This is a genomic window from Promicromonospora sp. NFX87 (assembly GCF_048564965.1).
Lineage (GTDB): Bacteria > Actinomycetota > Actinomycetes > Actinomycetales > Cellulomonadaceae > Promicromonospora.
Genome location: NZ_CP183413.1, coordinates 337438 through 798810, shown reverse-complemented (window position 1 = coordinate 798810; position 461373 = coordinate 337438). Strand labels below are relative to the sequence as shown.

General features: G+C 71.5%; 392 protein-coding genes, 4 tRNA genes, 5 pseudogenes and 1 riboswitch (2 of these 402 cut by a window edge). Of the genes and pseudogenes, 166 read left to right on the top strand and 235 right to left on the bottom strand.

From position 1 onward, the window contains the following. Positions 1-814 carry the start of a VanW family protein gene (locus tag ACNYC2_RS03625; RefSeq protein ID WP_419705727.1) on the bottom strand. Its footprint begins 2399 nt before the window's first position, so the window shows 814 of its 3213 coding nt (coding positions 1-814); its start codon is at positions 812-814; its stop codon lies beyond the left edge, outside the window. Between the two features lie 701 nt (positions 815-1515). Then, positions 1516-1914, bottom strand: a complete 399-nt coding sequence (locus ACNYC2_RS03620; protein WP_419705726.1) for a hypothetical protein — start codon at positions 1912-1914, stop codon at positions 1516-1518. A gap of 58 nt (positions 1915-1972) precedes the next feature. Between ACNYC2_RS03620 and ACNYC2_RS03615 the strand changes: the two genes are divergently transcribed. Beyond that, a complete protein-coding gene (locus tag ACNYC2_RS03615; RefSeq protein ID WP_419705725.1) occupies positions 1973-2542 on the top strand; it encodes a hypothetical protein in 570 nt (189 codons plus the stop codon). Positions 2543-2546: 4 nt separating this feature from the next. Here ACNYC2_RS03615 and ACNYC2_RS03610 read toward each other — a convergent pair whose 3' ends face one another. From ACNYC2_RS03610 to fdxA, 13 genes are all read right to left on the bottom strand, one after another. Continuing rightward, on the bottom strand, positions 2547-3662 hold the full coding sequence (locus tag ACNYC2_RS03610) for a PIG-L family deacetylase (RefSeq protein ID WP_419705724.1): 1116 nt from the start codon (positions 3660-3662) through the stop codon (positions 2547-2549). Between the two features lie 88 nt (positions 3663-3750). Beyond that, the gene (gene typA, locus ACNYC2_RS03605; RefSeq protein WP_419705723.1) at positions 3751-5694 is read right to left on the bottom strand and encodes a translational GTPase TypA; all 1944 of its coding nucleotides are present in this window, start codon (positions 5692-5694) and stop codon (positions 3751-3753) included. 286 nt (positions 5695-5980) lie between these two features. Further along, entirely contained in the window at positions 5981-7726 is a 1746-nt protein-coding gene (locus tag ACNYC2_RS03600) for a dipeptide ABC transporter ATP-binding protein (RefSeq protein WP_419705722.1), read from the bottom strand. Then, a complete protein-coding gene (locus ACNYC2_RS03595) occupies positions 7723-8685 on the bottom strand; it encodes an ABC transporter permease (protein WP_419705721.1) in 963 nt (320 codons plus the stop codon). The genes ACNYC2_RS03600 and ACNYC2_RS03595 overlap by 4 nt, the downstream gene beginning before the upstream one ends. Next, positions 8678-9604: an ABC transporter permease gene (locus tag ACNYC2_RS03590; protein ID WP_419705720.1), complete on the bottom strand. Its 927-nt coding sequence runs from the start codon at positions 9602-9604 to the stop codon at positions 8678-8680. The genes ACNYC2_RS03595 and ACNYC2_RS03590 overlap by 8 nt, the downstream gene beginning before the upstream one ends. Before the next feature lie 152 nt (positions 9605-9756). Then, the gene (locus ACNYC2_RS03585) at positions 9757-11427 is read right to left on the bottom strand and encodes a peptide ABC transporter substrate-binding protein (protein WP_419705719.1); all 1671 of its coding nucleotides are present in this window, start codon (positions 11425-11427) and stop codon (positions 9757-9759) included. A 247-nt stretch (positions 11428-11674) separates the two neighbouring features. Continuing rightward, positions 11675-12379, bottom strand: coding sequence for an ABC transporter ATP-binding protein (locus ACNYC2_RS03580; RefSeq protein WP_419705718.1), 705 nt, complete (start codon positions 12377-12379; stop codon positions 11675-11677). Further along, positions 12376-13386, bottom strand: coding sequence for an ABC transporter ATP-binding protein (locus tag ACNYC2_RS03575; RefSeq protein WP_419705717.1), 1011 nt, complete (start codon positions 13384-13386; stop codon positions 12376-12378). The genes ACNYC2_RS03580 and ACNYC2_RS03575 overlap by 4 nt, the downstream gene beginning before the upstream one ends. 69 nt (positions 13387-13455) lie before the next feature. After that, positions 13456-16260, bottom strand: coding sequence for an FtsX-like permease family protein (locus ACNYC2_RS03570; protein WP_419705716.1), 2805 nt, complete (start codon positions 16258-16260; stop codon positions 13456-13458). Next, entirely contained in the window at positions 16260-19532 is a 3273-nt protein-coding gene (locus ACNYC2_RS03565; RefSeq protein ID WP_419705715.1) for a hypothetical protein, read from the bottom strand. The genes ACNYC2_RS03570 and ACNYC2_RS03565 overlap by 1 nt, the downstream gene beginning before the upstream one ends. Before the next feature lie 134 nt (positions 19533-19666). After that, positions 19667-20974 (bottom strand): citrate synthase, encoded by a 1308-nt coding sequence (locus tag ACNYC2_RS03560; protein WP_419705714.1) that lies wholly within the window; start codon positions 20972-20974, stop codon positions 19667-19669. 124 nt (positions 20975-21098) lie between these two features. Further along, entirely contained in the window at positions 21099-22217 is a 1119-nt protein-coding gene (gene dapC, locus ACNYC2_RS03555) for a succinyldiaminopimelate transaminase (RefSeq protein WP_419705713.1), read from the bottom strand. A gap of 11 nt (positions 22218-22228) precedes the next feature. After that, complete coding sequence (fdxA, locus tag ACNYC2_RS03550) at positions 22229-22546, bottom strand: ferredoxin (protein WP_020017584.1); 318 nt, start codon at positions 22544-22546, stop codon at positions 22229-22231. A 139-nt stretch (positions 22547-22685) separates the two neighbouring features. Between fdxA and ACNYC2_RS03545 the strand changes: the two genes are divergently transcribed. After that, complete coding sequence (locus tag ACNYC2_RS03545; protein ID WP_419705712.1) at positions 22686-22988, top strand: DUF6725 family protein; 303 nt, start codon at positions 22686-22688, stop codon at positions 22986-22988. Here the strand turns inward: ACNYC2_RS03545 and ACNYC2_RS03540 are convergent. Together ACNYC2_RS03540 and glgP are read right to left on the bottom strand one after the other, a co-directional pair. Beyond that, entirely contained in the window at positions 22963-23160 is a 198-nt protein-coding gene (locus tag ACNYC2_RS03540; protein WP_377223772.1) for a ferredoxin, read from the bottom strand. The two genes, ACNYC2_RS03545 and ACNYC2_RS03540, sit on opposite strands and share 26 nt — an antisense overlap. Before the next feature lie 79 nt (positions 23161-23239). Beyond that, positions 23240-25816 carry an alpha-glucan family phosphorylase gene (glgP, locus tag ACNYC2_RS03535; RefSeq protein ID WP_419705711.1) on the bottom strand — a complete coding sequence of 859 codons (2577 nt, stop codon included), beginning with the start codon at positions 25814-25816 and terminating at the stop codon, positions 23240-23242. 192 nt (positions 25817-26008) lie between these two features. Here glgP and ACNYC2_RS03530 point away from each other — a divergent pair, with 192 nt between their 5' ends. From ACNYC2_RS03530 to glgB, 4 genes are all read left to right on the top strand, one after another. Continuing rightward, positions 26009-28114 carry an alpha-1,4-glucan--maltose-1-phosphate maltosyltransferase gene (locus tag ACNYC2_RS03530; RefSeq protein WP_419705710.1) on the top strand — a complete coding sequence of 702 codons (2106 nt, stop codon included), beginning with the start codon at positions 26009-26011 and terminating at the stop codon, positions 28112-28114. Positions 28115-28218: 104 nt separating this feature from the next. Further along, positions 28219-29973 (top strand): maltose alpha-D-glucosyltransferase, encoded by a 1755-nt coding sequence (treS, locus tag ACNYC2_RS03525; protein WP_419707767.1) that lies wholly within the window; start codon positions 28219-28221, stop codon positions 29971-29973. Beyond that, the gene (locus tag ACNYC2_RS03520; protein WP_419705709.1) at positions 29970-31385 is read left to right on the top strand and encodes a maltokinase N-terminal cap-like domain-containing protein; all 1416 of its coding nucleotides are present in this window, start codon (positions 29970-29972) and stop codon (positions 31383-31385) included. Before treS ends, ACNYC2_RS03520 begins: the two co-directional genes overlap by 4 nt. A 56-nt stretch (positions 31386-31441) precedes the next feature. Continuing rightward, positions 31442-33760 carry a 1,4-alpha-glucan branching protein GlgB gene (glgB, locus tag ACNYC2_RS03515; RefSeq protein WP_419705708.1) on the top strand — a complete coding sequence of 773 codons (2319 nt, stop codon included), beginning with the start codon at positions 31442-31444 and terminating at the stop codon, positions 33758-33760. Positions 33761-33828: 68 nt separating this feature from the next. Here glgB and ACNYC2_RS03510 read toward each other — a convergent pair whose 3' ends face one another. The 4 genes from ACNYC2_RS03510 to ACNYC2_RS03495 form a co-directional block, all read right to left on the bottom strand. Next, the gene (locus ACNYC2_RS03510) at positions 33829-34791 is read right to left on the bottom strand and encodes a tetratricopeptide repeat protein (protein WP_419705707.1); all 963 of its coding nucleotides are present in this window, start codon (positions 34789-34791) and stop codon (positions 33829-33831) included. A 90-nt stretch (positions 34792-34881) separates the two neighbouring features. Beyond that, on the bottom strand, positions 34882-35922 hold the full coding sequence (locus ACNYC2_RS03505; RefSeq protein WP_419705706.1) for a hypothetical protein: 1041 nt from the start codon (positions 35920-35922) through the stop codon (positions 34882-34884). A 65-nt stretch (positions 35923-35987) separates the two neighbouring features. Further along, entirely contained in the window at positions 35988-36995 is a 1008-nt protein-coding gene (locus ACNYC2_RS03500; RefSeq protein ID WP_419705705.1) for a hypothetical protein, read from the bottom strand. Next, positions 36992-38440, bottom strand: a complete 1449-nt coding sequence (locus ACNYC2_RS03495) for a hypothetical protein (protein ID WP_419705704.1) — start codon at positions 38438-38440, stop codon at positions 36992-36994. The genes ACNYC2_RS03500 and ACNYC2_RS03495 overlap by 4 nt, the downstream gene beginning before the upstream one ends. Before the next feature lie 360 nt (positions 38441-38800). On the opposite strand from ACNYC2_RS03495, the gene ACNYC2_RS03490 reads away from it, so the two are divergent. Next, positions 38801-40330, top strand: coding sequence for a DivIVA domain-containing protein (locus tag ACNYC2_RS03490; protein WP_419705703.1), 1530 nt, complete (start codon positions 38801-38803; stop codon positions 40328-40330). Positions 40331-40420: 90 nt separating this feature from the next. Here ACNYC2_RS03490 and ACNYC2_RS03485 read toward each other — a convergent pair whose 3' ends face one another. The 3 genes from ACNYC2_RS03485 to ACNYC2_RS03475 are packed head-to-tail and all read right to left on the bottom strand — an operon-like array spanning position 40421 to position 42388. Next, positions 40421-41239 (bottom strand): alpha/beta fold hydrolase, encoded by an 819-nt coding sequence (locus ACNYC2_RS03485; RefSeq protein WP_419705702.1) that lies wholly within the window; start codon positions 41237-41239, stop codon positions 40421-40423. 40 nt (positions 41240-41279) lie between these two features. After that, the gene (locus ACNYC2_RS03480; protein WP_419705701.1) at positions 41280-42053 is read right to left on the bottom strand and encodes an alpha/beta hydrolase; all 774 of its coding nucleotides are present in this window, start codon (positions 42051-42053) and stop codon (positions 41280-41282) included. Between the two features lie 35 nt (positions 42054-42088). Next, complete coding sequence (locus ACNYC2_RS03475; protein ID WP_357456456.1) at positions 42089-42388, bottom strand: hypothetical protein; 300 nt, start codon at positions 42386-42388, stop codon at positions 42089-42091. A 154-nt stretch (positions 42389-42542) separates the two neighbouring features. On the opposite strand from ACNYC2_RS03475, the gene ACNYC2_RS03470 reads away from it, so the two are divergent. Together ACNYC2_RS03470 and ACNYC2_RS03465 are read left to right on the top strand one after the other, a co-directional pair. Continuing rightward, positions 42543-43523, top strand: a complete 981-nt coding sequence (locus tag ACNYC2_RS03470; protein ID WP_419705700.1) for an FKBP-type peptidyl-prolyl cis-trans isomerase — start codon at positions 42543-42545, stop codon at positions 43521-43523. Between the two features lie 128 nt (positions 43524-43651). After that, the gene (locus ACNYC2_RS03465; protein ID WP_419705699.1) at positions 43652-44179 is read left to right on the top strand and encodes a phosphoribosyltransferase; all 528 of its coding nucleotides are present in this window, start codon (positions 43652-43654) and stop codon (positions 44177-44179) included. A gap of 136 nt (positions 44180-44315) precedes the next feature. On the opposite strand, the gene nrdF is transcribed toward ACNYC2_RS03465, so the two are convergent. The 9 genes from nrdF to ACNYC2_RS03420 all read right to left on the bottom strand — a co-directional run bounded on the left by nrdF (position 44316) and on the right by ACNYC2_RS03420 (position 55717). Beyond that, a complete protein-coding gene (nrdF, locus tag ACNYC2_RS03460) occupies positions 44316-45296 on the bottom strand; it encodes a class 1b ribonucleoside-diphosphate reductase subunit beta (protein WP_357510839.1) in 981 nt (326 codons plus the stop codon). Positions 45297-45346: 50 nt separating this feature from the next. Further along, the gene (gene nrdE, locus ACNYC2_RS03455) at positions 45347-47452 is read right to left on the bottom strand and encodes a class 1b ribonucleoside-diphosphate reductase subunit alpha (protein WP_419707766.1); all 2106 of its coding nucleotides are present in this window, start codon (positions 47450-47452) and stop codon (positions 45347-45349) included. Between the two features lie 38 nt (positions 47453-47490). Continuing rightward, positions 47491-47925: a class Ib ribonucleoside-diphosphate reductase assembly flavoprotein NrdI gene (gene nrdI / locus ACNYC2_RS03450; RefSeq protein ID WP_116676669.1), complete on the bottom strand. Its 435-nt coding sequence runs from the start codon at positions 47923-47925 to the stop codon at positions 47491-47493. A gap of 53 nt (positions 47926-47978) precedes the next feature. Continuing rightward, positions 47979-48221 (bottom strand): glutaredoxin-like protein NrdH, encoded by a 243-nt coding sequence (gene nrdH / locus ACNYC2_RS03445; RefSeq protein WP_020017613.1) that lies wholly within the window; start codon positions 48219-48221, stop codon positions 47979-47981. A gap of 564 nt (positions 48222-48785) precedes the next feature. Continuing rightward, the gene (locus ACNYC2_RS03440; protein WP_419705698.1) at positions 48786-50222 is read right to left on the bottom strand and encodes a GH1 family beta-glucosidase; all 1437 of its coding nucleotides are present in this window, start codon (positions 50220-50222) and stop codon (positions 48786-48788) included. Beyond that, complete coding sequence (gene yicI / locus ACNYC2_RS03435; RefSeq protein WP_419705697.1) at positions 50219-52486, bottom strand: alpha-xylosidase; 2268 nt, start codon at positions 52484-52486, stop codon at positions 50219-50221. Before yicI ends, ACNYC2_RS03440 begins: the two co-directional genes overlap by 4 nt. Before the next feature lie 55 nt (positions 52487-52541). Next, positions 52542-53438, bottom strand: a complete 897-nt coding sequence (locus ACNYC2_RS03430) for a carbohydrate ABC transporter permease (protein WP_419705696.1) — start codon at positions 53436-53438, stop codon at positions 52542-52544. Between the two features lies 1 nt (position 53439). Next, positions 53440-54420: a carbohydrate ABC transporter permease gene (locus tag ACNYC2_RS03425; RefSeq protein ID WP_419705695.1), complete on the bottom strand. Its 981-nt coding sequence runs from the start codon at positions 54418-54420 to the stop codon at positions 53440-53442. Continuing rightward, positions 54413-55717 carry an ABC transporter substrate-binding protein gene (locus tag ACNYC2_RS03420; RefSeq protein WP_419705694.1) on the bottom strand — a complete coding sequence of 435 codons (1305 nt, stop codon included), beginning with the start codon at positions 55715-55717 and terminating at the stop codon, positions 54413-54415. Before ACNYC2_RS03420 ends, ACNYC2_RS03425 begins: the two co-directional genes overlap by 8 nt. A gap of 404 nt (positions 55718-56121) precedes the next feature. Between ACNYC2_RS03420 and ACNYC2_RS03415 the strand changes: the two genes are divergently transcribed. From ACNYC2_RS03415 to ACNYC2_RS03390, 6 genes are all read left to right on the top strand, one after another. After that, positions 56122-57138, top strand: a complete 1017-nt coding sequence (locus ACNYC2_RS03415) for a LacI family DNA-binding transcriptional regulator (RefSeq protein WP_419705693.1) — start codon at positions 56122-56124, stop codon at positions 57136-57138. Between the two features lie 212 nt (positions 57139-57350). Then, a complete protein-coding gene (locus ACNYC2_RS03410; protein WP_419705692.1) occupies positions 57351-58367 on the top strand; it encodes an ABC transporter permease in 1017 nt (338 codons plus the stop codon). A gap of 15 nt (positions 58368-58382) precedes the next feature. After that, a complete protein-coding gene (locus ACNYC2_RS03405; protein ID WP_419705691.1) occupies positions 58383-59306 on the top strand; it encodes a carbohydrate ABC transporter permease in 924 nt (307 codons plus the stop codon). A 48-nt stretch (positions 59307-59354) separates the two neighbouring features. Beyond that, positions 59355-61106, top strand: coding sequence for an ABC transporter substrate-binding protein (locus ACNYC2_RS03400; RefSeq protein WP_419705690.1), 1752 nt, complete (start codon positions 59355-59357; stop codon positions 61104-61106). 49 nt (positions 61107-61155) lie between these two features. Further along, positions 61156-62904, top strand: a complete 1749-nt coding sequence (locus ACNYC2_RS03395) for an ABC transporter substrate-binding protein (RefSeq protein WP_419705689.1) — start codon at positions 61156-61158, stop codon at positions 62902-62904. Between the two features lie 102 nt (positions 62905-63006). Then, positions 63007-65379, top strand: coding sequence for a xyloglucanase (locus ACNYC2_RS03390; protein WP_419705688.1), 2373 nt, complete (start codon positions 63007-63009; stop codon positions 65377-65379). Positions 65380-65474: 95 nt separating this feature from the next. Here the strand turns inward: ACNYC2_RS03390 and ACNYC2_RS03385 are convergent, their stop codons facing one another. The 5 genes from ACNYC2_RS03385 to ACNYC2_RS03365 form a co-directional block, all read right to left on the bottom strand. Beyond that, on the bottom strand, positions 65475-66122 hold the full coding sequence (locus ACNYC2_RS03385) for a DUF624 domain-containing protein (RefSeq protein WP_419705687.1): 648 nt from the start codon (positions 66120-66122) through the stop codon (positions 65475-65477). A 52-nt stretch (positions 66123-66174) separates the two neighbouring features. Continuing rightward, positions 66175-68700, bottom strand: coding sequence for a glycoside hydrolase family 3 C-terminal domain-containing protein (locus ACNYC2_RS03380; RefSeq protein WP_419705686.1), 2526 nt, complete (start codon positions 68698-68700; stop codon positions 66175-66177). A 173-nt stretch (positions 68701-68873) separates the two neighbouring features. Beyond that, on the bottom strand, positions 68874-69464 hold the full coding sequence (locus ACNYC2_RS03375) for a GNAT family N-acetyltransferase (RefSeq protein ID WP_419705685.1): 591 nt from the start codon (positions 69462-69464) through the stop codon (positions 68874-68876). An 89-nt stretch (positions 69465-69553) separates the two neighbouring features. Then, positions 69554-70171, bottom strand: coding sequence for a DUF402 domain-containing protein (locus ACNYC2_RS03370; protein WP_377142159.1), 618 nt, complete (start codon positions 70169-70171; stop codon positions 69554-69556). A gap of 46 nt (positions 70172-70217) precedes the next feature. Beyond that, on the bottom strand, positions 70218-71480 hold the full coding sequence (locus ACNYC2_RS03365) for an N-acetylglucosamine-6-phosphate deacetylase (RefSeq protein WP_419705684.1): 1263 nt from the start codon (positions 71478-71480) through the stop codon (positions 70218-70220). 167 nt (positions 71481-71647) lie between these two features. Between ACNYC2_RS03365 and ACNYC2_RS03360 the strand changes: the two genes are divergently transcribed. Next, positions 71648-72574, top strand: coding sequence for an aldo/keto reductase (locus ACNYC2_RS03360; protein ID WP_419705683.1), 927 nt, complete (start codon positions 71648-71650; stop codon positions 72572-72574). 82 nt (positions 72575-72656) lie between these two features. Then, positions 72657-74684 (top strand): beta-galactosidase, encoded by a 2028-nt coding sequence (locus ACNYC2_RS03355; protein ID WP_419705682.1) that lies wholly within the window; start codon positions 72657-72659, stop codon positions 74682-74684. A gap of 89 nt (positions 74685-74773) precedes the next feature. On the opposite strand, the gene nucS is transcribed toward ACNYC2_RS03355, so the two are convergent. The 22 genes and pseudogenes from nucS to secA form a co-directional block, all read right to left on the bottom strand. Next, positions 74774-75469, bottom strand: coding sequence for an endonuclease NucS (gene nucS, locus ACNYC2_RS03350; RefSeq protein WP_419705681.1), 696 nt, complete (start codon positions 75467-75469; stop codon positions 74774-74776). Continuing rightward, entirely contained in the window at positions 75469-75894 is a 426-nt protein-coding gene (locus ACNYC2_RS03345; RefSeq protein ID WP_377142176.1) for a DUF2550 domain-containing protein, read from the bottom strand. Before ACNYC2_RS03345 ends, nucS begins: the two co-directional genes overlap by 1 nt. Before the next feature lie 12 nt (positions 75895-75906). Continuing rightward, positions 75907-76167 carry a F0F1 ATP synthase subunit epsilon gene (locus ACNYC2_RS03340; RefSeq protein WP_419705680.1) on the bottom strand — a complete coding sequence of 87 codons (261 nt, stop codon included), beginning with the start codon at positions 76165-76167 and terminating at the stop codon, positions 75907-75909. A gap of 103 nt (positions 76168-76270) precedes the next feature. Beyond that, positions 76271-77746 (bottom strand): F0F1 ATP synthase subunit beta, encoded by a 1476-nt coding sequence (atpD, locus tag ACNYC2_RS03335; protein WP_419705679.1) that lies wholly within the window; start codon positions 77744-77746, stop codon positions 76271-76273. A 58-nt stretch (positions 77747-77804) separates the two neighbouring features. Then, positions 77805-78698, bottom strand: coding sequence for a F0F1 ATP synthase subunit gamma (locus ACNYC2_RS03330; RefSeq protein ID WP_419705678.1), 894 nt, complete (start codon positions 78696-78698; stop codon positions 77805-77807). Positions 78699-78701: 3 nt separating this feature from the next. After that, a complete protein-coding gene (gene atpA, locus ACNYC2_RS03325; RefSeq protein ID WP_419705677.1) occupies positions 78702-80330 on the bottom strand; it encodes a F0F1 ATP synthase subunit alpha in 1629 nt (542 codons plus the stop codon). 56 nt (positions 80331-80386) lie between these two features. Continuing rightward, positions 80387-81199 carry a F0F1 ATP synthase subunit delta gene (locus ACNYC2_RS03320; RefSeq protein ID WP_419705676.1) on the bottom strand — a complete coding sequence of 271 codons (813 nt, stop codon included), beginning with the start codon at positions 81197-81199 and terminating at the stop codon, positions 80387-80389. Further along, positions 81199-81777, bottom strand: a complete 579-nt coding sequence (locus ACNYC2_RS03315; protein WP_419705675.1) for a F0F1 ATP synthase subunit B — start codon at positions 81775-81777, stop codon at positions 81199-81201. The genes ACNYC2_RS03320 and ACNYC2_RS03315 overlap by 1 nt, the downstream gene beginning before the upstream one ends. Further along, on the bottom strand, positions 81777-82007 hold the full coding sequence (locus tag ACNYC2_RS03310; protein ID WP_419705674.1) for an ATP synthase F0 subunit C: 231 nt from the start codon (positions 82005-82007) through the stop codon (positions 81777-81779). Before ACNYC2_RS03310 ends, ACNYC2_RS03315 begins: the two co-directional genes overlap by 1 nt. A gap of 122 nt (positions 82008-82129) precedes the next feature. Then, the gene (atpB, locus tag ACNYC2_RS03305; protein WP_419705673.1) at positions 82130-83023 is read right to left on the bottom strand and encodes a F0F1 ATP synthase subunit A; all 894 of its coding nucleotides are present in this window, start codon (positions 83021-83023) and stop codon (positions 82130-82132) included. A gap of 136 nt (positions 83024-83159) precedes the next feature. Beyond that, positions 83160-83612: a hypothetical protein gene (locus ACNYC2_RS03300; protein ID WP_419705672.1), complete on the bottom strand. Its 453-nt coding sequence runs from the start codon at positions 83610-83612 to the stop codon at positions 83160-83162. After that, the gene (locus ACNYC2_RS03295; RefSeq protein WP_419705671.1) at positions 83609-84886 is read right to left on the bottom strand and encodes an MraY family glycosyltransferase; all 1278 of its coding nucleotides are present in this window, start codon (positions 84884-84886) and stop codon (positions 83609-83611) included. The genes ACNYC2_RS03300 and ACNYC2_RS03295 overlap by 4 nt, the downstream gene beginning before the upstream one ends. Continuing rightward, positions 84883-85590: an L-threonylcarbamoyladenylate synthase gene (locus ACNYC2_RS03290; RefSeq protein WP_419707765.1), complete on the bottom strand. Its 708-nt coding sequence runs from the start codon at positions 85588-85590 to the stop codon at positions 84883-84885. Before ACNYC2_RS03290 ends, ACNYC2_RS03295 begins: the two co-directional genes overlap by 4 nt. Before the next feature lie 112 nt (positions 85591-85702). Then, entirely contained in the window at positions 85703-86668 is a 966-nt protein-coding gene (prmC, locus tag ACNYC2_RS03285) for a peptide chain release factor N(5)-glutamine methyltransferase (protein WP_419705670.1), read from the bottom strand. Between the two features lie 96 nt (positions 86669-86764). Further along, the gene (gene prfA / locus ACNYC2_RS03280) at positions 86765-87856 is read right to left on the bottom strand and encodes a peptide chain release factor 1 (RefSeq protein WP_419705669.1); all 1092 of its coding nucleotides are present in this window, start codon (positions 87854-87856) and stop codon (positions 86765-86767) included. Between the two features lie 181 nt (positions 87857-88037). Next, positions 88038-88256: a 50S ribosomal protein L31 gene (rpmE, locus tag ACNYC2_RS03275; protein ID WP_253872673.1), complete on the bottom strand. Its 219-nt coding sequence runs from the start codon at positions 88254-88256 to the stop codon at positions 88038-88040. Positions 88257-88393: 137 nt separating this feature from the next. After that, positions 88394-90328: a transcription termination factor Rho gene (gene rho / locus ACNYC2_RS03270; protein ID WP_419705668.1), complete on the bottom strand. Its 1935-nt coding sequence runs from the start codon at positions 90326-90328 to the stop codon at positions 88394-88396. A 299-nt stretch (positions 90329-90627) separates the two neighbouring features. Beyond that, positions 90628-91644 carry a homoserine kinase gene (thrB, locus tag ACNYC2_RS03265; RefSeq protein WP_419705667.1) on the bottom strand — a complete coding sequence of 339 codons (1017 nt, stop codon included), beginning with the start codon at positions 91642-91644 and terminating at the stop codon, positions 90628-90630. Then, positions 91644-92759: a threonine synthase gene (thrC, locus tag ACNYC2_RS03260; protein ID WP_419707764.1), complete on the bottom strand. Its 1116-nt coding sequence runs from the start codon at positions 92757-92759 to the stop codon at positions 91644-91646. Before thrC ends, thrB begins: the two co-directional genes overlap by 1 nt. A gap of 16 nt (positions 92760-92775) precedes the next feature. Next, on the bottom strand, positions 92776-94068 hold the full coding sequence (locus ACNYC2_RS03255; RefSeq protein ID WP_419707763.1) for a homoserine dehydrogenase: 1293 nt from the start codon (positions 94066-94068) through the stop codon (positions 92776-92778). A 217-nt stretch (positions 94069-94285) separates the two neighbouring features. Beyond that, positions 94286-94447, bottom strand: coding sequence for an SEC-C metal-binding domain-containing protein (locus ACNYC2_RS03250; RefSeq protein WP_419707762.1), 162 nt, complete (start codon positions 94445-94447; stop codon positions 94286-94288). 306 nt (positions 94448-94753) lie between these two features. Then, a pseudogene (gene secA / locus ACNYC2_RS03245) lies at positions 94754-97270 on the bottom strand (preprotein translocase subunit SecA); the annotation flags it as partial. A gap of 220 nt (positions 97271-97490) precedes the next feature. Here secA and ACNYC2_RS03240 point away from each other — a divergent pair. From ACNYC2_RS03240 to mnhG, 6 genes are read left to right on the top strand one after another with little or no spacing between them, the layout of a single operon-like run. Then, the gene (locus ACNYC2_RS03240; protein ID WP_419705666.1) at positions 97491-100469 is read left to right on the top strand and encodes a Na+/H+ antiporter subunit A; all 2979 of its coding nucleotides are present in this window, start codon (positions 97491-97493) and stop codon (positions 100467-100469) included. Next, positions 100466-100981 (top strand): Na(+)/H(+) antiporter subunit C, encoded by a 516-nt coding sequence (locus tag ACNYC2_RS03235; RefSeq protein ID WP_419705665.1) that lies wholly within the window; start codon positions 100466-100468, stop codon positions 100979-100981. Before ACNYC2_RS03240 ends, ACNYC2_RS03235 begins: the two co-directional genes overlap by 4 nt. Then, positions 100978-102645, top strand: coding sequence for a Na+/H+ antiporter subunit D (locus ACNYC2_RS03230; protein ID WP_419705664.1), 1668 nt, complete (start codon positions 100978-100980; stop codon positions 102643-102645). The genes ACNYC2_RS03235 and ACNYC2_RS03230 overlap by 4 nt, the downstream gene beginning before the upstream one ends. Further along, positions 102642-103277, top strand: a complete 636-nt coding sequence (locus ACNYC2_RS03225; RefSeq protein WP_419705663.1) for a Na+/H+ antiporter subunit E — start codon at positions 102642-102644, stop codon at positions 103275-103277. Before ACNYC2_RS03230 ends, ACNYC2_RS03225 begins: the two co-directional genes overlap by 4 nt. Further along, positions 103274-103663 (top strand): monovalent cation/H+ antiporter complex subunit F, encoded by a 390-nt coding sequence (locus tag ACNYC2_RS03220; RefSeq protein ID WP_419705662.1) that lies wholly within the window; start codon positions 103274-103276, stop codon positions 103661-103663. Before ACNYC2_RS03225 ends, ACNYC2_RS03220 begins: the two co-directional genes overlap by 4 nt. After that, a complete protein-coding gene (mnhG, locus tag ACNYC2_RS03215; protein WP_419705661.1) occupies positions 103660-104007 on the top strand; it encodes a monovalent cation/H(+) antiporter subunit G in 348 nt (115 codons plus the stop codon). Before ACNYC2_RS03220 ends, mnhG begins: the two co-directional genes overlap by 4 nt. A 40-nt stretch (positions 104008-104047) precedes the next feature. Here the strand turns inward: mnhG and ACNYC2_RS03210 are convergent, their stop codons facing one another. Together ACNYC2_RS03210 and ACNYC2_RS03205 are read right to left on the bottom strand one after the other, a co-directional pair. Continuing rightward, positions 104048-105802, bottom strand: a complete 1755-nt coding sequence (locus ACNYC2_RS03210) for a cation:proton antiporter (RefSeq protein WP_419705660.1) — start codon at positions 105800-105802, stop codon at positions 104048-104050. A 25-nt stretch (positions 105803-105827) separates the two neighbouring features. Next, a complete protein-coding gene (locus ACNYC2_RS03205) occupies positions 105828-107090 on the bottom strand; it encodes a winged helix-turn-helix domain-containing protein (RefSeq protein WP_419705659.1) in 1263 nt (420 codons plus the stop codon). A 170-nt stretch (positions 107091-107260) separates the two neighbouring features. On the opposite strand from ACNYC2_RS03205, the gene ACNYC2_RS03200 reads away from it, so the two are divergent. Next, on the top strand, positions 107261-108040 hold the full coding sequence (locus ACNYC2_RS03200; protein ID WP_419705658.1) for a ComF family protein: 780 nt from the start codon (positions 107261-107263) through the stop codon (positions 108038-108040). Between the two features lie 233 nt (positions 108041-108273). Beyond that, the gene (gene hpf / locus ACNYC2_RS03195) at positions 108274-108948 is read left to right on the top strand and encodes a ribosome hibernation-promoting factor, HPF/YfiA family (protein ID WP_419705657.1); all 675 of its coding nucleotides are present in this window, start codon (positions 108274-108276) and stop codon (positions 108946-108948) included. A 91-nt stretch (positions 108949-109039) separates the two neighbouring features. On the opposite strand, the gene ACNYC2_RS03190 is transcribed toward hpf, so the two are convergent. From ACNYC2_RS03190 to mtrA, 3 genes are read right to left on the bottom strand one after another with little or no spacing between them, the layout of a single operon-like run. After that, on the bottom strand, positions 109040-110770 hold the full coding sequence (locus tag ACNYC2_RS03190; RefSeq protein WP_419705656.1) for an LpqB family beta-propeller domain-containing protein: 1731 nt from the start codon (positions 110768-110770) through the stop codon (positions 109040-109042). Beyond that, positions 110770-112545: an MtrAB system histidine kinase MtrB gene (mtrB, locus tag ACNYC2_RS03185; protein ID WP_419705655.1), complete on the bottom strand. Its 1776-nt coding sequence runs from the start codon at positions 112543-112545 to the stop codon at positions 110770-110772. The genes ACNYC2_RS03190 and mtrB overlap by 1 nt, the downstream gene beginning before the upstream one ends. Next, positions 112545-113225: an MtrAB system response regulator MtrA gene (mtrA, locus tag ACNYC2_RS03180; RefSeq protein ID WP_419705654.1), complete on the bottom strand. Its 681-nt coding sequence runs from the start codon at positions 113223-113225 to the stop codon at positions 112545-112547. The genes mtrB and mtrA overlap by 1 nt, the downstream gene beginning before the upstream one ends. Positions 113226-113419: 194 nt before the next feature. On the opposite strand from mtrA, the gene ACNYC2_RS03175 reads away from it, so the two are divergent. The 4 genes from ACNYC2_RS03175 (at position 113420) to ACNYC2_RS03160 (ending at position 117993) form a co-directional block, all read left to right on the top strand. After that, positions 113420-114811 (top strand): sensor histidine kinase, encoded by a 1392-nt coding sequence (locus ACNYC2_RS03175; protein WP_419705653.1) that lies wholly within the window; start codon positions 113420-113422, stop codon positions 114809-114811. Beyond that, complete coding sequence (locus tag ACNYC2_RS03170; protein WP_419705652.1) at positions 114808-115509, top strand: response regulator; 702 nt, start codon at positions 114808-114810, stop codon at positions 115507-115509. Before ACNYC2_RS03175 ends, ACNYC2_RS03170 begins: the two co-directional genes overlap by 4 nt. 217 nt (positions 115510-115726) lie before the next feature. Then, entirely contained in the window at positions 115727-116653 is a 927-nt protein-coding gene (locus tag ACNYC2_RS03165; protein ID WP_419705651.1) for a hypothetical protein, read from the top strand. Next, positions 116650-117993 (top strand): glycosyltransferase, encoded by a 1344-nt coding sequence (locus ACNYC2_RS03160; RefSeq protein ID WP_419705650.1) that lies wholly within the window; start codon positions 116650-116652, stop codon positions 117991-117993. The genes ACNYC2_RS03165 and ACNYC2_RS03160 overlap by 4 nt, the downstream gene beginning before the upstream one ends. Here ACNYC2_RS03160 and ACNYC2_RS03155 read toward each other — a convergent pair. From ACNYC2_RS03155 to ACNYC2_RS03130, 6 genes are all read right to left on the bottom strand, one after another. Further along, positions 117900-119252, bottom strand: a complete 1353-nt coding sequence (locus tag ACNYC2_RS03155; protein ID WP_419705649.1) for a DUF58 domain-containing protein — start codon at positions 119250-119252, stop codon at positions 117900-117902. The genes ACNYC2_RS03160 and ACNYC2_RS03155 overlap by 94 nt on opposite strands. Before the next feature lie 10 nt (positions 119253-119262). Further along, entirely contained in the window at positions 119263-120204 is a 942-nt protein-coding gene (locus ACNYC2_RS03150) for an AAA family ATPase (RefSeq protein ID WP_419707761.1), read from the bottom strand. A gap of 167 nt (positions 120205-120371) precedes the next feature. Beyond that, positions 120372-121658, bottom strand: coding sequence for a DUF4350 domain-containing protein (locus ACNYC2_RS03145; RefSeq protein ID WP_419705648.1), 1287 nt, complete (start codon positions 121656-121658; stop codon positions 120372-120374). After that, the gene (locus tag ACNYC2_RS03140; protein WP_419705647.1) at positions 121655-122278 is read right to left on the bottom strand and encodes a DUF4129 domain-containing protein; all 624 of its coding nucleotides are present in this window, start codon (positions 122276-122278) and stop codon (positions 121655-121657) included. The genes ACNYC2_RS03145 and ACNYC2_RS03140 overlap by 4 nt, the downstream gene beginning before the upstream one ends. 1 nt (position 122279) lies before the next feature. Beyond that, positions 122280-123497, bottom strand: coding sequence for a DUF7544 domain-containing protein (locus ACNYC2_RS03135; protein ID WP_419705646.1), 1218 nt, complete (start codon positions 123495-123497; stop codon positions 122280-122282). Between the two features lie 131 nt (positions 123498-123628). After that, the gene (locus ACNYC2_RS03130; RefSeq protein ID WP_419705645.1) at positions 123629-124618 is read right to left on the bottom strand and encodes a stage II sporulation protein M; all 990 of its coding nucleotides are present in this window, start codon (positions 124616-124618) and stop codon (positions 123629-123631) included. A 68-nt stretch (positions 124619-124686) separates the two neighbouring features. Between ACNYC2_RS03130 and ACNYC2_RS03125 the strand changes: the two are divergent. Beyond that, positions 124687-125515 (top strand): annotated as a pseudogene (locus ACNYC2_RS03125) (RDD family protein). 25 nt (positions 125516-125540) lie between these two features. Here the strand turns inward: ACNYC2_RS03125 and ACNYC2_RS03120 are convergent. From ACNYC2_RS03120 to ACNYC2_RS03110, 3 genes and pseudogenes are all read right to left on the bottom strand, one after another. After that, entirely contained in the window at positions 125541-125981 is a 441-nt protein-coding gene (locus tag ACNYC2_RS03120; RefSeq protein WP_419707933.1) for a hypothetical protein, read from the bottom strand. Between the two features lie 115 nt (positions 125982-126096). Continuing rightward, a pseudogene (locus tag ACNYC2_RS03115) lies at positions 126097-126639 on the bottom strand (acyltransferase family protein); the annotation flags it as partial. A gap of 179 nt (positions 126640-126818) precedes the next feature. Beyond that, complete coding sequence (locus ACNYC2_RS03110; protein WP_419705644.1) at positions 126819-127802, bottom strand: alpha/beta fold hydrolase; 984 nt, start codon at positions 127800-127802, stop codon at positions 126819-126821. Positions 127803-128154: 352 nt separating this feature from the next. On the opposite strand from ACNYC2_RS03110, the gene ACNYC2_RS03105 reads away from it, so the two are divergent. Continuing rightward, positions 128155-129336 carry a glycosyltransferase gene (locus tag ACNYC2_RS03105; protein WP_419705643.1) on the top strand — a complete coding sequence of 394 codons (1182 nt, stop codon included), beginning with the start codon at positions 128155-128157 and terminating at the stop codon, positions 129334-129336. 91 nt (positions 129337-129427) lie between these two features. On the opposite strand, the gene ACNYC2_RS03100 is transcribed toward ACNYC2_RS03105, so the two are convergent. Further along, positions 129428-130759 carry an Nramp family divalent metal transporter gene (locus ACNYC2_RS03100; protein WP_419705642.1) on the bottom strand — a complete coding sequence of 444 codons (1332 nt, stop codon included), beginning with the start codon at positions 130757-130759 and terminating at the stop codon, positions 129428-129430. A gap of 149 nt (positions 130760-130908) precedes the next feature. Between ACNYC2_RS03100 and ACNYC2_RS03095 the strand changes: the two genes are divergently transcribed. Genes ACNYC2_RS03095 through ACNYC2_RS03060 form a run of 8 tightly spaced genes read left to right on the top strand, consistent with a single transcriptional unit; the run spans position 130909 to position 139416 of the window. Then, positions 130909-132567 (top strand): ABC transporter substrate-binding protein, encoded by a 1659-nt coding sequence (locus ACNYC2_RS03095; protein WP_419705641.1) that lies wholly within the window; start codon positions 130909-130911, stop codon positions 132565-132567. A gap of 2 nt (positions 132568-132569) precedes the next feature. Beyond that, a complete protein-coding gene (locus ACNYC2_RS03090; protein WP_419705640.1) occupies positions 132570-133523 on the top strand; it encodes an ABC transporter permease in 954 nt (317 codons plus the stop codon). Beyond that, positions 133520-134395 carry an ABC transporter permease gene (locus ACNYC2_RS03085; RefSeq protein ID WP_419705639.1) on the top strand — a complete coding sequence of 292 codons (876 nt, stop codon included), beginning with the start codon at positions 133520-133522 and terminating at the stop codon, positions 134393-134395. The genes ACNYC2_RS03090 and ACNYC2_RS03085 overlap by 4 nt, the downstream gene beginning before the upstream one ends. A 5-nt stretch (positions 134396-134400) precedes the next feature. Beyond that, positions 134401-136275 carry a gamma-glutamyltransferase family protein gene (locus tag ACNYC2_RS03080; protein WP_419705638.1) on the top strand — a complete coding sequence of 625 codons (1875 nt, stop codon included), beginning with the start codon at positions 134401-134403 and terminating at the stop codon, positions 136273-136275. After that, a complete protein-coding gene (locus ACNYC2_RS03075) occupies positions 136259-137926 on the top strand; it encodes a dipeptide ABC transporter ATP-binding protein (protein WP_419705637.1) in 1668 nt (555 codons plus the stop codon). Before ACNYC2_RS03080 ends, ACNYC2_RS03075 begins: the two co-directional genes overlap by 17 nt. Then, positions 137907-138710 (top strand): GntR family transcriptional regulator, encoded by an 804-nt coding sequence (locus ACNYC2_RS03070; protein ID WP_419705636.1) that lies wholly within the window; start codon positions 137907-137909, stop codon positions 138708-138710. Before ACNYC2_RS03075 ends, ACNYC2_RS03070 begins: the two co-directional genes overlap by 20 nt. After that, on the top strand, positions 138707-139066 hold the full coding sequence (locus ACNYC2_RS03065) for a YidH family protein (RefSeq protein WP_419705635.1): 360 nt from the start codon (positions 138707-138709) through the stop codon (positions 139064-139066). The genes ACNYC2_RS03070 and ACNYC2_RS03065 overlap by 4 nt, the downstream gene beginning before the upstream one ends. Beyond that, entirely contained in the window at positions 139063-139416 is a 354-nt protein-coding gene (locus tag ACNYC2_RS03060) for a DUF202 domain-containing protein (RefSeq protein ID WP_419705634.1), read from the top strand. The genes ACNYC2_RS03065 and ACNYC2_RS03060 overlap by 4 nt, the downstream gene beginning before the upstream one ends. A gap of 97 nt (positions 139417-139513) precedes the next feature. Here ACNYC2_RS03060 and ACNYC2_RS03055 read toward each other — a convergent pair whose 3' ends face one another. From ACNYC2_RS03055 to ACNYC2_RS03040, 4 genes are all read right to left on the bottom strand, one after another. Continuing rightward, positions 139514-140071 (bottom strand): PIN domain-containing protein, encoded by a 558-nt coding sequence (locus tag ACNYC2_RS03055; protein ID WP_419705633.1) that lies wholly within the window; start codon positions 140069-140071, stop codon positions 139514-139516. Continuing rightward, positions 140071-140508: a helix-turn-helix domain-containing protein gene (locus ACNYC2_RS03050; RefSeq protein ID WP_419705632.1), complete on the bottom strand. Its 438-nt coding sequence runs from the start codon at positions 140506-140508 to the stop codon at positions 140071-140073. Before ACNYC2_RS03050 ends, ACNYC2_RS03055 begins: the two co-directional genes overlap by 1 nt. Positions 140509-140674: 166 nt before the next feature. Then, the gene (locus tag ACNYC2_RS03045) at positions 140675-142276 is read right to left on the bottom strand and encodes an amidohydrolase (RefSeq protein WP_419705631.1); all 1602 of its coding nucleotides are present in this window, start codon (positions 142274-142276) and stop codon (positions 140675-140677) included. Then, positions 142273-142917, bottom strand: coding sequence for an FMN-binding negative transcriptional regulator (locus ACNYC2_RS03040; protein WP_419705630.1), 645 nt, complete (start codon positions 142915-142917; stop codon positions 142273-142275). Before ACNYC2_RS03040 ends, ACNYC2_RS03045 begins: the two co-directional genes overlap by 4 nt. Before the next feature lie 176 nt (positions 142918-143093). Between ACNYC2_RS03040 and ACNYC2_RS03035 the strand changes: the two genes are divergently transcribed. The 7 genes from ACNYC2_RS03035 (at position 143094) to ACNYC2_RS03005 (ending at position 151831) form a co-directional block, all read left to right on the top strand. Then, complete coding sequence (locus ACNYC2_RS03035) at positions 143094-144707, top strand: peptide ABC transporter substrate-binding protein (protein ID WP_419705629.1); 1614 nt, start codon at positions 143094-143096, stop codon at positions 144705-144707. Next, positions 144704-146128, top strand: coding sequence for a M14 family zinc carboxypeptidase (locus tag ACNYC2_RS03030; RefSeq protein ID WP_419705628.1), 1425 nt, complete (start codon positions 144704-144706; stop codon positions 146126-146128). The genes ACNYC2_RS03035 and ACNYC2_RS03030 overlap by 4 nt, the downstream gene beginning before the upstream one ends. Continuing rightward, positions 146125-147051: an ABC transporter permease gene (locus ACNYC2_RS03025; RefSeq protein WP_419705627.1), complete on the top strand. Its 927-nt coding sequence runs from the start codon at positions 146125-146127 to the stop codon at positions 147049-147051. The genes ACNYC2_RS03030 and ACNYC2_RS03025 overlap by 4 nt, the downstream gene beginning before the upstream one ends. Then, positions 147044-147952, top strand: a complete 909-nt coding sequence (locus ACNYC2_RS03020; protein ID WP_419705626.1) for an ABC transporter permease — start codon at positions 147044-147046, stop codon at positions 147950-147952. The genes ACNYC2_RS03025 and ACNYC2_RS03020 overlap by 8 nt, the downstream gene beginning before the upstream one ends. Before the next feature lie 31 nt (positions 147953-147983). Beyond that, positions 147984-148520 carry a GbsR/MarR family transcriptional regulator gene (locus tag ACNYC2_RS03015; RefSeq protein WP_419705625.1) on the top strand — a complete coding sequence of 179 codons (537 nt, stop codon included), beginning with the start codon at positions 147984-147986 and terminating at the stop codon, positions 148518-148520. Then, positions 148433-150169, top strand: coding sequence for a dipeptide ABC transporter ATP-binding protein (locus tag ACNYC2_RS03010; protein ID WP_419705624.1), 1737 nt, complete (start codon positions 148433-148435; stop codon positions 150167-150169). Before ACNYC2_RS03015 ends, ACNYC2_RS03010 begins: the two co-directional genes overlap by 88 nt. Before the next feature lie 159 nt (positions 150170-150328). Beyond that, positions 150329-151831 carry a S8 family peptidase gene (locus tag ACNYC2_RS03005; protein ID WP_419705623.1) on the top strand — a complete coding sequence of 501 codons (1503 nt, stop codon included), beginning with the start codon at positions 150329-150331 and terminating at the stop codon, positions 151829-151831. A gap of 108 nt (positions 151832-151939) precedes the next feature. Here the strand turns inward: ACNYC2_RS03005 and cysN are convergent, their stop codons facing one another. Genes cysN through ACNYC2_RS02990 form a run of 3 tightly spaced genes read right to left on the bottom strand, consistent with a single transcriptional unit; the run spans position 151940 to position 155040 of the window. Beyond that, on the bottom strand, positions 151940-153259 hold the full coding sequence (cysN, locus tag ACNYC2_RS03000) for a sulfate adenylyltransferase subunit CysN (RefSeq protein ID WP_419705622.1): 1320 nt from the start codon (positions 153257-153259) through the stop codon (positions 151940-151942). Next, complete coding sequence (gene cysD / locus ACNYC2_RS02995; protein WP_419705621.1) at positions 153259-154161, bottom strand: sulfate adenylyltransferase subunit CysD; 903 nt, start codon at positions 154159-154161, stop codon at positions 153259-153261. Before cysD ends, cysN begins: the two co-directional genes overlap by 1 nt. A gap of 3 nt (positions 154162-154164) precedes the next feature. Then, complete coding sequence (locus tag ACNYC2_RS02990; RefSeq protein WP_419705620.1) at positions 154165-155040, bottom strand: 3'(2'),5'-bisphosphate nucleotidase CysQ; 876 nt, start codon at positions 155038-155040, stop codon at positions 154165-154167. 244 nt (positions 155041-155284) lie between these two features. On the opposite strand from ACNYC2_RS02990, the gene ACNYC2_RS02985 reads away from it, so the two are divergent. Both ACNYC2_RS02985 and cysC read left to right on the top strand, forming a co-directional pair. Beyond that, positions 155285-156310, top strand: a complete 1026-nt coding sequence (locus ACNYC2_RS02985) for a sulfite exporter TauE/SafE family protein (protein WP_419705619.1) — start codon at positions 155285-155287, stop codon at positions 156308-156310. Continuing rightward, positions 156307-157605: an adenylyl-sulfate kinase gene (gene cysC / locus ACNYC2_RS02980; RefSeq protein ID WP_419705618.1), complete on the top strand. Its 1299-nt coding sequence runs from the start codon at positions 156307-156309 to the stop codon at positions 157603-157605. Before ACNYC2_RS02985 ends, cysC begins: the two co-directional genes overlap by 4 nt. Before the next feature lie 103 nt (positions 157606-157708). Here cysC and ACNYC2_RS02975 read toward each other — a convergent pair whose 3' ends face one another. Both ACNYC2_RS02975 and ACNYC2_RS02970 read right to left on the bottom strand, forming a co-directional pair. Further along, positions 157709-158710 carry an ABC transporter ATP-binding protein gene (locus ACNYC2_RS02975; RefSeq protein WP_419705617.1) on the bottom strand — a complete coding sequence of 334 codons (1002 nt, stop codon included), beginning with the start codon at positions 158708-158710 and terminating at the stop codon, positions 157709-157711. Beyond that, positions 158703-159698, bottom strand: a complete 996-nt coding sequence (locus ACNYC2_RS02970; protein ID WP_419705616.1) for an ABC transporter permease — start codon at positions 159696-159698, stop codon at positions 158703-158705. Before ACNYC2_RS02970 ends, ACNYC2_RS02975 begins: the two co-directional genes overlap by 8 nt. 162 nt (positions 159699-159860) lie before the next feature. Here ACNYC2_RS02970 and ACNYC2_RS02965 point away from each other — a divergent pair, with 162 nt between their 5' ends. Continuing rightward, positions 159861-160934 (top strand): hypothetical protein, encoded by a 1074-nt coding sequence (locus ACNYC2_RS02965; protein ID WP_419705615.1) that lies wholly within the window; start codon positions 159861-159863, stop codon positions 160932-160934. Continuing rightward, a complete protein-coding gene (locus tag ACNYC2_RS02960) occupies positions 160931-162157 on the top strand; it encodes a DUF6716 putative glycosyltransferase (protein ID WP_419705614.1) in 1227 nt (408 codons plus the stop codon). Before ACNYC2_RS02965 ends, ACNYC2_RS02960 begins: the two co-directional genes overlap by 4 nt. Before the next feature lie 95 nt (positions 162158-162252). Here the strand turns inward: ACNYC2_RS02960 and ACNYC2_RS02955 are convergent, their stop codons facing one another. The 3 genes from ACNYC2_RS02955 to ACNYC2_RS02945 form a co-directional block, all read right to left on the bottom strand. Next, a complete protein-coding gene (locus ACNYC2_RS02955; protein ID WP_419705613.1) occupies positions 162253-163296 on the bottom strand; it encodes a glycosyltransferase family 2 protein in 1044 nt (347 codons plus the stop codon). Positions 163297-163506: 210 nt separating this feature from the next. Next, on the bottom strand, positions 163507-164400 hold the full coding sequence (locus tag ACNYC2_RS02950) for an N-acetylneuraminate synthase family protein (RefSeq protein WP_377142331.1): 894 nt from the start codon (positions 164398-164400) through the stop codon (positions 163507-163509). A 74-nt stretch (positions 164401-164474) separates the two neighbouring features. Continuing rightward, positions 164475-165716, bottom strand: a complete 1242-nt coding sequence (locus tag ACNYC2_RS02945) for a cytidylyltransferase domain-containing protein (RefSeq protein ID WP_419705612.1) — start codon at positions 165714-165716, stop codon at positions 164475-164477. 131 nt (positions 165717-165847) lie between these two features. On the opposite strand from ACNYC2_RS02945, the gene ACNYC2_RS02940 reads away from it, so the two are divergent. After that, on the top strand, positions 165848-167014 hold the full coding sequence (locus ACNYC2_RS02940; protein ID WP_419705611.1) for a nucleotide sugar dehydrogenase: 1167 nt from the start codon (positions 165848-165850) through the stop codon (positions 167012-167014). A 98-nt stretch (positions 167015-167112) separates the two neighbouring features. Here ACNYC2_RS02940 and ACNYC2_RS02935 read toward each other — a convergent pair whose 3' ends face one another. From ACNYC2_RS02935 to ACNYC2_RS02925, 3 genes are read right to left on the bottom strand one after another with little or no spacing between them, the layout of a single operon-like run. Further along, positions 167113-168420 carry a polysialyltransferase family glycosyltransferase gene (locus ACNYC2_RS02935; RefSeq protein WP_419705610.1) on the bottom strand — a complete coding sequence of 436 codons (1308 nt, stop codon included), beginning with the start codon at positions 168418-168420 and terminating at the stop codon, positions 167113-167115. Between the two features lies 1 nt (position 168421). Further along, the gene (locus ACNYC2_RS02930) at positions 168422-169384 is read right to left on the bottom strand and encodes a glycosyltransferase family 2 protein (RefSeq protein WP_419705609.1); all 963 of its coding nucleotides are present in this window, start codon (positions 169382-169384) and stop codon (positions 168422-168424) included. Between the two features lie 58 nt (positions 169385-169442). Beyond that, complete coding sequence (locus ACNYC2_RS02925) at positions 169443-170474, bottom strand: hypothetical protein (RefSeq protein WP_419705608.1); 1032 nt, start codon at positions 170472-170474, stop codon at positions 169443-169445. Between the two features lie 154 nt (positions 170475-170628). On the opposite strand from ACNYC2_RS02925, the gene ACNYC2_RS02920 reads away from it, so the two are divergent. Further along, positions 170629-171681, top strand: a complete 1053-nt coding sequence (locus ACNYC2_RS02920; protein WP_419705607.1) for a hypothetical protein — start codon at positions 170629-170631, stop codon at positions 171679-171681. Positions 171682-171702: 21 nt separating this feature from the next. Here ACNYC2_RS02920 and ACNYC2_RS02915 read toward each other — a convergent pair whose 3' ends face one another. The 3 genes from ACNYC2_RS02915 to ACNYC2_RS02905 form a co-directional block, all read right to left on the bottom strand. Continuing rightward, on the bottom strand, positions 171703-174096 hold the full coding sequence (locus ACNYC2_RS02915; RefSeq protein ID WP_419705606.1) for a glycosyltransferase: 2394 nt from the start codon (positions 174094-174096) through the stop codon (positions 171703-171705). Positions 174097-174291: 195 nt separating this feature from the next. Further along, complete coding sequence (locus ACNYC2_RS02910; RefSeq protein WP_419705605.1) at positions 174292-176670, bottom strand: glycosyltransferase; 2379 nt, start codon at positions 176668-176670, stop codon at positions 174292-174294. Between the two features lie 89 nt (positions 176671-176759). After that, a complete protein-coding gene (locus ACNYC2_RS02905; RefSeq protein ID WP_419705604.1) occupies positions 176760-179315 on the bottom strand; it encodes a glycosyltransferase family protein in 2556 nt (851 codons plus the stop codon). Between the two features lie 229 nt (positions 179316-179544). Between ACNYC2_RS02905 and ACNYC2_RS02900 the strand changes: the two genes are divergently transcribed. The 3 genes from ACNYC2_RS02900 (at position 179545) to manA (ending at position 182542) form a co-directional block, all read left to right on the top strand. After that, positions 179545-181017 carry a phosphomannomutase/phosphoglucomutase gene (locus ACNYC2_RS02900; RefSeq protein WP_419705603.1) on the top strand — a complete coding sequence of 491 codons (1473 nt, stop codon included), beginning with the start codon at positions 179545-179547 and terminating at the stop codon, positions 181015-181017. Then, positions 181014-181214 (top strand): Trm112 family protein, encoded by a 201-nt coding sequence (locus ACNYC2_RS02895; RefSeq protein WP_419705602.1) that lies wholly within the window; start codon positions 181014-181016, stop codon positions 181212-181214. The genes ACNYC2_RS02900 and ACNYC2_RS02895 overlap by 4 nt, the downstream gene beginning before the upstream one ends. An 89-nt stretch (positions 181215-181303) precedes the next feature. Next, the gene (manA, locus tag ACNYC2_RS02890) at positions 181304-182542 is read left to right on the top strand and encodes a mannose-6-phosphate isomerase, class I (protein WP_419705601.1); all 1239 of its coding nucleotides are present in this window, start codon (positions 181304-181306) and stop codon (positions 182540-182542) included. Between the two features lie 112 nt (positions 182543-182654). Here manA and ACNYC2_RS02885 read toward each other — a convergent pair whose 3' ends face one another. From ACNYC2_RS02885 to ACNYC2_RS02865, 5 genes are all read right to left on the bottom strand, one after another. Next, complete coding sequence (locus ACNYC2_RS02885) at positions 182655-183017, bottom strand: DUF3499 domain-containing protein (RefSeq protein ID WP_419705600.1); 363 nt, start codon at positions 183015-183017, stop codon at positions 182655-182657. A gap of 142 nt (positions 183018-183159) precedes the next feature. Beyond that, positions 183160-184170 (bottom strand): lysylphosphatidylglycerol synthase domain-containing protein, encoded by a 1011-nt coding sequence (locus tag ACNYC2_RS02880; protein ID WP_419705599.1) that lies wholly within the window; start codon positions 184168-184170, stop codon positions 183160-183162. Next, positions 184167-185264, bottom strand: coding sequence for a glycosyltransferase (locus tag ACNYC2_RS02875; RefSeq protein ID WP_419705598.1), 1098 nt, complete (start codon positions 185262-185264; stop codon positions 184167-184169). The genes ACNYC2_RS02880 and ACNYC2_RS02875 overlap by 4 nt, the downstream gene beginning before the upstream one ends. Continuing rightward, positions 185261-186340 (bottom strand): glycosyltransferase family 2 protein, encoded by a 1080-nt coding sequence (locus ACNYC2_RS02870; protein WP_419705597.1) that lies wholly within the window; start codon positions 186338-186340, stop codon positions 185261-185263. The genes ACNYC2_RS02875 and ACNYC2_RS02870 overlap by 4 nt, the downstream gene beginning before the upstream one ends. Positions 186341-187844: 1504 nt before the next feature. After that, a complete protein-coding gene (locus tag ACNYC2_RS02865) occupies positions 187845-189485 on the bottom strand; it encodes a DUF2142 domain-containing protein (RefSeq protein ID WP_419705596.1) in 1641 nt (546 codons plus the stop codon). Positions 189486-189548: 63 nt separating this feature from the next. On the opposite strand from ACNYC2_RS02865, the gene ACNYC2_RS02860 reads away from it, so the two are divergent. Both ACNYC2_RS02860 and ACNYC2_RS02855 read left to right on the top strand, forming a co-directional pair. Next, complete coding sequence (locus ACNYC2_RS02860; protein ID WP_419705595.1) at positions 189549-190934, top strand: hypothetical protein; 1386 nt, start codon at positions 189549-189551, stop codon at positions 190932-190934. Beyond that, a complete protein-coding gene (locus tag ACNYC2_RS02855) occupies positions 190935-191549 on the top strand; it encodes a metallopeptidase family protein (protein WP_419705594.1) in 615 nt (204 codons plus the stop codon). It abuts the gene before it with no gap. A 45-nt stretch (positions 191550-191594) separates the two neighbouring features. Here the strand turns inward: ACNYC2_RS02855 and ACNYC2_RS02850 are convergent, their stop codons facing one another. The 3 genes from ACNYC2_RS02850 to ACNYC2_RS02840 all read right to left on the bottom strand — a co-directional run bounded on the left by ACNYC2_RS02850 (position 191595) and on the right by ACNYC2_RS02840 (position 197127). Continuing rightward, complete coding sequence (locus tag ACNYC2_RS02850) at positions 191595-193199, bottom strand: DUF5719 family protein (RefSeq protein WP_419705593.1); 1605 nt, start codon at positions 193197-193199, stop codon at positions 191595-191597. Continuing rightward, positions 193196-196615, bottom strand: coding sequence for a glycosyltransferase (locus tag ACNYC2_RS02845; RefSeq protein ID WP_419705592.1), 3420 nt, complete (start codon positions 196613-196615; stop codon positions 193196-193198). The genes ACNYC2_RS02850 and ACNYC2_RS02845 overlap by 4 nt, the downstream gene beginning before the upstream one ends. Before the next feature lie 170 nt (positions 196616-196785). Then, the gene (locus ACNYC2_RS02840; protein ID WP_116677974.1) at positions 196786-197127 is read right to left on the bottom strand and encodes a WhiB family transcriptional regulator; all 342 of its coding nucleotides are present in this window, start codon (positions 197125-197127) and stop codon (positions 196786-196788) included. Between the two features lie 369 nt (positions 197128-197496). On the opposite strand from ACNYC2_RS02840, the gene ACNYC2_RS02835 reads away from it, so the two are divergent. The 3 genes from ACNYC2_RS02835 to ACNYC2_RS02825 all read left to right on the top strand — a co-directional run bounded on the left by ACNYC2_RS02835 (position 197497) and on the right by ACNYC2_RS02825 (position 201276). Beyond that, positions 197497-198237: a TIGR03089 family protein gene (locus tag ACNYC2_RS02835; RefSeq protein WP_419705591.1), complete on the top strand. Its 741-nt coding sequence runs from the start codon at positions 197497-197499 to the stop codon at positions 198235-198237. Positions 198238-198469: 232 nt separating this feature from the next. Further along, a complete protein-coding gene (locus ACNYC2_RS02830) occupies positions 198470-199699 on the top strand; it encodes an LCP family protein (protein ID WP_419705590.1) in 1230 nt (409 codons plus the stop codon). A 380-nt stretch (positions 199700-200079) separates the two neighbouring features. Beyond that, complete coding sequence (locus tag ACNYC2_RS02825; protein ID WP_419705589.1) at positions 200080-201276, top strand: LCP family protein; 1197 nt, start codon at positions 200080-200082, stop codon at positions 201274-201276. 164 nt (positions 201277-201440) lie between these two features. Here the strand turns inward: ACNYC2_RS02825 and purE are convergent, their stop codons facing one another. The 4 genes from purE to ACNYC2_RS02805 form a co-directional block, all read right to left on the bottom strand. Next, entirely contained in the window at positions 201441-201962 is a 522-nt protein-coding gene (gene purE / locus ACNYC2_RS02820; RefSeq protein WP_419705588.1) for a 5-(carboxyamino)imidazole ribonucleotide mutase, read from the bottom strand. Then, on the bottom strand, positions 201959-203119 hold the full coding sequence (locus tag ACNYC2_RS02815) for a 5-(carboxyamino)imidazole ribonucleotide synthase (RefSeq protein ID WP_419707760.1): 1161 nt from the start codon (positions 203117-203119) through the stop codon (positions 201959-201961). Before ACNYC2_RS02815 ends, purE begins: the two co-directional genes overlap by 4 nt. A 149-nt stretch (positions 203120-203268) precedes the next feature. After that, positions 203269-204624, bottom strand: a complete 1356-nt coding sequence (locus ACNYC2_RS02810; protein ID WP_419705587.1) for a sensor histidine kinase — start codon at positions 204622-204624, stop codon at positions 203269-203271. 4 nt (positions 204625-204628) lie between these two features. Continuing rightward, positions 204629-205312: a response regulator transcription factor gene (locus ACNYC2_RS02805; RefSeq protein ID WP_026366105.1), complete on the bottom strand. Its 684-nt coding sequence runs from the start codon at positions 205310-205312 to the stop codon at positions 204629-204631. A gap of 152 nt (positions 205313-205464) precedes the next feature. On the opposite strand from ACNYC2_RS02805, the gene ACNYC2_RS02800 reads away from it, so the two are divergent. Both ACNYC2_RS02800 and ACNYC2_RS02795 read left to right on the top strand, forming a co-directional pair. After that, positions 205465-206901, top strand: a complete 1437-nt coding sequence (locus ACNYC2_RS02800; RefSeq protein WP_419705586.1) for a sensor histidine kinase — start codon at positions 205465-205467, stop codon at positions 206899-206901. Continuing rightward, entirely contained in the window at positions 206898-207605 is a 708-nt protein-coding gene (locus tag ACNYC2_RS02795; RefSeq protein ID WP_419705585.1) for a response regulator, read from the top strand. The genes ACNYC2_RS02800 and ACNYC2_RS02795 overlap by 4 nt, the downstream gene beginning before the upstream one ends. A gap of 13 nt (positions 207606-207618) precedes the next feature. Here the strand turns inward: ACNYC2_RS02795 and ACNYC2_RS02790 are convergent, their stop codons facing one another. The 3 genes from ACNYC2_RS02790 to ACNYC2_RS02780 all read right to left on the bottom strand — a co-directional run bounded on the left by ACNYC2_RS02790 (position 207619) and on the right by ACNYC2_RS02780 (position 213769). Then, positions 207619-210231 carry an ABC transporter permease gene (locus tag ACNYC2_RS02790; RefSeq protein WP_419705584.1) on the bottom strand — a complete coding sequence of 871 codons (2613 nt, stop codon included), beginning with the start codon at positions 210229-210231 and terminating at the stop codon, positions 207619-207621. Between the two features lie 104 nt (positions 210232-210335). Beyond that, positions 210336-212936: an ABC transporter permease gene (locus ACNYC2_RS02785; RefSeq protein ID WP_419705583.1), complete on the bottom strand. Its 2601-nt coding sequence runs from the start codon at positions 212934-212936 to the stop codon at positions 210336-210338. Then, positions 212936-213769 (bottom strand): ABC transporter ATP-binding protein, encoded by an 834-nt coding sequence (locus ACNYC2_RS02780; RefSeq protein ID WP_419705582.1) that lies wholly within the window; start codon positions 213767-213769, stop codon positions 212936-212938. The genes ACNYC2_RS02785 and ACNYC2_RS02780 overlap by 1 nt, the downstream gene beginning before the upstream one ends. A gap of 400 nt (positions 213770-214169) precedes the next feature. Between ACNYC2_RS02780 and ACNYC2_RS02775 the strand changes: the two genes are divergently transcribed. Next, positions 214170-217214 (top strand): FtsK/SpoIIIE domain-containing protein, encoded by a 3045-nt coding sequence (locus tag ACNYC2_RS02775; RefSeq protein ID WP_419705581.1) that lies wholly within the window; start codon positions 214170-214172, stop codon positions 217212-217214. Here the strand turns inward: ACNYC2_RS02775 and ACNYC2_RS02770 are convergent. After that, entirely contained in the window at positions 217162-217584 is a 423-nt protein-coding gene (locus tag ACNYC2_RS02770; protein WP_419705580.1) for a hypothetical protein, read from the bottom strand. The genes ACNYC2_RS02775 and ACNYC2_RS02770 overlap by 53 nt on opposite strands. A gap of 286 nt (positions 217585-217870) precedes the next feature. On the opposite strand from ACNYC2_RS02770, the gene ACNYC2_RS02765 reads away from it, so the two are divergent. After that, positions 217871-218119, top strand: a complete 249-nt coding sequence (locus tag ACNYC2_RS02765; RefSeq protein WP_026365970.1) for a WhiB family transcriptional regulator — start codon at positions 217871-217873, stop codon at positions 218117-218119. A 172-nt stretch (positions 218120-218291) separates the two neighbouring features. On the opposite strand, the gene ACNYC2_RS02760 is transcribed toward ACNYC2_RS02765, so the two are convergent. After that, positions 218292-219770 (bottom strand): sensor histidine kinase, encoded by a 1479-nt coding sequence (locus ACNYC2_RS02760; RefSeq protein ID WP_419707759.1) that lies wholly within the window; start codon positions 219768-219770, stop codon positions 218292-218294. A gap of 185 nt (positions 219771-219955) precedes the next feature. Here ACNYC2_RS02760 and ACNYC2_RS02755 point away from each other — a divergent pair, with 185 nt between their 5' ends. The 7 genes from ACNYC2_RS02755 (at position 219956) to ACNYC2_RS02725 (ending at position 228347) form a co-directional block, all read left to right on the top strand. Further along, entirely contained in the window at positions 219956-220480 is a 525-nt protein-coding gene (locus ACNYC2_RS02755) for a DUF2505 domain-containing protein (protein ID WP_377141075.1), read from the top strand. Between the two features lie 268 nt (positions 220481-220748). Further along, positions 220749-222095 (top strand): ABC transporter substrate-binding protein, encoded by a 1347-nt coding sequence (locus ACNYC2_RS02750; RefSeq protein WP_419705579.1) that lies wholly within the window; start codon positions 220749-220751, stop codon positions 222093-222095. A gap of 191 nt (positions 222096-222286) precedes the next feature. After that, positions 222287-223618, top strand: a complete 1332-nt coding sequence (locus ACNYC2_RS02745; protein ID WP_419705578.1) for an ABC transporter substrate-binding protein — start codon at positions 222287-222289, stop codon at positions 223616-223618. Positions 223619-223796: 178 nt separating this feature from the next. After that, positions 223797-224816, top strand: a complete 1020-nt coding sequence (locus tag ACNYC2_RS02740; protein ID WP_419705577.1) for a carbohydrate ABC transporter permease — start codon at positions 223797-223799, stop codon at positions 224814-224816. Beyond that, positions 224813-225730 (top strand): carbohydrate ABC transporter permease, encoded by a 918-nt coding sequence (locus tag ACNYC2_RS02735; RefSeq protein WP_377141063.1) that lies wholly within the window; start codon positions 224813-224815, stop codon positions 225728-225730. The genes ACNYC2_RS02740 and ACNYC2_RS02735 overlap by 4 nt, the downstream gene beginning before the upstream one ends. Positions 225731-225738: 8 nt before the next feature. Continuing rightward, entirely contained in the window at positions 225739-227325 is a 1587-nt protein-coding gene (locus ACNYC2_RS02730) for a GH1 family beta-glucosidase (RefSeq protein WP_419705576.1), read from the top strand. A 29-nt stretch (positions 227326-227354) separates the two neighbouring features. Next, positions 227355-228347 (top strand): LacI family DNA-binding transcriptional regulator, encoded by a 993-nt coding sequence (locus ACNYC2_RS02725; RefSeq protein ID WP_419705575.1) that lies wholly within the window; start codon positions 227355-227357, stop codon positions 228345-228347. A 111-nt stretch (positions 228348-228458) separates the two neighbouring features. Here ACNYC2_RS02725 and ACNYC2_RS02720 read toward each other — a convergent pair whose 3' ends face one another. Continuing rightward, positions 228459-232061 carry a bifunctional proline dehydrogenase/L-glutamate gamma-semialdehyde dehydrogenase gene (locus ACNYC2_RS02720; RefSeq protein WP_419705574.1) on the bottom strand — a complete coding sequence of 1201 codons (3603 nt, stop codon included), beginning with the start codon at positions 232059-232061 and terminating at the stop codon, positions 228459-228461. Positions 232062-232169: 108 nt separating this feature from the next. On the opposite strand from ACNYC2_RS02720, the gene ACNYC2_RS02715 reads away from it, so the two are divergent. The 4 genes from ACNYC2_RS02715 to ACNYC2_RS02700 all read left to right on the top strand — a co-directional run bounded on the left by ACNYC2_RS02715 (position 232170) and on the right by ACNYC2_RS02700 (position 236697). After that, on the top strand, positions 232170-232934 hold the full coding sequence (locus tag ACNYC2_RS02715; protein ID WP_419705573.1) for an AraC family transcriptional regulator: 765 nt from the start codon (positions 232170-232172) through the stop codon (positions 232932-232934). A gap of 242 nt (positions 232935-233176) precedes the next feature. Beyond that, on the top strand, positions 233177-234484 hold the full coding sequence (locus ACNYC2_RS02710) for a Glu/Leu/Phe/Val family dehydrogenase (RefSeq protein ID WP_419705572.1): 1308 nt from the start codon (positions 233177-233179) through the stop codon (positions 234482-234484). Positions 234485-234590: 106 nt separating this feature from the next. After that, positions 234591-235418: a putative protein N(5)-glutamine methyltransferase gene (locus tag ACNYC2_RS02705; RefSeq protein WP_419705571.1), complete on the top strand. Its 828-nt coding sequence runs from the start codon at positions 234591-234593 to the stop codon at positions 235416-235418. A 199-nt stretch (positions 235419-235617) separates the two neighbouring features. Next, complete coding sequence (locus tag ACNYC2_RS02700) at positions 235618-236697, top strand: IS30 family transposase (RefSeq protein WP_419705570.1); 1080 nt, start codon at positions 235618-235620, stop codon at positions 236695-236697. Positions 236698-236828: 131 nt separating this feature from the next. Here the strand turns inward: ACNYC2_RS02700 and hemQ are convergent, their stop codons facing one another. From hemQ to ACNYC2_RS02685, 3 genes are all read right to left on the bottom strand, one after another. Continuing rightward, entirely contained in the window at positions 236829-237578 is a 750-nt protein-coding gene (gene hemQ, locus ACNYC2_RS02695; RefSeq protein WP_419705569.1) for a hydrogen peroxide-dependent heme synthase, read from the bottom strand. 34 nt (positions 237579-237612) lie between these two features. Continuing rightward, positions 237613-238767, bottom strand: coding sequence for a ferrochelatase (locus ACNYC2_RS02690; RefSeq protein WP_419705568.1), 1155 nt, complete (start codon positions 238765-238767; stop codon positions 237613-237615). A gap of 132 nt (positions 238768-238899) precedes the next feature. Beyond that, a complete protein-coding gene (locus ACNYC2_RS02685; protein WP_419705567.1) occupies positions 238900-239787 on the bottom strand; it encodes a LysR family transcriptional regulator in 888 nt (295 codons plus the stop codon). A gap of 21 nt (positions 239788-239808) precedes the next feature. Here ACNYC2_RS02685 and ACNYC2_RS02680 point away from each other — a divergent pair. After that, positions 239809-240762: pseudogene (locus ACNYC2_RS02680) on the top strand (MFS transporter); the annotation flags it as partial. 300 nt (positions 240763-241062) lie between these two features. Here the strand turns inward: ACNYC2_RS02680 and ACNYC2_RS02675 are convergent. Further along, complete coding sequence (locus ACNYC2_RS02675; protein WP_419705566.1) at positions 241063-242214, bottom strand: glycerate kinase; 1152 nt, start codon at positions 242212-242214, stop codon at positions 241063-241065. 26 nt (positions 242215-242240) lie between these two features. Next, positions 242241-243359 carry an alanine dehydrogenase gene (ald, locus tag ACNYC2_RS02670; protein ID WP_419705565.1) on the bottom strand — a complete coding sequence of 373 codons (1119 nt, stop codon included), beginning with the start codon at positions 243357-243359 and terminating at the stop codon, positions 242241-242243. 86 nt (positions 243360-243445) lie between these two features. Here ald and ACNYC2_RS02665 point away from each other — a divergent pair, with 86 nt between their 5' ends. Beyond that, complete coding sequence (locus ACNYC2_RS02665) at positions 243446-244345, top strand: LysR family transcriptional regulator (protein ID WP_419705564.1); 900 nt, start codon at positions 243446-243448, stop codon at positions 244343-244345. A 43-nt stretch (positions 244346-244388) separates the two neighbouring features. Here the strand turns inward: ACNYC2_RS02665 and ACNYC2_RS02660 are convergent, their stop codons facing one another. Both ACNYC2_RS02660 and ACNYC2_RS02655 read right to left on the bottom strand, forming a co-directional pair. After that, positions 244389-244856: a MarR family winged helix-turn-helix transcriptional regulator gene (locus ACNYC2_RS02660; protein ID WP_419705563.1), complete on the bottom strand. Its 468-nt coding sequence runs from the start codon at positions 244854-244856 to the stop codon at positions 244389-244391. Between the two features lie 147 nt (positions 244857-245003). Further along, a complete protein-coding gene (locus ACNYC2_RS02655) occupies positions 245004-245765 on the bottom strand; it encodes an isoprenyl transferase (RefSeq protein ID WP_116676796.1) in 762 nt (253 codons plus the stop codon). Between the two features lie 370 nt (positions 245766-246135). On the opposite strand from ACNYC2_RS02655, the gene trhA reads away from it, so the two are divergent. After that, a complete protein-coding gene (trhA, locus tag ACNYC2_RS02650; protein ID WP_419707758.1) occupies positions 246136-246852 on the top strand; it encodes a PAQR family membrane homeostasis protein TrhA in 717 nt (238 codons plus the stop codon). A gap of 22 nt (positions 246853-246874) precedes the next feature. Here the strand turns inward: trhA and ACNYC2_RS02645 are convergent, their stop codons facing one another. The 4 genes from ACNYC2_RS02645 to mca all read right to left on the bottom strand — a co-directional run bounded on the left by ACNYC2_RS02645 (position 246875) and on the right by mca (position 249583). Next, positions 246875-247363 carry an N-acetyltransferase family protein gene (locus ACNYC2_RS02645; protein ID WP_419705562.1) on the bottom strand — a complete coding sequence of 163 codons (489 nt, stop codon included), beginning with the start codon at positions 247361-247363 and terminating at the stop codon, positions 246875-246877. 90 nt (positions 247364-247453) lie between these two features. Next, complete coding sequence (locus ACNYC2_RS02640; RefSeq protein WP_419705561.1) at positions 247454-248308, bottom strand: carbon-nitrogen hydrolase family protein; 855 nt, start codon at positions 248306-248308, stop codon at positions 247454-247456. Continuing rightward, positions 248301-248699, bottom strand: coding sequence for a hypothetical protein (locus ACNYC2_RS02635; protein WP_419705560.1), 399 nt, complete (start codon positions 248697-248699; stop codon positions 248301-248303). The genes ACNYC2_RS02640 and ACNYC2_RS02635 overlap by 8 nt, the downstream gene beginning before the upstream one ends. Beyond that, complete coding sequence (gene mca, locus ACNYC2_RS02630) at positions 248696-249583, bottom strand: mycothiol conjugate amidase Mca (protein WP_419707757.1); 888 nt, start codon at positions 249581-249583, stop codon at positions 248696-248698. Before mca ends, ACNYC2_RS02635 begins: the two co-directional genes overlap by 4 nt. Before the next feature lie 156 nt (positions 249584-249739). Here mca and ACNYC2_RS02625 point away from each other — a divergent pair, with 156 nt between their 5' ends. Then, positions 249740-250249, top strand: a complete 510-nt coding sequence (locus tag ACNYC2_RS02625) for a DUF4307 domain-containing protein (RefSeq protein ID WP_419705559.1) — start codon at positions 249740-249742, stop codon at positions 250247-250249. 204 nt (positions 250250-250453) lie between these two features. Next, positions 250454-250936, top strand: a complete 483-nt coding sequence (gene greA, locus ACNYC2_RS02620; RefSeq protein ID WP_357454871.1) for a transcription elongation factor GreA — start codon at positions 250454-250456, stop codon at positions 250934-250936. A gap of 63 nt (positions 250937-250999) precedes the next feature. Here the strand turns inward: greA and ACNYC2_RS02615 are convergent, their stop codons facing one another. From ACNYC2_RS02615 to sigJ, 7 genes are all read right to left on the bottom strand, one after another. Beyond that, positions 251000-252361 (bottom strand): RNA polymerase sigma factor, encoded by a 1362-nt coding sequence (locus ACNYC2_RS02615; RefSeq protein WP_419705558.1) that lies wholly within the window; start codon positions 252359-252361, stop codon positions 251000-251002. Beyond that, positions 252358-252687, bottom strand: a complete 330-nt coding sequence (locus ACNYC2_RS02610; protein ID WP_419705557.1) for a YciI family protein — start codon at positions 252685-252687, stop codon at positions 252358-252360. Before ACNYC2_RS02610 ends, ACNYC2_RS02615 begins: the two co-directional genes overlap by 4 nt. Further along, positions 252687-253064 carry a YciI family protein gene (locus ACNYC2_RS02605; protein ID WP_419705556.1) on the bottom strand — a complete coding sequence of 126 codons (378 nt, stop codon included), beginning with the start codon at positions 253062-253064 and terminating at the stop codon, positions 252687-252689. Before ACNYC2_RS02605 ends, ACNYC2_RS02610 begins: the two co-directional genes overlap by 1 nt. Before the next feature lie 107 nt (positions 253065-253171). Then, positions 253172-254431, bottom strand: coding sequence for a threonine ammonia-lyase (gene ilvA / locus ACNYC2_RS02600; RefSeq protein ID WP_419705555.1), 1260 nt, complete (start codon positions 254429-254431; stop codon positions 253172-253174). A 29-nt stretch (positions 254432-254460) separates the two neighbouring features. Next, complete coding sequence (locus ACNYC2_RS02595) at positions 254461-255714, bottom strand: AI-2E family transporter (RefSeq protein ID WP_419705554.1); 1254 nt, start codon at positions 255712-255714, stop codon at positions 254461-254463. A gap of 147 nt (positions 255715-255861) precedes the next feature. Then, positions 255862-256461: a YdeI/OmpD-associated family protein gene (locus ACNYC2_RS02590; protein ID WP_419705553.1), complete on the bottom strand. Its 600-nt coding sequence runs from the start codon at positions 256459-256461 to the stop codon at positions 255862-255864. Between the two features lie 66 nt (positions 256462-256527). Next, complete coding sequence (sigJ, locus tag ACNYC2_RS02585) at positions 256528-257475, bottom strand: RNA polymerase sigma factor SigJ (RefSeq protein WP_419705552.1); 948 nt, start codon at positions 257473-257475, stop codon at positions 256528-256530. A gap of 159 nt (positions 257476-257634) precedes the next feature. On the opposite strand from sigJ, the gene ACNYC2_RS02580 reads away from it, so the two are divergent. Continuing rightward, positions 257635-258012 (top strand): DoxX family protein, encoded by a 378-nt coding sequence (locus tag ACNYC2_RS02580; protein ID WP_419705551.1) that lies wholly within the window; start codon positions 257635-257637, stop codon positions 258010-258012. 7 nt (positions 258013-258019) lie between these two features. Here ACNYC2_RS02580 and ACNYC2_RS02575 read toward each other — a convergent pair whose 3' ends face one another. Next, a complete protein-coding gene (locus tag ACNYC2_RS02575; protein ID WP_419705550.1) occupies positions 258020-258784 on the bottom strand; it encodes a metallophosphoesterase family protein in 765 nt (254 codons plus the stop codon). A gap of 145 nt (positions 258785-258929) precedes the next feature. Here ACNYC2_RS02575 and msrA point away from each other — a divergent pair, with 145 nt between their 5' ends. Further along, a complete protein-coding gene (msrA, locus tag ACNYC2_RS02570) occupies positions 258930-259619 on the top strand; it encodes a peptide-methionine (S)-S-oxide reductase MsrA (RefSeq protein WP_419705549.1) in 690 nt (229 codons plus the stop codon). A gap of 95 nt (positions 259620-259714) precedes the next feature. Here the strand turns inward: msrA and ACNYC2_RS02565 are convergent, their stop codons facing one another. Together ACNYC2_RS02565 and ACNYC2_RS02560 are read right to left on the bottom strand one after the other, a co-directional pair. After that, complete coding sequence (locus ACNYC2_RS02565; protein ID WP_419705548.1) at positions 259715-260644, bottom strand: hypothetical protein; 930 nt, start codon at positions 260642-260644, stop codon at positions 259715-259717. A 235-nt stretch (positions 260645-260879) separates the two neighbouring features. Further along, positions 260880-261842: a hypothetical protein gene (locus tag ACNYC2_RS02560; RefSeq protein WP_419705547.1), complete on the bottom strand. Its 963-nt coding sequence runs from the start codon at positions 261840-261842 to the stop codon at positions 260880-260882. Positions 261843-261977: 135 nt separating this feature from the next. Here ACNYC2_RS02560 and ACNYC2_RS02555 point away from each other — a divergent pair, with 135 nt between their 5' ends. The 3 genes from ACNYC2_RS02555 to ACNYC2_RS02545 all read left to right on the top strand — a co-directional run bounded on the left by ACNYC2_RS02555 (position 261978) and on the right by ACNYC2_RS02545 (position 267486). Further along, positions 261978-262580 carry a pentapeptide repeat-containing protein gene (locus ACNYC2_RS02555; RefSeq protein ID WP_419705546.1) on the top strand — a complete coding sequence of 201 codons (603 nt, stop codon included), beginning with the start codon at positions 261978-261980 and terminating at the stop codon, positions 262578-262580. A 113-nt stretch (positions 262581-262693) separates the two neighbouring features. Continuing rightward, on the top strand, positions 262694-265243 hold the full coding sequence (locus ACNYC2_RS02550) for a glycoside hydrolase family 2 protein (protein ID WP_419705545.1): 2550 nt from the start codon (positions 262694-262696) through the stop codon (positions 265241-265243). Positions 265244-265308: 65 nt separating this feature from the next. Continuing rightward, positions 265309-267486 carry an alpha-galactosidase gene (locus ACNYC2_RS02545; protein WP_419705544.1) on the top strand — a complete coding sequence of 726 codons (2178 nt, stop codon included), beginning with the start codon at positions 265309-265311 and terminating at the stop codon, positions 267484-267486. A gap of 96 nt (positions 267487-267582) precedes the next feature. Here ACNYC2_RS02545 and ACNYC2_RS02540 read toward each other — a convergent pair whose 3' ends face one another. The 4 genes from ACNYC2_RS02540 to ACNYC2_RS02525 all read right to left on the bottom strand — a co-directional run bounded on the left by ACNYC2_RS02540 (position 267583) and on the right by ACNYC2_RS02525 (position 271694). Further along, on the bottom strand, positions 267583-268311 hold the full coding sequence (locus ACNYC2_RS02540; protein WP_419705543.1) for a hypothetical protein: 729 nt from the start codon (positions 268309-268311) through the stop codon (positions 267583-267585). A 639-nt stretch (positions 268312-268950) separates the two neighbouring features. After that, positions 268951-269325, bottom strand: a complete 375-nt coding sequence (locus ACNYC2_RS02535) for a hypothetical protein (protein ID WP_419705542.1) — start codon at positions 269323-269325, stop codon at positions 268951-268953. A gap of 576 nt (positions 269326-269901) precedes the next feature. Then, the gene (locus tag ACNYC2_RS02530; protein ID WP_419707756.1) at positions 269902-270558 is read right to left on the bottom strand and encodes an LPXTG cell wall anchor domain-containing protein; all 657 of its coding nucleotides are present in this window, start codon (positions 270556-270558) and stop codon (positions 269902-269904) included. Positions 270559-270701: 143 nt separating this feature from the next. After that, a complete protein-coding gene (locus ACNYC2_RS02525; RefSeq protein ID WP_419705541.1) occupies positions 270702-271694 on the bottom strand; it encodes a LysR substrate-binding domain-containing protein in 993 nt (330 codons plus the stop codon). A gap of 136 nt (positions 271695-271830) precedes the next feature. Here ACNYC2_RS02525 and ACNYC2_RS02520 point away from each other — a divergent pair, with 136 nt between their 5' ends. The 3 genes from ACNYC2_RS02520 (at position 271831) to ACNYC2_RS02510 (ending at position 275626) form a co-directional block, all read left to right on the top strand. Continuing rightward, positions 271831-272232: a DUF5997 family protein gene (locus ACNYC2_RS02520; RefSeq protein ID WP_419705540.1), complete on the top strand. Its 402-nt coding sequence runs from the start codon at positions 271831-271833 to the stop codon at positions 272230-272232. Beyond that, positions 272229-273524, top strand: coding sequence for a class I SAM-dependent methyltransferase (locus ACNYC2_RS02515; RefSeq protein ID WP_419705539.1), 1296 nt, complete (start codon positions 272229-272231; stop codon positions 273522-273524). The genes ACNYC2_RS02520 and ACNYC2_RS02515 overlap by 4 nt, the downstream gene beginning before the upstream one ends. Before the next feature lie 86 nt (positions 273525-273610). Then, entirely contained in the window at positions 273611-275626 is a 2016-nt protein-coding gene (locus ACNYC2_RS02510; protein WP_419705538.1) for an adenylyl cyclase, read from the top strand. A 232-nt stretch (positions 275627-275858) separates the two neighbouring features. Here ACNYC2_RS02510 and ACNYC2_RS02505 read toward each other — a convergent pair whose 3' ends face one another. Further along, positions 275859-276260: an FKBP-type peptidyl-prolyl cis-trans isomerase gene (locus tag ACNYC2_RS02505; protein WP_357454817.1), complete on the bottom strand. Its 402-nt coding sequence runs from the start codon at positions 276258-276260 to the stop codon at positions 275859-275861. 59 nt (positions 276261-276319) lie between these two features. Beyond that, on the bottom strand, positions 276320-277231 hold the full coding sequence (locus ACNYC2_RS02500; RefSeq protein WP_419705537.1) for a LysR family transcriptional regulator: 912 nt from the start codon (positions 277229-277231) through the stop codon (positions 276320-276322). Between the two features lie 82 nt (positions 277232-277313). Between ACNYC2_RS02500 and ACNYC2_RS02495 the strand changes: the two genes are divergently transcribed. Next, positions 277314-278273, top strand: a complete 960-nt coding sequence (locus tag ACNYC2_RS02495; RefSeq protein ID WP_419705536.1) for a DMT family transporter — start codon at positions 277314-277316, stop codon at positions 278271-278273. A 74-nt stretch (positions 278274-278347) separates the two neighbouring features. Here the strand turns inward: ACNYC2_RS02495 and ACNYC2_RS02490 are convergent, their stop codons facing one another. Then, on the bottom strand, positions 278348-279679 hold the full coding sequence (locus ACNYC2_RS02490; RefSeq protein WP_419705535.1) for an RNA polymerase sigma factor: 1332 nt from the start codon (positions 279677-279679) through the stop codon (positions 278348-278350). Further along, positions 279652-280074, bottom strand: coding sequence for a YciI family protein (locus ACNYC2_RS02485; protein ID WP_357506352.1), 423 nt, complete (start codon positions 280072-280074; stop codon positions 279652-279654). The genes ACNYC2_RS02490 and ACNYC2_RS02485 overlap by 28 nt, the downstream gene beginning before the upstream one ends. 298 nt (positions 280075-280372) lie before the next feature. Between ACNYC2_RS02485 and ACNYC2_RS02480 the strand changes: the two genes are divergently transcribed. From ACNYC2_RS02480 to ACNYC2_RS02465, 4 genes are all read left to right on the top strand, one after another. After that, on the top strand, positions 280373-282304 hold the full coding sequence (locus ACNYC2_RS02480) for a glycoside hydrolase family 15 protein (RefSeq protein WP_377140928.1): 1932 nt from the start codon (positions 280373-280375) through the stop codon (positions 282302-282304). 130 nt (positions 282305-282434) lie between these two features. Continuing rightward, on the top strand, positions 282435-283337 hold the full coding sequence (locus tag ACNYC2_RS02475) for an alpha/beta fold hydrolase (protein WP_419705534.1): 903 nt from the start codon (positions 282435-282437) through the stop codon (positions 283335-283337). Then, entirely contained in the window at positions 283330-283956 is a 627-nt protein-coding gene (locus tag ACNYC2_RS02470; RefSeq protein WP_419705533.1) for a WHG domain-containing protein, read from the top strand. Before ACNYC2_RS02475 ends, ACNYC2_RS02470 begins: the two co-directional genes overlap by 8 nt. Continuing rightward, positions 283953-284588, top strand: coding sequence for a hypothetical protein (locus ACNYC2_RS02465; RefSeq protein ID WP_419705532.1), 636 nt, complete (start codon positions 283953-283955; stop codon positions 284586-284588). The genes ACNYC2_RS02470 and ACNYC2_RS02465 overlap by 4 nt, the downstream gene beginning before the upstream one ends. 72 nt (positions 284589-284660) lie before the next feature. Here the strand turns inward: ACNYC2_RS02465 and ACNYC2_RS02460 are convergent, their stop codons facing one another. After that, positions 284661-285557 carry a Bax inhibitor-1/YccA family membrane protein gene (locus tag ACNYC2_RS02460; RefSeq protein WP_419705531.1) on the bottom strand — a complete coding sequence of 299 codons (897 nt, stop codon included), beginning with the start codon at positions 285555-285557 and terminating at the stop codon, positions 284661-284663. Between the two features lie 221 nt (positions 285558-285778). On the opposite strand from ACNYC2_RS02460, the gene ACNYC2_RS02455 reads away from it, so the two are divergent. Next, positions 285779-286732: an ABC transporter ATP-binding protein gene (locus tag ACNYC2_RS02455; protein WP_419705530.1), complete on the top strand. Its 954-nt coding sequence runs from the start codon at positions 285779-285781 to the stop codon at positions 286730-286732. After that, positions 286729-287616 carry an ABC transporter permease gene (locus ACNYC2_RS02450; protein WP_419705529.1) on the top strand — a complete coding sequence of 296 codons (888 nt, stop codon included), beginning with the start codon at positions 286729-286731 and terminating at the stop codon, positions 287614-287616. The genes ACNYC2_RS02455 and ACNYC2_RS02450 overlap by 4 nt, the downstream gene beginning before the upstream one ends. 114 nt (positions 287617-287730) lie before the next feature. On the opposite strand, the gene ACNYC2_RS02445 is transcribed toward ACNYC2_RS02450, so the two are convergent. Continuing rightward, complete coding sequence (locus ACNYC2_RS02445) at positions 287731-291354, bottom strand: efflux RND transporter permease subunit (RefSeq protein WP_419705528.1); 3624 nt, start codon at positions 291352-291354, stop codon at positions 287731-287733. Positions 291355-291521: 167 nt separating this feature from the next. After that, positions 291522-292757 carry an MFS transporter gene (locus ACNYC2_RS02440; RefSeq protein WP_419705527.1) on the bottom strand — a complete coding sequence of 412 codons (1236 nt, stop codon included), beginning with the start codon at positions 292755-292757 and terminating at the stop codon, positions 291522-291524. A gap of 59 nt (positions 292758-292816) precedes the next feature. Here ACNYC2_RS02440 and ACNYC2_RS02435 point away from each other — a divergent pair, with 59 nt between their 5' ends. From ACNYC2_RS02435 to ACNYC2_RS02420, 4 genes are all read left to right on the top strand, one after another. After that, positions 292817-293299 (top strand): MarR family winged helix-turn-helix transcriptional regulator, encoded by a 483-nt coding sequence (locus ACNYC2_RS02435; protein WP_419705526.1) that lies wholly within the window; start codon positions 292817-292819, stop codon positions 293297-293299. Positions 293300-293410: 111 nt separating this feature from the next. After that, entirely contained in the window at positions 293411-293626 is a 216-nt protein-coding gene (locus ACNYC2_RS02430; RefSeq protein ID WP_419705525.1) for a hypothetical protein, read from the top strand. A gap of 62 nt (positions 293627-293688) precedes the next feature. Further along, positions 293689-294387 carry an ArsR/SmtB family transcription factor gene (locus ACNYC2_RS02425; protein ID WP_419705524.1) on the top strand — a complete coding sequence of 233 codons (699 nt, stop codon included), beginning with the start codon at positions 293689-293691 and terminating at the stop codon, positions 294385-294387. Between the two features lie 122 nt (positions 294388-294509). Then, positions 294510-295112: a ClpP family protease gene (locus ACNYC2_RS02420; RefSeq protein WP_419705523.1), complete on the top strand. Its 603-nt coding sequence runs from the start codon at positions 294510-294512 to the stop codon at positions 295110-295112. Positions 295113-295116: 4 nt separating this feature from the next. On the opposite strand, the gene ACNYC2_RS02415 is transcribed toward ACNYC2_RS02420, so the two are convergent. Beyond that, complete coding sequence (locus ACNYC2_RS02415; protein ID WP_419705522.1) at positions 295117-295611, bottom strand: helix-turn-helix domain-containing protein; 495 nt, start codon at positions 295609-295611, stop codon at positions 295117-295119. Between the two features lie 197 nt (positions 295612-295808). Here ACNYC2_RS02415 and ACNYC2_RS02410 point away from each other — a divergent pair, with 197 nt between their 5' ends. Then, positions 295809-298049: an excinuclease ABC subunit UvrA gene (locus ACNYC2_RS02410; RefSeq protein WP_419705521.1), complete on the top strand. Its 2241-nt coding sequence runs from the start codon at positions 295809-295811 to the stop codon at positions 298047-298049. A gap of 63 nt (positions 298050-298112) precedes the next feature. Here ACNYC2_RS02410 and ACNYC2_RS02405 read toward each other — a convergent pair. The 6 genes from ACNYC2_RS02405 to eno all read right to left on the bottom strand — a co-directional run bounded on the left by ACNYC2_RS02405 (position 298113) and on the right by eno (position 303944). Then, positions 298113-298186, bottom strand: a tRNA-Leu gene (locus ACNYC2_RS02405). 194 nt (positions 298187-298380) lie between these two features. Then, the gene (locus tag ACNYC2_RS02400) at positions 298381-299838 is read right to left on the bottom strand and encodes an NAD(P)/FAD-dependent oxidoreductase (protein WP_116676833.1); all 1458 of its coding nucleotides are present in this window, start codon (positions 299836-299838) and stop codon (positions 298381-298383) included. A gap of 203 nt (positions 299839-300041) precedes the next feature. Then, positions 300042-300992, bottom strand: coding sequence for an exopolyphosphatase (locus tag ACNYC2_RS02395; protein WP_419705520.1), 951 nt, complete (start codon positions 300990-300992; stop codon positions 300042-300044). An 83-nt stretch (positions 300993-301075) separates the two neighbouring features. Beyond that, on the bottom strand, positions 301076-301576 hold the full coding sequence (locus ACNYC2_RS02390; protein WP_419705519.1) for a DUF501 domain-containing protein: 501 nt from the start codon (positions 301574-301576) through the stop codon (positions 301076-301078). Between the two features lie 68 nt (positions 301577-301644). Continuing rightward, positions 301645-302499 (bottom strand): septum formation initiator family protein, encoded by an 855-nt coding sequence (locus tag ACNYC2_RS02385; RefSeq protein ID WP_419705518.1) that lies wholly within the window; start codon positions 302497-302499, stop codon positions 301645-301647. Between the two features lie 164 nt (positions 302500-302663). Continuing rightward, positions 302664-303944 (bottom strand): phosphopyruvate hydratase, encoded by a 1281-nt coding sequence (eno, locus tag ACNYC2_RS02380; RefSeq protein ID WP_419705517.1) that lies wholly within the window; start codon positions 303942-303944, stop codon positions 302664-302666. Positions 303945-304278: 334 nt separating this feature from the next. Here eno and ACNYC2_RS02375 point away from each other — a divergent pair, with 334 nt between their 5' ends. The 10 genes from ACNYC2_RS02375 (at position 304279) to ACNYC2_RS02330 (ending at position 318557) form a co-directional block, all read left to right on the top strand. After that, complete coding sequence (locus tag ACNYC2_RS02375; RefSeq protein ID WP_419705516.1) at positions 304279-305805, top strand: ABC transporter permease; 1527 nt, start codon at positions 304279-304281, stop codon at positions 305803-305805. A gap of 32 nt (positions 305806-305837) precedes the next feature. Further along, a complete protein-coding gene (locus ACNYC2_RS02370) occupies positions 305838-306515 on the top strand; it encodes an ABC transporter ATP-binding protein (RefSeq protein WP_419705515.1) in 678 nt (225 codons plus the stop codon). A 304-nt stretch (positions 306516-306819) separates the two neighbouring features. Beyond that, positions 306820-310761: an endo-1,4-beta-xylanase gene (locus ACNYC2_RS02365; protein ID WP_419705514.1), complete on the top strand. Its 3942-nt coding sequence runs from the start codon at positions 306820-306822 to the stop codon at positions 310759-310761. Positions 310762-310981: 220 nt separating this feature from the next. Further along, a complete protein-coding gene (locus ACNYC2_RS02360; RefSeq protein WP_419705513.1) occupies positions 310982-312637 on the top strand; it encodes a peptide ABC transporter substrate-binding protein in 1656 nt (551 codons plus the stop codon). Between the two features lie 98 nt (positions 312638-312735). Continuing rightward, a complete protein-coding gene (locus ACNYC2_RS02355) occupies positions 312736-313740 on the top strand; it encodes an ABC transporter permease (protein ID WP_419705512.1) in 1005 nt (334 codons plus the stop codon). After that, complete coding sequence (locus tag ACNYC2_RS02350; protein ID WP_419705511.1) at positions 313733-314671, top strand: ABC transporter permease; 939 nt, start codon at positions 313733-313735, stop codon at positions 314669-314671. The genes ACNYC2_RS02355 and ACNYC2_RS02350 overlap by 8 nt, the downstream gene beginning before the upstream one ends. Next, a complete protein-coding gene (locus tag ACNYC2_RS02345) occupies positions 314668-315837 on the top strand; it encodes an ABC transporter ATP-binding protein (RefSeq protein ID WP_419705510.1) in 1170 nt (389 codons plus the stop codon). The genes ACNYC2_RS02350 and ACNYC2_RS02345 overlap by 4 nt, the downstream gene beginning before the upstream one ends. Continuing rightward, on the top strand, positions 315830-317023 hold the full coding sequence (locus ACNYC2_RS02340) for an ABC transporter ATP-binding protein (RefSeq protein WP_419705509.1): 1194 nt from the start codon (positions 315830-315832) through the stop codon (positions 317021-317023). The genes ACNYC2_RS02345 and ACNYC2_RS02340 overlap by 8 nt, the downstream gene beginning before the upstream one ends. Beyond that, on the top strand, positions 317020-317733 hold the full coding sequence (locus tag ACNYC2_RS02335) for a type 1 glutamine amidotransferase (RefSeq protein WP_419705508.1): 714 nt from the start codon (positions 317020-317022) through the stop codon (positions 317731-317733). Before ACNYC2_RS02340 ends, ACNYC2_RS02335 begins: the two co-directional genes overlap by 4 nt. A 29-nt stretch (positions 317734-317762) precedes the next feature. Continuing rightward, positions 317763-318557 carry a serine hydrolase gene (locus ACNYC2_RS02330; RefSeq protein WP_419705507.1) on the top strand — a complete coding sequence of 265 codons (795 nt, stop codon included), beginning with the start codon at positions 317763-317765 and terminating at the stop codon, positions 318555-318557. A gap of 95 nt (positions 318558-318652) precedes the next feature. Here ACNYC2_RS02330 and ACNYC2_RS02325 read toward each other — a convergent pair whose 3' ends face one another. Continuing rightward, entirely contained in the window at positions 318653-319903 is a 1251-nt protein-coding gene (locus tag ACNYC2_RS02325) for a kynureninase (RefSeq protein WP_419705506.1), read from the bottom strand. 233 nt (positions 319904-320136) lie between these two features. Here ACNYC2_RS02325 and ACNYC2_RS02320 point away from each other — a divergent pair, with 233 nt between their 5' ends. Beyond that, positions 320137-323499 (top strand): discoidin domain-containing protein, encoded by a 3363-nt coding sequence (locus ACNYC2_RS02320; RefSeq protein WP_419705505.1) that lies wholly within the window; start codon positions 320137-320139, stop codon positions 323497-323499. A gap of 94 nt (positions 323500-323593) precedes the next feature. Here the strand turns inward: ACNYC2_RS02320 and ACNYC2_RS02315 are convergent, their stop codons facing one another. The 6 genes from ACNYC2_RS02315 to mfd all read right to left on the bottom strand — a co-directional run bounded on the left by ACNYC2_RS02315 (position 323594) and on the right by mfd (position 331785). After that, on the bottom strand, positions 323594-324481 hold the full coding sequence (locus ACNYC2_RS02315; protein WP_419705504.1) for an amidohydrolase family protein: 888 nt from the start codon (positions 324479-324481) through the stop codon (positions 323594-323596). Beyond that, positions 324474-325334 carry a tryptophan 2,3-dioxygenase gene (gene kynA / locus ACNYC2_RS02310; protein WP_419705503.1) on the bottom strand — a complete coding sequence of 287 codons (861 nt, stop codon included), beginning with the start codon at positions 325332-325334 and terminating at the stop codon, positions 324474-324476. Before kynA ends, ACNYC2_RS02315 begins: the two co-directional genes overlap by 8 nt. Before the next feature lie 46 nt (positions 325335-325380). Further along, a complete protein-coding gene (locus ACNYC2_RS02305) occupies positions 325381-326634 on the bottom strand; it encodes a type II toxin-antitoxin system HipA family toxin (RefSeq protein ID WP_419705502.1) in 1254 nt (417 codons plus the stop codon). Positions 326635-326648: 14 nt separating this feature from the next. Next, positions 326649-326951: a helix-turn-helix transcriptional regulator gene (locus ACNYC2_RS02300; RefSeq protein WP_116676849.1), complete on the bottom strand. Its 303-nt coding sequence runs from the start codon at positions 326949-326951 to the stop codon at positions 326649-326651. Between the two features lie 194 nt (positions 326952-327145). Beyond that, a complete protein-coding gene (locus tag ACNYC2_RS02295; protein ID WP_419705501.1) occupies positions 327146-328060 on the bottom strand; it encodes an ABC transporter substrate-binding protein in 915 nt (304 codons plus the stop codon). Between the two features lie 119 nt (positions 328061-328179). Further along, positions 328180-331785, bottom strand: a complete 3606-nt coding sequence (gene mfd / locus ACNYC2_RS02290; protein WP_419705500.1) for a transcription-repair coupling factor — start codon at positions 331783-331785, stop codon at positions 328180-328182. Between the two features lie 186 nt (positions 331786-331971). Between mfd and ACNYC2_RS02285 the strand changes: the two genes are divergently transcribed. Further along, positions 331972-333069 (top strand): acyltransferase family protein, encoded by a 1098-nt coding sequence (locus ACNYC2_RS02285; protein WP_419705499.1) that lies wholly within the window; start codon positions 331972-331974, stop codon positions 333067-333069. Between the two features lie 144 nt (positions 333070-333213). Further along, positions 333214-334887, top strand: a complete 1674-nt coding sequence (locus tag ACNYC2_RS02280) for a Coagulation factor 5/8 type domain-containing protein (protein WP_419705498.1) — start codon at positions 333214-333216, stop codon at positions 334885-334887. Between the two features lie 79 nt (positions 334888-334966). On the opposite strand, the gene pth is transcribed toward ACNYC2_RS02280, so the two are convergent. The 6 genes from pth to ACNYC2_RS02250 form a co-directional block, all read right to left on the bottom strand. After that, positions 334967-335572, bottom strand: a complete 606-nt coding sequence (gene pth, locus ACNYC2_RS02275) for an aminoacyl-tRNA hydrolase (protein ID WP_419705497.1) — start codon at positions 335570-335572, stop codon at positions 334967-334969. Between the two features lie 109 nt (positions 335573-335681). Then, positions 335682-336281 (bottom strand): 50S ribosomal protein L25/general stress protein Ctc, encoded by a 600-nt coding sequence (locus tag ACNYC2_RS02270; RefSeq protein WP_419705496.1) that lies wholly within the window; start codon positions 336279-336281, stop codon positions 335682-335684. Positions 336282-336501: 220 nt separating this feature from the next. Next, the gene (locus ACNYC2_RS02265) at positions 336502-337707 is read right to left on the bottom strand and encodes a glycosyltransferase (RefSeq protein ID WP_419705495.1); all 1206 of its coding nucleotides are present in this window, start codon (positions 337705-337707) and stop codon (positions 336502-336504) included. A gap of 115 nt (positions 337708-337822) precedes the next feature. After that, the gene (locus tag ACNYC2_RS02260; protein ID WP_116676857.1) at positions 337823-338809 is read right to left on the bottom strand and encodes a ribose-phosphate diphosphokinase; all 987 of its coding nucleotides are present in this window, start codon (positions 338807-338809) and stop codon (positions 337823-337825) included. Further along, complete coding sequence (gene glmU, locus ACNYC2_RS02255) at positions 338809-340389, bottom strand: bifunctional UDP-N-acetylglucosamine diphosphorylase/glucosamine-1-phosphate N-acetyltransferase GlmU (protein WP_419707755.1); 1581 nt, start codon at positions 340387-340389, stop codon at positions 338809-338811. Before glmU ends, ACNYC2_RS02260 begins: the two co-directional genes overlap by 1 nt. Before the next feature lie 94 nt (positions 340390-340483). Beyond that, positions 340484-340558: transfer RNA gene (locus ACNYC2_RS02250), tRNA-Gln, on the bottom strand. Between the two features lie 232 nt (positions 340559-340790). Here ACNYC2_RS02250 and ACNYC2_RS02245 point away from each other — a divergent pair. Continuing rightward, on the top strand, positions 340791-341393 hold the full coding sequence (locus ACNYC2_RS02245; protein WP_357454106.1) for a TetR/AcrR family transcriptional regulator: 603 nt from the start codon (positions 340791-340793) through the stop codon (positions 341391-341393). A 752-nt stretch (positions 341394-342145) separates the two neighbouring features. On the opposite strand, the gene ACNYC2_RS02240 is transcribed toward ACNYC2_RS02245, so the two are convergent. Then, positions 342146-343189, bottom strand: a complete 1044-nt coding sequence (locus ACNYC2_RS02240) for a maleylacetate reductase (protein ID WP_419705494.1) — start codon at positions 343187-343189, stop codon at positions 342146-342148. Positions 343190-343292: 103 nt separating this feature from the next. Between ACNYC2_RS02240 and ACNYC2_RS02235 the strand changes: the two genes are divergently transcribed. Next, positions 343293-343796 (top strand): MarR family winged helix-turn-helix transcriptional regulator, encoded by a 504-nt coding sequence (locus ACNYC2_RS02235; RefSeq protein WP_116676863.1) that lies wholly within the window; start codon positions 343293-343295, stop codon positions 343794-343796. A 47-nt stretch (positions 343797-343843) separates the two neighbouring features. Further along, positions 343844-344386, top strand: a complete 543-nt coding sequence (locus ACNYC2_RS02230) for a DapH/DapD/GlmU-related protein (protein WP_419705493.1) — start codon at positions 343844-343846, stop codon at positions 344384-344386. Between the two features lie 15 nt (positions 344387-344401). Here ACNYC2_RS02230 and ACNYC2_RS02225 read toward each other — a convergent pair whose 3' ends face one another. After that, the gene (locus ACNYC2_RS02225; RefSeq protein ID WP_419705492.1) at positions 344402-344830 is read right to left on the bottom strand and encodes a hypothetical protein; all 429 of its coding nucleotides are present in this window, start codon (positions 344828-344830) and stop codon (positions 344402-344404) included. Between the two features lie 160 nt (positions 344831-344990). Between ACNYC2_RS02225 and ACNYC2_RS02220 the strand changes: the two genes are divergently transcribed. After that, positions 344991-346295 (top strand): CynX/NimT family MFS transporter, encoded by a 1305-nt coding sequence (locus ACNYC2_RS02220; protein WP_419705491.1) that lies wholly within the window; start codon positions 344991-344993, stop codon positions 346293-346295. Positions 346296-346351: 56 nt separating this feature from the next. Beyond that, the gene (lat, locus tag ACNYC2_RS02215; protein WP_419705490.1) at positions 346352-347659 is read left to right on the top strand and encodes an L-lysine 6-transaminase; all 1308 of its coding nucleotides are present in this window, start codon (positions 346352-346354) and stop codon (positions 347657-347659) included. A 93-nt stretch (positions 347660-347752) separates the two neighbouring features. Here lat and ACNYC2_RS02210 read toward each other — a convergent pair whose 3' ends face one another. The 3 genes from ACNYC2_RS02210 to ACNYC2_RS02200 form a co-directional block, all read right to left on the bottom strand. Continuing rightward, positions 347753-348436 (bottom strand): hypothetical protein, encoded by a 684-nt coding sequence (locus ACNYC2_RS02210; protein WP_419705489.1) that lies wholly within the window; start codon positions 348434-348436, stop codon positions 347753-347755. 1 nt (position 348437) lies between these two features. Then, positions 348438-348968, bottom strand: coding sequence for a peptidoglycan-binding domain-containing protein (locus ACNYC2_RS02205; RefSeq protein ID WP_419705488.1), 531 nt, complete (start codon positions 348966-348968; stop codon positions 348438-348440). A 258-nt stretch (positions 348969-349226) separates the two neighbouring features. After that, positions 349227-349514, bottom strand: a complete 288-nt coding sequence (locus ACNYC2_RS02200; RefSeq protein ID WP_419705487.1) for an SDR family oxidoreductase — start codon at positions 349512-349514, stop codon at positions 349227-349229. Between the two features lie 14 nt (positions 349515-349528). Here ACNYC2_RS02200 and ACNYC2_RS02195 point away from each other — a divergent pair, with 14 nt between their 5' ends. Next, positions 349529-349699, top strand: a complete 171-nt coding sequence (locus ACNYC2_RS02195; protein ID WP_419705486.1) for a hypothetical protein — start codon at positions 349529-349531, stop codon at positions 349697-349699. On the opposite strand, the gene ACNYC2_RS02190 is transcribed toward ACNYC2_RS02195, so the two are convergent. After that, complete coding sequence (locus tag ACNYC2_RS02190) at positions 349678-350145, bottom strand: Lrp/AsnC family transcriptional regulator (RefSeq protein WP_116676871.1); 468 nt, start codon at positions 350143-350145, stop codon at positions 349678-349680. The two genes, ACNYC2_RS02195 and ACNYC2_RS02190, sit on opposite strands and share 22 nt — an antisense overlap. Continuing rightward, positions 350142-352010 carry an ABC-F family ATP-binding cassette domain-containing protein gene (locus ACNYC2_RS02185; RefSeq protein WP_419705485.1) on the bottom strand — a complete coding sequence of 623 codons (1869 nt, stop codon included), beginning with the start codon at positions 352008-352010 and terminating at the stop codon, positions 350142-350144. The genes ACNYC2_RS02190 and ACNYC2_RS02185 overlap by 4 nt, the downstream gene beginning before the upstream one ends. A gap of 185 nt (positions 352011-352195) precedes the next feature. Here ACNYC2_RS02185 and ACNYC2_RS02180 point away from each other — a divergent pair, with 185 nt between their 5' ends. Both ACNYC2_RS02180 and ACNYC2_RS02175 read left to right on the top strand, forming a co-directional pair. Next, positions 352196-353185 carry an acetylxylan esterase gene (locus tag ACNYC2_RS02180; RefSeq protein ID WP_419705484.1) on the top strand — a complete coding sequence of 330 codons (990 nt, stop codon included), beginning with the start codon at positions 352196-352198 and terminating at the stop codon, positions 353183-353185. An 87-nt stretch (positions 353186-353272) separates the two neighbouring features. Beyond that, positions 353273-354082 (top strand): acetylxylan esterase, encoded by an 810-nt coding sequence (locus ACNYC2_RS02175; protein ID WP_419705483.1) that lies wholly within the window; start codon positions 353273-353275, stop codon positions 354080-354082. 34 nt (positions 354083-354116) lie between these two features. Here ACNYC2_RS02175 and ACNYC2_RS02170 read toward each other — a convergent pair whose 3' ends face one another. The 10 genes from ACNYC2_RS02170 to ACNYC2_RS02125 form a co-directional block, all read right to left on the bottom strand. Continuing rightward, a complete protein-coding gene (locus tag ACNYC2_RS02170; protein WP_419705482.1) occupies positions 354117-355067 on the bottom strand; it encodes a 4-(cytidine 5'-diphospho)-2-C-methyl-D-erythritol kinase in 951 nt (316 codons plus the stop codon). Beyond that, positions 355064-355939 (bottom strand): 16S rRNA (adenine(1518)-N(6)/adenine(1519)-N(6))-dimethyltransferase RsmA, encoded by an 876-nt coding sequence (gene rsmA / locus ACNYC2_RS02165; RefSeq protein WP_419705481.1) that lies wholly within the window; start codon positions 355937-355939, stop codon positions 355064-355066. Before rsmA ends, ACNYC2_RS02170 begins: the two co-directional genes overlap by 4 nt. A 109-nt stretch (positions 355940-356048) precedes the next feature. Then, on the bottom strand, positions 356049-357383 hold the full coding sequence (locus ACNYC2_RS02160) for a ubiquitin-like domain-containing protein (protein WP_419705480.1): 1335 nt from the start codon (positions 357381-357383) through the stop codon (positions 356049-356051). A 470-nt stretch (positions 357384-357853) separates the two neighbouring features. Next, positions 357854-359191, bottom strand: coding sequence for a G5 domain-containing protein (locus ACNYC2_RS02155; RefSeq protein WP_419705479.1), 1338 nt, complete (start codon positions 359189-359191; stop codon positions 357854-357856). A 214-nt stretch (positions 359192-359405) separates the two neighbouring features. Next, entirely contained in the window at positions 359406-360575 is a 1170-nt protein-coding gene (locus ACNYC2_RS02150) for a ubiquitin-like domain-containing protein (protein WP_419705478.1), read from the bottom strand. A 93-nt stretch (positions 360576-360668) separates the two neighbouring features. Next, positions 360669-361670 (bottom strand): TatD family hydrolase, encoded by a 1002-nt coding sequence (locus ACNYC2_RS02145; RefSeq protein WP_419705477.1) that lies wholly within the window; start codon positions 361668-361670, stop codon positions 360669-360671. Between the two features lie 7 nt (positions 361671-361677). After that, complete coding sequence (gene metG, locus ACNYC2_RS02140) at positions 361678-363399, bottom strand: methionine--tRNA ligase (RefSeq protein ID WP_419705476.1); 1722 nt, start codon at positions 363397-363399, stop codon at positions 361678-361680. Positions 363400-363515: 116 nt separating this feature from the next. Next, entirely contained in the window at positions 363516-363917 is a 402-nt protein-coding gene (locus tag ACNYC2_RS02135; protein WP_419705475.1) for a hypothetical protein, read from the bottom strand. 56 nt (positions 363918-363973) lie between these two features. Next, a complete protein-coding gene (locus ACNYC2_RS02130; protein ID WP_419705474.1) occupies positions 363974-364324 on the bottom strand; it encodes a hypothetical protein in 351 nt (116 codons plus the stop codon). Positions 364325-364408: 84 nt separating this feature from the next. After that, positions 364409-365662: a PQQ-dependent sugar dehydrogenase gene (locus ACNYC2_RS02125; protein ID WP_419705473.1), complete on the bottom strand. Its 1254-nt coding sequence runs from the start codon at positions 365660-365662 to the stop codon at positions 364409-364411. A 137-nt stretch (positions 365663-365799) separates the two neighbouring features. Between ACNYC2_RS02125 and ACNYC2_RS02120 the strand changes: the two genes are divergently transcribed. Then, positions 365800-366396, top strand: a complete 597-nt coding sequence (locus ACNYC2_RS02120; protein ID WP_419705472.1) for an isochorismatase family protein — start codon at positions 365800-365802, stop codon at positions 366394-366396. Between the two features lie 79 nt (positions 366397-366475). On the opposite strand, the gene ACNYC2_RS02115 is transcribed toward ACNYC2_RS02120, so the two are convergent. After that, positions 366476-368260: a dolichyl-phosphate-mannose--protein mannosyltransferase gene (locus tag ACNYC2_RS02115; protein ID WP_419705471.1), complete on the bottom strand. Its 1785-nt coding sequence runs from the start codon at positions 368258-368260 to the stop codon at positions 366476-366478. 33 nt (positions 368261-368293) lie between these two features. On the opposite strand from ACNYC2_RS02115, the gene rsmI reads away from it, so the two are divergent. After that, positions 368294-369178, top strand: a complete 885-nt coding sequence (rsmI, locus tag ACNYC2_RS02110; RefSeq protein WP_419705470.1) for a 16S rRNA (cytidine(1402)-2'-O)-methyltransferase — start codon at positions 368294-368296, stop codon at positions 369176-369178. 89 nt (positions 369179-369267) lie between these two features. Here the strand turns inward: rsmI and ACNYC2_RS02105 are convergent, their stop codons facing one another. Together ACNYC2_RS02105 and ACNYC2_RS02100 are read right to left on the bottom strand one after the other, a co-directional pair. Further along, positions 369268-370830, bottom strand: coding sequence for a family 20 glycosylhydrolase (locus ACNYC2_RS02105; protein ID WP_419705469.1), 1563 nt, complete (start codon positions 370828-370830; stop codon positions 369268-369270). A 48-nt stretch (positions 370831-370878) separates the two neighbouring features. Then, the gene (locus ACNYC2_RS02100) at positions 370879-372498 is read right to left on the bottom strand and encodes a hypothetical protein (RefSeq protein ID WP_419705468.1); all 1620 of its coding nucleotides are present in this window, start codon (positions 372496-372498) and stop codon (positions 370879-370881) included. Positions 372499-372682: 184 nt separating this feature from the next. On the opposite strand from ACNYC2_RS02100, the gene ACNYC2_RS02095 reads away from it, so the two are divergent. From ACNYC2_RS02095 to ACNYC2_RS02085, 3 genes are all read left to right on the top strand, one after another. Beyond that, a complete protein-coding gene (locus ACNYC2_RS02095) occupies positions 372683-373273 on the top strand; it encodes a TetR/AcrR family transcriptional regulator (RefSeq protein ID WP_419705467.1) in 591 nt (196 codons plus the stop codon). 186 nt (positions 373274-373459) lie between these two features. Then, positions 373460-373888 carry an organic hydroperoxide resistance protein gene (locus ACNYC2_RS02090; RefSeq protein ID WP_419705466.1) on the top strand — a complete coding sequence of 143 codons (429 nt, stop codon included), beginning with the start codon at positions 373460-373462 and terminating at the stop codon, positions 373886-373888. 85 nt (positions 373889-373973) lie between these two features. Then, complete coding sequence (locus ACNYC2_RS02085; protein ID WP_419705465.1) at positions 373974-375086, top strand: DNA alkylation repair protein; 1113 nt, start codon at positions 373974-373976, stop codon at positions 375084-375086. A gap of 32 nt (positions 375087-375118) precedes the next feature. On the opposite strand, the gene ACNYC2_RS02080 is transcribed toward ACNYC2_RS02085, so the two are convergent. Next, on the bottom strand, positions 375119-375691 hold the full coding sequence (locus ACNYC2_RS02080) for a TetR/AcrR family transcriptional regulator (protein WP_419705464.1): 573 nt from the start codon (positions 375689-375691) through the stop codon (positions 375119-375121). Positions 375692-375769: 78 nt separating this feature from the next. Here ACNYC2_RS02080 and ACNYC2_RS02075 point away from each other — a divergent pair, with 78 nt between their 5' ends. Next, a complete protein-coding gene (locus ACNYC2_RS02075; RefSeq protein WP_419705463.1) occupies positions 375770-376171 on the top strand; it encodes a PaaI family thioesterase in 402 nt (133 codons plus the stop codon). A gap of 45 nt (positions 376172-376216) precedes the next feature. On the opposite strand, the gene ACNYC2_RS02070 is transcribed toward ACNYC2_RS02075, so the two are convergent. Next, complete coding sequence (locus ACNYC2_RS02070) at positions 376217-378019, bottom strand: cytochrome c biogenesis protein DipZ (protein WP_419705462.1); 1803 nt, start codon at positions 378017-378019, stop codon at positions 376217-376219. A 164-nt stretch (positions 378020-378183) separates the two neighbouring features. On the opposite strand from ACNYC2_RS02070, the gene ACNYC2_RS02065 reads away from it, so the two are divergent. Continuing rightward, positions 378184-378864 carry a fasciclin domain-containing protein gene (locus tag ACNYC2_RS02065; RefSeq protein ID WP_419705461.1) on the top strand — a complete coding sequence of 227 codons (681 nt, stop codon included), beginning with the start codon at positions 378184-378186 and terminating at the stop codon, positions 378862-378864. Between the two features lie 132 nt (positions 378865-378996). Here ACNYC2_RS02065 and manD read toward each other — a convergent pair whose 3' ends face one another. The 4 genes from manD to ACNYC2_RS02045 all read right to left on the bottom strand — a co-directional run bounded on the left by manD (position 378997) and on the right by ACNYC2_RS02045 (position 382339). After that, a complete protein-coding gene (manD, locus tag ACNYC2_RS02060; protein WP_419705460.1) occupies positions 378997-380211 on the bottom strand; it encodes a D-mannonate dehydratase ManD in 1215 nt (404 codons plus the stop codon). A 40-nt stretch (positions 380212-380251) separates the two neighbouring features. Next, positions 380252-381106: an endo alpha-1,4 polygalactosaminidase gene (locus tag ACNYC2_RS02055; protein WP_419705459.1), complete on the bottom strand. Its 855-nt coding sequence runs from the start codon at positions 381104-381106 to the stop codon at positions 380252-380254. Between the two features lie 99 nt (positions 381107-381205). Continuing rightward, a complete protein-coding gene (locus ACNYC2_RS02050; protein WP_419705458.1) occupies positions 381206-381853 on the bottom strand; it encodes an SDR family oxidoreductase in 648 nt (215 codons plus the stop codon). Between the two features lie 102 nt (positions 381854-381955). Then, complete coding sequence (locus tag ACNYC2_RS02045) at positions 381956-382339, bottom strand: DUF4406 domain-containing protein (RefSeq protein ID WP_419705457.1); 384 nt, start codon at positions 382337-382339, stop codon at positions 381956-381958. A 48-nt stretch (positions 382340-382387) separates the two neighbouring features. On the opposite strand from ACNYC2_RS02045, the gene ACNYC2_RS02040 reads away from it, so the two are divergent. Beyond that, positions 382388-383146 carry a DeoR/GlpR family DNA-binding transcription regulator gene (locus tag ACNYC2_RS02040; RefSeq protein WP_419705456.1) on the top strand — a complete coding sequence of 253 codons (759 nt, stop codon included), beginning with the start codon at positions 382388-382390 and terminating at the stop codon, positions 383144-383146. A 45-nt stretch (positions 383147-383191) separates the two neighbouring features. Here the strand turns inward: ACNYC2_RS02040 and ACNYC2_RS02035 are convergent, their stop codons facing one another. Further along, positions 383192-384058: a GNAT family N-acetyltransferase gene (locus tag ACNYC2_RS02035; RefSeq protein WP_419705455.1), complete on the bottom strand. Its 867-nt coding sequence runs from the start codon at positions 384056-384058 to the stop codon at positions 383192-383194. A 133-nt stretch (positions 384059-384191) separates the two neighbouring features. Beyond that, on the bottom strand, positions 384192-384689 hold the full coding sequence (locus tag ACNYC2_RS02030; RefSeq protein WP_419705454.1) for a pyridoxamine 5'-phosphate oxidase family protein: 498 nt from the start codon (positions 384687-384689) through the stop codon (positions 384192-384194). Between the two features lie 202 nt (positions 384690-384891). Between ACNYC2_RS02030 and ACNYC2_RS02025 the strand changes: the two genes are divergently transcribed. Next, entirely contained in the window at positions 384892-385977 is a 1086-nt protein-coding gene (locus ACNYC2_RS02025; protein WP_419705453.1) for a phosphotransferase family protein, read from the top strand. 27 nt (positions 385978-386004) lie between these two features. On the opposite strand, the gene ACNYC2_RS02020 is transcribed toward ACNYC2_RS02025, so the two are convergent. After that, on the bottom strand, positions 386005-387138 hold the full coding sequence (locus tag ACNYC2_RS02020) for a TDT family transporter (RefSeq protein ID WP_419705452.1): 1134 nt from the start codon (positions 387136-387138) through the stop codon (positions 386005-386007). 86 nt (positions 387139-387224) lie between these two features. Here ACNYC2_RS02020 and ACNYC2_RS02015 point away from each other — a divergent pair, with 86 nt between their 5' ends. Continuing rightward, positions 387225-388115, top strand: a complete 891-nt coding sequence (locus tag ACNYC2_RS02015; protein WP_419705451.1) for a LysR family transcriptional regulator — start codon at positions 387225-387227, stop codon at positions 388113-388115. Positions 388116-388154: 39 nt separating this feature from the next. On the opposite strand, the gene ACNYC2_RS02010 is transcribed toward ACNYC2_RS02015, so the two are convergent. Then, the gene (locus ACNYC2_RS02010; RefSeq protein WP_419705450.1) at positions 388155-388526 is read right to left on the bottom strand and encodes a winged helix-turn-helix transcriptional regulator; all 372 of its coding nucleotides are present in this window, start codon (positions 388524-388526) and stop codon (positions 388155-388157) included. Between the two features lie 81 nt (positions 388527-388607). Between ACNYC2_RS02010 and ACNYC2_RS02005 the strand changes: the two genes are divergently transcribed. The 5 genes from ACNYC2_RS02005 to ACNYC2_RS01985 all read left to right on the top strand — a co-directional run bounded on the left by ACNYC2_RS02005 (position 388608) and on the right by ACNYC2_RS01985 (position 390792). After that, positions 388608-389018 (top strand): RidA family protein, encoded by a 411-nt coding sequence (locus tag ACNYC2_RS02005; RefSeq protein WP_419705449.1) that lies wholly within the window; start codon positions 388608-388610, stop codon positions 389016-389018. Between the two features lie 54 nt (positions 389019-389072). Next, positions 389073-389243: a hypothetical protein gene (locus ACNYC2_RS02000; RefSeq protein ID WP_419705448.1), complete on the top strand. Its 171-nt coding sequence runs from the start codon at positions 389073-389075 to the stop codon at positions 389241-389243. Continuing rightward, the gene (locus ACNYC2_RS01995; RefSeq protein ID WP_419705447.1) at positions 389243-389950 is read left to right on the top strand and encodes a DsbA family oxidoreductase; all 708 of its coding nucleotides are present in this window, start codon (positions 389243-389245) and stop codon (positions 389948-389950) included. The genes ACNYC2_RS02000 and ACNYC2_RS01995 overlap by 1 nt, the downstream gene beginning before the upstream one ends. Next, positions 389947-390522, top strand: a complete 576-nt coding sequence (locus ACNYC2_RS01990; protein WP_419705446.1) for a TetR/AcrR family transcriptional regulator — start codon at positions 389947-389949, stop codon at positions 390520-390522. Before ACNYC2_RS01995 ends, ACNYC2_RS01990 begins: the two co-directional genes overlap by 4 nt. Positions 390523-390621: 99 nt before the next feature. Further along, positions 390622-390792: a hypothetical protein gene (locus ACNYC2_RS01985; protein WP_419705445.1), complete on the top strand. Its 171-nt coding sequence runs from the start codon at positions 390622-390624 to the stop codon at positions 390790-390792. A gap of 78 nt (positions 390793-390870) precedes the next feature. Here the strand turns inward: ACNYC2_RS01985 and ACNYC2_RS01980 are convergent, their stop codons facing one another. Then, the gene (locus ACNYC2_RS01980; protein ID WP_419705444.1) at positions 390871-391278 is read right to left on the bottom strand and encodes a DUF6766 family protein; all 408 of its coding nucleotides are present in this window, start codon (positions 391276-391278) and stop codon (positions 390871-390873) included. Positions 391279-391510: 232 nt separating this feature from the next. Here ACNYC2_RS01980 and ACNYC2_RS01975 point away from each other — a divergent pair, with 232 nt between their 5' ends. Beyond that, on the top strand, positions 391511-392392 hold the full coding sequence (locus ACNYC2_RS01975) for a manganese catalase family protein (RefSeq protein WP_419705443.1): 882 nt from the start codon (positions 391511-391513) through the stop codon (positions 392390-392392). Positions 392393-392486: 94 nt separating this feature from the next. On the opposite strand, the gene ACNYC2_RS01970 is transcribed toward ACNYC2_RS01975, so the two are convergent. Beyond that, on the bottom strand, positions 392487-392933 hold the full coding sequence (locus ACNYC2_RS01970) for a DUF4383 domain-containing protein (RefSeq protein WP_419705442.1): 447 nt from the start codon (positions 392931-392933) through the stop codon (positions 392487-392489). A gap of 155 nt (positions 392934-393088) precedes the next feature. On the opposite strand from ACNYC2_RS01970, the gene ACNYC2_RS01965 reads away from it, so the two are divergent. The 4 genes from ACNYC2_RS01965 to ACNYC2_RS01950 all read left to right on the top strand — a co-directional run bounded on the left by ACNYC2_RS01965 (position 393089) and on the right by ACNYC2_RS01950 (position 395037). After that, on the top strand, positions 393089-393787 hold the full coding sequence (locus ACNYC2_RS01965; RefSeq protein ID WP_419705441.1) for a haloacid dehalogenase type II: 699 nt from the start codon (positions 393089-393091) through the stop codon (positions 393785-393787). Between the two features lie 117 nt (positions 393788-393904). Next, positions 393905-394351 carry a hypothetical protein gene (locus tag ACNYC2_RS01960; RefSeq protein WP_419705440.1) on the top strand — a complete coding sequence of 149 codons (447 nt, stop codon included), beginning with the start codon at positions 393905-393907 and terminating at the stop codon, positions 394349-394351. Further along, positions 394348-394539, top strand: coding sequence for a helix-turn-helix transcriptional regulator (locus ACNYC2_RS01955; protein ID WP_419705439.1), 192 nt, complete (start codon positions 394348-394350; stop codon positions 394537-394539). Before ACNYC2_RS01960 ends, ACNYC2_RS01955 begins: the two co-directional genes overlap by 4 nt. 114 nt (positions 394540-394653) lie before the next feature. After that, positions 394654-395037, top strand: coding sequence for a zf-HC2 domain-containing protein (locus ACNYC2_RS01950; protein WP_419705438.1), 384 nt, complete (start codon positions 394654-394656; stop codon positions 395035-395037). A 45-nt stretch (positions 395038-395082) separates the two neighbouring features. Here ACNYC2_RS01950 and ACNYC2_RS01945 read toward each other — a convergent pair whose 3' ends face one another. Continuing rightward, complete coding sequence (locus ACNYC2_RS01945; protein WP_419705437.1) at positions 395083-395652, bottom strand: GNAT family N-acetyltransferase; 570 nt, start codon at positions 395650-395652, stop codon at positions 395083-395085. 151 nt (positions 395653-395803) lie between these two features. On the opposite strand from ACNYC2_RS01945, the gene ACNYC2_RS01940 reads away from it, so the two are divergent. Continuing rightward, positions 395804-397129 (top strand): glycoside hydrolase domain-containing protein, encoded by a 1326-nt coding sequence (locus ACNYC2_RS01940; RefSeq protein WP_419705436.1) that lies wholly within the window; start codon positions 395804-395806, stop codon positions 397127-397129. 20 nt (positions 397130-397149) lie between these two features. Beyond that, positions 397150-398019, top strand: a complete 870-nt coding sequence (locus tag ACNYC2_RS01935) for an alpha/beta fold hydrolase (protein ID WP_419705435.1) — start codon at positions 397150-397152, stop codon at positions 398017-398019. A 52-nt stretch (positions 398020-398071) separates the two neighbouring features. Here the strand turns inward: ACNYC2_RS01935 and ACNYC2_RS01930 are convergent, their stop codons facing one another. Further along, positions 398072-398869, bottom strand: a complete 798-nt coding sequence (locus ACNYC2_RS01930) for an SDR family NAD(P)-dependent oxidoreductase (protein ID WP_419705434.1) — start codon at positions 398867-398869, stop codon at positions 398072-398074. 109 nt (positions 398870-398978) lie between these two features. On the opposite strand from ACNYC2_RS01930, the gene ACNYC2_RS01925 reads away from it, so the two are divergent. After that, positions 398979-399437, top strand: coding sequence for a MarR family winged helix-turn-helix transcriptional regulator (locus ACNYC2_RS01925; RefSeq protein WP_419705433.1), 459 nt, complete (start codon positions 398979-398981; stop codon positions 399435-399437). Here the strand turns inward: ACNYC2_RS01925 and ACNYC2_RS01920 are convergent, their stop codons facing one another. The 8 genes from ACNYC2_RS01920 to ACNYC2_RS01885 form a co-directional block, all read right to left on the bottom strand. Further along, the gene (locus tag ACNYC2_RS01920) at positions 399438-400466 is read right to left on the bottom strand and encodes a DUF418 domain-containing protein (protein ID WP_419705432.1); all 1029 of its coding nucleotides are present in this window, start codon (positions 400464-400466) and stop codon (positions 399438-399440) included. A gap of 117 nt (positions 400467-400583) precedes the next feature. Next, positions 400584-401141 (bottom strand): AAA family ATPase, encoded by a 558-nt coding sequence (locus ACNYC2_RS01915; protein ID WP_419705431.1) that lies wholly within the window; start codon positions 401139-401141, stop codon positions 400584-400586. Positions 401142-401160: 19 nt separating this feature from the next. Beyond that, entirely contained in the window at positions 401161-401823 is a 663-nt protein-coding gene (locus tag ACNYC2_RS01910) for a GAF and ANTAR domain-containing protein (protein ID WP_419705430.1), read from the bottom strand. Positions 401824-401923: 100 nt separating this feature from the next. Next, a complete protein-coding gene (locus tag ACNYC2_RS01905; protein ID WP_419705429.1) occupies positions 401924-403366 on the bottom strand; it encodes a CopD family protein in 1443 nt (480 codons plus the stop codon). Between the two features lie 59 nt (positions 403367-403425). Then, the gene (locus tag ACNYC2_RS01900) at positions 403426-403995 is read right to left on the bottom strand and encodes a DUF305 domain-containing protein (RefSeq protein WP_419705428.1); all 570 of its coding nucleotides are present in this window, start codon (positions 403993-403995) and stop codon (positions 403426-403428) included. 100 nt (positions 403996-404095) lie between these two features. Continuing rightward, positions 404096-404563 carry a hypothetical protein gene (locus ACNYC2_RS01895; protein ID WP_419705427.1) on the bottom strand — a complete coding sequence of 156 codons (468 nt, stop codon included), beginning with the start codon at positions 404561-404563 and terminating at the stop codon, positions 404096-404098. A 109-nt stretch (positions 404564-404672) separates the two neighbouring features. Beyond that, on the bottom strand, positions 404673-405494 hold the full coding sequence (locus ACNYC2_RS01890; RefSeq protein WP_419705426.1) for a C40 family peptidase: 822 nt from the start codon (positions 405492-405494) through the stop codon (positions 404673-404675). A gap of 110 nt (positions 405495-405604) precedes the next feature. Continuing rightward, a complete protein-coding gene (locus ACNYC2_RS01885) occupies positions 405605-406066 on the bottom strand; it encodes a hypothetical protein (protein WP_419705425.1) in 462 nt (153 codons plus the stop codon). Between the two features lie 142 nt (positions 406067-406208). Between ACNYC2_RS01885 and ACNYC2_RS01880 the strand changes: the two genes are divergently transcribed. Beyond that, positions 406209-406700 (top strand): N-acetyltransferase family protein, encoded by a 492-nt coding sequence (locus ACNYC2_RS01880; protein ID WP_419705424.1) that lies wholly within the window; start codon positions 406209-406211, stop codon positions 406698-406700. 3 nt (positions 406701-406703) lie between these two features. Here ACNYC2_RS01880 and ACNYC2_RS01875 read toward each other — a convergent pair whose 3' ends face one another. The 4 genes from ACNYC2_RS01875 to ACNYC2_RS01860 form a co-directional block, all read right to left on the bottom strand. Further along, positions 406704-407750: a hypothetical protein gene (locus tag ACNYC2_RS01875; RefSeq protein ID WP_419705423.1), complete on the bottom strand. Its 1047-nt coding sequence runs from the start codon at positions 407748-407750 to the stop codon at positions 406704-406706. Positions 407751-407854: 104 nt separating this feature from the next. Then, positions 407855-408616 carry an ABC transporter permease gene (locus tag ACNYC2_RS01870; protein ID WP_419705422.1) on the bottom strand — a complete coding sequence of 254 codons (762 nt, stop codon included), beginning with the start codon at positions 408614-408616 and terminating at the stop codon, positions 407855-407857. Beyond that, positions 408613-409440, bottom strand: a complete 828-nt coding sequence (locus ACNYC2_RS01865) for an ABC transporter ATP-binding protein (protein WP_419705421.1) — start codon at positions 409438-409440, stop codon at positions 408613-408615. Before ACNYC2_RS01865 ends, ACNYC2_RS01870 begins: the two co-directional genes overlap by 4 nt. A 94-nt stretch (positions 409441-409534) precedes the next feature. Then, a complete protein-coding gene (locus ACNYC2_RS01860; protein WP_419705420.1) occupies positions 409535-410194 on the bottom strand; it encodes a DUF4097 family beta strand repeat-containing protein in 660 nt (219 codons plus the stop codon). 233 nt (positions 410195-410427) lie between these two features. Between ACNYC2_RS01860 and ACNYC2_RS01855 the strand changes: the two genes are divergently transcribed. Next, positions 410428-411162, top strand: coding sequence for a helix-turn-helix domain-containing protein (locus tag ACNYC2_RS01855; protein WP_419705419.1), 735 nt, complete (start codon positions 410428-410430; stop codon positions 411160-411162). Between the two features lie 81 nt (positions 411163-411243). Continuing rightward, positions 411244-411693 carry a hypothetical protein gene (locus ACNYC2_RS01850; RefSeq protein WP_419705418.1) on the top strand — a complete coding sequence of 150 codons (450 nt, stop codon included), beginning with the start codon at positions 411244-411246 and terminating at the stop codon, positions 411691-411693. 111 nt (positions 411694-411804) lie between these two features. Here ACNYC2_RS01850 and ACNYC2_RS01845 read toward each other — a convergent pair. The 3 genes from ACNYC2_RS01845 to ACNYC2_RS01835 form a co-directional block, all read right to left on the bottom strand. Continuing rightward, positions 411805-411877: transfer RNA gene (locus ACNYC2_RS01845), tRNA-Ala, on the bottom strand. Between the two features lie 102 nt (positions 411878-411979). Continuing rightward, entirely contained in the window at positions 411980-413098 is a 1119-nt protein-coding gene (locus ACNYC2_RS01840) for a hypothetical protein (protein WP_419705417.1), read from the bottom strand. A 60-nt stretch (positions 413099-413158) separates the two neighbouring features. Further along, a complete protein-coding gene (locus tag ACNYC2_RS01835) occupies positions 413159-413770 on the bottom strand; it encodes a GNAT family N-acetyltransferase (protein ID WP_419705416.1) in 612 nt (203 codons plus the stop codon). 227 nt (positions 413771-413997) lie between these two features. Here ACNYC2_RS01835 and ACNYC2_RS01830 point away from each other — a divergent pair, with 227 nt between their 5' ends. Further along, positions 413998-414648, top strand: a complete 651-nt coding sequence (locus ACNYC2_RS01830; RefSeq protein ID WP_419705415.1) for a 5-formyltetrahydrofolate cyclo-ligase — start codon at positions 413998-414000, stop codon at positions 414646-414648. A gap of 39 nt (positions 414649-414687) precedes the next feature. Here the strand turns inward: ACNYC2_RS01830 and ACNYC2_RS01825 are convergent, their stop codons facing one another. Next, positions 414688-417369 carry a penicillin acylase family protein gene (locus tag ACNYC2_RS01825; RefSeq protein ID WP_419705414.1) on the bottom strand — a complete coding sequence of 894 codons (2682 nt, stop codon included), beginning with the start codon at positions 417367-417369 and terminating at the stop codon, positions 414688-414690. A gap of 47 nt (positions 417370-417416) precedes the next feature. On the opposite strand from ACNYC2_RS01825, the pseudogene ACNYC2_RS01820 reads away from it, so the two are divergent. Further along, positions 417417-417695, top strand: a pseudogene (locus tag ACNYC2_RS01820) (FmdB family zinc ribbon protein); the annotation flags it as partial. A gap of 14 nt (positions 417696-417709) precedes the next feature. Here ACNYC2_RS01820 and ACNYC2_RS01815 read toward each other — a convergent pair. Continuing rightward, complete coding sequence (locus tag ACNYC2_RS01815) at positions 417710-417949, bottom strand: hypothetical protein (protein ID WP_419707932.1); 240 nt, start codon at positions 417947-417949, stop codon at positions 417710-417712. 127 nt (positions 417950-418076) lie between these two features. Between ACNYC2_RS01815 and ACNYC2_RS01810 the strand changes: the two genes are divergently transcribed. Both ACNYC2_RS01810 and mscL read left to right on the top strand, forming a co-directional pair. After that, positions 418077-418973: an SAF domain-containing protein gene (locus tag ACNYC2_RS01810; RefSeq protein WP_419705413.1), complete on the top strand. Its 897-nt coding sequence runs from the start codon at positions 418077-418079 to the stop codon at positions 418971-418973. 162 nt (positions 418974-419135) lie between these two features. Then, positions 419136-419561 (top strand): large conductance mechanosensitive channel protein MscL, encoded by a 426-nt coding sequence (gene mscL, locus ACNYC2_RS01805; protein ID WP_419705412.1) that lies wholly within the window; start codon positions 419136-419138, stop codon positions 419559-419561. A gap of 111 nt (positions 419562-419672) precedes the next feature. Here mscL and ACNYC2_RS01800 read toward each other — a convergent pair whose 3' ends face one another. The 4 genes from ACNYC2_RS01800 to ACNYC2_RS01785 all read right to left on the bottom strand — a co-directional run bounded on the left by ACNYC2_RS01800 (position 419673) and on the right by ACNYC2_RS01785 (position 425154). Beyond that, the gene (locus ACNYC2_RS01800; protein WP_419705411.1) at positions 419673-419900 is read right to left on the bottom strand and encodes a hypothetical protein; all 228 of its coding nucleotides are present in this window, start codon (positions 419898-419900) and stop codon (positions 419673-419675) included. Positions 419901-419934: 34 nt separating this feature from the next. Then, complete coding sequence (locus tag ACNYC2_RS01795; RefSeq protein WP_419705410.1) at positions 419935-420414, bottom strand: SRPBCC family protein; 480 nt, start codon at positions 420412-420414, stop codon at positions 419935-419937. Then, positions 420411-420869, bottom strand: a complete 459-nt coding sequence (locus ACNYC2_RS01790; RefSeq protein WP_419705409.1) for an ArsR/SmtB family transcription factor — start codon at positions 420867-420869, stop codon at positions 420411-420413. The genes ACNYC2_RS01795 and ACNYC2_RS01790 overlap by 4 nt, the downstream gene beginning before the upstream one ends. Positions 420870-421116: 247 nt before the next feature. Then, positions 421117-425154: a hypothetical protein gene (locus ACNYC2_RS01785; protein WP_419705408.1), complete on the bottom strand. Its 4038-nt coding sequence runs from the start codon at positions 425152-425154 to the stop codon at positions 421117-421119. Positions 425155-425733: 579 nt separating this feature from the next. Here ACNYC2_RS01785 and ACNYC2_RS01780 point away from each other — a divergent pair. Continuing rightward, on the top strand, positions 425734-426978 hold the full coding sequence (locus tag ACNYC2_RS01780; RefSeq protein WP_419705407.1) for an MFS transporter: 1245 nt from the start codon (positions 425734-425736) through the stop codon (positions 426976-426978). Between the two features lie 42 nt (positions 426979-427020). On the opposite strand, the gene ACNYC2_RS01775 is transcribed toward ACNYC2_RS01780, so the two are convergent. Continuing rightward, positions 427021-428337: a helix-turn-helix domain-containing protein gene (locus tag ACNYC2_RS01775; protein WP_419705406.1), complete on the bottom strand. Its 1317-nt coding sequence runs from the start codon at positions 428335-428337 to the stop codon at positions 427021-427023. A 119-nt stretch (positions 428338-428456) separates the two neighbouring features. Between ACNYC2_RS01775 and ACNYC2_RS01770 the strand changes: the two genes are divergently transcribed. After that, positions 428457-429341 (top strand): L,D-transpeptidase, encoded by an 885-nt coding sequence (locus ACNYC2_RS01770; RefSeq protein WP_419705405.1) that lies wholly within the window; start codon positions 428457-428459, stop codon positions 429339-429341. Between the two features lie 57 nt (positions 429342-429398). Here ACNYC2_RS01770 and ACNYC2_RS01765 read toward each other — a convergent pair whose 3' ends face one another. The 5 genes from ACNYC2_RS01765 to ACNYC2_RS01745 are packed head-to-tail and all read right to left on the bottom strand — an operon-like array spanning position 429399 to position 435037. After that, positions 429399-430391, bottom strand: coding sequence for an ABC transporter ATP-binding protein (locus ACNYC2_RS01765; RefSeq protein ID WP_419705404.1), 993 nt, complete (start codon positions 430389-430391; stop codon positions 429399-429401). Then, positions 430391-431341 carry an ABC transporter ATP-binding protein gene (locus ACNYC2_RS01760; protein ID WP_419705403.1) on the bottom strand — a complete coding sequence of 317 codons (951 nt, stop codon included), beginning with the start codon at positions 431339-431341 and terminating at the stop codon, positions 430391-430393. Before ACNYC2_RS01760 ends, ACNYC2_RS01765 begins: the two co-directional genes overlap by 1 nt. A 1-nt stretch (position 431342) precedes the next feature. After that, positions 431343-432269, bottom strand: a complete 927-nt coding sequence (locus tag ACNYC2_RS01755) for an ABC transporter permease (protein WP_419705402.1) — start codon at positions 432267-432269, stop codon at positions 431343-431345. Further along, positions 432266-433261 carry an ABC transporter permease gene (locus ACNYC2_RS01750; protein WP_419705401.1) on the bottom strand — a complete coding sequence of 332 codons (996 nt, stop codon included), beginning with the start codon at positions 433259-433261 and terminating at the stop codon, positions 432266-432268. The genes ACNYC2_RS01755 and ACNYC2_RS01750 overlap by 4 nt, the downstream gene beginning before the upstream one ends. Before the next feature lie 3 nt (positions 433262-433264). Continuing rightward, a complete protein-coding gene (locus ACNYC2_RS01745; RefSeq protein WP_419705400.1) occupies positions 433265-435037 on the bottom strand; it encodes an ABC transporter substrate-binding protein in 1773 nt (590 codons plus the stop codon). 244 nt (positions 435038-435281) lie between these two features. Here ACNYC2_RS01745 and ACNYC2_RS01740 point away from each other — a divergent pair. After that, positions 435282-435354 (top strand) — tRNA-Arg (locus ACNYC2_RS01740). Between the two features lie 28 nt (positions 435355-435382). Here the strand turns inward: ACNYC2_RS01740 and ACNYC2_RS01735 are convergent. After that, positions 435383-436615 carry an ROK family transcriptional regulator gene (locus tag ACNYC2_RS01735; RefSeq protein ID WP_419705399.1) on the bottom strand — a complete coding sequence of 411 codons (1233 nt, stop codon included), beginning with the start codon at positions 436613-436615 and terminating at the stop codon, positions 435383-435385. A 90-nt stretch (positions 436616-436705) separates the two neighbouring features. Between ACNYC2_RS01735 and xylA the strand changes: the two genes are divergently transcribed. The 3 genes from xylA to ACNYC2_RS01720 all read left to right on the top strand — a co-directional run bounded on the left by xylA (position 436706) and on the right by ACNYC2_RS01720 (position 440981). Beyond that, a complete protein-coding gene (xylA, locus tag ACNYC2_RS01730; protein ID WP_419705398.1) occupies positions 436706-437860 on the top strand; it encodes a xylose isomerase in 1155 nt (384 codons plus the stop codon). A 172-nt stretch (positions 437861-438032) separates the two neighbouring features. Next, a complete protein-coding gene (locus tag ACNYC2_RS01725) occupies positions 438033-439529 on the top strand; it encodes a xylulokinase (protein ID WP_419705397.1) in 1497 nt (498 codons plus the stop codon). A gap of 30 nt (positions 439530-439559) precedes the next feature. After that, entirely contained in the window at positions 439560-440981 is a 1422-nt protein-coding gene (locus tag ACNYC2_RS01720; RefSeq protein ID WP_419705396.1) for a serine hydrolase domain-containing protein, read from the top strand. A gap of 206 nt (positions 440982-441187) precedes the next feature. Here ACNYC2_RS01720 and ACNYC2_RS01715 read toward each other — a convergent pair whose 3' ends face one another. The 4 genes from ACNYC2_RS01715 to ACNYC2_RS01700 form a co-directional block, all read right to left on the bottom strand. Continuing rightward, complete coding sequence (locus ACNYC2_RS01715; RefSeq protein ID WP_419705395.1) at positions 441188-441703, bottom strand: hypothetical protein; 516 nt, start codon at positions 441701-441703, stop codon at positions 441188-441190. A 620-nt stretch (positions 441704-442323) separates the two neighbouring features. Then, a complete protein-coding gene (locus ACNYC2_RS01710) occupies positions 442324-442830 on the bottom strand; it encodes a dihydrofolate reductase (RefSeq protein ID WP_419705394.1) in 507 nt (168 codons plus the stop codon). Next, complete coding sequence (locus ACNYC2_RS01705) at positions 442830-443633, bottom strand: thymidylate synthase (RefSeq protein ID WP_419705393.1); 804 nt, start codon at positions 443631-443633, stop codon at positions 442830-442832. Before ACNYC2_RS01705 ends, ACNYC2_RS01710 begins: the two co-directional genes overlap by 1 nt. A gap of 49 nt (positions 443634-443682) precedes the next feature. After that, complete coding sequence (locus ACNYC2_RS01700) at positions 443683-444306, bottom strand: hypothetical protein (RefSeq protein WP_419705392.1); 624 nt, start codon at positions 444304-444306, stop codon at positions 443683-443685. A 148-nt stretch (positions 444307-444454) separates the two neighbouring features. On the opposite strand from ACNYC2_RS01700, the gene ACNYC2_RS01695 reads away from it, so the two are divergent. The 4 genes from ACNYC2_RS01695 (at position 444455) to ACNYC2_RS01680 (ending at position 448665) form a co-directional block, all read left to right on the top strand. Then, complete coding sequence (locus ACNYC2_RS01695) at positions 444455-444937, top strand: OsmC family protein (protein WP_419705391.1); 483 nt, start codon at positions 444455-444457, stop codon at positions 444935-444937. Positions 444938-444939: 2 nt separating this feature from the next. Beyond that, a complete protein-coding gene (locus ACNYC2_RS01690; protein WP_419705390.1) occupies positions 444940-445722 on the top strand; it encodes a hypothetical protein in 783 nt (260 codons plus the stop codon). A gap of 68 nt (positions 445723-445790) precedes the next feature. Further along, positions 445791-447374 (top strand): ornithine--oxo-acid transaminase, encoded by a 1584-nt coding sequence (gene rocD, locus ACNYC2_RS01685; protein ID WP_419705389.1) that lies wholly within the window; start codon positions 445791-445793, stop codon positions 447372-447374. A 46-nt stretch (positions 447375-447420) separates the two neighbouring features. Further along, positions 447421-448665 carry an aminotransferase class I/II-fold pyridoxal phosphate-dependent enzyme gene (locus tag ACNYC2_RS01680; RefSeq protein WP_419707754.1) on the top strand — a complete coding sequence of 415 codons (1245 nt, stop codon included), beginning with the start codon at positions 447421-447423 and terminating at the stop codon, positions 448663-448665. Positions 448666-448731: 66 nt separating this feature from the next. On the opposite strand, the gene ACNYC2_RS01675 is transcribed toward ACNYC2_RS01680, so the two are convergent. The 3 genes from ACNYC2_RS01675 to ACNYC2_RS01665 all read right to left on the bottom strand — a co-directional run bounded on the left by ACNYC2_RS01675 (position 448732) and on the right by ACNYC2_RS01665 (position 451777). Further along, positions 448732-449697, bottom strand: coding sequence for a universal stress protein (locus tag ACNYC2_RS01675; protein ID WP_419705388.1), 966 nt, complete (start codon positions 449695-449697; stop codon positions 448732-448734). A 191-nt stretch (positions 449698-449888) separates the two neighbouring features. Continuing rightward, positions 449889-450635, bottom strand: a complete 747-nt coding sequence (locus ACNYC2_RS01670; protein ID WP_419705387.1) for a C40 family peptidase — start codon at positions 450633-450635, stop codon at positions 449889-449891. 50 nt (positions 450636-450685) lie between these two features. Further along, a riboswitch (cyclic di-AMP (ydaO/yuaA leader) is annotated at positions 450686-450877 on the bottom strand. A 183-nt stretch (positions 450878-451060) separates the two neighbouring features. Beyond that, positions 451061-451777 (bottom strand): metal-dependent transcriptional regulator, encoded by a 717-nt coding sequence (locus ACNYC2_RS01665; RefSeq protein WP_377140515.1) that lies wholly within the window; start codon positions 451775-451777, stop codon positions 451061-451063. A gap of 89 nt (positions 451778-451866) precedes the next feature. Here ACNYC2_RS01665 and serC point away from each other — a divergent pair, with 89 nt between their 5' ends. The 5 genes from serC (at position 451867) to ACNYC2_RS01640 (ending at position 457101) form a co-directional block, all read left to right on the top strand. Beyond that, entirely contained in the window at positions 451867-452970 is a 1104-nt protein-coding gene (gene serC / locus ACNYC2_RS01660; RefSeq protein WP_419707753.1) for a phosphoserine transaminase, read from the top strand. 118 nt (positions 452971-453088) lie between these two features. Next, entirely contained in the window at positions 453089-453940 is an 852-nt protein-coding gene (locus ACNYC2_RS01655) for an MHYT domain-containing protein (protein WP_419705386.1), read from the top strand. A gap of 147 nt (positions 453941-454087) precedes the next feature. Further along, positions 454088-454531 (top strand): MarR family winged helix-turn-helix transcriptional regulator, encoded by a 444-nt coding sequence (locus ACNYC2_RS01650; RefSeq protein WP_419705385.1) that lies wholly within the window; start codon positions 454088-454090, stop codon positions 454529-454531. Continuing rightward, entirely contained in the window at positions 454528-455832 is a 1305-nt protein-coding gene (locus ACNYC2_RS01645) for an MFS transporter (protein WP_419705384.1), read from the top strand. Before ACNYC2_RS01650 ends, ACNYC2_RS01645 begins: the two co-directional genes overlap by 4 nt. A gap of 255 nt (positions 455833-456087) precedes the next feature. Next, entirely contained in the window at positions 456088-457101 is a 1014-nt protein-coding gene (locus ACNYC2_RS01640) for a hypothetical protein (protein WP_419705383.1), read from the top strand. A 78-nt stretch (positions 457102-457179) separates the two neighbouring features. Here ACNYC2_RS01640 and ACNYC2_RS01635 read toward each other — a convergent pair whose 3' ends face one another. The 3 genes from ACNYC2_RS01635 to ACNYC2_RS01625 form a co-directional block, all read right to left on the bottom strand. Continuing rightward, positions 457180-458643, bottom strand: coding sequence for an NCS2 family permease (locus ACNYC2_RS01635; protein ID WP_419705382.1), 1464 nt, complete (start codon positions 458641-458643; stop codon positions 457180-457182). Between the two features lie 32 nt (positions 458644-458675). Next, a complete protein-coding gene (locus ACNYC2_RS01630) occupies positions 458676-460766 on the bottom strand; it encodes an acyltransferase family protein (RefSeq protein ID WP_419705381.1) in 2091 nt (696 codons plus the stop codon). A 124-nt stretch (positions 460767-460890) separates the two neighbouring features. Beyond that, positions 460891-461373 carry the 3' portion of a CAP domain-containing protein gene (locus tag ACNYC2_RS01625; protein WP_419705380.1) on the bottom strand. It continues 54 nt past the right edge of the window, so 483 of the gene's 537 nt are visible here — the last part of the coding sequence; the start codon falls outside the window, past its right edge; it ends in the stop codon at positions 460891-460893.

Below are 461373 nucleotides of genomic sequence, written 5' to 3'. Positions count from 1 at the left end.
CCGCGGGGCGCGGGGCGTCCGCGGCCGGTGCACCTGGGACCGGTCCGGCGGAGGTTCCGGTCTTCGCCTCGTCGGATGTCCTGCCCGCGCCCGTCGCGGCGGGAGCCTGGCCGACGGGCGCGGCGGGTTCAGCCGGCTGCGCGGGCGCCTGCGCCGCGGCGGCCGCGCCGTCGGGGGTGTTCGCCCCGGGCGCCGTCTTGGGCGGGCGGTCGAACGCGAAGACCCGCGGCGTGTAGCCGCTGCGCGGCGCAGCGGCCGCCTTCGTCGGCGGCGTCTCCAGCTTCTCCACGACGGTCTGCAGCACCGCTACCGGCACGGGGTCGACGACGGCCGGCGTGACCGGTGCGCTCTCTGCCGAGGACTTGTTCGACGCGGATCCGCTCACGGGCGCGGGCTTGCTCGGGGCGTCGGACTTGCTCGGAGCCTCGGACTTACCAGGAACATCAGACTTGCTCGCAGCGTCGGGCTTGCCCGGAGCCGCAGCGGCAGGCTCGCCCGGTGCCCTGGACGCGCTCGGGGCGGCAACCTCGGGCTTGCTCGGAACCTTGGCACCCGGGTCCGCGACCTCGGGCCTGGCCGGAGCCTTGGGCTCGCTCGGGGCCACGACCTGCGGTCCGGTCGGAGCCTTCGGCTCACTCGAGACCGCGACCTCGGGCTTGGCCGCAGCCGTGGCCTCGCTCGGAACCATGGCCACGGGCTTGCTCGGAGCTGTGGGCTCGCTCGGAGCCGCACCCGCGGGCGTGCCCGGAGCCGCAGGCTCGCTCGCCGGGCGGGACGCGGGCTCACCGGGCGTCTCCGCCTTGTTCGCAGGCACGGGCAGGTTCGAGGATGCGGGCGGGTTCGCAGACACTGGCGGGACCGATGCCTCGGACGTGCCAGGAACCTCCGGCTCGCTCGGCGTCACAGGCGGGGCCGACGACTCGGGTCCGCTCGGTGTACCGGCCGACGCCTCGGCGTCCGCTCCAGGGCCCCTGGGGGCGCTCTCGGTTGCCGCGGTCGGTGCTGCGGGCGGCACGACGGGCGGGCGCGGGGCCTCGGGGGCCTCGGACTGCTCCGGAGGGGTCACGGGCTGGGCCTTCTCTGGGGATCTGGGGTCCGGCTCCGCGGTCGGTTGACCGGCCGGTACTGAGGTCTGCGCTGCCCCGGGGTCGCTCGGGCGTATCGGGGGCTTCGCGGCCTGCCTCGGCACGCTGCCAGGGCGCGTTCGGGACAAGGGGGGAGGCGTCACCGGGGCGGGTTGCGTCCCGGTGTTCTCGTCTGACGTCGGCTCGAGCGGTTCGTCACGCTCGGTCGGCTGGCCCATCGGCACGCTCCGTGCAACTACCCGAGACGCGGGCTCTCCGCGTCCCCCAAGGGCGCACCTGGCCTGCGGCGAATCCGCTGGACGGGGCCGCCCTGCCGGGCATCCTATCCAGCGGGAATCCCGCCCGAGGCCGCGTACCGGACACCCCGAGGTGGAGGTTGTGTATCAATCCTGACCACCATCCTGAACCAGCCTGCGCAGGACCGCAGACGTCAGGCAGCAGGCCGATCTCGGCGTGCCGGAACCTCAGCGAACCACGACGACGGCAGGAACGCGACGACCGCCAGGACCGCCACCCCCGAGTACGACCAGACCATGCCGAGCACGCCTGCCGGGACCACGACGTCGCCCCCGGAACCCGGGAGCGACAGGGCCTGCACCATGGCGACCCAGCCCACGCCGAACCCGAGCAGTGTGCCGTAACCGGCCCAGGCGCGCGCGAGCACGCCCGCCGCGGCGGTCAGGGCCAGCGCGAGAGCCAGTCCGAGGTACCACGACTCGTCACCGAACCGGTGCACCACGGTCCCGAGGCCGCCCATGACCACGCCGAGCAGCACGGCGAGCAGGGTGCGCACGATCGTTCGTCCGAGGTGACGTCCGGGTGAGTTCACCCAGCCATTGTCCAGCATTCACCTGGGAGGAGACTGCGAATGTGCAACACTCCGGCGGGTGAATACGCTTCAGGCACAGACTCAGCTCATCGTTCGACAGCGCATCCGGCTGATGGTCAACCAGTACGAGGTGCACGGCGCGCGTCCCGACGGCTCCGAGGGCGAGCTCTACGCCTTCGCGCAGCAGAAGCGCATGGCCTTCCGCGAGCAGGTGACGCTCTACACCGACGACACCAAGCGGGAGCCGGTGCTCGGCTTCAAGGCCCGCCAGATGATGGACCTCGGCGCCACCTACGACGTCGTCGACGGCGGCGGCAACCCGGTCGGCTCGTTCCGCAAGGACTTCGCCAAGTCCCTGCTGCGTACCACCTGGCACGTCGAGCAGCCCGGGTTCGGCACGGCCACCGGGTCCGAGCGCAGCATGGCGGTCGCCATCATCCGCCGGCTCGTCGAGGCGGACTGGCTGCCGTACCACTTCGACTTCCTGGTGGACGGCCAGCCCGCGTTCAGCGTGGAGAAGAAGTGGGGCCTGCGTGACCGCTACGTCGTCAACATCCACGACCCGAACATCGACCGTCGGCTCGTGGCCGCCATGGCGATCGGCCTGGACGCCCTCCAGGAGCGCTGACCCGCTACCCGGGTGACCGGGAGGCGTTGACCAGGTAGGTCTCAGTGGTCAGGATCGGGGCGAGCACGTCGTTGGACAGGGCGTACCACCCGGCGAGCGGCCCTTCCGGCCGCACGAGGGCGGTCGCATGCTGCACCTGCGAGGCGTGAGCCCGCAACCCCGCGACAACGTTCTCGATCACGCCCCCGACCTCAACCCGAACCACCCGGGAGTGGCCGATGGATGTGGTCGGCAGAATGTCAGGTGATCGGCAGCTCGAGCTGCCGATCACCTGACGTTCTGCCGACCACACGTTCAGGTTCTCCTGGGCCAGCGGAGGAAGGGGGTCCTTCGGTGGCGGGAAGGTCAGCTTGTGGGCGGCGGCGAGCGTCATCGCCTCCGGCAGGGCCGCCAGCCTCGCGCGCGCCTCGCGCAGCTCGTCCGCGGCTACGACGGCCTGCCACAGCTCGGCGTCCGCCCAGGGCTCGTCCCGCTGTCCGACGCCGGAGGCCGGGGTGCCCTCTCCCGCCGGCGCGCCTCCGCCGTCGGGCCGCCAGCTCGGGTCCGCCGCGAGCTCGAGCGCGCGGACCGTCACCTGGTGCGCACGCACGTGGTCGGGGTGCCCGTACCCGCCCCCGGGCTCGTAGGTGGCGACGACGGCGGGACGCCGTACGCGGACGAGGGCCGCGAGCCGGCCGGCGGACTCGTCGAGCGGGACCCGCGCGAACGCCGTCGGCGGGGAGTCCGGTGCCGGCCCGGCCACGCCGGGCGCGACCCAGGCCATGCCGGAGTCCTCGTACCGCACGCCGTCCGATCCGGCGGGGGTGCCCGACGTCGCGGTAAGCGTCGGGCCCGCTTGCGGGAGCGTGTCCAGGAAGGCCTGTTCGATCCGTCCGCCGACGCCGCCCACCCGCACCAGGGCCGCGGCCAGCTCGCCCTCGCGGTAGGCACCCAGCGCGGGGCCGTCGCCCTCGAGACCGGCCCGGCCCTCCGACGTCGTACCCGGGAGGGCGATCACCTCGCCCCGTTCCCCGCGCGTGCACGTCACCACGCACACGGGCAACCCGGCCCCCGCGAAGGTGGCGAGCAATCCTCCGGTCGACAGCGTCTCGTCGTCAGGATGCGCATGAACGGCAAGCACCCCACCCGAGAAAGCACTGAGTGCTGGATATTCGCCCTCTGAACGAACGTTCACGGGCGAATATCCAGCACTCAGCGGGAGGGTCTGGTCAGGCTCGCTTGGCGCGGGCCGTCGCGCGGGCGCGGTCCGTCGCGTTGAGCAGGACCTTGCGGATGCGGACGACCTCAGGGGTCACCTCGACGCACTCGTCCTCCTGCGCGAACTCGAGGGACTCCTCGAGCGTGAGCTTGCGCGGCGGGATGAGGTTCTCGAAGTTGTCGGCGCTGGCGGAACGCATGTTCGTCAGCTTCTTCTCCTTGGTGATGTTGACGTCCATGTCCTCGTTGCGCGAGTTCTCGCCGACGATCATGCCCTCGTACACCTCCTGCGTGGGCTCCACGAAGAAGGAGCCGCGCTCCTGCAGGTTGATCATGGCGAACGGCGTGACCTTGCCGGCGCGGTCGGAGACGAGCGAGCCGGTCATGCGCGACTCGATCGGGCCGTGCCACGGCTCATAGCCGTCACCGATCGACGCGGCGATACCGGTGCCGCGGGTGTCCGTGAGGAACTGCGTGCGGAAGCCGATGAGGCCACGCGCCGGGACCATGAACTCCATGCGGACCCAGCCGGTGCCGTGGTTCGTCATGGTCTCCATGCGGCCCTTGCGCTGCGCCAGGAGCTGCGTGACGGCGCCGAGGTACTCCTCGGGGACGTCGATGGTCATGCGCTCCATCGGCTCGTGGACCTTGCCGTCGATGATCTTGGTGACGACCTGCGGCTTGCCGACCGTGAGCTCGAAGCCCTCGCGGCGCATCTGCTCGACGAGGATGGCCAGGGCCAGCTCACCACGGCCCTGCACCTCCCAGGCGTCGGGACGCTCGGTCGGGAGGACCTTGAGCGAGACGTTACCGACGAGCTCGGCGTCGAGGCGGTCCTTCACCTGGCGGGCGGTGACCTTGTGGCCCTTGCCGCCCTTGCCCGCGAGCGGGCCGGTGTTGATACCGATGGTCATCGAGATCGCCGGGTCGTCGACCGTGATGAGCGGCAGCGGCCGCGGGTCGTCGACGTCCGTCAGGGTCTCGCCGATCATGATGTCCGCGATACCGGCGACGGCGACAATCTCGCCCGGGCCGGCCTTGTCGGTCGGCACGCGGTCGAGCGCCTTGGTCTCGAGCAGCTCGGTGATCTTCACGGTCTGCAGCGAGCCGTCGTGGCGGGCCCACGCGACGTTCTGGCCCTTGACCAGGGTGCCGTTGTGGATGCGCAGCAGCGCGAGGCGGCCGAGGAACGGCGACGCGTCGAGGTTGGTGACGTGCGCCTGCAGCGGCATGTCCTCCTCGTACGTCGGCGCCGGGGTCTTCTCGAGGATGGTCGCGAACAGCGGCTCGAGGTCCTCGCTGGCGGGCAGGCCGCCGTCGGCGGGCTGCTCGGTGGAGGCGCGGCCGGCCTTCGCCGACGCGTACACGACGGGGACGTCGAGGATGGCGTCCAGGTCGAGGTCCTCGACCTCGTCCGACAGGTCGCTGGCCAGGCCGAGCAGCAGGTCGGTGGTCTCGGCGACGACCTCGGTGATGCGTGCGTCCGGGCGGTCCACCTTGTTCACCACGACGATGACGGGCAGCTTGGCGGCAAGCGCCTTGCGCAGGACGAAGCGCGTCTGGGGCAGCGGGCCCTCGGACGCGTCGACCAGCAGGACGACGCCGTCGACCATGGACAGGCCGCGCTCGACCTCACCGCCGAAGTCGGCGTGGCCGGGGGTGTCGATCACGTTGATGGTGATGCCGTCGGGCTCACCGTTCGCCGCGGCCGCCGGGCCGGAGTACCGGATGGCGGTGTTCTTGGCGAGGATCGTGATGCCCTTCTCACGCTCCAGGTCACCCGAGTCCATCACGCGGTCCTCGAGGTGCTGGCGGGCGCCGAAGGATCCGGACTGCCGCAGCATGGCGTCCACGAGCGTGGTCTTGCCATGGTCGACGTGGGCCACGATCGCGACGTTTCGAAGGTCGGAACGGGTCGCACGGACCGAGGTCGGCGCGGTTGCAGGCACGGTCACGAAGCACTCATTTCCAGAAGGGAGGTCAGGGGCGCGGACTCTGATCCGAAGCGGACCGGTCTCGCAGCACCACCCATCCTACCCGCGAATCGAAATCACCAGGTGTCGACCGTGTCACTGTCCGGTGAATACAACCGCGCCGAAGAAGCTCCGCGAAGTAGAGCGTCTGTCCGGACACACGCTCTACCTCGCCGAGCGGCGGAAGGCGAAGTAGAGCGCCTGTCCGGATCGCCCCGGCAACACCGGGGAGACGGACAGGCGCTCTACTTCGCGGACCTGCTTCGGGTCAGCCGCCGATCTCCAGGCTCGCGCCCGGGATCGCCGCCAGCAGGTCCCGCGTGTACTCCTGCTGCGGGTTGTCGAACACCTCGTCGGTGGTCGCGTGCTCCACGATGCTGCCGTCCTTCATCACGGCGACGAGGTCCGCGATCTGACGCACCACCGCGAGGTCGTGCGTGATGAAGAGGTAGGACAGCCCCAGCTCGGCCTGCAGGTCGTTGAGCAGCGTCAGGATCTGCGCCTGGACCAGCACGTCGAGCGCCGAGACGGCCTCGTCGAGCACGAGCACCTCGGGCTTGAGCGCCAGCGCACGCGCGATGGCGATGCGCTGCCGCTGGCCGCCCGAGAGCTCGTTCGGGAACCGGCGCATGGTCGCCTGCGGCAGGGAGACCATGTCCAGCAGCTCGCGGACGCGGGCCTCGCGGGACTTGCGGTCACCCACCCGGTGCAGGGCGAGCGGCTCCTCGATCGAGCGGAACACCGAGTACGTCGGGTCCAGCGACCCGTACGGGTTCTGGAACACCGGCTGTACCCGGCGCCGCAGCGCGAACTGCTCCTTCGCGGACATCTTGGCGACGTCCTTGCCGTCGAACATGACGGTGCCCGACGTCGGTTCGAGCAGCCCCAGCACCATGTTGGCCGCCGTGGACTTGCCGGAGCCCGACTCGCCCACCAGCGCGAGCGTGTGCCCCTTGGGCAGCGAGAAGTCGATGCTGTCGACCGCCGTGAAGTCGGTGTGCGTACCCGGCCGCGAACCACGGATGTGGAACACCTTGGTCAGGTCCTTCGCCACGACGACGTCGGGGGCCGAGGCCTCCACCTCGTCCGCGTGCTCGGCGAGCAGGTCCTCCGCCTCCGCGCCGCGCTCGTGCGCGGACTGGATGCGGCGCGAGGCCAGCGACGGGGCCGAGGCCACGAGCCGCTTGGTGTACTCGTGCTGCGGGTCCTTGAGGATCTGCACGGCCGGGCCGGACTCCACGATCTTGCCCTTGTACATCACGATGAGGTGCTCGGCGCGCTCCGCGGCCAGGCCCAGGTCGTGCGTGATGAACAGGACCGCGGTGCCGAGCTCGGCGGTCAGGCCCTCCAGGTGGTCCAGGATCTTCTTCTGGACCGTGACGTCGAGGGCGGACGTCGGCTCGTCGGCGATGAGCAGCTTCGGCCGTGAGGCGAGGCCGATCGCGATGAGCGCCCGCTGGCGCATACCGCCGGAGAACTCGTGCGGGAACTGGCGGGCCCGGCGCGCGGCGTCGGGCAGACCTGCCTCGCCGAGCAGCTCGGCGACCCGCGCGGTGCGCTCCGCCTTGCTGCCCTGGAAGCCGTTGGCGACCAGCGCCTCGTCGATCTGCGTGCCGATGCGCCACACCGGGTTCAGGTTCGACATCGGGTCCTGGGGCACCAGGCCGATCTCGCGGCCGCGCAGGTCCTCGACCTGCTTGCGCTTCAGCCCGACGAGCTCGCGCCCGCCGAACGAGATGGACCCGCCGGTCACCTGGCCGGTACCCGGCAGCAGGTCGATGATCGCGTGCGCCGTGGTCGACTTGCCGGAGCCCGACTCGCCGACGATCGCCACGGACTGACCCGGGTAGATCGTGAGGTCCACGCCGCGCACGGCGTCGACCTTGCCGGTGGCCGTGGTGAACGAGATCTGCAGGTCGCGGATCTCGAGCAGCGGCGTGCTGTCGTCGCGCTTCTCGGCGGGCACCGGGGCGTCCTCGGTGGATCCGTCGGTGAGGGTGATCGTGGTGGTCATCGCTTCCTCGCCTTCGGGTCGAGGGCGTCGCGCACCACGTCGCCCAGCATGATGAAACCGAGCACCGTGAAGGCGAGTGCCGCGGCCGGGTAGAACATGATCTCCGGGTTGGTACGGATCGAGGCACGCCCGTTCGACAGGTCACCACCCCAGGAGACGGTGGAGTTGTCCAGTCCGATACCGAGGAACGTCAGCGTGGCCTCGGCCACGATGAACGTGCCGAGCGCCACCGTGGAGTACACGATGATCGGCGCCGCCGAGTTGGGCAGCACGTGCCGCCAGAGGATGGCCGCACGGCTCATGCCGAGCGCCTTGGCCGCAGTGACGAACTCGTTGTTCTTCACGCTGAGCACGGCGCCACGCGTGATGCGGGCGATGGTGGTCCAGCCGAAGGAGGCCAGCACCAGGGCCACCGCCAGCGCATTGCGCGACGGCACGACGCTGAGGATCACGATCGCGGCGAGCACGAACGGCACGGCGAAGAAGATGTCCGTGATGCGCGACAGGATCGTGTCGGTCCAGCCACCGTAGTAGCCGGCGATGGCGCCGATCGCGGTGCCGAGCACCACGACGAAGGCCGTGGAGAGCAGGCCCACCAGCACCGACGCGCGAGCTCCGTACAGCGTCCGCGTGTAGATGTCGCACCCGTTCTTGTCCAGACCGAAGATGTGCTCGCTGGACGGCGGCTGCAGCGAGTCCGGCAGGACACAACCGTCGCGCGGGAGCTGGGCCGTGAACGCGCCCGGGGCGATCGCGACCACCACCACGATCAGGATCATCGCGGCGGAGATCCAGAACAGGGGGCGGTGGCTCATGTCCCGCCAGGCGTCGCGCCACATGCTCGACGGCTTCTGGTCGACGGACACGGCATCGACCACGCCGACCTTGACGTCCTCGGCGGCGGCCACGAAGTGGCCCTGGCCCGGACGCGGGGTCTTGTCGTATCGGTTCTCAGGCATAACGGATCCTCGGGTCCAGGACGGCGTACAGCAGGTCCACGAGCAGGTTGGCGACGATGTAGACGAGCACGATCACCGTCGACATCGTCACGATCGTGACGGACTCGCCGCGCTGGATCGCATTGAAGAGCGTGCCGCCGACACCGTTGATGTTGAAGATGCCCTCGGTGACGATCGAGCCCGTCATGAGGTTGCCCAGGTCCACACCGATGAAGGTGACCACCGGGATGAGCGAGTTGCGCAGCACGTGCCGCGTGACGACCTTGTCGCGCGGCAGACCTTTGGCACTCGCTGTACGGACGAAGTCGGCGGTCACGTTCTCGATCACCGAGGTGCGGGTCAGGCGCAGGATCTGGGCGAACGACGTCGTCGCCAGCACTACCGCCGGCATGAGCAGGCTGATCAAGTCGGGATCTCGGCCGGCGGTGACCGGCAACCAGTCGAGGTTGACGCCTACGACGATCTGCAGCACCAGGCCGGTGACGAACGTGGGCAGCGCAATGAGCAGCAGGCTGAACACGAGCACCGTGGAGTCGAACAGCTTGCCCTTGCGGATCCCGGCGAACAGGCCGAAGCCGATGCCGAAGATCGTCTCGATCACGAGCGCCATGAGGGCGAGCTGGAACGTGATCGGCAGGGCCTGGGCCACTACCTCGGCCACGGGACGACCGGTGAAGGTGTCACCGAGGTCGAACGTGAAGATGCCCTTCAGGTAGTACAGGTACTGCACGATGAACGGCTGATCCAGGTGGAACTGCGCGCGGATCTGCTGCTGCACAGCCTCGGGCAGCCCACGCTCACCACCCAGGGCGGCCACAGGATCACCAGGGCGCAGGAACACCAGCGAGTAGAGCAGCAGTGTGGCGCCGAGAAACACAGGGATCACCTGCAGTAGCCGGCGACCGAGATACCAAAGCATCGAAGATTCTCCTTGGGCGGTTTCAGCGAACCATTCTCCCGGACAACTTCCCGGTGGCGCGCCGCAGCACAGTGGAAGGCGGGGTACGCGACGCGCGTACCCCGCCTCACCTGGAGCGAAGCGTCACGCCGGAGGTCCGGGCGTGATCAGGCTCACTCCGACTTGGTCACCTGGTACAGCAGCGGGTCGCTGTCCCAGCCGAACACGACGTTGTCGACGGACTCGGACCAGCCGCCGGTCGCGTTGTTGTACCAGAGCGGGATGCCCGGCATGTCCTGGAACAGGATCGTCTGGGCCTCCTTGTACAGCTCGACCGCCGTCTCCGGGTCGGGCGCGCCGTTCGCCTCGGTCAGCTTGGCGTCGAACTCCTCGCTCGAGTAGCCCATGTCGTTCGAGCCGGCACCCGTGCCGTAGATCGGGCCGAGGAAGTTACCCATGGCCGGGTAGTCGGCCTGCCAGCCACCACGGAAGAGACCCTTGATCTCCTCGTTGTCACGCGCGTCGAGGAACTCGTCGAACGTGGGGTACGCGTCGAACTCGCAGTCGATGCCGAGCGTGTCGCGGATGCCGTTGCAGGTCGGGTCGACCCACGACTGGTGGTCGCTGTCCGCGTTGGACGCGATGTACAGCGGCTCGTCGCCCCACGGCTCGATGGCCTCTGCCTCGTCCCAGAGACGCTTGGCCTCCTCGGGGTCGTACTGGAGCACCTCGTTGCCCTCGAGGTCCTCGCTCCAGCCGTTGATGACGGGAGACGTGAAGTCGGTGGCAGGGGTACGCGAGCCGGAGAAGACCGTCTCGGTGATCTGGTCGCGGTCGATCGCCATGGAGATGGCCTGACGACGCATCAGCCCGGCCTCGCCCTGGAAGCCCTCGACGTACTCAGGAACGTTGATCACCTGGATGACGGCGGCGGGCTGGTTGACCGCACGGTCGCCCAGCTCCTCCTCGAACGTGCCGAACGCCGACGCCGGGACGTTGGTGACGATGTCCAGGTTGCCGTCGAGCAGGTCGTTGTACGCCGAGTCCTCGTCGGTGTAGGCGACCAGGTCGACACCACCGTTCTGGACCTCGCGGTCACCCTGGTAGGACTCGTTCGGGCGCAGCTCGATGAGCGAGTTGTGCTCCCAGGTCTCCAGGACGTAGGGACCGTTGCCGATCGGGGCCTCGCCGGCCGCCTCAGGGTCCTCGAAGAAGGACTCGGGCAGCGGGTAGAAGGCCGAGTAGCCCAGGCGCAGCGGGAAGTCGGACTCCGGCTGCGTCAGCGTCACGGTGAACTCGGTGTCGCTGACGACCTCGAGGCCGGACATCTCCTCGGCCGCGGGCACCTCGCCCTCGATGGGCGCGCCCTCCTCGTCGAACTGGTCCTCCGCGAGCTGGAGGTCCGCGAAGCCCTCGATCGGCTCGAAGAAGTAGCTCAGGTTCTGCGCGTTGGGGCCGTACGCGCCGTAGTTCCACGCGTCGACGAAGCTCTGCGCAGTGACCGGCGTGTCGTCCGAGAACGTCCACCCGTCCTTGAGCGTGACGTTCCAGACCTTGTTGTCTTCCGACTCGATCGACTCCGCGACCTCGTTGTGCACGACACCCTCGGCGTCGTAGTAGACCAGGCCGGCGAAGATGTTGCCCGTGACCTTGGATCCGAAGACCTCATTGGTCATGGTCGGGATGATCGGGTTCTGCGGTTCGCCGTTACCGACCGTCACGATGCCGGTGCTGGCGCCGTCGCCGGTGTCATTGCCGCCGCCGCCACCGCCGCAAGCGGTCAGCACGAGCGACGAGGCGAGCGCGAATGCGCCAAGCCCCACAAGCCGCTTTCGAGGTGTCACGTGTCCTCCTGGGTAGCAGTTCACCCCGGTCAGACGGGTTGCCGTCCGGAGCGATGCGGACGCTTCTTTGCGCCCAGTGATAACAGACCTAACGTAGCCGCTACTTGCAGATGGCGATGACCACCTCACAGGAAAAGCCACCGAGTTGTGACCATCTCGGTATGCGCGGGTAACACTCGGTAACAGTTCTGACCAGGTGGTTCTCACACCCGTAACAAAGGTGTCGCCAGGCCTTTCACCAGGAAATTCACCCGTTGCCTCGGTCTATCACCCGGCCGTCGTGGAGCTCGACCACCCGGTCCGCACGCGCCATCAGCTCCGGGTCGTGCGTCGAGACGACGGCGGCGACGCCCCTCTCGTGCACCACCCGGGCGAGCAGGTCCATCACCACGGCAGCGGTGCCGGAATCGAGCTGTCCGGTGGGCTCGTCCGCGAGCAGCAGCTCGGGGTCGGCCACGAGCGCGCGGGCGATGCCCACCCGCTGCTGCTGCCCGCCCGACAGCTCGTACGGCCGCTGCTTCGCGTGCCCGGCCAGCCCGACGGCGTCCAGCGCGGCCGCCACCCGTTCCGCGCGCTCGGCCGGGGCCGTGCGCCGCAGCCGCAGCGGCACCTCCACGTTCTCCGCCGCGGACAGCACGGGCACCAGCCCGAACGACTGGAACACGTAGCCGATCCGTTCGCGCCGGGCGGTGAGCACCGCCTTCTCCCCCAGCGCCGTCAGCTCGGAGTCGCCCAGCCATACGCTGCCCGACGTCGGACGGTCCAGGCCGCCCAGCAGGTTCAGCAGCGTGGTCTTGCCCGAGCCGGACGGACCCCGCACCACGAGCAGCTCGCCCGCCGCGACCTCCAGCGACGCGCTGGTCAGCGCGCGCACCTCGCCTGCCCCGGTACCGAACACCCTGGTGAGGTCCTGGGCGCGCAGCACGGTGCGCGCCTCGGTCGTCGTCGTCATCGGTCCTCCTCGGTCGTTCGGCGGTCGAGCTCGTCGATGCCTGGTGCGGTCTCGACAGTCTCGACCAGCGACTGCGGCGCCGCCGGCCAGACGCCGACGTGGTCCGGCTCCAGGGCCAGCCGCACGCGGTCGCGCAGGTCGAGCGCGTGCACGAAGTCCTGCGGCAGCTGCAGGCGGCCCACCCGGTCGAGCACCGCGAACTCCTCCGAGACATGCCGCGCCCGGCCGTGCTCGTCGGTCTCCGTACGCCGCAGGGTCTCCGTGGAGGTACGGCCGTCGCGGATCTGGACGGTGCGCGCGACGTGCTCGGACACCGTCGGGTCGTGCGTCACGATCAGGGTGGTCACGCCCGTCTCCCGGTTCACGCCGCGCAGGGCCTCCAGCACCTCGACGGAGGTGGCCTCGTCGAGCTCGCCGGTGGGCTCGTCAGCCAGCAGCACACGGGGGCTGTTGGCCACGGCGACCGCGATCGCCGTCCGCTGCTGCTCCCCGCCGGACATCTCGCCCGGGCGCCGCCCGGCCACGTGACCGACCTCCAGCAGCTCGAGCAGCGCCTCGACGCGGCGTGCGCGGTCCCGTCTCGACAGGCCCGACCCCCGGGACGCCAGCTCCAGCGGGAGCCGGACGTTCTCGCTCGCCGTGAGGTACGGCAGGAGGTTGCGCGAGGTCTGCTGCCACACGAAGCCGACGGTCGAGCGCTGGTAGCGCACCCGTTCGGCGTGCCCCATGGTCAGCAGGTCGGTCCCCGCCACCACGGCCGACCCGCCGGTCGGCGTGTCCAGGCCGGAGAGGATCGTCAGCAGGGTGGACTTCCCCGACCCGGACGCGCCGACGACGGCGACGATCTCCCCCGGGTCGACGCTCAGCGTCAGCCCCTGCAGCGCCTGCACCTCGACGCCGTCCGTGGCGAAGATCCTGACCAGGTCGCCGCAGCGGATCTCCCCGCCGCCCGCCGGCGCGGCCGACACCGGAGCGCCGCCGTCCGTCAGCTCGATGGTCGTGCTCATCGGGTCTCCTCTCGAACGCCTGGGTCTCGAACGCCTGGGTCTAGAACGCCTGGGTACAGGGTCGTCGTGTCAGTCATTGCTGCCCATCCGCAGCTGAGCCGCCACCTCGCCGCGCCGGCTCAGCGCCGCCGCGACACCCACCGCGGCCAGCACCACCACGACGAACCCCGCGGCGGCCGCACCGAGGAGCAGGGGGTCGTACTGCGGACCGGGTTGCGCGATACCGCCCGTCAGCGCGGTGACGTCGACCGCGGCCAGCACGAGCGACGGCACCGCCACGCCGAGCACAGCGCCCACCGCAAGCGCCACCACCGCCCACGGCCCGATCTCCCAGCCGACGAGCCCGCGCCCCTGGCGTGGCGACAGGCCGAGCGTCTGCAGCACGGCGAGCAGCCGGGCGCGGGCGGGCGCGGCGAGCATCAACGTCATCACCACGGCCGCCGCGCAGAGCAGGCCCGCGAGCAGCACGGCCAGCACGAACGCGATCACGAGCCCGCCGGAGACCGGCGCCGCGAGCATCTCGTCGGCCTCGTGGTCCGGGTCCTCCACCACCGCCGACGGGAGCATGCGGGTGATACCGGCTCTGACCGCTGAGCGGTCGGCGTCATCGGTCAGGCCGACCAGTGCGAGCCGCGGGTAGGTGGTGTCGCCGGTGGCGGCAGCCAGCCGGTCGGTGTCGACGAGGACGAGGGCGCGGCCGGCGGGGAGGCCGGGCAGCTCGTCGACCACGTCGGTGACACGCACGGGGACGCTGCCCTCCGGCGTCGCGAGCGTGATTCCCGTGCTGCCCGGGCTCACGCCAGGGCCGGCGGCGGACCGGGTGAGGATGACGGGCACCGCGTCGTCCGCCTCGCCGGAGCCGGTCGCCCGGGCCAGCTCGCCGAGCGTCTCCGGCGCCCCGGCCACGTCGGCCTGGGCCGTCGCGAGCGCCGCGGCGTCCACCGTGTAGATCTCCGCGCGCGGGGACTCCCCGTCGCCCTGCAGCACGCCGTCGCCCACCGCGCCGACCGGGACCACTACCTCGACGCCGTCGAGCGCGGCGATCTGCTCGGCCGCCGGCTCGTCGATCATCGGGCCGGAGATCCGGAGGTCGGCGCCGGTCGCGCGCCAGGCCTCGCGGACGACGCCGCCGGAGACCGTCGAGTACAGCACCGCGGACGTCGCGGCGACCGCCACGGCGAGCACCAGCGCCACCGCAGGCACGGGCCCGCCGGCCGGGTCACGCGTGGCGCGGGCGGCCCCGAGGAACGGCACCAGGTCGCGGCGTGGCGCGAGCGCGCGCTCGACCGCCAGCGCGATCCAGGGGTAGGCGCGCACGGCGAGCAGGGTGAGCGCGAGGGAGACGAGGAGCGGCGCGGCGGCCACCAGCGGGTCGACGCCGGAGCCCGCACCCGAGCCGGCCACCACCCCGCGGGAGAGCAGCAGCCAGGTCGCCAGCGCCGCGCCCGCGACGACGAGCACCTCGAGCACCCAGCGCACGCGGCTGCGGGAGCGGGGCGCGAGGTCCGCCCGGGTGGCGCGGAGCCCGGCGGGCGACGTGGCGAGCGCGAGAGCGGCCGCCGGGGCGAGCCCCGCCGCGACGGTGAGCCCCACTTGGCTGAGGGTCACCGGGGCGTCCATACCGAGTCCGGTCGAGAGGGCGAGCCCCGTCCCGAACCCGACGGCCGCCGAGCCGAGCCCGACGACGAGTCCTTCGCCGCCCATGAGCAGGCGGAGCTGGCCCCCTGACGCTCCGCGGGCGCGCAGCAGGGCGAGGGCCGAACGGCGCCGGTCCACGACGAGCCGAGCGCCCAGGGCGAGCACCGCGACGGTCGCGCCGAGCGGTCCGACGGCGAGGACCGCGACTATCGCGTCGACACCGGTCCGCTGCGCGAGCAGGCGGTCCAGGATCTCGCTGAGCCGGCTGTCGGGCCGCAGCTGGACCGGCGTGGGGTCGTCGGGTCCGGCCGGGACGGGGATCACCTTGGTCGAGAGCCCGTTGACCTGGGACAGGAGGTCCGGCACGGCGGCTGCCGTCACGTCGTCGGTGCTGACCGGGTACCAGACACGGGTCTCGGCGTACCCCAGGGTCAGGGGCACGATCATCGCCGGGCTGACATAGACGGAGGCCGTACCGAGCAGGCCGCGGTTCGGGTCGTTGATCAGGGAGGCGTTCGCGCCGAAGCTGTTGTGCAACCAGTAGTCGGCCTCGGGGTCGCCGGTCTCGAAGATGCCCGTCACGACCAGGCTCGGGTACCGGTCCGCCAGGGCGACCACGCCCGATCCGCCGAGCGTGCCGTACTCCCCACCGAGCTCCCAGCCGTAGGCGTCGGCGACCGCGCGCGAGACCGCCACCTCGAACGGGCGGTTGCCGTCGGCCGGTGTCGCCGCGGGCCAGCTCCCCTCGACGAGCTCGGCCCGGTCCGCCAGGTTCGGAGCCGCGCGGAGCAGGATCTTGGCCTCGGCCAGCTCCGAGGCCGGCACCGGGTCCGTGTAGGCGAGCTCGGTCGCGCTCACATGGAAGTCGGGTGCGCCCATCGCCGAGCGCAGCGGCTCCGGTACCTCGGCGCGCACGGCGTCGAGGTTGGCGAGGAACGGTGACCAGTCGGGTTCGGCGGGGGCGCCCTCGGCGGGCTCCTCGCCGGGGACGTAGTACATCCCGCCCGGCGGCTCGCCGGGAACCGCCCCGACCACCGAGATCACGTCCTTGGAGAGGCCGGAGGCCGCCGCCGTCTCGTAGGCGACCTGGTCCCCGTGCATGGTGGCGACGGCGCGCGGCGCGGTCGACAGCACACCGGCCGCGAGGAACGCGACGACGCCGAGCGTGGCGGTGGCGCCCCAGGACGTGCGCAGCTGCCGCCGCGCGAGCAGACCCAGTCCGGACAGCGCGCCCATCAGCGGACCTCCTCGCGGTAGGTGGTGTCGCGGGCCTGCCCGGCGACGCGCCCGCCCACCCCGGCCGCCACCAGGACGAGTCCGGCCACCGCGGCGGCCAGCACCGCGCCAGTTCCCGCCGTCTCCAGGACGAACCGGGCCGGCGGCGCCGCGTCGATGCCGGTGAGCGTCGCGGCCGCCAGGCCGCCGACCACGAACCGGGCGACCCACCAGCCTGCGACGGCGCCCACCGCGAGCGCCACCAGGCCGACGGAGATCAGCTCGGCGGACCGCGCCCGGGCCTGCGCCGCCGGGCCGAGCCCGACGGCACGGAGCACGATCACCTCGCCGCGCCGCTGCCGCAGGGTCGCCACGGCGACGGCGAGCACTCCCGCGAGAGCGAGCACTGTCGCTCCCGCCGCGGCGAGCCAGAACGAGACCCGGACGGGTACTGCTGCCGTGGCCGTGGTGCCGTGGCCGGGCGTCGTGACGTCCGGGCGGTCGCGGACGCTCGCACTGGTGGCCTCGGCCACGGCGGTCACCTCCTGGGCCAGGCGGGTCACGGCGTCGGCGGGCGCCGTGGCGCCGGGCGGCCCCGCGGCCAGCCAGACCTCGCTCGTCAGCACCGGTTCCTTGACCTCACGGACCAGCGCGGCGGCGAGCGCACCCCTGTCGAGCAGGGCGGCGTACGGCTCGAGCGCGCCGGGCACGGTGCCCGATGACGCGACGGCCACGACCGCCAGACGTGTCCCGCCGAGGGTCAGCTCGAACGGGTCGTCCGGCTCGATGCTCAGCGCCTCCGTCAGCGAGGACGAGACGAGCAGCGGGACGGGGGCCGGTTCGGGCGTGGTCAGGAGGCGCAGCCTGCTGGCCCCTGCCGCACCGTCACCGAGCGGCATGCTGAGCTCGACCTCGCCGGGCGGCGCGTCGGTGCTCAGCTCGAGCCCATCGGCGCCGTCGAGCGTCTCGGACCGTGTCCACCCGGAGACCTCCAGCGGTTTCCCGCCCGCCGTGAGCCCGCCGAGGGTCAGCCTCGCGTCGGCGAGCCACCAGCCCGGCCGGGTGTCCAGGTCGAGGGCGGCGACGCGCCATGCCTGGCCCGCCGGGGGCGGAGGCACCTCGGCGGACAGCTCGTGCGTGGTCGGGTCCGGGCCGAGGGTGCTGCCTGTCCCGTCGCCCTCGGCGAGCTGTCCGAGCTCGAGCGTCGCGAGGGTGCCGTCGGACGCGGCGAGCACCATCGACATCTCCAGCTCGTGCGAGGGCCCACCCGCGGGCATGGTCACGCCCGTCAGCGGGCGGATCGAGCCGCTCACGGTGAGGCTGACGTCGCGGGCGTCGTCGGGCAGGGCGGGCGCGGTCGCGAACGGGTCGCCGGCCAGGGTTCCGGCCGTCCGGCCGACGTCGAGCACCTCGGTGGGCGCGCGCATCACGGCGGGCAGGGCGGCCGCGGGCAGCGCGAGCATCGTGACCGGGCGGCCGTCGGAGTAACCGGTGGTGGCCAGCACGGGCGCCGCGGCGACGGCGTCCGGGCCCGAGGCATCGGTGCCCGGCTCGCCCAGCAGGTACGGCGCCGGGTCGAGGCGCCCGTTCTCCGGTGCCGTCACCCGCACGTCCGCGCCGTTGGCGAGCACGTCGACGTCGGCCCGCAGCCGCTCGGCGGTACCGGTGTACCCGCCGGCCAGGGTCGCCGCGCCGCCAGCGAGCACGAGCAGGACCACCGGCACCACGTAGACGACGAGCCGCCGGGCGACCTGCCGGGCCGCCAGCGGACCGACGACGCCCCGCGACCGTCCGGCGAGCGCCGCCCACAGCCGGGTGGCGGGACCGAGCACGGCCATCGCCGCCACGGCGAGCGCGGCCAGCGCGAGGGCCGGCGCCGCGGCCGCCGTGAGGTCGGTGCGTGCGCCGTCGGGGGTGGTCAGGAGCGGGGAGCCGTAGCGCAGCAGCTGGGTGACGCTCACCGCTGCGGCGGCCACCGTCAGCACCACCGTGCCCAGCGCGGCCACCTGGCGCACGCGCCCCGAGCGGTCGGTCACCTGTCGCCGCACCGCCGCCTGCGCCTGCAGCGCCGCGACCAGCGTGAGCGTCGCGGCCGCCACCACGGCCACGGCGAGCCCGACCGCCACCGGCGTGGCCGCGGGGGCAGCGGCCCCGGCGCCCTCCGCCGCAACGATCCTCAGCGCGGCCCACGCCGCGGTCCCGCCTGCCGCCGCGGCGGTCAGCGCCAGCAGCACGCCCTCGACGACGGCGGCCGCCGTCACCGTCCCGGGCGCGGCCCCACGCGAGACGAGCAGCGCCACCTCTGCCTCCCGGGTGGCGGCCAGCAGCCGCGCCACCTGCACCAGCGCGACCAGGCCCACCAGGGCCAGCAGGCAGAGCGGCACCAGGGCGACGGCGTCCGCCGCGTCCAGCGCGGCCGCGAGGTCGGCGGCCGTCGTGTCGAGCGTTCCCGCGACGGTCAGGCCGCGGGGCGCGACGGCCGTGTCCTCGCCCAGACCGCGCTCGATCCCGGCGGCGAGCGCCGCGAGGGCGGGCAGGTGCGCGGGGGTGAGCGTGGCGCCGTCGGGCACCACCGTCCAGCGGGCGAACGGGTCGGTGTCCAGGTCGGCCAAGGTCTCCTGGCTCACCACCACCGGGCCGGGGTAGGCGCCGTCCGAGCCGATGAGCGTCGCGGGGTCGCCGAGCCAGACCGCGTCGTCGGGGTCGGTGACCCGCCAGGTCGCCGTGATGGTGACCGGCGTGCCGGTACCGGTGGGTTCGTCGGGGTCGACGCCGAGGCGGACGGTGTCGCCGACGCCCAGGCCCGCGGCCTCCGCGGCGTCGGCCTGCACGGCCGCCTCGTCGGGGGCGGCGGGCCAGGCGCCGTCCGCCAGGGTGACGCCCGAGGCGCCCGCGCCGGCCAGCGCCTCCGCGCGCGACGGGGCCGGGAGCAGTGCCACCGACCAGCGGCCCAGGTCCTGCCCCTCGCTGTCCCGCGTGTACTGCGGCTCGGTCCGCACGTCGTAGGCGACCTGGTGCGGTACGCCGTCGAGCAGGCCCGTGAGCGCCTGCTGGACCGTGGCGTCCTGCGCGTCGGCAGCGTCGCCGTCCGCCATCCGGGTGGCGAGCTGCAGCGCGCGGCCGGACGGCTCCGCGCCCGCGAGCCCGTCGCGGGCACCGGCGGTGGCGGCGGCCTGCGTCCAGCCGACGGTCACGCCGAGGGCACCCGTGAGCACCGCCACCAGCAGCCAGACGAGCGCGAGCAGCCCGCGGTGCGCCGTGGACCGGCGGGCAAGGAGGGTGGCTCGACTCACGGAGCCAAACTAGCCGTGCCCTGTGACACCAACTACAAAACTACCGCCGCCCCGGGCAACGATCTGATCACGCCCCAACGGCCGAAGTAGAGCGTCTGTCCGGACGCACGCTCTACTTCGGCGTACCTGGCGGGTCAGCGCATTGCGGCCGGGATGTACGGGCGCTCCGTGGCGCCCGTGTACACCTGGCGCGGGCGGCCGATCTTCGTCTGCGGGTCCTTGATCATCTCGCGCCACTGGGCGATCCAGCCGGGCATGCGGCCCAGCGCGAACAGCGGCGTGAACATGGCGGGCTCGAAGCCCATCGCCTTGTAGATGAGGCCCGTGTAGAAGTCGACGTTCGGGTAGAGCTTGCGCTCCACGAAGTAGTCGTCCGAGAGGGCGATCTCCTCGAGGCCCCGCGCGATGTCGAGCAGCTCGTCCTTGGCGCCGAGCTTGTCGAGCACCTCGTCGGCCGACTTCTTCACGATCGCGGCACGCGGGTCGTAGGACTTGTAGACCCGGTGGCCGAAGCCCATCAGGCGCACGCCGTCCTGCTTGTTCTTGACCTTGTCCATGAAGGTCTCGACGGTCTCGCCGCCCGAGCGGATCTTCTCGAGCATGGTGAGCACCGCCTCGTTGGCGCCACCGTGCGCCGGACCGGACAGGGCGTTCACGCCTGCCGCCACCGAGGCGTACAGGGTCGCGTTGGACGAGCCGACGACGCGCACCGTGGACGTCGAGCAGTTCTGCTCGTGGTCCGCGTGCAGCACGAGCAGCTTCTCCAGGGCGTCCACGACCATCGGGTCGGCCTCGTAGGCCTCGTACGGCGTCGCGAACGTCATGCGCAGGAAGTCCTCGACGTACCCGCGCGAGTAGTCCGGGTACAGCAGCGGCTCGCCCACCCGGCGACGGTGCAGGTAGGACGTGATGGTGCGCGTCTTGGCGAGCAGCAGCACCGTGGCCAGGTCGACCTGGTCGTCGTCCGCGGGGTCCAGCGACTCGGGGTAGAACGTGCCCAGCGCGTTCACCGCGGAGGCGAGCACCGCCATCGGGTGCGCGTTCCGGGGGAAGGTGCCCATGAACGTGCGGAAGTCCTCGTGCACGAGCGTGTGGCGGTTGACCCGCTCGGTGAACGAGTCCAGCTCCGTGGCGCTCGGCAGCTCGCCGTAGATGAGCAGGTAGGCCACCTCGAGGAAGCCCGAGCCCGAGGCCAGCTGGTCGATCGGGTACCCGCGGTAGCGCAGGATGCCCGCGTCACCGTCGATGTACGTGATCGACGACTCGCACGACGCCGTGTTCATGAAGCCCGGATCGACCGTGACCAGGCCCGTGTCCTTGAGCAGCGACGACACGACTATGCCGTCGTTGCCCTCGCTCGCGGCCACGACAGGCAGGGTGTGAGAGGTTCCGTTGACGGCGAGCTCGACGCGGCTCGAGCCGTCCACCGGTGTGGAGGTCATGTCTTCCTTCCTGAATGGCGCACGAGGGACGCTGCTGTGAAACTGCGGTGAAGGAAATTCACGGGCAGCGTCGACCTGGGGCACGACAGTATCGCGCCCTGCTCTTTTTTTTCCAATCCGTCGGTCAAGCCTCTGTGAGGCGTGCCACAGCGTCGGCAATCTGCGCGTCAGTGGCGGTCAGCGCCACTCGCGTGTGCTCGTCGTCGCCGTAGAGGTGGCCGGGCGCGGTCAGGATGCCGCGGTCCGCGAACCATTCGGCGACCCGCAGGCCGGTGCGCCCGTCCGGCGCCGCCACCCAGAGGTACAGACCTGCTCCCGATTCCTCCACGACGAGCCCTGCCGCGACGACCGCGGCGGTCAGCGCCCGACGCCGGGCGCCGTAGACCTCGCGCTGCGCGGCGACGTGCTCGTCGTCGGACAGCGCGGCCGTCATCGCTGCCTGGACCGGAGCGGGCACGATGAGGCCGAGATGCTTGCGGGTCTGCGTGAGGCCGGCGATCAGCGCGGCGTCGCCCGCGAGGAACGCCGCCCGGTAGCCCGCGATGCTGGACTGCTTGGACAGGGAGTACGCCGCGAGCAGCCCGTCGTGGGAACCGTCACACACGCGAGGGTCGAGGATCGACGGGACACCCTCGTCGACCCAGGGCGCCTCCCACGCCAGCTCGGCGTAGCACTCGTCGGAGACGACGACGGCGCCGATGGCGCGCGCCGCCTCCACCACGGCACGCAGGGCCTCGACGTCCAGCACCCGGCCCGTCGGGTTTCCCGGAGAGTTGACCCACACCATGCGGACGTCGTCCCGGCCGGCCCAGTCGGCGACGTCGTCGGTCGCCAGCGGCGTGGCACCCGCCGCGCGGATGCCCGCCACATAGGTCGGATAGGCCACGGCCGGGTGCACGACGACGTCGCCCGGTCCAAGGCGGAGCAGCGAGGGCAGCAGGCCGACGAGTTCCTTGGAGCCGATGGTCGGCAGCACGGCGACGGGGTCGAGGCCGGGCACGCCCCGGCGTCTGGCGAACCAGTCCGCGACGGCCTGGCGCAGCGCGGGCGTGCCCGCCGTCATCGGGTAGCCCGGCGCGTCGGAGGCCGCCTCCAGCGCGTTCCGCACGACCTCGGGCGTCGGGTCCACGGGCGTGCCCATGGAGAGGTCGACCAGACCGCCCGGGTGGGCCTTGGCGGTCGCCGTGATGCCGGCGATCGAGTCCCAGGGGTACGGCAGGTCGGAGAGGTCGTGCAGACCCATGTCGCGGGCCGTCAGGCCTGGGGCGGGAGGGCCGCGATCATCGGGTCGTCCTTCTCGATGACGCCCATCTTCGCGGCACCACCGGGCGAGCCGAGGTCGTCGAAGAACTCGACGTTCGCGCGGTAGTAGTCCTTCCACTCGTCGGGGACGTCGTCCTCGTAGTAGATGGCCTCCACCGGGCAGACCGGCTCGCAGGCACCGCAGTCCACGCACTCGTCGGGGTGGATGTACAGGGAGCGGCTGCCCTCGTAGATGCAGTCCACGGGACACTCCTCGATGCATGCCCGGTCCTTGACGTCGACGCATGGCTGAGCGATCACGTAGGTCACTTCGAGGGTGTCCTTCCACTTCCGGACTTGAGGATCATGCACGATGCGGACCGCGGAACGAGCCCGGCGGCGCGATCCTAGTATCTCCCGGGAGACGCTCAGATCCCCACCGGTCTCACGCAGCGGAAAGGGAACCTACGTGACATTCGCTACACCACCGGCTCCGACGGGCGGCTGGCGCGCGCTCCGGCCCGGCACCCGGGTGGTCGTGCGGCGCCGGCTCACGCCGGCAGGCCCCGTGGTGTCCGACGGCGGGACGGCGCACCGCTGGACAGATCTCATCGGATTTGTCGTCGAGGTGTCCGACGCCGGTCTGCGGCTGCGCACCGATCCGGTGCCCGGCCGCGGGGAGCCGGAGGAGGTCTCCGTCGCGGCCGCCGACATCGAGACCGCCAAGCCGGTCCCGCCGCGGCCCGTCAGGCGTTCTGGTCCACCCAGATGACGCCCGTCGGGCACATGCTCACTGCCTCCTGCACGGCGAAGTCGAGCTCCGGGCCGGGGCGCTCGTCCAGCAGAACTACCCGGTCGTCCTCGTCCTGACCGAACACCTCGGGGGCGAGCAGCACGCACTGGCCGGCGCCGCAGCAGGCGTCCTGGTCCACGTTGATCTTCATGGGAACACTCTCCCTACTTGGGGGCCGGTTCGCCTAATCCGGGCTCCGGCGGATGCCCGGATCAGGCGAACCGATCCGATCAGGCGTTGGCCACCAGGCCCAGCTCCGCGACGCTCGTGAGGTGCGAGTGCTTGGGCACGATGCGGACGGTGTAGCCGAACGGGCCGGACGTGTCCAGCTCCACCTCGCCGCCGAACGCGTGGCGCCCGGCCTCGTAGGACTCGGTGAGCGCGAGCGGTTCGGTCGTGAACTCCTCGATGACGTCGGCCTCCGTGACCCGGCCGTGCACCACCTGGACGTCCACGTCGTCGGGCGACAGCGCGCCCAGCGAGACGTACGCCCGCACGGTGAGCCGGTCGCCGACCTGCACCGCCTCGCCGATCCCCGCGGACTCCACGTGGTCCACCCGCACCTGGGACCACGAGTTCCGCACGTGCTCCTTCCAGCCCGCCAGGTCCTTCGCCGCGGCGAAACCGTCGGTGGCGAGCAGCCGGCCGGCCTCGGCGGCCGGGGCGTACAGGCCGTGCACGTACTCGGAGACCATGCGCGTGGCCTGCACCTTCGGGCCGAGCGTGGCCAGCGTGTGCCGCACCATCTCGAGCCAGCGGCCCGGCACGCCATCGGTCCGGTCGTAGAAGGCGGGCGCCACCTGGGACTCGACCAGGTCGTACAGCGCGGCGGCCTCCAGGTCGTCCCGGCGGTCGGCGTCCTCGACGCCGTCGGCCGTCGGGATGCCCCAGCCGTTCTCGCCGTCGTACCACTCGGCCCACCAGCCGTCCTCGATCGAGAGGTTCAGGCCACCGTTGAGCGCGCTCTTCATGCCGGAGGTCCCGGAGGCCTCCAGCGGCCGCAGCGGGTTGTTCAGCCAGACGTCGCAGCCCGGGTACAGCGACTGCGCCATGCCGATGTCGTAGTTCGGCAGGAAGACGATGCGGTGCCGCACCTCGGGGTCGTCGGCGAACCGGACGAGCTGCTGGATGAGCCGCTTGCCCGAGTCGTCGGCGGGGTGCGACTTGCCCGCCACGACGAGCTGCACGGGCCGCTCGGGGTGCAGCAGGAGCGCCTTGAGGCGGTCCTGGTCGCGCAGCATGAGCGTGAGCCGCTTGTAGGTGGGCACGCGGCGGGCGAAGCCGATGGTGAGCACGTCGGGCGACAGGATGTCGTCGACCCAGCCGAGCTCGGCCGGGGACGCCCCGCGCTCGCGCCAGGACTTACGCACCCGGCGGCGGGCCTCGGCCACGAGCTCGCCGCGCAGCTCGCCGCGCAGGGCCCACAGCTCGGCGTCGGACACCCTGCCCGGGTCGAGCCAGCCGGCCGACGCCTCGGGCGCCGTGATCTGGTCCAGCCCCATCCGCTCCGCCTCCACGGCGGCCAGCCGCGGCGCGACCCAGGTGGGCGAGTGCACGCCGTTGGTGACCGACCTGATCGGCACCTCCCGCGCGTCGAACCCCGGCCAGAGGCCCTCGAACATCTCCCGCGAGACCTGGCCGTGCAGCAGCGAGACGCCGTTCGCCCGGCCGCCGAGCCGCAGGCCCATCACCGCCATGTTGAACACGGTGGGGTCGCCGCCGTCGTAGTCCTCGGAGCCGAGCGCCAGGACGCTCTCCAGCGGCACGCCGTCCATCGCGTTGTCGCCGCCGAAGTAGGTGCTGACCAGGTCCTTCGGGAACCGGTCGATGCCGGCGGGGACGGGCGTGTGCGTGGTGAACACCGTCGCGGCGCGTACCGCCTCGTGCGCCTCGCCGACGCTCAGGCCGGACCCGACGAGCTCGCGGATGCGCTCCACCCCGAGGAAGCCGGCGTGGCCCTCGTTGGTGTGGTAGACCTCCGGGTCCGGCGCGCCGGTGAGGCGCGACCAGGCACGCAGCGCACGCACGCCGCCCACGCCGAGCAGCAGCTCCTGCTGCAGGCGGTGCTCGCCGCCGCCGCCGTACAGGCGGTCGGTGACCTTGCGCGACGCGTCGTCGTTCTCGGGCACGTTCGAGTCGAGCAGCAGCAGCGGCACGCGGCCGACGGCGGCGACCCAGACGTGCGCGTGCAGCTTGCGGCCGCCGGGCAGGTCGAGCGAGATGAGTGCCGGCGTGCCGTCCTCCTCGCGCAGGACCGCGAGCGGCAGGCCGTCCGGGTCGAGCAGCGGGTACGTCTCCACCTGCCACGCGTCACGGGTCAGCGACTGCCGGAAGTAGCCGGCCCCGTACAGCAGGCCCACGCCGACGATGGGCACGCCCATGTCGGAGGCGCTCTTCAGGTGGTCGCCCGCCAGGATGCCGAGGCCGCCCGAGTACTGCGGCAGCACCGAGGTGATGCCGAACTCCGGCGAGAAGTAGGCGATGGCGCGCGGCAGCTCGCCGCCCGACGCCTGGCGCTGGTACCACTGCGGGTCCCGCAGGTAGCGGTGGAGGTCGTCCGACGCCGCGCGCACCCGGCCGGTGAACGACTCGTCGGCGGCGAGCGCCGACAGCCGTTCGGAGCCGAGCGCGGCGAGCAGCGCCACGGGATCGCCCCGGACGTCGGACCAGAGCTCTGGGTCGATGCTCGCGAACAGCTCGCGCGTCGGCGCGTGCCAGGACCAGCGAAGGTTCTGGGCCAGCTCGTCGAGCGCCGCGAGCTGCTCGGGGAGGACCGTGCGGACGGTGAATCTGCGGATCGCTCTCACTGGACGAAGACTACGCACATGTCCGAGCGAGCACACCTCGCCTGGTGGGATATGGGATCCGGTCCGCGCGGCGTCATCATGGCGTCATCATGGCGTCGCCGCGGACCTCCGGTCGCGGACCTCCACAGGACAGTTTCGAAACCCGGCGCGCCCGAAAGGCGAGTCCCCCGTATCGGTCGATAGCGTGTTCCGGTGAGCCCGTACTCGACTCCCGGCCGGATCGGCCGAATCCCCGTCCTCGAGGTCTCCCCCGTCGTCGAGGCAGGACGGTGGCCGGCGAAAGCCGTGGTCGGGGAGGTGGTCCCGATCGAGGCGACGGTCTTCCGTGAGGGGCACGACGCCGTCGCCGCGACCGCGGTTCTGGTCGCCCCGGACGGTACCGACCACTCGTGGGCCCCGATGGTCGACGTCTCCCCCGGCCTGGACCGTTTCCGCGGTTTCCTGCAGCCCGATGCCGAGGGCGACTGGTCGTTCCGGGTGGAGGGGTGGTCGGACCCGTACGCGACCTGGGTGCACGACGCGGGGATCAAGATCGCCGCCGGCATCGACGTCGAGCTGATGCTCGCGGAGGGCGTTCGGCTGTTCGACCGGATCTGCCGCCTGGTGCCGGACGACGCGCTGGTCGCCCGGGGCCGCACCACCCGCGCGGCGCGGGCCCTGACGGCGGCGCGGCGGGCACTGGGTGACGCCTCGCGGCCGGCGGAGGCCCGGTTCGCGGTGGCGACGTCGCCCGAGGTCACCGAGGCCCTGCGGCGCGCGCCCCTGCGCGAGCTGGTCTCGGCGTCGGACACCTACCCGCTGCGGGTGTCGCGGCAGCTGGCACTCGCCGGGTCCTGGTACGAGATGTTCCCCCGGTCGGAGGGGGCGTACCAGAAGAAGGACGGCACGTGGGTGTCCGGCACGTTCAGGACCGCTGCCAAGCGGCTGCCGGCCATCGCGGCGATGGGCTTCGACGTCGTCTACCTGACGCCCATATCTCCCATCGGCACCACGTTCCGCAAGGGCCGCAACAACTCGCTGGAGGCCCTGCCGGGCGACCCGGGCAGCCCGTACGCGATCGGGTCGGCGGACGGCGGGCACGACGCCATCCACCCGGACCTGGGCACGGAGAGGGACTTCAAGGCGTTCGTCTCGGCGGCCCGTGCCCAGGGGCTGGAGGTGGCGCTCGACATCGCCCTCAACGCGTCGCCCGAGCACCCCTGGATCACCGAGCACCCCGAGTGGTTCGTGATCCGTGCCGACGGGTCCATCGCCTACGCGGAGAACCCGCCCAAGAAGTACCAGGACATCTACCCGCTCAGCTTCGACACCGACCCCGAGGGTCTCTACGCGGCGATGCTGGACGTCTTCCGCACGTGGATCGACCGGGGCGTCACCCTGTTCCGGATCGACAACCCGCACACCAAGCCGGTCAACTTCTGGGAGTGGCTCCTCGCGGAGGTGCACGCGACCAACCCCGAGGTCATCTTCCTGTCGGAGGCGTTCACCAAGCCGGCGATGATGCAGACGCTGGCACGGGTCGGGTTCCACCAGTCGTACACCTACTTCACCTGGCGCAACACGAAGGAGGAGATCGAGGAGTACCTGGCCGAGGTCAGCGGGCCGCAGGGGTCGGTGATGCGCCCGTCCTTCTGGCCCACCACCCACGACATCCTGCCGCCCTACCTGAGCGAGGGCGGCGTCGCGGCCTTCGCCGTACGCGCGGTGCTGGCCGCGACGGGCTCGCCCACGTGGGGCATCTACTCGGGCTACGAGCTCGTGGAGAGCACGCCGCGGCCCGGCGCCGAGGAGCAGATAGACAACGAGAAGTACGAGTACCGGCCCAGGGACTGGGAGCGCGCCGACGAGTACGGGATCGCGCTGCTGCTGGGCAAGCTCAACGAGATCCGCCGGGCGCACCCCGCGCTCCAGCAGCTACGAAACCTGACGATCCATCCGACGACGAACAGCAACGTGGTGGCGTTCTCGCGCCGGATCCCCGCTGATCGTCTCCCGCGCGCGACAGCGAAGCCCCAGGGCCGCACCATGAGTGCAGGGGGCAACGATCGGCGTGCCCCGCGGCACGACGACGTGGTCGTGGTCGTGCTGAACCTGGACCCCCGGAACGCACAGGAGTCTGTAGTGGACCTGAACCTTTCCGCCCTCGGCCTCAGTGCTCCCGAGGGCGACGACAGTGCACCCTTCTTCGTGGCACACGACCTGTTGTCCGGCGAGAGCTACGGCTGGGGAGCCCATCCCTGGGTCCGGCTCGACCCGCAGGTCCGCGTGGCACACGTCCTCCAGGTGGGTCCGGCATGACGACCTTCGGATCGGGTGGTCCCGCCGTCGGGCCGCCAGAGGGTTATCCGCTCGGGGCCGAGGGCGCACAGCCCGAACGGCCCAGCATGCCGAACCCGCCGGTGATGCCCGTGCCCGTCCAGGCCCTGCCACCGCGGCGGCAGCCGCGCCTGGACGCCCGGCGCAAGGGCCTGACGCACGACCCCGAGTGGTACAAGAAGGCAGTCTTCTACGAGGTGATGATCCGGTCGTTCTCGGACTCGGAGGACAACGGCGCGGGCGACCTGCGCGGCCTCGTGGAGCGGCTCGACTACCTGGAGTGGCTGGGCATCGACTGCCTGTGGCTGCCGCCGTTCTTCCCGTCGCCGCTGCGCGACGGCGGGTACGACGTCGCGGACTTCACGGCCGTCTCGCCGCAGTTCGGCACCATCTCGGACTTCAGCGACCTGATCGCCGCCGCGCACGAGCGCGGCATCCGCGTGGTGATCGACCTGGTCATGAACCACACCAGCGACGCCCACCCGTGGTTCCAGGCCTCACGCGCCGACCCGGAGGGCCCGTACGGCGACTTCTACGTGTGGGGCGACGACCCCACGCGCTACGAGGGCGCGCGCATCATCTTCGTGGACACCGAGACGTCGAACTGGACGTTCGACCCCGTGCGTCGGCAGTACTTCTGGCACCGGTTCTTCAGCCACCAGCCCGACCTGAACTTCGAGAACCCACGCGTGGTCGAGGCGATGCTCGACGTCGCGCGGTTCTGGCTGCAGCTGGGCGTGGACGGCTTCCGGCTGGACGCCGTGCCGTACCTGTTCGAGGCGGAGGGCACCAACTGCGAGAACCTGCCCGAGACGCACGCGTTCCTGCGCAAGGTGCGGCGCATGGTGGACACGGAGTTCCCGGGCCGCATCCTGCTGGCCGAGGCCAACCAGTGGCCCGCGGACGTGGTCGAGTACTTCGGCACGGACGACGAGCCCGAGTGCCACATGTGCTTCCACTTCCCCGTGATGCCGCGGATCTTCTACGCGATCCGCGACCAGCGGGCCCGCCAGCTGCTGGAGATCCTCGCGGACACGCCGGCCATCCCGGCGGGCGGGCAGTGGAGCACGTTCCTGCGCAACCACGACGAGCTCACCCTGGAGATGGTGTCCACGGAGGAGCGCGCCAGCATGTACGGCTGGTACGCCCCCGACCCGCGGATGCGGGCCAACGTGGGGATCCGGCGGCGGCTGGCCCCGCTGCTGGACAACTCCCGCAAGGAGATGGAGCTGGCCAACGCGCTGCTCCTGTCCATGCCGGGCACGCCGTGCCTCTACTACGGCGACGAGATCGGCATGGGCGACAACATCTGGCTGCCCGACCGCGACGCGGTACGCACCCCCATGCAGTGGACGCCGGACCGCAACGCCGGGTTCTCCACGGCGGACCCGGGCAAGCTCTACCTGCCGCTCGTCCAGTCGCTCGTGCACCACTACCAGCACACGAACGTCGAGGCGCAGCTCGCGCAGCCGACGTCGCTGCTGCACTGGATGCACAACATGCTGGCGTTCCGGCGCCTGCACCCCACGTTCGGGACGGGCGACTTCACGGCGCTCGACTGCAACGACGAGTCGGTCATCGCGTTCACCAGGTCCTCCGCCGAGGAGACCATCCTGGTGGCCGCCAACCTGTCCGCCACGGCGCGCTCGTCCACCATCAAGCTGCCCGGGTACGCCGGCTGGACGCTCACCGACGTGTTCGGCGGGGCCGGGTTCCCGAGCGTCGGCGACGACGGGATCCTCACCATGACCTGGGGTGCGCGCGACTTCTACTGGCTGGTGCTGGCCCCGCCGGCGCGCGCCGGATCGGCCGAGCCGGCAGGACAGGCGGGAGCGGTGTGAGCGCGGCGCGACTCGTCCACGTCTCCCCCGGGGCCGCGCACCTCCCCCCGGAGGTGCTGCGGCTGCTCGATACGTGGCTGCCCCAGCAGCGCTGGTACCCGGTACCCGCCGAGGGGGTCACGCACGAGCCCTGGCTCACCGTCACCTTCCCGGGGGTCGCCGACGTCGTCGTCGCCCTCCTGCGGCTGGCCGGCCCCGGCCTCGCCGCGGGATCCGACTCGCTGGTGATCCAGGTCCCGCTGGTCCTGACCCCCACCGCGGAGCCCGAGGCCGACACCGCAGAGACCGAGGCGGCGGGACTGATCGGCACGGTGACCACGGCGTCGGGCACCGCGACGGTGCACGATGGCGGAGCCCACCCCACCGCCTGGCACGCCTATCTCACGACCGCCCTCCCCGAGGCCTGCGAGCCGGCGGACTGCGCGGAGATGGCCGGCGCGAGACGCATCTCCGGCGAGCAGTCGAACACCTCGGTGATGCTTCCCGCGCTGTCCGCGCACGGTGGTCGCGGCGGGATGCTCAAGATCCTCCGGACCGTCGCGCTGGGCCCACATCCCGACGTCGTGATCCCGGAGGCCCTGACCTGGGCCGGCTGGGACGGCGTCCCCCGGTACCTCGGCGCCGTCCCGCTGCCCGTACCGGACGACCTCGACGCCGAGCCGCTCGCCCACCTCGCCGTGCTCTCCGAGCTGGTCACCGACGCCACCGACGGCTTCGAGCTCGCCTGCGCGTACGCCTCGCGCGACGAGGACTTCGGGGAGCGGGCCGCTGAGCTCGGGGCCGTCGTCGCACAGCTGCACGCGGTGCTGCTCGAGGCGCTCGGCCCTGGCCCCGGGCTCGAGCCCGCGAGCTTCATGGGCGTGCTGCGGCGGCGCGCCGCCGAGGCGTTCGCCGACGTACCGGACCTGGCCCCGCACCGCGCGGGCGTCGCCGCACTGTTCGACGCCGTGAGCGAGCGCCTGTCCGCCGCCGTCGAGCGCACCGGCGGGCTCGTACCCCTGCAGTCCATCCATGGCGACCTGCACCTCGGCCAGGCGCTCTACTCGCCGGACGGCTGGAAGGTGCTCGACTTCGAGGGCGAGCCGCAGCGTCCCGTGTCCGAACGTGTGGCGCCCGACCTGCCGCTGCGCGACGTCGCCGGGCTGCTCCGCTCGCTCGACTACGCGGCCGCCGTCGGGCAGGCGACCGACCCGCACTGGGTGGGGCACGCCCAGATCAGCTTTCTGGAGGGGTACCGGCAGGCCAGCGGCGCGACGGCGTCGGGCAGCGAGCTCTCCGTCGCCGACGCCGAGCTGCTGCTGCGCGCGCTCGTCCTGGACAAGGCGCTGTACGAGGTGGTCTACGAGTTCCGGCACCGGCCCGCGTGGATGCACATCCCGCTGACCGCTGTGGAACGCGTCCTCGCTTCGTGACCCCTACCAGCCCGGACGTGTCGCACGTCACCTCCTCCCCATGGAAGGGTGAACCCATGGCAGACCTGCCCGACGTCGACCTCGAGGTCCTGACCGCTATCGCGTCCGGAACCCACCACGATCCGCACACCGTGCTCGGCCCCCATCTGCTCGATGGGCCCCTGGCGGTGGTACGCGCCTTACGGCCGCTTGCCGACGAGGTGGTGGTGACCATCTCCGGCCCGGGCGGTGAGACGGAGGTGGTCGCGACGCACCAGGGCGCGGGGGTATGGGCCGCCGTCGTGCCCACGACAGAGGGCGCGGACGGGACCAGACATGCTCCCGACTACCGCCTCCGCACCCGTTCCGGCACGGACACCTGGACGTCCGACGACCCGTACCGGTTCCTGCCCACCCTCGGCGAGGTGGACCTGCACCTGATCGGCGAGGGCCGGCACGAGCAGCTCTGGCAGGTGCTCGGCGCCAACCTGCACCGGTACCCGAGCGCGACGGGCGACATCGCCGGCGTCGCCTTCGCCGTGTGGGCGCCGAACGCCCGCGGCGTACGTCTCGTGGGCGACCACAACGGCTGGGGCGGCACGCACCCCATGCGGTCGCTCGGTTCCACAGGTGTCTGGGAGCTCTTCGTCCCCGACGTCGGCCCGGGCCTGCGCTACAAGTACGAGATCCTGGGGGCCGACGGCGTCTGGCGCGCCAAGGCGGACCCCCTCGCCAAGGCGACGGAGCAGCCGCCCGCGACGGCGAGCGTCGTGACCGCCTCGAGCCACGAGTGGCACGACGACGCGTGGATTGCCGCGCGGACGGCGACCGACCCGCATTCCGCGCCGCTGAGTGTGTACGAGGTGCACCTGGGCTCGTGGCGGCCCGGCCTCGGCTACCGCGAGCTCGCGGAGCAGCTCACCGACTACGTCGTCGAGCAGGGGTTCACGCACGTGGAGCTGCTGCCCGTCGCGGAGCACCCGTACGGGGGCTCGTGGGGCTACCAGGTCACCAGCTACTACGCGCCGACGTCGCGGTTCGGCTCGCCCGACGACTTCCGCCACCTCGTGGACCGGCTCCACCAGGCGGGGATCGGCATCATCCTCGACTGGGTCCCCGCGCACTTCCCGCGCGACGAGTTCGCCCTCGCCCGCTTCGACGGCTCGCCCCTGTACGAGCACCCCGACCCCCGGCGTGGCGAGCAGCAGGACTGGGGCACGCTGATCTTCGACTTCGGCCGGCGGGAGGTGCGCAACTTCCTGGTGGCGAACGCGACCTACTGGTTCGAGGAGTTCCACGTCGACGCGCTGCGCGTGGACGCCGTCGCCTCCATGCTCTACCTCGACTACTCCCGCAAGGAGGGCGAGTGGGCCCCCAACGTGCACGGCGGGCGGGAGAACCTGGAGGCCATCGCGTTCCTGCAGGAGACCAACGCGACGGCCTACCGGCGCACGCCCGGCGTCATGATGATCGCCGAGGAGTCGACGGCGTTCCCCCAGGTCACCGGCCCGACCTCCAGCGGAGGGCTGGGCTTCGGCCTGAAGTGGAACATGGGCTGGATGAACGACACCCTCCGCTACCTGGCCGAGGACCCGTACAACCGGCGCTACCACCACGGCGAGCTGACGTTCTCGCTGGTGTACGCGTTCACCGAGCAGTTCGTGCTCCCGATCAGCCACGACGAGGTCGTGCACGGCAAGGGCTCGCTGCTCGGGAAGATGCCGGGCGACCGGTGGCAGCAGCTCGCGGGCGTGCGGTCCTTCCTCGCGTACCAGTGGACGCATCCGGGCAAGCAGCTGCTGTTCATGGGGTGCGAGTTCGCGCAGGAGACCGAGTGGTCCGAGTCGGACGGGCTGCCGTGGCACCTGCTCGGCGACGCCGGGCACGCGGGCGTGCAGCACCTGGTCCGGGACCTGAACGCGCTCTACCGCGCGACGCCGGCGCTGTGGGAGCTGGACTTCGACCACACCGGGTTCGAGTGGCTCGAGGGTGACGACGCCGACCACAACGTGCTGGCGTACGTGCGGCGGTCACGCTCGGGCGACCCGGTGGTGGTGGTCGTGAACTTCGCGGGCGTGCCCCACGAGGGTTACCGGCTGCCGCTGCCGACGCTGCCGCTGACGGAGACCTCGCAGGTCGAGTCTGCCGAGACCGCCGCTGGAGCCGAGCCCTCGCTGGTCGAGCCCGTCGAGACCCCGACCGCCGCCGAGCCGACCGCGGCCTCCGTGTGGCGCGAGGCGCTGAACACCGACGCGACCGTCTACGGCGGCTCGGGCGTGGGGAACATGGGCCGCGTGCAGGCCGAACCCGTGCCGCACCACGGCCGCGCGTGGTCGGCAGTGGTCCGGGTCCCCCCGCTGGGCGCCCTGGTCCTCATTCCCGAACCCCGTAGCTGAGTGCGGGATCTTCGCCCTTCCAACCGCTCAGGAAGGGCGAAGATCCCGCACTCAACGGTTGGGCAAGGTCAGTAGAGGCTGATCGCCAGGCGCTTGCGGGCCTTGCTTACCCGCGGGTCGCCCGGGCCGGCGAGCTCGAAGAGCTCCAGCAGCCGCACGCGGAGCTTCTCCTTGTCGTCGGCGTCGGCGCCGGGCAGCAGGTCGAGCAGGCGGGCGAACGCGTCGTCCACCTTGCCGCCCAGCATGTCCAGGTCGGCGACGGCGAGCGCCGCGTCGACGTCGGCCGGCGCGTCCGCCGCGGCCTTGCGCGCCGCGGCGAGGTCGGCGTCCTGGGTGCGCTGCATGAGGCGGACCTGCGCGAGGCCGGCCGTCGCGTCCGAGTCCTTGGGGTCCTGCCGCAAGGCCTTCTCGTACGCGGCAACGGCGGCATCCAGGTCGTCGCGCTCGATCGCGTCGTACGCCTCCTGGTGGAGCGGCGGGAGCGGCGGCAGCTGCTCGGCCTCTACCGCGTCCGCCACGGGTGCGGCGCCCGGGACCCGGCCGTTGACGCCGTTCTGCTCGGCGGCCGCCAGGACCTGGTCCAGCACACCGCGGATCTGCTGCTCCTCCGCGGCACCCTGGAACAGCGGCAAGGGCTGGCCCTGCAGCACGGCGACCACCGTGGGCACGCCCTGCACCTGGAAGGCGGCGGCGACCTGCGGGTAGGCCTGCGCGTCGACGCGCCCGAGCAGGAACCGTCCGCCGTACTCGTCGGCGAGGCGGCCCAGCGTGACGCCGAGCTCGGCGTTCGCCTGGTCGGTCGGGATCCAGATCAGCATCACCACCGGATAGGTGGACGAGTCACGAACCAGCTGCTCGAAGTTCGCCTCGCTGACGTCGACGACGAAGCCACCGGCTTCGGGGGCGCCGCCGGGTTCACCGGGCGGCGGCGCCTGGGGTCGGTTGAGGGCGGACAGGTCGACGGCGCCGCGCACCGCGAACTCGGGCTGTGCGCTCCGGGCGGGCCCGGGCTGAGGGGACGGACTGCTCATGGGGGCAATCCTAATGACCGTGCCGGCGCTCACCCGCCGACTCCGCTCTCAGCGAGAATCGGCGAGCAGCCGCCCCGACCGGCCCCGCGGTCAGTCGTTCGAGACGTCGTAGGGCACTCGGTGGTGGCCGACCGCACTGATCTGGACGTCCGAGTCCTTGGGCGGTACGTACAGGGCCACGATGTCCCGGTAGGCGATCCGCACCACGTTGGTCCGCTCGGCGGAGCCCCACAGCGCCCTGGCCGACGGCGTGGGCGGGCCGAGCTGCCAGTTCTCCTCGGCCCGGACCGTCTCCCTGCTGGTCAGCGCCCCGAGGACCAGTGCGCCGCCGTCGACCGTACGGACCGCCTTGACCGGGTCGTCCGTTGGCTCGTACTCGATCTCGAAGGTGCCCCTGCCGTCCTTCTCCTCGATGGCGTCGACCTGGAGCTCGCCGTACGACCGGATCAGCCGGCGGACGTAGTCGTCTGCGAAGCCATCGGCGTACCGCGAGCGCTCGTCGTGCGTCAGCACCGACGCGTACTGCGCGACGGCCGCCTCGGGCGTCGCCTTGAGCGTCGTGTCGTCCACCGCTACGCTCGGGCTGCCCAGGGCAGCCTCCGCGAAGCGGGGCATCGTGATGTCCGGCAGGAGCTGGACGTAGCCCCAGAGCTTGTACTGCTCCCGGGCGGAGGCCTGCTCGAAGGCCGCGAGGACCGGCGTGCCCTTGCCCTTCGGCGTGACCCCGATGCCGTAGCTGCTGCGCGGCCAGCCCTGCTCGGACGGCAGCACGACCTGCTGCATCTCCAGCGACAGGTCGGTCAGCAGCTTGTCGTCGCCGCGGGCCGCGGCGAGCTCCAGCTCGGCCTCGCGCAGGGCGAGCGCGGGCCCGGACAGACGCGCGGCCAGCGACCTCGCCTCGTCGGCCCGGTCCGCCTCCGCGACGACGGTCGAGACCCGGTCCAGGATCTTCAGCTCCTGGGTCTCGCTGACCACTGCCGCGACCACAGGCGCGTCGGCCTGGGGCGCGGGCGGCTCCGCCGTGCAGCCGGCGACCAGCGCCGCGACGGCGCCGGCCACGGCCAGGCGGGCGGCGCCCCGCCGTCGGGCAGCCTGCCGACGGGCCGTGGAAAGAGCTTCGGAAAGCAGCAAGGGTGGCCTCCGTAGATTCACGGAGGCCACCCTAGCGGCGGCTGCTGATCGGCTCGCCGGCCTGGTCAGCCGTTCGAGACCGAGCTCGGCACGTGCTCGTAGCCGACCAGGCTGACCTGGTCGTCCGAGTCCTTGGGCGGCACGTACATCGCCACGATGTCCCGGTAGTTGACCTCGACCACGTTGCTCACGTCGGCGTCGCCCCAGAGCGCCTGGGTCGTCTCGGTCGGCGGGCCGATCTCGCAGCCCTCCTCCTTGGCGGTGATCGTCTCCTGGCTGATCATCGCCGCCATCACGAGCGCGCCGCCGTCTGCCGTGCGGACCGCCTTCACCGGATCCTTCGTGGGCTCGTACTCCACCTTGAAGTCGCCGCCGCACTTCTCCTTGTTGATCGCGTCGACCTGGAGCTTGCCGTAGTCCCGGAAGAACTGGCGCAGGTCGTCGTCGGTGAAGGTGTCGGCGTACTTCGAGTCCTTGTCGACGGTGAGCACCGACGCGTACTGCTTGATCGCGTCGGCAGGTGTCACCTTGAGGCTCTTGTCGTCCGGCGGGACGGCGGGGCTGCCCAGCTGGGCCTCGGCGAACCGCGGCATGGTCACGCCGGGCAGCAGGCGTACCCAGGCCCACAGCTTGTACTGGTCGCGCGCCGTGGCCTGGTCGAAGGCCATGAGCACGGGCGTCGTGAGGTCCTTGGGCTGCACCGTGATGGCGAAGCTGCTGCGCGGCCACTCCTGGTCCGACGGCAGGATGACCTGCTGCATCTCCATGCTTAGGTCGGTCAGCGGCTCGGTGTCCTTGCGGGCGCCGGCGACCTTGAGCTGCGTCTCGCGGATGTCGAGAGCGGGCCCGGTCAGGCGTGAACCGAGAGACTTCGCGTCGCTGGACTTGGTCACCTTGCCGACGACGCTCGCCACGTCGTCCAGGATCTTGCGCTCCTGGGACTCCGTGACGACCGCCTGCGCGACGGGCGCTTCCGGCGTCGGGGTCGGCAGCTCCTCGGCACAGCCGGTGAGCAGACCCGTGGCGAGCACGGTTGCTACCACGGCCGTGACGCGGGTCGTGGAGCGTCTCATGAGTTACCTCCGTCGTTCCCGGTGACGCCCCAGGTCTGGCGCCACGCGGCAGCCCGGCTGTTCGGTGTCTCCGGCTCGGGCTCGGGTTCGGGTTCAGGTTCGGACGCGGGCACGGTGGGCATGGCGCCTGTCGCGGCCCTGAGCTGCGCCTGCTCGCGCAGGCGCATCTCGCGTCGGGTCAGTGGCCTGCCCGACGCCGCGGGAGCGGCCGGCTCGGCCCGTGCGGCGGCCGGCGCCTGGGGCGACGCCGGTGCCTGTTCGGGTGCGGCTCCGCCAAATTCGGGTGCGGCTCCGCCGAACGGCGTCCGCTCTGCCGAGGGCTGTCCGGTGGGCACGGGTGCTCCGGGCGCCTGGCCCCGGCGACGCCGGATCCCGCGGACGGACGCCGCAGGGGCGGCGACCGGTTCGGGAGCCTGCTCGGGAACCGGGGGCGGGGTGATGGGAGCCGCTCCGCCGAACGGGGCAGGCGCACCCCAGGTGCGGGTGTGGTCCTGTTCGGGTTCGGGCAGACCCCGCTCCGGGGGCCGCACCGGTTCGGGCCCGGGCCTGCCACGCTCGGGCCTGCCGCGCTCGGGCCTGTCGCGGCCCGGCGGCTCCTGGCCGGCCGGCGGGTAGACCGCCGTACCGCCGTCGGCAGGGTCGCCCAGCGCGGGCGGGAAGCCCGCGGCCGGCTCGTGCGCGGCCGGGCTGGACCGGTCGCCGTCCACCTCGAAGACCGTGTCCCGGCGCGACAGCTCGGAGTCCGTCTTCCGCGTACGGCCGGCCGACGACGAGCGTCCCTTGCCGGAGCCGCGGTTCTTCCGACGTGCGCCGATGGCCAGGAAGACGCCGAGGATCAGGAGGAAGCCACCGCCCAGCACGCCCGGCCACAGGAACGGGGTGTTCACGGGGCGGGGCCACGTGAACTCCAGCGTGGGCGCCTGCGCACCCTCGCCGACGCCTGCGGCCAGCAGGACCGTGCGGCCGGGCTGCTCCGTCCAGCGCATCTGGGCGGTGGTCTCGCCACTCACCTCGGAGATCCACATGTCGGACCCAGCGGGATCAGGGCCGGCCTCCGGCTTTTCGCCGGACTCCTCTGCCTCTTCGCCCTCTGCCGCCTCCCCCTCGGGGGCGGCACCGGTACCCGGGACGACGCTCAGCGTCTCCCAGGAGGACAGGCCGGTCACCGAGTCGTAGGGGTCCTGGCCCACCCAGCCGAGCACGTCGACGTCGGACCCGAGAGCGAGCGTGACCTTCTGCCCCTCCGGGACAGTGGCTCGCACGGTCACCTGGTCGTCGACCAGGCCAAGTACGCCGGGCTCGGTCACGACCATGGTTCCGTCGCCGCTGGGGGTCGCGGTCGCGACAACCGTGTCGGACTCGCGCAGGACGGTTGCCGTCGCAACCCCGTAACCGATCCCGCCGAGTCCGGCAAGGATCAGGAGGATTGCCAGAAAGCGTTGCACCACCGATTCCCTTCGAATTTTGGGCGCGCGGCCCGTCGATCAGGTGGATGTTCCAGCATAGGGACCGAACAACGAGCCCTGTCCAATGACGGGCGTGCTTGTGCGGTTCGGTCGGGATTCTCACGCTTCCTTCACTGGGCGCGCCTGAACCGCCACCGGGTCGCGCGAGCTGGATCGCGCAGGCCAGGCCGCGCGGGCCAGCGAGAGTATTCCATGCAATACGTACATTGCATCCGCTAGCGGGAGTATCCACATCCGCACAAGGCACGTATCCTGGGCGCCGGACGGCCGGTATAAGCGGCGTCCCAGGGGGGAGCCTGACCCGCGCCTCACCAAGTTCCGACACTGGAGGTCTGCACCGTGTCCGACGAGCGCTCGCTCTTTCCGACTGCAATGCGCGGATACGACCGCGACCAGGTGCATGCGCACCTGGACCGGTTGAATCACGCCCTCGAAGAGGCACGGCGCCAGGTCGAGGCCTCTGACAGCCGCGCCATGCAGCTCACGCAGGACCTCACCGACGCCAAGCGCAATCTGCGCGAGACCGAGAAGCCCTCGTACGCCGGCCTCGGCTCCCGCATCGAGCTGCTGCTGCGTTCGGCCGAGGACCAGTCGACCGACATCATCAACCAGGCCAACCAGCAGGCCGCAGACATCATGGCGCGGGCGAAGCTGTCCGCGGGCCAGGTGCGCTCGCGCGCCGAGTCCGAGGTCGCCGAGATGCTCGCCAGCGCCCGCCGCGAGGCCGAGGAGATCCGCACCACGATGGCGGCCGAGGCCGAGGGCCACCTGCTGGCCGCACAGCGCCGCGCCGAGGAGCTCGTGGGTTCCGCCGAGCGCGAGTCCGCGCAGATCGCCAGCGCCATCAACGCCGAGGAGAGCGAGCGCCGGGCCAGCCTCGAGCGCGAGCTCGGCACCCTGCGTTCGACCGTCGAGCGCGAGACCACCGAGCTGCGCGTCAAGACCGAGGCGGACGCCGCCAAGCTCCGCTCCGAGGTCGCCGCCCAGACGAGCGAGCAGCGCGAGTCCGCCGAGCGCGACTCCTCCGCGATGCTGTCCAACGCCCGGGCCGAGTCCGAGCAGATCCTCTCGGAGGCACGCCGCCAGGCGGCCGAGGCGGCCAACGCCGTCACCACCGAGATGGAGGAGCTGCGCGAGCAGGCCCGTGCGGCCCTCGCCCAGGCCGAGCTCGACATCGCCACCCGCAAGGAGAGCGTCGAGAAGGAGCTCGCAGAGCGCCACGAGACGGCGAAGTCCGAGATGGCCAAGCTGGTCAGCACTGCCGAGGAGCACGCAGCGGAGGCCGAGAAGCGCGTGGCCGTGGCTCTCGAGCAGTCGGAGAAGATCCGCTCGGAGTCCGACGTCTACGTCAAGGACCTCGTGGCGGACGCCCGCAAGTCCGCGGACCGTATCGTGGCCGAGGCCAGGGAGTTCGCCGAGCAGACGATCGACGACGCTCGCGCCGAGGCGGAGTCGAGCCGGTCGGCCGCACAGCACCAGCTCGAGGATCTGACGCGTCAGCACGACTCGATCAACTCGTACCTGGACGAGTTGCGGGGCATGCTCGGTACGCCGACCGAGGCCGCTCCGGCCAAGCCCGCCCTGCCGTCGAAGCCGAAGGGCATGTCCGGGGCGACCCCGGCGCAGCAGGCCCGCTTCGCCGTCGTCGGCGACGGCACCGAGGCAGAGCCCGAGGTTCCCGAGTCCACCGACACGGGCTCGATGCCCGCGTCGATCCCGCCGAGCAACCCCACGCCCGTGCCCGTCGGCACGGCGACGGTGGTCATCCCGTCGGTCAAGGGCACCAAGGCCAGCACGAAGGCCGGCCAGCCCGCCGAGAGCGAGGACGCCGAGGAGCCGGTCGCCGAGAAGGCCGGCGCCTCGAAGTAACCGCCTGCTGACCTAGTTCCGCGAAGTAGAGCGCCTGTCCAGGGAGACCCGGACAGGCGCTCTACTTCGCGGAGGAGCTCGGCGTGCTGGTCAGCGGTGCGCCACCACGTGGGTGTGCAGCAAGGCCAGGGCCGCGGCGACGGCCTGCGGGTCCTCCACGACGCTCATGTGGCCGACGCCGGGCACGAGGGTGAGCGACCCGTCACCGGCGGAGAGCCGGGCGGACGTACCAGCCGCCTTGACCATGTGCTCCGCCTCGGCGAGCGGCGTGATGCTGTCCTCCGCCCCCACCACCACGGAGACCGGCGCGTCGAAGCGCTCGAGCACCGCCGTCCGGTCCGGGCGGGCCGCCATCGCGCGCTGTGCCCAGGCGACACCTGCGGGCGACTGCGCGCGGATCCACGAGTCCAGCACCGGGAAGAGGTGTCGCCGGCGTTCGGTGGTCGTCGCACCCACCAGGGCGGCGGGCATGCTGAGGACGGCGTCCACCGTCTGGCTGGCCTCCACCGCGGCGGCGATCCGCAGGCGCTTGGCACGCGCCTCCTCGGTGTCCGCCGTCGACTTGGTGCTCACCAGCCCGAGGCCCGCGACGAACCCCGGGTGCCGCTCGGCCAGGGCGAGCGCCACGTAACCGCCCATCGAGTGCCCGACGACCACCGCGTTTCCCTCACCGGCCTCGGTCATGGTCCGGTGGACCCAGTCGGCCGTGTGGTCGATGCTCGGCTGGAAGCCGTCGAGGTCGCTGTGCCCCGCGCCCGGCAGGTCGACGCCGATGGCGCGGGTGCCCGGAGGTAGGAACGCCGCGCAGGCCGCCCACATGCGGTGGTCGAGCGGAAAGCCGTGCAGCAGCACGAGCGGCACTCCGCCGCCGTCGTGCAGCGTGAAGGTGGCCAGGGTCTGTGAGGTCATCGTCGTCCTCCTGTGGTGGGTGCTGTCGTGGTGAGGCCGCTCAAGCAGCTCCTACGGGTCCGTCCCAGTGCGTCGGCAGCGGTAGCGGATGGTCGGGCAGCACGTGGGCCACTATCTCGTTCAGCGCGCGGGCGACCGCCGGCTCCCCCACCCACAGGTGCTTGGCTCCGTCGACGCCGATCACCTCGGCCTGCGGCACGCGCGCGAAGCGGCGGCGAGCCTCCTCCGGCCGGAGGTAGTCGTCGAGCTCCGGTACGAGGACGACGAGGGGCTTCCCGAACGCGGCCCAGCGGTCCAGGTCCTCGTCGGTCGCGCGGTGCAGCGGCGGCGACAGGAGGATCGCGCCCTCGATGCTCGGGTCGGTGCCGTGCTTGAGCACCAGCTCGGTGCCGAAGGACCAGCCGACCAGCCACGGCCGCGGCAGCCCCCGGAACTCGGCCAGCTCGATCGCCGCGGCGACGTCGTACCGCTCGGCGTCGCCGCCGTCGAACGCACCCTCGCTCGTGCCGCGCGGGGACGAGGTGCCGCGCGTGTTGAACCGCAGGACGGCGAGGTCCGCCAGCGCGGGCAGGCGCCACGCGGCCTTGCGGTACACGTGGGAGTCCATGAAGCCCCCGTGCGTGGGCAGCGGGTGGAGCGTCAGCAGGCTGGCCGCCGGTTCGCTGTCCACGGGCAGCGCCAGCTCGCCCACGAGCGTCAGGCCGTCGGCGGTGTGCAGCTCGACGTCCTCCCGCTGCGCGGGCAGGACGGTGAGCGAGCGGATCTGGTGGGTCGTCTGGCCGGAAGCCTCGTCCGGCGTCGCTTCGGTGGTCATCGATCCCATTGTCGCCCCGCTGGCCGCCCGCGGGCTCACCGCAGGTTCGCGCGGCGCTGCCAGCAGCTGTTATGCCAGTGCCGGCGACCGTCCAGACCTGCCTCGGGACCGCCGAGGACGTCCGTCTTCCACGCGACGACGTGCGCGGTCCCGGGCGTCACCTCCTGACGGCAGGCGGGGCAGACGTACGTCTTGTCGGACGAACGGATCCGCTGCACCACCCACTCACCGTCCGCCGCCGACTCGCTGCGACGGCCACCCGTGGCCCGATCGACATCGAGGGGGACGTGGTCCGCGGCATACGGACGCTTGCTGGAGCGGCGGTTCGACGGCATGGCAACTATTCTTCCGCAGGGCGGAGCGGATCGCTCGAACCCCGCCCAAGAACTGCTCGCATCGCGCATCACACTGCCTGGGAGCCCCACCCAACTCCGCCCGCTAGAGTGTGGCGGTCCCCAGCAAGGCGCAAACCCGACCGAAGGACTACTTGTGAAGCACCGCACAACTGCCGGCCTGGCAGCCGTCGCGCTGGCAACTATCGCGCTCACCGGCTGCGCAGGCCAAGACGGCTCCGGGGACGGCGGCAACGCTGCCGCCTCCAACGGAAACGTCTGCGAGGTGACGGCCGCGCCCGAGCCGTCGCCCGCCCCCAGCCCGTCCGAGGCCGACGTCAAGGCCGTCGACACGATCAAGGTCGACGGCCCGGTCGGCAAGGAGCCGAAGGTCACGTTCAAGGCGCCGCTGAAGGTTACCGGCCCGACGTCCCGTGTCGTCGACGAGGGCACCGGCGAGGAGCTCGTCGAGGGCGCCCAGGTGACCATCAACTACGTGGTGATCGCGGGCAAGGACGGCAAGACCAGCGGCTCGACGTGGGAGACCAAGAAGCCTGAGTCGTTCACGCTCGGCGACCCGCAGTACGACCTGCTCAACGACCGCCTGATCGGCCAGAAGGTCGGCACGCGCCTCGTCATGGCGAGCACCGCGATGGACCAGACCATCCAGGTCACGATGGTCGAGGTCGCCGAGGTCAAGGAGATCCCGACGCGCGCCGAGGGCACCGAGGTCGCCCCGAAGGAGGGCCTGCCCACCGTCGCGCTCGCCGACAACGGCCAGCCGACCGTCACCATCCCGAAGAACTTCGAGGCACCCACGGAGCTCGTGGTCCAGCCTCTCGTCGAGGGTGACGGCGCCGAGGTCACCAAGGACCAGACGGTCACCGTGCAGTACGCGGGCTGCCTGCTCGACGGCACGTCGTTCGACTCCTCGTGGAGCCGCGGCACCCCGACGTCGTTCCCGCTGAACGGCGTGATCCCGGGCTGGACCAACGGCATCGCCGGCCAGAAGGTCGGCAGCCAGGTGCTGCTCGTCGTCCCGGCGGACCAGGGCTACGGCGACCAGGAGAACGGCGCCATCCCCGCGAACTCGACGCTCGTGTTCGTGGTCGACATCCTCGAGGCCAAGAAGGCCTGACCTCTCGGCCCGTCCGCTCGGGGACGGTCTGAGACCTCGCGCACTCCACGTGCGCATCGCCGCTGGTCACGGCCTGGACGTGGCGGGTACCCGAACCGGGTGCCCGCCACATCTCGTAGGGTCTTCCCATGACCTCGACAGACCTTCCCGCCGCTGAGCCCGCTCCCATGCCGGAGCGCGAGGTGCTCACCTGGGAGACCTTCCCCGACGCGGTGCGAGACCTCGCCCACAAGGTCGTCGACAGCGGGTTCGTGCCCGACGTGGTGGTCGCCGTCGCGCGCGGCGGCCTGGTACCCGGCGGTGCGATGGCGTACGCGCTCGGCACCAAGGGTGTCGGCACGCTGAACGTCGAGTTCTACACCGACATCGGCCAGACGCTGGACGACCCCCGCGTGCTGCCGCCCCTCATGGACACGTCCGAGCTCCCGGGCGCCAAGGTCCTGGTGGTGGACGACGTCGCCGACTCCGGCCGCACCCTGGCCCTCGTCATGGACCTCCTGGCGAAGCAGGGCGCCGAGGCACGCTCGGCCGTGCTGTTCACCAAGCCGCGCACGATCATCCAGCCCGACTACTCGTGGAAGGACACCGATCTGTGGATCACCTTCCCGTGGTCCGCCGAGCCGCCGGTGACCGGCGCGAGGTCGATCGACGCGTGAACCGCTGAGCGCCGCCCACGCACGAACCGCACGCTGAGCGCAGCTCCGCGCTGACACACAAGAGGCCCGGAACCGCAGAGATCTGCGGTTCCGGGCCTCTTTCAGCCGCTACGGGCGACGAGCTCCCGACACGAGGTCAGAAGTCCCAGTCGTCGTCCTCGGTCTCCACTGCCTTGCCGATCACGTACGACGAGCCCGACCCAGAGAAGAAGTCGTGGTTCTCGTCCGCGTTCGGCGAGAGCGCCGCGAGGATGGCCGGGTTGACGTCGGTGTCCTCCTTGGGGAACAACGCCTCGTAGCCCAGGTTCATCAGGGCCTTGTTGCCGTTGTACCGCAGGAACTTCTTGACGTCGTCGGTCAGCCCCAGCTCGCCGTAGAGCGAGTCGGTGTACTCCTCCTCGTTCTCGTACAGCTCGAAGAGCAGGCCGAACGTGTAGTCCTTGAGGTCTGCCTGCTCGGCCTGGGTCAGCTTCGCGAGGCCCTTCTGGTACTTGTAGCCGATGTAGTACCCGTGGACCGCCTCGTCACGGATGATGAGGCGGATCAGGTCGGCCGTGTTCGTGAGCTTCGCCCGCGAGGACCAGTACATCGGCGCGTAGAAGCCGGAGTAGAACAGGAACGACTCGAGCATCGTCGAGGCGACCTTCCGCTTCAGCGGGTCGTCGCCGCGGTAGTAGTCGAGGACGATCTCTGCCTTCTTCTGCAGGTTCGCGTTGTTCTCGGACCACTCGAACGCCGCGTCGATCTCCGGCGTCGACAGCAGGGTCGAGAAGATCGACGAGTAGCTCTTCGCGTGCACGCTCTCCATGAAGGCGATGTTGGTGTACACCGCCTCCTCGTGCGGAGTGATCGCGTCCGGGATCAGCGACACCGCGCCCACCGTGCCCTGGATGGTGTCCAGGAGGGTCAGCCCGGTGAACACCCGCGAGGTCATGGTCTTCTCGTGCTCCGAGAGGGTGTTCCACGACTGGATGTCGTTGGATACCGGGACCTTCTCCGGCAGCCAGAAGTTGCCGACAAGACGGTCCCAGACCTCGGCGTCCTTCTCGTCCTCGAGGCGGTTCCAGTTGATCGCTGTCACGCGATCGATGAGCTTGAGCTTGCCGGTTGGCGACATGGGAGTTCCTTCAGGGGCGGCGGTACGGGCGAGGCTGGCGGCGGGACCGGTCAGAGCATGCAGGAGACGCAGCCCTCGATCTCGGTGCCCTCCAGTGCCAGCTGACGCAGGCGGATGTAGTACAGGGTCTTGATGCCCTTGCGCCACGCGTAGATCTGCGCCTTGTTGACGTCGCGTGTGGTGGCGGTGTCCGGGAAGAACAGCGTGAGGCTCAGGCCCTGGTCCACGTGCTGCGTCGCCGCGGCGTACGTGTCGATGATCTTCTCGTAGCCGATCTCGTACGCGTCCTGGTAGTAGTCCAGGTTGTCGTTCGTCATGTACGGCGCCGGGTAGTAGACGCGGCCGAGCTTGCCTTCCTTGCGGATCTCGATCTTGGCCGGGACCGGGTGGATCGACGACGTCGAGTTGTTGATGTAGCTGATCGAACCCGTCGGCGGCACAGCCTGGAGGTTCTGGTTGTAGATGCCGTGCTCGATGACCGAGGCACGCAGCTCACGCCAGTCGTCCTGCGTCGGGATCGAGACCCCGGCGTCGGAGAACAGGCGCGCGACGCGCTCCGTGGCCGGCTTCCACTCCTGCTCGACGTACTTGTCGAAGTACTCGCCTGTGGCGTACTTCGAGTCCTCGAACCCACCGAACTTCTTGCCGCGCTCGATCGACAGGCGGTTGGACGCCCTGATCGCGTGGTACGCGACGGTGTAGAAGTAGATGTTGGTGAAGTCGATGCCCTCTTCGGAGCCGTAGTGGATGCGCTCGCGTGCGAGGTAGCCGTGCAGGTTCATCTGGCCGAGGCCGATGGCGTGCCCCTGCTGGTTGGCCAGCTTGATCGACGGGACCGACTCGATCGACGTCTGGTCGCTCACCGCGGTCAGCGCGCGGATGGCGGTGTCGATCGTGCGGCCGAAGTCCGGCGAGTCCATCGCCTTGGCGATGTTCAGCGAGCCCAGGTTGCAGGAGATGTCCCGGCCGACCTCGCTGTACGAGAGGTCCTCGTTGAACGTCGACGGGGTCGACACCTGGAGGATCTCGGAGCACAGGTTCGAGTGCGTGATGCGGCCCTTGATCGGGTTCGCCGCGTTCACCGTGTCCTCGAACATGATGTACGGGTAGCCGGACTCGAACTGCAGCTCCGCGAGCGTCTGGAAGAAGTCGCGTGCGCTGATCGTCGTCTTGCGGATGCGGTCGTCGGCCACGAGCTCGTCGTACTTCTCCGAGATGGAGATGTCGGCGAACGGCACGCCGTAGATGCGCTCGACGTCGTACGGGCTGAACAGGTGCATGTCGGCGTTCTTCTTGGCCAGCTCGAACGTGATGTCCGGGATGACCACGCCGAGCGAGAGCGTCTTGATGCGGATCTTCTCGTCCGCGTTCTCCCGCTTGGTGTCCAGGAACCGCATGATGTCGGGGTGGTGCGCGTGCAGGTACACGGCGCCGGCGCCCTGACGCGCACCGAGCTGGTTCGCGTAGGAGAAGGAGTCCTCCAGGAGCTTCATCACGGGGATGACGCCCGAGGACTGGTTCTCGATGTGCTTGATCGGCGCACCGTGCTCGCGGATGTTGCTCAGGAGCAGTGCGACACCGCCGCCGCGCTTGGAGAGCTGCAGCGCGGAGTTGATGCTGCGCGCGATGGACTCCATGTTGTCCTCGATGCGCAGCAGGAAGCAGGACACGGGCTCGCCGCGCTGCGCCTTGCCGACGTTGAGGAAGGTCGGCGTCGCGGGCTGGAACCGCCCGGCGACGACCTCCTCGACGATGTCGCGCGCCGTCTGCTCGACGCCGTCGGCCAGGCCGAGCGCGACCATGGCGACGCGGTCCTCGAAGCGCTCCAGGTACTTCTTGCCGTCGAACGTCTTGAGCGTGTACGAGGTGTAGTACTTGAAGGCGCCCAGGAACGTCTCGAAGCGGAACTTCTTCGAGTACGCGAGCTGGAACAGCTCCTTGACGAACGCACCGGAGTACTTCGCGAGCACGGTGGGGTCGTAGTACTTGGCCTCGACGAGGTGCTCGAGCTTGGCTTCGAGCGACTCGAACTCGACGGTGTTCGGGTTCACGTGCTGCAGGAAGTACTGGCGGGCCGCCTCGCGGTCCTTCTCGAACTGGATCTTCCCGTCCGGCCCGTACAGGTTCAGCATCGCGTTGAGCGAGTGATAGTCCATCTGGATGCTCTCCAGGGGGATCTCGCTCAGGCCTTCGGTCAAGCCGAGAGGCTCAGTGGTTGTTGCTGCCAAAATCGTCCCAATCCGTTGCGGACGCGCGCGACGTCCTGCGCAGTTCCCAGTAGCTCGAAGGCGTACAGATACGGGACATCACACTTCGCAGCGATGATGTCCCCGGTGATGCAGTACGCAGCCCCGAAGTTGGTGTTCCCCGCAGCGATGACGCCGCGAATGAGCGACCGGTTGTGTTCGTCGTTGAGGAACTTCCTCACCTGCCGCGGGACGGCCCCGCCCTCGTTGCCGCCACCGTAGGTGGGTGCCAGGAGGACATAGGGCTCGTCCACGCGCAGGAATCCGTCGGCGGGGCGCAGCGGGATCCGGTGCACCGACATCCCCAGCTCTTCGAGAGCAAGCTTCTCGACGAACCGGTGCGTGTTCTCTGACACGCTGGAGAAGTAGACGAGTGAGCCCACGTCACGCCTCCTTGCCGACGTTGCGGTAGTACAAGGTGTTGCGGTGGTGCAGGTCAGGCCGAAGCGGCCTGGAGCGCGGCGACCGCGCTGATCTGGTCGGGGCGGAAGCCCGACCAGTGGGTGTCGCCGGCGACGACGACCGGCGCCTGGAGGTACCCGAGGCCGCGGACCATCTCGAGCGCCTCGGCGTCCTGAGTGATGTCGACGACCGTGTACTCGACACCCTTGCGATCCAGTGCCCGGTACGTCGCGTCGCACTGGACGCATGCCGGCTTGCTGTAGACAGTGACGCTCATGTCCGCCTCCTCTGACCTCGAAGGACATCTGTGAACTTACACCGATGTGCTTTATGAGCGGGTCTGCGTCTCCCGCTGAACCAAACACTACACCTAGGGTCTGACACTCGCTCGCCCACGACATGTAGTGGTTGAGGCCGAGTAGCGCACTACACCGGAATCGCTCGCGACGCTCAGGGACCATGCTGCCACGAGCCTCTGACACCGCTCGGTAGGCCGCACGCGTGGCCTGCTGCCGCGGCTCCCGGCCCGGCTCAGCAGGCCCCGAGAACCGGCACCTCACACGCCTGCGGAGGGTCTCGGAGCCCCGAAAAAGTGATCTCAGTTCGCGGCGTGTCGCGACCGTTCGGCGTGTCCCGCGAGCGCCGACCGGGACGGTGAGCCGGGTCACAGCGGACCGCTCAGAGGTCGTGCAGCCGGCGTCGTCGTGCCCGCCCATGACTTCGGTCGGTTGCCTTGAGATCGGTCAATCAAACGACCGATCTCGAGGCAACCGACCGAAGTGACGGGAACCCGCCAGCAACCGACCGAAGTCAGGCCACCCGGTCTGCCCGGGAGACCCGGTCAGGCCGGGGAGACCTCGTCCACGCCCGGGAGGGTGTTCGTCGTGGCCAGACGGCGGTACCAGTGCGCGGAGTCCTTCCAGGTGCGCTCCAGCGTGTCGTAGTCGACCCGGATGATGCCGAAGCGACGGTCGTACCCGTAGGCCCACTCGAAGTTGTCCAGCAGCGACCAGGCGAAGTAGCCACGCACGTCCACGCCCTTGTCGCGGGCCTGGCCGAGCGCCTCGACGTGGTCGTGCAGGTACGCGACCCGGTCGACGTCATGCACGCGTGCCACGCCGTCCTCGGTCACCACCGTGTCCTCGAACGCGGCGCCGTTCTCCGTGACCATGAGCGGCTGGTCCGGGTAGGAGTCGCGCAGCGAGACCAGCAGGTCGGTGAGACCCGCGGGCTCGATGTTCCAGCCCATGGCGGTGTAGGGACCGGGCTGCGGCAGGAACTCGACGTCGTCGGCCGCGGGCCAGGGCGTGCCGGCGGAGTCCTTGTGCCCGTCGGCCTGCTGGCGCTCGCCCTCGCCGGCGAAGTGACGCACCCGCGCCGTCGAGTAGTAGTTGACGCCCAGCACGTCGAGCGGCTGCTTGGTGATCTCCAGGTCGCCGTCGAGGACGAACGACCAGTCGGTGACCGATGCGGTGTTCTCCAGCAGGTCCGCCGGGTAGACGCCCTCCAGCACCGGCGCCAGGAACGCCCGGTTGGCCAGCGCGTCGACCTTGCGGACGGCGCCCTGGTCGGCCTCGGACGACGGGTCGTCCGGCCGGAAGACGTGCAGGTTCAGCGTGATCGACGTCTTGGCGGAGTCGCCGAGCACCTCGCGGATCTGCTGGACGGCGAGGCCGTGCGCGAGGTTGAGGTGGTGCACGGCCCGCAGCGCGGCAAGGTCCTCCGTGCGGCCCGGCGCGTGGACGCCCGAGCCGTAGCCCAGGTATGCCGTGCACCACGGCTCGTTGAGCGTGGTCCAGACGTCGATGCGGTCGCCGAGCTCCTCGGCCATCTTCCGGGCGTACCGCGCGAAGGCATAGGCCGTCTCGCGGTTGGTCCAGCCGCCGGCGTCCTCGAGCTCCTGCGGGAGGTCCCAGTGGTAGAGCGTGACGACCGGCTTCACACCGGCGGCGATCAGCCCGTCCACGAGGTCCGAGTAGAACCGGATGCCCTCGGCGTTGAACTCGCCGGAACCGCCCGGCTGCACCCGCGGCCACGCGATGGAGAACCGGTAGGCGCCGAGCCCCAGGTTCTTGATGTGCTCGACGTCCTCCTGCCACCGGTGGAAGTGGTCGTCCGCGACGTCGCCCGTGTCGCCGTTCAGCGTCTTGCCGGGCGTGTGCGAGAACGTGTCCCAGATGGACGGGCCGCGCCCGCCCTCGGTCGCACCACCCTCGATCTGGTACGACGCCGTCGCGGATCCCCAGAGAAACTCCGGGGGAAAACTCCGTGCACTCACAGTGCCACCTCTCCCGGGCCGGTGGCCCGTGCTGTCCGTCCTTCGTACTCGACGCCCCACTCGCCGGGGGCGTCCTCACTGGTCACCTGCACGACGCCGGACGCGTACCGCACGCGGAACGTCGCGGGGGCGCCGGTGCCACCGGGGACCACTACCTCTTCGTCGAACCCCTCGGGCAGACGGGTGCAGCGTAACGTCACGCCCTCGGCCCAGGCGTAGTCGGGCCGGTCGTCGCGAGCGCCGACGGGCAGCACCGTGCCGGGCCGGACGAACAGCGGGAGGCTGTCGAAGCCGTGCTCCTCGGTGACCCAGCGCGGGCCGGTGACGGTCGGCGCCAGCCCGGCCCCACCGACGTCGGGCAGACGGGTCCACTCACCCTCCGGCAGGTAGTACTCCGCGCGCGACTCGTGGAAGACCGGCGCGACCAGCAGCGACGGCCCCAGCATGTACTGGGTGTCGACGGCGGCGGCGGTCCGGTCCTCCGGGAACTGGAGCACCATGGGGCGCATGACGGGCAGACCTTCCTCGGCCGCCACGTGGCCGAGGCGCCCGAGGTACGGCATGAGCCGCAGCTTCAGCTTGGTGAACTTCCGGGTGACGTCGACCGCCTCGTCGTCGAAGGCCCACGGCACGCGGTAGGAGCTGGACCCGTGCAGCCGCGAGTGCGAGGACAGCAGGCCGAACGCGGCCCACCGCTTGAAGACCGCGGGGTCGGGCGTGCCCTCGAAGCCACCGATGTCGTGGCTCCAGTAGCCGAACCCGGACAGGGACAGCGACAGGCCGCCGCGCAGGGACTCCGCCATCGAGACGAACGTGGACTCGCAGTCGCCGCCCCAGTGCACCGGGAAGGCCTGCGTGCCCGCGGTCGCGGACCGGGCGAACAGCACTGCCTCGCCGCGCCCGCGCTCCTCCTCGAGCAGGTCGAAGACCGTCTTGTTGAACAGCGCGGTGTAGTAGTTGTGCATGCGCTGCGGGTCCGACCCGTCGTGCCAGACGACGTCAGTGGGGATGCGCTCGCCGAAGTCGGTCTTGAAGGCGTCGACTCCCTGGCCCAGGAGCACGCGCAGCTTGTCCTGGTACCACGCGGCGGCGTCGGGGTTGGTGAAGTCGACGAGGCCCATGCCGGCCTGCCACTTGTCCCACTGCCATACGTCGCCCTCGGGCGTGGTGACCAGGTAGCCCTTCTCCTGGCCCTCACGGAACAGGTGCGAACGCTGGGCGATGTACGGGTTGATCCACACGCAGACCTTCAGGCCCTTGTCGTGCAGCCGGGCCAGCATGCCCTCGGGGTCCGGGAAGGTCGCCGGGTCCCACACGAAGTCGCACCAGTGGAACTGCCGCATCCAGAAGCAGTCGAAGTGGAAGACCGAGAGCGGGATGTCCCGCTCGGCCATGCCGTCGATGAAGCTGTTGACGGTCTCCTCGTCGTAGCTCGTGGTGAAGGACGTCGACAGCCACAGCCCGTACGACCAGGCGGGAACGACCGCGGGCCGCCCCGTCAGGGCCGTGTACCGGCGCAGGATGTCGGCGGGCGTGGGCCCGTGGATGACGAAGTACTGGAGCGACTGCCCAGCCACCGAGAACTGGGTGCGGCTGACGACCTCGGAGCCGACCTCGAACGAGACCCGCTCGGGGTGGGCGACGAACACGCCGTACCCGCGGTCGGTCAGGTAGAACGGCACGTTCTTGTAGGCCTGCTCGCTCGCGGTGCCGCCGTCCTCGTTCCAGATGTCGACGCTCTGGCCGTTCTTCACGAACGCCCCGAACCGCTCGCCCAGGCCGTAGACGTGCTCCCCCACGCCGAGCGCGAGCTGCTCGTGCACGAAGTCGCCGTCGGGCGTGCTCGCGATCCCGATGCTCCGGTCCGACGACGAGGTGAGCACCTCGCCGTCGGCGATGAAGTCCACGTGCCACGGGCCGTCGGTGGCGACGCGCGCCGTGAGGCCGCCGGACGTGAGCTCGGCGGGGCCGCTCTCGGGCACCACCACCTTGACCGCGCCGGGCTCCGCGTTGACCCCGAAGTGCGGGCCGGGGTCGCGGCGGCCCTGGTGGTGCTCGATGCGCACGCCGATGACGTCGTCCGCGGGAGCGTTGAACGTGACCGTCACGAGCGGACGGTTCAGGGTGTCGCCGCGCTTGGTGATCGGCACGGTGGGCGCGTACACTGTCATCGTCTCGTCGCCGACCTCGACCGAGTCGACGTCCTGGGGACGGAGCATCTCGACGCCGGGGCGCAGCTGCCAGTAGCCGTCGGTGAATCTCATGGCTGGGGCCTCACTCGTCTGTGTAGGGCGTAGGGGTTCGTGGTGTGGAGCGCAGTCACTTGACCGCCCCGGCGGTCACGCCCCGGGTCAGGGTGCGCTGGAAGATCAGGAAGAACACGACGGCGGGCACGAGGGAGACGAGCGAGCCCGCGTTGATCGTCGGCGCGTCCATCATGCGATCGCCCTGCAGCGACGCCAGGGCGATGGGGATGGTCTGGGTGTCGTTGCTGGTCAGCATGACCAGCGGGATGAAGAACTCGTTCCAGGTCCAGATGAAGAAGAAGATCATCAGGACCGAGAGCGTCGGGCGCACGATCGGGAACACGACCTGCCAGAGGATCCGCCACCGGCTCGCGCCGTCGAGCGCCGCGGCCTCCAGCAGAGCGGGCGGGAAGGTACCCAGCACCGAGGAGAGCAGGTAGGTGCCGAACGCCGACTGGATGACGGTGAAGATGATGATCACCGACCACTGCGAGTTCGACAGGCCCACCGACTGCGCCATGGTGAACAGCGGGTAGATCAGCGCCTCCTGCGGCAGCATGTTCGCCAGCAGGAACAGCGCGACGATCCACAGCCGCCCCTTCACCCGGCCGATGCCGATCGCGTACGCGTTGAGCAGCGAGAGCAGCGCCCCGAGCACGGCGACTATGCCTGCGATGAACACCGAGTTCCAGAGCTTCACCGGGAACTCGGTGCGCTCCCAGAACGCCACGACCCCGTCGAGGTAGAGCGAGGAAGGCCACGACAGCGGCCCGTTCGCCGCGTAGTCCTGCGGCGACTTGAAGGCGTTCAGCAGCATGATCCCGAACGGCGCGAGGACCGCGAGGCCCACGAGCACCGCGGCGGCCAGCACGAGCCAGCGGCCCGCGCCACGGCGGTACCGGGAGTCGACGGCGGTGGTGCGCACCTGCGCGGGCCGCGTGGGCGGTCGCACGTCCGTGGCGACAGCCATGTCAGATCCCCTCCCTCTCACGTCGTTCGGCCCGGTTCTGCAGGCCGAGGATGATCACGGCGACGACGACGATCACGAGGGTCAGCACCGTGGCGATCGCCGAGCCGTAGCCGACCTGGGACTTGTCGAAGAAGCTCAGGTACGAGTAGTAGCTGGGCACGAGGGTCGAGCTCTCGGGCCCGCCGCGCGTCAGCACGTAGATGGGTCCGAACACCTTGAGCGCCGCGACGGTGCAGGTCAGCGTCACCACGAAGGTCTCGGGCCGGATCTGGGGCACGGTGATGGCCCGGAACCGGTCCCACCAGCCGGCGCCGTCGAGCTCTGCCGCCTCGTAGAGCTCCGGGTCCACCCGCTGCAGCGCGGCCATGAAGATGACCACGGGGTAGCCCATCTGGACCCAGATCAGCACGAGCATCACCGACGGCAGCGCCGTCGTGGGATCCCCGAGCCAGTTGGGCGGCGAGGCGATGCCCATCCCACGCAGGATCTCGTTCAGCGCACCGGTCTGGGAGTTCAGGATCCAGTTCCAGAGCACACCCGCCACCGCGACCGGCAGGATCTGCGGCAGGTAGTAGGTGGCCCGCAGCACCGAGGAGACCTGCGCGCCGAACCGCCGTCCGAGGTAGTCGAACAGCACCGCCGCGAGCACCAGCCCCAGCAGCGTGGGCACCAGGACCATCGCGACGATCATCGCCAGCGAGTTGCCGAACGACGTCCAGAACTTGTCGTCGCCCATCAGGTCCACGTAGTTGCCGAGCCCGTTCCAGCGCAGCGGCGCCATGCCACCGCGCCACTTGAACAGGCTGAAGTACACGTTCGTCACGAGCGGGTACCCGATCACCACGGCGAAGGCGATCGCGCCGGGCAGGAGGTACGGCAGGTACGCCAACCACTCCGGCCGACGACGGCGGCGCGTCTCGCGCGGGGCTCGTGGGCGCCCGACCGACCGCGAGCGCCGTTCGGTAAGGGTGCTGTCAGCCATCGAGCAGGTCGGCCTTGCCCTCGTCGTACGAGCTCTGGAGCCCGTCCAGCACCTCGTCCGGCGTCTTGGACCGGTTGACCAGCGACTGCAGCTCGCTGACGATCACGTCGTAGTAGCCGGCCACCGGCCAGTCGGGGTAGAACGCCAGGCCGTCCGCGTCGAGGATCGCCTGGAAGTTCTCGGTCAGCTCACGCGTGCGCTCGTCCTCGATGACCGAGGCGTCGCCCGCCACGGGCAGGCCGCCCTCGGCCGCGAGGACGTTCTGCACCTCCGGGCGGAGCGTGATGTCGATGAACTCCTCGGCGAGGCTCGGGGAGTCGGCGTTGGCCGGGACCACCCAGAGGTTGCCCGACGAACCCGTGTGCAGCGTGTTGCCGGGGAAGTTGAACTGGCCCCAGTCGGCCTCGACCTCGGTCGCGAGGCGGCCGAACCACCAGGAGCCGCTGACCATGAGCGGGTAGGTGCCGTCGATGAACGAGACGCCCATGTCCTCGGCGGTGAGCGCTGCCGAGTCGGAGGCGATGTAGCCCTTCTCGATCCACTCGTCGAGCTTCTCGGTGGCCTGGGTCATCGCCTCGTTGTGGAAGTCGACGTCGTTCGCGAAGAGCTGGTAGTCGTCGACCAGGGCGCGGTCGCCGTAGGCGAGGACGAGCTCGTACCAGAGCTGGCCGAGCGGGTACTCGGCGCCGGCCTCGGCGAGCGGCGTGATGCCCTCCTCCTTGAAGGCGGCCAGGACGTCCTCGAACTCGTCGAGGTTCGTCGGCACCTCCAGCCCGTGCTCGGCGAACATGTCCTTGTTGTAGTAGACGCCGACGAACTCGCCGTAGTTCGGCACCCCGTACCACTCGCCGGAGCCCATGCGGCCCTGCTCGTCGTACGTCGCGGTGGTGGCCAGCGACCCGGTGAGCTTCTCGTCCCAGCCGCGTTCGGTGGCGGCGTCTGTCAGCGGTGTCAGCAGGCCCTGCGCCGCGAGCTGGCCCGCCGTCGCGTTGCCCTTGTTGAACTCCATGACGTCGGGCACGTCGTCGCCCGTGAGCACGATCTTGGCGTTCTTCTGGATCTGCTCGAACGTCTGCTTCTCGACGTCGACGGTGACGTCGGGGTTCTCCTCCTCGAAGATCTTGATGGCCTCGGCCCAGGCCTTGCCCATCGCCGAGTCCTCGTTCTCGTAGTGCCAGATCGTCAGCGTGCTGTCGTCGGTGTCGCCGCCGCCACCGGTCTGTCCGGTGCAGCCGGTCAGGGCCAGCGCACCGGCCATCGCGGCCGCTACGGCGGTCATGGTCCGCTTGTGCTTCATCGCATCTCCTTGGTTTCGCTCAGCCGCTGGGGCAGTGGGCGACGAGAGCTCGGCGCCGAGGTACCACGTGGTACCTCCGGCCGGGCCGTCGGACGGCGGAGCGTGACGGCCGAAGCGCCCTCGGGGGACAGCCGTTCGCCGGTCGCGACCGGCGCCCCACATCGATTCGTCCTCGGCATCCTTACCCTCTCGGCCGCGCCCAGACCCCTGCGTCTGGATCGTCGAAGCGTTTCAACACGCTAACCCTAGGCGCTGGCTCGTGTCCAGTACCCGCCCTCCGGCAGGTGGACTACGCTTCCATCGAAGCGCTTGCCTGGCATGCGGCACACTGGTGTGCCCGGTGCCGACGCGCACCGCCTGCCACCGCACAGGGCACACTGCGGCATCGATCCGAGAGGAGCACCGTGGCCACGATCGACGACGTCGCCAAGGCGGCGGGGGTCTCGACCTCCACCGTGTCCTACGTACTGTCGGGCAAGCGACCGATCTCCGCACCGACACGGGCTCGTGTCGAGCGCGCCATCGACAAGCTCGGCTACCGGCCGCATGCCGGGGCGCGAGCGCTGGCCTCGTCCCGCACCAACGTCATAGCACTCATGGCACCCCTCCGGGTGGGCGTCAGCGTACCCGTCATCATGCAGTTCGTGGCAGGTGTCGTGACGCGCGCGCGAGACTTCGACTACGACATCCTCCTCCTCACCCAGGACGACGTGAGCGGCCTCGACCGGGTGACCGGCGGCTCCATGGTGGACGCCCTGGTGATGATGGACATCGAGGCGGACGACCCGCGCGTGCCCCTCGTCGCGGCCGCCAAGCAGCCGACGGTGCTCATCGGCCTGCCGCAGGACCCGGAGGGCCTGAGCTGTGTCGACCTCGACTTCGAGGCCGCCGGCCGGCTCGCCGTGCGGCACCTCGTGGGCGCGGGCCACACCGACGTCGCGCTCATCGGCTCCCCGCCCGAGGTGCTGCAGCGGCACACGTCCTACGCCGAACGGCTGATGCGCGGCCTGCGCAGCCAGGCCGAGCTCTCCGGCGTGACGGTCGAGGTGGAGGCGTGCGACTCCTCGCCGTCCGGAGCCGCGAGCGCCGTGGACACGCTGCTGGCGACCGCGCCGGACACCACGGGGATCATCGTGCACAACGAGGGTGCGCTCCCCCACGTGCTGTCGCGCCTGGCCGAGCGCGGCATAGCGGTCGGGACCGACATGTCCGTGGTGGCGGTCTGCCCCACCGACGTGGCGCTCTCCCAGCGGATCCCGATGACCAGCATCGACCTGCCCGCCGAGGGGATCGGCAAGGTCGCCGTCGACATGGTCATGGCCCGCCTCGAGGGTGAGCACCCGTCCGAGACGCGGCTGCTCGCCCCCGTGCTCACCGAACGAGCGAGCTCGGTGAGCGGCCCGACCGACCCGCTGGACTGAAGCAAGCGCTTCGCTGTCTCCCACCTGCGGCAGCGCCGCCTCGCGGGCGGGCGCGGGGTGGAACACCCGGTCTTTCGTGGCCAAACCGTGAACTACTGGTCATTGCACGGCAAGACATCTGTCTGGTATTAATGTCGAAGCGCTTCGACGAATCGAGTCCGACTCGTCGCTCGCACCACACAACGAAGTGGCCGATCACGAGGGAGTGACAGGTGAGCCTCACCCAGGGAGCGCGGCCGGAGGTGCTCGGCGCGAGCATCTCGCCGAGCGCCGGACCAGTCGGTGCAAGCAAGGGCCGTGGTCGCGGCCGACGTCGTGAACCGCCGTCCCACGGCAAGTCCTCGAAGACGATGTTCCTCGTCATCCTGCCGTTCCTCGTACTCGCTTTCGTGTTCTCCTACCTGCCGCTGCTGGGCTGGGTGACCGCCTTCTACGACTACAAGCCGGCGCTCGGGCTGGGCGGCAGCGAGTTCGTCGGGCTGCAGTGGTTCGAGATCCTGGTCTCGTCCGAGACGCAGCTCAGGCAGCTCGGCCAGGTGATGGCGAACACCCTCGCCATGAGCTTCCTCGGCATCGCGACGTCGCTGCTGCCGGTCTTCTTCGCGATCCTGCTCAACGAGATCCGGGCCAGCTGGTTCCGGAACGCGGTGCAGACCCTCACTACGCTCCCGAACTTCATCTCCTGGGTGCTCGTGTACATGATCGCGTTCTCGCTGTTCTCGTCGTCGGGGCTGGTCAACACCACGCTGCACGACTGGGGCCTGATCACCGTCCCGATGAAGTTCCTGGACACCGACCAGCACGTCTGGCTGACCATGCTCGCCTGGAGCCTGTGGAAGGGCCTGGGCTGGGGCGCGATCATGTACCTCGCGGCCATCGCGGGTATCGACCAGTCGCTGTACGAGTCGGCGCGGATCGACGGCGCGAGCCGGTTCCAGCTCATGCGCTACATCACGTTCCCGATGCTCATGCCGACGTACGTGGTGCTGCTCGTCCTCTCCATCGCCAACATCCTGAACAACGGCATGGAGCAGTTCTTCGTCTTCCAGAACGCCTTCAACAGGGAGCACATCCAGGTGCTCGACCTGTACGTCTACAACGTGGGCATGACGGGGAACAGCCTGTCGCTGGCGACAGTCCTCAGCATGTTCAAGAGCGTCATCTCGCTCGCACTCCTGCTCGCCGCCAACGCGATCGCCAAGCGCGCCCGCGGGTCGTCGATCATCTAGGAAAGGACCGACGTCGTGACCACCACGGACACCGGGCCCCGCCTGCGGCGCACCCGCGGCGACATCCCGTTCGCCCTCATCAACTACGCCGGCTTCCTGCTCTTCGCGCTGGTGTGCGGCTACCCGTTCTACTACCTGATCATCAACTCCGTCAGCGCGAACGACATCAGCGCGCTCGGCGACGTGCGCGTGTGGCCGGTCGGCCTCCACCTGTCGAACTACGAGCAGGTCCTCGGCCTGCCGGGCCTGACGGGCTCGATGCTGGTCTCGATCGCACGCACCGTGATCGGCACGGGGACCACCGTCCTCGCGTCGGCGTTCCTCGGCTTCATGTTCACGCAGGAACGCCTGAAGAACCGCTCGCTCTGGTACCGGCTGATCATCTTCACGATGTACTTCAACGCCGGCCTGATCCCGGTGTACGTCACGATCCACACGCTCGGGCTGACCAACAACTTCTGGGTCTACATCCTCCCGGCGATCGTGCAGCCCTTCAACATCATCCTGGTCAAGACGTACGTGGAGTCGCTGCCCCAGTCGCTGCAGGAGGCCGCCGAGATAGACGGCGCCGGGATCGTGACGATCTTCTTCCGGATCATCCTCCCGAACATGACGCCGATCCTCGCGACGGTCGCGATCTTCTCCGCGGTGGCGCAGTGGAACTCGTTCCAGGACACGCTGCTGTACGTCACGGACCAGAAGCTCTACCCGCTGCAGTACACGCTCTACACCTATCTCAACCAGGCCAACAGCCTGGCCACGGCGGCGCAGAACGCGCAGGGCAACCTCGGCTCGATCGTCTCGGCCGCCACGACCCAGACGCCGACGTCGATCCGGATGACGGTCGCGGTGATCGTCGTGCTGCCGATCATCTTCGTCTACCCGCTGTTCCAGCGGTACTTCGTCAAGGGCATCATGCTCGGCGCGGTCAAGGGCTGACCGCGCGTCCCGCGAGAAGAACAAGTGCGACAAACACAAAGGAGTGTCATGAGATCACACAAGGCCATAGCCGTACTGGTGGCTCCGCTGCTGGGAATCCTGTCCCTCACGGCCTGCACGGGCTCGGGAACGGCGGACGACGCCGAGCCGGTGTCCCTCGACCAGGACTGGGCCGCGGCGGACCCGATCACGATCGACGTCTTCGACGGCCTCGCCAACTACCAGGGCATCGAGAGCGGCTGGTTCGCCAAGATCGTCAAGGACAAGTTCAACATGGAGCTGAACATCATCGCGCCCAACGTGGCAGGCGGCGGTGACACGCTCTACAACACCCGTGTGGCCAGCGGTGACCTCGGTGACCTCATCATCACCGACAAGGGCGAGCGGATGGACGAGCTGGTCGAGGGCGGCCTGCTCAAGGACATGGCGCCCTACTACGAGTCCATGGAGAACGTGCCGAAGTACGACGCGGCGATCCAGCACGTCAACGACGGCAAGGACGGCGTCTTCGGCGTCCCGACCCAGCTCTCGTCGGTCAAGCCGACCGAGCCGAACGACGGCGTCGACCCCACGTTCGGGCCCTACCTGCGCTGGGACTACTACGCCGAGGCCGGCTACCCCGAGATCGACACCCTCGAGGACCTGCTGCCGGTCCTGAAGGACATGCAGGACGCCCACCCCGAGGCCGACAACGGCAAGCCCACCTATGCCATCTCCCTGTTCAAGGACTGGGACGGCAACATGATGGTGATGGGCAAGCAGCCGACCACCCTCTACGGCTACGACGAGATGGGGTTCGTGCTCGCCAAGGCCGACGGCTCGGACTACCAGAGCATCGTCGACGCCGACTCGCAGTACGTGCGCGCGCTGAAGTTCTACCAGGAGGCGAACGAGATGGGTCTCGTGGACCCTGACTCGACCACGCAGAACTACGACACGATGTTCGCCAAGTACCAGGCCGGCCAGGTCCTCCTGTCCTGGTGGCCGTGGCTGGGCCAGTCGGCGTACAACACCGAGCAGAACATGAAGGACGGCAAGGGCTTCATGATCGCCCCGCTGAAGGACCAGACGGTCTTCTCCTACGGCGCGGAGGTGTACGGCGGCAAGCAGGTGGTCTCCATCGGCGCGAAGGCCGAGGACCCCGCACGCATCGCCGCGTTCATCGACTGGCTCTACTCGCCCGAGGGTGTGCAGGCCAACGCGTCCGAGACCATGGGTGCCGCCGGTCCCGAGGGGCTGACCTGGGAGCAGGGCAGCGACGGGCCGGAGCTCACCGACTTCGGCCGCAAGGCCATCCTCGAGGGCGGCGCGGACGTGCCGGCCGAGTGGGGCGGCGGCGCGTACAAGGACGGCGGCTCGAGCCTGAACTTCTCCGCGGTCCTGCCGATCGACGAGGACCCGAGCACGGGCTTCCCGTACAGCTACAAGCTCTGGCCGAGCTACCAGGAGACGGTGGCGAACCCGCTCACCGAGGACTGGTCCGAGCACATGGGCGGCCCCACGACGACCATGGAGTACCTGCGGTCCAACGACATGCTGACGGTCGCGCCGGGCGCGAGCTTCACCGTCCCGACGGACGAGTCCCAGATCGAGACGATGCGCAACCAGGTCAAGGCCAGCATCGTCGAGTACTCCTGGAAGATGGCCTTCGCCAAGGACGACGCCGAGTTCGACTCCCTGCAGGCAGAGATGCAGGAGACGGTGGACGGCCTGGGCTACGAGGAGGTCCTCGAGGTCGACATGGCCAACGCCAAGGCCCAGAACGAGGCCCGCGTCGCGGTCGCGAACGAGTTCGGCTGAGCCGCACAGTTCCGTGCCAACACAGTTCCGTGCACCACGAGGGAGTGTCATGAGATCACGCAAGGCCATAGCGATGCTGGTGGCTCCACTGCTGGGAGTACTGTCCCTCGCCGCTTGCACGCCGTCGGGGACGCCCGAGGACGTCGAGGCGGTGTCGATCGACCAGGACTGGTCCAAGGCCGAGCCGCTGACCGTCGACGTCTTCGACGGCGTAGCCAACTACCAGGGCATCCAGGGCGGCTGGTTCGGCAAGGTCGTCAAGGACAAGTTCAACATCGAGCTGAACATCCTGTCCCCGAACGTCGCGGGCGGCGGCGACACGCTCTACAACACCCGCGTCGCGGGCGGCGAGCTCGGCGATCTCATCATCGTCGGCAAGGGCCAGCAGGCCGACGAGCTGGTCGAGGGCGGCCTCATGCTCGACGCGTCCCCCTACTACGGGTCCATGAAGAACGCGGCCGCGTACGACACCGGGGTGCAGAAGCTGAACGAGGGCAAGGACGGCGTCTACGCCTTCCCGACCGTGATGTCCTCGATCAAGCCGACCGAGCCGTCCGAGGGCGTCGACCCGACGTTCGGCCCGTACCTGCGCTGGGACTACTACGCCGAGGCCGGCTACCCCGAGATCGGCACCCTCGAGGACCTCCTGCCGGTGCTCAAGGAGATGCAGGACGCGCACCCGGAGGCCGACAACGGCAAGCCGACGTACGCCATGTCCCTGTTCAAGGACTGGGACGGCAACCTGATGACCATGGCGGGGCAGCCGCCTGCCGTCTACGGGTACGAGCACATGGGCTTCGCCGAGTCCAAGCCCGACGGGTCCGACTACCACGGCGTCCTCGACCCCAGCTCGGAGTACGTGCGCGCGCTCAAGTTCTACTACGAGGCGAACAAGATGGGCCTCGTCGACCCGGACTCGACCACGCAGAACTACGACACGATGTTCGCCAAGTACCAGGCCGGCCAGGTCCTCCTGTCCTGGTGGCCGTGGCTGGGCCAGCAGGCCTACAACACCGAGCAGAACATGAAGGACGGCAAGGGCTTCATGATCGCCCCGCTGAAGGACCAGACGGTCCTCTCCCGCGGCGCCGAGGTGTACGGCGGCGCGATGGTCTTCGGCATCGGCTCGAAGGCCGAGGACCCGGCTCGTATGGCGGCGTTCATCGACTGGCTCTACTCGCCGGAGGGCGTCGAGGCCAACTCCTCCGACTACGCCGGTGCCGGCCCCCTGGGCCTGACCTGGGAGGACGGCGAGGACGGGCCGGTGCTCACGGACTTCGGCCGGCAGGCCATCCTGGAGGGTGACGCGGACGTGCCGGCCGAGTGGGGCGGCGGCAAGTACAAGGACGGCGGCTCGACCCTGAACATCAGCGGCGTCCTGCAGAACTCCGAGGACCCGCGGACGGGCTACCCGTACAACTACAAGTTCTGGCCGAGCTACCAGGAGACGGCGGCCAACCCGCTCGTCGACGACTGGTCCAAGAAGATGGGTGGCGCCAGGACGACCATGGAGTACCTGCAGTCCAGCGACCAGCTCCTGGTCGCACCGGGCGCGAGCTTCACGACCCCGACGGACGACTCCGAGATCGAGACCCTGCGCAACCAGGTCAAGGTCACGATCGTGGAGCACTCCTGGAAGATGGCCTTCGCCAAGGACGACGCCGAGTTCGACGCCCTGCTCGCCGAGATGCAGGAGACGGCGAACGGCCTGGGCTACGAGAAGGTGCTCGAGGTCGACCTGGCCAACGCCAAGTCCCAGAACGAGGCCCGCACCGCGGTCGCCAACGAGTTCGGCTGAGCCCGAACCGGTAACAGCACGCGTAAGGCCCAGGCGATCGATCGCTTGGGCCTTACGTCCGCCTGGCCCCAGTCACTTGTCACCAGAACCAAGGAGAGCATCATGCAACGACGCACTTTCCTCGCGTCGATCGGCACGGCCGCGGCCGCAGCCGCGATCGGCCTCCCGGGCGCCTCGGCACAGGCCGACGCCCACGCACCCGGCGCTTCCACCTACACCTGGAAGAACGCAGCCATCAACGGCGGCGGCTTCGTGCCCGGCATCATCTTCAACGAGACCGAGCAGAACCTCGTCTACGCCCGGACCGACATCGGCGGCTGCTACCGCTGGCAGGAGGGCTCCCGGACCTGGAAGCCGCTGCTGGACTGGGTCGGCCGTGACAAGTGGGGCTACTCCGGGGTCGTCTCCATGGCCACCGACCCCGTCGACACCCGCCGCGTCTACGCCGCGGTGGGCACCTACACCATCGACTGGGACCCGAACAACGGTGCCGTGCTCTACTCCGACGACAAGGGCGACACCTGGGGCATCGCCGAGCTCCCGTTCAAGCAGGGCGGCAACATGCCCGGCCGCGGCATGGGCGAGCGCCTCGTCGTCAACCCGGCCGACAACGCCGAGCTCTACCTCGGCACGCCGAACGGGAACGGGCTGTGGCGCTCGCGCGACCACGGCCGCACCTGGGCGCGTGTCGAAGAGTTCCCGAACGCCGGGAACTTCGTCGTCGACCCGTCGAACCCGCTCCTCGCCGACAACCAGGGCGTGCTCTGGATCGACTTCGACCAGGTCGGCGGCAAGATCTACGTCGGCGTGGCCGACCCGGCCGACCCGCTGTACGTCTCCGAGGACGGCGGCGCGACCTGGCAGGCCGTCCCGGGCGCGGCTGAAGCTCTCGGCACCGCCGGCGGCAACCGCACCATCCCGTCCCAGTCGGCCGTGGACAACACCAACGGATATCTCTACGTCGTCACCAGCCACGACCCAGGCCCCTACAACGGCGCGCCCGCCTCGGGCGACGGCGGCAGGATCCAGCGCCTGGCGACCCGGACCGGCGAGTGGACCGACGTCACCCCGTCCTACAACCCGCGTGGCGTGATCCCGGGCTTCGGCGGCATCACCGTCGACCGCCAGAACCCCGGGACGCTCATGGCGGCCACGCGCAACAACTGGTATCCCGACGAGATCCTCTACCGCTCCACCGACTCCGGTGCCACCTGGCAGCTCAGCTGGGACTACGCCGAGGGCCAGGACCGCCACGACCGGTTCGACATGGACAACGCCGGCAGCCCGTGGCTGTCGTGGAACGGCGAGAACCAGGGGCCCCAGTACGCGGTCAAGCAGGGGTGGATGATCGACGCCCTCGCGATCGACCCGCACAACTCCGACCGGATCATGTGGGGCACCGGCGCGACCATCTGGGGCACCGAGGAGCTGACCCGGTGGGACGCGCAGGGCGAGCTCATCGGCCGGGACGAGGCCGGCCAGCGGGTCGCGCTGCCGGTCGAGAAGTTCACCGTCGCCGTCCGCGCCGAAGGCGTGGAGGAGTGCGCGGTCCTCGACCTCGCCGCTCTCGGCGGGACCCTCGTCTCGGCGGTCGGCGACGTCGGCGGCTTCGTCCACACCGAGCTCGACCGGGCCGAGCCGATGATCGACACCGACTGGTCCACAGGCACCAGCGTCGACTTCGCCCAGTACAAGCGGGACATCATCGTCGGCACCGGCAACGTGCACGGCAACGAGAAGGGCCACGTCGGCGTCTCCACCGACCGCGGCAAGACCTGGAAGAACGCCACGCGCGTCGAGGGCGTCCCCGGCGACGGCCACGGCGGCACCGTGGCGATCAGCGCCAACGGGTCCAGGATCTTCTGGACGCCCGGCAGCTCCGAGGTCGCCCCGGTGTACAGCACCGACCTGGGCGAGACCTGGATCCCGGTGCGGGGCCTGCCTGCGGGGGCGAAGATCCGGTCCGACCGCGTCGACGCGTCCGTCCTGTACGCGTTCTCGGGCGGCACGTTCTACCGCAGCACCGACGGCGGCGCGACGTTCGCCGACACAGGGGCGACGGGCCTGCCGACCGCGGGCGTCGACGACTTCCGTGCCGTCCCCCGCCACAGGAAGCACCTGTGGCTGGCGGGGCGCGGTGACGAGAAGACGGGCGTCACCGGCGGCATGTGGCGCTCCAAGGACGGCGGCAGCACCTGGAAGCGCATCGCCAGGTTCGAGACCGCGGAGTCGGTCGGCTTCGGCAAGGCGGCCAGGAACGCCGCCTACCCGGCGATCTACACCTCCGCGCTGATCGGCGGCAAGGCCGCCGTCTACCGCTCGACCGACGGCGGCATCCACTGGACCCGCATCAACGACGACGACCACCAGTGGGCGTACTCGGGATCCGCCATCACCGGCGACCCGCTCGTCTACGGGCGCGTCTACCTCACCACCAACGGCCGCGGCATCATCTACGGCGACATCGCCGGCTGACGCCGCCAGGCCACGAGCAAAAGGTGCCCCTGACCTGGGCTGACACGACGTGTCGACGTCGTGCCGGCCCAGGTCGGGGGCACCTCTCTCTCACGTCACTCGCCGGAGAACGGGCTGACCGGGTCGAGCGCCGTCGGATCATCGCCGCGCCGCCGGAAGATGCTGTGCAGCACGAGCGCGTCCACGTAGGCCCCCACCGAGAAGCCGATGGTCAGCACGAGCGCCGCGGCCGGCGGGTACACGTAGAGCAGGCTCACCGTCGCCACCGGCCGCAGCAGCAGGGCGAGCGTCCGCAGCGGCTCGGCGAGCGGCAGCAGCAGGGCGTTGCGCACCGTCCGGCCCAGCGGGTCGGCGAACCGCGCGACCAGCGCGAGAGCGCACAGCAGCGCGGTGGCCAGGTACGCGGTGAGCAGCACCGCGACCGTACCGATGCCGGTCCCCAGGGCGCTGCCCGTCGCCAGCCAGAAGGTCGCGGCGAAGCCCGTCATGGCGGCCGGCACACCGAGCAGCAGCCCGACGGCGGTGCCCCGCCACAGGTTGCGACGGAGGCCGACGAGGAAGCCCCGGATGAGGTATCCGCGTTCCTCGTCGGCGTACCGCAGCGCCACCTCGTAGAGCGCCGCGGTCGCTGCCCCCGCCGTCACCACCGGTACGCAGGCCACGATGTACAGCACGTTGAGCGCGACGAACTGCAGGAACGTCGTCAGTCCCTGCGCGCTGCGGCTGTCGGGGTCGACCCTCATTGGTGCGTCCTCATTGGTGCGTCGTCATCGGTGCGTCCTCGTGCAGTGATCCTCACCCGGTCGGGTCGGTGACGGCCAGCTCGCCGCGTACCGGCAGGCTCACGCTGGACGCTCCGGCCGCCACGGCGTAGGCACCGGCCGGGACCCGGAGGTCGCCGTCGAGCAGACCTGCCGCGTCGCCGGACACCGCCGTCGCCCCGTGCCACAGCGCGAGACGCGCGGTGTCGAAGGGCACGGCCACCGACGCCGTCTCGCCGGGTTCGAGCCGGACGCGACGGTAGCCGAGCAGCAGCCGCACCGGCGAGTCGGTCCCGGAGGCGCCGAGCGAGTACAGCTGCACCAGCTCCTCGGCGGGCCGGTCACCGGTGTTGCGCACCGTGACGGTAGCCGTCACGACGCCCTGGCCGGCCGGGTCGCGGGGCGTCAGCGGCGGGTGGTCGCGGGTCGGCGCGGGTGCCGCGACCTCGGCCGCGGAGAGCGACAACCCTTCGTAGGACACCGACGAGTAGGTCAGGCCGTGGCCGAAGGCGAAGGCGGGCGCACCCGCCGCACCGGCCGGCAGGTGCCGGTAGGTGATCTGCTGGCGGCGGGTGTCGTAGTCGAAGAGGTCGCCCGCCTGCTCCGGACGTGCCGGCCAGGTCTGGGCGAGCCGCCCGGACGGCTCGACGGCGCCGGTCAGCACGTCGGCCAGGCCGTGCCCGAGCTCCTGCCCGCCGTGGCTGCTCCACACCACGGTGGGGGCGTCGTCGACGCCGGGGCCGAGCACGTACGGGTAGCTCGACACGATGGTCAGCACGGCCCGGGGGTTGGCCTCGACGGCGGCACGCCACGTCTCCACCGCCGCGTCGGGCAGCCACAGGTCGGGCCGGTCCTGCGTCTCGCGTCCGTTCAGGTGCGGGTCGTTCCCGACCGCCACGACGACGGCGTCGCACGAGGCGGCCGCCTGGGCCACCAGGGCCGCGCCGGACTCGAGCACGCGAGCCGTGAACCGCTCGGCGTCGGCGAGCGTGTGCCCTTCGGCGCACACCAGGCCGGTGTCGCGCTGGACGCGCACCCAGCGCCCGGAGCCGAGGTGCAGCAGGGACCACGAGCCGTCCTCGTGCACGTGCTTGCGGAAGCTCTCCTGGACCTCCCAGCCCCCTACCCGCTCGGCGTCCGCGCGCATCGGGTAGGCGCCTCCGGTGAGCAGACGGCCGGAAGCACCCGAACGCAGCGTGAGGACGCCCCCGCCCCAGTCCGTGACGGACAGGCGCGTGCCCTTGCCGGCCGTGGCCGAGTCCGCGACGACGGCCGTGCCGTCCTCCGTGACCGAGACGTACCGCCCGTTCGCCGCACGCAGGGCGACGACGTCGGCGCCGTCGGCCACGACCACGCGGTCCGCGCCGAACGCGGCGCGCAGCCCGTCCGCCGGGGTGACCGCGTAGGGCGGTGTGCCCGAGTACCAATCGGTGAGCACCGCCTCGGCAAGCGGTCCGACGACGGCGACCGAGCCCGCCGCCGGCAGCGGCAGCAGCCCCTCGGAGTTGCGCAGCACGACGACGGAGCGGGCTGTCGCCTCGCGCGCCAGCGCGCGGTGCTCGGGCAGGTCGATGTCGTCCGCCGTGATGCCCGAGTACGGGTCGGCGTCGCCGTCGAGCTCCCCGCTGCGCAGGCGGAGCTCGAGCATGCGCAGGACCGAGCGGTCGACCTCGTCCATGGTGAGCAGGCCGCGGTCGAGGGCCTCCTGGAGGCGCTGGATCGTGGGGGCCGAGTCGGCGTCGTCGTCGGTGAACGAGTCGACGCCCGCGCGGACCAGCGCGGCGTTGCCGGACGCCCGGTCCGCCGCGGCGCGCTGCACCTTGACCACGAACATCGGGGCGGCGGCGTCGGAGACGAGTGCGACCGAGTCGTCGGTCCAGGACCGCAGCTCGGCGAACAGCTCGGTCTGCAGGTGCGCCGGGGTGCCGTTGACCTGGTTGTACGCCGGCATGACGCCCGCGGCCACGCCCTGCTCGATCGGCTCGCGGAAGGCGGGGAGCTCCTCCTCGTGCAGCGTGACCGGAGTGAGGTTCGAGCTCGTCGAGGACCGGTCGGTCTCGTTGTTGTAGGCGAGGAAGTGCTTGAGGGTCGGCGTGGTCTTCCACACCCGCTCGTGGTCACCGCGCAGGCCGCGGCAGTAGGCGGTGGCGAGGTGGGCGGTGAGGTGCGGGTCCTCGGAGTAGCCCTCCTCGTTGCGCCCCCAGGCCGGGTGCCGGAGCGTGTTCACGACCGGCGCCCAGACGTTCAGGCTCACCGCCGGGTCAGCCACGTGCTTGGCACGGACCTCGGTCGAGACGATCTCGCCGACGCGGCGGACCAGCTCGGGGTCCCAGGTCGCGGCCAGGCCGACCGGCTGCGGGAACACCGTCGCGCGGCCCAGCCAGGCGACGCCGTGCAGGGCCTCGGCCCCGGTGTGGAACGCGCCCAGGCCCAGCCGCTCGATGACCGGCTGGTGCTGGTGCAGCATCGCCAGCCGTTCTTCCGGGGTGAGAGAGGCGAGCAGGTCGCGGGCGCGCGCGGACACGGGCAGCGCGGGATCGCGGAAGGGGGGCACGTCCATGGGTTCCTCCTTAGGGTGCCGCGGCGGTGCGGCCAGGTGTGCGGCTGAGGCACGGTGGGGCGACGCGCTGCCGACGAGATGTCGAAGCGCTTCGATGGACGGTACCCGGCCGAGGGCGGCAAGCGCTACCCGCCTGGCGAAAATCAGGAACGTCGGCGGCGCGTGTCGATGGCCTACGCGAGCGCCGCGTGCTCCCGGTCGAGGAGCGCGTAGACCACCTCGTTGGACCAGACTCCGTCGCGCAGGTCGTTCTCCAGGAGGTGGGCCTCGAGGCGCATGCCGAGCCGCTCGGCCACGCGGACGGACGCGGCGTTCTCCTCGTCGATCCGCGCGTACACCCGGTGGAAGCCGTACGTGGTGAAGGCCAGCCCCAGGATGGCGCGGGCGGCCTCGGTCGCGAGACCCCGCCCGCTGGCGTCGGGGTGCAGGGCGTAGCCGAGCTCGGCCTGCCGCGCGCCGGCCGCCCACTTGAGCATCGCCTCGCCGACGACGTCGCCGTCGGCCTCGATCGCCAGCACCAGCACGTCGCCGACCTCCTCGAACGGCGCCGTCGACCAGGTGCTGAGCTTCGCCTGAGCCGTGGGCAGGTCCCACGGCGGCTGGTACATGAACCGCACCACCTCGGCACGCGAGCGCCAGCTGAGGAACGCCTCGGCGTCGGCGGGGGCTACCGGGCGGAGCCGGAGACGGTCGGTGACCAGTGGCCACTCGGGGGCGGCGGGGCCGGGTACGGCAGGTCTGGGGACAGGCAGCGAGGAGGGCACGGTCCGACGGTAGCGCGCGGCAACAACCGTGCCACCGGTATTTACCCCGGTGAACTTCGGATCGGACCCAGGCTCCGGCGAGTCGCGGTTCAGCGCGCCTCGAACGGCACCGTCGCCCAGCCGGCGGGCATGGTGCGGGGCTGCCACGACGGGTCGGGCGTCCAGTCGGCCCAGGCCTTGTCCCACCAGAGCTCACCGGCGTCGAGCAGGCCTGCGATCCGGTCGCCCTCGGCGCGGATCTGCTCCATCCGGCCGGGATAGCGCGCGGGCCCGGTCTCCTCGAACTCGAGGACGTCCTTGAACTCGTAGGTCTCGGCGTCGGCGGCCCACCAGACGTCGAGCTCGTGGTCGAGCGTGTCGAAGCCGATCGGGGTGCGCCGGGGCGCGTCCTCGAGGTTGAAGTACCAGCCCTGGAAGGCGCGCTGGGGTCCGTCCCAGAACAGGAAGAGGGAGTGCTCGACCCCTGTCCAGTGCAGCTCGAGCCGCCCGTGGCCGCGCCAGCTCGTGCTGCCCGCGAGCTTCCACGGGTGCTCCCCCACCGGGAACGCGCCGGTCTCGGGATACACCATCGGGGTGCCGCCGGGGGTGTAGGTGACGAGCAGGTCGCCGTCGTCCTGGACGCACACCTGCGGTATCGCGATCCACGGTTCGCCCCGCATGATCTCGCGGCGCACCACTGTCTGGCCGGGTTGGAAGACTGGCGTCATGCCCGGCACGTTAACAGCGGTCGGTTACGGCCCGGCGACATCGGCGTCAACTCCGTGACGGTCGCGCCACGTCGACGCCCTGGCGCAGGACCCGGAGGGGGCGCAGGTCCGCGTCCGTGATGAGGACGTCGGCGCGGGCGCCGGGTTCCAGGCTGCCGACCTCACCGGTCAGCCCCAGGACGCGAGCGGGCACGGCCGTCGCGGAGCGCACGGCGTCGACCAGGGGGACACCACCGGCCACGGCGAGCCGCACGACGTCGATCAGGTGCGCGGTGCCGCCGGCGATCGGCCCCTCTTCCCCGGCCTCCGGGCTCCCCTCCTCCGGGACGACCCGCGCGACGCCGTCGAGCACCTCCACGGACATGGGGCCCAGCTCGTAGCGGCCGTCGGCGACGCCTGCCGCCGCCATCGCGTCGGTGACCAGCACCACCTGGTCCGGTCCCACCATGTAGTACACCGAGCGGACCGTGGCCGGGTCGAGGTGGACGCCGTCGCCGATGAGCTCGACGACCATGTCGCCGCGGGCGGCAGCGGCCAGGCAGGCCGCGATGGGGCCCGGCCGGCGATGGTGCAGCGGCCGCATCCCGTTGAACAGGTGCGTCGCGGTCATGGGTCCGAGCCGGCTGCCCGCGGCGGCCAGCGCTGCGGTCACCTGCGCGATCAGCGCCTCGGCCTGCTCGGTGCTGCCGTCGGTGTGGCCGAGCGAGGGCAGCACGCCCGCCTCGACGAGCGCCTCCGCGACGCCGCCGGGGCCGGTCACGCCCGGCACCTCGGGTGCGACGGTCATCGTGCGCAGGTACCCGCGGGCGGCCCCGACCAGGTCCCTGACCAGGTCGACGCTGCCTTCTTGCAGGTCAGCCGGGTTGTGCGCGCCCCTGCGGTGGTACGAGAGGAACGGCCCCTCCGCGTGCAGGCCCTCGATCTCGCCCGCGACGGCGAGCTCGGCCAGCACCGAAGCGCGCTCCAGCAGCACCTCCGGCCGGGCCGTCACGAGCGACGCGAGCAGGGTGGTGGTGCCGTGGCGACGGTGCTCCAGCACACCCGCCAGCGCCTCCTCGGCGGTGGTCACGTCCGGGAACGAGACGCCGCCCCCGCCGTGGTTGTGCAGGTCCACGAGACCGGGCAGCAGATACGTCCCGGGGGCGGGCAGCACGGTCTCGACGGCGGGGCCGTACCCGGTCGCCAGGGCGTCGGACACCGAGCCCGCGAACGTGACGCGGCCGCCGGAGGCGACGACGACGCCGTCGTCCACCACCGAGGAGGGCTGGACCAGGCGACCGCGCACCACCAGTGCACCGGAATCAGTCATGCGGACATCCTGCCAGGGTTGACAGGCCGCATTTCGCGTGGCAATGATGCCACCTGATCATCGAAGCGCTTCGCCAACCGCGTGGACGCTCACCGCACGTCAAGGAAGATGTGAATGATGCGCAAGCCGTGCTGGTCGCTGCCTCGCATGTCCGGGCCTGCTGAACGATGACCGCCACGCTTCCCCACCAGGCGCTCGGCCGGACCGGGCTGCTCGTGCCCTCGGTGGTGCTCGGGACGTCCGGTATCGGGCGCCGGCTCGACGCCGCCGGGGCGACCGCACTGCTGCGCGCCGCGGCGTCCGCCGGATGGCGCACGTGGGACACGAGCAACGAGTACGGCGACGCCGAGGCGTACATCGGGTCGGCTCTCGACGGGCTCGTCGGCCCGGTCCAGGTGTTCACCAAGGTGGACCCGCTGCCGGGGTCCGGCGACTTCTCGGGCGACCGCGTGCGCGCGTCCGTCGCCGAGTCCCGCGAACGCCTGGGCCTCGACCGGCTGCCGCTGGTGCACTTCCACGACCCGGAGCGCATGCTGTTCGCCGACGCCGTGGCGCCCGACGGTCCGGTCCGCGCCCTGCTGGAGCTGCGCGAGGCGGGCGTGATCGAGCACCTCGGGGTGGCCGGCGGGCCGGTCGGGCTGCTGCGGCAGTACGTGCGCACCGGCGAGTTCGAGGCGGTCGTGACGCACAACCGCCTCACGCTCCTGGACCGGTCGGCGGAGACGCTGCTGGACGACTGCGCCGAACGCGGCGTGGGCGTCCTCAACGCCGCCCCGTTCGGCGGCGGCGCTCTCGCCGACGACGACGGTCCCGTGCGGCACTACCACTACCGCGACGTCGACGACGCGCAGCGCGACGCGATCCTGAGGATCCGCGACATCGCGCGTGCGGCGGGCGTCCCCGTGGGCGCGCTCGCGCTCCGGACCGGCGACCGCGACCCGCGTGTCGCGGGGACGATAGTCGGCGTGACGAGCGCCGCCCAGCTCGCCCAGGTCACCGCGTGGGCAGACGCGGAGGTGCCGGACGACGTCTGGCCCGAGCTCGACGCCGCGCTGCCCGACCCGGCCCACTGGGCCGGGGAGCTCGGCCGCTGACCGGCCCCGCTGATCTCCCTGCTGCCTGCCCTGCTGACCTGCTACCTACCGATCCGACGCTCCACCGACCCGAGGACGACCAATGACGGTTCCCTTCGTACCCGACCGCCTGCTCTTCGGCGGCGACTACAACCCCGAGCAGTGGCCGCGCGAGGTCTGGGCCGAGGACATGGCGCTCATGCGCCGAGCAGGCGTGAACACCGTGACGATCGGGGTGTTCTCGTGGGCTGCGATCGAGCCCCGGGAAGGGCAGTTCGAGCCGGGCTGGCTGGACGACGTCGTCGCGCTCCTCGACGAGAACGAGATCGGGTTCTTCCTCGCGACCCCGACCGCGTCCCCACCGCCGTGGTTCACCAGGGCGCACCCGGACGCGCTGCCCGTCCGGGCCGACGGGACCTACGTGTCCCACGGCTCGCGCGACACGTACGCGATCAGCGCCCCCGCCTACCGCCAGGCCGCGGGGCGCGTCGCACGCTTCCTCGGCGAGCGGTACGGCGCGCACCCGCGCCTGCGGGGCTGGCACGTGCACAACGAGTACGGGACGGTCGACCACGGCCCGCACTCGGCGGCGGCCTTCCGCCGCTGGCTCCGGAAGCGGTACGTATCGCTCGATGCGCTCAACGATGCCTGGTACACGGCGTTCTGGTCCCAGCGGTACGACGACTGGGACGAGATCCTGCCGCCGCGCACGACGCAGTACCTGGCCAACCCCGCCCACGCGGTGGACTTCAAGCGGTTCTGCTCCGACGAGATGCTCGCGGCCTGCGTCGAGCAGCGCGACGAGATCCGCGCGGCCGGCTCGACGGCTCCGGTCACCACGAACTTCATGCAGCCCACCTGGGACCACCTCAACCAGTGGGACTGGAGCGAACAGCTTGATGTCGCCTCCGTCGACCACTATCTCGACACGACCGGCCCGGACGGGGAGGCCCACGTCGCGTACGGCGCCGATCTCACCCGTTCGTGGGGCGGCGGTCCCTGGCTGCTCATGGAGCAGAGCGCCTCCGGCATCCGGGACGGCGCCCGGCAGGCCTTCAAGGACCCCGGCCGGATGCTGCGCAACTCTCTCGGCTACGTCGCGCGGGGTTCCCAGGGTGCGCTGTTCTTCCAGTGGCGCGCTTCGGCCGGCGGCTCCGAGACGTGGCACAGCGCGATGGTGCCGCACGTCGGCCCGGAGAGCCGGACGTTCGAGGGCGTCGTCGAGCTCGGGTCGCTGCTCGGCCGCCTCCAGGAGATCGCGGAGCCACCGCAGGACGGACCGGTCATCGAGGCCGACGTCGCGATCCTGTGGGACGCGAACGGCCGGTGGTCGCTCCAGACGCCGCACCTGCCGAACGACGACCTCGACTACACGGCGGAGGTCCGGGCGACGCACCGCGCCCTGTGGCGGGCCGGGGCCGCCGTCGACTTCGTGCGGCCCGGCACCGACGCCGCCCGCTACCGGGTGCTGTTCGTCCCGACCCTCATGGCGATGGACTCCGGCACCGTCGAGTGGCTCACCCGGTACGTCGAGGCGGGCGGACACCTCGTGGTGGGGCGGTTCACCGGGATCGCGGACGAGCACCAGCGAGTGGCCCCCGGTGGCTACCCGGGCAGGCTGCGGGACCTCCTGGGCATCCGGGTCACCGAGCACCACCCGCTCGACCCGGCGGAGACCCAGGAGCTCAGCGACGGCTCGACCGTCGACCAGTGGACCGAGCGGATGGACCCGCCCCGGGCGGAGGTCCTCGCCACCTACACGCAGGGCCCGCTCGCTGGCCTGCCCGCCGTGACCCGCCATCCCGTCGGTGACGGCAGCGCCACGTATGTCTCCGCGCGGATGGTCCAGGAGTCGTGGGACGCCTTCGTCGCCGCACGGCTCACGGAGCACGGCGTCGGCCCGGTCGTTCCCGAGGCGGTGGGTACGGGGCTCGAGGCGATCCGACGGCGCGGCGCGGCGGGCACGTACCTCTTCCTGCTGCACCACGGCGACCGGCCGGTCCGGATCGCGGGGCAGGGGCACGACCTCGTCACCGACGCGCCGACCGATACCGGGATCGTGGTGCCCGCCGGCGGGTACGCGGTGATCCGGGAGACGCCCGACGCCAAGTGGTCCGTGACCGCGAAGTAGAGCGCCTGTCCGACACACGCTCTACCTCACGTGCCCTGAGAAGCCGAAGTAGAGCGTGTGTCCGCGACACACGCTCTACTTCGCGGTCGTCAGAAGAGGCGGGTGGTCGGGTCGTCCGCGCCGCGCATGGTGTCGTAGTCCAGGAGCAGAGTCGTGATGCCTCTGTCGTGGGCCAGGACGCGGGCCTGCGGCTTGATCTCCTGGGCGGCGTACACGCCGCGCACCGGGGCCAGCATCGGGTCGCGGTTCAGCAGGTCCAGGTACCGCGTGAGCTGCTCGACGCCGTCGATGTCGCCGCGGCGCTTGATCTCCACCGCGACCGACGCGCCGGCGGCGTCGCGCGCGAGGATGTCGACCGGGCCGATGGCCGTCGGGTACTCGCGGCGGACCAGGGTGTGCCCGGCGCCCAGCAGGGCGATCTGCTCGGCGAGCAGCTCCTGGAGGTGCGCCTCCACGCCGTCCTTCACCAGACCCGGGTCGATGCCCAGGTCGTGCGCGGAGTCGTGGTGCACGGTGAACAGCTCGACCTCGAGCCGGTCGTCCGACTTGGCGTGCTGGACGGTCCACACCTCGGTGACGCCGCGTGCGGCGGCCTCCTCGGAGGGCTCGCGCACGGCGAGCGTGCACGGAGGGCTCATCCAGTTCAGCGGCTTGTACGAGCCGCCGTCGGAGTGGATGAGGACGCTTCCGTCGGCCTTGACGACGAGCAGCCGGGTAGCCGGCGGGAGCATCGCGGTCAGGCGGCCCGTGTAGAGGGCGGAGCAGTCGGCGACGACCAGCCGCATCAGAGAACCAGATCCTGTCGTCCGGGAGGGGCGGCCTCGAGCCAGGAGGCGAGGCCGAAGTAGTCGCCGGCAGCGAGGTCGAGCTCGAAGTCGAGCCCGTCGTACCGGCACTGGACGAGGTAGTGGTCACCCTGACCACGCTCGTCCGGGTCGAGCGGGGTGCGACCGGTCACGGTGAGCCGCTCCCGGTACCACGTGCGGGCCGGACGGGGCGCCAGCGACCAGCACCGCCACCACTCGATCCGGCCCACCGCGTACTGCGCGATGCCCGGCGTCCAGGAACCCTCAGGGTTCCCGGTCGGCCGGGCATTGCAGTTGAACGAACCTACCCTGCGAGAAAGCGTCCGCAGCCGGGAGATCCCGAGTGCGAGCACCAGCGCGAGCGCGCCGAGCACCGCTATCGCGATCCATATGACGCCGGGCACTCGCGCTCTCCCTCAGACCAGGGAGATCTCGTCGACCACGAGGGTGACGAGGTTGTTGTCCACGGACACGAAACCACCGGTGACCTGCGCCTCAACGGCCGTCCCCGAAGCGGTGTCCACCTTGATGGTGCCCGGGCGAAGCACAGCCAGCAGCGGCGTGTGGTTCGCCAGGATGCCGATCTGCCCGTCCGCGGCCGGCGCGCTGACCTGCGTCGCCGCACCGCTCCAGACCTTGCGGTCCCTGGACACGAGGTCCACGCTCAGCTCTGCCACGAGAGCTCCTTCCGATGTAGCGGGCGCGATGCCGTCCCTGCCGGACTGCCTGATTCTGGCATGCCCGGCGGGACGGCATCACGCACGGAGGATGGACGAAGCCTCAGGCCCCGTACTCCTTCTGGATCCGTGCCCAGTTCTCCTCGAGCATCTCGAGGCCACCGATGTTGTAGAAGGCCTGCTCGGCGATGTGGTCGAACTCGCCGTCAGCGATCTTCTTGAATGCCTCGATGGTCTCCGACAGAGGCACCGTCGAGCCCACCACACCGGTGAACTTCTCGGCCATGTACGTGTTCTGGGAGAGGAACTGCTCGATACGACGGGCACGCCCGACGACCGTCTTGTCCTCTTCCGAGAGCTCGTCCACACCGAGGATGGCGATGATGTCCTGCAGCTCCTTGTTGCGCTGCAGGATCGACTTCACGCGCGTCGCGACGTCGTAGTGCTCCTGGCCCACGTAACGCGGGTCGAGGATGCGGGACGTCGAGGCCAGCGGGTCGATCGCCGGGTACAGACCCTTCGACGCGATCTCTCGGGAGAGCTCGGTCGTGGCGTCCAGGTGGGCGAACGTCGTGGCCGGGGCCGGGTCCGTGTAGTCGTCAGCCGGCACGTAGATGGCCTGCAGCGACGTGATGGAGTGACCACGCGTCGAGGTGATGCGCTCCTGGAGGAGGCCCATCTCGTCGGCCAGGTTCGGCTGGTAGCCCACGGCGGACGGCATACGGCCGAGCAGCGTGGAGACCTCGGAACCGGCCTGCGTGAAGCGGAAGATGTTGTCGATGAAGAGCAGCACGTCCTGCTGCTGCACGTCACGGAAGTACTCCGCCATCGTCAGGGCCGACAGGGCCACGCGCAGACGCGTGCCCGGCGGCTCGTCCATCTGGCCGAAGACGAGGGCGGTCTTGTCGAAGACGCCCGCCTCGTCCATCTCGGCGATCAGGTCGTTGCCCTCACGGGTGCGCTCGCCGACACCGGCGAACACCGACACACCACCGTGGTCCTGGGCGACACGCTGGATCATCTCCTGGATGAGGACCGTCTTGCCGACGCCCGCACCACCGAAGAGACCGATCTTGCCACCCTGGACGTACGGGGTGAGCAGGTCGATGGACTTGATGCCCGTCTCGAACATCGTCGTCTTCGACTCGAGCTGGTCGAAGGCCGGAGCCTTGCGGTGGATCGGCCAGCGCTCGGTGACCTCGAACTTCTCGCCCTCGGCGAGGTTCAGGACGTCGCCGGTCACGTTGAAGACGCGGCCCTTGGTGATGTCACCGACGGGCACGCTGATGGGCTCGCCCGTGTCGGTCACCACGGCGCCGCGGACGAGGCCGTCGGTCGGCTTCAGGGCGATGGCGCGCACCAGGGAGTCACCCAGGTGCTGCTCGACCTCGAGCGTCAGCACGGACTTGTTCTCGCCCTTGCCGGACAGGTCGATCTCGACGGTCAGCGCGTTGTAGATCTCAGGGATCGCGTCATCGGGGAACTCGATGTCCACGACGGGTCCGATCACCCGAGCGACCCGGCCGGTGCCGGGGCCGCTCGTTTCCAGAGCCGTGGATTCCACGGTGGTGGCGGTCATACTTGCCTCGCTTCGGTGGGCCGGAGGGTCCTCCGGCGGGGAGTCTTTTCGGGTCTGTTCAGGACGCCAGGGCGTCGGCCCCGGAGACGATCTCGCTGATCTCCTGGGTGATGTCCGCCTGACGTGCCTGGTTGGCCAGTCGGGTGTACGTGCGGATCAGGTCCTCGGCGTTGTCCGTCGCCGTGTGCATGGCCCGCTGACGGGCAGCGAGCTCGGACGCGGCGGCGTCGAGCAGCATCGCGTAGATGCGCTGCTCGATGTAGCGCGGGAGCAGCTCGTCCAGCACGGCCTCGGGCGAGGGCTCGAAGTCGTAGAGCGGCAGGGCCTCGTGCTCGTCGGCCTCGGACACGCCCTCGACCACCTCGAGCGGCAGCATGCGGACCACGCGGGCCCGCTGCGACACCATGTTGACGAACAGCGTGGAGACCACGTGCAGCTCGCTGACGCCGCCGTCGGGCTCCTCCGCGAGGAACACCTCGAGCAGGGTCTCGGCGATGTCCTGCGCCGCCTCGGGCGTCGGCTTCTCCGAACCGTACGACCAGCTCTTGGCGATCTCCCGCCCGCGGAACGTGTAGTACGCGATCGCACGGCGGCCGGCCACGTACAGCACGACCTCCTTGCCCTCGGCCGTCAGCTGCCCGATGAGCTTCTCGGCCTCGCGGACGATCGCCATCGGGTAGGAGCCGGCCATGCCCGCGTCGGAGGAGACGACGAGCACCGCTGCGCGGTTGCCGCCTTCCTCCTGCGTGAGCGGGTGGTCCACGTCCGTGTGCGACGCGACAGCCGACACCGCACGGGTGATCGCCTGTGCGTACGGTGCCGCCGCCGCTGCCGCCGCGCGAGCCTTGCCGATGCGGGACGCGGCGATCAGCTCACGCGCGCGGAAGATCTTCTTCAGCGACTGCGTCGACTTGATCCGCGCCTTGTAGACGCGCTGAGCTCCACCGGCCACGGGTCAGGCCTTCTTCTTGACGACGATCTGCGCCTGCTCGACGTCGACGGGGCCGTCCTCGGTGCTGCCACCGACGAGCGGCGTGCCGTCGCTCTTCTGGAAGCCCGCCCGGAAGTCGTCCACGGCGGCGCTGAGCGCCTCCTCCGTGTCGGACTCCAGCTTGCCGGACTTGAGGATCGTCTCCAGGACGTCGGTCTTACGGCGCAGGTGGTCCAGCAGCTCGGACTCGAACCGCTTGACGTCCTCGACCGCGACGTCGTCGAGCTTGCCCTTGGTACCGGCCCACACGGAGGCGACCTGGTCCTCGACCGCGTACGGCGAGTACTGGGGCTGCTTGAGCAGCTCCGTCAGGACGGCGCCGCGCTGCAGCTGGGCACGCGAGGCCGCGTCGAGGTCGGACGCGAACATCGCGAACGCCTCGAGCGAGCGGAACTGCGCCAGCTCCAGCTTCAGCGTGCCGGAGACCTTCTTCATGGCCTTGATCTGCGCGTCACCACCGACTCGGGAGACCGAGATACCGACGTCCACTGCGGGACGCTGGTCGGCGTTGAACAGGTCGGACTGCAAGAAGATCTGGCCGTCCGTGATGGAGATGACGTTCGTCGGGATGTACGCCGAGACGTCGTTCGCCTTGGTCTCGATGATCGGCAGACCGGTCATCGAGCCCGCGCCCAGCTCGTCCGAGAGCTTCGCACAACGCTCGAGCAGACGGGAGTGCAGGTAGAAGACGTCACCCGGGTAGGCCTCGCGGCCCGGCGGACGGCGCAGCAGCAGCGACACGGCACGGTAGGCCTCGGCCTGCTTCGACAGGTCGTCGAAGATGATCAGGACGTGCTTGCCCTGGTACATCCAGTGCTGGCCGATGGCCGAGCCGGTGTACGGCGCGAGGTACTTGAAGCCTGCCGGGTCGGACGCCGGAGCCGCGACGATCGTCGTGTACTCCAGGGCGCCGGCCTCCTCGAGGGCGCCACGCACGGCGGCGATGGTCGAGCCCTTCTGGCCGATGGCGACGTAGATGCAGCGGACCTGCTGCTTCGGGTCGCCGCTCTCCCAGTTCGCCTTCTGGTTGATGATCGTGTCGACCGCGATCGCCGTCTTGCCCGTCTGGCGGTCGCCGATGATCAGCTGACGCTGACCACGGCCGATCGGGATCATCGAGTCGATCGCCTTGATGCCGGTCTGCAGCGGCTCGTGCACCGACTTGCGCTGCATGACGCCGGGCGCCTGCAGCTCGAGGGCACGGACGCCGTCCGTCTCGATGGCACCGAGGCCGTCGATGGGGGTACCCAGCGGGTCGACCACGCGGCCGAGGTAGCCCTCGCCCACGGGGACCGAGAGCACCTCACCGGTACGGCGGACCTCCTGGCCCTCCTCGATGCCGGTGAACTCGCCGAGGACGACCACACCGATCTCGCGGACATCCAGGTTCTGCGCGAGTCCGAGCGTGCCGTCCTCGAAGCGCAGCAGCTCGTTCGCCATCACGCCAGGGAGGCCCTCGACGCGGGCGATGCCGTCCGCTGCGTACGAGACGCGGCCCACCTCTTCGGCGACCGCTTCCTGGGGCTCGTAGGACTTCACGAAGCTGTCCAGCGCGGCCCGGACCTCGTCCGGCCGGATCGTCAGCTCAGCCATTGCTTATCTCCTGTCGTGGCCGCGAAAGCCGCGGCGGAAGGTTCTTGTTCACGTATTCAGCCGGCCAGACGACGCGAGGCGTCAGCAAGGCGCGACAGGACAGTGGAGTCGACGACGTCCGCGCCGACCTGGATGCGCATGCCCCCGACGATTGCCGGGTCCACGGTGACGTTCAGCTGCACGGGCCGCCCGTACGAGCGCTCGAGCAGCGCGCCGAGGCGCTGCTCCTGCTCGCGGGTGAGCACCGTCGCGCTGGTCACGGAGGCGACGAGGCGCTTGCGACGCTCCGCCGCGACCTCGCCGAACCAACCGAGCGTCTGCACGAAGCGACGGCCACGCAGCGACGACGTCGCGCGCCTGGCCAGGCTCTGGGTCACGGTGTCGACCTTGCCGCCGACCAGCGCGTCCACGAGCGCCACCCGGCGCTCGGGGGCGGTGGTGGCGTCCGAGAGGACCTGCTTGGCCTCACGCTGGCCGCCGAGCGACCGGGTGAGCCGGAACAGCTCGTCCTCCACCGTCTCGAGCGCCCCGCGCGCCTCGGCGGAAGCCAGCACGGCGTCCACACCGAGACGCTCGATGGCGTCGGCCAGGTCCGCGTCGCTCGCCCAGCGTGACCGGACGAGTCCGGACACCAGGTCGACCACGCGCTCGTCGAAACCGCTCAGCAGGCCGGCCACCAGGCCGGCCTTGGCCTCGCCCTCACGGGAGGGGTCGGCGAGCGAGCGGCGCAGCGCGGCGGAGTCGTCCAGCGCAGACACCATGGTGAGCAGCTGCTCACCGAGCGTCAGTGCGTCCGCACCCGCGGCACGCAGCACCGGCTCGAAGCGCTCCTGCGCCGCCGTCAGCGATGCCCCGCTCGATCCCCGCATCACGCCTCCTTGTTGCTTGCCACGGCCTGGCTTGCCTCGAGCTCGTCGAGGAAGCGGTCGACCACGCGCGACTGACGGGCCGAGTCCTCGAGGGACTCGCCCACGATCTTCGACGCCAGGTCGGTCGCGAGCGCGCCGACCTCGCTGCGCAGGGACACGGACGCGGCCTGTCGGTCGGCCTCGATCTGGCGACGGGCGGTCTCGGCGATGCGCTCCGCCTCCTCGCTCGCCTTGGCCTTGAGCTCCTTGATGATGGCGGTGCCCTCGGCACGCGCCTCCTCACGGACCTGCGCGGCGTCGGCGCGGGCCTCGGCGAGCAGCAGCTGCTGCTGTGCCAGGGCCTCGTCGGCCTGCTTCTGGGCTGCCTCAGCCTTTTCGATGCCACCCTCGATGAGGGCCGAGCGCTCGTCGAGCACCCTGTTCATCTGCGGCAGGATCATCTTGTAGAACGCTACGGCGATGATCACGAGGACCACTGCCGACCAGAACAGGTCGTAACCGGCGGGCAGGAACAGCTCGATGCCCTGCGGCCCCTCCGTCTGCGCCGCTACCACGGCGGCGCTTGAGTGCGCCGCCATCACTGGAAGAGGAAGCCCGCGACGAGACCGAGGAGCGCGAGCACCTCGACGAACGCGACACCCAGGAACATGGTGGCGCGGAGCTGGCCGGCAACCTCGGGCTGGCGGGCCATGCCCTCGATCGTCTTGCCGATGAGGATACCGAGGCCGATACCGGGGCCCGTGGCAGCGAGGCCGTAGCCGATCGCGTTCAGGTTGCCGTTGACCTCAGCGAGAATGTTGGCGTCCACTTGCGTCTTCCTTCCGTTGGGCGCCGGACCGGTCGGTGCGGCGTCGCGTGGTGTGCGAAGGCGTTACTGCGCCCGTCGCAGTTGTTACAGGGGTAGCTGTGCAGCGTCGCCCGGAGGAGCAATCAGTGCTCCTCCTCCAGGGACATGTTGATGTAGACCGCGGCCAGCAGCGCGAAGATGTACGCCTGCAGGAATGCGACCAGAAGTTCGAAGAGGGTCATGAAGATGCCCGCCGGGAGCGTCAGGACCCCGAAGACCATCAGACCGGAGCCGGCCGAGTCCACGAGGAAGAACTGCGTGGCGGCGAAGCAGAGCACCAGCATGATGTGGCCGGCGACCATGTTGGCCACCAGTCGCACCATGAGCGAGCCCGGGCGGATGATCAGGATCTGCAGCAGCTCGATCGGCGTCAGGATGAAGTAGATCGGCCACGGCACGCCGGGCGGGAACAGGTTCGCCTTGAGGTACCCACCCAGGCCGTGCTTGCGGATGCCGACGGCCCAGTAGGTGACGAACACCCAGAGCGCCAGGAGCAGCGGCACGCCGATACGCGAGGTAGCGGCAAGGTTCAGCCCCGGGATCACACCCGTGAGGTTGAAGGCCAGGATGGTGACGAAGATGGTGGTGAGCATGGGCAGGAAACGCTTGGCGTTCTCCTTGCCCAGGATCTCCTCGCCGATCTGCACCCGGACGAAGCCCAGGATGTACTCGACGCCTGCCTGGAACCGACCCGGCACGACCTTCGCCCGGCGCGCGGCGATCACGAAGACCGACAGCAGCACGATGGTGGCGATGATCCGGATGATCCAGAGGCGATCTATCTGGAAGATGGTGCCTTCGAAGAGGATTGCCGACGGGAAGAAGTCGGAGATCGACGGCGTGTGGAAGCCGCCCTCACCCTCGTGGCCTTCAGTGGCGGCGAGGATTACGGACGTCGCATACGTGGACAGGAGGACTCCCAGGTGGTCATTAGGCCCAGCGCGCGTCACCGCAAAGGGGCGGAACGGGCGCGCCATCGGGCCTGGCCGTCATGGATTCAGTCGTAAGCCTAACCTATGTCCCACCCGGAATCGGCCGGATAACCGCATGGCACGGCCCCTTGTGACTTATTGCGCAACCGCGTGCGGCTCGCCGTCCGCGCTGGACGGCGCGTCAGGCCCCTGCTTCGGGCTCGACGTACGGGACCCGACCGTTCTTGACCGCGCGATAGTCGAGCAGTGCCGACCCCACTGCCCCGAGCAGAAGCACCACGAACAGGACCACGCGGTCGTAGAAGTCGAACCGGGTCAGCACGGCGAGGACCGCGACGAGGACCACCATCTTGGCGATCCAGCTGCCCATCACCACCGCGCCCATGGCGGTCGCGCCCTTGCCGACCGTGTAGAGCATCGACCACACGGTCGTCGCGCAGAAGAACGCGGCGAGCGCGGCGCCGATCAGGGCGCCCCACAGCCCCGGCTGTCCTGCGACCAGGAGGCCGACCAGCGAGCCAAGGACCGCGAGCCCTGCCACGAGGATCAGGCAGTCGCGCAGGGCCGTGCGCAGCACCGCCCGCTCGGCAGCGCCCCGGGGGGCGCTGGGTGCGTCAGGTACCTGCTCGGTCATTCGATGGTCTCCTTGGTCTTGGACACGACACTGTGGTGAGCGGTGCCCTGGGAAGCGACGGTCTGTGGGACGACGACCTGGACCGGCACCTTGGCCTCGAGCCCGACGCCGGCGGACGCAGCCGCCCCGACGGCCGCGGGAACCTTCGGCGTCTGGCCGGAGAGCGCGGCGACGTCGTCGTCCAGGAAGCGGCCGCGGTGGCGCAGCGGGCCGAGCGTGGCCAGCAGCGCGAGCACCACGAACACACCGGTCCAGAGCAGCACGATCTCCCAGTCCCACCGCACGAGCGCCGCGGCGCTGAACGCGAACACGGCGGTCCACACGTACAGGATCACCACGGCGCGGCGGTGGGAGTGGCCGAGGGCCAGCATCCGGTGGTGCAGGTGCATCCGGTCGGGTGCCATCGGCGACTTGCCCGCGGCGAGCCGCCGGATGACCGCCAGCCCCATGTCGAGCAGCGGCAGCATGAGCACCGCCACCGGCAGCAGCAGCGGGATGAAGGCGGGCAGCGCCTGGGCGCCGGTCATGACGCCCGGCGGGATGTTGCCGGTGACGCTGATCGCCGCGCCCGCCATCACCAGGCCGATCAGCATCGACCCGGCGTCACCCATGAAGATGTGCGCCGGGTGGAAGTTGTGCGGCAGGAAGCCGATGCACACGCCCACCATCACGGCGAGGATGACCGAGGGCAGCGTCGCGTAGTCGTCGGCCGAGACCTGCTGGGTGAGCCCGTACGTGTAGAGGAAGAACGCGGTGCCGCCGATGGCGACTATGCCCGCGGCCAGCCCGTCGAGGCCGTCCACGAAGTTCACCGCGTTCATCGCGATGACGATGATCAGCACGGTCACCAGGAGCGACATGCGCGACGACGTGATGGTCACGCCCGCGATCGGCATGGTGATGAGCTGGACGCCCTGCAGCGCCATGAAGCCGGCGGCCAGGACCTGGCCCGCGAGCTTGGTGACCCAGTCGAGGTCCCACTTGTCGTCGGCCCAGCCGAGCGCGCACACGATGGCGGCGCCGCCGACGATGCCCCAGACCTGGGGATCGTCGAACACTCCGGAGAGGAACGGCATCTGCGAGGCAAGCAGCATCGGCACGACGATGCCGATCAGCATGGCGAGCCCGCCGAGGCGCGGCGTCGGCACGGAGTGCACGTCACGCGCCCGCACGGCGGAGATCGCCGAGGTCCGCATGGCCACCCAGCGGGCGAAGGGCGTGGTCAGGAACGTGACCGCGGCGGCCACGAGCATCAGGAGCAGGTACACCCTCACTCGTCGTCCTCCGCGGCACCGGCCGGGGGATCGATCGGGTCGTCCTCGGGCGACACCTGTGCTCCTTCGACGTCGGCGACCCCACGCAGCGCCTCGAGCGACACGGCACCCTCGCGGACGACGCGCAGCACCGGGCCGGTCGCGTCCACGATGGTGGAGGCGACGCCACCCGGCGCCTCGCCCCCGTCGAGGTAGACCGCCACCGAGCCGCCGAGCTGACGCTCGGCGTCCGCGACGTCCTGCGCGGCCGGGCTGCCCGACTTGTTCGCGCTGGAGACGGCGAGCGGGCCGGTGCGCTTGAGCAGCGCGAGAGCCGCGGGGTGGTCCGGCATCCGCAGGGCGACCGTGCCGCCCGTGTCGCCGAGGTCCCACTGCAGCGACGGCTGTGCGCGCAGGATGATCGTGAAACCGCCGGGCCAGAACGCCTCGACGAGCTTGCGGGCGTCGTCGGGCACGTCGATGGCCAGGCCGTCGAGGGTCGCCACCTCACCCACCAGGACCGGCGGCGGCATCTGCCGGCCGCGGCCCTTGGCCGCGAGGAGCGCGGCGACGGCTGCCTCGTCGAACGCGTCGGCAGCAATGCCGTACACGGTGTCGGTGGGGAGGACCACGAGGCCCCCACGGGAGATCGCATTCACCGCCTCGTCGATCGCCGGGCCCCAGGTCTGCGGGTCGGTGGCGTCGAGCACGGGCTGCACAGGCACACTCACGCGGAACAGTCTTTCACGATCCGGGGGCTCCCTGATGCCCCAGGCGGTACCTTCATCGCCCGGGACCGGCGCTCCGCTCCGGGCGAGTGCCTCGCAAGCTCGGCCCTCACCCTGCGCTGCGCTCTGGTCCCAGGCGGCGCGCGACCACCATGCGGTGCCGCCCCGTCAGGTCCTTGCGGGTCTCTGGCTCGCCGAACACCGGCCGGCCGTCGGCGTCGCGGGCCGCGGCGACCATGTCGCGCGCCGCCTCCGCCTGGACCTCCGCATGCTCCATGACGTACAGCCCGCCCGGTCGAAGCAGCCGTGCCGCGGCGTCCGTGATGCCCCGCGGCACCTCCAGCCCGTCCGGCCCCAGCCCGTACAGCGCGACGGCGGGATCGTGCTCGGCGACCTCGGGGTCCACGGGCACGGCGTCCGACGGCACGTACGGCGGGTTCGAGACGACGACGTCGGCCAGCCCGTCGATGCCGTAGAGCGCGGTGCGGGCGTCGCCCTTGACGAGGCGCACTATCCGCTCCGGCGGCGCGCCGGGCTCGATGTCCGCCTCCGTGCCCGCCCTCGCGCTCGCGACCTCGGCGCTCAGGGCGTCGACGTTGCGCTCCGCCCAGGCGTGCGCGTCCTTGTCCAGCTCGACCGCGTGCACGCGCGTGCCGGGCACCTCGGTGGCCACCGCGAGCGCGATCGCCCCGGTGCCGGTGCACAGGTCGACGACGACGGCGCTCCCCCGCTCACCGACGACCTTGGCCGCCTCGTCGATGGCGACCTGCGCCACCTCCTCGGTCTCGGGTCGCGGCACGAACACGCCGGGGCCCACCGCGAGCTCGAGGTGCCGGAACGCGGCGACCCCGGTCAGGTGCTGCAGGGGCTCGCGGGCGGCGCGCCGGGAGACGAGCCCGGCGAAGACGCCTGCCGCGTCGTCGGGCACCTCACGGCCCAGCACCACCAGGCGGCGCAGCTCGCTCCGGTCCACGCCGAGCGCATGCGCCAGCAGCACCTCGGCGTCGGCCTGGGGCGACGCGACCCCGGCGTCCGCCAGCTCCTCGTAGGCCCACTTCAACAGCTGTGTACTCACAGCACTCCTCCCCCTGCACCCCAAGCCTGCCGCCCCGCCGTCCCGGCGGGCAACACACCACGTGATCCAGCAAGCAATACTGCCCCGGCCGGGACCTCACACACCGGAGGCCACCGCGAGTCGCGCCGCCTCGTCGGCCTCGATCGCCGACCGCACCACGGCACCGAGGTCGCCGTCGAGCACCTGGTCGAGGTTGTACGCCTTGTACCCGGTGCGGTGGTCCACTATCCGGTTCTCCGGGTAGTTGTACGTCCGGATCCGCTCGGAACGGTCCACCGTGCGGACCTGCGAACGGCGCAGCTCCGCGGACTCCGCCGCCGCGGCCTCCGCCTGCGCGGCGAGCAGCCGGGCACGGAGCACGCGCATGGCCTGCTCACGGTTCTGCAGCTGCGACTTCTCGTTCTGCATCGAGACGACGATGCCCGTGGGGATGTGCGTGATGCGGACCGCGGAGTCCGTGGTGTTGACGGACTGCCCGCCGGGACCGGACGAGCGGTAGACGTCGATCCGCAGGTCGTTCTGGTCGATCTCGAGCTCGCCCGGGTCGTCGACCTCGGGGAACACGAGCACACCGGCCGCCGACGTGTGGATCCGGCCCTGCGACTCGGTGACCGGCACGCGCTGCACGCGGTGCACGCCGCCCTCGTACTTCAGGCTGTGCCAGACGCCGTCCTCCGGGCCCTGCACGTTCTTCGCCTTGATGGCGACCTGCACGTCCTTGTAGCCGCCCAGGTCGGACGCCGTGGCCTCCAGCAGCTGTGTCGACCAGCCCTGCTGCTCCGCGTACCGCAGGTACATGCGCAGGAGGTCGCTCGCGAACAGCGCGGACTCCTCACCGCCCTCGCCTGCCTTGATCTCGAGGATGACGTCGCGGCCGTCGTCGGGGTCGCGGGGCACCAGCACGCGGCGCAGCTTCTCCTCGGCGACCGCCTCGGCCTCGCGGAGGGTCGGCAGCTCCTCGGCGAACGCAGCGTCCTCCGTGGCCAGCTCGGCGGCGGCCTCGGCGTCGTCGTGCGCCTGCTCCCACGCGCGGTACGCGCCGACCACCTGGTTGAGCTCGGCGTACCGCCGGCCAAGGGTCCGCGCGCGCCCCGCGTCGGCGTGCACGGCGGGGTCGGCAAGCGCCGCCTCGATCTCGGCATGCTCGCTGATCAAGGGCCCGACACCGGCGAACGCTGACTCGGTCACGATCTCTCCTAGGTTCACCGCTGAGTGCGGGATATCTGCCCTCTCGCACGCGCCGAGAGGGCGGATATCACGCACTCAACGGCGGGCGAAACAGTTCTTGGGGAAACGACAGCGCCGGTGGTCCGGTGCCCGACTGCCCCTGGAGAGGTTGTCGGGCCGGACCACCGGCGCTGCGAAGTCGCTACTTGTCGGCGTCCTTCTTGCCGTAGCGCGCCTGGAACCGGGCCACGCGGCCACCGGTGTCCATGATCTTCTGCTTGCCCGTGTAGAACGGGTGGCAGGCGCTGCAGACGTCGGCGCTGATCTTGCCGGACGTCTCGGTGCTGCGCGTCGTGAAGGTGTTACCGCAGGTGCAGGTGACCTCGGTGACGACGTACTCGGGGTGGATTCCAGCCCTCATGTTGCTCCTTGGTGAGATGCCGCTGGGTCGCCCTGCAGAACAGCAGTGACGTGAACCAGCGAGCCAGCAAGTCATTCTGCCACTTCCTCGCCCGTGCGGGCGAGGAAGAGCGGTGTGACGTAGGTCGGACCCGACTACTAGACGGTCTCGCCCACGTTGTCGTCCTCCGTGAGACCACCCGGCGTCGTCTTCTGCACGTGCAACAGGAACTCGACGTTGGTCTTGGTCTTCCGGAGCTGTCCGAGCAGGAGCTCGGCGGCCTGCGTCTGGTCGAGCGCACCCATGACGCGGCGCAGCTTGTAGACGATCGCGAGCTCGTCCTTCGACATGAGGATCTCCTCGCGCCGGGTGCTCGAACCGTTGACGTCGATCGCCGGGAAGATGCGCTTCTCGGCCAGGGACCGCGAGAGCCGCAGCTCCATGTTGCCGGTGCCCTTGAACTCCTCGAAGATCACCTCGTCCATCTTCGACCCGGTCTCGACGAGAGCCGTCGCGAGGATGGTCAGCGAGCCGCCGTCCTCGATGTTGCGGGCGGCGCCGAAGAACTTCTTGGGCGGGTAGAGCGCCGCGGCGTCCACACCACCGGAGAGGATCCGGCCCGACGCAGGAGCGGCCAGGTTGTAGGCGCGCGACAGGCGGGTGATGCCGTCGAGCAGCACCACGACGTCCTGGCCCAGCTCCACGAGACGCTTGGCCCGCTCGATGGCGAGCTCGGCGACCAGCGTGTGGTCGGAGGCGTGCCGGTCGAACGTCGAGGAGATGACCTCGCCCTTGACCGAGCGCTCGAAGTCGGTGACCTCTTCCGGACGCTCGTCGACCAGCACGACCATGAGGTGGACCTCAGGGTTGTTGAGCGAGATCGCGTTGGCGATCTGCTGCATCATCAGCGTCTTGCCGGCCTTGGGCGGCGCGACGATGAGGCCACGCTGGCCCTTGCCGATCGGGGCGACGATGTCGATCACGCGCGGCGTGAGCTTGGTCGCCTCGGGGTTCTCCAGGCGCAGGCGCTCCTGCGGGTACAGCGGCGTCAGCTTGGTGAACTCGGGACGCTCGCGCGCCTCCTCCGGCGTCATGCCGTTCACGGAGTCGAGGCGCACCAGGGCGTTGACCTTGTTGACCTTGGCGTTGCGCCCGGTCGGCTGCTGCGTCGGCAGCTCGTCGCCCTCGCGCGGCTGGCGCACGGCGCCCACCACGGCGTCGCCGCGACGCAGGCCGGCCTTCTTGACCTGGTTCAGCGAGACGTAGACGTCGTTGTTGCCGGGCAGGTACCCGGAGGTCCGCACGAACGCGTAGTTGTCGAGGATGTCCAGGATGCCGGCGACGGGCAGCAGCACGTCGTCCTCGCGCACCTCGGGGACGTTCTCGAGCCCCGCGACGTCCGGGCCCGTACGGCCGCGACCACGCTTGCGGTCCCGGCCCCGGTCGCGGCCCCGACGGCGACGCGAGTTGCGGTCCTCGTCGAGCTCGTTGGCGCCGGCACGCTCGTTGTTGCGCTCGGCGGCACCGGCAGCCGTGCCGGCAGCGCCCGCGGCGGCGCGTGCGTTGCCGCGGTCGGCGCCCCGCTCGCTCGCACGGTCGGTCGCACCGGCGCGGTCGCCGCCGCGGGCGCTCTGCCGACCGGCCTGGGCGTTACGGCCCTCGCCGGACTTCTCGGCGGCCCCGTCCGGGGCGCTCTGCCCACGGCTGGCACGGCGTCCGCTGCTCTCGCGCGGGGCGGCGACGGCGTCGGCCAGCTCGGCCAGCCGTGCGGCCTTGTCAGCCTCCGCGTTCGCGTCGGCGCGCACACCCGAGGTGGCGACCCCGGCGGCGGCGACCGGCGCCTCGGCGCGAGCAGGCTTGTCGTTGGTGGTGGGCTTCTCGGTAGCGGAGGCGGCACGGGCCGGACGCTTCGTCGCGCCGCCCGTCTTCTCGCGGATGGTGTCCACGAGGTCGCTCTTGCGCATCCTGGAAGTGCCCTTCACGCCCAGGTCTCCGGCGAGTGCCTGGAGCTCGGCGAGGCGCATGCTGCTCAGTGCTCCGGACCCGGCCGCGCGGCCGGCGGCTGACTGAGCGTTTTCGGTGGTGTCTGTCACGAAGGACCCTTCCCCCTCGAACTGCGGCTTGTCGCGTGATCGCGGGCCGCGGGATGTGTGGGCGCCCGGCGCTGAATGGCCGGAACGCGGAAAACCTCGCATCCGTGGTACGACGACGACGGCTGACGGGGGCGTTGTCTGCCTTCTCGCGAGATGCGGTGGCCGCTGATCACGGCCTGCAACGGGCACGACCGACCGGCTGAGACTCTGTGAAGCAGCTCTGCCGGCTTAGGCGATGAAGAACCGATGTTGAATCCGAGTTCTCGCCACCATGGCTCAGGACGTGCGATCCCGAAGGTTCACTGCATACTACCACCCCGTATAGCTGGTGATCCTGGTAAGACTTGACTCCCCGTTGCACCTGACGACCCGGACGATAGCGCACCTGTGTTACCTGAAATCCTCCGGGCGCGCGCACCGGTCATGTCGATTCCCGGGGTGAGCCGCCGCCACCCGGCCGTCTCGTCGACGAGGTCCGCGAGGACCGCGTCGCGCCGCTCCCGATGGCCCGGCCCGGCCAGCACCAGGACGGTCGGACCGGCGCCCGAGACGGTGGCCGGCACTCCCTCGTCCCGCAGCGCGCGCAGCAGCTCGCTGGACGCTCCGAGCACCGCCGCGCGGTAGGACTGGTGGAGGCGGTCCTCGGTGGCGTCGAACAGCAGCTCCGGACGCCTGGCCAGGGCCTCGACCAGGAGGGCGGCGCGGCCGGCGGTGAACGCCGCGTCGCCGTGCGACACGTGCTCCGGCAGGGCGGCCCGTGCCCGGGCCGTCGCGAGCCGCACGTCCGGCACCAGCACGGTGGCCTCGATCGTCGGGTCGACGTCGAGGCCGACGGCGCGTGGGCCGTCGTCGGTGGTCCACGCGACGGTGGCACCGCCCTGGATGGCGGGCGCCGCGTTGTCCGGGTGTCCCTCGAACTCGGTGGCCAGCGCCAGCACCATGGCGGCGTCGATGGCCCGCGGCTCGGCGAGCAGGGCCCGCGCGGCGACTATCCCGGCCACGACCGCCGCGGACGACGACCCGAGCCCTCTGCCGTGCGGGATCACGTTGTGGCAGGTCATGTGGATCCCGGTGGGTACGGCACCGGCGAGGTCCATGGTGCGCCGCAGCGCGCGGACGACCAGGTGCTCCTCCCCGAGGGGCACCTGCCCGGCACCCTCGCCGTGGACGTCCACCACCACCTCGTCGCTCGCGACGAGGCGCACCTCCACCTCGTCGTACAGGGCGAGGGCCAGACCGAGGGAGTCGAACCCGGGTCCGAGGTTCGCACTCGTGGCGGGCACCCGGACCCGCACGTGGTCGGCGCCGAGCTGCATCAGAGGGAGAGGGCGTCGGCGATCGACACGACGTCGGCGGAGACCCGCACGGGTTCCACCTCGCCGCCGTCGGGCGTGCGCAGCGCCCAGCCCGGGTCCTTGAGCCCGTGGCCGGTCACGGTGATCGTGATGCGGGCACCGGCGGGCACCAGGCCACGCTCGTGCCGTGCGAGGAGGCCCGCGACGCCCGCCGCGGACGCGGGCTCCACGAACACGCCCACCTCGGCGGAGAGGATGCGGTGCGCCGCGAGGATCTGCTCGTCGGTCACTGCCTCGATGACGCCGCCGGACGTGTCCCTGGCCTCCTCGGCGAGCTGCCAGGAGGCGGGGTTGCCGATGCGGATGGCGGTGGCGATGGTGTCCGGCTGGTCGATCGGGTGGCCCTTGACGATCGGGGCGGCGCCCGCTGCCTGGAAGCCCCACATCGCCGGCGTCCGGCTCGCCGCCCCGGACTCCGCGTACTCCCGGAAGCCCTTCCAGTACGCGGTGATGTTGCCCGCGTTGCCGACGGGCAGGAGGTGGATGTCGGGGGCGTCGCCCAGCGCGTCCACGATCTCGAACGCGGCGGTCTTCTGCCCCTCGATGCGGTCCGGGTTCACGGAGTTCACGAGCTCCACCGGGTGGGTGTCCGCGAGCTTGCGGGCCGCCACGAGGCAGTCGTCGAAGTTGCCGTCGACCTGCAGCAGGCGCGCGCCGTGCGCGACCGCCTGGCTCAGCTTGCCCATGGCGATCTTGCCGTCCGGGACGAGCACCGCGCAGATCATGCCCGCGCGCGTCGCGTACGCCGCGGCCGACGCCGACGTGTTGCCGGTCGACGCGCACACCACGACCCGGGCGCCGCGCCCGGCCGCAGCGGAGATCGCGGCGGTCATGCCACGGTCCTTGAACGAGCCGGTCGGGTTCATGCCCTCGACCTTGACGTACACGTCGGCGCCGGTGCGCTCGGACAGCGCGGGCGCGGGCACCAGCGGCGTGCCGCCCTCGCCCAGCGTCACGATCTTCTGCTGCACGTGGGCGGGCATGCGGTCGGCGTACTCGGCGATCACCCCGCGCCAGAGGCGCGACGTGGGGGCTGCGCCGGGAGCGGCGGACGGGAGGTTCGGTTCAGCAGGCAGCACAGGAGGCACGGGTTCAGCCTTCGACTCTCAGGACGGACGTGATCTCGCGGACCGGTTCGAGCTTGCGCACCGCCGCGATGGTGGCAGCCAACGACGCCTCACGGGCGGCGTGGGTGGTCAGGAGCAGCTCGGCGGTGCCCTCGGAGGGCCCAGTCTGGCGCATCGTGTCGATCGACACGCCGTGGTCGCCCACGACCCCCGCGACCTGGGCGAGCACGCCCGGCAGGTCGGCGACGAGGAGGCGGACCTGGTAGCGCGTGACCGCGGCGTCCGCCGGCAGCAGCGGGCGGTCCGCATAGGTGGACTCCTGCGGGCCCTTGCCGCCGAGCACCCGGTGGCGCGCCGCCGAGACGACGTCGCCCACGACCGCCGAGGCGGTGGGGCGGCCGCCCGCGCCCTGGCCGTAGAACATGAGCGGGCCGGCGGCGTCCGCCTCGACGAAGATCGCGTTGAACGCGCCCTTGACGCCCGCCAGCGGGTGCTCCAGCGGCACGAGCGCCGGGTACACCCGCACGGAGACGCCCTCGCCGGTCTGCTCGGCGATGGCGAGCAGCTTCACGGCGTGGCCGGTCCGGGCGGCCCAGGCGACGTCGTCGGCGGTGACGCCCGTGATGCCCTCGCGGGCGACGTCGTCCGCCGAGACGCGGGTGTGGAAGGCGAGGCTGGCGAGGATCGCGGCCTTCGCCGCGGCGTCGTACCCCTCGACGTCGGCCGTCGGGTCCGCCTCTGCGTAGCCGAGCTCCTGCGCCTGCTTGACCGCCTCGTCGAGGCCGAGGCCACTCGTGGCCATCTGGTCGAGCACGTAGTTCGTGGTGCCGTTGACGATGCCGAGGACCCGGCGCACGTGGTCACCCGCGAGGGACTCCCGTACGGGGCGCACGATCGGGATGGCACCCGCCACGGCGGCCTCGTAGTAGATGTCGACACCCGCGGAGTCGGCGGCCTTGTAGAGCGTGGGCCCGTCCGCGGCGAGGAGCGCCTTGTTGGCCGTGACGACCGCCGCGCCGCTCTCGATGGCGCGCAGCAGCAGGCCGCGCGCGGGCTCGATACCACCCATCACCTCGATGACGATGTCCGCGCCGTCCACCAGCGAGTCCATGTCCTCCGTCAGGAGCTCACGGGGGATGAAGGCCTCGCGGGGACGGTCCGCGTCGCGGACCGCGATCCCGACGAGCTCGAGCGGGGCGCCGGCACGGGCAGCGAGATCCGCTCCCTGGTCGAGGAGCATCCGGGCCACCTCCGTGCCCACGACGCCACAGCCGAGCAGGGCAACACGCAGCCCGCGTGCGGGCTCGGGAACGTGCACAGGCACAGCGATCCTGCTTTCGTCTTCGGGGAACGGTCCGGTCCGGTGCGAGGTCCACACGGGAGTTCCGGACGTTGCGATCAGGGTAACCGGACCCACCCACAAGGACTCACCCGTCTCACCCCGGGGTCGTCGAAGTAGAGCGGGTGTCCGAGTCTCCCTGGCGATACCAGGGAGACTCGGACACCCGCTCTACTTCGACAGACCCCGGGGAGGGCTATACCTCGTTGACCCCGTGGCAGACCTTGTACTTCTTGCCCGAGCCGCACGGGCACTGCGCGTTGCGCGGTGTGCCGGGGAACGTCCGGCCGTCGCTCGTGGCGGCGGTCGCCTCGCCGTGCAGGGCCGCGCGACGACGGGCGCCGTCGGCCGACTGCACGAACGCCGAGCCGGAGCCGTCCTCGTTCGGTGCCGAGTACGTCAGCGACTGCGGGCGGCTCGGGGTGTCGAGACCCTTCGCGAGCAGGATCGGCTCCGTCGCGGCACCCGCCGCACGGCGCTGCCGCGGCGGCGGGAGCTGACCCTGCCGGTCCTGCGCGGGTGCGGCCGCGGGCGACACCGCGGGGATCTGCGCGGTCGGCGGGGCATCGGGCTGACCCGTGCCGAGCCTGCCGCGCGGCGGCACCGGGCCGGCGGCGGGCAGCTCCGAGCCGCCCTCCGCCGCCTGCTCGGCGTCCGGCTGCTGCACCGTGACCTCGAGGTTGAACAGGAAGCCGACCGACTCCTCCTTGATGGCGTCCGTCATCGCCTGGAAGAGCTGGAAGCCCTCGCGCTGGTACTCGACGAGCGGGTCGCGCTGCGCCATGGCGCGCAGCCCGATGCCCTCCTTGAGGTAGTCCATCTCGTAGAGGTGCTCACGCCACTTGCGGTCCAGCACCGACAGCACCACGCGGCGCTCGAGCTGGCGCATCGCCGCGGAGCCCAGCTCGTCCTCGCGGGCCTGGTACGCCACGCGGGCGTCGGACAGGATCTCGTCCAGCAGCATCTCGCCGGTGAGCCGGTCGATACCGCCGGCCTCCTCGGCGACCTCGTCGGGCGTGAGCGACACCGGGTACACGGCCTTGAGGGCCGTCCACAGGGCGTCGAGGTCCCACTGCTCGGCGGTGGGGCCGTCGGCCGTCGCGTTGGTCACGTACTCGGTGATCGTGTCCGTGAGGAAGTGCTGCACCTGCTCGCGCAGGTCCTCACCCTCGAGCACGCGCAGGCGCTCGGCGTAGATGACGCTGCGCTGGCGCGAGAGGACGTCGTCGTACTTCAGGACGTTCTTGCGGATCTCGAAGTTGCGCGACTCCACCTGGCCCTGCGCGGACATGATGCCGCGCGTGACCATCTTGGACTCGAGCGGCATGTCGTCCGGGAACCCAGCCCGGTTCATCATCGACTCGGCGAGGCCGGAGTTGAACAGACGCATCAGGTCGTCCTGCATCGACAGGTAGAACCGGGACTCCCCCGGGTCGCCCTGACGGCCGGAACGGCCACGCAGCTGGTTGTCGATGCGGCGGGACTCGTGGCGCTCGGTACCGAGCACGTAGAGGCCACCGGCCTCCTTGACCTCGTCGTGCTCGGCGGCGACGAGCTCCTTCGCCTTCTCGAGCGCCTGCGGCCAGGCCGCCTCGTACTCGTCGGGCGTCTCGACCGGGTCGAGACCCCGCTCGGCGAGGTCGGTGACGGCGAGATACTCGGCGTTGCCGCCGAGCATGATGTCCGTACCGCGGCCGGCCATGTTCGTGGCGACCGTGACGGCGCCCTTGCGGCCGGCCATCGCGACGACGGCGGCCTCGCGCTCGTGCTCCTTCGCGTTCAGCACGTTGTGCGGCACGCCGGCCTTCTTGAGCTTGGCGCTCAGCAGCTCCGACTTCTCGACGCTCGTGGTACCCACGAGGACCGGCTGGCCGTAGGCGTGCCGCTCGACGATGTCCGCGACCACCGCGTTGAACTTGCCGTCCTCGTTCTTGTAGACGAGGTCGGCCTGGTCGATGCGCTGCGGCGTCTTGTTCGTCGGGATCGGGACGACGCCGAGCTTGTACGTGCCCTGGAACTCGGCGGCCTCGGTCTCGGCCGTACCGGTCATCCCGGAGAGCTTGCCGTACAGGCGGAAGTAGTTCTGGAGGGTGATCGTGGCGAGCGTCTGGTTCTCCGCCTTGATGTCCACCCCCTCCTTGGCCTCGATGGCCTGGTGCATGCCCTCGTTGTAGCGCCGGCCCGCGAGGATGCGGCCCGTGTGCTCGTCGACGATCATGACCTCGCCGTTCAGCACGACGTAGTCCTTGTCGCGCTTGAACAGCTCCTTCGCCTTGATGGCGTTGTTCAGGAAGCCGATCAGCGGCGTGTTGAGGGACTCGTAGAGGTTGTCGATGCCCAGGTAGTCCTCGACCTTCGCGATACCCGGCTCGAGCAGGCCGACGGTGCGCTTCTTCTCGTCGACCTCGTAGTGGGCGGTCGTGTCGGCCTCGCCGGTCTTGGCCCGCAGGGTCCGCACCACCTTGGCGAACTCGTTGTACCAGCGGTTCGCGTCACCGGCCGCGGGGCCCGAGATGATCAGCGGCGTCCGCGCCTCGTCGATGAGGATCGAGTCGACCTCGTCGACGATCGCGAAGTTGTGGCCACGCTGCACCAGGTCGTCGACCGACCACGCCATGTTGTCGCGCAGGTAGTCGAAGCCGAACTCGTTGTTCGTGCCGTAGGTGATGTCCGCGGCGTACATCTCACGGCGCTGCGCGGGCGTCTGACCCGACAGGATCACGCCGGTCGTCAGCCCCATGAACCGGTAGACACGGCCCATCAGGTCACCCTGGTACTTGGCCAGGTAGTCGTTGGTGGTGATCACGTGGACGCCGTCGCCCGAGAGCGCGTTGAGGTACGCGGCGGTCGTGGCCACCAGCGTCTTTCCCTCACCGGTGCGCATCTCGGCGATGTTGCCGAGGTGCAGCGCCGCACCACCCATGATCTGTACGTCGAAGTGCCGCTGGCCGAGGGTGCGGTGAGCCGCCTCGCGGATCGCCGCGAACGCCTCCGGCATGAGCTCGTCCAGGGTGGCGCCGTGCTCCAGTCGTTCCCGGAACCGTGCGGTCTCCTCACGCAGCTCGGTGTCGCTCAGCTCGACGAAGCTGGGCTCCAAGCGGTTGACCTGCTCAGCCACGTTGTGCAGCTTCTTCAGGACACGTCCTTCGCCTATGCGTAGGACCTTGTCGAGGATGGACACGCGGGTTCTCCCAGGTCGTCGTCAAGTTTCGCCGTCGTCCATCGTAGGCCGTAAATCTGCGCCTGTGGCCCAAAGACGGAAGGCGGACCGGTGGGTTCGCTCCAGGGGTAACGACCGCGGCCGCCGAAGGGTTCCAGCCGACCGCTCTCCGGCCCCGTCCCGCACCAGCGGATAAAGTGGCAGGCATCGCCCACCCGCCCGCTGACAGGACGGCCCGGACGTGCTCCTGGTACTGCTTGCCCACGGGGTCCTGGCTCTCGCCGCCCCAGCCCTCGTCACCGCCCTGGGCCGGCGCGCCTTCTGGGTCCTCGCCCTCGGCCCGGCGGGGGCGACGGTCTACGCGCTCGCCCAGGCCACCGCGGTCCTGGGCGGCGACGCGCCCACCGAGCACCTGCGGTGGATCCCGGCGCTCGGGCTCGCGATCGACCTCCGGCTGGATCTCCTGGCCTGGGTGATGCTGCTGGTGGTCGGCGGCGTCGGCACCCTGGTCATGCTCTACTGCAGCGCCTACTTCTCCCGCGAGGCCCGCGGTCTCGGCCGGTTCGGCGGCTTCCTCGTGGCGTTCGCCGGCTCGATGGCCGGCCTGGTGGTCGCCGACGACCTGCTCCTGCTGTTCGTGTTCTGGGAGCTCACCACCGTGTTCTCCTACCTGCTGATCGGCCACTACGCGGACCGCACGTCGTCACGCCGGGCCGCGATGCAGGCGCTGATCGTGACCACTGCCGGTGGCCTGGCGATGCTGGTCGGCGTCGTGATCCTCGGGGTCGGCGCCGGGACCTGGAGCATCTCCGCGCTCGTCGCCGACCCGCCGTCGGGCCCAGCGGTCACCGTCGCGGTGCTCTGCCTGCTGGCCGGGGCGGCCACCAAGTCCGCGCTGGTGCCCACACACTTCTGGCTGCCCGCCGCGATGGCCGCCCCCACACCCGTCTCCGCATACCTCCACGCCGCCGCGATGGTGAAGGCCGGCATCTACCTGATCGCCCGGTTCGCGCCCGCCTTCTCGGACCTCGCGGCCTGGCGGGCGGTGGTGCTCGTGCTCGGCGGCGCCACGCTCCTGCTCGGCGGCTACCGTGCGCTGCGCCAGCACGACCTCAAGCTCGTCCTCGCGTTCGGCACGATCTCCCAGCTCGGGCTGCTCACGCTGCTGCTCGGCTACGGGACCCGGGCGACGGCGCTCGCCGGGCTGGCCCTGCTGGGCGCCCACGCCCTGTTCAAGGCCTCGCTGTTCCTGGTGGCCGGTGTCGTCGACGCGGCGACGGGCACACGCGACCTGCGCAAGCTCGCGGGGGTCGGACGCCGCCTGCCGGTGACCGCGCTCGCCGCGACGCTCGCCACCGCGTCGATGATCGGCCTGCCACCGTTCGCCGGCTACGTCGCCAAGGAGGCGGCGCTCGCCGCGTGGGCGCACGACGGGGACCCGCTCGGCAGGATCATGATCGCGGTGGTCGCCGCGGGCTCCGCCCTGACGGTCGCCTACGGGCTCCGGTTCCTGTGGGGCGCCTTCAAGCCGCGCCTGCCGGGCGGGTCCGAGCAGGACGGGACGCCGGACGCCGTCCACCCGCAGCCGTTCTGGATGGTCGCGCCGCCGCTGGTCCTCGCGGTCCTCGGCCTCGTGGTGGCGCTCGTGCCGCACGTCGGTCAGGAGCTGCTCGGCCCGTACGCGAACACCTATCCGGCCGGTGACCCCGGGCACCTCACGCTCTGGGACGGCTTCACCCCGGTCCTCGCGGTCACCGGCGCGGTGGGCGCCTGGCTGTTCTGGCAGCGCGAGCGCGTCGAGCGGCTGCAGGCGGCGCTGTGGTTCCCGGACGGCGCCGACGTCGTCTACCGGCGCCTCATGCGCGCGCTGGACCGGTTCGCGAGCGACGTCACCGCGGGCACCCAGCGCGGTTCCCTGCCGTTCTACCTCGGCGTCATCCTCCTGGTGCTCGCGGTCGGCCCGGGGATCGCCCTCGCGGCGGGCCTCGTGGGCGAGGCCGGTACCGGGCCGCTGCCGGTGGTGGCGGACGCCGCCGGGCGCGGCGACGTCCTCCGCCTCGGACCGTTCGCGGTGGTCCCGTGGGACCGGCCGGCGCAGCTCGTCGTCGTCCTCGTGGTCGTGGTGGCCGCGATACTGGCCGCCCGTGCCCGCCGTCGGCTCAAGGCGGTGTTCCTGGCCGGCGTCGCGGGTTACGGGAACGCCGCGCTGTTCCTGCTGCACGGCGCGCCCGACCTCGCGCTGACCCAGGTCCTGTGCGAGACCCTGACGCTCGTCGTCATGGTGCTCGTGCTGCGCCGCCTGCCCCCGTACTTCTCGGACCGGCCGCTGGCGGCGAGCCGCTGGGTCCGGGTCGCGATCGGCGTGCTCACCGGCCTGGTCGTGATGCTGTTCGTCGCGGCCGCGCCGCTCGTGCGCGTGCACCCGCCGGTGTCCGTCGACTTCCCCGAGGAGGCCGAGACGTTCGGCGGCGGGCACAACATCGTCAACGTCACCCTCGTCGACATCCGCGCCTGGGACACCGTCGGCGAGATCTCGGTGCTCCTCGTCGCGGCCACCGGCGTCGCCTCGCTCGTCTTCCTGCGCCAGCGCAGCGGCGACGTGCTGCGCCTCGAACCCACCGGAGATCCCGGCGAGGACGAGTCGGGCGAGGAGACGGCCCGCGCCGGCGCCCGGCAGGTACGGCCGGGCACCTGGCTGCTCGCGGGCCCCACGCTCGACCCGGGCAAGCGGTCGATGCTGTTCGAGGTGCTCACCCGCCTGCTGTTCCACCCGATGATCCTGTTCGCCCTGTTCCTGCTGTTCAGCGGGCACAACTCGCCGGGCGGCGGCTTCGCGGCGGGCCTGGTCGCCGGGCTGGCGCTGACCGTCCGCTACCTCGCCGGCGGCCGGTACGAGCTCGGCGAGGCGGCCCCCGTGCACCCCGGTCTCGTGCTCGGCACCGGGCTGTTCCTGTCGGCGGGCGTCGGCCTGGTCGCGCTGGTCGCCGGCCAGGCGGCGCTCGAGAGCACGATCCTCGACCTGCACCTGCCCGTGCTGGGGCACGTGCACCTGGTCACCAGCCTGTTCTTCGACGTCGGAGTGTTCCTCGTGGTCATCGGCCTGGTCATCGACATCCTGCGCACCTTCGGCGCCGAGCTCGACCGGCAGGCCGAACCGCGCACCCGCACCGTCGGCCCGCCCGGCCGCGCGGGTCACGGGGCCGGGGGTGACGGCGCATGATCGTGCTCGACAACGTCCCCTCCGGCGCGCTGCTCCTCGCCGTCGGCGTGCTGTTCGCGGCGGGGGTGTACCTGCTGCTCGAACGGTCGCTGACGCGTGTCCTGCTCGGCTTCGTGCTGCTGGGGAACGGGACCAACCTCGCGATCCTGCTGGCGGGCGGCCGGGCGGGCGCACCGCCGATCACCGGGTCCGGCACCGCCGAACCGATGAGCGACCCGCTGGCGCAGGCGATGATCCTGACGTCGGTGGTCATCACGCTCGCGCTGGTCGCGTTCGTGCTGGCGATGGCCTACCGCTCCTGGCAGCTGCACGGCCACGACGAGGTGCAGGACGACGTCGAGGACACCCGCATCGCCCGGCTCGCCGTCGAGGACGCACCGTCGTACGCCGACAGCGACGCCCTGGAGTCCGGGACCACCCTGGACGAGGAGGCCGACGCCGCACGCGACGAGGTGGCCCTGCCCGACCCCGTGGTGCACCCGCGGGCCCGCGGCGGAGGTGACGGCACGTGAACCCGTGGACCGTGCAGACCCTCGTGCCGCTGCCGGTGCTGGTGCCGCTGTTCGCGGCCGGGCTGGCCCTGGCGCTGCACCGGTACGAGCGGGCCCAGCGGATCATCTCGGTGGTCGCCCTGTCGGTGGTCGTGGCCGCCGCCGTGGGCCTGGTGATCGTGGCGCAGGACGGGCCCGTGGTGATCGACCTCGGCGGCTGGGCGGCCCCGGTCGGCGTCAACCTGGTGGCCGACCCCCTCGCCTCGCTCATGCTGCTCGTGAGCAGCGTCGTGCTGCTCTGCGTGCTCCTGTACTCGATGGCGCAGGGCATCGCCGACCGCGACGACCGGACCGCGCCCGCCTCCAAGGACGCCGAGGAGCTGCGCAGGTCGCTGGAGGCGCAGGACCCGGACGCCGACGAGGGCGGCCGCCGCGACGTCCTGCCCGTCGCGATCTTCCACCCCACGTTCCTGATCCTGGCCGCCGGGGTCGCGGACGCCTTCCTCGCCGGCGACCTGTTCAACCTCTACGTCGGGTTCGAGATCCTGCTGGCCGCCTCGTACGTGCTGCTCACGCTCGGCGGCACCAGTGAGCGCATCCGGGCGGGCAGCGTCTACGTGGTCGTCGCGCTGCTCAGCTCCATCGTGTTCCTCCTCGCCGTCGGTCTGGTCTACGCGGCGACGGGCACTGTGAACATGGCCCAGCTCGCCGAGCGCCTGCCCGAGATCGATCCCGGCGTCCGGCTGGGCATCCAGGCCCTGCTGCTGCTCGCGTTCGGGATCAAGGCGGCCATCTTCCCGCTGTCCGCCTGGCTCCCCGACTCCTATCCGACGGCGCCCGCGCCGGTCACCGCGGTGTTCGCGGGCCTGCTCACCAAGGTCGGTGTCTACGCCATCCTGCGGACCCAGACCCTCCTCTTCCCGCCGAACGAGGCGCTGGAGGCGGTGCTCCTCGTCCTGGCGCTCGCCACGATGCTCGTCGGGATCCTGGGCGCGGTGGCGCAGGACGACGTGAAACGTCTGCTCTCGTTCACGCTGGTCAGCCATATCGGCTACATGATCTTCGGCGTCGCGCTGGCGACCCAGGCGAGCACAGCGGCGGCGATCTTCTACGTGGTCCACCACATCACCGTGCAGACGGCGCTGTTCCTGGTGGTCGGGCTCATCGAGCGGCGCAGCGGGACGACGTCGCTCGACCGTCTGGGCGGCCTCGCGACGCTGGCCCCCGGCCTGGCGATCCTGTTCTTCGTGCCCGCGATGAACCTCGCGGGCATCCCGCCGCTGTCAGGGTTCCTGGGCAAGGTGGGTCTGCTCGAGGCCGGCGTGCTGAACGGCTCGGGGCTGGCCTGGGCCCTGGTGGTCGGTTCGGTGGTCACCTCGCTGCTGACCCTGTACGCGGTGGTCCGGGCCTGGAACAAGGCGTTCTGGCAGCCCTGTGCCGACGACCGGAAGCTGCCCGACCCGTCGCCCCTGCCCTGGGGCATGGTCGGCCCGACGGCGGCGCTCGTGGCCGTGAGCGTGAGCCTCACCGTCGCGGCGGGGCCGTTGTACGACTACGCGGCGCGGGCGGCCTCCCTGGCCCTGGACGGGCGCTCGTACGTCGAGGCGGTGTTCCCCGACGGGGCACCGCGCGGCACCGGCACGTCCAACGAGGTGACCGACGACGGGGAGGAGGGAACGCCATGACGGGTACCGACACCGACGCCGACACCGAGCGGGAGTCCGAGCGGCCGTGGCGCCGGCGGGCCCGGCGGCTCACCGCGCTGTGGCCCACGATGGTGGTGGGCGCCGTGATCTGGGTGCTCCTCTGGGGTGACCTGTCCTGGGCGAACGTGCTGTCCGGCGTGGCGCTCGGCGCGCTGGTGGGACTCGCGTTCCCGCTGCCGTCCGTCGGTACGGCCGGGACGCTGCGGCCCGGCCCGCTGGCCCGCCTCGTCGGCCGGTTCGTCGGCGACCTCGTGCTCGCGTCGTTCCAGGTCGCGTGGACCGCCGTCCGGCCCGGTCCGCCGCCGCGGGGCGGGCTGGTGTCGGTCCCGCTGCGCTCGACGTCGGACCTGTTCATCGCGACCACCGCCGGGCTGTCGTCGATGGTGCCGGGCACGGTGGTGGTCGACCTCGACCGGTCCGACGGGATCCTGCGGCTGCACGTGCTCGACCTCGCCGGCTCGGGTGGTCCCGAAGGCGTCCGCGAGTCGACGCGGGCCCTCGAGGAGCGCCTGCTGCGTGCCTTCGCGACGCGTGCGGAGCTGGTCCGGCTCGGCCTGGCCGACCCGTTCGGCCACCCCGTACCCACGCCCGGCAAGGAGGGACAGCCATGATGCTCGTCGTAGGGATCGTCGCCACGGCGCTGCTCGCAGCGGGCGCCCTGCTCGCCGTGGTCCGGATGGAGCGCGGCCCGTCGATGCTGGACCGCTCGGTGGCGTTCGACGTGCTGACCACGGCGCTCGTGGGCGCGATAGCGGTCGAGGCCGCGCTGTCCCGCCGCACCGCGTCGGTGCCGATCCTCGTGGTGCTGTCGATGGTGGGCTTCATCGGGTCGGTGGCCGTCGCCCGCTTCGCCGCCGTCGAGCCGCCCAAGGGCCGGACGCCGGACGGCACAGGGCCGGGCGCCAAAGGGCCCGACGCCACGGGCGGGCCGCCCGGCGAGAACGTTCCGGGCAGGGACGCTCCCGGCGGGGACGCTCCGGGCCAGGAGGCACCATGAGCGTGCTGACCGATGCCGCCGCCGCGATCTGTCTGCTGCTCGGCGCCTTCTTCTCGTTCTCGGCGGGCGTCGGCGTCGTGCGGTTCGACAACCTGCTCGCCCGGCTGCACGTGGTGGCCAAGCCACAGGTGCTCGGCATGCTCCTGCTCCTGACCGGGGTCGCGCTCCGGCTGCAGGACCGCGGCTCCGTGAGCATGCTCGTGCTGGTCGCCGTGTTCCAGCTGATGACCTCCCCGGTGGCCGCGCACATGGTCGGCAGCGCGGGCCTGCGCACCGGCAAGGTCGACCCGGAGCTCCTGAAGGCGGACGACGGCGGTGCCACGGGGCCGGACGCGGAGCGCTGAGGTCAGACGCCCGGACCCGGCGCCCAGACCCGGCGACAGGTCAGGCGGTGCCCGCACCGGCGGCCGGCTCGGTGACGGGCTCGGCCTCCGGTCCGGTGGCCGGTTCGGTCGCAGCTTCGGTCGCAGGTTCGGTCGCCGGTCCCGCGGCAGGCGCAGGCACCGGTTCGGTGTCCCCGCGGTGTCCCGCCTGGAGGTCACGCATCCGCTCGGCCGCGACGTAGCCGAACGCGGCCTCGGCGGCCTCGTCGGCGAGCGCCAGCCCGGCGGTGCCGTACAGGTGGAACACCGCGTCGGCGCCGTGCCGCTCGAGCTCGGCGACGTCGTCGTCGTACCGTGCGACTGCGGCGACGGTGCCCTCGAAGCCGCTCGCGCGCAGCTGGGACAGGGCGATGAGGTTGGCCGCGTGGAACGGCATGGCGAGGATCGCCAGCCGGACGGCACCGGCGCTGCGCACCCGGCCCCAGAACTCGATGTCCGTGGCGTCGGCCTGCACCACGGTGAAGCCCTGGGTGCGCAGGGACGCGACACGCGCCGGGTCGTGCTCCACGCCCACGACGTTCATGCCGTAGTCCTCGCGCAGCTGCCGGACGGCGCCGCGGCCGACCCGGCCCATCCCGAGCACCAGCGCTTCCGCACCCGACACGTCGATGAGCCGCTCCTCCCGGTGCAGCCACTCGTTGGGCTTGGACGGGAACCGCTTGGCGAGCGCCATCGCGTACTCGTTGCCGCGGGTGTTGACCGCCGAGGAGAGCACGAAGCTGCCCGCGACGGCGACGGCCAGGACCACCAGCCACTCGTCGTGCAGCAGCCCGGTCTGCGAGCCGACGGCGACGACGATCAGGCCGAACTCGGAGTAGTTCGCCAGCACCAGGCCAGACAGGATCGCCGTACGTTTCCGCAGCCGCATCAGGCGCAGCAGCACCGCCGTCACGATGCCCTGCAGCGGGAGCATGAGCAGCATGAGCAGCCCGATCGCCGCCGCCTCCCAGGTCAGCTCGCCGGAGAAGCCGATGGAGACGAAGAAGCCGACGAGCAGGAGCTCCTTGAGCGTGAACAGGTTGCGCGACAGCTCGGTGGCCGCCGGGTGGCCCGCCAGGAGCATGCCCATGACGAGCGCGCCGAGATCACCCTTGAGCCCGACGGCGTCGAACAGCGCGTAGCCGGGGCCGAGCGCCACCGCCACGCCGAAGAGGGCCTGCAGCTCGCCGTGGCCCACCTTCGACCACACCCTGCGCAGCACCCAGGCGCCCGGGATCAGCAGCACGAGGCCGAACGCCCACGGGCTGGGCGGGTGGTCCGAGGACACGGACAGGAAGATGACGGCGATCAGGTCCTGCATGACCAGCACACCGATCGCGATCCGGCCGTAGAGGGCGGACTGGTCGGAGCGTCCGTCGAGCACCTTGACCACGAACACCGTGGAGGAGAACGAGAGGGCGAGCCCCAGGAGCGCGAGGACTCCGAGGCCCTCGCCGGCCAGCATGGAGAACCCGACAGCCCCCAGCAGGCCGAGGAACCCGACCGCGATCGCGATGCTCACCACGAGGTGCGCCATCGTGGTGAACCACACGTCCTTGCGCAGCAGCGTCTTGACGTCGAGCTTGAGCCCGATACCGAAGAGCAGCAGCGTCACGCCCAGGTCGGCGAGGGTACCGAGGTAGCCCGGCTCGGCAAGTCCGATCGCTTGCAGCCCGAACCCGGCCACCAGAAAACCCACGAGCGGCGGCAGCCGAAGCAGGACCGCCCCGAGCCCGGCCGCGACCGTGACGAGCAGGAAGATCGCAGCGGTTCCCATGCGCCGAGTTTAGTTGGCGTATGTTTCAGACAGCGGCCGCCGCTGCCTGCAGAGCGGGTGAAAGAGTGCCCTTGGCCTGCACGGATACACCTCCCAGACCCAGCCACCGCGCCATCTCGTGAAGCTCCGCCGCCAGCCGCGCCGGGGTGTCCGCGGTCACCGTCGGCTCGGCGTGCGCGGACTGCACCCGCAGCACCCCTGCGGCCCGGTCCGCCTTGAGGTCGACGCGCGCCGTGAGCTGCGAGTCCTCGAGGAAGGGCAGCACGTAGTACCCGTCGACGCGCTGCGCGGCAGGGGTGTAGATGCCGATCCGGTACCGCATCCCGAAGAGGCGCTCGAGCCGCCTGCGCTCCCACACCAGCGGGTCGAACGGAGCGAGGAGCGCCTGCCCGGTGGCCTGCCGTGGCCGGACGGCGTCGCGGTGCAGGAACCACTGCTCGGAGCCGCCCGCGACACGAGCGGGCAGCAGCACGCCCTCTTCCACGAGACCGGCCAGGGCGCGGTCCGCCACGGGCCCCTTCAGCCGGTAGTAGTCCTTGATGCAGCGCGCCGTCCCGATGCCGTGCGCCCGCGCCCCGAGCTCCAGCAGCGCCCGCTTGGCCTCCAGCTCCGGCACCTCCCCCAGGGCCATTGCCGGCAGCACGCGCTCCGGCAGGTCGTACAGCCGCTCGAACTGGGCGTTGCGCCCCGTGGCGACCACGCCGCCCGTGAAGAACAGGTGCTCCACCACCTGCTTCTCCGTGCTCCAGGACCACCAGGTGCCCCGCTTGTGGCGCACCGACCGCCCCTCGGACACGAACCGGTCGTGGATCTGGGACGCCGAGAGCGGCCCCTCGGCCGCTATCAGGTCGCGTACCTCGGTGACCTGCGGAGCGTCCGGGAGGCGTACGCCGTCCAGCTCGCGCCAGTCGTACTCCTCGGCGAACCATCTGCGACGGAAGGCCAGCAACGGCCAGGTGCTCGGCGGCACGTAGGCGGCCACGTGCGCCCAGCTCTCCACGAGCCGACGGTCGGCGGTGGCCGCCTTGCCCGTCCGCCGGGCATACCTGCCCGACCCGGTCGCCCGGTCCAGCAGGCCGGTGTCGTACGAGCCGAGCCGCGAGAACAGCGGCAACAGGTGCGCCCGCGCGAGGACGTTCACCGAGTCGATCTGGAGCAGGCCCAGCCGGTCGATCACCCCCTGCAGGTGCCGCATGGTGCGGGGTCCGGCGGCGCGCGGGCGGTTCAGGCCCTGAGCCGCGACAGCCACCCGGCGGGCCTGGTCGAGAGACAACGAGATCGGTTGCACAGCACCATCGTGCCCGCCACCACTGACACTCCCCCTCCCGGCCCGTTGAGTGCTGGGTTTTCGCCCTCGAACGCGCACCTCAGGGGCGAATATCCAGCACTCAACGGTGGGGTTGGGTTTGGGGGTGTGGATAGCCCGCCCGGGGTGCGGCTGTCAGGGAGGGTGGTCGGGTGCAACCTGTCCGTGAGCTCGTCCGCCTGCTGCTGCCCGTCGCCTGCCCGTGCGGCGAGCTCGACGTGCGGTGGTGCGCCAGGTGCGCGGCGCTCCTCGCCGGCCCGCCCGTCCGCGCCGAACGCGCCGCGCCCCGGCTGGACCGGCTCGACGGGGTCCCGCCGGTGCCCGTGTGGGCCCTCACGCCGTACACCGGACCGGTGCGGGACGTCGTCGTGCACTGGAAGGATCGCGGGCGGGCCGACCTCGACCGGCTCCTCGCGCCCGCGATACGACGCGCCGCCGCCCGCGTCGGCCCGGTGCTCGCCTCCGCGCTCGGCGGTGCGCCGGTCGCCGTCGTCCCCGTGCCCTCCACCGGGGCGGCACGCAGGGCACGCGGACGCGAACCGGTGGCGGTCCTGGCACGCGCGGTCACCCGCGGCCTGCACGACGCCGGGATCGGCGCCCGCCTGGTCCCTGCCCTCGCCCGACGGGGTGCCGGACGGGACCAGGTGGGTCTCGGCGCCCGGGCGCGCGGACGCAACCTCGCGGGCGCCGTCCGCATGACGAGACGCGGGGCGTACGCGCTCGGAGAAAGTTCCGTATGCATTCTTGTGGACGACGTCCTCACGACGGGGGCCACCCTGGCCGCCGTCGAGCGGGCGCTCGAGCACGCCGGGCACGACGTCCTTGGCGCAACGGTGCTGGCAGCGACGCCGCCCCCGGCGCACGAGACCGAGCCCGGCGCGGATCCCGCACCGGATGCCTGCGGGGCAACTGAGCAGAACCTGAAAGTCTGACAGATCTCTGTCTACTTGTTCACTGACCGTTGGGGCTGTCGTTACCCAGGGGACGGAGTTAGCCTGAACGTTCCACGCTGGATCGGAGTCCCGCCGAGGTTGACGGGGCATACGCGACGGGAGGTGGTTCGCGCCCGGCACCGGTAGCAGGGGGTGCCATGACGAGTAGAGACGGGCGCGCGCCGCCGGCAAGGGACGGCGTGGCCCAGAATTCCCGGAGCGGAGATACGCACATGGAAATTGTCGTTGTCGGCAGGCACACGGACGTGGCGGACCGGTTCCGCCAGCACGTGGAGGAGAAGCTCGCGAAGGTCGAGCTGCTGTCCCCCTACGTGCGTCGGGTGGACGTGGAAGTCACGCACGAGAACAACCCGCGACTCTCCGAGAACCGTGAGCGAGTGGAGCTCACGCTGCGCGCGAAGGGTCCGGTGATCCGCGCGGAAGCCGCAGCGGACGACCGCTTCGGCGCCCTGGACCTCGCCATCGACAAGCTCAACGAGCGACTGCGCCGCGACCGCGACCGCCGCAAGGACCACCGGAACAACAAGGTGCTCGCACCCGTGGACGTCCGGCCCCTCGACGAGATCCTCACCGAGGAGGGCAACGCGTCCGCCAACGCACCCGAGCCGCAGATCTCCACCCCGGCAGCGCTGTCCGCGCCCGGCGACTCGGTGGAGACCACCATCGGTGACTCACCGGTGGTGATCCGGCAGAAGCTCCACCACGCGGACCCGATGACCCTGGACGACGCCGTCTACGAGATGGAGATGGTGGGCCACGACTTCTACCTGTTCATCGACAAGGAGACGTCGCGCCCCTCGGTCCTCTACAAGCGCAAGGGCTGGTCGTTCGGTGTGATCCAGCTCGACAACCCGTGCGGCGCGGCACCGGTGACCGACCTGGAGTGACGGCCCCTTCCGCGAAGTAGAGCGCCTGTCCGGGTCTCCCTGGCGACACCAGGGAGACCCGGACAGGCGCTCTACTTCGCGGGAGGGCAGGTCAGCCCGGGTAGGCCACCAGGTCCACGTCCTCGATCAGTGGCTGCCAGACGCCGGTCTCCTCGTGCTCGAGGTCCCCGTCCTCGGTGACGACCAGCATTCCCTGGTCCGTCACCCCGGCCGCCAGCTGCTGGACGTCAGTCAGGCCCGGCAGCTGCCGTGACTGGCCCCCGCCACCCGGCTGCCCGCCGACCCCGGCGGTCCAGACGCCGGACACGCCGTCGCCGTCCCGCGTCAGGAGCGACAGCGTGGTGAGCCCCGACCAGCGAGCCTCCCCGACGCCGTCCACCGGTCCCGCGACCGTGAGCGGCGACGCGAGGCCGACCGGCACGTCGTCGTCGTTCCGCACGATTCCCGCCACCTGCACCTGGGTGCCCGACGGCGCATGGCTCACGACGGCTATGCGGGACCCCTCGGGCGACACGGACACGCTCAGCACCTTGCGGCCGCTCAGCCATTCGGCCCGCACGGTGACCTCGGTGCCCGACGGCGGCAGCACCCGCAGGTCGTTCTTCCCGCCGCTGGTCCAGATGTTGCCGAACTTGTCGACCGAAGGGGCGGCGAGGTCCGGCCCCTCGATGGCGGGACGGTCCTCGCCGTCGGCCGAGACGTTCACTATCCGGTCGGTGCCGTCCCGCACCACTATCGGTGTGGTCGCAGGGCTCACCGCGAGCGCCGTCGGATCGATCTCCGACAGGTCGACCGGCAGGTCGTGCTCGACGGGCCGGCCGTCCTCCTCGATGCGGTACAGCTGGTCGTCCTTCAGGAACATCGCCTGGACGATCGTGGCGGGCAGCTTGACGTTGACCGCGTCGACCGCGAGTCGGCTCGTGCCGCTGAACAGGTCGACGGGCACCGTGCGGCCTGCTCCCTCCGAGAAGGTCGCCGAGATCTGCGCGGCGATCGACGAGCGCTGGGCGGCAGTGGCGCTGCTGATCTGCTCGCTGAGGCGGACGGCGACCGGCTCGTCGCCGTCCGCCTCCTGGATCGTCGGCGACGCGAGCTGGGTGCCCTCGGGAAACAGGGACCGGGCGGCTCCCTGCAGCCACTCGGGTGGTCCGGCGAGGAGCTCCTCGACCGCGTCCAGCCGCCAGGAGTTCCGGGGGAACCAGCGCAGGTCCGGGACGAGGCTGTTGGTGTCCTCGCCCTCGGCGGAGAAGTACAGCCGGGTCGCCCGGAACTGGGTGGCGAACAGGTTGGCCGGCACGAGCACGCCGTTGTCGAGCACCGAGATCCGCCACTCGTCGCCGACCTTGGTGAGGGTGAACTTGTAGCCCACCTTCCGGGGGTCCGCCGCCTCGGTGTACGCGCCGGCGGTGTCGAGGGTCGCGATGGTGGTCGCGCGCACACCGACCTCCAGGGTCTCGGCGCCCTCGATGGTGGTGCCGGCCTCGAACGGGTCCGGCATGGGCGGCTCGCGGACCACTCGCACCGACGCATAGGGGTCCCAGGTCTCCGCGGCGCCCTCGGTGAGGAACTCCCGGGCGGTCTGGTACTCCTTGGGCGACGTCGGTGCGGCGACGGCCGTGCGGAGGAAGCCCTCCACTATCAGGTTCGGTTCGGCGCCGGGCGTCGGGCCCTGCGGGAGCAGCGCCAGGTCGGCCTGCGGGTCCTGGTCGGCGGTGCCCACCCGCACCGGGCCGGACGTCGGGATCTGGGCGCAGGCCCCGAGCCCCAGGACACAGGCCAGCGTGGTGACGGCGGCCACTGCCACGCTGGTCGTCCTGCGCATCAGTGCACCTCCACGTCGTTGCCTGCGGGCTGTTCCGGGGCGGCGAGCCGTTCGGCGCCGTCGCACCCGGGGTCGGACAGGTCCGGGATCGCCGTCGGCGTGGGGCCGGCGGGTGGGTTGACCACGGGGATCTGGCCGGTCCGGAGCCCGGGCTCGTGCGAGGCGGGCGCCATGGTCACCGGCGGCTCGGCGATCTGCACACCGGCGCTGCGGGGCAGCGTCAGCCGGAAGCTCGCACCCTGCCCCGGGCGGCCCCACGCGTCGAGACGCCCGGCGTGCAGGTGCGCGTCCTCGAGCGCTATCGCCAGCCCGAGGCCGGAGCCGCCGGTGGTGCGGGCGCGCGCCGGGTCGGCCCGCCAGAAGCGGTCGAAGACGTGCTCGACCTCCTGCTTGGTCATGCCGACGCCGTAGTCGCGCACCACCACGGCGACCGCGCGGTCGTCCTCGGCGACGGTCACCTCGACCGGCCGCTCCTCGGCGTGCTCGATCGCGTTGACCACGAGGTTGCGCAGGATGCGCTCGATCCGGCGGGGGTCGAAGTCGGCCGCCGCGTCGGAGTCGGGCAGCCGTACCGAGACCTGCACGTCCTTGGTCCTCGCGAGCGGGGCGGCCTGCTCGACGACCGACATGACCACGTCGCGCAGGTCGCGGCGCTCGGCGTCGAGGACCGCGGCACCGGCGTCGAACCGGCTGATCTCCAGCAGGTCGGCCAGCAGCGACTCGAACCGGTCGATCTGGCCGAGGAGCAGCTCGGCGGAACGGGCGGCGTCCTCGTCCATCTGGTGCCTGGACTCGTGGATGATCTCGCTCGCCATCCGGATGGTCGTGAGCGGGGTGCGCAGCTCGTGCGACACGTCGGAGACGAACCGGCGCTGCATGGCGGAGAGCTCCTCCATGCGCCGGATCTGGTCCTGGAGGCTCTCGGCCATCTCGTTGAACGAGCGCGCGAGGCTGGCCATCTCGTCGGTGCCCCGCGCGCCCGGCATCCGTTCGGAGAGGTGCCCCTCGGCGAGGCGCTCCGCCACGGTCGCGGCGCGGGTCACCGGGGTGACCGTCTGCCGGGCCATCGTCCAGGTGACGACGCCCAGCAGCGCCAGCATCCCGAATCCGCCCGCCAGCAGCACGCGGTGCACGAACGACAGCGTCTCCTGCTCCGGCTCCAGCGAGTAGAGGTAGTAGATCTCGTACCTGGCGCCAGGAGCGGCCTGGACCGTGGAGCCCACGATGACGCCCGGGCGGGCCATGCCGTTGGCGTCCCGCGCCGGGATGCCCACCGCCTGCAGCACCTGGTCGTCGCCGGAGGCAAGGTTCGCCTTGCGCACCTCGTCGCTGATGACCACGTCGGTCAGGTCGGGCCGCGTGACGATGTCGCTCACCCGGACGGTGGTGCCCATCTCGTGGAGCAGGAAGTACGCCTCCGCCGTGGAGCCACCCGTGGCGGCGAGCGTCGCGATCGAGTCCCTCAGGAGGATCTGCAGGTCGCCGTCCGACGTCGTCGCCGTGTCCGAGAAGTTCTTCGCCACCTGGTCGGTCAGCCCCGCGGCCTCCCGGTCGATCGCGGCGAGCCGCTGCTCGTAGATGCCGTCCCGGACCGACGTCGACAGGTACAGCCCGAGCACGACGATCGCCGCGAGACCGATGGCCAGCGCGGTGGTGACCACCCGCAGCTGCATGGAGGAACGCCACTGCGCGACCGACCGCCGGGTGAACCGGACGGTGACCACCCGGGCCCGGTGCGCCGCCCGGCGCAGCCGCGTGACCAGGCCGTGCGGCATCAGCGTGTCGCGCCCGCCTTGTAACCCACGCCGCGCACCGTCAGGACGATCTCCGGGTTCTCCGGGTCACGTTCGATCTTGGAGCGCAGGCGCTGGACGTGGACGTTGACCAGGCGCGTGTCGGCGCTGTGCCGGTAGCCCCAGACCCGCTCCAGCAGCACCTCACGCGTGAACACCTGCCACGGCTTGCGGGCCAGCGCCACGAGCAGGTCGAACTCCAGCGGGGTGAGCGCGATGCGCTCGCCGTCGCGCATCACCGTGTGGCCGGTGACGTCGATCTCCACGTCACCCACCGCCAGGCGCTCCGGACCGGGGTCCTCGCTGCGGCGCATGCGTGCCTTGATCCGGGCGACGAGCTCCTTGGGCTTGAACGGCTTCGAGACGTAGTCGTCGGCGCCGGACTCCAGACCCACCACCACGTCGAGCGTGTCCGCCTTGGCCGTCAGCATGATGATCGGCACACCCGACTCGGCCCGGATCTCGCGGCAGACCTGCACACCGTCCTTGCCGGGCAGCATGAGATCGAGCAGCACGAGGTCCGGCTGATGGGTGCGGAACATCCCCAGCGCGGAGTCGCCGTCCGCACAGAACACGGCGTCGATCCCCTCGCCCTTGAGGACGATGCCGATCATCTCCGCCAGTGCTGTGTCGTCGTCGACGACGAGAACTCGTACCTTCATGTCCTCCAGTGTGCCAGGCTGGTCCAGCAAACCCCGCCTTTCAGCCCGTGCACGGCGCGCTCCCCGCAGGTTCACCCGCCCGGAGCACCCCGCCGGGCTCCGGCCGGCACGACGCTCCCGAGGGGGACAACCCCCGTCGGACGTGGCGGCGGGCACCATGTCGCGAGGCCCTGGCCAGGGGCGAACCTGGCACCATGACAACCATGACCGCCGACCGGCCGGCAGCCGGCTCCGTGACCGCGCGGGCCGCTCGTCCGGGCCCGAACTTCCTCACCGCCCCCCTCGCGGGCCGCACCTGGCGCGAACAGGGCTACCTCGCACTGGTGCTCCTGCTCGCGCCGTTCGCGTTCACCTACACGGTCTTCGCCGTGAGCTTCACGGCGAGCATCGCCGTCACCGTGGTCGGGCTGTTCGTGGCCGGTGCCGTGGTCCTCGGCGCGCGCGGCTGGGGCGCCGCGTACCGCAGCCTGGCCCGCGAGCTGCTCGACGTCGACGTCGCGCCGCCTACCTCGTACGTCCGGCCGCGCGGCTTCTGGCGGACCATCGGCTCGATGCTCGGCGACTCCGCCGGCTGGCGCGCCCTGCTCTTCATGGTCGTCGCGTTCCCCCTCTCCATCCTGTCGTTCGTCGTGAGCATCACGTTCCTCGCGACCGGCCTGGGCGGCGTGACCTACTGGTTCTGGTACCGGTTCCTGCCGATGCAGCTCGGTTCCGACGGCGAGCTGCACCGCGGCGCGCAGTTCGGCTCGTCGTACTTCCTGGACACGCCCCCGCGCCTCGCGCTGGCCGCCCTGGTCGGCCTCGGGTTCGTCCTGTGCTGGCCGTGGATCACCCGCGTGTTCACGATGCTCTTCGGGGCCCTGACGCGCGGCCTGCTCAGCCCGACCCGCGCGAGCCTGCGCGTCGCAGAGCTCGAGCGGTCCCGCACCGGCACGGTCGACGACGCCGACGCCCGCCTGCGCAGCATCGAGCGGGACCTGCACGACGGCACGCAGGCCCGCCTGGTCGCCGTCGCCATGCAGCTCGGCGAGGCACGCGAGCACCTGGCCGACGGCGGCGACGTCGAGCAGGCCGCCGAGCTGGTCGACACCGCGCACTCCTCCACCAAGGAGGCGCTCGTCGAGCTCCGCGAGCTGGCGCGGGGCATCCACCCGCCCGCGCTCGACAGCGGCCTCACCGTCGCGCTCGAGACGCTCGCGGCGCGTTCGGCACTGCCGGTCCACGTGGACGTCGACCCGGCGGTGGAGGCGGACGGCCGCCTGGCCCCGGCCCTGGAGTCGATCGCCTACTTCAGCGTCGCCGAGCTCGTGACCAACGCCGCCAAGCACGCTCGCGCCACCGGGGTGTACGTCCTGGTCGAGCCGCTCGGCGACCCGGGCGGCTCCGTGCGGATCCGCGTGCGGGACGACGGACGCGGCGGCGCGGCCGTCGTGCCGCCCGACGGTTCCGGCCTGCGCTCCGGACTGGCGGGTCTCGCCGAGCGGGTGCGTTCCGTCGACGGCACGTTCGACCTGTCCAGCCCTGTCGGTGGGCCTACGGTAGTGACCGTGATCCTGCCGACCACGAGCCCGTCGGGCCGTGCATGACCGGGCCGAACCCGCCTGTGTCCAACCCGCCGGCGCCGAGCCTGCGCGTGCTCCTCGCGGAGGACTCTGCGATCCTCCGGGACGGGCTCGCCGCCCTCCTGACCCGGCGCGGCCACACCGTGACCGCCGTCGGGGACGGCACGGCCCTGGAGCGCGAGGTCGCGCGGCTCGCACGCGAGGAGGAGCTGCCCGACGTCGTGGTCGCGGACATCCGCATGCCGCCGAGCTTCACCGACGAGGGCCTGCGTGCGGTGCTGGGTCTGCGGACCCGGCACCCGGGCCTCCCGGTGCTGCTGTTCTCGCAGTACGTCGAGACGCGGTACGCGAGCCGGCTGCTGGCCGGCGACGCGCGCGGCGTCGGCTACCTGCTCAAGGACCGGGTGGCCGACGTGCGCGACTTCGTCGACGCCCTCGGGCGTGTGGCCGGCGGCGCCACGGTGCTGGACCCCGAGGTCGTCTCGCAGCTCATGGGCTCCGCCCGGCAGGACGACGACCTGGAGCGCCTCTCGGCCCGCGAACGGGAGGTGCTGGGCCTCATGGCGCAGGGCCGGTCCAACGGGGCGATCGCAGACCTGCTGCACCTGTCGTACGGCGCCGTCGAGAAGAACGTGGCGGCGATCTTCACCAAGCTGGACCTGCCCCAGGACGCCGCGGACCACCGCCGCGTCCTGGCGGTGCTCCGGCACCTCGGGGTATGACGGTGATGGGGGTTTACCCCCCGTCGGCCTCGGGTTGTCTGGGGGTGGGCTCGGGGGTTCACCCGATATCGTGCCGGGCCCGGGTCCGCCATAGTCTTCCCATGACCGCGTTGAGCCCGGATCGACACCCCACGTTCACCAGTGCGAAGCCGGACGCCCGTATCGAGCCCCTAGGCTCAACGGCCATGAACCAGGAAACCCGCACCGGGAGCGGAGCGTGAACGGCACCGTCACGCTCGTCACGTGCGTCGCCGTCGGCCTGGCCCTCATCGACGCCATGCTCTTCGCCGCCAGCGCCACGCTGCAGCACCACGCGGTGTCGGACAAGCAGGCGGACGGACACCTGACGATGCGCGGCCTGCTCAGCGTCGTCAAGCAACGACGCTGGCAGGCGGGCATAGCGCTCGGCGGTCTCGCGGTCCTGCTGCACGCGATCGCCCTGCTGCTCGCGCCCCTCCGGGTGGTCCAGCCCGTCGGCGTGCTCGCCGTCCCCATCGCCGTGCTGCTCACCGCCGCACGCGTGCGGCTCCGGCCGCCCCGCGGGGTGGTGATCGGAGCGGCCCTCGCCGTGACCGGCGTCGTGTCGTTCGTGATCGTCTCGGCCGGCTCCGTGACGAGCCACCCGCCCCAGGGCTCGGCGGTCGTGGCGGCCTGCCTGGTGGTCGCCGCCCTGGTCGTGCTGCTGACGTTCGCCGGGCTGGCCGCACGCGGCTGGCTGCGCTGCGTCGCGTACGCCACCGCGGCGGCCACCGCCTTCGGCCTCGTCTCGGCCCTGGTCCGAGCCGTCTCCCTGAGCGTCACGTCCGGCGAGGCCGAGCTGCTCGACACCGGGACGCTCCTCGCCGGCGCCGTGATCCTCTGCGTCACCGTGGGTGGCGGCTGGCTCGTCCAGCAGGCCTACGCGGCGGGTGCCCCCGCGGTCGTCGTCGCCTCCCTGACCGTGGTCGACCCGATCGTCGCCGTGCTGCTCGGCGCGGTGCTCCTCGGCGAGGGCGCGCACACCCCGTTCGGCCTCTGGCTCGTGATGGGCGCCGCGACCGCTGCGGCCGTCGCCGGTGTCATCACCCTGGCCAAGCACCACCCCGACGCGACCACCCGCGCCACACCGGTCGAGGCCCTCCTCCTCGAGACGAGCCGGCCGTGACGGACGGCCTGCACATCTGCTTCTTCACCGACCAGCACCCGCGTACCCTCGGGGGCGCCCAGGCGTCGGTCCTCCTCCAGCGCACGTTCCTGGAACGCGCCGGGCACACCGTGACGATCGTCGCCCCGCAGGATCCGGCAGGCGGCAGCGACGACCCCGGCGTCGTCGCCCTGCCCGCCCTGACCGTCGCGCGGGGCCAGTACTCCGCCGTCCTGCCCTCGCGCAGGACGGACGCCAGGGTGGACAGTGCGCTCGAGGCCCGCGGCCCGGTCGACGTCGTCCACCTGCAGGGCGACTTCTGGGGTGCCTGGCTCGGCAAGCGGTACGCGGCGCGGCACCGGCTCCCGCTCGTGCTCACGACGCACACCAACGTCGACGCCTCGTTCCGGGCGGTCGCCGGACCGGCGGCCGGGCTCGGCCTCCGCACCGTCGCCGCATGGCAGCGCCAGGCGACCGGGGACCGCGCCCGGCGGTCCGGGCACGGCAGCGGTTACGACTACCTGCGCGCGCTCGCCTCCGGCGCAGACGCCGTGGTCGCGCCCAGCGGCCACTTCGCCGCCCGGCTCCGGGAGGCCGGCCTGCCCGTCACCGCCGTCATCCCCACGGGGGTCCATGACGACGACGTCGCCGCCTCCGGCGGACGTGGCCCCCGGCAGGACGACCGCCCGGGACAGGACGACCAGGTCCGTCTCGTGTGGCTCGGGCGGTTCAGCGCGGAGAAGCGCCCGCTGGAGCTCATCGAGGCGATCGCGGCCACGGACCGGCACATCGAGGCGGACCTGTACGGCACCGGCACGCTGTTCGACCGCGCGCGACGCCAGGTGCGGGCGCTCGGGCTGACGGACCGGGTCCGGCTGCACGGCGCCGTCGACCACACGGAGGCGCTCCGCGCCATCGCGTCAGCGGACCTGCTGGTCCAGACGTCCCGCGGGTTCGAGACGCAAGGCATGACGGTCTACGAAGCCCTCGCCCTCGGCGTCCCGACAGTGGTGTGCGACCGCGCGATCGCCGACGAGCTGGGGGGCGACGCCGCGCCGTGGGTCTGGTGCGCCGAGGGCCCCGAGCCGGGCGCGCTGGCCCAGGTCCTCGACTCCGCCGCGCGGGCCGTCCGTGCGCAGGACGGCCCGCGGGTGCCGCGCTCGTTCTCGACCGGCCTGCTCCAGTCGGCCCAGACCGAGCGCCTGCTGGCGGTCTACGCGGAGGCCCTGGGTACAAGCCAGGCCCCGGGTGCGGCCGCGCACCGCCCTCAGAGCCGGCCCGCCGCCTTGAGCGCCAGGTACTCGTCCGCCAGGCGCGGGGCCAGGTCGTCCGGCAACGCCTCGACGACGTCGGCCCCGTAGCGGCGCAGCATCGTCGTCACCGCCGTGCGCTCCAGGTCTCCGCGCGCGGCGGCCGCTGCGTCGTACACCTCGGCGACCGTGTCGCGGCCGGCGCGCAGCCCGGCCACCTCCTCGTCCGCGACGGAGGCGACGACCACGGTGTGGTCGCGCGCGAGCTGGTCGACCACCGGCAGCAGGCCGTTCTCCACCGCCGCCGGGTCGAGAGTCGTCAGCAGCACCACGAGCGCGCGCTGCGTCATGCGCGTGCGGACCTGCGTCACCACGCCCGGCCAGTCGGTCTCCAGGAGCACCGGTTCGACGGTGGCCAGCGACTCCGCCATCGCGGGCATGAGCCGCGGACCGGCGGCGCCCACCACGCGGGAGCGCACCGTGCGGTCGAACGCCACGAGCTCCACGCGGTCGCCCGCGTGGCCGGCCAGCGCCGCGAGCAGCAGTGCCGCCTCGATGCTGGCGTCCAGCCGGGGCGCGCCGGTGGAGTCGGCGGCACCCACCCGGGCGGCGGACGTACGCCCCGTGTCCAGCACGATCAGCACCCGCCGGTCCCGCTCGGGACGCCACGTGCGCACCACGACCTCGCGGCGCCGGGCGGTGGCGCGCCAGTCGATCGAGCGGACGTCGTCACCCACCACGTACTCGCGCAGCGAGTCGAACTCCGTGCCCTCGCCGCGGATCTGCACCGCCGCGCGGCCGTCCATCTCCCGCAGCCGCGCCAGGCGCGACGGCAGGTGCTTGCGGCTCGCGAACTCCGGCAGCACCCGCAGGCGGCCCGGTACGGGCAGGGTCACCTGGCGGCCCGCCAGACCGAGCGGGCCGAGGCTGCGGATCGTCACCCCGCCGGCCGTGCGGTCGCCGCGACGGGTCGGCACGAGGGTGGTGGGCAGGCGAGCGGCCTCACCGGCGGGCAGGTCCACGTGGTGGCGACCCGATCCGCCCGACGCCGGACGCACCCGCTCGGTCCTCCCCCTGCCCTGACCCGCGCCGGCCGACGGCCCCCACGCGTCCCGGACCACTGCGCGCAGCCGCCGTCCGGAGGCGTTGCGGACCACCAGCTCGCTGGTGGCCTCGGAGCGCAGCCGGACAGAGCCCGGCACCCGACGCTGCACCGCCACCCGTCGCGGCGAGGCGGCCAGCACGGCGTCGACGACGCAGGCCAGGACGACCACCGTCGCCCAGACGAGCACCGTCCCGTTCGCCGGGAGGAGCAGCACCGGAACCACGCCGAGCCCCATCAGGGCGGCGGCCCGCCACGTCACGACCATGCGCGCGGCCTCAGCGCGGCACGGGCACGGAGGCCAGCACCGTGTCCAGCACGCCCTCGGCGGTGACACCCTCGAGCTCGGCCTCCGCGCGCAGCTGCACACGGTGCCGCAGCGTCGGGTGGGCGAGCGCCTTGATGTCGTCGGGGGTCACGAAGGAGCGGCCCGACAGCCAGGCCCACGCCCGCGCCGTGCGCAGCAGCGCGGTGGCGCCACGCGGCGAGACGCCGAGCGAGAGCGAGGGCGAGAAGCGCGTGGCACGGCAGACGTCCACGGCGTAGCCGAGCACCTCGCGCGACACCTGGACGCGGGCCACCTCGGCGCGCGCCCGCTCCAGGACGGTGGCGTCGGCGACCGGGGTGACGCCGGCCGCGGCGAGGTTGCGCGGGTCGAAGCCGGCCGCGTGCCGGGCAAGGACCTCCACCTCCTGCTCGCGTTCGGGCAGGGGCAGTACGAGCTTGAGCAGGAACCGGTCGAGCTGGGCCTCGGGCAGCGAGTAGGTGCCCTCGTACTCGACGGGGTTCTGGGTGGCGATCACCAGGAACGGGTCGGGCAGCGGACGCGCCGTGCCGTCCACCGACACCTGCCGCTCCTCCATCGCCTCCAGCAGGGACGCCTGGGTCTTGGGGGGCGTGCGGTTGATCTCGTCCGCCAGCACCAGGTTGGTGAACACCGGGCCCTCGCGGAACGAGAACTCGGCGGTCCGCGCGTCGTAGACGAGCGAGCCCGTCACGTCACCCGGCATGAGGTCGGGCGTGAACTGGATGCGCTTGGTGTCCAGCTTCAGGGCCGCCGCGAGGGTGCGGACCAGCAGCGTCTTGGCGACGCCCGGCACACCCTCCAGGAGCACGTGGCCCTGGCACAGCAGCGCGATGAGCAGGCTCGTCACCGCGGCGTCCTGCCCGACGACGGCCTTGCCCACCTCCGTACGGACCGCCGCCAGGGCGGAGCGCAGCTCCTGCGACGGGGCGGTGGGCGGGGCGGTCTGCGGGGCGGGCGCCGCCGGGGCGGGTGCCGCCGGGGCGGGTGCAGTCGGGGCCTGCTGGGCGCTCGGCTGCGGAGCCGGCTCAGCGGTCTGAGGTGTGGGCTGAGCTGCGCTCTGGTGGGGGAAGGCTGGTTCGGTCACGGTCGGTGGACCTCGCTCTCCAGGATGTCGAGTCGGCGCGCGAGCTCGGCGAGCGCGGCGTCGTCAGCGGGGGGTGGGCCGTAGAGCAGGTCTGCCACCTGCTGCGACGGGCGGTTGGTCGCGGCCACTACGGCGTCGACCACGGTGTTGGCATCGGACGAGCGGGCAAGGCCGAGGCGAGTGGCGACCCGGTCGGCGGCCGAGGCGCGCAGGCCCGCGGCGGCGTGCCCGCGGGCGCGCGCCGCCCGGTACAGCCGGGCGCGGCCACGGGTGGCCTCGGCCGACCGCACGAGCACGGGCAGGTCCTCGACGACCAGCGGCCCCATGCGGCGGACGCGCCACAGGGCGAGCAGCACGGCCGCGAGCACGGCGATCAGGGCGACGGGCGCGGAGCCCGGCGGCATCAGCGCGTTGACCTGGCCGCGTTCGGCGGGTGTGGGCTCGTCGTCGCCGGTGCTGACGTCCATCGGGTCCGGCACCAGCCACACCAGGTCCTCGTGCTCGCCCAGCATCCGCAGGGCGAGCGCCGCGTTGCCCTCGTCCAGGACCCCGCCGTTGAGGAGCACCGCGGAGTCGGAGACCACTGTCACCGACCGGTCCGGGAACTCCAGGCGTGCGTAGGCGTAGCCGCCCAGGCCGTCGGGCCAGCACAGGGTGGGGCGCGGACGGTCGGCGCCGGTGGACGCCTCGGTCAGGCCGGGCCGCAGCGCGAGCTCACCCGCCGCCCGCGCCGTCGGGTCGTCGCACTGGGGAGCGACCGGGTCTCCCGACTCGCCGTACGTGGACTCGAGCATGTTCCGGCTGATCGCCCCGACCATGTCGAAGTCCGGTTCGAGCACCACGAGGTCGGCACCCGTGCGGTTCAGCGCCGAGATCTGGTCGGCCGCGAAGAACGAGGGGTTCGGCGCGATCAGGAGGGTGCTGTCCGGGCCCGCGGCCGCGACGGCGTCGGCCACCCTGGTCACGTGGGTGACCCGCACGCCCTGGTCCTTCAGCACCTCGGCCACGGCCATGCCGCCGTCGCCCTCCGGGTTGTCCGGGGCGTACGGGGCGGCCGACGTCGCCGGGCGCACCACCGCGAGGAACGCGACGAGCAGGGCGATCACGAAGAGGACCGTGAGCGGCCAGCGGATCCGGCGCCACCTGCTCGCGGCACGGGACCGGCCGGTCGTGTCGTCGCCGATCACCACCGGAGCATCGTTCGCCGGGCCCGCGGGCGCGCCGGACACCGCCGTGGGCGGGGTGGGCGGTGCGGGCGCGAGGTCGGGCGGCAGCGACGTCATGCGGCGACCTCTGGGCGGGCGGCGGTGACCGCGGCGTCGAGCGCGCGCAGGTCGGCGTCGTCCGCCGCCGTGGCGACCCGGTCGCCGTACTCGACGCCGTCGAACACGTCGGCACCCGAGTGCAGGCCGGCGGCCTGGGCCGGCAGGCGCAGGCCTGCGTCGGCCGCGGCCTCCTGGGCCGTGCGGCCGGGTCGCGGCTCGATGATCACTCGTTCCTCCATGGAGCGGACAACTGCGCGGAAGCGCTCGACGGACGCCGTCCGCCAGTCGCCCGACGCCGCCGCCGCGTCGGCCGCCGCACGCATCTGCGCGGCCGTGCGGGCGTCGTCGGTGTCGAGCACCTCGGCCGAACGCGCGCGGTTGCGCCCGAGCTGCACCGGCCCGGCGACGAGCCAGGCGATCAGGAGCACCACCGCCGCGATCACCGCGACGACGATGCCCAGCTGTGGGCCGGACATCGACGTGGCGGGCCACTCGATGCCCTGGAACCACTCCAGCACCCAGTTGATCAGGCGCTGCAGCAGCGACTCGCGCTCCGCGTACTCGGGCCGCTGCAGCTCGCTGCTGAGCCATTCACGTGCGGTGTCCCGGTCCGGGACGACGGGCAGATCAGCCCTCATGTCACTTGTCCGCCGCGGCAGCGGCCGCGGCCTGCAGCTGCACGTCCAGTCCTTCGCGTCGCATCCGGGTGTCGATGTAGAGCAGGGCGATGACGCCGCCGAGGAACAGCACGCTCATACCGCCGGTGATGACGTAGGTGATGCCGTAGCTGACCGCCAGGCCCGCGCCGCTCTGCATCACCATGGACAGGCTCAGGAGGAGGCTGACCGGCACCGCGACCACCTGGCCGATGATCCCGAGGATGAGGGAGGTCAGCAGGTAGATGCCGAGCACCCGCCAGAACGTGCCCCGGGTCAGCTTCCACGCGCGCCGGCACGTCTCCCAGAACCCGCCGCCCTCCACCGCGAGCGCCGGCGGGATCAGGATGACGCGGGTGAACACCCACACGGCACCCACCAGGAGCGCCGCGAGCACGAGGAAGATGCCGATCACGCCGACCGTCGGGTCGATGAGGAAGAGACCGACCACGATGCCGGTGGCCAGCGCGTACGCGACGAGGACCACGAGCATGCTCAGGAGGGAGAACCCGATCAGGAACCACGCGCGCTTGACGGTACGGCTCCACGCGTCGGACACGGAGATCTTGCGTCCGATGACGGAGTCGCTGACGGAGATGGCCATGACGCCCATGGCGAGCGGGGTGGCCAGCGTGAGCAGCATGCCGGTGCCGATCGCCGAGCCGTAGGTCACGCCGAGGATCTCCTGCGTGAAGCCGAGCTCCTCGAAGGCGGGGTCGGTCCCGACCTCGGCGAACAGGCCGCCGAACAGGTCGGTGAAGAGCGTGGTGAGCGGGATGCTGATCAGCGTGCCGACCGCGACGGCCGCGACGACGATGACCGCCGTCAGGCCGAGCGTCACGCCCGGGTTGTGCCGGACGGCGCCGAACGCGCCGTCGTACAGCTCGCCGAGGCTGAGCGGGCGCAGGGGCACGATGCCGGGCTTGTCCGCCGGCGGGTGGTAGCCCGGGACCTGCGCGGAGTACGGGGAGTGCTGCCCGTACTGGCTCTGGCCGTACTGCGCCGCCTGCCCACCCTGGGGGGTCCCGTACTGCGGCGTGCCGTACTGCGGCTGGGCAGGCGCGGGAGCCGCTGCCGGGTCGTACCCGGGCGCGTACTGCCCGTACCGCGGCGGCTCGCCCCAGCCGGCGGGCTGGGAAGCTCCGGGCTGCGGGGGCGTCGGCTGCGCCGGCTGGTCGGGTGCGCTCTCGGGCGTCGTCATGGGGGCGTGCTCCCGGGTGTCGTCTCAAGTCGTGCCTGCGCCGCAACCCTAGTACGCGTCGCTGACAGCGGGCCCCGAATTCGCTCGGCACGGCGGGGCGCCGCGCAACTGTCACCCAGCCGTGACCACCGTCAGCCGGCGGTGACGACGGTGGCGCCCGCGTCGTGCTCGGCGAGGTCGCCGGTGGCCCCGGCACGGACGGCCCGGCGGCCCAGGACGTACACGTAGGTCCAGAACCCGGCGAGCACGATCGCGCCGATCACTATCTTGAGCCACCAGTACATCGCCGATCCGGTGACGAAGCCCTCCACGAGCGCGGAGACGCCGAGCGCCGCCGCGAGCCCGATGACCATCGTGATCAGGGCGCGCCCCTCGGCGGCCATGGCGACGGACCGCCTGCGGTGACCGGGGTCCACCAGGGTCCAGAACAGCCGCAGGCCTGCGGCTCCCGAGACGAAGATGCAGGTCAGCTCGAGCAGGCCGTGCGGAGCGATGAGCGTGAGGAACAGGTCGAGCTCGCCGTGGGCGGCCATCATGCCGCCGGTGGCGCCGATCTGGACCGCGTTCTGCCAGAGCACCAGGAGGGGGTAGAACCCGGTGATCCCGCCGCCGATGGCCTGCGCGGCGATCCACGCGTTGTTGGTCCCCACCACGGCGGCGAACCCGATGCCCGGCTCGTAGTAGGAGGCGAACGCGTTGTTCACGTACTCCTCCTGCGCGGCGGGCGTCATCATCGTGTTCATCGCGTCGGCGTCGGAGGCGATGTAGACGCCTGCGACTGTCGCGACGAGCAGGCAGGCCGCCGTCACGGCGTGCGACCACCAGCGGATCCGGTAGAACGCGGCGGGCAGTGAGACCACCGCGAACCGCACCACCTCGCGCCAGGCAGGTTCGTGCGTCCCCGCGATGCGGGTGCGTGCCCGGTTCAGCACGTCCGACAGCCGCGTGACCAGCGCCGGGTCGGGCGCGGCCGACCGGACCGTCGAGAGGTGCGTGGCCACCGACTGGTACAGACGCACCAGCTCGTCGGACTCGGCGCCGTCCAGGCGGCGGCGGGACGAGAGCTCCTTGAGGCGGTCCCACTCTGCGGCGTGCACGGCGGTGAAGGCGTCGATGTCCACGGCGGTAGTCTGCCGCACAGGAGTTACGGCGTGGCTCTCGAAGGCCCTGCGACCCGACCGGAGGAACCGTGCAGGACGGCATAGTCATCGGCGAGGGCGTGGTGCTGGATGCGCGCCCGGCGTCGTTCATCACGCGCGCGATGGGCGCCATGCTCGACTTCCTGGTGATCGGCGCGGTCATCGTGGCCGCACTGGTCATCGGCGGCATCTGGTTCCTCGAGAACGCCGTGCTGGGCGAGGACGTCGCGACGGTGGTCTACATCCTCGCGAACGTCGCGGTCATGGTGGCCATACCCGTCACCGTCGAGACGCTGTCGCGCGGCCGGTCGCTCGGCAAGCTCGCGTGCGGCATCCGCGTGGTGCGCGACGACGGCGGCCCGGTCCGGTTCCGGCACGCGCTGGTGCGTGCCCTGGTCGGGGTGATCGAGCTGTGGCTCACGTTCGGCGGTATCGCAGCCATCGCCTCGCTGGCCAACGCGAAGGGCAAGCGCCTCGGCGACATCGCCGCGGGCACGTACGCGGTGCGGGTGCGCGGCGGCAAGCAGCTGTCGGCGCCGATCGTCATGCCCCAGTCCCTGGCGGCGTGGGCGCACACCGCCGACATGCGCCGCCTGCCCGACGGGCTCGCCCTGGCCGCCCGGCAGCTCCTGGGGCGGGCCGCCCGCCTCGCACCCGAGTCGCGGGCCCGGCTCGGCGACGACCTGGCCGGGCAGATCGAGCGCTACGTGGCCCCCCGGGCCGCCGCCCGGAACCCACCCGGAGGCGTTCCTGCACGCCGTCCTCGCCGAACGCCGCGAGCGCGAGCTCGTCGCCGGGCAGCGGGAGCGCAAGCGGGCAGAGGAGCAGTCGGAGCTGCTCCACCGCCTGCCGTTCGCGGTGCCGGACCCGCCGCGCTGATCGGTCCTCGACGAACGAGGCGGGGTCACGTGAGCCGGGTGGCCTGAGCGTCCGACAGCCTCGAGAACAGCGAGCGCACCGCGTCCCCGGCGCGGAGCAGCCCGGCCTGCACCGCCCGGCGCAGCCGGGCCGACGTCGGCCGCTCGACGCCGTAGTGGATCGCGAAAGCCAGGCCGAGGCTCAGCGCGCCGGCGGCGAAGAGCGCGACGGTGTGAGTGGTCTCGTGGGCCAGCACGTCGATCACCGCGTAACCGAACTGCGTGTGCACCAGGTAGACGGGATAGGTCAGGCCGCCGACGGTGCCGAGGGCCGCCGCCAGCCGCCGGGGCGGGACCGTCCGGCCCGGGAGCGTCGTCGCCCAGACCGCCACGACGCACGCCAGCACGAGCAGCACGCTGACCACCGGGCTCACCGGCACACCCTGCAGGTCGGACGCCCGGCCGGCGGCCTCGACGACGCGCACCATGCACAGGGCGACTCCCCCCGGCGAGCAGCACGCTGCTGACCAGGTCGAAGCCGTCGCGGTACACGAGGAACAGCAGCATGCCGACGGCGAAGTACGGGGCGTAGTCCGGCACCAGCAGGTCGGCGAGCCAGTGCGCGCCGAGATCCTGCGCGGCCCAGCCGACCAGCGGCCAGAGCGTGGCGAACGCGAGCACCCGGTTGCGGGTGAGCGGTCCGAACGCCAGCACCACGAACACGAGCAGGTAGAACTTGAGCTCCACCAGCAGGGTCCAGAACACGACCTGGACGCCCGTCACCTCGAACAGGTCCTGCACCATCGTCAGATTGACCAGCGTCTCGGTCAGCGACGTCCGGCGTCCGCCCGACCAGAACTGCTGCAGGCCCGCCGTCAGCACTATGCAGGCCCAGTAGGCCGGGAAGAGCCTGCCCACGCGCGAGGCGACGAAGCCCGCGATACCGCGGCCGTCGGCGCTGAGCAGGATCACGAACCCGGAGATCATGAAGAACAGCTCGACCGCGAGCCAGCCGTACCGCGTGACCTCGTTGAGCAGCGGGAACGCGTCCGCCGGGTCGACGCCCCAGTAGCTGGTCACCGTCGACGTCGCCGTGAAGTGGTAGAGCAGCACCGCGGCCGCCGCGCCGAAGCGCAGGCCGTCCATCCCCACGAGCCGGCCGGGCGGTCTCCGGCCCTCGTCACTCGTGGTGACGGGGGTTGCCTCTGACACGGTGGCTGGCTGGCTGCTCGTCGTCATCGCCGCAGACCCTAGGTCACAGAAAGATAACGGTCAATTTCACCTTATCAAACTGCCGCTCAGCTCTCATCCCTGCCCGGGCGCGGTCAGCGCGGCGCGGCCTCCAGCGTGGCGAGGAACTCGGCGGTCCGGTCCGCGACGACGTCGGGCGCCTCGTAGTGGGCCAGGTGCCCCACCTTCGGGACGACGGAGAGCCGGGCGCGCGGGAACGCCAGCTCCAGCACGCGCTGCGAGGGCAGCGGGGCGACGTCGTCGTTCTCGGACGCGACCAGGAGCGTCGGCACGCCGATGGCGGGGGCGTAGCCGGCGACGTCGGTCCCGACCGAGGCGTGGAAGGCCTCGAGCAGCGTGCGCCGGTCGGCGAACCCGGAGAAGTACCTGTCGTGCTCGGCGTGGATCCAGCGCCGCAGTGCACGGTCGTCCGTAGTGACCATCGCCACACTCGCCACGCGGGTGAACATCGGGTGACGGAGCAGCCCGGTTCCGACGGCCTCCGGCAGCGCGGCGGCGAGCCGGTGCACGCCGACCGTCACGGCGCTCAGCGCGCGTCGCGGTCCCTCGAGCGCGGCCGTGGCGATCGGGTTGACCAGCACGAGCCCGCGCACCCGGGGTGCGTCGTCGCCGGCCAGGGTGGCCGCCGCGACGATCGACCCGAAGGAGTGCCCGGCGAGCACCGCGTCACCCTCCGGCGCGACGGCGGCCAGCAGCTCGGCGGTCCAGGCCGCATAGCCCGCTACGTCGTGCCGCCCCTTCCCGAGCGGTGCCGAAGCACCGAATCCGGGCAGGTCAGGCACCACAACCTGCAGGTCAGGGCGCTGCCGCAGGAGGTGCGCCACGATCAGCTCCAGGCCGTGGTGATCGCCCCGGAACCCGTGCAGGAAGACCAGCCGCTGCGGTGCCGCAGGGTCGCCGTACACCCGGACATGGGCCCGGACCCCGCCGACCTCACGGTCCGCGTCGCGCACGGGCGTGCCCGCGACGAGGGCCGCGTAGGGCGCCTCGTCCGCCGGCCGGCGCGGGCTCGTGTGCGGTGTCGGCGCCGGGTGCTGCGAAGGCGTGTCGGTGTTCATCGCGCTGACCTTAAGCATGCCGACGACATCCGGGGGACACGTTCACGAAAGATGGGGGTAAACCCCCATGTCGTTTCCGGGGGGAAACCCGGTGGCGGTGAAGACCCTTCTTACGCCACGGTTGGTCCATGCAAGCCACAGCGGTCGCCCTCGACGAGCCCGGCACCGTACCGCTCGCCGGTACCGCCGTCGTGAGGGAGCGTGTGGGCACGGACCTCCACCGCCCGTCGCTCCACCGCGACCGCGTCCTGTTCCTGCGCCACCGAGCTCGACGGACCCCCAGCTCCGAGACGGGCCACGCGGCGCGCACGACCACTTCGAGACTTACCGGACCATCGAGAGGTACAGCTCAGTGAACCTGCCCGACACCCGCCGCACGATCCTGATCGGCGCGGACACCTACCCGCCCGCTGTGAACGGCGCCGCCCGGTTCGCCGGGAGCCTGGCCACGGGCCTGGCCCGCCGGGGTTACGAAGTCCACGTCGTCGCCCCCTCGCCGACCGGTCGTCCCGTGCGCGAGGTGCTCGACGGAGTCGTCCTGCACGGCCTGCGCTCCAGCCGCTACCCGACGCACCACAACCTGCAGATCTCGCTGCCGTGGGAGACGCACCGCGCGGTCTCGGAGATCATCGACGAGGTACGGCCCGACGTCGTGCACACCAACGGCAGCTTCATCGTGGGCCGCTCGCTGGTCGCCGCCACGCACCGGGCGGGTATCCCCCTGGTGGCCACCAACCACCTCATGCCCGAGAACCTGGTGGGCTACATGCTGGTGCCCAGCTCGATGCACCGCACGGTCGGCCGCTGGCTCTGGCGGGACATCGGCCGCGTCTACGCGAAGGCCGACGTCGTCACGGCGCCGACCCCCCGCGCCGTCGACCTGCTGGCACAGCACGCGGGCCTGACGCACGCGATCCCCGTGTCCAACGGCATCGACACGGACCACTACCCGACCAGCACCCGGGAGGACCGGCCGGAGCCGACCGTCCTGTTCGTCGGGCGCCTGGACCCGGAGAAGCGGGTCGACGAGATCATCCGGGCCTTCGCGCTGCTGCCGGAGAACCTCCCGGGACGGCTGGAGATCATCGGCACCGGGAACAAGGCCGACGAGTGGGCCGCGCTCGCCGCCAAGGCCGGCGTCGCCCACCGCGTCCGGTTCCGCGGGTACGTGCCCGACGACGAGCTGCTCACCGCCTACTCCGAGGCCGACGTGTTCTGCATGCCGGGCATCGCCGAGCTGCAGAGCCTCGTCACGCTCGAGGCGATGTCGTCGGGCCTCCCCGTGGTCGCCGCCGACGCGATGGCCCTGCCGCACCTGGTGCGCCCCGGCATCAACGGCTGGCTCTACACCCCTGGCGACGTGCGGGAGCTGGCGAACCGGCTCGGTGACCTGCTGGCGGACGCCGCCCTGCGCCACCGCATGGGCGCGGCCAGCCGTGAGCTCGTGGCCGCGCACGCGATGGACGGGACCCTCGACGCGTTCGAGGGCATCTACGACAAGGTGCTCGACAACCGCCTGCAGACCGCGGCCTGAAACTGGTTCTGCGAAGTAGAGCGTGTGTCCGAGACCGCGGGGCTCACCCCCTGCGGTCTCGGACACACGCTCTACTTCGCGGATCCAGGGGTCAGCCGCCGAAGACCGGCGCGACCACCTTGATGAGCTCGTTGCCGCCGAGGAACAGGAACATCACGGCCACCAGGGCGAGGATCACGTTGACCCACCAGCGGTTGCGCCACTGGAGCGGCACCGCCTTCGAGTTCATCAGGATCAGCAGCGTCAGCGCGAGGAACGGCATGAACAGCGAGCCCAGCGCGCCGTAGAGCACGACGAGCAGGATCGGCCTGTCGAGGAACAGCAGCGCCATCGGCGGGAACGTCAGCCACAGGATGTAGATCCGGTAGTACGTGCCGCCGGCGCCGCGACGGCGGTCGTCGCCGGGCAGGTTGCGCATCGTGGCGACGAAGTCCGCGAACATCAGCGACACCCCGTGCCAGACGCCGAGCACCGAAGAGAACGTCGCGGCGAAGAACCCGACGAGGAACAGCGGCGCCATGAACGACCCGTACCGCTGGGCGAGCACGTCGGCGAGGTCGATGAGCCCCTCCTCGCCGTCGGCCACCGCCATGCCCGCGGAGTACAGCAGCTCCGAGCCCACGATCAGCATGGACACCACGAAGATGCCCGACATGACGTACGCCCACGCGTTGTCGAGCCGCATCACGCGCATCCAGCGGGGCGTGTCCCACCCCTTCTCGGTGAGCCAGTAGCCGTAGGCGGCCAGCGTGATCGTGCCGCCGACGCCGCCCGCGAGGCCCAGCGTGTTCAGCACCGCGCCCTCGGGGATGATCGGCACGAGGCCCGCCGCGATCTCGCCGAGGTTGGGCGTCGTCATCGCCGCCGAGCCCACGACGGTCACGAACATGACACCGATGAGGACCGCCATCACGTTCTCGAACGGCTTGTACTTGCCGAACCAGACGAGCAGCAGGCCGGCGACGCCGGAGAGCATCGCCCACCAGCGCACGTCGACCGCCGGGAACAGCCCGTTCAGCGCGAGGCCGACGCCGGACATCGCGGCGGCGCCGTAGCTGAAGCCCCAGATCACCACGTAGATGCCGAAGTAGACGACGGCCCACAGGCCGAGCCCCTTCCAGCCGTCGAAGATGGTGCGGCCGGTCGCGAGCGTCCAGCGCCCGGCGCCCTCGACCAGGGCGATCTTCACGACGACGCCGAGGATGACCGCCCAGAGCAGGGCGTACCCGTAGTTGCTGCCCGCGACCATCGTGGCGACGAGGTCACCGGCGCCGATGCCGGTGGCCGCGACGACGAGGCCCGGGCCGATGATCTTCCAGCGCGGCCGTTCGAGGGTTCCGTCGTACCCGGCCCCCGCCTGCTCGCCCGACGACGGCGGATCCTTGGTCATCCCCTGTGAAGTGACCTCATTGTCCTTTTCCATGGCGAGACTGTACCCAGGGTTTCACCCGCCGGAAAGGGATGCGCGCGCGGCACGAGGTTTAACAGGACCGCAACACATTGCATACAGACACGTTTGCTCGACACTGATTGTATGCAATAGTCCCTGTCAGACCCGGATTGGATTCTCCAGTGCGCACTCTCACGCCGCCGCGGCTGCGCGGCCCACTCGCCCCCGCCGCCGGCCTCCTCGCCGCGGTCCTCGTGCTGTCCGGCTGCCAGGAGGTGCAGACGAGCGCGGGCCCCGCCGAGGACGCGGCCGACGTCACCGGCGTCGGCCTCGACGGCAAGGCCGTCGAGGAGGGCGGCGACCTCGTGATGGCGCTGTCGGCCGAGCCGGACGTGCTCGACCCGACAACGTCGTCGTCGCTCTACACGCGCTACGTCATGGAGACGATGTGCGAGAAGCTCTACGACATCGACCCCGCGGGCGAGATCGTCCCGATGCTGGCCACCGAGCTCCCCGAGGTCTCGGAGGACGGCCGCACCGTCACGTTCCCGCTCAAGGAGGGCGTGCGGTTCGCCGACGGGACGCCGTTCGACGCCGACGCCGTGAAGACGTCGATCGAGCGCCACCTCACCAAGGAGGACTCGTCCCGGCGCAGCGAGCTGGGGCCCGTCACCGAGGTGACGGCCGTGGACGAGCACACGGTCGAGATCGCCTACGAGACGCCCTTCGCGCCGATCGCCGCGGTCCTCGCCGACCGCGCGGGCATGATCATGTCGCCGACCGAGCTCGAGAAGACGGGCGACGAGTTCGGCGAGCACCCCGTCTGCGTGGGCGCGTTCAAGTTCGTGGAGCGGGTGCCGCAGACGTCCATCACGGTCGAGCGCGACCCCCTGTACTACGACGCCGACAACGTGCACCTGGACTCGATCACCTACCGGATCATCACGGACGCCAGCATCCGGGCCGCCAACCTGCGCTCGGGCGACGTCCAGGTCGCCGACACGATCTCGACCCAGGACCTCTCGGCGCTGGAGGCCGACGGAGGCGTGGGCGTGCTCGAGGTCGGCTCGCTGGGCTACCAGGCGATGACGGTGAACGTCGGCAACACCGACGGCGTCGGCGCGCCGCCCGGCGAGATCGACACCCCGATCGCGACCGACCCCCGGGTCCGCCAGGCGCTGTCGATGGCGGTGGACCGCGAGCAGCTCGTGAAGTCCGTGTTCAACGACCGGTTCGACCCCGCCTGCTCGCCGATCTCCCCGGCGTCCCCGTTCAGCACGGACGCGAGCGAGGCCTGCCCGGAGTACGACCCGGAGGGCGCCAAGGCCCTGCTGGAGGAGGCAGGCGCCGACGTGCCGTACGAGATCGAGATGAAGGTGACCAACACGCCCGACACCCTGCGCCTCGCGCAGGCGGTCCAGGCCTCCGTGGCCGACGGCGGTTTCGACCTCGAGATCGTGCCCGTGGAGTACTCCTCGCTGCTGGAGGTCCAGGAGCAGGGCGACTTCGACCTGCTGCAGCTCGGGTGGTCGGGCCGCGTGGACCCGCACGGCAACATGTTCAACTTCCTCAGCACCGGGGCCGGGAACAACTACTCGGGGTACAGCAACCCCGACGTCGACGACCTGCTCACCGAGGCCGCGACCGTCATCGACCCCGCCGAGCGCGCAGAGCTCTACGGCCAGGTCGTCACGCAGGTGCAGAAGGACAACCCGGTCATCTACCTGTACCGGACCCGCAACCTGACGGGCTACGTCGACGAGGTCGCGGGCATCTCCACCTACGCCGACGGCGTGGTGCGGCTCAGCCACGCCGCGTTCGTCGAGGCAGGCGAAGGCTGAGAATGCGTCGTTACCTCCTCGCCCGCCTCGGGCAGTCGGCCGTCACCCTCCTGCTGGCGTCCGTGGTGATCTTCCTGGGCGTCCGCATGCTGCCCGGCGACCCCGCGCTCGCCATGGCGGGCGAGGAGGCCACGCCGGAACGGCTCGCCATGATCCGCGCCGACCTGGGCCTGGACCAGCCGGTCTGGGTGCAGTACGGGCGGTTCCTCGCCGAGGTCGCCTCGGGTGACCTCGGCGAGTCCACCCGCACCGGCGCCTCGGTCGTGAGCATGATCGCGGCCACGCTGCCCGTGACGCTCTGGCTCTCGCTGTACGCGATAGTCGTCGCCGTCGTGTCCGGGGTGGTGCTCGGCCTGCTCGCGGAGCGCTACCGCGGGCGCTGGCCCGAGTGGATGGCGAACGCGGCGGCGCTGACCAGCCTGTCCGTGCCGAACTTCTGGCTCGGCATGCTCGCGATCCTCTACCTGTGCGTCGGGCTCGGGCTGTTCCCCGCGTCCGGCTACGTACCGCTCACCGAGGATCCCGTCGGCTGGCTGGTGCACCTGACCCTGCCCGCGCTCATCCTGGGCACCGGCCTGGCCGCCGTCATCATGCGGCAGACCCGGGCCTCGATGATCGAGACCATGCAGACGGACTACGTGCGCACGGCCCGGGCCAAGGGCCTGGGCCGCACCCGGGTGCTGCTGCGCTACGGGCTGCGCAACTCCCTCATCGTCGTGGTCACGATCGCCGGCCTGCAGCTCGGCGGCCTGATCTCCGGGGCGGTGGTCACCGAGCAGATCTTCGCGCTGCCCGGGTTCGGCAAGCTCACGCTCGACGCCGTCTTCCAGCGGGACTACCCCGTCATCCAGGCCGTCGTGGTGCTGACCACCGTGGGCTACGTGCTGGTCAACCTCGCCGTGGACGTCCTGTACTCCGTCATCGACCCGCGTATCCGAGTGGGAGGCCGCTCATGACCGTCATCGAGCACGGCGAGCTCGCGCCCGCCGTTGTCGCACCCCGGCGCCTGCTCTCCCGGCTGCGGACCCCACAGGCGATCACCGGCGCCGTCATGCTCGCGGTGGTGGTGCTGGCCGGGCTGCTCGCTCCGCTGCTCGCGCCGCACGGACCCGCCGAGGTCCACTTCGACGCGCCGTTCCAGCTGCCGGGCACGATCGGCTACGCGCTCGGCACCGACGACCTGGGCCGCGACGTCCTGTCCCGGATGATGTACGGGATCCGGGCGTCGCTCATGGTGGGGATCGTCGCCGTCGGCCTCGCCGTCGTCGTCGGGACGCCGCTCGGGCTGGCCGCCGGCTACTGGCGGTGGCTCGACGCGCCCGTCTCCCGCCTGACCGACGTGACGCTCGCGTTCCCGTTCCTCATCCTCGCGGTGGGGCTGGCCGCCATCAACGGGCCCAGCCTCTCGGGCGCCGCCGTCTCGCTCGGCATCGCGCAGGTGCCGACCATGGTGCGGGTGGTGCGGGCCGAGACGATGCGGCTCAAGGAGAGCTCGTTCGTGCTCGCCGCGACCGCCATGGACGCCTCGGGCGCCCGGATCCTCGCGCAGCACGTCCTGCCCAACTGCCTGTCCGCGATCATCGTGCAGGCCACGGTCATCATGCCGGCGGCGGTGCTGGGCGAGGCGGTGCTCTCGTTCCTGGGGCTCGGCATCCAGCCGCCCACGCCGAGCCTGGGCATCATGCTCTCGGACGCGCAGCAGTACCTGGGCCGCGCGCCCACCGCCGCGCTGTTCCCCGGCCTGGCCATCGTGGCGATCTGCCTCGGTTTCAACCTCCTCGGGGACGCCCTGCGCGACGCCCTCGACCCGTCCACCGACCGTAAGTGAGTGTCATGACGTCGTTCTCCCCACCCGCCACCCCTGTCACGCGCCCCGACCTGAAGGGCACGTTCGGGATGGTGGGATCCACCCACTGGATCGCCACCGCGAGCGCCCAGGCAGTGCTCGAACGGGGCGGCAACGCGTTCGACGCGGCGGTCGCCGGTGCGTTCGTGCTGCACGTCGTGGAGCCGCACCTCAACGGGCCCGGCGGCGACATGACGGGTGTTTTCGTCACCGCCGGCGCGCCGTCGGCCCCGCGTGTGCTGATGGGCCAGGGCCCCGCCCCGGCGGGCGCCACCATCGAGCACTTCCGGGCCGAGGGGCTCGACCTCGTGCCGGGTTCGGGGGCGCTGGCGGCGGCGGTGCCCGGCGCCGTCGACGCCTGGCTGCTGCTCCTGCGCGACCACGGCACCTGGGACCTGGGCGACGTGCTGGCGTACGCGGTCGGGTACGCCCGCGACGGGCACCCGGTGCTCGGCCGGGTCAGCTCGACCATCTCCCTGGTCAGCGACCTGTTCCGGGACCACTGGCCCACCTCGGCCGCCCGCTGGCTGCCCGACGGCGCGGCGCCCGCCCCCGGCACGCTCGTGACCAACCCGGAGTACGCCGACCTGCTGGACGCGGTCGTCGCGGCGGGCTCCGGGGCGGCGAGCCGCGCGGAGGCCATCGACCTCGCCAGGGTGGCCTGGCGCGAACGCGTGGGCGCGGCCGTCGAGGCGTTCGTCGGCACCCCGCACCGGCACGCCGACGGCGGCGACCACGCGGGCGTCATGACCGCCGCCGACGTCTCCGGCTTCGAGGCCTCCTACGAGGAGGCCTGCACCGCGACGTTCCGCGGGTACACCGTCGCCAAGACCGGCGCCTGGGGGCAGGGCCCGGCCATGCTGGCGGTACTCAAGATCCTGGAGGGGTTCGACGATGCCGCGCTCGACCCGTCCACCGAGCTCGGCGCCCACACGGTCCTCGAGGCCCAGAAGCTCGCGATGGCCGATCGTGACGTCTGGTACGGGGACCCCGCCGCCGACGACGTGCCGCTGACCTACCTGCTCAGCGAGGAGTACGCGGCCCGCCGCCGGGCGCTCGTCGGCGACACCGCGAGCCACGAGGTGCGCCCCGGCGACGTGCCCGGCCGGCCGACGCCGCCCGTGCCCGCGCTGCGCACCGAGTACGCGACGAGCGCCCCGTCCGGCTCGCTGCCGGGCGCGCCGACGGGCGGTGCGGCGGCGGGCATCGGCGAGCCGACGGTCCTCGCGCCGGTGGTCGAGCCTGTCGAGACCCCCGAGCACACCGGTGCCACCCGCGGGGACACGTGCCACATCGACGTCGTGGACCGCTGGGGAAACATGATCTCGGCCACGCCGTCGGGCGGCTGGCTGCAGTCCTCCCCCACGGTGCCCGGCCTCGGCTTCTGCCTGGGCACGCGGCTGCAGATGACGTGGCTGGACGAGGCGTCGCCGTCGGCCCTGGTCCCCGGACGGCGGCCGCGGACCACGCTCACGCCCACGCTCGTGCTGCGCGACGGCGAGCCGCTGATCGCGCTCGGCTCCCCCGGCGGCGACCAGCAGGACCAGTGGCAGCTGCTGTTCCTGCTGCGCGTGCTCGTGGGCGGGTACACGCCGCAGCAGGCGATCGACGCACCGGCCCTGCACACGACGTCGTTCCCCGGCTCGTTCTGGCCGCGCACCTGGACGCCGGGCGGCGCCGTGGTCGAGGACCGGCTCGGTGACGACGTCATCGCCGCTCTGGAGCGCCGCGGGCACGTCGTGACGCGGGCCGGCGACTGGGCGCTGGGGCGCCTGTCGGCCGTGACCCGCGACCCGGCCACCGGGCTGCTCGGCGGCGCCGCCAACCCGAGAGGGGCGCAGGGATATGCCGCAGGACGCTGAGAACGCCGCCGGGGCGAGCCCGGACCGCGGGTCGAGCCTGTCGAGACCACCCCTCCTGTCCGTCCGAGGCCTGAACGTCGCCTACGGCGACACCCCCGTCGTGCGCGACGTCGACCTCGACGTCGCACGCGGCGAGCGGGTCGCGATCGTGGGCCAGTCCGGCTCGGGCAAGTCGACGGTCGTCGCCGCGCTCCTGCGACTCCTGCCCGGCTCGGGCCGGATCACCGGGGGCACCATCAGCCTCGACGGCGAGGACCTCGCCTCCGCCGGCGAGGCCCGCATGCGCGCCGTCCGGGGCGGCCGGATCGCCCTGGTGCCGCAGGACCCGGGCACCAACCTCAACCCGGCCATGCGGCTCGGCGACCAGGTGGCCGACGCCCTGCGTGCCGACGGCCTGCGCGGTGAAGCCGTGCGGCGGCGCGTCGTCGAGCTGCTGGCCGAGGCGGGCGTACCCGAGCCGGAGCGGCGCGCCAAGCAGTTCCCGCACGAGTTCTCGGGCGGCATGCGCCAGCGCGTGCTCATCGCGATGGCGCTGGCCCGGCAGCCCGAGCTGCTGCTCGCCGACGAGCCGACGTCGGCCCTGGACGTCACGGTGCAGCGGCGCATCCTCGACCACCTCGTGGCGCTGGCCGAGGCCCACGGGACCGCCATGATCCTGGTCACGCACGACCTGGGGCTCGCCGCCGACCGCGCCGACCGGGTCATCGTCATGCTCGACGGCCGTATCGTCGAGCAGGGCACCCCCGAGCAGGTCCTGCGTTCGCCGCAGCACGAGTACACGCGGCGGCTGGTCGCGGCGGCCCCGGCCGCCGTCGTCACGCAGGGCGAGGCGACGCGGGCGCCGTCGGCTCCGGTGGAGCGCGACGCGGGCGCCGACGTCGTCACCGTGCGGGACCTGGTCAAGGAGTACCGGGTGCGAGGGCGGGGCGGGCTGCTGCGCGCCGTGGACCACGTGTCGTTCGCGGTGCCGCGCGGCGGGACGACCGCGCTGGTCGGCGAGTCGGGCTCGGGCAAGACCACCGTCTCCCGCATCCTCCTCGGCCTGGAGACACCGACCAGCGGGGAGGCCCTGGTGGACGGCCGGAGCATCGCCGGGGCCTCGCGCACCGAGCGGCGCGCCCTGCGGCGACGCGTGCAACCGGTGTTCCAGGACCCGTACGCCTCGCTCGACCCCACGCACACCGTGGAGCGGATCGTCGACGAGCCCCTGCGGATCTTCGGCATCGGCGACCGGGACTCGCGGCGCGCGCGGGTCGCCGACCTGCTGGACCAGGTGGCGCTCCCGCGGGACGTGGCACACCGGCACCCGGGCGAGCTGTCCGGCGGGCAGCGGCAGCGCGTCGCCATCGCGCGGGCGCTGGCCCCCGAGCCGGAGCTGCTCGTGCTCGACGAGGCGGTCTCCGCGCTCGACGTGCTGGTCCAGGAGCAGATCCTGGAGCTGCTGGGTGACCTGCAGGAACGGCTGGGGGTGTCGTACCTGTTCATCAGCCACGACCTCGCAGTGGTCCGCGGCATAGCGGATAATGTGGTGGTGCTGCGGCAAGGCCGCGTCGAGGAGCAAGGGGCGGTCGACGACGTGTTCCACTCCCCGAGCGCCGACTACACCCGCGACCTGCTAGGAGCCATCCCCGGTGCCGCTTTCGTCCGATGAGCCCGCGCTCGCCGACCCCGTACCGGCCGGCGGCCTACCGACCGGCGGACGGCCGGTGTCGGTCCAGGACGCGATCCGGCGGGACATCATCGCCGGCGTCCTGACCCCCGGCGCTCGTATCACCGAGGCGTCGCTGGCCCAGCGCTACGACGTCTCCCGGGTCCCGGTCCGGGAGGCGCTGCGCGGCCTGGAGAGCGAGGGCTTCATCGACTCCCGGCCGCACGTGGGCTCGCGGGTGGCACCCATCCCGGTGCACGACGCCGACGACCTCTTCGCGGTGCGCGAGGCCCTCGAGGTGGCGACGGCCCGCAGCGCCGCCCGCCGGGCGGCCGCGCTCTACTCGGGCGACGAGAGCCCCGAGAGCTGGTGGCACATCCGCCGCGAGATCGCCGCCCTGCTCGACGCGGGTGACGCGCACGTGGCGGCCGACGACCTGGATCCCCTGGTCGCCATCAACGACCAGATCCACATAGCCATCGCCGAGCTCAGCGGCAGCGCGACGATGACCCGGCTGCTGCGCCAGCTCTCGTGGAAGATCGAGTGGCTCTATGCCGCCGCCGTGCAGCCGCGCGGCAAGCGGCTCTGGCCCGAGCACCGCGTGATCGTGAGCGCCATCGACGCGGGCGACGGCGAGCGCGCCGCGGCGCTGATGGCCGCGCACGTGCGCGAGTCCCGCATCGGCTACCTGCTGCGCTACGGCGTCACGACCCCGAGCTCCGACCCCGTGGTCGCGGCGGCGGTGGAGGAACGCCGGACGGCCGGCACAGGGGTTGCCCGGACATGAGCGAGAAGCGATTCCCCCAGCGCGTCTACCGGGACGGCGAGGAGCCGGACCCCCGGTTCAGCCTCGCCAACGAGCGCACGTTCCTGGCCTGGCTGCGGACGGCGCTCGGGATGTACGCGGGGGCGTTCGCGCTCGAAGCGCTCTCCCTACCGGCCGCGCCCGGCTGGCGCGTGGCCGCTGCCGGTGTCTTCCTCGTGCTGGGCACGGTCGCCGCGGTGCAGGCCTGGCTCGGCTGGGCCGCCACCGAGACGGCGCTGCGCCTGGGCCGGCCGCTCCCCGGCCTCGCCGTCGGCGGGCTGCTCGTCGTGGGCATCGTCGTCGCGGTCGCGCTGGTGACCATCGGGCTGTTCGTATGAGCCGGGCGGCCGACGAGAACGGCGTCTACGACTCCGGCCTGCAGACCGAGCGCACCCTGCTCGCCTGGCGCCGCACATGCCTCGCGTTCGGGGTGGCCAGCCTGGTCGCCATGCGCTTCACGGTCGAGGCCGCCGGCGTGCTGGCGGTCTTCGCGGGCGTGATCGGCGCCGGCCTGGCGGTCGCCGCCTATGTCGCGGCCGCGGTCGGCTACCGGCGCGCCAACGCCGCGCTGCACACCACCGGATCCCTCGACCACGGTGCCGCACCCATCGCCCTCGCCACGGCCGCCGCCCTGGTCCTCGGTGCGGCCTGCGCGGGATACCTCGTGCTGGGCGCGCTGTCCGGCTGACCCCTGCTGCTGGTCAGTGGCGACCCCTACACCCTGCCCGCCACCGCCGGCGTGTCGCGTGCGGTGTGTAGGGATCGACGGCCCGGACTCGCCTGCCTCACATAGACGCGAGCCCGTCACGAATCAGTTCCGCGGCCCTCGGGGCCTCAACCGTCAAGCTCTTGAGCACAATCTCGGGATCGGCATTCTTCCACGTCCGCGCAATCGCATCGGCGATGGTGGCGACGACGGTCAAGTGCTCCTGAACGAGGCCGACCAAGAAGTCGTCGGGGTGCTCAGCAATCAGTCCGTACGGCGCCAACGCCGATGCAGGGAAGTCCCGTAGGTTCTTGGTCACGATCACCTTCGCCCCACCGGTGATCGCGGCGGCCAGAACGTGCCGGTCGTCAGGATCCGGCAGGTCCAACGTGCCGATGAGGCCCTGATGTCCGGTGACAAGCACGTCGCGCAGGGCACTATTCATCAGGTCCCGAGTTCGCTGGAGCTGTTCAGCGCCGAGATCAGGACGATTGGCCTGCAGGTTCCGGAACGTCTCGTCCAGGATCTGGTCGCTCCACTTCGGACGGACCAGCTGCGCGACGCCGACGCGAATCAAGACGTCACGCAACGTGGACGGGTACAGCACGTTCGCGTCGTACAGCGCGACTACCGACATCAGGTCAGACCGAGGTCATAGGTCTCTGCCGAGAGTGCGTCAGCTGCGGCCAGGCGTTCGGCGTCGTCAGCGCGCATGTACTCGACCAACGAGGAAGCCTTGACTCGCCGATGTGTGCCCACGGTGCGATACGCGATCTTGCCCTGTTCCAGCAACCCGATCAGGAACGGGCGCGACACGTTCAGGGCGTCAGCAGCCTGCTGCGTGGTCAGTTCCGCCTGCGCCGGGAGCACGGTCACGCCCTCGCCGTGCGCAAAAGCGGCGAGCACCTGCGCCAGCGCACTGAGCGCTGACCTCGGTACGACGATGTCGGCGCCCTCTTCGACCCGAAGATGGACGGGGCCGTCCGTGGCAGCCGCGGCACCGAGCGCGCGCAGCGCAGACCGAGCCAGCTCCGCATCAGCGGGCCCCGGGATGAGGGGTGTTGCCTCACTCATCACCAACCTCCAGTCGCAACAGTCGAATCAGACGCAACAAACGAAGCGTAGATGACCGGCGACCGCACATCAACGACAACGGAACCCGCGCGACCGCGGCGACCCCTACACCCTGCCCGCCACCGTCGGCGTGTCGCGGCGGTGTGTAGGGGTCGACGGCCTGGGCTCAGAACGACCGGTGGGTCCAGCGGCCCGCCAGCAGGGTGCCCGCTACCGGCATCTTCCGCAGCCCGTCCGCCGCGCCCGTAGCCCCGGCCCCGACCTCGGCGCCAACCTCAAAGGGATCCGCGTCCAGGACCACCAGGTCCGCCGGGCCGCCCGCCGCCGGGTACAGCCCGCGCCCGTCCGTCGAGGCCTCCAGCGCCGTCCGCAGCCCGATCCGCTGCTCGGGGTGCCACGGGTCGCGCCCGTCCCGGGAACGGCTGACGGCCGCCGCGACAGCGACCCACGGGTCGAGCGGTGCGACCGGGGCGTCCGAGCCCAGCGCGAGCACCACCCCGGCGTCGGCCAGGGAGCCGTACGGGAAGGCCCGCCCGGTGCGGCCGGCCCAGTGCCGGTCGGCGACGTCGCGGTCGTCCATGGCGTGCTCGGGCTGGACCGATGCGATCACGCCGAGCTCGGCGAACCGGGCGAGGTCGGTGTCGTCGAGGAGCTGGGCGTGCTCCACCGAGCCGCGCGCGCCCGTCGCGGCGAACGCGTCCAGCGCGAGGGCGTTGGCGTGGTCGCCGATCGCGTGGATCGCGCACCGCAGCCTGCCGTCGTGGGCGCGCTTCATGAGCGGGACCAGCTCGTCGGGCGGCACGGACAGGATCCCGTGCGCCTCGGGCCCCGTCAGGCCGGGGTAGGCGTCGTGGCAGTAGGCGGTGCGGGTGTTGAGCGAGCCGTCCGTGACCACCTTGTACGGCCCCTGCTCCAGCAGGCCGCCCGTGCCGGGCAGCACGTCGCCGGTGCGCAGGCCCGCGGCGAGGACGTCGTCCAGCCAGGGCGTCCAGACGCCCGCCCGGACGCGCAGCGCGTCGAAGCCGCCGGCGAACCGGCGGCGCCAGGTGGTGAGGTTGTCGGTGATCTCCAGGTCGACGACGCCGACCACGCCCCGGGCCGCGGCGGCAGCGGCGGCGTCGGCCACCCAGGTGTCGGCGAGATCGTCCGCCACCCGGTCGACGGCGGCGGCCAGCGGCAGCCACTCGCTCTCCCGCAGCACACCGTCCCGCAGCGGATCGGTGGAGCGCGTGTCGACGCCGACGTACCGCAGGCCGGCGGTGCTCAGCCACGCGCAGTGCAGGTCGCCGGACACGAGGACGACCGGAACGTCGCCCGCCACCGCGTCGAGCAGCGCGGCGGTCGGGACGTCCGGCCACAGGCCGTCCCGGAACCCGTAACCGATCAGCGCGGCGCCGGGCTCCAGCTCCCCTTCCCCCAGACGTGCGCGCACGAGCGCGGCCGCCTCTGCCGCGGATCCGGCGTCCGACACGTCGAGCCGACGCCGCACCAGCGCCCACTGCGTGAGGTGGACATGCTTGTCCCAGAGGCCGGGCAGCACGGTGCGTCCGTCGAGGTCGACGCGCTCCGCCGCCCCGGCGTCGACCGTGCCCACCGGTCCGACGCTGACGACGCGCCCGTCCCGCAGCAACAGGTCGAAAAGCTCGGAGCGTCGGCCGTCGAACGTAGGCCCAGTCGCTCTGGCGCCGCCGGTTGGAGCGACCGACCCTACGTTCGACGCCTCACCCTGGATCAGCCTGGCGCCCGTGAGGAGCAGCGGCTCGCTCATGGCTCCTCCCGGGGACGGCGGTCGAGCTCAGCCCGCATCTCTGCCGCGAGCGCAGGCTGCGCGTAGTGCGGGTCCGACTCCAGCGCCGTCACCACCCGTTCCGCGACGGCACGCGGCTTGTCCTGGCTGAGCTTCGCCTTGCCCTGCCACCGGGTGACGCGCAGGCGGAACCCCGCGGCGCCCTTGGCGATGCGCCGGGCGTACTCCTCGACCCGGGGCAGCCGGACGGGGTCCGGCATGACCGACTCGTACCGGTCGACCGTGTCGGACAGGATCGCGTACGACTCCTGCGGTCCCAGCAGCTCCACCGTGCAGTACAGGTGGACGACGACGTAGTTCCACGTCGACACGGCAGGGGTCATGTCGTACCAGCCGGGAGACACGTACCCGTGTGGTCCCTGGACGATCAGCAGCGACTCGCGTCCGCTGTCGAGCCCGTGCAGCACCTCGTCCGGACGGCCGACGTGGCTGAGCAGGCTCATCGGCTCCCCCGGTGGCGTGTCCTCCAGCAGGACAGGCAGGTGGGAGGCGACGGGCGCGCCGTCGTCGGCCACGGAGACGAGGGTGGCCCAGCCATGTTTGCGGACCAGGTCGCGCACGCGGGCCTCGTCGTCGATCTGGTAGTCGCGGGTCTCGATCACAGGCTCATCGAACCATCCGGAGGGGCCCGTCCGGCACCCGTCGGGTGTGACGGCGACGTAAAACTTTCATTTCGTTCTGAAAGTTCATTGACCTTGCTCGGCGGTATGCGCTCAACTGTTCGGCACCCGAGCACCACCCCGCACAGCGCCCGAGTGCGCCACCGAGTGGAGGACCCATGAACCCGAGACAACGGCGACTCACGGCCTCGGCTGGGGCGGCGCTCGCACTGGCCGTCAGCCTCTCCGCCTGCGGAGCGTCCGCCGACGCCGACGCCGAGGCGGGTGCGTCCGGCGGCTCCATCAGCGTCGCCGTCACCGACCCGATCCAGACGATCCCCGGCCGGCAGACGGTCGCCTACGACCTCAACATGGCCGTGTGGTCGCCGCTGACCTGGGTCGACACCGACGGCGAGCTCACCTACGTGGCCGCCGAGTCCATGGAGTCGGACGACGCCACCACGTGGACCGTCACGCTCCGCGACGGCTGGACGTTCCACGACGGCACGCCGGTGACCGCCCAGTCGTACGTCGACTCGTGGAACGCAGTCGCCTACGGGCCCGACGCCTTCGAGAACTCCGGCCAGCTCGCCGGCATCGCCGGCTACGACGACCTGAACCCGGCGGAGGGAGAGCCGGCCACCACGGAGATGTCGGGCCTCGAGGTCACCGGCGACCTGACCTTCACCGTCACGCTGGAGGGCCCGGACGGTCAGTTCCCGATGCAGGTCAGCCAGGCCCAGACGGCGATGTACCCGATGCCCGCGTCCGCGCTCGAGGACCTGGACGCCTACAACCGGCACCCGGTCGGGAACGGCCCGTTCGCCGTCACGGGCGACTACGTGGAGAACGAGCCGATAGCGACAGAGGCCTACGCCGGCTACCAGGGCCCGGAACCGACGGTCGACAGCATCACGTTCGTGCCCTACGCCGACGCCACCACCGCCTACACCGACGTCCAGGCGGGCAACATCGACGTCGCCAGCGTGCCCGCCGCCCGTCTGCCGCAGGCCTCCGCCGACTTCGGCGAGCGCCTGTACACGTTCGACGCGCCGGGCATCTCGTACCTCGGCCTGCCGCTGTGGGACGAGCGCTACCAGGACGTGCGGGTGCGGCAGGCCATCTCCATGGCGATCGACCGCGCGACCATCTCCGACGTGGTCTACGGCGGCCTCTACACCCCGGCCACCGCGTTCACCCCCGCCGTCGAGGCGGGTACACCCGAGGGCATCTGCGGCGAGTTCTGCGAGTACGACCCCGAGGCGGCGAAGGCCCTGCTCGACGAGGCCGGCGGCTTCGACGGCACCATCGACATCTACTACCCGGGCGGCATCGGGCTCGACGAGCTGTACAAGGCCATCGCCAACCAGCTCCGGCAGAACCTTGGCGTCGAGGCGGTCGCGACCCCGAGCGCCGACTGGGCCGAGTTCTCCGAGAACCGCACGAACGGCGACATCGAGGGCCCGTTCTTCTCCCGGTGGGGCGCTCTCTACCCCAGCCAGCAGAACACGCTGCGCTCGTTCTACGTCGACGGCGGCGGCTGCCCCAACTGCATCCCGTACTACGAGGACGACGTCGCCGACCTGATCGCCGCGGCGGACGCCGAGGCCGACCCGACGGCAGCCGGCGAGGCCTACGCGGCGGTGCAGGAGCGGATCCTGGAGGACTTCCCGGCACCGCCGCTGTTCTTCGAGACCTACTCGTACGTCACCTCGGAGCGCGTCGCGGAGCTGCCGACCTCCGCCGTCGGCAACCCGACCTTCACCGCCGTCGTGCTGGCCGAGGGCGCATGAGCGGGCTGACCCCCGCGGGCCCGCTCGACGCGGGTCTGCTCGACGACGTGCTCGACCGCGCCCGCGCGGTCCCGCCGATCAGCGACTTCCCCACCGTCGACGCGCTGCTGGACTGGTTCGCGGCCCTGGCCGACGACCACCCGGCGCTGGTACGACGGCGGCGCGTGGGGACGTCTCGGCTCGGCGAGCCGATCGAGATGTTCTCGGTCGGCGACGGGCCGCGGCCGCACCTCCTCTTCGCCGGGGTGCACCCCAACGAGCCCATCGGGTTCCGCACCCTGCAGCACCTGGCCGCCGAGCTGGTGGCGGATCCGGAGCTGCGCGCGACGACGGACGCCACGTGGCACCTCGTGCCGTGCATCGACCCCGACGGGACCCGGCTGAACGAGGGCTGGTTCGGCGACCCCGGCGACCGGGCCGCCTACGCCCGGGGCTTCTACCGGCCCGCGCCGACCGAACAGGTGGAGTGGACCTTTCCGTTCGCGTACAAGGACGCCTACTTCGACGACGTCATCCCGGAGACCCAGGCGCTCATGCGCCTGATCGACGAGCTGCGGCCCGAGCTGATGGTCAGCCTGCACAACGCCGAGCTGGGCGGCGTCTACTACTACCTGAGCGAGGACCTGCCCGAGGCCGTCCGCCCGCTGCACGCCGTGCCCGCGGCGCTCGGCCTGCCGCTGGACAGCGGCGAGCCCGAGTCCCCGGCGCTGCGACGGCTGGCGCCGGCCGTGTACCTCGCGGGGTCCAGCCGCGACGAGTACGACTACCTGGAGTCGCTGGGGCTCGACGCCGCCGCGATGGTCGGCGGGGAGGGCTCGGCGGCCTACGCCCGCCGGCACGGGACCGTCACCCTGATCGCCGAGCTGCCGTACTGGTCGCACCCCTCCGCCGACGACAGGAGCGAGACCTCCGCGGACTACGCCGACGTCGTGCGGGCCAAGGCCGAAGCGCTCGTCGAGCTGGGCACCACGCTGACCGGCCTGCTCGACGACGCGCGGCGCGACCTCACCCTGCGCAGCCCGTTCCTGCGGGCCAGCGAGGCGTTCGTGCCGATGATGACGGCGTCGGGCACCAGCGAGCTGGTGCGCGCAGAGCGGCTCCCGTCGCGGCCCGCCACCGGCGCCGAGGTGTTCAGCAACGAGGAGGTGGTGCGCATGTTCCGGCTGCGGTTCGGCGGCATGCTGGTCCGCGCGCTGGAGGCGGAGGCGTCGGCCGGGCTCGCCACGGCCCGGCTGCACCGGGTGCACGCGCGCGCCCGGGCCGTCCACGACGAGTGGCTGGCCGACGCGCAGGCCCTGACGGGCCTGGAGGTGCTGCCGGTGGAGCGGCTCGTCGGCGTCCAGTACGGCGCGACCCTGACCATGTCGCACGTGCTGGCCGCCCGGGCGGGCGGCCGCGGAGGCGGAGGCGGACGCCGATGACGCGGCGCGTAGCCCGGCGCCTGGCCGACCTCCTCGTGGTCTTCCTCGGCGTCACGCTGATCATCTACCTCATGGTGTTCGCTCTGCCCGGCGACCCGATCGCCGCGCTGGGTGGGGACCGGCCGCTCGCCCCGAACGTGGTGGCCGAGCTGCGCGAGCGCTACCACCTGGACGAGCCGGTCCTGCAGCAGTACCTGCGCTACCTGGGCGGGCTGCTGCAGGGCGACCTCGGCACCACGTTCCAGGGCCAGTCGGTGGCCGAGCGGATGGCGCTGCGCTGGCCGGTGACCATCACCCTGGCCTTGACGGCCTGGGGCATCGAGGTGCTGCTCGGCGTCGTGCTCGGCCTGGTCGCCGGGCTGCGCGCCGGGACGGTCAGCGACCGGCTCATCCTGGCCGGCACCGTCGTGGCGACCTCGATCCCCGTCTTCGTCCTGGCGGTCTCCGCGCAGCTCTGGCTCGGCGTGGAGCTCGCCTGGTTCCCCGTCGCGGGCACCGGGGAGGGCTGGCCGACGGCGTACCTGCTGCCCGCCACCGTCATCGCCGTGTTCGGGCTCGCGTCCGTGGCCCGGCTCATGCGCGGCTCCGTCGTCGACACGCTCCGCACCGACTTCGTGCGGACACTCCGGGCCAAGGGCCTGCGCGAGCGGCAGGTGGTCGGGGTGCACGTGCTGCGCAGCTCCGCGATCCCCGTGCTGACGTTCCTGGCGATCGACCTCGGCTACCTGCTCGGCGGGACGGTCGTGGTCGAGGGCGTCTTCAACCTGCCCGGTGTCGGACAGCTCCTGTTCCAGGCGATCCGCGCGCACGAGGGGCCCACCATCGTGGGCGTCTCCACGGCGCTGATCATCGTCTTCCTGCTCACCAACCTGGTCGTCGACCTGCTCGCCTCCGTCCTCGACCCGAGGATCCGCCATGAGTGAACCCCTGACCGAGCCCCTCGCAGTCGCGGCCGCCGGCACCCCGGCACCCGCCGCCCGGCGCGGGGTCTGGCGCACCCTGCGCCGCCGTCCGCTGTTCTGGGTGGCCGCCGCGGTGCTCACGGTGCTCGCCCTGGTCGCGGTCCTCCCGTCGGCGTTCGCCGGCTGGTTCGGCCATCCCGACCCGCGGGCCTGCGACCTGGCCGCCAGCGCCCTGCCGCCCGGCGGCGGGCACGTCCTGGGCACGGACGTCCAGGGCTGCGACGTCTGGGCCAACGCGGTGTTCGGCACGCGGGCCTCCCTCACCGTCGGCCTGCTCTGCACCGCCCTCGCCCTGGCCGTCGCGCTCGTCGTCGGCACCCTGGCCGGCTACTACGGCGGACTCCTGGACCGGATCGTGGCCCGGCTGACCGACGTGTTTCTCGGCTTCCCGTTCCTGCTGGGCGCGGTAGTCATGCTGACGTCGGTCGGCACCCGGTCCGCCGTGACCGTCGCCCTGGTCCTCGCCCTGTTCTCGTGGCCGACGATGGCCCGGCTGGTGCGCGGGTCCGTGCGGACGGTGCGGGACGCGCCCTACGTCGAGGCCGCACGTGCCATGGGCCTGCCCGACCGTCGGATCATCGCCCGGTACGTGCTGCCCAACGCGCTCGGTCCCGTCCTGGCGGTCGCGACGACGATGGTCGGCGGCGTCATCGTCGCGGAGTCGACCCTGACGTTCCTGGGGCTGGGCCTCAACGCGCCGTCGATCTCCTGGGGCCTGCAGCTCTCCAGCGCTCAGTCGTACTTCCAGACGTCGCCGCACATGCTGGTGGCGCCCGGCGTCGTGCTCACGATCACGGTGCTGGCCATGATCACGCTCGGCGACGTGCTGCGCGACGTGCTCGACCCGAGGGGTCGCTCGTGAGCCCGGCGCCCCGGGCTCCTAGGGTGGCCCCATGAGCAGCCACACCCCCGCTGACCCCGCTGACGTGCCGGACGGCGGCGCCGCCGGCGAGCTCGTCCTCGACGCCGAGGTCGAACACTTCGTGGAGCAGTTCGCCCTGACCTGGAGCCCGCGGATGGAGGGCCGGATCATCGCCCTGCTGATGATCGTGGACCGGCCGTACCTGTCCTCGCAGGAGATCGCCAGGCTGCTCAAGGCGAGCGCCGGCGCGGTGTCGACGGGCACCCGGCGGCTGGTGGAGGTGGGGTTCATCAAGCGGCACTCCGTGCTCGGCGACCGGCAGCACTACTTCCGCGTCGAGGACGACATCTGGGGCAGCTTCCTCGCGGGCGAACGGGCCTACCTGGCCCACCTGGAGACCGTGATCGACCACGGGCTCGAGATCGCCGGCGACGCCGAGGGGCCGCACAAACGCCTCGTCAACGCGCGCAACTACAACGAATGGCTCGCCGGATACCACCGCAAGATGCTCGCCGACTGGGAGGCGTACCGCGACGCCCACCTGGCGGACGGAACAGGAGAACCGTGACCGACCCCGCCCCCGTGCTCGAGATCCGCGACCTGACCGTCTCCTTCCGCATCGACGACGGACACGCCCCCGACGTGCAGGCGGTCCGCGGCGTGTCCTTCGACGTGCTGCCGGGCGAGGTGCTCGCCGTCGTCGGCGAGTCGGGCTCCGGCAAGAGCGTCACCTCGCTCGCCCTGCTGGGCCTGCTGGGGCGGCACGCCGTCGTGGGCGGCAGCGCTCGCCTCGCCGGGGCCGGCCGGGAACCCGTCGAGCTGCTCGGGCTCGACCGGCACGCGCTGCAGGACGTGCGCGGACGCCGCGTCGCGATGGTCTTCCAGGACTCCTCCGGCGCGCTCGACCCGGTGTTCACCATCGGCTTCCAGCTCGACGAGATGCTGCGCCGGCACGCGCCCGACCTGTCCCGCACGCAGCGCCACGACCGCGCGGTCGAGCTGCTGGCCATGGTCGAGCTGCCCGACCCCGTCGAACGGCTCCGGTTCTACCCGCACCAGCTCTCGGGCGGCCAGGCGCAGCGCGTGATGATCGCGATGGCGCTCGCCTGCGACCCCGAGGTGCTGCTCGCGGACGAACCGACGACGGCGCTCGACGTCACCGTGCAGCGCGAGGTGCTGGACGTGCTGCGCCGCCTGCGCGAGCGCGTGTCCACCTCGATAGTGCTGATCACGCACGACATGGGCGTGGTAGCCGACCTCGCGGACCGGGTGGTGGTGATGCGCGGCGGCGAGGTGGTCGAGACGGCGCCGGTGCACCAGCTCTTCGACGCGCCCCGCGCCGCGTACACGCGGGAGCTGCTGGCCGCCGTCCCGCGCGTGGGGACGCCGGAACGGCCGAGCGGAGCAGTCGAGACGGACCGGCCCGCCCTCGCGTTCGACGACCTGGTGGTGGAGTACCGCGACCGGCGGGGCCGGGCGGTCCGCGCGGTCGACGGCGTGACGCTCAGCGTGCGCCCCGGCGAGATCGTCGCCCTGGTCGGCGAGTCCGGGTCCGGGAAGTCCTCGATGGGGCGCTGTGCGCTCGGTCTGGCGCCGGTCACCTCCGGGTCCGTGGAGGTGGTGGGCACCAGACCCGGCCACGACTCGCCGCGGACCGTCCGGGCGGCCCGGGCCCGGGTCGGCGTCGTGTTCCAGAACCCCGCCGCGTCCCTCAACCCCCGCTACGCGATCGGGGAGTCCGTCGCCGAGCCGCTGCTGGTCCACGCCGGGCTCCGCGGGGCGGAGCTCGAACGGCGCACGGCGGAGCTCCTGGAGAGCGTGGAGCTGCCCGCGGCGTGGGCGTCCCGCTACCCGCACGAGCTCTCGGGCGGTCAGCTCCAGCGCGTGTCGATCGCACGGGCGATCTCGCTCGGCCCGGACCTGCTCATCGCCGACGAGCCGACGTCGGCCCTCGACGTGTCCGTCCAGGCGACGGTGCTCGACGTCTTCCGAGAGGTGCAGCGGAACCTCGGGTTCGCGTGCCTCTTCATCAGCCACGACCTGGCGGTGGTGGACGAGCTGGCCGACCGGGTCGCCGTCCTGCATCAGGGCCGGCTGGTGGAGACGGGCGAGCGCACGCGGGTGCTGGGACGGCCCGAGCAGGAGTACACCCGGCGGCTGCTCGCCGCCGCCCCCGTACCTGATCCCGTGGCGCAGGCGGCACGCCGGGCAGGGTGAGCGGGGACGACCCCGAACCGGTCGGCCGGACACGACGAGAAAAAAGTTCGTTTCGCGTTCGTATCTTCTGCCCGGATCCGATGGCAATCCTCGCCAGGACGCGTAGGTTGCCCTACGGGCCCCGCACGGGGGCTCATAGGTCAACACAGGAGAGTGAACATGCGCATCTCCCACTCCCGCAGAGCACTCGCCGTCGCTACAGCGACGGCGCTCGCGCTCACCGCGTTCGGCAGCGCAGCCGGAAACGCGGCCGACGAGCCGGAGTCGACGCCCGTCCCGATCATCACGCCGGACGGGGCACTGTTCTCGTACGTCGTCAACACCGAGCGCACCGGCGCTCGCGACACGGCCCTCGCGACCAAGGCCATCCAGCGTGCCGACGGCGTTGTCGTGCAGGCCTGGCCGCAGATCGGCGTCGTCGTGGTGCACTCCGCCAACGGCTCGTTCCGCGAGGACGTGCTCGCGGCCGACCGCGTCGGAGTCGTCGAGTCGGTCGGCGCCACCCGCACCGTGTCGCCCACGGAGGGCACCCCCGGCACCGAGACCGCCGAGGGGGCGAAGAAGAGCAGGACCGTCGTGGGCCAGGCCAAGAAGGAAGCCCCCGGCTGGACCGTCGACGAGCCCGCCGGCACCACCGCCGTCCCCGACCCGGGCGAGGCGACGCAGTGGGACATGACGATGATCAAGGCCGACCAGGCCGTGGAGGTCAACCCCGGCTCGTCCCGCGTCGTCGTGGGCGTGCTGGACTCCGGGATCGACGCCTCGCACCCGGACCTGGCGACCCAGGTCGACAAGACCCGGTCCGTGAACTGCACGGACGGCGGCAGGCCGGACCTGTCGGCCACGGGCTGGCTGCCGACCACCTCGGACCACGGCACGCACGTCGCCGGGACGATCGCCGCGGCGCAGAACGGCGTCGGCATCGTCGGCGTCGCGCCGGGCGTCAAGATGGCCTCGGTCAAGGTCGTCAACGACGACGGCTACATCTACCCGGAGTACGCGATCTGCGGCTTCATCTGGGCGGGCATGACCCGCATGGACGTCACGAACAACTCGTACTACATCGACCCGTTCATGTACTGGTGCGAGGACCAGCCCGACCAGGCTGCCGCGAAGGAGGCCGTGCGCCGCGCGGTGGACTTCTCGACGAAGCGTGGCGTGGTGCACGCCGCCGCGGCGGGCAACGCCGCCACGGACCTGGCGAACAACACCACCGACACGTCGAGCCCGAACGACTCGACACCGGTGAACCGGGTGATCAACTCCGGCTGCGAGGACATCCCCGCGGAGCTGGACGGCGTCGTGACGGTCTCGTCCCTGACCCAGGCCACGAACCTCAGCTCGTTCTCGAACCGCGGCCTCGGCAAGATCGACGTCTCCGCCCCGGGCAGCGCGATCCTGTCCACGGAGCTCGACGGCACCTGGGACCTCAAGAGCGGCACGTCGATGGCGTCCCCGCACGTCGCGGGCGTCCTCGCGCTCATGAAGTCGGCGCACCCGCGCTGGAGCCCGGCCAAGCTGGAGGCGGCCGTCCGCAACCAGGCCGACGACCACGAGTGCACCACCACGACGGCCGGACCGGCCTGCGTGGGCACGCTGGACGAGAACAGCTTCTACGGTGACGGCATCACCGACGCCCTGGACGCGGTGACGGTCAAGTAGGTCGTCGAGCAGTTCGAACTCGCTGAGCAGAAGGGCCGCCGACGCAGGTCGGCGGCCCTTCTGTCATGCTCCCGCGGAACTGTGCTTCGTGAAACGGGAGGCGGTCGCTCAGTACTGGTGAGCGGGCCCGCCGATCATGCCGGCGGCGACCGTCTTGTTGGTCGCCTCGTCCACGAGGATGAACGCGCCCGTCTGCCGGTTGGTCTGGTAGGCGTCCACGAAGAGCGGCTGGGTCACCCGCAGCCGGATCCGCGCCATCTCGTTCAGCTTGATCTCGGTCGCGTCCTCGTCACGGTGCAGCGTGTTGACGTCGACGCGGTAGTTGATGTTCTTGACCAGCGCCCGCGCCCACCGGGTGGTGTGCTTGATCGCGTACTTCTTGCCCTGCACCAGCGACGCCGACTCGTCCATCCAGCAGATCTGGGCGTCGATGTCCTGCGTGACCGTCGGTGCGTTGTTCGGGCGGCAGATCATGTCGCCGCGCGAGATGTCGATCTCGTCCGCCAGGCGCACGGTCACCGACATGGGCGGGTACGCCTCGTCGACGGGACCGTCCGCCGTGTCGATGGACGCGATGGTCGTCTCCAGGCCGGCCGGCAGGGCCAGCACCCGGTCGCCGGGCTTCATGACGCCGGACGCGACGGTGCCCGCGTAGCCGCGGTAGTCGCGCGTGTCGTTCTGCTGCGGCCGGATCACGTACTGCACCGGGAAGCGCACGTCGACCAGGTTGCGGTCGGAGGCGACGTGCAGCCGCTCGAGGTGGCTGAGCAGCGGCGAGCCGTCGAACCACTGCATGTTCTCGGACCGCGTCACCACGTTGTCACCCGCGAGGGCGGACACCGGGATGAAGGTCAGGTCGGGCACCCGCAGCCGGGAGGCGAACTCGGTGAACTCGGCCCGGATCTTCTCGAAGACCTGCTCGTCGTAGTCGACCAGGTCCATCTTGTTCACGCAGACCACGATGTGCGGCACGCCCAGCAGCGTGGCGAGGAACGTGTGCCGGCGCGACTGCTCGACGACGCCCTTGCGCGCGTCGATGAGGATGAGCGCCACGTCCGCCGTCGAGGCGCCGGTGACCATGTTCCGCGTGTACTGGATGTGGCCAGGCGTGTCCGCGATGATGAACTTGCGCTTGGGCGTCGCGAAGTAGCGGTACGCCACGTCGATGGTGATGCCCTGCTCGCGCTCGGCCCGCAGGCCGTCCGTCAGGAGCGAGAGGTCCGCGTAGTCGTCGCCGCGGTCCTTGCTGACCTGCTCCACCGACTCGAGCTGGTCGGCGAAGATCGACTTGCTGTCGAACAGCAGGCGGCCGATCAGCGTGGACTTGCCGTCGTCGACCGAGCCGGCCGTCGCGAACCGCAGGAGGTCGCCGCTGACGACGTCGTGCGCCTCAGGAGCTGAACCCGTCTCCGGGAGAGTCGTCGTCATCAGAAGTAGCCTTCCTTCTTGCGGTCTTCCATGGCGGCCTCGCTCACCTTGTCGTCGCCGCGCGTGGCGCCGCGCTCGGTGAGGCGCACCGCCGCGACCTCCTCGACGACGTCGCGCAGCGTGGTCGCGGTGGACTCGACGCAGGCCGTGAGGTTCGCGTCCCCGACCGTGCGGTAGCGCGTGGACAGGACCTTCGGGGTCTCGCCGTCCTTGAGCGGGGTGAAGTCGTTGACCTCGTAGAGCATGCCGGCCCGCTCGACGACCTCGCGCTCCTTGGCGAGGTAGAGGTCGGGCAGGTCGATGTTCTCGGCCTCGATGTACGCCCAGATGTCCAGCTCGGTCCAGTTGGACAGCGGGAACACCCGGATCGACTCGCCCTGGTGGACGCGGCCGTTGTACAGGTTCCAGATCTCGGGGCGCTGGTTCTTCGGGTCCCACTGGCCGAAGTCGTCGCGGAAGGAGAAGACGCGCTCCTTGGCGCGGGCCTTCTCCTCGTCGCGCCGGCCGCCGCCGAACAGGGCGTCGAAGCCGTGCTTCTCCGCGGCCTCCAGCAGCACCGGCGTCTGGATCCGGTTGCGGGAACCGTTGGGCTCCTCCTGCACGAGCCCGCGGTCGATCGCCTCCTGGACCGAGGCGACGACGAGCTGCACGCCCGTGCGCTCCACCCACCGGTCACGGCAGCTGAGCACGGTCTGGAAGTTCAGCCCGGTGTCGACGTGCATGATCGGGAACGGGACGCGCGCCGGCGCGAACGCCTTGACGGCCAGGTGCAGCATGACGATGGAGTCCTTGCCGCCGGAGAACAGCAGACACGGCCGCCCCATCTCGGCGACCACCTCGCGCATGATGTGGATGCTCTCGGCTTCCAGGCTGCGCAGCTGGCTCAGGACGTGACTCTTCACTCCTCAAGCACCTTCCTTGCGATCTGCCCCGACCACGGACACGACACCGACGGTGTCGAGCAGCTCACGCAGGTGCGGAGCCAGGGCCGGGGGGCATACGAACAGGTCAGGGAGCCATGGGCTCTCCCGGTTGTACTCGAGCTCGGATCCGTCGAGACGGGTGCAGACGAGCCCTCGCGACCGTGCCACGGCCACGGGGGCCGCGGAGTCCCACTCGTACTGCCCACCACCGTGGACATAGGCGTCAACTGTACCGTCGGCGACGGCCATCATCTTGACGCCCGCCGAGCCCATCGGGACGAGCTCGACGTCGTCGCGCTCGGCCAGGGCGGCCACGAACGCGGGCGGTCGGCTGCGGCTCGCGGCGATCCGCAGCGGGCGGTCGCCGGCCAGGACGGCCGCGCCGTCGTCCGCCGGGCCGACGGCGTCGGCGCTGGTCAGGACCTGCCCGCGCGCCGGCAGGGCGACGGCTCCGACGGTGAGGCCGGCCCCGCGCTCCCAGAGCGCGATGTGGACGGCGAAGTCGTCGCGCCACTGTCCGGCCCGGGGGCCGTCGGTGTGCCGTTCGGCGAACTCCCTTGTCCCGTCGAGCGGGTCGATGATCCACACCCGGTCCGCGCCGGTACGGGACGCGTCGTCCTTCGCCTCCTCGGAGAGGACGGCGTCGGCGGGGCGGGCGGCGGTCAGCGCGGCCGCGAGCCACGCCTGGGCCGCGGCGTCACCCGCGTCCTTGAATTCCTTGGCCACGAACGAGCCGCCGGCGGCGTCGACCTCGGCGCGGAGCGCGAGGAGCACCTCCGCCGCTCCCGTGGCGAGTGCGTCGGCAAGGGCGTCGTCATCGAGCGACGCCTGAGGGAGCGTAGGGAACGGCGCGTTCATCGATCTCCAGGGTGGACGTCTTCTCCGGGGATCCGGCCGTCCTGCGCGGCCCGCCCCTCGACAGGGACCAAGGGGCGGTGGGTGGAGGTCCGGCGGACGCGCCGAGGCTACCATTCCGCCATGCCGTCGAGTGCCAGCGCACATTTTCTCACCCCTAACCACCCCCGGAGCCGTCAATGCCTACTATCCCGATGGGTTTGATCGGAATAACGGGGTTGCGTGCCCGGCCTGAGGAGCTCCCTCGATGAGCATCGACCTCCCCCTGATCCTCGGCGGCCTCGCGGTCGGTTTCGTCGTGGGCCTGACCGGGATGGGCGGCGGCGCGCTCATGACGCCGATGCTCATCTTCGTGTTCCGCGTCGACCCGCTGGTGGCGGTGTCGAGCGACGTGGTCGCCAGCCTCTTCATGAAGCCGGCGGGCGCGATAGTCCACATGCGACGCGGGACGGTGAACCTCAAGCTCGTCCTGTGGCTGTGCGTGGGTTCGGTGCCCGCTGCGTTCTCGGGAGCCCTCCTGATCCAGGCGCTGCCGTTCGGCGACTCCCTGGACAGCACGCTCAAGATGGTGCTCGGGGTGGCGCTGCTCATCGCGTCCTGCGGCCTCGTGGTCCGTGCCGTGCTGCAGATGGTCCGGAACCGGTCGGCGCTCGGTGAGGGCCCGACCCTCCTGTCCGCGCCGCGCGAGCTCGTCGTGCGCCCGGTCCCCACCGCGATCCTCGGCGCCGTGGCCGGGCTCCTGGTGGGCATGACGTCGGTCGGCGCCGGCTCCATAGTCATCGTCGTGCTCCTGCTGCTCTACCCGGCGCTCAAGGCGTCCCAGCTGGTCGGCACCGACCTGGTCCAGGCCGTGCCGCTCGTCGCGGCGGCGTCGCTCGGCCACCTCTTGTACGGCGACTTCTCGCTCGGTCTGACGACGTCCCTGCTCATCGGCACGATCCCGGGCGCATGGTTCGGCGCCCACGTGTCCGCGCGTGCGCCGGGCGGCATCATCCGCCGCGCGCTGGCGATCCTGCTGCTCGCGTCCGGGCTCAAGCTGCTCGGCGCGAGCCTCCCCGTGGTGCTGGGCGCGGCGGCCGCCGCGCTGGTCCTGGGCAACCTGCTGTGGTTCCTGGTCAAGCGCCGCTTCGGTGCGGCACCAGCCGGTTCCGAGGCAGACTCCACCCCGGAGGAGCTCGCCGACGGGCCCTCGAGCGACCCGACAGACGAACCGGCCGACGACCCGGCCGACGACCCGGCCGACGAACCGGCAGAAACGAGCCCTCGCAGATGACCGACACCCCCACCCGCGTCCTGTCCGACGACGAGCTGGACCTCGTCGAGCTGGCCCTCGGCGGCGCGCTCCCGGCGTCGTCGCTCGCCGCGGCCCTGCCGGGCGTCCCGGCCGACGTGGTCCTGACCGACGCCGAGAACACCCCGCTGGCCCGCCTCACGGTGCGGCCCGGCGAGCAGTCCGACGTGCTCGAGCCGCTCAAGCCGGTGCCGGCAGCGATCGGCCCGCAGTGGGACGACGCCGTCCGCCGTCCGGCCCGCGCGGTGCGCGCGGCCCTCGGGGAAGCCTCGGGGGACGACGCCGGGAACAGCCTCGCGCTGCTCGTCACCGAGGTCCCGACCCGCGAGGAGCTCTCCGCCGCGGCGGCCCTCGTGTCCGGCGCGGTCGCGGGCACCGCCGGGAGCGGCGGCGCCGGCACGGTGCTGCTGCTGGTCCCCGTCGCCCGCCGCGCTCCGGCGCCGGGCGCCGTCGGCGCCCCGGGGCTCGTGCGGGCGGCGCTGGGGCTGGCCGACTCGCTGACCGAGCAGGCCGAGGCGCGGGTGACCACCGTCGCCGTGCCGTGGTCCGGCCTGGGCGGGACGACGCTCGAGGAGGTGGCCGCCACGTACGGCGCCGCACGTGTAGTGCCGCTCGCCGCGCACCGCTCACCGGCCACTGCCGAGCGCGTGGCGGCGCTGCCGGGCGTCCGGGACGAGGCGGTGCGGGCGCTGTACCCGCCGGCCTCCGCCGCCGAGGTGACCCGCGCCGCCGCCGGGGGCGCCCAGCGGCGGGGCGTCGTCGTGTTCTTCACCGGCCTGTCAGGGTCGGGCAAGTCCACGGTGGCCCGTGCCCTGGCCGCCGAGCTGGAGGACGACGGCCTGGGAACCACCCTGCTCGACGGCGACGAGGTTCGGCACCACCTGTCGAAGGGGCTCGGGTTCGACCGGGAGTCCCGGGAGACCAACGTGGAGCGCATCGGGTACGTCGCGGCCCTCGTGGCCAAGCACGGCGGCATCGCGGTCGCCGCGCCGATTGCGCCGTTCGCGGCGGGCCGGGCCAGGGTGCGGAGGCTGGCCGAGGAGGCGGGGGCGCACTTCGTCCTGGTGCACATCAGCACACCGCTGGCCGTGTGCGAGGCCCGCGACCGCAAGGGCTTCTACGCCAAGGCGCGAGCCGGCGAGATCGCGGAGTTCACGGGCATCTCCTCGCCCTACGAGGAGCCCGACGACGCCGAGCTGGTCATCGACACCACCGACGTCCCGGTCCCGGACGCCGTGGAGACGGTCCGCCGTCGTCTCGCGGACCTGCTGAGCTGACGCTCGCTGACCGGACCAGGCAGGACGAGGAAGACCGGTGGTCGAGCCTGTCGAGACCCCTACAGGTCTCGACAGGCTCGACCACCGGTCCGAGCCCGCGGAGTCACGCGTGCGCGTCGGCCGCCTTCTTCGCCTCGGCCGCGGCCGCAGCCTTCTGCTCCGCCTCTTCCCGCGCCTTCTTGCGCAGGTGCGCCCTGCGGCGCGCCGGGCTCATGGTCCGACGGCCCGGACGCTGCGCCCGCACGAAGTTCTTGTACGCCTCGGCGACCTCGCGCACGGGACCGTCCATGACCAGCTGGCCCTGATGCATCCACAGCACGCGCGTGCACATCGCCTCGATCGTCGAGATCGAGTGGCTCACGAGGAACACGGTGCCCGCGTTCTCGCGGACCTGCTCGATGCGCGCCTTGCTGCGCTCCTTGAACGCGGCGTCGCCGGTGGCGAGCGCCTCGTCGATCATCAGGATGTCCGGCGAGGCGGACGACGAGATGGCGAAGCGCAGGCGTGCGCCCATGCCGGACGAGTACGTCTTCATCGGCAGGTAGACGAAGTCACCGATACCGGCGAACTCCACCACCTCGTCGAACCGCTCGTCGACCTGCTTGGGCGTGAGCCCGAGCGCGAGACCGCCGATCATGATGTTGCGCTCGCCGGTGAGCTGCGGCATCAGCGCCGCGTTGACACCGAGCAGCGACGGCTCGCCCGAGACGTGCACGCTGCCCGAGCGGGGCGGCATGAGTCCGGCGATCGCCCGGAGCATGGTGCTCTTCCCGGAGCCGTTCACGCCGACGATGCCTACCGACTCGCCGTGCCGCACGGTGAACGAGACACCGCGCACGGCGTGGATCTCGCTCACGGCACCGACGTGCCGGCGTCCCGCCTGGAGCAGCCGCTTGAAGAAGGGGACCTTGACCTTGACCTCGCGGATCTCCGCGCCCTGCTTCTCGGCCTCCTTCTTGGCCCGGCCGCCGATGACCCGGTAGACGACGTGCAGGTCGTCCACCACGAGGCAGGGTTCGCCCAGATCGGTCTCGAGCGCCTCCTCCCCCTCGTCCTCCGGCTCGACCTCGAGGTCGAAGTCCATGTGGTCGTCGGCCTCAGTCACGTCCGTACCTCTCCTCGCCGCGCCAGAAGACGACGAAACCGATCACGAAGAACAGCACTGCCCACGCGCCGCCGAGCGCCCACATCAGGCCGCTGGGCGGGAACTGCTCCTCCTGCATCAGCACGGAGCGCACCAGGTAGAGATAGACGGCCACCGGCTGGTAGTCGAGGGCGCCGGTGAGGAGCGTCTTCGCCGGCTCGGCGATCTGCAGCTCGTGCACCCTGGCGCTCACCGGGAAGATCACGCCCGACGCGTACATGACGACGCGCATGACGAAGGGCAGCACGTTCTCGAGGTCCGGCGTGGTGGCGACCCAGCGGGCCATGATGAACGCAAGGCCCGTGTTGAAGATCCACATCAGCGCGATCGCGGCGGGCAGCAGCAGCCACCACCACGTCACGTGGATCATCTCGTACGCCGGCAGGAACCCGCTCAGCAGCGTGATGGCGCACATCACCACGATCGCGGGGATGAGCGTGGTCAGCAGCGACAGCACCGTCGACATCGGCAGCACTGCGCGCGGGAAGTGGAGCGAACGAAGGAGCGACGTCTTTCCGCTGATGGACTTGGCGCCGCCGGTCACCGAGGCCTCGATGAAGCGGTACATGAAGACACCGATCACGATGAACGCGATCGAGTTGTCCATGTCGCGGCTGAGCTGCAGGATCACCCCGAAGATCAGCACGTACACGCCGGCGTTGAGGACCGGGTTGAGCACTGCCCAGAGCTGGCCCAGGTAGTTGTTCTGGTTCTTCGCGTAGGCGGTCGACGTGGCAAGGACGCGGATGAACGCCCAGCGCTTCGTCAGTTCGCGGATGTACTCGCCCAGCGGGGGGCGAACGTTCAGGGGCCGTAGCCCGTACTGCTTCGCGAGGGCGAGCCGTTCGGCCGACGTCGTGCTCGGCACGAGTGGCGGCGGAGGCTGCTTCGCATCACCGCTGGCGGAGGGCGCCCCGGGCGCCACCGCGTCGGTAGTAGGTGTGCTCACGGTAGGGGAAATACCTGTCTGGTCGGGGGCACTGCCGGCGACATTCCGGCCGTTCGATCCTAGCCGGTCCCGAACCCTAGCAGGGTGACCGAGGCCTGTTCGGGCCACCTGGGACCACACCTCTGGACCTCGGTGGACCTCTCCCGTGAGAGACTGCACCGCGTGCATCACCCCCGTCCCGCTCCTCGGGCCACGGACCCGCGAGCCGCGTCCCCGCGTGTCGCCGGCGCCCTGGTCGAGTCGCCGCTGCAGCTGCTCTGCACGGTCGAAGCGCACGCCGCCGGATACGGCGGCACCGACACCCACGTCCACGTACGCGACGACGTCCCCGCCCTGGGCGACGCCCTGTCCGCCGTGCGTGGCCTCGCCCTTCCCGAAGGCCTGACCTTCGATCTGGCAGGTCGGCGCAGCGCGCTGACCGCCCGGGAACCCGTGTGGCTCGTCGGCGACGCCTTCTCCGGTCTCTTCCAGGCCACGGTCCCCCTGCGGCGGCCCGAACGTGTCGTGCTGGTCGACGACGGCCTCGCGACCCTCGAGCTGTGCCGCCTCCTGGTGCGTCAGGACCCGCTGGTCCGCATCGGCAAGCCCGCGCGGGCCCCCCGCCGTCGGCTCGGTGCCGTGGCAGCCGGCCGCCTGCGGTCCCTGGCCGCCGACGGCCGCGTCACGATCTTCACCGCACTTCCACTTTCACCCGACCTGGCGACCGGTCTGCGGGCCCAGGGCTTCGACGTCCGGCCCAACCGCTTCGGCTGGCTCGCCGCGCAGCCCGCGGACGAGTCGATGCCCGAGCCCACCATCGTCGTCGGCTCGGGCATGCCCGCCGACGGGCTGATCGACCCGGACCGGTACCTGGACTGGATCCGGTCGCTGGCCAAGGAGGGAGCGCTGCGCTACCTCCCCCATCGCCGCCAGACGCCGGAGCTGCTCGCCGCACTGGCCTCGACCGACGGTGTCACCGTCGACGCGCCCGGCGCCCCCGTGGAGATCCGGCTGCGCGGCCTGCGGTCCGGCCAGCGCGTGATCAGCCTGCCGTCGACGTCGACCATCCTGTTGACCACTATCATTTCACCACTCGGTGTCCCCGTCACCGCGCTCGACGTGCCCGCCGACTGGTGGACCCAGCGCGCCTCGGCCGACCACCGAGCACACCTGACCAGCGTCGTCGAGCTCGCCCGGCAAGCCCGTGCCGCCGCCGAGGACGTCAAAGAGATCGACTCCCCGGAGGAGAACGAATGACCATCCGCGTGCTCGCGGTCGCGGACAGCGACTCGTACCTGAAGTGGGCATGCGCGACGCTGGACAGGCTCGGCCCGGCCGACGAGGAGGGTCTGGACCGCTCCGCGGTGATCGTCAAGACGCCGATCGCGCCGACCACCAGCCAGATCGCCGCCGCCGTCGCCGGATCCTCCGTGGTCCGTCCCGCCGTGCTGCCCGTCCGGGACCTCGCCGCACAGATCCGTGAGAACACGCCCGACGTCGTGCTCATCGCCGCCACCGGGCCCGTCGCCGAGGTCGTGGCGCGTGCGATCGTCGCCGCCACGGGCAAGCGCCGTCCCGCGCTCGTCACGGGCCTGCCCGGCATGGCGCTGCCCGCCACGCCGAAGGGCACCGGCTGGCGCCGCTGGTGCGATGCCTTCGTGGTGCACAGCAGGCTGGAGATCGACGCCTACCGGGAGTCGTTCGCCGCGCACGGCGTCGCCCCCGACGTGCCGCTGGCGCACCTGCCGTTCCTCGAGCACATGTCGGCCAGCCTCGGCACCGAGCCGGTCAAGCGGATCATCTTCGCCGCGCAGGCCAAGGTGCCGGAGAGCCGGCCCGACCGCGTCGCCCTGCTGGACCGGCTCGCCCGCCTCGCCGACGACGAGTTCGAGGTCATCGTCAAGCTCCGCGCCCGCAAGGGCGAGCGGCAGACGCACAACGAGGCGTACCCGTACGACGAGCTGTGGGACGCCGAGCACGCCCAGCTCGGGCACCGCAGCGACACCCTCCGGTTCGTCGACGGTCCGATGGCCGAGTGGCTCCAGCCGGGGTCCGCGCTGATGACGGTGAGCTCGACCGCCGCCATGGAGTCGCTGGCCCTGGGCCTGTCCACCGTCATCATCGACGACTTCGGGGTCAGCGCCGAGCTGCTCAACGCGCCGTTCGTCGGCAGCGGCTGCGTCATGCACGTCGCCGACGCCGCGGAGGCGTTCCGCACCGGTGGCCCGGACCCGGATCCCGCGTGGCTCGAGGACAACTACCTGCACACGTCCGAGTCGGAGCTGCCGGCGGCCGTCCGGGACCTCGCGGCGCGCCGCGAGACGGGGACGCTGACGCCGCTGGCCGAGGTCAAGCCGTGGCTCCGCGCCCGCTACCTGCGGATGACGCTGCAGATGTACATGCCCAAGTTCGTCTACGACGTGGCCCGTCGGTCGAACCGCTCGGTCCGGCTCGTCCTGGACAAGGACAAGCCCGCCTGACCTGCGGCTTCCGCGAAGTAGAGCGCCTGTCCGGGTCTCCCTGGTGTCACCAGGGAGACCCGGACAGGCGCTCTACTTCGCGGAACCTGCTCGGGTCAGACGCCGTCGTCCACCCGGACACGTTCGGTGAGGCCGCGGAGGAATCCCGCGCCCCAGGCCATGTGCATCGTCACGAGCGTCGCGGGCAGGGCCAGCGCGGACGGCAGGTCGAGCCGCGGACGGCGGGTCGCGGCGTGAGCCGAGGCGCCGAGCACACCCAGCAGGTAGACGGCGGGCGGCGTGAGCCCGAGCAGCGTCAGCGGCAGCACACCCGTGACGGCGCCCACGGCGGCGAGCAGCACGGACACCCCGAGCCCGACGACGGCGGTCGGCGGGGCCAGGTAACGAAGGTTGGCGGTGCCGGGGTTGCGGCGCACCACCTCGCGGCGCCACATGCCGGTCCGCCAGAACTGGGTGGCCACGGCGCCCAGCGTGCGGCGCGGCTTGTACTCGACCACGAGTGACGGGTCGAACCACAGCAGGCTGCCGCTGTTCCGCAGCCGGAGGCACAGCTCCCAGTCCTGCGCCCGCACGTACACGGGCGAGTACCCGCCCACGCGCTCCAGCGCCTCGCGGCGGAACGTGCCCAGGTAGACCGTCTCGGCCGGGCCGGCGCTGCCGCCCGTGTGGAACGACGCCGATCCGAGGCCGGCCGGGTGGCTCATCGCCCGCGCCACCGCCTTCTGCACGGGGGTGTCGCCGACGGGCATCATGCGGCCGCCCACGCCGTCCGCCCCGGCGGCCTGCAGGGCTTCCACCGCGCGGCGCACGTAGGTGGGCTCCGCGACGGTGTGGCCGTCCACCCGGACGAAGATCGAGTGCCCCTCCGGCATCCGCGCCAGGCCCGCGTTGAGGCCGAGCGGCTTGGAGCCCGTCGGGTTGTCCACGACGGTGACCCGGCCGGTCTCGGCGCTGAGCTTCTCGGCGATCTCGTGCGTGCGGTCCTGCGACGGACCCACCGCCAGCACCACGTGCAGCGGGTGCGGGTAGTCCTGTTCCAGGACGGACCGCACCATTGCCTCGAGGTACGGCTCCTCGTCACGTACGACGGCGACCACCGTCACCAACGGCATGTTCGCCGCCTCAACCCGCTCGGGCACGTGGCCCCCTCTCGCGATGGCCGGGCCAGGTTCGGCCGCAGTCTTGGGTTCTTGTCGATCCAGGAACATCAGAGGCGGGCACCGCGAGTGCGGCGCCCGCCTCCGACCATGTACCTACGGCTCAGGCTCTATCTTTCACGCCTGAGCCTGCGGCTACGCTCCGGGCGAGTGCCTCGTTCCTCGGCCCCCACCCTGCGCTGCGCCTACGGCTCAGGCGTCGACGCGACGGAGGCGCGACATCGGCGAGAACTCGCCGGGCATGACGCGCTTCTGTCCGTCACCGAGCGCCTTCTCGAGGATGCGGATGTCGCGCACCAGCGTCTCGAGGCCCTTGGGCTCGAGCGAGGAGGCGTGGTCCGAGCCCCACATGGCGCGGTCGAGCGTGATGTGCCGCTCGACGGCGACGGCGCCCAGCGCGACGGCCGCGATCGAGATCTGCAGGCCGGTCTCGTGGCCCGAGTAACCGACGGGCACGCCGTAGCGCTGCTGCAGCGTCGTGATGGTGCGCAGGTTCGCCTCCTCGGGGGGAAGCGGGTAGGTCGAGGTGGAGTGCAGGATCACGAGCTTGCTCGTGTCCAGGATCTCCACAGCGGCGTCGATCTGCTCCAGCGTCGACATCCCGGTCGACAGGATGATCGGCTTGCCGGTCGCGGCCAGCGCGCGAAGCATCTCGTGGTCCGTGACCGACGCCGAGGCGACCTTGTGGGTCGGAACGCCCATCTTCTCCAGGAAGTCCACCGACGGCGCGTCCCACGGAGAGGCGAACCACTGCACGCCCTTGTCCTTGGCGTACGCGTCGATCTCCGTGTACTCCGGCTCCTCGAACTCGACCTTGTACTTGTACTCGAGGTACGTCATCTCGCCCCAGGGCGTCTGACGGATCTTGTCCCGCTGGTCCTTCGGAGTGCTGATCTCCGGAGTGCGCTTCTGGAACTTCACGGCCTGGCAGCCGGCGTCGACCGCGACGTCGATCAGCTTCTTGGCGATCTCGACGTCACCGTTGTGGTTGATGCCGATCTCGCCGATCACGTAGACCGGCTGGTCAGCGCCCACCTGGTGCTCGCCGATGGCGACCGGTGTGGGCTGCGCGGTGGTCGCGCTCATATCGAGGTCCTTCCGAAGATGTCATGCACAGGGTAGTGCTCGTGCGGGGTAGTGCTCGTACGGGCCGAAGATGGCTATCCGGCGACGACGGGGGCCTGGGCGGTGCCAGCGCTGAGAGCGACTTCACCCGGACGCGAAGCGAGTATACGGTCACAGACCTCACGAACCGCACCGTTCCCGCCGTCGCGCGACAGCACGATCCTGGCCTGCGCCTTCACCTCGGGACGCGCGTCGGCGACCGCGATCGGCCAGCCGACGACCTCCATGGCGGCCAGGTCGTTGACGTCGTTGCCGACGTACGCGACCCGTGCCGGGTCGAGACCGTGCTCCGCGAGCCAGCCGCGCAGCGCGGTGGCCTTGTCCTCGACGCCGTGCAGCACCTCCACGCGCAGCTTGCTCGCGCGGGAGGCGACGACCTTGTTGGTCTCGGTGGACAGGATCAGGATCGGGATGCCCGTGCGCCGCAGGCGGGAGATACCCATCCCGTCACCACGGCTCACCCTGACCTGCTCGGTCCCGTCCTGGTCGACGTAGGCGTGGTCGTCGGTGTGCACGCCGTCGAAGTCCGTCACCAGGGCGTCGACGTCCAGCGGCTCCGGGGCGGCGTCGACGCTCTGGTCCACGAGCTGGCGCGCGAGCCAGAGGTCGCGCGGCTCGTCGATCTCGATCGCCCACTCCGCGGCGACCGGCTGGATACCGACGTCGCCGAAGAACCGCGTCCGGCTCTCCCGGAACCCGTCCGTGCGCATCACGTAGAAGGCGCCGGTCTCCCGGTAGTGCGGGGCCCGCTCCTGACGCCGTTCGCGGTACTCGGTGGTGTGGCCCACAGGGCTGGCCACGCCGTCGTCGATCCGCCACTGGAAGTCGTGCGTCTCCGAGACGGCGACGACCACGTCCTTCTCCCCGTCGGCGACCGTCCGGACGGCTGCGTCCAGGTCCGCGGGATCGATGAACGGTGAGGTGCACTGCACCAGCACGGTGACCGGCGGGATCTCCTGCGGGGGCAAGCCCCCGTCACCGGATTCGACACGCTCCAGGACATGCAGCAGCGCCGACTCGGACGACGCGGTCCCCCCGGCGATCTCGGCGGGGCGGACCACTACGCGGGCTCCGTGCGACCGCGCCTCGGCCGCGATCTCGTCGTGGTCCGTCGAGACGACGACGGTCCCTACCGACGGGGCCGCGGACGCGGCCTGGACCGCCCGGCCGACGAGCGTGATGCCGTCCACCCGGGCCAGGTTCTTCAGCGGGACCCCCTGCGAACCGCCGCGGGCTGGGATGATCACGATGGCCGACGGGCCGGCTGTCTCTGGCATGCTTTCCTCTGACGGGCTGACTCGGGCAGGTCCCTGGTCGGCCAGGTCCCGCGCCGCCTGCGTCTCGCGCGCAAGGGCGGCTGTCAACTGTAGCGCTCCCCGCCGCACCCCTGGTCTGAGAGAGTTCACCTATGAAGATCGCTGTTGTCGGAACCGGTTATGTCGGCCTGTCGAACGCCGTCCTGCTCGCCCAGCACCACGAGGTGTGGGCGGTGGACGTGGACGCCTCGAAGGTCGCGCTGGTGAACGAGCGCAAGAGCCCGATCGTCGACGTGGAGCTCGAGGACTACCTGGCCACGAAGGAGCTCGACCTGACCGCGACGCTGGACGCCGCGGCCGCCTTCGCCGGTGCGCAGGTGGTGGTCATCGCGACCCCGACGAACTACGACGAGGTCACCAACTTCTTCGACACGTCCTCGGTCGAGTCCGTGATCGCCCAGGTCCTGCAGATCTCCCCCGACGCGACCATCGTGGTCAAGTCCACGATCCCGGTCGGGTTCACCGAACGCGTCCGCACCGAGCACCCCGGCGCGGGCATCGTGTTCTCCCCCGAGTTCCTGCGCGAGGGCCGCGCCCTGTACGACAACCTGCACCCCTCACGCATCGTCGTCGGCGACCGCGGCGCACGCGGCAAGCAGTTCGCCGACCTGCTCCTGGAAGGCGCCGTCACCAAGGACGTCCCGATCCTGCTGACCGACGCCACCGAGGCCGAGGCCATCAAGCTGTTCGCCAACACCTACCTCGCCCTCAGGGTCGCGTACTTCAACGAGCTGGACACCTACGCCGCGACCCACGGCCTGGACACCGCACAGATCATCGAGGGCGTCGGCCTGGACCCCCGCATCGGATCGCACTACAACAACCCGTCCTTCGGATACGGCGGCTACTGCCTGCCCAAGGACACCAAACAGCTCCTCGCGAACTACGCCGACGTCCCCCAGAACCTGATCAACGCCGTCGTGGACGCCAACACCACCCGCAAGGACTTCGTCGCCGCCGACATCCTGCGCCGCGAACCCAAGACCGTCGGCGTCTACCGCCTCGTGATGAAGTCCGGGTCGGACAACTTCCGTGCCTCCAGCATCCAGGGCATCATGAAGCGCATCAAGGCCAAGGGCATCGAGGTCATCGTCTACGAACCCGCCCTGGAGGAGGACGAGTTCTTCGCGTCCGAGGTCGTCCGCGACCTCGACACCTTCAAGACCCGCGCCGACGTCATCATCGCCAACCGCCGCACCGAGGCCCTCGACGACGTCGCCGACAAGGTCTACACCCGCGACATCTACGGCCGCGACTGACCTACCGTTGGTCGAGCTTGTCGAGACCTGGGTCTCGACAAGCTCGACCAGCGGGAACAAGCTCGACCAACGGGCAAGCTCGACCAACGGGGCCGGGCTCAGTGCGGGCGGAACATGACGGCCTTGGCGACCGCGTTCGCCGTGCGGACCGCCCCCTTCGACCGTCGGGACGCCTTGCGCACGACGCGTCCCGCGTCGCGCCGGAGCCGGGCCCGCACCTTCCGGGCCAGTGCGCGAGCGTCTGCGAGACGCTGGTCCTCGTCGCCGCTACCTGGGCGCCGCACCGGCTGCAGCGCGTGCGCGACCTCGTCCACCAGCAGCTGCACGTCGATCTCGGCGGGACCGCGCTCGACCAGGGTGCCGTCCGGCGCGACGTCCACGCGCTTCATGCGGACGTCGGTGATCGCGAGCTGGATGCGGTTGCTGTCCTGGAGCTCCGGCAGCCGCTCGATCACGTCGTCGACCCCGACGGCGTACCCGTCCATCCCGTAGACCTCGACCGCCGTCGACAACCCTGTCGAGAAGCACCCGATCGCGGCGGCGGGCCGCAGCCTGTCGTACAGGACCTCGACGGGTACGGGGGCGTCCAGAACCTGCAGCCGCACCCCCAGCTCGTCGGCCAGGTCCGGGAGACGGTGCGCGAACGCCGGGGGTGTGCTCGGGTGCGGCTTGAACGCGACCTGCCGGTACCCGAGTCCTGCGGCCACCCGGAGGAACTTCTCGTGCAGCTCCTGTTCCTCGTCCTGGGACAGCAGCCCGAGCGCGCTCAGGTGCTGACCGAGCAGGATCGCGTCGACCCGCTCCTCGCCCGGCGACGCGGACGCCGTCACCTTCCCGTACTCGGCCACCACGTCCCGGAACCCCGACGAGGACAGCACCACGTTCTCCACCCCGTGCTCGCGCAGGAGCACCGGGTCCAGCCCGCCGGCCAGGTCCAGGTAGAGCAGCCGGCGCAGGCGCGGAGCCACCCGCCGCATCGCGGGCATCCGCGTCGGGCCGTAGGTCATCAGCCCGTCGGAGACGACGTCGACCGGACCCTCCTGGAAGACACGCAGGATCGAGGTCGACGGCTCGACCGGGAACGACTGGAGCGTGATCCCGAACGGCGCACGCAGACCCACCGCCGTCGCGATGATCCCCCGCCACCGCTCGATGTCCTCCGCGGGGCTCCACGACAGCGGGTGCTGCGGGTAGATGATCTCGTTGAGGGACACCACCCGGTCGAACCGCCGGGCGAGCTCGTCGAGACCTGGCTGCTCCGCCAGGCCGAGCCCGAGCTCCGGGATCGGTGAGCTGCTGGTCGTCATCAGCACCTTCGTGCCGGCGTCGGCGTACAGGCCGTCGTCGACGGCGGTCGCCATGAGGGCGGCCGCCGTGAAGGTGGGAGCGACGAAGAGCTGATCCATGTCAGTCCGCCTCGATTCGCAGGATCTTCCCGAGCACGATCCGCTTGGGCAGGTTGAAGTGCCGCAACGCGGTCCGGACGGACTCCGGTGGGAACGAGTTCAGGAACGCCGACGACCGGTGGTACAGCTCGTGCTGCAGCTCGTGGGACAGCCTGGCACGGCGGGACACGTGGAACTCGACGATCCGCATCGCCCCGTACGCGGCCTTGTCCACGTACCCGGCGTTACCCGAGCCGACTGCCAGGTCGCGGATGCCTGCATAGGCGTCCAGGAAGTGCAGCGTGTTCGCGTTGCCCGCCTGGGTGAGCGCCGTGGGGTTGTCGTCCTTGCGGTAGAAGTAGCCGTTCAGGTCCACCACGGCAGTGGACTTCGTGTTCAGGTGCAGACGCCAGAACCACGGGCGGTCCGCGGCCGTCCGCAAGGACTCGTCGAAGGCGAACAGTGCGGGGTCGATCCGTTCCCTGTCGTACATCCCCGCCCACAGGAACGGGTAGTCCACGGTGGTCCGGTAGCCCGGCGCGCCGATCTGCGACCTCGGGTCGAGCACGACGTTCCGGCGGTCCTCCGGCGCTCGCTCGATCACGCGCTCCATCCGGTCCACCCGCACGTGATCGGTCCGGACGAAGTCGACGTCCAGCCGCTGCAACGCGGCAAGGGTCCGGTCCAGGTGTCCCACCTGGTACCAGTCGTCGGCGTCGAGATAGGCGAGGTACCGGCCCTCGGCATGCGTCAGTGCGATGTTCCTGGAGCGCGCCACCCCGTAGTTCTCCGGGTTGCGCAGGGTCGTCAGCCAGGGCATCTCCTGCGCCGCACGCTCGATGATCTCGGGCGTCTCGTCCGTGGAGTGGTCGTCGATCAGGATGAACTGATAGTCATCGCGCCGGTTCGCCCTGATCGTCGCGAGGCAGTTGGGCAGGAACGTGGCCGCGTTGTAGACCGGCACGATGATGCTCAGCGTGGTCAAGGTTTCCGTCCTGGCTCATGGTTTCCGGAAAGACGACCGGAGCACACCGACCCGCAGCTCACCGGCGACCGGCAGCCGCCGCCTCCCGGAAGACCTTGGCGTACATCTTCGCCGTCCCCTCCAGGTCGGGCCCGTCGAGCTGCGGGCTGCCCGACGGCGGCGTCGCGCGCAGGCCCGCCACCGCGGAGTCGATGACCTCAGCGGTGAGAGCGCCCTCGTAGAGGGTGATCCAGCCGGCGCCGACCTTGTCGGCGAGCCGCCGCGTGAGGTCGGTGGCGGGCGCGAGGACCGGGCGGTCGAGGGACAGCGCCAGGTACAGCACCTGCATGTCCTCGATCTCTGCCACCTTGGGGAGCAGGACCAGCTCGGCCGCGGTGACCTCCTGGACGGTCGAACCGTCCGAGATGGTCTCGAGGAGCAGGGACACCCGCTCCGGGTCGCGTGCGGCCATCCCCTTGAGCCCGATGTACGCACCGGACAGCGGCTTGCCGACGACGCGCAGCGTCAGACCCGGCGTCTCGGTGAGGAAGAAGTTCGCGAGAGCCGGTGCGACACCCTTGGGCAGGCTGGGCGCGATCCGGAGCAGCCGGCCGGGCACCTGCTCGGAGCGGGGGTAGCCGAGGAACCGCTCACGGTAGTGCGCGTGCGGGATGAGCGTGACGGAGCGTCCCTTGGGCGTGCGCGTCACCTCGTCCAGCACGATGTACGACGTCGTCACCTGGTCGAGCAACCGGTTCGCGGCCCGGCGCAGCCTGCCGCCCTTGCCGCTGGCGTCGGCACCGCTGAGGGTCCGCACCACGGCGATCTTGCGGCGCTTGGCCTGCAGCACGAAGTCAGCCAGCTTCGCGAGCCGCTTCCACCGGCTTCCCTTGCCGAAGAGCACGGTCGACCGGTGGAGGTGGATCACGTCCATGTCGGCGTGCGGAAGCTTGCCCTCGAAGAAGCGAAACTCGACGTCTGGCGTCGCCTCGTTCCCGACGATCTGGTCGATGTACGAAAGGATGTGGTACGGCTGTCGCTGAGAGGCGTAGACGAGAATCTGGTCGCGCTCGACAGCGAGATCGGCGGCGGGATGAGTCAGGTTCGGCACCAGGCTACGATACCAACGTGGACCGTGGCCGTGCTCCGGTCCACTGCCACTTTGGCGGGTCTCAGCGGTTGGCGGGTCTCACGGTCCACAGCCCCTGTGCGCGTCAGCCTGATCGACCGCCGAAACCGCGACTCGCATATTAGGATCCCCCACCGTGAACTCGAACCGTGTCCAAGATGTCTTCGTCAACCTCGGTGGGCAGGACGACAACCTCGGCGACTCAGCGCTGCGGGCGGGCTTCCTCGTCGCCGCCCGGGGCGAGGGCCGCCGCATCCACGTGCTGCTGGAGGGCAAGACCTCGGACTACGTCTCCGGACTCCCCCTGGAGCCAGAGGACCGTGTCTACACGAAGGCGTCGAAGTGGAGCGCTGCCTCCAGGGCCGCCGTTCGTCCCGTCCACCTCTTCGAGGCCGGCGAGATCAACCCGCGTGCCGGCACGTACCCGAAGCGCGGCCGTGTCCTCGGCCTGCAGCAGGCGGTCGAGGCCGGGGGCGCCGTCATCGTCGCCGGGATCGGGATCCGGTCCCCCAAGGTCGCGGCTGAGTCGGTCACGTTCCACCAGGTGCTGAAGGACGCGGCGATCGTGTCGTGGCGGGACCAGCCGTCGCGTGACGCCGCCGGCTTCGGCGACGTCGCGCCGGACTGGGCCTACTCGATGGGCACGCCGACGTCGGAGTGGGCCCCGGAGTCCGAGCGCCCGCTGCTGCCGATCACGCTGCGTTACGACCGGCCGTGGCCGGAGGCCTCGTGGTTCGACGCGGTCCGCGCCCTCGCCGCGCTGACGTCGACCGAGATCGTCACGCTCGCCCAGGTAGCCCGCGACGCTCCCCGTGCCGTGCGCGTCGCCGAGGAGCTCGGCGGCAAGTACCTCGTGCCGGCCAGCATGAGCCACCGCGATCTTGACGTCCACGCCCGCGACATCTACGGCAGGTCGCTCGCTGTGATCAGCGACCGTGCCCACGGACTGATCATCGGCGCGACCGAGGGTGCCTACCCGCTCGGATCGGCGGCTGACCCGGAGAAGATCAAGCGTCTGCTCGACTCCGCGGGTCTCGGCGAGCTCACCGGCCGGTACGACGAGTTCGGCCGGCTCGGCCCGCAGGTCGTGGACCGCCGCTCCAGCCTGGTGTCCGGCATCGACACCGCCCGGGCCACGCTCGGGGACCTGCAGGAGCGGATCCACAAGGCCATGGACTCCGTCCTCTGACAGCCTGCTTCCCGGACGCCCTTACAGCGCCCTCTGCACCCGCCGCAGGACCGGTTCCAGGGCGGGGAAGGTCCGGATGCTCCGCCGTGCCACCCGTCGCGCCAGCGAGGCCATCCTGACCGAGGCCGAGGCCTTCCGGGCTGGCGCGTGCCCGTGGGCCCGGTCGTGCGGCTTCTCGGCGCTCTGCGCGAAGCTGGTCTCCGCGTAGAAGACGGTCCAGTCGAGGATCTGCCGGGCGTCGTCGAGCGTCGGCTCCGGCGAGAACTCGGCAGGCAGCCCGCCAACGAGCAGCTGCTGGTACAGGCTCGACATGTCGTACGAGGTCATCCGCTCGGCGGCCTTGACCGACGCCTGCGAGTACCTCAGATACCTTTCACGGTCGTCGGCGAAGGCCGCGACCTCGCGGGCGAGCCCTACGGCGTCGCCCTGGCGGACGGCGACGATGCCCTCGTTGTCCTGGACCGGCACCAGCCACGGCAGCTCGTACATGACCACGGGTAGCCCGCGCGCCTGAGCCTCGGCGAGCGTCAGCTGGTAGCCCTCGATGATGCTCGTCGTCACGAAGAGGTGTGCCGCGTCGATCGACCGGATCAGCTCCTCACCGCGGCGCGGCCCGACGACCTTCACGTGATCGGCCAGGCCCTTCTGCGCCACCTCGGCGGCGAGGTCTTCCACGGTGTAGTCCTGCCAGCCGGGCCCGATGACCGTCAGCTGGAAGTCGACCGACATCTGCCGTAGCTCCTGCGCCATGATGAGCAGCTCGCCAGGCTTCTTGATGCGTTCGTCCAGGCGACCCCACCAGACGAGCTCGAGCCGGCCGGCGGGCGCCTCCTTCGTCAGCTCCATGGCAGCCGACTCGATCAGCAGCGGTGACGGCGGGTTCGGCAGGTAGACCGTGTGCTCGATACCGCGCAGCTTCCAGTAGGCCACGTCGAGGGGGGACAGCGTGACGGTCGTCGCGAGCGCGTCGAGGTGGTCCGTGAGGAAGGACATCCGGCCGTTCTGGTCGTAGATCGGCCGCAGCCCGAAGCTGTGGATCCACCCGATCGTCGGCACGCCCAGAGCGCGCGCCATCAGGGCGTACGACGGCCACTGCCGGTTGTAGAGGATCTGCTGATCGATGATGACGTCGATCTCCTCGTCCCGGCAGATCTGCGCCCACTCCTCCACCCGGGCAGGCAGGCTCTTGGCCCGCACCTGGATGAACTTCGCGCCCTCGGGCACACCGTCCAGCGCGCGCCGCGGCCCGGCGCCCCCGGGCACATCGTCGAGCGCGCTGTCCTTCCGGTGCGCGACGATCGTGACCTTGTACCCCGCCTCCAGCAGGAAGTGCGCCTGAGAGAGGAGCACGCCGGAGACCCCGCCGGTCGTGAGCGTCTTCGTGGTCAGCAGCACGTTCCGCACCGGACGGTCGCCCGCCTCGATCCGGGTGCCGCTCGTCGCGAGGACCGAGAGGACCTCCGGGCAGTGGGTCACCGCAGCGAGCACGACGTCCGACTGCGGGACACGGGCGTGCAGCAGGTCGAGACACGCCCCATGGAGCTCGCTGCTCATGTTCTTCTGCAGGAAGCCGATCACGTTGGCGATCATCGACAGCCTGGCCGACTCATAGCTCCTGATGAGCTCGGTCGGGTCCTTCCGGGTCGACGACAGAGACTCGAGCGCCGGGCTGATGCTCTCGACGGCGTCTATCGCACCCATGTAGAACGCGAACTGGGCGACGTCCGCGACCGCGTGCCCACTCCCTCCACGCCGGAAGAAGTACCTGTAGAGCTTGTCCGTGATCGACACGTACTTCCGGGCACGCGCGGCCGCGAGAAACATGATGGGGAGGTCGTTGACCCGCGGGAGCACCAGGTCCGCCGGGAGCATCTCGTAGACCTCACGAAGCAGCGAGGTCCGGAAGATGTACCGCCACAGCTGCCCCTGTGCCGCCCTGCCGACCGGAAAGAGGCCGGTGAACACGCCCTCACCGCTGAGCGACTGGTGAATCGGTGCCAGGCGCTTCTGGTATCCGCCGACCTTCTGACCGTCCGGGTTGATGACCTCGACACCGAACCCGACCAGGTCGGCGTCCGTCGCACGTGCTTTCGCGTACGCCTTCTCGACCGCGTCCGGAGCGAACTCGTCGTCACCGTCCAGGAAGAGGACGTACTCGCCCTTCGCCGCCATGATGCCGACCCGACGCCCCTGGAAGGCCGAGCCGTTCTGCTCCAGCCGGATCAGCCGGATGCGCTCGTCCCGGGCCTGGTAACCCTCGATGACCTTGCTCGTGCCGTCGGCGGAGGCATCGTCCACACAGACGACCTCGAACTGCCCGTTCGACTGACGCAGACAGCTCTCGAGCGCGGTCCCGACCCAGGCCTCGTCGTTCTGCACCGGAAGGACGATCGAGACGAGTGGTCGCGTGTGCAAGGAGGTCTCCGAGGTGAGGGCGGACGCGCAGAACGCCGCCGTCATCCTGGGCGCCGGCGACCTGCCGCAATCGTAGGTCCCGGCCGCTGCACGAGCCATGAAAGTCGTCGCCCCACGGACCCGCGCGACTCCTGGTAGAAGCGGCCGGCCTCGGCGACCTCGCTCCTACCAGGAGCCCTCACCTCCCCGACGCTGTTACAGCGCCTTCTGCACTCGCCGCAGGACCGGTTCCAGCGCAGGGAAGGTCCGGATGCTCCGCCGTGCCACCCTGCGCACCAGGGAGGCCTTCCTGGCGGGGGCCGCGGCGGAGACCTTCCTGGCCGCCGCGGTCCTGCGCGCCTTCCGCCTGCCGGCCAGGCCGCGTGACTTCTCCGCGGTGCTCTCCGCGAAGCTGGTCTCCGCGTAGAAGACGGTCCAGTCGAGGATCTGCCGGGCGTCGTCGAGCGTCGGCTCCGGCGAGAACTCGGCAGGCAGCTCGCCGAGGAGCAGCTGCTGGTACAGGCTCGACATGTCATAGGAGATCATGCGCTCGGCGGCCTTGACCGACGCCTGCGAGTACCTGAGGTACCGCTCACGATCGTCGGCGAAGGCCGCGACCTCGCGGGCGAGGCCCACCGCGTCGCCCTGGCGGACGGCGACGATGCCCTCGTTGTCCTGGACGGGCACCAGCCACGGCAGCTCGTACATGACCACGGGCACACCACGAACCTGTGCCTCCGCGAGCGTCAGCTGGTAGCCCTCGATGATGCTCGTCGTCACGAAGAGGTGTGCCGCGTCGATCGACCGGATCAGCTCCTCCCCGCGGCGCGCACCGACGACCTTCACATGGTCGGCGAGAGCCCTCCTCTCCACCTCAGCGGTGAGGTCCGCCACGGTGTAGTCCTTCCAGTCCGGCCCGATGACCGTGAGCTGGAAGTCGACCGACAGCCGACGCAGCTCCTGCGCCATGGCGAGCAGCTCGCCAGGCTTCTTGGTGCGCTCGTCCAGGCGGCCCCACCAGACGAGCTCGAGCCGGCCGGCGGGCGCCTCCTTCGTCACCTGCACGGCAGCCGACTCGATCAGCAGCGGTGACGGCGGGTTCGGCAGGTAGACCGTGTGCTCGATGCCGCGCAGCTTCCAGTAGGCCACGTCGAGCTGGGAGAGCGTGACGGTCGTCGCGAGCGCGTTGAGGTGGTCCGTGAGGAAGGACGTCAGGTCGTTCTGGTCGTAGATCGGGCGGAGGCCGAAGTTGTGGATCCACCCGATCGTCGGCACGCCGAGGGCGCGCGCCATCAGGGCGTACGACGGCCACTGCCGGCTGTAGAGGATCTGCTGATCGATGATGACGTCGATCTCCTCGTCCCGGCAGATCTGCGCCCACTCCTCGACCCGCGCGGGCAGGCCCTTGCCCTTCATCTCGATGAACTTCGCACCCTCGGGCACGCCGTCGAGCGCGCTGTCCTTGCGGTGCGCGACGATCGTGACCTTGTACCCGGCCTCGAGCAGGAAGTGCGCCTGGGAGAGCAGCACGCCGGAGACCCCGCCGGTCGTGAGCGTCTTCGTGGTCAGCAGCACGCTGCGCACCGGACGCTCGCCCGCCTCGATCCGGGTGCCGCTCGCCGCGAGGACCGGGAGGACCTCCGGGCAGTGGGTCACGGCCGCGAGCACGACGTCCGACTGCGGGACACGGGTGTGCAGCAGGTCGAGACACGCCCCGTGCAGCTCGCTGCTCATGTTCTTCTGCAGGAACCCGACGACGTTGGCGATCATCGACAGCCGCGCCGACTCGTAGCTCCTGATCAGATCAGTGGGATCCTGCCGGGTCCCCGTCAGGGAGTCGAGTGCCGGGCGGATGCTCTCGACGGAGTCGACAGCGCCCATGTAGAAGGCGAACTGGGCGACGTCCGCGACCGCGTGGCCGCTCCCCCCACGACGGAAGAAGTACCGGTAGAGCTTGTCCGTGATCGACACGTACTTCCGTGCGCGCGCCGCCGCAAGGAACAGGATCGGGAGGTCGTTGACCCGCGGGAGCACCAGGTCCGCCGGGAGCATCTCGTAGACCTCACGAAGCAGCGAGGCCCGGAACAGGAATCGCCAGAGCTGCCCCTGGGCCGCCTTGCCCACCGGGAAGAGAGTGTTGAACACATCGTCACCGCTGAGCGACGGGTGAACCGGTGTCAGGCGCTTCTGGTATCCGCCGACCTTCTGACCGTCCGGGTTGATGACCTCGACACCGAAGGCCACCAGGTCGGCGTCCGTCGCGCGTGCCTTCGCGTACGCCTTCTCGACCGCGTCCGGGGCGAACTCGTCGTCACCGTCGAGGAAGAGGATGTACTCACCCTTCGCCGCCATGATGCCGACCCGCCGGCCCTGGAACGCCGAGCCGTTCTGCTCCAGCCGGATCAGCCGGATGCGCTCGTCCCGGGCCTGATAACCCTCGATGACCTTGCTCGTGCCGTCGGTCGAGGCGTCGTCCACGCAGATGACCTCGAACTGCCCGTTCGACTGACGCAGGGCGCTCTCGAGTGCGTTCCCGACCCAGGCCTCGTCGTTGTGCACCGGAAGGACGATCGAGACGAGTGGTGGCGTGTGCAATGAGGTCTCCGAGGTGAGGGCGGGCGCGCAAATCGCTGCAATCGTAGTCGTAGGGGAGCCTGCCCCAGGAATCGGCAGGAGCCGTCGGCTCACGACGGGTGAGAAGCGCCGCCGCTCGCAGTGGCACGGTGCGCGAGCACGTCCTCGAGGAGGACCTGGGCCCGCGCGCCGAAGCTGTGCTCCTTGCGGACGTAGTCGGACAGCGCACGCAACGACGTCTCGTCGTACCAGGCCCCGCTCTCCTGGGCGAGCACCGCGTCCAGGTCCTCAGCGGTCCTGAAGCGAGCCAGCCCACGTTCCGGGAGCACGGTCCGGGTGATCTCGTCGAGTCCCTCGATCTCGTCGGTCAGCAGCCGGCCACCCGATGCGAGGACGTCGAACACCCGGTTGGAGACGAAGCCGAGGTCTCGCATGTCGGCCCAGTGGTCGTTGAGCGCCCAGGCCGCCGAGCGGTAGTACCGGCGGAGGATCTCGTTGGGTACGTACGTTCCGGCGATCGCCTCGGGGGGCAGGAACTCCTCCCAGTGCTCGCCGTAGACGGCGATCGGTGTGCCGGATGCGACGGTGTGCATGACGACGGGCCGGGCCTCTCCCCGCGAGTTGCCCACGAACAGCGCCTTGCCGACGACCTCGGGGACGGGCTCGTCGTCGATGTAGAAGCGGCTCGGGTCGGTGCACTGCAACAACGGCCGAACCGGCAGGTGCCATGCCGACGAGACGTCTCGTGCCCAGCCGGGGCTCGCCGCGTACCTCAGGTCGTAGGACCCGAGCTCGCGCGCCGTCACGACGTCGGGGTGGCTGATGACCCACGCGACGCTGGTCACGTTCGTGGGCAGCGTCACGGCGAACAGGCCACGCAGCGTCACGACCACGTCGTCGGTGTACGAGGTGGACCGGGCGTCGTTGAGCCGGTAGTCGACGACGGCGCGCTGGCCGAGCGCACGCAGGGCGTCCGCCAGCGAGTTCGCGAAGTGGAAGTCGCCCCACTGGCGCGCGCGGTCCGCGGACGGGGCCGCGGTCTTGATCGCCCACCGCAGCGAAGGCGGGGACTCCACGACCGTGGCGCGGTGGCCTGCTCCGGCGGGGAGCCAGAGCGCCCGCGTCCAGGACTTCTGCTTCTCGGGGGCGCTCAGCGCCGAGACGCCCTGGAAGACCGGGGAGACGCCGAAGGCCTGGAAGAGGTCGGCCGATCCGGACGGTACCTGCTGCCAGGTCGTCCGGAACGTCATCAGATCTTCTTCGGGCTGGGGCGAGCTGTCGAACGCCGCTGCCCCTCCTCCCCGTGTCCCGACCAGGCCAGGTACGACGACGACGGGCCGCCCCTCCCGCGCCGCGAGCCGCTGCGACAGGCTGATGTCAGCCCACAGGTCGCCGGCCCTGCCGTCCCCCGGGTCGTCTCCCAGCACCGTGCGAACGGACTCCGTCCGGGCCAGCAGCGGAACCGGCGCTCCGGGCACGGAGACCCACGGCGCGGGCCATACGACGCTGTCCGGGTGCATGCCCTCCAGGAAGGGGACCGGGTCCTTTCCATGGGGCGGGTAGACCACACCGGCGTCGCTGACGAGGTGTCGGCCGTCGAGCACGAGGGGGTGGACCACGGCGGCGCCTGACTCCGAGAAGGCGGTGCGCCAGTCGGCGAGCGTCCCTTCCCTGAACCCGTTCCGCGCGGACATCAGGAGCGTGTGCTCGCCGCGGGAGCCGTGCACCGCCGCGGCGACGGCCGCGACCGTCCCCGCCTGCTCGGGCACCGACACGACCCGCACGTCCCACCGGGCGAGACGGGCCAGTGCGAGCCCGACGGAGACCCCGCGACGCTCGTCGGGCACAAGAAGGACGACCTCGACGGACTGCGCGGTCCCGCCGTCCGCGGCCCGCGTCACGGAGTCGACGGCGCCGAGGGCGGCAAGCACCTCCGAGGTCGAGGTGCAGTCGGTGACGACGACGCTCGTCAGCCCCGGAACGGTGCTCCCGGCCGGCGTGTCGCGCCAGGACATCGCCTCTTCGTCCGCCGGCTCGCCTACCTGCGTCCGCAGTGCCGCGCGCACCTCGGAGAGGGTGATCCCGTCACGCAACCAGCCGGCGTCGGCTGCCAGCGGCAGGGTCTGCGGCTCGCCGTCCTCCAGCAACGACGCCAGCGGGGCCCGGCCGGCACGCCGCGAACCGTGGGCACGCGCCGGGTCGAAGAGCGGCGACGTCGACCTCTCCCAGGCACCGTCTGCGCCCTCGAGGTACGCGACCAGCGGATCGGTCTCCTCGCGGTCCCACCGCCTCGGATCGAAGCGAGCCGGGAGGAACAGCGGGTGCGGCGACCATCCCGCTCGCCTGCCCTCCTCGACGTAGTGGCTGACCGCCTCTGCCCGGTCCGCGAAGGTCAGACCCGCCTGGTCCTGGTACCACTCCACGTCGAACACGCCCGAGGCGAGGATCCGGTTGGTGGCGGCAGAAGCAGACGCCTGGTCCGCTTCGGACGACGTCGAGGAGCCTCCTGAGCGCTCGACCTGCTCACGAAGCTCTTCGACCTGACGCCGCGCACGCCGCGTGCGTATCCGCTCCTTGCGGGCTTCGGCGTCCAGCGCGTCGGCGTTGGCCTGCAGCTCCTCGACCTTGGCCCGCTGCTGGGTCACGAGCTCGCGCAGCTCCGTCACGAGCTCAAGACGAGCAGCGAGAAGCTCGTCCCGTCGTCGTACGGGTGGAAACCTGTCGACCAGTTTCCGAGCGAGCCCTCTTACCTGACCGGTCATGACAACGCATCTACCTTCTGACGGTGACGGTTTGGCCGTAGCACTCGCAAGCCTAGGGGTATCCGCCGCCGTGACGTGTCGCCGGTCGTCGCAGGTGAGCCTCCACATCGGGCGTGCGGCGTAGGCTGACCGCGTGGCATTCGACCTCTCCCAGATCATCAAGGCGTACGACGTCCGCGGCACCGTCCCGGACCAGCTCTCACCGCAGGTCGCACGTGCGATCGGCCAGGCATTCGCTCGCGCCGTCGTGCTGCCCGACGCCGACGCCGCACCCGGCGTCGTGGTGGGCCACGACATGCGTGACTCCGGCCCCGAGCTCGTGGAGGCGTTCGCCGCGGGTCTGACCGCCGAGGGCGTGGACGTGACCCGCATCGGGCTGTGCTCCACCGACGGGCTGTACCACGCCTCGGGTGTCCTCGGCCTGCCGGGTGCGATGTTCACCGCCAGCCACAACCCCGCCGCCTACAACGGGATCAAGCTGTGCCGCGCGGGTGCGCGGCCCGTCGGCCAGGCCACCGGCCTCGCCGACGTCCGCGAGGTCGCCCAGGCGATCCTGGACGACGCCGACGCGCGGCCCGCCGAGGCCGGCCAGGTGCCGTCCGCGGGCGCCGGGACAGTGACCGACCGCGACACCCTCGCCGACTACGCCGCCTTCCTGCGCGGCCTGGTCGACCTGTCCGGGCTGCGCCCGCTCAAGGTCGTGGTCGACGCCGGGAACGGCATGGGCGGGCACACCGTCCCCGCGGTGCTCGGCGAGGCGGCAGGCCTTCCGGCGCTGCCCCTGGAGATCGTGCCGCTGTACTTCGAGCTGGACGGGACCTTCCCCAACCACGAGGCGAACCCCCTGGAGCCGGCGAACCTGGTGGACCTGCAGACCGCCGTCGTGGCGAACGAGGCCGACCTGGGGCTCGCCTTCGACGGGGACGCCGACCGGTGCTTCGTGGTGGACGAGCGAGGCGTGCCCGTCTCGCCGTCGGCCGTCACGGCCCTGGTGGGGCTCCGCGAGGTGGAGAAGGAGAAGGCGGCCGGCCGCACCCCCACGGTGATCTACAACCTGATCACCTCCCGGGCCGTGCCCGACCTCCTGTCGGCGGCCGGGGCCGAAACGCTGCGTACCCGCGTGGGCCACTCGTTCATCAAGGCGGAGATGGCCGGGCGGGACGCGGTGTTCGGCGGGGAGCACTCGGCCCACTACTACTTCCGTGACTTCTTCTTCGCCGACACCGGCATGCTCGCCGCGATGCACGTGCTGGCCGCCCTGGGTGGCCAGCCGCACCCGCTGTCGGCACTCGCGGAGATGTACGAGCCGTACGTCGCCTCCGGCGAGATCAACTCGACCGTGCCCGACGCCGCCGAGGCGACCCAGCGGGTGCTGGACGCCTACCTGGCCGCGTATCCGGGGGTCGTGGTCGACCGGCTCGACGGAGTGACCGTGTCCCACTGGGACGACCAGCCGCAGTGGTGGTTCAACCTTCGTGCCTCGAACACCGAGCCGCTGCTGCGGCTCAACGTCGAGGCCACCGACGAGGACATCATGGTCAAGGTGCGCGACGACGTCCTGTCGCTGGTGCGTGCCGAGGCCGACGACGCAGGAGGAGCAGCATGAGCACCGACCCGACCATCCAGCTGGACCCGTGGGTGCGAGAGATCCTGCGCTGTCCCGTGACGGGCGCGGAGCTGGTGGACGGGACGGGGCCCGACGGCGGGCCGGAGCTGCACTCGACCGACCCGGACCGGCCGCTGGCCTATCCGGTGCGGGACGGCATCCCGGTGCTGCTGGAGTCGGACGCCCGGGCGCTGTGAGCGCCTCGACGTAGGCATCGGGACCGGTCGCGCCTACGTCACCCCACAGCCCTCGCATCTGCTGGTCCGCGCCGAGATACCCTGGCGCGGTGCTAGCCGTCGCCCAGTTTCACGAGCCCCTGCCGCTGACCAACACGATCCAGCGGTACGACTGGGGGTCCGTCGAAGCGATCCCGCACCTGCTCGGCGCCGACCCCGACGGCGGTCCGCAGGCCGAGCTGTGGCTCGGCGCCCACACCAGTGCGCCGTCGGTCAGCGTGATCGAGGGCGAGGACGTCGCCCTCGACCGCCTGGTGCGCGAGGCGCCGGTGCAGACGCTCGGCCACCGGGTCGCGGAGCAGTTCGGCCCGCGCCTCCCCTATCTGCTGAAGATCCTGGCGGCGGGCAAGGCGCTCTCGCTCCAGGTGCACCCGTCGCCGCGGCAGGCCCGGGAGGGCTTCGCGCGCGAGAACAAGGCGGGCCTGCCGCTGTCGTCGCCGAAGCGGTCCTTCAAGGACGACCAGCACAAGCCCGAGATGATCGTCGCGCTCTCGCAGTTCGAGGGGCTGGCGGGCTTCCGCACGCCGCGCACGATCCTCGACGTGCTGGAGGGCCTGGCCGGCCAGATGGTCGACGGCGTCCGCACCGCGCTGCTGAGCGACCGCAGCCACGAGGGCATGCGCGAGGCGTTCAACCATCTTCTTTCCGCGCGCGCCTCCGATGCCTGCGCCGCCGACATCCAGACCACCCTCGACTCGGTCCGGGCCCGGCTCGCGGCCGGCTCCCCGTTCGAGCGCGCCGACCGCACGGTGGTCGACCTCGCCGACCAGCACCCCGGCGACCCGGGCGCCATCGCGTCCCTCATGCTCAACCGGTTCTCGCTCGAACCCGGCGAGGCGGCGTTCACCCCGGCCGGCGTCGTGCACGCCTACCTGTCAGGGCTGGGTATCGAGATCATGGCCAGCTCCGACAACGTGCTGCGCGCCGGGCTGACCACGAAGCTCGTCGACGAGGAGAACCTCGTGGCCTGCACTGTGTTCTCCCCGCAGCAGCCGTCCACCCCCGAGCTGACGACGGCGGGCGGGCGCGGGCAGGTGCGCACCTATCGCGTGCCGGTCACGGAGTTCGCGCTCACGACCGCCGACGTCGACCCGGCCGAGGCGGTCACGCTGCCCGCGACGGGCCCGCGGATCCTGCTGTGCCTGGCCGGCGAGCTGAAGCTCGACGCGGACCGCTCGAAGCAGGGACCGCAGCGCCTGGTCCAGGGCGAGTCGGTCTTCATCCCGCACGACGCGGGCAACCTGCACCTGACGGGCGCAGGCCACGCGGTCTGCGCCTGGGTCCCGTAACCACTTCGCCGAAGTAGAGCGTGCGTCCGGACACCCGCTCTACCTCGCCAGCCTCGCCTCGGCGAAGTAGAGCGGGTGTCCGGACGCACGCTCTACTTCGGCGACCCCAGGGTCAGGCCGAGGTGTCGTCGTCCGCGCGGAGGACGCGCAGGTGGCCTCGGCGGGCCGTTTCCGTGACCGTCGGCGGCTCCGCCGGACGGCGCACCTTGCCGGCCTCACGCACGGCGTCGGCGAGGGCGGACAGGTCGTCCGGGCTGGGCCCGGCGTCCTCGAACTCCGGCATCAGGCGGAGCACCTCCCACCCGCGCGGTGCCGTCAGCCGCTCGGCGTGCTCAGCACACAGGTCGTAGCTGTGGGGCTCGGCCAGGTGCGCAAGCGGACCAAGTACCGCTGTCGAGTCCGCATACACGTATGTGAGCGTCGCTACGGCCGCGTTTGTACAGGCCGAGCGCGAACACTGTCTCACCGATCTCACGCGCCGAGACTACGCCCTGACCGGGCACAACGCGCCGAACACGCCGGACGATCACGGGCGTATCGACCGGGGTCGGATTGGGTGAGCAGGTGACCACGCCGTTGCTGCCAGGATCACGCCCGGCGTGGCAGCAGGTGCATGGTCATTCTCGCTGTCTGCTTCCGCGGCGGGCCAGCAGGAGCCCCACGCCCGCAAAGGCCAGGTCGACGAGCGTCAGGACCACCCTGCTGACGAGCACCGCGAGGGCCGCGGCAGGGGCGGGCAGCGCACCCGCGAGGACCGAGGCCAGCACCAGCTCGCGCACGCCCGCGCCGGCCGGCGCGACCACGAACAGGAATCCGGCGGTCCACGCGAGCGCCCAGCCGCCGGCCGCCAGGGCGAAGGTCCGGACGGTGAGGGGCAGGCCGAGCCCCGCGCAGAGCACCCAGAGCTGCAGGCCGGCGACGAGCCACCCCGCGACGGACCAGGCTGCGGCCCGGCCCAGGCCGTCCCAGGTCATCGGGTGCTCCAGCGCGCCACGCCGGGCGATTCGTAGCGCCAGCCCGATCAGCCGGTTGAGCACCGGCGGCGCGAGCACCAGCACGACGACGGGCGCCGCCCACACCACCCACGACCAGGCGCCCAGCGCACCCGCCGAGACGAACGGCAGCGCGACGGCGCCCACCGCGGCGCCCGACGCCACCGACACCGCGACGGCGACGAGCATCGACGTGGCCGACCTGCTGCGCGGCACGCCGTGCCCCGCCCCGACCTCGGCGGCGGCCACGACGTTCCACACGCCGCCGGGCACGTACTTGCCGAGCTGGCTGACGCCGAACACGGCGACGGCGCTCCGCAACGACAGGGGCGAGCCGAGGTCCGCCAGGACCACGCGCCAGGCGAGCAGCGTGCACCATACGTACGCAGCGCCGAGGACGACGACCAGGGCCACCTCGGTCCCGGACAGGTCCGTCGCCGCGCGCGCCAGGGCCGCCCGGTTGCCCAGCACGTACCAGACGGCCAGCCCGAGTGCGGCGGCCAGGAAGCCCCACCGCACCCACCGCGACCGCAGGACGGCCAGTGCGCCGCTGACGACCGGGCGGCGGGCGGCGGGCGCCACCATCCCGGGCGCCGTCGTGCCGGGTTCCGTCGTCCCCGCACCGGTCCTCGTCACAGCACTCCCCTGCGCCGCAGCTCGGCGACCAGCGGTTCGGTGACGACCTGCGGGCGAATCCGGTCCCGGCCGCGCGCCGCACGTTCCCGGGCAGCGGCCAGCACCGCGGGGTCGCAGAGGTTGCCGAGCTCGGCGGCGAGCGCCCCGGGATCGGCCGCCGGGACCAGCTCGACGTGCTCCCCCAGTGCCCTGCGCTGCGGCGGGGTGTCCGAGGTGACCACCACGCAGCCCGCCGCGAGCCCCTGGTACACCTTGTTCGGCACCACGCGCACGCCCTTCGGGGTGTCGCTGAAGATGCCCAGGCAGACCTGGTGCCCGGCGACGAGGCCGGGCAGCTCGTCGGCGTCCACCCAGTCGTGCCAGGTCACGCCCGGTGTGCCCGCCAGGATCTCGCGCGCCCGGGGCAGGTCCTGGCCCGCGCCGACCATCGTGACGCGCAGCGGGGCGCCCGCCGCGACGGCGTCGCGCACCGCCTCGGCGATGACGGGTGCGCCCTGCAGCGGCGTGTACAGCCCGAAGAAGACGACGGACAGCTCTTCGTCGGTCGGGGCATCCGGCAGGGAGGCCGCCGTCCGCCACGCGTCCGGTGCGCCGACCAGCACGACGACGCCCTTGTCCGGGTCGGGAAGCATCTGCCGGTGCTCCTCGGTGTCCGTGACGACGAGGTCGGCGCACGCGACGGCCAGCCGGTCCAGCCCGGTCAGCAGCCGCACCCGCAGGCCGGCGGCCCCGCGGTCGGCGGCGGTGTCCCCGGCGAAGACCAGATGGTCGAGCACGATCACCGAGCGCGGGTGGAGCAGCCGCGCGAGGACGACGTCGAAGTGGCCGAGGTAGCCGACGAGCACGGCACCGGGCCGGCCCTCCGCCCGTCGCTGCCGCACGGTGTCGCGCACCAGGCCCGCCCAGCAGAGCAGGAGCCGGATCGCGAGGGCGGGCAGCCGCCACGGCTGCTGGAGCATGCGCACCCGTTCGGCGGTGGAGAAGCCGAGCGGCCGGTTCAGCTCGGTGACCTTGCTGCCGTGGGCACGCAGCCCCGCGATCAGGACGGCGATGCGGGGGTGGCGCGCGGCGTCGTACGTGCCGAAAGCGATCACTGGACGGCGGCCGAGAGGTCGGCAGGTCCCGCCGGCTGGGCGCGGTCCAGCGGACCGGTCAGCTCGACCGGGCGCGGCCGGCTGCCGCCGGACGGCCTCCGGCTGTCCGCTGCCGCCGATCCGGCCGGGGCCGCCGTCGTGCCGTACTGCACCTCTTTCAAGCGTTCCAGAGTGTCCTCGAGCAGCACCCGGTTGGTGCGCTGGAGGTCGGCGAGCACGAGCAGGGCGAAGCTGAGCAGCACCCCGACCGTGGAGGTCGCCCCGAGCACTATGGACTGGAGGTGCTGCCCGGGGGTGCCGGTCGCGAGGAGCATCGCGTACCTGCCGAACGGCACCGCCGCACCGACCGCGAAGACGAGTCCGAGCGTGAGGAACACCGCGTGCGGCTTGTACATCACGTAGGACCGGCTGATCGCCTGGCCCGACTTCGCGATGTGCTGCCACATGCTCGAGAAGAGGCGCGACTCGCGGGTCTTCGCATTGGTGGTGATCGGCAGGCTCTGGATCCGCAGCCGCTTGTTCCCGGCCTGGATGATCGTCTCCATGCAGTAGCTGAACTGCGTGACGACATTGAGGCGCAACAACGCCCCGCGCGAATAGGCGCGGAAACCGCTCGCGGCGTCGGGCAGGTCGGTTCCCGCGGCGAAGTTCACCACCTCGCTGCCCACCTTCTGCAGCGCCTTCTTCAGCGGGGAGAAATGCTCGATGGTGCCGGTCTGCCGGTCGGCGATCACGATGTCGGCGTCGCCCAGCACCACGGGCATCACCAGGTCGCCGATCCGTTCCTGCGGGTACTGGTTGTCGCCGTCGGTGTTCACGACGATGTCGGCACCGTGCCGCAGCGCGTAGTCGACGCCGTCCCGGAACGACCGGGCCAGCCCCATGTTCCGGGCGTGGTGCACGAAGTGCCGCACGCCGAGGCGACGCGCCACCTCGACCGTGTCGTCCGTGGACCCGTCGTCGACGACCAGGATTTCTATCTCGTCGACTCCCGGGATGTCCCGCGGAATCGTGGCAAGCACCAGAGGAAGTGTTTCTTCCTCGTTCAAACAGGGAATCTGCACGAACAGCTTCATGGCCCTGTGCTTTCGGTAGCAGGCTCTCGGCACGCAGAGGAGTGGCTGCACAAACGGTAAGCACGGCACATGACCGGGGCGTGAACACTGCGTGCCATTCAGTTTCCGTTACCCGGTCGTGACCGGAGCGACAGAATGGGTAAAGGAGGCGCGGCTACTCTGCACGCGTGACCCGCTCCCCGGCGCGCTCCCCCGGCGGCGAGCGCCTGGCCGTTCTGACCAGCGCCCTCACCGCAGTCCTGCTGGCACTGACCGTCGCCCTGGCGGACGCCCCGTACGCCACCGGCGACGAGCCACCGCACGTCGACTACGCCTATCAGCTCTGGCACGGCGACCTCCCGGTCTTCGAGGACGGCCTGCTGCTGCGGCCCGACGGCGCCTGGCTCGCCCCGGTCCAGTGGACGGCGCAGCACCCGCCGCTGTACTACCTGCTGATCGCGCCACTGGTCGGCCCGCTGGCCGACGCCGGACACCCCGTCGCCGCCGTCTACGCGGCGCGGGGCGTCAACGTGCTGCTGTCCGGCGTCCTCGTGGTCGCCGCCTGGTGGAGCGCACGCCGGCTGACCCGGCCCGGCAGCGCGCTGCCGCTCCTCGTCGCGTTCCTGACGAGCGTGACGGCGGCGGTCGCCCACGTCGGCGGCACCGCGTACAACGACCTGCTGGCCACCCTGTGGGTGACCGTGCTGCTCGGGCTGGTGGGCACCGTGATCCGGCGCGGGCTCGACGCGCGCCTGATCGCGCTGATCTCCGTGGTGGCCGCTGCCGCGTCGCTCACCCGGCTGTCGGCGGGTGCCGTCGCCGTCGCCGTGGCAGCCGCCGCGGTGGTCGCCGGGGCGGTCCGCGCCCGGCAGGGCAGGGTCCGCTGGGGTCCGGTGGTCGCGTTGTCCGTGGCCGGGCCGCTGACCGTGCTCGCGGCGAGCGGCTGGTTCTACCTCCGCAACCTGGCGCTCACCGGGACCATCACCGGCTCGCACTTCGACTGGGCGCTGGCGAACCAGAACCGTACGGAGCGGCCCGTCTGGCTGGTCCTGGTGGACCCGGTGACCTGGGCCCGGCTGCCCGACCTCTTCTGGTGGGCGGGCCGCCTGCCCCCGAGCAACCCGTACATCATCACGACGCTCGTGCTCACGGCGCTCCTGCTCCTCTGGGTCCCCCTGGTCATCGCGGGCAGGGCCGCACTGCGGCGGGCCCGCCGGCTCACGCACGGGTCGACGGCCGGCAACGCCGACGACCCGGGCGCAGCACACACCGACGGCCTGCTGCTCCTCGCGCTGCCGGCAGGCGCCGTCGTCGTGGCCGTCACCATGCAGGTGCTGTACGCGGCGAACAGCGGCGGAATCTACCCGCGCTACCTGCTCGTGGTCTCGCTGCCGCTGTGCCTTGCCGTGGCGGCAGGCCTGTCGACGCGCCTGCGCCGGTATCTCCCGCTCTGGACCGCCATCTCCCTGGCCGACCTCGTGGTCTGGCTGGCGGTGGAGCTGTCCACGGCACCGCCTGCGGGCTACTACGCGGAGCTGCCGGTGCCGGCCGCGGTCGTCGCAGCGTTCGCCTGCGGGACCGCCGTCGTCTCCGCGAGGGCGGTGCTGCGGGCGAACAGGCCGCAGGCCAGCACCGCGGCCACGGCCGCCAGCACGAGCACCAGGACCAGCGCCGCGAGCTGAGGCCCGGTCAGCGGGCTCCAGCCGGCCCAGCGGGCCGCGGCGTCGGCCACCGTCGATGTCGGGCCCTGGTAGAAGCCCCAGAACCCGAAGGCGAGGCCGCTCGCGGCGGCCGCGCAGGCCGCCCCCACGATCCAGGGCACGGCCCGGCCGATCCGCGGACCGAGCAGCGCCGCCGCGCCGAGCGCCGTCGTCACCGACAGCGCCGCGAGCCCGGCGAACAGGTACCTGCCCTGCACCGCGATGACCAGGCCGGTCTCCTGGTAGGCGGGCCAGGCGTTGGCCAGGACCGCGAGCCACAGGGCGGCGGGCAGCAGCAGGAGCACGGCCACCGCCCGCCGGGTGGCGGTCAGGCGCACCAGCGCGATCACGGCCAGCGCACCGATGGTGACCGCGGCGGTCCAGAAGACCGGGTCAGGTATCCGCAGCTCGAGCCAGCCGAAGTTGCCGAAGAACGACCTGGTCACCTGCGTCACCCCGGTCCGCAGGAAGTACCAGAGGCCGTCCGGCTCACCCTCGGCGAAGCGGTCCGGGATACCGACCGGCTGGACCGTGCCCAGGACCAGGAGGTTGCGCAGCCACCACCAGCCGCCGACGGCCAGCGCGACGGCGCCCGCGAGGAGCACGCCGCGCAGCCGGCGGGCGCGGGGGCCGGACGCCACCAGGTAGGCCGCGGCCACCATGGGCAGCGCGAACACGACCATCACCTTGGTCAGCAGTCCCACGCCGAGCGCGATGCCCAGCCGGACGGCGGTCCGGGCCCGCAGGTCGCCACCGAGGACGACGGCGCACAGGTAGGTGATCGCCGCCCCGCTCAGCGTCACGAGCGCGTCGTTGGTCACGCTGCCCAGGATGTGCCCGGCCTGCGGCACGAAGAGCGTGAACGACGCCGCCACGAGCGCCGCCGGGCGCGACCCCGACAACCGCCGCGCGGCGGCCGCGGCCAGCAGCGGCACGGGCACCAGGAGCGCGACGTCGAACAGGCGCAGGGTGAGCAGCTGGTGGTCCCAGCGCGCCTCGGCCATCCCGGTCCCGCGCAGCACCAGCGCAGCGACCGCGTAGTACAGCGGCGGATGCTGCGTCATCTGGTCGACGGCGTCCTCGGGCAGGTGCCGCGTGCTGGCGCCGGCGGGCACCGGGTCGGCCAGGGCGTTGCCGGCGTCGACCACGAACCGGTCGCCGTCCGGGACGGGCGCGACCGCGACGAACGGCGGTACGTCCTCCCGGTCGAAGTGCCTGCCGGGCAGGTCGGTCTCCAGCTCGGCCTGGTACCGGGCGGCGTCGACGGCGGGACCCACCAGGGCCTCGCCGGCGGCCGGCCACCCGCCGCCGTAGGCGAGGCGGAGCACGCTGTTGACGTGCTGCGGCTCGTCCGGCGCCCGGAACGGCGGGGCCAGCACCGCCCACAGCGCACCCGTCAGCATGACCAGAGCGGTGACGAGGGCGAGGCCCCGGCGGTACGCCACCTCGGCAGGATCGTCGCGCACGCTGACAGGATAGGGGGCACGCCCGCCGTCGTCCGGACATCGGGAGGCCCTACTGTGGCCCCCGTGCGCCACCTCGTACCCGCCGCCGTGCTGGCCGCGATCCTCGCCTCGCTCGTCCAGGCGCTGCTGAGCCCTCCGCTGCACACCGGCGACGAGACGGCCCACCTCGACTACGCCTATCAGGTGTGGACCGGGCACCTGCCGGTCTTCGAGGACGGCCTGGTGCTGGCGCCCGAGGCCGGCTCCGTGCCGCCGGTGCAGTGGGCCGCCCAGCACCCGCCGCTGTACTACCTGGTGCTGGCGCCCGTGGTCGGGCCTCTCGTGGAGGGCGGGCACGTCATCGGGGCGGTCTACGCCGCGCGCGGCCTGAACGTGCTGGGCGCGGGTCTGCTCGTGCTGGTGGCGGCCTGGGCGGCCCGGCGGGCCTTCCCGGCGTCGCCGCTCCTCGCCCCCGTCACCGCGCTGGTCGTGGGCACGACGGCGTGGGTCGCCCGGGTCGGCGGCTCGGGCTACAACGACATCTTCGCCGCCCTGCTCACGACCTGGCTGCTCGGCCTCGCGGCGGGTGTCGTCCGGTCCGGCCTGACCTGGCCGCGCGCCGCGGGGCTGGTAGTGGTCTCGGCGCTGTGCCTCGGCACGCGCCTGCACACGATGGTCATGGTGGGCGTCCTGGTCGCCGCCGTGCTGGCCGGGGTGCTCCTGCGGACCGCGGGCCCGCCCGGCGTCCGCGGCGCGACCGTCCGAGGTGACGCCGTGCGCGCCATAGTCGTCGCGCTCGGCGTCCCGGCCGCCGTGGCGGCGACGTCCGGCTGGTTCTACCTGCGCAACGTCGCCCTGACCGGGTCGATCACGGGCGGGCACCCCGACTGGGCGGCCGAGAACCTGGACCGGGTGATCCGTCCCGTCCCCGAGGTGCTCGCCGACGCCGGGTTCTGGGTCCAGCTCCTCGCGGTGTTCGGGCACGACAGGCTGCCCGACGCCGCGGTGGTGCTGCTCCTGCTGGTCGTGCCCGCCGCGCTGGCCGTCGTCGCGGGCGTCCGCGCCGCGCGGGACGTCCGGCTGCCCGCGGCCGGGCGGGCCGACGTGCTGCTCCTCGTGACCGGTGCGACGGCGGTCGCGGCGACCCTGGCGATGCAGCTCGTCTACACCGCGGGCGGCGGCTCGCCGCATCCGCGCTACCTCCTCCCGGTGATCGGGATCCTCGCGATGCTCGTGGCCCAGGGCCTGCTCTCGACGGGCCGCCGGCTGTCCTGGGCGGCCGGGCTCTGGTGCGCGGTACCCCTGATCGACCAGGCCATCTGGATCGCGGTCTCCGCGCCGCGCTACGCCGGGCCGTGGCCCGACGGTTCGCTATCGGTGCCCGGCGCGTGGCTGGCCTGGGGGCTCGCGTGCGTCGCGGTTGCCGTGGCGGTGACGAACCGGGACCCCGATCGGACGTATCGTCGGTAGGTGCCTCCGTTCTCTCCACGCGGCCGGAACCGGCGGTCGGACCGCGGTACCGGCCCGGCCGGCAGCTCATCCGGTAGCTCCAGCAGCCCCAGCAGTACCGGCAGCTCGGCCGGCAGCCCGGCCGGTATCCCCAAGGCCTCCCAGGCGGACCTGCTCCGGCTCGCGGCGATCCGCTCCGGCGACTCCCCCGGCGAGGCGGTACGTCCCCGGCGCCGGGACCGGCGCGGCCGCGGTCTGCGGGGCCCGATGTTCCCGCCCGGCACTCCCGCGCACCGCACGCGGGCGCAGCGGTTCGACGACTTCGTGCTCGACGTCGTCGAGGACCTCGACCGGACGTGGGCCGCACAGCTGCGCGGCACCGAGTTTGCCGTCGAGGACGTGCCGCCGTCGGACCCGGCGCCGTGGGAGGACGGCGGTGTGCTGCTCGGCCGGTTCTTCCCGGCGGAGGCCGGCCGGCCCGGGCGCGTGGTGGTCTACCGCCGGCCCGTCGAGGTGCGCGCCCTCGACCGGGAGGACCTCGCCGACCTGGTGCGCGACGTCGTGGTGGAGCAGGTGGCACACATGCTGGCCCGCACCCCGGAGGAGATCGACCCGAACTTCGGCGACCGCTCCTGACTCTCGCGGGCTGACCGACGGCCGGCTGACCCTACGGCCGGCCGCTCAGCCGGCCGCGTCCACCCGGCGCACGTGCACGTCCCCGCCCGCGGCGAGCGGCGCCGTCGGCGAGAGCACCGAGAACAGGGTCGTGTCGCTGTCCTCGGCGATGCGCACCGACCAGACGACGCCCGGCTGCCCGGCGGGCTGCTCCGCGACCACCGCGACGGTTTCGCCCAGCTTCTCCAGGTCGTCCCCCCACTCCAGCTCGACGGTCTCACCGGTGGGCACCTCCACCGTGCGGGTCCAGGCCTCCTCGCCGTCCGGCCCGACGCCGCGCAGCTCGACGGCGGTGCTGTCGTCCACGTCGTCGATCCGGTCCGGGTCACGCTCGCCCGGCACGCCGCTCAGCGTCACCACGTACGCGGAGTGGTCGGGGACGGCGACCGCGCCGTCGGCCACCGGGCCGGTCGCGCCTACCGCCTGCCCGGCCAGCCAGGCGCGGTCGTACGGGTCCTCGTCGACCACCGCGTCGTCGGCGGCCGAACCCTTCCTGTCCAGGACGCCGCCGGCGACGACCGGCACGTCGGCGTCCACGACGACCGTGTAGGCACCGGCGGGCAGCCCGCCCAGGGGCAGGGTGGTGACCTTGCCCGGTTCGAGGGGCAGCTCCTCGCCGCCACGCAGCCGGACCGGTCCGTCGGGCCCGAGCACAGCGAGGTTCGCCGTGCCGGCCACCGTGCCGGGAGTCAGCAGGTCGAGGCGCGGCGCGTGCGGGTCGTCCACCGGCTCGCCGGTGCTGACCACGCCCGAGACCGCGGTCGTGCGGGACGGCGCGGCGCCTCCCACGACGAGGTCGGCGCCCGCGGGCACCAGGCCCTCGATGCGGTGGTGCTGCACGTAGGCGCCCACGCGGCCGCCCTCGGCGGTGACGTGCAGCGCGAGCCGGCTCTGGTCGGGCGCGATGGCCTCGAGCATGGTGACCACCTGCTCGCCCGGCGGCACGACGACGAGCGACTGGCTCCCCAGCACCACGGGACCGGACGCGCCCCAGGCCTCGAGCGACACGGTGGCCGGCGTCCGGCCGGGGTTCTGCAGCACCAGGCGGCCGCTCGAACCCACCGAGGTGCTGCCGCCGACCAGCCAGTGCTCGACGGACGGCACCGCGCACGGCCCCGCGACCATGCCACGCAGGTCACCGTCGGTGGTCACCGAAGCGACGGTCCCCGTCGCGTACGTGGCACCGCTCGGCGTCACGCGCACCGTGCGCGCCCCGGTGACCGCGCCCTCGCGCACCGCGGCGACGCCGCCGGTCACGAGCGGGCCGGGAAGGTCCGGCGCCGCGGACCCGTCCAGGGTGGTGACCGAGGGCTCCGCACCCTCGGCGCCGTCCAGCACGGCGGCGGTGAGCGACGTCGTGGTCTCTCCCCGGACCGCGCTGAACTCGTCGTCGCCGACGTCCGGCTGCTGCAGCTCGGCGGGCATGGGGCAGACCAGCCCGGTCTCGGCGGCGGCCACGGGGACGGCGCGAACGGCGTCCGCCGGTGGCGTGACCCGCTCGCCGCCGCCCGTGGTGGCAAGGGCGGCGACCGCCATCGCGCAGAGCAGGCCACCGACCGCCGCGGCCGACCGCCGGGCGACCGCCGGGACCACCAGCTTCTTGCGCTTCATCGAACCCTCCTACGTCCCACCGGCAGGGCCAGCAGGGCGAAGACCACCAGCGTGAACGTCGTGAGCACCAGCCATGCCGTGCGGTGGGGCGCCTCGTAGCGCACCACGAGGTGCCCGGCGTCGGGCCCGAGCGCGAACGCCTGCAGGCCCGCCGACTCGTCGACGGCCACCGGCTCCAGCCGACGCCCGTCGAGGGTCGCGTGCCAGCCAGGTCCCGCCGCCTCCGCGAGCACGACGGCGCGGTCCGCACCGCCCGCGGTCACGTCGGCGCGGACCGCGGTACCCCCGGACGGCAGCGCCCGCTCCGTGGCGCCCGCCTCCTCGATCCGGGCCCAGCCCGGCGCGGGCTCGCCCACCGGGGCGACCCGCCACACGGAGATCGCCTGCCCCTCGGTGACCCGGCTCATGCCGGGCACCATGTCGAGCGTCGCCACGAGGTCGCCGACGGCGCGCGCGGGGTCAGCTCCGGGCATCGCGCTCAGGCCGCCGTCCGACCGGACCTGGACCGCACCGATCCCGAGGTCGGCGAGCTGTTCCGGCACGCCCTCGGTAGCGCCGGAGACCAGCGCCGCGACCGCGTCGTCCAGGGTGCCCACCGGCTCGTCGCCCGCCCCGGCGCGATCGTCCGCCGTCGCCCTGGCCGTCGCCGAGATGTCGGCGAGCTGCGAGCCGTCGGCGCGCAGGAGGGCGTACTGCACCGTGTCGTCCGCGGCGCCGGTGCTGCCCGCGTCGCCGGCGAACCCCACCTCCAGCACGCGTGCCTGCCGTGGCGGCGCCTGCATCTGCTGCCCGACGGCGGGCACCACCGGGTCGGTGGTCACGTGCAGCAGGCCGCTCCGCCCGGAGCCCGCGATGCTGCCCGAGCCGGTCAGCCACGCGGCCGCCTGCGCGGCGGGAAGCACGAGCGCGACCACCACCAGGGCGACCGCCGCGACCTTGCGTGCCGAACCGAGGAAGCCCCGGAGCGACGCCCCGCTCTCGGCGAGCACACGGACACCCGCGAGGGCCGCGGCGCTCAGGCCGAGCAGGACCAGCGACAGCCCGGAGCCGGACCACCTGCCGTCGCCCTGGGCCAGGACCGCCACGGCGAGGCCCGCAGCGGCGACCAGCCAGCCCACGAGCGACGTCGCGGCGACGTGCTGCGCCGACTCCGGGACCCGCTTGCGGCCGATGCCCAGCAGCGCCGCGCCGAGACCGACCACCGCCAGTGCGAGCACCAGCGCGCCGAGCGCCCACGGGCCCGCCGCCACCATGGCGCGGACGGCGGACGGCACGAGACCGTCGCCGGGCACGTCGAACCAGGGGGCGGGGACAGCGGGCAGGCCGAGCAGCAGCTGGAGGCCCGAGACCGGGCCCGAGTCGATGACCGCTTCCGGGACGCCGGACCCGGCCAGCGGCTCCGCCGTCAGGAGCCTGCTGTTGCCGTGGCGCAGCGCGGTCCACCAGAGCGGGGCGCCGACCACGAGGGCCGGTACCACCGCGAGCGCGAGGTAGACGCGGCGGCGCGGGGCGACGAGCAGCGCCCCGAGCAGCACCACGACGGCCGCAGGAAGCAGGGCGGGCGCGCCGGCCACCACGCAGGCGAGCAGCAGGCCGCTCGCGCCCGCCGCGCCCAGCGAGCCGGAGCTCGTCCGGGACGCGCGGGCGGCGGCGCCTACGGTCTCCTCGGCGGCGCCGTCGGGCGGCCCGAGCCTGTCGGCCGCCTGGACGCCCACCGCACGGACCAGCGCGACGGCGGTCCAGGGCAGCAGCGCGTGCGCCAGCACCCCGCCGAGCAGGCCACCGTCCAGCGCTCCGAGGAACGCCGGGGCGACGGTCCACGCGAATGCCGCGAGCGCCCGCAGCCACACGGAACGGGTCACGGTGCCGGCCGCGGCCCACGCCCCGACGGCGGCGACGGGCAGCGCGAGCAGGAGCACGGCGTCCACCGCGTGCTGCAGCGATCCTCCGACCAGTGCGGAGAGGCCGGTCAGCACGAACAGCAGCGGGTCCGCCGGGGCGGCGGTGCCGAGCCCGTCGCGCACCCAGCCGGACGTCGCCGCCGACCAGGCGGTCGCCGTCGTGCCGCCCGCCGGGAGCAGCGCGCCGCCGACCAGGCGTCCGCCGGCCGCGAGGGCGCCGAGAGCGGGCCCGAACAGCGCCGCCGCGAGGCCCACGGCGGTGAGCAGCACGGCGCCCAGCGCGGCTCGGCGCCGGACGGCGAGCGCCTGCAGCTCTGCCTGCTCCAGCTCGGACGGGGCGGCGTCCACCCGGTGTGCCTCGCCGCGGGCGAGCCGCCTGTCGCGTCGCTCGGTGGCCACCTCGCGCCAGGTGCCCAGCAGCGGCCGCAGCACGCTGCGGGGCACTGTCGAGGTGCGTGCGATCCGGCGCCGGGCGCGCAGGAGCGGCCCCAGCCGGAACACCGCCCACAGCGGTGCGAACAGCTCGTCGCGCGCCTGGTCGGGCTGCTTCATCGCGAGCCGGTAGCTCGCGGCGAACGGCGCCCACAGCACCATCGCGAGCATCGCGAACGGCAGGATCCACGGCGCCACCGAGGTCAGCCGGAGGTAGAGCTGGCTGCGGCGCCGGGCCCCTGACGAGCCGGGAGCGTGCAGCGCGACCTGTGCGTGCCGCACCACGGCGTCGGGCACGACGACCACCCGGTGGCCGGCGAGCCGGACCCGTAGGCAGAAGTCCGTCGAGTCGCCGAGCTGGCCGTAGGCCGGGTCGGTGCCGCCGACCTCGCGCCAGACCGACGCCCGCACCAGGGCCCCGGCGAGGCCGACGGCGAGCACGTCCTCGCGCGCGTCGTGCTGGCCCTGGTCGATCTCGGTGTCGTCGATGCCGGTCATGCGCCGGCCGAGCGGTGAGACGGTGTGCCCCACCTCGACGAGCACTCCCCGGTCGGACAGGTCGGGGTCGAGGGGCGCGCCGTCCGGGCCCGTCTCCCAGCGCCGCTGCTTGCAGCCCGCCACGGCCACCGCGTTCGAGTGCTCCACCGAACGGGTGAGGGCCGCCAGGGCGCCCGGGGCGGGGGCTGAGTCGTCGTGCAGGAACCAGAGCCAGCCCTGCTCCGGGGTGCCGACGGCGGCGAGCGCCGCGTCCACCGCGTCACCGAAGGTGCGGGCGCCCGCACCGGCGACGAAGCGTGCGCCGCCGAGCTGCAGGTCCTGGTGGCCGGACGTCGCGGGTGCGGTGTCGACGTCGACGACCACGACGGAGTCAGGGGTGCGGGACTGCGTCCGTAGCGCCGCGAGGGTCGCGGCGAGGTAGGGACTGCTGCCGCGGGTCACGACGACGGCCGTGACCGTGACGGCCACCGGCGCAGCGGTGGCCGTCTGGGCCGGGACCTTGGCCCATACGGGACCGACCGTGTCCTCGTGGGGACCACGGTCCGGGCTGGGGGCCGACAGGCTGTCGGTACGTGGAGCGCTCATCTCGCTTCACATGATGCGGCGCGTCTGCGCCGACACGCCGCAGACGCGCCGGTCGAGGCACGCATCATCCAGCGCAGACCTCAGACTCTGCTGTCTGCCGTCCGAGCCTGCAGTTCCGCTCCAGGCGAGTGCCTCGTTCCTCGGCCCTCACCCTCCGCTGCACCTCCGGCTCAGACGGCGCGGCGCTTCAGCTTGCGCCGCTCACGCTCCGAGAGACCGCCCCAGATACCGAACCGCTCGTCGTTCTCCAGCGCGTAGTCCAGACACTCGGCCCTGACCTCGCAGCCGGAACAGACCTTCTTGGCCTCGCGGGTGGACCCGCCCTTCTCCGGGAAGAAGGCCTCGGGGTCGGTCTGCGCGCACAGGGCGCGCTCCTGCCAGCCGAGCAAGGAGTCGTCGGGTTCGGTCAGCTCGTACAGCTCACCGAAAAGCGGCAGGACCCGTGCGACCGGTGCCGCCGCGTTCTCGGCGTCAGTCGGGAACTCCACGTCCGATTCCAGAATGTTCCACATGACGTGCCCCTCCATGCCGTGTCCGTGCTCCGGGCCTTGCCGGCTGACCATGCCGATCCATCTGCCGATCCGTCTTGCCGATCCATCGTGCCTGGCCAGACGTGCAGCTTCGAGGCCCTGTTGCATATGCGCTACGAAAACTGCATACATGGAATTACACGCGTGTCGCCTGGAGTCGTCAAGCGGAAATGTGCTATCGCCCACGGATTCCACGGGTAATTCACCAGTCCTTCCGCAGGTCGTGGCGTACGTCTCACCCACTGCCCCGTTTTTCATATGTCCAGACACCCGGCGAGTCGCCACGCCGAAGGTCCGAGATGTGCCTGCCGGACACCGAGGCAGCGCTGCTCGACGTCTTAGGCTGGCGGCATGCAGATCGCTCCCCGCAGCGGCGGCCCCGTGCCCGACGTCGCCACCCTCCTCGCCCGTCTCGCCGCCGACGGCGGCCAGCCCCGCCTCACCTGGTACGGGGACGACGGCGAGCGTGTCGAGCTCTCCGGCGCGGTCCTCGCAAACTGGGCCAGCAAGACCGTCAACCTGCTCGTCGAGGAGTTCGACGCCGCCCCCGGCACACGGATCGTCGTCGACCTGCCCGTGCACTGGCGCACCGCGGTGTGGACGCTGGCGGCCTGGCGCGCGGGCGTGACGGTCGTGCTGCCCGGCACCGAGGGGGCGTACCCGGACGTGGTGGTCACCGACAGCCCGGACCGCTGGGCCGGCGACAGCGCGGACCTCGTCGTCGTCTCGCTGCCCGCGCTCGCGCGCCGGTACGACGGCGAGCTGCCGTCCGGCGCCATCGACGCGGCCTCCGCGGTGATGACCTACGGCGACGCCATTGGCTGGGTGCCCGAGGTGGACCCCGACCAGGAGGCCCTGGTGACCGCTGCGGGCGCCGTCGGGCACAAGGGCCTGGTCCCGGAGCCCGGCGAGGGTGCGCGCGTCCTGATGGACGGGCGCGGGCCCGTGGCGGAGGTGCTGCGCGGGCTGCTGGGCGTCTGGGCAGGCGGGGGCTCGGTCGTCCTCACCTCGCCGGCGACCGCCGCGGAGCTCGAGCAGGACGAGGCCCGGCTGACACGTCTGCTGAGCACGGAGCAGGCGCGGCTGCCGTAGGGGGCAGGCACCCGGTCAGGGGCGTCGAAATGCCCGGTCGCAGGCCGTTTCAGGCGTTGTCGCACAACGTCTTCGGTCTTCTCCACGAACCCTCTACGGTCCGACCCCGGGGGGCGCGCCGCCGTCCGACAGGCAGCACCTAGGATCTGAGGCCGTGACGTTCCCTGACTTCAGCGCCGGAGATGCGACGAGCCCAGCCACTGGGCCGTCCCATGCCCGTACGCCGAAGGGGATGAGCGGCGCGGCCCGGACGGTGGTGATGGTGGTCGTCGCGGCGGTTGCGCTCGCGACGGCGGGCGGCGTGGCGGCGGTGACCCAGCTGACCGGGAACATCGAGACCGCCCAGATGACGGTCCTCGGACCTGACCGGCCCAAGGTGGTGCTGCCGGAGGATCCGAACGCGGGCACCCCGATGAACATCGTCATCATGGGCAGCGACTCACGCGGCGGGGACAACCGCGACCTGGCGGGCGGCGAGGACGCCGGCGCTCGGTCGGACACCACCGTCGTCATGCACATCTCGGGCGACCGGTCGCGGATCGAGATGATCTCGATCCCCCGCGACTCGACGGTGGACGTCCCGAGCTGCACCACCGAGGACGGCGCGACGACCGCCGAGCTCTACAGCACCAAGTTCAACGCCGCGTTCTCCCAGGGCGTCGTGGCCGGCGGGACCGTCGCCGACGGCGCCCTGTGCACGGTCAAGACCGTCGAGAAGCTGACCGGCGTGTTCATGAACGGCTTCATCGTCGTCGACTTCGCCGGGTTCTCGTCGATGGTCGACGCCGTCGGCGGCGTCGAGGTCTGCGTCGAGGAGCCGATCTACTCCGAGGACGCGAACCACCTGTCGCTCGACGCGGGTGCGCACACGCTCAAGGGCGTCAAGGCTCTCGACTACGCCCGCGCCCGCAAGGGTGACGGACTGGGCGACGGCTCGGACCTGGGCCGGATCGGCAGGCAGCAGGAGGTCATGGCCTCGCTCGCCCGCAAGGTGCTGAGCCAGGAGGTTCTGACGAACCCCGCGAAGTCGCTCAACTTCCTCAAGGCGGTGACCCGGTCCCTCACCATGAACGAGGAGCTCGCCAGCATCGACGGACTCGCCGGACTGGCTTACTCCATGCGCAACGTACGGCCTGACACGATCACCTTCATGACTGTCCCCAACGAGTACGACCCGGTACAGACGGCGAACGTGATCTGGACCGACGAGGCCGTACAGCTGTGGGACAACGTCAAGCACGACAGGCCTCTCGACTTCGACCCGGACGCGCCGTCGGCCGACGCGTCGCCGTCCGCCGACGCGTCGCCGTCCGCTCCGGGCGACGACGCGAGCACGGAAGGCTCTTCCGAGCCCACTCCTGACTCGTCCTCTCCCAGCTCGCCCTCTCCCAGCTCGACAGAGATCAAGCAGGCCGGTGAAGAAGCTTTCACCGGCGCCGACACCACCAAGGTCTGCGGCTAGCCATGTCAGATCCCAGAACGTCGAACCGATCGGCGCCAGGCGCCGACGACGACGTGACGCGCGTCCGGATACCGCCCAGCTTCACGCCGCAGGGCGTGAGCGGGCGGCCGGGCGCCGACGATGCCATCCCGGTGGGTGACACCGGTGAGAGACCGCGTACCCTGCCGGGCGTGGCGTCGAGCCCTGAGCAGGGCGGGCCCGCCAACGCGGAGACGCCGGGTGTCGGGGTTCCCGGCGTCGGCGGCGCGCACCGTATCGGACGGCCGGAGGGCTCCTCCGACGGGGCCCGCAGCGAACCACGCATACGCAGACAGTCTTCTCGGGAGGTACCGGTGTCCGGCCAGAGCAACAATCCCCCGCCCGTCCCACGGAGGTCGGGGATGCCGGCGCGCAACGAGTCGGGCGGGGCGCCACGCTCCATCCCGCCGCGTTCCGCGCCGCGCGCCGGTGGCCAGCCACCGCAGGCGATCCCGCCGGGCCGCCCGGTCCGGGCGAGCGCGGGCCCCGTGCGTCCGACGCCGGTGCGCAGCGCGCCGCGTCCCCCGGCCGGCGGCGGTCGTGGTGGTAGTGGTTACCCCGCCGGCGCTCTCGCCTCCGGCGGACGTGGCGGGCGCGGCGGCAGCAACATCCGCATCCGCAAGGGCCGCGTGGCCGGCGTCATCGCGGTGCTGGTGCTGCTCGCGATCATCGCCTGGCCGGTCGGGCTCCTGATCTGGGCCAACGGCAAGATCCAGCACGTCGAGGCGCTGTCCGGCGCATCGAACACCCCGGGCACGACGTATCTGCTCGCGGGCTCCGACGCGCGCGGCAGCGGCGGCATCAACGACTCCACCTCGGGCGCGCGGACCGACACGATCATGCTGCTGCACAAGCCGTCGTCGGGGCCGGTAGCCCTCATCTCGATCCCGCGTGACACATGGGCGGTCATGCCCGACGGCTCGGGCAGCAACAAGATCAACGCCGCGTACTCCTACGGAGGCGCGCCGATGCTGGTCAAGACGGTCGAGACGCTCAGCGGGCTCACCGTGGACCACTACGTCGAGGTCGGCTTCGGCGGCGTCGAGGGCGTCGTGGACGCCGTCGGCGGCGTGCGGCTCTGCCTGGACTACGACGTGCACGACGTGAAGTCGAAGCTCAAGTGGAAGGCCGGCTGCCACGTCGCGGACGGCAAGACGGCACTCGCGTTCTCGCGGATGCGGTACGCCGACCCGACGGGCGACATCGGCCGTGGGCAGCGCCAGCAGCAGGTCATCGCCCAGATCGGCAAGAAGGTCGCGGACCCGGCGGTCCTGGTCAACCCGGCCATGCAGGTCGGGATCGCCGACGCCGGGCTCTCGGCCCTCGTGACCGACACCGACTCGGGCATCATCGACATCGCCATAATGGGGCTCGCGTTCCGTACCGCGAACGGCGACGAGGGCGTGACCGGCACCCCGCCGATCGCGTCGATCGGCTTCCGCACCCCGTCCGGCGCCTCGGCGGTGCTGCTCGACGACAACCAGACCCCCGAGTTCTGGGCCAAGATCCGCGACGGCGAGTACGAGCCAGGCCAAGAGGTCGGCGGCATGCCGAAGTAACCCCTCCGCCGAGATAGAACCAGGGCGAAGTAGAACCGCAGCGAAGTAGAACCAGGGCGAGATAGAACCGGAGGTTCCGGTGCTGTCTCGCCCTGGTGCTATCTCGCCCTGGTTCTACTTCGCCCTGGTTCTATCTCGCTGCAGTTCTACCTCGGCGGGTTGGGTCAGAGCTGGGCGCGGAGCTTCGCGCCCTTGGCGTGCGCGACCTCGCTCAGCTCGGCCTGGAACGCCTCCATGCGCTCCCGCAGGGCCGCCGCGGCGGGGCCCTCGCCCGAGGCGAGGATGCGCGCCGCGAGCAGCCCCGCGTTCCGCGCCCCGCCGATCGACACCGTCGCGACGGGCACGCCTGCGGGCATCTGCACTATCGACAGCAGCGAGTCCATGCCGTCCAGGTACTTGAGCGGCACCGGCACCCCGATCACGGGCAGCGGCGTCACCGAAGCGAGCATGCCCGGCAGGTGCGCGGCGCCGCCGGCGCCCGCGATGATCACGCGCAGCCCGCGGCCCGCGGCCTGGCGCCCGTAGTCGATCATCTCGGTGGGCATGCGGTGCGCGGAGACGACGTCGACCTCTACCGGCACCTCGAACTCGCGCAGCGCCTCGGCGGCTGCCTCCATGACGGGCCAGTCGGAGTCCGACCCCATCACGATGCCGACCTGTATGCCGACCTGCGGAGTGGTGCTCATGCGTTCGCCTCTTCCTCGGTGTTGTCGCCGCGCAGCAGTGCCGCCGCCGTGATCGCCCGACGCCGGACCTCGTCCAGGTCGTCGCCGCTCACGTTCACGTGGCCGAGCTTCCGGCCCGGCCGGATGCCCTTGCCGTACAGGTTCACGCGCGCCTCCGGGAAGGCCGCGAGCAGCTCCGGCAGCGCGTCCGTGAGCTCGTCCAGCGTGGAGCCGAGCACGTTCGCCATGACCGTCCACGTGGCGACCGGCTCGGTGGCGCCGAGCGGCAGGTCCAGGACGGCGCGCAGGTGCTGCTCGAACTGGCTGGTCACGGCGCCGTCGATGGTCCAGTGGCCGCTGTTGTGCGGGCGCATGGCGAGCTCGTTGACGAGCACCGTCGGCGTTCCGTCCGGCCCGGTGACCTCGAACATCTCGACCGCCAGCACGCCGGTCACGTCGAGCCCCTCGGCAACCGTCGTCGCGATCTCGCGCGCGCGGACGTCGAGCTCCGCGGACAGGCCCGGCGCGGGGGCGATCACCTCGGAGCACACGCCGTCGCGCTGCACCGACTCCACCACGGGCCATGCCCGCACCTCGCCGGACGGCCGCCGCGCCACCAGCGCGGCCAGCTCGCGCGTGAACGGCACCTTCTCCTCGACGAGGAGCTGCGGCCCGCCGTCGGCCACCGCGGCGAACCAGTCGGCGACGTCGTCCGGGGACGAGACCACGCGGACGCCCTTGCCGTCGTAACCGCCGCGGGAGGTCTTGACGACGGCCTCGCCGCCCGCCTCCGTCAGGAAGGCCGCCAGGGCGGCCCGCCCCTCCTCGGGGGACGACGACGGCAGCGGCGCCCACCGCGGGCACGGCACGCCGAGCTCCGTGAGCCGCCGCCGCATCACTATCTTGTCCTGCGCCTGCACCAGCGCGTGCGGGCCGGGGCGCACCGGCGTCCCGTGCTCGATGAGGTCGGTGAGCAGGGCGTTCGGCACGTGCTCGTGCTCGAACGTCAGCACCGATGCGGCAGCGCCGTCGGAGGGCGCGATGAGCGAACGGATCGCCGCCTCGTCCGAGGCCGCACCCACCGGTGTGTCCGTCACGACCTGCGCCGCGGACGACCCGGGCTCCTCCACCAGGACCCGCAGGTGGATGCCCAGCTCGCCGGCGGCCGGGGCCATCATCCGGGCGAGCTGCCCGCCGCCGACCACCGCTACGACGGGTGGTCCCGATGGAGACGGGGCGGTGCCGGACGGCTCGGCAGAGAACTTGCCGGAGGAAGACGGCCGGTCGGCCGGGAGGGAATCGAGTGTTGCGCTCACGTGAGTGAAGCCTACCGGCGGCCGCGGCCCTTCTTCTGGCCGAAGCTCGAGATCTTCGACCCCACCGGCAGCACCTGGTGCGGGTCGAGCGTCTTGGGCACACCCGACAGGAACACCGAGAACACCGGCGGGGTGCGCTGGGTGAGCTGGAGGTTTCCGCCGTCCGCGGCGACCAGGTCCTTGGCCAGCGCGAGCCCGAGGCCCGTCCCGGCGCCCAGCGTGACACCGCGCTCGAAGATCTTGCCCTGCATGTCCTCGGGCACGCCGGCACCCTCGTCCGTGACCTCGATGGCCATGGCGCCCCGCTGACCCTCGCGGATCCGCAGGGTGGTGGTGCCGTCGCCGTGCTTGAGCGAGTTCTCCAGCAGCGTGGACAGCACCTGGGCGAGCGCACCGGGCGTGGCCAGGACGCGGGCACCGCCCGAGTCCTCGACGTTCAGGTGCCGGCCCGCCCGTTCGAAGGACTCGCGCCACTCCTCCTCCTGCTGGAGGAAGACGACGGCGACGTCCACGGACTCCGTGGTGCCGCCCTGGGCGCGCCGCGAGCGGGAGAGGAGATCGTCGACGACGCCGACCAGCCGCTCCACCTGCTCGAGCGAGATCCGGGCCTCCTCCTGCACGTCCGGCTCGGTGGAGGTGAACGTGATCTCCTCCAGGCGCATGGTGAGCGCCGTGAGCGGCGTGCGGAGCTGGTGGGAGGCGTCCGACGTGAACTGTCTCTCCACGGCGAGCCGCGCCGCGAGCCGGTCGGAGCTCCGGGCCAGCTCGGCCGCGACCAGGTCGATCTCCTCCACGCCGGACGGGTCCAGCCGTGGCCGCACCTGTCCCGCGCCGAGCTGTTCGGCCGAGGCCGCCAGATACACAAAGGGTTGCGCGAGCCGGTTCGCCTGCCAGGCCGCCGTGACTGCGCCGGCGGCGAAGGCGCCCACGCTGCCGAACACGACGAGCACCACGACGTTGATCGCCTTGATGTACGCAGGCCAGGCCGAGACGGAGACCAGCACGCCCATCACCGGTTGCGAGTTGGAGATGGAACCCAGCTCGATGGTGGCGCCGGAGACGGGCTCGCCGGCGACGAGCTGCTTCCCGTCGGGCTGGTTCACCGTCACGTAGGCGACGATGTCCGTGTCCTGCGGTTGCACGGCCCGGTCGAGGACCGACTGGTCGACGAAGCCGGTCTCCGCGGCCGAACGGTTGCGTTCGTAGGAGTTGACGGAAGAGGACAGGAGGTCCTGCACCCGGGTCTCGACCCGCTGGACCTCTTGGCCGTAGATGTACCGGGCACCGAAGATCGCGAGCGGGATGCCCAGGAGCAGGACGGCGACCGCAACCGCGGCGATCGTCGCCTGCAGCACGCGGGCGCGCATCTGGCTAGCTCGCCCCGATCTCGAAGCGGAAACCGAGACCGCGCACGGTCGAGACGTAGCGCGGTGCGTTGGCGTCGTCGCCGAGCTTGCGACGCAGCCAGGAGACGTGCATGTCCAGCGTCTTGGTCGAGCCGACCGGGTCCGAGCCCCAGACGTCCCGCATGAGCGTGTCCCGGACGACCACGGAGCCGGCGTTCTGCACGAGGACGCGCAGCAGGTCGAACTCCTTGGTGGTCAGGTGCAGCTCGCGGTCACCCTGGAAGGCACGGTGCGCGGAGACGTCGACGCGGACGTCCTGCGCGTGCAGCTCCTCCTCCTCGCCGGTCTCGCCGTGCGAGCGGCGCAGGAGAGCCCGCACCCGCGCCAGCAGCTCGGCCAGCCGGAAGGGCTTGGTGACGTAGTCGTCGGCGCCGGCGTCAAGGCCCACGACGAGGTCTACCTCGTCGGCACGGGCGGTCAGCACCAGCACGGGCACGGTGAGGCCATTGGCCCTGATCTCGCGCGCGACATCGAGCCCGTCCATGTCCGGAAGGCCCAGGTCCAGAACTACGATGTCCGCACCGGTCGAGCTCTCGATCGCACCTTTGCCGGTTCCTTGCACGACGACGTCGTATCCCTCACGGGAGAGCGCTCGTGCCAACGGCTCGGCAATGGCCGGGTCGTCCTCGGCTAGGAGTACGTGAGTCATTTCGCCATCGTAGGGCATAACCGACGCTCTGGCGCTACCCGGGCACACACGGGACGGCCGTACTACCGAATCCTTTCGGTAGAGCGAGCCATGGCGCAAGTGCTACCACGGTATGACGCGCCACCGCAACGGTTCGACCTACTCTGACCTGCATGGGTTGGTACGAGCGGTGGGCGCAGTGGGCGGAGCGTTATCGGTTCCTCGTCGACCTCTCCTGGACGCTGCTGGCGGCGCTGTTCGCACTGACCCTGGCCGCGTCGTCCCCGAGCACGTTCAGCCTCGGCGGCGGCCAGGCCGTGCTCCTCTCCGCCGCGGTCCTCGCACCGCTCCCCTGGTGCCGTATGCGGCCCGTGGCGTCGTGCATCGCGATGTTCGTGGTGTGCATGCTGCAGATCACGGTCCTGGGCACCCCGTTGCTGCTCCCGGCCGACCTGGCGGTGCTCGTGTCGATGTACTGCGTGACGGTGTACGGACCGCGCTGGGCGTACCGGATGGCCTGCGGGATGGCGGTGGTCGGGTCGATCACCGTCGGTACCTCGCTGTGGCTCTACAACGGCGCCGGCTCGCTGCTGTCGATCACACCGATGATCGTCCTGTCTCTGGCCCTGCTCGGCTGCTCGTTCGCGTTCGGCCTGGTGCGCCGTTCGCGGCGGGCGATGATCACCGCGATGCGTGACCGCGCCGAGCGCCTCGAGATCGAGCGGGACCAGCAGGCCCAGATCGCCACGGCGGCCGAGCGGTCGCGCATCGCCCGCGAGATGCACGACATCGTCGCCCACTCCCTGTCGGTGATCATCGCGCAGGCCGACGGCGGGCGGTACGCCGCGGCCGCCGACCCCGCCGCCGCCGCGCGCTCCCTCGGCACCATCGCCGAGACGGGCCGTGCTGCCCTCGCCGACATGCGGCGGCTGCTCGGGGTGCTGCGGCAGGACCAGCCCAGCGTCGGCACGCCACTGGGCCTGATGGCGCCGGACGCGGCAGCGCTCGGGCGCGCGCCGGGTTCCGGGACGCCCGCCGGCGCGGCCCCTCAGGGCGTAGGGAGCGGCACGGGCGGACCGGGAAGCGCCCTGCCCGCGGCGCCACCGTCGTCGGGCGGCGCCGCCCCCTTGCAGCCCCAGCCCGATACCGGCGACATCGCGGGCCTGGTCGACCAGGCCCGCGACGACGGCCTGCGGGTCTCGTTCGCCCGGGTGGGCGTCGAGCGACGCCTGCCGCCCGGTGTGGGCCTCACCCTGTTCCGGGTGTGCCAGGAGTCGCTCACCAACGTGCGCAAGCACGCGGGCCCGCGGCCCGCCGTCACGGTCCTGCTGCGCTGGGGCGAGGACGAGGTGGAGCTGCGGGTGGACGACGACGGCCGCGGTCTGGCGGCCGACGGCTCCCCCGGTCCCGACGAACCACCGCCCACCGCCGGGTACGGCCTGCTCGGGATGCGCGAGCGCGCCGAGATGTTCGGCGGCACGCTCTCCGCCGGCCCGCGCCGTGGCGGCGGGTTCTCGGTGCGGTTCGTCATCCCCATCCCGCGTGCCGAGCACGCGGTCCAGCACGACACACCTGACGACGCACCTGACGACGCACGAGGAGCACGATGACCTACACCCCCGACGAACCCGCCCGGCCCGTACGGGTCGCGCTCGTCGACGACCAGCCACTGGTCCGCGCGGGCCTGCGCATGGTCATCGACTCCCAGCCCGACCTGCAGGTGGTGGTCGAGGCCGACGACGGGCGCGACGCGCTGCACCGGCTGGCGACCACCGCGACCGACGTCGTGCTGATGGACGTGCGCATGCCCGGGATGGACGGCCTGTCCGCCACCCGGGCCCTCCTGGCCGACGGCGCCGCCGCCGCGGCGGGCGACCCCCGGGTCGTGGTGCTCACGACGTTCGACCTGGACGAGTACGTGCTCGACGCCATCCGGGCCGGGGCCAGCGGCTTCCTGCTCAAGGACGCGCAGCCGGAGGAGCTGCTGACGGCGATCCGGACGGTGCACCAGGGGGACGCGGTGATCGCGCCGTCGTCCACCCGGCGGCTCATGGAGCGCCTGGTCACGACGCTGCCGCCGGAAGAGGCGGCGGGCCCGCAGGAGGCCCTCGCCGCGCTGACGACCCGCGAGCGCGAGGTGCTCGTGCTCATGGCCCGGGGACGTTCCAACACGGAGATCGCCGGCGACCTGTTCGTCGCCGAGGCGACGGTCAAGACGCACGTGGGGCGCATCCTGTCGAAGCTCGACGCCCGCGACCGCGTGCAGGCGGTGGTCACCGCCTACGAGACCGGTCTGGTCCGCCCCGGCTCCTGATCCGCCGCACCTCTCACGCCGCCGCGAGCGCCGCCAGCGGATGGGTACGGACGGCGGCCCGCGCGGGCAGCACCGAGGCGACCAGCCCGGCGACCACCGCGATGGCGAGCACCAGCCAGATCTCGGTCCACGGGACGACCAGCGGCACGCTGCCGAGGGCGGACAGCGCCGTGGTGGCGCCGGCCCAGCCGTACAGGAGGCCGAGCGCCACGCCGAGCACCGCGCCCACCGCGGCGATGACCATGCCCTCGACGGCGAGCGTGGCCCGGAGCTGTGCCTTCGAGAGCCCGATCGCCCGGAGCACGGCGTTCTCCCTGGTGCGGTCCATGACGGACAGCGAGAGGGTATTGGCCACGCCGACGAGGGCGATGACCACGGCGACGGAGAGGAGCCCCACCACTATGCCGAGGATCATGTCGACGATTCTCTGGTAGGCCGCCTGCTCGACGAACATCCCGGCGACCCGCACGGTCTCCCCGGTGGTCGAGACCGCCTCCTGCACCGCCGAGACGACGGCCGTGGCGTCCTGGCCCTCGTCGACCTTCGCCCAGACCTCACCGGCGGCCGTGCCCGCGTGGAAGGCGGCGAGGTCCTGCGGCGTCAGATAGGCACGGTCGGCCTGGGAGTCGCTGTGCACCACGTCGAGCGTCAGGTCGCCGTCGGGCCCGGTGAGCTCTATCGTCTCGAGGCCCGCCAGGCCGTACAGCTCGGCCGCCCGCTCAGGGACCACGAGGGTGCCGGGCCGCAGTGCGTCCGCGTCGACCGGAGTGTTCGCGACCGACCGCAACGCCTCCGGGTCGACGACAGCGAGCTGGACCGGCCGGCCCCCGCCCACCCGCTCGGCGGACACCCCCGTCACCTCGATCACGGTGCGCAGCCCGTCGGCGCCGCGCAGGGCGTCGAGCACCGTTCCGGGGACGGCCGCGGCGGAGCCGTCCCCGTCGTACGTGGTGCTCGTGGCCTGGAGGTCCACGGGGAAGCGCTCGTCCAGCTTCTCGTCCATCGCGACCCGGGCGCTCGCGGCACCGGTCGTCATCATCGAGACCAGGGCGACGCCGATGAGCAGCGCGGTGGACGTCGCCGCCGTCCGGCGCGGGTTGCGCAGGGTGTTGGCCGACGCCAGGCGTGCCGCCGGTCCTCCGACGCCCGCTACGCGACCGAACGCGGCGGCGACGCGGGGCAGCCAGAAGACGGATCCGACGATGACGCCGACCAGCGACAGGGAGCCACCGAGGACCGTCGCGAACAGTCCGACGTCGATGCTGCCGGACATCCCGAGGGCCACGCCCCAGGCCAGGAGCGCGAGCCCGCCGACGGTGGCGAGCACGGCGAGCACCGCCCTGCCGCGGGCGGGCCCGCACCGGCCGGGTGCGGCGGCGGGGCGCATGGCGGCGAGCGGGGCGACGAGCGCTGCGGCCCGGGCCGGGGCGAGCGCGGCGGCAAGGGTCACCAGCAGACCGGCCGCGACGGGTACCAGGAGCGCGGGCACGCTCGGGGTGATGGTCGTCGGCAGCGCGACGCCGAGGTCGAAGCCCGGCGCGACCATGAGCCCCACCTGCACGAGCAGGGATCCGACGACGACACCCGCGACCGAGGCGAGCACGCCGAGGACCGCGGCCTCGAGCAGGACGCCGCGGTAGACCTGTCCGGTGCTCGCCCCCACGCAGCGCAGGAGCGCGAGGTCGCGCGACCGCCGCGCGACGAGGACCTGGAGCGTGTTCGTGATGACGAGTCCCGCGACCACCAGGGAGACGGCGGCGAGGGCCAGGGCGAACACGAGGTAGACGATGTTCTGGCCGCCGGAGATCGCCGAGACGACGTCCTCCGCGCGCTCCTCGGGCGTGGTGATCTCGGTGGCGGACGGGACGGCGGCTGCGAGGGCCTTCTCCGCCGCCTCGAGGGCGGCTGCGTCGCCGGGCCGGTCCAGTGCGACGACCAGCGTCCTCATGCCCGGGGGCTCGGCCGCGCCCGCGTCGGCGGCGATCCGCTTCTCCAGCGCCTCGGCGGTGATGACCGCGACGCCGCCGCCCGCGGCGTAGGTGTCCAGCGGATCGTCGACGAGGCCCGACACCGTCAGCTGCTCGGTGGCCTCCTGGCCGCCGTAGCACGCGGCGCCGTCCTTGTCGGCGGCGGGGTCGCCGCCCCGCAGGCAGCGGGTCGACGCGATGGTGTCGCCCACGGAGACGCCGAAGAGCTTCGCGGTGTCCACGGGGAGCACTATCTGGTCGGGGCGGTCGGCCCAGGCGCCGTCGGCCAGGACCAGGGGCGACAGCCGCGGGTCGGAGGGGTTGGCGACGAGCGACTGGTGGACCGTCCGGCCGCCGTGGCTGAGGTCCGCGTAGGCGCCGCGGAACCCGTCGGCCGCGGCCACGCCCTCGACTGCCCGGACCGCCTCCGTGTCGGCGGAGGTCATGGTGCCGTCGCGGTCGAAGACCACGAGGTCCGCGTCGGCGTACTGCGCGGCCACCTGGTCGTACGTTGTGCGGGTGACGATGGTCCCGGCCTGCAGCGTCGCGGCCACGAACGCGGTGCTGACGACTATGGCGACGCCTGCCGCGGCGAGCCGGCGGACGCTGCGCCGCAGCTGGCCCAGGGCAAGGCGGGTGGTGGGGTCGGCGGTCAGCACGCGGAGCCCTGCCGGCTCCTCGAGAAGTGCACGATGGTGTCCACGAGATCTCCCTCGAGTCGTCGTTCGGGCTGCCGCGTGCTGACCGGTGGAAGACCGGCGGGCTACTCCGCCGCGAGCGCCGCCACCGGGTGCGTGCGGACCGCGGCCCGCGCCGGCACGACGGAGGCGAGCAGCCCCGCCACGAGGGCCACGCCGAGCACCATCGCGATATCGGCCCACGGGATCACGAGCGGCACGTCACCCATCGAGGAGAGCGCGGTGGTGGCGCCGGCCCAGCCGTACAGGACGCCGAGCAGCACCCCCAGGGCCGCCCCCACACCGGCGATGAGCATCCCCTCGATGGCGAGCATGGTCCGCAGCTGCGCCTTCGAGAGCCCGATGGCCCGGAGCATGGCGTTCTCCTTGGTGCGCTCGATGACGGACAGCGACAGGGTGTTGGCGACGCCGATCAGGGCGATCACCACCGCCACTGCCAGCAGGCCCACCACGATGCCGAGGATCACGTCGATCACCTGCTGGTAGCTCTGCCGCTGGACCACCGCGCCGGTCACCTCCACCACCTCGTCGGTGGTGGACACCGCGTCCTGCACCGAGGCGACGACGGCCGTGACGTCCTCTCCCTCGGCGACGCTCGCCCACACCCGGTTGGGCTCGAGGTCCGGATAGATGGCCGCGAGGTCCTGCGGCACGAGGAACGCGTACGCGTACTGGGCGTCCACCCCGACGATGTCGAGGGTCGTCCTCCCGCCGGGGCCGGTGAGCTCGATCTCGTCCATGCCCTCGAGCCCGTAGTTCTTCGCCACCCCGTCCGGGACGACGAGCGTCCCGGGCCGCAGCGCGTCGAAGTCCTCAGGCGTGTTGACGACGTCGCGCAGCTGGTCAGGTGCCGCCGCGAGCGTGGGGAGCCACTGCTCGTCGGCCGTGGAGACCGATGCGTCGGTGACCGCCGTGGTCGACCGCAGCCCGTCGACGCCGTCGACCACGTCGACGACCACACCGGGCACGGCGGCCATCTGGTCGCCGTCGTAGATGGTGCTCGCGACGTCGACGTCGACCGGGAACTGGGCGTCGAGCTCGTTGTCCAGGGTGGTGCGCGCGCTGGCGGCACCCGTCGTCATCATGCCGACGAGGGTCACTCCGATGAGCAGCGCGGTGGACGTCGCCGCCGTCCGGCGCGGGTTGCGGAGCGTGTTGGCCGCCGCGAGCCGGGCCGACGGTCCTGCCGCACCCACGAGCCTGCCGATGCCCGCGGCGACCTTCGGCAGCCAGAACACGGAGCCGATGATCACGCCGATCAGGGAGATCGACCCGCCGCCGACGGCGGCCAGCAGGCCGACGTCGATGCGTCCCTGCAGGCCCAGCACGATCCCCAGGGCCAGCGAGGCGAAGCCGCCGACGGACATGATCGTCGCGAGGACCGCGCGGCCCCGCCCTGCGCCCTTGCCCAGGGTCGGGGCGTCGGCGGGCCGGAGCGCGGCCAGGGGCGCCACCCGCGAGGCCGCACGCGCCGGGGCGAGGGCGGCGGTGAGCGTGACGAGGATGCCGACCGCGAGCGGGGCGATGAACACGGGCGCGCTGAGGTCGACGGTCTCCGGGAGCGGCACGCCGAGGTCGAAGGCCGGTGCGATCATCAGGCCTGCCTGGACCAGCGCCGTACCCACGACGATGCCCGCGAGGGACGCCAGCGTGCCGAGGATCGCCGCCTCCAGGAGGACGCTGCGGTAGAGCTGACCGGTGCCGGCACCGACGCAGCGCAGCAGCGCGAGGGTGCGGGAACGCTGCGCGACGAGCACCTGGAAGGTATTCGCGATGACGAGGCCCGCCACGACGAGCGCCACGGCGGCGAACGTCAGGACGAAGATCAGGAAGACCAGGTCCTGACCACCGGACATGCCGGCCACCATCTGCTCGGCGTGCTCGTCGGTGGTGGTGACGTCGGTGGCCGCGGGGACGGCGTCCGCCAGCGCGGCACGCACCGACTCGACGGCGGCGGGGTCGTCGAGCGCGACGACGATCGTGCCGATGGCCGACGTCATGTCCGGCGATGACTCGTCGGCGATCCACTGCGCGAGCGTCGGGGCGCTCAGGACAGCGGCGCCGCCCATGGCGCTGTACGCGTCGTAGGGGTCCTGGACGAGGCCGACGACGGTCAGCTTGTCGACGACCTCGTGACCCTCGTAGGTCTCCGAACCGTCCTCGAGCTTCGTCGGCTCGGTGTCCGTCACCCAACGGGAGGAGGAGACGGAGTCACCGAGGCCGACGCCGAGCCGTTCGGCCACGTCCTCGGGCAGCGCGATCTCGTCGCCGGCCGCCGGCCACTCGCCGTCGGACACCTCGAGCGGCGTGAGCCGCGGGTCGGACGCCGCACCGACCACGCCCTGGAAGATCGACCTCCCGCCGTGGTTGAGCTCCGTGTAGAACGTCTCCTGCGCGTCGGCGGCTGCGACGCCCTCGACGCCTCGGACGGCCTCGACGTCGGCCTCGGTCAGGGACTGGGCGTCGTCGAAGACCACCAGGTCGGAGTCGGCGAGGGTCGCCGAGACCTGGGCGTACGTGGTGCTGGTGATGATGTTGCCGGCCAGCAGCGTGGCGGCGACGAAGGCGGTACCGATGGCGATGGCGACGCCTGCCGACGCCAGCCGGCCCGCGCTACGACGCATCTGCCCCAGGGTGAGGCGGGTCGCGGGCATGGAGCCGGCCATCAGGCACCTGCCGCACTGGTGGTGCTGCCCGGACGGCTGGTGACGGCGGGTTCGAGGGTCCGCAGCGCGTCCAGCCCGGCCATCGCGGAGTCAGGCGTCGGGTCACTGATGTCCCCCGCGATCCGCCCGTCCGCGATCAGGACCGCACGATCCGCGTACGCGGCCGCCGACGGGTCGTGCGTGACCATGATGATCGTGCGACCCAGCTCCCGCACCGAACGACGCAGGAACGACAAGACCTCCGCCCCGGACCGCGAGTCCAGGTTCCCCGTCGGCTCGTCCGCGAACACCACATCAGGCTGCGCGATCAGCGCACGCGCGATCGCGACACGCTGCTGCTGCCCACCGGACAGCTCCCCCGGCCGGTGCGTCAACCGGCCCTTCAGACCCAGGGTGTCCACCAGGGTGTCGAACCACGCCCGGTCCACGCTCCCGCCCGCGAGCTCGACCGGGAGCGTGATGTTCTGCTCCGCCGTGAACATCGGCAGCAGGTTGAACTGCTGGAACACGAACCCGACCCGGTCCCGGCGCAGCCTCGTCAGCGCCTTGTCGTTCAGACCCGTGATCTCCGTCTCCCCCAGGAACGCCTGACCGCTGGTCGCGGAGTCCAGACCCGCCAGCAGGTGCATCAGCGTCGACTTGCCCGAGCCCGACGGGCCCATGATCGCCGTGAACCGGCCCTGCTCGAAGTCGACGTCCACCCCGTCCAGAGCCCGCACGGTCGCCTCGCCCTTCCCATAGGTCTTGGTCAGGCTCCGGGCCCGTACGGCGCGGGCGGCGCTGCCCGGCATGGGAGCCGGCTGGTCCGCCGGGACGTACACGGTGGTGTCCACGAGTTTTCTCCTCGAGTCGTCGATGCTTCTTGCTGCGAGCGGGTCGTGCTGCGGGCTGCGCTGCGAGCGGTCGCCGGTGGCGGCCCGCGCCGGACGGTGCGTGTGCGGGGAGGTCCCCGTTCGCTGCCCGGAAGTGGTCCGGCCTTCCCGGGTCTGACCCCGGTACGGCCGGCGGATACGAACCTACGGAGCCGGGACCGGTCTGGGCATCGGGCGTCGGCCTGATCCTTCCCGGACCGTGTCATCCCCTGGTCGTACATCCGGCTTGCCCCGGGTAGGGGCACTCACCCAGGGGTTGTGCCGTAGCGAGCACGACGGCGGGCCTGTGGAAACCGGGATCGTGCACAGGAACCCCTGTAGCCGCCCCGATCCGGGCACGTGGACGACGAGGCTGGGGTCCATGACCCGACCCCCGTCGTCCGACGGCGCCGTGCACGTGACCCTGCACCCCGGCGAGGACCTCCTCCTGCGCCCCGGCACCCGCCTGGCCGACCTGCGTGCGCCCCTCGCGACGCTCGTCCGGCGTCCGGAGCTGCGGTACGCCACGTTCGCCGTCGACGACGAACCGCTGACCGACGACCAGGTGGTCGGCGAGCGCCCCCTGCTGCCCGGTGCGGTGCTCAAGGCGCGGCGGCCGAGCCCGCGCGGGGCCGGGCCGGCACCGGGTCCAGGTCTCCGGTCCGCCGCGGCCCAGCCCTGGCTCGTCGCCCGCGTGACCGGGCCCGACGCCGGGACGGTGGTCGGGGCCGACGGACCGCTGGCCGCGCTCCGTACGTGGGTCCGCATGCGGCACGGCGGACGCCTCGCGATCCGCAGGACGCGCGGCCCAGCGGCGTGCCTCGCGCCCCGCACCACGCCCCCGCACAGCGGCGTGCACTGGACGCTCACGCTGCTCCCGGCGGCCGCTTCGCTGGGCCTCGCCGTAGCGCTGCGCCAGCCGCTCCTGGCGGCGTTTGCGCTGGTGGGCCTGGTTGTGGCGCTTCCACAGCTCCGTGCCGCCCGGCAGCGGGCCATGGCCGACGGCGCACCGCGGAACCGGTCGCCGGAGCTGCCGGGGCCGGCCGGCCTCCTGGCCTTCGCGCACGCCGCGCACCACGTGTCGCCGGGCGCCTGGGCGGCTGCGCTGGCTGCCCACGCCACCGCACGCGCGCCCGGCACGCCGGGCGCCTCGGCCCCTCCCTCCGCGACACCCGCACGCCCCCTGCCCCCGCCGTCCGACGGCGTCTGGGAGGGACTGCTGCACGACGGCGCCGTCGCCGTGCTCGGACCCCGGGAGCTGGCCCGCTCCGTCGCCCGTGCGCTCGTCACCGACCGTGCCGCACGAGGAGCCGAGGTACGGGTGGGCCCCGGCACTCATGGCTGGTCCTGGGCCCGCTGGCTCCCCCGGGGCGGGCCGCTCGTCGTCGTCCTGGACGCCGACGGCGCTGCCGCGACGACCCTCGGCCCCCTTGCCGGCCCCGGCGACCGTCTCGTGGTGTCCGTCGGGGCCGTACCGCCCGGCTGCCGCGCCGTGGCGAGCGTGCTGGACGCCCGCCGCGTCCGGATCACCGGACCCGACGGAACAGCCCGCACCGTGCCGCTCGTCGGCGTCACCAGCGAGTGGGCCGAGCACCTGGCCCGCCTCCTCGCGGGCGCCGCCCGGCTCGGCCGCACCGCGCCCGGCGCACACGCGGAAGACGCCCGGCTGCCCGCCGTCGTATCCCTGACCGCGGCCCACGGCCTCACGGAGGTGCCCGGAGCACAGGCGCTCGCAACGCTCTGGAGCAGCGCGGACAGCTGGGCGGTGCCGCTGGGCACAGGTGCCGACGGTGCACCCGTGTGCCTCGACCTGGTCCGTGACGGACCGCACCTGCTCGTCGCCGGCACGACCGGGTCGGGCAAGTCGGAGCTGCTCCAGACCCTCGTGCTCGGGCTCGCCCTGACCCGCTCACCTGCCGACCTGGTTCTCGTGCTGGTCGACTTCAAGGGCGGAGCGAGCCTCGGCGCGTGCCCGGGACTGCCGCACGTCGTCGGCCAGGTCACCGACCTGGAACCGGGGCTCGCGGCGCGGGCGCTCTCCGGGCTGCGGGCAGAGCTGCGCCGTCGCGAGCGCGTCCTCGCGGCCCACGGCGTGCCGGACGTCGCCGCCCTGCCGCCCGGTGTGCTGCCCCGGCTGGTCGTGGTGATCGACGAGTTTCGCGCGCTGGCCGACGACCTGCCCGAGTTCCTGCCGGCTCTGCTGCGCGTCGCGGCACAGGGGCGGTCCCTCGGTGTGCACCTGGTGCTCGCGACGCAGCGGCCGGGTGGGGCCGTCGGGCCGGACCTGCGGGCCAACGTCAGCGCACGGATCGCGCTCCGCGTCACCGACCCCCTCGAGTCGCGGGACGTGCTCGACGATCCCGCCGCGGCCCGCATCCCGGTCACGGCACCGGGCCGCGCGGTGCTGCGCCTGGGATCCGCACCGCCCGTGACGCTGCAGTGCGCCCACGTCACCGCACCGCCCGAGGCGGAGCTCCCCCTGGTGCGCCGCGCCCCGGCCTGGCCGGCGGCTCCCGGGAGCGCACAGGACCGGCCACCCCTCGGCCGGCCGGATCCTGAGCGGCCGGATCCCGAACGGCCGGAACTTGTCCGGCCAGATCCCGAACGGCCAGATCCCGCACGGCCCGACGCCGCAGCCCTGGTGGTCGCCGCGGCCCGCCGCGCCGCGGACGAGCTGGGCCACGTCCCGGGCGCACCGCCGTGGCTGCCGCACCTCCCCCGCCGGGCCACCGTCTCGGACCTGCCGCCGGCGACGCGGCGCGACCGGACAGGGATCGTCCTCGCCCTCGGCGACGACCCGGACCGGCAGCGTCGCACGACGGTCACGTGGAAACCGGGCGACGGCCATCTGGCGGTCGTCGGACGGGCACGCTCAGGCCGAACCACGGCGCTGGTCACGCTCGCAGTCGCCGCCCTCCGGCAGGGCTGGACGGTACGAGGGATCGCACGCGATCCGCGCTCGCTCGCGCCCCTCGAGCAGTTTCCCGGCTACGGAGGGACCGTCCGCCCGGACGACGCAAGGGCTGTCGCGGGCATGCTCGCCGACGCGGCCGTCGTCACGAACACCGAGCCGGACGCCCAGACCGGTCCGGACCGTACGCTGGTGCTCGTCGACGCGGCAGAGGACGTGCGCGGCACCCTCCCACCAGCGGCGTTGCGGTCAGCGGTGGCGTTCGCGCTCGCTACCGACAGCCCGTCGGTGGGCGGCCTGTCGGCGCGGGTCGGGCCGCGGCTGGTGCTGCTCGGCACCGACCGCGCGGCCGACGTGGTGCTCGGGGCGCCGGTGGCGCTCGCCGGGTCGGGTGGCCCACCGGGCCGTGCGGCGTGGTGCGGCCGGGGCGAACCGGTGCTCTGCCAGGTGCTGGAGCCGCAGATCAGTCCTCGGAGCCGGTCGCCGACGTCGCCTCGACGACGGTGGGCGTCATGAGCAGACCGCCCACTACCACAGCGATCGTGAGCGCCACCCATCCACCCGGGACGGAGACCCCGGTGCCGCTGCCGATCGCCGCGACCGAACCGACGATCTGAAAGAGCTGCCAGGTCACGACGGGTCCGCGGCCTGAACGACGTCCCGCAAGAAGTGCGCGGCAGGACACAACGAGAACCCAGGCAACACCCAGGAGGAAGAAAACCAGAAAGAGGCTCACCCCGAGTGAGGAGGAACCGCCAGTAAGGAGTTCACCAAGTAACACCACGGCGAAAGCAACGAGGCCGATCACCTCGATCAGGACGCCGATCACGAGGGCACGAAGAAACACCGGGACACGGCGCGCGAAAAAGGCTTTCAGTACTGGCATGACGGACTAGGATACTGGTGAGCGGCTTATTCACAATAGTGTGACGGATACCTCAGGGTTCACGGCGAAGAAACTTCGCCGTAACCCCTTGTGCGAGCGTTCACGAGCGTGTGAACCTAGACGCAGCAAGCCACCACACCCCGAACAAACCCCCGTCGGTTGTCGCCTGGCGCACAGGGATCGGAATCCGGTCCACAACCAGACCTGTGCGCCCCAGACGCACGACGACGATGCTCCCACTTGGCGAGCCGGACGGCGGGTAGTTCCTTCCAAGGAGTACGTGACCATGGACTGGCGCCACCGCGCAGCATGCCTCGAAGAGGACCCCGAACTGTTTTTCCCGATCGGTAACACGGGCCCCGCCCTGCTGCAGATCGAGGAGGCCAAGGCCGTGTGCCGCCGTTGCGACGTCGTCGATACCTGCCTCAAGTGGGCTATCGAGTCCGGCCAGGACGCCGGCGTCTGGGGCGGTATGAGCGAGGACGAGCGCCGCGCGCTCAAGCGTCGCACCGCACGCGCTCGTCGCGCGGGCTGACCTCCGCACCACGCTTCTCCGCGAGCCGCGCCTGAGCACTCCCCCTTCGCTCGGGCGCGGCTCGCGTCATTTCTTTTCGGCTGTACCAGGGTGCGCGTGAACCGCGCGCCCAATTTTTTGTGCCCGAATGCAGCACGCCGAATGTCGCGGCGCGATGTTCAGGACACCGGGCTCAGGACCGCGCCGAATCGGCCACGCGCAGCACGAGCTGCAGTTCAACCTGCGTGCCGCCACCCTCGCGGGTCGACCATTCGATGGTGCCGCCGAGCTCGTTGGTGACCAGCGTGCGGACGATCTGGGTGCCCAGACCGCTGCCAGGGCCTCCGCCGCCCTCGCCGTTCTGCGACAGCCCGACGCCGTCGTCGGCCACGACGACCCGCAGGGCCGAGTTCTCCCGCTCCACGCCGATGTTGATGGTGCCCACCGTGCGGCCGACGAACCCGTGCTCCACGGCGTTGGTGACCAGCTCCGTGAGCACGAGCGCGAGCGGCGTCGCGTCCTGCGCGGGCACCATGCCGAACGAACCGGTGCGCACCGTACGGACCGAGGTCCCGGCCGAGGCGACGTCGGCGGTGAGGCGCAGCGCCCGGCCCACCATGTCGTCGAGCTCTACCTGCTCGTCCAGCGTCTGCGAGAGGCTCTCGTGCACCAGGGCGATGGTCGAGACGCGCCGCATGGCCTCCTCGAGCGCCTCCTTCGCGGCCGGCACGTCCATCCGCCGGGCCTGCAGGCGCAGCAGCGCCGACACCGTCTGGAGGTTGTTCTTGACCCGGTGGTGGATCTCGCGGATCGTCGCGTCCTTGGTGATGAGCTCCCGCTCGCGTCGCCGCAGCTCGGACACGTCGCGGCACAGCAGGACGGCGCCGATGCGCTGGCCGCGGTCCGTCAGCGGCATCGCGCGCAGCGACAGCGACACCCCGTGCGCCTCGATGTCCGTGCGCCACGGCGCACGGCCCATCACGACGAGCGGCAGCGACTCGTCGACGGGCTTGAGCTGCTCGACCATGTCGGCGGTGACCTCGACGAGCGACTGCCCCACGAGCGGGCCGATGACACCGAGCCGGTGGAAGCACGACAGGGCGTTCGGGCTCGCGTACAGGACCTCGCCCTCGGAGTTCAGCCGGATCAGGCCGTCGCCGACTCGGGGCGCACCGCGCCGCGACCCGGTCGCCGCGTTCGGCAGCGGGAACTCGCCGCGCGGGATCATCGCCACGAGGTCGTCGGCGGCCTCGACGTAGTTCAGCTCCAGGCGCGACGGCGTGCGGCCCGAGCCCAGGTTCGTCTGCCGCGCGATCACCGCGATCGCCGTGTCCTTGTGGACGACGGGGACAGCCTCCTCGCGGACCGCGTACGCGCCGAACCAGCGCGGCTCCCTGGCCCGCTGCGCCTTGGCCTCGGCCATCGCCTTCGCGAGCTGCGGGCGCTGGCCCTCGGGTGCGAACGAGCCGACGATGTCGTCGTAGTGCACGGTCGCGCCCGTCGAGGGACGGCACTGCGCGATCGCGACGAACCGCCCGTCGTCGGTGGGCAGCCACAGCACCAGGTCCGCGAACGCCAGGTCAGAGACCACCTGCCAGTCGCCGACCAGCAGATGCAGCCACTCGACGTCGGCGGGCTCGAGATCGGCGTGCTCAAGGATCAGGTCACTCATCGCGGACACGCGCCCCAGCCTATGCCGGAACCGCCCATTGCCCGGTGCGGGCCCTGTGCACAACCCGGGGCAGGCCCTGTGCGCGCCTCCGGCCGCGACGTCACCGCTGCGTATCGGACGCACGCAACGTGTCGGGTTAGAGTTCCACCACCGGCATGCCCCGTCGTCGCGAGGAGGAAAAGCCCGTGCACCTGACAGTGGACCTGACGTTCCCCGCGAACATCGACGACGTCTCCACGATGCTCGCCGACGAGTCGTTCGTGCGATGGCGTGCCCAGCGTTCCACCGGATCCGTGAACGGCGTGGTCGAGCAGGCCGACGTCACCGGCACAGCGGCGACCGGGTTCACGGTGGTGGTGCGGCGCACCCTGCCGACCGACATCATCCCCGTGCAGGCACGCCCGTTCGTGGGCGCCCATCTCGAGATCCGCCAGGCCGAGGCCTGGGAGGCGGCTTCCGAGGGCCGGCGCACCGGCACGGTGGCCGTCGAGATCCTGGGCGCGCCGGTTCGGGTCACCGCGACGGCAGCCCTCACAGCGCTGCCCGACGGCGGGACGCGTCTCGTCTATGCGGGCGACGTGCGGGCGACAGTGCCGCTCTTCGGCTCGGTGATCGAGGAGGCGGCGGTCAGCGCGGTCCGCACGACCCTCGAGACCGAGGCGGAGGCCGGCCGTGACTGGCTCGCCGGCAAGCGCACCGGTACGGCCTGAGCCGTCCCGCTCCGGACGCCCCACCGTGGGCGCCCTCCGCACGGTCGCGGTGAGCACCGCTACCGTGGGCGAACTCTTGCCCACCCGTGCCTGGTCCAGCGTCGTCGTCCCGGGCACCCCAATGCAGCAGTATGGCCTCAACCCCTGCCCTTTTCGGGCGGCGGATGCTAGAACCTGAGCGAACATTCGTGTCGGGTGTGGGCAACTTTGTGCTCTGATATCGCTTTCAAGCCCCGACACACACGAGTCCCGATCACGAGGAGTACCAGTGCCCAGCAAAAACGGACCGGTCCGAAGCCGGACCGTCGCCCCCCGACGCGTGGTCCTCGCCGCGCTCACGGCCTTCGTCCTGCCCCTCACCGCCTGCGGCTCGCTCCTGGGGCAGAGCCCGGCGGGCGACGGTGGCGACGAGGATGCCCCGATCACGCTGACCGTGTCGACGTTCAACAACTTCGGCTACACCGACGAGCTGCTCGCGGCGTACACGAAGGAGCACCCGAACGTCACGATCGAGCACATCGTGGCCCCCACCTCGGACGAGGCCCGTCTGCAGATGCTCAAGGCGTTCACGACGGGTGACGGCGCCGAGCTCGCGGACGTCGTGGCCGCCGAGGTCGACTGGATGCCGGAGCTGATGCAGCACTCCGAGCTCTTCGAGGACCTGACGGACCCCGACGTCACCAAGCGCTGGGTGGACTGGAAGGTGGCACAGGCCACTACGCCGGACGGCAAGCTCCTCGGCTACGGCACCGACATCGGCCCCGAGGCCATCTGCTACCGCGCAGACCTGTTCGAGGAGGCCGGCCTGCCGACCGACCGCGAAGAGGTCGCCGACCTCCTCGGCGGCAAGGACGCGACCTGGGAGCGCTACTTCGACGTGGGCCGCCAGTTCGCCCAGCAGTCCGACGTCGCCTGGTTCGACGGCGCGACCGGCACGTTCCAGGGCATGGTCAACCAGCTTCCCGCCGCGTTCGAGGACCCGGCGACGGAGCTGCCCACCGACCTCTCGACCAACAATGAGGTCCGCTCCGTCTACGACCAGATCACCTCGGCGATCGACGACGGGCTCTCGGCCGGCCTCGTGCAGTGGTCACCCGAGTGGGCGGCAGGCTTCCAGGAGGACGCCTTCGCGACCATGCTGTGCCCGGGCTGGATGATGGGCCCGATCGAGTCCTACTCCGCGGGTGTGCAGGGCTGGGACGTCGCCAACGTCTTCCCCGGCGGCGGCGGAAACTGGGGCGGCTCGTTCCTGGCGGTGCCGTCCGCCGGCGCGTACACCGAGGAGGCGAAGGAGCTCGCCGCATGGCTCACCGCTCCCGAGCAGCAGACGCAGGCCTTCACGACCGCCGGTGCGTTCCCGTCGCAGATCGAGGCGCAGAGTTCCGAGACCGTCCAGGGCTATACCAACCAGTTCTTCAACAACGCCCCGGTGGGCAAGATCTTCACGGCCCGGGCGCAGTCCATCGACGGTGCCCCGTACAAGGGCCCGTACTACTTCGCGTTCCGCGACGAGGTGGGCAACGCTCTGACCGCAGTCGATACCGGTAGCAGCGGCCCGGAGATCGCCTGGAACCGGGCAGTGCAGACCGTCAGCGACTTCCGGGTCCAGGAGTGAGGCTCGCAGTCTTCGCCCGCTACCTGTCTTGACACGACCCGGTGGACGGCGCAACGATCAGTGCCCGTGGAAGCGCTACCACACCCGTTTGTGGGAGCGCTTCCAGCGCCGGTACGCAGACGTGCCCGCACGAGACGCGACCGCACCCAGCTTGACCGCTAGCCCCAGACCGCACGACAAGGGAGTCCCCAGTGCTGAGCAGTACCCGACCCACCCGGCGCGCCGCCGCGCGCACCCTCCAGGCGACCGCCGGTGCCGCCGTCATCGCCCTCGCCCTCACCGCCTGTGGTGGGTCCAACGAAGGCTCCGACGGTGAGAACACCGCGGACGACGGCCCCATCACGCTGAAGGTCGCGACGTTCAACAACTTCGGCTACACGGACGAGGTGCTCGCCGAGTACCAGGAGGAGCACCCGAACGTCACCGTCGAGCACGTGACGGCCGCCACCAGCGACGACGCTCGCACCAACCTGACCACCAAGCTCGCCGCCGGTGGCGAGGGCCTGGCTGACATCGAGGCCATCGAGGTCGACTGGCTGCCGGAGCTCACGCAGTACCCGGACCTGTTCACCGACCTGGCCGACCCTGAGCTCGAGGGCCGCTGGGTGGACTGGAAGGTCCAGCAGGCGACGACGCCCGACGGCAAGGTCATCGGCTACGGCACCGACATCGGTCCCGAGGCCATCTGCTACCGCTCCGACCTGTTCGAGGAGGCCGGCCTGCCGACCGACCGCGAAGAGGTCGCCGAGCTCCTCGGTGGCGAGGACGCCACGTGGGAGGACTACTTCTCCGTGGGCCGTGACTTCGTGAAGGAGTCCGACGCCGCCTGGTACGACAGCGTCGGTGGCACCTTCCAGGGCATGGTCAACCAGCTCCCCGAGGCGTTCGAGGACGCTGCGACCGGTGAGCCGAAGCCCCTCGCGGACAACGCCGAGGTCAAGGACATCTACGACGAGATCACCGCCTCGGTCGAGGACGGCCTGTCGGCCGGCCTGGTGCAGTGGGAGGGTGACTGGGACGCCGGTTTCCAGAACGACGCGTTCGCCACGATGATCTGCCCGGCCTGGATGACCGGTCCGGTCGAGGAGCGCGCCGGTGGCGTCGAGGGCTGGGACGTCGCCAACGTCTTCCCCGGTGGCGGCGGCAACTGGGGCGGTTCGTTCCTGACCGTCCCCGCCTCGGGCGAGAACGCCGAGGCGGCCAAGGAGCTCGCAGCGTGGCTGACCGCGCCCGAGCAGCAGACCCGGTTCTTCGAGTCGGCGGGCACGTTCCCGTCGCAGGTCGAGGCGCAGGAGTCCGAGGCCGTCCAGAGCTTCACCAACCCGTTCTTCAACGACGCTCCGGTGGGCGAGATCTTCGCCGCCCGCGCCCAGAGCATCGACAGCGCCCCCTTCAAGGGCGCGAACTACTTCGCCATCCGTGACGAGGTCACCAACGCGCTCAACCGTGTCGACGTCACGAAGTCGCAGGACGCCGGCGAGGCATGGGACGAGGCCGTCGAGAAGGCTTCGGCCCTCGGCTGACCTAGAGCCTGATCCAACGCCTGACCCCCTCGGCCTCAGCACGAACAGAGGCTGACCCGATCCGGTGGTCGAGCTGGTCGAGACCCAGGTCTCGACCAGCTCGACCACCGGATCTGCGCGAGCACCCCTCCGGGCGCTCCACAAGTGACCAACCGACGATGACGCGGCGGAAGATGAGATGGCTGTTCTGACACCCCAACGACCGGCACCGGGCTCCGGTGCGCCACAGCGCGAGTCGCGCAGAATCGGCTTCTCCCAGCGGCTCGGCCGCTGGGACGTGAAGCTCTCCCCCTACCTGTACATCTCGCCGTTCTTCATCCTGTTCGCGGTGACCGGCCTGTTCCCGCTCGGGTACACCGCGTTCGTCTCGGTGCACGAGTGGAGCCTGCTCGGCGGACAGGGCGACTTCGTCGGCCTGGAGAACTTCACGTTCGTGCTCGCCCAGCCCACCTTCTGGAAGGCCCTGGTCAACACGCTGTCGATCTTCGTGTTCTCCTCGGTCCCGCAGGTGATCATCGCGCTGATCATCGCGGCCCTGCTGGACCAGAACCTGCGGGCGGCGACGTTCTGGCGCATGGGCGTGCTGATCCCCTACGTGGTCGCGCCCGTCGCGGTCTCGATGATCTTCGGCCGCCTGTTCGCCGACCAGTACGGTCTGATCAACGCCATGATCTCCGCCGTCGGGCTCGACCCGATCGCCTGGCACGGCGACCGGATCGCCAGCCACGTCGCCATCGCCACGATGGTCAACTACCGCTGGATGGGCTACAACGCCCTGATCTTCCTCGCCGCGATGCAGGCCGTGCCGCGTGACCTCTACGAGGCCGCTGTGATCGACGGCGCCGGCCGCGTGCGCCAGTTCTTCTCCATCACGGTGCCGCAGATCCGCGCCACCATCATCTTCGTCGTCATCACCTCGACCATCGGCGGCCTGCAGATCTTCGACGAGGTCCGCCTCTTCGACTCCGCCGGGCTCGGCGGTCCGGACCAGAACTGGATGACCACCGTCGTGTACCTGTACGACCTCGCCTGGGGCGACCAGCGCAGCCTCGGCAAGGCGTCCGCCGTCGCGTGGATGCTGTTCCTCCTGATCGTCGCGATCGGCCTCGTGAACTTCCTGGTCACGCGGCGCATCTCGTCGTCGGGCACGGCAGTCAAGAAGTCCAGGCGCAAGAGCCTCACCGGAGGGAACGCATGAGCTCGGTAGCTGTCACCGCCCAGACCGCCGGTGAGGGTGCCGCCAAGGCCGCCCTCCGCCGTCGGGAACGAACCTCCGTCGGGAGCACCAACCGCCGCGCCGGCTGGATCGTCTACGCGCTGCTCGGGATCACCCTGCTGATCTCGGTCTTCCCGCTGTACTTCACGCTGCTCCTCGGCTCGTCGGAGCCGATCGCGATCTCGCAGAGCCCCGTGCCGCAGTGGCTGCCGGACTCCTCGCTGTTCACCCAGTTCCGGACGGTCATCGAGGCCACCCAGATCAACTTCTGGCTGGCGCTGACGAACTCGGTGATCATCGCGGTGATCGTCTCCGCGGCGGTCGTGCTGTTCTCGACGCTCGCCGGGTTCTCGTTCGCGAAGCTGCGCTTCCGCGGCCGCGGCCCGCTGCTCGTGTTCGTCATCGCGACGATGGCGGTCCCGACCCAGCTCGGCGTGATCCCGATGTACATCCTCATGTCGGAGCTCGACTGGATCGGCAAGCTGCAGGCGGTCATCGTGCCGTCGCTGGTCGCCGCGTTCGGCGTCTTCTGGATGACGCAGTACCTGTCCGAGGCGCTTCCGTACGAGCTGATCGAGGCCGCCCGCGTGGACGGCGCCTCGATGATCCGCACGTTCTGGAGCATCGCGCTGCCCGCGGCCCGCCCGGCCGCGGCCATGCTGGGCCTGTTCACGTTCGTCCAGCAGTGGACGAACTTCTTCTGGCCCTCCATCGTGCTCAGCTCGGAGAATCCGACGCTACCGCTCGTCGTGAAGTCTTTGCAGGCAAACTACTTCGTGGACTACTCGCTGGTCATGGGCGGTGTGTTCCTCGTGACGCTCCCGCTGCTGGTGATCTTCGCCTTCGTCGGCAAGCAGCTCGTCGCGGGCATCATGCAGGGAGCTGTGAAGGGATGACGCAGGGGATGACACTCAACGTCAAGACGACCGCGGAGGCACGGCGCGAGCCGGCCCCGGGGATCGCGCTGCCGTACACGCCCACCGCGCCCCGGACGGAGCCGACCGCCAACACCACTGGCACGGTCGGCTTCCCGGACGGGTTCCTCTGGGGCGCGGCCACCGCCGCCTACCAGGTGGAGGGCGCCGCCCACGAGGACGGCCGCGAGGACTCCATCTGGGACGTCTTCGCCAAGGTCCCGGGCGCCGTGCTCGGCCAGGAGGACGGCGAGGTCGCCTGCGACCAGTACCACCGCTACCCCGCCGACGTCGCGCTCATGAAGGACCTCGGCATCAAGGCGTACCGGTTCTCGACGTCGTGGTCCCGCGTGGTCCCGGGCGGCCGGGCGGTCAACCCGGCGGGCCTGGCGTACTACGACCGGCTCGTGGACGAGCTGCTGGGCGCGGACATCCTGCCGTGGCTCACGCTGTACCACTGGGACCTGCCGCAGGCGATCGAGGCCGAGTCGAACGGCTGGGTCAACCGCGACACCGCGTACCGGTTCCGCGACTACGCCGTGACCATGCACGAGGCGATCGGCGACCGCGTCGACGTGTGGACCACGCTCAACGAGCCGTGGTGCGCCGCGTTCCTCGGCTACACGGGCGGCCAGCACGCGCCGGGCCGGCAGTCCCGCGAGGACGGCCTCGCGGCCGCGCACCACCTCTCGCTGGGCCACGGCCTGGCCGTCGAGGCGCTGCGGGAGCGGGCACCCGAGGCGAACCTCGGCATCACGCTCAACTTCGAGGTCGAGGACCCGGTGAACCCGGACGACCCCGCCGACGTCGACGCCGCACGCCGGCTCGACGGCGGGTTCACCCGGATCTTCGCGGACCCGATCCTGCGCGGCGCGTACCCCGAGGACGTCCTGGAGGACGTGCGCGCGTACGGCCTCGAGCGGCACATCCACGACGGCGACCTCGAGATCATCTCGACGCCCATCGACTCGCTCGGCGTGAACTACTACCACGGCAACGCCGTGTCGGCGACGCCCGCCGAGCGGCCGCTGGAGGGTGGCGCCCCGGTCAGCCGCCCGTCGTCGTCCCCGTTCCCGGCGGGCGACGGCGCGTACACGCACCCGCGTGGCCTGCCCGTCACCGACCAGAACTGGGAGGTCCAGCCCGAGGGCCTGACCCGGCTGCTGCTGCGGCTCCAGGAGGACTACACGGGACCGCGCGGCATCGCGCTGTACGTGACGGAGAACGGCAGCGCGTACGAGGACGTCGTCGGGCCGGACGGGTTCGTGGACGACCAGCAGCGCCTGGAGTTCATCGACGTGCACCTGCGCGCCATCAAGGACGCCATCGACGAGGGTGCCGACGTGCGCGGCTACTTCGGCTGGTCGCTGCTCGACAACTACGAGTGGGCGTGGGGCTACGGAAAGCGCTTCGGCCTCGTGCGCGTCGACTACGAGACGCAGGAGCGCACGGTGAAGGCGTCGGGCCGCTGGTACGGTCAGGTCGCGCGGACCAACGCCGTTCCGGAGCGCTCGGCATCGGTCCTCACGCGCCCCAGCGACAACTCCGGCGAGGACAAGGCGGTTCCCCAGGCGTGACGACCTCAGGCCCACCCACCCTGGATGACGTGGCACAGGCGGCCGGGGTATCCCGGTCGACCGCGTCGCGCGCCATCAACGGTGGCCTGCGAGTCTCCCCCGAGGCGCAGGCGGCCGTCGACGACGCCGTCGCGCGCCTCGGGTACGCACCGAACCGCGCCGCCCGGTCGCTGGTGACCCGGCGGACCGACTCGATCGCCCTCGTGGTGCCCGAGCCGGACCAGCGCATCCTCACCGACCCGTTCCTCAGCGGCACCCTCGCGGGTGTCAGCGAGGGGCTGGCCGGGACCGATCTCCAGCTCGTGCTGCTGCTCGCCCGGCCGGGCGAGCAGCGCGGGCGGGTGGGCCGCTACCTGCGCAGCGGCCACGTGGACGGCGTCATCGTGGCGTCGCACCACCGGGGCGACCACCTCGAGACCGAGCTCGGGCCGACCATGCTGCCCGCCGTCTTCGTGGGCCGCCTCTTCGAACCCGACCCGATGTTCTCGCGCGGCCTGCGCTACGTCGACGTCGACAACGTCACCGGCGGACGCATCGCCACCCAGCGGATGATCGACCGCGGCCGCCGGCGCATCGGCACCATCACCGGACCGCTCGACATGCCGGCCGGGGTGGACCGGATGGTCGGGTGGCGGGACGCGCTGCGGGACGCCGGCCTGCCCGACGACGCAGTGGTCGAGGGCGACTTCACGGTCGCCGGGGCGGCGGTCGCCGCGGCCCGGCTCCTCGACGCGCACCCCGACCTGGACGGGATCTTCGCCGCGTCCGACCTGATGGCGGAGGCCACGCTGCGCGTGCTCGCCGACCGCGGCCGGTCGGTGCCGGGCGACGTCTCGGTGGTCGGGTTCGACGACCTCGGCATCGCCGAGACGACGTCGCCCCGGCTGACCACCGTGCACAACCCGGTGGTGCAGATGGTCGGCGCCGCGACGAGCATGCTGGTCGACCTGGTGGCAGGCCGCCCGGTCCGCGACGAACGCCGCATCTTCGCCCCCCGCCTGATAGAGGGCGACTCCGCCTGACCCCCGCTTCGCCGAAGTAGAGCGCCTGTCCGGACACCCGCTCTACCTCGCCGTCTACCTGTCGGCGAAGTAGAGCGCGTGTCCCGGACAGGCGCTCTACTTCGGCGACTTCTACGCGGTGCGCTGGTGGCCGTAGCGGTGCATCGTGCGGCTCACCGCCTGCTCGCGGAGCATCGTGAGGAGCTCGCGGCGGCCGCTGGCCAGGACCGGGGAGTCGAGGACCGTGACCGAGCCGAGGCGGCTCGCCGCCGCGTCACGCAGCCCGGGGGCCTCGCCCACCACGCGGATCCGGCCGGTCACCTTGCCGTCGGCGACGGCGTCGGCGAAGGCCTCGTCCGTCATCTCCCGCTGCCCGACGACGGTCGCCCGCACGTCCGCCCGCGCGGCGGCGGCCAGCACGCGCTGCACCTCGACGTCCTGCGCGTCGGCGCCGACCCGCACCGTGATGCCGGGGACCGGCCGGTAGCGGAACACGTTCGACTCGACGCCGAGCCCCGAGGGGTCGTGCGCGGGGGCGAACTCGGTCACCCAGGCGCGGTCGTCGTCGGCCCGGGCCCAGGCGAGCCAGCCGGACGGGTCGGCGGTGCGCGAGGGCACGTCCGCCGCGTCCTCCCACCGGCCGAGCTGTGCGACGTAGTTGGGGCCGCCGGCCTTGGCGCCGGGTCCCACGGAGGACGCCTTCCAGCCACCGAACGACTGGCGCTGCACCACCGCGCCGGTGATGTGCCGGTTCACGTACGCGTTGCCGACCTCCACCCGGTCGAGCCAGTGCGCCACCTCGGTGTCGTCGAGGGAGTGGATGCCACCGGTGAGGCCGAACGACACGGCGTTCTGCAGGTCGATCGCCTCGTCGAGCGTGCGGGCCGTCATGACGCCCAGCACCGGGCCGAAGCACTCGGTGAGGTGGAAGAACGAGCCGGGTCGGACGCCGTCGCGTACGCCAGGGGTCCAGAGCCTGCCGCGGCCCAGGCCCGCCTCGCGAGCCATCGCGTCCAGCCGGCGCGGCCGCACGAGCCAGGTCTCGCCGGGCTCCAGCGTGGTCAGGGCGTGCAGGAGCTTGCCCTGCGCCGGTTCGGTGAGCGGCCCCATCACGGTCGCGAGCTCGGTCGCCGGGCCGACGGCGAGCGACGCCACCGCGTCGACCAGCTGCCGCCGGAACCGCTCGCCGGTCGCGCTGCGGGGATCGCCCACCGAGCCGATCAGGATCACCAGCGACGCGGCGGAGCACTTCTGCCCCGCGTGCCCGAACGCCGAGCGCACGACGTCCGCGACGGCCAGGTCCAGGTCCGCCGACGGCGTCACGACTATCGCGTTCTTGCCCGACGTCTCGGCGAGCACCGGGAGCTCCGGCCGCCAGGACGCGAACATCTCGGCGGTCTCGATGGCGCCGGTCAGGATCACGCGGGACACGCCGTCGTGCGTCACGAGCCGGCGGCCGAGGTCGCCGTCGGGCACGCGGACGAACTGCGCGACCGAGCGGGCCAGCGCCGAGTCCAGCCCGATCTCCGGGGCGACCTCGTCGAGCGCGGCGTGCACCGCCTCGACGGCGATCTCCAGGCAGCGCGGCGTGGGCGGCGCGGGCTTGGCGATCACCGCGGTCCCGGCCGCGAGGCCGGCCAGCACGCCGCCGATCGGGATCGCGACGGGGAAGTTCCACGGCGGGGTGACCAGCGTGACGCCGTCCGGGGTGAAGCGGGCGCCCGGCCACGCCTCCGACGTCGGGTCGAGCGCCTCGGCCGCCTGCGCGTAGTACGCGGCGAAGTCCACGGCCTCGCTGACCTCGGGGTCGGCCTCTGCGACGGTCTTGCCGGCCTCGTGCACCATGGCCGCGACGAGGTCGGTGCGAGCGGCCTCCAGGTGCCTGGCCGCCGCGCGGAGCACGCGGCCCCGGTCGGTCGCGGACACCTTGGACCACGCGGCGCCGGCACGCCGGGCGAGCGCCACGACGTCGTCCACCTGGGCCGACGTCACCAGGGGCTCCGCGATCGCCGGGACGTACCCGGAGAGCGGGCCGGTGATCTGCTGCGCCCACACGCGGTGCTCGGCGACGGCGGGGTCGGTGTCGGCGGCGTTGCGGAACGGTCCGGTCACCGGCTCGGGTGCGGGGCGCGGACGGCGGCGCGGGGTGACGTCGTCGGGCGAGTAGTGCACGCCCAGCTCGACGGACGCGCGGAACGCGGCCTCCTGCCGGTCCATGGGGGCCTTGGTGGTCGAGCTTGTCGAGACCCCGGTTTCGACAGACTCAATCCGCGGAGGCGCGAACGCCGCGTGCAGGAAGTTCTGCTCCGCCGCGTTCTCCTCCAGGCGCCGCACCAGGTACGAGATGGCGACGTCGAAGTCCTCGTCGCGCACCACGGGGGTGTACAGCACGACCCGCCCGGCGTCCTTGGCGACCTCGTCGCGCACGGCCGCGGCCTCTGTCGGGGCCATGCCCTGCAGCATCTCGATGTCGAGCGCCTCGGAGACGCCGCGTGCCCGGCCGAGCAGGATCGCGAGCGCCACGTGGAACAGGTTGTGCGACGCCGCGCCGATGCGGACCGCGTGCGCGCGCTCGGGGCGCAGCGCGTGGTCGAGCATGCGGACGTAGTTGGCGTCGACGTCCGGCTTGGAGGTGTACGGGGCCTGGGGCCAGTCGTGCAGGGTGGCCTCGACGTGCTCCATCGCGAGGTTCGCGCCCTTGACGATGCGCACCTTGATGCGCGCGCCGCCGTCGGCGACCCGCTGGGTGGCGAACTCGGTGAGGCCGTCCAGGGCGCCCAGGCCGTCCGGCAGGTAGGCCTGCAGCACGATGCCGGCCTCCAGGTCGCGGAACTCGTCGCGGCTCAGGATCTCGGTGAACACCGCGGTGGTCAGGGCGAGGTCGCGGTACTCCTCCATGTCCAGGTTGAGGAAGACGCCGTGGTCGCGAGCGGCGCGGTACAGCGGCAGCAGCTGCTCGACGACGCGGTCGCGGGAGCCCTCGAGGTCCCACGTGACGAGCTGCGCGGCGACGCTGGAGACCTTGACCGACACGTAGTCGACGTCCGGACGCTCCACGAGCGCGATGGTGCGGGCCAGCCGGCCGGCGGCCTCCTCGGCACCGAGCACCGCCTCGCCGAGCAGGTTCACGTTGAGGGTGTAGCCCTCGGCCCGCGTGCGGGCGAGGTGCGCGGTGAGCCCGGCACCGGCGTCGGCCACGAGGTGGCCCACGAGCTGGCGGAGGCGGGCGCGGGCCGCCGGGACCACGATGCCCGGGAACGCCGGGGCGGCCAGGGCGCCGGCCCGGAACAGGGCGCGGTCGGCGGGGCTGAGGAAGGTGGCGCTGCCGGCCTGCTTGCCGAGCCTGGCCAGGGCCTTCGCGGCGACGTGGGTGTCCTGCGGGCGGGCGACGTCGTCGACGAAGCCGACGGCGAGCTCGAGGCCCGCGGGGTCGGACACGAGCGCGCCGAGGGCGGCGGACGCGCGGGCCACCGCTCGGTCGGTCTTGGAGCCGGCGGTCTTGGAGCCGGCTGTCTTCGAACCGGCGTCCGTGCCGGTGGAGATGCCGGTGGAGGTGCCGGAGGCGGTGCCGATCCAGGTCCTGGCGAGGGCTACGGCGTCCTCGACGAGGGTGTCGGCGGCGGGCTGCACGGCCGGCCCGGTCGGAGCCTGAGGCGTGGCGCTGTCCGGTGCGCCTGCGCCCCCGGTCGGGACTGTGGCGGATGCGGCGCGGTCGCGCCGGGCGGAGGTCTTCATTCCTCCAGAGTGCACCCGAAGCCGTTCACATGTATTGGCGAGATCACTCGCTGTCGGCACCGGTTTTCGCCAAGCGCGCGGCCCCGCGCCGCGTAGCATCGGAACCCCATGAGCAACCCGTCGAACAGCACGGCTCGACCTGAGACGAGTGCCCTGCTGGCAGCCCTGAACCCCGCGATGGTCGCCCTCATGGACGAGCTGTCCGGGGTCATGTTCTGCGCCAAGGACGCCGACGGGCGCTACGTGCTCGTGAACCAGGTCTTCGTGGGACGCACGCGCGAGCGGTCCCGCCGGGACGTCATCGGCAAGCGCGCGGCCGACCTCTTCGTGCCCGAGCTCGCCGAACGCTACGAGAACCAGGACACCCACGTCCGCACCACGGACAAGCCGCTGCGGGGCGAGCTCGAGCTGATCCGGCACGTCGGCGGGGCGCCGGGCTGGTTCCTGACGTCGAAGCTGCCCCTGCACGACGAGTCCGGCGCGTACGTGGGGCTGGTCTCCGTGTCGCAGGACCTCCGCTCCGGGGACGCCGACGACGCGACCATCCAGGCCATGGCCCGGCTGCGCGCCGACATCGAGAACCTGCTCGAGCACGGCGAGGTGCCCTCGGTGACGGACCTGGCCGTGCTCGCCGGGTGCAGCTCCGCGTCCCTGGACCGCCGGGTCCGGCGGGTCTTCGGGCTCTCCCCGCGCCAGCTCGTGCTGCGGCTCCGGGTCGACCGCGCGGCGCACCTGCTCACCACGAGTACCGTGCCGCTGGCCCACGTCGCGACCGCAGCGGGCTTCTACGACCAGCCGTCGTTCACGCGCACGTTCGCGCGCCTGACCGGCGAGACACCGTCGTCGTTCCGGAGCCGGTCGAAGCGCGGCTGATGGTCTGCCCTACCCAGTGATCGTGCATTGTCTGAGCAAAATTCCTTGTGCAACCCTCAAGCGGCGGCAGACTTCCGCTCTGTCAGCCGTGCGGCCAACCGAATCATCACCGAACTCATTCCTCGTCGGCGCGCAACCAGGCCCATCGAAGCGATACGGTGATACCGAGGCGCAAACCCCGCGCCGCGCAACCCGCGCCCCGCTCCCAAGGCGGTAGGCGCCGTTCTCCCCGGAGGACCCACGTGACGACGACAACGACGTCCACACCCACATCACCACCCAGCTTCGCGCCGTCAGGATCGCCCGCCGAGGGTTCCGCACTCGCCACCGCGCACTCGCAGCTCGCCACGGCGGCCGAGATCCTCGGTTACGACGAGGGCCTGCACCGCATGCTCGCGACGCCGCGCCGTGAGATCCACGTCGCGGTGCCGCTCCGTCGCGACACGGGCGAGACCGTCCTGTTCCACGGCTTCCGCGTGCAGCACAACGTGAGCCTCGGCCCGGGCAAGGGCGGCCTGCGCTACCACCCCTCCGTCGACGTCGACGAGGTGCGTGCGCTGGCCATGTGGATGACCTGGAAGTGTGCGGTGGTCAACCTGCCGTACGGCGGCGCCAAGGGCGGCGTCGCCATCGACCCCCGCGGCTACTCGCAGGCCGAGCTCGAGCGCGTGACCCGGCGGTACACGTCGGAGATCATGCCGATGATCGGCCCGGACACCGACATCATGGCCCCGGACATGGGCACCGACGCCCAGACCATGGCCTGGGTCATGGACACCTACTCGGTCAACCGCGGGTACACGATCCCCGCGGTCGTGACCGGCAAACCCCTCGCGGTCGGCGGTTCGCTGGGCCGCGGCACCGCTACGTCGGCGGGCATCGTGCACGTCACGTCGGCAGCGCTCGCCGAGGCCGGCATGGCCCTGAGCGACGTGTCCGTCGCCATCCAGGGCTTCGGCAAGGTCGGCTCGCACGCCGCGGAGATCTTCGCGGCACGCGGCTCGCGCGTCGTCGCGGTGAGCGACCAGTACGGCGGCATCCGGGCCGACGGCGGGCTCGACGTGCCCCGGCTCATGGAGCACGTGCAGCGTACGGGCTCGGTCGTGGACTTCCCCGACGCGGACCGGGTCTCCAACACGGAGCTTCTCGCGCTCGACGTCGACGTGCTGGTCCCGGCCGCCATCGAGGGCGTGCTCGACGAGACCACGGCAGGCAGCGTCAAGGCCCGCTGGGTCGTCGAGGGTGCCAACGGCCCCACGACGGCGGCCGGCGACGCGCTGCTCGCCAAGAACGACGTGACGGTGGTCCCGGACGTCCTGGCCAACGCCGGCGGCGTGGTCGTCTCCTACTTCGAGTGGGTCCAGGCGAACCAGACGTACTGGTGGACCGAGCAGGAGATCGCGGACAAGCTGGAGCACCGCATGATCACCGCGTACGCGGAGGTCTCGGCGCTGGCCCAGCGCGAGCGCCTGTCGCTGCGGGACGCCGCGCTCGTCATCGGCGTCAAGCGCGTCGCGGAGGCGCACCAGATCCGGGGCCTGTACCCCTGATCGCGAGGGGGCCGCGAAGTAGAGCGCCTGTCCGAGTCTCCCTGGCCCTGCGAGGGAGACTCGGACAGGCGCTCTACTTCGCGGCCCCCTCGCCTACGCTCGCGCCATGGACGAACTCGTAGCGCGCCTGCGCGCCGCCGGCTGTGTCTTCGCCGAGGACGAGGCCCGGATCATCACCGAGGCCGCCGACGGCGACGCCGCCCGCCTCGAGGAGCTCGCCGCCGCGCGCGTCGGCGGGCTCCCGCTGGAGCACCTGGTGGGCTGGGCAGAGCTCGACGGTCGGCGCTGGCTGGTGGCGCCCGGCGTGTTCGTGCCGCGGCAGCGGTCCGAGCTGCTGGTCCGGGAGGCGGTCGCACGCGCCGCCGACACCTGTTCCGGCCCGGTGCTGCTGGTCGACCTGTGCTGCGGCTGCGGCGCGCTCGGCGGCGCCGTCGCGGCCTGCCTCCTCGCCGCGGGGCGCGATGTCGAGATCCACGCCGCCGACGTCGACCCGGCTGCCGTGACGTGCGCGCACGAGAACCTCAAGGCGCTGTCCGACGACGGCGGTCCCGGGGCCGGCGCGCTCACCGCGCACACCTACGCGGGCGACCTCGCGGAACCGCTCCCCGCCGAGGTGTGGGGCCGCGTCGACGTCCTCGTCGCGAACGCGCCGTACGTACCGACCACCGCGATCAGCATGATGCCGCCGGAGGCCCGCGAGCACGAACCGCACGCCGCGCTCGACGGCGGGGACGACGGCCTGGTGATCCTCCGCCGCGTGATCGACCTGGCCCCGAGGCTCCTGCGCCCGGGCGGGCACCTGCTGATCGAGACGAGCGAGGGACAGGTGAGCGCCGCCGTCGAACACCTGCAAGCCGCCGGCCTGACCCCCACGACCCTCTCCGACGACGACCTGGGCGCCACAGCCCTCGCCGCCACCCTCCCGCCGAGATAGGGCGGATTCAACTGGTGGTCGCAACACCCCTTGATGATCGGGGTGTTCGATGAAGTCTTGGAGTCGTCTACCCGTGCCGCGGGAGCACCGGCGGGCCTTCTGGTCTGAGTTACGCGCTCATGGTCGGATCCCGGTAGCCGCTGAGGCTGCCGGGATCACGACCTGGTCAGCGCAGGCCTGGATCCGTAAGGCTGGCGGGATGCCCGACGTGTCCCTGACCAAGCCCACGGGCCGGTTGCTGTCCTTCGCCGAACGCGAGGAGATCGCGCTGCAACGCGCTGAGGGTGCCAGCGCCCGTCAGATCGCGAGGGTGCTGGGGCGGGCGCCGTCGACCATCACCCGGGAGCTGGCCGCGGGCACGCATCCCGACGTTCGCCGCTACAAGGCCTCGGTCGCGCACCGCCGGGCCGAGCAACGCCTGGCCCGGCCCAAGCCCGGCAAGCTGGCCACCCATCCGGCCCTGGCCGCCTGGATCGGTGAGCGTCTGGCAGGGCACGAGCCGGGCACGGGTAAGGCCCGCTCGTGGAGCCCGCAGCAGATCTCCCGCCACCTGCGTGTCGAGTTCCCCGATGATGAGAACATGCGCATCAGCCACGAAGCGATCTACCAGTCGCTCTACGTCCTGGGCCGCGGTGGGCTGCGCAAAGAGCTGCATACCGCGTTGCGGTCGGGGCGCGCGGTCCGCCGCCCGCAGGCAGTGACCCGTGCTCAACGCGCCGGTGGTGCCCACGTGCTACCACCCGAGGTCATGATCTCGGAGCGTCCCGAGGAGATCGAGGACCGGGCCGTGCCCGGGCACTGGGAAGGCGACCTGATCACCGGCACCCGGAACAGTTCAGCGATCGGAACCCTGGTCGAACGTCAGACGCGGTACCTGATGCTGCTGCACCTGCCCGACGGGCACGGCGCGCAGCAGGTCGCCACCGCGATGCGCGAACAGATCACCCGCCTGCCGGCTCACCTGCGCCGCTCGTTGACCTGGGACCAGGGCCGGGAGATGACCCCGTTCGCGGGCATCCAGATCGTCGAGGACCTGGATCTGTGGTTCTGCGACCCGCACTCGCCCTGGCAACGCGGCACGAACGAGAACACCAACGGCCTGCTGCGCCAGTACTTCCCCAAGGGCACCGATCTGAGAGTCCACACAGCCCAGGACCTCGCGGACGTCGCCCTCGTGATGAACGGACGACCCCGCAAGGTCCTGGACTGGCACACACCCTACGAAGCAATGAGCAAGCTACTGTCAGCGGACACGACCGGTGTTGCGACCACCGATTGAATCCGCCTAGAACCCTGGCGAGATAGAACTGCAGCGAAGTAGAACTCTGGCGAGATAGAACCGCGGCGCGCTGCGGTTCTATCTCGCCAGAGTTCTATCTCGCCAGAGTTCTACTTCGGCAGGTGGAGGGGTCAGCTCAGGGGCTGGCGGGACGCCCAGGCCTCCAGGCTCGTGCGCGGGCCCGTGAAGAACGGGATCTCCTCGCGCACGTGACGCCGGGCCTCGGTCGCGCGCAGGTCCCGCATCAGGTCGACGATGCGGTGCAGCGCGTCGGCCTCGAAGGCGAGGATCCACTCGTAGTCACCGAGCGCGAACGCGGACACCGTGTTGGCCCGGACGTCCTTGTAGCCGGCGGCCGCCATGCCGTGGTCGCGCAGCATGGTGCGGCGCTCGGCCTCGGGCAGGAGGTACCAGTCGTAGGAGCGCACGAACGGGTAGACGCAGATGTAGTCGCGCGGCGCCTCCCCCGCGAGGAACGCCGGCACGTGCCCGCGGTTGAACTCGGCCGGCCGGTGCAGCGCGGCGACCGACCACACGGGCTCCAGCGAACGGCCCAGCTCGGACGCGCGCAGCCGCTGGTAGGCGCCCTGCACCGCCTCGATCGACGCGCCGTGGGTCCAGAGCAGGAGGTCGGCGTCGGAGCGCAGACCGCCGATGTCGTACCAGCCACGGGTCACGAGGTCGCCGGTGGTCGCGGCCGGGTCGCTGCCCCCGCCGACGGCGGCCTCGGCGTCGGCCACCACTGCCTTGCGCTCGGCCTCGTCCGCCGGAAGCGTCTCCGTCACGGAGAAGACCGAGAACATCGTGTACCGGATGCCCTCGTTGATGGCGGCCGTGTCGATCTCGTGGCCGGTGTCCCCGTGCACGTGTGCGTCGTTCATGTGTTGCCTCTCGCTCGTGGCCGTCCCGCAGGACTCAGGAGTACAGGTCGGTGCTGCACAGCGCCGGGACGCCGCTCGGCTCGCCGTCGCGCCGCAGGCAGCAGCCCGGGGCACAGACCGAGCGGAGGGCCGGGAGCGAGCCTACGGTCGCCTCGGTGATCTCGTCGCCGCGAGCCAGGGCGGCCCGTTCCAGCAGCAGGTCGACGAGGCCGCTGACGAACGGCTGACGCGTGCCCACCGTGCCGGCACGGACGGCGGTCATGCCGAGGTCCTTGGCGGTGGCCAGCGCCTCGGTGTCGAGGTCGTAGGCGACCTCCATGTGGTCGGAGATGAACCCGATCGGGGACAGGACGACGTCGCGCAGCCCCTCTCCCGCGAGGGCCTCCAGGTGGTCGTTGACGTCCGGCTCGAGCCACGGCTGGCTCGGGGGGCCGGAGCGCGAGCAGTAGGCCAGGTCCCAGGGCACGTCGTGCCCGAGCCGCTCGGCGACCTGCGAAGCGACGACCCGGGCGAGGTCGAGGTGCTGCTCGGAGTACGTGGCGTGCGAGATCCGCGACGCCGCCTCCATCGTGTCCGGGATCGAGTGCGTGACGAACACCAGCTTGGCGTCGGCGCCGGAGCCGCCCTGTGCCGCGAGCTCGGCGTACGCCTCGACGACGGCGTCGACGTTGGCCTGGGCGAAGCCCGGGTGGTTGAAGTAGGAACGAACCTTGTCGAACTGGACGCCAGTGGACCCGTCGGGGCCGAGCTGGCCGCGCTTGTCGAGCGTGACCGCGAGGTCCTCGCGGTACTGGCGGCAGCCCGAGTACGACGAGAAGGCGCTGGTCACGAGCGCGACGGCGCGTTCGGCGCCCAGCTTCTCCAGCTCGTCCAGTGCATCGCCGGTGTACGGCTCCCAGTTGCGGTTGCCCCACACGACCGGCAGGTCGATGCCGCGGTCGGCGAGCTCGGCCTCGAGCGCCGCCTTCAGCGCGAGGTTCTGCTCGTTGATGGGGCTCTTGCCGCCGAACCCGTAGTAGTGCTCGCCCACCTCCTCGAGCCGCTCGTCCGGGATGCCCTTGCCCGCGGTGACGTTGCGCAGGAACGGCACCACGTCCTCGGGCTTGTTCGGGCCACCGAAGGAGTAGAGCAGGAGGGCGTCGTACGGCGCGGCGTCGTGCGCCGCAGGCTGGGGGGAGTTCGCGGGCATGCTCATATCTTTCCACCGTCCGCGCTGGAGGCCCGCCCGGAGAGCGGCGAACGGGACGTGACATCGAAGCGACGTCCTGTCAGAACCCACCCGAGGCCGTGCCGGGCGAACAGCCGTGTCGATCCTCGCGGCTCAGGATGCCTTCCGCCGGGCGTGCGTGTTGCCGCGGTCCAGCCGCTCGCGCAGGCCCGGGAGCACGTCGACCAGGCCCGGCGGCACAGGGCTCCGGGTGACCAGCGACAGCCGGACCCCGAACCGGACCGGCGCCGGCTCTATCCGGTCGCCGGGCGCCGCGTACCAGCGCGCCACCATGTCGGGCACGACGACGGCGCAGCGCCGCTCTCGCGCCGTCCGGACCGCCGACTCCGCGGTGGCCGAGTGCCGGACCTGCGCGCCGAGGTCGGTCAGCCGCTGCAGCAGGATGTCGCGTGACAGGTCGAGCGCGCAGCAGACCACCGTCTGACCGGCGTACGGCCGCCGCCCGGACCCGCGCTCCGGGGCGCCGTCGGGCAGCAGCGTGACCAGGTCGTGCTGGCCCACCTCGGTGACCACGAGGCCCCTGGCGATCGGTACCTGCTTCGCGATGGTCACGAACGCCGCGTCGAGCGTCCCCCGCTCGACCCACTCCAGCAGCCGCGGACCGTGCTCCACCTCCGGCTGGAGGACCACGTCGCCGAGCAGCACGTCCAGCACCGCGAACAGCGTGCCCGCGAGGCTCGGGATGGTGCCGACGGACACCGTCCGCGACTGGGCGGCCGCGAGCGAACGGCCGACTATCGCGCCCAGGTGGTCGAGGACGTGCGCGGCCTGCTCGTAGAACTCCCGCCCGGCCGCCGTCGGACGCGCGCCGGTGGTGTCCCGGTCGAACAGGGTGACGCCCACGCGCCGCTCCAGCGCGGCCAGCCGCTGGCTCGCCGACGGCTGGCTCACCAGCAGCTCGCGTGCGGCGGCGCCGAGCGACCCGTGGCGGGCGACCGCGTCGACCAGCCGGAGGTCCTCGACCGTGGGATATGAGCTCATAGCCACAGCCTATGTCGGGTCATGCCCGGGGGCCGTCTACCGGGCCCTGCGCCGTCCGCTCAGGATGAGGCTGTGCGTCACCCACACCTCACCACCCTGACCGCCACGACCTTCGTCACGTGGACCGGCCAGCGCATCACCGCCGTCGCGCTGCCCCTGGTCGCGCTCGACCAGACCGGCGACGCCTGGACCACCGGCCTCGTCGGCGGCTTCGCGGGCCTGCCGCTGCTCACCTCCGCATGGTGGGGCCGGCGCCTGCGGGCGCGGCTGACGTCGGGGCGCTCGCTCGCGATCCTGCTCGCCGTGCAGGTGCTCGGGCTGGTCCTGGTGCCGGTCGCCGCGGCGACCGTCGGCGTCGGCGCGGTCGTGCTGTGCGTGACGGGCCTGGTCACCGGCACGACGGCGGCGATGCTCGCCCCCGCGCAGCGCGCCCTGACCGCCGACCTGGCCGAGCTGCCCGGCAACGGGCCGGACGTCGGCGCGCGGGCGCTGGCCTGGCAGGACCTCGCGCACCGGTCGTCGATGATCTTCGCGCCGCCGCTCGGGGCGTGGCTGCTGGTCGTGTGGGGCGCAGAGCCGCTGCTGTGGTGCGAGGCGGCGGCCGTCGCGGTGAGCGCGGTGGCGATGCTGACGGTGCCGGGGGCCGAGCGACGTCCGCTGGACCAACGAGTGCCGCTCGACCAACGAGGTGAGGCCGCGCCGTCCATCCGTGCCGTGCTGCGTCAGCATCCGGACCTGGCCGTGGGCATCTGGCTGGCCGGTATCGGCGGCGTCACCTGGTTCGCGTTCACCCTGGGCCTCACCCTGCTCGGGGCGGAGCTCGACCGGCCCGGCGAGCTGGTCGCGGCAGGCATGGCGGGCTACGGCGCCGCGACGGTCGGGCTGTCGTTCGTCGTGCCGCTGGTGGTGCACCGGGTGCCGCGCGTCCCGGCGATAGTGGTCTCGTGGGTCGTGTTCGGGCTGGCGTACCTCGCGCTGCCGCTGGCCGCGCCGAACCTGCTCGCGGTCGCCCTGGTGTCCGCCGTCGGGGGCGTGACCATGCCGTTCGGGATCGCCGCGCTCAACGCGCTGATCGTCGAACGGACGACCGGTGCGGAGCGCCGGACGGCGTTCACGGCGGAGACCGTGCTGCACAGCGGGGGCGCCTCGGCGGGGCTGCTCGTCGGCGGCGCGCTGATCGGCGCGTTCGGTGCGGGTCCGGTCCTGGTGGTCACCGGGCTGGTGCAGGTGGTCGCGTCCGTCGTGGCGGCGATGTGGCTCCGCACGCGGCGGGTGCTAGCGGCGGACGGCGCCGACCAGGTTCGTGACGGCGGCGCCGAGCTCGCGCAGACGCGGCGCGGTGCGGGCGATCAGGTCGTCCAGCTCGACCGGCCCGGGGGCGATCGAGAACGCGGCGGTGATGCCTGAGGCGCGGGCCAGCGCCTCGGGAAGCAGCACCTGACCCGCCACGACCACGACCGGCGGCCGGGTGGGTGACGCCGCGGCGAGCCGCGCGACGCCGTCGGCCACCTTGCCGTTCACGGACTGGGAGTCGAAGGACCCCTCCCCTGTGATCACCAGGTCGGCGGAGGCGAGCGCGGCGGGCAGGCCCACCGCCTCGGCGACGAGCACGGCGCCGGGGGTGTTCTCGGCGCCGAGCACGGCGATCAGCCCGGCGGGCACGCCACCGGCGGCGCCCGTGCCGGGGAGCTCGGCAACGGCGACGCCCGTCTCGCGCTCCAGGACCTCCGACCAGTGCCGCAGTGCGTCGTCGAGGTACTCCGCCACCCCGTCGCGTGCGCCCTTCTGCGGACCGAACACCCGCGCTGCGCCGTGCTCGCCCACCAGCGGGTTCGTGACGTCGACGGCGAGGCGCCAGCGCACCTCGCGCGCCCGCGGGTGCAGTCCGGACAGGTCGAGGGACGCGACGGAGGCCAGCCCCTCCCCGCCGTCGGGCACCTGCCGGCCGTCCGCGTCGAGGAGACGGGCGCCCAGCCCGGTCAGGATGCCCGAGCCGCCGTCCGTGGAGGCCGAGCCCCCCAGGCAAAGGAGGATCTCCGCGACGCCGGAGTCGAGCGCGGCCCGCGCGACGTCCCCGGTGCCGCGGGTGCTCGCGTGCAGCGGCTGGAGCGGCGCGTCGGAGACACCCGGCAGGCCGCTGGCCTCGGCGAGCTCGACGACGGCGGTCCGTCCGTCCGGCGACACCGCCCACCGGGCGGTCGACGGACGGCCTATCGCGTCCACCGTCGCGACGGTCAGCGGTTCCCCGCCCCAGGCGGCGAGCAGCGCGTCGAGCGTGCCCTCACCGCCGTCGGCCATGGGCAGGCAGGTCACGACGGCGTCCGGGGCGGCGTCCAGCACCCCGTCGGCGACGGCGGACGCGACCTCGGCAGCGGACAGGCTGCCCTTGAACGAGTCGGGGCAGACAACGACGTGCAGCGGCTCCACGCGCCGATCGTAGGCGGTCGGGACGCTCAGTCGGACAGGATTTCGGCCACTGGTACCGCCTGGGCGCCGAACGCCTCCGCCACGCCCGCGTTCGTGATCTGCCCGGCGTGCGTGCTGAGCCCCTGGGCGAGCGCCGCGTCGGCGCGCATCGCGTCCCGCCAGCCCTTGTCCGCGAGCGCCGCGACATACGGCAGCGTCGCGTTGGTCAGGGCCCGCGTCGCCGTCACGGGTACGGCGCCGGGCATGTTCGCCACGCAGTAGTAGAGGGTGTCGTGCACCGCGAAGGTCGGGGCGTCGTGCGTGGTGGGGTGCGAGTGCTCGAAGCAGCCGCCCTGGTCGATGGCGATGTCGACGAGCAGTGCGCCAGGCTTCATGGCCTTGACCATGGCGTCCGTGACGAGCTTCGGCGCGGCGGCGCCGGGGATCAGGACCGAGCCGATCACCAGGTCGGCGGTCTCCACCTGTTCGGCCACCTCGTACGCGGTGGACGCCCGGGTGTCCAGCGCCCCGCCGAACTGCACCTCGAGCTGGCGCAGCCGCGGGATGGAGACGTCCAGCACCGTGACGTCGGCGCCCATGCCCAGCGCGTTGGCCGCGGCGTGCTCGCCTGCCACGCCGCCGCCGATGACGACGACCTTGGCCTTCGGCGTGCCGGCGACTCCGCCCATCAGCACCCCGGTGCCGCCCTGGGGCCGCATCAGGTGGTAGGCCCCGACCTGTGCGGACAGCCGGCCGGCGACCTCGCTCATGGGGCTGAGCAGCGGGAGGGAGCGGTCGGGGAGCTGGACGGTCTCGTACGCGACGGCGGTGGTGCCCGCTGCCAGCAGTGCGTCGGTGCACGGCGCGGACGCGGCGAGGTGGAGGTAGGTGAAGAGGGTCAGGTCGGGCCGCATGAGCGTGTACTCGGGCTCGATCGGCTCCTTGACCTTGACCAGGAGGTCGACGCTGCCCCACACCTCCTCGGCGGTGTCGGCGATCCGTGCGCCGGCGAGCCGGTACGTGTCGTCGTCGAAGCCGGAACCCAGCCCGGCGCCGGCCTGCACGAGCACCTCATGGCCGCGCCGGACCAGCTCGTGGGTGCCGGCGGGCGTGAGCGCGACCCGGCTCTCGTTGTTCTTGATCTCTGTGGGGACGCCGACGTTCATAAGGTGACGGTAATCACGGTCGGGTGTGCGGGTCCAGGACACGTTCCCGAATAGATTGTTCGACAGTTGTGCACAAGAATGGGCGGATGCTGAACCCCTGGCGACTGCGCCTCCTGCACCAGCTGCACCTGCTCGGCACCGTGCGCGCCGTCGCGGAGGCGGCCCGGATGAGCCCGTCGAGCGTCTCCCAGCAGCTCGCGACGCTGGAGACCGAGGCGAAGGCGCAGCTCTTCGAGCGCGTCGGCCGACGCATCCGGCTCACGCCCGCGGGCGTCACGCTCTCGGGCCACGCGTCGGACATCCTCGACCGGATCGCCGCCGCCGAGGCGGACATCGCGGGCCTGCGGTCCGAACCCACCGGCGTGGTGCGGCTGGCCGCCTTCACGAGCGCCTTCCACGGCATCGTCGTGCCGGCGGTCGCCGCCCTCGCCGAGGAGCACCCCCGCATCACCGTGGAGCTCACCGAGGCGGAGCCCCTGGTCAGCCGGCCCGCGCTGCAGCGCGGCGAGGTGGACGTCGCCGTCTGCGCGGACTTCCCGGACGCCCCTGTCCCTCCCGACACCGACCTCACGCGCATGCCCCTGACGGGCGACCGCGTGGTACTCGTGACGGCGCGGGACACGGCCACCGGCGCACGCTCGGGGCGGGTCGACCTGGCCACCCTCGCGAACGAGCCCTGGGCGTTCGAGCACCCCGGGGCCCACCTCGCCGACCTGGCCGAACGCCTCTGCCGGCGGGCGGGGTTCACACCGCGGACCGTTGCCCGGTTCGAGAGCCACGGCACGCTGCTCAGCCATGTCGAGGCGGGGCTCTCGGTCACGCTGCTGCCCCTGCTCGCCGTCCACGACCGGTATGCCGTGCACACACTGGACCTCACGGACCCGCCCCGCCGGGACATCCACCTGGTGGTGCGGCACACCACCATGGACCGGGCGGCGGTGCGGGTGGTGGTGGAGGCGCTCCGGCACCAGGCGCGTTCGGCCTGAGCACCCGCCTGCGAGCCGGCCTACGAGGTGGCCCGCGAGCTGCTCAGAAGTCGTCGATGTCCGTCTGGGCCGACCGCAGCATCTCCGTCAGCTCACGCAGCCGCATCAGGTCCTCTGCGTCCATCGCGGGGGTCACGTAGTGCGCTATCGACCGGACGTGGCGCCGCCCGAGCTCCTTCTGGGTGGCGGCACCTTCCGGGGTCAGGCTCACCAGGACGCCTCGCCCGTCGTCCGGCGCCGGGTGCCTGCGGACCAGGCCGCGCTTCTCGAGCCGCTCCACCATGCGCGAGAGGGACGACTGGGCCATGAGGATGTTCTCGTTGAGCTCACGCAGGCGCAACGTCTCGCCGGGGCCGGAGGCGAGCGTGAACAGCACGTCGTACTCGCGCATGCTGAGATCGCCCCAGATGTCGTCCGCCAGGAGCCGGCGCATCACTGTCACCTGTGCGCGGAACAGCGACTCCCACGCCTCGGCGGCCTCGCGAGCCGACGGCACACGTCGCTCGGTCATCAGCGCACCCTCCTCGTCATCCAGGGCACGCTACCCGACTGAACTTTCAGTTACCTACCTCAGTCTGTGGTGGCGAATTTCACCATACGGAGAACTGTCCAGAGGACCTGCGAGACCCCTCTCGACAGGCGTCCGGACCGGCCTCGATCAGCGTCCGAGACGACGTTCCCGCAGGGAGAAGTCGCGCAGCGCGCGCAGGAAGTCCACCCGCCGGAACGCCGGCCAGTACGCCTCGCAGAAGTAGAACTCGGTGTGCTGGCTCTGCCACATCAGGAACCCGCCGATGCGCTGCTCGCCCGAGGTCCGGATGACCAGCTCCGGGTCCGGCTGCCCCTTGGTGTACAGGTGCTCCGCGATGTGCTCGACGTCTATCGACTCGGCGAGGTCCGCGAGCGTAGCCCCGTCCTTCGCGCGCTCGGTGAGGTAGCTGCGGACGGCGTCAGCGATCTCCGTGCGGCCGCCGTAGCCGATCGCCACGTTGACCTGGAGGCCCTTCACGCCGGCGGTCCGGTCGGCGGCCGCGCGGAGCGCGGAGGCCAGGCGCGCGGGCAGCAGGTCGAGCCGGCCGATGACGCGCAGGCGCCAGCGGCCCGACTCCGCGAGGTCCGACACCGCGTCCTCGATGATGTCGAGGAGGTTGCTCAGCTCGTCGGCCGACCGGCTCAGGTTGTCCGTCGAGAGCATCCACAGCGTGACGACCTCGATGCCCAGCGACTCGGCCCAGCCCAGGAACTCGGTGATCTTGTCGGCGCCGCGACGGTGCCCCGTCGCGGCCGTCTCCCCGAAGGAGCGTGCCCAACGGCGGTTGCCGTCGAGCATCACGCCGATGTGCCGGGGCAGCGTCGCGCCGTGCAGGGCGAACGCCAGGCGTCGCTCGTAGAGGCGGTACAACGGGCTGGGCAGGCGCACGAATACCTCAGTGGATCGGGCCGTGGGAGCCGCTGGACGCGGCGGCACGGAAGTTCTGGCGCTGGGTGGAACCCGGCAGGACGTGGACAAAGGTACCTCTCGAACGCGCGCGTTCCTGCGCACGGAGACCCTTCTGGGACGCCGGACGGGCGACTCCCGCCAACCCGGCGCAGTATCTTCACAAGGCCCTTGTCCAGCGGGCGATCACCTAACCTACGCTAGAGTAAGTTACGCAACCGTAGGTAGCGTCCCAGCACCCCGAGGACGCCGGTTGCCGAACGCAGAGGAGAGCAGCGTGCGAGCACCTACGGGCGAGCCGAACCACTCGGCGGACCGCTCGGACGACGTGGCGGGCACGTTCGACGGCAAGTTGAACGACGTGCGCGACAAGGCCTCCGACGTCGTGCACGACATCTCCGACTCGGTCTCGACCACCGTCGAGAAGGTCGAGCGGAAGATCAAGCCGCGGCTGCGCGGCTGGATCCACGCGGGCACGTTCCCGCTCGCCCTGGCGGCGAGCATCGTGCTGATCGTGCTGGCCCCGACGGTGCCGGGCAAGATCTCCGCGTCGATATTCGGCCTGAGCGCCTGCCTGCTGTTCGGCGTGTCCGCGGTGTACCACCGCGGCAACTGGTCACCCCGGACCGACGCCGTGCTCCGCCGCCTCGACCACACCAACATCTTCCTGATCATCGCGGGCACCTACACGCCGCTCGCGGTCCTGCTCCTGCCTCGCGACCAGGGCACGGTGCTGCTCTGGCTGGTCTGGAGCGGCGCGCTGCTCGGGCTGCTGGCGCGGGTGTTCTGGCTCAACGCCCCGCGCTGGGTCTACGTACCGGTCTACCTCGCGCTCGGCTGGGTGGCAGTCGCCTACATGGGCCAGTTCTGGGCGATCGGCGGCCCCGCCGTCGTCTGGCTCATCCTGGCGGGCGGCCTGGCCTACACGATCGGCGCGATCGTCTACGGCACCAAGAAGCCCGATCCCAGCCCCGCCTGGTTCGGCTTCCACGAGATCTTCCACGTGCTCACCGTCGTCGGCTTCGCGTGCCACCTGGTCGCGATCTACCTGGCCAACCTCGCGGTCTGAGGCTCCGGCCGGCCCGCGGCCGCTACGAGTTGCTCTGGCCCCGGCCGAGCCTCTTGTGCATCTTGATCGTGGTCGTCTCGTAGCCGAGCGACTCATAGAGGCCGTGCGCGCCGGTGTTGAACCCGAAGACGCTGAGACCGATGGTGTGGGCGCCCTGCGCCCGGGCATACTCCTCGCCGAGGACCATCGTCCTCCGCCCGAGGCCCAGGCCGCGCTTGTCGGTGTCGATCAGGATGTCCCAGATCCACCAGGCGCCGGGGTCGTCGCTCGTGTCCGGTCCGATCCAGAGGTATCCGACGACCTCCCCGGCGTCATCGACCACGTCGAAGACGACGTGCCCCGGCAGCGGCGCACCGGCGGGGAACGAGCCGGCCATGCTCTCGTCCGCGTGCCGACGGGCATCCTGGGGCGTCTGACCTGCCGTGACCAGGTCGTTCGCGTACTCGTCCCGGCTGCGTTCGAGCCAGGCAGGCAGGCGCCGAACATCCATGCGGCGGAGAGTCACGGGCATCGGGTCAGCCTTCCACACACCGCCATGGGTCGTCCTTGCGTTCGTGTCCCGCTCGTCGGGCGGGACCGGGTCGGGCGGGATCAGAGGGCCTCACGCGCCGGTGGGCACCACCGTGTAGCGACGGTTCACCAGGGACGGGTTGGTCCGGCGGACCGCCGCGAGCGGGGCGGGGTCGAGATCGACCGTGCGGTACGCCTGCTCCTCGCCCATCTCCAGCCCCACGACGCCGTCCGGCCCCACCAGGACCGTGCGCCCCGTGACGCCCTTGCCGGTCATGCCGACACCGATCGTCACCGCCGTGTTCTCGATCGCCCGCGCCTGTAGCAGCGTGCGCCAGTGATCCGCCTTGAGCGGCCCCGCGACCCAGGCGGCCGGGTACACGAGCACGTCCGCCCCCGCGTCCACGAGACGACGGGCCGACTCCGGGAACCGCAGGTCGTAGCAGGTCAGCACACCGAAGGTGAGCCCGCCAAGACGCAGGGTGACCGGCTCGGCGTCGGCAGGGCCGGGCTCGAGCAGGTCCGACTCCTGGTAACCGAACGCGTCGTACAGGTGCACCTTGCGGTAGACGCCGGCGATCTCGCCGGCGTCGTCGACCACGACCAGCGCGTTCACCGCGCGGACACCGTCGGATCCCGGCAGGGTGACGCCCGCGATCACCGCTACGGCGTGCTTGCGGGCACGGGCACACAGGAGCGTGACGAACGGTCCGTCGAGCTGCTCGGCATGCTCCGGCCCGACGCCGCGCGGATCGTAGGCCGACGCGTACTCCGGCAGCACCAGGAGGTTGGCCTTGGCGCGCGCCGCCACCTTGAACGCGTCGAGCACGGTCTGGCGGTTGGCGCCGTGGTCGTCGGAGACGGCCACCTGCGCGACCGTCACGCGGACCACGCCGGCCGGGGCGCCCGGCTCGGTGGTGCCGGCCGTGCCGGCCGTGTCAGTCACCTGACCCGCCACCGCTGCTGCTGCCGGAGGAACCGGGCGACGAGCCGGACGCGTCGGGTGTGCTGGGCGCCTCGGAACCTTCGCCCTGCTCTGCCTTGCTGTCACGGGCGTCGGTGTCACGGGCGTCGTCCTCCGACCGGCGGAAGCTGACGACCTGCGGGACCGGGACCGGCAGGCCCTGCTCGCGCGCGTTGTGGCCCGCACGGCGCAGGTGCTTGCTCATGTTCAGGAACAGCAGCACGCACGCGATCGCGAGCGCGAAGGTGACGACGAAGCCGATGAGCCCCGGCGAGACCTGCCACTCCTCCAGGCCCGGGCGGAGCCTGCCCTCGGTGGGGTTCGGCGACGGTTCGGTCGCGAAGGCTATCGCTCCGGTGATCAGCGGGCTCATGCGGGGACCTCCGACCGGACACCCTCGAACAGGTCCTGCTCGTACTCACCATCGGCACGCTCGGGCAGCGGCACGCGGGACTCCGCGAGCTCGTACTCGTCCCAGGGCCACACGTCGACCTCGAGGTCGCGCGGCACCGCGAAGAAGAAGCCCTTGGGGTCGATCTGCGAGGCGTGCGCCGTCAGGGCGGCGTCCCGGTTCGGGAAGAAGTCGGCGACGGGGACCAGCGTGGTGACCTGACGCTCGGGGATCTCCCGTGCGTCGCGGGACTCGACCCAGTCGCCGAAGGGCGACTCGAGCCCGGCACCTTCCATCGCCTCGTGCACCGCGCGGATGCGCTTCATCGAGAAGCCGTGGTTGTAGTAGAGCTTGAGCGGCTCCCACGGCTCACCCGTGCCCGGGTAGCGCTCCGGGTCCCCCGCCGCGTGGAACGCCTCGAACGACACCTCGTGGCACTTGATGTGGTCGGGGTGCGGGTAGCCGCCCGACGGGTCGTAGGTGGTGATGACGTGCGGGCGGAACTCCCGGACCGCCTGCACCAGCGGTGCGGCCGCCTCCTCCAGGGGGACGAGCGCGAAGCAGCCCTCGGGCAGCGGGGGCAGCGGGTCACCCTCGGGCAGGCCCGAGTCCACGAAGCCCAGCCACTGCTGACGTACACCCATCGCCTCGGCCGCCCGGGCCATCTCCAGCCGGCGGACCGCGCGGCGGCCCTCTATCGACTCGAACTCGTGGCCCTCGGGAACCTCGAAGGACGGGTTCAGGATGTCGCCCCGTTCGCCACCGGTACACGTCACGACGAGGACCTCGACCCCTTCTGCGGCGTAGCGGGCCGTCGTCGCGGCGCCCTTGCTCGACTCGTCGTCCGGGTGCGCGTGCACCGCCATCAGACGGAGCGGCTCGCGCTCGGGTACGGACACTGGGTCCTCCTGTGTGGGATAAGTACTGGGACAATCGTTCTCGAACAGCGACTCTCATGGACCATGATGGTCCAGGGACAATCTTGCTACGAACCACTGACACCTCGAACCGAGCGAGCCGTGATGACCGACCCTGACCCCGCCGCCCCGACCGGCACCGCGCACCCGCAGGCACCGGGCCTCGCCGAGCGCTACGGCCGTGCAAGGCCCGGGACGCCGCGGATACCCACGCAACGCGGCGAGGACGACCCGTGGGACGAGGACGACGACATCCGCCCCCGCCCGAAGCTCTCGGTGGGCGCCCGGATCGCTGTGACCCTGGCCCTCGCCGCCGGTGTCGCGATCGCCGCGTGGTTCACGATCGTCGACACCCAGCGCGACCCCGTGACCTTCGCCGACGTCGGGTTCTCGGTGACGAGCGCCGAAGCGGTGGACGTCACGTTCGAGGTCAGCATGCCCCCCGGCACCGAGGCCGTGTGCACGGTGACCGCGCTGAGCAGGAACTACGCGGAGGTCGGCGCGGTCGACGTCGAGGTGGGCCCGGACGAGGCGCGCACGACGCGACACACGGTGACCGTAGCCACGACGGAGCTCGCGACCACAGGCATCGTCGACCACTGTGACCTGCGCTGAGGCCAGCGGCTCAGAATAGATACCCCGTCCGCTCAGAGCGGAAACAGGGATTGTCTTGGCAAGTCTTTCCCGGGAATTGGTATTCTCGTCGTTTCACACGCTGTGTTGACCGGCTGACGCGCGTGCCCGATCCGCTCCGTCGGCCGGGCCCGCCGCGCTGCCGTAACTGTGGCTCGATCGAGCAACGACGAAAGGAGAGCCCCCGTGGCCGACGCTTCTGTCACCTGGCTCACCCAGGAGGCGCACGACAAGCTCAAGGCTGAGCTGGAGCATCTCTCCGGCCCCTACCGGGCGGAGATCACCGAGCGCATCGCCGCTGCTCGCGACGAGGGCGACCTCAAGGAGAACGGCGGGTACCACGCCGCGCGCGAGGAGCAGGGAAAGAACGAGCTGCGCATTCTCGAGCTCACCGAAAAGCTCCGTAACGTCCAGGTCGGCACTCCCGCGGACGACGGCAAGGTCGAGCCGGGCATGGTCGTGACCGCAATCGTCGCGGGCGACGAGATGAACTTCCTCTTCGGCTCGCGCGAGATGGCAGGGTCCACGGACCTCGACGTCTACTCGCCGACGTCGCCGCTGGGCGCAGCGATCGACGGAAAGTCGATAGGCGCGAAGACGAGCTACCACGCCCCGAACGGGCGCGACATCCCCGTGGAGATCACGGGCGCCAAGCCCTTCCAGGGCTGACAGTCAGGGCTGACAGTCGAGGCTGACAGCCAAGGCCGAGAAGCCTGAACGAGCCCGGGCCTGTCAGACGGCCGGATCACCCTTGTGACCTGGACGTCCGGCAGGCCCGTCGGCGTGTGTGAGGTCCGCGAGCCGGCGCTCGAGGAGCTTCCGGTCACCCTCCCGGTCGACCTGGTCGAGCGCCCGCCGGTACTCCGCCGCTGCCTCCGCGGACCGGCCCGCACGCCGCAACAGGTCCGCCCGCATCGCGGGGAGCAGGTGGTACGCGGTCAGCTCGGGGGCTGACGCGACGCCGTCGAGCACGGCCAGACCGGCCTCGGGCCCCCGCGACATCCCCACGGCGACCGCCCGGTTGAGCTCGACGACCGGCGAGCGCGTCATGTCCACCAGGACGTCGTAGAGGGCCTCGATCTCCGCCCAGTCCGTCGTGTCAGCGGCGGTCGCCCGGGCGTGCAGCGCGGCGATCGCCGCCTGTACCTGGTACGGGCCGGCGCGACGTGCCGCGAGCGCGTCGTCGAGCACGGCCAGCCCCTCGGCGATCTCGTCGCGCCGCCAGAGCGACCGGTCCTGCTCCTCGAGCGTGCGCGGCAGCCCATCGGGTGCGGGGCCCAGACGGGCCTGCCGCCGTGCGTGCTGGAGCAGCAGCAGCGCGAGCAGTCCCCGCGCCTCGGGCTCGTCGGGCAGGAGGCGCGCGACCAGCCGGGCGACGCGGATCGCGTCGTCCGCCAGGGCGCGGCGGGCCGTGGCGCCCGCGCCGTCCTCTGCAGGCTCCGCCCACGCGTCGTAGCCCTCGGTGAACAGCACGTACAGCACGGCGAGGACCGCCGAGACCCGCTCGTGCAGCAGCTCGGGCGGCGGCACGCGGAACGCGATACCGGTGCTCCGGATCTTGCGCTTGGCCCGGGTCAGGCGCTGGGCCATGGTGGTCTCCGGCACGAGGAAGGCCCGCGCGACCTGCGCCGTCGTCATGCCGGTGAGGGACCGCAGGGTGAGCGCCACGCGTCCCTCCAGCGGCAGCGCGGGGTGACAGCAGGTGAAGACGAGGCGCAGCAGGTCGCCGTCGGGATCCTCCGGTTCGACACCGGCCCAGCCGTCGCCGTCCAGGGCGTCCGCCGCCTCGGCGACCGGGTCGGCGACCGCCTGGTCGAGCCGCTCGGTCAGCCGCGCGGACACCGCCACCTTCTCCGCCTCGACCTTGCGCCGCCGGAGCCGGTCCAGCGCGCGGTTGCGCGCCGTCGTGGTGAGCCACGCGCCCGGACGGTCGGGCACGCCGTCGCGCTGCCAGGTGCGCAGCGCGACGGCGAACGCCTCCTGCGTGCAGTCCTCGGCGAGGTCGAGGTCGCCGGTGCTGCGCGCCACGGCCGCGAGCACGCGGCCCCACTCGTCGCGGAAGGCAGCGGTGACGGCCTGCCCGACGTCGGTCACGGTTCCGTGGGCCAGAACGGGTGGACCTCGACCAGCGCATCCCGCGCCCCCGGGGACGCGGCAGCTATCGCGAGCGCCTCCTGGAGACTCGCCGCCTCGATGATGTCGAACCCGCCGATGACCTCCTTGGACTCCGAGAAGGGCCCGTCCGTCACGACGGTCTCCCCGTCTCGCACGGTCACCCGGCGGACGTCGGCACCCGGGCGCAGCCGCGAGCCCAGGACGCGTGCGCCGGAGGCATCCTGCTCCGCGACCCAGGTCTCGGTCTCCGGCGTCGGCGCCCGGTCGGGTTCGTCCGGCTCGAGGACGAGCATGAGGTAGCGCATCAGCGCTCCTCTGCCCCGGGCTCCGTGGCCGTGGCGTCGCTGTCGAGCTCCAGCGGCCAGAAGGGGCGCAGCTCGACCGCGCCGGTGTGCGCCATCGGATGGGCCGCGGCGATCCTGATCGCCTCGTCGAGGTCGGGCGCCTCCAGGATGTCGAAGCCCGCGATCACCTCTTTGGTCTCCGAGAACGGGCCGTCGGTGACGACCACCTCACCGGTACGGACCTGCACGCCGACGGCGTCGGCGGGCGGGCGCAGCCGGTCGCCGAGGATTGCGCGGCCGGTGCCGTAGGTGTCCCGCACCCAGTCCTCGATCTCGGGCACGTTCCCCGGGTCGGCCGGGGCGTCGGGGGTGGACAGGACGAGCATGAGATAGCGCATGGCGTGCTCCCTTCCGGGGCGGTCCCCGGTGTCATGGTCCCGCGGCCGGTCTGCCGCGTCACCCTGACGACGAACGGGAGCGCGCCGGCACGACACCCGGACACCGATCAGTTCGCGATGACCTCGTAGCCCTCGGACTCCAGGCGTTCGACGACGGCGGTGCGGTGGTCGGCGCCCTTGGTCTCGAGCTGCAGGTTGACCCGCACCTCGGACACCGCCAGCGAGACGTCGGTCCGCGTGTGGTCGACGGCGACGATGTTGGCGCCCGCGGCGGCGATGGTCTCCACGAGCCGGGCGAGAGCGCCCGGCTTGTCCATCAGCCGCACCTGCAGCTTCAGGTACCGCCCGGCGGCCACGAGGCCGTGCTGCACCACACGCAGCAGCACCAGGGGGTCGATGTTCCCGCCCGACAGCACCGCGACGATCGGGCCCTTGAACGCGCCGGGTCCGGCGGCCATGATGCCGGCGACCGCTGCCGCGCCGGCGGGCTCGACCATCAGCTTCGAGCGCTCGAGCACCGCGAGGAGACCACGCGAGAGCTGGTCCTCGGTGACGGTCCGGACCTCGACGCCTTCCTTCTGCACGATCCCGAACGGCACGTCGCCGGGCAGCCCGACGGCGATGCCGTCGGCCATGGTGGAACCGAGCGTTCCCGCCAGCGGCTTGCCGGCCTCCAGCGAGCCCGGGTACGCGGCGGCCGACGCCGCCTGCACGCCCACCACCTTCACGTGCGGTGCGGCCTCGGCCAGGACCGCGGCGATGCCGGCCACGAGACCGCCACCGCCCAGCGGCACGACGACGGTGGCGACGTCCGGCACCTGCTCCAGGATCTCCAGGGCGACGGTGCCCTGGCCCGCCACAACGTCCACGTGGTCGAACGGGTGGATGAGCACGCGCCCGGAACGGGCGGCCTCGACGCGTGCGGCGGCGAGCGCCTCGTCCACCGACGAGCCCACCATCCGCACCTCCGCCCCGTAGCCACGGGTCGCGGCGACCTTGGGCAGGGCGGCGTCGACCGGCATGTAGACGACCGTGTCGATGCCGAGCATCCCCGCGGCTACCGCCACGCCTTGCGCGTGGTTCCCGGCGGAGGCGGCGACGACCCCGCGCTCCCGCTCGGCGGCCGACAGACGCGCGAGGCGCACGTATGCGCCGCGCACCTTGAACGAGCCGGCGCGCTGCAAGTTCTCGCACTTGAGCAGCACCTTCGTGCCGGCGATGGTGGAGAGCGCGCGGCTCTCGGTGATGGGGGTACGGGTGATGACGCCGTCGAGCATCGCTGCGGCGGCACGGGCGTCGTCGGCGGACACCGTGAGGTGGCCGCCGTACGACTCCAGGTCGAACGGATCCAGGGGCACAGCGGGCATGTTGCCCGACTCAGCCGCCGGATGCACGTTCAGCGCTTCTGATCACCCTCTGAAGCGCCCCGGCCCGAGGTGTCCTCGTCGACGCCGACGTCCTCGGCGGCCGCCTCGGCCACCACGCCGGTGCCGCGCCGCAGCCGGAGCGGGATCGGCGGCGCGTCGGCCGCTCGCCACCGGATGGGCAAGGCGTCCTCGTCACCGAGCTCGGGGAACTTGTCGTGCCCGTTGAGGTAGAGGATCACGGTGTTCAGCACGGCCGCGAGCGGCACCGCGAACAGGGCACCGACGATGCCGGCGGCGTACGACCCGGCGGCCACGGCGAGGATCACGGCGACCGGGTGCAGCGAGACGGCCTGGCCCATGAGGAACGGCTGCAGCGCGTGCGACTCGATCTGCTGCACCAGCAGCACCACACCGAGCATGATGAGTGCGGCGACCCAGCCGTTCGACACGAGGACCACGACGACGGCGATGGCACCCGTCACGATGGCACCGACCACCGGCACGAACGAACCGACGAACACCAGGATGCTGATCGGCAGGGCGAGCGACGGGACGAAGAACACCGCGCCGATCCCGATACCGACGGCGTCCACCGCGGCGACGAGGATCTGCGTGCGGGTGTAGGCGGCGAGCGTGACGGCCCCGCGCCGGCCGGCCTGGTTGACGCGTTCCCGGGAGGACTGCGGCAGCAGGCCCACGAGCCAGCCCCAGATGCCCCGCGGGTCGTGCAGGAAGAAGAACGTGCAGAACAGCGCGATCAACGCCCCGACCAGCACGCTGCCCGCCGTGGCGGCGGCACCGAAGACGCCGCTCACGATCGCGCTCTGCTGCGTCTCGAGCTGGTCGAGGATGTCCTGGCTGTAGCTCCGCAGCTCGTTCTCGAGCCCGAACGTCACCGACAGCTGTGTCCACAGCTCGTTGAAGCCGCTGATGGCCTGGGTCCGCAGGTCGGCGAACCCGTTGGCGATCGACTGCCCGGCCAGCGTGATCAGGCCGGCGACCACGACGACCAGACCGATCAGCGAGAGCCCCGCGGACAGCCCGCGCGGCACGCGCAGCCGCTCGTTCAGCAGGCGGCGGAACGGCGTCAGCATGATCGTGAGCAGCAGGGCCACCGCCACCGGGATCACGATCGTCTTCAGGAGCGTGATGAGCCAGAGCGCGGCGGCCACGAACGCACCGATGAGGAGCATGCGCCAGGACCATGAGGCGGCCGCCTGGATGGCTGGTGGGACAGCGCCCGACTTGTCGATGGGCGGCGCGGTGGTCTGGTTGGACGTCACGCTTGTCTCCTCGGTCTGCGACACGGATACGACCCTAGGGGAGCACATCGGCACACCGCTGACGTGCTCACGCGCCGCACGAAAGGTGCACCGCCCGTACACCGGTCCGACATGTCTCGAAAGTCGTCCGGGTACCGCTCCCCACCGTCAGGCTTCCAGCTTCCGCTTCTGCGGATGCGGCGTCTCGCCGCGCTCCAGCATCTCGACGAACTTGGTGATGTTGCGGGCGCGGGTCTCCGCCTTCTTGACCCCCGTGACCCGGAACAGGATCGCGAACCGGTTCTGCGCCGTGAGGATCTCGAACATCGCCGCGGCGCGGGGGCTCGCCGCGAGCGCCTCGGCAAGGTCGGGCGGCACCTCGAAGTTGCTGTTGACCTCGTAGGCGGCTTCCCAGCGCCCGTCGGCCTTCGCCTTCTCCATCTCCTCCTGACCGCGCGGACGCATCCGCCCCTCGGCGACCAGGCGGTCCGCGATACGCACGTTCCGCGCCGACCAGCGGCTGCGGGACCGGCGGGGGCAGTACCGCTGCAACGTGGTGGTGTCGTCCCGGCTGAGCGCCTGGGCGTCGATCCAGCCGCTGCACAGCGCCTCCTCGAGTGCCTGGTCGCGGGTCAGGCTCGTCGCGGAGTCCTTGCCCTTCCTCGCAAGGACCAGCCAGACGCCGTCCGACGTCCCCTCGTGCTCGTCGAGCCAGGTGCGCCACGCCGCGGCGTCGGTGATGAGCATCTCGGGATCGGTGTCGGCCATGGGACGCACGCTACGCCGGGACACCGACATCGACGGCTCGACCCGGCTCGCCGGCCGCAGGAAGGATCACGAGAGCGACTGTGCACCCCTCCAGGGCCCGAGCTTGTCGGGGTTGCGCACCGTCCAGATGCGCGTGATCCGGTCGCCCTCGACGTGGAACGCCGCCACCGTGACCGTCACGCCGTCCCGCTGAGCCACCAGGCCCGGCCGGCCGTTGACCACGCGTTCCAGGACCGTCAGGCCGGGCACCCGCTCGGCCAGAGCGACGATGTAGCGCGCGATCTGCTCGCTGCCCTCGACCGGGCGGAGCACCGTGCTGACGAGGCCGCCGCCGTCGGCGATCACCGTGGCGTCGGGGTCGAGGAGTCCGACGAGGGCGTCGATGTCCTTGGCCTCCCAGGCCTGCCTGAACTTCCGGACGATGCCGGCCTGCTGGGCCGCCGGACCCGCAGGAGCCCGCGAGGTGTGCAGGCGGCGACGGGCCGAGGAGGCGAGCTGCCGGCATGCCCCCGGCGTACGGCCCACGATCTCGGCGACGTCCACGAACGAGTAGCGGAAGACGTCGTGCAGGACGAAGGCGACCCGCTCGGCCGGTGTCATCGAGTCGAGCACCACGAGGAAGGCCATCGTGATCGACTCGTCGAGGCTGACTCGCTCGGCGGGGTCGTCCGCGGCTCCGCCGGACGACCCGCTGATCCACTCCGTGCCTCCGGGCAGTGGTTCCGGGATCCATTCGCCCACGTACCGCTCCCGCCGGGACCGCGCGGACTTGAGCAGGTCGAGGCAGATGCGCCCGGCCACCTTCGTCAGCCAGGCACCCGGGACGTCGATGGCCTCCTGCTGCTCCGGGGTCATGGCGTACCAGCGCGCGTACGTCTCCTGGACGACGTCCTCGGCGTCGGCCAGGGAGCCGAGGAGCCGGTAGGCGACGCTGATCACCTGGCGCCGCTCGCTGACGAGCACCTGCAGGACCGGATCGGTCGGGCCCTGCCCGGGCTCGGACTCCGTGGTCATGGTCGTGGCTGCTCCCTCGGTCGCTCCTACCGTCACCCACCCGACGAGACACCCTGTCGGAACGTGCGGTCGGCGGGCCGCCTGACCTTCTCGGCGGCTACGTCGTCGGGACATCGGCGGTGACGAGATCCGGCATCCGCCGAGACGAACGGAGCAACGATGACGACGTGGGGACTGGTGGTCGTAGTGGTGGCCGTCGCGATGAATGCGATGTCCGGTGTGCTGTGGGTGGCTCGCCCCGAGCGGGTCGTGAAGAGTATCCGGCAGAACCTGGCCACGATCGGCGTCCCGGAGTCCTGGACGGTGTTCCCGATCGGGGCGCTGAAGATCGCCGGAGCGGCGGGGCTGCTCGCCGGGCTGCTCGGCGTACCCGGCATCGGGGCGATCGCCGCCTTCGGGCTGATCCTGTTCTGGGTCTGCGCGACCTTCAGCCACGTCCGGGTCGGCGACTGGTCGGCCCAGTTCTACGCCACGTCCTGTCTCTACGCTCCCCTATCGGCCGGGGCGTTCCTGGCCTTCGTGGGGTGGCCGTACTGACCAAGCCTCATCCCCGGCCGTCCCGGGGCGCGAACGCCCGCAGCGCGTCCGCGTCACTGTTGGCCGAGGTCACGTACTCCCGTGCCCACTCCTCGGCGCCGGGGTACGTGCTGGCCGTCGCGATCGCGGCCACCGCCGCCTCGACGTCGACCGGCGTGTGCCGCAGCTCGACCTGCCCGTCCCGCAGGAGCGCCCAGGAGCCGCCCGCGCGGCCGTAGGGCATGCCGACGCTGCCGGGGTTGACGCACAGCCGCCGGTCGACGAGGCGCACGAACGGCATGTGCGTGTGGCCCATGACGACGGTGCGCACGTCGGCGTCGAGCCCGCCGAGCACCTCGGCCCAGCGCTCCAGGGACGAGTCGACGAGCACCACCTCCTCGTCGTCCCGCGGGGTGCCGTGGCAGAACACGACGCGGCCGAACCCGCGCACGGTCAGCTCCGCGGGGTGCGGCAGGCCGGCGAGCAGGGCGACGTCGTCGGGCCGCAGCTGGGCCGCCGCCCACGGGGCCACAGGGTCGGGGATGGCCGTGCCGCCGCCGCGTGCGAGCGTGACCAGCTCGCGGTCCGCGTTCCCACGGACCAGGAGCGCCCGCTCCCCCAGGGATCGCAGGCGGTCCAGCACCGCGACGGGCTGCGGCCCCGCGGCGTGGTCGCCCGTGACGACCACGCGGTCGGCAGCCGCCACGTCGGGTTCCGCGAGCACCGCCTCCAGCACGGGAAGCACCCCGTGGATGTCCGACAGGACCGCTACGGCACCGACCTCGCTGCTCATGAACCGACCTTGGCCCGAACCGCTGCGCGACGCCATCAGATCTGCGGTCAGCAGAACGGCGGCCCCGGAACACTGCCAGGCCCGCGGGCGTTGCCATAGGCAAACGTGCTGTCGCACGAAGCTGACCCTTAAGGATGTGTGTCGGATGACGTTCCTCAACTCCCTCTTCGGCCCCGGCTCCGGTTCCACGAAGACCACGATGGTCGCGCCCGAGAACGCCCTGCCCGGCCGTTCCGCGCCGGTGCTGCAGAGCCCGCGGCCGCACACGGTCCTCGGCTCGTCGATCACGGGCCCGTGGGAGCCCGGTACGCGCGTGCTCTACCTGGCGATGGGCTGTTTCTGGGGCGCCGAGGAGATCTACTGGCAGGTCCCCGGCGTGGTGAGCACCGCCGTCGGCTACATGGGCGGGACCTCGCCCAACCCGACGTACGACGAGGTCTGCACCGCGCGGACCGGCCACACGGAGACCGCGCTCGTCGCGTACGACCCGACCAAGGTGACCGAGGAGGAGCTGCTCAAGATCTTCTGGGAGCGGCACGACCCGACACAGGGCTTCCGCCAGGGCAACGACGTCGGGACGCAGTACCGCTCGGCGATCTACTGGACGTCGCCGGAGCAGGCAGAGGTGGCGCAGGCGACGGCGAAGCGGTACGCCGAGGTGCTGAGCGCCAAGGGCTACGACGCGATCACGACGGAGATCGCCCCGGCCGCCGAGGCCGGGCCGTTCTACTACGCCGAGGACTATCACCAGCAGTACCTGTCCGACGCGAAGAACCCGAACGGCTACCGCTGCCACGCGACCACGGGCGTCCCGTATCCGGCGCCTGCCGCGTAGCACCACACAGAGATGCGCCCGGTGATCCGACGAACGGATCACCGGGCGCATCTCTGTGTGCGGGGCCCACGGTCAGGCCGGTCCTGCGGCTCGGGTCAGCGACCCGTCACGCGGCGTCGCGCGATGATCAGCGAGACGCCTGCCGCGACGGTGAGCAGGGCGGCCCCGCCGAGAACCGCCGCGTCCGACGGACCCGTGGCAGCCAGCTCCGCCGGCGGCTTCGGCTGTTCCGCTCCGGGCTCGCACGACACCTCGTCGAACTTCACGTCGTACCACGCGACGTCAAGATCTGACCAAAGCCAACCCTCCGGGAACTTGTCTTCGTCGGCGAAACGGTAGCTCCAGGAAGCTTTCGCGAGCACCCGAGTGCCGGAGTCTCCGTCCTCACGCAGCGTGTAGGTGACCCCCTCGCTGTTCTCCGGCAACGTGACCGTCGGCTCCGTCAGCTCACCGTCCACGCACTCCGCCTGCGTCACCACAGGCACTTCCGGCACGATGCGGTCGTGGTGCGGCGCACACGGCACGTCCTCGAACTTCACGTCGTAGACCGCCCCGCCCCCGGAGCTGTACGCACGCCACCCGTCCGGCATCTCTGCCGCCCAGGTGTAGCCCTCTTTCAGCTCCGCGTACACCTGCAGGTTCAGCGGCACGGTGAACGGCAGCGGTTCGTACCAGTAGCTCTCGAACGTGTAGTCGATGGCCTCGTCGTCCGGCGGGGCCTGGAGCGTCGGAGGGATGAACTTGTCGCCCTCGCACATCGGCCAGGTGATCGCGGGTATCGCGGGCACGACCTCGATCAGCGCATCGTCCGTGGCGCTGGGTTCCGGGGTGGGTTCCGGAGTCGCTTCCGGGCTCGTTTCCGGAGTTGCTTCCGGAGTTGCTTCCGCGGTCTGGACCGGGTCCTCAGTCTCGGCCGCGACGGCGGGCATCGCGCCCAGCGCCCCGATGACGCAGGTAAGGCCAAGAGCGATGACGACGCCGGCCGGCTTCGCACCGCTCAGCCTTCTTTTCTTGTTCTCGAACACGTCTCCTCCTCGAATGTCTGGGAATTGCTCCCACTCACGATGACGCGCCACGAGAGCGTTCCGTTGGTCAACTGCGAAATACCCGAACGGCTACCACTGCTACGCGACCACCGCGTCCCGTATCCGATATTTGCGGCGTGAAACCACATAGCTGCGCCCGGTGATCCATTGAACGGATCACCGGGCGCATCCGGGTGTGCAGGGGCCCGCCGTCGGGCCGGTCCTACGGTTCGGTTCAGCGACCCATCACGCGGCGTCGCGCGACGATCAGCGAGACACCTGCCACGACGGTGAGCAGGGCGGCCCCGCCCAGAACCGCCACGTCCGACGGCCCCGTGGCAGCCAGTTCCTCCCGCTCTTCCGGCTGCGCGGGCTGTTCCGCTCCCGGCTCGCACGACACCTCGTCGAACTCCACGTCGTACCACGCGATATCCACGTCCGCCCAGGTCCAACCCTCAGGGAACTTCTCCTCGTTCGCCCAGAAGTAGCTCCAGGAGAGCCTCGCAGACACCCGATGGGTGGGCTCGGTCTCATACTCATGCAGCTTGTAGGTGATCCCCTCGCGATCCTCCGGCAACGTGACGGTCGGCTCCGTCAGCTCACCGTCCACGCACTCCGCCTGCGTCACCACAGGCAGTTCCGGAACGACCGGGTCATTGTGCGGCGCGCACGGCACGTCCTCGAACTTCACCTCGAAGCCCGCCGCGTCACCGGAGTTCGACACACGCCACCCATCCGGCATCTCTGCCGCCCAGGTGTAGCCCTCCTTCAGGAATGCCGAGACCTCCAGGTCTATGGGCACGAGGAACGGATTCGTGTACCAGTAGCCTTCGAACAGATACTCGATGCCGTCGCTGTTCTTCGGGGCGCTGAGCGTCGGAGGGATGTACTTGTCGCCCTCGCACCTCGGCCAGGTGATCGCGGGCATCGCGGGCACGACCTCGATCAGCGCACCGTCCGTGGCGGAGGGTTCCGGGGTGGGTTCCGGAGTCGTTTCTGGAGTCGCTTCCGGAGCTGCCTCCGGGCTCGTCTCCGGGGCTGCTTCCGGCGTCACTTCCGCGGTCCGGGTCGGACCCTCGGTATCGGCTGCGACCGCTGGCGTCGCGCCCAGCGCCCCGATGACGCAGGTCAGGCTGAGAGCAAGGGCGACGCCGGTCGGCCTCGCGCCGCTCAGCCTTCTCTTCTTGTGCTCGAACACATCTCCTCCTCAGATCCCTGGGAACCGTTCCCACCCCCATGACGCGCCACGAGAGGGTTTCGTTGGTCGACTGCGAGATGGCCGGCGCATACCGCTGCCGAGGGCGTGTCAGTGGGGCGCCGTAGGGTCGCTCCCATGATTCGAATGCCCGCCACCGAGCTCACCGTCGCCCGCGAGGACTGGTACGGCCGTGATCTCACCGGCGAGGACCACATGGCCACGCTGTTCGCCGACGTGGACATGACCGAGACCACGGGGACGGGCGCGACGTTCGACTCGTGCGTCTTCCGGGGCGTTCGCTTCAACAGTGCCCACTTCACGGAGTTCGCTTTCACGTCGTGCGTGTTCGACGCGTGCGTGTTCTTCGACGCCCAGCTGGAGCGCTGCAAGCTCGTCGGCTCACAGTTCGCCGACTGCCGGTTCGAGATCCTCAAGGTCACCGGCGGGAACTGGTCCTTCACCGACCTGCACCGGGCTGCCCTGGCAGGCGCCGAGTTCGACGGCGTCCGCTTCCGCGAGGCCGACCTGGCCGGCGTCAAGGCCTCCGGTGCGGTCCTGATCGGCTGCGACCTGTCCGGCGCCGACCTCGAACAGGCCGACCTGAGCAACGCCGACCTGCGGGGCAGCGACCTGTCGTCGCTGGACCCGCTCTCGGCCAGTCTCACCGGGGCGATCGTCAGCGAGGCGCAGGCGATCGCGCTGGCCGAGACCCTCGGCCTGGTGGTCCGGCCGGACTGATCCACCGGCCGAACCGCCCGGCGCAAGCGGTTCGATCGGGGCGACGCGCGCCCTCTATGCTCGGGTCGGCTCGCACACGCACTGAGCACGTTGCTCTGGGAGGACGAGGATCGATGAAGATCAGCCGCGACCTGACCGACTGGACCCTGACGGCCACGGGAGGCCCCGTCCCGGCGGACCTCGCCGGGGTTCCCGTCCCCGCGACGGTCCCGGGCACCAGCCACACCGCCCTGCTGGAGCAGGAGCTCATCCCCGACCCGTATCTCGGCACGAACGAGACCTCGCTCGCCTGGATGAAGCGCACCACCTGGCGGTACGCGACGGTCCTCGACGAACCGCCTGCGGAACCGGACGAGCGCGTCGACCTGCTCTTCGAGGGCATCGACACGGTGTCCACCGTCTCCGTCGACACGGACGTGGAGCGGACGGGCGCCGGCCAGGGCCGCATCAACCTGGGCCGCACCGCGAACATGCACCGCTCCTACCGGTACGACGTCCGCGAGCTCGTCGGGACTCCCGCCAACCTCGTGGTCGACCTGGACTCCGCGCTCGAGACGGCCGAGGCCGAGGCGAAGCGGCTGGGCACCCGCCCCATGGCCTACGACCAGCCGTTCAACATGGTCCGCAAGATGGCCTGCTCGTTCGGCTGGGACTGGGGTCCCGACCTGCAGACAGCAGGTCTCTGGAGGCCCGTCCGGGTGCAGCGCTGGCGCGTGGCACGCCTCGCGCAGGTCACGCCGCTGGTGACGGTGGCCGACGACGGCACGGGGCTGGTCGACGTCCGCGTCGAGGTCGAGACGTCCGGTCTGTCCGACGCAGGGCCGCTCACCGTCGATGTCCTCGTCGGGGGCCGGGGCCTGACCATCGGGTCGCGGGGCGGCGACGGCTCCGCGCGCACCCTGCAGCTGACCGGCCAGGTCGAGGTGCCCGACGTCGACCTGTGGTGGCCGGCCGGATACGGCGAGCAGCCGCTCTACCCCATCGAGGTGACGCTCTACGAGGGCAACGGGGAGGACCGCTCCGACCCGCTGGACGCATGGTCCGGCAGGGTCGCCTTCCGCACCGTCGAGGTGGACCGCACACCCGACGAGCACGGCACACGTTTCACGTTCGTCATCAACGGCAAGCCCGTGTTCGTGCGGGGAGCCAACTGGATCCCCGACGACCACCTGCTGACCCGTATCACGCGCGAGCGCGTGGAACAGCGTGTCGATCAGGCGCTCGGCGCGAACCTGAACCTGCTGCGGGTGTGGGGCGGCGGCGTCTACGAGTCCGACGACTTCTACGACGTCTGCGACGAGAGAGGCGTCATGGTCTGGCAGGACATCCTGCTGGCCTGCGCCGCCTACCCGGAGGAGTCCCCGCACTGGTCCGAGTTCGAGGCGGAGCTGCGGGAGAACGCCGCCCGCCTGGCGCCGCACCCCTCGCTCGTGCTGTGGAACGGGGGCAACGAGAACATCTGGGGCCACGAGGACTGGGACTGGAAGGAGCCGCTGGGCGACCTCACGTGGGGCGCCGGCTACTACTACGAGCTCTTCCCGAAGGTCCTGGCGGAGGTCGACCCGACCCGTCCCTACTCGGACGGTTCGCCCTACTCCCCCGGCTTCACACCCGAGGAGATGCACCCCAACGACCCGGACCACGGCACGCACCACCAGTGGGACGTCTGGAACCGCGTCGACTACACGCACTACCGCGACGACGTGCCGCGGTTCGCGTCGGAGTTCGGTTTTCAGGGTCCGGCGACCTGGGCGACGATGCGCCGCGCCATCCTGCCCGACGGCGCGGCAGAGGCCCCGCCGGGGTTCAAGGAGTCCGAGGTCTTCCTGCTCCACCAGAAGGCGGACCACGGCAACCTCAAGCTCGACGGCGGCATGGCCGCACACCTGGACGTCCCGGAGGACTTCACCGACTGGCACTGGGCCACGCAGCTCAACCAGGCACGCGCCATCCAGTACGCCCTCGAGCACTACCGGTCCTGGTGGCCGCGCACGGCCGGGGCGATCGTGTGGCAGCTCAACGACTGCTGGCCCGTGACGTCCTGGGCCGCGGTCGACGGCGACGCCCGGCGCAAGCCGCTCTGGTACGCGCTGAAGCACGCGTTCGCCGACCGGATGGTGACGGTGCAGCCGCGCGACGCGGAGCTGGTGGCGGCGCTCGTGAACGACTCCGACGAGCCGTGGACCGGGCAGGTGAGAGGAGCCCGGACCACCCTCGGCGGTGAGGTGCTGGCGACGTCGGCCGCGGAGGCGGTGACCGTCGGTCCGCGGTCCGTGACCCTGGTACCGCTGGCCGGTGACCTGGTCGCCGTCGGCGATCCGGCGAACGAGGTGCTGGTCGTCACGCTCGGCGAGGCCCGTGGGCTGCATCGCTGGGCGGAGAGCAAGGACCTCGCCCTCGACCCCGCGCCCGTGCGAGCCACCGTGACGGCGGAGGACGGCGGCTACCGCGTGGACGTGACGGCGACGTCGCTGGCCCTCGGTGTGACGCTGCTGGCCGACCGCCTCGACCCGGACGCGCAGGTGGACGACCAGGTGGTCGACCTCCCGGCAGGTGCGACAGCCGTGTTCCACGTGACGAGCCGTGGCCTGGACCAGGACGCGCTGGTCACCCGGCCGGTGCTGCGCACGGAGAACGACCTGGTGGCGCACCCAGCGAGCTAGGACCCTTTCGGTTTGGATGTCGGTGACCACTCGTACCGTGTGGTCCATGGGCGGAGGACAGCACTATGAAGGATCTTGACGAGGTCACCAGCTGGTCGGTGCTGCGGCGCGACGGCGTAGCCGTCGTCGTGGCGCATCCCGAGGTGGGGCTGCCGCTGGTGCTCCACTGGGGTGCGGACCTGGGCGAGCTCTCGTCCGCGGATCTGCAGGCGCTCGACCTGGCGACCAGCCGCCAGACCGCGCCCGGCACGCTCGACGCGGCCTGGCGCCCGTCGCTGCTGCCGCAGGAGTCCGACGGCTGGGCGGGCCGGCCCGGCCTCCTCGTCGTGTCGGACGGCGTCCCGCTCTACCCCCGGTGGACCGTCACCGAGGCCGAACGAGCGGTGGCCGAGCTGGTGGTCACCGCTCGGGACAGCGTGCTGGGGCTCACGCTCCGGTCGTACCTGGAGATCGGCCCGGGTGGGCTGGTGCTCCTACGGCACGAGCTCACCAACGACGGTTCCGCCGTGGTCGACGTGCACTGGCTCGAGGCCATGCTGCCCGTACCCCGCTCCGCGGACCACCTCACGCAGTTCACCGGGCGCTGGTCCCGCGAGAAGGTGCCGGTCACGACCGCCATGCCGGCCGGCAGCACTGTCCGCCAGACCCGGCGCGGGCGTTCGGGGCACGACGCGCCCTGGGTGACCCTGGCGTCGTCGGGCACACCGCGGAACCGGACCGGCGAGGTGTGGGCGACCCACCTGGGGTGGAGCGCCGACGTCACGCACCGGGTGGACCACCTCACCGAGCACGCCACGCTGCTGGGTGCTGGCGAGCTGGTGCGGCCGGGCGAGATCCACCTGTCTCCTGGCGAGTCCTACCTGACGCCGGTGGCGTACTTCGCGTGGTCCCCGACAGGGCTGGACGGTGTGTCGGACCGGTTCCACACATGGATGCGGGCACGCCCGCAGCATGTGACGAGCCCCAGGCCGCTGGTGCTGAACACGTGGGAGGCCGTGTACTTCGACCACTCGCCGGCCAAGCTGGAGCGACTCGCCAGACGTGCCGCCGCAGTCGGTGTGGAGCGCTTCGTGCTCGACGACGGGTGGTTCCACTCCCGTCGGGACGACACCACGGGCCTGGGCGACTGGGTCGTAGACCGCGACGTCTGGCCGGAGGGCCTGGACCCGCTCGCCGGCCTGGTGCACGAGCTGGGGATGCAGTTCGGGCTGTGGTTCGAGCCCGAGATGGTCAACCTCGACTCGGACCTGGCGCGTGCCCATCCGGACTGGATCCTGTCGAACACGGCGGCGGTCCCGTCGCCGGACGGCCTCTCGTTCCGCACGCAGTACGTGCTCAACCTCGCGAACCCCGAGGCGTGGGAGCACGTACGCGCGCAGATCTCGGCCCTCGTGACGCAGCTGGGGATCGACTTCATCAAGTGGGACCACAACCGCGACCTCGCCGAGCCCGTCCACCTCGGCTCGGACGGCGTCTCGCGGCCGGGCACACACGTACAGACGCTTGCCGCGTACGCGCTGATCGCTCGGCTCAAGGCGGACCACCCGGGGCTGGAGATCGAGTCGTGCTCCTCGGGCGGAGGCCGAACCGACCTGGGGATCCTGGAGGTCACCGACCGCGTGTGGGCGTCGGACTCCAACGACCCACTGGAGCGCCAGGACATCCAGCGGTGGACGTCGCTGGTCCTGCCGCCCGAGCTGATCGGGGCGCACGTGGGGCCGTCGCCGACGCACTCGTCGGGGCGCACCACCGACCTCTCGTACCGGGTGGCCACCGCGCTGCAGGGACACGCGGGATTCGAGTGGGACCTGCTGACCTGCACCGAGGACGAGCTGGTCGCCGTCGCGGCGTACGCAGCGATCTACAAGGAGCTCCGGTCCCTCGTGCACACCGGCACCGTGGTGCACGCCGACACGGTGGACCCTGCCCTGCGGGTCACCGGCTTCGTGTCACCTGACCGCAGGGCGGGTATGTGGACCGTGGCGACCGTGGCGTCGCCGCAGGACGCACTCACGGAGCGGGTGCGGCTCGACGGGCTCGACCCCGCCCTGCGATACAGCGTGCAGGTGCGCGACGAGGTCGGGACGGCGAAGTGGCTCGGCGGAGTCACGCCGGGCTGGCTCGGCAAGGAAGCGATCGACATACCTGGCTCGGTGCTGACCGGCGTCGGCCTCCAGCTGCCGACGCTGTGGCCGATGCAGGCGCTGATCATCCAGGTGACGGCCACTACCTCGGCCGAGTAGGAACCGCCAGCAGCAGGACCGGGGCGATGTGGAACCGAACTATCGGTTCCACATCGCCCCGGTCCTGTCTTGAGGGGTCAGATCCGCGTGGATCGCTCAGGAAAGCCGTCGCCGAGCGAGCACAATGAATGCGACGCCTCCGCCGATCATGGCGAAGGCCAGCATCGAATAGCCGATCGTCTCGGCCGGGCCTGTCGAAGCGAGCTCAGACGGGGGCGTCTGGGCCGGCGGCTTGACGGGCGTCGGCTTCTCCGTCGGCGTGGGCTTTTCGGTCGGCTCCGTCGGGGTCGGCGTCGGTGTCGGCTCCGTCGGCGTGGGAGTCGGCGTCGGCTCCGTCGGGGTGGGAGTCGGCGTCGGCTCCGTCGGGGTCGGGGTCGGCGTCGGCTCCGTCGGGGTCGGAGTCGGAGTCGGAGTGGGAGTGGGAGTGGGAGTGGGAGTCGGAGTCGGCTCAGTCGGAGTCGGCGTCGGCGTCGGTGTGGGAGTCGGCGTCGGTGCCGGCGCGTAGGTCACGGAGTAGTGGCTGACGTCCTTGCCGGTCGAGTGCTCGATCGTCACCTCGGTGGCCGGCGGGTCGACGACCACGAACTCCGGGCCGTCACCCTGTTGTGCGGACCCTGCCTTCACGCAGTACCCGATGATGACCATGCCTTCGGGTGCGGTGACGGTGACCGACGAATGGTTCCCGACGACGTCGATCTTGTCGCCCGGGCAGACCTGCTCCTCACCTGCGGCTACTACCGGGGCGCCGTTCGCCACGGCCGAAGCCGAGCCATAGAGTCCCAGCGCCAGAAGCGCAGCGGCTCCTAACGCGGATATGGTCTTCATTTCGATGTTCCTTTTCTCGGCGCGGGACGCCGCAGAGAAGGTTCGCGGCGCATCTGTTGATTTCGACGCTAGATCTGCGACGGACCCCATGCAAGAGCATCAAAACGGACATTGCTGTCCGCGCGTGACGTGGCTGGGCACGGCAATTCAGGGCCCGCGATCAATCTTTTCCGGCAGGAGCGAAAGGGAAGGGTGAAATTCTGCGGCGGTCAGCTACCCGGCCTCGCGCAGAGCCCTGGTGACCAGGAGTTTCACCCGAAACGCCGCGACCAGGGCGTATGCACACGCGCCCACGCTCAACCGGACGCGCAAGCGCCGAGTTGCATGGATTCAACGTCGAACACCCCGCAACAAGGTCGCTTCCGGGTCCGTAGCTTGCTGCCGTGAGGAGCATTCGATCGCAACCAGATGCGCAACAAGCTTTTACCGCAAATCACCCAGGATTCCGGAAGCTTAATTCACCCGGCTCTCGGTGGAATTCACCCGCTCACAACAAAGAACGGGCGCCCGGCCGGCCCTCCGTCCGGAGCCAGAGCTCCTGGGACGAAGAACCTGCCGGTCGCCCGCGCTATGCCGCGGTCGTACGTTGCGATCGTCTCGGTCGTCGATGACCGAGGCGTGACGCCTGGCTCTCCTCGATCAGGAGTTGGGTGTGGAAGTCGGCGTCGGCGTCGGCTCGTACGTGGGCTCGTAGTACACGGTGTAGTGGCTGATGCCCTTGCCCGACACATGCGTGATGGTCACGGTCGTGGCGGGTTCGTCGAGCAGCACGTACATGGGACCGTCCCCCTGCTTGACGGAGCCGGCCTTGACGCAGTACCCGGTGATGACCATGCCCGCAGGCGCGGTGACGGTGACCGAGGTCTGCTCACCCGAGACCTCCACCTTGCCCTCGACAGGGCAGACCGCCGGGTCGGACGATCCGGTCGGAGTGGCACTCGCCGCGACCGAAGCCGTGGCGTAGAGGCCCAGTGCCAGAAGCGCAGCGGCCCCGAGCGCAAGTAAACGCTTCATTCGGTGTTCCTCTTTCCGACGAATAGCGCCGCACAGGACGCGACGCAGTTGTTGCACCGAAGGTAGGCGTGGAGGAAATACCCTGCAACAGGTCGCCTTCGCCATATCCGGCTCGCCGATCAAGCTCATCCGAACAGCTCTTACAGGGGTCCGGAGGTGCTCAGCGCGACCGGGTGAACGCCTCACGCCACGAGGCCCCTTGGGCCTCCGCCTGCCCACGTTGCCAGCAGATTCACCCGCGCGGGGCCTGGACCAGCAGGGATACGCCGGCCTTGGCCGGCCCGAGCGGCAGCCTGCTCAGGAAAGGGGAGCTCGCCGAGCAGAAACCGGTCCAGGAAACGACACGGGAACCACCGGAAGGCCGTGCTGGACGAGCATTTCACCTCCGGGCGAAAGAACGTTCTAGTCGGCCATTGTCATACGCAGGGACAACGAGATATCTCACCCGTGGAGATCACCCGCCGCACAGCAGAGCGGGCGCCCAGCCGACACATCTTCTCCCCTGAGCCCGAAGCTTGAGGAACCAGATGACGGCCGGACGCCCGCTCTGCTCAGCGGTCGTTCGGTACGGCTGGGTCAGCTACCCAGAACGCCCTTGCGGCGAAGCACGATCAGCGTCACGCCGCCGCCCACGAGGGCCAGCGCGATCAGCGTGAAGCCGATGGCGGTGCTGGCGCCGGTGGCAGCGAGCTCACCCGGCTCCTCGGAGGGCGCGGTGGTCGCCTCGCCCTCGCCGGCCGGGACCGTGGACCCGTCGCCCGGGGTGCCCGTGGTTGGCTCGACGGCCGGCTCCGACGGGGTGCCGGACGAACCCTCGGAGGGCTCGCCGCTCGGCACGACGCTCGGCTCCTGGCTCGGCTCCGTCGGGGTGGGCTCCGGCGTCGGCTCCGCCTTGACCGTGACGAGCGTGTAGTGGCTGATCGCCTTGCCGGACGGGTGCGAGATCGTCACGGTGGCGGCCGGCGGGTCGACGACCACGTCAACGGGACCGTCGCCCTGCTTGTCCGATCCAGCCTTCACGCAGTAGCCGGTGATCAGGTAGCCGGGCTCCGCGGTCACCTCGAGCGTGAGGTGCTCGCCAGTGACGTCGATCTTGCCGTCCTTCGGGCAGGTCGACTCGCCACCGCTGGGGGTGGCCGCGACGGGAGCGCCGGCGATCGGTGCGGCGAACGCGGCGGCGGGCGAGCCCATGAGGCCGGCGAGGAGGAGCGCGGAAGCTCCCAAGACGGTCATCTTGCGCACTGAGCGCTCCTTCGAGACGGGGATCTGTCGCGTGCCCAATCTTTCGGGCACGACCCCGGAGCGTAGCGACAATGGCGCAGTTCGCCAATATCCGTTATTTCATTGAAATAACTTACAAAGGCTTGAACTCACGCCTACTTTCCTTTGCCCTTCTTCTTCCCCTTGGAGGCCGGACGCGCGCCCTTGCCCCGCTGGAGACCGCCACCAGCCCGTTGAACACCCCCGCGACCACCTGCCTTGGCCCCGCTGCGCCCCGCGTTGGAGCGCCCAGCGGCCCCGCCCGAACCGCCCTTCACCGGTTTCTTCACCCCGGCCCCGGCCGATTTTCGAGCAGTGCCCGCTGCGGCATCCTCGGCCTGCTGAGCGCTCGGGCGACCCCGGCCGCGCGAGCTGTTCACCGTGCGCCCGCGGACGATCCCGACGAGCTCCTCGACCAGGTCGGTGGTGCGCTCGTCAGGCCAGATCAGCCCCACTGGCGCCGTCGGCCCGTCCACGAGAGGGCGATAGACCACGTCCTTACGGCGGTGCAGGCGTGCGAGCGACATGGGCAGCACCGCCACCCCCACGTTCGCGGCGACCGTCACCACGGCGTCGGCGGTGGTCGGGACCTGGTCCAGCGGGTTCCCGTCCGGATCCACGGGCACGACGCCAGGAACCGGATGTGTGGCGAAGAGGACGTCGTCCGCGGGAACCCAGACCGGGTCACCGGCGATGTCGGCGACGGACACCGTCTCCTCCTCGTCGAGGGCCGCGAGCAGGTGATCGCGCGAGAAGCACACCACCGACGTCTCCTCGTAGAGCGGGATCGCGGAGAACACGCCCTTGTCCACGGGGAGCCTGCCGATCGCGGCATCGGCCTCCTCCGCCTCCAGCGCGGGGAGGATGGCGTCCGACTCGAGCTGCACCAGCTCGAGCCGCACGTCAGGCAGCCGTTCACGCCACACGGACGCCCACTTCCCGGGTGTCGCACCCGGCACGTACGCCAGGCGGAAGCGCGGCAGGCTCGGGTCGGCGTAGACGTCGGCGTCCTCCACCGGCTCCGCGCCGTCCTCGACCTCCGGCACAGAAGGGTCGGTGGGGTCGCCGCCCGGAACAGGCGGTCCGACGTCGGGCAGGGGCTGGCTCACGTGCCAAGGCTACGGGCTGGACCTCGCCCCCGTTCCGCCTGGATCCCCACAGAGCTGAATCAGCAGAGCCGAATGAGCGGTGAGGATCACGCCCGCCATGGAGAGCGGGAAGGGCAGGCGCCGATACCCTGGGAACATGAGTTCCTCCTTCGCCTCGCAGCGGTTCAAGCCGTCCAATGCCGCCAAGCGACTCGGCGTCTACCTGCCTGCCACCCCGCAGGAGTTCCAGGACAACCCGATAACGCGCGCAGAGCTCGAGGAGCTGGAGACCAACCCGCCCGAGTGGCTCGCCGAGCTGCGCCGCAACGGACCGCACCCGCGGCCCGTCGTGGCGGGGCGCCTCGGCATCTCGATCGCCGGCCTCGCGCGCGGTGGCGTCACCGAACCGCTGACCACCGAGCAGATCAACGAGATGCGCGACGACCCGCCGGCCTGGCTGGCCCAGGAGCGCGAGATCGCAGCTCAGGTGCGCGCCGAGGAGGAGCGGGTCGAGGAGGCCCGCAAGGCCGCGGAGAAGAAGGCCCGCTCCGCCCGGTGAGTCCAGAGGCCGACGCCGTCCTGGCCGAGCTCCTGCCATTTCCTGAGGACGGTTCGCGCGCCGACGGCCCGGTCGCCGTCGACGCGACCGACCGGCTCCTGCTCGACGAGGCCACGCCGCTGATCGCGCAGGACCCCGACGGCGTGGTGGTGATCGGCGACCGGTTCGGGGCGCTGAGCCTGGGTGCTCTGGCTCTGGGCGCACGTGACGTCCGGGTGCACCAGGACGCGATCACGGCGGAGGCGGCGCTCAGCGCCAACTCCGCGCGCGTGTCGGAGGTCCTGTGGGAAGGGCGCGCACGGGCTGCGGCGACTTCGCCGGTCCCGCCCGAACAGGCCCCGCTCGGGCTGACCTCGCACGACAAGTTCGAGCCCCGTCTGCTCACCGGTGCGCGGCTCGTGCTGCTCCAGCTGCCCACGTCGCTGGCGGAGCTGACCGAGATCGTCGAGCACGTGGCCCGGTACGCGGACCCGGCGGTCACGCTGCTCGCCGGCGGCCGCGTCAAGCACATGACGCACGCGATGAACGACGTGCTCGGCGCGTCGTTCGCGCAGGTCAGCGCTTCGCTCGCCCGGCAGAAGTCGCGGCTGCTCATCGCGCGGGAGCCACGGTCCGACGTCGAGCCGCTCACCTACCCCGTCACCGCCCGGCTCACCGACCGCGAGATCCTGGCCGCCATCGGCTCGCCCGAGGGCGCGCCCGCGCCGGACGCCGGGCTGACCGTCGTCGCGCACGGAGCCGCCTTTGCCGGTGCCACGCTCGACCTCGGCACACGCTTCCTGCTGGCGCAGGCCGACCGCTGGCCCGAGCCGGCGGACGTGGACGGGCGCCCCGTCGCCGTCGACCTCGGCTGCGGCACCGGCATCCTCGCGGCCGTCCTGGCGCTGCGCTGTCCCCGTGCCCACGTGATCGCGACGGACCGGAGCGCTGCCGCCTGCGCCTCGACGACGGCGACGCTCGCAGCGAACGGCGTCAGGGCCACCGTCGTACGGGGCGACGCCGGGGACCTGCTCCCCGTCCCCGACGGCTCGGCGGACCTCGTGCTGCTCAACCCGCCGTTCCACGACCGCGCCGCGCTGAGCACCGACGCCGCGCACCGCATGTTCGCCGCGGCGGGCAAGGTCCTGCGCGACGGCGGCGAGCTGTGGACCGTCTTCAACACGGGGCTGCACTACCGGGGCGCGCTGCAGCGCGCCGTCGGACCGACGGAGCACATGGCGCAGAACCCGAGGTTCACGGTGACCCGGAGTCTGCGGAAAGCACTTACAGACGAGTCAGTGGCGGACCGCTAGCCTTGCGGGGCGCTCGCCCCGGGCGCACCCGCACCGGCAGCATGCCCGGTCACCGCCGGCCTGCCCCGAGCTCGAAGGATCTGTCGATGAGGACACTCCGCACCACACTGCGCGGCGCCGCCGTCGCGGCGGTCGCAGCATCGCTCGCCGCCGGAGCCGCGGTCGCAGCACTGCCGGCCACCGCTGCGCCGTCCGCCACCGACGCGGGCAGGGCCATGGCGAAGAGCTCCGTGGCCAAGCCTGGCGCGACGTCCGAGGCCAAGGAGCAGAAGGCGAAGAAGCCAAAGGTGAAGAAGCCGAAGAAGGCGGCGGCCGACCCGGACTTCGGGCCCAACGTCACGTTCATCGACCCGTCCTGGACGACCGACCGGATCAACACGTTCCTCGACTCGGTGAACGACGAGGCCGAGATGAGCCTGGGCCGGCACCAGGTCTTCTTCGAGCCCGGCACGTACGGTAGCGCCGCCGGCCAGGACGACCCGGCCACGGCCACCGACATCGTCAACCAGACCGTCGGGTACTACGAGTCGATCTCGGGCCTCGGCGCGCAGCCGAACGCCGTCCAGATCAACGGCGCCCTGCACGTGGAGCCCGTGGTCGGCTGCCCGGACCGGCCGTGGGAGTGCGCCGCCCCCGGCTCGCTGAACCACTTCTGGCGGTCGATGTCGAACCTGGCGATCAACCCGATCCAGCGCCCGGTCGGCGAGGACGCCGCTCGCCCGTTCCCGGCGGGCGTGACCGAGCCGCACCAGATGCGCTGGGCGGTGTCGCAGGCAGCGCCGATGCGCCGCATGGACATCCAGGGCAGCCTCACGGTCTTCGGCCGGTACGGCGAGTTCGCCTCCGGCGGCTACCTCGCGAACTCCCGCGTGGCCGGCACCATCGCCACCGGCTCGCAGCAGCAGTGGTTCACGCGCAACAGCGAGGTCGGCACCTGGGACGGCGGTGTCTGGAACATGGTGTTCTCGGGCGTCGACGGCGCCCCGGCCACCGACTTCGGGCAGGACCTCGGCAACGGGGCCAAGGGCGTCAAGACCACGTTCGACAACACCCCGATCAGCCGCGAGGCCCCGTTCCTGTACCGGGCCGGAAACGGCGAGCTCGCCGTCTTCGTGCCGAACGCGCGCACCAACAGCAGCGGCACCGATTGGTCGACGTCTGCCGAGTCGGGCACGTCGATCGGCATGAACGACTTCTACGTAGCGCGGGAGGACGTCGACTCCGCCGCGTCGATCAACGCCGCCCTGGCCGACGGCAAGAACCTCATCCTCACGCCGGGCGTCTACGAGCTCGACGCCGCGCTGCGGGTCGACCGTGCCGACACGGTGGTGCTCGGCCTCGGCTACGCCTCGCTCACGCCGACGGCGGGCAACAGCGTGCTGGAGATCGGCGACGTCGCGGGCGTGAAGGTCGCGGGCATCACCGCCGACGCGAACGTGCCGGAGTCGGCGACGCTGATCAAGGTGGGTCCCACGGGCGCGAGCGTCTCGGACCCGGCCAACCCGACCACGCTCACCGACGTCTTCGTCCGTGTGGGCGGCCCCTGGGAGGGCAAGGCCGTCACCTCGATCGAGGTGAACAGCGACAACACCCTGCTCGACCACATCTGGGCGTGGCGCGCGGACCACGGCCAGGGCGTCTCCTGGGGCGGCAACACGGGCGCACACGGCGTCGTCGTCAACGGTGACGACGTGACGGCGACCGGCCTGTTCGTCGAGCACTACCAGGAGGAGCAGACCATCTGGAACGGCGAGAACGGCCGCACGATCTTCTACCAGAGCGAGATCCCGTACGACCCGCCGTCGCAGGCGGCGTTCATGGACGGCGACCGCCTCGGCTACGCCTCCTACCGCGTGGCGGACGACGTGACGACCCACGAGGCGACAGGCCTCGGTGTCTACTCGTTCTTCAACCAGGGCCAGGACATCCGCGTGGAGTCGGGCATCCAGGCCCCCACCACCCCGAACGTGAAGTTCCGCTCCATGACCAGCGTCTTCCTCAACGGCTCGGGCGGCATCAACCACATCATCAACAACACGGGCGCCCCGGCAGTAGGCAGCTTCGCCTCCCCCCAGCTGATCGCCTACCCCCCAACCAGCTGACCCGCCAGTCAACCAGCCAGCCACCCAACCGGCTGGCGAACCCCACCAGCCAACCAACCCCTACGGGGAAGTGACGCCCACAGAAGAGCGGGCGGAGAACAAGAACGCCTGCGCGGACGTAAAGGGACGAAACAGGTGAGCCGCCTCTGGAGGCGCCTCGTCGGCCCAGTCCGCGCAGGCGTTCTTGTTCTCCGCCCGCGGGCTCTACTCAAAGAGCCCTACCCGAAGAGCGTCACTTCACGTCGACGACGTCCACCACGAAGACGAGCGTGTCCCCACCACCGATCCCAGCCTGCGGCACCCCACGCGCCCCGTAACCGTGCTCCGGCGGGATCGACAGCAGCAGACGCGAGCCGACGTTCTGGCCCACCATGCCCTTGTCCCACCCGCCGATGACGGCGCCGACGCCGATCGGGAAGTCGATGGTGGTGCCGCGGTCGTACGAGTTGTCGAAGACGTGGCCGCCCCAGGTCTGGCCCAGGTAGTTCACCACGATGGTGCGCCCGGACTCGACGACCGGGCCGTTGCCCTCGGAGAGGACCTGTACCTGCAGGCCGGCGGGTGCGCCACCCTCGGGGAACGTCAGCTCCGGCTTGTCACCGAAGGTGCCGGAGGCGGTAGGAAGCGTGGTCACGAGGATTACCTCTCGATCGGGAGGGCGCCGAGCAGTCCCAGCGCCGTTACCCACCCACCCTATGCGGCCACCACGGCTGCCCGCGAAGCGACGGCGGCCTGCCGCAGCGCGTCCAGGGCGGCGATGGCGGGCGGGGTGTGCGCGACGGCGTCCTGCAGCACCGCGTAGATCGAGCGCACGGGCGCGGGCCGCACCACGGGCACCGAGACGGTCGCGGGCGGCAGGTTGACGGCGCCGAGCTCGGGCAGCACGGTCATGCCGATCCCCGCCTCCACGAACGCGACCGCCGTCGGGTAGTCGTGCGCCTCGACGCGGAACGTGGGGCTGAAGCCCGCCGCCGTGCACGCCTGAAGGAGGTTGCGCCGGCACCAGCCGCGGGCGAAGTCGTTGTCGATCCAGGACTCGTCCTCGAGCTCGGCGAGCTCGATCTCGTCCCGGTCGGCGAACCGGTGGTTCTGCGGCAGGACGGCGACGTACGGGTCGTCGAGGAGGTGGTGGGCCGTGAAGCCGCTCCCCGCCGCGAACTCGGCGTTCGCGACGACGATCTGCAGGTCCGCCCGGTCCTCGGTCTTGTCCGGGATGTGCTCGGCCAGCTCCAGGTCGAGGCGGACGCCGGAGAACTGCGTGGTCACGGTGCGTACGACGTCGGGCAGCCAGGCCGAGCCGACCGAGGCGAAGTAGGCGACCGAGAGCGAGCCGGTGCGGCCCGCACGCAGGTCGGCGACCATGGCCTCGGCCTCGCCGAGCCGTTCGAGCACGCCGTCGGCCTGGGCGGCCAGCGCGTGCCCGGCCGCGGTGGGCCGGATGCCGCGGCCGTGCCGGGCCAGGAGCTTCAGGCCCGTCTCGCGCTGGAGCGCCGAGACGTGCTGGCTGACGGCGGACGGCGTGTAGCCGAGGTTCGCCGCGGCCGCGCCGATGGATCCGGAGGCGACGACGGAACGGAAGACGCGGAGGCGGTGGACGTCGAGCATGAGCCCACTGTACAGCGGGACTGAATTCGAATGAAGAAAGAATCGCTGGTGCTTCACAGTACTTCGGGGCGACGATCGCACCATGACCAACACCACGGCCGAAAGCCGCCAGACCCTGGCTCCGGCACCGGGCAAGGTTCCGGACATGACCCTGACCGCCGTGGCTGCTCCGCCGGCCACGAACCGCTTCCTCGTCCCCGCGGCCGCCGCGGTGACCGTGGTGCTGTGGGCGTCCGCGTTCATCGGGATCCGGGCCGCCGGCCAGGACTTCTCCCCCGGCCCGCTCGCCCTGGGCAGGATGTTCGTCGGCGCCCTCGCGCTCACCGTCATCGCCGGCCTGGCCGGCAAGATCCGGCTGCCGCGCGGCCGGACGCTGGCCGGCGTCGTCGTCTGGGGAGTCCTCTGGTTCGGGCTGTACAACCTGGCCCTCAACACCGCGGAGCGCACCCTCGACGCAGGGACCGCATCCCTCCTGGTCGGGCTCGCCCCCATCCTGATCGCAGTGTTCGCCGGGATATCGCTCGGCGAGGGGTTCCCGGCACGGCTCCTCGCCGGTATCGGCATCGCCTTCGCCGGCGTCGCCGGGATCGCGCTCGCCACGTCGAGCGGGGCGTCCGACACGGTGAGCGTCGCCCTCGGCCTGGCCGCCGCCGTCGTCTACGCCGGGAGCACGATCCTGCAGAAGCGCCTGCTGCCGAAGGTGGACTCCCTGACCATGACCTGGCTGGGCTGCGTGGTCGGGGCGGTCGCGTGCCTCCCGTTCGCGCCGGTGCTCCTGCACGAGCTCGCCGCGGCCCCGACGTCGGCCACGCTGAGCGTCGTCTACCTCGGCGTCTTCCCCACGGCCATCGCGTTCATCACCTGGGGCTTCGCCCTGACCCGGACGACGGCGGGCCGGCTCGGCGCCGCGACCTACGCCGCCGCGCCGCTCGCCGTCCTCATGTCGTGGGCCGTACTGGGCGAGGTCCCGACCCCGTTCGCCCTGATAGGCGGCACGCTATGCCTGACAGGCGTCCTGGTGGCCACCCTCCGCCTCCGCTGAGGCGCTTCCGTTGGTCGAGCTCGTCGAGACCGGTCTCGACCTACGGGGTCTCGACAAGCTCGACCAACGAGGGCTCAGATCTCCGCCGCCTTGCGCTCCAGGACCGAGCGTTCCGCGGTGTTGCCGCACAGCTCGGCCGCGCGCAGGTACTCGCCGCGGGCCTCGGCGGTGCGGCCCAGCCGCGCGAGCAGCTCGCCCCGCACCCCCGGCAGCAGGTGCGACCCCGCGAGCACGCCCTGCCCCACCAGGCCGTCCACCACGCGCAGCCCGACGCCGGGGCCGCGCGCCATCGCGACCGCCACCGCCCGGTTCAGGTCCACCACCGGCGACGGCGCCAGGCGCCCGAGCGCCTCGTAGAGCACCACTATCCGCTCCCAGTCCGTCTCGGGCACCGAACGCGCCACCGCGTGGCACTCCGCGATCGCCGCCTGCAGGGCGTAGACCCCCATACCCGCCGGGCCGACGGCGCGGCGCAGCGCCGCCCTGCCCCGGATGATCGCCGCCCGGTCCCAGCGCCGCCGGTCCTGGTCCTCCAGCAGGATCGGCTCGCCCGACGGCCCGGTGCGGGCCGGGAACCGGGCCGCGGTCAGCTCCAGCAGCGCGAGCAGGCCGAACGTCTCCGGCTCGGGCGCGAGGCGGCTGAGCACCCGGGTCAGGCGCACCGCCTCGCGTGCCAGGTCGTGCCGGATCCAGTCGTCACCCGACGTCGCCGACGAACCCTCGGTGAAGATCACGTACAGCACGCCGCGCACCGAGGCGAGCCGCGCGGTCCGGTCCGCGCCGTCCGGCACCTCGAACGGGACCTGTGCCGCCGCGATGGTCTTCTTGGCACGCGTGATGCGCGCCTGCACCGTCGCGACCGGCACCAGGAACGCCCGGGCGATCTCGTCGCTCGTCAGGCCACCCACGACGCGCAGCGTGAGCGCGACCTGTGCCTCCCGCGAGAGCACGGGGTGGCAGGACACGAACATGAGCGCGAGCACGTCGTCGTCGATCCGGTCGGGATCGACCTCAGCCGGGTCAGAACCCGGCTGAACTGCGACGATGCTCGTCCCGGCCCGAGCGGGCCCCGTTCCGGCGCCCGACGTCGCCTCCCCCTCGGCCAGGCCGTGCGCGAGCGCGGCGTACCGCTCGTCCCGCCCGGCGCGGCGCCGGTAGGCGTCGATCGCCCGGCGCCGCGCCGTCGCGACGAGCCACGCGGCGGGATCGCGCGGCGCGCCGTCGCGCGGCCAGGAGACGAGCGCCTCGGCGAGCGCCTCCTGGGCCACGTCCTCGGCGAGCTCGAAGTCGCGGGTGTAGCGGGTGAGCGCACCCACGATGCGCGCGGACTCGATCCGCCAGACCGCCTCGACGGCCCGCCGGGCGGCGTCCTCGCCGGTCAGAGCTGACCGGTCGACTCGCGCCACGAGCGCTCCTTCTGGACGTGCTCGTTGTCCTGCGGGAAGTCGTCCAGCTGCTGCACGCGGCGGATCTCCAGCTTGCTCCCCGGCCCGGCGAGCGGCGCCCGCCTGGCCCACTCGACGGCTTCCTCCCGCGATGCGACGTCGACGATCCAGAAGCCGTTGAACAGCTCCTTGGTCTCGCCGTAGGGACCGTCGGTCACGACTGGCGTCTCGGACGAGTAGTCGACGACGACGGAGTCGGCCGCGTCCGTGAGGCCTTCGCCGGCGACGAGCACGCCCGCCTGGACCATGTCCTCGTTGAACTTGCCCATGTCGTTCATGATCTTCTCGAAGTCCATGTTCTCGTAGACGGCCATCGTCTCGTCGGTCGAGCGCATGATCAGCATGTACTTCGGCATGGTTTCTTCTCCTGTGTGTCCGGGCCCCCTGATGGGACCTTCTCACCCACAGGTCGAACGGGAAACCGCTCGATCGACACAACCCGGATATTCCCTTCAGGAATTCATGACGGTGCATGGAGCAGGGGTTCCGCGCGTCACACACGCCCGGCTTGCCAGGCGCGCGGAACGTGCGGAACCCTTGAGTCTCATGACGCTCGAATCGATTGAGCCCGTGGGGGCCGATGCCGAAGTTCCCACGGCATCCGGCAAAACCCCACGGCGCCGCCAGGCCCCGAAGCCCACGAACTCGGGTCCGGTGAAGGGACATACGACGAGCGACGGCGCCTCCCCGCGCGCCTGGGACGGACGCAGCAAGTTCCCGCACATCGGCGAGTACGGGTTCCTCTCCGACTGTGAGACCAACGCGCTGATCGCGCCGTCCGGCAGCGTCGAGTGGATGTGCGTCCCTCGACCCGACTCCCCGAGCATCTTCGCCAAGATCCTCGACCGGGGAGCCGGCTACTTCCGCGTGGGACCGCACGGCGTGCGGGTGCCCGTCGCGCGCCGCTACCTGCCCGGCACGCTCATCCTCGAGACCACCTGGCAGACGCCGACCGGCTGGCTCGTCGTCCGCGACGCGATGCTGATGGGCCCGTGGCACGATCTCGAGTCGCGCTCCGGCACGCACCGCCGCACCCCCACGGACGACGACGCCGAGCACATCCTGATGCGCACCATCAAGTGCGTCTCGGGCACGGTCGACCTCGAGGTCGTGTGCGAGCCGCGCCCGGACTACGCCCGGTCCGAGGTCGACTGGGAGTACGAGAACAGCGGGTACTCGTCGGTGGTGGCCCACGTCGGCGACTCCAACCCCGACCTGCACCTGCAGTCCAGCCTGCGGTTCGGGCTGGAGGGCAAGCGCGCCACCGCGCGCACACGGATGACGGAGGGCGCCACGCACTTCGTCGCCATGTCGTGGGGCTCGCAGAGCGCGCCGACGACGTACGCGGGCGCCCTCGACGCGATGTGGCGCACCGAGCGGTTCTGGCGCGACTGGATCACGCAGGGCGAGTTCCCGGACCACCCGTGGCGCGCCTACCTCCAGCGGTCGGCGCTCACCCTGAAGGGCCTCACCTACTCCCCCACGGGGGCGCTGATCGCCGCCGCCACGACGTCCCTGCCCGAGACCCCGGGCGGCGAGCGCAACTGGGACTACCGGTACGCGTGGATCCGTGACTCCACGTTCGCGCTGTGGGGGCTGTACACCCTCGGCCTGGAGCGTGAGGCGAACGACTTCTTCGCGTTCATCCAGGACGTCTGCCGCGACAACCGGCAGCTCCAGATCATGTACGGCGTGGGCGGCGAGGAGACCCTCGAGGAGTTCGAGCTGCCGCACCTGTCGGGTTACGAGGGCGCGCAGCCGGTCCGCATCGGCAACGCCGCGTACGACCAGCGGCAGCACGACGTGTGGGGTGCCGTGCTGGACTCCGTGTGGCTGCACGCCAAGTCGCGCGACCAGCTGCCCGAGTCGCTGTGGCCCATCCTCAAGCGGCAGGTCGAGGAGGCCGCGAAGCACTGGCACGAGCCCGACCGGGGCATCTGGGAGGTGCGCGGCGAGCCGCAGCACTTCACCAGCTCCAAGCTCATGTGCTGGGTCGCGATGGACCGGGGCGCCAAGCTCGCCCGGCTGTACGACGAGCTCGACTACGCGCAGTCGTGGCAGAAGATCGCCGACGAGATCGCCGACGACATCTGCACCAAGGGCGTCGACGAGCGCGGCGTCTTCACGCAGCGCTACGGCGACCCGGCGCTCGACGCCTCGCTGCTGCTCGTTCCGCTGCTGCGTTTCCTGCCGCCGGACGACCACCGCGTCAAGGCGACGGTGCTGGCGATCGCGGACGAGCTCACCGAGGACGGCCTGGTGCTGCGCTACCGCACCGACGAGACCGACGACGGCCTGCAGGGCGAGGAGGGCACGTTCACGATCTGCTCGTTCTGGCTCGTCTCCGCGCTGGTCGAGATCGGTGAGGTGGAGCGCGCCAAGTCGCTGTGCGAGCGGCTGCTCGGTTACGCGTCGTCGCTCAACCTCTACGCCGAGGAGATCGAGCCGGGCACCGGACGCCACCTCGGGAACTTCCCGCAGGCGTTCACGCACCTGGCGCTGATCAACGCCGTCATGCACGTGATCAAGGCGGAGAACGGCGAGGCGGAGAAGGGCTACTTCGGAGTGGTGCCCCGCCCGTCCTGACCCCCAACCCCTTTCCGCGAAGTAGAGCGCCTGTCCGTCCCGCACGAGGTTCGCCTCGCCGGGACGGACAGGCGCTCTACTTCGCGGAAGGGGGTTGCGCCGTTTGGCTAATAGGCGTAGCTTTCTGGCTATGACGACCAGCCAGAGTGATCCGCTCGCCTTCCTTCCGCGTCCCGAGGGCAACATCGCGTACAGCGACACGGGCGCCGGGCCGCTCGTCGTCGCCGTCCCCGGCATGGGTGACCTCCGGTCCACCTACGACGACGTCGCTCCCGCCCTCGTCGAGGCCGGCTACCGCGTGGTCGTCGCCGACCTGCGCGGCCACGGCGACTCGGACACCACGTTCCGCACCCACGGCGACGACGCGACGGGCACCGACCTGATCGCGCTCGTCGAGCACCTCGACGCCGGCCCGGCGGTCCTGATGGGCAACTCGATGGGTGCCTCGGCCGCCGCCTGGGCCACCGCTGAGCGCCCGGACCTGGTGCGCGGCCTGGTCCTGCTCAGCCCGTACCTGCGCCAGCCCGGCTCCCCGGGTCTGCAGAAGGTCATGGGCGTGGCGTACCGGGTGCTCTTCGCCCGGCCGTGGGGCGCCGCGTTCTGGGGGTCCTTCTACTCCTCCATCAGCAAGGGGCGCCGTTCCTCCCGCCACGCCGAGCACGTCGCCGCGATCCGGCGGAACATGAACGAGCCGGCCCGGCTGCGTTCGCTCCGCGACCTTGCGGTAGCGCTCGACCACTCGATCGTCGAGGCCCGCCTGGCGGCCGTCAAGGCGCCTTCCGTCACCGTGGTCGGCGCGCTCGACCCCGACTTCTCCGACCCCGCGGCCGAGCTCGACTGGATCACCGGGGCGATCGACACCCGCGGCATCCTGGTCCCCGACGTAGGCCACTACCCGCAGCACCAGGCGGCCGACGTCGTCGTACCCGCCGTGCTCGAGCTCCTCGCCGACCTCCCGCCCCTGCCCGCACCCGCCGCCGCACCCACCGCCAACACCGCCGCACAGGCCCAGGACGGCGGCACCCGTGCCTAGGGCGGGCCTGTCCCCCGACGCCGTCGTGCGCCTGGCGGTCGAGGTCGTCGACGCCGGCGGCACGACCGGGTTCGCCGACCTGACGCTGGCGAAGGTCGCCGCGAAGGCAGGTGTCGCGGCCCCCAGCCTCTACAAGCACGTCGGCTCGCTGGCCGACCTGCGCCGCGAGGTCACGCTGATCGCCGTCGGCGAGCTCACGGCAGCCGGCACCTCGGTGACCGTCGGCCGGGCCGGAGCCGACGCCCTCCGCGCGCTGGCGACGGCCTGGCGCGGCTACGCCCTGGACCACCCCGGGCGGTACGCGGCCACCCAGATCGGCCCGGACCCCGACGCTCCCGCCGACGCCGCGCTCCGCGACGCGGCGGCCGAGAGCGTCCAGGTGGTGGTCGCCGTCCTGCGGGGCTTCGGCCTCCCGGACGCCCATCTGATCGACGCCGTCCGCGCGGTCCGCGCCGGCGTGCACGGCTTCGTCACCCTCGAGCTCGGCGGCGGCTTCCGGATGCGGGAGGACGTCGACCAGAGCTTCACGGTGCTGCTCGACATGCTCGTCGCGGGAGTCGCCGCACTCGCACGGTCCGACACACCTCAGAGCGACACCACCACCGGGAGCCACTCATGACCACCGTCCGCTGGACCCGCGTCGCCTTCGTCGCCGCAGGCCTCACCTTCCTGCTCTTCCCCCTGCTGCGGCCCTGGCCGGACGAGACGGTGGCCACCGCCGAGCTCGCCACGGCCTTCGCGTCCGACCGCTGGGTGGTGGCGCACCTGTGCGGGATCCTCGGCCTCGCCCTCCTCGCGCCCGCGTTCCTGGGACTGCGGACGGTCCTCGTCCAGGCCGGCGTCGGAGCCGCGACCTGGGCGCTCGTCACCGCGTGGACCGGCGCCGGTCTTGCGGCGCTCTACTTCGGCGCCGAGATCTTCGGCATCCGCACCATCGCGGAAGCCGCGCTGCGGGACGGCGACCTCGGACTGCTCGCCGACATCGAGGTGCTGCGCATGCAGCCGTGGGCAGTCGCTCTGTTCGCCGCGGGTCTGTTCCTGATCGCGGTGTCCGGGGTGCTGGTAGCGGTCGCCCTGTGGCGGGCGGGCGGCCGCCTGAGGTGGGCCGGCATCCCGCTGGCGATCGGCCTGGTGCTCGTACTTCCCCAGTTCTTCGGCGGACCGGAGCTGCGGATCACGCACGGCTTCCTCTTCGCCGCGGGATGCGTCCTGGTCGCCGCCGTCACACCTTCCCGAACCGCCCGGGCATAGTCCCGCGCACGACGACGGCCCGGTCACCTTCCGCTGGAAGGTGACCGGGCCGTCGCTGGTACAGCAGGTGGGTCAGTCGCTGCCGAAGCTGCTGATGATCGTCACGAGACGAAGCAGCTCGAGGTACAGCCAGATCAGCGTCACCAGCAGGCCGAAGGCTGCCGCCCAGGCCATCTTGGCGGGCACGCCGGCCTCGACACCACGCTTGATGGAGTCGAAGTCGACGATCAGGGAAGCCGCTGCGAGACCGACGGCAACCAGACCGACGATCACGCCGATCGGACCGTTACGCATGCCGAAGCCGTCCAGCACGCCGGTCATCAGCAGCACGAAGTTGATCAGGCTGAAGAGGGCATAACCGAGCAGGGCGAACATCAGCCAGCGCGTAAACTTGGGGGTCACCCGGACCTTGCCGCTCCTGAACAGGAACAGGCTCACGGCGAAGACCGACGCGGTACCGAGAACCGCCTGCCACACGGCACCGTCGGCGATCTGGTTGTACATCAGCGAGATCGCGCCGAGGAACGCGCCCTCGAACACCGTGTACGCCACGATCAGCGCGGGGCTCGGGTTGCGCTTGAACGCGTTGACCAGACCGAGGACCAGGCCACCGATCAGGCCGACGATCATGACGACGCCCAGCATGGGCCGAGGTACCAGCGTCCACGTCGCCGCGGCCACCACGACCAGGAGGGCGAGCAGCCCACCGGTCTTGATGATCACGTCGTCATAGGTCATGCGCTTGGTGTCCGCCGTGGTGGCGGACGGCGACTGGTACATCGCGTCAAGATCTGACGCGTCCATGGGCTGCTGGCCGCCGTACTGACCGTACTGGCCGGCCTGCGGCGGCGTGCCATATGCGGGAGTCTGGTTGGGGTAGGTGGCGGTGCCGCCACGGCGGGCGTCAGCTGCACCGGTGCGACGGGGCTCACCGAAGACGTCGCTTCTCGAAAAGACGGGGTTGCTCATCTGCTCCTCCTGGTCTGTCGGACCATCCTAGGGAACGCTGGGAAGGTCTCAGTAGTTCCCGGGTCATACCTTCGGATGAACTCGGTCCGCCCGAGGGATGATCCGGGCGTGTAAAGGGTGCGGCGGGCGCCGTCGGCTCCCTAGGCTCGTGCTAACCAATCTTGTAGTGACCGACCAGTGGCCGCAGAGGCCACCCGGCGTGCCAGATGGAAGGGCAAGTGATGATCGAGGCCACAGGCCTGACGAAGAGGTACGGCACGAAGACGGCCGTGGACGGAGTCACGTTCACCGTGCAGCCGGGCCAGGTGACGGGCTTCCTGGGCCCGAACGGTGCCGGGAAGTCGACCACCATGCGCATGATCGTGGGCCTGGACAAGCCCACCGCGGGCACGGTCACGGTGAACGGCAAGCCCTACGCCGCGCACCGCAGCCCGCTCGCCGAGGTGGGTGCGCTGCTCGACGCGAAGGCCGTGCACACCGGGCGGACCGCCCGCAACCACCTGCTCGCCATGGCAGCCACTCATGACATCCCGACGAAGCGGGTCGACGAGGTGATCGAACTCACAGGCCTGCGGCCCGTCGCGAGCAAGCGCGTGGGCGGCTTCTCGCTCGGCATGGGCCAGCGCCTCGGTATCGCGGCGGCCCTGCTCGGCGACCCGCGCACGCTCATCCTCGACGAGCCCGTCAACGGTCTCGACCCCGAGGGTGTGCTCTGGGTCCGCAACATCGCGAAGTTCCTGGCGTCGGAGGGCCGCACGGTCTTCCTGTCCAGCCACCTGATGAGCGAGGTCGCCCTCACCGCCGACCACGTGCTCGTCATCGGCAAGGGCCGCATCCTCGCCGACGCACCGGTCTCCGAGATCGTCGACGGCGCAGCGCGCAAGATCGTGCGGGTCCGGTCACCGCAGGCCACGGTGCTCGCCGAGCTCCTGAAGGGCACCGACGCCGAGGTGGACCCCGTCGAGCCCGGCCTCCTGGAGATCCGGGGCACGGACGCGGCCACCGTCGGCGAGCTCGCCTCCTCCGCCCGGATCGTGCTGCACGAGCTCACGCCCGTCGCGTCCACGCTCGAGGAGGCCTACATGTCACTGACCGCCGACTCGGTGGAGTACCAGTCCGAGGCCATCGCGGGCCACGCGGGCACACAGTCCGACCTCGATGGGAGCAAGGCATGAGCGCGACGGTCACGGCTCCGGCGGGCGGATCCGCGCCGGGTATGACGACGGAGAAGACCACGGTCCGCAACGTCACCTTCTGGCGGGTGCTGCGTTCCGAGTGGATCAAGCTGTGGAGCCTGCGCTCGACGTGGTGGACGCTCGGTTCGACGGTCGTGGTGATCGTCGGCTTCGCGCTCATGATGGCTCTCATCGTCCAGCTCGTCGGGAACGAGATGGAGGGTGCAGCACCTGAGGACCAGGCCGCCATGGGCGGGATGCTCGGCGGGACCATGGTCGTCAGCGCGGGCTTCGAGATGGCGGCCCTCGTGGTCGCGGTGCTCGGCGCCCTGATGATCACCGGTGAGTACTCCACGGGGATGATCCGCTCGACGTTCGCGGCGGTGCCCAGCAGGCTCCCGGCCTTCTTCGGCAAGGCGGTCGTGCTGGCGCTCGTCACCGTGGTGCTCATCACCGTGTCGCTCGCGCTGAGCTGGCTCGTCACCTACCCGATGCTGAGCTCGAACGACGCGACGGTCGACTTCGGCGACGGCGGCCAGGTGCGCTCGCTGCTCGGCACCGTGCTGTACGTGACGCTCGTGGCGCTCTTCGCGCTGGGGCTCGGCGCCCTGCTGCGGCACACCGCCGGCGCGATCTTCACGGTGGTCGCGATCTTCCTCGTGATCCCGACGATCGTCCAGATCGCTACCTTCGCGGCCTCCCAGCTGGAGTGGGTAGGCACGGTGAACAAGCTGCTGCCCAGCGTGGCCGGGGCGCAGATCACGCCGAACGCCGGCGCGTTCCCCGACGTGCTCGACCCGTGGGTCGGCATCAGCGTGCTTGCCGGCTACACCGTGGTGATCCTGACCGGTGCGGCGATGCGCCTGAAGCTTCAGGACGCGTAGCGGGACGACGTCGGCCGGTCGCTCCGACGTCCGCTTCCGTCACACGATCAGGCACGGTTCTGGCCCCAGAACCGTGCCTGATCGTGTTCTCGGGGCGGACGTCGGAGCCGGCCGTCAGTCGGGCGGATCCAGCGGGTGGGGCCAGGCCGGAGGGGGCGTGGGCCGCTGGTAGGCCGGCTCGGCGACCGGTGCGGGCTGCGGCGGCCACGGTGACGGAGGTCGCCGCTGAGGCTGGGGCGTCTGGTTCTGCGGCTGGAACTGCGGGGCCGGCTGCTGCCTGGCCGGCGCCACTTGAGGTGGCCAGGGGGCCGGAGCCTGAGCCGGCGTCGGCCTGCTGTGCCGCGCCGGACGAGCCTGGTCGGGCTGTGCCGGCGGCCAGGTCGGCTGGACAGGCGCGCCCTGCTGGACCGGTGCGCCCTGCGCTCGACGCTGCGCCGCCGCCTCCCGGCCGACGGTCTGGAAGGCACCGGTCGCCACACTGGGGAAGGCGCCGGTCAGCGGCCGGCGAGTGGTGCGCCCGGCCGCCTGGTCCGCCGCTCGTCGCCGCTCGGCCCGGCGTTCGAAGATCGTGTAGATCACCGGCACCACGTACAGCGTGAGCAGGGTCGAGGACACGAGCCCACCGACAACCACGAGCGCCAGCGGCTGCGAGATGAAGGCCCCGCCACCGGTCAGCCCGAGCGCCATCGGCAGCAGCGCGAAGACCGTGGCCAGGGCGGTCATGACGATGGGCCGCAGCCGCTTCCGGGCGCCCTCGCGCACGGCTTCGTCGAGACCCATGCCGTCCTGCCGGTACTGGTTGATCAGATCGATCAGGACGATCGCGTTCGACACGACGATGCCCACCAGCAGGAGGGTGCCGATCAGCGCGGGCACGCCCAGCGGCGTGTTCGTGGCGACCAGCGCGACCAGAGCTCCGACCGCCGCGAACGGGATCGACACCAGCAGGATGAACGGCTGCGCCAGGCTGCGGAACGCCGCCACCATGACGATGAACACGAGGGCGATGGCGGCCAGGAGCGCCATGCCCAGGTTCTTGAAGGCGTCCGCCTGGTCGGCCGCCGCACCACCCACCGACACCGTCGCCCCTGCCGGCAGGTCCGTCGACTCGATCTCGGCGTTCACCGTCTCTGTGACCGCGCCGAGGTCGTCACCGGCGGGCGTCACCGACACGGTCGCGGACCGGTCGCCGTCGATCCGGCTGATCGACGTCGGCGTCCTGGCGACCTCCACGTTCGCGACGTCGCCCAGCGGTATGGCGCCGACCGCCGTCGGGACCGGGATCGCCCTGATCCCGGCCATCGTGCTCGGTACCGCACCCGCGGCGAGCGTGACCCCGACCGGCCCCTCGGCGGTGTGCAGCTCGCCGATCTCCCGTGCGCCCGCCATCGCGGCGGACGCGACGGCGGTCACCTGGGTCTCGGTGAGCCCGTACCCGGCCGCGGCCTCGCGGTCGACGGTCACCTCGACGATCTCCTGCGCCGCCGCCAGGTCGTTGCTGACCTCGGCCACCCCGTTCAGACCGCTCGTCGCTTCCTGCAGCTGATCGGTGGCCTCGGTCAGGGTCGCGTCGTCGCGCGCACGGACCACGAGGTCGATCGACGACGTGCCGACGGAGTCACCGGCGGACACGGAGATCTCGGTCGCGGGTGCCTCGGTCAGCCCTCCGACGGCGGCGCGGATGTCGGCTGCGGCGTCCGCGCCGTCGGCGTCCGCGGCGAGGGTGACCGCGAAGGACGCCTTGAGGCCCGCACTGGCCCCGCCGAAGGCCGCCATCGACATGTCGCCGCTGCTGCCGACGGTGGCCTGCACGCTCTCGACCGCGTCGACGTCGGCCAGAGCGGCCTCCACCTGCTGCGCCGCCTCGTCCTGCCCGGCGAGCGACGTGCCGGGCGCGTAGTGCTGCGTGACGGTCACCGTGTCCTGGCCGCTGTCCCCGAGAAAGCTCGTCTCCATGTCCGGGACGAGGGCGGCAGTGCCGCCGAGGATCGCGACGGCCACCGCGATCGTCACGACCGGCCGGCCCAGCGCGCCGTTCAGCGTCGGCACGTAGATCCGCTGCCAGACACCTCGGCTCTCCTTCTCCTCCGCCACCGCCCGGGCGAGCGCCGCGCCCCGGCCGGCCTTCTTCGGCGGGCTGATGAACCAGTACGCCAGCACCGGCACGATCGTCAGCGCCACGACGAGCGAGGCGAGCATCGCTATCGACACGGTCAGGGCGAACGGCCGGAACAGCTCGCCGACCATGCCGCCGACGAACGCGATGGGCAGGAAGACGGCGACGGTGCAGATCGTGGAGGCCGCGATGGCCCCGCCGACCTCGCGTACGGCCGCGAGGATCGCAGTGGTCTTCTCCTCGCCGTACGACATGTGCCGCTTGATGTTCTCGATCACGACTATCGCGTCGTCGACCACGCGGCCGATCGAGATCGTGAGCGCGCCCAGCGTCAGGATGTTGAGGGTGTAGCCGCCCGCACTCATGGCGATGAACGTCACCGCCAGCGACAGCGGGATCGAGATCGCGGACACGAGCGTGGAACGCATCGACATCAGGAAGACCAGGATGACGAGGACGGCGAACAGCAGGCCGAGCCCGCCCTCCGTGGCCAGCCCGTGGATCGAGTCCTCGACGAAGGGCGCCTGGTCGAACACGACGGCGGTGTCGACGCGACGCTCGGTCAGCGTGTCCGCCACCTCGGCCTCCGCGAGCGCCCGCTCGATCGCGTGCGACACCTCGACGGTGTTCGCCTCCGGCGTCTTCGTGATGGCCAGGCCAAGGGAGGGCTCGCCGTCGAGGCGGGAGTACGACGTCGCATCCACGGGCTCGAGCTGTACGGACGCGACCTGCCCCAGCAGCGGCGGGCTGTCCGGCACGACAGGCGTACTCGGGTCGGCGGGCAGGACGCCGGCCATCGCGTCGGCGCCGGTGCCCGTGGCGGCGCCTGCTGTGTCGCCCGCTGCCGTGTCGCCCGCTGCCGCACCCGGGCCACCGGCTCCGCCCGGGACGACGGGCAGCTGTGCGATCTGGTCGACCATGTCGACGGGCTTGCCGAGCTGGACTGACCAGGCGCGTCCGCCCTCGGTGATCTCGCCCGCCGGCAGGACCACGCCGTTGTCCTGCAGCACCGTGGTCAGGTCCTCGGCGGTGAGGCCTGCGGCGGAGAGCTTCTCCTGGTCGGGCAGGATGCGGACCTCTGTCTCGCGCTCGCCCGTGACCGCGACCGCGCGGACGCCGTCGACGTCCTCCAGTGCGGGTACGACCACGTTCTGGACCGTGTCGGCGAGCGCGTCGGGGCTCTTGTCGCCCGCCACGGCCATCTGGACCACCGGCACGTCGTCGACCGAGCCGGTGGTGACCTGGGGGGTGACGCCCTCGGGCAGGGCCGGCTGGATGCCCGCCACCGCGGTCTGGAGACGCTGGGAGGCGGCCTCCATGTCGGTGCCGTAGGTGAACTCGACGGTGGTGAGCGAGACGCCGGTGGACGCGGTGGACCGGACTGCCGCGATCCCGTCGATCGAGGCGACGGCCTCCTCGATGACGTCGGTGACCTGCTCCTCCACGACCTCGGGTGACGAGCCCTGGTACTGCGCGCTCACGATGCCGGTCGGGAGCTGCAGGGACGGGATCAGCTCCTGCTTCAGGGAGGTCATGCTCAGCACCCCGAACACCGCTATCGCGATGGTCACCAGCGCCACGACGGCTCGGTTCGCGAGGGACAGCCGGGCGAGATGGAACACGAGGACTCCACGGTGCGGACGAGGTTCGGGCATACGGCGCGATGCCGCCGTCGTGGCCTGGTTCGGACCAAGGGGGTGAAAAACGACGGAAGTCACAGAGTAGGGCAGTGCCCTGCGCCGCCCGCAAGCCCGGACGGGGCCCGCTCACCTCCGGGGTGTTCCGGTGGTCAGAGCTCGGACACAGCCTCCTCGGGTGTGCCCTCGACCTGCCTCGCGCTCCGGTTCCAGCGCTGCCAGAGCACGCGTTCCCCGATCGGACGAGCCATGACGTGCGCCGTCACCACGAACGCGAGCACACCTCCGAGCAGCACTGCCGACGCCACCCAGAACGGCGAGGTGGGGCCGACGCCCTCGGCGAGCAGACCCGCGACCACGGGGGCCGGAGCCGCGAAACCCCAGCGGACGAGGTTGAACGCGCCGGTGGTGACCCGGCGGTCCGGGTCACCGAGGGCGAGCGACAGATCGGTCAGGTTCGCGTTCGCGATACCCATGAACACACCGGCCACGATGGTCACGACCACCGATCCTGCTGTTCCGACGCCGACCGCGAGCACCACGACGCAGGCGAGCACGCCGGCGACAGCAACACCGAGCGTCTGCACGAACCCGATGGCGTGCGCCAGCCGGTGCCCGACCACGAGGATGCCCACGGCGACCCCGATGCCCCAGGCCGTGAAGACCAGACCGAGCGGCACGACGCCGAGCCCGAGAAAGACGGGCACGTAACCGAGCACGACGAAGAACACGAAGTTGTAGGCGGCGGTCACGATCGCGAGCGCCCGGAAGCCGGGCTTGCGGAAGAGCCCGAAGACCTGGCCGAGCCGGAGCGGGGCCGGCTTCTCGGCGGGGTCCTTGAGCCGGGTGGCGGAGACCAGCAGCGCGACCACCATGAGCAGACCGCACACGAGGAACGGGACGCGCCAGCTGATGTGTCCGAGAAGGCCGCCGATCAGCGGCCCGACCGCGAAGCCGAGCCCCACGCAGGTCTCGAACAGGCCGACCACCCACTCACGGTCCCTCGCGAGCGCGACGAGCAGCACCATGGCGGTGGCGAAGAACATCGCGTTGCCGAGGCCCCACACGCCGCGCAGCACGGCGAGCTGGACGATGTTGTCGCTCAGGGCGGCGAGCACGGCCGCTGTCGCGACGAGCGTGACGCCCGCCGTCAGGATCTTCTTGTACCCGAATCTGCCGGTCGCCATGACCGCGGGGATCATGCCGATGGCCATCACCGCTATGTAGGCGGTGAACAGCAGCTCGATCTCCCACGTGGTGGCGCCGATCTCCGCGCCGATGACCGGAAGGATCGGGTCGACGACAGCGATGCCCGCGATCGCGAAGAACGCGGTGAGCGCCGTGGCGTAGATGGCTGTCTCGTTGGGCTCGTTGCGCGTGGTGGCCACGCGGCCTCCTCATCTGGATTTATCTGTATCACACAGGTATATGCCTGTAGGCTACACCTATGTCGAAGAGGACGAAAGAGAACGCGGACCCCGGGCAGCCCGGCACGGGCCCGCTGTCACGCGTCGAGCTGCAGCTCGCGCTCCTGCTCCGCCGAGCCGAGCGCACCGGCGCGGGCCACACGCCGACCCTTGAACGTTCCGGCTACCTGCTGCTCCAGGTGCTCAGCGCCGAAGGCCCGCTCGGCATCAATGCCCTCGCCGAGCGCCAGGGCCTCGACGCGTCCACCGTGACCCGTCAGGTGGTCAGCCTGGAGAAGGCGGGGTTTGCCCGCCGGAGCCGCGACCCGCGGGACGGGCGAGCGGTCCAGGTGGAGGCGACGCCGTCGGGCGAGGCCCAGCTGGAGCGCGAGCGCGTCCGGCGGAGCGCCATGTACGACCGGATCCTCGCCGACTGGTCACCCACCGAGCAGGCACTGCTCGCGAGCCTGCTCGAACGCCTCAACCAGGACCTCGACGCGTACCGGCGCGACCCGGACGACTGAGCGGGCATCCAAAGAACTAGTTGCAAAGATATCCTTGCAAAGAGATGTTGGCGTGCGTAGGGTGGTGCACACCTGCTCCTCCCTCACGAACCTCGAAGCCAGGAGATCGCGATGAGCGTCTACGCACCCGCCGTCCGCACCACCGTTCCGCAGCCCCTCGGGTTCCTGCGCGCTGCTGCTCCCGCCAGGGTCCAGCGGCCCGCCGCGCCGAGGCAGGCCGACCCCGAGGCACAGCGCCGCGAGACCGAGCGCGCCGAGCGGCAGCGCGCCCAGGCCGAGCGCGTGCGGGACAACATGGCGGCCCGCCACCCGCTCTCCCTGCGCTGATCGCCGTGCCCGCCGTGCCGACCGGCCGGTCCCGGCCAGGTCGAGTGGGTAACGTCCTGCCTATGGCGACAGCACGCAAGAACCTCCCGGGCGGGCAGGCGGAACGAGAATCTCGCTCCTCGACGCCACTACCTCGCGTGGTGCCGGACATCGCCGCGCCCACCGTCGCGGGCCCGCCGGCCGAGCTCGGCCCCGCGGCACTGCGCGCGCTCGCCCATCCGCTGCGCATCCGCATCCTCGACCTGCTGCCGATCCGCGGGCCCCTCACGGCCAGCAAGCTCGGCGAGATCGTCGGCGAGTCCAGCGGCTCCACGAGCTACCACCTCCGCCAGCTCGCCAAGCACGGGCTGGTCCGCGAGGTCGAGGGGAAGGGCACCGCGCGGGAGCGCTGGTGGGAACGCACCCCCGGCGGGTTCAGCATCTCCAGCGCGGGCAAGGACTCCCCCGCGGGCCGGCAGACCGCAGAGGCCGTCAACATGGAGTTCCTGCGGCTCCGCAACGAGCGGGTGCTGGCCTTCGCCCGCTCAGGACAGGAGGCGGACGAGGAGACCCTGGAGTCGTGGATGGGCTCCGCCACGTTCGTCACGGTCAACAAGTGGGCCACGCAGGAGCAGGCGAAGGCGGTCGTCGAGGCCTGGGAGCAGTTCGCCGCGGAACATCTCGAGCCGCTGAGCAGGCAGGAGGGCGTCTCGGGAGCTGTGCCGTTCGAGATCCACTTCGACGTGTTCCCCACGCTCGACCCCGAGGGCAACCCGCTCTGACGCACGCGACCCGCCGCACGCGACCCGCCGCGCGCGGTCCGCCGCACGCGGTCTGCCATGAGCAGATCTGCGGCGGGCAGAGATCGCTACCCGGCCGGTCCGCACGGGGTGATCGTGGGGACATGACCGAGACAGCGCACACCCTGCCCTTCGACGACCACCTCGGCTCGCGCCTGCTGCACCAGCGCATGGTGCTCATCGGCACCGAGATCGACGACGCCGTCGCCAACCGCGTCACCTCGCAGCTCCTGCTGCTCTCCGCCGAGGACTCCAGCGCCGAGATCAGCCTCTACCTCAACTCCCCCGGCGGCTCCATCAGCGCCGGCCTCGCCGTCTACGACACGATGAGGCTCCTGCCGAACGCGGTGTCGACGGTCGCCGTCGGGTTAGCGGGCAGCATCGGGCAGTTCCTGCTCGCCGCGGGCACCAAGGGCAAGCGGTACGCGCTGCCGCACGCTCGGATCATGATGCACCAGCCGACGAGTGAGGTCCGCGGTACGTCGAGCGACGTCGTCGTCCAGGCCGAGAACGTCCGGCACCTCGAGGACCTCATGACGCGGCTGCAGTCCGAGCACACCGGTCAGCCCGTCGAGACGGTCGCCGCGGACGCCGAGCGCGAGCGCTGGTTCACCGCCGAACAGGCACTGGCCTACGGCATGATCGACAAGATCGTGGACCGGGTGGACGACGTCCGCCCGGGCGGAAAGCGACGCGCCGGGCTCTGAGGCGTCACGCCGCGAGCAGCACCGCCTCGCCTCGCCGGCCGGTGCCCGAGGTACCGGCCGGTGCCGCCTGCTCCGCCTGCAGCGGGTGGCGGGACGACGAGAAGCCCGCCGCACGACGAGCAGCGGACGACAGGACCCGAACCCTGCGGCTCTCCTCCTGCGCCGCCAGCGCGAGAGCGAGCTCGGCCCACGCCCGCTCGACCAGGTCGACCAGCCGCATGCCGAGCGCCTCGCACACGGCGGCGAGCACCTCGGAGGATGCCTCCTTGCGCCCGCGCTCGACCTCGGACAGGTAGGCGGTGGAGACCCGGGCGCCGGTCGCGACGTCGGCGAGCGTGCGCCGTTGCTCCCGACGCGTGCGCCGCAGGATGCCGCCGACCAGGTCGCGCAACAGCGGTTCGCGGGTGTGCTCGAGCGTGCCGGGTCTGGCTCCGGGCCCGCCCTCGTTCGTGGTGCCGGGCCCAGCAGTACGTGCGGTACCTGTTGAGATCATTGTCATCTGCCCACTCCCGCCGTTGGTACCCGTCACGGTACCCAACCCCACTGACACCGTAGGTCGTTCCGCCGTCTGCTCCTGGCGTAACGCCGGTGGAGTGACGCCGGTGCCGCGACGCCGGTGACGTGACGCCGGAGGGCGGAGCCAAGGTGCGTGTCAGTGCCTGCTGGCACGATGGGACCACCGACCAGGAGAGGACAGTGGTGTTCGGATCTATCGAGGTGCGCGGGGCCCGCGAGAACAACCTGCGGGGAGTCTCGGTCGACATCCCCAAGCGGAAGCTCACCGTCTTCACGGGGGTGTCCGGCTCGGGCAAGAGCTCGCTCGTGTTCGGCACCGTCGCCGCCGAGTCGCGGCGTCTGATCGACGAGACGTACTCGGCGTTCCTCCAGGGCTTCATGCCGTCCCGGCCGCGGCCCGACGTCGACACCCTGTCCAACCTCTCCGCGGCGATCGTCGTGGACCAGGAGCCCATGGGCGCGAACGCGCGCTCGACCGTCGGCACGGCGACCGACGCCTACACGATGCTGCGCGTCATCTGGTCGCGGCTGGGCCAGCCGTACATCGGCGGGTCCAACCTCTTCTCCTTCAACGACCCGCAGGGCATGTGCGCCAGGTGCGAGGGCCTGGGCCGCGTCTCGGCCATCGACACCGAGGCCCTGGTGGACCGCAGCAAGTCGCTGAACGAGGGCGCCATCACGTTCCCGAACTTCGGGGTCGGCAGCTGGTACTGGAAGGTCTACGCCGACTCGGGCTTCTTCGACGTCGACAAGCCGCTGGCCGACTACAGCGAGACCGAGTGGCACGACCTGATGTACGGCGCCGAGCAGAAGATCGTCGCGGGCGGCATCAACGTCACGTACGAGTCGCTGGTCCCCAAGATCACGCGCCTCTACCTCGTCAAGGACGTCGAGTCGATGAAGGGCGCGATGCGTGCCGCCGTCGACCGGCTCGCCACGTTCACGGCCTGCCCGGCGTGCGGCGGCACCCGGCTCAACGACCGGGCCCGGTCGTCACTGGTCAAGGGCAAGCACATCGGCGAAGCGGCCGCCATGCAGCTCACCGACCTCGCCGAGCTCGTGCGCGACCTCACCGACCCGCAGGTCCAGCCCATCCTCGACGGGCTGAGCGACCTGCTCGCCACGTTCGAGCAGATCGGGCTGGGGTACCTGTCGCTGGACCGCGAGTCGTCGTCGCTCTCCGGCGGAGAGGCCCAGCGCACCAAGATGGTGCGGCACATGGGTTCGGCCCTGACGGACATGACCTACGTGTTCGACGAGCCGACGATCGGCCTCCACCCGCACGACGTCCGGCAGATGAACGCGCTGCTCCAGCGTCTGCGGGACAAGGGCAACACGGTGCTCGTCGTCGAGCACAAGCCCGAGGTCATGGCCGCGGCCGACCACCTTGTCGACATGGGACCCGGCGCCGGCACGCACGGCGGCACCGTCGTCTACGAGGGCGACATCGCGGGGCTGCGCAACTCCGGGACCGCGACGGGCAAGCACCTGGACCAGGCCGTCACGGTCAAGCAGACGCCGCGCACCCCCACCGGTTTCCTCCGGATCGAGCACGCGACCCTGCACAACCTGCGGGACGTCACGGTCGACGTCCCGCTCGGCGTGCTCGTCGCGGTGACCGGCGTGGCCGGGTCGGGCAAGAGCTCCCTCATCCACGGCTGCCTGCCGCGCGACGGCGTGACGTTCGTGGACCAGTCGGTGATCCGCGGGTCGCGGCGGTCGAACCCGGCCACCTACACCGGGATCCTCGAGCCCATCCGCAAGCAGTACGCCCGCGCGAACGGCGTCAAGCCCGCGCTGTTCAGCGCGAACTCGGCCGGCGCGTGCCCGGACTGCAAGGGAGTCGGCCTGATCTACACCGACCTCGCCTTCATGGCAGGTGTCGCGAGCCCGTGCGAGGCGTGCGGCGGCAAGCGGTTCACCGACGAGGTCCTCGGCTACACGCTGCGTGGCAAGAACATCGCCGACGTGCTTGCCATGTCCGTCGAGGAGGCGCTGGGCTTCTTCACGGAGAAGGCGATCGTGCCGATGCTCTCCCGGCTGTCCGACGTCGGGCTGCACTACATCTCGCTCGGGCAGCACCTCAACACCTTGTCCGGCGGCGAACGGCAGCGGCTCAAGCTCGCGATCGAGATGGGCGGCGACACCCCGGCGTTCGTCCTCGACGAGCCCACCGCCGGCCTGCACATGCAGGACGTCGACAACCTGGCCGGCCTGCTCGACCGTCTGGTGGACTCCGGCCGGTCGGTCATCGTCGTGGAGCACAACCTGTCGGTCGTCGCTCGTGCCGACTGGGTGATCGACATGGGCCCCGGCGGCGGGCACGACGGCGGCCGGGTCGTCTTCGAGGGCACTCCCGCCGACCTGGCCCGCGAGGAGGCGTCACTGACCGGCCGCCACCTCGCCGAGCTGATCGCCTGACGCCGGAGGTGCTGCGCCTCCGGCTCAGGCGATATCCACAGCGTCTGACGCCGGAGCGCCGAGTGCCCCCACCCGGGTTCGAACCGGGACTGTGCCGGGTTTAAGCCGGCTGCCTCTGCCAGTTGGGCTATGGGGGCGCACCCCAGAGACTACCGAGGTCACCCCGCAAAAGAGCCCTCCGGCGAAGTAGAACCAGGGCGAAGTAGAACCAGGGCCAGATAGAACCAGGGCGAGACAGAACCGCAGCGGCACGCTCGCCGAGCGGTGGCCGCTCGAGCTCTATCTCGCTGCAGTTCTATCTCGCCCTGGTTCTATCTCAGCGAGACGGGGGTCAGGACTTGGCGCCCGACTCGGCGCGCTCGGCGGACGACTCCGCCTTCTGCTCGACCTTCTCGCCCGCGGGCTTCGGCGGCACCGACGCGTTGCGGAACTCCTGGCGCGGGTCGTGCAGCGAGCCCAGCGAGACCAGCTCGCGGCCCATGAGGAACTGGCCGATCCAGCCGATCAGGATCCGGACCTTGCGGTTACCGGTCGGCATCGCCATCACGTGGTAGCCACGGTGCGCCACCCAGGCCAGGAAGCCGCGCAGCTTGATGAAGCCGAACAGCTCGGCGACACCCTTGTACAGGCCCAGCGATGCGACGACGCCCAGGTTCTTGTGGTCGTAGTCGACGGCGGGCTTCTCCTTGTAGAGCGCCACGATGTTGTCGGCCAGGCGCACGGCCTCGCGGATCGCGTGCTGCGCGTTCGGCGGGCAGAACTTGCCCGGGTTGTTCACGTCCGGCACGGCGGCGCAGTCGCCCGCGGCCCAGGCGCCCTCGACGATCTCGCCGTCCTCGGTCGCGACCTGCAGCGTGGGCAGCACGGTGACGCGGCCCATCTTGTCGAACGGGAGGTCGGACGCCTCCTTGATGACCGGGTTCGCCTTGACGCCCGCGGTCCACACGATGGTCTCGGTGTCGAACTCGACGCCCGTCGAGGTGACGACGTGCCCGTCCACGCAGGAGGAGAGGAAGGTGTTGAGGTGGAACTCGATGCCGCGCTTCTTCAGCTCGGCGAGCGCGTACTCGCCCATCGGCTCGGTGACCTCGGGCAGAATGCGCCCGGCGCCCTCGATCATGACGAACCGCAGGTCGGATGCCTCGATCGTCTGGTACTGCCGCGTCGCGTACCGCGCCATGTCCTCGATCTCGGCGAGGGCCTCGATGCCGGCGAACCCGCCACCGACGAAGGTGAACGTAAGCATGCGCTTGCGCAGGTCGGCGTCCCACGTGGAGGACGCGACGTCCATCCGGTTGATCACGTGGTTACGGACCGCGATGGCCTCTTCGACGTTCTTGAAGCCGATGGCCGACTCCGCGAGGCCGGGGATGGGCAGCGTGCGGGACACCGAGCCGAGGCCGACGACCAGCTGGTCGTAGGTCACCTCGTACTCGTCGCCCGACTCGGGCTGGATCTTCACGGCCTTGCGCCCGTGCTCGATCGTGGTGACCTTGCCCTGCAGCACGTCGATGCCCTTGAGGGCCTTGCGGTGCGGTGCTACGACGTCGCGGGCGTCGATCGACCCAGCGGCCGCCTCGGGCAGGAAGGGGGCGTACGTCATGTACGGCCGCGGGTCGACGACGACGATCGCCGCCTCCCGCTTCTTCAGCTTCTTTCGCAGGCGGCGCGCCACGTAGAGGCCGACGGACCCGCCGCCGAGCACCACGATGCGCGGCACCTTCCGCGGGCGCGGCGTGCTCGCCGCATCGGAAGCATGGCTGACCGAGGTCAGGTCGTTCTGAGGCATGATTCCCAGGATACCGCGCGCCACGCATCGGCATTGACATGCCAAAGGGCGGCGTGTGCGTGATGCACCCCACGCCGTCGTCGCCGCTGCAGGAACGTCCTCGATCCTCTGGCAGCCACAACGGGCCACCGCCGCCGGAAGTTCCCGGCGGACGGAAGTCACGCCCTGCGGGCATGGCGTGAGCCCGCGGTTCCGCTTCGGGCTCACGCCATGGACAACGCGATCCCGTCGAGGATGTCGTGCTCGCTCGTCACCACGCTCGTCAGGGAGCCGCCGGCCGCCGCCACGTCCGCGACCACGCGGGTGATCACCTCGGACCAGACGAGCGCCCCGGCGGCGATGACGTCGACCCGGCCCGGGTGCAGGAAGCCCATCGCCGCACGCTCTGCGCGCGGCGCCTCGACCAGCGCCGCGCAGGAGTCCAGCACCGCCTGCACCGGCAGCTCCGCCTGGTTCACCCGCTCACGCCGGTACTCCGGCAGTCCCAGCGCGTGCGCCGTCACCGTGGTGATCGAACCGGCCAGCCCGACCAGGGTGGCCGTCTTCGCGAGCGGGACCGCGCGGGCGGCGTCGTCCAGGTGGGCCCGCACGTCCGCGCGGGCCGCCGCGATCTCCGCCGCCGACGGCGGGTCGCTGTGCAGGTGCCGCTCCGTCATCCGCACCGAGCCGACGTCCATCGAGACGCTCGCGTCGACCGAGCCGGTCCCGAGCACCAGCTCGGTGGATCCCCCACCGAGGTCGACCACGAGGAAGGGGCCCGCGTGCGCCTCGGCGACCGCGCCCGTGGCGCCGCGGAACGAGAGCTGCGCCTCCTCGGCGCCGGTGATGACCTCGACGCCGACGCCGAGCGCCGCCCGGACGCCGTCGAAGAACTCGTCACGGTTGCGCGCGTCCCGCGTGGCCGACGTCGCCACGAACCGCACGCGCTGCGCTCCCGCGGCCTCGATCGCCGCCGCGTACTGCCTGGTCGCCGCGAGCGTGCGCGCCAGCGCCTCGGGCGCCAGCTCGCCGGTGCGGTCCACGCCCTGGCCGAGCCGCACCACCTCCATGCGGCGGTCGAGCTCGGTGAGGTTGCCGGCGGCGTCGACGTCCGCGACGAGCAGGCGGATCGAGTTGGTGCCGCAGTCGATCGCGGCCACACGAGAGGGAGTCACACGAAGATTCTTCCAGCCTCGCTACCCCGAAGGCGTCGGACGTGCCGGTTCCGCGAGAAACCTCACGTGGTCGTGCGCGAGGTTCAGCAGGTGCAGCGGTCCGGGCGCCAGCTGTCCTTGGCCAGCTCAAGCGCCTCGTCACCCAGCGGGTTCACGCCCGGCCCGGCGGCCAGCGCGTGCGCGAAGAGGACGTGCAGGCACTTGACGCGCGTCGGCATGCCGCCGGCCGAGATGCCGGCGATCTCCTCGACGTGCCCGATCGCCTCACGCTCGGCGAGGTAGTGCTCGTGCGCCTTCTGGTAGGCGGCGGCGAGCTCCTCGTCCGACTCGAGCCGCGCCGTCAGCTCCTTCATGACGCCGTTCGCCTCGAGCGTCGACGCGGCCGCCGTCGCACCCGGGTGGGTCAGGTAGAAGACGGTCGGGAAGGGGGTGCCGTCGGGCAGCCGGGGCGCGGTGCGCACCACGGTCGGACGGCCGCACACGCAGCGCGCCGCGATCCCCACGACGCCGCGCGGCTCGCGGCCGAGCTGCTCGGCCAGGACGCGCAGGTCGTCGTCGGACACGGTCTCGATCACGGAGTTCACCGCTCCATTGTCCCCCAGGAGATCGTCCCCTGGAGCGCCGTGGCACGTGATCTGGCGAACGCTCGCGGCTACCCCTCGCCGCCCGCGATCCGCACCGAGTCCCACACGCTCGTGAACCAGGGGGTGTCCGCGTCCTCCGACGCGCCGGGCGACGGCTCGACGACGCCGGGCGGCGGCTCCTCCTGCTGCACGGAGTCGGTGTCCAGGGGGCGCCACACCTTGTCCCCCGGCATGACGAAGTGCAGCCGCGACCGTGCCTGCTCGATCACGTACGACGGGTCGTCCCAGCGGGCGAGCTCGGTGTCGAGCTCCTCCTTCTGGACCAGCTGCTGGTTCAGCTCCGACCGCAGCTCGCGCAGCTCCGCCTGCTGGGTCACGACGGCGCGCACCGTCGGCAGCAGCAGCACCACCGCGAGGAGCACCACGACGGACAGCACCATCGCGCGGACCGTCAGCACCTCGGGCAGCACGAGCCCGAAGCTGCCGCGCTTCCGGTCGGAGCGCGGCGGCGGGACGCTGCCGTTGACGGCGCTGCGGCGACGCGGCTGCGTGGGTCGCTTCACCCCGCCGCCCGACGCCGGCCGCGCGGCACTCGGAGCGGCAGAGCTCGGACGCGCGGTAGATCGGGCGGGCGCGCTCCGCGGCGCGGCGGTGCGGCGGCTCGCCGACGACGGCGCGGCGGGCTTACGAGCGGCCGATCCGCCGGGCGCCGAGCCTCGCGCGGTGGCGCCTCGCGCGGTGGAACCGCTCGCCGTCGGACCGGACTGCTTCTTCGGGGCGGCCTTGCCCGTCGGCGTCGGCTTCGAGTCCTTTGCCTTCTTGGCGCCCGACGCACCCGCTCCCGCACGCGGGGTCGACGACGGGCGCGCGCCCGAACCGCGGGCCGGGCCCGGGGGTCGCGCCGGACGACGTGAGGAAGGCATGGGTCGATTGTGCCGATTCGCGAGCCCTTTGTACGGTCATTACTCCCGGCGCGCCGTGTGTCGACCCTGCGGACCGCACAGTTGTCAGACGCCAACGGACGTGTCAGACGTACAGGTCACCCGAGTGACCCGTGCGTCTGACACGTCCGTGGGGGTCTGACAGGTCAGCCCTGGAAGCGCGGGAACGCCGAGCGGCCGGCGTAGGTGCCGGCCTCGTCGAGCGCCTCTTCGATGCGCAGGAGCTGGTTGTACTTGGCGATGCGCTCGCCACGTGCCGGGGCACCGGTCTTGATCTGGCCGGCGTTGGTCGCCACGGACAGGTCGGCGATGGTGGTGTCCTCGGTCTCGCCGGAGCGGTGCGAGGTCATCGTGGTGAAGCCGTTGCGCTGGGCCAGCGTCACGGCGTCGAGCGTCTCGGTGAGCGAGCCGATCTGGTTGAGCTTGACCAGCAGCGAGTTGGCCGACTTCTCGGCGATGCCGCGGGCGAGACGCTCGGGGTTGGTGACGAACAGGTCGTCGCCGACGATCTGCACCTTGTCGCCGACCTTGCCCATGAGCCCGGCCCAGGCGTCCCACTCGTCCTCGGACAGCGGGTCCTCGATCGAGACCAGCGGGTAGTCGGCCACGAGCTGCTCGTAGTACGCGATCATCTCGTCCGACGTCTTCTTGCCGCCCTCGAACGCGTACACGCCGTCGGAGAAGAACTCCGTGGCGGCGACGTCGAGCGCGAGCGCGACGTCCTTGCCCGGCGTGAAGCCCGCCCGCTCGATGGCGACGAGGATCAGGTCGAGCGCCTCACGGTTGCTGCCGAGGTTCGGCGCGAAGCCGCCCTCGTCGCCAAGCCCGGTGGCCAGGCCCTTCTCCTTCAGCACGGACTTGAGGGAGTGGTACACCTCGGTGCCGGTGCGCAGCGCCTCGCGGAACGTCGGGGCGCCGATCGGGGCGACCATGAACTCCTGGACGTCCACGTTCGAGTCGGCGTGCGACCCGCCGTTGAGGATGTTCATCATCGGCACGGGCAGGACGTGCGCGTTCGGGCCGCCCACGTAGCGGAACAGGTCCAGGCCCGAGCTCTTGGCCGCGGCCTTGGCGACGGCGAGCGACACACCGAGGATGGCGTTCGCGCCCAGCTTGCCCTTGTTCGGCGTGCCGTCCAGGTCGAGGAGAGCCTGGTCGATGATGCGCTGCTCGTCGGCGTCGTACCCGATGAGCTCGGGGGCGATCTCGTCGTTGACGGCCGCGACGGCCTTCTCGACGCCCTTGCCCAGGTAACGGCCCTTGTCGCCGTCACGCAGCTCGACGGCCTCGAACGCGCCGGTCGATGCGCCGGACGGGACCGCCGCACGGGCGAAGGTGCCGTCGTCCAGGACGAGCTCCACCTCCACGGTGGGGTTGCCGCGCGAGTCGAGGATCTCGCGTGCTCCAACGGCTTCGATGCTAGCCACGGAATCTCCTTCTAAGGATGTTGCTCGATGGTTACGACCTCAGCGTAGGACGTCCGACGGCGCAGCGCGGAACCGTCCACGGCTCGCTCGCGCCTGGACGGCGAGGCCGGTAGCCGCGCCGTCCGCCCGTGGTTCACAGGGTCACCACAGGTCCGCGACAGGGCCACCACAGCGAGGCCGCCTAGCGTTCCGGACGTCCGGCGCAGACCGTCCTGCGGCGCGAACCGCTCCGCCCGCTCGCCCCTTACCCCAGAGCGCAGCGCTACAGCCCGCAGGACGGTCCGCGCGGACACCAACTTTCCGCACATCCCCTCCCGACCCCAGGCAGGAGCCCATGTTCTTCACCTATCTGCGCAGAGAGCTGCGCAACCGGCGCAAGCAGACCGTCGTCGTAGCGATCGGTCTCGCGGTAGCGATCGCGCTCGTCATCGTCGTCAACGCGGTATCGACGGGCGTCAGGAACGCCCAGTCCGAGGTGCTCGAGTCCGTCTACGGCGTCGGCACCGACATCACCGTCGACCAGCCCAGCGACGGGCCGGTCGCGGCCGGCGCCGGCCCGGGCCGGTTCGACTTCGAGGAGGGAGAGGGCGAGGCGAACGAGGACGGCACGCGCGACCTGTCGGAGGACCGCCTCAGCACGGCCATGGGTTCGACGTCCTTCGACGCCGACGCCCTGGAGACCGTCGCCGGCCTGGACCACGTGTCCGGCGTCGCCGCGACGCTCGACCTGCAGAACATGTCCTTCTCCGGCGAGATGCCGGACATGGAGGCCATGCAGGAGGGCGAGGGCGGCGTGACCATGCAGATGGGACCGGACGGCTCCGGCCAGGGCTCGGCGGGCGGCTCGTCCTTCGAGATCGACCAGTTCACGGTCACGGGCGTGGACCCCGACGCCGCCGCCGTCGGCCCGCTGACCACCGCGGAGGTGGCCGACGGCCGGACGCTGGAGGCGGACGACGAGAACGTGGCAGTCCTGGACGCCACGTACGCCGAGCAGCAGGAGCTCGCCGTCGGCGACAAGATCATGGTGGGCGGCAAGGAGCTGGAGATCGTGGGCACGGTCACGTCCACGACGGGTGAGGGCGTCGCGACGGCGTCCGACGCCTACCTCCCGCTCGCCACGGCCCAGACCCTCGCGGACCTCGCCGATCAGGTCACGGACATCTACGTGCAGGTCGACTCGGCCGAGAACGTGGACGCCGTCGCCGCCGCCATCGAGAGCGAGCTGCCCGACGCGTCGGTGAGCACCCAGTCGGACCTCGCCGAGGGCGTGACCGGATCCCTCTCGACGGCGTCCAACCTGATCGGCACGCTCGGCACCTGGCTGAGCGTGATCGTGCTCGCGGCGGCCTTCGGCCTCGCGATCCTGTTCACCGTCTCGGGCGTGAACCGCCGGACGCGCGAGCTGGGCACCCTCAAGGCGATCGGCTGGAGCCGGAACCGCGTGGTGGGCCAGGTCGCCGGCGAGTCCGTGGTGCAGGGCCTCATCGGCGGCGCGGTGGGCCTCGCGCTCGGCGCGCTGGCCGTCTGGGCGGTGAACCTCGCGGGCATCACGCTCAGCGGGGCCTCGGGCGGCCTCACCATGGGCGGGCCCGCCGGGCTGATGCCCGCGGGTGGCGGCCCGCAGGGCGGCGACACCGCGCCCGACGGCGGTGGGGGCGGCGCGTTCGGCGAACGCTCCGACGCCTTCGCCGGAGCCGCGGGCAACGCCGTCGACATCGTGCTCCAGGCGCCCGTGAGCCTGTGGATAGTCCTGGCCGCGGTCGGGCTGGCCGTGCTGGGCGGGCTGCTCGCGGGCGTCGTCGGCGGTCAGCGCGCGGCGAAGCTGCGCCCCGCCGAGGCCCTCCGGTCCCTCGCATAGCCCCCTCCCGAGCGTTCAGAAAGGGCAAGTCCATGTATCAGATCGACGACCTGACCAAGACGTACAAGCAGGGCAAGCGCCAGGTGCGCGCGCTCAAGAACGTGTCCGTGACCATCGGCGACGGCGAGCTCGTGGCAGTCCAGGGCCCGACGGGCGGCGGCAAGTCCACCCTGCTGCAGATGCTGGGCGGGCTGGACCGGCCGACGTCGGGCACGGTCAAGCTCGACGGCAAGGACCTCGCGGGCATGAGCGACGCACAGCTCACGGCCGCGCGGGCCGAGACCATCGGCTTCGTGTTCCAGAACTTCAACCTCATCCCCACGCTCACCGCGCTGGAGAACGTGGAGACGGCGCTCGTGCCGGCCAAGGTCGCGCGGCAGAGCCGGACGGCGCGCGCGCTGGCCGCGCTGGAGGCGGTGGGACTCGGCGACCGGGGCGACCACCTGCCGGGCGAGCTCTCGGGCGGGCAGCAGCAGCGCGTCGCCATCGCGCGGGCGCTGGTGAAGAACCCGAAGGTGCTGCTGGCCGACGAGCCCACGGGCAACCTCGACGAGGAGACCCGCGACGAGATCGTGGACCTCATCGAGGGGCTGTGGAAGGACCAGGGGCTGACGATCGTGCTGGTCACGCACGACTCGGTGGTCGCCCGCCGGACACCGCGGCGGCTGCGGATCGCGAAGGGAGCCCTGAAGGAGCTACCGGCGGCGTAGCCCGGGCGCGCGGCGGGAAGGTCCGCCTCGAGAACACGATCTGGCACGGGTTTCGCCGCAAACCCGTGCCAGATCGTGTTCTCGAGGCGGACCTTTCTGGTGACCCTCTCGACGGCACCGCTCGCGCTGGCTACTCTGCCCTTACGTCCGCCGCAGCACCGTCGCTCCGGCGTTCGCCCCACCGGAGACACGCGCAAGGGAGCGCAGCATGCCTCGTCGAAATCGTTTCACCCAACCTCATCCACGATCGCGAAATCGTTTAACAGCCGTTGCCACGGCCGTGCTCGTCGCAGCAGGTGTGACGGTGACGGCGCCGGCATCCGCCGCCGACACCGTCGTCACCGCCGTCGACTTCGAGGACGGCACCACCGGCACGTGGACCCCCAGCGGCGGCGCGGGCCTCGAGATCGTCGCGGACCCCGACGGCGCCGGCAGCGTGCTCGCCATCACCCGGGCGGCCGACTACGAGGGCATCCAGTCCCCCACCGGCATCTTCCACGCGGGCTCGACCTACACGTTCAGCATGCGTGCCCGCGTCGCCGAACCCGCCGAGCCCACCGGCCCCACCAGCGCCGACGTCCGGTTCGTCATGAAGCCGTCCTACAGCTGGATCGGCAACACGACCATCGGTACGGACTGGACCACCGTCACCGGCACGTACACGGCCGACGGCGACCCGGCCGAGCTCCAGGCGTACCTCGGCAGCACCGACCAGGACGCCCCCTACACGATCCTCGTGGACGACATCATGGTGACCACCTCCGACACCGTCCCGCCGGGCGACGTCGTCCCCGGCGGAGCGATCAACCCCGTCCCCACCCCCGCGTACGCGGCCGAGGGCAGCGGCGACGTATCAGCCCTGACCTTCGACGACGGCCCGAACCCCGGCACCACTCCCGCCCTGCTCGACTTCCTCGCGGAGCACGAGATCAAGGCGGTGTTCTGCGTGATCGGCCAGAACATCGAGGCGGACGGCGGGGCCGCGATCCTGCGCCGGATCGTCGCCGACGGCCACGTGCTGTGCAACCACTCGACGGGCTACGCCGACATGGGCTCCTGGACCGAGGAGCAGGTGCGCGCGGACCTCGTCGCGAACATGGGGATCATCCGCGACGCGCTCGGCAACCCGAACCAGAAGATCCCGTTCTGGCGTGCGCCGAACGGCTCGTGGGGCGTGACGCCGGGCGTCGCCGTCGAGCTGGGCATGCAGCCGCTCGCCGTGCGCAACACCATCGCCGACTGGGAGACCCAGGACGTCGCCACGCTCACCGCCAACCTCCGCACGGCGATGGTCCCGGGCGAGCTCGTCCTGGCGCACGACGGCGGCGGCGACCGGTCCGGCACCCTCGCCGCGGTCCGGACCGTCGTCACCGAACGGCTGGCGGACGGCTGGAGCTTCACGTTCCCGCAGGGCACTCCCCCGGCGTCGGGCCCGGTGATCAGCACCGACTTCGAGGACGGCACGCTCGGCGGCTGGGTGCCGCGCGAGGGCACCGAGACCTCGGACTTCACGCTCGCGGTCACCGACTCGGACGCCCACGACTCCACCCGGTCCGCGGCGCTGACCGGCCGGGACGCCACGGGCGACGGGATCGCCCGGGACGTCACCGGCGTGCTCCGGGCCGGCGTCACCTACGACGCCTCGGCCTGGGTCCGCTTCGCCGAGGGCCAGACGCCCGGCGACATCTGGCTGAGCCTGGCGACCACCACGGACGGCGCCCAGACCTTCTCGACGCTCGGTCAGTTCAGCGGCATCACGAGCACCGGCTGGACCCAGGTGACCGCCACCTTCACGGTGCCGGACCACGACGACGCCCTCCTCTACTTCGAGACCGCCTACAACGGGGGCAACCTTGGCGACTGGCTTGTTGACGACATCGTGGTGTCCGTGCCGGAGCCGCCGCTGATCGAGGACCTGACCGGCATCAAGGAGACCGTCGACTTCCCGATGGGCGTCGCCATCGACAGCCGCGAGACGTCGGGCGCGGCCGCCCAGCTGCTGAACCGCCACTTCGGTCAGATCACCCCCGAGAACCACATGAAGCCCGAGGCCTGGTACGACGACGAGGGCACGTTCCGCCGTCATCCCGAGGCGACGGCGCTCATGGACTTCGCCCAGGCGAACGACCTGCGGGTGTACGGCCACGTGCTGGCGTGGCACGGCCAGACCCCTGAGTGGTTCTTCCAGGACGACGCCGGCGAGCCGCTCCCGGCCACCGCCGAGGGCCAGGCGGTCCTCCGTGAGCGCCTGCGCGCCCACATCTTCGGTGTCGCGGAGAACCTGAGCACGGACTACGGGCCGTTCGGCTCGGACACCAACCCGCTGGTCGCGTGGGACGTGGTCAACGAGGTCGTGTCCGACGGTGCGGAGAACCCGGACGGCCTGCGCCGCAGCGAGTGGTTCCGGATCCTGGGCGAGGAGTTCATCGACCTCGCGTTCCGGTACGCGGACGAGGCGTTCAACGAGACGTACGCGGCCGAGGGCACGGCGCGGCCGGTGACCCTGTTCATCAACGACTACAACACCGAGCAGGGCGGCAAGCAGGACCGTTACCTCGCCCTGGTGGAGCGGCTGCTGGCGCGCGGGGTGCCGGTGGACGGCGTGGGGCACCAGTTCCACGTGTCGCTCGCCATGCCGGTCAGCGCGCTGGAGGGTGCGCTCGCGCGGTTCGAGGACCTGCCGGTCAAGCAGGCGGTCACGGAGTTCGACGTCACGACGGGCACCCCGGTGAGCCAGGCCAGGCTGATCGACCAGGGGTACTACTTCCGGGACGCGTTCGAGGCGTTCCGCGCGCACGCGGACGACCTGTTCTGCGTGACGGCGTGGGGTCTGACCGACGGCCGGTCGTGGCGGGTGGACAGCGGCGCGCCGCTGATCTTCGACGACCGGTACCAGGCCAAGCCCGCGTATTACGGCGCGGTGGGCGCCGAGCTGCCGGCCCGGCTGCGCGCCGCGAACGTGTTCGCGGGTGACGTGCCGCTGGACGCCTCAGCGACCGCGTCCCCCGAGTGGGACCGGCTGCCGCTGCACACGTTCGGCGCGCCGGACGGCGGCGAGGCCGCCTTCCAGCTGCGCTGGGCGGCCGACCACCTGACGGCGTTCGTCTCGGTGGACGACGCCGGAGCGGCGGCCGGCGACGCGGTCACGCTGGCGCTCGGCGACGCGGAGTACGTCGTCGGCCGGGACGGGTCCGTGACCGGCGGGGCCGAGGGTGCGGACGCTGTGGCGACCGAGCGGGAGGGCGGCTACGACGTCGTCGTGCACCTGCCCGCGGCCTTCGAGGAGGGCACCACCGCGGCGTTCGACGCCCGTGTGACCAGCGGCGACGAGACCACGACGTGGAACACGCCGGGTGCGCTGGGCACCCTGACGCTGCTCGAGGAGCTGTCGTACCTGGAGGTCGCGGAGGCGACGACGGCGCCGGAGATCGACGGCGAGCTGGACGACGTGTGGGCCACCGCCGGCACGGTCACCACGACCAAGGAGGTCGAGGGTTCGGGCGGAGCGGTCGCGACCGTCCGCACGCTGTGGCGCGGGAGCACGCTGTTCGTCCTGGCCGACGTCGCCGACCCCGTGGTCGACGTCTCCGGCTCCGACCCGTGGATCCAGGACTCCGTGGAGATCTACGTGGACGGCGGCAACGCGAAGAACGGCGGGTACCGGGCCGACGACACGCAGATCCGCGTCTCGGCGCAGAACGCGGTGTCGTTCGGGACGGGTGACGAGGCGGCGCAGCGCGCCCGCCTGACGAGCGCCACCACGCTGACCGACGACGGGTACCGGGTGGAGGCGGCGATCGACCTGCTGTCCTACGGCGGGCCGGGTACGTTCCACGGCCTGGACTTCCAGGTCAACGACGCGGCCGACGGCGCACGGACCGCCGTCCGCAACTGGGCCGACCCGACCGGGGCCGGCTACCAGTCCACCGCCCGCTGGGGCGTGGGTCAGCTCGTGGCCGACCCCGGGCTGGTCAGCCTCACGCCCCCCGTGGTCAAGGGCACGCCGGCCAAGGGAAAGACCCTCACCGCCGACCCCGGCACGTGGTCGCAGGAGGCGACGTTCACCTACAGCTGGCTCCGTGACGGCGAGCCGATCCGGGGCGGCAGCAGGTCGTCGGGCTACGGGGCGACGTACAAGGTGAAGCCGCACGACGTCGGGCACGAGCTCTCGGTGGAGGTGACGGCCCGTACCGCGGAGGGCGTCACGGCATCCGCCACGAGCGATCCGGTGAGGATCCGGCGCTGAGCTGACTGCCGGAGTTGTTTCCGCACCGGACTCCCGCTGCGGAAACAACTCCGGGCTCGTCCGCGGCCCGGGTCGTGTTGGTCCCGAACCGGCACGGAAGGACTCCTGACCAATCGTTACAGACGGTTTACGCGAATTTCCAAGCGACCCGCCTCCCGTGGCGATATGGTCCAAACCTCCCCGCCCTGATACCGGGGAGCCGACATGGGGGAGGCAAGAAGTGAGGCAAGGACGAGCAGGAAGCAGTGCACGGCTCGCCGCGGTCGCCACGTGTGCCGGCGTGGCGCTGACGGTCGCCGGATGCAGCCCGAGCCAGACCGCGGACGACGACGACGCGGGTCCGGTCACGCTGGAGACCTGGATCAGCCAGGACATGGAGACCCTCTTCCCCGGCGACGCCGGTGCCTACGACAACATCAGCGTTCTCGACGTCGTCTACGACGGCCTGGTCCGGTACGACCCGGAGACCACCGAGCCGTACAACTACGTGGCCGAGTCGATCGAGCCGAACGACGACAACACCGTCTGGACGATCAAGATCAAGCCGGACCTGACCTTCCAGAACGGCGAGCCCGTCGACGCCGAGGCGTTCGCCCGCGCCTGGAACTACACCGCCGACGGCGACAACGGCCTGTACTCCGGCTACTTCTTCAGCGTCATCGAGGGCTACGACGAGATGCAGCCGGAGACCGACGAGGACGGCGAGATCGTCACGGAGGGCGCAGCGGACGAGCTGTCCGGGCTGAAGGTCGTCGACGACCTGACCCTCGAGGTCACGCTCAGCTCTCCGTTCGCCGGCTTCTCGACGATGCTCGGCTACACCGGCTTCTTCCCCGTCGCCCAGGAATGCCTGGACGACGTCGAGAAGTGCGCCCTCGAACCCATCGGCAACGGCCCCTTCCAGGTCACCGACTGGGCGCAGGGCCAGGAGCTCACCGCCGAGAAGTGGGCCGACTACCCGCTCGACGAGACCCCCGGCTACGACTCGATCCACTGGACCGAGTACGCGACGGGCGAGACCTCGGGGTGGGCCGACTTCAAGACCGGCGACCTCGACCTCTCGTTCCCGCCGACCGCGGAGGTCGAGGCGGCCAAGAACGACCCCGAGCTCGCCGAGCGCTACGTCGAGCGGCCGGGCTCGGCCCTGACCTTCCTCGGTTTCTCCGGCTACACCGAGGGTCCGTGGAACGACAAGGAGTTCCGCAAGGCGATCTCGATGGCGATCGACCGCGAGGGCATCATCTCCTCGCTCGGCAGTGGTCAGGCCACCCCCGCCGACTCGTGGGTCGTCCCCGGCGGCGTGCCCGGCGGCGAGGCGGGCACCTGCGAGTGGTGCGTCTTCGACCCGGAGGCCGCCAAGGCGGCGCTGGAGAAGGCGGGCGGTTGGCCCGAGGGCAAGAAGCTCCAGATCAGCCTGGGCGACGACGACGCGGAGGTGGAGTACTTCACGGCGATCGGCAACTCGATCGAGGAGGTGCTCGGCATCCCGTACGAGCTCAACATCGACCCGGACTACTTCACCACCCGGGCGGAGCAGGGCTACGACGGCATGTTCCGGAACAACTGGTTCCCGGACTACCCGCTGAACGAGAACTACCTCAGCTTCTACGCGTCCGGTGAGCCCGGCGCGGGGCACTGGGGCTGGTACAGCGAGGAGTTCGAGGACAAGCTCGACGAGGCAGCGGCGGCGCCGTCGCTGGACGAGTCCGTCGCCCTCTACCAGGAGGCGGAGGCCATCCTGGCCGAGGAGTTCCCGACCATCCCGTTCCGCTGGAGCTTCAGCGCCACGTACTACAGCGAGCGGCTCGACAACGTCGTGCTCAACCCGTTCTCGGGCGCCCCGATCCTGCGCGGCATCGAGGTCTCGGCAGGCTGACCACCCGCACGTGAGCGCCGCGAGGTAGTGCCACCGTCGCACCACGGCACTACCTCGCGGTCGTGAACGACCGAAGTCATGAACGACCGAAGGAACCCATGGGCCGCTACATCCTCAGACGTGTGGTGCAGGCCGTCGGCACGCTGCTGCTCGTGATGCTCCTGCTCCACCTGCTCACGACGGTCGCCATCCAGCTCAACGGCAACCCGGCGCAGGCGTTCTTCGGGGACAAGGTCGCGTCCCCGGCACAGATCGCCGTCGTCGAGCAGCGCTTCAACCTCGACGACCCCTGCTTCGACCAGGTGGGCAACCCGTGCCTGGGCCCGTTCGTCGAACGGCTCGGCCAGTACGCCCAGGGCGATTTCGGCACCAACCTGCGCGGGCGTGAGGTCTCGGACATCGTCGCCACCGCGGCGCCGAACACGCTCCGCCTGTTCTGCGTGGTCCTCGTCACCTGGCTCGCGCTCGGTATGGTGCTCGGCTCCGTCGCCGCCCGGTGGCGCGGCTCGCCGGGAGACCACGGCATCCGCCTCACGTCGGTGCTCATCGACGCGTTCCCGGTCTTCGTGCTGCTGATCGTCTATCGCTATGTCGTCGCCGTCCCCCTGAGCAGGTGGGCCGAGGAGACGTTCGGCGAGGACAGCTGGCCCCCGTACTGGTTCAAGCCGTCGTTCGACCCGGAGCACCCGTGGGCCACCGTGCTCGTGCCCGGCATCCTGCTCGGCCTGGCCGGTTCCGCCGCGTTCATCCGCCTGGTCCGTGCGGGCCAGCTCGAGTCCTACCAGGGCGACCACGTGCGGACGGCACGGTCGAAGGGCCTGGGCGAGCGGCACGTCGTCGTGCACCACGTGGTGCGCAACTCGTCGGTCCCCGTGGTGACCGCCGTCGGCCTGACCTTCACGGAGGCCCTGGGAGGCGCCGTGATCACCGAGGGCCTGATGAACATCTACGGGATGGGCGGTGTCCTGTGGGGTGCCGTGCGCGACGACGACGTCGGGCTCGTGCTCGGCATCGTCACCCTCCTGGCCGCCGTGACCGTCGTGGTGATGATCGTCGTCGACATCGCCTACGCCCTGCTCGACCCAAGGATCCGCTTTGAGTGACGCCGCTGCCGCTGCCCCCGTCCCGACGGTGCCACAGGGAGCCGGCGCGTCGTCGAGCCCGCTGGCCGACGCCTGGCGCGCGCTCCGGCGCAGGCCCGACACGATCGCCGCCGCCGCCGTCCTCGCGTTCTTCGCAGTGATGGCCGCCTTCCCCCGGCTCTTCACGGCCACCAGCCCGCGGACGTGCCCCATCCGGGAGGCGCGGACGGCGCCCCAGGGCTGGGGCGGCGAGCATCCGCTGGGCACCGACGCGCTCGGGTGCGACGTCCTGGCCACGATGGTGCACGGCGTGCGCCCGTCGCTGCTGCTCGCGATCGTCGTGGTCGGCGTCTCGCTGGTCATCGGCGTCACGCTCGGCCTGCTCGCCGGGTACTACCTCGGCTGGGTCGACTACCTGGTGTCGCGCACCGTCGAGGTGTTCCTCGTGATCCCGCTGCTGCTCGCGGCGCTGCTGGTGCTGTCACTGTTCAAGGGCGTCGACCTGGGCGCGGGAACGTTCGACGTGATCCTGCTGCCCGCCGTCGTGCTCATCCTGTTCGGCTGGATGCCGTACGCCCGGTACGTCCGCGCCGCCACCCTGGAGGCGAAGAACCTGGACTACGTCACCGCTGCGCGTTCCCTCGGCGCCTCCGACCTGCGCATCATGGTCCGGCACGTGCTGCCGAACGCGATCGGCACGGTCACGGCGCTGCTGCCGACCTCGGTGGCCGGCGTGATCAGCGCCGAGGCGGTGCTGTCGTTCCTCGGGATCGGGGTGCGCCCCCCGGCGACGAGCTGGGGCATCCAGATCGAGCAGGGCTCGCAGTGGGTGCTCGGCGGCGCGCCGCACGTGCTGCTCGCACCGCTGATCTGCCTGGTCGCCACCGTTCTGGCCCTGGTGGTGCTCGGCGACGCCCTGCGTGACGCCCTCGACCCGAGGCTCAGCGCATGAGCCCCGCAAGCAGGGCGTGGAGCGGCGCCGAGGAGGAGGCCATGAGCCACGACGAGAGGGCGGCGACCCCGCCGCTGCTGGAGGTCGACGACCTCAGCGTCGAGTTCCGCACCCCCTCGGGCCCGGTGCGCGCCGTCGACGGCCTGTCCTACCGGGTGGAGGCCGGCCACACCCTCGCCATCGTCGGCGAGTCCGGCTCCGGCAAGTCGGTGTCGTCGCTGGCCGTGCTGGGCCTGCTCCCGGAGACGGCGCGGGTCGCGGGCGGCAGCGTGCGCCTCGCGGGCACCGACCTGCTCACCCTGAGCCGCAGGGAGCACCGTGCGCGCTGCGGCGACCAGGTGGCGATGGTGTTCCAGGACGCGCTCGCCGCGCTCAACCCCGTGCACACCGTCGGCTACCAGCTCACCGAGGCCCTGCGGGCGCGGCGCGGGATGTCCCGTGGCGACGCCCGCAAGCGGGCCGTCGAGCTGCTCGACCTGGTCAAGGTGCCGAACGCGAAGGCACGGGTCAAGGAGTACCCGCACCAGTTCTCCGGCGGCATGCGGCAGCGCGTCATGATCGCGTCGGCGCTGGCCCTGGACCCCGACGTGCTCATCGCCGACGAGCCGACCACCGCCCTCGACGTCACCGTCCAGGCGCAGGTGCTGCGGCTGCTCGCGGAGATCCAGGCGGAGCGGCAGATGGGCCTCGTGCTCATCACGCACGACCTGGGCGTCGTGGCCGGCGTGGCCGACGACGTCACCGTGATGTACGCGGGCCGCGCCGTCGAGCAGGCACCCGTGGTGCCCGTCTACCGGGCTCCCGCGCACCCGTACACGAGGGCGCTCCTGCGCTCGATCCCGTCGGCGTCCGGGACCGGCCGCCTGCCCGTCATCCCGGGTCGGCCGCCGAGCCCTGCCGCCATGCCGTCGGGCTGCCCGTTCCACCCGCGCTGCGACGCCGTCCGCGACATCTGCCGCACGGAGGTGCCGCCGCTGGCCGTCCCCGCCCCGGGCCGGGCGTCCGCGTGCCACTTCGCCCCGGACATCATGGCGGGCTTGGAACCACGCCCCGATGCCCCGGTGGTCGAGCCTGTCACCGGGGCAGTCGAGCCTGGCGCTCAGGTGGTCGAGCCTGTCGAGACCCAGCCCGCGCCGTCCGCCGTCGAAGGAGGCAGCGATGACTGAGCCCGTGCTCGAGGTGCGTGACCTCGTCAAGCACTACCCCGTGCGCAACGGGCTGCTGCGGCGTTCGATCGGCGCCGTGAAGGCCGTCGACGGCGTCTCGCTGACCCTGGAGCGCGGCAGGACCCTCGGCCTGGTCGGCGAGTCCGGTTCGGGCAAGTCGACGCTCGCGCGCGTGCTGGTCGGCATCGAGAAGCCGACGTCGGGCGTGGTGCTCGTGGACGGCGTGGACGTCTCGCGCCTGTCCCGGGCGGGCCGCAAGCAGCTGCGCCGCGACGTGCAGATGGTGTTCCAGGACCCGTACACGTCGCTGAACCCGCGGATGTCGGTGGGCGAGATCGTGGGCGAGCCGTTCGCGATCCACGGCATCGACCCGGCTGGCGGACGGCGGGCCGCGGTGGGCGAGCTGCTCGACCTCGTCGGCCTGGACCCCGACCATGCGAGCCGGTACCCGCACCAGTTCTCCGGCGGCCAGCGGCAGCGGGTCGGGATCGCCCGCGCGCTCGCGCTGCGGCCCAAGATCCTGGTGTGCGACGAGCCGGTCTCGGCCCTCGACGTGTCGGTACAGGGCCAGGTCATCAACCTGCTGGAGGACCTCCAGGCGGAGCTCGGCCTGTCGTACCTGTTCGTGGCGCACGACCTCGGCGTGGTGCGGCACATCGCCCACGACGTCGCGGTGATGTACCTGGGACGCATCGTCGAGCAGGGGCCGGAGGCCGAGGTGTACGACGGCGCGCAGCACCCGTACACCCAGGCCCTGCTGTCGGCGGTGCCTGTGCCGGACCCGGCGGTCCGGCTGGTCCCGTCCGCTCGGCAGGTCGAGCCTTCCTTGGTCGAGCCTTCGTTGGTCGAGTTTGTCGAGACCCCGGTCTCGACCAGTGAAGGCGTCGGCGGCGGCGCCATAGTCCTCGAGGGCGACCCGCCCTCCCCCGTGGAGCCGCCGTCCGGCTGCCCGTTCCACACGCGTTGCTGGCTGGCGCCCGCGTTACCCGATGCGCGCACGGCGCCGTCGGCGCGCACGGCGCCATCGGCGGACCGCCCCGAGACCGGCCTGCGGCTGATCCCAGCGGTGTGCGAGACCGACCAGCCCGCTCTCGTCGAACGTGCCGGCTCAGGCTCTGCCGGCGGTTCTCACGTGGCGGCCTGTCACTTCGCGCGAGAGCTGGTGGCGCCTAGGGTCGAACTATGACGCGTGTCCTGGTCGTCCTGAACTCGCCCACCAGCCTGATGGGCCGGCTCGAACAGTGGCTTCCCGAGGCCGGCCTCGAACCCGTCCTGACTCCTGGCGCCGAGCTTCCCGAGAATCTCGACGGGTTCGCGGGTCTGGTCCTGCTGGGCGGCGGCTTCATGCCGGACGACGACCTGCACCACCCGTTCCTGGCGCGCGAGCGGCGGCTGACCACGGAGGCGCTGGACCTGGGGATGCCCCTGCTCGGCCTGTGCCTCGGCGGCCAGCTGCTGGCGCACGTCACGGGAGGCGGCGTGACCGCGCAGTCCGGCGAGACGGAGCGCGGGATGTGCGCGCTGACGGTGCTGCCCGCCGCCGTCGACGACCCGCTCTTCGCCAACCTGCCGGGCGTCCCCGACGAACCGCTGTGGATGATCGAGAACCACGAGGACTCGGTGACCACGCTGCCGCCGTCGGCCACGCTCCTAATCTCCAGCGGGGAGTGCCCGATCCAGGCCTTCCGGGTGGGTGACCGGGCCTGGGGGCTGCAGTTCCACCCCGAGGCGCGGCCGGAGCGGGTGGCGACCTGGGACGAGGCCGCGCTCTCGGAGCAGGGCATCGACCGGGCGGCGCTGGCCGCGGCGGCGATGGTCCACGCGGCGGAGAACGAGGCGCAGTCGCGTGCGCTGATCCGGGCGTGGACCGACGTCGTCCACCAGACCGCGAAGTAGGACGAGGACCGACGAGAGGACTGGACCGGATGGTGTCGACAGGGACGCACAGCGACGGGGTGCCGGTGGTGGCCTACCGGATCGCCCGCGCGTCGGGCGAGGTGCTGGCCGCGCGGCAGGACCGGCTGGGCTTCTACGCCGCCTCGACGGTGAAGCTCGCGGTGCTGGTCGCGGCGGCGCGCGAGCTCGACGCGGGGACGGCGAGCCTGGCCGAGACCTGCATCGCCACGCGCACGTTCACCTCGCAGGTGCCCGGCGCGGGCGAGTACACGATCGAGCCCGACGACGTCGACAGCGGCCTGCCGCCGGACGGCACCCCGATGCCGCTGGGCGACGTCGTCGAACGCATGGTCGTGGTCTCGTCCAACGAGGCGACCAACATCGTGGCCGAGCGGGTGGGCCTGCCCGCCGTGAACAAGGTCCTCGCCGACGCCGGTGCCGTCGACTCGGTCTTCGGCCGCAAGTACTCCGACCTCGCCGCGGAACAGGCGGGCGCCTCGCACCGCACGACGGCGGCGGACCTGTGCCTCCTCATGTCCGCCCTGGTCACGGGCAGGCTGGCCGGCCCCGAACGGACCGCGTGGATGTGCGAGATGCTCGGCCGCCAGACCGACCGCCAGCTCACCGCGGCCGTACCGCACGGCATCCCGTATGGCTCGAAGTCCGGCTGGGTGGACGGCATCCGGCACGACGTCGCGTTCGTGGGCGAGCCAGGCCCGTACGCCTTGGTACTCGCGGTATGCACCCGCGGCTACGACGAACAGGCAGCCGAGGAGACCCTCAAGTCCCTAGCCGCCCTCTCCCTCTCCCTCACCACCCCTTAGCCGAAGTAGAGCGTGTGTCCCGGACACACGCTCTACTTCGCGGCATGTGAGTCGGCGAGGTAGAGCGTGTGTCCGGGACACACGCTCTATCTCGGCTAAGGGGTGAGGAGGTCGCGGATCAGCCAGAGGCCGTTCGCCAGCTCCGTGAAGCTGGTGCTCAGCGGGGAGAGGCCCACGCGGAGGCCCTGCGGCGGGCGGAAGTCCGGCACGACGCCGCGCGCCCAGGCCTCCGCGACGACGCGCTTGAAGTCCGGGTGGTCGAGCATGATGTGGCTCCCCCGGCGCTCCGGGTCGCGCGGCGAGGCCACCCGCACGCCGGCCAGGTACTCGTCGGCGATCTCCATCGCGAACCCGGTCAGGGCGAGCGACTTCTCGCGCACCGCCGGCATGCCGGCCTCCTCGACGAGCGCCAGCATGTCGCGCATCGGCAGCATCCCGATCACCGGCGGCGTACCGCTGATGAGCTGGCGGATCCCGGTCGCGGGCTCGTACTCGGGCCCCATCGCGAACGGGTCGGCGGCCCCCATCCAGCCCTGGACCGGCTGCCGCACCTCGTCCTGCAGACCGGCGGCCAGGTAGGCGAACGCGGGCGACCCCGGTCCCCCGTTGAGGTACTTGTAGGTGCAGCCGACGGCGATGTCCGCGCCGTCGGCGTCCAGGTCCAGCGGGACCGAGCCCGCGGAGTGGCAGAGGTCCCACAGCACGAGCGCCCCGGCGTCGTGCACGATCCGCGTGATCGCCGGGAGGTCCGCGACGTACCCGGACTTGTAGGCGACGTGGCTGAGCAGCACCAGGGCGGTGTCCGGCCCGACGGCGGCCGCCACGTCCTGCGGTGTCACGCCGGCCTCGGCGTCCGGCGTGATCCAGCGGAGCTCCAGGCCGCGCTCGGCGGCGATGCCCTGCAGCACGAAGCGGTCGGTGGGGAAGTTCTCGGTGTCGGCGACGATCACGCGGCGTCCGGGGCGCGCGTCGACCGCGGCGCGGGCGACCTTGTAGAGCAGCACCGTCGTGGAGTCGGCGACGACGGTCTGCCCCGGCGCCGCACCCAGCACCACGCGGCCGAGGGTGTCGCCGAGCTCGGTCGGCGCGTCCATCCAGCCCTCGTCCCAGGACCGGATCAGGCGCGCCGCCCACGGCCCGTCGACGAAGGACGCGAGCCGCTCGCGCGTGGCGGTCAGCGGCCGGCCCAGCGAGTTGCCGTCGAGGTAGGCGATCAGGCCCTCGCTCGGGGCGAAGCGGTCGCGGTAGCGGGCGAGCGCGTCGCCGGCGTCGAGCGCGGCCGCGCGTTCGCGCAGCGCGGCGGGCAGGTTCACGGGCAGGGCGGCGGACGGGGTGGGGACTGTCACGAAGGCTCCAGGTCGATCGGCTTCGGCCCGAGCGTACGTCCTGCACCGGCCCGGCCGAACCAGGCAGCGGCGTCCGACCCTTGACGCCCCAACCGCACCGTCAGTAAAGTCCGTACCGCTCCAGCGCAAAAACTCTACAACTCGCTGCACGTTTATCAACAGTCGCACGGCAAGTACCGACGATTCATCCGACGACGAACCCCGTCAACGACGACGGGAGATCGGGGACGACGATGTTCCGCTCCGCAACGCCACGCCACCTCACGGGCCTCGGGCCCAGACCCGGACGGGCTCCCGCGCTCCTGGCGGTCCTCACCGCCGCGGCCCTCACGGCTGCGGGCCTCGCACCGGTGACGGCCGCCGCCGCTCCCGGCGTCCTGTCCGCGGGTGCGCCCGCGGCGGCCAGCAGCAACAACGCGCCCTACCTGGCCGGCAACCTGACCGACGGCAACCAGGGGACCTACTGGGAGTCCACCAACAACAGCTTCCCGCAGTGGGCCCAGGTCGACCTGGGCGCAGGGGCCACCGTCGAGGAGGTCGTCCTCAAGCTCCCCGCCGGATGGGAGGCCCGGACGCAGACCTTGTCGGTGCAGGCCGGCGCCGACGGTGCGTCCTTCACCACGCTGGCCGCGAGCGCCCAGAGGCGGTTCGACCCGGCGTCGGGTAACACGGTGACCATCGACGTGCCGAACACGGCGGCGCGCTACGTGCGGATCGCCATCACGGCGAACACCGGCTGGTCCGCGGGCCAGCTCTCCGAGCTCGAGGTGCGCGGTACGCGCGACGCCCCCGACCCGGAGGAGCCGGTGGAGGGCACCGACCTCGCCCCGGGCCGCCCCGTCGCGGCCTCGTCGACGGAGTGGAACTACGTGGCGAGCAACGCCAACGACGGCAACACCTCGACCTACTGGGAGGGCGCGGGCGGCCAGTACCCGAGCACGCTCGCGGTGACGCTGGAGTCGGCGGCGACGCTGAGCGACGTCGTCGTGAAGCTGCCCCCGGCCACCGCCTGGGGACCACGGACCCAGACCTTCGAGGTGCAGGGCCGCACGGGGACCGGTGACACGTGGACCACGCTGGCGCCGTCCGCGGCACGAGCCTTCTCCCCCGCCACGGGCAACACCGTGACCGTCCCGGTCACGGGTACCGCGCGCGAGGTCCGTCTGCGGTTCACGGGCAACACCGGTTCGGGCAACGGTCAGGTGGCCGAGCTCCAGGTGTTCGGCGTGCCGGCTGCGAACCCCGACCTCACGGTCACGGGGGTCTCGGCGACCCCGGCGTCGCCGACCGAGTCCAGCGACGTCACGCTGTCCGCCACCGTGCGGAACATCGGGACCCTGGGGTCGCCGGCGGGGAGCGTCGCGCTCACCGTCGACGGTGAGACAGAGGCGACCGTCCCGGTCGGCGCTCTTGCCGCCGGCGCGACGGCAACCGTCGGCGCGAGCGTCGGGGCGCTGCCCGCCGGCTCCTACGAGATCGGTGCGGTGGTCGATCCGTCGAACACCGTTGCCGAGCAGTCGGAGAACAACAACGAGTACGTCAGACCGGATCCGCTGGTGGTCGCCCAGATCGCCAGCTCCGACCTGGTCCCGACGGTGTCGTGGACGCCGAGCACGCCGGCGGCGGGCGAGACCGTCACCTTCTCGGCGACGATCGCGAACCGGGGCACGGTCGCCACCTCGTCGGGGGCGCACGCCCTTACCGTCGTCGTGAAGAACTCGTCGGGGACGACGGTGCGCACCCTCACGGGTGCCGTCTCTGGCACCATCGCTGCCGGCGCCACGAGCCAGAGCGTGAACCTGGGCACCTGGCCGGCCGCCAACGGCTCCTACGACGTCACTATCACCGCAGCCCCCGACTCGACGGAGGTCGAGGCGCGGCGTGCGAACAACGAGGTGACGCAGTCGCTGTTCATCGGCCGCGGCGCCAACATGCCGTTCGACACCTACGAGGCGGAGGACGGCGTGACCGGCGGCGGGGCGACTGCCATCGGGCCGAACCGGGTGGTCGGCGACCTCGCGGGCGAGGCATCCGGCCGCCGAGCGGTCACGCTCGACGCGACGGGCGAGTATGTCCAGTGGACCACGCGGGCGCCCACCAACTCCCTGGTGGTGCGGTTCTCCATGCCCGACGCCGCGGGCGGCGGCGGCACCAACTCCACGCTCGCCGTGTACGTGGACGGTCAGTTCCTCAAGAACATCGACCTGACCTCGCGGTACGCGTGGCTGTATGGCAACGAGGCCAGTCCGGGCAACCAGCCCGGCCAGGGCGCCCCGCGGCACATCTACGACGAGGCGAACGCCCTGCTCGGCACCACCGTCCAGGCCGGGCACACGATCCGCCTGCAGAAGACCGCGAGCAACACCAGCACGTACACCGTGGACTTCGTCGACCTGGAGCAGGTGTCGGCGCAGGCCAACCCGGACCCGGCCCGCTACATCCAGCCCACGGGCTTCACGCACCAGGACGTGCAGAACGCGCTCGACCGGTTCCGGATGGACACCACCGGCAACCTGGCCGGCGTCTACCTGCCGGCGGGCGACTACCAGACCGCGAGCAAGTTCCAGGTCTACGGCAAGGCGGTCGACATCGTGGGCGCCGGACCGTGGTTCACGCGGTTCCACGCGCCGGCCACGCAGGAGAACACCGACATCGGGTTCCGGGCCGAGGGCACGGCGAACGGCTCGACGTTCCGCGACTTCGCCTACTTCGGCAACTACACCTCACGGATCGACGGCCCGGGCAAGGTGTTCGACTTCGCGAACGTCTCCGACATGACCATCGACAACATCTGGGTCGAGCACATGATCTGCATGTTCTGGGCCGCCAACATGGACGGCTCGGAGATCAAGGACTCCCGGATCCGGAACACCTTCGCGGACGCCCTGAACATGACCAACGGCAGCGCGAACAACCACGTGCACAACAACCAGGCACGCGGCACCGGGGACGACTCGTTCGCCCTGTTCGCGGCGACCGACGCCGGGGGCAGCGGCCAGCGGGGCAACGTGTTCGAGAACCTGACGTCCACGAACACCTGGCGGGCGGCCGGCCTCGCGGTCTACGGCGGGCAGGACAACACGTTCCGCAACATCTACATCGCGGACACGCTCGTCTACTCGGGCGTGACGATCAGCTCGCTGGACTTCGGGTACCCGATGGAGGGGTTCGGCCCGGCGCCGACCCGGTTCGAGGGCATCTCCGTGGTGCGTTCCGGCGGACACTTCTGGGGCGCGCAGGTGTTCCCGGCGGTGTGGCTGTTCTCGGCGTCGAAGACGTTCACCGCCATCCGGGTGAACGACCTCGACATCGTCGACCCGACGTACTCCGGGATCATGTTCCAGACCCAGTACATCGGCGGGCAGCCGGTCAACCCGATCCAGGACACCGTGTTCACCGACGTGTCGATCACCGGCGCCCAGCGCAGCGGTGACGCGTACGACGCGAGGTCCGGGTACGGCATCTGGGCCAACCCCATGCCGGAACAGGGGCAGGGGCCAGCGGTGGGTTCGGCGACGTTCAACGGCCTGACGCTGCAGAACAACTACCGCGACATCGAGAACCCGACGTCAACCTTCACGATCACCCGCAACTGACCGGTTCGCCGAGGTAGAGCGTGTGTCCGCGACGCACGCTCTACCTCGGCGGCCGGCAGACCGCGAAGTAGAGCGTGTGTCCCGGACACACGCTCTACTTCGGCGAATGGGGGAGGCGGCGGGAGGCTCGGAGCCAGGTGATCAGGTCCGTTGCCGTCTCCGGGAGCGGGAGGGGTGCTTCCAGCGCGGGGGCCGACGGCGGGCCCAAGACCGCGCGCCGCAGCGCCTCACCCTCGAGAAGCCGCCCGAGCAGCTCGATCTCGCGCTCGTTCACCCCGACCGGCGTCGGCCCGTTGCCCATGTCGGTGCCGTACACCAGCCGCCCGCCCGCCGCGACGAACCTGCGCGCGTTGTCGAGCGCGCGCTCCAGGCCGATCGGCCGGCCGGGACCGTCGTGGATCGCGAAGGTGGAGATCCAGGTCATGTGCGCGGCCCGGGCGATCACGGCGTCAGGCAGCGCCTCGGTCCATGGCACGTGCACCAGCGTGTCCGCGCCGGCGTCGATCGCCCGCTGCGCCTGGCCGTCGCCCTCCGCGTGCACCAGCACCAGCAGCCCGCCCGCATGCGCCCCGTCGACCAGAGCACGCAGGACGTCGTCGGGCAGCAGGGCCATCCCCGCGTGCAGGGCCACCTTGACCGCGAACCCGCCCGCGGCGACGACGTCGGCCACCGCCGCGGCCGCCTCGCGCGGCGTCGCGACGTGCCGCACCGCGGCGTCCGGCGCCCACGGCCGCCCGGTGGGGTACCCGCCGGGCGCGGTATGGAACGGCCCGGCGTACCGCACCCGGACGCCCGACGGCGGGTCGGCGGCCCAGGCGGCCACCTCGGGCGGGTCCCAGCCCAGGTCGTGCACCTCGGTGACCGGGCCGTCCGCGAGGAGCGCGCGATCGACCAGGCCCAGGTGCACATGGCGGTCGACGACGCCGGGAAGCGTCACCGCCGGAACGCCGTCGGGCGCGCTCCCGGTGCCGCCGTCACGCACCGAGAGGGCCGTCGATCTCGGTGCGGACCGAGATGAGCTCCGGGAAGAACGTCAGGTCCAGGGCCCGCTTGAGGAAGCCGACGCCGCTGGAGCCGCCCGTGCCGGTCTTGAAGCCGATGGTGCGCTGCACGGTGCGCAGGTGGCGGAACCGCCAGAGCTGGAACGCGTCCTCGATGTCGACGAGGTCCTCGCACGCCTCGTACAGCTCCCAGTGGTCGTGGGGGTCCTCGTAGATCGTCTTGAAGACCTTGATCAGTTCAGAGTGCTCGGTCCAGGCCTGCGTGACGTCGCGGTCCAGGATCTCGGCCGGGACCGGATGCCCGCGCCGGGCCAGCAGGCGCAGGAACGCGTCGTAGACGGTGGGCTCGTCCAGGAGCTGCGCGAGCTGGGCGTGCACCTCGGGCTTGCCCCGGAAGACCTGCAGCATCCCGGCGTTCTTGTTGCCCAGCAGGAACTCGACGGCCCGGTACTGGTGCGACTGGAAGCCCGAGGACTGGCCCAGCGAGCCCCGGAACTCCGCGTACTCGCTCGGGGTGAGGGTGGCCAGCACCGACCACTGCTCGGTGATGGTGCGCTGGATGTGCTTCACGCGGGCCAGGCCCTTGAGCGCCCGTGACAGGTCGTCGCTGTCGAGGAATCCGCGGACGGCGCGCAGCTCGTGCACCACGAGCTTGAGCCACAGCTCGGTGGTCTGGTGCTGGATGATGAACAGCAGCTCGTCGTGGTGCGGAGGGTCGCTCATCGGGTGCTGTGCCGAGAGGAGCGCGTCGAGCCCCAGGTAGGAGCCGTAGTCCATCTCGTCGCGGAAGTCCGTGCGGATGGAGGCCTCGATGGGCCGAGTATTACCAGTCACCTCTGGAGCGTAACGCCGCGCTGCCCCGCCCAGACATGCCCGCAGGTCAGGCTGCCAGCGCCTCGTCCCGGTTCGGGTTCTCGAACGCCTCCGCCATCAGCGCGATCTCCTCGGACGGCAGCGACATGTCGCGCGCTACCCGCGACCAGCCGGACGTCGCACCCGCCACCTCGGCCAGCACCCGACGGGCGTCCTCCTGCCGCAGGCCGTACGAGTCCGCGGTGGCCAGCAGCACCCGCACGTCCCGGTCGATGCGCGTGCCGCCGGGCCGCAGCGGCGTCGACTCCGCGACGGCGAACGGGTTGGGGTTCACGTCGAAGAGCGGGGAGAGCGACCAGCCGTCGGCACGGCGCAGGAAGCCGTGGTTCTTCATGTGGTCGTCCACGTTGCGCACGAGCAGCGTGAAGGCCACCCGGCGGAACAGGTCGTGCCCGTCCGTGGCCGGCCGGCCCGAGTGGTCGGCAAGCGTCTCCGCGAGCGTCCGATAGTCGATGACCTCGAAGAACGCCTTCTGCGTGAGGCTGTCGGCGGACAGGAAGCCGATGCGTCCGCCGTCCGGCCGCCGGTCGAACCGGCGGGTCAGCAGGATCGAGCGCGCCGGGCCGATGCGGTGCAACCGTGCCACCGGGACCTCGATGCCCGCGTCCGAGGCCAGCCGCAGCGTCAGGTACTCCCAGGCCTGCACGTCCCACCGGTCCCCGCTCTCCGGCAGCTTCGCCATCCACAGATCGCCCGCGCTGTCCTTCACCGTCACCTTGGGCCTGGCCCCGCCCATCGAGGTCCCGGCCGCGACCAGGAGCCGCACGTCCTGGTCGGTCTCGCGATGCTGCGCGACGGCGTCCGCGGCGGCCGTCAGCGACGGCAGGTCAACCAGGTCGGGGACCTCCGCCCGCGGCGGCCCCATGAAGGTCTTGCCGTCGTCCAGCGAGAAGCGCAGCGCCCCCAGGCGGGTCTCGTCCTGCACGCCGAGCAGGAAGTCCACCTCGGTGAGGGTCATGAACCCGCGGCCCTCCGCACGAGCGGCGCGCCGCTCCGCGTTGAACAGCAGGGTGCGGCCCCACTGGTCGGGCTGGCAGTCCGCGAGGACGCCGAACAGGGGCCGGTCGCTGCCGGACGGGATGTTCCCCGGCGTCAGCGGCAGCTCCGGGCACAGGGCGTACGCCCGTGCGTCGCGCAGGTAGGCGTCGTCGTAACGGAACGTGCAGCCGACCAGGGCGCCGCCCCGGTTGAGGTGCATGTCGAGGTCACCGGCACGGGTCTGTCCGCCGCCCGGCAGCTCGACCTCGACATGTATCGACAATGCGGTTCACCTTCTCAGCTCGGAACTCTTACCCGCTGCGGCAGGGCCCGTTCCGCGTGGAACCTGCCCATCTCGGTGGTCAGCGGGTCGGTCGCGCCGACGACGGCGTCGGCCACCCCGAGCACGCGGAGCACCGCGAACGTGTTCTCCAGGCTCACCGTCCCGGTGCCCGTCTCGAGCGCGCGGAGCGTGGTGCGCGTGATGCCCGCACGGTCGGCGACGAGCTGGGCCGTGAGGCCGTGGATCTTGCGCCAGGCCCGGACGTGGTCGCCGAGTGAGGCGAGGTCGCGCCGGGTCCGGAGGGAAGTTCTGGCCATGACTGCTCCTTTCGGTTACCAGGCTAACCGACGAGCGACGTAATGGTCACTAGGGTGACCACTATTCCTGGAGCGACCTGACGGACGGCGCGGCGGCCGCCGTGGAGCCGCGTCGGGACGGTTCCCGACAAAGCAGGACGGGCCGCCCCACGGTGTGGGACGGCCCGTCGCGTGCGACGTTCAGCGACGCGTCACTACGACGCCGCCTGGTTGTTGACGGTGGCCGTCTCCAGCGCGCCGACCGAGAGGTCGTGCTTCGCGAGGATCTTGGCGTACGTACCGTCGTCGATGATGCTCTGCACTGCCGCCTGGTAGGCCCGCACCAGCTCGACGTCGCCCTTCAGGAACCGGAAGCCCAGGGGCGTCGGGTTGAGGAGGTCGGTGTTGGCGACCTCGAAGACGTCGCCGGAGCCGATCTGCTTCGCGTTGTACCGGCCGGTCGACCACTGCGTGAGCTCCGCGTCCGCCTTGCCTGCCTCGACCTGGGCGAGCGCCTCGGCGTCGGACCCGAACTCGAGCACCGTGACGGGCTCGGCCTGGCACTCGGCCGAGTTCAGCGCGGCCAGCGCGTCGGCCTGCGTGGACTCGCCGAGCACCGCTACCGGCCGGCCGCACAGGTCCGTGAGCGTCTTGATCCCCTCGGGATTCCCCGCCGGGACCATGATCGCGTCGCTGTCGTTGTAGTAGTTGACGAAGTCGGAGTCGATCTGGCGCTCCGGGGTGTCGGACATGGCGGCAGCCACGACGTCGACGTTGCTCGCGTACAGCTCGGGGACCAGCGAGTCGAACGGCATGTCGCTGAACGTGTACTTCAGGCCCAGCCGGTCCGAGGCGGCGTCGAACAGGTCGATCTCGAACCCGACGATGCGGCCTGCCTCGTTCGTGTACTCGAAGGGCGGGTAGCCCGACTCCGTACCGACGGTGATGCGCGTGGACTCGGCCAGGAGCTCACCGGGCAGCAGCGCGCGCAGCTCCGGATCCGCCTGCACCTGCTCCGCGGCCTCTGCCGTCTCGTCCGAGCTGCCCGAGCAGCCGGTCAGCAGCGCTCCGAGTGCGGCTGCTGCCGTGATCGAGCCGATGACCGCACGCGTGCGGTGTCCGAGAGCCATGCGGGGTCCTCCACACAAAAAGACATGATGAGCGAGTTACGCGGGTGGAGCCTATACGTTCCCGGCCAGTTGCTGTGAATTCGAGTTTCACCTACGCCCACATGCCGCGACACCAGGGCTCAGGCGCTGGTGCCGACCTTAGCCGCCGCCCCGACGTCCGCCAGAATCACCGCATCGATTAGGCCCCTGGCCCATTCCAGGACCTCGGTGCCACGCAGCGGCCAGCCGCCGATCCGCGCGGTGGTCGGGAACGGGACGAGGATCGCCCGGATGGCCGGCTTGAGCACGGTCCCGGGGTAGAGCCGCTTGAGGCGCAGCTGCGCCGACTCGGGCAGGCTCACCGGCGCGAACCGGACGAACTTGCCCTGTGCGGTGATGTCCGTGAGTCCGGCCTGACGTGCGTGGTTGCGGAAGCTCGCGACGTCGAACAGCGCGTCCGCGACGTCGGGCAGCGCCCCGTACCGGTCGGTGAGCTCGGCGCGCACCTCGTCGAGGGCCGCGGCGTCGTGCGCGGTGGCGATCTTCTTGTACGCCTCCAGCCGCAGCCGCTCCGTGGCGATGTAGGACTCGGGCAGGTGCGCGTCGACGGGCAGCTCGATGGTGACCTCGGGGGCCTCCTCCTCGGCGTCGCCGCGGAACGCGGAGACCGCCTCGCCCACCATGCGCACGTAGAGGTCGAACCCGACCCCTGCGATGTGGCCGGACTGCTCGCCGCCGAGCAGGTTGCCCGCCCCGCGGATCTCGAGGTCCTTCATGGCGATCTGCATGCCCGCGCCGAGGTCGGTGTGGGCGGCCATGGTCGCGAGCCGGTCGTGGGCCGTCTCGGTGAGCGGCTTCTCCGGCGGGTAGAGGAAGTACGCGTAGGCGCGCTCGCGCCCGCGGCCCACGCGGCCCCTGAGCTGGTGCAGCTGGGACAGGCCCAGCATGTCGGAGCGCTCCAGGATCAGGGTGTTGGCGTTGGAGATGTCCAGGCCGGTCTCGATGATCGTGGTGCACACCAGCACGTCGAGCTCCTTCTCCCAGAAGGCCCGGATGACCCGGTCGAGCTCGTGCTCGCTCATCTTGCCGTGGGCCACGCCGATGCGGGCCTCGGGCACCAGCTCGTTGAGCCGGGAGGCGGTGCGCTGGATGGTCTCCACCTTGTTGTGGACGTAGAAGACCTGGCCCTCGCGCAGCAGCTCGCGCCGCAGCGCGGCGGCGATCTGCTTCTCCTCGAAGGCGCCCACGTAGGTGAGCACCGGGTGCCGCTCCTCCGGGGGCGTGGCCAGCGTCGACATCTCGCGGATGCCGGTCACCGCCATCTCGAGCGTGCGTGGGATCGGGGTCGCGGACATGGCCAGCACGTCCACGTTGGTGCGCAGCTGCTTCAGCGTCTCCTTGTGCTCGACGCCGAACCGCTGCTCCTCGTCGATGACCACCAGGCCCAGGTCCTTGAACTGGACGGAGCCGGTGATGAGGCGGTGCGTGCCGATGACGACGTCGACGCTGCCCTCCTTGAGACCGGCGAGCGTCTCCTCGGACTCCTTGGCGGTCTGGAAGCGGCTCAGCGCCCGCACGGTGACGGGGAACCCGGTGTACCGCTCGGAGAACGTCTCGAAGTGCTGCTGCACCAGGAGCGTCGTGGGGACCAGGATGGCGACCTGCTTGCCGTCCTGCACCGCCTTGAACGCGGCCCGGATGGCGATCTCCGTCTTGCCGTAGCCGACGTCGCCGCACACCAGGCGGTCCATCGGCACGGACTTCTCCATGTCGGCCTTGACCTCGTCGATCGTGGCGAGCTGGTCCGGGGTCTCGACGTAGGCGAAGGCGTCCTCGAGCTCACGCTGCCACGGGGTGTCCGGCCCGTACGCGTGGCCCTGCGTCGCCATGCGCGCGCTGTAGAGCCGGATCAGCTCGCTCGCGATCTCCTTGACGTGCTTGCGCGCCTTGGCCTTGGTGTTCTTCCAGTCGGCGCCACCCATCTTGGACAGCGACGGCGACTCCCCGCCGGTGTACTTGGTGACCTGGTCGAGCTGGTCGGTGGGCACGAACAGCCGGTCACCCGGCTGGCCGCGCTTGCTGCTCGCGTACTCGATCACGAGGTACTCGCGCGTGGCCCGGTTGCCGCCCGTGCCCATGGTGCGCTGCGCCATCTCGACGAACCGGCCGACACCGTGCTGCTCGTGCACCACGAAGTCGCCGGCCTTGAGCTGGAGCGGGTCCACCACGTTGCGCCGTCGGCTGGGCATCTTGCGCATGTCGCGCGTGCCGGAGCCCGCCCGCCCGGTCAGGTCCTGCTCGGAGAAGACGGCGAGCTTCAGGTCGGGCGCCACGAAGCCCGTGCCGACGCCGCCCGCGACCACGTGCACGACGCCCGGCTCGGGCTCGTCCTCGAGCGAGATCGCCAGCCGGGCCGCGGTGCCCGCCGCCGACAGCTGTTCGGTCATGCGCTTGGCGGGGCCGTGGCCCTCGGTCGTCAGCACGAGCCGCCAGCTCGCGACCTGCAGCCCGTGCACGTCGTCGAGTGCCCGCGCGAGGTCGCCGCGATAGGACTCGACGTCCCGGGCGCTCACCACGAATGTGTCAGACGCTGAGGTCACTCCGGTGACCTGTGCGTCTGACAGGTCGTTGAGCTCCGTGTCCTGCGTGAACGATGAGAGGGTCCACCAGCCTAGGGCGCGGCGGGCCGCTACCTCGCGGACCTCGGCGAACGTCGCGAAGGACGCGGCGGACAGGTCGATGGGCGCCGCGCCGCCGGCCACCGCCCCGGTCCAGGCCGCGGCGAGGAACTCCTCGGTGGTCGCCACGAGGTCGTGGGCCCGACGGCGCACGCGCTCGGGCTCGTTGACCACGAGCAGCGCGTCGTCGGGCACGAGCTCCAGGACGGAGATCATGCGGTCCACCAGCACGGGCGCCAGCGACTCCATGCCCTCGACGGCGACGCCGGCGGCGAGCTTGTCGAGCATCTCGACCGCGCCCGGCAGGGTCTCGACGAGCTCGGCGGCACGCGCCCGGACGGCGTCGTCCAGCAGGATCTCGCGACAGGGCGGCGCCCAGAGCCCGCGCTCCGCGATCTCCAGGCTGCGCTGGTCGGCCACGGCGAACCAGCGGATCTCCGTGACCTCGTCGCCCCAGAACTCGCACCGCAGCGGGTGGTCCTCCGTGGGCGGGAAGATGTCGAGGATGCCGCCGCGCACCGCGTACTCGCCGCGCCGCTCCACCATGTCGACACGGGTGTAGGCCGCTGCGGTGAGCCGCTCGGCGACGTCGGTCAGGTCGGCCGTGGCGCCGATGTCCAGCTGGACCGGCTCGAGCTCCCCGAGCCCCTCGACGACGGGCTGCAGCAGCGCGCGGACCGGCATCACCAGGACCCGGATCGCGCCGGCCTGCCCGTGCCCCTCGGCCGGGTGCGCCAGGCGGCGGAACACGGCGAGGCGCTTGGCCACGGTGTCGGCGCGCGGGCTGAGCCGCTCGTGCGGCAGCGTCTCCCAGGCGGGGAGCACCGCGACGTCGTCGGCCTGGTCCTCCGGGAGATAGCTCCGCAGGCTCGCGGCCAGGTCGTCCGCCTCGCGGCCCGTCGCGGTGACCACCACGAGCGGGCGCTTCTCGGACGCGGCGACGAGCAGGGGCGGGCGCACGCCCGCCGGACCCACCACGTCCACGAAGCCGCGAGCACGCACGTGCTCCACGGCAGCGGCGGCGCCGGGATCGCGCAGAAGAGTAGGAAGCAGGCCGGTCAGGTTCATGGGTTCTGTCCTTCGAGGGCGCACGACGACGGGCCCACCACGAGCGTGACCGGGTAGGCCGACGAGGTGAGGGGCTGATCCCAGGCTACTCCCGGACACTGACAGCGCCCTTCCACGCACCTCTCGGGCGCCGCTGCCGCTCCGCGGAGCATGCACGTACGGAGCATGCACGTACGATGACCCGCGATGTTCACCCCTCCCGGATCCCCGCGGCACGCAGGCGTGCCGGGGCACGGCCCCGCCGTCGGGCCGCGCACCCCCGTCCGTCTCGCCTGGCCCGATGCCGCCCGCGGCCTCGCCATCGGTCTCGTGGTGCTGTACCACGCGACCAACTGGACGTGGTCCACGGGGTACGAGGTGAGCGTGCTGCGCGAGGTGAACGAGACGCTGCGCAGCCTGCGCATGCCGCTGTTCTTCGCGGTGGCAGGCATGTTCGCAACGAAGTGGACGACGGTGCCGTGGTCCCGGCTGGCGCGCGGCAAGCTGCTGTTCTTCGCCTGGGTGTTCGTGCTGTGGGAGCCGATCTCCCTGGTGGTCCGCCTGCTCACCGGCTACTACCAGGTGGCCGACGCCGACTGGGGCACCCTGTGGAGTCACCTGGCCTGGTCGCTCCTGGTCCCCCGCTCCGAGCTCTGGTTCGTCTGGACGCTCGCCGCGTTCTTCGTGATCGCGCGAGCGCTGCGCCGGGTGCCCGCACCCGTGCAGCTCGTGCTCGCCGCCTGCGTGAGCGGGTGGGCACTGGCGGGCTGGGAACCGGAGAGCATCGCCTGGCGGGGTACCGCACAGTTCCTGCTCTTCTTCCTGGGCGGCCTGCACCTGCGGGCGCTGCTCGAACGGTTCGCCGAGCGGGTCACCTGGCTGTGGGCGGTGGGCGCCGTCGCCGTCTGGCTCGGGATCCAGGTAGCCGTGCGCGAGCTCGACGTCGCCGACGTGCCCGGCCTCTACCTGCTGGCCAACATCGCCGGCGTACCGGCGGGGGTGGCCGTGAGCGTGCTCGCGTCCAGGGTGCCCGGCAGCCGGTATCTGCCCAGGTCGCTCGGGTTGGAGTGGATCGGAGCACGGACGCTTCCGGTGTTCGTCACCCACACGTCGGTGGTGCTCGGGCTGCTGTGCCTGCTGTACCGCAACGCCGTCTGGATCCCCGCGCCGCAGTCGCAGTGGCTGCCGGTCGCGCTCTGGGCCGCTGCGATCGCCGTCGGGCTGGGGCTGGGTGCGCTGGCGCCACGGATCGGGGCACGCTGGCTCTTCGCGCCGCCCCGGCGACTGACCGGCACCACCCGCTGAACCTCGGCGAAAAGTAGCTTGTTCCTTTTTGCCGACATCTACCCTGTACGTGACAAGTCCTGTTATTGTGTCGAACTCAGCAACGGCAAAGGCGCCGTAGCGACCCGGCGGAGCCCTGGCCTCGCCCCGGCCAGCGGAGGTCTTGTGCGACGCATCAGACGAACGGCGGCTCTCGCGGCCGCGGTCACCGCCGCCTGCCTCAGCGCGACGGCGCTGCTGGCACCGGCTCAGGCGACGCCGGGACAAGCCCCGGGGCAACAGGCCGCGGCGGCGCTCGCCGAGCCCACGCTGCCCAGCCCCGAGTCGGAGGTCAATGTCACGGGCACGCCGTTCACCGGCACCAGGCCGGACGGCACCGTGTACGGCCTCATCGATGCGCACACCCACCTGTTCATGCAGGACGGCATGGGTGGCGCCGCCGTCTGCGGCAAGGTGTTCTCGGAGCAGGGAATCGCGGCGGCCCTGCGCGACTGCCCGTCGCACGAGCCGCACGGGCTCGGCGCCCTGCTGGAGAACCTGACCCGGGACGGCTCCCCCATCGGCACGCACGACACCACCGGCTGGCCCACGTTCGCCGACTGGCCCGCCCACGACTCGCTGACCCACCAGCAGATGTACTACCGCTGGGTCGAGCGGGCCTGGCGCGGCGGGCAGCGCGTCATGGTCAACGACCTGGTCACCAACGGCCTGCTGTGCTCCATCAACCCGGGCACCTACCAGAGCTGCGACGAGATGACGGCGATCCGCCGCCAGGCGCAGGACACCTACGACCTGCAGGCCTACGTCGACGCGCAGTACGGCGGGGCCGGCAAGGGCTGGTTCCGGATAGTGACCACCAGCGAGCAGGCCCGCCAGGTGATCGAGGAGGGCAAGCTCGCCGTCGTGCTCGGCGTCGAGACGTCGGAGCCGTTCGGCTGCAAGCAGACCCTGCGCATCCCGAACTGCTCGCGGGCCGACATCGACGCCGGTCTCGACGAGCTGTACGACCTGGGCGTCCGGTCGATGTACCTGTGCCACAAGTTCGACAACGCGCTGTGCGGCGTGCGGTTCGACGAGGGGTCCATGGGCACGATCATCAACGCCGGCCAGTTCCTCTCGACCGGGACCTGGTGGGACGCGCGCTCCTGCCCAGCCGACCAGCCGCACGACCACAACCCGGGCAACGGCGAGCTCCCCCCGGAGCTGGAGGACGACCTTCCGCCCGTCCTGCCCCTCTACCCGCCGGGGACGCTCTGCAACACGAAGGGGCTGAGCGGGCTGGGCGAGTACGCCGTCCGCGGCCTGATGGAGCGCAACATGATGGTCGAGATCGACCACATGAGCGCGAAGGCCGCCGACCAGACGCTCGACGTCCTGGAGGCCGAGGACTACCCCGGCGTCCTGTCGACGCACTCCTGGATGGACGAGCGGTACCTCGACCGGCTCTACGCCCTCGGCGGGTTCGCCACCATCTACGGGCACGCCGCCCACGAGTTCGTCGAGGAGTACGAGCGCACGGCGCCGGTACGCGACCGGTACGGCGCGGGCATCGGCTTCGGGTTCGACATGAACGGGTTCGGCGGCACGCCGCCGCCCCGGGGCGACGCGGCCAACCCCGTCACCTACCCGTTCCGGTCGTTCGACGGCGGCACGCTGCTCGACCGGCAGACCACCGGCGAGCGCACGTGGGACGTCAACGTCGACGGCGTGGCGCACTACGGGCTGGTGCCCGACTACGTCGAGGACCTGCGGCTCGTGGGCGGCCAGGAGATCATCGACGACCTGGCACGCGGCCCGGAGAGCTACCTGACGACCTGGGCGGGGGCGGAGGCGCACTGAGGCGCGCCGCCGGTTGAGCAGCTCCGGTGGCCGGGCAGGTCGAGAACTGGGTCTCGACCCTGCCTGGCCACCGTGAGCATCACGCCTTCGCGGTGTGGAACTTCCCCTGGGCGGCGAGCAGACCCTCGGTGACCAGCAGCTCGACGGCGTCGGCGGCGTCGTCCACCAGGATCGGCAGGTCCTTCTTCTCCGTGGCGGAGAAGTCCTTGAGCACGTGGTCCGCGGTGTCCATCCGGCCCGGCGGCCGGCCGACGCCCACCCGCACGCGGTGGTAGTCCTTCGTCCCGAGCGCCTTGGTGGTGTCGCGCAGGCCGTTGTGGCCGCCCTCGCCCCCGCCGAGCTTGAGCTTGATGGTGTCGAAGGGGATGTCCACCTCGTCGTGCACCATGACCACCTGCTCGGGGTCGACGTCGTAGTACCTGGCGAGCGCGCTGACCGGACCCCCCGACGTGTTCATGTAGGTGGTCGGCTTCGCGAGGATCACGCGGGGCCCGGGGGCTCCCCCGGGAAGCACACCGAGCCGCGCCTCGGCGACGGCCGCCTGCGCCCGCGCGTGCTTCGAGAAGCGTGCGCCGGTGCGCTCCGCGAGCAGGTCCAGCACCATCTGGCCCACGTTGTGCCGGTTGCCGGCGTACTTGGGGCCAGGGTTGCCGAGCCCGACGACGAGCCAGGGCCGGTCGCTCATCCAGGTGTCCTTCACGGTTGGTGAGTGGTCGGCAGGTTGTCAGGTGATCGGCAGTTGGAGCTACCGATCACCTGACAATCTGCCGATCACTCGGGGTGCTGCGGGAGAATCAGCTCTCCGAGGACGCCTCGGCGGGCGACTCGGCGGAGTCGGCGTCGTCGTCGCCGGCCTCGCCGCGCGGCTCGGTGACGAGCACGACGACGGCCTTGGGGTCGGTGAGCAGCGTCGAGCCCTCCGGCAGGGCGACGTCCTCGGCGTGGATCTGCGCGCCGGCCTCGAGGCCCTCGATGGAGACCTCGACGGCCTCGGGCAGGTGCGTGGCCTCGGCCTCGACCGAGAGCGTCTGCTCCTCGACGAGGTGGATGGTGCCCGGGGCCGACTCGCCGACGATGTTGACGGCGATGTCGACGGTGATCTTCTCGCCGGCGCGCACGACCTGCAGGTCGATGTGCTCGATGGTGTTGCGGACCGGGTCGCGCTGGACGTCCTTGGCGACGGCCAGCTGGCCCTTGCCGTCCACGTCGATGTTGAGCAGCACGTTGGTCTGGCGCAGCGCCAGCATGGACTCGTGGCCCGGCAGGGTCACGTGCACCGGGTCGCCACCGTGCCCGTAGAGGACGGCGGGGATCTTGTTGTCGCGGCGGATGCGGCGGGCCGCGCCCTTGCCGAACTCGGTACGGGCCTCAGCGGCGAGCTTGATCTCGGCCATGGGAATTCACTCCTGGAAGGTCTGTGTGTGCAACTCGGTCGGCGGCTGCGTCGGCGTGGGACACGTGGCGGGCGCGGAGCGGGCACGTGGGACGGAGTGCTGGAGGGAACTCCACCCAGGGGCCGCCGACGGCCGCCCAGTCGATCACGGACGCCGGCCTGGTGCTAGCGGGATCGAGTCCCGCCGCGGCCGTCAAGCGTCCCTCGCCGAGGCAACCTGACTACTGTACCCGCTCGTCGGCACGATCCGCACCGAGAGGCGGTGTGACGCCGATCGACGGCTGCGTGCGACGCGGCTTGTAGACGACCTGGACATGGAACACGAAGCGCAGCAGGAACGCCACGACGAGCGTCACCGCCTGCACGAGCACCGGCCACATGCCCGTGAACTCGACGAGCCACCACAGCACGGGCAGGCGGATCGCCGCCTCGGTGCCGTTGAACGCGAACGAGTGCGCGAACCGCGACCAGACGCCGCGGCCCTCGTTCCGCAGGTCGCGGAACACGAACCGCTCCTGCAGCAGGAAGTTCGTCAGGATCGTGACGACGGCGGAGATCACCGCACCCGCCACGTAATGCACGCCCAGTCCGGTGAGGACCCACAGGATGAGGATGTTCAGCACGGCTCCGAAGCCGCCGATGATCGCGAACCGCGACATCCGCCCGAACCGCAGGGCCGCGAGCTGCTCCAGGTAGCGCAGGCCGGTCTTGAAGGTGGCCTTGGAGTGCCCGGCGTACCGCTCGCCGAACACGAACGGCTCCTCCCCCACGGCCAGCGTGTTGCGGGCGAGGAGCTCGAGCAGGATCTTGAAGCCACGCGGGTGCAGGGAGTCGAGGTCCAGCCGGTCCACCCGGGTGGCGAAGAACCCCGTGAGCGGGTCGGTCACGTTCCGCAGCCGGACCGGGAACATCGAGCGTGCCAGGAGCGCCGAGGCGATCGAGACACCGTGGCGCCACCAGCCGTCCAGGCCCCCGGCGTCGCCGTCACCGGTGTAGCGGGAGGCGACGACGATGTCGAGCCCCGCCTCACGGCCGCGCGTGACGAGCGCGGGCACGAGCTCCGGCGGGTGCTGCAGGTCGCCGTCCATCACGACCGCCCACTCGGTGGTGACGGTCCGCAGACCGGCCACGACGGCGCCGCTGAGCCCGCCCTCGGCCTGCTCGCGGTGCAGCAGGCGCACCGGGACCGGTGCGGTCGCCGCGACCTCACGGATCAGCTCGGGCGTGTTGTCGGTGGAGTCGTCGACGAAGAGGATCTCCGCCAGGTCCGGCGCCCCGATCGGCGCCGGGCCGCCCTCGGGCCCGTGAAGGGCTCCCGAGGGCCGACCGTCGTCGGGCAGCACACCGAAGGCTGCGCACAGCCGCTCGGTGAGCACCCGGACGTTGGGCCCCTCGTTGAACGTGGGCACCACGACGGTGACGGTCACTGACCCTCCCAGATCGTTGTCAAGACACGGTCCTCCGTTGACCGCGTCCGAGTCAAGGGTCAGACCGTATACCCAGACAGGCGCCCGGACGGACACCCGGGCTGACCTCGAAGGATCAGGAGTTGCCGTCGAAGAGCGATGTCACCGAGCCGTCGGAGTGGACCTCGTTGATCGCCGACGCGAGCAGCGGAGCGATCGAGAGCACCTTGAGGTTGGGGAACCGGCGGTCGTCCTCGATCGGCAGGGTGTCGGTCACGACGACCTCGCGCGCACCGCACTCCGTGAGCCGCTGCGCGGCCGGGCCGGACAGCACGCCGTGCGTCGCCGCGACGGTCACGGACTTGGCACCCGCCGCCATGATGACCTTGACCGCCTCGGCGATCGTGCCGCCGGTGTCGATGAGGTCGTCGACCAGCACGCAGTCGCGGCCCTGCACGTCACCGACGACACGGTTGGCGACGGACTGGTTGGGACGCGTGACGTCGCGCGTCTTGTGCACGAACGCCAGCGGGCCACCGCCCAGCTTGGAGGCCCAGATCTCGGCGACGCGGATGCGTCCGGCGTCCGGCGAGACGACCGTGACGTTCTCGACGTCCACGCGGGTGCGCACGTAGTCGACGAGGATCGGCATGGCCCACAGGTGGTCCACGGGGCCGTCGAAGAAGCCCTGGATCTGCGCGGTGTGCAGGTCCACGCTCATCAGGCGGTCGGCGCCGGCCGTCTTGAACAGGTCCGCGATGAGACGGGCCGAGATCGGCTCGCGACCGCGGCTCTTCTTGTCCTGGCGCGCGTAGCCGAAGAACGGCGCGACGACCGTGACAGAGTGCGCGGAGGCCCGCTTGGCGGCGTCGACCATGAGCAGCTGCTCCATGATCCACTGGTTCACCGGCATCGTGTGCGACTGGAGCAGGAACAGGTCCATGCCACGCACCGACTCGCTGAACCGCACATAGGTCTCGCTGTTCGCGAAGTCGTACGCGGAGACGCCGAGCAGATCGATGCCCAGCTCCTTCGCGACGTTCTTCGCCAGCTCAGGGTGTGCCCGTCCCGCTGCGAGGACGAGCGGATGGCGGTTCGGACCGGGAGCGATGGTGCTGGACATCAGTGGGACTTTCCTTCCTTGTCGGCCCCAGGGACGGGGGCCAGGTCGGCCGGCTCGGCCTGGGCGGCCGCGGCCTGCGGGGCAGTGGGCGCCCCGGCTGCATTCTGCTGGGCAAGCTGGCGCTGTGCCTGATCACCGAGACCGGACGCCCCACCGTGGGCGTTCGCCGCGGCGTCCGCGGCGGCCGTCCCCGGCCGACGACGGGCGACCCAGCCCTCGATGTTCCGCTGCTGCCCGGCGGTGACGCCGAGCGCGCCGGCGGGCACGTCCCGGCGGATCACGGAGCCGGCGGCGGTGTAGGCGCCGTCGCCCACCGTGACGGGCGCGACGAACATGTTGTCCGCGCCCGTGCGGGCGTGCGAGCCGATCACCGTGCGGTGCTTGTGCACGCCGTCGTAGTTCACGGTCACCGAGGCCGCGCCGATGTTGGAGTGCTCGCCGATGGTCGCGTCGCCCACGTAGGAGAGGTGCGGCACCTTGCTGCCCTCGCCGATCTGGGCGTTCTTGGTCTCGACGAACGTGCCGATCTTGCCCTTGCGGCCCAGGCTGGTGCCCGGTCGCAGGTAGGCGAACGGGCCGACGGACGCGCCCTCGCCGATGACGGCGAGCGAACCGTGCGTGCGGACGATCGTCGCGCCGACCCCCACCTCGACGTCGGTCAGCGTGGTGTCGGGGCCGATCGTGGCGCCGGTCGCGACCACAGTCGCGCCCTTGAGCTGCGTGTTCGGCAGCAGCGTGACATCGGGAGACAGCTCGACGTCGACGTCGATCCACGTGGTGGCCGGGTCCTGGACCGTGACGCCCGCGCGCTGCCACTCCTCGACGATGCGGCGGTTCAGCTCGCGGGCCAGGACCGAGAGGGCCACCCGGTCGTTGACGCCCTCGACGAGCATCGGGTCGTCGGCGAGCAGCGCCCGCACGTGCAGGCCCTCGGTGCGGGCGAAGGCGACGACGTCGGTCAGGTAGACCTCGCCCTGCGCGTTCCGGCTGTCGAGACCGCCGAGGCCCTTGCGCAGCGTCGCGGCGTCGAACACGTAGACCGACGAGTTGATCTCACGGATCTCGAGCTGGTCGGCGTTCGCGTCCTTGTGCTCGACGATCTCCAGCACGTCGCCGGTGTCCGGCTCGCGGATGATCCGGCCGTAGCCGGTGGCGTCGGCGACCTCTGTGGTGAGGACGGTCACCGCGTTGCCGTCGGCGTGGTGCGCCGCGAGCAGCTGACCAAGGGTGGCGCCGTCGAGCAGCGGTACGTCGCCCGCCACCACCACGACGGCGCCCTCGACGCCGTCGCCCACGATCTCGCCGTCGGCGATGCCCGCGACCGCCGCGGCGGCCTGCGCCTTGGCGTCGAGCGCCTCGAGGGCGCACTGCACGGCACGGCCCGTGCCGGGGATGTCGTCCTGGTCCACGAGGACCGCCTCGGGGTCGAGCTGCCCGATCGCCTCCGCGACCAGCTCACGTTCGTGCCGGACCACCACGGCGACCTGCAGGGGCTCGAGCTCACGAGCGGCCGTCAGCGCGTGCCCGACCATCGGCTTGCCGCCGAGCGGGTGCAGGATCTTCGGCAACGTTGACTTCATGCGGGTGCCCTGGCCGGCGGCAAGAACGATGACTGCTGCCGGCTGAGGTGTCTCGGTCACGAGTGCTCCGATCGGTGGGTTCGTCAGATCCGGATGGCTCCGCCCCCAGGATTCGAACCTGGACTAAAGGCACCAAAAACCTCTGTGCTGCCGATTACACCAAGGCGGACCGGGCGCGCGCGGCTCCGTCGTGACCCGAAGCGGGCGTGTGCCACCGTCGCACGTCCGTGAACAGTCTGCCAGGTCCTGAGCCATGCCCCCGCCCGTACCGGGCGAGTCGTCAGCCACATCCGCGTTCGATCGCGTTCGCCTGTCCGGCACGTTCCGGACACGTCCGGAACTGCCGCTCGGGCACAATGAGCACCATGGCCGCCGACAACCGACGTACCCACCGACCTCGTATGACGGCCAGTCAGCGCCGCGAGCAGCTGCTCGCGGTCAGCCGCGGACTGTTCGCCGGCAAAGGCTTCGAAGGCACGAGCGTGGAGGAGATCGCGGCGCGCGCCGAGGTCTCCAAGCCCGTCGTGTACGAGCACTTCGGCGGCAAGGAAGGCATCTACGCGGTGGTGGTGGACCGCGAGGTCCAGGCACTGACCACCGCGCTGACGGGTGCGCTCGGCTCGGGCGGTCACCCCAAGGTCCTGCTGGAGCGGACGGCGCTCGCCCTGCTGGACTACATCGAGTCGTCCGAGGACGGTTTCCGCATCCTCGTGCGCGACTCCCCCGTCGCCCAGGCGACCGGGACGTTCTCGAGTCTGATCGGCGACGTCGCCACCCAGGTCGAGTCGATCCTCGAACCACAGTTCCGGGCCGCGGGGCTCGAGACGAGGACCGCCCCGCTCTACGCGCAGATGCTCGTCGGCATGATCGCGCTCACCGGCCAGTACTGGCTGGACGCCCGCAGCCCCAAGAAGACCGAGGTGGCGGCTCACCTCGTCAACCTGGCGTGGAACGGCCTGCACAACATGGAGAAGAAGCCGGAGCTGACCCGGCACTCGCGCTGAGGCGCCGGCGCGCCGAGCAATGCGCCCGAACTGCCACCATCCGGGCACGGAGCTGCGCTGACGCACCCGCCTTTTCCCTGAGGCAAAAAATGTGCGCGGTGCATTTATATAACGAACACCCCTCGCGATAACTCGCGAGGGGTGTTCGTTCAGCTGGGGATGCTACTCATGCCGCCGCAGAACGCGGCTGACGACGTACCCGCAGGTCAGAGACCGATCAGGCAGAGGATCTGCTCGACGGTGTAGCCGAGGTTGTGCAGGAGCTCCGAGAGGATGTCGACAACGGTCATGGGGCTATTCCTTCCAAAAAACGGGAAATCACAGGATGATCACCTGTGAGCGGAACAGTGTTCGCGTTCCATACATTAAGCACACGACACGGACTCTGCAATGGGAAAAGGATATTCACCCCCAATAGGCGCACGGTTTCACCCTGTGATATTGGATCAGGAATCGAACCACGGTTCGCCGCAAAGTGGACATATTCTTGAGCGTGAGTCGGCGATTGCCGGCCGACGGCGGTCGCCGGAGCGGGGCGGGCCTCGGGCGTCCGAGCCGCACCGGGGTCGACCGACCGCGAGATCGGTCGGTTGTCTCCGCCGTAGTTCGAGTTCGGTCGGTTGCCTCGAGATCGGTCAGTTGACGGACCGATCTCGAGGCAACCGACCGAACTCATGTCGAGCCGCGTGCAACTGACCGATCTCGCGAGACAACAACTCGCACGGCGAACTTCAGTCGCAGGACACGAGAGCTCACCAGGCGGCGAGCAACAGCTCCTCCACGGCGTCGGCGGTCACGGGCCGGGGGTTGGGATACGGGTCGGCCGCGACCTGTTCGGCCACCTCGCGCAGGGCGGTGCGCGGCACGCCGAGCGCACCCAGCGACGTCGGACCGTCGTGCCTGGCCGCCAGGGCGGCGATCGCGAGCGCCGGGTCGCCGTCCGCGGCGCGTGCCAGGCGTGCGGCGGCGTCGGGCGCTGCGGGCAGGTTGAACCGCATGACGTGCGCGAGGAGCAGGGCGTGCAGCTCCGCGTGGGGCAGGCCGAAGGTCCCGCCGAGCACATGCGCGAGCTGGTGGTGCAGGCCCATCCGGGCCTGCGCCAGGCAGGCGCCCGCCAGCCAGGCGGCCTCCTGGAGCCGGCCGCGGGCGACGACGTCGGACGGGCGGTCCAGGACCACGGGGAGCGCCGTGAGGATGCCGTCGGCGGCCTCGACCCCGTACGCGCGGGTCGCAGCGCTCGCGCCGGTGTCCCACAGCGCCTCGACGGCGTGCGCCAGCGCGTTGAGGGCCGAGGTCAGCGTCAGCCCGCGGGGCAGGGACAGCGTCAGCTCCGGGTCGTACACGACGGTGCCCGGCGCGAAGGCAGGGTCCCGCCGCGTCGTCTTGACGCCGTTCTCCGTCTCGCCGAGCACCGGCGTGGCCTCCGAACCCGCATACGTGGTCGGCACCGCCACCTGGGGCATGCCGGTCCGGATGGCCAGCGCCTTCGACAGCCCGATGGCCGAACCACCACCGATGGCGACTATCGCGTCGGCCCGCACCTCTCCGGCCAGGGCGAGCGCCTCGGCGGTCACCTCGACGGGCGTGTGCTGGACCGGGCGGGCGAAGGTCGCGACATGCCGCTCCCCGATGGCGACGGCCAGGTCCTGACCCGCCTCGGCCGACGACGGCGCCGTCACCAGCAGCACCCGCTCCGACCCGAGCCGCTCCAGCTCGTCCGGCACGAGGGATCGCGCACCCGGACCCTGCAGCACTCGACCGGCATAGACCTGGTGCACCCTGATGTCTGTTCCCACGAGGTATGAGCCTACGGTCGTCGTACAGCCCCTGACCAAGAGCGACGCCGCACCGACGCACTGTCGAGATTCTTGATGTCGAGATATCCGGTAGCCTCTCGCCATGGAGCACACAGGTCCCGCCGACGAGGTCGACCGCATCGTCGCCGCGTGGCGCCACGTGCGCCCGGACCTGGAGCTCGAACCCCTCACGGTGTTCAGCCGCGTGTCCCGCCTCGCGCGGCACCTCGATCTCGCCCGCCGCACCGCCTTCGCCCGGCACAGCCTGGAGACGTGGGAGTTCGACGTGCTCTCGGCGCTGCGCCGCGCCGGTGAGCCCTTCCGCCTGTCGCCCGGCACGCTCGTCACCCAGACCCTGGTCACCAGCGGCACCATGACCAACCGGATAGACCGCCTGGAGTCACGCGGGTTCGTACAGCGGCACCGCTCCCCCGACGACCGGCGCGGGGTGCTGGTCGAGCTCACCGACGAAGGGCTGGCGCGGGTCGACGCGGCGATGAGCGACCTCCTGGACATCGAGGCCAAGGTGCTGACCGCCCTGTCGCCCGCGGAGCGCCCGCAGCTCGCGGACCTGCTGCGCACGGTGACCGCCCAGTTCGACGACTGAGCTCGACGGGCACCTGTAGCGACAGGCACCTGTAGCAGGATCGGCGCATGACCGACGACCACCTCATGCGCATCCACGGCCCCGAGTTCCAGGCCATGGCCGAGCGGGTCCTGCGGGCCACCGAGCTCACCTCCCGCCTGAACGTCCTGCCCTTCGACGACGAGGCGGGCAAGGCGGAGCTGTTCGAGCAGATCCTCGGCAGACCGCTGCCGGCGAGGGCCACCATCTATCCGCCGTTCTACACGGACCACGGCCTGAACCTGGACCTCGGCGAGCGGGTGTTCGTCAACCAGAACTGCACGTTCCTGGACTACGCGGGCATCCGGCTCGGCGAGCGCGTCATGGTCGGGCCGAAGGCCACGTTCATCACGATGGGCCATCCGGTCGATCCGGAGGACCGCCGGACCTGGCTGAGCGGCGCGCCCATCGACGTGGCGGAGAACGTCTGGATCGGCGCCGGCGCCACGATCCTGCCCGGCGTCAGCATCGGCAGGGACGCCGTGGTGGCCGCGGGCGCCGTGGTGGCCGACGACGTCCCCGCCGCGAGCCTGGTGACCGGCGGCAAGGCGACCGTACGCCGGAGGTGGTGAACGGGCGGTCCCGGCTCAGCGGTCCCGGCGGACCACTACCTTCTCTCGCCCGAGCTGGTCGGGCAGGAAGAACAGGTCGTCGGCGTCCGCGACGTACAGCGGCAGCTCGCCCAGCTCCGCCGGCATGCCGTCGGCGTCGGTGACCGTCAGCTCGACGTGGTCGGCCGAGCTCTTCGAGTCGTACTTCCAGGTGCCCCCGATCTCGGCAGGGACCTCGTCGACCTTGCCACCCGCGGCGTTGGCCAGCACCTCGTCCGGGACCCCGACGGCCTTGAAGGTGCGGTCCTCACCGAGCGCGACGACGGTCGTGGCGCCGTCGCCCACGTACGAGCCGACGAACTCCGGCTCGGTGTAGTCGAGCTTCCCCAGCTCGAACGCGCAGCCCGAGAGCATGAGTACGCCGACGAGTGCTCCCACACCTCGGAAGACCTGTCGCTGCTTCATTCGACACCCCTGTTGTCCCGGACCTGCTGACCGGTCGCCCAATCTAACGGGAAAGCCGCATTCCCTCCTGGGGAGCCGTTATGACGATCTGCACACCATGTGCGGATGCGCTGGACACCCGATGCAACCAACAGACCCCGTCGCGCACAATGACAGCATCATGAGCAACATCCGCACAGCGGCAGGCGGCTCGGCGCTGCTCGTCGCGGTCCTCTTCTTCGCCCTGAACCTGCGCACCCCCATCACATCCCTCCCGCCGGTGATGGCCGACGTCGCGACAGGCCTGGGGCTGGACCAGACCCTTGCCGGACTGCTCGTGGGGATCCCCGCGCTGTGCTTCAGCGTGGTGGCGCCGGCGTCGTCGGCCCTGATCGCCCGGGCCGGGCCGTACTCGGCGGTCACGGTGGCCCTGGTGGGCGTGATCGCCGGAACCCTGATCCGGTCGGCGGGCACGGGCACACCAGGTGTCGTGGCGGCCTTCGCCGGCACGGTGCTGCTGGGCTGCGCGATCACGGTGGGCAACGTGGTGGTGCCGGTCATCATCGCGCGGGACTTCCCGACCAGGACGGCGCTGGCGACCGGCCTGTACTCGTCGACGATGAATCTCGGCAGCGTCTTCGCGACGTCGCTCACCGCGCCGTTCGCGGCCCTCGTCGGCTGGCAGGGCGCCGTCGCCTCCTGGTCGCTCGTCGCGGCGGCGGCGCTCGTCGTCTGGCTCGTCACCACCCGCCGCACGACGGACCCGCACGTCACGCGCGCGAACCGTGCGCCTCGCACGTCAGCGGACGACGGCGGTGCCCCCGGCGAGACGCCCGCCGACAGGCTGGTCGACGGGCCTACCGGTACGCCCGCTCCGCCGCCGACCGAGCGACCCGGCGAGACCTGGGGCGGCGTGGTGCGCCGTCCGATCACCTGGGCGCTGGCCGTGGCGTTCGCCGGGCAGTCGTTCTCGTACTTCGCGGTCACCGGCTGGCTCCCCGAGCTGCTGCGCGACCTGCTGGACCTGTCCGTGACCACGGCGGGCAACGCGGCGGCGCCCTTCCAGGGCCTCGCCATAGCGGGCAGCGTGCTGGTCCCGCTGGCGCTGGCGGCCCGGGTGCCGATGCGGGGTGCCGCGGTGACGATGGGCCTGCTGTGGGTCTCGCTCCCGGCGGGCCTGCTGCTGGCGCCGCAGTGGTGGCTGCTGTGGGTGAGCCTCGCCGGGATCGCCCAGGGCGGGAACTTCGTGGTGATCTTCACCCTCGTCGCGCAGCGGTGCCGCACGGTGGCGCAGACCCGGCGGACGGTGGCGGCGGTGCAGGCGTTCGGCTATGCCGTGGCCGCCACCGCGCCCGCCGTGATCGGCGCCGTGCACGCGGCGTCGGGCGGCTGGAACGCGGCGCTCCTGGTGCTGCTGGGCTCCACGCTCACGCTCGGGACGGCCGAGCTGCTGGCTACTCGACGCCCCAGACTCCTGCGGGGCTAACAGGAACATTTCCATAGGCATTGAAACTTGGCAGGATCATTGCCTACCTTTCCAGCATGACGACACATCTTGAGCCCACCGCAGTGCTCCCCACCCTTCGCGAGCACCTCCTGGTCGACGGGTTCGACCTCGTCCTCGACCTCACCCGGTCGCACGGCTCCACCCTGGTCGACGCGCGTGACGGTCGCGAGTGGCTCGACCTGTTCACGTTCTTCGCCTCCTCGCCCCTCGGCATGAACCACCCCGCCCTTGCCGACGACGCGGCGTTCCGCGAGGAGCTCGCCACCGCGGCGATCAACAAGCCGTCCAACTCCGACATCTACACGGTCGAGATGGCGCGCTTCGCCGACACGTTCGCGCGTGTCCTCGGCGACCCCGTGCTGCCGCACCTGTTCTTCATCGACGGCGGCGCGCTCGCCGTCGAGAACGCGCTCAAGGTCGCGTTCGACTGGAAGTCCCGCTTCAACGAGGCGAACGGCCGCTCCCCCGAGCTCGGCACCCAGATCATGCACCTGGAGCACGCGTTCCACGGCCGCTCGGGGTACACGATGTCGCTGACGAACACGGAGCCGGGCAAGGTGGCCCGGTTCCCCAAGTTCGACTGGCCGCGCATCCCCTCGCCGTACATCGCCGAGGGCAAGGACATGGACGCGGCGGAGGCGGCGGCCCTCGGGGCCGCGCGCGCGGCGTTCGAGGCCAACCCGCACGACATCGCGGCGTTCATCATGGAGCCCATCCAGGGTGAGGGCGGCGACCACCACTTCCGCACCTCGTTCCTGGCGGGCATGCAGGACCTGTGCCGGGAGTTCGACGCGCTGTTCATCGTGGACGAGGTCCAGACCGGCGCCGGGATCACCGGCACGACCTGGGCGTACCAGCAGCTCGGCATCACCCCCGACGTCGTCGCCTTCGGCAAGAAGACCCAGGTCTGCGGTGTCATGGCCGGCGGCCGCGTCGACGAGGTCCCGGACAACGCGTTCGCCGTCTCGTCGCGCATCAACTCCACCTGGGGCGGCAACCTCACCGACATGGTGCGCTCGCGCCGCATCCTGGAGACCTACGAGGCCGAGGGCCTGGTCGACCGGGCCCGCACGATGGGCAAGCGCCTGCACGACGCGCTCACCGAGCTGGCCACCCGGCACGACGGCGTGACCGACGTCCGCGGCAAGGGCCTGATGTGCGCGCTGACGCTGCCCTCCCGCGAGGTCCGCGACCGCGTGCTGAGCGCACTCACCGAGCGGAGCGTCCTGCTGCTGGGCTGCGGCGAGCGGTCGGTCCGGTTCCGCCCGGCGCTGACGGTCACCACCGAGGCGCTGGAGGCCGGCGTCAAGGCCCTGGACGAGGTCCTGACGGAGACGCTCTGACTCCGTAGCGGTATCGCGAAGTAGAGCGCTTGTCCGCAGCCTCCCGGGTGCCGCCCGGGAGACTGCGGACAAGCGCTCTACTTCGCGGTCGGGTTACTCGTCCTCGGCCGCGACGCTGTCCGCGATCCTGAGCAGCTCCGCCACCGTCGGCCCCGAGCCGCCCTCCGGCGTGCGGCCCATCGTGCCGAGCAGCAGGTAGGAGCCCGCGTCGTCGGTCCACTCGACCCGCACCGGCCCGAACCCGTTGTTGTCCACGCGGGTCACCCGCGCCTCCCGGCCCGAGTCCGCGAGATCCGACCACTCGACGGTCACGTTGTCGCCGGACAGCTCGCCCGACAGCTCGGTGGAACCCGGGTAAGCCACGTAGATGATGGCCGACGCCGGGTGGTACGCGCCGGACCGGACCTCGTCCTCGGGCCAGGACAGGCCGGGACCGCCGCGGAACGTCTGGTCGTTGTCGCCGCCCTCCAGCGGGTAGGTGATCCACGTGCCGAGGTGGTCCTCCGCGGTCGTGCGGCCGATCGCCGCCGAGATGTCGGCGGGACACTCGACCTCCGCCCGCTCGACGGCCTCCGGCACCCAGTGCGGCTGGCGCAGGTCCTCGGCGCAGGTCCCGGCGGTGAGCTCCGTGGCGTCCACGGGCGTGACGACGGGCTCGTCCTCCCGCGCCCCGAGGATCAGTGTCACGACGATGATGATGATCGCGCCGAGCAGCGTGACGGCGCCACCGAGCAGCCACTCCGGCCGGATCCTCGGCTCCTCGATGGTGGTGACCACGTCAGCTCTCGCACTCGATCTCGACCACCGCGTCCCGCGAGAGCGCGGTGATCTTGTTCGACGTGACAGGGCTGGCTGCGACGCCCGGCAGCACGTAGGAGCCCCAGTCGCACTCGTTGTCGGCGAAGAAGGCCTCCCGCGCGCCGCCCGGCGCGGCGTACCGCACGCGGTGGTCGGGCCCCCGGCAGTCGAACTCCGGGTCGCACAGGGAGATCAGGTAGGCACGCATGGTAAGCCATGTGCTGGTGTCGACGCAGCCGTTCACCGGCAGGCCGTTGTAGGCCTGGAACGCCTTGGCCGCGACCTCCGACTCGGCGTCCCACGACCCGTCGACCGGCTCCAGACCGGTGCCCGCCGACAGCACGTTCTGCGCCGCGACCACCGCGCCGCCGGACGTCTGGCCGCACTCGCCGACGGGGTCGTTGGACACCCACATCGCGCTCGAGTTCATCGCCTGCACCACGGCGGCGACGATCAGGGCGGCTGCGACGGTGCCACCGCCCGCCTGCAGCCAGGTTCGGGTGGTGGGCATTCCCTCGGCGCTCCTTCGTCGGCCCGACGCCGGGCCGGGCGATGTACTGGCGAGCGCGAGCGTAACAATCCGCCCTTAAAAGACGGAAGCGACGCACCGGGAGAAAACAAGGGCTAGTAGGCCGCCGAGCCCAACTGACTTCCGTTCACCAGGCCCGGAGCGACCGTATCCCCCGGAGTTACGGTCGCGACGAGCGTTACGGTCGCCACGAGCCTGGAGCAAGGCTAGGAGCGCCGGGGCCGGATGATCCGCCGTGACTCAGCGCGTCGTATGGGCGCCGCCGTTGACGTGCAGGGTCTGGCCGGTGATGTGGCGCGCGCCCGGTGAGGCGAGGAAGGAGACCAGCGCGGCGACGTCGTCGGGCAGGCCGGGGCGGCCGTCGTGCGTGGCGGCGACGAGCCGGTCGCGCCGCTCCTCGGTGAGGCGGTCCTTGAAGTAGCCGGTCTCGGCGATGTAGCCGGGTGCCACGCAGTTCGCGGTGATCCCGCGCGGGCCGACCGACGCGGACAGCCCCGCGGTCCACGCCTGGACCGCCGCCTTCGCCACCCCGTACGACGGCCGTGACGCTGACCGCCGCCGGGCACGAGCTCGTGGAGCGCGCGGTCCGCGACCTGCTCACGCACGAAGAAGAGCTGGTCGGCGGCCTGACCGCGGAGGACCGCCAGACGCTTGCGGGACTCCTCGCCCGGCTCGACCCGGGCGCCGGCCGTCAGGCCGGTTCGGTCGTCTGACCCTCGAAGTAGGTCTGCAGCACCACGGTGGTGCGGGTCGAGACCTTCGCCGTGCGGCGGATGCGCCCGAGCAGCTCCTCCAGCGCCCTCGGCGAGGCCACCCGGACCGTGAGCAGATAGTTCGCGTTGCCCGCCACCGAGTAGCAGGACTCGATGCCCGGCATGCCCCGCAGGCGTTCGGGCGCGTCGTCCTCCTGCGCCTGGTCCAGGGGCGTGATCTCCACGAACGCGGAGAGCGGCAGCCCGACCGCCTCCGGGTTCACCACCGCTCGATAGCCCGTGATGACGCCACGCGCCTCGAGCTTCCGCACCCGCACCTGCACCGCCGACAGGGACAGCCCCGAGATCTCGGACAGCACCGCGAGCGTCGTGCGCCCGTCCTTGCGCAGCGCGTCCACGAGCGCTCGGTCCACCCCGTCGAGCGGTGCCAGATCGTTGTCGGTCATCCCGCCACCTCCGCCGCTTCCAGCCAGGCCGCCTCGAGCTCGTCGCGCTCGCTCACCAGGTCGCGGAGCTCCGCGTCCAGCCGAGCGACAGCCTGGTAGTCCGTGGCCTGCTGTGCGATTGTTTCGTGCAGCTCGGCCTCCTTCTGGGCAATCTTCGCAAGACGGCGCTCGATTCGGGAGACCTCTTTCTTCGCGGCCCGGATGTCGCGCTGGTTGAGCGCCTCTCCCCCTGCGTCGCCGCCCGACACCGCAGCCGTGCCCGACGTCGTCCTCCCGGCGGCCGAACCGCCCGACGCACCGCCGCCGCCTGCGGGGGTGCCCGAGGCGGAGGCGCCGGCGGCCTTGGCCGCTGCCCGCAGCCGCAGGTACTCCTCGACCCCGCCGGGCAGGTCGCGGATCGTCCCGTCGCCGAGCAGCGCGACCTGCCGGTCCGCCACCCGTTCCAGCAGGTACCGGTCGTGCGAGACCACGATCAGCGTGCCGAGCCAGCCGTCCAGCAGGTCCTCGACCGCGGCGAGCGTGTCGGTGTCGAGGTCGTTGGTGGGCTCGTCGAGGAGCAGCACGTTGGGCTCGGCCACCAGCAGGCGCAACAGCTGCAGCCGACGCCGCTCGCCGCCGGACAGGTCCTTCACCGGCGTGTACGCGCGCTCGCGCGTGAAGCCGAGCTTCTCGGTGAGCTGCGAGGCCGTGAGCTCCTTGCCGTCGACGACGACCCGGCCCTTCTCCGACTCGATCACCTCGACCGCCGTCAGCCGCCCGAGCTCGTCCAGCTCGGAGACGTCCTGCGTCAGCTCCTTGACGTGGATCGTCTTGCCGCGCTTGACGCGGCCCGAGCCGGGCTCGCGGCGGCCGGCGAGCAGCGCGAGCAGCGTGGTCTTGCCCGCACCGTTGACGCCGACCACGCCGTACCGGTCCCCGGGGCCGAGGCGCCAGGTCACGTCGTCGAACAGGACCTTGCCGCCGAGCTCGAGCGAGACCGACTCCAGGTCCAGCACGTCCTTGCCGAGCCGCCGCGTCGCCATCCGGGTGAGCTCCATCGAGTCGCGCGGCGGCGGCTCGTCGTCGATCAGCGCGGACGCGGCGTCGAGCCGGAACTTCGGCTTGGACGTACGGGCCGGGGCCCCGCGGCGGAGCCAGGCGAGCTCCTTGCGCAGCAGGTTGTCCCGCTTCTCCGCGGCGGTCGCGGCCTGCCGCGCCCGCTCGGCGCGCGCCAGGATGTAGGCCGCGTAGCCGCCCTCGTACCCGTCGATGGCGCCGGTGCCGTCGCCGCGCACCTCCCACATGCGCGTGCAGACCTCGTCGAGGAACCAGCGGTCGTGCGTCACGACCACCAGCGCGCCGGTCGCCCCGGGGCGGCCGTACCGCTCGCGGAGGTGGGCGGCGAGCCAGGCCACGCCCTCGACGTCGAGGTGGTTGGTGGGCTCGTCGAGCAGCAGCACGTCCGGGTCCTGCACGAGCAGGGCCGCGAGCGCCACGCGCCGGCGCTGGCCGCCGGAGAGCTTGGCGACCGGGGCGTCCCAGGCGAGGTCGGCGAGCAGGCCTTCCTGCACCTGGCGGACCCGGGCGTCGGACGCCCAGACGTGCGTCTCCGCGTCGCCGTGCACGACGTCGAGGATCGTCGCTTCCGCGTCGAGCTCGTCCCGCTGGTCGAGCATGCCGAGGACCGTGCCGCCCACCTTGGTGACCCGTCCGGCGTCGGGCTGCGACGTGCCGGTGAGGATGCGCAGGAGGGTCGACTTGCCGGCTCCGTTGGGGCCGACCACGCCGACGCGGTCGCCGTCGTCGAGCCCGAGGGAGACCTCGGACAGGAGGGTGCGAGTGCCGATGGTCAGCGCGATGCCGTCCGCGCCGAGAAGATGTGCCACCCAAGCAGCCTAGTTCGCCGCGGGCCGGGGGCCGGACACGAGCCGTTGTTCTGTCTCGCCCGGAGGGCCCGGATCGGTATCTGTTCGATGTCGGACGCCGCGGTTACGCTGTCCACCGTCGACGGCGATCGTGCCCGCCGACTCCGCCGTCGGCCCCGCTGACGACTACGCCGAGGAGCATCCACGTGGCCCAGTTCGACATGCCGCTGTCCGATCTCGAGAGGTATCTCCCCGAGGTGGACGAGCCCGCCGACTTCGACGAGTTCTGGTCGACGACCCTGGCCGAGGCGCGCACGTTCGACGAGGCGCCGCAGGTGGAGCGCATCGACGTCGGGCTCACCGAGGTGGTGGTCGACGACGTGACGTTCCCCGGCTTCGGCGGGCATCCCGTCAAGGCGTGGCTCACGCGCCCCGCGCACGCGGACGGCGACCTGCCCGTGGTGGTCGAGTACGAGGGCTACGGCGGTGGGCGGGGCCTGCCGCACGAGAAGATCCACTGGGCCGCCGCCGGCTATGCGCACCTGCGCATGGACACGCGCGGGCAGGGCTCTGGCTGGGGCGCGGGCGGGGCGACGCCGGACCCGGTGGGCTCCGGCCCCGCGACCCCGGGGTTCATGACCCGCGGCGTGCTCGACCCGTACGAGCACTACTACCGCCGCGTCTTCACCGACGGTGCGCGGGCCGTCGACGCCGTGCGCGCGATCCCCGGTCTGGACCCGCTGCGGGTGGCGGTGAGCGGCGGGAGCCAGGGCGGCGGCATCAGTCTCGCGGTGGCCGGGCTGGTGCCCGACGTCGTCGCCGCGATGCCCGACGTGCCGTTCCTGACCCACTACCGCCGCGCGGTGTCGATCACTGACTCGTTCCCGTACGGCGAGATCACGAAGTACCTGTCCGTATACCGCGACCCGGAGGTCGAGGCGCAGGTCTGGCGCACCTTCTCCTATCTGGACGGGGTGTCGTTCTCCCGTCGGGCCCGCGCGGCATGCCTGTTCTCGGTGGCGCTCATGGATGCCACCTGCCCGCCGTCCACGGTGTACGCGGCGTTCAACAACTGGGCGCCCGACCAGGCCGAACCGGTGGTCAAGGAGATGGATGTCTACCCGTACAACAACCACGAGGGCGGCGGGGACTACCGGTTCCCGCGCAAGCTCTCGTGGCTGGGCAAGATCATCTGACGGGAGGCCCGGGCATAGACCGGAAATTTGCCTGTCGCGCCCGGGCGGTAGGCTCCGCAGCGCACGTTCATCCCCGGAGGTTTCCCCGTGCCTGACTACGACCTGCCGCTCGTCGCGGTGGCGCCGGCAGCGCCGCCGGCCACCGACGAGCCCGTGAACTTCGACGCGTTCTGGTTGCAGACGCTCGCCGCGCACCGCGACATCGAGGTCGCGCCGGTGCTGTCGGCTGCCTCCGCCCGGGCCCGGGACCTCACGGTCGACGCAGTGACGTTCGCCGGGTTCGAGGGATACCCCGTGCCGGGTCGGCTCATCACCCCGACCGGCGCCGGCAGCACGCTGCCCGGCCTGGTCGAGCTGCGGCCCGCCGACCGGACGGCGGACCGGGACCTCGAGTGGCTCGCGTCGGGCGGGTTCGCGCACCTCGTGGTCGAGCTGCCTCCGGACGACCTCGACGACCCGTACAACCGCGTCGTCTTCACCGACGCCGTGCGGGCGGTGCAGGCGCTGCGGACCCTCCCGAGCGTGGACCCGTCACGGGTCGCGGTGCTGGGCAGCGGTCCGGTGGCGGCGGCAGTGGTCGCGGCGGCAGGGCTGCTCCCCGACCTGGCCTGCGCGATGGTCGAGGGCGACATCCCCGCGGCGCACAAGGACTCGCTCGTCGCGTTCGCCCGGCGGGCGAGCACACCGCTCCAGCTCACCCAGGGCGCCGGCGCGCAGGTCCTGCTGGAGGAGTGGGGCATCAACGCCGCGCAGGCGCTGGCCGCGATGACGGGCTCCGTCGAGCGGGTGGTCGAGTGCGTGCTGACCACCGAGAGCAGCACGGTGGCGCGCCGCACGCGCTGGATCACGGCGCACACGCACCTGACGAACGTCTTCGTCCCCCAGATCGCCTACTGACCTCCCCGCCGAGGTAGGACCAGGGCGCGGCGGGTCAGCGGGTGATCGAGGTGACGATCTGCGTGCCCGGCGCGGGGCCGCTCGCGCACCAGACGGCGTCCACGACGTCGGCCGCCGTCCACGCGGCGCCCAGCGCCAGCGCGTGCTGCCGGGAGCGCCCCAGCGCGGCGACCGTGGGCCCGGACCCGGACACGATCACGCCCAGCGCCCCCGACTCGGTGGCGACGTCCAGCACCTCGGCGAGCTCGGGCCGCAGATCCAGCGCCGGCGCCTGCAGGTCGTTGTGCAGCGCCTTGCCGAGCGCCACGGGGTCCCCGGCCCGGAGCGCGTGCATCAGCTCGGTGTCGTCGGCGGGCGCGACGGTGGGCGTCGACGGGCCGGCCAGCTCGTCGAACCGCCGGAACACGCTGGGCGTCGACAGACCGACGCGCTGCGTGCCGAAGCACCAGTGGAACTCCCCGCGGGTCATCGCCGGTGTCAGCAGGTCACCCCGCCCCGTGCCGACGGCGGTGTGCCCCAGGAGCGAGAACGGCACGTCCGCGCCGAGCTCGGCGGCGATCTCCACCAGCTCGGAGCGCGGCACCCCGGCCTCCCAGAGCGTGTCGCAGGCCAGGAGCGCGGCAGCGGCGTCGGCGGATCCGCCGGCCATGCCCCCCGCGACCGGCACGCCCTTGGTGATGTGCAGCGCGACGTCGGCCGCGAGCCCCGTGCGGTCGGCGAGCAGCGCGGCCGCCCGCCAGGCGAGGTTCGTCTCGTCGGTGGGGACGTCGTCCGCCTGCGGGCCGGAGACGGTCAGCGAGATGCCGGCTCCAGGCGGAGCCAGCGTGGCCGTGACCTCCTCGAACAGGGTCACCGCCTGGAAGATGGTCGCCAGCGGGTGGTAGCCGTCGCTCCCGACCGGTCCGACGCGCAACGCGAGGTTGACCTTCCCGGGTGCACGAACCCGGACCGACGGCGGCGGTGCCGCGCTCAGACGCCCGCTCACTCGTCCCCCTCCGCCGACTGAGGCGTACCCAGCTGTTCAGCGATGCGCGCGAACTGCTCGACCACCAGCGTCTCCCCCCGCGCGCTCGGGTCGACACCCGCTGCACGGAGCGCCGCCTCCGCGGCGACGCCCGAGCCGAACAGCCCGGACAGCGCGGCCCGCAGGGTCTTGCGGCGCTGCGCGAACGCGGCATCGACGACCTTGAAGACCCGTTCGCGCGGCGCGGTGGTCGACGGCGGCTCCCGGCGCTCGAGGTACACGAGCGCGGAGTCGACGTTCGGGGCGGGCCAGAAGACGTTGCGGCCGATGGTCCCCGCGCGGCGGGCCGACGCGTACCAGGCGGCCTTCACCGACGGGATGCCGTAGATCTTGGAGCCCGGCACGGCGGCGATCCGGTCGGCCACCTCCGCCTGGACCATCACGAGCACGCGCTCCAGCGAGTCGAACCGCTCCAGCATCGTGAGCAGCACGGGGACCGCCACGTTGTACGGGAGGTTCGCCACGAGCGCCGTCGGCGGGGCACCGGGCAGGGTGGTGACGTCCAGCGCGTCGGAGAGCACCACCTCGAAGTCGGCGTCCGGGAACCGGTCCCGCACGGTCTCGGCGATCTGCCCGGCCAGGAGCCGGTCGATCTCGATGGCCACCACGGAGGCGCCGGCCTCGACCAGGCCGAGAGTCAGGGAGCCCAGCCCGGGCCCGACCTCGACCACGCGCTCGCCGGGCTCGAGCCCGGCGATCCGCACGATCTTGCGCACCGTGCCGCCGTCATGCAAGAAGTTCTGGCCCAGCGTCTTCGTGGGCCGGACGCCCAAACGCCCTGCCAGGTCGCGGATCTCCGCGGGACCGAGCAGGGCGTTTGAGGTTTCGTTCATGCAGGGGAGCCTATCTGGAGCGTTCGTGCGGAGCGCACTCGGAGGTGGGACGCAGCGAAGCAAGTCCCGCTGGAGAGGGCGCGCAGCACGAGAGCGACCTAGGGCTGGATCAGTACCAACCCACCGACTCCGAGTGGCCCCACGCACCGCACGGCGTGCCGTAGCGGTCCGCGATGTAGCCGAGACCCCACTCGATCTGCGTGGCCGGGTTGGTCGCCCAGTCCGCACCCGCGGAGGCCATCTTGTCGCCCGGCAGCGCCTGCGCGATGCCGTAGGCGCCCGACGACGGGTTGGCCGCCAGGTGGTTCCAGCCGGACTCGCGCTCCCACAGGAGGTCGAGGCAGGTCCACTCCTCGCCGGTCCAGCCACGGGCGGCGGCCATCTGCTGGCCGATCTCCCTGGCAGAGCCCGCAGGCACCGGGTCGCTCGACCCGCTGGGCGGGTCGACCTTGGCGGAGGTCTCCTCGACGGGGCGCTCCTTGGTGCCCTCGACGACGACGCGGTCGACCGGCTTCTTCGTGACCTCGTTGGAGAGCTCCTTGCGGGACACGATCTCGCCGTCGACCATGCGCACCAGGAGGACGCGGGTGCGCACACCCTGCTCGCCCTCGGCCCGGACCAGGTTGTCCTCGTCCTCGTAGCGGTCGTCGTCCTGGACGGTCCTGGTGTCGAAGTCCAGGTTGGCCTTCCTGGTGATCTTCTTGCTCTCGACACGCTGCACCTGGATGGCGACGTCGGCGCCCGACTCCTGGGCGGACCTCGCGTCCTTGGCGGCGATAGCCTTGTCCTGCGCCAGGGCGGCCACCGGGGCGATGCTCACGAGGTCGTCCTTGTCGAGCTCGACCTCGAGGCCGTCGAGCACCTCGTCGACGCTCGCCGAGTGGTCCTCGACCACACGGGTGGTGCCGTCGGCGACGACCGCGACGGGGCCGTCGTCGTTCAGGCGGAGCGGGAGCGAGGCGCGGTCGCCGGAGCGGGACGCCACCAGTGCGACGTCGCCGCCGCGCTCGGCGAGGGTCGTCAGCGCCTCTCCCGCGTCGGTGACGGTGACCCACACGTCGCGCTCCGCGTCGCCGTCGGTCATGGTGACCTGGCGGGCGTAGCGGACGACTACCTGGTCGCCGTCGGAAAGCTTGGCATCGGTTCCGGGGGCGACGACGTCGCGCTCGCCCAGGCGGACACCCTGCGACTCGAGCATGCCCGCGACGGAACCGGCGTAGGTGGTGATGGTCTTGGTGGTGCCGTCGACGTCCAACGTGACGGTCTTCTGTACCTCGGCGAAGGCGACCGAACCGGACGCGACGATCGCGACGGCCGAGAGGCCGGCGATCAGCGGCCAACGACGGCGGTGCTTCGAGGGGGTGTCCTGAGGTGCTACAGCCTCGGACTCTGAGTTGATGCTGGGGATGGAGCCAGAACTCTGCTGCTCAAAACGGGGGTTCACTCGTGTCCAGTCGTCGGACGTCCCGGGCACGGGCGGCGAGGCGGGCATCCCGTTTGGGGCGAGATTCCCTACCACGAAGCGGCCGAACAGGCCCTGCGGCTCTTACGAGCCGTCGCGGTCTCGACCGGCCGATCCGGCGGTCTCACACTGCCCGCGAGGTTCCGCGTCCAGTGCCGCCCTGCCACCACTGGAGTGCCGTGGCCTACACCACGTGACACCCCCGCGCCAGCGAGGACAACCGAAAGTAACTGATTTGTTACCGCTCGGCCAACCATCTTTGTGGGTTGCAACTGTGTTGTCGGTCACTCGTTCAGGACAAGCGTCCAACTCGTGGGAGGCCCCGAACGGGGCCCGCAGGAGGGGCCGCGACCGGGCGGACAGTGGATCTCCGCAGGCCAGGACAGGCGCGGAGGCCGTGGGGCGACGCCGACACGGCCGCCGCCCCGCGCCCTCCGCGGCCTCTCCGGCCGCTAGTCGGAATCAGACGTCGAATCGGGCTTCGGCTCGGAATCCGGTTCGGGTTCCGGCTTCGGCTCGGGCTCCGATCCGGACTTCGAGTCCGGCCTAGAGTCCGACTTCGAGTCGGACCTCGTGTCGGACTTCGACTTGGGCTTCGGTTCCGGCTTGGGCTTGGGGCGCTCCTTGGTGCCGTACACGATCACCTTGTCCACGGGCGTCCGCGCGACCCAGCTGTTCACCTTCTCCTTGCTCACGACCTTGCCGTCGATCCGGGTGACGTCCCAGGCCGTCACCCGCTTGCCGTCGGCGCCCTCGGACGCCAGGTACGGACCCAGGTCCGCGTAGTGGCCCGGATCGGTCGTGGTCACCGTCTTGTACGGAATCCTGCTGGCGACCTCCTCGATCGTGGCCTTGACCTCCTTGACGAGGACGGTCACCACCGGCTCGCTCTGCCCGCGCACGTCCCGGTGCAGGACGGATACCCGGTCGTCGCTGTCGACGGCGGCATCCTGGGCCGCGAGCAGCTCGTCGAGCCGCACGGAGCCGTCGGCCACCCGCCGCACCTCCCCGCCGATCGCCAGGTGCACGGGACCGTCGACGTCGAGCTGCATCGGGAGCGTCACCCGGCCCTCGGCCCGCGTCGGGACCAGGACCACCGTGCCGTCTCCTCGCGCGAGCTGGGTCAGCGCCTCGTCGGCGTCGAGTGCCGTCACCCATGTGCTCCGCTGCCCGCCGTCGGCCCACACGTCGACCTCGTGGCCGTAGCGCACGACCACCGTGCCGCCGTCGCGCAGCGCGGCGTCGAGGCCGGGCGTCACGGCGTCCCGCCCGGTGACCTCGACCCCCTGGTCGGTCAGCAGGTCGGCGACGTCACCCTCGAAGGTCTCGACGGAGGTGACCTCGCCGCCGACGTCGAGCGTGACGGTCTTGTGGGCCGCCCCGTAGACCGCGACGCCACCGGCGCCGACCAGGGCGACGGTGACGACGCCCACGAGGACCGCTACCCCGCGGCGACGCCTGGGCGGCCCGGGTACCGGCGGTGGTGGAGGCGGCGGAGGAGCCGTCGCGACCCCTGCGCCGTCGGTCGCCACTACCGGCATCGGGCCGGAAGGGTGGCCGGGCGGAAGGGTGTCCATCACCTCGGAGCGGGTGTTGGCAATGTCCGCGACGGTCATTCCCGCGGGAAATACCTCGTCCGCCGGCGGCGCCGGGCCGAATTGCGCCGAACCGAAGAAAGGCGAGTCGGAGAAGGGCGCGTCGAAAAGATCGGTGACGCCGGCGTCGCCGTCGGCCTCAGAATTGGTGAATTGTTGTCCGGGGCTGCCCTGAGCCGGATGCGGAGATGTCACGCGAGTCCAGTCCTCGAGCGGTCCGGGCACGGAAGACGAGACGGCGCGCCTCCCACGCAGCTCCCGCGCGAGGCACGAGCCCGGCCGACCGATCCGGCGGTCCCTGAGACGGTAACTCCGCCGTTACCGAATGCAAGCCGAAAGCGGCAATACGTTCAGCAAAGGGTCCGGAACGCCAAGCAATATCCCAAATGTCGCTTGGGAAGAACGCGGATCAGTACCAGCCGATCTCGACCGAATGCGCCCATGCGCCGCACGGTGTTCCGTAACGCCCGGATATGTAACCGAGGCCCCACTCGATCTGGGTGGCCGGGTTGGTCAGCCAGTCGCTGCCGACCGTGGCCATCTTGGAGCCCGGGTTCGCCTGTGCGATGCCGTACGCGCTGCTGCTGGGGTTGTCGGCGTTCCAGCGCCAGCCGCTCTCCTTCTGCCAGAGCTGGTCCAGGCACGAGAACTCGTCGGCGCCCCAGCCGCGCTCGGCCGCCATCGCCTGACCCAGCGCCCGGGCGGAGCCGGGATCGACGGGGGCGGTGGCGACGTCCATGGTCCCCACCACGAGCTCCTCGTTCACCGGCTTCCGGGTGACCTTGCGCTCGACCTCCGTGCGCTCGACGACGGCGCCGCCCACGGTCTTCACCGCATACGTCACCCTGACCTCGCCGGCCACGCCCGCGGTGCGGATCGACTCGTAGCCTTCCGGAAGGCTCGGGTCCTCGATCGTCTCGGTCTCGAACGGGAGCACCTCGGTCACCGTGCGCGACGACGAGGCGTCGCGGCTGACCATGACGACCATCCCGTCGACCGCCGCGGCGTCGGGCGGCACTGAGGTGACGTCGCCGTCGGACAGCGTGATACCCGCCTCACGGAACAGGCCGCGGACCGTCGACTGGGTGGTGTGGAACTCGAGCACCGAGCCGTCCACGGCGATGTTGACCTGCTTGACCGTGGAGAACCGGACCGGGTCGCGGTCCAGCCGCGCGGTACGGGAGGCGGTGGCGAGCGCACCGTCACCGCGCGGCCCCAGCGCCGCCAGCAGCTCGCCGACGGTGCCCGCGGTGGTGCGCAGCGTCATGACCTGGCCGTCGAGCTCGACGGTGACCTCACGGCTGGTCCGGACCACCACCGTGCCGCCCTGGGCGACGCCTGCGGTGGCGGCAGGCTGTACGACGTCGTCCCGCCCGAGCCGGATGTGCTGCGACGCGAGGGCCTCACCGACGGTGTCCCCGTAGACGCCCACGGTGTGGAGCTCGCCGTTGTAGTCGATGGTCAGGACGTTCGCGTTGGCGACGTAGACGCCGGTCACAGCGACGAGCGTGCCGACGACGGCACCACGGACCACCCAGCGGGCCGCTCTGCTCGCGAGCCACGGCCGTGCGTACCTCACCACGAGCACCAGACCGTAACGGAACAATCTCTCCGGGAAAAGCCGTGCGGGTATGAAATGAAATACCGCATTCTTCGTCTCAGCGCGCCATTCTCACCAATTGCCGTAGACCCGCTCCGAGTTCGCGGTTATGGCGGTGCACAACGTGCCGAGGTCCTCTTCGAGATGAGCCGCCATCGCCCGGACCGTGTGGGCCGCCGCGAAGGGGGCGTTCGGCTGTCCCCGGAACGGGTGCGGCGTGAGGTAGGGGGCGTCGGTCTCCAGCAGGATCAGCTCCCGCGGCGCCGCCGTCAGGGCGTCCCGCAGGTGGTGGTTCGCCTTGAACGTGACCGGTCCGGCGAACGAGAGGTACCAGCCGTTCTCGGCGCAGACGCGGGCCATTTCGGCGTCGCCGCTGAAGCAGTGGAAGACGGTGCGCTCGGGGGCGCCGTCGGCCAGCAGGACCTCGATGACCTGGGCGTGCGCGTCCCGGTCGTGGATCTGCAGGGCGAGACCCAGCTCCTTGGCCAGGGCGATGTGCGCGCGGAAGCTCGCCCGCTGAGCCTGTTCGCCACGCGGGCCCGTGCGGAACAGGTCCATGCCCGTCTCGCCGATCGCGCGGATGCGGTGGTTGCCCTTGGCCAGGTCGGCGATCTCCGCGACGGCGTCGTCGAGGCTCACCGCATGGTGCTCCTCGACCTCGGGGGTCAGCCCGTCCGGTCCCACCTCGAGCACCCCGGCGTGCAGGGTCGCCTCGTTCGGATGGATGGCGACCGCCCCCACCACCCTGGCCTGTTGAGTGCTGGCTTTTCGCCCTGTCTCAGGCGCTGAAAGGGGCGAAGATCCAGCACTCAACGAGGTCAGGAGGTCGGCAGTCCAGCGCGCCGACGGGAGGTCGCAGCCCACCTGGACCACCCGGTCCACGCCGGCACGCGCCGCGCGGGCCAGGTGGTCGGCCACGCTCGGCGGCCAGGCCTGGCCCGCCGGCTCGCCGTCCGGCGCCGTCTCGGCGAGGACGGCACCGATGTGGTCGAGGTGGGTGTGGTTGTCCACGACGGGTACGGGCAGCGGCTCCGGATCGGCCGGAAATCCGCGCTCCCGCGTGCGCTTCGCCATCTTCGGGTCAGTCCACCGACCCCGCGCCGAACCGCTCGCGGTACCCCTCCAGGTCCTCGTCGCTGATCTTGGCGAACAGCACCGGGGGCACGGTGAAGCTGGCCCCGGCGGGCACAGCGGAGAGCGCGGCCGCCGCCTCGGGGGTCACCCAGGCCGCGGTGTCGTCGTCCAGAGCGAAGACCCCGCGCAGCGTCGCCGCGCTCGCCGGGATGAACGGCTCGGAGACCACGGCGTACAGGTGGATCAGGTTCATCGCGGTACGCAGGGTCACGGCGGCGGCGTCCTCGTCCGTCTTGACCTGCTTCCACGGCTCCTTCTCGACCAGGTACGCGTTGCCGGCCGACCAGAGCGCCCGCAGGGCGTTGGCGGCCTTGCGGTACTGCAGGGCCTCCATGTTCTCCTCGAGCTCGGTCAGGAGGCGCGTGACCTCTGCCCCGAGCTTCGCCTCGGCCTCACCGGGCTCACCGCCGGTGGGGACGGTGTTCCCGAACCGCTTGGCGGAGAACGTCAGGACCCGGTTCACGAAGTTGCCGAGCGTGTCGGCCAGGTCCTTGTTCACCGTCCCGGCGAAGTGCTCCCACGTGAACGAGGAGTCGTCGGACTCCGGCGCGTTCGCGATCAGGAAGTACCGCCAGTAGTCGGCCGGCAGGATCTCCAGGGCGGCGTCGGTGAAGACGCCACGCTGCTGCGACGTCGAGAACTTGCCGCCGTAGTACGTCAGCCAGCTGAAGCCCTTGACGTAGTCGACCATCTTCCACGGCTCGCGGACGCCGAGCTGCGTCGCCGGGAACATCACCGTGTGGAACGGGACGTTGTCCTTGGCCATGAACTGCGTGTAGCGGACGTCGGCGGCCTCGTACCACCAGGACTTCCAGTCCCGGGTCTCGCCGTCGGCAGCGGCGTCCGCCCACTCCTTGGTGGCGCCGATGTACTCGATCGGGGCGTCGAACCAGACGTAGAAGACCTTGCCGTCGGCGGCGAGCTCCGGCCAGGTGTCGGCCGGGACGGGGACGCCCCACTCCAGGTCGCGCGTGATCGCACGGTCGTGCAGACCCTCGGCGAGCCACTTGCGCGCGATCGACGTCGACAGCAGCGGCCACTCCTTGCTGTTCTCGTCGATCCACGCCTCGACCTCGCCCTGCAGCTTCGACTGGAGCAGGAACAGGTGCGTCGTCTCGCGCACCTCGAGATCGGTGGAGCCGCTGATCGCCGAACGCGGGTTGATCAGGTCGGTCGGGTCCAGCACGCGGGTGCAGTTCTCGCACTGGTCGCCACGCGCCTTGTCGTAGCCGCAGTGCGGGCAGGTGCCCTCGACGTAGCGGTCGGGCAGGAACCGGCCGTCGACCGGCGAGTACACCTGCCGGATGGCGCGCTCCTCGATGAACCCGTTCTCGTGCAGACGCCGCGCGAAGTGCTGTGTGATCTCGGCGTTCTGCGGCGACGAGCTGCGGCCGAAGTAGTCGAACGTCAGGCCGAAACCGTCGTAGATCTCCTTCTGCGTCTCGTGCGCCCCGGCGCAGAACTCGGCGACGGGCTGTCCGGCCTTCGCGGCGGCGAGCTCCGCGGGCGTGCCGTGCTCGTCGGTGGCGCAGATGTACAGCACGTCGTGGCCGCGTTGCCGCAGGTACCGGGCGTAGACGTCGGCCGGGAGCATCGACCCGACCATGTTCCCCAGGTGCTTGATGCCGTTGATGTACGGAAGCGCACTGGTGACAAGGTGGCGAGCCATCGCTGGATGCTCCAATTCGTAAGGACGGGAAAACTGCTCTCCAATCCTAGAGCCACGGACCCAGCGGAATACGCCGGTGGCTGTGGTCCCTGGATCACTCCGCCGGGTGGCGGCAGTCAGCGGACGACGGCGGGGTCGATCTCGTCGGCCCAGTCGAGGAAGTGCTCGACGATCGAGAGCCGCCGGGTCTCGCCCACCTCGTACATATCGAACTCGGTGAGACGTCTGGATTCCACCGCCCGAAACCGGTCTGCGAGCATCGCTCGGTCGAAAGGCAGCGCCTCCTGCTTGTCACCGATCGCAAGAACCTCGTCACGAGAGAACCGTCCCGAACGCACTACCGCGTCGATGTCTATGTAGTCACGCACCTCTCCCCGGGACCACAGCGCACTCATCTTTCCGGCGACTGCGTCCCGGACGTCCAGGACCGGCCCGACCTCGAACCTCGCCGGCGCGAACTCCCGGTAGTTCACCCCGATCTGGATGGAACTCGTCTGCTGCGTAGCACCGTCAGTCACGCTGAAGTCCGCGAAGGTCCGGCCGATCAGGTTGTCGTGCACGGACAAGCCCGCGTTCAGGAACGCCGCCCGAAGCCCTCCGGGAACTTCTGCTCCCAGATCTTCCGGCACCTGACCGGCAGGTTCAACGACGGCCAGAGCCTCCGCAGCACCTGTCGGTCCAGGAACTTCACCTGGTCAGGAACGAATCCTGATCGCACGACCCTCGTGTACAGGTTCCACAGCCGATCGGGATCGCTCAGGTCATACGTCGGGCTCAGGCTCGTGTCGATGTGCGGACCGACGGTCACCACACCCGACGTCGGCCCCCGCAGGTCGTCGAGCGAGTCCGGGGTGACGTACGGGATGTGGTCGGCGTAGACGTAGCCGCGCGGCACCGTCCGGTACGCACCGGGTTCTGCGGACATCCTGTTCACCCCTTCCGGGCTCGACTCGACGATGCTTCGAGCCTACGACGCGGCTCGCTCGCGCCATCCAGGCTATCCACACCCCTAGTCGTCTGCAACTGTGCACTCGCACGGCGTCAGCGTGACCCGCAGCAGCCTGTCGTCGACCACCCGGCCGTCCTCCGTCGTCGGCTCGCCCCTGCCGTCGGTGTTGTTCGTCAGCACGTAGAGCGCGCCGTCGGGCCCCGCGTGGACCGCCCTGAGCCGGCCGAACTCCCCCTCCAGCAGCGCCTGCGGCTCCCCGAACCCGGGGCTCTCGCCGTCCGCCACCGCCGACGCGTCCCCGAGCAGCGGCACGCGCCACAGGCGCTCGCCCCGCAGGCCGGCCAGGTACACGGCCTCCCCGGTGACGGCGATGCCCGACGGCGAGGCCTCCGACGTCGGCCACCAGGCCACCGGGTCGATGAACCCGGCCTCGTCGCCCGGGCCCTCGACCTCGGGCCAGCCGTAGTTGCCGCCGGGCTCGATGACGTTCAGCTCGTCGAGCTCGTCCTGGCCGAACTCACCGGCGAACATCCGCCCGCTGGGGTCCCAGCCGAGGCCCTGCACGTTGCGGTGGCCCATCGACCACACCGGCGAGCCCGCGTCCGGGTTGCCGGGTGTGGGCTCGCCGTCGGGCGTGATGCGCAGGATCTTGCCGGCCAGCGACTCCGGGTCCTGCGCGTTGGCGGGGTCACCGGCGTCGCCCGTCGCGACGTACAGGTAGCCGTCCGGCCCGAGCGCTATCCGGCCGCCGTTGTGGTTCGAGGCCTTGGGGATGCCGTCGAGGACGGTCGTGAGGTCGCGCAGGACTCCGCTGTCAAGGTCCAGCTCGGCCCGTAGCACGGCGTTGTCCGTCTCCCCCGTGCGGTACAGGAAGACGGTGATCACCGGACCGGCGTCCTCCGGGTCCACGGCCACGCCCAGGAGCCCGCCCTCGCCGTCGGCCACGGTCTGGTCGGCGAGCTCCTGCGCTCCCCCGGACCCGGCGAGCGGCTCGACGTCGCCGGTCGGGTGCACCACAGCGAGCGTCGCGTCGTCCCGCATGGTGACGAGAAATCGTCCACCAGGCAGCGGCGCGAGGCCCCACGGAACCGGAAGCTCCTCCGCGATGACCTCGACGTCGGCAGTCACCTGCCCGTCCCAGGCGTCCGCGCCTGACGGTGTCGCGCCCGACGGCGCCGCGCTCGCCGAGGCGGTGGGGCTCGGCGACACGACCCCCGGTTCGGGCGCACCGGTACACCCCACGAGCAGCAGCGCCACCCCCGCGACGACCAGGCGCGACGCAGAGCTGGCAGCAGAACGAGCGACGAGATCCACGCCCCCATCCAAGCACCGCACGAGGACGAATGGTCGGCAGAATGTCAGGTGATCGGCATTCCGAGGTGCCGATCATGTGACGAACTACCGATCACTCGCCGTTCCCGTCACTGGGAGCTCAGTGGCAGAGTTGGGGGATGAGTATCAGCGAGGTCGGGAGTGAGCGGCGGGCCCTCGTTGTCGTCGACGTCCAGCCCACGTTCTGCGAGGGCGGCGAGCTCGCCACCGAGGGCGCGAACGAGATAGCGCACCGCGTCGCGGCCTACGCCGCGGCCCACCGCGACCGGTACGCCACCGTGGTGACCACGCAGGACTGGCACATCGACCCGGGCGAGCACTTCAGCGAGAACCCGGACTTCGTCGACTCCTGGCCGCCCCACGGCATCGCCGGCACGCCCAACGCCGAGCTGCACCCTGCGCTGGCCGACCTCGAGCCGGACGTCCGGCTCAAGAAGGGCCAGTACTCGCACGGGTACTCGGGCTTCGAGGGCGCGGACGAGCAAGGGCGCACCCTCGCGACGGTCCTGGAGGACGCCGGGATCACCGCCGTCGACGTCGTCGGTCTCGTGGAGTCGCACTGCGTCAAGCACACCGCGCTCGACGCCCGCCGCGCGGGCCTGGCGGCCCGGGTGCTGACCGACCTGACGATTCCCGTGTCGGAGGCGCAGGGCGAGGTCGCGGAGAGGGAGCTGACGGCCGCGGGCGTGGACCTGCGCGACTCGTCCGCCGTCTGATCCCGCGACCCGTCGGTCGAGCTTGTCGACCGGTCTCGACAAGCTCGACCAACGAGGACAAGCTCGACCGACGAGGGCGTCAGATCCAGCTGGGTAGCACCATGAGCCGCTGCCAGTAGTCGTACGGCACCGGCATCGCCGTCCAGATCGGGTAGTAGAGCACGCTCACGCCCACGATCAGCACCACCACCACGGCCGCGAGCCAGCACACGATGCGCCGGTCACCGCTCCTGCGCGAGGTCCGCTCGATCCCTACGGCCAGCAGGTACACGAGGGTCAGGATCACGAACGGCGTGAACACGATCGTGTAGAAGGTGAAGATGGTCCGGTCGGCCAGCGGCCAGGAGTACTGGAACCAGGGCAGCCAGCCCGCGGCGATCCCCGTCAGGGCCGCGGCGCCGCGCCAGTCGCGGAACCGGATGGCGAGCACCAGCACGATGGGGATCGCCACCGCGCCCAGCCACCACAACAGCGGGTTGCCGAGCGACGTCACGGCGGTCGCGCAGTCGCCCACGGCGTCGGCGGGGCAGGGGCCCTGACCCGGCGCGTACTTGTCCCAGTAGAACGACGTCGGACGCCACTGCACTATCCAGCCCAGCGGGTGCGACGCGTAGTTGTGGTCCGAGTCCAGGCCCGTGTGGAAGTCCCACATCATGTGGTGGTACTCCCACAGCGACCGCCCGGCCTCCCAGGCGCCCTGCGCCCAGCCCCAGTCGGGCCACCAGGTCGGCGGTGCGACGCCGTTCACCTCGGCCCAGTTGCGCAGGTACGACTTCGGGTGCGCGAACCACGCGGACCAGGACGCGATGTAGACGGCGACCACGGTGGGCAGCATGATCAGGGCGGCAGGGACGGCGTCGACCACCAGCGCGTCCTCCCACCAGCGCTCGACGCCCGCGGTGCGCCGCGCCGTCATGTCCCAGATCACCGTGAGCAGGCAGAACGCCGCCACGAAGTACAGGCCCGACCACTTGACGCCGCACGCGAGGCCCAGCGACACCGCGGCCGCGAACCGCCAGCCGCGGAACCCGAGCCGCGGACCGTACTTACCGATCGCCCCGCCGGCGTCGACGATCTGCGCGACGCGGTCGGCGAGCCGCCGTCGGGCCCATTCCCGGTCCAGCACCAGGCAGCCGAACGCGACCAGGACCCAGAACATGAGGAACTGGTCCAGCAGGCCGGTGCGCGAGTGCACGATCGCCTCGCCGTCTACCGCGAGCAGGAGGCCCGCGACCAGACCCAGCATGGTGGACGAGAACATGCGCCGGGCGATCCGCACCATCAGCAGCACGGCCAGGATGCCGATCACGGCGCTGGCGATGCGCCAGTGCATCGGGTCCTGCGCCCCGCCCATGAGGCGCATCCCGATGGCGATCATCCACTTGCCGACCGGCGGATGGACCACGTACTCGGCCTCGTCGGTCTTGTACGAGCTGACGTCGCCCGCCTCGAACGCCGGGTTCGGCTCGTCGGGCCACGCCGCCTCGAAGCCGAGGCTGGCCAGCGACCAGCCCTCCTTGACGTAGTAGGTCTCGTCGAAGACCAGCTTGCCGGGGCGCCCGAGCTCCCACAGCCGCGCTCCGGCGGCGATCGCCGTCACGACGAGCGCGCCGAGCACGCCCCAGAACCGGTCGGAGACGGTCCGCCCGAGCGCGAGGCGGCGCTCGCCCAGGAGATCGCGCAGGAGCTGGTCGCGCACCGGGGGTTCAGGCTCCGCAGCCCGCTGTCCGACGGCGGGGAACGACCCGGTGCGCGTCACGTGGCCGGCGACGGCCTCCCGGCGCATGTGCGCGCCGTACGTTCCGGGCAGAGCCTGCTCCGTTGCGGCGAAATGCGCTCCTGTGGCGTCAGGCTGCTGAGACACCGGGCCAGCATAGAGCGTGGGACCCTGTGGTTCATGACCGAACCGTCCCTGGTTCCCGGGCCCGCGCCCGAGGCCGGCTCCCTCGTCCTGGCCGCCACGCCGATCGGCAACACGGAGGACGCCTCACCGCGGCTGATCCGCCTGCTGGCCCAGGCCGACGTCGTGGCCGCGGAGGACACCCGCCGTCTGCACGGGCTGGTCGGCCGGCTCGGGGTCGAGGTGCGCGGCCGGGTGACCAGCTACCACGAGCACAACGAGACGGCACGGGCCGACGAGCTGCTCGACGTGGTCGCCGGGGGCGGCACGGTGGTGGTCGTGACCGACGCCGGGATGCCCTCCGTCTCGGACCCCGGGTACCGGATCGTGGAGCGCGCCATCGAGCGCGACCTGCGCGTCACGGCGGCACCGGGACCGAGCGCGGTGCTGACGGCGCTGGCGCTCTCCGGCATGCCGACCGACCGCTTCACCTTCGAGGGCTTCCTGCCGCGCAAGGCCGGCGACCGCGCCCGGACGCTCGGCGCCCTGGCCACCGAGCCGCGCACCATGGTGTTCTTCGAGGCGCCGCACCGGATCGCGGAGACGCTGGCCGCCATGGCCGTCGCGTTCGGGGAGACCCGGCCCGCCGCCGTCGCACGGGAGCTCACCAAGACCTACGAGGAGGTGCTGCGCGGGCCGCTGGCGGACCTCGCCGGGCGGGCGGCGGCGGAGCAGCTCCGCGGCGAGATCTGCGTGGTGGTCAGCGGCGCGCCCGAGGTGCAGGCGAGCGTGGACGACGTGGTGGGCGAGGTCCTGGAACGGGTCGCGGCCGGTGAACGGCTCAAGGCGGCGGTGGCCGAGGTGGCGGAGACGGCAGGCGTCCCAAAACGCGACCTCTACGCGGCCGCCCTGGCCGCCCGCCCCGCGAAGCCCGCGAAGTAGAGCGCCTGTCCGGACGCCCGCTCTACTTCGCCGACGGCCTGTTGGCGAAGTAGAGCGGGCGTCCGGACAGGCGCTCTACTTCGGCGACGTCACCAGTCGATCTGGGGGGTGGGGTGGTAGGCCGCGTTCTCGCGCCGCCAGGTGGCCGCCTCGACCGCTACGCGGGCGCGGAACGACTCCCAGTCCTTCGCCTGCGGCTGCGACCACGCGGTCTCGGCCACCGCGGCGAGCCGGGGCAGCAGCATCGAGAACAGGTCGTCGCGGCTCTCCAGGGTCTCGGTCCAGACGGCGGCCGAGACACCCTCGATCGCCGACCCGGGCAGGCCGTCGATCAGGGCCGCCGGGTCCCAGTCGTAGGAGTCGTGCAGCTCGACGAACGCCGCCCAGCTCTGGCCCAGCGGATGCTCGGGCGTGTACTTCATGTCGAGGTAGGCCCGGTCGGCCGGGGACATCACGAACTTCGCACCGGCCTGCGCGGCGCGCACGAACGGCGCGTGGTCCGGCCGGGTGTCCCAGTACTGCAGGATCGTGCCGGGCCGGACGAGCGCGGGCTCCTCGCCGTCGGACGCGGCGGCATCAGCGCCCGACGCCGCAGACGTGCCCGCCAGCGCCGCGGCCGCCGCCTGGTCGCCGTGCGCGGAGCCCCCGGCCTCCTGCCAGGCGACGGGCGTCTTGCCCGCACCGCCGATGATCTCCTGGCACAGCACCACGAACCGGCCGAACTCCTCGGGCTGCATCACCAGCACCTCGTCGCCGCCGAAGTGCACCCACGGCCCCAGCGTCATGCGCGCGACGTCGGTGAATACGTCCCGCAGGAACGGCTCGGTGGCCGGCAGGTCGAGATGCAGCTTCGAGAAGCCGACCTCGATCCCGTCATAGACGTCGGTCGGCTCGCCGGACGGCATGAGCTCCCCGTAGGCGTGGGTCGCCGCGTTGACGTGCCCGGGGACGTCGATCTCCGGCACCACGACGATCTCCCGCTCGGCCGCGTACTCCTGCAGCTCGCGGTACTCCTGCGCGGTGAGGAACCCGCCCGTCGCGCCCGACACCGCGCCCTGCGACGACTTCCCCGTCAGCTCGGGCCGGGACGGGATCTCCAGCCGCCAGCCCTGGTCGTCGGTCAGGTGCAGGTGCAGCCGGTTCATCTTGTACGAGCCCACGAGGTCCACGACGGCCCGCAGGTCCGCCGGCCCGAACCAGTGCCGCACCACGTCCAGCGACAGCCCGCGCCACGCGTACCGCGGCTCGTCCCGCACGACGACGGCGCCCACCTCGAGCGGCCCGCCGGCCTCCCGGCGGCCGGCGTTCACGAGCTGCCGCAGGGTGCGCACACCGTGCAGCAGGCCGCTCCGTTCGGGCGCCGCGACGGTCACGCCGTCGGCGGTCACGGTCAGCGTGTAGCGCTCGGGGTTGCCGGAGCCGGCGGGGCCCGCTGCGGGGTCCGGAACGAGGGTCACCGGAACCCCGCCGTCCGGCACCACCAGGGCGCCGGCGGCGGCGAGGAGCTCGCCCGCGAGGTCCGCGACCGCGTCGTCAGCCGCGCGGACGGTGACCGTCGTGAGGTCCAGCACCCCCTCGGCCGGCTCGAGCTCGACAGGTGCTGGGATGACGGCGTCGGCGACGATGCCCGCGCCGCTGCTCACGGTGGTCACGATTGTTAGGGCCCCTTCGCTCCGATGGTTGCCCGCAGTTTCGCAGGTTCAGCTGGCGGAGACCAGACCCAGGAGCGGTTCGGTGGGCATGATGCTGGTGGGATCGGCCGGGACCGCGCTGGGCGCGGACCAGCCCAGGACGGCGCCCTGGGGGAGGTCGGCGGCGACGTCGGCCCACACGCCGTCCGCCGTGGCCTGCCCCTCGGCCGGACCAGCCGCGGTGAAGACGACCGCCACCTGCGGCGGGACCCGCAGGGCCGCCCGGTCCACCACCGACGCCGCCGTGGACTGGTGGACCTCCAGCATGATCTGCGGCAGGCTGCGCGCCGTCGCCATCGCGGCAAGCCGGTCGACCACCGCCTGCAGCTCCGCGACGGGCACAGCGCCCGCCTCCGCGCCGTCGCCGGCCATCCGGAACTCCGGGTGCACCGACAGGCCGACGCCCGGCTTGGCCAGCAGCGGCTCGATCTCCTTGAGCTTCGCGGCCAGCGGCTTGTTGCCGGGCGCGACGTCGAGCAGCACGGGCTGGCCTGCCTCGCGGATCGCGTCGACCGCCGGGGTGAGCAGCTCCAGCGGCTGCTCGTCGACGTAGTCGCCGTCCTCCCCCGCCGCGCCGGACCGCACGCTCGCGGTGACGGTGACCAGGGGCGTGCCGCCCAGCAGCTCGCCGTTGGCAGCGGCTCCGGCCACGGCGCCGGCAGCGTCGGCGGCCGGGTCGGTGGAACCGGCGGGCACGGTGTACGACGTCGACACGTACCGGCCGGGGAACAGCTGCAGCGCGCCGTCGGGCAGCGTCGTGCCCGACGTCGCCACGGCCACCTGCCAGCCCAGGTCGTCGGCCGAGCCGAACTCGCTGCCGATCCCGACCACGCCGAGCGGCTGGAGGGTGCGGATGGTCTCGACGGTCTCCGGTCCGGCGACGATGCTGCCGCCCGGGACCGTCACCGGGACGGCTCCGGCGGCGAGCGCCGTGCCGATCGCCGCCTCCTGCCCGAGCTTCGGGTCCACCGCCACGAGGATCTCCTGCAGCAGCTCCGGGTCCGCGACGTCGGGGATCTTCGCGCGCAGCCCGTCCACCTTGCTCGCGTCGAGGCGGTCAGCGGTGGGTATCTGGACCTTGGTCACGTTCTGCTTCTTGTCGTCATCGCCGCCACGGCCGGCGGAGGCGGCAGCCTCGGCGGCCGCGCTCAGCGCACCCGGGTCGAACCGGACCACGTCTGCCTTGCCGGTGGCCTCCCCGGCGGCGGCGACCGCCGCCTCGTCACCGATGACGACGACGGTGCTCGCGCCGAGCCGTTCGAGCTCCGTGACGAGGTTGTCGTCCGAGACGCCGCCGTCGGTGAGGAGCACGGGGGCGGTGACGGCGGCACCGGTGGCCGCGGCGGTCGAGCGCGCGTCGTCGTCGTCGGCCGATGCGAACACGGCTACGGGAGAGGCGTGGAAGAAGGCCTGGCTCGCGGTGAGCGCGAGCTCTGCGGGGTCCGTCGAGTCGAGCACGAGTGCCGGCCCGGACGGTTCACGGACCTGAAAGTTCTCCCCCGTCCTGCCGTCGACACCCTCGGCCGTCGGCACCGTGCAGCCGGCGAGGACGAGGGCGGCTGCCGCGAGCAGAGCCGCAGCGGACGCAGATCGGTGGTGCGGGACGAATCGGGCGTTCCGGATGACCACGGATCACATTCTCCCCCACGACGTCGGGATGTGGAAACCCCGGGGTGGCGGCGAACCCAACGCAGACCGACCGCTGGGTGAACAGGTCGGACGCGCGAACGGAAGGTAGACGAACCCGTCAGTACACCTCCGCGTAGACTGTTCGTTCCGATCACCCGGAACGACCACGGAAGCAGATGGCGCGATGAGCACCACCACATCGGGCGGCCCGACCACCCGGGACCGCATCCTCGACGCGGCGACCGAGCTGTTCTACTCGCAGGGGATCCGCGCGGTGAGCGCGGACAAGATCATCGAGCGTGCCGGGATCACGAAGGTCACGTTCTACCGGCACTTCCGCACCAAGGACACGCTGGTCGTGGCCTACCTCGAACGACAGGCAGGCTGGGAGCGCCAGGCGCTCGACGGCGTGCGCGCGGCCACCGGCGACGACGCCGAGGCCCTCCGCCGGTTCGCCCGCGCCGTCGGCACCGAGACGTGCCGCCCGGGCTTCCGCGGCTGCTCGTTCATCAACGCGGCCGCCGAGTACGCCGACCCGGACAGCCCGGTCCGGAAGATCGTCGCGGAGCACCGCGCCTGGTACCGGCAGACCTTCGCCGCGATGGCCGGGCAGCTGGGCGTGGCCGACCCCGAGCAGGCGGCCGACGAGCTGATGATGCTGCGCGACGGCGCCATGCTGACCGGCTACCTCGACGACCCGTCCCGGGTGGGCGGCGCCCTGGAGCGCGCGATCTTCGCAGTGGTCGACGCCGCCCGGGCCGGCTCTCCCGCGTAGACCGCACCCCGATCGACCTGATCGAGCCCGCCGCCACCTCACGTGGCGGCGGGCTCGACCCGTCCTGCCCGCGACCCCGTTCGGACCGCTACTTGTGTCGAGCCACATTCACCCCTTACGGTAGACGTACTAGTTCGTCTACATGGTCGGCGCCGCACGCGCACCGGCCTCGAGAAGGAGCACAACATGGCTGACAGCATCTACACCGCGGTCGCGACGTCCACCGGCGACGGCCGCCGCGGAGGCCAGGTCGTGTCCGACGACGGCGTGCTGGACCTCAACCTGGCCATCCCGACCGCGATGGGCGGCCCGGGCGGGGGCACCAACCCGGAGCAGATGTTCGCCGCCGGCTGGGCTGCGTGCTTCCACAGCGCGCTGAAGTCCGTGGCCGCCGCGCACAAGGTGCAGATCAACGACTCCGCGGTGGTCGCCGAGGTCGGTATCGCACCGCTGGACGGCGGCGGCTACGGCCTGAGCGCCGCGCTGCACGTCGAGGTCGCCGGGGTGGACCAGGAGACCGCCGACAAGCTGGTCGAGGGCGCGCACGCCATGTGCCCGTACTCGAACGCGACGCGCGGCAACATCCCGGTGACGGTCGACACCACGATCGCCTGAGCTCGTCGAGCGCCAGTGTCAGAGGCTCAGGTCACCATGGTGACCTGAGCCTCTGACACGTCCGCCCTCGTCGAGAAGGAACCGCATGCCGTTCGCCGACCAGCTCATCAGTGACCGCACGGCCACCACCCTCACCAAGGCCGTGGCCGCGGCGGCACCGGGCGTCGCCCTGCACGCGCTGCCCGCGGTGGCCGGCCGGCTCGGTGAGCTCTCGCTCCGCGAGCGGGCGGACCTCCTGCGCGACGCGCTGCTGGCCGACCTGCCGGGCGGGTACGCGGACCTCGCCCGCGTGGTCCGCGCGGCGCGCGACGGCGCGACGCCGTTCACGGGCTGGCTGATCTGGCCCGTCACGAGCGCCGTGGCGGCCAGGGCCGTTGAGGAGGGGACGGACGCCGCCTTCGACGACGCGATGGCCCTCCTGGCCGAGCTCACCGGACGCCTCACCGCGGAGTTCGCGGTGCGCACCCTCCTGCGCCACGACCTGGACCGCGCCCTCGGCATCGCCGCGGACTGGGCCCGGTCGGACGACACCGACGTGCGCAGGCTGGCCAGCGAGGGCACGCGCCCGTACCTGCCCTGGGCGGTGCGCGTGCCGGAGCTGCTCGCACGTCCCGGGACGACGGTCCCCGTCCTCGACGCCCTGTACCGGGACGAGAGCGACTACGTGCGCCGCTCCGTCGCCAACCACCTGAACGACCTCAGCCGTGACCATCCCGAGCTGGTGGTCGCCACGGCCGGGCGCTGGCTCGCCGAACCCGTCGCGACGACCCAGGGCCTCGTCCGGCACGCGCTCCGCACGCTGGTCAAGCGCGGGCACCCGGGCGCCCTCGGGCTGCTCGGGTTCGGCCCCGCCGCCCTGGAGATCGACGGCCCGGTGCTCGACGGCGACCGCGTGCCGTTCGGCGGCACGCTCCGGTTCACGGCGGAGGTCCGCAACGTCGGCGCCGAGGAGGCTCGGCTGTCCATCGACTACGTCGTCCACCATCAGAAGGCCAACGGCTCCCTGACTGCCAAGACCTTCAAGCTGACCACCCGGACCCTCGCCCCCGGCGAGCACGTGCGGCTCAGCCGTGAGCACTCGTTCCGGCCGATCACGACCCGCCGCTACTACCCGGGCCCGCACGCCGTCGCGCTCCAGGTCAACGGCGTCGCCACGGATCTGGCCTCGTTCGAGCTGGACCAGCCGGCGGGAGCCTGACCGGCGACACGAGGACGGGCCCGCGGCGGCCGTCAGCCCAACGAGGTCCGGACGATCCCGGTGACCACGTCGGCGAGATCCGGCGGGATCGGCCTGCCACCGCTCAGGTACCGCCGCACCGCCGCGTAGGGCAGGTCGACGACGACAAGAAGGAGCTCGGTGGTCGTCACCGACGTCGTGGCGCGGACCCGGCGGGTCAGGCCTCGGATCGCCTCGTTCCAGCGCGCGCTCTCCGCCGCCTCGGCCTCCCGGGCCGCCTCGGGCCAGGCCTCGGCGTCGAACCGCGAGCGGCCCGCGAGCAGTACATGCGCGTGCGCCGGCTCGGCCTCGCACCACCGCACGGTGTAGGCGGCGAGCGCGGCGGCCGCCTCGACCGGGTCCCGGTCGAACAGGGGGTACGCGTCGCTGTGGTAGCTCGCTATCGCGCGGTTCCAGAGGGCGGCGAGGAGCGCCGGGCGGTCGGGGAACCGGTAGTAGAGGGACCCGCTCGGCACGCCGGCCTCGCGGATGACCGCCGCCATCGTCACCTTCGCCGGCCCGTCCGCGCCGAGGATCCGGCCTGCCGCGTCGAGGATCGCCGAGGTGTCGTGGGTCGCGCGGGGCATGCGTTGACGGTACTCCAGCACCTCGTTAGAGTCTGGTCTCTAGAGACTACTCTCTACAACAAGTCGGAGGAGGAGACCATGCCCCTGACCGCTGACGAGGTCTACGCGGCGGCGCCGTTCGTCAAGACGCTCGGTGTCGAGCTCGACCAGATCACGCCGGAGGCCGTCGTCGGGCGGCTGCCGTTCACGCACGACCTGTCGACGGTAGGGGGCGGGCTGCACGGCGGGGCGCTGATGGGGCTGGCCGACGGCACCGCCGCCGTCTGCGCCGCTGCGAACGGAGAGCCCGGAGCGCTGCCCGCGACCGTGGACTCCACCACCCACTTCCTGCGCCCCGTGGTGGGCCAGGCCGTCGCCACGGCCTCCCCGATCAGGTCGAGCGGCCGCCAGGTGCTCGTCGAGGTGCGGGTGACCGACGAGTCCGGTGCGCTGTGCGTGCACGTGCTCCAGACCGTGCGCCTGGTCTACGCGGGTACGTAGCCGGGCGCCAGCGCCTGTCCCGCACCCGAACTCGTTGGTCAGACGTCAGCCGAAGGTCATCGTGTAGACCTGCACGCCCTCCGGGACCTCGAGGTCCACCAGTCCCTCGGTCGGCCCGTCGCCCTCGAGCACCGGGTAGAGCCTCGGGTTGCCCGAGACGTCGATGCTGGTGGTGGTCGAGCGGCCGCCGGTGGTCACCGTCGACTCGACGGTCCCTTCCCCGCCGAGGACCACGAAGACGTCGGCCGACCGGTAGGCGAGGCGCACCCGGGCGTCGTCGGACACCGCACGCGCGCCCTGGAAGTCGACCTCCCAGGTGCCGCCGAGCGAGAAGGTGTCCTGCTTCTGCTCGTCGGCGAGCGTGAACTCCTGGCGGCCCGCCGCGTACCTCGGCTCGCCGGAGTAGTTGATGACGCGCTTGATGGAGAAGTAGGTCTCCGGCGTGATCTCGTCGAGCGGCGTCGCGTCCTGGACCGTGGTGGGCTCCGGCAGGTCGACGCCGGGGTCGGCGTCCGCCAGGAGCTCGCGGATCAGCTTCTCCGTGTTCTCGTACCCGCCCTCGCCCAGCCGGATGTGCCGCACGGTGCCGTCCGCGTCGATCAGGTACTGCGCCGGCCAGTAGCGGTTCCGGTAGGCGGTCCAGGTCGCGTAGGAGTTGTCCTGCGCGATCGGGTAGGTCACGCCGAGGTCCTTCGCCCCCTGGATCACGTTGCGCGTCTCGCGCTCGAACGCGAACTCGGGGGTGTGCACCCCGATCACCTCGAAGCCCTCGCCGACGTCGGAGTACCTGTCGTACCAGGCGTTCAGGTGCGGGATGGACCGCTGGCAGTTGATGCAGGAGTAGGTCCAGAAGTCGACCAGCACGACCTGCCCGCGCAGGGCCTCCAGCTGGAGCGCTTTGCCGTCCGGCGTGTTGAGCCACTGGTCGATGCCGCGGATCTCCGGTGCGGTGCCGCAGTCCTCCAGGACCGGCGCGCCGTTCGAGCAGTTGGACAGCTCGCGGTTCTCGTCGGTCACGAGGCCGCCCAGGTCGAGCGCCTCGCGCACGGTCTCCGAGGAGTCGATGCGCTGCTGCAGCGCGCCGGTGTAGTCCGGGAGCAGCCGCTGGATCGCCGCGGGCACGTTGAAGGCAAGGGCGATGGCCAGGAGGATGACGACGATGCCTCCGCCGGTGCGGATCGCCGTCGTGTGGCGCTGGAAGGCCTGCACCCGCTCGGCGATCCGGCGTCCCGCCAGCGCGAAGACCAGCAGCGGGATCGCGGCGCCGACGGCGAACGACACGGTCAGCGCGACCGTCTCGACCCCGATGTTGCCCGTCGCCCCGGCGACCGTGATCGCGGCGAGCACCGGTCCGGCGCACGGCACGTAGAGCACGCCGAGGCCGAGGCCCAGGGCGAACGCGCCCCGGTCCTGCCGCGCGGCGCCGCGCTTCGCCCCGAAGACGGCGATGCGCTGGAAGGGTCGTTCGAGGATCGTCTCGAACCGGGGCACGATCATGCCGATACCCAGCAGGACGAGCAGGGTGATGCCGGCCCAGCGCAGCAGGTCCTGGGGCAGACCCAGCACCGAGAGCAGCAGGGAGCCGAGCAGCGTGAAGACGCTGAAGCTCAGGACGAGCCCGGCGATGACTGTGTAGGGGCGCAGGGAGCGCCGCGTGCGGACGGCGGTGGTCGTACCTCCGCCGGCAGCGGCCCCTGCGTCGCCAGTGGGACGCGCGCCGTCCGCGCCCCGTGTCCGCGCACCCTGCACGCCGCCCGCGAAGAAGATCACGGGCAGCATCGGCAGGATGCACGGCGATATTCCGGTGATGAGGCCTCCCAGGAGGCCGATGACGATGAGGGTTCCCATGTGGCGGGTTCGGCACACCGGCGGTTCCGGATTGGTCGGGCGAGCGTCCGGGACCGGCGGAAAAACTCGTGCACATCCATCCCCATCCGGTTGGCGATCGGCTCCGAACCACGGGCAAGACGCTCCGTGAGAACGCGGAGCGACGCCACACCGAGGAGAGACCGATGAACGTTCGTACCCGTAAGTCCTACGCAGCTGTCGGCATCACGGCCATCGCCCTCCTGGGCCTCACGGCCTGCTCGGGTTCGGATGCCGGTGCATCCGGCGGGAGCGAGACGACGGCGAGCGAGGAGACCGCGGCTCCCGAGGAGGAGCCCACGGACGAGATGACCGACGACATGGTCGACCCGGCCGCCAACCTCGTCGGCCCCGGCTGCGCGGCCTACGCCGAGCAGGTGCCGGACGGCCCCGGCTCGGTCACCGGCATGTCCACGGACCCGGTCGCCGTGGCCGCCTCCAACAACCCGCTGCTGAAGACCCTGGTCGCGGCAGTGAGCGGCGAGGTGAACCCCGACGTGAACCTCGTCGACACCCTGAACGGCGACGAGTTCACCGTGTTCGCCCCGGTCGACGACGCCTTCAAGGCGATCGACGCCGCCACGATGGACACCCTGTCCAAGGACAGCGACCTGCTGACGCAGATCCTGACGTACCACGTGGTGCCCGGCCAGCTCACCCCCGACCAGGTCATGGGCGAGCAGACCACCGTCCAGGGCGAGACCCTCGAGGTCACCGGCAGCGGTGACGAGCTCAAGGTGAACGACGCGAACGTGATCTGTGGTGGCGTGATGACCCAGAACGCGACCGTCTACCTCGTCGACGCGGTGCTCATGCCGAAGATGTGACCCTCCCGCCGAAGTAGAACCGTGGCGAGATAGAACCGCAGCGAGGTAGAACCCGAGTCGGGTTCTACCTCGCTGCGGTTCTATCTCGCCACGGTTCTATCTCGCCAGGGTTCTACTTCGGCGGTCAGCCGGTCACCAGTCGTGGACGGAGCCGTCCTGGAGGCGGTTGACCGGGAGGTAGCCCGGCTCGTACGGGTGGGCGGCGGCCTGCTCCTCGTCCAGCTCGACGCCGATGCCAGGAGCCTCGCCCGGGTGCAGGTAGCCGTCGTCGAACGTGTACGCGTGGCGGAAGACCTCGTTGGTGAGGTCGGTGTGCCCCGAGTACTCCTGGATGCCGAAGTTGTGGATCGCGAGGTCGAGGTGCAGCGCCGCGGCCATGCCGACCGGCGAGATGTCCTCCGGCCCGTGGATCGCGCTCTTGATCCCGCGCTGGCCGGCGTAGTCGAACAGCTTCTTCAGGGGGCTCACACCCCCGAAGTGCGTGACGGCGGAGCGCACGTAGTCGATCAGCCGGTCGTCGACGAGCGTCTGGTAGTCGAACACGGTGTTGAACACCTCGCCGATGGCCAGCGGTGTCGTCGTGTGCTGCCGCACCAGGCGCAGCGCCTCCTGGTCCTCGGCGGGCGTGCAGTCCTCGAGCCAGAACAGGTCGTACGGCTCCAGGTCCTTGCCGAGCCGGGCAGCCTCGATCGGCGACAGCCGGTGGTGCGCGTCGTGCAGCAGCGGCAGGTCCGGGCCGAACTCGTTGCGGACCGCCTCGAAGACGCGCGGGATGTACCGCAGGTACGCGGCGGTGTCCCAGTCCTCGACCACGGGCCGGGCGAGCACGTCCGGCGCCGAACCGTCGGCCGACGCCGTGGCGTGGACCCCGTAGACCGACTGCAGACCCGGCACCCCGCTCTGCACGCGGATGCTGCGGTAGCCGCGCTCCTGCATCGCCCGCACGGAGTCGAAGATCTCGGGCAGGCTCGCGCCGCTCGCGTGCCCATAGGCCATGATCCGGTCCCGGCTGGCGCCACCGAGCAGCTGGTACAGCGGCAGACCGGCGACCTTCGCCTTGATGTCCCACAGGGCGACGTCGACGGCCGCGATGGCCGCCATCGTGACGGGGCCCCGGCGCCAGTACGCGCCGCGGTAGAGGTACTGCCAGGCGTCCTCGATCCGGTGCGGGTCCCGGCCGATCAGCAGCGGCACGACGTGGTCGCGCAGGTAGCTGACGACGGCCAGCTCCCGCCCGTTGAGGGTCGCGTCGCCGAGCCCCGTCACACCGTCGTCGGTGGTGATCTGGAGCGTGACGAAGTTACGGCCGGGCGAGGTGACGACGACCTTGGCGTCGACGATCTTCATGCGGCGGCTTTCTGTCGGCGGGAATGGCAGGGCGAGCAGTTCAGCACTGTTCGTAGGCGTAGGCGGCGGCGTCCGGACCCACCAGGTCACGGTCGCGCAGGATCGTCAGCGGGGCGCGGTCCGGGTCGGCGCAGACGGCGTCGAACCCCTCGGGGAGATTGTCCGTGTACTCGATCTGGAGCACGTGCTCCCCGTAGACGCCGGTGTACGAGCCGCACTCGTCGTAGGCCGCGCACTCCTCGGTGACCGCGAAGTCGAAGCCGAGCTCGCGAGCCGCCGTCGTCGCCTCGGCGGCATTCTTCTGGCCGATGGCGAGGCCCGACTCGTGCGCGAGGTCGATGTACGAGCCGGCGAGCGCGAGCGCGGCGTCCTGCTCGATCAGGCCGGTAGCCGGTTCCGTGAACCGGGTCCAGGTGTCGAGGTTGTCGATCTCCACCGCGTCGAAGCCCGCGTCGGCGCACCCCGTGATCACCTGGCCGAGGATGTCGACGATGCCGGCGCGCTTCGCCTCGGTCGACGGGTCCAGGACGTACTCGTCCGGCCAGTCCGGGTCGACGACGAGCTTCCCCGCCGCGTCGTGCAGCAGCAGGTCCTCGTTGCCGCCGAGCCAGAGGTCGGCCTCGCCGGGCTGGGTCTGGAACCCGTTGACGTAGCAGACGTTGTAGGCGCCTGCGGCAGGCTCGGCCGTCGCGTCCCGCACCACGACGTCGAGCCCGCCGTCGAGCTCGTAGGCGGCGCCGAGCTGATAGTCGAACCGCCCGCTCGTCGGCGGCAGGGTCGCGGATACGGCTTCCTGACCTGCGGGGTCGTCTACCGCCTGCCCCGTACCGGAGCCGGCCTGACAGGCCGTGAGCGTGAGGACTACGAGCGCGGCGGCGATCAGCTGCTGAGGCATCTGCCGATCGTATGGGCAGCCGAACGGCAGCTGTGCGCAGGGCGGTCAACCGATCAGTCGGAGTGAGCACTCCGCCGTGCCGGTCACGTCCCTCCGCGGTCAGACGGCGGTGACCGCCTCGGCGATCGGCGTCCCGCCGTTGCCGAACGCGATGGTGCGCCCCACGGTGGTGCTGTCCGCCAGGACCGCCGCGACCACCGCTGCGACGTCGGCACGAGAGACCCTGCCGTCGCCCGGGTCGGCCACCTCGATGAGTCCCGTGGGCTCCTCCAGCGTGAGCGGGCCGGGCTGGAGGATCGTGTGGTCGAGGTCCGAGGCCCGCAGGTGCTCGTCGGCCGCCGTCTTCGCCTCGGCGTAGGCGAAGAACGAGTTGTCCTCCGGCACTCCGTGACCAGGCCCTGCGCCGAGGTACGACACCATCACGTAGCGCGATACGCCCGCCGCCTTCGCGGCTTCCATCGAGCGGACGGCGGCGTCGCGGTCGACGGCGTAGGTGCGCTCCGGACTCCCGCCGCCCGCACCGGCCGACCACACCACGGCGTCCTGCCCGTCCAGGAGAGCGGTCAGACCGTCGGTATCGAGGTGCTCGACGTCGGCGATCAGCGGGATCGCTCCGGTGGCCGCTACCTCGTCCTGGTGGTCGGGATTGCGGATCACGCTCGTGACGACGTCGCCTCGCTCCACGAGGAGAGGGGCGAGCCGGAGCGCGACCTTGCCGTGGCCACCGATGATGAGAACGCGGGACATGGTGCTTCCTTCCGTCGGGTTCGGCTCCAGGCTATGCCGCTTGATCGATGCGGGCGGCAGCGAGGGGCCCGTCCAGAGCCGCCGGTCCGCCGGGGTAGCCGGTCATGCGATCTCCTGCGGCACGCGACGGGGGATCTCGGCCACGTCGTGGTAGACGGCCAGGCCGCGACGCCGCGCGATGGCGACGTCCTGGTCGGCTCCGGCGGAGTCGCCGGGCAGGCGCAGCACCGCGTCGCAGTGCGCGAGCAGGCGATCGGCAGCCGGGTACAGGACCTCGTCCGCCAGGGGGTCGGTGATCCCGGCGCCGGCGGAGCGCAGCACGGGCAGGGCCACCCACTCCCCGATCATCGGGATGTGCCCGGCCTCGAAGACCGGCCATGCGGCGGCCTCGAGGCGGGCGAGGTTGGCGGCCATGGCCTGTGGGTCGCCGTCGGTGCCGGAACGGTAGGGGCCGGCGATCAGGATCAGCAGGGGCTTGTCGGTCATGGGTGCTACCGTACATGCAGAAACGTGCAACAACGGGAGAGACTACGGATGCTGGCTGCTGAACGACGCGATCACCTGCTCGGCCTGCTGGCTCGCGAGGGCAAGGTCGTCGCCAAGGACGTCGCCGCGAACCTCGGCATCTCCGAGGACAGCGTGCGGCGCGACCTGCGCGACCTCGCGGCCGAGGGACTGGTCCAGCGGGTCTACGGCGGCGCGCTCCCCGTCTCGCCGGCCGTTGTCGGCTACGCGGCGCGGCAGAGCGTGGCCCCGGACAGCAAGCGCGAGGTCGCCTCGCTCGCCGCCGGGCTCGTGCGCCCCGGCGGGGCGCTCATTCTCGACGGCGGGACGACCGCCCTCGCCGTGGCCCAGGCGCTCCCGCCGGATCTCGCCTGCACCGTCATCACGCACAGCCCGACCATCGCCGTCGCCCTGCTCGACCATCCACAGGCGGAGATCTTCCTGCTCGGCGGCCGGGTCTTCAAGCACTCGGCGGTGGCCTACGGTGCCGCCGCGGTCGAGGCGGCGCAGAACGTCTCCGCCGACATCTGCCTGATCGGCGTCACCGGCGTACACCCCGAGGCAGGCCTGACCACCGGAGACGCAGAGGAAGCCGCGATGAAGCGGGCCCTGTCCGCCCGGGCAGCGGAGACGTACATCCTGGCGTCGTCGGAGAAGATCGGGACCGCCTCACGGTTCCGGGTGCTGCCCTGGGAGAAGGTGAGCGGGGTCATCACGGACGCGGACCCGCACGACGCCGTCGTCGAGCAGATCAGAGCGCTGGGTGTCGAGGTACTGACCACACGGTGACGCCCCCTGCTCGGCGACCTTGCCCGGATGCCGGCGAGTGAGCGGTCACCCGGCCCGGCGACGGTCCAGACGCTCGGGGAGGCGCTCGAAACCGGCCGACATGTAGGTGGCGACGGCAGCGACGCGGGTGCTCTCGGTCATGACGAGGGCGCTCGACGACCCCAGCCCGCGCAGGGCGTCCGCCCCGGCGACGGTGAGCGCCGTGCCGTAGCCGTGACCGCGCTGGTGCGGGTACACCCCCAGCGGCTCGATCAGCCCGGGCTTCCCCGGCCCGGCCGACCACACCGTGATCGCCCCCACGGCCTCGCCCGCGCCGTCGTAGCCGAGCAGGCACCGCGCGTCGGCGTAGAGAGGCCCGGCCGCCATCGCGTGCCATCGCTCGTCGGTGAACGTCGAGCCGTCGAACGCCGCACGCTGCACCGCGGTGCGCTCGCTCACCCGGTCCGGCCCGACCACCTCGACCCGCACGCCGGCGTCCTCGACCGGCTCGGTGAGGTCACGCAGCAGCGGGGTGAACGGTTCGTCGGCGCCCCAGCCCTCGCCCGCCAGCAGGTCGTACACCAGGGCGTCGGACGGCGCCTCGACGTTCACCGCTCCCTCGGGGAGCACCCCGTGCTCCGGCTTTGTCACGTCCGCCACCAGCTGCCGCGCGAGCTCCTCGTCGCGCCGCACGTCGGGCGCCGTCGTCAGCCGCAGGACCGTGGCGCCGTCGAGCAGGCCGACGGCGAGCACCCGCCCGTCCCGGCTCCAGGTCCGCAGGGCCTCGGCGGTCCGCCGAGCACCGAACCTCCAGAACCAGCCCACGTCCCCCGGATGCAGCTGTACCGGTGCGGCGTCGTCCTGCCACTCGCGCAGCGTGTCGACGACGTCGCTCAGCTCGTCGGTCCCGGGCTTGCTGATGATGACCGCCATGAGCCGATCCAACCTCCCCGCGCGACCTGTCCGCGATCCTTTTTACGACCGCGAACCGACCCACGTTCCCAGGCTTCAGGCGACCATTACCCCGGGGGTTACGGCACGCGGAAGCCTTCTGAAGCGAAGGCCGTCACGCCCGCTGGCGCTCCGCACGCTCACGGATCAGCTCCTCGACCGCGGTCGGCAGGGTCGTCTCGAAGTCGATCAGCTTCGCCCACGTCGGGGTCACGGCCACCCGGACCATCCCGTCGTAGAGCGAACGGACCTCCTTCTCCCACTCGACCCGCTGCTCCGCCGTCATCTCATAGCTGGTGTTCATCGTCAGGTACTCGTCCGGGATGCCGTCCACGTCGTCCAGCTCCGCCCGCCCGCGGATCAGCAGGATCTTGGGCGGGTGCACCTCGGTGTCGATGGTCAGCGCGACCGTCGGGTTCGCCGCCAGGCTCGCCAGCTTCGGAGCGTTCCTCGTGGTGCACATGACGATCGTCGAGCCGTTCCAGACGAACGCGATGGGGACGTTGCGCGGCGTGCCGTCCTTGGCCACGTAGGCCAGGCGGGTGATGTCGCGGGCCAGCAGCTCCTGGCTGTAGGGGTGGTTCAGGACCTCGGTGATCTCGTTCTGTTCCATCGGTGTCGCTCCTCGGGTTGTGGTCCGGCCCGTGCGGCCGCTTCTGACCCTGGGACGGAGCCGCCGCCGGTTTCTCGACATGGGTCGCGAGATCCGGTCGCGGGATCCCGCCACATCAAGAATGAAATGCGCATTTTTCGCCCGGCCGTGGTCGGATGTGCTTCGTCCGAAACTCCACAGCGCCGTTGCCGTGAGGAACCCGATGACCGAGCGTGTGCTGCCCGACGCCGACACGATCGAGGCCGCGCTGGCCTCCCACGACGGCCCCTGGGGCGCGGGCGCGCGAGTCCTCTCGGTCGTGGACCAGTCGACCGGCCTCGGTCAGGCAGCGGTCCTGCGGGCGAGCATCGCGGCGCCGAACACCTGCCCGTCCCTGTGGGCGGTCAAGATCCTGGGCTGGGGCCGCCACACCCTGCTCGACTCACGCGACAGCCTGCTGGACCGCCGCGAGGCGCACTTCTACGGCAGCGGCATCTCCGACCTGCTGCCCAACGGGCTGACGACGCCGCCGGCCGCGACGGTGTTCAGCCATCACGGCTTCACCTGGGTGGTGATGCGCGACATCGGCGCCGTCCTGCAGCAGAGCTGGACCCCCGACACCGCGACGATCGCCGCCAGGCGTGCCGCTCTCCTGTACATCCCGGGGGTGCTGCGCCCCGGCCTGCTGGACGCCCCCTGGCTGGAGCTGGAGGGCTATGCCGCCTATACCCATCACATCCAGGCGGGCCACGAGAACCTCGAGGCGCTGCCCGGCGACCCGCTGCTCCGGGCGCTGTTCACGTCCGACCAGATCCGCGACCTGCACACCTGCCTGGACGCCGCCGAGAGCCTGGGCGCACGTGCCGCCGAGCTGCCGAAGACCCTGGTCCACGGTGATCTCACGCCCCGCAACGCCGGCCTGGACCCGCGCGGCACGCTCGCCCTCATCGACTGGGAGCACGTCGGCGTCGGGCCCGTGGGGTTCGACCTCGGCACCTTCGTCTCCCTCTACCGCGGGTTCGGTGGCTCCGGCGAGCTGGACGAGCCGGCGATCCTCGAGACCTACGGCCGGGCCCTCAGCGAACTCGCCGGGACCGACCTGCGCCACGCCGCGGCCCTCGGCTTCGCCATAGCCCATCTGACCTGGGGGCTGCACCTCCGCCTCGGCCCCGGTCTGACGCTGGTGCGCCAGGGCTTCCAGCACGACAACCCGGCGAAGCTCGCCGCGCACGTCGACGACCTCCGGTCCGGAGGCCTGCGCGCCCTGTCCTGGGCGGCCGCGGCCGGGGTGGTGACGGCGGTCCACTGACCGCGCGGTCGGCTCAGCCGATAGTCCTCAGCCAACGGTGGTCAGCACGCGGCGCTCGCCGAGCACCTCGGCCGGCGCCGACGTCGGTGCCGGCGTCGGTACCGGCGCCGGCCGCCACCCGAGGCTGTCCCATGCGGTCCGGACGGCGACGGCCGCCCACGCCACGACCAGCCCGGCGAAGAGCAGCACGGAGAGCACAGCGAGCGCCGTCAGCCCGGTGTGGGCGGCGAGCCCGGCGGTCGCCGTCACGCAGGTGCCGACCGGGAACGTGAACGACCACCAGGTGAGCGAGAACGGCAGCCCGTGGACCGCGGCGCGCACCGTGACGGCGGCGGCGATGGCCGCCCACATCAGGGCGAAGCCCAGCACCGAGACCCCGAACACGACGGCGAAGTACACGAGCCCGCGCTCGAAGGTGGCCCCGAACGTGCCGCCCGCGTGGGCCGCCAGCAGGCCGGCAGCGGTGACCGACTGGCCGAGCGGACCGAGCGCTATCCACAGGGTGGGGACCATCCTGGCCTCGCCCACCTGGTGGTGCATCAGCCGGCTCCAGAGCTGGGGCAGGATCATGAGCGACGCGACGAGGCTCAGCCCGAACATCGCGTAGCACGCCAGGAGCATCGTCTCGCGGGCCTCCCCCGGCGCGATGTGCGGCAGGAGGAGCGCACCGGTCGCGGCCGAGACCATGGGCGGGACCACCGGCATGAGCCATCCGGCGAAGGCCGCGTCGGGCGCGTTCCGGTGCCGCGTGAAGGCGAGGTACGGCACGGCCACCGCGCTGACCAGGCCGGCGACCGTCCCGATGGTCCACAGCACCGCGTCGATGGCGACCGCGGCCTGCAGGCCCACCACGTCCCGGCCGATCAGGAGCGTCCCGGCGCCCACGGTGAGGAGCGCCATCGGCGGGGCCCCGTAGAAGTGCGCCATCACCGGGTCGGCGTGGTGCTTGCGCGCGGCGGCGGGGTGCCGCAGCCAGTGCAGCACCGTGGCGGTCAGGAAGAAGACGAGCATCGCGGACGCGAGCAGCCAGACGCCGACCGCGGCCTGGCGCAGGCCGGGGATCTGCACGGGCAGCGTCACCGCGGCGTTGGCGACTATCCCGGTACCCATCACCGAGGCGAACCAGTTCGGTGTCACGTTCGCGATGCTGAAGCGGGCCATACGCCTCAGTCTCCCTACCGGCGGACCCGGCCGGTATCCTCGATCTCATTGTGGAACCACAACCTCACGTTGTAGCTGGGAGCGGTGTGGACCTGCCGTCGCTCCGGCTCCTCTCGGCGATCGCGGAGGTCGGCTCGATCACCGCCGCGAGCAGGACGCTGGGCATCACCCAGCAGGCGGCGTCGACCCGCATGCGCCGGCTGGAACGCATGCTCGGGGTGGCGCTCCTGGTCCGCGGGCCGCGCGGCAGCACGCTCACCCTCGACGGCACGATGGCGGCGCAGTGGGCCGCCGAGACGGTCGAGGCGGCCGACCGGTTCGACGCCGGTGTTGCCGCGCTGCGCACCGCCGGTCACGCACGACCCCTGGTGATCGCCGCGAGCCTCACGGTCGCGGAGTACCTGCTCCCCCGCTGGCTCATGACGCTCCGGGGGCAGGACGCCGCCGAGCACGCGATCTCGGTCACCGCGACGAACAGTGCGCACGCCATCGAGCTGGTCGCCGACGGCAGCCACCAGCTCGGGTTCGTGGAGACGCCGACAGAGATCCCCGGCCTGGTCACCACCACGGTCGCGAAGGACGAGCTCGTCGCCGTCGTCGCGCCGCAGCATCCCTGGGCCCGACGACGCGGCGTGACCGCCGCCGAGCTCGCCCGCACGCCGCTCGTCACCCGCGAGAAGGGCTCCGGCACCAGGCTCAGCGCCGAGCAGCTCCTGACCGACGCCGGGCACGAGATCGCCACCCCGCTGGCCGAGCTCCCGACCACCGCGGCGGTGCGAACGGCCGTCGCGTCGGGTGCGGCGCCGGCGGTGCTCAGCATCCTGGCCGTCCGGGACGACCTCACCGCCGGCCGGCTGGTCCGCGTCCCGGTCAAGGGCCTGCGCTTCGTCCGCGAGCTGCGCGCCATCCGGTCGCCCGGGTCGTCGCCGCTCCCGCTGCTGGAGAAGCTGCTGGCCGTCGCGGCGCGGAACGGCTGAGCCGACGGCGCCGTCGTCAGGCCGCGTCACGCTCCGGGTTCAGTCCTCGGCGTCGAACCGCACCCGCGCCCGCTCGACGTCGGGCATGTTCTCGGCGCTCCAGTGGAAGAGCGCGTCGATGAGGTCCTGGATGGATCGCCCGAGCGCCGAGATCCGGTACTCGACGGCGATCGGGCGCGAGCTCACGATGACCCGGTCGACCATGCCGTTGCGCTCGAGGCGCCGCAGCGTCGCCGTCAGCGACTTCTGGGTGACGACCGGGATGGCCCGGCGCAGCTCGTTGAACCGCAGCGGCTGCTCGCACAGCTCGTCCAGCACCTGCAGCGACCACTTGTCGAGCACCTGGTCGAGGAGCTCGCGGTGATGGGCGGAGATCAGGATGCGCTCGGCGGGCTGAGTGGTATCCGGCATGAAACCTAGTCTCGTTGAAGTTCCTTTCGGACACCAGGTAGACATGAGATACCAGCTAGACCCGCAACGAAGGGACCTTCCATGACCGTGCAGCTGCTCACCCCCGAGGGCATGTTCCAGCCAGTCCCCTATCACCACGTCTCGGTCGGCACGGGCAGCCGCCAGGTGCACGTGGCCGGCCAGATCGCGCGCGACGCCGAGGCGAACCACATAGCGCCCGGCGACCTCACCGGCCAGGTGGAGCAGGCGCTCCGCAACACGGCGCGTGGCCTCGCCGGCGCCGGCGCGACCTTCGCCGACGTCGTGCGCCTCCGGTTCTTCGTCACGCACTGGAGCCCCAAGAAGATGGGCGACTTCATGGAGGGCCTCGAGAGCGTGTCCGACGAGCTCGGCATCCCGCGGCCCCTGCCGCCGGTCTCGCTGATCGGCGTCGACTACCTGTTCGAGCCCGATGTGCTCGTCGAGGTGGAGGCGTTCGCAGTCCTCGACTGAGCCGCGGGCAGCGATCTTGACGCATGGTTCAAGTTCCGCCTAGGGTTCTTGACCATGACGTCAAGTAATGTGATCGCGGATCCGGCCCCGGTGGTCGGCTCCCCCGCGGAGAAGTCCACCGAGGCCGTCGACGCCGCCGCGTCGCCCGTGCCCGCGTCGCCGTTCGAGCTCCTGCCCACGGGCGACGCGTTCGGCGTCTGCGACCTGGACGGGGTGTGCTCCTGATGGCCGGCGAGGCCTTCGGCCAGGCCACGGACCGCCTGGTGGTCGACGTGTGGAGCGACGTGATGTGCCCGTTCTGCTACATGGGTGACACGCTCCTGGCGCAGGCCCTGGAGAAGTTCCCGCACGCCTCCGGCGTCGACATCCGCTACCACAGCTTCCTCCTGATGCCCCACCTGACCGACGACGACGCCCCGGTCACCCCGACCGAGCTGCTGTCGGCCAAGCACGGCCTCCCGCGCGAGCAGGCACAGGCGATGAACGACCAGGTCACCGAGCGTGCCCGCCAGATCGGCCTGGACTACCGCCTGGACCAGGCCCAGGCGGTGGCCACCCGCACCGCGCACCAGCTCAGCCACTTCGCGGCCGCGCACGGCAAGCAGCACGAGCTGGTCCAGCAGCTGTTCAAGGCGTACTTCACCGACGGGCTCAACGTCGCCGACCACCAGGTCCTGGCGGACCTGGCCGCCGAGGTCGGCCTGGACCGCGACGCCGCTCTCGCCGCGCTGGAGAGCGGGGAGTTCGCGGACGCCGTCGAGGCCGACATCCAGCAGGCCCACCAGTACGGCATCCAGGGTGTGCCGTTCTTCGTCTTCGGCGGCAAGTACGCCGTCTCGGGCGCACAGCCGGTCGACGCGTTCCTGCAGGCGCTGGGCACGAGCTGGGCCGAGACGGTCGGCACGCCCGCCTCTGCCGGGGCCGGTCGGTGACGTCGGAGAACCCGCGCCTGCGCGCCGATGCGCAGCGCAACGTCGAGGGCATCCGCCTGGCTGCCCTCGACGTGTTCCGCGCCCACGGGCTGAACACCCCGCTCGACGCCGTGGCGCGCGCGGCGGGCGTCAGCAAGGGCACCATCTACCACCGCTTCGGGGGCCGGCAGGGCCTGATCGACGCGGTGGTCGAGGAGCTCGTCGCCGAGCGCATCACGGGCATCATCACGGCGGTCGGCGCGATCGAGGACCCGGTCGAACGGTTCGAGAGCTACCTACGGCAGATCTGGCTGCTCCAGTACGACGAGCCCGCCGCGAACGACGTCCTGCTGCGGTCCATGCCCACCTCCGGAGCGGTGAACGCCCTGTGCGAGCACGCCAACGAGAACGCCGCGAGGCTCCTCGCCGACGCGCAGGCCACCGGCGAGGTCCGGGCGGACCTCACCCCGGAGGACGTCTGGCTCCTCATCTGGGAGCGCGGCATCATCGCCCGGGCCTGTGCCGAGCAGCCGCGCGAGGGCTACCGCCGACGCTCCGAGTACACCCTCCGGGGCCTGCGCAGCGACTCCTAGGACAGCGTCTGGATGCGAGCCCGACGCCGCCGCCGTAGCGTCGGAGCACAGTCCAGAGACGCCGTTGAGGGCCGCCGTCGGGCCCTGGAGGGAGCCGGAATGAGCGAGAGCGAGAGCAAGAGCGAGGACCGGAAGGACGTGCCGGATCCCGAGGACCGGAGCATCACCGGCGCCATCCCGGCGGACGACGAGATCTCGGACGGGGAGACCGGCCAGCACCCCGAGGACAACCCGGACAAGGAGGGTGAGGACCGGTTCGACGCCGGCTGAGCCCCGAGGACCTGGGACATCGCGAGGGCCCGACCTGATGAGGTCGGGGCCCTTCGGCGTATCCGGAGCAGCGAAGCCTCAGGAGCTCTTGCCGTCCGCGCGGTCCTTCACCACACGGTCCAGGCTCTCCGGGTCGATGCCGCGCTCCTCCAGGAGGGCATCGATCTTGGACTCGACGCGTTCCTCGCCCTCACGGGACTGCGAGGAACCCCAGAAGTAGAAGAGCATCAAGCCGGCTGCCTGCCAGACGAGCTGGAGGAACTCCGACTGCCAGTTCTCGAACGTGGACGAGAGGAACTGTGGAAAGAAGTCGGACCAGGTGAACTCCGAGCCGTGCTCCGCGGCGTCGTTCCGCACCGCGATGGCCTGGAAGACGAACTGGCCGACCCACGACACGATGAAGAAGATCCCTGTGACGATGCCGAAGGAATAGGCACGGTGGAACCTCGGGCGAGACTTCGCTTCATCCGTAGAGCTGTCAACCATGGCAACCAACCCCCTCTATAGACGTCGATATTGGTCACGCTAGGCCGAGGTGAATCGGCTCGCACGAGGAACCGTCTCGGGCTCAGATTCCGGAATCTGAAAAATCCCCAGGCGTCCGCGCGACCCCGCGCCGGGCCCGTGTGCGAGTGGTCGAACCGCACACAGACAGTGGATCTGCCGCCCGCGACCGCGGGTGGCTCCACCTGATGGACCGTCTTGAGGGAGTACCGCCATGTTCTTCCACCGCCAGGAGCTGCAGCACACGGTCAAGCCAGACAAGCCCGACGCCGTCTACGCCCGCAAGCTGCAGGAGGTGCTCGGTGGCCAGTACGGCGAGATCACCGTCGCCATGCAGTACGGGTTCCAGTCGTGGAACGCGCACATGCCAGGGAAGTACCGCGACCTGCTCTACGGGATCGGCGCCGAGGAGATGGGCCACGTCGAGATGCTGGCGACGATGATCGCGCAGCTGCTCGAGAAGGCACCGCTCGGTGTCACCGAGGGAGCGATGCAGGACGACCCGACGGTCGGCGCGATCATCGGCGGCACCGACCCGCAGCACGCCATAGTCGCCGGCGCGGGCGCCCGTCCGGTCGACTCGAACGGGAACCCGTGGTCGGCCGGGTACGTCACCGCCAGCGGCAACATGCTCGCGGACTTCACGGCGAACGCGAACGCCGAGATGCAGGGCCGGCTCCAGGTCGCCCGGCTCTATCACATGACCGACGACGCGGGTGTGCGGGACCTCCTGTCGTTCCTGCTGGCGCGCGACACGATGCACCAGAACCAGTGGATCGCGGCGGCGGCGGAGCTGCGCGAGGAGGGCATCGAGGACCTGCCGGTGCCCAGCACGTTCCCGGTGAGCAAGGAGGACCGCGCGGTGTCCTACCAGTACATCAACTTCTCGGACGGCCAGGCCGCGTCGGAGGGAAGCTGGGCGAGCGGTCCGACGCCGGACGGCAAGGGCGAGTTCGAGTACGTGGCCGAGCCGCCGGCCGGCGTGCCGGCCCCGCCGCCCACCAAGCCCGACGTGCGCTTCCACGGGACCACCGGGCGCCCGGAGACGCTGGAGAAGGCGGCTGGCGCAGTACAGGACGCCCTGCACAAGGAGTAGTCGTCCGTCGTCGTGGTGCGGCAGCGCAGTCCTGGACCGCGCTGCCGCCCCCTGACGCCAGGGCGGTCACCGCCCACTCGCATCCAGAGCGCGATCAGAGCTGTCGCGGTCCGGGTGAGGTGCTCCCGGCGCCCCGGCGAGGCCAGAGCGCGATGGCCAGCCCCGCGAGGACGCTCAGGATGTGCAGCCAGTTGTCCGCTGCGTTGATGTTGAGGAAGTTGATGTCCGGGTTGTTGACCGCGACCAGGCCGTACACGAACGCCGCGCCGTACCCGATCACCAGCAGCCAGCCGAACGTCCGTGCTCGGCTCGGCGAGGACCACATCGTGACGCCGAGAAGCCCGATCAGGAGGTGCACGATGTTGTGCAGGGGGTTGATCGCGAACCCGAGCAACGTCTGGTCGTGGTCGTGCTCCGCGAAACCGTCGAACCCGGTCACGAAGAATCCCGCGATACCGACCAGGAGATAGACCACGCCGATCGTGAGGGCGAGCCACTGGTGTGGTGCCCGGACGCGCGTCGCGTGCGTGGATTGCGTCATGGCGTTTCTCCGTTCCGTGTGGTTACCAGTACAAACACATTGGGCATGAGTCGGTCCACTCGCACTTGACGCGAATCCCCCACTGGCGACCGCGCTCGGCCGGCGCCGGCCGCCCATGCCAGTCGGCCCGCAGCACGTTCATCTACGGTGGAGAGATGGAACCTGCGACGGAAGGGACCGCCCGGCCGACCCTCGTCTTCGACGTCCTTGGCACCCTGGTCGACCAGACCGGGAGCATGGAACGGCGCGTGACGGCGGTGGCCGGGATCGACAGCGGTGCGGCAGCGGAGGTGGCCGGCCGGTGGCTCGGACACGTCGCCGAGCAGGAATGCGCGATCGTCGAGGGCCGGCGCGCTTTCGTACCCAGTCATGAGCTGGACGGCGAGGCACTGAGCGTGCTGGTTCGCGAGGACCTGCTGCCGCCTGACGCCGCCGCACGGCTCGCCGACGCGTCCGAGCGGCTGGAGCCCTGGCCGGACAGCGTGACCGGCCTGGACCTGCTTGCCGCCGACTTCACGGCGCTCGGCCTGTCGAACGCGAGCCGCCGGGTGCTGGCCGGCATCAGCACGAACGCCGGGCTGCGGTGGCACCAGGTGCTGTCGAGCGAGGACGCGCGCACGTACAAGCCGGACCAGGCGATCTATGCGCTGGCGACCGACAGCGCACCCACCGGATCCGGCACCCCGGTCATGGTGGCCGCGCACGCCTGGGACCTGCGGGCCGCCGCGAAGGCCGGCATGCGGACGGCCTACGTGCCCCGGTCCGACGGCGACCCGCCCGGCCCGGACGACACGTTCGACCTGCGGGCGACGAGCCTGCTGGACCTGCACGCACAGCTGCTCGACCTGGGCTGAGGACGGCCCGACGGAGACGGGTGCGACTCCCCCGGCACTCCTGCTGGCGTCGGCGAGTCAAGCGTGCTTTACTTCTGATACGAGTAAAGCACACTTGACAAACAGCGGAGGCGAACGATGGTCGACCCGACCGGCACGGCACCAGGCACGCGGCACGCACCGATCTCCCACTACGTCCTGGCCGGTGTCTTCGCCGCCGTCGCGACCATCGCGGTCGCGCTGCTGGTGGGCGCGACCAACCCCGGCGACTTCTGGCTCGCGGCCGGTATCGGGGCGATGTGCACGGCCTACCCCGCCCTGTCGCTCGGGGCCAGGATCTTCGTCTCCGACCACACGGTGACCCGCGACGTGCACGGCGCCGAGAGCGCCGAGTCGCTCTGGCTGAAGCAGGCCGGCGCGGGCGCCTTCCTCGACGTCCTGGTGGCGACGGTGGTGGCCGCCGTCGTGCTCATGTTCGGCAGGTTCGACGTGCCGGCCCTACCGGCTCTGCTCGCCGTGATCGGGCTGGGCGTGGTCGACGCGGGCCTGCGCTACGCCGTGATCCGGCACCGCTCGCTCCGGTGAAGAACGACGTGGCGGCCCGCCGCCTGGAACGCAGGTGGACCCAGGCCGACCTGGCGAGCGCCCTGGGCGTCTCACGCCAGACCGTGATCTCCATCGAGCGGGGGCGGTTCGACCCGTCGCTACCGCTGGCCTTCCTGATCGCCCGGACCTTCGGCTGCGCCATCGAGGACGTCTTCACGCCGGACTGACTCAGTCTCTACAAAGGGCATATCACACCCAAATTTCGATGTATCCACATCCACAGTAAAACTAGGACCCAGCCGGTCAAAACCGGACGCCGTGCGCACAGGGGGCTGGGACGCGTGACGATCGCCATTGACCTGGGTATCGATGACCTGCGCGCGGTCCTCGACGCCGAAGGTGAGGCCAACGGTTCCATGGCGGACTTCCCGCTGCCCGACCAGGTCCGGACAGGAGCGACACCCCGTGTCGCCCATCTCCGTGCCGTCACCGGGCCCGAGTGCCGCTCCACGCGCGCCGCCATGCACGACTACCTCGGCCGGCACCTTCCGCCTCGCCGCGCGCGCCGCCTGGAGCTCCACCTGGACGGCTGTGCCGAGTGCATCCGCGCGTTCATCGACATCCGCGAAGCCTCCTGGGCACGTCGCACGGTGATCGACTCGGAGACACTGACCGTCACCCGCGCGGACGTCTCCGAGCGGCTCGGGCCGCGCCGCCGCCGGTAGCCCGGCGACCTTCGGTGCGGGCCGCCGGCCGGCTCGCCCGGCCGGTCACAGCTGTTTCGCCAGGAACAGCGAGTCCCCGTGCACCTCGTCGCGCTCCACGCGGCCGGTCTCGGCGAACCCGAGCTTCGCCAGCACGCCGAGCGAGGCGACGTTCCAGGCCCGGACCGTCGCCCAGAGACGTCGGTAGCCCGACTCGTGCGCCCAGCCGAGCACCGCCCGCGCGGCCTCCGTCGCGTACCCGTGACCCCAGGCCCGGCGCAGCAGCTCGTAGGCAAGCTCCGGCTCGTCGTCCGGCCCGTGGGTGCTGGCGATCAGCCCGCAGTAGCCGACGACGTCACCGGACCCCTTGCGCTCTGCCGCAAGCAGGGCGAGAGAACCTGATCGCGGCTGGCCGCGGATCCAGCCCTCGACGTCTTCGAGGCTGGGGCGACCGTCGGCGTCGATCCGGCGGTGCGGTGGGACCCGCGGGTCGCGCTCGGTCCACATCTCACGCTGTACCGCGGCCTCGGACACCCGCCAGGGCCGCAGGAGGAGGCGATCGGTCTCGAGCACTGTCTCCTGCTCCTCAGGGACGTGCTCCTGAGAGACGTGCTCCCGCGACGTGGGATCTTCCATGGCGGCGACGGTAACAGGCACCCCGACGCCGGACGCGGAGCGGGTGAACCCCGAAACTGCGCCGGAGATCGGGGCATTCGTCCCTCGCGCAAGGACGCGAACAGGCGCACACTTTCGACAGGACGACCGGTCCGTCAGCAGGAGGTGCGCCATGGCCGCCAGACACACGATCCTCCGCGCTGCAGCCGTACTCGGCAGCAGCCTGGCGATCCTCCTCGCGGGGCTGACAGTCCCCGCGGCCGCCGAGCCCGAGACCCCTGTCCTGTACCCGTCGGGCTCGACGGTGACGCGCGCCGTCGGCCTCGGGTTCGACGCCTGTACCGCGCCGTCGCTCGCCGCGCTGCAGGCCTGGAAAGGCACCTCGCCGTACAGCACGGTGAACATTTACTTCGGCGGCAACAACCGCGCCTGCGCACAGCCCAACCTGACCTCGGCCTGGGTCCGCGACGCCGTCGCGGGCGGCTGGAAGCTGCTGCCCACCTACCTCGGCTACCAGCCGTACTGCATGTTCGGTGACAAGCCGAACCTCTTCACCGCCGACAACGCCACGACCCGGGGAACCTCGGACGCCAGTGACGCGGTCACGCAGGCCAAGGCGCTGGGCCTGCTGCCGGGGAGCGCCCTGTACGCGGACATCGAGCACTACGACCGCGCGGTCTCGTCGTGCCGCACCGCGGTGCTCAGATACGTCTCGGCGTGGACGAAGAAGCTGCACCAATCGGGGTACCTGGCCGGCGTGTACGTCCATCAGGACTCAGGGCTGCGCGACCTCTCCGACTCGTACGACTCGACCACGTACGCCCGCCCGGACGCGGTGTGGATGGCCCGCTGGGACGGCAGCTCCGCGCTGACCGGCTGGCCGACCGCGCCGAACTCGCACTGGGCCGACTACCAGCGGGCGAAGCAGTACCGCGGCGACCACGACGAGACGTGGGGCGGGGTGACCATCAACATCGACTCCGACTCCCTCAGGGCGCCCGTCGCCACCGTCGCACGCACCTACAGCGTGACGAGCAGTACGTCGCTGAACGCCCGCACCGGCCCGTCGCCCACCTACCCCGTCGTCCGCTCCTACTCGCCGGGCGCCTCACTGTCCGTGATGTGCCAGACGACGGGGCAGAACGTCCACACGACCTCCGTGTGGAACCGGCTGACCAGCGGTGCGTGGGTCAGCGACTACTACGTCTCGACGCCGTCGAACACCGGGTTCACCCGGTCGCTCCCGCGGTGCATCTACCCGGGACAGGTGACCACCTCCTCGCTCAACGCCCGCACCGGGCCCGGGACCTCGTACGCGATCACCGGAAGCCCGCTGCCACGCGGCGCTCTTGCCCACGTGGTGTGCCAGGACCAGGGCAGCACGGTCGGGAGCACGAGGGTGTGGAACAAGCTGCGCGACGGTCGCTGGGTCAGCGACTACTACGTCTCGAACCGGTCGAGCAGCACCTGGAGCGCACCGGTCCCGCACTGCCCGTGACGCTTCGATAATCTCGAGGCGTGTTCGCGGGATTCGCTACCGAGCAGGTACAGACAGACGGTGCGTCCGTCTTCGTCCGGCATGCCGGGTCAGGTCCGCCTGTCCTCCTCCTGCACGGCCATCCGCGGACGTCGGCGACCTGGCACCGCGTGGCTCCCCGGCTCGTCGACGCGGGCTTCTCCGTGGTGTGCCCCGACCTCCGCGGATACGGCAGGTCGCGGGGCCCCGCGGCTGACCCGGAGCACACCGCGCACTCGAAGCGGGCGGTCGCCAGCGACATGCTCGCGGTCATGCGGCACCTGGGCCACGAACGGTTCTGCCTGGCGGGCCACGACCGCGGAAGCTACGTGGCGCTGCGGCTGGCCCTCGACCATCCGCGGGCGGTCGAGCGGCTGGCGCTGATCGACTGCGTACCCATCAGCGAACATCTCCGCCGCGCGGACGCGAGGTTCGCCACGGAGTGGTGGCACTGGTTCTTCTTCGCCCAGCCGGACATCCCGGAACGCGTGATCAACGCCGATCCGGTCGCCTGGTACGGGCCGAACGTCGACCCTGCCGCCATGGGCGCCGAGAACCACGCCGAGCTCATGGCCGCGGTAGCCCGTCCGGAGGTGGTGCGCGCGATGCTGGAGGACTACCGCGCCGGCCTCACGGTGGACCGCGCGCACGAGGAGGCGGACCGCGCTGCCGGCCGGCGGGTCACCGCGCCGCTCCGCGTCCTGTGGTCGCTGCGGGACGACATCGAGGACCTGTACGGCGACCCCCTGGTCATCTGGCGCGAGTGGGCGGACGACGTGGACGGGTTCGGCATCGACTCAGGGCATCACGTCGCCGAGGAGAATCCGGCGGACCTCGCGCGGGCCCTGGCCGGTCACTTCCGAGGCCGCTGACCCCGGGCCGGCGAGGGCGGAGCGCCGGGCCAGGGGGCCGGCGGCCTGCCGGTCAGCCCTGGTACCGGCTCGCCAGCGCGGGCGTGATGTTCCCCGAGGCGATCTCCAGCTCGGCCTGCGCCAGCCGGTCGAGCGGACCGAGGTCCTCGAGCCCGGGCAGGCAGACGACCTCGCCACGCGTGAAGCTCGACCAGGTGGCCGTGGCGACGTCCTCGGGGGACATCGCGACGGGAACACGCGAGGCGCCGTCGTTCCACTCGGACGAGACGAGCCCGGGGCACACCACGGTGGCGTGCACCCCGGTGCCGTCCAGCTCGGTGGCTAGAACACGAGCGAACGCGACGAGCCCGGCCTTCGCGCTGACGTAGAGAGCCCGCTTGGGCATGGCAGGGCCGCCTCCCGCACGGGGCGGAGCCCCCGCGCTGAAGGCGAGGGTCGAGGACACGGCGATGATCCCGCCGTGTCCGCGTCCGAGCATGCCGGGCAGTGCCGCCCGCGCGAGGAACGGCGTCGCGTCGGCGTTGAGGGTCCAGGCATGGTCCAGGTCCTCCGGGGCGATCTCCTCGAACGGCCCGTACGCGCTGACCCCCGCATTGGAGACCAGCACGTCGATGTCCCCGGCGGCGGCCCGGACGGCGACCTGCTGGATGCCGGCGCGCTCGGAGAGGTCGACCGAGATGATCTCGCTCGCCGCGCCGACGTCCGCCAGTTGCTTCTCGAGCATCTCCAGCCGTTCGCGGCGGCGAGCGACCAGGACCAGGTCGTACCCGTCGGCGGCCAGCGTCGCCGCCATGGCCTCGCCGATCCCGCTGCTTGCTCCGGTGATCAGGGCGACAGGCCGGTCTGCCATGGTCGCGCTCCTCGCGGTTCGGGTGGTGTCCGTCATGCAATCCAATATAGGCAAACGCATTACTACTATCAAGCGTTTGATGCTACTGAGATGCTTGTAACATGACGCCATGACACGGGACGACGACGAGCCGGTGCGCGGCGACGCTCCGGGCAGGGTGCTCTGGGCCCTGCGCCGGGCCGAGCTCGCGGCCCGCACCCTCAAGAACCAGCAGCTGCGCCCGCTGGGCATGGCGGCGGCGCACTACTCCTTGCTCATGCTGGTGCACACCGAGCCCGGCCTCACCGGGGCCGAGCTGGCCCGCCGGCTCGACGTCACGCCCCAGGCGGTCGCATCCCTCGTCGCGCGCCTGGACGACAAGGGGCAGCTGGAGCGCCGCGCGCATCCCCGCCACCGGCACATCCAGGAGCTCCACCTCACCGACGCGGGCCGGGAGGCCCTGAAGGCAGCGGACGGCGCGATCGCCACCATCGAGGACCGGATCACCGACCGGTTGGGACCCGACGAGGCGGCCCGGCTGGTGCGGCTCCTCGACGACGTGATCGACGCCGTCCGCGACACGGAGTGATCAGCGTGCTCCGGACCGGCGCAGCGCCGCGGGCCGCAGCCAGGTGACGCTGCGCCACAGCCACTCGACCGGGCCGTAGACGAAGGACCTGAGCCAGAGGCGGCTGAGCACGGACTGCACGGCGATCACCACGAGCGAGAGCACGACGACGGGCGCCACGCTGGTCAGCTGGCCGAAGTCCCACACCCGCGCGACCAGAGCCATCACGATCGCGGCCCCGACGTAGTTCGTCAGCGCCATCCGGCCCAGCGGCTCGAACACCGCGGCGATCGCTCGCCGCGCGGGCGTGTGCCACAGCAGCGCCAGACCTGTCACGTACAGCACGGCCATGACCAGGCCCGCGATCCCGCCGGGGTTCGTGAACCGCGGGTCGCCGGGAGCGGCCGTCAGCTGCCAGATCAGGGCCGGCACGGTCAGCACGGCGGCGACCGCGAACGCGATGGCGACGGTCTTGCGCGAGGTCTCGAGGACGCGGGGCAGGCCGAGGGCCGCAGCGCCCGCGCCGAGCAGGATCAGTCCAGGCGTAGCGGCAAGCCCTCCGCCGAACATGGCGTATGCGACGCCCGTGAGCGCGACGCCGGCCCCGAGGGTCACCCAGCGCGGCGCGAAGTGGACGACCGGCAGCATGAGCAGGCCGACGACTGCGTACTCGAGAAGCACGTTCCCGGGGTAGACGAGCATGAGGAGCCCGCCGATGGCAGCGAGCCCGAGCATACGGCGGACCAGCACGAGGCCTGGGCGCCGGGACCGGTTGCGGGCGCCGTCGAGCACTATCCACAGGCTCATGCCGAACAGGAAGACGAAGCTGGGCACGAAGCGAGTCTGGACCGTGAGGAAGAGCGCGTCCTGCACCGGGTCCTGGACGATCGCGCCGCCCGCCAGGATGCGGTCCATCCCGGGGCTGATGATGTCGACCGCGTTGACCAGCAGGATCCCGAGGACCGCGAACCCGCGCAGCGAGTCGATGAAGCGCCAGCGCTGCCGCGTCTCTGCCCGCGGAGCCGCTGCGAGTGCAGTGGTTGTGCTCATGCCTACCATCCAAGCGATCCGGATCCCGCCGGTCGTCAGCCCACGGGCCCAGGTTCGGTGGTCACGAGCTACGGGTAAACCCTGTGCGCCGCCCGCTTGTACGTCAGGGGTTGTCCGTCAGAGGTTGGGCCCTGAGCCCTGTCCGCGGTAACGAGCGAGGACCTCGCGCGCCAGCGCCGCGGGCTCCCGGCCTTCGACGTGCAGCCGGAGGCTGCTCGGCAGGTGCGGCAGGTGCCGCGAGTAGGCCTCGTGATCGCCGCGGAGGAAGGTCGGATCCTGGCTGATCCCGCGTCCGGAGTCGGCCCTCGCCCGGGCGAGGGAGGCGTCGAGGTCGGCGGTCAGCACGACGTGGAAGACGTCGGTGCCCTCCGGCACCTGGTCGAGCACCTGCCGCACCTCGGCCGGGTTCGAGGTGCCCTCGTCGACCACTACGTCGGCGCCGGTCCGCAGCCAGGCGCCGACCAGCTGCGCGTGGATCCCATGAGCCCACTCCCAGCTCGGCAGCGTCGGCAGCGCCATCTCCGCAACCGTGTCGAGGTCGGTGAGCGCGACCGAGCAGCCCTCCTGGCGGAGCAGCCGCGCCAGCTCTCCGGCGAGCGTGCTCTTGCCCGAGGCGATCGGCCCGCTGATCATGACCAGCCGGGGAGGCGTGTGGTCCTGGGTCGTGTCATCCACCCGCCGATCGTGTCACGGCCTACTCGTCGTACGAGAACGTCACGCGGCGGTCGAGCACGTCCTGAGCTGCGGACAGCAGGCTCGTCGACCGTGAGAAGGCGCGCGCCCGGATCATCGCGGAGGCATCGTCAGGGCCGATCCCCAGCTGGGCCACGACCATCCCGACGGCCAGGTGGAAGAGGCTCCGCTCGGACCAGTCGAGCAGCTCCGCGTTACCCAGCAGGACCGCCCCGACGGCGTCGGCCACGACTTGCAGGCCCTCCGGGCTGCGGGCCTGCGGCTGAGCGGTCACGTACAGACTGACGGCCCCGATGACATGGCCGTCCCCGCGCATCGGCACCGCATACAGCGTCGGCTCACCGACCACCGACCCGGTCAGCTGCGAGAAGACGGGGTACTCGTCCACCGACGTGCCGATGCGCACGCCCACCAACCGGTCCTCTGCCATCGCCTGGGGCACCGGACCCTCGCCCAGCACTTCCTGGAGCGGCTCGAGGCCCTCGAACACGCCCGGCGTGCTGACCGCGGCTTGTTCTCCCGGGCCAGCCGAGACGGTCAGTGCCCCGCCCTGCGCCTGAAAGGTATGGACGTACGCCTCGCACAACCGTGTCAGCAACGGACGGCTGTCGTCGGACTCGGCGAGCTTCCGTACGAGCATGCTCAAGAGTTCCGGTGGGTCCATCGGTCCGCACCTCCCCTGCCCCCACCCTCACTCTTGCATCACGACTCTCCAGTCGCATTGCCTGATTTGTCGCCGCGCAGGAGCAAGCCGGCCGACTGGTTCAGTCCTGGACCGACGCGGCGACCAGCCAGGCCGTGAGCAGCACGATCACGACCATCAGCGTGGTCTCGCGTCCCGCGCTGCGCAGCAGCATGCCGCCGGCCCTGTGGGAGCGTCCGGCATGCCGCACCACCCCGCGGCGTCGGGCCGTGAGCCTTGGCACGACGCGGAAGTGGTTGTACGCGCCGATCACGCCGACCACCAGGACGACACCGACCTTGGCCAGCAGCAGGAGTCCCCAGCTGCTCTGCCAGAGCTGCTCCGGTCGGTCGAGGATGCCGACCGCCAGCACCACCCCGGCCACACCGACGACCGTGACGGAGAGGGCAGCCACGACGGAGAAGCGGGCGGCCATCAGCGGGGCGTCGAGGTCGTACCCGTTCCGGTGCCGGGCGCGCAGCAGGAGACCCATCGAGACGACGCCGCCCACCCAGGTGGCGGCCGCGGCGAGGTGTGCGACGTCGGCGGTCACGACGAGCCATCGCGGCTCGACGGTGTTGCTGTGGCCGCCGAGCACGTGCCCGGCGCCCACCAGCACGGCACCGATCACGGCGAGCCACGAACCGCGCAAGGTCCGCCGGGCGCCCACCGCGAGCGCGACGGCACCCACAGCCTGCAGACCGACCTCCCGGAGGGTGGTGCCGGTGAGCGAGTCCGAGACTGCCGACGGTGAGACGGCCGCGGCGAGGTCGCCGTGGGCGACGAACACCGATCCGGCCAGGACCCGGAGGACGAGGCCGCCGAGGATCAGCACTCCGGCCCAGCGGGCGAGCCGCAGCACCACCGGCGCGTCCGCCTCGTCGCGCCCGCGGAGCACGAAGGCGGTGAACGCCAGGGCACCGGCGGCGACCAGCCCGCTCCACAGCGTGACCGCGCTGCCGAGCCGGGCGACCGCCGCTGCGGCGTCGGTCGCTGGGCTGTCCATCGCGGACGGTTCGTGGCCCATGTCGTGGTCCATGCCGCTCATGTCGTGGCCCGCGCCGGGGCTCGCACCCGCCGACGACGTTCCTGTGCCTCCGGTCGTCGGCTCGCTCGGGCCCGCGCCCGCCGCGGCGCCGGCGACGACGAAGCCGAAGGTGCCCTCCAACGGGTGGCCGTCCTGGGCCGCCGCCGTCCAGGTGACCGTGTAGTCGCCGGCGGTCAGTGCCTCGGACGGCGTCGCCACCAGGGCCAGGCCGTCCTCCGCCGCGGCGACGTCGGCGACGACGGCGCCCTCGGGCCCGTCGATCACTATCCCCTTGCCGAGCTGGCTCACCGGCAGGGTGAACCGCAGCGTGACCTCGGTGACCGGGCTGTCCGACGTCGACCCGGCGGCGGGTGCGGAGGATTCGAGCCGGGTGTGTGCGGTGGCGGACGGCGCGCACCACAGCGCGAGCACGAGCGCCGCGAGCACCCCGAGGGCCGCCCGGATCACGACCGAGCCGGAGCGCGAGGTTCGGCGCATGTGCGGACTCCTTCACAGCAGGGTGGTGCGCCGGCGTGTGCCGGCGCACCACCGGAGGGTCACATCGAGGTGAGGAGGTCCTCCATCGTCGCGATCTCGGCCTGCTGCGTGTCGACTATCGTCTGCGCCATCTCTACCGCGCCCGTGTCCTGACCGGACTCGATCTCGGTCTGCGCCATCTCCACCGCGCCCTGGTGGTGCGCGATCATCTGCTCCAGGAACAGCCGGTTCGCCTCGGGGCCTGCGGCGTCGGCGAGCGCCTGCATGTCCTCCTCGGACATCATGCCGCTCATCCCGGCGTGGCCCGAGTGCTCGGCGGTGCGCTCGGCGCCCCAGGTGTCCAGCCACTGGCCGAGCTCCTCGATCTCGGGCGCCTGGGCGGCCTTGATCTGGGTGGCGAGCTCGGTGATCTGGGGGTCGACGTCGGGCTTGGCCAGGACGACGTCGGCCATCTCGATCGCCTGCTCGTGGTGCGGGATCATCATCTGCGCGAACATGACGTCCGCGTCGTTGTGCTCTGCGTGCTCGCCGGCCACGGTCGTGGTGTCCTGCGCGGGCTCCTCGCCTGAGCAGCCCGCGAGGGCGAGTGCTCCGGCCAGGACGATGACAGACATAACGGTGCGCTTCATGGGTCTTCCTCTAGCTCGTCTCTGGGTAGCAGTCACTGACCCGGCCGTGCTGGGCACGGCAGGGCTGCGGGGTCGGCGCGGGTGGGCGCCGAGCCTGGGTCTACGTCCGGGAGATACAGAGCTCGTGCAAGGAAGGTGCGGCGACGGCACGGACACCGACCAGTGCCGGCGTGAGGGCCGTCGCCAGCTCGAGCGGGGCCCGCCACAGCAGCCGGCGCGCGGGCACGACCAGGGCCAGGAGCGCGACGAGGACCATGAGGCACATCGCCGTCGCGAGACCGTCGCCGCAGCATCCCTCGCAGTCGCCCGCGCCCCGTTCGCCGTGGCCGTCCAGCGCCTCCGCCACCGGCCTGACGACGGCGGTGGTGACGGCGGTGACGGCGCTGGTGGCCGGCTCCGCGACGACCACGGGGGCCTCGTGCGGCGCGGCGTGCGAGTGCATGGTCGGTGACCCGCTCATCGAGTGCATGATGACCACGCCGACGATCACCGTCAGGATCGCCAGCACGCCGACCGGACGCCGGCGAGGCCCGGCGACCGTCGAACGAAGAAGCGAGATCACGCGCACGGCACGGAGGCTATCCCACCGCCGATGGGGATGAAACCACGGCTGCGAACCGCGCTGCGCCCTGCCGGCGCGAGGGGCGGCGCGACGTCCGCCCCTCGCGCCGGGCAGGTCAGCCAACGCGCAGGACCACCGGGTTGGACTGCCAGACCTGGGTGTACCGGACGGACTTGCCCGGCACCGGCGCCTCGATCTGCATGCCGTCACCGGCGTAGATCGCGATGTGGCCGGGCGACCAGAGCAGGTCACCGGGCTGTGCCTGGGACCAGGGCACCTCGGTGCCCGCGTACCGCTGCTCGGACGACGTCCGGGGCAGGTTGATCCCGACCTGCGCGAAGACGTAGGAGGTGAACCCGGAGCAGTCCATCCCGGCCGGCGTCTCGCCGCCCCACAGGTACGGCACACCCAGGTACCGCATCCCGATGGACACGATGGCCGATCCCTGGGCGGACGCCGGGATCTCCACGGCAGCAGCGGCCTCCGCGGCTGCGGCCGCCTCGGCCTCCGCCTCCGCTTCGGCCTCTGCGGCCAGCTCCGCCTGGTACTCCTCGTTCTCTTCGGCGGAGACCACGGAGACAGCGGCGGTCTCGACCTCCAGCCTGGCGTCGGTGGCGACCGTCACCACAGGGGCGGCGGCGACGGACTCCTTGGCCTGGGTGGTCAGGGCGTTGAGGTCGGCCGTGTCGAGCGTGCCGCTGACGGCCTTGCCGGCCAGCGACGAGCTGACCTCTGTGGCCGGGGCCGCCTGGGCAGACGGGGCCACCAGGGACAGCAGGACGCCGGAACCGGCTGCTGCCGCCACGGCGGTGCGGCCGGCGAACGCGGCGGCCTGCTCGGTGGCGGTCCGGGCGACGTCGGCCAGGACGGGGCGGCGCGCCGCCCGGTGACGACCACGGCCGCGCACGGCCGGGTTCAGGTTGAAGCTGGGCTCCATGAAAGCTGGGACCTTTCGGATCGGAGTAGAACCACACGCGCGGCCCGAGGTTCGGGGCGCGCTGAACCGGTCGACACCTGGATGGGGTGGTGTCGACGGGACGTGGTGGTCTACGTCCGGGAGATCCCGAGGGCGTGCAGCGACGGCGCTGCGGCTACGGCCAGTCCTGCCGGCTCCTTCGGGCTGTGCTGCGTGATCTCGGGCACCAGCCACTGCATGGCGAGGGCAGGAGCCCTTGCCAGGTCGATGGAGGGCGACACGGTCCGATCGGCCCGTGCGGTCACCGGGCGGTCCTCGGCGCAGTGGTTCGGGCCCTCGCCGTGGTGGCCGTCGCCGTGCTGTCCGGGAGCAGCGCCGGTGACCTGGTCCGGGGCGGTCGCCGCGGCCTGAGCCGCGTGCTGCCCCGCCGCGCCGTACGCGGACGTGCCGCCGTGGCCGGCGTCGTCCAGGTGGACGCCGCAGACGGCCTGCACACCCAGGACCACGAGCACCAGGAACATGGCCGTCAGGACGCTCGTGAGCGCACGCCGAGGAGCGGCGAGCGGCGAACGGGCGGCACGTGTCAGGTTCATGGCGAGCCCAAGAGTAACGGAATGGACACGCTGGGAGGCAACCACCCCTGTCATCGCGAGAGGCGACGGGCCTCGACCCGACATGGTCAGGCGCGGTGAATTCCGGTGCGGGCCGCATCGTGCGTCTGCGAGCATGCGCGCTGTGCAGACCAGTGACTTCGCCGTCCGCCGCGCGGTCCACTCCGATGCCGCCGCGGTAGCCGAGGTATGGCTGCGCTCCTTCGCGGCGGCACTTCCGGGCGTGCGCCGAGCCCATACGGACGACCAGGTCCGGTCCTGGTTCCGCGAGGTGGTCGTACCCGGTCACGAGACGTGGGTGGCGACGGTCGAGGGCTCGGTGGTCGGGATGATGGTGGTGGACGGCGAAGACCTGGACCAGCTCTATCTCGACCCCGCCTGGCAGGGCCAGGGCATCGGCGGGCGGCTCGTGCACCTGGCGAAGCAGCTCTCTCCGGCCGGGTTGGCGCTGTGGACGTTCCAGGTCAACGAGCCGGCACGTCGCTTCTACGAGCGGCACGGCTTCGTGTCCGCCGAGTACACCGACGGTCACCACAACGAGGAGCACGAGCCGGACGTGCGGTACGTGTGGCGCCCCCGGGGCCGCACGACCGGCAAGATCGTGCTGACGGTGTGACCGCTACGAGTCGGCCGCGCGGCAGATCGGGTCCTGCCACCGCGCCGTCGTCCCGGCCTCGGCGCGGGCGGCGACCAGCGCGGACATGAGCGAGATCTCCTGCCCGCCCGACTCGCTCGTCGGCGTCTCGACGGGACAGACCGCGCGGCCGACGACGTTCCTGGTGGGGATCTGCTCCAGGGCGCCGTCGTCCCGCAGGAGCAGCAGGCTGACGTCGTCGACGTTCACGACCATGCCGTCGTGGTACCTGGAGCTCGTCGCGCCGGATGTCCCGAGGCCCTCGACCACCACGCGCTCGTTGGGCAGCCACCGGGAGGAGGCGACAGGCTCCCAGAGCGACCACAGCAGGAGGAGGACGAGCAGCAGCGTCGGGTAGGTCCGGTCAGCGAGCCGGATCCAGCCCGGCGCCTCGTTGGCGCGCGCCAGCACGAAGAGCGTCACGGTCACCGCGCCGATGACCTGGTAGAGCAGCAGGAGCAGGTCGCCGCTCACGGCGGCGGAGACCAGCCCGATGAGGAACGCCAGCGCCGCGAACACGGCCAGGGCGCCACCGGTCCACAGGCTCGTCCCGGCCGCTCGGCTCCTGACGTTCAGCTCGCCGAGCGGGAGGCCGTCGATCCGGCCGCTGACCCGGAGGTCGAGCCGCCGCATCCAGGAGACCCAGGCGTAGAACGCGAAGATCGCCACGGACGCCGCCGGCAGGCACAGGATGCCCGCCACGACAAGAACGGCGAACGGGTCGATCCGGCCCGGCCGGGCCCGGATGCGGCGCTGCAGCACGACGCCGAGCACGGCGACCGTCGCGACGAGGTCGGTCCAGGTCGCCAGGACGAGACTCAGCGGATTGACGTGCTGGATGACGGCGAGCGTCGCGTTCGGGTCGCCGCGCGTGATCGACCAGACGTTGAACGCGATGAGGACGAACGGCGCGATCGGGATCACGGCCAGGAACAAGGGGTCCTTGACCAGCGCCCCGACGCCCGTCTCGCCGCCGGCCCCCGGCGGCGTGCCGATCTCACCGGACCGGTCGATCGCACGCTCGTCGGACATGGCGAAGAACATATCGGCAGGACTGCCGCGGCTGAAGAGCCGGGTGCGATGACGACGATGCCCCTCCGTCTCACGGGGAGACGGAGGGGCTTGTCCGGTTCGTCCTAGCTGATCTTGCGGCGGTAGGCCGACATCGCGAAGAAGTACGCGATGGCGAGGATGCCGACGCACCACCCCAGCGCCACCCAGATGTCGGTACCCACCGGCTGCTGGGCCAGCAGGTCCCGGACCGTGTTCACGATCGAGGTGACGGGCTGGTTCTCGGCGAACCAGCGCACCGGGCCGGGCATGGTCTCCGTCGGGACGAAGGCCGAGCTGATGAAGGGCAGGAAGATCAGCGGGTAGGAGAAGGCGCTGGCGCCGTCCACGGTCTTGGCCGACAGGCCGGCGATGACCGCGAGCCAGGTCAGGGCCAGGGTGAAGAGGACCAGGATGCCCGCGACGCCGAGCCAGGCCAGCACACCGGCGCCGGAGCGGAAGCCCATCAGGAGGCCGACCAGGACGACGACCACCACCGAGACGATGTTGGCCACCAGCGACGTGAGCACGTGCGCCCACAGCACCGAGGAGCGAGCGATCGGCATGGACTGGAACCGCTCGAAGATGCCGCCCTGGAGGTCCAGGAACAGCCGGTAGGCCGTGTACGCGATGCCCGAGGCGATGGTGATGAGCAGGATGCCGGGCAGGAGGTAGTTGACGTAGTTGTCGGTGCCGGTCTGGATGGCGCCGCCGAAGACGTAGACGAACAGCAGCATCATCGCGATCGGCGTGACCGCCGTGGTGACGATGGTGTCGGGGCTGCGGAGGATGTGGCTCAGGGACCGGCCGGTCAGGACGGCGGTGTCGCCGAAGAAGTGCTTGCTCATGACTGCTCCTTGCTGGACTCGTCGCTGGATTCCTTGCCGGCCTTGCCGTTGGTGCCCACGAGCGTGAGGAAGATGTCCTCCAGGGAGGGCTGCTTCTCGACGTACTCGACCTTCGCCGGGGGCAGCAGCGCCTTGAGCTCGGCCAGGGTGCCGTTCGCGATGATGCGGCCCTGGTGGAGGATCGCGATCCGGTCGGCGAGCTGCTCGGCCTCGTCGAGGTACTGCGTGGTGAGCAGGACCGTGGTGCCCTGCTCGGCGAGCTCCGCGACGACCTGCCAGACCTCGATGCGCGCCTCGGGGTCGAGGCCGGTGGTGGGCTCGTCGAGGAAGATGATCGGCGGGTTGCCGATCAGGCTCATCGCGATGTCCAGCCGACGACGCATGCCGCCGGAGTACGTCCCAGCCTTCCGCGATCCGGCGTCGACCAGGTCGAACCGGGCCAGGAGGTCGTCGGCGATCTTGCCGGGATCCTTGAGGTGGCGCAGCCTGGCGACCAGGACGAGGTTCTCCCGACCGGTCAGGACCTCGTCGACCGCCGCGAACTGCCCGGTCAGGCTGATCGACTCCCGGACGCGCTGCGCGTCCTTGGTGACGTCGAACCCGAGGACGGTCGCCGTGCCGGCGTCCGGCCGCAGCAGCGTCGACAGGATCCGCACCATCGTGGTCTTGCCCGCTCCGTTGGAGCCCAGCAGCGCGAAGATGCTGCCCCGCGCCACCTCGAAGTCCACACCCTTCAGGACGTGCAGGTCCTTGTAGGACTTCTCGATGCCCTGTACCCGGATCGCAGGTTCGCGCCCCGCTCCGGTCGTTGCCTCGGTACTCATCTGATTCCCTCTCGTCACGTTCTCGAAGTTCCGGGTCACCCCGCCTGCCGGGCCCGGCCGCCGTGGCGGCCGGGCCGGGCCAGGCCGGTCGTGCTCAGAGGCTGCGTGCGGCGATGTCGCCCTTGACGGTGGTCGCGTGGATCTCCACCTCGGCGGCACCGGTGTTCTTGAGCGCGTTCTCGATCCGGCCCATGGAGGTGCCGGCGTCCAGGGAGGCGGAGACACCGGTGGCGACACCTACCGTCACGTTGCCCGCCTGGGTGCTCAGGACGACCTTGCCGCGGGCCGCCTCGGTGATGTTGATGTCGCCCTGCATGGTGCTGATCTCCGCGGGACCGTTCAGGCGGCCGACCGAGACGTCGCCGGCCTGGGCGGTGAGCTCGACGCTCGCCGCCTCGTCGAGCTTGATCTCGCCGTAGGCCTCGTGCGTGACGTCGCCGAACCGGCCGACGCCGCGCAGCTCGGCGGTGGCCGCCTTGCCCTCGACGCCGGAGCCGGCAGGAAGCTGGACGGTCACCTCGACGGCCCCGGAGGCGCCGAGGATCTCGTGCTTCACCGGCGTCACGATCCGCAGGACGCCGTCGGCGTACTCGACGGTCGTCCGCTCGGCGGCCTGCACGTCGCGGCCCTTGCCGGCGTCCGCCGGCAGGACCTCCACCACGGTGTCGGCGCGGTCGGCGGCGATCAGCCGTACCCGTGCGGCGGGGATGTCCAGGACGACGGAGATCGGGTTGAGGGTGTCGAAGTTCTGCATGGTGTTCAGCTCCTGTGCTCGGTGGTGCTCGTGCTTTCTGATGTCGGAAACGCTACGTTGCGTTTGCAGATCGGGCAACACTCTTGTTGCGTTGACACCTTGTTTGTGCAGGTCAGAGCCCATAAATCGTTGCGCATCATAGGAAATTAATGCAACGTGATCCTCGGCTTGCGTTGCATTGGTGAACGATGAACGCTATTCTGGGTACCTCACGGAGCAACAAGGAGATCGCTATGCCGGGCGGCAGGCTCACCAAGCAGGAACGCCAGCAGATCGCGCTGGGTCTGGCCGACGACCTCGCTTACGCCGAGATCGCGCGACGCCTTGACCGGCCTACCTCGACGATCACGCGCGAGGTGCTGCGCAACGGCGGACCCGCCGACTACCGCGCCGACCTGGCCCACCGGGCCGCCGAGCGCCGCGCCCACCGGCGCAAGCAGGCGACACCCCGTGGGCAGGAGGCAGCCCCGCAGGCCCACGGACGCGACGCCGAGGCCGTGCGCGAGTTCGAGGAGTCCTTCACCACCCTCTTCATGCAGTCGGGCGTGCCCCGCATCGGCGCCGGGGTACTGACCTGCCTCCTCACCACCGACGCGGGCAGCGTCACGGCGGCCGAGCTCGCCCAGCGTCTGGACGTGAGCCCCGCGTCCGTCTCCAAGGCGATCTCGTTCCTCGAGGGCCAGGGCCTCGTCCGCCGCCAGCCGGGCGAGGGTCGCCGCGAGCGCTACGTCGCCGACAACGACGTCTGGTACCAGTCGATCATCGGCACCGCGCAGTCCAACGCACAGCTCGCCACGTCCGCGCGACAGGGGGTCAGCGTCCTCGGCCGCGACACCCCGGCCGGCGAACGGCTCGAGAACATCGCCCGCTTCATGGACTTCATCAGCGAGAGCCTGGTGCGCGCGGCGGCACAGGCTCGCGAGATCCTCCACACGAAGTCCGTGGCACCCTCGGACGACCAGTCCTGAGAGCCGGTCGGGACCGCGGATTCCGCGGTGACGTCCCTACCGCGGACCCCTGGCGATACCCGCCCGGGGTACCCTCGTGGCGTGACCACCACTCCTGATCCTCGGGGGCGTCCCGCTGAGATCCCCGGCCTGACCGCCTGCAGCCTCTGCGCCGGCGAGACCCTCGGTGGGCTGGACCCGCTGCCCGGCGGCCAGCTTGCGCGGCTTGAGCGCCTTCAAGCACACGGGTCGGCACGCCTGACGTTGTCCGAGTGCCTCGACGAGTGCAACCGCGGTGATGTTGTCATCGCTCGGCCCAGCTCCACCGGCCGCGCGAACGGCGCGCGGCCCGTCTGGTTCGAACGCCTCGCGGGCGAACAGGCTACCGACGCGCTGGCTCGCTGGCTCCAGGACGGCGGGCCAGGCCTGGCCGCCCTGCCCGACGAGCTCACGTCCCACGTCATCAGGCGGGCGCCGTCCGTCGAACCGGCTGGTCCCAACGGGGTGGAGGAGTCTCACCCGAACCCCCTCGTCGAGTGCGCGCGCCCGTGACCGTGCACCCGATACCCAACGCGCGCTCGTCGGCCCGGCTCTGGGTGCCGTGCGGGGAACGTCGAAGGCCGCTGACCTGCTCTTTCGAGCGGATCAGCGGCCTTCACCGGGTGGAGCTAGGGGGATTCGAACCCCCGACCTCTTCATTGCGAACGAAGCGCGCTACCAACTGCGCCATAGCCCCTCGGACTGCAGAAGAGTAGCACTTCACCTCAGGTGATCCGCAACTTCTTCCGGTGTCGCGCGGGTCACGGGTACGTGACCCGCGCGACACCGACCGGCACCATCACCCGGCAGCCCGGCGTCGCGCCAGGATCTCCTCCAGCGGCTTGCCCAGCGTCTCGGACTTCATGCGCGGCGGCTCGCCCCGGATGAGCTCGTCCTCGGCGGCAGGGTCGGCCCCGGCCCGGGCGGAGCCGGACACGGGGATCGACGGCGGCAGCACCGCGCCGGACCCCGGCTGCCGGCCCGGAGCGCCCGCCGTCGGACCAGAAGAACCCCTGGACGCCGTCGACGAAGCCGGAAGCGCCGCCGGCTGACGCTGCGGCGCAGCCGGCTTGGTCACGTAGGTGGGCAGCGGGACGGGGACCGGGTCCCAGGCACGCCCGCTCGGCGGCTGCTCCCGCTTCGCCGGCTCCTTGACCTCTGCCGGACGCTCCTCCTGCACCTCGTCCTCGACGGGCACCTCGATGACCTTCGGCTTTGCCGGGCCGTCGAGGATCTCGTCCAGCACGTCCTTGCGGACGACCCGTGGGATCGCCTGCGTCTGCGTGCTCGAGCCGTGGGTCGCCAGACCGGTGACCTGCGCCCGGTTTCGCGGCGCGTAGGGCCCACCGTTCGCGAGGACGCGAGCCTGCGTGGCGCGCTGCCGCGCCGCCCGCACGGTCGCCTGCCACCGGGCGTCCGCCCGCCGGGCCGCACGGGCCGCACGACGGCCCAGGAACAGCACGAACAGCAGCATCGCGGACGGCACGACGGCCATGCCCCAGTGCAGCCGGTCGAGACCGACGAACACCCAGGCAGCGATGCTGCACACCATCAGGAACGCGGAGACGATGAGACGACGTCGGGCGCGTGCGGCCCGCCGCGCGCGCCGCTCGACCCGGCGGATCCGCTCCGCCGTCAGCGGGCGGCCACGGACCATGATCTGGAGCGGGTGCCCCTTCGGGGTCGGGCGGGCGACGCGCGGCACACCCTGCCCGGTCCCCCGCGGCTTGCCGTCAGTAACCATCGCCCCTCCTTTCCGTCCGGAGCCACTCATCGCGACGATGCGCAGCCCTGCCGAGAACCGGTCGGTCACCCGCGCGTCGGCGAGCTCTGACCGGTAACGCACCAGGCTTGGCAACCAGTAGCCCAGCCACAGGACGAACAGCGCTACGGCTGTCAGTCCTGCGGTCGATTCCACGACACGACGTTAGGCGAGCATTGCCACACCCACCGGCACCACGCGCGGCGTGTCCCGCCGTCAGAGCGCGTCCCGCAGGCGCTGCCAGCGCGCCAGCAGCCCCTCCGGGACCTCCTCGCGGGTGACCGCGAAGGTTCGGTGGTCCCGCCACTGGCCCTGGATGTGCAGGAACCGCTCGCGCACACCCTCGTCCCGCAGCCCCAGCTTCTCGACCACACGGAGGCTCGGCTTGTTCTCGGGCCGGATGTTGATCTCGATGCGGTGCAGCCCCAGGAAGAACGCGTAGTCGGTGGCCATCGCCACGGCCGTGGGGATGACGCCCCGGCCGGCCACGCTCTCGCTCACCCAGTACCCGATGCTCGCCGAGCACATCGATCCCCACGTGATGGAGGAGACCGTCAGCTGCCCCACGAGCGCGCCGTCGAGCTCCACGCCGAACGGGAGCGACGTCCCCGCACGGGCCTGCGCGGAGAGCGAGCGCACGTACTCACCGAACGTCGAGGCGATGTACCGGTTCGCACCGGGCGCCGTCGCCTCCCAGCGCTCGAGCCAGGCTGCGTTCTCGGCCCGGAGCCGGGACCATTCGGTCGCGTCCCGCCGCCGGAGAGGGCGCAGCACGACTGCACCTGCCGACGTGTCCTCGCGCAGCGTCACCGGCCATGGCTTGGCCACCGTCCACCCCTTAACAAACTTTCCCGTCGTGCCTTCTGGCACGTCCGACTTGCTCGACGGCATCATCGTTCGCCCCTTGCCCCGTTCCAAGACGAATCCCGGCGTTGGAGTGGGTCTACCACGCTCGGTGGTGTGGGACCCGTCGAGCAGCCGCTCGGTCATGTTCTCGCCTTCTTCGTACGCTGTTCGTAACAATCTTGTCTCGGAGTCTTGGCACAATAGCGGTCATGAGCGGCATCTCTGTTCCGACGCCACAGCCTTACCCCGTCCTACCCGGGATGGAGACAGGTGACGCCAAGGAAGAGCTCCGCCGCGCGATCCGCGCGCAACGCGGCCATCGGTCGGCCCGGCAGCGGGCCCAGGCGGCCGAATCTCTAGCGGACATCATCGAGTCAATTCCCGACGTTCGCGACGCGGGCTGTGTTGCGGCCTACGCGGCGCGGAGCGCCGAACCCGGCATGCTGCCGCTCCTGGACCGCCTCATGGACCGCGGGGTCCGCGTGCTGCTTCCCGTGCTCGGGGCCGGCCTGGCCCGCGACTGGGCCGACTACACCGGCTCGCACGACCTCCTCGAACGCGCACCGGGCCGACCGCCCGAACCCGGCGGCGCCACGCTGGGCACCGACGCCATCAAGCTGGCCGACGTCGTCCTGGCGCCGGCTATCGCGGTCGACACCCGTGGGGTGCGGCTCGGCCAGGGCGGCGGCTGGTACGACCGGGCGCTCACGCACCTGCGGCCGGGGGCGAAGGTGATCGCCGTCGTCTTCCCGGAAGAGGTGTACGACGCCGCGGACCACCCGCTACCGCTCGAGGAGCACGACATCCGCGTGGACGCCGTCGCGACGACGACCGACTGGCGCCTGCTCGGCCAGAGCTAGGCCGCTCGACCAACGGGACGGCTCGACCGACGGAGCCGGCTACCTCACGGGGTGAGGGTGAGCTCGTCCACCTGCGCCGCGGTCACTGCGTCGGGGCTGGACGGCCACGGGAAGGTCTCCCCCCGTCGCCCAGGCCTCGAGCTGGTCGTCGTAGTGCGCGGACGCCGGGTGCGCGGACGTGCCGGTCACCACCACCCAGGTGGAGGCGTCCAGGTCCGCGAGGTCGACGACCATGCGCATCGACGGGCCGCTCGTCACGTCGAAGCTGCCGCTGGCGGCGTCCCACGCGGTGGCGTTCACGACAGAGGTTCCGCCACCGACCTTGACCGGCGCCGGGTTCATGTACGCGGCCAGCGGCGCCGGGATGCTCGGCCCGCCGAGCACCAGGTGCTCCAGCTTGAGCTGGTGGAGCGTGCCCCACTCCCAGTCGCTGGTGTCCTTGCCGAGCTCGACCGTGAGGTCCTGGCGGGCGCTGACCAGCGCCTCCGTGAGCACCTGGTCGCGGCTCTCCACGACGGCGGCCGTCGAGTTGTCGTCCCAGAACTCGTTACCCGGGTCGCCGAGCATGCTCTGGATCACGGCGAGCCAGCGGCTGCCGCCGTCGGGCCACATGGGCTGCGGCAACTCGTCGTTGAACGTGATCTCCAGAAGGTTGCGCCACACCGCCGCGAAGTAGGCGGCAGCCGCCGAGTCCGGGTCCATGTTGTAGTCGGCCCAGTCGTCCAGAAGCTTCTGGCCGTCCGAGTCGTAACCGGCCGGCAGCTCGACCTCGCGCAGCACCGGCACCAGGGTCTCGGCGAACACGCTCCACTGGTCCAGCTGGAACTCCGACATGTCGGCGGCCGTGAGCTTGCGACCCTCCGCGATCCGCTGGCTGATGAGCGTGCGGATACGTTCCGACCGGTACCCGTAGTCCCAGTCGCGGGTGATGAACGGCCCGGACCCGCTGGGCAGGACTGCCTGGTTGGCCGCGACGATGAACCCTTCCTTGGGGTCCACGACGCCCGGCATCTGTTCCGGAGCCACGTAGCCGGTCCAGTCGTAGCGGGCGTCCCAGCCCGGGCGCGGCCAGGAGCCGTCGGACTCGACGGCGCCGGGGATGCTGGCGCGCACCGGGATCTTGCCCGGCGCCTGGTAGCCGATCTGGCCGTCCGTGGTGGCGAAGACGATGTTCTGCGACGGGACCTCGAACTTCGCGGCCGCCGCCTTCATGTCCGCCGGGGTCTTCGCGAGGTTCATGTCGAACACGGCGTCGGCGGTGCGGCCGGGCTTGAGCGCCGTCCACTGCAGCGAGATCTCGTACTGACCAGTCTGCTGCTCGGTGGGTGAGGCACGCACGGCGTCCATGGTGGCCTCGTCCATGACGGACGAGATGATCGGGCCGTGCACGGTCCGCCGGACCTCCAGGTCGACCGGGCTCCCGCCGTCCACCCGGATCACCTCGGTCTCCTTCTCCATCTCGACCCACTTGTCCACGCCGCGCCGGTACGTGTCGTTGCGCACCCGCTCGATGAAGAAGTCGGTGACGTCGGCGCCCATGTTCGTCAGGCCCCAGGAGATGTCCGCGTTGTGCCCGATGATCACGCCGGGGAAGCCGGAGAAGGAGAACCCGGAGACGTCGAAGGGGCACTCCGGGCCTACCTGGTTGCAGTGCAGACCCACCTGCGCCCAGATACCCGGGGCGGCCAGGTCGAGGTGCGGGTCGTTCGCCAGGAGCGGCTTGCCCGACTCCGTGTGCTGGCCGGAAACCACCCACGAGTTCGAGCCGGTGCCCTCGCCGCGCGCGATCTGCACCGGAACGGCGTCCAGGGCCCGCTGCGCGGACTCCAGGGCCTCGGTGAGGTGCGGGCTCTGGTAGGCGATCCCGGTGTCCGACAGCGTCTGGGTCGCCTGGGTCTGCTGCGTCGCCTGCGTGGCTCCCGCCTCGGCGGGGTCCAGGATCGGCGCGTTGCCGGTGCCCGAGAACGCCGGGAACAGCGCATTGACTCGCGCCGCGTCCTTGTCGAGCGTGCCGTAGGCCAGAGCCCGGTCCAGCTCGTCGTCGTAGTTGCTGCGCAGGTCCCAGGCCATGGCCTTGAGCCAGGCGAGCGAGTCGATCGGGGTCCACGGCTCCGGCTCGCTCACCTCGACGCTGACGTCGAGCACCGTGTACTCGAACGCCGTCTCGGCGGGGCTGCGGTTCTTGAGGTAGGCGTTGACGCCGTCCGCGTACGCCTGCAGGTACTGACGCGTCGTGTCGTCGAGGATGTTGAACTCCTCCTCCGCGACGTGTCGCCAGCCGAACGTGCGGGTGACCATGTCGGCCTGGATCGCGTCGGGGTTGTTGCCGACGAGCTCGGCCAGCCGGCCCGCGGTCACGTGCCGGCGGTAGTCCATCTCGAAGAAGCGGTCCTGCGCGTGCACGAAGCCCTGCGCGCGGAACAGATCCTCTGCCGAGTCGGCGTAGATCTGCGGGACACCCTGGGCGTCGCGGCTGACGCGCACGTCGGAGCTCAGTCCCTCGACCTGGACGTCCCCGGAGTACTCCGGGAGCGGCCGGCGTGCGGTCAGCCAGCCGAAGGTCGTCAGAGCGACGAGGACGAGGACCAGGATGACGGCGGTGCCGACGATGAACTGGCGGACACGAGTGGTACGAGTCCGACGGGGCTTGGTCGGTCCCGCACCGTCGGAGGTTGCTGTTTCGGCGGGCTCTACGGGCTCGGCGGCAGTGGTCGCGGACACGCACTGGAGACTACCGCCCGCCCCTGTGCTTGGGTGAACGCACCGGAGTGAACACACGCGGAAGCTCCAGGGACTATCCCTCGCCGCCGGGCCGTTACTATTGGCACTCGGAAACCCCGAGTGCCAGAGCCGGTTCCAGTGAGCGCGCGACGCTCCGCCCGGCCAGATGTCCAAGAGGAGTGCACGTGCCCACCTACGCGTACCGGTGTGCCGACTGCGGCCACGCGTTCGACATCCACCAGGAGTTCAGCGACTCTTCGCTGACCGTCTGCCCCGAGTGCCAGGGCAAGCTGCGAAAGGTGTTCAGCTCTGTGGGCGTCACCTTCAAGGGCTCCGGTTTCTACCGGACGGACTCGCGCAGCACGTCGACGAGCAGCACCGTGAAGCCGGGCAAGTCGGAGTCCTCCTCCGGCTCGTCGAGCGCCTCGTCCTCGGACAGCTCCGGGTCGTCGTCCTCGTCCTCCTCGTCGGGGTCGTCGAGCTCTTCCGGGTCGTCCGGGTCCTCTGGTTCGTCGTCGAGCGGGTCGAGCACGTCGAAGGCCGCCTCCGCCTGATCCCGCGGCCGGATCTTTTCGGCCACGGCGCGGACCCGTTCGACGGCCCGCCAAGGGTGCGAGCGTGACCACAGGTCGCGTACTCCGCCTCTCGTGCACAGGCTGCCCGACGGCGGCCCCCTGATCCCTCCCCTGCTGCATAACGTCGCAGGCATGGGACTTCTCGACACCATCGCCGAACCTGCCGCACGCCGCGGTCCGACACCCGGCTCCGACGTGCGCGCACCGTGGGACGCTGTGGTCAGGGCTGCCGCTCCGCCTCCGCCCGCCGAGCAGCCGGCGGGCCCGGGCGGCCTGCTGACCCGGCCGAGCGGGCCCTGGTCAGGCCGGTCCCGTCTGGGCCGGGCGAGTCCGGGCCGGTCAGGCCCGGGACGGGCAGGTCCGGGCAGCCCCCGTTCACTCGCGCTCCGGCGCGCCCGCCGGATCCTGTGGCGCTGGCGGTTCGCGCTGGCGGCTGCCCTGTTCGGTCTCGCGGCCTCGGTGACGGTGCACCTCCTGCGCCCGCCGCCCCCGCCGACGATCGACGTGGCGGTCACCGCACGGCCCGTCGCGGCAGGCACCGCGCTCACCCGGGACGACGTCGTCGTGCGCTCGGTCGCCGCCGACCTGGCCCCGCTCGGCGCGCTGCACACGGTGCGCAGCCTGCTGGGCCGCTCGGCGGTCGTCGGGCTGCCCGCGGGCGCGCCGCTGCACGCCACCCTCGTGTCCGACGACGGCGTCTCCGCCGCCGCCCCGCACGGCACCGTGGTGGTCCCGGTCCGCCTGTCCGACGACGCCGTCGCCGCCCTCCTGCGCCCCGGCGACCGGATCGACCTGCTGGCCGGTACGACGTCGGGCAGCGAACCGGACGGAGCGCCCCAGTACCTGGCGCGCGGCGCGCTGGTGCTGCCCGTCCCCGCCGGGCGCGAGCCGGAGGCCGCAGGCGGGCTGCTGGGACCGGCGTCGGACGGCGACCGTCCGGTCACGCTCGTCGCGGTGGTCCCGGAGGACGCGCCGGAGCTGTCGGCGGTCTCGGGCTGGGGCGCGGTGACGGCGGTACTGGTGCCGTAGAGCGCTATGGTCGCTATCGCCCGGGCATAGCGGGGCAAACAGCGCCGCAATTCGGCAGAATGTCCGTCCAAGGTGCGGAATGTTCGAAGTAACCGCAGAATCCTTGACCGGGCCGGTCCCGGCGGCTCTCGACCACCGATGAACAACAGCAGGGGACACAGAATGTTTCAGGGTTTCAAGGAATTCATCACGCGCGGCAACGTGCTCGACCTCGCGGTCGCCGTCGTCATCGGCGCCGCCTTCTCCGGGGTCATCAGCGGCCTCGTGGAGGGCTTCATCATGCCGCTCGTCGGGTGGCTCGTCGGCGCTCCGGACTTCTCGGGTATCGCCTTCAGCGTCCCGAACTGGCGCGGTGACACCACGGAATTCCCGATCGGGCTGTTCATCCAGGGCCTGATCATGTTCGTGCTGATCGCCTCCGCGATCTACCTCTTCGTGATCCTCCCGATCAAGAAGCTGCAATCCCTGCGCAAGACCACGGAAGAGGTTGTCGAGGAGGCCGCCGCGGAGGAGGTCGTGCTGCTCACCGAGATCCGCGACCTGCTGCGTGCGCAGTCGGGCGCGCACTCGCCGTCGCAGACCAGCTGAACGAGCTCCTGAGGACTGCGAGAACGGGGTTACGTTCGCGAGCGAACGCGCTGCGCACGTAACCCCGTTCTCGACTCATCGGCAGCGCCGTCCGTGGCGCCGGTGACGGGTTCAGGCCCAGTGCGGCGGGACGTCCTGGCGGAGCTGCTCGTCGTTCGAGTCGTGGCCGACGTCGGCCGCGCTACCACCCTCACCCCAGCCCGCCGGACGCTCGTCGGCGCTCACGCCGAGCACTGCCTCGCGCTCGGTCCCGCGCCGCACGGCGCGGCGGGGGCCCCGTCGGCGTGGGGCGGCGTCGCTCGGGGCCGGGTCGGCCGGGGTGTTCACGGACTCGCTCACGCCACCATTGTCGCCCAGCGCGGCCCACGTCCGGTCAGGGCGTGGTGAACGCCACCAGCGCATCCAGGTACGCCTGCCATCCGTCGGCCGAGCCGACGCCGCGGTGGACCGAACCGCCGCCCGCACCGCGCGCCTCGAACCCGGTGTGCACCAGGCGCAGCACGGTCTGGTCGGGTCCGACCTCGGTGAAGGTCACCTCCACACGGCTCGCCCGCTCCACGTCGGGGTCGAACCGCCAGTCGCCGTCCAGCATCCAGGCGAGCACGAGCCGGCCGGGGGCGCTCCATTCGAGCACCCGCCCCCAGTCGCACTCGGTGCCGTCGGGCTGCCGCTCGTACCAGCGGCCGCCCGGAGTCGGCTCGAACACGATCGCCGCGGGCCGCTCACCCCCGAGCCAGTGCCCTTCGGCGAGCCACGCCGCGTGCTCCACGGTGAAGAGCTCGAACGCCCGCGCCTGTCCAGCGGGCACGGTCACCTCCGCCACGACGGGCGCGTACGACTGGGTCTCGCTCATGATCGGTCCCTCTCGGACTCCTCGCCGCGCCCCGCCTGACCGGACGAGGCATCGCCCCGCCGTCGGACGGCGTCCTCACCGACGTACTCGGCGAAGGCGGCCAGATGGTTGCTCCAGAAGCGGTCGAGGTAGGCCCGCACGTCGGCGGGCCCGCTCGGATCGAGGCCGTAGAGCCGCCGCGTGCCCTCCGCGTGATCGCGGACGAGCCCGGCCTCCTTCAGCACCTTGAGGTGCTGCGACACCGCGGGCCGGCTGATCGGCAGCCGCTCGGCGAGCTCCCCCACCGACACGGCGCCGCCGGCCAGCAGGGCGACGATGTCGCGGCGCCGGGCATCGCCCAGCGCCTCGAGCTGCCGCTCGCCGCGCCCGGCGCCACGCCCGGCTCCACGCTCTGAGCCAGGTTCTGAGCCAGGCCCAGCGTTCGCCTGCCCCGTCACCGTTCGGTAAGTCGTCACGAACGGTAAGTTACAACTAACCATTGGTAGTCCGCAACCCCCAATGAGTTCGGTCAGTCGCACGGCAGGAAGAACGACTTCGGTCCGTTGCTCTGAGATCGGTCAATCGATTGACCGATCTCAGAGCAACGGACCGAAGTCGAACCAGCGGCCGAGCAACCGACCGAAGTCGACCCACCAACCGACCGAAGTCGACCCACCAACCGACCGAGCCCACACAAGCCCGAGGCCCAGGACCGCCCAGGGATCAGTCGTCCAGCACCTGCGGGACCACCAGCTCCGCCGCCGGCGACACGCCGCCCGAGACGCCCACGCGGGCGTCCCGCACGGCCAGCACCACGCGGCGCACCCGCTCCGCCTCGGCGTCCGGGTCGAGGAACGCGGCGGCCGACCACACCTGCGCGACCACCCAGCCGAGCCGCTCGAGCTGCTCGGCGAGCTGCCTGTCGCGCACGCGGATGGAGGGTTCGGCGACGTAGGCGGCGTCGTCGGTCAGGACCGCGACCAGGAGCTCGCCCGGCAGGTCCGGATGCCCCACCGCGAGCGGGATCCGGTCGCCGCCGGGCAGGCCGTAGTCGGTCTCGACCACGAGGCCCGAGCGCCACAGCCGCTCCCCCAGGTCCACGACCAGGCGGTCGACGGACCGCGCGACGTCCACGCCGTTGCCGATCTCGACCTGGTCGGCGAGGCCTGAGCGCTCCTCGGCGAAGGCCAGCACCTCCGCGAGCATCTGCGGCCCCGGGCCGCGCAGCCGCTCGGGATCGAGGTCGGACGCCGGGAAGCAGGACACGACGTGCAGCCGCTTGCGCGCGGCGCCCAGCGAGCCGAGCAGCATCGCGTCGCCACCGCCGTCACCCAGCACGCCGAACCGGTGCAGCACGCGGCCGTGCGGCGTCCGCCCGAAGCCGAGCGTCAGCACGATCGTGTCGCGCGCGAGCCCGGCGACCCCCGTGACGTCGGCGACCACCACCGGCTCGGGGCGCGATCCGGCGAAGAACGGCGCGAGCGCTGGGTTCGCGCGGACCTCGGCGAGCAGCCGCTCGCGGATGCGGTCGGCGTGCGCGGCGGTGACGGTGACGATGCCGAAGGTCTCCTCCGGCCGGGTCATCGCATGCTCGATCGCGAGGTCGACCACCTGCTCCACCTCGGCCTGCGTCGACTCGACGGTGCCGGAGACCGGGTCGGGCATCCCCGTGCCGTCCACGAGCGAGAAGTGCACGAGCGCCTCGGTCCGCGGCATGGGCGCCGGCCGCATGATGCCCTCGTACCCGTGGGCGGCCAGCAGGCCCGTGAGCTGCGGGTCCCGTCGCGCCGGCTCGGGCTGCAGCGTCACGCGCGGCAGGAGCCGCGCGAGGTCGCGCACCGCGGTGCCCGACGCCGACCGCGGGTCACCGACCACGACGATCTGCCGGCCACGGGCCAGCGCCGGCACGACCACCTCGACCGGCACGTGCTGCACCGCGTCGAGGATCACCAGGTCCGCGCTCCGCTCGGCGGGCAGCAGGTGCGGCACCATGGTCGGCGTCGACACCCAGGTCGGCCGCAGGCGTCGCACGGTCGAGCCGTGCCCGGACACGAGGTCGCGCATCGAGCTGAGCCCGCCCTCGACCAGCGTCGCGTAGAGGGCCTCGGCGTCCTCCCGCTCGTCGCGCATCGCCGCACCGAGGTGCGCACGCACCGCTGCCCGCACGGGTGCGGACAGGGACTCGATGTGCCGGCGGTCGAGCTCCCGGAACCGGCCGGCGAGCGCATCCAGCCCTGCGCCGTCCTGCCCGGCGAGCTCGGGCTCGGTCGACAGGATCTGCTCGAACACCGACGACCACCACGACAGCTCCAGCTCCGGCCCCACGAGGTCGGTTTCCACGCGGCGGCCGCCGAGGTCGTCGACCAGCTCGCCGAGCCCCGCCTTGCGCAGCCGGCGCAGCACCGCGGTCCGCTCGGGCAGCGGGGTCAGCGCGTCCGCGGTCTCCGCGAGGGACGCGAGCCGCTGGACCAGCGCGAACAGGTCAAGGTCGAGCAGCCCGCCGCCCGCCTGCGCGGAGCGCAGCACCGGCTCGAGCGCCTCGAGGTCGATGCGGACGGCCTCGTAGGTCTCCTCCACCGCGGCCAGACCCTCCGGCAGGGTCGGCCAGCCGCCGCGCGGGCACTGCGCCTGCCACACCTCGCGCTGCCGCTGCACCTCGACGAGGGCCGCGTGCATGTCGGGCACGCGGACCCCTGGACGGACCATCTCGCGGGCGCGCCGCTTCAGCCGGCGCCGGGCCAGCCAGCCCATCTCGACACCCTGCTCGGACCGCGTCCGGCTCGAGGCCGTCGCCTGCACCATGTCCGCGGCGGTTCGCTCGAAGACCATCGGCTGGAACACGTCGAGCGTGCCGCGCATGCCGCCCAGCATCGCGAGCTGCTCGCCCCACTGGTTGGCCGTCGTGGCCTCGACCAGGCCGGTCACCTGGGCGACGTACTCGATCTGCTTGCGCAGCTCCGGCAGCGTGTGATCGGCGAGACGCATGACCCGGGCCAGGGCCGAGCGGGCGTCCTCGTCGGTGAGGATGTGCGCGCCGAACCAGGGGCTCGACGCGGACCGCAGCGAGAACGCGCCCAGCTCGGCCGCCCGCTCGAGGTCGGCGGCGAGCTCGGCGCGACGCTCCGCGCCCAGGACGAGCACCGTCTCCGAGGCCAGCCGCACCCGGGTCGCCGGGGCGGGGCGCTCGGAGGTGAGCCGGGCGAGGGCCTGCAGGGCGTCGTACGCGGAGACGCGCCACGGGTCGCGCACCCGGTGCAGCGCCCCGATGTAGCCGGCGAGCTGTGCCCGCGAGCCGATCAGCGCGTCCCGCACCCGGGCCACCGCGTCGGCGTCGATCCGTTCCTGCGCGGGCGCCATCGCCTCCAGCAGACGGCGCGCCGTCGACGTGCGCCACGTCGGCACCGGCGCGATGTCGAGCAGGAGCCCGCCCAGGCCGAGCGAGTCGAGGCGCGCGGCCAGTGCGTCGGCGGCACGGCGGTGCCCCGGGACGTACAGCACGGACCGGCCGCTGGCGTTCGCCTCCGCGACGACGGCGGCCAGCGTGCCCGCGACGTCCGACCCGACGGGCGCGTCGACGAACAGGTGGCTGCCCGTGGCCAGCGCGTCCACGACGTGCCGCTGGTGCGGGTCCAGGTCGCCGACGCCGCGCTCGTGCGCCGGGTCGGCGTCGCCCACGCGCCGCTCCGGGAGCTCGACCTTGCCCAGCCGGGTCACCGAGCCGTCCACCCCGCCGAGCGCCGAGACCACCTCGTGCTGCCCGAGGACGGGGCCCAGCTCGTCGAGGTCGTCGACCAGCACCTGCCCGGGGTGGACGAACGTGCCGACCAGCACCCGCCGGTCGAGCTGGAACTCGCCGAGCACCGCCGAGCCGAGGCTCGCGACGCGGTCCAGCACGTCCGACGGGTTGAAGCCCGCGAGCGTGAACGTCGCCTTGGCCAGCGCCGTCGGGTCGAGCAGCGCGCCGTGGGCGCGCAGCGTGCGCGCCACCACCGGGTTGATCTCGACCGTGGAGTCGAGCGTGATGTCGTAGTCACCCTCGCCGTCGCTGCGCGGCGTGAGCATGACGGGCCGGAGCAGCACGGGTGCGCGCACCACGCGCGGCTCGTCCTCCTCGCCGTCCGACGGCGGCACGGGCCGGCCGGAGGGCATGGCCAGCGTCACGATGGGGACGGAACCGGTGAGCGCCGGCGCGTCGGCCGGGCTGTCGGCGGACTCGTGCTCGGGGGCGGGCACCGTGCTCGCGGGGCCGAGCACCCGGGTGATGGCCTCCATGTCGCTCCGGTCGCCACCGGTCGTCGGCCGCTCGACCCACGTGGCCACGCCGATCGCCAGGTAGGTGGGCGACACCCCGTAGCGCTGCGCGTGCTCGGCGGAACGTGCGGCCACCGCCCGTGCCCGGCGGCGGGCCGCCGGCAGCGAACCCGACTCCCGCACCAGGTTGGACAGGCGCGTGGGCCGGCCCGCGAAGAGCTGGGCCACACCAGAGGGATGGGCGGTCGACAGGTCGATGACCGCCTCGCCCAGCAGTCCGACGTCGGCCAGGGAGGATCCCCCGGCGAGCCGGACCAGGCCGGCGCGCCAGCGCGCGACCGACTCGGTCATGGGGTCCCGGACACCGTCCGGCGTGGACTCCGGGGGCTGCGACACAGCCAGCTCGGTGGCCGGGTCCGTTGTCTCGTCGTTCAGCGCGGCCGAGAGCTCCTCGGACAGATCGGCCGAGATCTCGGAGGCGGCTGCGGTCTGGCGGCGTGCAGCGTTCACACCAGCACGCTAACCGCGTCGTGTCCGCAAGGGCCGCACGCCACGCCGCGCGACACGCCGGGCACTCCGAACTCCCTGGCGTGTCCCGCACGCAGGTCACCCGGTGCGCGCCGGGCCGACGGTGCGGCGTACCGGCCCGGGACGCGGGCGGCCGCGGTGACCGTCGTCGGGGAATGCAAGAGCCCCTTCGGCAGGGGGTCCGAAGGGGCTTCGCAGACGGGCCGAAGCCCGACGGGGTATGACAGTGCGCACCGCGCAGGGGGCGGGCGATGCGCACCGTCTTGTGAGAGTCTGCACCTGTTCCCGGCGGACGTCAACACCGAGTCGGACGATCGTCCAACTGTTGAAACGTGCGTCTGTAAAACGTTATCGAAGTGTCCGCAATATCCGAACTGCCGCTCGCCCGGCCGCAGGATCCCGCCGATCCCGCGCGTCACCGCCGCCGCGCCGCGGACACCGGCCGAGAAGCCCTCACGAGGGCCGGAAAGCCCTGTCCTGCGCCGGCGATATCACCCCCTCGGCCGGCCCGGTCCGACCGGAAGAAAAAAGCCTGGACGCCGTACCTAGACTCGAACGTTTGTGAGAGCACTCATCGAGGCAGTCTTCCCCCGCCGGCTGGGCCGGTCGTTCCGCTGGCTCGTGACCTCGTCCTGGACCAGCAACATCGGCGACGGCATAGCTCTCGCGGCGGGACCGCTCCTCGTCGCGTCGCAGACCGACAGCCCGTTCCTCGTCGCGCTCGCCGCGATGCTCCAGTCGCTGCCGTGGCTCCTGTTCGGCCTCTGGGCCGGCGCACTGGCCGACCGCCTGGACCGCCGCCGCATGGTGATGATCGCCAACGGCTTGCGCGCCGCGGTGATCGTCGCGCTGTGCGCCATCATCGTCACGGACGTCGTGAACGTCGTCCTCGTGCTGGCGGTCATCCTCGCCCTCGGGGTGGCCGAGGTGTTCGCCGACTCCGCGAGCCAGACGCTCCTGCCGATGGTGACCCCCAAGGAAGACCTGGCGGTCGGCCAGGCCCGGCTCATGGCCGGCTTCGTGACGGCCAACCAGCTCGCCGGGCCGCCCGTCGGCGCGTTCCTGTTCGCCGCCGGCATGGCCTGGCCGTTCGCCGTCCAGGCGGTCACGGCAGTGCTGGCGATCGTCCTGATCTCGCGGATCTCGGTGTCCCAGGCTGCCGTACGCGAGACCCGTACCCATATCCGCCAGGACATCACCGAGGGCCTGCGCTGGGTGTGGCGCACCCCCGCCGTCCGCACGCTGATGCTCACCATCCTCACGTTCAACGTCGCCTACGCCGCGCCCATGGGCGTGCTCGTGCTCTACGCGACGGAGCGCCTGGGGATGAGCACGCTCCAGTTCGGCATGCTGACCACCGCGACAGCGGTGGGCGGCCTCCTCAGCACCGCCTTCTTCGACCGTCTGCAGAAGCGGGTCCCGTTCGCGACGCTGATGCGCGTGGTCCTGACCTGCGAGGTGATCTGGCACCTGACGCTGGCGCTCAACACGACGGTGTGGGGCGCCTTCGTCGCGATGTTCGGGTTCGGCGTCTACGCGTTCGTGTGGGGCGCCATCTCCAACGCCGTGCGCCAGCGCGCCACCCCGCTCGACCTCCAGGGGCGCGTGGGTTCGCTCAACATGGTGAGCGTGTTCGGCGGGGTCCTCCTGGGCAACGCGCTGGGCGGTTTCATCGCCGAGCAGTGGGGGCTGGCCGCCCCGTTCTGGTTCGGGTTCGTGGGCTCCGGGATCACGCTGATCCTGATCTGGAAGTCCCTCGGGAGCATCGCCCATGCCGACTCGGGAGAGGCCGACCCGGGCGAGTAGGCAGCCCCGGCCGCGGCCGGGCCGGGGCGAACCGGGTTCCGGTCAGCGCGCCCTGACGATCGGGATCGAACCCGTCTCCGTGAACTCGCGCATGCGCTTGCCCACCGTCGACCGGCTGACGCCCACCTCCTCGGCGATCTCCCGGTACGTACGACCCTTGGTGCGCAGCTGGATCATGCGCTCGGCGTCCTCGGTCCCGAGCCCGGTGTTGCGCCGCGGACGGCGACGCGGGGGCAGCGCCTCCCGGACGTTCGCCGTGGCCCGGTCCGCTGCCTCAGCGGGCTCCTCGAGCGGTGCCTCCGCATCCTGGTCGGACTCGATCTCGGGCGCGGGCGCTCGCTCGCTCACGCCCTGGCGCGGCGTGCCGAGGGCGGCGCTGACGCGTGCGGACCGGCGATCGGTCTCGCCGTCGAACAGCTCGCCGTCGTACACCCCGCCGTCGTACACGTCCCGGTCGAGGAAGTCCTCGCCGCGCACGTCCGCGTCCCGGCCCCGCGCGACGGGACGCACGTCGGCGAACTCCGCGGCGACGGCGTCGGCGGCGCGGCGCTCGTAGTCGGGCGCACCCACCCCGACGCCGGCACGCGCGCCGTCCCGCGTGTCCGACACGCGGCCGTCCATGAGCTCGTCGTCCACGAGGATGCCGGTCAGCCGCTGCCGGTCGGCGAGGTGCAGCCGGGCGACGTCGGCGGTGCCGTCCCCCACCGCCGCGAGCGCCTCGCACCAGGCGGCGACCTGCGCCCGCATCTCCATGGGCGGGACGGTGCGCAGGGCGACGGAGCGTGCCCTGCGGCGTCCGGCCTCGGCGCGGGCGAGCCGACGGCGGGCGGTCCGCGACCCGTCGTGCAGGCTCTGTGCCCGGAACAGGTCCTCGGTGCTCAGGAAGAGCGCGTGCATGCGCGCGGACTGCCGCATCGCCGACCAGGACGTGCCGGTGGCGAGGTGCCGGTCGCCGATCAGGGCGAGGTGCCACATGAGCGCGGCGAGCAGCGGCACGACGAACCTGAACAGGATCGCGCCGACGGGGTGGCCGATGTAGGCCTCGTGCCACGCGGCGAACACACCGGACGCGGACGACAGCGCCCAGGTCAGGGCGAGCAGGGTGCCGCCGGGCCGGTTGTCCCGGGCGGCCTCGCGGGCGAGGAGGGCGACGGTGACGAGGGACAGCTCGAAGACGCCGGCGGTCGCGTACGCGGTGCCCTGGTTCATGGCGAGGACGTCGATGCCGAACTGGACCATCGCCAGGTACGCGGACCCGGTCGAGATGAGGGCGACGGAGATCGCGCCGGTGAGGACCAGTCTGCGGGAACGGCGCGTCGGGACGGTCGTGACGGGGAACGTCCGGTCGGCGGATGCCACGGGTTCTCTCCTTGGTCGAGGGGTGCCGGGTGAGAGTATCGAACAAGAGTTCGGATTCCCAGGGTTTGGGCGAAACTGAAGATATCGGACATAGATGTCGGGCCGGTATCGTCCGGTGCATGTCGCGAAAGCTCTGGGCCTGGACAGCGGGCGGTTTGGCGGTCGTGCTGCTCGTGGCCGCGGCGTGGGTCGGCCTGTCTCCTCGCGACGAGCCCGCTCCGGCGGCAGCCACGCCGTCCGCGAGCCCGTCGCCGTCGCCGAGCCCCACGCCGTCACCCAAGCCGACGCCGACCCCGACCCCCGCCAAGTACTCCCTACGGTCGCTGCCCAGGCCGGACATCGCCGAGCTCCTGCCGCGCGCGCTGCCGCAGGCCGACGTCGACTCCCTGGAGGACCTGCCCGGTTCGGTGGCCCGGCCGAACGACCCCCGCATCCCGGTCTGGGCGAGCCCCGACGTGACCGAGGCGCCGGTTCTCGCCCTCGAGTCCCGCTACTACGACGCCGAGGCGCGCTGGCTCGTGCTGGACAGCCGGCCGGGGTGGGTGCAGGTGCTCGTCCCGTACGGGCGCAGCGCCCTGCCGTCGCGCGATCCGGAGCAGGTCAACGGGACCGCGGGCTGGCTCCGCGGGAGCGACGTCCTGCTGATCCGGGAGAAGCGGTCGGTGCTGGTCGACGTGTCCGACCGCACGGTGACCGTGACGCACGCCGACGGTTCCAGCGACCGGCTCCCGGCGGCGGTCGGCGCGTCCGCCACGCCGACGCCGCAGGGAATCACCCAGGTGTTCACCGTCACGGAGGCGGTGAACACCGGGATGTCGGTGTTCCTGTCGATGCAGAGCGAGACCCTCGACGGGTTCTACGGCACCGACTACGCCGCGACCGCCCTCCACGTGGGCGTGGGCCAGGGGCAGGCGGTGAGCAACGGCTGCATCCGGCTCACGGCCGAGGACTTCGCCGGACTCACCGACCTGACCCCTGGCGTCCCGGTCCTGATCAGGTCCTGACCCCCGGTGGTCGGGCTTGTCGACGCCCGGTCTCGACAAGCTCGACCAGCGGGAGGGTCATGGCCCGGCGGGGCACGGGTCCTCCGCCGCCTTGCGGAAGCACCCCACGAAGTGCCCGGGCGTGTACTCGACCAGGCCGACGCCGTCAGGTGTGCCGTCGGCGGCCTCCGCCTCCTCGCCGAAGGCTCGGCCCTGGGCCGTGATCGCCTCGTGGTAGAGGCAGCGGCCGGCCAGACGCCTGGTGCGCTCGGCCTCCTCGGCCTCGACCTCGTCCCACGTCCGGTCCAGGTGCGGCACCGAGGCGAGGAGGTCGCGGGTGTAGGGGTGCAGCGGGTCGTCGAAGACGGCGTTCGTCACGCCCCGCTCGACCACACGCCCCTTGTAGAGGATGACCACGCGGTCGGAGACGTAGTTGCCGAGCGAGAGGTCGTGCGTGACGAACAGGATGCCGAGGCCGCGCGCCTTGAGCTCACCCAGCAGGTTGAGCACGTCGATGCGGGTCGAGGCGTCGAGCATCGAGATGATCTCGTCCGCGACCAGCAGCTCGATGTCGAGCAGCAGGGCCCGCGCGATGAGCAGGCGCTGCAGCTGCCCGCCGGAGAGCTGGTGCGGGAACTTGCCGAGGATGTCGTCGGGCTCGAGCGTCACGGCGGCGAGCGCGTCCTCGAGCCGCGAGCGCCACTCCCCCGACGAGACCCGGGGGAAGTAGGAGCGGCGCAGCGTCTCGAACGTGCGGTCCACCTTGTAGATGGGGTTGAACGACGAGAACGGGTCCTGGAACACGCCCTGGACCTTGCGGTAGTAGTCGCGGCGGGCGCGGAACGAGAGCTTGGTGACGTCCTGCCCGTCGAACGTGATGGTGCCGCCCGAGGAGTCGAGCAGGTGCAGCACCAGCTTGCCGATCGTCGACTTGCCGCTGCCTGACTCGCCGATGAGCGACACGACCTCGCCGCGCTGCACGTCGAGGCTCACCTGCCGCACCGCGTGCAGGTCGGAGGTGCCGAAGGTGCCGGTCCGGTAGACCTTGTCGAGATGGTCGAGGGTCAGCATCAGCTCACCGCCCAGCAGGCCACGTGGTGCCCGGGGGCCACTTCCCGGAAGGGTGGCGCCTCCGCGCACCTGTCGTGCGCCAGGGGGCAGCGGGCCCGGAACCGGCAGCCGGCGGGCGGTTCGAGGAGCGACGGCGGCCGTCCCTCGATGCCTTCGAGCTGCTGCTCCTCGTACCGGTCGCCGACCTTGGGCAGCGCCCCGATGAGCATCTTCGTGTACGGGTGCAGCGGTTCGCTGATGATCGTCCTGGCCGGCGCCTTCTCGGCGAGGTGCCCCGCGTACATGACGAGGATGGTGTCGGCGACCTGGAACAGCACGGAGATGTCGTGCGTGATGACGATCATCGACTTCACGAACCCGTGGTCGCGGAACTCGACGAGCGCCCGGGCCACCGCCTTCTGCGAGGAGACGTCGAGCGCCGACGTCACCTCGTCGCCGATCAGGAGCGACGGGTTCAGCAGCGTGGAGAGCACGAGCACCACACGCTGCTTCATGCCGCCGGACAGCTCGATCGGGTAGCGCTTCAGCACGTCCGGCTCCAGCCCGACGAGCTTGAGACGCCGCTCGAGCTCGGGCAGCACGTCGCTGTACCGGACGTTGTGCGCCCCGAGGAGGTCCTTGATCATCCGCCCGATCTTGCGGGTCGGGTTCATCGCGGACATCGCGTACTGCGGGATGAGCGACACCTCGCGGTAGCGGCGGCGGCGCATGGCTCCGTCGTCGGCCAGCGGCAGCTCGTCGTCGTCCAGGACCACCGTGCCGCCCACGTGCTTCATGCGGGTGTCGAGGCGGATCAGGGCCTTGCCGAGCGTCGTCTTGCCGCACCCTGACTCGCCGGCCACGCCCATGATCTCGCCGTCCGCCACCTCGAAGGTGACGCCGTCGAGGGCTTTCACGTCGCCGCGGCGGGTGCGGTACCAGACCTTGAGGTCGTTCACAGCCAGGGCCATGTCACATCTCCCGCAGCTTGGGGTTGAAGACCTCGTCGAGGCCGACGTTCATGATGTAGAGCGAGCCGACGATGAGCGTGATCCCCAGCCCCGGTGGGATGAACCACCACCACAACCCCAGATGGAGCGCGCTCCACTGCACCGCCTGGTTCATCATCAGGCCGAGCGACATCGCGTTGGTGGGCCCGAGCCCGATGAAGTCGAGCGACGCCGCCGTCAGGATCGACCCGCCGAACAGCAGCACGAACGTCATGAAGAGGTAGGAGTACATGTTGGGCGCGACCTCGCGCCGCAGGATCGTGCCCACCCCCACCCCGGACAGCCGCGCCAGGTCGATGAAGTCCCGCGTGCGCAGCGACAGGGTCTGCGAGCGGACGGCGCGCGCCACCCACGGCCAGCTGAAGACGCCGATGTACAGCGCCTGCATCGGGACGCTCCGCACGCCGAGGTAGGCGTTGATGATGATGAGCACCACGAAGCCCGGGATCACGAGCACCACGTTGGTGAGCATGTTCAGCAGCTCGTCGATCAGTCCGCCGCGGTAGCCCGCGACGAACCCGATGGTCATGCCGATGACGGCCGAGACCGCGCCGCCCAGCACGCCCACGAGGAACGTGGACCGCAGGCCCGCGACGAACTGCGCGAAGACGTCCTGGCCGAACGTCGTGGTGCCGAACGGGAAGTCCGCCGACGGCGGCGCCATGGGTGGCCCCGCGTAGTCCATGGGCGCGTACTTGAGGAACGCCGGCCCGATCAGGCCGAGCAGCAGGAACCCGAGCACCACCACCATGCCGATGATGACCTTGGGGTTGCGCAGCGCGAAGTACAGCGTCTCGCGTGCGTCCCCGCCCGGCTTGCGGCCCGACGCCGCCCCGGTCTGTTCGGCTGTCTCTGTCCCCGGCCCTGTAACGGGCTGTGTCGCCGTCATGCCGTTCCCCCCGTCAGTCCGGTCCTGGTGCGAGGATCGACCAGCACGTAGACGATGTCGATCACGAAGTTGGCGACCAGCACGCCGATCACCACGAACAGCAGGGTGCCCTGCAGCAGGAAGAAGTCCTGGTTCTGGATGGCGGACAGCACGAGCTTGCCGAGACCCGGATAGGCGAACACGATCTCGGTCACCAGGGCGCCGCCCAGGATGGTGCCCAGCTGGAGCGCCAGGCCCGTGATCTGCGGCAGCTGCGCGTTGCGGAACGCGTACTGCCGGATGAGCCGCCTCGGCGCGCCGAGCGCGGCGAGGTAGTTCGCGTAGTCCGACTCGAGCTCGTAGATGATCAGGTTGCGCATGCCGATCGCCCAGCCGCCGAGCGAGACGAGGAAGAGCGACAGGAACGGCAGCACCCAGTGCTGCAGCAGGTCGAGCGCGAACGACCACGTCCACTGCGGCACGAGGCCGAAGTCGTAGCCGCCGGCCACGGGGAACCAGCCGAGCGCCACGCCGAAGCCCCACGCGAGCAGGATCGCCAGCCACATATACGGCATGGCCGTGACCAGGTAGCCCACCGGCAGGGCCACGTTGTCGAGCCAGCGGCTGCGCGCCGCCATCGCGCCCACGGTGTTGCCGACCACGAAGCTCAGCAGGATCGCCGGGATCATGATGCCGAGCGTGTACGGGACGGCGTCGAGCACCACCTCGCTGACCGGCGTGGGGAACAGCCACACGCTCGTGCCCAGGTCACCGCGGAACAGCGAGCCCCAGTAGTTCAGGTACTGCTGCCAGATCGGTAGGTCCAGACCGAACATGCGCTCGTAGTAGTCGGTCATGGCCGCGATCGTCTCGGGGTGCTGGACGGCGGTGCGCGCCACCATCCGCTGAACCGGATCCCCCGGCATGAGCCGGGGGATCAACCAGTTCAGCGTCACCGCCACGACGAAGGTCAGGCCGTAGACCAGCGTCTTGCGAGCGAGATAGCCGCCCATACGTCAGGAGGCCGGCTCGAGGGCGAGAAGCGCGTTGAGGCCGCCCATCTGCACGTACCCGTTCCACATCACCGGGAAGTACGCGTCCTCGCGGCCCTCCTTGGGCCAGTTGGTCCACTGCGACTCGTTGTACTGCGCCCACGCGCCGTTGTACCAGAGCGGGATCGCCGGGAGGTCGGTCATGAACTTCTCCTGGACCTGGGACAGCGTCTCCGAGAACTCCGGTGTGCCGCTCTCGGTCCGGGACAGGTCCTGCACCAGCTCCCAGGCCTCCTCGTCCTCGTACCGGCCGAAGTTGCCCGCCAGCATCTGCTCCTGGACGGGCTGGTAGAACGCGTAGTTGTAGTAGGTCCAGGGCGTGTTGCTGATGCCCGCGTTGCCGTTGATCAGCAGGTCGAAGTCGCCGGTGGCACGGGCGTCGTCGACGGCGCCCGCGTCGGGGAAGTCGGCGGTGACCTTGATGCCCGCGGCGGAGGCGTCCTCCGCGATGACGCGCGCCGCCTCCATCCAGTCGGTCCAGCCGGCCGGCACGATCAGCTTGAGGTCGATCTTCTCGCCGTCCGGCGTCTCGACGAAGCCGTCGCCGTCGGTGTCCTCGTAGCCGGCGTCGGCCAGGATCGACTTGGCCTCCTCGGCGTCGAACGTGAAGCCGTGCTCTGCGGCGACGTCCTCGTCGTAGTACTGCTCGAACGCGGGGACCAGACCCGACGGGTGCGCCTTCGACACGAGGCCGCCGTACGCGTTGGCGACGATCTTGTCGACGTCGATCGACCGGGCCAGCGCCTGGCGGAAGTCCACATCGTCCATCGGGGCGCGCGTCTGGTTCGGGATCAGGTTGGCCGACGCCGCCGCCAGCATGTACGGCTCACCGTCGTAGTAGGTGCTGACCGAACCCTGGTCCACGAGCGTGTTCACGCCGGGCAGGAAGTTGTTGCTCAGGTCGAGGCTGCCGGACAGCATCAGGCCGAGCGCCACCTCGTTGGAGGTGTTCACGACGTCGACGATGTACTTCATCGGCATCTCGAGGCCGAGCTCGCTCTTGGCCCACCAGTCGTCGTTGCGCTCCCAGACCATGCGGTCCTGCCCGACGGCGGAGAACTTGAACGCCCCGGAACCGATCGGCTTCTCGTTCGGGTTGGACAGCAGCTCGTCGTCCGACCACTCACCCATGATGTGCTCCGGCACGATCATGGTCGTGTAGAGCCAGTTGTCCCACTCCTGGAAGCGGGGGTCCGAGAAGGTGAACTCGACGGTCGTGTCGCTCGTCGCCTCCGCCTTGTCCAGCCAGGTCCACAGGTTGCTCCACGGCACGGCGTCGACCTTGCCGAGCTCCGCGGTGAAGACGACGTCCTCGGCGTCGAGCGCCTCGCCGTCCTGCCAGGTCAGGCCCTCGCGAAGCGTGAGCTCGTAGGTGTCGTCGCCGGTCCACTCGCCGCCCTCGGCGAGCCAGGGCGTCAGCTCGAGGGTGATGGGGTCGAACTGGAACAGCGGCTCGTAGAGCAGGCCGCCCAGGCCGGTGGCACCACCCGCACCGGGAATCGGGTTCCAGGATGCCGGCGGACCCCACTGGGTGCCGCTCGTGAAGAGCGTCTCCTCGCGGGGGTACTCGCCGATGAGCTCGGTCGCCGACTCCATCCCCTCGGCGGTCGCGTACGGGTTCGGCGCGGCAGTGGGCGCGCTTCCACCGCCGCCGCCGCAGCCGGTCAGCAGCAAGCCGGTCACCGCGGCTGTCGCGAGGGCCAACGTGCCCCGAGACCTGGTCTGTCGAAGGAACATCGTTGATCCTCTCGTCCACCCGCACGGCCGTCGTGCGGACCCGACGCGACGTCGCGCCGGGTTTGCTGAGCATCGTTCTGCCCTTTTGCCCGACGAGTCAAGGTTTGGGAGGCAAGTTGCCAAAATGTGACGTCGGACCGGTCCGAAGCGTTTAGCGCGCGGGGGCCGCCTGCCGCTAGGCTGTGTGCGCCGGTCCGGGCTCTGCCCGGTGCCGGACGCGCTCCTCCCTCGCGGAGGGGCGCGAGCGCCTGTAGCTCAGTGGATAGAGCACCGCTCTCCTAAAGCGGGTGTCGGCAGTTCGAGTCTGCCCAGGCGCACCTCTCGCAAGACGTGGTCGATCGAAGGTCAGACCCAGGCGGCCGGGTCGGCCAGCACCGCCTGCAGCACCTCGCGCGCCCCGCCCGTGAGCGCCGCCTGCGGGCCGGCCTGCGCGGCGCGGACGTCCAGGTCGACGAACGGCGCGGCGAGCACGCGATCGGCGAGCACCTCCTCGACGTCGGCCCGGAGCCAGGGCAGCAGCTCGGTGTAGGCGCCACCCAGCACGATCGTGGAGACGTCGAGCAGGTTGACGAAGTCGGCGAGGGCGGAGCCGAGCGCCCGGCCGGCCGGCAGCGTGGCCAGGGCGCTGCCCGACGCGCGGGGGCCCGCGCCGTCCCGGGTCAGCCGAGCGATGAGTGCGTCCAGCGGGGAGTCCGGCGGCAGCCCCGCCGCGCGCATCATCGCCTCCTTGCCCGCGTACTGCTCCAGGCAGCCGAACGCGCCGCACGAGCAGCGCGGCCCGGCCGGGTCGACGACGACGTGCCCGATCTCGCCGTTCCAGCCGCGCTCCCCCAGGAACAGCCCGCGGTCGACGACGATGGCCGCGCCGATGCCGACGTCACCCGAGACGAAGATGAAGGAGTCGGGTGCCGCGACGTCGGAGCCGCCGGCCAGCTCGGCGAGCGCGGCGAGCTTGGCCTCGTTGGCGATGCGGACCTCGAGGTCGCCGAGCCCCAGCAGCGGGACCGGGTCGAGCGTGGACCAGCCGAGGTTGGGCGCCACCTCGAGGAGCCCGGTGCGCGGGTCGACCAGGCCGGGCAGCGCCAGGCGGGCGCCGGCGACGGTCATGCCGGACGCCGCGACGCCGTCGGACACCTCGCGGGCGAGGCTGCCGAGCCGGCCGAGCACCGCCGTCGGGTCGCTGTCATGGAAGGCGCCCGGGACGACACGCTCGGCGACGACGTCCCCGGTGAGATCGAGCACGCGCGCGCCGAGGTAGTCCACGTTCACCTCGAGCCCGAGGCCGACGACGGAACGGGGGGCCGGGACGAGCGGTACCGCGGGCCGGCCTGCTCGTCCGCCGGTCACCGCGGGCAGCTCCCGCACGAGCCCGGCGGCCACCAGCTGGTCGACCAGGGTCGACACGGTGGCCCGGGCGAGGCCGGTCGCGGCGGCGACACCGGCGCGCGAAAGTGGTTCGGAGACCTCGAACACGGCGCGCGCGACCAGCTCGAGATTGCGTTCGCGCAGGGTGTGCTGCCGGGCCGCGCCAGGGCCCGTCCACGTGGTGCTCTCGCGTGCGGTCCCGGCGGTGGTCACGCCTTGACTGTAGCGGAACCTCGCGCAATAGTTCATCCGTACAACAAATGCGGCGCCGCATACCGGGGCCGCCTCGATGAGGAGACCTCCGTGAGCGACATCAAGTACTCGTTCGGCCTGTGGACCGTCGGCTGGCCCGCCGCCGACCCGTTCGGCACGGCGACCCGCCCCGAGCTCGACCCCGCCGAGTCCGTCCGCAAGCTCGCGGACCTCGGCGCCTGGGGCTTCACGTTCCACGACAACGACGTCTACCCCTTCGGTTCGGACGACGCCGCCCGCCAGAAGCACATCGACTCCGTCAAGCAGGCCGCCGCGGACACGGGCATGGTCTGCGAGATGGTCACGACCAACACGTTCACGCACCCCGTCTTCAAGGACGGCGCGTTCACCTCCAACAACCGTGACGTGCGCCGCTTCGGCCTGCGCAAGGTGCTGCGCAACGTGGACCTGGCCGCCGACATGGGCGCCTCCACGTTCGTCATGTGGGGTGGCCGCGAGGGCACCGAGTACGACAACTCGAAGGACCTCAACGCCGCGCACGCGCGCTACGCCGAGGGCATCGACACCGTCGCCTCGTACATCAAGGAGAAGGGCTACGGGCTCAAGATCGCCCTGGAGCCCAAGCCCAACGAGCCGCGCGGCGACATCTTCCTGCCGACGATCGGTCACGCCATCGCGCTGATCGACTCGCTCGACAACGGCGACATCGTGGGCCTCAACCCCGAGACCGGCCACGAGCAGATGGCCGGCCTCAACTACACCCACGGCATCGCCCTGGCGCTGCACCTGGGCAAGCTGTTCCACATCGACCTGAACGGCCAGCACGGGCCGCGCTACGACCAGGACCTCGTGTTCGGTCACGGCGACCTGCTGTCCGCGTTCTTCACGGTCGACCTGCTGGAGAACGGCTTCCCGAACGGCGGCCCGCGCTACGACGGCCCGCGCCACTTCGACTACAAGCCGTCGCGCACCGAGTACCTCGACGGCGTGTGGGAGTCGGCCAAGGCCAACATGGAGACCTACGACATGCTCGCGGCCAAGGCCGCCGCATACCGTGCCGACTCCGAGGTGCAGGCCGCGTTCGAGCACGCGGGCATCTTCGAGCTGGGCCAGTCGACCCTCGCCGAGGGTGAGACGTTCGACTCGTTCCTCGCCGAGGCAGACCCCGACGTAGACGCCCTGGCCGAGAAGGACTACGGCCTGGTCCGCCTCCACCAGCTCGCCCTGAAGCACCTGATCGGCTGACCCCTCACCCCGCGAAGTAGAGCGAGTGTCCGAACACTCGCTCTACTTCGACACAGTTGTGTCCGCGAAGTAGAGCGGGCGTCCGGACGCTCGCTCTACTTCGCGGAACGACCCTGGCCGGCGCGGTAGCGTGTCTGTCGCCTTCCCACCTCACTCTGTTCCTGGAGCACCGATGCCCCTCGTCGCCGGCGTGGACACGTCCACGCAGTCCTGCAAGATCGTCGTGCGCGACGCCGAGACCGGAGCGCTGGTCCGCACCGGTTCCGCCAAGCACCCGGACGGCACGGAGGTGGACCCGCGGCACTGGTGGGACGCCTTCCAGGAGGCGGCCGCCGCTGCGGGCGGCCTGGCCGACGTCGCAGCGCTCTCCGTGGGCGGTCAGCAGCACGGCATGGTCGTGCTCGACGCCGACGGCAACGTCATCCGGCCCGCGCTGCTGTGGAACGACAACCGTTCCGCGCCGTCCGCCGAGGCCCTGATCACCGAGCTGGGCGAGGGCAGCCGCGAGGCGGGCGCCCAGGCCTGGGCCGACGCCGTCGGCTCGGTGCTCGTCGCCTCGCTCACCGTCACCAAGCTGCGCTGGCTGCACGACAACGAGCCCGAGAACGCGGCGCGCGTCGCCGCGGTGGCGCTCCCCCACGACTGGCTGTCCTGGCGCATCGCGGGCTACGGGCCCGCGGACGACCCCACCGCTCCCCTGGGGCCGCAGCTGGACAAGCTCTTCACCGACCGCTCGGACGCGTCGGGCACCGGCTACTACGACGCCTCCGTCGGCCAGTACCGGCCTCACCTGCTGGAACGTGCCCTGGGACGGGCCGACGTCGTGCTGCCGCGGGTGGTCGGCGTGACGGAGGCCGGCGCGGTCGCGCACCCGTCCGTCGCGGGCTCGGCGGTCGACCCTTCGACAGGCTCAGGGACCGGTTGTCTCATCGGGCCCGGCGCCGGCGACAACGCGGGCGCATCCCTCGGACTCGGCATGACGCCGGGCGACATCGCGATCTCGATCGGCACCTCCGGCGTCGTCTCCGCCGTCGCGCCGGAGCGCACCGCCGACGGGTCGGGCGCGATCAACGGCTTCGCCGACGCGACCGGCAACGCCCTCATGCTCGCCGTCACCCTGAACGCGGCGCGCGTCCTGGACGCCGCCCGCGAGGTGCTCGACGTCGACTTCGACGGCCTCGCCGAGCTCGCGCTGCAGGCGCCGGCCGGGTCCGACGGCCTCGTGCTCGTGCCCTACCTCGAGGGCGAGCGCACGCCCAACCGCCCCGATGCGACGGGCACCCTGCACGGCATCCGCCTCGCGACGTCGACCCGCGCGCACCTCGCCCGGGCCTACATCGAGGGCATGCTCTGCGGGCTGGCCGACGGCCTCGACGCGCTGCGCGCGCAGGGCGTCTCGGTGGATCGCGTGATGCTGATCGGCGGCGCGGCGCAGTCGCCGGCCGTGCAGCAGATCGCCCCGCAGGTCTTCGGTCTGCCGATCGGCATCCCCGAGCCCGGCGAGTACGTGGCCGACGGCGCCGCGCGCCAGGCCGCCTGGGTCCTGGCCGGTGCGAACGACCCGGATGCCGCCGCGCCCGCGTGGTCCACGACCATCGCCACGACGCTCGACGCCGACCCGAAGCCGGTGATCCGCGAGCAGTACGCCGCGGTGCGCGACCTGACCTGATCTGTGCCCGCGCCTCTCGACAGCACGTCCGTGGAAGGCCTGATCAGCGGGCTCGCCCGCCGGTCGGCCGCCCTCGACATCGCCCTGCACACCGTCCAGGTGAGCGTCCGGGGCGAGACCGTCGCGCACGCCGTCGGCGAGCCGTCCGGCCTGGACACGCCCCAGCGGATGTACTCGGTGTCCAAGACGGTTACGGGCCTGGCGATCGGGCTGCTCGCGGACGAGGGGCTGCTGAGCCTCGACGACCCCGTCACTGAGCACTTCCCTGAGATGGGCCCCGAGATGAGCCCGGTGCATCCCTGGCTCGAGGCCACGACGCTCCGGCACATGCTCGCCATGCGCGGGCCGCACTCGTCCACCACGTACGAGCGGACGGACGGCGACTGGCTGGAGTCCTACTTCCGCGTGCCGCCGACGCACCCGCCGGGCACGGTCTTCACCTACGACACCAGTGCCTCGTACACGCTGGCCGCGCTCGTGGAGCGGCTGTCCGGCACGTCCCTCCCGGACTACCTGCGGCCGCGCCTGTTCGACCCGCTGGGCATCAGCCCCGACCTGCGGTTCCTCACCGGGCCGGAGGGCATCGCCCACGGCGGCTCGGGGCTGGTCTGCACCCCGCGCGACCTGCTGCGCCTGGCGCACCTCCTGCTCGACGACGGTGTGCACGACGGCGTCCGACTCCTGCCCACCGACTACCTCCGCGCCGCCACGAGCCCGCAGGCGGACACCGCCCTGCAGAACTCCGCCGCCGCGCTGCGTGGCGGCTACGGCTACCAGCTCTGGCTCCCCCGTCCGGGATGGTGGCTCATGTACGGGCTCGGCGGTCAGCTCGTGTACGGCAACCCCGCCCGTGGGCTAGCGGTGGTGGTCACCGCGGACTTCCAGGCCTGCCCGAGCGGCGACCGGTTCATCGACGACGTGCTCGACCTGCTGATCGATCCCCTGGTCGAAACGCTCGACGCCGGGCGTGCCCTGAGCGGCGCGCACGGCGCCGCCGTCGGGCTGCCCTGGCCAGCACCTCGTCACGTCGCCGCGCACGCGCGACCCGTCGCCGAGCGGTACGCGAACGTCGTCGGCGGTCCCGGCCCCGCCGGGCTCGTGCTTTCGCTGGACGACGGCGGCGGTCGGCTGACCAGCGCCGTCGGCCCGGCCGGTGCCGACGGTCGCACCGTGGCAGGCTGGGACGTCGAGCTGCGGTTCGACCGCCCGGTACGGACCGTCGTCGACGACCAGCCCGCCGTCGTCACCGCAGGTTGGACCAGCCCCGACACCCTGGACGTGCGCTGCTCGCTGCTCGGCGACAACCTGACGACCTGGCGTATCCGGCTCGCCTGGGCACCTGACGGCACCCTGACCGTGCAGTCCCAGGCGTTCGGCGAGACCGCTGACCCACGGTGGACCTTCGACGCGGCCTACCGGACTGACGCCTGGAGGCGCCCCGAACTAAGTTGAGTTCAGTAGGTTCGGCAGAACCGTAACCCTCGTAGTTATGGTTCCGCCGAACCGACTGAACCGAGATCAGTGCCATGGTCAACTCACCCGGCCCGACCCTGGTATCCCAGCTGTCAGCTCCCCCTGGAGCGAGCTCACAGACCCACATGGCGGATCCGGATTCCCGCATCCATGGACGCGTCATCCGCACGTTCAAGCCGTTTGTACTAAACGGTGCTGTAGTTGAAGGTCCATCTGATCGTGGCCTTGCCCGGGTTACCCGCGACCTCCACAGGGAACCCGATGGAGGCGGTCAGTCTCCAGTCGACGAGGCCGGTGTTCCCGGGACACGCCGAGTGGAAGATATAGCCCACGGACTGGACCTTCGAGTAGGTGCACGGGACTTGCGGTGAACGCCAAGGAGTGCGTGAGGTACGGGCAGTCGCGTTGCCAACCGCAATGGCCTTGAACGGCGCGGAGATGCGGTACGACCACGCGACCGTTCGCGGGGTGTACTGCGCATCGAACTCGCCGTTGGAGTCGGTCTTACCGAAATATCGGTTCCTTGAGCTGAAGACCTTCCTCGCAGACCAGTCGCTGCTCGCATTGGCCGCAGTGACCTGGGTCTCGACTACAGGCTCAGCATCGACGCAATCGACGAATGAATCGGCGGATGCGCTAACCGCGTCGACCAGTTCGCCAGAGTCATTCAGTGCGAGCGTCGAGCCGTCGTCAGAGTTCAACGACCGCCGTCTACGTATAGGCACATTCGTCCACGTGGCCCTCGGCGGCGTCTTGTATTGCCGCGACCCTGTCCTGTGGTTCCTCTGCCGGAGAGGCCACGGAAGCGCTCGCGGTGGGAACGCTGAGCGCCAAGGGCATCGCGAGAAACGCCGCGACGAGGCGGGACTTTGCTCTGTACACGTACTTCCTTCACTAGGTGGGGCCCGTGATCCAACCACAGAACCGGCTATCAGATTGATATGGTCGATCCCTGCGAGGTGGCCGATCTGCCGGTAAGGGCTGCACACGGGTTGTCCCCCAGCAATGGGGGTTCAAGAAGGGCAGAAAGTAGACCCCGGTGCACCGCCATCTCGCCCAACCCTTAGATCGTGACGTCGACTTGGGCGGGCGCTCCTGCACCGCAAGTTGCTAGTGCCACGCCGCCGTCAAACCCCACGTTTCGCGCACCACCTCACCGCGGGCGAGCATCCCCCTGGCGCGCTACGCGGACAGCAAGGCCATGCCCGACGTGCAAGCCCACGCTCTTACCCGCATCCCCCTGCGCGCGCTCGAGGGCGTGGGGATGACTCGGACAGCGCCGACTGACCATCGGCACCGCACGAGCTCGACCACTGATCCGTCAGGTGCGGGTGTAGGTCAGGTGCCGGAACCGGAGTCCGGACGCCGACGTCGTCCACTCGGTCGACGCCGTGACCGTCCACTCGGGGCCGATCTCGGGGGCGAACACGTCGCCCTCGACCTCCTTGTTGATCTCGGACACCTCCAGCACGTCGGCCACAGGCAGCGTCTCGCTGTAGATCTGCGCACCGCCCATGATCCAGATCTCGTCCCCGCCGGGCGCGTTCGCCGCGATCTCGAGCGCCTCGCCGATGGTCGCGGCCGGCACGGCGTCCGCGTCCGCCACGCTGTCCGGGCCGCGCGACGAGACGACGACGTTGGTGCGGCCGGGCAGCGGACGCTTCGGCAGCGACTCCCAGGTGAGCCGTCCCATCACTACCGGATGGCCCGCGGTGATGCGCTTGAAGTGGGCGAAGTCCTCGGGCACGCGCCACGGGATGTCGCCGCCTGCGCCGATCACCGGCCGTCCGCCGCCGTCGCGTGCCTGTCCCCAGATGAGTCCGATCATCAGACTGCGATCGGTGCCTTGATCGTGGGGTGTGAGACGTAGCCGAGCACCTCGACGTCCTCGAACTCGTAGTCGAAGATCGACTCCCGCGGAGCCAGCCGCAGCGAGGGGTACGGGTACGGGTCCCGTTCGAGCTGGGTGCGCACCTGCTCCACGTGGTTGTCGTAGATGTGGCAGTCCCCACCGGTCCACACGAACTCGCCGACCTCCAGGCCGGCCTGCGCGGCGACCATGTGGGTGAGCAGCGCGTAGGAGGCGATGTTGAACGGCACGCCGAGGAACAGGTCCGCCGACCGCTGGTAGAGCTGGCAGCTGAGCTTGCCGTCCGCGACGTAGAACTGGAACAGGGCGTGGCACGGCGGCAGTGCCATGTCGTCCACCTCGGCGGGGTTCCACGCCGTCACGACGTGCCGCCGCGAGTCCGGGTTGGTGCGGATCTGCTCGACCACCTTGGCGATCTGGTCCACCTGCCCGCCGTCGGGCGTGGGCCAGGAGCGCCACTGGACACCGTAGACGGGGCCCAGCTCGCCCGACTCGTCGGCCCAGTCGTCCCAGATCTTGACCCCGCGCTCCTGCAGCCAGCGCACGTTGGAGTCGCCGCGGAGGAACCACAGCAGCTCGTACACGACCGACTTCAGGTGCACCTTCTTGGTGGTGATCAGCGGGAAGCCCTTGGCCAGGTCGTACCGGATCTGCCGCCCGAAGGCGCTACGGGTCCCCGTGCCGGTCCGGTCACCCTTGCGGGTCCCGTTCTCGAGCACGTCGCGCAGCAGGTCCTCGTACGGGGTGTCGATCGCGGTCATGCGGCAAGCCTACGTCGACCGCTCCGGCGGCCTGCGCCGCGCGCCGCCGTCAATTCTGCTTCGCCCGGAGCTGCTTGAGCTGGGTGCCGCGGCGCCGGTACAGCACGCTCATCGTGACTATCGCCAGCGCGACGAGACCGCCGATGACCGCGCCCCATGCGGTCCCGCCGCGGAACGCCGGCCCGTCGACGTCGAGGATCCGCTCGCCGGCGTGCGCCGCCGCCGACGTGCCGAGGACGATGCCCAGCGTCAGGAGGTTTGGCACCGCGAGCAGGACCGCCAACATGAGGAACCCGCTGCGCACCTGCAAGGATTTTCTGGTGAGGACCGCCTGTGCCAGGAGCAGCACCGGCGCCAGCGTGAACACGCCGCCGATCAGGAGGCCCCACCAGGCCCCCGCGGTGAACGACCCGTCCACCGCGTTACCGATCACCTGGGCCCACCACCGCGGCAGGAACGCATCGAGGAACAGGTAGATCAGCCAGACGGCCACGATCACCGCGACGACGCCGACGAGCCGCTTCACGACGTCGCGCCAGTCGGGCCGCCACCGTGCGGCGGTCGACGTCGTCGGCTGTGCCGCAGCGGGGTCGGTGGGCGTCGGGCCCGGCGGCGTCGGACCGGTCTGCGTCGAGCCGGTCGTCTCGGGGCTGTCGCTCGGGTTCTGCGCCATGAGCACGATCGTCGCAGCGTCGGGTGCACTCTGCGCGGTGAACGGGAACGTCGCGGGCCTCGTTCGCGTTGTGCACTAGTCCGACCGAGCGGGACGCGTTGGCCCTCACTCCGTGACCGTGTCGGTGACCAGTGGAAGGATGATCCTCATGACGGAGCAGATCACCACCTCGAGCGCCACGAGCGCCGCAGACGCCGTGACCCCCTCGCCCACGGACCCGCTGTGGGTGGAGCGCAACGGCATCCGCACCTACACGGGCTTCTCGGCCCGCGGTGCGCGCGTCGAGATCGGTCCGGCCGAGGCCGGGGCCGTGTTCACGCCGGGTGAGCTGATGAAGGTCGCCCTCGCGGCGTGCGCCGGGATGAGCAGCGACAGGGCGTTCGCGCGCCGGCTCGGCGACGACTACAAGACCACCATCCGGGTCGAGGACCCGAAGGACATGGCCGAGGACCGCTACCCGGTGCTCACCGAGAAGTTCGAGATCGACCTGTCCATGCTCGACGACGAGGACCGCGCGAAGCTCCTCACCATCGCGCAGCGGTCGATCGACAAGGCCTGCACGGTGGGCCGCACGCTCAAGGCGGGCGCCGAGATCCCGAACGCGCAGTTCGAGCAGCCGACGGAGGGCTGAACATGGTCGACGACAAGCAGAAGCTGACGGCACCGGAGTCCGCCAACCAGCCGGCTCCCGGCGACGCGGTACTGAAGCCGGACCACGGCGTCGAGGTCACACCCGCGGACTGGGTCCACTACAAGCCCGACAGCCCGCTCGACCACCTGGTCGACAAGGCGGTGACGATCCCGTCCGCGAGCATCCACAAGCATGTGGACAAGGTGCGGGCGCGCAACCCCGACGCCAGCCCGGCCGAGGTCATCAAGCTCCTGGAGAAGGAGTACATGCGGGTGATCCAGACGACGGGCACCGCGGTCGGAGCGGCCGCGGCGATCCCGGCCGTCGGCACCGCCGCGAGCGTCGCCCTGTCCACGAGCGACGTCGCGACGTTCTTCGCCTCGTCGGCCGCGTTCTCCCTCGCGGTGGCGGACGTGCACGGCATCGAGGTCCAGGACGTCCCGCGCCGCCGGGCGCTGCTGCTGGCCACGGTGCTCGGTGACCAGGGTGCACAGGACGTCGAGAACGCCATCGGCGGTTCGGGCGTCGCCTGGGGCAAGGTGCTGCTCACGAGCATGCCGCGCACCACGCTGCACAAGGTGAACAAGGCGCTCACGCACCGGTTCATCCAGAAGCAGATCGCCAAGCAGGGCAGCCTGCTGCTGGGTCGCATCCTGCCGTTCGGCGTGGGCGCGATAGTCGGCTGGGTCGGCGCACGCGCCCTCGGCCACACCGTGATCGCCCAGTCCCGCGTCGCGTTCGGCGCACCTCCGGAGCGCTTCCCCCGGGTCATCGAGCAGAAGTAGGCATGGCTGGGCAGCCCATATACGCATCTGCTCGGCGGGATGGCGGGACCAGCCCTAGGCTGCGGGTCATGGCGGACACGACCCACGGCGCACTCGCCCCGACGTACGACCCACTGCCGATCACTGTCGCGCGGGCGCACGGTACGCACGTATGGGACACGGACGGCAACGAGTTCCTCGACTTCTTGTCGGGGTACTCGGCGCTGAACTTCGGGCACCTGCACCAAGGCCTCGTGGCCGCGGCGATGACGCAGCTGCGCCAGGTCACGCTCACGTCCCGTGCGTTCGACCACGACCGGCTCGAGGAGTTCGCCCAGCGGCTCGTCGAGGTGGTGGGGGTGCTGACGACCGGCGGCGAGGACAGCCTCGTGGTGCCGATGAACACCGGCGCGGAAGCTGTCGAGACCGCGGTCAAGGCGGTCCGCAAGTGGGGTCATGACGTGCGCGGGGTGCCGGAGGACGAAGCGACGGTAGTCGTCGCCGCCGGCAACTTCCACGGCCGCACCTCCACCCTCGTCGGCCTCTCCGACAACCCGACCGCGCGCGCCGGGTTCGGACCCTTCGCCCCGGGGTTCCGGCGGGTTCCGTTCGGCGACCTGGACGCCGTGGCCGCCGCCGTCGACGACACCACGGTGGCCGTCCTGATGGAGCCGGTGCAGGGCGAGGCCGGCGTCGTGGTGCCGCCGGACGAGTTCTGGCCCGGCCTGCGGGAGCTCACCGCCAAGCAGGACATCGCCCTGGTCGCCGACGAGGTCCAGTCGGGGCTCGGCCGCACCGGCACCACCCTGGCCTGTGAGCTCTGGGACGTGCAGCCCGACCTGGTCTGCCTGGGCAAGGCGCTGGGCGGCGGGATCATCCCGGTCTCGGCGGTGGTCGGCAAGCCGGAGATCCTCGGCGTCCTGACCCCTGGCACGCACGGTTCGACGTTCGGCGGCAACCCGCTCGCGTGCGCCGTCGGCATCGCGGCGCTCGACCTGCTCTCGACGGGTCAGTACCAGGCGCGCGCGGCGGCGTCGGGCAAGGTGCTCACCGAACGACTCGAGGCACTCGTCGAACGCGGCCTGCTGGCCGAGGCCCGCACCATCGGGCTGTGGGCAGGCATCGACCTCGACCCCGCGCTCGGCACCGGGCGCGAGCTCTGTGAGGCGCTGCTGGAACGCGGCGTCCTCGCCAAGGACGCGCGTACCGAGACGGTCCGCCTGTCACCGCCGCTGTCGATAGTCCAGCCCGAGCTGGAGATGGCGCTCGACATCCTCGAGGAGTCGCTGGTCGCGCTCCGCGGCGAGCACTCCGCGGCCGCCGCCAACGAGATGGCGAACGCAGCGGCTGATGAGGCTGCGGACACGGCAACGACCCCGGCAACGGACGAGCCGGCGGACGACGCGACAGGCGACGCGACGGACGGCACCTCCGACGAGGAGCCGAGCGAGGACCTGGGCGAGGCCGCTGGTGCCGACCCCGTCGCGGATCCGGTCCCGGACGTCGCTGACACCGCGGCGGAGACGAAGGATGCTCCGGCGGAGACCGAGGACGCCGCGCCGGAGACCGACCCGCCCGCCTCCCCGACCGAGGGTACGGCCGACGCTGTCGAGGACAAGGACGCCGCGGACGGCAAGGGCGAACGCTCCGAACTGTCACCGACCGCCGGCTGAGCGTAGGCTCCGGGAGGTGACCACTACGACGTCGTCCCCCACCGTCATGCTCCCGGCGCTCCCCGAGATCCAGCAGGCCTACGCCGAGCTTCAGGCCAAGGGCCTGAAGCTGGATCTCACGCGTGGCAAGCCGTCGGCCGAGCAGCTCGATCTCGCCGAGCCGATGCTGGCCCTGCCCGGCGTCGGCGTGCACGCCGACGACACGGGCACCGATGCCCGCAACTACGGCGGGCTCGACGGCGGGCTCCCGATCCGGCGCATCTTCGCCGAGCTGCTGGACGTGCCGGTCGAGCAGCTCCTCGCCGGGGGTAACGCCTCGCTCACGACCATGCACGACGTCGTCGCGTACGCCGAGCTGTTCGGGTTCCCCGAGTCCCCGAAGCCGTGGGCCCGCGAGGAGAAGGTGCGCTGGATCTGCTCGGTGCCGGGCTACGACCGGCACTTCACGATCTGCGAGGCGCTCGGCATCGAGATGATCTCCGTGCCGATGACGCCGGACGGGCCCGACGCCGAGGCCGTGGCCGCGCTCGTCGCCGAGGACCCCACCATCAAGGGCATGTGGGTTGTCCCCACCTACTCGAACCCGGACGGCGCGGTCATCACCGACGACGTCGCCCGCGCGCTGGTCTCGATGCCCGCCGCGGCGCCGGACTTCCGCATCATGTGGGACAACGCGTACGCGGTGCACCACCTGACCGACGACGAGGTGACCAGCCCGAACGCCATCGCGCTGGCCGCGGAGGCCGGCAACCCGGACCGCGTGATCATGTTCGCCTCGACGTCCAAGGTCACGTTCGCCGGCGCGGGCGTCTCCTTCCTCGCCAGCTCGCCGGCCAACATCGCCTGGTACAAGAAGCACCTGTCGGCGGCCTCGATCGGCCCGGACAAGATCAACCACCTGCGGCACGCGCTGTTCTTCGGCTCGGCCGACGGCGTGCGCGAGCACATGCGCAAGCACCGCGAGATCCTGGCGCCCAAGTTCGAGGCGGTGGCGCAGATCCTGAACGAGCGTCTGGGCGGGTCCGGCATCGCGTCGTGGACGGAGCCCAAGGGCGGCTACTTCGTGTCGCTCGACGTCGCTCCGGGTACCGCGTCCCGCGTGGTGCAGCTCGCCAAGGAGGCGGGGATCGCGCTGACGCCTGCGGGCGCCACCCACCCGTACGGCAAGGACCCGGAGAACAAGAACGTGCGCCTCGCGCCGTCGATGCCCCCGCTGGACGAGGTGCGCACGGCGATGGACGGCGTGGCGACCTGCGTCCTCCTGGCCGCCGCCGAGGCCGCGACCAAGTAGGACCCGCTCCAGCGTTGGTCGAGCTTGTCGAGACCGGTCTCGACAAGCTCGACCAACGGTCGGGCGTCAGTCCGTGCAGTGCTTGTTGACCACGAGCACGGGGCACGCCGCGTGGTGCAGCACCGCCTGGCTCGTGGAGCCCAGCAGCAGCCCGCGGAACCCACCCCGCCCGCGCGACCCCAGGACCACCAGGTCCGACGCCGTCGAGAACTCCGTCAGCAGCTCCGCGCCGGTACCGTCCAGCACGATCCGCCGGATCCGCAGGCCGGGGTTCTGCGCCTCGTACTTGTCGACCAGGACGTCCATGCCGGCCCCGATGTCGGCGAGCACCTGCTCCCGGTCGATGTTCGACGGCAGCCACGCGAGCATCCCGCTGTTCCCCACGGGCACGCCGGTGACGGCGGTCAGCTCCGCGCCCCACGCGTTCGCCTGGAGGATCGCGTGCTGCAGCGCCCGCTCGGCCTGCGGCGACCCGTCCACACCGACGACGATGCGGCGCACCTCCCGGATCTCGGCTGCCGCTGCCGTCGTGCTCGTCTCGGCGTCCGCTCCCGGCCCGGAGCCGGGCTGGCTCCAGGAGACGCCCCGGTTCGCCTCGGCGCGCAGCGGGACCACGACGACCGGGCACCGCGCGTGCGCGGGCAGTGCGGACGACACCGTGCCCAGCAGCCGCTCCGTGAACCCGCCCCGGCCGCGCGTGCCGACGACGGCCAGCCCGTAATCGCCGGACAGCTCCACGAGCACGCCCGCCGCGTCGCCGGTCGCGACCTCGGTCGTGGCGCGCACGCCGGCGTCGGCCACGCGCGCCTCCGCCTCGGCGAGGACCGACTTGGCGCCCTCCTGGATGGTCGTGTCGTCGAGGGCGGCGTATCCGCCGTCGAGCGACGCGGCCGTGAAGGACGGCAGCGAATAGCTGCAGACGATGTGCAGCGCCCAGCCCACGCGGTGCGCGTAGGCGGTGGCCCAGTCCAGCGCGTGCAGGCTCGCGGCCGATCCGTCCACCCCGACCAGTACGACCTCGGATCGCGTCATCGCAAGACCTCTCTTCGCCCAAGCACCATTGCAGTCCAACGCTACCGGCGGTGCGCGCGTTATGGGTGACCGGTGGCAAAACAAAGATTCGCGAAGTAGAGCGCCTGTCCGGGTCTCCCTGGCGACACCAGGGAATTTCGGACAGGCGCTCTACTTCGCGAATCTATGCTTGCGGTACTACGTGGCTGGGATCAGCCCAGGCGGATGAACGTGGGGTTCGACTGCCAGATGGTGCGGAAGTCGACGACGGTGCCCGGCTTGGACGCGTCGATCATCGTGTTGCCACCGGCGTAGATCGAGACGTGCCCGGGGGTCCACATCAGGTCGCCCGGCTGAGCCTCGGACGCCGGCACCTGGGTGCCGTAACCGGCCTGGGCCGACGACGAGTGGGGCAGGCTGATACCGAGCTGCCCGAAGACGTACTGCGTGAAGCCGGAGCAGTCCATGCCGCTCGGGCTGGCGCCACCGGAGACGTACGGCACGCCGATGTAGCGGCTCGCGATCGAGATCACGGAGTTGCCGATCGCCGACGCGGGGATGTCGACCGAGCTGGAGACGGTGCTGGCGGCTGCCTCGGCGGCCTCAGCAGCCTCGGCGGCGGCAGCCTCGGCTGCCTCCTCCGCCTCGTTCGCGGCGAGCTCCGCCTGGTAGTCCTCGTTCTCGGCGGCGGAGACCACGGAGACCGCGGACTTCTCGACGTTGAGCTCTGCGTCGGGTGCCACCGACACGACGGGTGCGTTGGAGAGCGCCTCACGGGCCTGCGTCGCCAGCGCGTTGAGGTCGACCGAGTTCATCTTCGCGTGGCCGGTCTCCACCGGAGCAGCCTGGGCGACCAGCGCGCCACCGAAGGTCGAGACGAGGAGCGCGCCACCAGCGGCTGCGACCGCGGTGCGGCGGCCTACTGCGGCGTTCTGAGCAAGTTCGGTGAACGGAGTCACTGGTCGTCGCGCAGCCCGATGGCGAGCGCGAGTCGTACGTGCAGTCACGTAGTACCTCTCCTTGAACGCCTTCGAGGTCAGCTGTCGGGTTCGGGTGGGAGAAATCACCCGGCCGAGCATCCCGAAGGAATACCCGGCTTCACCCCGAGGACGCGCCCTGGCGCCCGTTGGTGGGTCCCCCGCCTCTGTCATGCGGTCGTCTTGGGGCCCCGGCCGGTGACAGAGTTCGGCGTCCGTCCGAGGACCCCCACGAATAACTCCGTGGGAGCGGTCCGAACGTACCGGACCTCACCCTCGATGTCACGTTCCGGCAACGACTGCCAGAGCGTGTCGCGAGAGGGTTTTCGCTTTTCCGACAAACTGGACGGCGGCTGGGGAGCGACCGGACGGCAGACCGGCCAGCCGAAGGCCCCGCGAGGCCTGTCTCAGGCCGTCGCGACGAAGAGGTGGCGGGCCACGTCCTCGCCGAGCTCGAGCGCCGTACCCGCGCCGTCGACGGCCACCGTGTAGGTCCCGCCGCTGTGCTCCGCGGTGATGCGGGAGCCGGGCACCAGGCCGGCCTCGGACAGGCGAGCGAGCAGCTCGATGTCCGTCTGCAGCGGCTCCGCGATACGGGTGAGCGACGCCGCGAGCGGCTCGCCCTTGACGCCCTTCTTCGCCGCCGCCTCGAACGCGGACGGCAGCGAGATCACGCCGGTCAGGAACGGTACGTCGGTGTACTCCTCGCCGAGCTCCGAGAGGCCGGGGATCGGGTTGCCGTACGGGTCGTGGTGCGGGTGGTCGAGCAGGCCCACGAGGCGCTTCTCCACCAGGTCGCTCATCACGTGCTCCCAGCGACAGGCCTCGACGTGCACGTGCTCCCAGTCGAGCTTGATGACGTCGGTCAGCAGCCGCTCCGCGAGGCGGTGCTTGCGCATCACGCGCATCGCCTTGTCGTGGCCCAGCTCGGTGAGCTCGAGGTGCCGGTCGCCCGTCACGATCACGAGGCCGTCGCGCTCCATACGTGCGACGGTCTGCGACACCGTCGGGCCTGAGTGCCCCAGCCGTTCCGCGATGCGCGCGCGCAAGGGCGTGATGCCCTCCTCGTCGAGCTCGTAGATCGTCTTGAGATACATCTCGGTGGTGTCGATCAGATCCGTCACGTCAGCTCCCGTCATGCGCACAGCCGCCCAGTCGCCCTGGACACGTGCGGCCCGGGCGTCGGCCCAGGTTCTAGTCTAGTTCTGTGCCACTGACAATCCCGCCACACCTGCTGCCCGCCGACGGCCGATTCGGCTCCGGCCCCTCCAAGGTGCGCCCGGGTCAGGTGGATCATCTCGTGGCGAACGCGCACGTTCTCGGCACGTCACACCGGCGGACGCCCGTGAAGAACCTGGTGCACCGCATTCGTGAGGGTGTCACGGAGCTGCTCGGCGCGCCCGACGGCTACGAGGTGGTGCTGGGCAACGGCGGCGCCACCGCGTTCTGGGACGTCGCCACCCTGTGCCTCGTGGAGCGCAAGGTGCAGCACGCAGCGTTCGGCGAGTTCGGCGGCAAGTTCGCCGCGGCGACGTCGCGCGCCCCGTTCCTCGAGCCCTCCCAGGTGATCTCGGCGGAGCCCGGCGCCGTCGCCTACCTCGAGCCCGCCGCCGACGTCGACACCTACGCCACCCCGCACAACGAGACCTCCACGGGCGCGATGGCGCCGGTGCTGCGCCCGTCCGGGCCGGACGGCGCCGTCGTGCTCACCGACGCGACGTCCGGGGCCGGGGCCCTGCCCGTCGACCTGAGCCAGACCGACGCCTACTACTTCGCCCCGCAGAAGGCCTTCGCCGCGGACGGCGGCCTGTGGCTCGCCGTCCTGTCCCCCGCGGCGGTCGAGCGGGCCGCACGCGTCGAGGGCTCGGGCCGCTGGGTGCCGGAGATCCTGTCGCTCACGACCGCGATCGAGAACTCGCGCCAGGACCAGACGCTCAACACGCCCGCCGTCGCGACGCTGCTGCTCCTGGCCGACCAGGTCGAGTGGCTGATCGACCAGGGCGGGCTCGAGTGGTCCGCGAAGCGCTGCGCGACCTCCGCCGAGATCCTTTACTCCTGGGCCAGGTCGCGGGAGTGGGCGACGCCGTTCGTCGCGCGCCCCGAGGAGCGGTCCGCGGTGGTCGGCACCATCGACCTCGCCGAGGAGATCGACGCGGGACGGGTGATCTCCGAGCTGGCCGCCAACGGCGTGCAGGACGTCTTCGCGTACCGCAAGCTGGGGCGTAACCAGCTCCGGGTCGGCATGTTCCCAGCGGTCGACCCGGACGACGTCGCGGCGCTCACGGCCTGCGTCGACTACGTCGTCGAAACAGTCTGACCAGCGCGATCACGTCCGCAATATCCCTTGGACGGGGAGTTCAGCCTATTGTCCGAGCCGTGGGGACTCTGTAACGTTTCGGCATCCTAGGGAACCATTCGAGGGGCTGTTCAACACCATGCCAGTGATCGACCACTTCACCTTCGGGATCGTGACGCCGCTGCTGGCGTACGCGATCTCGTGTACCGGCGCAGCGACGGGCCTTGCGTGCACGTCTCGCGCCCGAGCAGCATCGGGCGGCACGCGCGCGGCGTGGCTCGTGTTCGGCGCCATAGCCCTGGGCGGTACCGGCATCTGGGTGATGCACTTCGTCGCCATGCTGGGGTTTTCCGCATCCGGCGTGACCATCAGATACAACATTCCTGAGACCCTCCTGAGCGCGGCGATCGCCATCGTCGTCGTGGGCGCGGGCCTCTTCATCACGGAGCTGGGCAAGCGCAAGCTGCCGGCGATGCTCGTCGGTGGCGCCCTCGCGGGCGCCGGCGTCGCAGCCATGCACTACATGGGCATGGAAGCGATGGAGATGTCGGCGGAGGTCGTCTACAACCCGGTCTACGTCATCGCCTCGATCGTCATCGCCGTCGTCGCGGCCACCGCGGCACTGTGGTGCACGGTGCACATCCGCGGCACGCTCGCCACGATCGTGGCCACCCTGGTGATGGGGCTTGCCGTGACCGGCATGCACTACACCGGGATGGCCGGGGTCTCCGTGATCAACCCGATCAACAACGTCCCCGCCGGCGCCTCGACGATGCAGCTGCTCGTGCCGCTCGTCATGGCGGTGAGCGTCGTGACGTTCCTGCTCATCCTCGGCATCGGCCTCTGGCCCACCGAGGACGAGCTGCGCACCCAGGCCGAGTTCGAGAACCGGCTCAAGGCGCACAGCGAGCAGGGCCAGCGGTTCGAGAACGTCCAGCAGGACCGGCAGCCGGGTCCCGCTCAGTTCGCGCAGACGCACCGCGCGCTCTGACCCTCGGCAGGTCCGCGAAGTAGAGCGCCTGTCCGAGTCTCCCCGGTTGTCGCCGGGAGACTCGGACAGGCGCTCTACTTCGCGGACCTGTCTCGCTGTGACCACACCCACGTACCGTTAGCAAGGCTAATGATCTAGACTGGTGCGGTGTCGAGCTCCCGCAGATCCAGCCGAAGCCCGGCCACGGTCGGGGGCGACCTTCGCGTCGCCCTGACCCGCGTCTCCCGCCGCCTGCGTGCGGAGCGCGGCGAGGCCGACCTCCCCGAGGGCCAGTTCGGCATCCTCACGGTGCTGCACAAGCACGGCGAGATGTCCCCTGGTTCCCTCGCCGAGCACGAGCGCGTCCGGCCGCCGTCGATGACCCGAGCCGTGAACACGCTCGCGGAGCTCGGTCTCGTCGAGAAGGTGGAGCACGCGACGGACCGCCGGCAGGTGGTCGTCCGGCTCACCGCCGCGGGCTCGCGGGAGGTCGCCGAGACCCGGCGTCGTCGTGACGCCTGGCTCACCAAACAGCTGTCCACCCTGACCGGAGAGGAGAGAGAGATCCTTGCAGGAGCCAGCGAGCTCCTGATCCGGATCGCCGCTCGATGAGCGCAACTTTCGCCAGCCTGAAGTACCGCAACTACCGCCTTTGGTTCGCCAGCGCTCTCGTCGCCAACATCGGCACCTGGATGCAGCGCGTGGCGCAGGACTGGGTCGTGCTGACCGTCCTCACCAACAACTCCGGTGTCGCCGTCGGCATCGTCACCGCACTGCAGTTCATCCCGCACATCTTCCTGTCCGCGTGGGCCGGCCTGCTCGCCGACCGCGTCGACCGCCGCAAGCTCCTGATGCTCACGCAGGGGGGCATGGGCGTGCTGGGCCTCGGGCTCGGTGCGCTGGTGCTGTCCGGCGCGGCCGAGCTCTGGCACGTCTACGTGTTCGCGACCCTGCTGGGCGTCGTGAGCGCGATCGACGGCCCCGTCCGGCAGACCTTCGTCGCCCAGCTCGTGCCGACCAAGCGGCTCGCGAACGCCGTCGGCCTCAACTCGACGAGCTTCAACGCCGCGCGCCTCATCGGGCCGGGCGTGGCGGGCCTGCTCATCGCCGTCGTCGGCACGGGTTGGGTGTTCGTCATCAACGGCATCGCGTTCGGCGCCGTCATCATCTCGCTCACCCGGATGCGCGACCTGCACGCCCTGCCGGTCGCCTCGCGCGCCAAGGGCCAGATCCGCGAGGGCCTGGCCTACATCCGCGGCCGGAGCGACATCGTCGTGATCATGGTCGTCATGGGCGTGGTCTCCATGTTCGGCCTGAACTTCCAGCTGACGTCGGCCATGATGGCGCGCGTCGAGTTCGGCCGGGGCGCGAGCGAGTACGGCATCCTCGGTTCGGTCCTCGCGATCGGCTCGCTCGCGGGGGCGCTCCTGGCCGCCCGGCGGGAACGGCCGCGCGTGCGGCTCGTGCTGGGCGCCGCATTCGCGTTCGCGACAGCCATGGGGATCCAGGCGTTCATGCCGACCTACCTCGGCTACCTGCTGATGTGCATCCCGGTCGGCTTCGCGTCCCTGACGATGCTGACCTCGGCCAACGCGGCGATCCAGCTCTCGGTGGCCCCGGAGCTGCGCGGCCGGGTCATGTCGATCTACGTGCTGGTGGTCCTCGGCACCACGCCCCTCGGTTCCCCGGTGGTGGGCTGGGTCGGCGAGACGTTCGGGCCGCGGTACGCCGTGCTGATCGGCGCCGTGGCGACCCTGCTGGTGGCCCTCGCCGCGACCGTGTGGGCGTACCGGACCTGGCACGTGCGCGTGCGCGCCCGGCTCTCCCGCTCGCACCGCATCCCGCGCCCGTACCTCCAGGTGACCTACCCGGACGCAGAACCCGAACCGAACCGCCAGGCCCTGGCGGCCTGACGCCGGACGGCCGTCGGAAGGTCCGCTTCCACGAAGCAGTTACGCACGGCGCTGGCGCCATTTCCGTGCGCAACCGCTTGGTGGAGCCGGACCTTTCGTTGGTGGCGGCAGCCGCGACTCGATGACGGGCACGACGACCCTCCCGACGCCGGAACAACGCGGCGAGCGCGACCACAGCACGCTGCTCGGGCCTGTCGTCCACATCAGCGCGATCTCCCACGGCAGAGGGCGGCGGCCCTCTGCTGCGATCGGCGCATGCCAAAGACCTTCGAGATCCCGAGCGCCGCGAAGCACACCCTGTATCAGCAGCAAGGACTGCTGACCAGCCGCCAGTGCGACGAGTTCGGCATCACCCGCCAGACTCGCTGCCGGCTCGTCAAGCAGGACCGCTGGCGCAGGCCGGTTCGCGGCGTCTACGACACCGACTCGGTGCCGGTGGAGGCTCGGGTCCGCGACGACTGGTTCACCCATGCCGCACTTTGGCGAACGTGGCTCGCGCTGTTGTCCCACGGCCCCAAGGCGATGGCGGTCGGCGTGAGCGCGCTCGTCATGCACGGCGTGCAGGGACTGCCCTTCGAGTTCCAGGCCGAGGTCGCGATGCCTCACGGGTCTCCACGGGCGGGCCGGGCGGACCGGGCGGGCACGGTTCGTCAGTACCGCGAGTTTCCGACGATCCAGATCGGTGATCGGAAGGTGGCAACTCTTGAACACGCTCTGGCGCAGGGACTCCTGCGGCTGCCGCGTCAGAATGTCCTGGCGGTCCTCGACGACGTCGCTCGGCGGCTCGCGATGACTCCCGCCCGGCTGGCCGCTGTCCACGACCTGTTGCGCGGACGGCCGGGTGCTGCGCACGTACACGCCCTCTTCCCGCTCGTCGACAGGCGGGCCGAGTCCCCGGCCGAGTCAGCCACCCGACTCTCCTTGATCGACAACGGGGTGCCACCCGACGACATCCAGGTCCGGATCAAGGTGGACGGCACGATCGTGGCACGGGTCGACTTCATCTGGCGGCTGCCCGACGGACGGTGGCTCGTCGTGGAGGTCGACGGCGTCGGCCCGCACAGCACGCAGCAGGCACTCGTGCGAGACGCGCCACGGCAGAACCAGCTCGTCGCGTCCGACCGGGTAGTGCTGCTCCGGTTCAAGCCCAAGGACAACGACCGGGCGGGCGGGATCGGAAAGCAGGTGGCCAAGGTGCTGGCGAAGCATGGCTGGCGGCCCGGCCGGTACATGAGCCAGGGCGCGGTCGTCGAACTGGGACGCATCTGAACGTCCGCTTTGAGGAAGTGGTTCGGCATGGTTCTGACGTCAGAACCATGCCGAACCACTTCCTCAAACCGGACCTTGCTAGATGCCCACCGCCGCGCGGATCGGGCCCAAGAGGAAGTAGACGACGAACAGGGCCGCCGCGACCCACAGCAGCGGGTGCACCTTGCGGGCCTTGCCGACGGCGACCTTGAGCAGCACGTACGAGATCACGCCCGCCCCGATGCCCACCGTGATCGAGTACGCGAACGGCATCAGCACCATCGTGAGGAACGCGGGGATCGCGACCTCGAGGTTCTTCCAGTCGATGCCCGTCACCTGGACGACCATGAGGAAACCGACGATCACCAGCGCGGGCGTGGCGGCCTCGTGCGGCACCACGGTGACGAGCGGCGCCAGGAAGGTCGTCAGCAGGAACGCCACACCGGTGGTGACGGCGGCGAGTCCGGTGCGGGCGCCGTCGCCCACGCCGGACGCCGACTCGACGTACGCCGTGTTGGACGACACCGAGCCCATACCGCCCGCCGACGCGGCGATCGAGTCGACGATCAGGATCTGGGTGGTGCGCGGCGGGTTGCCCTTCTCGTCGAGCAGCCCGGCCTCGCCGCCGATGGCGACCATGGTGCCCATCGTGTCGAAGAAGTCGGCGATGAGGAGCGTGAACACCAGCAGGATGACGGCGATCGGGCCGATCTTCTCGAACGAGCCGAACAGCGAGAACTGCCCGATGAGCGAGAAGTCGGGCAGCGCCACCACCGAGTCGGGGAGCGCCGGGACGTTGAGCGACCAGCCGCCCGGGTTGTCCTCGGCGCGCCTGCCGATCTGCGCCACGGCCTCGATGACCACGGCGAGCACGGTCGAGGCGGCGATCGCGATGAGGATGCCGCCGCGCACCTTGCGCACCATGAGGACGGCGGCCAGCAGCACACCGAACGCGAACACGAACAGCGGCCAGGCACCGAGCGAGCCGCCCATGCCGAGCTCCGTGGGCGTCGCCAGCGAGGCGGGGATGCGCACGAAGCCGGCGTCGTACACGCCGATGAACGTGATGAACAGGCCGATGCCCACGCTGATCGCGATCTTGAGCTCACGCGGCACGGCCCGGAACACGGCCTCCCGGAAGCCCGTGACCACCAGGATCAGGATGACCAGGCCCTCCAGCACCACGATGCCCATGGCATCGGCCCAGGTCATGCCCGGCAGGGCGGCCACGGAGAAGGCGACGACGGCGTTCAGGCCGAGCCCCGCCGCGAGCGCCAGCGGGAAGTTCGCGACCACGCCCATGAGGATGGACATGACGCCGGCGACCAGCGCGGTGGCCGCGGCGATCGCGGCGAGGTCGCCGCCCGAGGTGCCGCCGCCCAGGTACTGGCCGGTGCCGTCGGGCACGTTGCCGAGGATGAGCGGGTTCAGCACGACGATGTAGCTCATCGTGAAGAAGGTGACGAGCCCGCCGCGCACCTCCGTCCATGCCGTGGACCCGCGTTCGCTGATCTTGAAGAACCGGTCGATGGCGCCCCGCGCCTGGGCCTGGTCGTGAGCCATGGTCCGATGTTGCCCTTCGTTACCCGATTTTGTTACCCGATGCTACTTGCCGACGTGCCGCGGACTGCGTCCTTGAGCATCTGCTCCACCGACTGCACCTGGGTCAGCACGTAGTCGTTGCTGAGGTGGTGATAGTCCCGGTAGACGGGGTGGTCGATGTCGCCGACGCCGCAGCTGTTCGCGTCGCACGTCTGTGACCAGACGCCGTCCCAGGTGGGAACACCGTACTTCCTCCAGATCCCGGCGCTGATCCGGGGGAGGTCGCCGTTCGAGCTCTCGGCCTCGGCGCGCGACATGTCGCAGTCGCCGAGCCCGGACAGCGGCCGGGTGAGGCAGTCGAGCGGGTCGACGTCGAGCTGGGGGTTGTCCTTGACGGCTACCACGTTCGGCGTGACGGCCTTGAGGTGCGCGAACAGCTTGTCGTTGGCGGCTGTCCAGGTGGCGTTCGCCTCGTCGGCGGTCATGTCGGTGCCGTCGGGGTGCTCCATGCGGCCGGCGTAGATCTGCGCCTGGCTGACGACGACGGCGTCGGGCCGCAGGTCCTCGACGACGCCGACGGACTCGGCCTGGAAGGGGGCGCACGGCCCGCGCTCGGCGGGCTGGTACACGTTGACCTCGGCGGCGGGGCAGCCGTGCCGCCAGCGGACGGCGAGGCGCAGGCCGGCGTCGGTCGCCGCGGCGTCGAACGCGGAGACCCACTGCATGGCGTGGGAGTCGCCGAGCAGGAGCACGGTGGTCTTCGCGTCGACGTCGCCGAGCAGGCAGACGTCGACGCCCGACGTCGTCTCGGTGTTCTCGGTGCACCCGTACGGTTCGGGTTCGGCGCCGACCGCTACGGCGGTGGCGTACGGCTCCCGCTGCAGCACGGCTCCGGTAGCCGCCCGGGTGCCGACGGTGAGAGTGCCGACCGCGAGGCCGATGACGAGGGTCACCGCGGCGGTGCGGCGCCACGACCTCATGGCGCTGCTGAACCGGATCGGGTTCTCGACCCAGCGGTAGGTGGCGACGGCGGCGCCGAGCGCGGCGAGCGTCGCGAGCACCTTGATCCAGATCGCGTCGTCCTGCACCACCGCGGTGGTGAGCACCACGAACGGCCAGTGCCAGAGGTACCAGGAGTAGGAGACGTCGCCTATCCGCTGCAGCACCGGCAGGCCGAGCAGCCGGTCCACCCAGGTCCCGTCCGCGGGGACGCTGCCCGCGGCGAGCACCAGCAGCGCACCGCTCACGGGCAGCAGGGCGATGGTGCCGGGGAACGGGTCGCTCTCGTGCACGACCGCGAACGAGAGCGCCAGCAGCAGGATCCCCGCGGTGCCGAGCAGGGCCCGGAGCACCTGCGGCCGCAGCCGGGAGAGCTCGGCGAGCCGGCCCCAGGGCAGGGTCGCGACGAGCGCGGCGCCGGCGAACTCCCAGGCCCGGGTCGGCAGCACGTAGAACGCCCAGTCGGGGACGGTCGCCGTCATCCAGACGGAGGTGGCGAGCGATACGACGAACGTTCCGGCGAACAGGAGCTGCAGCATGCGGCGGGCCGGCACCCGGGTCCGGCGGGCCACGGCGACCGCCAGCAGGATGAGCAGCGGCCAGAAGATGTAGAACTGCTCCTCGATGCCGAGCGACCAGGTGTGCAGGTAGGGGCTCGGGGTCACGGAGTCGGTGAAGTAGTTCTGCCCCTGGTAGGGGAAGACAAGGTTGGAGACGAACAGCATCGCCGACGCGGCGTGCCCGGCGAGCCGCCCCCAGACCAGCGGCGACAGGACCAGGACGCTCGCCAGCAGCGTGACCGTCACGACCAGCGCGAGCGCGGGCACGAGGCGCCGCATGCGGCGGGTCCAGAACTCGACGAGGTCGACGCTCCCGGACCGGTCCACCTCGCGCAGCAGCAGCGAGCTGATCAGGTAGCCGGAGATCACGTAGAAGATGTCGACGCCCGTGAAGCCGCCGGGGATCGTGATCCCGGCGTGGAAGACGACGACGGCGAGCACGGCGACCGCCCGGAGACCGTTGATGTCCGTCCGGAACGGGTGGCCGGCGCCCGAGGCGGCCGCAGCCGCGTCGGTCCCGGGGCTGTGGGGCTCCGGAGCCGGGTCGTCGGGTCGCTCGACGGCGGCGGTCGTCGCCTGCGCCATTTTTCTCCTGCGGTCGTTCCGGACGGGTGCGCCGCTCACCATAACGGGCGCACCAGTTCACCTCGACCGGGTATCGAGGAGGATGTGGGGAGAGTCAGGCCCCGCTGTCAGTTGAGCCTGCCGGTCAACCGAGGAACACGTGGGAGCACGTCAGCAGGGGCATCGTGGTCGTGCCGCCGGCCCTGACGCACCCGATCGCGCCGCGCAGCAGCTCGGGGTCCACGAGGTTCTCCCGGTGCGACGGCGAGTCGATCCAGGCCTGCACGACGTCCTGCGGCGGCTGGTCGGTGCGGCTGAGGTTCTCGGCGGCGAACGCGCCACCCGGGCAGCTCTCCTGCACGGGCTCCAACGGCGCGTGGACCAGCTTCGGCGCGCCGATCAGCGCCGCGGCCCGCTCGACGGCCACGGCGGCGAGGCACTCGTCGTGCTCGACCGGCGGCACGTCCCGCTGGGCGCGGGCCGCGTTCACGCCTTCCTCCAGGGCTGCCGCGTACTGCTCCGGGTCGGCCAGGTCCATGCTGCCGGACGGCGTCCAGGTCGGCGAGGGACCGGGTGACGCCTCGGCACCCCATGGATCACCAGACTGCCCCGTCGTACAGGCGGTCAG

Excerpts from the sequence above, each read along its gene's own strand:
- ACNYC2_RS03600 (WP_419705722.1), bottom strand. The coding sequence starts at position 7,726 with ATGACCACCACGATCACCCTCACCGACGGATCCACCGAGGACGCCCCG.
- ACNYC2_RS03595 (WP_419705721.1), bottom strand. The coding sequence starts at position 8,685 with ATGCCTGAGAACCGATACGACAAGACCCCGCGTCCGGGCCAGGGCCAC.
- ACNYC2_RS03590 (WP_419705720.1), bottom strand. The coding sequence starts at position 9,604 with ATGCTTTGGTATCTCGGTCGCCGGCTACTGCAGGTGATCCCTGTGTTT.
- ACNYC2_RS03580 (WP_419705718.1), bottom strand. The coding sequence starts at position 12,379 with ATGACGACGACGACCGAGGCGCGCACCGTGCTGCGCGCCCAGGACCTC.
- ACNYC2_RS03575 (WP_419705717.1), bottom strand. The coding sequence starts at position 13,386 with ATGAGCACGACCATCGAGCTGACGGACGGCGGCGCTCCGGTGTCGGCC.
- ACNYC2_RS03570 (WP_419705716.1), bottom strand. The coding sequence starts at position 16,260 with ATGGGCGCGCTGTCCGGACTGGGTCTGCTCGCGCGGCGGCAGCTGCGC.
- ACNYC2_RS03560 (WP_419705714.1), bottom strand. The coding sequence starts at position 20,974 with ATGACCTCCACACCGGTGGACGGCTCGAGCCGCGTCGAGCTCGCCGTC.
- dapC (WP_419705713.1), bottom strand. The coding sequence starts at position 22,217 with ATGGGTCTGCACGACCTCTCCGACCTGCCGTACCCCTGGGACTCGATC.
- ACNYC2_RS03540 (WP_377223772.1), bottom strand. The coding sequence starts at position 23,160 with ATGAAGATCAACGTGGACCAGGACGCCTGCTGCGGCGCCGGCCAGTGC.
- treS (WP_419707767.1), top strand. The coding sequence starts at position 28,219 with ATGCCCGTGCCCGTCCAGGCCCTGCCACCGCGGCGGCAGCCGCGCCTG.
- glgB (WP_419705708.1), top strand. The coding sequence starts at position 31,442 with ATGGCAGACCTGCCCGACGTCGACCTCGAGGTCCTGACCGCTATCGCG.
- ACNYC2_RS03510 (WP_419705707.1), bottom strand. The coding sequence starts at position 34,791 with ATGAGCAGTCCGTCCCCTCAGCCCGGGCCCGCCCGGAGCGCACAGCCC.
- ACNYC2_RS03500 (WP_419705705.1), bottom strand. The coding sequence starts at position 36,995 with ATGAGACGCTCCACGACCCGCGTCACGGCCGTGGTAGCAACCGTGCTC.
- ACNYC2_RS03485 (WP_419705702.1), bottom strand. The coding sequence starts at position 41,239 with ATGACCTCACAGACCCTGGCCACCTTCACGCTGCACGACGGCGGCGGA.
- ACNYC2_RS03480 (WP_419705701.1), bottom strand. The coding sequence starts at position 42,053 with ATGACCACCGAAGCGACGCCGGACGAGGCTTCCGGCCAGACGACCCAC.
- ACNYC2_RS03475 (WP_357456456.1), bottom strand. The coding sequence starts at position 42,388 with ATGCCGTCGAACCGCCGCTCCAGCAAGCGTCCGTATGCCGCGGACCAC.
- ACNYC2_RS03465 (WP_419705699.1), top strand. The coding sequence starts at position 43,652 with ATGACCTCGACAGACCTTCCCGCCGCTGAGCCCGCTCCCATGCCGGAG.
- nrdF (WP_357510839.1), bottom strand. The coding sequence starts at position 45,296 with ATGTCGCCAACCGGCAAGCTCAAGCTCATCGATCGCGTGACAGCGATC.
- nrdE (WP_419707766.1), bottom strand. The coding sequence starts at position 47,452 with ATGGACTATCACTCGCTCAACGCGATGCTGAACCTGTACGGGCCGGAC.
- nrdH (WP_020017613.1), bottom strand. The coding sequence starts at position 48,221 with ATGAGCGTCACTGTCTACAGCAAGCCGGCATGCGTCCAGTGCGACGCG.
- yicI (WP_419705697.1), bottom strand. The coding sequence starts at position 52,486 with ATGAGATTCACCGACGGCTACTGGCAGCTGCGCCCCGGCGTCGAGATG.
- ACNYC2_RS03430 (WP_419705696.1), bottom strand. The coding sequence starts at position 53,438 with ATGGCTGTCGCCACGGACGTGCGACCGCCCACGCGGCCCGCGCAGGTG.
- ACNYC2_RS03425 (WP_419705695.1), bottom strand. The coding sequence starts at position 54,420 with ATGGCTGACAGCACCCTTACCGAACGGCGCTCGCGGTCGGTCGGGCGC.
- ACNYC2_RS03420 (WP_419705694.1), bottom strand. The coding sequence starts at position 55,717 with ATGAAGCACAAGCGGACCATGACCGCCGTAGCGGCCGCGATGGCCGGT.
- ACNYC2_RS03400 (WP_419705690.1), top strand. The coding sequence starts at position 59,355 with ATGAGATCACACAAGGCCATAGCCGTACTGGTGGCTCCGCTGCTGGGA.
- ACNYC2_RS03395 (WP_419705689.1), top strand. The coding sequence starts at position 61,156 with ATGAGATCACGCAAGGCCATAGCGATGCTGGTGGCTCCACTGCTGGGA.
- ACNYC2_RS03390 (WP_419705688.1), top strand. The coding sequence starts at position 63,007 with ATGCAACGACGCACTTTCCTCGCGTCGATCGGCACGGCCGCGGCCGCA.
- ACNYC2_RS03385 (WP_419705687.1), bottom strand. The coding sequence starts at position 66,122 with ATGAGGGTCGACCCCGACAGCCGCAGCGCGCAGGGACTGACGACGTTC.
- ACNYC2_RS03380 (WP_419705686.1), bottom strand. The coding sequence starts at position 68,700 with ATGGACGTGCCCCCCTTCCGCGATCCCGCGCTGCCCGTGTCCGCGCGC.
- ACNYC2_RS03370 (WP_377142159.1), bottom strand. The coding sequence starts at position 70,171 with ATGACGCCAGTCTTCCAACCCGGCCAGACAGTGGTGCGCCGCGAGATC.
- ACNYC2_RS03365 (WP_419705684.1), bottom strand. The coding sequence starts at position 71,480 with ATGACTGATTCCGGTGCACTGGTGGTGCGCGGTCGCCTGGTCCAGCCC.
- ACNYC2_RS03360 (WP_419705683.1), top strand. The coding sequence starts at position 71,648 with ATGACCGCCACGCTTCCCCACCAGGCGCTCGGCCGGACCGGGCTGCTC.
- ACNYC2_RS03355 (WP_419705682.1), top strand. The coding sequence starts at position 72,657 with ATGACGGTTCCCTTCGTACCCGACCGCCTGCTCTTCGGCGGCGACTAC.
- nucS (WP_419705681.1), bottom strand. The coding sequence starts at position 75,469 with ATGCGGCTGGTCGTCGCCGACTGCTCCGCCCTCTACACGGGCCGCCTG.
- atpD (WP_419705679.1), bottom strand. The coding sequence starts at position 77,746 with ATGACCGCCACCACCGTGGAATCCACGGCTCTGGAAACGAGCGGCCCC.
- atpA (WP_419705677.1), bottom strand. The coding sequence starts at position 80,330 with ATGGCTGAGCTGACGATCCGGCCGGACGAGGTCCGGGCCGCGCTGGAC.
- ACNYC2_RS03320 (WP_419705676.1), bottom strand. The coding sequence starts at position 81,199 with ATGCGGGGATCGAGCGGGGCATCGCTGACGGCGGCGCAGGAGCGCTTC.
- ACNYC2_RS03315 (WP_419705675.1), bottom strand. The coding sequence starts at position 81,777 with ATGGCGGCGCACTCAAGCGCCGCCGTGGTAGCGGCGCAGACGGAGGGG.
- atpB (WP_419705673.1), bottom strand. The coding sequence starts at position 83,023 with ATGGCGCGCCCGTTCCGCCCCTTTGCGGTGACGCGCGCTGGGCCTAAT.
- ACNYC2_RS03300 (WP_419705672.1), bottom strand. The coding sequence starts at position 83,612 with ATGACCGAGCAGGTACCTGACGCACCCAGCGCCCCCCGGGGCGCTGCC.
- rpmE (WP_253872673.1), bottom strand. The coding sequence starts at position 88,256 with ATGAGGGCTGGAATCCACCCCGAGTACGTCGTCACCGAGGTCACCTGC.
- thrB (WP_419705667.1), bottom strand. The coding sequence starts at position 91,644 with ATGCAGCTCGGCGCCGACCACGTGCGGGTCCGGGTGCCCGCCACGAGT.
- ACNYC2_RS03235 (WP_419705665.1), top strand. The coding sequence starts at position 100,466 with ATGATCGTGCTCGACAACGTCCCCTCCGGCGCGCTGCTCCTCGCCGTC.
- ACNYC2_RS03225 (WP_419705663.1), top strand. The coding sequence starts at position 102,642 with ATGACGGGTACCGACACCGACGCCGACACCGAGCGGGAGTCCGAGCGG.
- ACNYC2_RS03220 (WP_419705662.1), top strand. The coding sequence starts at position 103,274 with ATGATGCTCGTCGTAGGGATCGTCGCCACGGCGCTGCTCGCAGCGGGC.
- mnhG (WP_419705661.1), top strand. The coding sequence starts at position 103,660 with ATGAGCGTGCTGACCGATGCCGCCGCCGCGATCTGTCTGCTGCTCGGC.
- ACNYC2_RS03210 (WP_419705660.1), bottom strand. The coding sequence starts at position 105,802 with ATGGGAACCGCTGCGATCTTCCTGCTCGTCACGGTCGCGGCCGGGCTC.
- hpf (WP_419705657.1), top strand. The coding sequence starts at position 108,274 with ATGGAAATTGTCGTTGTCGGCAGGCACACGGACGTGGCGGACCGGTTC.
- ACNYC2_RS03190 (WP_419705656.1), bottom strand. The coding sequence starts at position 110,770 with ATGCGCAGGACGACCAGCGTGGCAGTGGCCGCCGTCACCACGCTGGCC.
- mtrB (WP_419705655.1), bottom strand. The coding sequence starts at position 112,545 with ATGCCGCACGGCCTGGTCACGCGGCTGCGCCGGGCGGCGCACCGGGCC.
- mtrA (WP_419705654.1), bottom strand. The coding sequence starts at position 113,225 with ATGAAGGTACGAGTTCTCGTCGTCGACGACGACACAGCACTGGCGGAG.
- ACNYC2_RS03175 (WP_419705653.1), top strand. The coding sequence starts at position 113,420 with ATGACAACCATGACCGCCGACCGGCCGGCAGCCGGCTCCGTGACCGCG.
- ACNYC2_RS03170 (WP_419705652.1), top strand. The coding sequence starts at position 114,808 with ATGACCGGGCCGAACCCGCCTGTGTCCAACCCGCCGGCGCCGAGCCTG.
- ACNYC2_RS03155 (WP_419705649.1), bottom strand. The coding sequence starts at position 119,252 with ATGGTCGTGACGTGGCGGGCCGCCGCCCTGATGGGGCTCGGCGTGGTT.
- ACNYC2_RS03145 (WP_419705648.1), bottom strand. The coding sequence starts at position 121,658 with ATGACGTCGCTGCCGCCCGACCTCGCGCCCGCACCGCCCACCCCGCCC.
- ACNYC2_RS03140 (WP_419705647.1), bottom strand. The coding sequence starts at position 122,278 with ATGAGGGCTGATCTGCCCGTCGTCCCGGACCGGGACACCGCACGTGAA.
- ACNYC2_RS03135 (WP_419705646.1), bottom strand. The coding sequence starts at position 123,497 with ATGACGACGCCCGAGAGCGCACCCGACCAGCCGGCGCAGCCGACGCCC.
- ACNYC2_RS03120 (WP_419707933.1), bottom strand. The coding sequence starts at position 125,981 with ATGGTGCGCGTCGTCGAGGCCGCCGGCCGGGCGTCCGACCTGCAGGGT.
- ACNYC2_RS03110 (WP_419705644.1), bottom strand. The coding sequence starts at position 127,802 with ATGAACACCGACACGCCTTCGCAGCACCCGGCGCCGACACCGCACACG.
- ACNYC2_RS03100 (WP_419705642.1), bottom strand. The coding sequence starts at position 130,759 with ATGGAAAAGGACAATGAGGTCACTTCACAGGGGATGACCAAGGATCCG.
- ACNYC2_RS03090 (WP_419705640.1), top strand. The coding sequence starts at position 132,570 with ATGCGTCGTTACCTCCTCGCCCGCCTCGGGCAGTCGGCCGTCACCCTC.
- ACNYC2_RS03085 (WP_419705639.1), top strand. The coding sequence starts at position 133,520 with ATGACCGTCATCGAGCACGGCGAGCTCGCGCCCGCCGTTGTCGCACCC.
- ACNYC2_RS03080 (WP_419705638.1), top strand. The coding sequence starts at position 134,401 with ATGACGTCGTTCTCCCCACCCGCCACCCCTGTCACGCGCCCCGACCTG.
- ACNYC2_RS03075 (WP_419705637.1), top strand. The coding sequence starts at position 136,259 with ATGCCGCAGGACGCTGAGAACGCCGCCGGGGCGAGCCCGGACCGCGGG.
- ACNYC2_RS03065 (WP_419705635.1), top strand. The coding sequence starts at position 138,707 with ATGAGCGAGAAGCGATTCCCCCAGCGCGTCTACCGGGACGGCGAGGAG.
- ACNYC2_RS03060 (WP_419705634.1), top strand. The coding sequence starts at position 139,063 with ATGAGCCGGGCGGCCGACGAGAACGGCGTCTACGACTCCGGCCTGCAG.
- ACNYC2_RS03055 (WP_419705633.1), bottom strand. The coding sequence starts at position 140,071 with ATGTCGGTAGTCGCGCTGTACGACGCGAACGTGCTGTACCCGTCCACG.
- ACNYC2_RS03050 (WP_419705632.1), bottom strand. The coding sequence starts at position 140,508 with ATGAGTGAGGCAACACCCCTCATCCCGGGGCCCGCTGATGCGGAGCTG.
- ACNYC2_RS03045 (WP_419705631.1), bottom strand. The coding sequence starts at position 142,276 with ATGAGCGAGCCGCTGCTCCTCACGGGCGCCAGGCTGATCCAGGGTGAG.
- ACNYC2_RS03035 (WP_419705629.1), top strand. The coding sequence starts at position 143,094 with ATGAACCCGAGACAACGGCGACTCACGGCCTCGGCTGGGGCGGCGCTC.
- ACNYC2_RS03030 (WP_419705628.1), top strand. The coding sequence starts at position 144,704 with ATGAGCGGGCTGACCCCCGCGGGCCCGCTCGACGCGGGTCTGCTCGAC.
- ACNYC2_RS03025 (WP_419705627.1), top strand. The coding sequence starts at position 146,125 with ATGACGCGGCGCGTAGCCCGGCGCCTGGCCGACCTCCTCGTGGTCTTC.
- ACNYC2_RS03020 (WP_419705626.1), top strand. The coding sequence starts at position 147,044 with ATGAGTGAACCCCTGACCGAGCCCCTCGCAGTCGCGGCCGCCGGCACC.
- ACNYC2_RS03015 (WP_419705625.1), top strand. The coding sequence starts at position 147,984 with ATGAGCAGCCACACCCCCGCTGACCCCGCTGACGTGCCGGACGGCGGC.
- ACNYC2_RS03010 (WP_419705624.1), top strand. The coding sequence starts at position 148,433 with ATGGCTCGCCGGATACCACCGCAAGATGCTCGCCGACTGGGAGGCGTA.
- ACNYC2_RS03005 (WP_419705623.1), top strand. The coding sequence starts at position 150,329 with ATGCGCATCTCCCACTCCCGCAGAGCACTCGCCGTCGCTACAGCGACG.
- cysN (WP_419705622.1), bottom strand. The coding sequence starts at position 153,259 with ATGACGACGACTCTCCCGGAGACGGGTTCAGCTCCTGAGGCGCACGAC.
- ACNYC2_RS02990 (WP_419705620.1), bottom strand. The coding sequence starts at position 155,040 with ATGAACGCGCCGTTCCCTACGCTCCCTCAGGCGTCGCTCGATGACGAC.
- ACNYC2_RS02985 (WP_419705619.1), top strand. The coding sequence starts at position 155,285 with ATGAGCATCGACCTCCCCCTGATCCTCGGCGGCCTCGCGGTCGGTTTC.
- cysC (WP_419705618.1), top strand. The coding sequence starts at position 156,307 with ATGACCGACACCCCCACCCGCGTCCTGTCCGACGACGAGCTGGACCTC.
- ACNYC2_RS02960 (WP_419705614.1), top strand. The coding sequence starts at position 160,931 with ATGACCATCCGCGTGCTCGCGGTCGCGGACAGCGACTCGTACCTGAAG.
- ACNYC2_RS02950 (WP_377142331.1), bottom strand. The coding sequence starts at position 164,400 with ATGAGCGCGACCACCGCGCAGCCCACACCGGTCGCCATCGGCGAGCAC.
- ACNYC2_RS02945 (WP_419705612.1), bottom strand. The coding sequence starts at position 165,716 with ATGCCAGAGACAGCCGGCCCGTCGGCCATCGTGATCATCCCAGCCCGC.
- ACNYC2_RS02940 (WP_419705611.1), top strand. The coding sequence starts at position 165,848 with ATGAAGATCGCTGTTGTCGGAACCGGTTATGTCGGCCTGTCGAACGCC.
- ACNYC2_RS02935 (WP_419705610.1), bottom strand. The coding sequence starts at position 168,420 with ATGGATCAGCTCTTCGTCGCTCCCACCTTCACGGCGGCCGCCCTCATG.
- ACNYC2_RS02895 (WP_419705602.1), top strand. The coding sequence starts at position 181,014 with ATGAGCACCGACCCGACCATCCAGCTGGACCCGTGGGTGCGAGAGATC.
- ACNYC2_RS02870 (WP_419705597.1), bottom strand. The coding sequence starts at position 186,340 with ATGAAGCTGTTCGTGCAGATTCCCTGTTTGAACGAGGAAGAAACACTT.
- ACNYC2_RS02850 (WP_419705593.1), bottom strand. The coding sequence starts at position 193,199 with ATGAAGCGCAAGAAGCTGGTGGTCCCGGCGGTCGCCCGGCGGTCGGCC.
- ACNYC2_RS02845 (WP_419705592.1), bottom strand. The coding sequence starts at position 196,615 with ATGAGCGCTCCACGTACCGACAGCCTGTCGGCCCCCAGCCCGGACCGT.
- ACNYC2_RS02840 (WP_116677974.1), bottom strand. The coding sequence starts at position 197,127 with ATGTGGAACATTCTGGAATCGGACGTGGAGTTCCCGACTGACGCCGAG.
- ACNYC2_RS02835 (WP_419705591.1), top strand. The coding sequence starts at position 197,497 with ATGCAGATCGCTCCCCGCAGCGGCGGCCCCGTGCCCGACGTCGCCACC.
- ACNYC2_RS02830 (WP_419705590.1), top strand. The coding sequence starts at position 198,470 with ATGAGCGGCGCGGCCCGGACGGTGGTGATGGTGGTCGTCGCGGCGGTT.
- ACNYC2_RS02825 (WP_419705589.1), top strand. The coding sequence starts at position 200,080 with ATGCCGGCGCGCAACGAGTCGGGCGGGGCGCCACGCTCCATCCCGCCG.
- purE (WP_419705588.1), bottom strand. The coding sequence starts at position 201,962 with ATGAGCACCACTCCGCAGGTCGGCATACAGGTCGGCATCGTGATGGGG.
- ACNYC2_RS02815 (WP_419707760.1), bottom strand. The coding sequence starts at position 203,119 with ATGATGGCCCCGGCCGCCGGCGAGCTGGGCATCCACCTGCGGGTCCTG.
- ACNYC2_RS02810 (WP_419705587.1), bottom strand. The coding sequence starts at position 204,624 with ATGCGCGCCCGCGTGCTGCAGGCGACGATCGCCGCGGTTGCGGTCGCC.
- ACNYC2_RS02805 (WP_026366105.1), bottom strand. The coding sequence starts at position 205,312 with ATGACTCACGTACTCCTAGCCGAGGACGACCCGGCCATTGCCGAGCCG.
- ACNYC2_RS02800 (WP_419705586.1), top strand. The coding sequence starts at position 205,465 with ATGGGTTGGTACGAGCGGTGGGCGCAGTGGGCGGAGCGTTATCGGTTC.
- ACNYC2_RS02795 (WP_419705585.1), top strand. The coding sequence starts at position 206,898 with ATGACCTACACCCCCGACGAACCCGCCCGGCCCGTACGGGTCGCGCTC.
- ACNYC2_RS02785 (WP_419705583.1), bottom strand. The coding sequence starts at position 212,936 with ATGGCCGGCTCCATGCCCGCGACCCGCCTCACCCTGGGGCAGATGCGT.
- ACNYC2_RS02775 (WP_419705581.1), top strand. The coding sequence starts at position 214,170 with ATGACCCGACCCCCGTCGTCCGACGGCGCCGTGCACGTGACCCTGCAC.
- ACNYC2_RS02770 (WP_419705580.1), bottom strand. The coding sequence starts at position 217,584 with ATGCCAGTACTGAAAGCCTTTTTCGCGCGCCGTGTCCCGGTGTTTCTT.
- ACNYC2_RS02765 (WP_026365970.1), top strand. The coding sequence starts at position 217,871 with ATGGACTGGCGCCACCGCGCAGCATGCCTCGAAGAGGACCCCGAACTG.
- ACNYC2_RS02760 (WP_419707759.1), bottom strand. The coding sequence starts at position 219,770 with ATGAGTGACCTGATCCTTGAGCACGCCGATCTCGAGCCCGCCGACGTC.
- ACNYC2_RS02740 (WP_419705577.1), top strand. The coding sequence starts at position 223,797 with ATGGCTGTTCTGACACCCCAACGACCGGCACCGGGCTCCGGTGCGCCA.
- ACNYC2_RS02735 (WP_377141063.1), top strand. The coding sequence starts at position 224,813 with ATGAGCTCGGTAGCTGTCACCGCCCAGACCGCCGGTGAGGGTGCCGCC.
- ACNYC2_RS02730 (WP_419705576.1), top strand. The coding sequence starts at position 225,739 with ATGACACTCAACGTCAAGACGACCGCGGAGGCACGGCGCGAGCCGGCC.
- ACNYC2_RS02720 (WP_419705574.1), bottom strand. The coding sequence starts at position 232,061 with ATGAAGACCTCCGCCCGGCGCGACCGCGCCGCATCCGCCACAGTCCCG.
- ACNYC2_RS02715 (WP_419705573.1), top strand. The coding sequence starts at position 232,170 with ATGAGCAACCCGTCGAACAGCACGGCTCGACCTGAGACGAGTGCCCTG.
- ACNYC2_RS02705 (WP_419705571.1), top strand. The coding sequence starts at position 234,591 with ATGGACGAACTCGTAGCGCGCCTGCGCGCCGCCGGCTGTGTCTTCGCC.
- ACNYC2_RS02700 (WP_419705570.1), top strand. The coding sequence starts at position 235,618 with ATGCCCGACGTGTCCCTGACCAAGCCCACGGGCCGGTTGCTGTCCTTC.
- hemQ (WP_419705569.1), bottom strand. The coding sequence starts at position 237,578 with ATGAACGACGCACACGTGCACGGGGACACCGGCCACGAGATCGACACG.
- ACNYC2_RS02690 (WP_419705568.1), bottom strand. The coding sequence starts at position 238,767 with ATGCCCGCGAACTCCCCCCAGCCTGCGGCGCACGACGCCGCGCCGTAC.
- ACNYC2_RS02685 (WP_419705567.1), bottom strand. The coding sequence starts at position 239,787 with ATGAGCTCATATCCCACGGTCGAGGACCTCCGGCTGGTCGACGCGGTC.
- ald (WP_419705565.1), bottom strand. The coding sequence starts at position 243,359 with ATGAACGTCGGCGTCCCCACAGAGATCAAGAACAACGAGAGCCGGGTC.
- ACNYC2_RS02665 (WP_419705564.1), top strand. The coding sequence starts at position 243,446 with ATGCTGAACCCCTGGCGACTGCGCCTCCTGCACCAGCTGCACCTGCTC.
- ACNYC2_RS02660 (WP_419705563.1), bottom strand. The coding sequence starts at position 244,856 with ATGACCGAGCGACGTGTGCCGTCGGCTCGCGAGGCCGCCGAGGCGTGG.
- ACNYC2_RS02645 (WP_419705562.1), bottom strand. The coding sequence starts at position 247,363 with ATGCCCGTGACTCTCCGCCGCATGGATGTTCGGCGCCTGCCTGCCTGG.
- ACNYC2_RS02635 (WP_419705560.1), bottom strand. The coding sequence starts at position 248,699 with ATGAGCCCGCTGATCACCGGAGCGATAGCCTTCGCGACCGAACCGTCG.
- mca (WP_419707757.1), bottom strand. The coding sequence starts at position 249,583 with ATGGCGGTGCACGCGCACCCGGACGACGAGTCGAGCAAGGGCGCCGCG.
- ACNYC2_RS02625 (WP_419705559.1), top strand. The coding sequence starts at position 249,740 with ATGACCGACCCTGACCCCGCCGCCCCGACCGGCACCGCGCACCCGCAG.
- ACNYC2_RS02610 (WP_419705557.1), bottom strand. The coding sequence starts at position 252,687 with ATGCGCTACCTCATGCTCGTCCTCGAGCCGGACGAACCCGACCGGGCG.
- ACNYC2_RS02605 (WP_419705556.1), bottom strand. The coding sequence starts at position 253,064 with ATGCGCTATCTCATGCTCGTCCTGTCCACCCCCGACGCCCCGGCCGAC.
- ilvA (WP_419705555.1), bottom strand. The coding sequence starts at position 254,431 with ATGCCCGCTGTGCCCCTGGATCCGTTCGACCTGGAGTCGTACGGCGGC.
- ACNYC2_RS02590 (WP_419705553.1), bottom strand. The coding sequence starts at position 256,461 with ATGGCCGACACCGATCCCGAGATGCTCATCACCGACGCCGCGGCGTGG.
- sigJ (WP_419705552.1), bottom strand. The coding sequence starts at position 257,475 with ATGACCACGGAGTCCGAGCCCGGGCAGGGCCCGACCGATCCGGTCCTG.
- ACNYC2_RS02580 (WP_419705551.1), top strand. The coding sequence starts at position 257,635 with ATGACGACGTGGGGACTGGTGGTCGTAGTGGTGGCCGTCGCGATGAAT.
- ACNYC2_RS02575 (WP_419705550.1), bottom strand. The coding sequence starts at position 258,784 with ATGAGCAGCGAGGTCGGTGCCGTAGCGGTCCTGTCGGACATCCACGGG.
- msrA (WP_419705549.1), top strand. The coding sequence starts at position 258,930 with ATGACGTTCCTCAACTCCCTCTTCGGCCCCGGCTCCGGTTCCACGAAG.
- ACNYC2_RS02555 (WP_419705546.1), top strand. The coding sequence starts at position 261,978 with ATGATTCGAATGCCCGCCACCGAGCTCACCGTCGCCCGCGAGGACTGG.
- ACNYC2_RS02550 (WP_419705545.1), top strand. The coding sequence starts at position 262,694 with ATGAAGATCAGCCGCGACCTGACCGACTGGACCCTGACGGCCACGGGA.
- ACNYC2_RS02545 (WP_419705544.1), top strand. The coding sequence starts at position 265,309 with ATGAAGGATCTTGACGAGGTCACCAGCTGGTCGGTGCTGCGGCGCGAC.
- ACNYC2_RS02540 (WP_419705543.1), bottom strand. The coding sequence starts at position 268,311 with ATGAAGACCATATCCGCGTTAGGAGCCGCTGCGCTTCTGGCGCTGGGA.
- ACNYC2_RS02535 (WP_419705542.1), bottom strand. The coding sequence starts at position 269,325 with ATGAAGCGTTTACTTGCGCTCGGGGCCGCTGCGCTTCTGGCACTGGGC.
- ACNYC2_RS02530 (WP_419707756.1), bottom strand. The coding sequence starts at position 270,558 with ATGACCGTCTTGGGAGCTTCCGCGCTCCTCCTCGCCGGCCTCATGGGC.
- ACNYC2_RS02520 (WP_419705540.1), top strand. The coding sequence starts at position 271,831 with ATGAGTTCCTCCTTCGCCTCGCAGCGGTTCAAGCCGTCCAATGCCGCC.
- ACNYC2_RS02510 (WP_419705538.1), top strand. The coding sequence starts at position 273,611 with ATGAGGACACTCCGCACCACACTGCGCGGCGCCGCCGTCGCGGCGGTC.
- ACNYC2_RS02500 (WP_419705537.1), bottom strand. The coding sequence starts at position 277,231 with ATGCTCGACGTCCACCGCCTCCGCGTCTTCCGTTCCGTCGTCGCCTCC.
- ACNYC2_RS02495 (WP_419705536.1), top strand. The coding sequence starts at position 277,314 with ATGACCAACACCACGGCCGAAAGCCGCCAGACCCTGGCTCCGGCACCG.
- ACNYC2_RS02485 (WP_357506352.1), bottom strand. The coding sequence starts at position 280,074 with ATGCCGAAGTACATGCTGATCATGCGCTCGACCGACGAGACGATGGCC.
- ACNYC2_RS02475 (WP_419705534.1), top strand. The coding sequence starts at position 282,435 with ATGACGACCAGCCAGAGTGATCCGCTCGCCTTCCTTCCGCGTCCCGAG.
- ACNYC2_RS02465 (WP_419705532.1), top strand. The coding sequence starts at position 283,953 with ATGACCACCGTCCGCTGGACCCGCGTCGCCTTCGTCGCCGCAGGCCTC.
- ACNYC2_RS02460 (WP_419705531.1), bottom strand. The coding sequence starts at position 285,557 with ATGAGCAACCCCGTCTTTTCGAGAAGCGACGTCTTCGGTGAGCCCCGT.
- ACNYC2_RS02455 (WP_419705530.1), top strand. The coding sequence starts at position 285,779 with ATGATCGAGGCCACAGGCCTGACGAAGAGGTACGGCACGAAGACGGCC.
- ACNYC2_RS02450 (WP_419705529.1), top strand. The coding sequence starts at position 286,729 with ATGAGCGCGACGGTCACGGCTCCGGCGGGCGGATCCGCGCCGGGTATG.
- ACNYC2_RS02435 (WP_419705526.1), top strand. The coding sequence starts at position 292,817 with ATGTCGAAGAGGACGAAAGAGAACGCGGACCCCGGGCAGCCCGGCACG.
- ACNYC2_RS02430 (WP_419705525.1), top strand. The coding sequence starts at position 293,411 with ATGAGCGTCTACGCACCCGCCGTCCGCACCACCGTTCCGCAGCCCCTC.
- ACNYC2_RS02425 (WP_419705524.1), top strand. The coding sequence starts at position 293,689 with ATGGCGACAGCACGCAAGAACCTCCCGGGCGGGCAGGCGGAACGAGAA.
- ACNYC2_RS02420 (WP_419705523.1), top strand. The coding sequence starts at position 294,510 with ATGACCGAGACAGCGCACACCCTGCCCTTCGACGACCACCTCGGCTCG.
- ACNYC2_RS02415 (WP_419705522.1), bottom strand. The coding sequence starts at position 295,611 with ATGACAATGATCTCAACAGGTACCGCACGTACTGCTGGGCCCGGCACC.
- ACNYC2_RS02400 (WP_116676833.1), bottom strand. The coding sequence starts at position 299,838 with ATGCCTCAGAACGACCTGACCTCGGTCAGCCATGCTTCCGATGCGGCG.
- ACNYC2_RS02385 (WP_419705518.1), bottom strand. The coding sequence starts at position 302,499 with ATGCCTTCCTCACGTCGTCCGGCGCGACCCCCGGGCCCGGCCCGCGGT.
- ACNYC2_RS02375 (WP_419705516.1), top strand. The coding sequence starts at position 304,279 with ATGTTCTTCACCTATCTGCGCAGAGAGCTGCGCAACCGGCGCAAGCAG.
- ACNYC2_RS02370 (WP_419705515.1), top strand. The coding sequence starts at position 305,838 with ATGTATCAGATCGACGACCTGACCAAGACGTACAAGCAGGGCAAGCGC.
- ACNYC2_RS02355 (WP_419705512.1), top strand. The coding sequence starts at position 312,736 with ATGGGCCGCTACATCCTCAGACGTGTGGTGCAGGCCGTCGGCACGCTG.
- ACNYC2_RS02345 (WP_419705510.1), top strand. The coding sequence starts at position 314,668 with ATGAGCCCCGCAAGCAGGGCGTGGAGCGGCGCCGAGGAGGAGGCCATG.
- ACNYC2_RS02340 (WP_419705509.1), top strand. The coding sequence starts at position 315,830 with ATGACTGAGCCCGTGCTCGAGGTGCGTGACCTCGTCAAGCACTACCCC.
- ACNYC2_RS02335 (WP_419705508.1), top strand. The coding sequence starts at position 317,020 with ATGACGCGTGTCCTGGTCGTCCTGAACTCGCCCACCAGCCTGATGGGC.
- ACNYC2_RS02330 (WP_419705507.1), top strand. The coding sequence starts at position 317,763 with ATGGTGTCGACAGGGACGCACAGCGACGGGGTGCCGGTGGTGGCCTAC.
- ACNYC2_RS02320 (WP_419705505.1), top strand. The coding sequence starts at position 320,137 with ATGTTCCGCTCCGCAACGCCACGCCACCTCACGGGCCTCGGGCCCAGA.
- ACNYC2_RS02300 (WP_116676849.1), bottom strand. The coding sequence starts at position 326,951 with ATGGCCAGAACTTCCCTCCGGACCCGGCGCGACCTCGCCTCACTCGGC.
- ACNYC2_RS02295 (WP_419705501.1), bottom strand. The coding sequence starts at position 328,060 with ATGGCTCTCGGACACCGCACGCGTGCGGTCATCGGCTCGATCACGGCA.
- mfd (WP_419705500.1), bottom strand. The coding sequence starts at position 331,785 with ATGAACCTGACCGGCCTGCTTCCTACTCTTCTGCGCGATCCCGGCGCC.
- ACNYC2_RS02285 (WP_419705499.1), top strand. The coding sequence starts at position 331,972 with ATGTTCACCCCTCCCGGATCCCCGCGGCACGCAGGCGTGCCGGGGCAC.
- pth (WP_419705497.1), bottom strand. The coding sequence starts at position 335,572 with ATGAGCGACCGGCCCTGGCTCGTCGTCGGGCTCGGCAACCCTGGCCCC.
- ACNYC2_RS02270 (WP_419705496.1), bottom strand. The coding sequence starts at position 336,281 with ATGGCCGAGATCAAGCTCGCCGCTGAGGCCCGTACCGAGTTCGGCAAG.
- ACNYC2_RS02260 (WP_116676857.1), bottom strand. The coding sequence starts at position 338,809 with ATGTCCAGCACCATCGCTCCCGGTCCGAACCGCCATCCGCTCGTCCTC.
- glmU (WP_419707755.1), bottom strand. The coding sequence starts at position 340,389 with ATGAAGTCAACGTTGCCGAAGATCCTGCACCCGCTCGGCGGCAAGCCG.
- ACNYC2_RS02245 (WP_357454106.1), top strand. The coding sequence starts at position 340,791 with ATGACGGCCAGTCAGCGCCGCGAGCAGCTGCTCGCGGTCAGCCGCGGA.
- ACNYC2_RS02235 (WP_116676863.1), top strand. The coding sequence starts at position 343,293 with ATGGAGCACACAGGTCCCGCCGACGAGGTCGACCGCATCGTCGCCGCG.
- ACNYC2_RS02230 (WP_419705493.1), top strand. The coding sequence starts at position 343,844 with ATGACCGACGACCACCTCATGCGCATCCACGGCCCCGAGTTCCAGGCC.
- ACNYC2_RS02225 (WP_419705492.1), bottom strand. The coding sequence starts at position 344,830 with ATGAAGCAGCGACAGGTCTTCCGAGGTGTGGGAGCACTCGTCGGCGTA.
- ACNYC2_RS02220 (WP_419705491.1), top strand. The coding sequence starts at position 344,991 with ATGAGCAACATCCGCACAGCGGCAGGCGGCTCGGCGCTGCTCGTCGCG.
- lat (WP_419705490.1), top strand. The coding sequence starts at position 346,352 with ATGACGACACATCTTGAGCCCACCGCAGTGCTCCCCACCCTTCGCGAG.
- ACNYC2_RS02205 (WP_419705488.1), bottom strand. The coding sequence starts at position 348,968 with ATGCCCACCACCCGAACCTGGCTGCAGGCGGGCGGTGGCACCGTCGCA.
- ACNYC2_RS02190 (WP_116676871.1), bottom strand. The coding sequence starts at position 350,145 with ATGACCGACAACGATCTGGCACCGCTCGACGGGGTGGACCGAGCGCTC.
- rsmA (WP_419705481.1), bottom strand. The coding sequence starts at position 355,939 with ATGAACGAAACCTCAAACGCCCTGCTCGGTCCCGCGGAGATCCGCGAC.
- ACNYC2_RS02145 (WP_419705477.1), bottom strand. The coding sequence starts at position 361,670 with ATGGCGAAGCGCACGCGGGAGCGCGGATTTCCGGCCGATCCGGAGCCG.
- metG (WP_419705476.1), bottom strand. The coding sequence starts at position 363,399 with ATGGCTCGCCACCTTGTCACCAGTGCGCTTCCGTACATCAACGGCATC.
- ACNYC2_RS02130 (WP_419705474.1), bottom strand. The coding sequence starts at position 364,324 with ATGTCCGCAGAACCCGGTGCGTACCGGACGGTGCCGCGCGGCTACGTC.
- ACNYC2_RS02120 (WP_419705472.1), top strand. The coding sequence starts at position 365,800 with ATGAGTATCAGCGAGGTCGGGAGTGAGCGGCGGGCCCTCGTTGTCGTC.
- rsmI (WP_419705470.1), top strand. The coding sequence starts at position 368,294 with ATGACCGAACCGTCCCTGGTTCCCGGGCCCGCGCCCGAGGCCGGCTCC.
- ACNYC2_RS02095 (WP_419705467.1), top strand. The coding sequence starts at position 372,683 with ATGAGCACCACCACATCGGGCGGCCCGACCACCCGGGACCGCATCCTC.
- ACNYC2_RS02090 (WP_419705466.1), top strand. The coding sequence starts at position 373,460 with ATGGCTGACAGCATCTACACCGCGGTCGCGACGTCCACCGGCGACGGC.
- ACNYC2_RS02085 (WP_419705465.1), top strand. The coding sequence starts at position 373,974 with ATGCCGTTCGCCGACCAGCTCATCAGTGACCGCACGGCCACCACCCTC.
- ACNYC2_RS02080 (WP_419705464.1), bottom strand. The coding sequence starts at position 375,691 with ATGCCCCGCGCGACCCACGACACCTCGGCGATCCTCGACGCGGCAGGC.
- ACNYC2_RS02075 (WP_419705463.1), top strand. The coding sequence starts at position 375,770 with ATGCCCCTGACCGCTGACGAGGTCTACGCGGCGGCGCCGTTCGTCAAG.
- ACNYC2_RS02070 (WP_419705462.1), bottom strand. The coding sequence starts at position 378,019 with ATGGGAACCCTCATCGTCATCGGCCTCCTGGGAGGCCTCATCACCGGA.
- ACNYC2_RS02065 (WP_419705461.1), top strand. The coding sequence starts at position 378,184 with ATGAACGTTCGTACCCGTAAGTCCTACGCAGCTGTCGGCATCACGGCC.
- manD (WP_419705460.1), bottom strand. The coding sequence starts at position 380,211 with ATGAAGATCGTCGACGCCAAGGTCGTCGTCACCTCGCCCGGCCGTAAC.
- ACNYC2_RS02055 (WP_419705459.1), bottom strand. The coding sequence starts at position 381,106 with ATGCCTCAGCAGCTGATCGCCGCCGCGCTCGTAGTCCTCACGCTCACG.
- ACNYC2_RS02050 (WP_419705458.1), bottom strand. The coding sequence starts at position 381,853 with ATGTCCCGCGTTCTCATCATCGGTGGCCACGGCAAGGTCGCGCTCCGG.
- ACNYC2_RS02045 (WP_419705457.1), bottom strand. The coding sequence starts at position 382,339 with ATGACCGACAAGCCCCTGCTGATCCTGATCGCCGGCCCCTACCGTTCC.
- ACNYC2_RS02040 (WP_419705456.1), top strand. The coding sequence starts at position 382,388 with ATGCTGGCTGCTGAACGACGCGATCACCTGCTCGGCCTGCTGGCTCGC.
- ACNYC2_RS02035 (WP_419705455.1), bottom strand. The coding sequence starts at position 384,058 with ATGGCGGTCATCATCAGCAAGCCCGGGACCGACGAGCTGAGCGACGTC.
- ACNYC2_RS02030 (WP_419705454.1), bottom strand. The coding sequence starts at position 384,689 with ATGGAACAGAACGAGATCACCGAGGTCCTGAACCACCCCTACAGCCAG.
- ACNYC2_RS02025 (WP_419705453.1), top strand. The coding sequence starts at position 384,892 with ATGACCGAGCGTGTGCTGCCCGACGCCGACACGATCGAGGCCGCGCTG.
- ACNYC2_RS02020 (WP_419705452.1), bottom strand. The coding sequence starts at position 387,138 with ATGGCCCGCTTCAGCATCGCGAACGTGACACCGAACTGGTTCGCCTCG.
- ACNYC2_RS02010 (WP_419705450.1), bottom strand. The coding sequence starts at position 388,526 with ATGCCGGATACCACTCAGCCCGCCGAGCGCATCCTGATCTCCGCCCAT.
- ACNYC2_RS02005 (WP_419705449.1), top strand. The coding sequence starts at position 388,608 with ATGACCGTGCAGCTGCTCACCCCCGAGGGCATGTTCCAGCCAGTCCCC.
- ACNYC2_RS02000 (WP_419705448.1), top strand. The coding sequence starts at position 389,073 with ATGACGTCAAGTAATGTGATCGCGGATCCGGCCCCGGTGGTCGGCTCC.
- ACNYC2_RS01995 (WP_419705447.1), top strand. The coding sequence starts at position 389,243 with ATGGCCGGCGAGGCCTTCGGCCAGGCCACGGACCGCCTGGTGGTCGAC.
- ACNYC2_RS01985 (WP_419705445.1), top strand. The coding sequence starts at position 390,622 with ATGAGCGAGAGCGAGAGCAAGAGCGAGGACCGGAAGGACGTGCCGGAT.
- ACNYC2_RS01980 (WP_419705444.1), bottom strand. The coding sequence starts at position 391,278 with ATGGTTGACAGCTCTACGGATGAAGCGAAGTCTCGCCCGAGGTTCCAC.
- ACNYC2_RS01975 (WP_419705443.1), top strand. The coding sequence starts at position 391,511 with ATGTTCTTCCACCGCCAGGAGCTGCAGCACACGGTCAAGCCAGACAAG.
- ACNYC2_RS01970 (WP_419705442.1), bottom strand. The coding sequence starts at position 392,933 with ATGACGCAATCCACGCACGCGACGCGCGTCCGGGCACCACACCAGTGG.
- ACNYC2_RS01965 (WP_419705441.1), top strand. The coding sequence starts at position 393,089 with ATGGAACCTGCGACGGAAGGGACCGCCCGGCCGACCCTCGTCTTCGAC.
- ACNYC2_RS01960 (WP_419705440.1), top strand. The coding sequence starts at position 393,905 with ATGGTCGACCCGACCGGCACGGCACCAGGCACGCGGCACGCACCGATC.
- ACNYC2_RS01945 (WP_419705437.1), bottom strand. The coding sequence starts at position 395,652 with ATGGAAGATCCCACGTCGCGGGAGCACGTCTCTCAGGAGCACGTCCCT.
- ACNYC2_RS01940 (WP_419705436.1), top strand. The coding sequence starts at position 395,804 with ATGGCCGCCAGACACACGATCCTCCGCGCTGCAGCCGTACTCGGCAGC.
- ACNYC2_RS01930 (WP_419705434.1), bottom strand. The coding sequence starts at position 398,869 with ATGGCAGACCGGCCTGTCGCCCTGATCACCGGAGCAAGCAGCGGGATC.
- ACNYC2_RS01925 (WP_419705433.1), top strand. The coding sequence starts at position 398,979 with ATGACACGGGACGACGACGAGCCGGTGCGCGGCGACGCTCCGGGCAGG.
- ACNYC2_RS01920 (WP_419705432.1), bottom strand. The coding sequence starts at position 400,466 with ATGAGCACAACCACTGCACTCGCAGCGGCTCCGCGGGCAGAGACGCGG.
- ACNYC2_RS01910 (WP_419705430.1), bottom strand. The coding sequence starts at position 401,823 with ATGGACCCACCGGAACTCTTGAGCATGCTCGTACGGAAGCTCGCCGAG.
- ACNYC2_RS01905 (WP_419705429.1), bottom strand. The coding sequence starts at position 403,366 with ATGCGCCGAACCTCGCGCTCCGGCTCGGTCGTGATCCGGGCGGCCCTC.
- ACNYC2_RS01900 (WP_419705428.1), bottom strand. The coding sequence starts at position 403,995 with ATGAAGCGCACCGTTATGTCTGTCATCGTCCTGGCCGGAGCACTCGCC.
- ACNYC2_RS01890 (WP_419705426.1), bottom strand. The coding sequence starts at position 405,494 with ATGGAGCCCAGCTTCAACCTGAACCCGGCCGTGCGCGGCCGTGGTCGT.
- ACNYC2_RS01885 (WP_419705425.1), bottom strand. The coding sequence starts at position 406,066 with ATGAACCTGACACGTGCCGCCCGTTCGCCGCTCGCCGCTCCTCGGCGT.
- ACNYC2_RS01875 (WP_419705423.1), bottom strand. The coding sequence starts at position 407,750 with ATGTCCGACGAGCGTGCGATCGACCGGTCCGGTGAGATCGGCACGCCG.
- ACNYC2_RS01870 (WP_419705422.1), bottom strand. The coding sequence starts at position 408,616 with ATGAGCAAGCACTTCTTCGGCGACACCGCCGTCCTGACCGGCCGGTCC.
- ACNYC2_RS01865 (WP_419705421.1), bottom strand. The coding sequence starts at position 409,440 with ATGAGTACCGAGGCAACGACCGGAGCGGGGCGCGAACCTGCGATCCGG.
- ACNYC2_RS01860 (WP_419705420.1), bottom strand. The coding sequence starts at position 410,194 with ATGCAGAACTTCGACACCCTCAACCCGATCTCCGTCGTCCTGGACATC.
- ACNYC2_RS01855 (WP_419705419.1), top strand. The coding sequence starts at position 410,428 with ATGCCGGGCGGCAGGCTCACCAAGCAGGAACGCCAGCAGATCGCGCTG.
- ACNYC2_RS01830 (WP_419705415.1), top strand. The coding sequence starts at position 413,998 with ATGAGCGGCATCTCTGTTCCGACGCCACAGCCTTACCCCGTCCTACCC.
- ACNYC2_RS01810 (WP_419705413.1), top strand. The coding sequence starts at position 418,077 with ATGGGACTTCTCGACACCATCGCCGAACCTGCCGCACGCCGCGGTCCG.
- mscL (WP_419705412.1), top strand. The coding sequence starts at position 419,136 with ATGTTTCAGGGTTTCAAGGAATTCATCACGCGCGGCAACGTGCTCGAC.
- ACNYC2_RS01795 (WP_419705410.1), bottom strand. The coding sequence starts at position 420,414 with ATGAGCGAGACCCAGTCGTACGCGCCCGTCGTGGCGGAGGTGACCGTG.
- ACNYC2_RS01770 (WP_419705405.1), top strand. The coding sequence starts at position 428,457 with ATGTCGCGAAAGCTCTGGGCCTGGACAGCGGGCGGTTTGGCGGTCGTG.
- ACNYC2_RS01765 (WP_419705404.1), bottom strand. The coding sequence starts at position 430,391 with ATGCTGACCCTCGACCATCTCGACAAGGTCTACCGGACCGGCACCTTC.
- ACNYC2_RS01760 (WP_419705403.1), bottom strand. The coding sequence starts at position 431,341 with ATGGCCCTGGCTGTGAACGACCTCAAGGTCTGGTACCGCACCCGCCGC.
- ACNYC2_RS01755 (WP_419705402.1), bottom strand. The coding sequence starts at position 432,269 with ATGACGGCGACACAGCCCGTTACAGGGCCGGGGACAGAGACAGCCGAA.
- ACNYC2_RS01750 (WP_419705401.1), bottom strand. The coding sequence starts at position 433,261 with ATGGGCGGCTATCTCGCTCGCAAGACGCTGGTCTACGGCCTGACCTTC.
- ACNYC2_RS01745 (WP_419705400.1), bottom strand. The coding sequence starts at position 435,037 with ATGTTCCTTCGACAGACCAGGTCTCGGGGCACGTTGGCCCTCGCGACA.
- ACNYC2_RS01725 (WP_419705397.1), top strand. The coding sequence starts at position 438,033 with ATGCCCCTCGTCGCCGGCGTGGACACGTCCACGCAGTCCTGCAAGATC.
- ACNYC2_RS01710 (WP_419705394.1), bottom strand. The coding sequence starts at position 442,830 with ATGATCGGACTCATCTGGGGACAGGCACGCGACGGCGGCGGACGGCCG.
- ACNYC2_RS01705 (WP_419705393.1), bottom strand. The coding sequence starts at position 443,633 with ATGACCGCGATCGACACCCCGTACGAGGACCTGCTGCGCGACGTGCTC.
- ACNYC2_RS01700 (WP_419705392.1), bottom strand. The coding sequence starts at position 444,306 with ATGGCGCAGAACCCGAGCGACAGCCCCGAGACGACCGGCTCGACGCAG.
- ACNYC2_RS01695 (WP_419705391.1), top strand. The coding sequence starts at position 444,455 with ATGACGGAGCAGATCACCACCTCGAGCGCCACGAGCGCCGCAGACGCC.
- ACNYC2_RS01690 (WP_419705390.1), top strand. The coding sequence starts at position 444,940 with ATGGTCGACGACAAGCAGAAGCTGACGGCACCGGAGTCCGCCAACCAG.
- rocD (WP_419705389.1), top strand. The coding sequence starts at position 445,791 with ATGGCGGACACGACCCACGGCGCACTCGCCCCGACGTACGACCCACTG.
- ACNYC2_RS01680 (WP_419707754.1), top strand. The coding sequence starts at position 447,421 with ATGCTCCCGGCGCTCCCCGAGATCCAGCAGGCCTACGCCGAGCTTCAG.
- ACNYC2_RS01675 (WP_419705388.1), bottom strand. The coding sequence starts at position 449,697 with ATGACGCGATCCGAGGTCGTACTGGTCGGGGTGGACGGATCGGCCGCG.
- ACNYC2_RS01655 (WP_419705386.1), top strand. The coding sequence starts at position 453,089 with ATGCCAGTGATCGACCACTTCACCTTCGGGATCGTGACGCCGCTGCTG.
- ACNYC2_RS01645 (WP_419705384.1), top strand. The coding sequence starts at position 454,528 with ATGAGCGCAACTTTCGCCAGCCTGAAGTACCGCAACTACCGCCTTTGG.
- ACNYC2_RS01640 (WP_419705383.1), top strand. The coding sequence starts at position 456,088 with ATGCCAAAGACCTTCGAGATCCCGAGCGCCGCGAAGCACACCCTGTAT.
- ACNYC2_RS01635 (WP_419705382.1), bottom strand. The coding sequence starts at position 458,643 with ATGGCTCACGACCAGGCCCAGGCGCGGGGCGCCATCGACCGGTTCTTC.
- ACNYC2_RS01630 (WP_419705381.1), bottom strand. The coding sequence starts at position 460,766 with ATGGCGCAGGCGACGACCGCCGCCGTCGAGCGACCCGACGACCCGGCT.